At 70.4% G+C, this 453,176-nt stretch carries 427 protein-coding genes, 10 tRNA genes, 1 other RNA gene, 6 pseudogenes and 2 riboswitches; of the genes and pseudogenes, 200 read left to right on the top strand and 244 right to left on the bottom strand.

Annotated elements, in window-relative coordinates; genetic code table 11:
- Positions 1–286: 286 nt before the first annotated feature.
- From AGRA3207_RS21495 to AGRA3207_RS21475, 5 genes are all read right to left on the bottom strand, one after another.
- A complete protein-coding gene (locus AGRA3207_RS21495) occupies positions 287–1,090 on the bottom strand; it encodes a type II secretion system F family protein (protein WP_231328836.1) in 804 nt (267 codons plus the stop codon).
- The gene (locus AGRA3207_RS21490; RefSeq protein WP_231328835.1) at positions 1,087–2,247 is read right to left on the bottom strand and encodes a TadA family conjugal transfer-associated ATPase; all 1,161 of its coding nucleotides are present in this window, start codon (positions 2,245–2,247) and stop codon (positions 1,087–1,089) included. The genes AGRA3207_RS21495 and AGRA3207_RS21490 overlap by 4 nt, the downstream gene beginning before the upstream one ends.
- A gap of 1,020 nt (positions 2,248–3,267) precedes the next feature.
- Positions 3,268–4,347: a septum site-determining protein Ssd gene (gene ssd / locus AGRA3207_RS21485; protein WP_231328834.1), complete on the bottom strand. Its 1,080-nt coding sequence runs from the start codon at positions 4,345–4,347 to the stop codon at positions 3,268–3,270.
- An 864-nt stretch (positions 4,348–5,211) separates the two neighbouring features.
- The gene (locus AGRA3207_RS21480; RefSeq protein ID WP_231328833.1) at positions 5,212–5,829 is read right to left on the bottom strand and encodes a pentapeptide repeat-containing protein; all 618 of its coding nucleotides are present in this window, start codon (positions 5,827–5,829) and stop codon (positions 5,212–5,214) included.
- A 35-nt stretch (positions 5,830–5,864) separates the two neighbouring features.
- Entirely contained in the window at positions 5,865–6,656 is a 792-nt protein-coding gene (locus AGRA3207_RS21475; RefSeq protein ID WP_231328832.1) for a Fic family protein, read from the bottom strand.
- Between the two features lie 515 nt (positions 6,657–7,171).
- Here AGRA3207_RS21475 and acs point away from each other — a divergent pair.
- From acs to AGRA3207_RS21450, 5 genes are all read left to right on the top strand, one after another.
- Complete coding sequence (gene acs, locus AGRA3207_RS21470; protein ID WP_231328831.1) at positions 7,172–9,136, top strand: acetate--CoA ligase; 1,965 nt, start codon at positions 7,172–7,174, stop codon at positions 9,134–9,136.
- A gap of 338 nt (positions 9,137–9,474) precedes the next feature.
- Positions 9,475–10,761 (top strand): Na+/H+ antiporter NhaA, encoded by a 1,287-nt coding sequence (nhaA, locus tag AGRA3207_RS21465; RefSeq protein ID WP_231328830.1) that lies wholly within the window; start codon positions 9,475–9,477, stop codon positions 10,759–10,761.
- 89 nt (positions 10,762–10,850) lie between these two features.
- Positions 10,851–11,285, top strand: coding sequence for a phage holin family protein (locus AGRA3207_RS21460; protein ID WP_231328829.1), 435 nt, complete (start codon positions 10,851–10,853; stop codon positions 11,283–11,285).
- Positions 11,286–11,290: 5 nt separating this feature from the next.
- Positions 11,291–12,214 carry an alpha/beta fold hydrolase gene (locus AGRA3207_RS21455; protein WP_231328828.1) on the top strand — a complete coding sequence of 308 codons (924 nt, stop codon included), beginning with the start codon at positions 11,291–11,293 and terminating at the stop codon, positions 12,212–12,214.
- Between the two features lie 151 nt (positions 12,215–12,365).
- Positions 12,366–12,725 carry a DUF309 domain-containing protein gene (locus AGRA3207_RS21450; protein ID WP_231328827.1) on the top strand — a complete coding sequence of 120 codons (360 nt, stop codon included), beginning with the start codon at positions 12,366–12,368 and terminating at the stop codon, positions 12,723–12,725.
- Positions 12,726–12,793: 68 nt separating this feature from the next.
- On the opposite strand, the gene AGRA3207_RS21445 is transcribed toward AGRA3207_RS21450, so the two are convergent.
- From AGRA3207_RS21445 to nth, 3 genes are all read right to left on the bottom strand, one after another.
- Complete coding sequence (locus AGRA3207_RS21445; RefSeq protein ID WP_231328826.1) at positions 12,794–13,990, bottom strand: MarP family serine protease; 1,197 nt, start codon at positions 13,988–13,990, stop codon at positions 12,794–12,796.
- 236 nt (positions 13,991–14,226) lie between these two features.
- Positions 14,227–14,823 carry an NUDIX hydrolase gene (locus AGRA3207_RS21440; protein ID WP_231328825.1) on the bottom strand — a complete coding sequence of 199 codons (597 nt, stop codon included), beginning with the start codon at positions 14,821–14,823 and terminating at the stop codon, positions 14,227–14,229.
- A 147-nt stretch (positions 14,824–14,970) separates the two neighbouring features.
- Positions 14,971–15,726, bottom strand: a complete 756-nt coding sequence (gene nth, locus AGRA3207_RS21435; protein WP_231328824.1) for an endonuclease III — start codon at positions 15,724–15,726, stop codon at positions 14,971–14,973.
- Between the two features lie 112 nt (positions 15,727–15,838).
- Between nth and AGRA3207_RS21430 the strand changes: the two genes are divergently transcribed.
- Entirely contained in the window at positions 15,839–16,525 is a 687-nt protein-coding gene (locus AGRA3207_RS21430; RefSeq protein WP_231328823.1) for a Crp/Fnr family transcriptional regulator, read from the top strand.
- 333 nt (positions 16,526–16,858) lie between these two features.
- Here the strand turns inward: AGRA3207_RS21430 and AGRA3207_RS21425 are convergent, their stop codons facing one another.
- From AGRA3207_RS21425 to AGRA3207_RS21405, 5 genes are all read right to left on the bottom strand, one after another.
- On the bottom strand, positions 16,859–17,671 hold the full coding sequence (locus AGRA3207_RS21425) for an MBL fold metallo-hydrolase (protein ID WP_231336339.1): 813 nt from the start codon (positions 17,669–17,671) through the stop codon (positions 16,859–16,861).
- A gap of 145 nt (positions 17,672–17,816) precedes the next feature.
- Positions 17,817–18,665, bottom strand: a complete 849-nt coding sequence (locus AGRA3207_RS21420; protein ID WP_231336338.1) for an NUDIX hydrolase — start codon at positions 18,663–18,665, stop codon at positions 17,817–17,819.
- Between the two features lie 88 nt (positions 18,666–18,753).
- Positions 18,754–19,215, bottom strand: coding sequence for a RidA family protein (locus AGRA3207_RS21415; protein WP_231328822.1), 462 nt, complete (start codon positions 19,213–19,215; stop codon positions 18,754–18,756).
- A 115-nt stretch (positions 19,216–19,330) separates the two neighbouring features.
- Complete coding sequence (locus AGRA3207_RS21410) at positions 19,331–19,489, bottom strand: Sp36 family protein (protein ID WP_131897152.1); 159 nt, start codon at positions 19,487–19,489, stop codon at positions 19,331–19,333.
- Positions 19,490–19,648: 159 nt separating this feature from the next.
- Positions 19,649–20,743, bottom strand: a complete 1,095-nt coding sequence (locus AGRA3207_RS21405; RefSeq protein ID WP_231328821.1) for a slipin family protein — start codon at positions 20,741–20,743, stop codon at positions 19,649–19,651.
- Positions 20,744–20,947: 204 nt separating this feature from the next.
- Between AGRA3207_RS21405 and bagA the strand changes: the two genes are divergently transcribed.
- Both bagA and bagB read left to right on the top strand, forming a co-directional pair.
- The gene (gene bagA / locus AGRA3207_RS21400) at positions 20,948–21,943 is read left to right on the top strand and encodes an ATPase BagA (RefSeq protein ID WP_231328820.1); all 996 of its coding nucleotides are present in this window, start codon (positions 20,948–20,950) and stop codon (positions 21,941–21,943) included.
- Positions 21,944–22,007: 64 nt separating this feature from the next.
- Positions 22,008–23,165: an ATPase BagB gene (gene bagB / locus AGRA3207_RS21395; RefSeq protein WP_231328819.1), complete on the top strand. Its 1,158-nt coding sequence runs from the start codon at positions 22,008–22,010 to the stop codon at positions 23,163–23,165.
- A gap of 685 nt (positions 23,166–23,850) precedes the next feature.
- On the opposite strand, the gene AGRA3207_RS21390 is transcribed toward bagB, so the two are convergent.
- The gene (locus tag AGRA3207_RS21390) at positions 23,851–24,162 is read right to left on the bottom strand and encodes a WhiB family transcriptional regulator (protein ID WP_067450393.1); all 312 of its coding nucleotides are present in this window, start codon (positions 24,160–24,162) and stop codon (positions 23,851–23,853) included.
- A 314-nt stretch (positions 24,163–24,476) separates the two neighbouring features.
- Between AGRA3207_RS21390 and AGRA3207_RS21385 the strand changes: the two genes are divergently transcribed.
- Positions 24,477–26,801, top strand: coding sequence for a penicillin-binding protein (locus AGRA3207_RS21385; RefSeq protein WP_231328818.1), 2,325 nt, complete (start codon positions 24,477–24,479; stop codon positions 26,799–26,801).
- Between the two features lie 45 nt (positions 26,802–26,846).
- On the opposite strand, the gene AGRA3207_RS21380 is transcribed toward AGRA3207_RS21385, so the two are convergent.
- A complete protein-coding gene (locus AGRA3207_RS21380; protein ID WP_231328817.1) occupies positions 26,847–27,302 on the bottom strand; it encodes a GatB/YqeY domain-containing protein in 456 nt (151 codons plus the stop codon).
- A 93-nt stretch (positions 27,303–27,395) separates the two neighbouring features.
- On the opposite strand from AGRA3207_RS21380, the gene AGRA3207_RS21375 reads away from it, so the two are divergent.
- The 3 genes from AGRA3207_RS21375 to AGRA3207_RS21365 all read left to right on the top strand — a co-directional run bounded on the left by AGRA3207_RS21375 (position 27,396) and on the right by AGRA3207_RS21365 (position 29,051).
- Positions 27,396–28,292: a metallophosphoesterase gene (locus AGRA3207_RS21375; RefSeq protein ID WP_231328816.1), complete on the top strand. Its 897-nt coding sequence runs from the start codon at positions 27,396–27,398 to the stop codon at positions 28,290–28,292.
- Positions 28,292–28,930 (top strand): class I SAM-dependent methyltransferase, encoded by a 639-nt coding sequence (locus AGRA3207_RS21370; protein ID WP_231328815.1) that lies wholly within the window; start codon positions 28,292–28,294, stop codon positions 28,928–28,930. Before AGRA3207_RS21375 ends, AGRA3207_RS21370 begins: the two co-directional genes overlap by 1 nt.
- A gap of 47 nt (positions 28,931–28,977) precedes the next feature.
- Positions 28,978–29,051, top strand: a tRNA-Pro gene (locus AGRA3207_RS21365).
- A 706-nt stretch (positions 29,052–29,757) separates the two neighbouring features.
- Here the strand turns inward: AGRA3207_RS21365 and AGRA3207_RS21360 are convergent.
- The 4 genes from AGRA3207_RS21360 to AGRA3207_RS21350 all read right to left on the bottom strand — a co-directional run bounded on the left by AGRA3207_RS21360 (position 29,758) and on the right by AGRA3207_RS21350 (position 32,330).
- Positions 29,758–30,132: a hypothetical protein gene (locus AGRA3207_RS21360; protein WP_231328814.1), complete on the bottom strand. Its 375-nt coding sequence runs from the start codon at positions 30,130–30,132 to the stop codon at positions 29,758–29,760.
- Between the two features lie 118 nt (positions 30,133–30,250).
- The gene (locus tag AGRA3207_RS21355; protein ID WP_231328813.1) at positions 30,251–31,012 is read right to left on the bottom strand and encodes a hypothetical protein; all 762 of its coding nucleotides are present in this window, start codon (positions 31,010–31,012) and stop codon (positions 30,251–30,253) included.
- 74 nt (positions 31,013–31,086) lie between these two features.
- Positions 31,087–31,218, bottom strand: a complete 132-nt coding sequence (locus AGRA3207_RS39865; protein ID WP_268248267.1) for a hypothetical protein — start codon at positions 31,216–31,218, stop codon at positions 31,087–31,089.
- Entirely contained in the window at positions 31,215–32,330 is a 1,116-nt protein-coding gene (locus AGRA3207_RS21350; protein WP_231328812.1) for a radical SAM protein, read from the bottom strand. Before AGRA3207_RS21350 ends, AGRA3207_RS39865 begins: the two co-directional genes overlap by 4 nt.
- A gap of 153 nt (positions 32,331–32,483) precedes the next feature.
- On the opposite strand from AGRA3207_RS21350, the gene AGRA3207_RS21345 reads away from it, so the two are divergent.
- Together AGRA3207_RS21345 and AGRA3207_RS21340 are read left to right on the top strand one after the other, a co-directional pair.
- Positions 32,484–33,710, top strand: coding sequence for a helix-turn-helix domain-containing protein (locus AGRA3207_RS21345; RefSeq protein ID WP_231328811.1), 1,227 nt, complete (start codon positions 32,484–32,486; stop codon positions 33,708–33,710).
- A gap of 24 nt (positions 33,711–33,734) precedes the next feature.
- Complete coding sequence (locus AGRA3207_RS21340; RefSeq protein ID WP_231328810.1) at positions 33,735–34,202, top strand: NUDIX domain-containing protein; 468 nt, start codon at positions 33,735–33,737, stop codon at positions 34,200–34,202.
- Positions 34,203–34,261: 59 nt separating this feature from the next.
- On the opposite strand, the gene AGRA3207_RS40280 is transcribed toward AGRA3207_RS21340, so the two are convergent.
- The 4 genes from AGRA3207_RS40280 to AGRA3207_RS40275 form a co-directional block, all read right to left on the bottom strand.
- On the bottom strand, positions 34,262–34,702 hold the full coding sequence (locus AGRA3207_RS40280; RefSeq protein ID WP_420830761.1) for a DUF6939 family protein: 441 nt from the start codon (positions 34,700–34,702) through the stop codon (positions 34,262–34,264).
- Positions 34,677–34,913 carry a hypothetical protein gene (locus AGRA3207_RS21335; RefSeq protein WP_231328809.1) on the bottom strand — a complete coding sequence of 79 codons (237 nt, stop codon included), beginning with the start codon at positions 34,911–34,913 and terminating at the stop codon, positions 34,677–34,679. The genes AGRA3207_RS40280 and AGRA3207_RS21335 overlap by 26 nt, the downstream gene beginning before the upstream one ends.
- A gap of 46 nt (positions 34,914–34,959) precedes the next feature.
- A complete protein-coding gene (locus tag AGRA3207_RS21330; protein ID WP_231328808.1) occupies positions 34,960–35,133 on the bottom strand; it encodes a hypothetical protein in 174 nt (57 codons plus the stop codon).
- A gap of 156 nt (positions 35,134–35,289) precedes the next feature.
- On the bottom strand, positions 35,290–35,511 hold the full coding sequence (locus AGRA3207_RS40275; protein WP_420830916.1) for an excalibur calcium-binding domain-containing protein: 222 nt from the start codon (positions 35,509–35,511) through the stop codon (positions 35,290–35,292).
- 696 nt (positions 35,512–36,207) lie between these two features.
- Between AGRA3207_RS40275 and AGRA3207_RS21325 the strand changes: the two genes are divergently transcribed.
- From AGRA3207_RS21325 to AGRA3207_RS21295, 7 genes are all read left to right on the top strand, one after another.
- Positions 36,208–37,059, top strand: a complete 852-nt coding sequence (locus AGRA3207_RS21325; RefSeq protein ID WP_231328807.1) for an STAS domain-containing protein — start codon at positions 36,208–36,210, stop codon at positions 37,057–37,059.
- A complete protein-coding gene (locus AGRA3207_RS21320; protein WP_231328806.1) occupies positions 37,059–37,448 on the top strand; it encodes an STAS domain-containing protein in 390 nt (129 codons plus the stop codon). Before AGRA3207_RS21325 ends, AGRA3207_RS21320 begins: the two co-directional genes overlap by 1 nt.
- Positions 37,445–37,855, top strand: a complete 411-nt coding sequence (locus AGRA3207_RS21315; protein ID WP_231328805.1) for an ATP-binding protein — start codon at positions 37,445–37,447, stop codon at positions 37,853–37,855. Before AGRA3207_RS21320 ends, AGRA3207_RS21315 begins: the two co-directional genes overlap by 4 nt.
- Positions 37,843–38,880: an ATP-binding SpoIIE family protein phosphatase gene (locus AGRA3207_RS21310; protein ID WP_231328804.1), complete on the top strand. Its 1,038-nt coding sequence runs from the start codon at positions 37,843–37,845 to the stop codon at positions 38,878–38,880. Before AGRA3207_RS21315 ends, AGRA3207_RS21310 begins: the two co-directional genes overlap by 13 nt.
- 7 nt (positions 38,881–38,887) lie before the next feature.
- Positions 38,888–40,621, top strand: coding sequence for an ATP-binding response regulator (locus AGRA3207_RS21305; protein ID WP_231328803.1), 1,734 nt, complete (start codon positions 38,888–38,890; stop codon positions 40,619–40,621).
- On the top strand, positions 40,611–42,188 hold the full coding sequence (locus AGRA3207_RS21300) for a fused response regulator/phosphatase (RefSeq protein ID WP_231328802.1): 1,578 nt from the start codon (positions 40,611–40,613) through the stop codon (positions 42,186–42,188). The genes AGRA3207_RS21305 and AGRA3207_RS21300 overlap by 11 nt, the downstream gene beginning before the upstream one ends.
- A 317-nt stretch (positions 42,189–42,505) precedes the next feature.
- Positions 42,506–43,063: a GNAT family N-acetyltransferase gene (locus tag AGRA3207_RS21295; RefSeq protein ID WP_231328801.1), complete on the top strand. Its 558-nt coding sequence runs from the start codon at positions 42,506–42,508 to the stop codon at positions 43,061–43,063.
- Positions 43,064–43,075: 12 nt separating this feature from the next.
- Here the strand turns inward: AGRA3207_RS21295 and AGRA3207_RS21290 are convergent, their stop codons facing one another.
- The gene (locus tag AGRA3207_RS21290; RefSeq protein WP_231328800.1) at positions 43,076–44,134 is read right to left on the bottom strand and encodes a GlxA family transcriptional regulator; all 1,059 of its coding nucleotides are present in this window, start codon (positions 44,132–44,134) and stop codon (positions 43,076–43,078) included.
- A 179-nt stretch (positions 44,135–44,313) separates the two neighbouring features.
- On the opposite strand from AGRA3207_RS21290, the gene AGRA3207_RS21285 reads away from it, so the two are divergent.
- The 3 genes from AGRA3207_RS21285 (at position 44,314) to AGRA3207_RS21275 (ending at position 46,044) form a co-directional block, all read left to right on the top strand.
- Entirely contained in the window at positions 44,314–45,147 is an 834-nt protein-coding gene (locus tag AGRA3207_RS21285; RefSeq protein ID WP_231328799.1) for a DUF5753 domain-containing protein, read from the top strand.
- Between the two features lie 418 nt (positions 45,148–45,565).
- Entirely contained in the window at positions 45,566–45,829 is a 264-nt protein-coding gene (locus tag AGRA3207_RS21280) for a hypothetical protein (RefSeq protein WP_231328798.1), read from the top strand.
- Between the two features lie 71 nt (positions 45,830–45,900).
- A complete protein-coding gene (locus tag AGRA3207_RS21275; protein WP_231328797.1) occupies positions 45,901–46,044 on the top strand; it encodes a hypothetical protein in 144 nt (47 codons plus the stop codon).
- A gap of 27 nt (positions 46,045–46,071) precedes the next feature.
- On the opposite strand, the gene AGRA3207_RS21270 is transcribed toward AGRA3207_RS21275, so the two are convergent.
- Complete coding sequence (locus AGRA3207_RS21270) at positions 46,072–46,278, bottom strand: hypothetical protein (protein ID WP_231328796.1); 207 nt, start codon at positions 46,276–46,278, stop codon at positions 46,072–46,074.
- Between the two features lie 156 nt (positions 46,279–46,434).
- Between AGRA3207_RS21270 and AGRA3207_RS21265 the strand changes: the two genes are divergently transcribed.
- The 4 genes from AGRA3207_RS21265 to AGRA3207_RS21250 all read left to right on the top strand — a co-directional run bounded on the left by AGRA3207_RS21265 (position 46,435) and on the right by AGRA3207_RS21250 (position 50,924).
- Positions 46,435–47,196: a MerR family transcriptional regulator gene (locus AGRA3207_RS21265; protein WP_231328795.1), complete on the top strand. Its 762-nt coding sequence runs from the start codon at positions 46,435–46,437 to the stop codon at positions 47,194–47,196.
- Between the two features lie 104 nt (positions 47,197–47,300).
- On the top strand, positions 47,301–48,224 hold the full coding sequence (locus AGRA3207_RS21260; RefSeq protein ID WP_231328794.1) for a serine hydrolase: 924 nt from the start codon (positions 47,301–47,303) through the stop codon (positions 48,222–48,224).
- Positions 48,225–48,262: 38 nt separating this feature from the next.
- Positions 48,263–50,035, top strand: a complete 1,773-nt coding sequence (locus tag AGRA3207_RS21255) for a S9 family peptidase (RefSeq protein WP_231328793.1) — start codon at positions 48,263–48,265, stop codon at positions 50,033–50,035.
- 190 nt (positions 50,036–50,225) lie between these two features.
- Positions 50,226–50,924: a hypothetical protein gene (locus tag AGRA3207_RS21250; RefSeq protein ID WP_231328792.1), complete on the top strand. Its 699-nt coding sequence runs from the start codon at positions 50,226–50,228 to the stop codon at positions 50,922–50,924.
- A gap of 27 nt (positions 50,925–50,951) precedes the next feature.
- Here the strand turns inward: AGRA3207_RS21250 and AGRA3207_RS21245 are convergent, their stop codons facing one another.
- On the bottom strand, positions 50,952–51,620 hold the full coding sequence (locus AGRA3207_RS21245; RefSeq protein WP_231328791.1) for a TetR/AcrR family transcriptional regulator: 669 nt from the start codon (positions 51,618–51,620) through the stop codon (positions 50,952–50,954).
- 88 nt (positions 51,621–51,708) lie between these two features.
- Complete coding sequence (locus AGRA3207_RS21240) at positions 51,709–52,809, bottom strand: aspartate-semialdehyde dehydrogenase (protein ID WP_231328790.1); 1,101 nt, start codon at positions 52,807–52,809, stop codon at positions 51,709–51,711.
- 417 nt (positions 52,810–53,226) lie between these two features.
- Between AGRA3207_RS21240 and AGRA3207_RS21235 the strand changes: the two genes are divergently transcribed.
- The gene (locus AGRA3207_RS21235) at positions 53,227–54,213 is read left to right on the top strand and encodes a DUF2637 domain-containing protein (protein ID WP_231328789.1); all 987 of its coding nucleotides are present in this window, start codon (positions 53,227–53,229) and stop codon (positions 54,211–54,213) included.
- Positions 54,214–54,458: 245 nt separating this feature from the next.
- Here the strand turns inward: AGRA3207_RS21235 and AGRA3207_RS21230 are convergent, their stop codons facing one another.
- Positions 54,459–55,733, bottom strand: coding sequence for an aspartate kinase (locus AGRA3207_RS21230; RefSeq protein ID WP_231328788.1), 1,275 nt, complete (start codon positions 55,731–55,733; stop codon positions 54,459–54,461).
- A gap of 104 nt (positions 55,734–55,837) precedes the next feature.
- Positions 55,838–56,689, bottom strand: coding sequence for an LLM class flavin-dependent oxidoreductase (locus AGRA3207_RS21225; RefSeq protein WP_231328787.1), 852 nt, complete (start codon positions 56,687–56,689; stop codon positions 55,838–55,840).
- A 925-nt stretch (positions 56,690–57,614) separates the two neighbouring features.
- On the opposite strand from AGRA3207_RS21225, the gene AGRA3207_RS21220 reads away from it, so the two are divergent.
- The 4 genes from AGRA3207_RS21220 to AGRA3207_RS21205 all read left to right on the top strand — a co-directional run bounded on the left by AGRA3207_RS21220 (position 57,615) and on the right by AGRA3207_RS21205 (position 61,203).
- Entirely contained in the window at positions 57,615–57,983 is a 369-nt protein-coding gene (locus AGRA3207_RS21220) for an iron-containing redox enzyme family protein (protein ID WP_231328786.1), read from the top strand.
- A gap of 30 nt (positions 57,984–58,013) precedes the next feature.
- On the top strand, positions 58,014–59,312 hold the full coding sequence (locus tag AGRA3207_RS21215; RefSeq protein ID WP_231328785.1) for an ATP-grasp domain-containing protein: 1,299 nt from the start codon (positions 58,014–58,016) through the stop codon (positions 59,310–59,312).
- Positions 59,313–59,389: 77 nt separating this feature from the next.
- Positions 59,390–59,704: a hypothetical protein gene (locus tag AGRA3207_RS21210; protein WP_231328784.1), complete on the top strand. Its 315-nt coding sequence runs from the start codon at positions 59,390–59,392 to the stop codon at positions 59,702–59,704.
- Between the two features lie 11 nt (positions 59,705–59,715).
- Positions 59,716–61,203 (top strand): pyridoxal-phosphate dependent enzyme, encoded by a 1,488-nt coding sequence (locus tag AGRA3207_RS21205; protein WP_231328783.1) that lies wholly within the window; start codon positions 59,716–59,718, stop codon positions 61,201–61,203.
- A gap of 38 nt (positions 61,204–61,241) precedes the next feature.
- Here the strand turns inward: AGRA3207_RS21205 and AGRA3207_RS21200 are convergent, their stop codons facing one another.
- Positions 61,242–62,702 (bottom strand): MFS transporter, encoded by a 1,461-nt coding sequence (locus tag AGRA3207_RS21200; protein WP_231328782.1) that lies wholly within the window; start codon positions 62,700–62,702, stop codon positions 61,242–61,244.
- 90 nt (positions 62,703–62,792) lie between these two features.
- On the opposite strand from AGRA3207_RS21200, the gene AGRA3207_RS21195 reads away from it, so the two are divergent.
- Both AGRA3207_RS21195 and AGRA3207_RS21190 read left to right on the top strand, forming a co-directional pair.
- Complete coding sequence (locus AGRA3207_RS21195) at positions 62,793–63,290, top strand: winged helix-turn-helix transcriptional regulator (RefSeq protein WP_231328781.1); 498 nt, start codon at positions 62,793–62,795, stop codon at positions 63,288–63,290.
- Between the two features lie 351 nt (positions 63,291–63,641).
- Entirely contained in the window at positions 63,642–63,929 is a 288-nt protein-coding gene (locus tag AGRA3207_RS21190) for a hypothetical protein (protein WP_231328780.1), read from the top strand.
- 73 nt (positions 63,930–64,002) lie between these two features.
- Here the strand turns inward: AGRA3207_RS21190 and AGRA3207_RS21185 are convergent, their stop codons facing one another.
- Positions 64,003–64,596 carry a dihydrofolate reductase family protein gene (locus AGRA3207_RS21185; protein WP_231328779.1) on the bottom strand — a complete coding sequence of 198 codons (594 nt, stop codon included), beginning with the start codon at positions 64,594–64,596 and terminating at the stop codon, positions 64,003–64,005.
- 97 nt (positions 64,597–64,693) lie between these two features.
- On the opposite strand from AGRA3207_RS21185, the gene AGRA3207_RS21180 reads away from it, so the two are divergent.
- A complete protein-coding gene (locus tag AGRA3207_RS21180) occupies positions 64,694–65,224 on the top strand; it encodes a winged helix-turn-helix transcriptional regulator (protein ID WP_231328778.1) in 531 nt (176 codons plus the stop codon).
- Between the two features lie 107 nt (positions 65,225–65,331).
- Here AGRA3207_RS21180 and AGRA3207_RS21175 read toward each other — a convergent pair whose 3' ends face one another.
- The 7 genes from AGRA3207_RS21175 to AGRA3207_RS21145 all read right to left on the bottom strand — a co-directional run bounded on the left by AGRA3207_RS21175 (position 65,332) and on the right by AGRA3207_RS21145 (position 70,736).
- On the bottom strand, positions 65,332–65,877 hold the full coding sequence (locus tag AGRA3207_RS21175; RefSeq protein ID WP_231328777.1) for a DUF5063 domain-containing protein: 546 nt from the start codon (positions 65,875–65,877) through the stop codon (positions 65,332–65,334).
- Positions 65,870–66,469 (bottom strand): recombination mediator RecR, encoded by a 600-nt coding sequence (gene recR, locus AGRA3207_RS21170; RefSeq protein ID WP_231328776.1) that lies wholly within the window; start codon positions 66,467–66,469, stop codon positions 65,870–65,872. Before recR ends, AGRA3207_RS21175 begins: the two co-directional genes overlap by 8 nt.
- Positions 66,470–66,538: 69 nt before the next feature.
- Positions 66,539–67,048 (bottom strand): YbaB/EbfC family nucleoid-associated protein, encoded by a 510-nt coding sequence (locus AGRA3207_RS21165; RefSeq protein ID WP_338028200.1) that lies wholly within the window; start codon positions 67,046–67,048, stop codon positions 66,539–66,541.
- A gap of 137 nt (positions 67,049–67,185) precedes the next feature.
- Positions 67,186–69,645 (bottom strand): DNA polymerase III subunit gamma and tau, encoded by a 2,460-nt coding sequence (locus AGRA3207_RS21160; protein ID WP_231328775.1) that lies wholly within the window; start codon positions 69,643–69,645, stop codon positions 67,186–67,188.
- Between the two features lie 40 nt (positions 69,646–69,685).
- Positions 69,686–69,781: signal recognition particle sRNA small type (ffs, locus tag AGRA3207_RS21155), an RNA gene on the bottom strand.
- Between the two features lie 209 nt (positions 69,782–69,990).
- Complete coding sequence (locus AGRA3207_RS21150) at positions 69,991–70,359, bottom strand: hypothetical protein (protein WP_231328774.1); 369 nt, start codon at positions 70,357–70,359, stop codon at positions 69,991–69,993.
- A complete protein-coding gene (locus AGRA3207_RS21145; protein WP_231328773.1) occupies positions 70,341–70,736 on the bottom strand; it encodes an ATP-binding protein in 396 nt (131 codons plus the stop codon). The genes AGRA3207_RS21150 and AGRA3207_RS21145 overlap by 19 nt, the downstream gene beginning before the upstream one ends.
- A gap of 145 nt (positions 70,737–70,881) precedes the next feature.
- Here AGRA3207_RS21145 and AGRA3207_RS21140 point away from each other — a divergent pair, with 145 nt between their 5' ends.
- From AGRA3207_RS21140 to AGRA3207_RS21115, 6 genes are all read left to right on the top strand, one after another.
- Positions 70,882–71,697, top strand: a complete 816-nt coding sequence (locus AGRA3207_RS21140) for a helix-turn-helix domain-containing protein (RefSeq protein WP_231328772.1) — start codon at positions 70,882–70,884, stop codon at positions 71,695–71,697.
- The gene (locus AGRA3207_RS21135; protein ID WP_231328771.1) at positions 71,694–71,873 is read left to right on the top strand and encodes a DUF397 domain-containing protein; all 180 of its coding nucleotides are present in this window, start codon (positions 71,694–71,696) and stop codon (positions 71,871–71,873) included. Before AGRA3207_RS21140 ends, AGRA3207_RS21135 begins: the two co-directional genes overlap by 4 nt.
- A 52-nt stretch (positions 71,874–71,925) precedes the next feature.
- Positions 71,926–72,108: a DUF397 domain-containing protein gene (locus AGRA3207_RS21130; protein ID WP_231328770.1), complete on the top strand. Its 183-nt coding sequence runs from the start codon at positions 71,926–71,928 to the stop codon at positions 72,106–72,108.
- 72 nt (positions 72,109–72,180) lie between these two features.
- A complete protein-coding gene (locus AGRA3207_RS21125; protein WP_231328769.1) occupies positions 72,181–72,363 on the top strand; it encodes a DUF397 domain-containing protein in 183 nt (60 codons plus the stop codon).
- A gap of 54 nt (positions 72,364–72,417) precedes the next feature.
- Positions 72,418–72,600: a DUF397 domain-containing protein gene (locus AGRA3207_RS21120; RefSeq protein WP_231328768.1), complete on the top strand. Its 183-nt coding sequence runs from the start codon at positions 72,418–72,420 to the stop codon at positions 72,598–72,600.
- Between the two features lie 211 nt (positions 72,601–72,811).
- Complete coding sequence (locus tag AGRA3207_RS21115; protein WP_231328767.1) at positions 72,812–73,174, top strand: hypothetical protein; 363 nt, start codon at positions 72,812–72,814, stop codon at positions 73,172–73,174.
- Positions 73,175–73,661: 487 nt separating this feature from the next.
- Here the strand turns inward: AGRA3207_RS21115 and AGRA3207_RS21110 are convergent, their stop codons facing one another.
- The 5 genes from AGRA3207_RS21110 to AGRA3207_RS21090 all read right to left on the bottom strand — a co-directional run bounded on the left by AGRA3207_RS21110 (position 73,662) and on the right by AGRA3207_RS21090 (position 78,812).
- On the bottom strand, positions 73,662–74,723 hold the full coding sequence (locus AGRA3207_RS21110; protein ID WP_231328766.1) for an LLM class flavin-dependent oxidoreductase: 1,062 nt from the start codon (positions 74,721–74,723) through the stop codon (positions 73,662–73,664).
- Between the two features lie 300 nt (positions 74,724–75,023).
- Positions 75,024–75,413, bottom strand: a complete 390-nt coding sequence (locus AGRA3207_RS21105; protein WP_231328765.1) for a hypothetical protein — start codon at positions 75,411–75,413, stop codon at positions 75,024–75,026.
- Complete coding sequence (locus AGRA3207_RS21100) at positions 75,394–75,927, bottom strand: hypothetical protein (protein WP_231328764.1); 534 nt, start codon at positions 75,925–75,927, stop codon at positions 75,394–75,396. The genes AGRA3207_RS21105 and AGRA3207_RS21100 overlap by 20 nt, the downstream gene beginning before the upstream one ends.
- A 613-nt stretch (positions 75,928–76,540) precedes the next feature.
- Complete coding sequence (locus AGRA3207_RS21095) at positions 76,541–77,803, bottom strand: S8 family peptidase (RefSeq protein WP_231328763.1); 1,263 nt, start codon at positions 77,801–77,803, stop codon at positions 76,541–76,543.
- 352 nt (positions 77,804–78,155) lie between these two features.
- Entirely contained in the window at positions 78,156–78,812 is a 657-nt protein-coding gene (locus tag AGRA3207_RS21090; protein WP_231328762.1) for a hypothetical protein, read from the bottom strand.
- A gap of 548 nt (positions 78,813–79,360) precedes the next feature.
- Between AGRA3207_RS21090 and AGRA3207_RS21085 the strand changes: the two genes are divergently transcribed.
- Positions 79,361–80,368, top strand: a complete 1,008-nt coding sequence (locus AGRA3207_RS21085) for an alpha/beta fold hydrolase (RefSeq protein ID WP_231328761.1) — start codon at positions 79,361–79,363, stop codon at positions 80,366–80,368.
- Positions 80,369–80,518: 150 nt separating this feature from the next.
- Here AGRA3207_RS21085 and AGRA3207_RS21080 read toward each other — a convergent pair whose 3' ends face one another.
- Positions 80,519–80,794 (bottom strand): hypothetical protein, encoded by a 276-nt coding sequence (locus AGRA3207_RS21080; protein ID WP_231328760.1) that lies wholly within the window; start codon positions 80,792–80,794, stop codon positions 80,519–80,521.
- A gap of 173 nt (positions 80,795–80,967) precedes the next feature.
- On the opposite strand from AGRA3207_RS21080, the gene AGRA3207_RS21075 reads away from it, so the two are divergent.
- Positions 80,968–81,312 (top strand): DUF952 domain-containing protein, encoded by a 345-nt coding sequence (locus AGRA3207_RS21075; RefSeq protein WP_231328759.1) that lies wholly within the window; start codon positions 80,968–80,970, stop codon positions 81,310–81,312.
- 10 nt (positions 81,313–81,322) lie between these two features.
- A tRNA-Ser gene (locus AGRA3207_RS21070) sits at positions 81,323–81,407 on the top strand.
- A 221-nt stretch (positions 81,408–81,628) separates the two neighbouring features.
- Here the strand turns inward: AGRA3207_RS21070 and AGRA3207_RS21065 are convergent.
- Positions 81,629–81,829, bottom strand: a complete 201-nt coding sequence (locus AGRA3207_RS21065; RefSeq protein WP_231328758.1) for a DUF397 domain-containing protein — start codon at positions 81,827–81,829, stop codon at positions 81,629–81,631.
- 374 nt (positions 81,830–82,203) lie between these two features.
- Between AGRA3207_RS21065 and AGRA3207_RS21060 the strand changes: the two genes are divergently transcribed.
- Entirely contained in the window at positions 82,204–82,515 is a 312-nt protein-coding gene (locus AGRA3207_RS21060; protein WP_231328757.1) for a type II toxin-antitoxin system VapB family antitoxin, read from the top strand.
- Between the two features lie 129 nt (positions 82,516–82,644).
- On the opposite strand, the gene AGRA3207_RS21055 is transcribed toward AGRA3207_RS21060, so the two are convergent.
- The 7 genes from AGRA3207_RS21055 to upp form a co-directional block, all read right to left on the bottom strand.
- A complete protein-coding gene (locus AGRA3207_RS21055) occupies positions 82,645–83,955 on the bottom strand; it encodes a CynX/NimT family MFS transporter (RefSeq protein ID WP_231328756.1) in 1,311 nt (436 codons plus the stop codon).
- 186 nt (positions 83,956–84,141) lie between these two features.
- On the bottom strand, positions 84,142–84,843 hold the full coding sequence (locus AGRA3207_RS21050; protein WP_231328755.1) for a FadR/GntR family transcriptional regulator: 702 nt from the start codon (positions 84,841–84,843) through the stop codon (positions 84,142–84,144).
- 164 nt (positions 84,844–85,007) lie between these two features.
- Entirely contained in the window at positions 85,008–86,495 is a 1,488-nt protein-coding gene (locus tag AGRA3207_RS21045; protein ID WP_231328754.1) for a helix-turn-helix transcriptional regulator, read from the bottom strand.
- Positions 86,496–86,835: 340 nt separating this feature from the next.
- Complete coding sequence (locus tag AGRA3207_RS21040) at positions 86,836–87,354, bottom strand: PH domain-containing protein (protein ID WP_231328753.1); 519 nt, start codon at positions 87,352–87,354, stop codon at positions 86,836–86,838.
- Positions 87,355–87,361: 7 nt separating this feature from the next.
- Positions 87,362–87,520, bottom strand: coding sequence for a hypothetical protein (locus AGRA3207_RS21035; RefSeq protein WP_231328752.1), 159 nt, complete (start codon positions 87,518–87,520; stop codon positions 87,362–87,364).
- Between the two features lie 74 nt (positions 87,521–87,594).
- Positions 87,595–87,855: a hypothetical protein gene (locus tag AGRA3207_RS21030; protein ID WP_231328751.1), complete on the bottom strand. Its 261-nt coding sequence runs from the start codon at positions 87,853–87,855 to the stop codon at positions 87,595–87,597.
- A 330-nt stretch (positions 87,856–88,185) separates the two neighbouring features.
- Positions 88,186–88,824 carry a uracil phosphoribosyltransferase gene (upp, locus tag AGRA3207_RS21025; protein ID WP_231328750.1) on the bottom strand — a complete coding sequence of 213 codons (639 nt, stop codon included), beginning with the start codon at positions 88,822–88,824 and terminating at the stop codon, positions 88,186–88,188.
- Between the two features lie 234 nt (positions 88,825–89,058).
- On the opposite strand from upp, the gene AGRA3207_RS21020 reads away from it, so the two are divergent.
- The 5 genes from AGRA3207_RS21020 (at position 89,059) to AGRA3207_RS21000 (ending at position 91,083) form a co-directional block, all read left to right on the top strand.
- Complete coding sequence (locus AGRA3207_RS21020) at positions 89,059–89,274, top strand: hypothetical protein (RefSeq protein ID WP_231328749.1); 216 nt, start codon at positions 89,059–89,061, stop codon at positions 89,272–89,274.
- A gap of 154 nt (positions 89,275–89,428) precedes the next feature.
- A complete protein-coding gene (locus tag AGRA3207_RS21015; protein WP_231328748.1) occupies positions 89,429–89,914 on the top strand; it encodes a tRNA adenosine deaminase-associated protein in 486 nt (161 codons plus the stop codon).
- Between the two features lie 155 nt (positions 89,915–90,069).
- Positions 90,070–90,507: a tRNA adenosine deaminase-associated protein gene (locus AGRA3207_RS21010; RefSeq protein WP_231328747.1), complete on the top strand. Its 438-nt coding sequence runs from the start codon at positions 90,070–90,072 to the stop codon at positions 90,505–90,507.
- Positions 90,508–90,547: 40 nt separating this feature from the next.
- A complete protein-coding gene (gene tadA / locus AGRA3207_RS21005) occupies positions 90,548–90,985 on the top strand; it encodes a tRNA adenosine(34) deaminase TadA (RefSeq protein WP_231336337.1) in 438 nt (145 codons plus the stop codon).
- Positions 90,986–90,995: 10 nt separating this feature from the next.
- A tRNA-Ser gene (locus tag AGRA3207_RS21000) sits at positions 90,996–91,083 on the top strand.
- 96 nt (positions 91,084–91,179) lie between these two features.
- Here AGRA3207_RS21000 and AGRA3207_RS20995 read toward each other — a convergent pair.
- From AGRA3207_RS20995 to AGRA3207_RS20985, 3 genes are all read right to left on the bottom strand, one after another.
- Complete coding sequence (locus AGRA3207_RS20995) at positions 91,180–92,058, bottom strand: tyrosine-type recombinase/integrase (protein WP_231328746.1); 879 nt, start codon at positions 92,056–92,058, stop codon at positions 91,180–91,182.
- Positions 92,059–93,657: 1,599 nt separating this feature from the next.
- Positions 93,658–94,557 carry an EamA family transporter gene (locus tag AGRA3207_RS20990; protein WP_231328745.1) on the bottom strand — a complete coding sequence of 300 codons (900 nt, stop codon included), beginning with the start codon at positions 94,555–94,557 and terminating at the stop codon, positions 93,658–93,660.
- The gene (locus AGRA3207_RS20985) at positions 94,557–95,234 is read right to left on the bottom strand and encodes a B3/B4 domain-containing protein (protein ID WP_231328744.1); all 678 of its coding nucleotides are present in this window, start codon (positions 95,232–95,234) and stop codon (positions 94,557–94,559) included. The genes AGRA3207_RS20990 and AGRA3207_RS20985 overlap by 1 nt, the downstream gene beginning before the upstream one ends.
- 72 nt (positions 95,235–95,306) lie before the next feature.
- On the opposite strand from AGRA3207_RS20985, the gene AGRA3207_RS20980 reads away from it, so the two are divergent.
- Complete coding sequence (locus AGRA3207_RS20980) at positions 95,307–95,870, top strand: helix-turn-helix domain-containing protein (protein ID WP_231328743.1); 564 nt, start codon at positions 95,307–95,309, stop codon at positions 95,868–95,870.
- A gap of 901 nt (positions 95,871–96,771) precedes the next feature.
- On the opposite strand, the gene dnaN (AGRA3207_RS20975) is transcribed toward AGRA3207_RS20980, so the two are convergent.
- From dnaN (AGRA3207_RS20975) to AGRA3207_RS20965, 3 genes are all read right to left on the bottom strand, one after another.
- Positions 96,772–97,908 carry a DNA polymerase III subunit beta gene (gene dnaN, locus AGRA3207_RS20975; protein WP_231328742.1) on the bottom strand — a complete coding sequence of 379 codons (1,137 nt, stop codon included), beginning with the start codon at positions 97,906–97,908 and terminating at the stop codon, positions 96,772–96,774.
- 96 nt (positions 97,909–98,004) lie between these two features.
- The gene (locus AGRA3207_RS20970; RefSeq protein WP_231328741.1) at positions 98,005–98,505 is read right to left on the bottom strand and encodes a methylated-DNA--[protein]-cysteine S-methyltransferase; all 501 of its coding nucleotides are present in this window, start codon (positions 98,503–98,505) and stop codon (positions 98,005–98,007) included.
- 14 nt (positions 98,506–98,519) lie between these two features.
- Positions 98,520–99,989, bottom strand: a complete 1,470-nt coding sequence (locus AGRA3207_RS20965) for a DNA-3-methyladenine glycosylase 2 family protein (protein ID WP_231328740.1) — start codon at positions 99,987–99,989, stop codon at positions 98,520–98,522.
- Positions 99,990–100,231: 242 nt separating this feature from the next.
- On the opposite strand from AGRA3207_RS20965, the gene AGRA3207_RS20960 reads away from it, so the two are divergent.
- A complete protein-coding gene (locus AGRA3207_RS20960) occupies positions 100,232–100,594 on the top strand; it encodes a nuclear transport factor 2 family protein (RefSeq protein WP_231328739.1) in 363 nt (120 codons plus the stop codon).
- 189 nt (positions 100,595–100,783) lie between these two features.
- On the opposite strand, the gene AGRA3207_RS20955 is transcribed toward AGRA3207_RS20960, so the two are convergent.
- Both AGRA3207_RS20955 and AGRA3207_RS20950 read right to left on the bottom strand, forming a co-directional pair.
- On the bottom strand, positions 100,784–101,560 hold the full coding sequence (locus AGRA3207_RS20955) for an SDR family NAD(P)-dependent oxidoreductase (RefSeq protein ID WP_231328738.1): 777 nt from the start codon (positions 101,558–101,560) through the stop codon (positions 100,784–100,786).
- Between the two features lie 13 nt (positions 101,561–101,573).
- Positions 101,574–102,959, bottom strand: a complete 1,386-nt coding sequence (locus tag AGRA3207_RS20950) for an MFS transporter (RefSeq protein WP_231328737.1) — start codon at positions 102,957–102,959, stop codon at positions 101,574–101,576.
- Positions 102,960–103,159: 200 nt separating this feature from the next.
- Between AGRA3207_RS20950 and AGRA3207_RS20945 the strand changes: the two genes are divergently transcribed.
- The 3 genes from AGRA3207_RS20945 to AGRA3207_RS20935 all read left to right on the top strand — a co-directional run bounded on the left by AGRA3207_RS20945 (position 103,160) and on the right by AGRA3207_RS20935 (position 106,046).
- Positions 103,160–103,891, top strand: a complete 732-nt coding sequence (locus AGRA3207_RS20945; RefSeq protein WP_231328736.1) for a DUF4097 family beta strand repeat-containing protein — start codon at positions 103,160–103,162, stop codon at positions 103,889–103,891.
- Between the two features lie 10 nt (positions 103,892–103,901).
- Complete coding sequence (locus AGRA3207_RS20940) at positions 103,902–104,777, top strand: helix-turn-helix domain-containing protein (RefSeq protein WP_231328735.1); 876 nt, start codon at positions 103,902–103,904, stop codon at positions 104,775–104,777.
- Positions 104,778–104,981: 204 nt separating this feature from the next.
- Complete coding sequence (locus tag AGRA3207_RS20935; protein ID WP_231328734.1) at positions 104,982–106,046, top strand: methyltransferase; 1,065 nt, start codon at positions 104,982–104,984, stop codon at positions 106,044–106,046.
- Here AGRA3207_RS20935 and AGRA3207_RS20930 read toward each other — a convergent pair.
- Complete coding sequence (locus AGRA3207_RS20930) at positions 106,009–106,857, bottom strand: helix-turn-helix transcriptional regulator (RefSeq protein ID WP_231328733.1); 849 nt, start codon at positions 106,855–106,857, stop codon at positions 106,009–106,011. The genes AGRA3207_RS20935 and AGRA3207_RS20930 overlap by 38 nt on opposite strands.
- Positions 106,858–106,970: 113 nt before the next feature.
- Between AGRA3207_RS20930 and AGRA3207_RS20925 the strand changes: the two genes are divergently transcribed.
- Together AGRA3207_RS20925 and AGRA3207_RS20920 are read left to right on the top strand one after the other, a co-directional pair.
- Positions 106,971–107,750 carry an alpha/beta fold hydrolase gene (locus tag AGRA3207_RS20925; RefSeq protein ID WP_231328732.1) on the top strand — a complete coding sequence of 260 codons (780 nt, stop codon included), beginning with the start codon at positions 106,971–106,973 and terminating at the stop codon, positions 107,748–107,750.
- Between the two features lie 120 nt (positions 107,751–107,870).
- Positions 107,871–108,959: an FAD-dependent oxidoreductase gene (locus AGRA3207_RS20920; protein WP_231328731.1), complete on the top strand. Its 1,089-nt coding sequence runs from the start codon at positions 107,871–107,873 to the stop codon at positions 108,957–108,959.
- 7 nt (positions 108,960–108,966) lie between these two features.
- Here AGRA3207_RS20920 and AGRA3207_RS20915 read toward each other — a convergent pair whose 3' ends face one another.
- Complete coding sequence (locus AGRA3207_RS20915; protein ID WP_231328730.1) at positions 108,967–109,440, bottom strand: MarR family winged helix-turn-helix transcriptional regulator; 474 nt, start codon at positions 109,438–109,440, stop codon at positions 108,967–108,969.
- Positions 109,441–109,604: 164 nt separating this feature from the next.
- Complete coding sequence (dnaB, locus tag AGRA3207_RS20910) at positions 109,605–112,193, bottom strand: replicative DNA helicase (RefSeq protein WP_231328729.1); 2,589 nt, start codon at positions 112,191–112,193, stop codon at positions 109,605–109,607.
- A gap of 340 nt (positions 112,194–112,533) precedes the next feature.
- On the opposite strand from dnaB, the gene AGRA3207_RS20905 reads away from it, so the two are divergent.
- On the top strand, positions 112,534–113,859 hold the full coding sequence (locus AGRA3207_RS20905) for an MATE family efflux transporter (protein ID WP_231328728.1): 1,326 nt from the start codon (positions 112,534–112,536) through the stop codon (positions 113,857–113,859).
- Positions 113,860–113,875: 16 nt separating this feature from the next.
- On the opposite strand, the gene AGRA3207_RS20900 is transcribed toward AGRA3207_RS20905, so the two are convergent.
- Complete coding sequence (locus tag AGRA3207_RS20900; RefSeq protein WP_231328727.1) at positions 113,876–114,415, bottom strand: GNAT family N-acetyltransferase; 540 nt, start codon at positions 114,413–114,415, stop codon at positions 113,876–113,878.
- Positions 114,416–114,511: 96 nt separating this feature from the next.
- Here AGRA3207_RS20900 and AGRA3207_RS20895 point away from each other — a divergent pair, with 96 nt between their 5' ends.
- Positions 114,512–114,700, top strand: a complete 189-nt coding sequence (locus tag AGRA3207_RS20895) for a hypothetical protein (RefSeq protein ID WP_052357975.1) — start codon at positions 114,512–114,514, stop codon at positions 114,698–114,700.
- Positions 114,701–114,852: 152 nt separating this feature from the next.
- Here the strand turns inward: AGRA3207_RS20895 and AGRA3207_RS20890 are convergent, their stop codons facing one another.
- The 6 genes from AGRA3207_RS20890 to AGRA3207_RS20865 all read right to left on the bottom strand — a co-directional run bounded on the left by AGRA3207_RS20890 (position 114,853) and on the right by AGRA3207_RS20865 (position 118,196).
- Positions 114,853–115,716 (bottom strand): peptidoglycan recognition protein family protein, encoded by an 864-nt coding sequence (locus AGRA3207_RS20890; RefSeq protein ID WP_231328726.1) that lies wholly within the window; start codon positions 115,714–115,716, stop codon positions 114,853–114,855.
- 272 nt (positions 115,717–115,988) lie between these two features.
- The gene (rplI, locus tag AGRA3207_RS20885) at positions 115,989–116,435 is read right to left on the bottom strand and encodes a 50S ribosomal protein L9 (RefSeq protein ID WP_231328725.1); all 447 of its coding nucleotides are present in this window, start codon (positions 116,433–116,435) and stop codon (positions 115,989–115,991) included.
- A gap of 19 nt (positions 116,436–116,454) precedes the next feature.
- Positions 116,455–116,691 carry a 30S ribosomal protein S18 gene (rpsR, locus tag AGRA3207_RS20880; protein WP_019631633.1) on the bottom strand — a complete coding sequence of 79 codons (237 nt, stop codon included), beginning with the start codon at positions 116,689–116,691 and terminating at the stop codon, positions 116,455–116,457.
- A 96-nt stretch (positions 116,692–116,787) separates the two neighbouring features.
- On the bottom strand, positions 116,788–117,363 hold the full coding sequence (locus AGRA3207_RS20875) for a single-stranded DNA-binding protein (RefSeq protein ID WP_231328724.1): 576 nt from the start codon (positions 117,361–117,363) through the stop codon (positions 116,788–116,790).
- 37 nt (positions 117,364–117,400) lie between these two features.
- Positions 117,401–117,691, bottom strand: coding sequence for a 30S ribosomal protein S6 (rpsF, locus tag AGRA3207_RS20870; RefSeq protein ID WP_067450635.1), 291 nt, complete (start codon positions 117,689–117,691; stop codon positions 117,401–117,403).
- A gap of 340 nt (positions 117,692–118,031) precedes the next feature.
- Positions 118,032–118,196, bottom strand: coding sequence for a hypothetical protein (locus AGRA3207_RS20865; protein WP_231328723.1), 165 nt, complete (start codon positions 118,194–118,196; stop codon positions 118,032–118,034).
- A gap of 333 nt (positions 118,197–118,529) precedes the next feature.
- On the opposite strand from AGRA3207_RS20865, the gene AGRA3207_RS20860 reads away from it, so the two are divergent.
- From AGRA3207_RS20860 to AGRA3207_RS20850, 3 genes are all read left to right on the top strand, one after another.
- On the top strand, positions 118,530–118,829 hold the full coding sequence (locus AGRA3207_RS20860; RefSeq protein WP_231328722.1) for a hypothetical protein: 300 nt from the start codon (positions 118,530–118,532) through the stop codon (positions 118,827–118,829).
- Positions 118,830–118,947: 118 nt separating this feature from the next.
- Positions 118,948–119,721: a deoxyribonuclease IV gene (locus tag AGRA3207_RS20855; RefSeq protein WP_231328721.1), complete on the top strand. Its 774-nt coding sequence runs from the start codon at positions 118,948–118,950 to the stop codon at positions 119,719–119,721.
- 160 nt (positions 119,722–119,881) lie between these two features.
- Entirely contained in the window at positions 119,882–120,277 is a 396-nt protein-coding gene (locus AGRA3207_RS20850) for a DUF4190 domain-containing protein (protein ID WP_231328720.1), read from the top strand.
- Positions 120,278–120,442: 165 nt separating this feature from the next.
- Here AGRA3207_RS20850 and AGRA3207_RS20845 read toward each other — a convergent pair whose 3' ends face one another.
- Positions 120,443–120,910: a barstar family protein gene (locus AGRA3207_RS20845; protein ID WP_231328719.1), complete on the bottom strand. Its 468-nt coding sequence runs from the start codon at positions 120,908–120,910 to the stop codon at positions 120,443–120,445.
- A 273-nt stretch (positions 120,911–121,183) separates the two neighbouring features.
- On the opposite strand from AGRA3207_RS20845, the gene AGRA3207_RS20840 reads away from it, so the two are divergent.
- Positions 121,184–121,639 carry a hypothetical protein gene (locus AGRA3207_RS20840; protein ID WP_231328718.1) on the top strand — a complete coding sequence of 152 codons (456 nt, stop codon included), beginning with the start codon at positions 121,184–121,186 and terminating at the stop codon, positions 121,637–121,639.
- Positions 121,640–121,745: 106 nt separating this feature from the next.
- On the opposite strand, the gene AGRA3207_RS20835 is transcribed toward AGRA3207_RS20840, so the two are convergent.
- The 4 genes from AGRA3207_RS20835 to AGRA3207_RS20815 all read right to left on the bottom strand — a co-directional run bounded on the left by AGRA3207_RS20835 (position 121,746) and on the right by AGRA3207_RS20815 (position 130,467).
- Positions 121,746–123,062, bottom strand: coding sequence for a glycosyltransferase family 87 protein (locus AGRA3207_RS20835; RefSeq protein ID WP_231328717.1), 1,317 nt, complete (start codon positions 123,060–123,062; stop codon positions 121,746–121,748).
- 291 nt (positions 123,063–123,353) lie between these two features.
- Positions 123,354–125,537, bottom strand: a complete 2,184-nt coding sequence (locus AGRA3207_RS20830) for a transglycosylase domain-containing protein (protein WP_231328716.1) — start codon at positions 125,535–125,537, stop codon at positions 123,354–123,356.
- A 538-nt stretch (positions 125,538–126,075) separates the two neighbouring features.
- Positions 126,076–128,319, bottom strand: coding sequence for a transglycosylase domain-containing protein (locus AGRA3207_RS20825; protein ID WP_231328715.1), 2,244 nt, complete (start codon positions 128,317–128,319; stop codon positions 126,076–126,078).
- Positions 128,320–130,104: 1,785 nt separating this feature from the next.
- Positions 130,105–130,467: a DUF5318 family protein gene (locus tag AGRA3207_RS20815; protein ID WP_231328714.1), complete on the bottom strand. Its 363-nt coding sequence runs from the start codon at positions 130,465–130,467 to the stop codon at positions 130,105–130,107.
- 300 nt (positions 130,468–130,767) lie between these two features.
- On the opposite strand from AGRA3207_RS20815, the gene AGRA3207_RS20810 reads away from it, so the two are divergent.
- The 4 genes from AGRA3207_RS20810 (at position 130,768) to AGRA3207_RS20795 (ending at position 136,277) form a co-directional block, all read left to right on the top strand.
- Positions 130,768–131,388, top strand: a complete 621-nt coding sequence (locus tag AGRA3207_RS20810) for a PadR family transcriptional regulator (RefSeq protein ID WP_231328713.1) — start codon at positions 130,768–130,770, stop codon at positions 131,386–131,388.
- A 67-nt stretch (positions 131,389–131,455) separates the two neighbouring features.
- Complete coding sequence (locus tag AGRA3207_RS20805; RefSeq protein WP_231328712.1) at positions 131,456–132,535, top strand: inositol-3-phosphate synthase; 1,080 nt, start codon at positions 131,456–131,458, stop codon at positions 132,533–132,535.
- Positions 132,536–132,917: 382 nt separating this feature from the next.
- A complete protein-coding gene (locus tag AGRA3207_RS20800; RefSeq protein WP_231328711.1) occupies positions 132,918–134,693 on the top strand; it encodes an ABC transporter substrate-binding protein in 1,776 nt (591 codons plus the stop codon).
- A 108-nt stretch (positions 134,694–134,801) separates the two neighbouring features.
- Complete coding sequence (locus AGRA3207_RS20795) at positions 134,802–136,277, top strand: MFS transporter (RefSeq protein WP_231328710.1); 1,476 nt, start codon at positions 134,802–134,804, stop codon at positions 136,275–136,277.
- Positions 136,278–136,362: 85 nt separating this feature from the next.
- On the opposite strand, the gene AGRA3207_RS20790 is transcribed toward AGRA3207_RS20795, so the two are convergent.
- Complete coding sequence (locus AGRA3207_RS20790) at positions 136,363–137,676, bottom strand: adenosylmethionine--8-amino-7-oxononanoate transaminase (RefSeq protein WP_231328709.1); 1,314 nt, start codon at positions 137,674–137,676, stop codon at positions 136,363–136,365.
- A gap of 509 nt (positions 137,677–138,185) precedes the next feature.
- Positions 138,186–139,619: pseudogene (locus AGRA3207_RS20785) on the bottom strand (CCA tRNA nucleotidyltransferase); the annotation flags it as partial.
- Between the two features lie 498 nt (positions 139,620–140,117).
- Between AGRA3207_RS20785 and AGRA3207_RS20780 the strand changes: the two are divergent.
- The 7 genes and pseudogenes from AGRA3207_RS20780 (at position 140,118) to AGRA3207_RS20755 (ending at position 150,735) form a co-directional block, all read left to right on the top strand.
- A complete protein-coding gene (locus AGRA3207_RS20780; protein WP_231328708.1) occupies positions 140,118–140,672 on the top strand; it encodes an aminoacyl-tRNA deacylase in 555 nt (184 codons plus the stop codon).
- A 442-nt stretch (positions 140,673–141,114) separates the two neighbouring features.
- Positions 141,115–143,316: pseudogene (locus AGRA3207_RS40270) on the top strand (DUF6049 family protein); the annotation flags it as partial.
- Between the two features lie 908 nt (positions 143,317–144,224).
- Entirely contained in the window at positions 144,225–144,707 is a 483-nt protein-coding gene (locus AGRA3207_RS40265) for a pentapeptide repeat-containing protein (RefSeq protein ID WP_420830915.1), read from the top strand.
- Positions 144,704–146,410: a murein biosynthesis integral membrane protein MurJ gene (murJ, locus tag AGRA3207_RS20770; RefSeq protein ID WP_231328707.1), complete on the top strand. Its 1,707-nt coding sequence runs from the start codon at positions 144,704–144,706 to the stop codon at positions 146,408–146,410. Before AGRA3207_RS40265 ends, murJ begins: the two co-directional genes overlap by 4 nt.
- A gap of 788 nt (positions 146,411–147,198) precedes the next feature.
- Complete coding sequence (locus tag AGRA3207_RS20765; protein WP_231328706.1) at positions 147,199–148,821, top strand: protein kinase family protein; 1,623 nt, start codon at positions 147,199–147,201, stop codon at positions 148,819–148,821.
- A 520-nt stretch (positions 148,822–149,341) separates the two neighbouring features.
- Positions 149,342–149,950, top strand: coding sequence for an RNA polymerase sigma factor SigM (gene sigM, locus AGRA3207_RS20760; RefSeq protein ID WP_420830914.1), 609 nt, complete (start codon positions 149,342–149,344; stop codon positions 149,948–149,950).
- Complete coding sequence (locus AGRA3207_RS20755; protein ID WP_231328704.1) at positions 149,947–150,735, top strand: anti-sigma factor family protein; 789 nt, start codon at positions 149,947–149,949, stop codon at positions 150,733–150,735. The genes sigM and AGRA3207_RS20755 overlap by 4 nt, the downstream gene beginning before the upstream one ends.
- A gap of 338 nt (positions 150,736–151,073) precedes the next feature.
- Here the strand turns inward: AGRA3207_RS20755 and AGRA3207_RS20750 are convergent, their stop codons facing one another.
- Positions 151,074–151,646 carry a dienelactone hydrolase family protein gene (locus AGRA3207_RS20750; protein ID WP_231328703.1) on the bottom strand — a complete coding sequence of 191 codons (573 nt, stop codon included), beginning with the start codon at positions 151,644–151,646 and terminating at the stop codon, positions 151,074–151,076.
- Positions 151,647–152,009: 363 nt separating this feature from the next.
- Here AGRA3207_RS20750 and trxB point away from each other — a divergent pair, with 363 nt between their 5' ends.
- A complete protein-coding gene (trxB, locus tag AGRA3207_RS20745) occupies positions 152,010–152,963 on the top strand; it encodes a thioredoxin-disulfide reductase (protein ID WP_231328702.1) in 954 nt (317 codons plus the stop codon).
- Positions 152,964–153,246: 283 nt separating this feature from the next.
- Here trxB and AGRA3207_RS20740 read toward each other — a convergent pair whose 3' ends face one another.
- Positions 153,247–153,774: a GNAT family N-acetyltransferase gene (locus AGRA3207_RS20740; RefSeq protein WP_231328701.1), complete on the bottom strand. Its 528-nt coding sequence runs from the start codon at positions 153,772–153,774 to the stop codon at positions 153,247–153,249.
- A gap of 1,907 nt (positions 153,775–155,681) precedes the next feature.
- Between AGRA3207_RS20740 and AGRA3207_RS20735 the strand changes: the two genes are divergently transcribed.
- On the top strand, positions 155,682–157,004 hold the full coding sequence (locus AGRA3207_RS20735) for an aminotransferase-like domain-containing protein (protein WP_420830760.1): 1,323 nt from the start codon (positions 155,682–155,684) through the stop codon (positions 157,002–157,004).
- Between the two features lie 68 nt (positions 157,005–157,072).
- Complete coding sequence (locus AGRA3207_RS20730; protein WP_231328700.1) at positions 157,073–158,011, top strand: D-alanine--D-alanine ligase family protein; 939 nt, start codon at positions 157,073–157,075, stop codon at positions 158,009–158,011.
- 1,911 nt (positions 158,012–159,922) lie between these two features.
- On the opposite strand, the gene AGRA3207_RS20725 is transcribed toward AGRA3207_RS20730, so the two are convergent.
- The 3 genes from AGRA3207_RS20725 to rsmG all read right to left on the bottom strand — a co-directional run bounded on the left by AGRA3207_RS20725 (position 159,923) and on the right by rsmG (position 162,770).
- Positions 159,923–160,915 (bottom strand): ParB/RepB/Spo0J family partition protein, encoded by a 993-nt coding sequence (locus tag AGRA3207_RS20725; RefSeq protein ID WP_231328699.1) that lies wholly within the window; start codon positions 160,913–160,915, stop codon positions 159,923–159,925.
- Complete coding sequence (locus AGRA3207_RS20720; RefSeq protein WP_231336335.1) at positions 160,912–161,727, bottom strand: ParA family protein; 816 nt, start codon at positions 161,725–161,727, stop codon at positions 160,912–160,914. Before AGRA3207_RS20720 ends, AGRA3207_RS20725 begins: the two co-directional genes overlap by 4 nt.
- Before the next feature lie 353 nt (positions 161,728–162,080).
- Positions 162,081–162,770 carry a 16S rRNA (guanine(527)-N(7))-methyltransferase RsmG gene (gene rsmG / locus AGRA3207_RS20715; RefSeq protein ID WP_231328698.1) on the bottom strand — a complete coding sequence of 230 codons (690 nt, stop codon included), beginning with the start codon at positions 162,768–162,770 and terminating at the stop codon, positions 162,081–162,083.
- Positions 162,771–162,945: 175 nt separating this feature from the next.
- On the opposite strand from rsmG, the gene AGRA3207_RS20710 reads away from it, so the two are divergent.
- Entirely contained in the window at positions 162,946–163,395 is a 450-nt protein-coding gene (locus AGRA3207_RS20710) for a DUF6458 family protein (RefSeq protein WP_231328697.1), read from the top strand.
- A gap of 423 nt (positions 163,396–163,818) precedes the next feature.
- Here AGRA3207_RS20710 and AGRA3207_RS20705 read toward each other — a convergent pair whose 3' ends face one another.
- Positions 163,819–164,157 (bottom strand): LysE family translocator, encoded by a 339-nt coding sequence (locus AGRA3207_RS20705; protein ID WP_231336334.1) that lies wholly within the window; start codon positions 164,155–164,157, stop codon positions 163,819–163,821.
- 310 nt (positions 164,158–164,467) lie between these two features.
- Here AGRA3207_RS20705 and AGRA3207_RS20700 point away from each other — a divergent pair, with 310 nt between their 5' ends.
- Entirely contained in the window at positions 164,468–166,747 is a 2,280-nt protein-coding gene (locus AGRA3207_RS20700; RefSeq protein WP_231328696.1) for a hypothetical protein, read from the top strand.
- A 56-nt stretch (positions 166,748–166,803) separates the two neighbouring features.
- On the opposite strand, the pseudogene AGRA3207_RS20695 reads toward AGRA3207_RS20700, so the two are convergent.
- Positions 166,804–167,031: pseudogene (locus AGRA3207_RS20695) on the bottom strand (LysE family translocator); the annotation flags it as partial.
- Between the two features lie 109 nt (positions 167,032–167,140).
- Here AGRA3207_RS20695 and AGRA3207_RS20690 point away from each other — a divergent pair.
- On the top strand, positions 167,141–167,593 hold the full coding sequence (locus AGRA3207_RS20690; RefSeq protein ID WP_231328695.1) for an Lrp/AsnC family transcriptional regulator: 453 nt from the start codon (positions 167,141–167,143) through the stop codon (positions 167,591–167,593).
- 37 nt (positions 167,594–167,630) lie between these two features.
- On the opposite strand, the gene AGRA3207_RS20685 is transcribed toward AGRA3207_RS20690, so the two are convergent.
- From AGRA3207_RS20685 to rpmH, 8 genes are all read right to left on the bottom strand, one after another.
- On the bottom strand, positions 167,631–168,014 hold the full coding sequence (locus AGRA3207_RS20685; RefSeq protein WP_231328694.1) for a PPOX class F420-dependent oxidoreductase: 384 nt from the start codon (positions 168,012–168,014) through the stop codon (positions 167,631–167,633).
- A gap of 13 nt (positions 168,015–168,027) precedes the next feature.
- On the bottom strand, positions 168,028–168,948 hold the full coding sequence (locus tag AGRA3207_RS20680) for an NAD-dependent epimerase/dehydratase family protein (RefSeq protein ID WP_231328693.1): 921 nt from the start codon (positions 168,946–168,948) through the stop codon (positions 168,028–168,030).
- Positions 168,945–169,538 (bottom strand): dihydrofolate reductase family protein, encoded by a 594-nt coding sequence (locus AGRA3207_RS20675; protein ID WP_231328692.1) that lies wholly within the window; start codon positions 169,536–169,538, stop codon positions 168,945–168,947. The genes AGRA3207_RS20680 and AGRA3207_RS20675 overlap by 4 nt, the downstream gene beginning before the upstream one ends.
- Positions 169,539–170,518: 980 nt before the next feature.
- Entirely contained in the window at positions 170,519–171,004 is a 486-nt protein-coding gene (locus AGRA3207_RS20670; RefSeq protein WP_231328691.1) for a Jag family protein, read from the bottom strand.
- Positions 171,005–171,041: 37 nt separating this feature from the next.
- Positions 171,042–172,034, bottom strand: coding sequence for a membrane protein insertase YidC (gene yidC / locus AGRA3207_RS20665; protein ID WP_231328690.1), 993 nt, complete (start codon positions 172,032–172,034; stop codon positions 171,042–171,044).
- On the bottom strand, positions 172,027–172,389 hold the full coding sequence (yidD, locus tag AGRA3207_RS20660; protein WP_231328689.1) for a membrane protein insertion efficiency factor YidD: 363 nt from the start codon (positions 172,387–172,389) through the stop codon (positions 172,027–172,029). The genes yidC and yidD overlap by 8 nt, the downstream gene beginning before the upstream one ends.
- A complete protein-coding gene (rnpA, locus tag AGRA3207_RS20655) occupies positions 172,386–172,754 on the bottom strand; it encodes a ribonuclease P protein component (RefSeq protein WP_231328688.1) in 369 nt (122 codons plus the stop codon). Before rnpA ends, yidD begins: the two co-directional genes overlap by 4 nt.
- Positions 172,755–172,769: 15 nt before the next feature.
- The gene (rpmH, locus tag AGRA3207_RS20650; RefSeq protein WP_131736510.1) at positions 172,770–172,907 is read right to left on the bottom strand and encodes a 50S ribosomal protein L34; all 138 of its coding nucleotides are present in this window, start codon (positions 172,905–172,907) and stop codon (positions 172,770–172,772) included.
- A gap of 691 nt (positions 172,908–173,598) precedes the next feature.
- Between rpmH and dnaA the strand changes: the two genes are divergently transcribed.
- The 7 genes from dnaA (at position 173,599) to gyrA (ending at position 186,031) form a co-directional block, all read left to right on the top strand.
- Positions 173,599–175,872 carry a chromosomal replication initiator protein DnaA gene (dnaA, locus tag AGRA3207_RS20640; RefSeq protein ID WP_273700062.1) on the top strand — a complete coding sequence of 758 codons (2,274 nt, stop codon included), beginning with the start codon at positions 173,599–173,601 and terminating at the stop codon, positions 175,870–175,872.
- Between the two features lie 786 nt (positions 175,873–176,658).
- Positions 176,659–177,801 (top strand): DNA polymerase III subunit beta, encoded by a 1,143-nt coding sequence (gene dnaN, locus AGRA3207_RS20635; protein ID WP_231328687.1) that lies wholly within the window; start codon positions 176,659–176,661, stop codon positions 177,799–177,801.
- 121 nt (positions 177,802–177,922) lie between these two features.
- Entirely contained in the window at positions 177,923–178,843 is a 921-nt protein-coding gene (gnd, locus tag AGRA3207_RS20630) for a phosphogluconate dehydrogenase (NAD(+)-dependent, decarboxylating) (protein ID WP_231328686.1), read from the top strand.
- Between the two features lie 154 nt (positions 178,844–178,997).
- Positions 178,998–180,140 carry a DNA replication/repair protein RecF gene (gene recF, locus AGRA3207_RS20625; protein ID WP_231328685.1) on the top strand — a complete coding sequence of 381 codons (1,143 nt, stop codon included), beginning with the start codon at positions 178,998–179,000 and terminating at the stop codon, positions 180,138–180,140.
- Between the two features lie 276 nt (positions 180,141–180,416).
- Positions 180,417–180,863, top strand: a complete 447-nt coding sequence (locus AGRA3207_RS20620) for a DciA family protein (RefSeq protein ID WP_231328684.1) — start codon at positions 180,417–180,419, stop codon at positions 180,861–180,863.
- Positions 180,864–181,462: 599 nt separating this feature from the next.
- Complete coding sequence (gene gyrB, locus AGRA3207_RS20615; RefSeq protein ID WP_273700061.1) at positions 181,463–183,391, top strand: DNA topoisomerase (ATP-hydrolyzing) subunit B; 1,929 nt, start codon at positions 181,463–181,465, stop codon at positions 183,389–183,391.
- A gap of 123 nt (positions 183,392–183,514) precedes the next feature.
- Positions 183,515–186,031 carry a DNA gyrase subunit A gene (gene gyrA, locus AGRA3207_RS20610; RefSeq protein ID WP_273699433.1) on the top strand — a complete coding sequence of 839 codons (2,517 nt, stop codon included), beginning with the start codon at positions 183,515–183,517 and terminating at the stop codon, positions 186,029–186,031.
- 14 nt (positions 186,032–186,045) lie between these two features.
- On the opposite strand, the gene AGRA3207_RS20605 is transcribed toward gyrA, so the two are convergent.
- Positions 186,046–187,092 carry a hypothetical protein gene (locus AGRA3207_RS20605; RefSeq protein WP_231328682.1) on the bottom strand — a complete coding sequence of 349 codons (1,047 nt, stop codon included), beginning with the start codon at positions 187,090–187,092 and terminating at the stop codon, positions 186,046–186,048.
- 28 nt (positions 187,093–187,120) lie between these two features.
- Here AGRA3207_RS20605 and AGRA3207_RS20600 point away from each other — a divergent pair, with 28 nt between their 5' ends.
- The 9 genes from AGRA3207_RS20600 (at position 187,121) to AGRA3207_RS39855 (ending at position 194,402) form a co-directional block, all read left to right on the top strand.
- Complete coding sequence (locus AGRA3207_RS20600) at positions 187,121–187,510, top strand: DUF3566 domain-containing protein (protein ID WP_231328681.1); 390 nt, start codon at positions 187,121–187,123, stop codon at positions 187,508–187,510.
- 154 nt (positions 187,511–187,664) lie between these two features.
- Positions 187,665–187,741 (top strand) — tRNA-Ile (locus tag AGRA3207_RS20595).
- 822 nt (positions 187,742–188,563) lie between these two features.
- On the top strand, positions 188,564–189,271 hold the full coding sequence (locus tag AGRA3207_RS20590; protein WP_231328680.1) for a bleomycin resistance protein: 708 nt from the start codon (positions 188,564–188,566) through the stop codon (positions 189,269–189,271).
- Positions 189,272–189,375: 104 nt separating this feature from the next.
- Positions 189,376–189,918 (top strand): NAD(P)H-dependent oxidoreductase, encoded by a 543-nt coding sequence (locus tag AGRA3207_RS20585; protein ID WP_231328679.1) that lies wholly within the window; start codon positions 189,376–189,378, stop codon positions 189,916–189,918.
- Between the two features lie 16 nt (positions 189,919–189,934).
- The gene (locus AGRA3207_RS20580) at positions 189,935–190,522 is read left to right on the top strand and encodes a short chain dehydrogenase (protein ID WP_231328678.1); all 588 of its coding nucleotides are present in this window, start codon (positions 189,935–189,937) and stop codon (positions 190,520–190,522) included.
- A gap of 80 nt (positions 190,523–190,602) precedes the next feature.
- The gene (locus AGRA3207_RS20575) at positions 190,603–191,175 is read left to right on the top strand and encodes a TetR/AcrR family transcriptional regulator (RefSeq protein WP_231328677.1); all 573 of its coding nucleotides are present in this window, start codon (positions 190,603–190,605) and stop codon (positions 191,173–191,175) included.
- Between the two features lie 767 nt (positions 191,176–191,942).
- Positions 191,943–192,176, top strand: a complete 234-nt coding sequence (locus tag AGRA3207_RS20570) for a hypothetical protein (protein WP_231328676.1) — start codon at positions 191,943–191,945, stop codon at positions 192,174–192,176.
- The gene (locus AGRA3207_RS20565; protein WP_231328675.1) at positions 192,133–193,044 is read left to right on the top strand and encodes an AraC family transcriptional regulator; all 912 of its coding nucleotides are present in this window, start codon (positions 192,133–192,135) and stop codon (positions 193,042–193,044) included. The genes AGRA3207_RS20570 and AGRA3207_RS20565 overlap by 44 nt, the downstream gene beginning before the upstream one ends.
- A gap of 74 nt (positions 193,045–193,118) precedes the next feature.
- A complete protein-coding gene (locus AGRA3207_RS39855) occupies positions 193,119–194,402 on the top strand; it encodes an EamA family transporter (protein WP_273699432.1) in 1,284 nt (427 codons plus the stop codon).
- Here the strand turns inward: AGRA3207_RS39855 and AGRA3207_RS20555 are convergent.
- The 3 genes from AGRA3207_RS20555 to AGRA3207_RS20545 all read right to left on the bottom strand — a co-directional run bounded on the left by AGRA3207_RS20555 (position 194,389) and on the right by AGRA3207_RS20545 (position 197,321).
- Entirely contained in the window at positions 194,389–196,185 is a 1,797-nt protein-coding gene (locus AGRA3207_RS20555) for a M64 family metallopeptidase (protein ID WP_231328674.1), read from the bottom strand. The genes AGRA3207_RS39855 and AGRA3207_RS20555 overlap by 14 nt on opposite strands.
- Before the next feature lie 116 nt (positions 196,186–196,301).
- Positions 196,302–197,093 (bottom strand): SDR family NAD(P)-dependent oxidoreductase, encoded by a 792-nt coding sequence (locus tag AGRA3207_RS20550; protein ID WP_231328673.1) that lies wholly within the window; start codon positions 197,091–197,093, stop codon positions 196,302–196,304.
- An 18-nt stretch (positions 197,094–197,111) separates the two neighbouring features.
- Positions 197,112–197,321 carry a hypothetical protein gene (locus AGRA3207_RS20545; protein ID WP_231328672.1) on the bottom strand — a complete coding sequence of 70 codons (210 nt, stop codon included), beginning with the start codon at positions 197,319–197,321 and terminating at the stop codon, positions 197,112–197,114.
- Positions 197,322–197,552: 231 nt separating this feature from the next.
- Here AGRA3207_RS20545 and AGRA3207_RS20540 point away from each other — a divergent pair, with 231 nt between their 5' ends.
- Both AGRA3207_RS20540 and AGRA3207_RS20535 read left to right on the top strand, forming a co-directional pair.
- Positions 197,553–197,672, top strand: coding sequence for a DLW-39 family protein (locus AGRA3207_RS20540; protein WP_211238580.1), 120 nt, complete (start codon positions 197,553–197,555; stop codon positions 197,670–197,672).
- 57 nt (positions 197,673–197,729) lie between these two features.
- Entirely contained in the window at positions 197,730–198,455 is a 726-nt protein-coding gene (locus AGRA3207_RS20535) for an HAD family hydrolase (RefSeq protein WP_231328671.1), read from the top strand.
- A 131-nt stretch (positions 198,456–198,586) separates the two neighbouring features.
- Here AGRA3207_RS20535 and AGRA3207_RS20530 read toward each other — a convergent pair whose 3' ends face one another.
- The gene (locus AGRA3207_RS20530; protein ID WP_231328670.1) at positions 198,587–199,582 is read right to left on the bottom strand and encodes a hypothetical protein; all 996 of its coding nucleotides are present in this window, start codon (positions 199,580–199,582) and stop codon (positions 198,587–198,589) included.
- Positions 199,570–199,806: a hypothetical protein gene (locus AGRA3207_RS20525; RefSeq protein WP_231328669.1), complete on the bottom strand. Its 237-nt coding sequence runs from the start codon at positions 199,804–199,806 to the stop codon at positions 199,570–199,572. The genes AGRA3207_RS20530 and AGRA3207_RS20525 overlap by 13 nt, the downstream gene beginning before the upstream one ends.
- A gap of 626 nt (positions 199,807–200,432) precedes the next feature.
- Between AGRA3207_RS20525 and AGRA3207_RS20520 the strand changes: the two genes are divergently transcribed.
- Positions 200,433–200,505, top strand: a tRNA-Ala gene (locus AGRA3207_RS20520).
- Between the two features lie 59 nt (positions 200,506–200,564).
- Here AGRA3207_RS20520 and AGRA3207_RS20515 read toward each other — a convergent pair.
- From AGRA3207_RS20515 to AGRA3207_RS20470, 10 genes are all read right to left on the bottom strand, one after another.
- Positions 200,565–201,911 carry a tyrosine-type recombinase/integrase gene (locus AGRA3207_RS20515; RefSeq protein ID WP_231328668.1) on the bottom strand — a complete coding sequence of 449 codons (1,347 nt, stop codon included), beginning with the start codon at positions 201,909–201,911 and terminating at the stop codon, positions 200,565–200,567.
- Positions 201,911–202,141: a helix-turn-helix domain-containing protein gene (locus AGRA3207_RS20510; protein ID WP_231328667.1), complete on the bottom strand. Its 231-nt coding sequence runs from the start codon at positions 202,139–202,141 to the stop codon at positions 201,911–201,913. The genes AGRA3207_RS20515 and AGRA3207_RS20510 overlap by 1 nt, the downstream gene beginning before the upstream one ends.
- On the bottom strand, positions 202,138–203,832 hold the full coding sequence (locus tag AGRA3207_RS20505) for a replication initiator (protein ID WP_231328666.1): 1,695 nt from the start codon (positions 203,830–203,832) through the stop codon (positions 202,138–202,140). Before AGRA3207_RS20505 ends, AGRA3207_RS20510 begins: the two co-directional genes overlap by 4 nt.
- Positions 203,829–205,295: an FtsK/SpoIIIE domain-containing protein gene (locus tag AGRA3207_RS20500; RefSeq protein ID WP_231328665.1), complete on the bottom strand. Its 1,467-nt coding sequence runs from the start codon at positions 205,293–205,295 to the stop codon at positions 203,829–203,831. The genes AGRA3207_RS20505 and AGRA3207_RS20500 overlap by 4 nt, the downstream gene beginning before the upstream one ends.
- Positions 205,296–205,383: 88 nt before the next feature.
- The gene (locus AGRA3207_RS20495) at positions 205,384–205,662 is read right to left on the bottom strand and encodes a hypothetical protein (protein ID WP_231328664.1); all 279 of its coding nucleotides are present in this window, start codon (positions 205,660–205,662) and stop codon (positions 205,384–205,386) included.
- On the bottom strand, positions 205,659–205,952 hold the full coding sequence (locus tag AGRA3207_RS20490; RefSeq protein ID WP_231328663.1) for a hypothetical protein: 294 nt from the start codon (positions 205,950–205,952) through the stop codon (positions 205,659–205,661). Before AGRA3207_RS20490 ends, AGRA3207_RS20495 begins: the two co-directional genes overlap by 4 nt.
- The gene (locus tag AGRA3207_RS20485; RefSeq protein WP_231328662.1) at positions 205,952–206,362 is read right to left on the bottom strand and encodes a plasmid replication, integration and excision activator; all 411 of its coding nucleotides are present in this window, start codon (positions 206,360–206,362) and stop codon (positions 205,952–205,954) included. The genes AGRA3207_RS20490 and AGRA3207_RS20485 overlap by 1 nt, the downstream gene beginning before the upstream one ends.
- 111 nt (positions 206,363–206,473) lie before the next feature.
- On the bottom strand, positions 206,474–207,205 hold the full coding sequence (locus AGRA3207_RS20480) for a GntR family transcriptional regulator (RefSeq protein WP_231328661.1): 732 nt from the start codon (positions 207,203–207,205) through the stop codon (positions 206,474–206,476).
- A gap of 312 nt (positions 207,206–207,517) precedes the next feature.
- A complete protein-coding gene (locus AGRA3207_RS20475) occupies positions 207,518–207,811 on the bottom strand; it encodes a hypothetical protein (RefSeq protein WP_231328660.1) in 294 nt (97 codons plus the stop codon).
- A 158-nt stretch (positions 207,812–207,969) separates the two neighbouring features.
- On the bottom strand, positions 207,970–208,242 hold the full coding sequence (locus AGRA3207_RS20470; protein WP_231328659.1) for a hypothetical protein: 273 nt from the start codon (positions 208,240–208,242) through the stop codon (positions 207,970–207,972).
- A 339-nt stretch (positions 208,243–208,581) separates the two neighbouring features.
- Between AGRA3207_RS20470 and AGRA3207_RS20465 the strand changes: the two genes are divergently transcribed.
- From AGRA3207_RS20465 to AGRA3207_RS20455, 3 genes are all read left to right on the top strand, one after another.
- Entirely contained in the window at positions 208,582–209,466 is an 885-nt protein-coding gene (locus AGRA3207_RS20465) for a DUF5919 domain-containing protein (protein ID WP_231328658.1), read from the top strand.
- Positions 209,463–210,278 (top strand): inositol monophosphatase family protein, encoded by an 816-nt coding sequence (locus AGRA3207_RS20460; protein WP_231328657.1) that lies wholly within the window; start codon positions 209,463–209,465, stop codon positions 210,276–210,278. The genes AGRA3207_RS20465 and AGRA3207_RS20460 overlap by 4 nt, the downstream gene beginning before the upstream one ends.
- A 1,916-nt stretch (positions 210,279–212,194) precedes the next feature.
- Positions 212,195–212,716 (top strand): protein-tyrosine phosphatase family protein, encoded by a 522-nt coding sequence (locus AGRA3207_RS20455; protein ID WP_231328656.1) that lies wholly within the window; start codon positions 212,195–212,197, stop codon positions 212,714–212,716.
- Here the strand turns inward: AGRA3207_RS20455 and AGRA3207_RS20450 are convergent.
- Both AGRA3207_RS20450 and AGRA3207_RS20445 read right to left on the bottom strand, forming a co-directional pair.
- Positions 212,698–213,630, bottom strand: a complete 933-nt coding sequence (locus AGRA3207_RS20450) for a PrsW family intramembrane metalloprotease (RefSeq protein WP_231328655.1) — start codon at positions 213,628–213,630, stop codon at positions 212,698–212,700. The two genes, AGRA3207_RS20455 and AGRA3207_RS20450, sit on opposite strands and share 19 nt — an antisense overlap.
- Before the next feature lie 73 nt (positions 213,631–213,703).
- The gene (locus AGRA3207_RS20445) at positions 213,704–214,693 is read right to left on the bottom strand and encodes a GlxA family transcriptional regulator (RefSeq protein WP_231328654.1); all 990 of its coding nucleotides are present in this window, start codon (positions 214,691–214,693) and stop codon (positions 213,704–213,706) included.
- A gap of 96 nt (positions 214,694–214,789) precedes the next feature.
- On the opposite strand from AGRA3207_RS20445, the gene AGRA3207_RS20440 reads away from it, so the two are divergent.
- Positions 214,790–215,242 (top strand): rhodanese-like domain-containing protein, encoded by a 453-nt coding sequence (locus AGRA3207_RS20440; RefSeq protein ID WP_231328653.1) that lies wholly within the window; start codon positions 214,790–214,792, stop codon positions 215,240–215,242.
- A 236-nt stretch (positions 215,243–215,478) separates the two neighbouring features.
- A complete protein-coding gene (locus AGRA3207_RS20435) occupies positions 215,479–216,987 on the top strand; it encodes a DEAD/DEAH box helicase (protein ID WP_231328652.1) in 1,509 nt (502 codons plus the stop codon).
- Positions 216,988–217,117: 130 nt separating this feature from the next.
- Here the strand turns inward: AGRA3207_RS20435 and AGRA3207_RS20430 are convergent, their stop codons facing one another.
- Together AGRA3207_RS20430 and AGRA3207_RS20425 are read right to left on the bottom strand one after the other, a co-directional pair.
- Positions 217,118–217,897 carry an acyltransferase gene (locus AGRA3207_RS20430; RefSeq protein WP_231328651.1) on the bottom strand — a complete coding sequence of 260 codons (780 nt, stop codon included), beginning with the start codon at positions 217,895–217,897 and terminating at the stop codon, positions 217,118–217,120.
- Positions 217,898–217,973: 76 nt separating this feature from the next.
- Complete coding sequence (locus AGRA3207_RS20425) at positions 217,974–219,383, bottom strand: amidase family protein (RefSeq protein ID WP_231328650.1); 1,410 nt, start codon at positions 219,381–219,383, stop codon at positions 217,974–217,976.
- A gap of 197 nt (positions 219,384–219,580) precedes the next feature.
- On the opposite strand from AGRA3207_RS20425, the gene AGRA3207_RS20420 reads away from it, so the two are divergent.
- The gene (locus AGRA3207_RS20420) at positions 219,581–220,015 is read left to right on the top strand and encodes a DUF6069 family protein (RefSeq protein ID WP_231328649.1); all 435 of its coding nucleotides are present in this window, start codon (positions 219,581–219,583) and stop codon (positions 220,013–220,015) included.
- A gap of 20 nt (positions 220,016–220,035) precedes the next feature.
- Here AGRA3207_RS20420 and AGRA3207_RS20415 read toward each other — a convergent pair whose 3' ends face one another.
- Positions 220,036–221,007: an adenylate/guanylate cyclase domain-containing protein gene (locus AGRA3207_RS20415; protein WP_231328648.1), complete on the bottom strand. Its 972-nt coding sequence runs from the start codon at positions 221,005–221,007 to the stop codon at positions 220,036–220,038.
- A gap of 134 nt (positions 221,008–221,141) precedes the next feature.
- Positions 221,142–223,040, bottom strand: coding sequence for a sigma-70 family RNA polymerase sigma factor (locus AGRA3207_RS20410; protein WP_231328647.1), 1,899 nt, complete (start codon positions 223,038–223,040; stop codon positions 221,142–221,144).
- A gap of 188 nt (positions 223,041–223,228) precedes the next feature.
- Between AGRA3207_RS20410 and AGRA3207_RS20405 the strand changes: the two genes are divergently transcribed.
- Positions 223,229–223,495: a hypothetical protein gene (locus AGRA3207_RS20405; RefSeq protein ID WP_231328646.1), complete on the top strand. Its 267-nt coding sequence runs from the start codon at positions 223,229–223,231 to the stop codon at positions 223,493–223,495.
- Positions 223,492–223,941 (top strand): hypothetical protein, encoded by a 450-nt coding sequence (locus AGRA3207_RS20400; protein ID WP_231328645.1) that lies wholly within the window; start codon positions 223,492–223,494, stop codon positions 223,939–223,941. Before AGRA3207_RS20405 ends, AGRA3207_RS20400 begins: the two co-directional genes overlap by 4 nt.
- Positions 223,942–224,161: 220 nt before the next feature.
- On the opposite strand, the gene AGRA3207_RS20395 is transcribed toward AGRA3207_RS20400, so the two are convergent.
- Entirely contained in the window at positions 224,162–224,644 is a 483-nt protein-coding gene (locus AGRA3207_RS20395; RefSeq protein WP_420830913.1) for a SigE family RNA polymerase sigma factor, read from the bottom strand.
- 324 nt (positions 224,645–224,968) lie between these two features.
- Between AGRA3207_RS20395 and AGRA3207_RS20390 the strand changes: the two genes are divergently transcribed.
- Together AGRA3207_RS20390 and AGRA3207_RS20385 are read left to right on the top strand one after the other, a co-directional pair.
- Positions 224,969–226,063 carry a hypothetical protein gene (locus AGRA3207_RS20390; protein ID WP_231328643.1) on the top strand — a complete coding sequence of 365 codons (1,095 nt, stop codon included), beginning with the start codon at positions 224,969–224,971 and terminating at the stop codon, positions 226,061–226,063.
- The gene (locus AGRA3207_RS20385; protein WP_231328642.1) at positions 226,057–226,920 is read left to right on the top strand and encodes a MauE/DoxX family redox-associated membrane protein; all 864 of its coding nucleotides are present in this window, start codon (positions 226,057–226,059) and stop codon (positions 226,918–226,920) included. Before AGRA3207_RS20390 ends, AGRA3207_RS20385 begins: the two co-directional genes overlap by 7 nt.
- A gap of 970 nt (positions 226,921–227,890) precedes the next feature.
- On the opposite strand, the gene AGRA3207_RS20380 is transcribed toward AGRA3207_RS20385, so the two are convergent.
- The gene (locus AGRA3207_RS20380; RefSeq protein WP_231328641.1) at positions 227,891–229,084 is read right to left on the bottom strand and encodes an ATP-binding protein; all 1,194 of its coding nucleotides are present in this window, start codon (positions 229,082–229,084) and stop codon (positions 227,891–227,893) included.
- A gap of 245 nt (positions 229,085–229,329) precedes the next feature.
- Positions 229,330–230,343 (bottom strand): pirin family protein, encoded by a 1,014-nt coding sequence (locus AGRA3207_RS20375; RefSeq protein WP_231328640.1) that lies wholly within the window; start codon positions 230,341–230,343, stop codon positions 229,330–229,332.
- Between the two features lie 195 nt (positions 230,344–230,538).
- Between AGRA3207_RS20375 and AGRA3207_RS20370 the strand changes: the two genes are divergently transcribed.
- Positions 230,539–231,000, top strand: coding sequence for a MarR family winged helix-turn-helix transcriptional regulator (locus tag AGRA3207_RS20370; RefSeq protein WP_231328639.1), 462 nt, complete (start codon positions 230,539–230,541; stop codon positions 230,998–231,000).
- Between the two features lie 48 nt (positions 231,001–231,048).
- On the opposite strand, the gene AGRA3207_RS20365 is transcribed toward AGRA3207_RS20370, so the two are convergent.
- The gene (locus AGRA3207_RS20365; RefSeq protein WP_231328638.1) at positions 231,049–231,474 is read right to left on the bottom strand and encodes a hypothetical protein; all 426 of its coding nucleotides are present in this window, start codon (positions 231,472–231,474) and stop codon (positions 231,049–231,051) included.
- Positions 231,475–231,636: 162 nt separating this feature from the next.
- On the opposite strand from AGRA3207_RS20365, the gene AGRA3207_RS20360 reads away from it, so the two are divergent.
- The 4 genes from AGRA3207_RS20360 (at position 231,637) to AGRA3207_RS20345 (ending at position 238,190) form a co-directional block, all read left to right on the top strand.
- Positions 231,637–232,386 (top strand): M15 family metallopeptidase, encoded by a 750-nt coding sequence (locus AGRA3207_RS20360; RefSeq protein WP_231328637.1) that lies wholly within the window; start codon positions 231,637–231,639, stop codon positions 232,384–232,386.
- 128 nt (positions 232,387–232,514) lie between these two features.
- Positions 232,515–237,290, top strand: a complete 4,776-nt coding sequence (locus AGRA3207_RS20355) for an HD domain-containing protein (RefSeq protein ID WP_231328636.1) — start codon at positions 232,515–232,517, stop codon at positions 237,288–237,290.
- A 130-nt stretch (positions 237,291–237,420) separates the two neighbouring features.
- On the top strand, positions 237,421–237,600 hold the full coding sequence (locus tag AGRA3207_RS20350; RefSeq protein WP_231328635.1) for a hypothetical protein: 180 nt from the start codon (positions 237,421–237,423) through the stop codon (positions 237,598–237,600).
- A complete protein-coding gene (locus tag AGRA3207_RS20345; RefSeq protein WP_231328634.1) occupies positions 237,597–238,190 on the top strand; it encodes a hypothetical protein in 594 nt (197 codons plus the stop codon). Before AGRA3207_RS20350 ends, AGRA3207_RS20345 begins: the two co-directional genes overlap by 4 nt.
- 24 nt (positions 238,191–238,214) lie before the next feature.
- Here the strand turns inward: AGRA3207_RS20345 and AGRA3207_RS20340 are convergent, their stop codons facing one another.
- The 4 genes from AGRA3207_RS20340 to AGRA3207_RS40110 all read right to left on the bottom strand — a co-directional run bounded on the left by AGRA3207_RS20340 (position 238,215) and on the right by AGRA3207_RS40110 (position 241,375).
- A complete protein-coding gene (locus AGRA3207_RS20340) occupies positions 238,215–238,382 on the bottom strand; it encodes a hypothetical protein (protein WP_231328633.1) in 168 nt (55 codons plus the stop codon).
- A 100-nt stretch (positions 238,383–238,482) separates the two neighbouring features.
- Positions 238,483–238,571 (bottom strand) — tRNA-Ser (locus AGRA3207_RS20335).
- Between the two features lie 111 nt (positions 238,572–238,682).
- Positions 238,683–239,057: a cupin domain-containing protein gene (locus AGRA3207_RS20330; protein ID WP_231328632.1), complete on the bottom strand. Its 375-nt coding sequence runs from the start codon at positions 239,055–239,057 to the stop codon at positions 238,683–238,685.
- 53 nt (positions 239,058–239,110) lie between these two features.
- Entirely contained in the window at positions 239,111–241,375 is a 2,265-nt protein-coding gene (locus AGRA3207_RS40110) for a MinD/ParA family ATP-binding protein (protein WP_338028197.1), read from the bottom strand.
- Positions 241,376–241,528: 153 nt separating this feature from the next.
- On the opposite strand from AGRA3207_RS40110, the gene AGRA3207_RS20320 reads away from it, so the two are divergent.
- Together AGRA3207_RS20320 and AGRA3207_RS20315 are read left to right on the top strand one after the other, a co-directional pair.
- Positions 241,529–242,485 (top strand): NAD(P)H-quinone oxidoreductase, encoded by a 957-nt coding sequence (locus AGRA3207_RS20320; protein ID WP_231328631.1) that lies wholly within the window; start codon positions 241,529–241,531, stop codon positions 242,483–242,485.
- A 13-nt stretch (positions 242,486–242,498) separates the two neighbouring features.
- Positions 242,499–243,044: a bacterial proteasome activator family protein gene (locus AGRA3207_RS20315; protein ID WP_231328630.1), complete on the top strand. Its 546-nt coding sequence runs from the start codon at positions 242,499–242,501 to the stop codon at positions 243,042–243,044.
- A 79-nt stretch (positions 243,045–243,123) separates the two neighbouring features.
- On the opposite strand, the gene AGRA3207_RS20310 is transcribed toward AGRA3207_RS20315, so the two are convergent.
- The 6 genes from AGRA3207_RS20310 to AGRA3207_RS20285 form a co-directional block, all read right to left on the bottom strand.
- Positions 243,124–243,927, bottom strand: coding sequence for an HAD family hydrolase (locus tag AGRA3207_RS20310; RefSeq protein WP_231328629.1), 804 nt, complete (start codon positions 243,925–243,927; stop codon positions 243,124–243,126).
- Between the two features lie 107 nt (positions 243,928–244,034).
- Positions 244,035–245,294 (bottom strand): serine--tRNA ligase, encoded by a 1,260-nt coding sequence (gene serS, locus AGRA3207_RS20305; protein WP_231328628.1) that lies wholly within the window; start codon positions 245,292–245,294, stop codon positions 244,035–244,037.
- 90 nt (positions 245,295–245,384) lie between these two features.
- Positions 245,385–246,191 (bottom strand): class I SAM-dependent methyltransferase, encoded by an 807-nt coding sequence (locus AGRA3207_RS20300; protein ID WP_231328627.1) that lies wholly within the window; start codon positions 246,189–246,191, stop codon positions 245,385–245,387.
- Between the two features lie 17 nt (positions 246,192–246,208).
- On the bottom strand, positions 246,209–247,138 hold the full coding sequence (pheA, locus tag AGRA3207_RS20295; protein ID WP_231328626.1) for a prephenate dehydratase: 930 nt from the start codon (positions 247,136–247,138) through the stop codon (positions 246,209–246,211).
- 148 nt (positions 247,139–247,286) lie between these two features.
- Entirely contained in the window at positions 247,287–247,742 is a 456-nt protein-coding gene (locus AGRA3207_RS20290; RefSeq protein ID WP_231336330.1) for a DUF4446 family protein, read from the bottom strand.
- Positions 247,742–249,133 (bottom strand): glycosyltransferase 87 family protein, encoded by a 1,392-nt coding sequence (locus AGRA3207_RS20285; protein WP_231328625.1) that lies wholly within the window; start codon positions 249,131–249,133, stop codon positions 247,742–247,744. Before AGRA3207_RS20285 ends, AGRA3207_RS20290 begins: the two co-directional genes overlap by 1 nt.
- Before the next feature lie 187 nt (positions 249,134–249,320).
- On the opposite strand from AGRA3207_RS20285, the gene AGRA3207_RS20280 reads away from it, so the two are divergent.
- Positions 249,321–251,639 carry a hypothetical protein gene (locus AGRA3207_RS20280; protein ID WP_231328624.1) on the top strand — a complete coding sequence of 773 codons (2,319 nt, stop codon included), beginning with the start codon at positions 249,321–249,323 and terminating at the stop codon, positions 251,637–251,639.
- Between the two features lie 517 nt (positions 251,640–252,156).
- Here the strand turns inward: AGRA3207_RS20280 and mptB are convergent.
- From mptB to AGRA3207_RS20265, 3 genes and pseudogenes are all read right to left on the bottom strand, one after another.
- A pseudogene (mptB, locus tag AGRA3207_RS39850) lies at positions 252,157–253,062 on the bottom strand (polyprenol phosphomannose-dependent alpha 1,6 mannosyltransferase MptB); the annotation flags it as partial.
- Positions 253,059–253,790: a glycosyltransferase family 2 protein gene (locus AGRA3207_RS20270; RefSeq protein WP_231328623.1), complete on the bottom strand. Its 732-nt coding sequence runs from the start codon at positions 253,788–253,790 to the stop codon at positions 253,059–253,061. The pseudogene mptB and the gene AGRA3207_RS20270, both read right to left, overlap by 4 nt.
- A 190-nt stretch (positions 253,791–253,980) precedes the next feature.
- Complete coding sequence (locus AGRA3207_RS20265) at positions 253,981–254,316, bottom strand: STAS domain-containing protein (protein WP_231328622.1); 336 nt, start codon at positions 254,314–254,316, stop codon at positions 253,981–253,983.
- 252 nt (positions 254,317–254,568) lie between these two features.
- Here AGRA3207_RS20265 and AGRA3207_RS20260 point away from each other — a divergent pair, with 252 nt between their 5' ends.
- The gene (locus AGRA3207_RS20260) at positions 254,569–254,940 is read left to right on the top strand and encodes a hypothetical protein (RefSeq protein ID WP_231328621.1); all 372 of its coding nucleotides are present in this window, start codon (positions 254,569–254,571) and stop codon (positions 254,938–254,940) included.
- A gap of 27 nt (positions 254,941–254,967) precedes the next feature.
- Here the strand turns inward: AGRA3207_RS20260 and AGRA3207_RS20255 are convergent, their stop codons facing one another.
- A complete protein-coding gene (locus AGRA3207_RS20255; protein WP_231328620.1) occupies positions 254,968–256,083 on the bottom strand; it encodes a sensor histidine kinase in 1,116 nt (371 codons plus the stop codon).
- Between the two features lie 7 nt (positions 256,084–256,090).
- Positions 256,091–256,786 carry a response regulator transcription factor gene (locus tag AGRA3207_RS20250; protein ID WP_231328619.1) on the bottom strand — a complete coding sequence of 232 codons (696 nt, stop codon included), beginning with the start codon at positions 256,784–256,786 and terminating at the stop codon, positions 256,091–256,093.
- Positions 256,787–257,028: 242 nt separating this feature from the next.
- Between AGRA3207_RS20250 and AGRA3207_RS20245 the strand changes: the two genes are divergently transcribed.
- Both AGRA3207_RS20245 and AGRA3207_RS20240 read left to right on the top strand, forming a co-directional pair.
- Entirely contained in the window at positions 257,029–257,199 is a 171-nt protein-coding gene (locus AGRA3207_RS20245) for a hypothetical protein (RefSeq protein ID WP_231328618.1), read from the top strand.
- 128 nt (positions 257,200–257,327) lie between these two features.
- Positions 257,328–258,884 carry a long-chain-fatty-acid--CoA ligase gene (locus AGRA3207_RS20240; protein ID WP_231328617.1) on the top strand — a complete coding sequence of 519 codons (1,557 nt, stop codon included), beginning with the start codon at positions 257,328–257,330 and terminating at the stop codon, positions 258,882–258,884.
- 89 nt (positions 258,885–258,973) lie between these two features.
- Here AGRA3207_RS20240 and AGRA3207_RS20235 read toward each other — a convergent pair whose 3' ends face one another.
- From AGRA3207_RS20235 to AGRA3207_RS20225, 3 genes are all read right to left on the bottom strand, one after another.
- Entirely contained in the window at positions 258,974–259,867 is an 894-nt protein-coding gene (locus AGRA3207_RS20235; protein WP_231328616.1) for an endonuclease/exonuclease/phosphatase family protein, read from the bottom strand.
- 157 nt (positions 259,868–260,024) lie between these two features.
- Entirely contained in the window at positions 260,025–261,209 is a 1,185-nt protein-coding gene (gene tuf / locus AGRA3207_RS20230; RefSeq protein ID WP_231336329.1) for an elongation factor Tu, read from the bottom strand.
- A gap of 235 nt (positions 261,210–261,444) precedes the next feature.
- Positions 261,445–262,644 (bottom strand): MFS transporter, encoded by a 1,200-nt coding sequence (locus AGRA3207_RS20225; RefSeq protein ID WP_231328615.1) that lies wholly within the window; start codon positions 262,642–262,644, stop codon positions 261,445–261,447.
- A gap of 42 nt (positions 262,645–262,686) precedes the next feature.
- On the opposite strand from AGRA3207_RS20225, the gene AGRA3207_RS20220 reads away from it, so the two are divergent.
- Entirely contained in the window at positions 262,687–263,907 is a 1,221-nt protein-coding gene (locus AGRA3207_RS20220) for an arginine deiminase (RefSeq protein ID WP_231328614.1), read from the top strand.
- 2,521 nt (positions 263,908–266,428) lie between these two features.
- On the top strand, positions 266,429–266,704 hold the full coding sequence (locus tag AGRA3207_RS20215) for a hypothetical protein (RefSeq protein ID WP_231328613.1): 276 nt from the start codon (positions 266,429–266,431) through the stop codon (positions 266,702–266,704).
- Positions 266,705–266,817: 113 nt separating this feature from the next.
- Here the strand turns inward: AGRA3207_RS20215 and AGRA3207_RS20210 are convergent.
- The 5 genes and pseudogenes from AGRA3207_RS20210 to AGRA3207_RS20190 all read right to left on the bottom strand — a co-directional run.
- A pseudogene (locus tag AGRA3207_RS20210) lies at positions 266,818–267,027 on the bottom strand (IS110 family transposase); the annotation flags it as partial.
- Between the two features lie 680 nt (positions 267,028–267,707).
- Positions 267,708–268,253 (bottom strand): ATP-binding protein, encoded by a 546-nt coding sequence (locus AGRA3207_RS20205; protein WP_231328612.1) that lies wholly within the window; start codon positions 268,251–268,253, stop codon positions 267,708–267,710.
- A gap of 390 nt (positions 268,254–268,643) precedes the next feature.
- Complete coding sequence (locus AGRA3207_RS20200) at positions 268,644–270,647, bottom strand: PAS domain-containing protein (protein WP_231328611.1); 2,004 nt, start codon at positions 270,645–270,647, stop codon at positions 268,644–268,646.
- A 152-nt stretch (positions 270,648–270,799) separates the two neighbouring features.
- Positions 270,800–272,143 (bottom strand): purine-cytosine permease family protein, encoded by a 1,344-nt coding sequence (locus AGRA3207_RS20195; RefSeq protein ID WP_231328610.1) that lies wholly within the window; start codon positions 272,141–272,143, stop codon positions 270,800–270,802.
- A riboswitch (TPP riboswitch) is annotated at positions 272,136–272,249 on the bottom strand. Its footprint overlaps the gene before it by 8 nt.
- Positions 272,250–272,276: 27 nt before the next feature.
- Positions 272,277–272,612 carry a rhodanese-like domain-containing protein gene (locus AGRA3207_RS20190; RefSeq protein ID WP_231328609.1) on the bottom strand — a complete coding sequence of 112 codons (336 nt, stop codon included), beginning with the start codon at positions 272,610–272,612 and terminating at the stop codon, positions 272,277–272,279.
- Positions 272,613–272,679: 67 nt separating this feature from the next.
- On the opposite strand from AGRA3207_RS20190, the gene AGRA3207_RS20185 reads away from it, so the two are divergent.
- Entirely contained in the window at positions 272,680–273,120 is a 441-nt protein-coding gene (locus tag AGRA3207_RS20185; RefSeq protein WP_231328608.1) for an SSI family serine proteinase inhibitor, read from the top strand.
- 102 nt (positions 273,121–273,222) lie between these two features.
- On the opposite strand, the gene AGRA3207_RS20180 is transcribed toward AGRA3207_RS20185, so the two are convergent.
- Positions 273,223–274,086, bottom strand: a complete 864-nt coding sequence (locus tag AGRA3207_RS20180) for an Fpg/Nei family DNA glycosylase (protein ID WP_231328607.1) — start codon at positions 274,084–274,086, stop codon at positions 273,223–273,225.
- Positions 274,087–274,398: 312 nt separating this feature from the next.
- Between AGRA3207_RS20180 and AGRA3207_RS20175 the strand changes: the two genes are divergently transcribed.
- The 4 genes from AGRA3207_RS20175 (at position 274,399) to AGRA3207_RS20160 (ending at position 278,951) form a co-directional block, all read left to right on the top strand.
- On the top strand, positions 274,399–274,605 hold the full coding sequence (locus AGRA3207_RS20175) for a heavy-metal-associated domain-containing protein (protein ID WP_231328606.1): 207 nt from the start codon (positions 274,399–274,401) through the stop codon (positions 274,603–274,605).
- Between the two features lie 22 nt (positions 274,606–274,627).
- Positions 274,628–275,623 (top strand): hypothetical protein, encoded by a 996-nt coding sequence (locus AGRA3207_RS20170; protein WP_231328605.1) that lies wholly within the window; start codon positions 274,628–274,630, stop codon positions 275,621–275,623.
- A gap of 30 nt (positions 275,624–275,653) precedes the next feature.
- Positions 275,654–278,002 carry a heavy metal translocating P-type ATPase gene (locus AGRA3207_RS20165; RefSeq protein ID WP_231328604.1) on the top strand — a complete coding sequence of 783 codons (2,349 nt, stop codon included), beginning with the start codon at positions 275,654–275,656 and terminating at the stop codon, positions 278,000–278,002.
- A 172-nt stretch (positions 278,003–278,174) separates the two neighbouring features.
- Entirely contained in the window at positions 278,175–278,951 is a 777-nt protein-coding gene (locus AGRA3207_RS20160) for a GOLPH3/VPS74 family protein (RefSeq protein ID WP_231328603.1), read from the top strand.
- 31 nt (positions 278,952–278,982) lie between these two features.
- Here the strand turns inward: AGRA3207_RS20160 and AGRA3207_RS20155 are convergent, their stop codons facing one another.
- Positions 278,983–279,267, bottom strand: coding sequence for a hypothetical protein (locus AGRA3207_RS20155; protein WP_231328602.1), 285 nt, complete (start codon positions 279,265–279,267; stop codon positions 278,983–278,985).
- A gap of 32 nt (positions 279,268–279,299) precedes the next feature.
- Positions 279,300–279,746, bottom strand: a complete 447-nt coding sequence (locus tag AGRA3207_RS20150) for a MarR family winged helix-turn-helix transcriptional regulator (RefSeq protein ID WP_231328601.1) — start codon at positions 279,744–279,746, stop codon at positions 279,300–279,302.
- A gap of 120 nt (positions 279,747–279,866) precedes the next feature.
- Between AGRA3207_RS20150 and AGRA3207_RS20145 the strand changes: the two genes are divergently transcribed.
- Positions 279,867–280,958: an alkene reductase gene (locus AGRA3207_RS20145; RefSeq protein ID WP_420830759.1), complete on the top strand. Its 1,092-nt coding sequence runs from the start codon at positions 279,867–279,869 to the stop codon at positions 280,956–280,958.
- Positions 280,959–281,024: 66 nt separating this feature from the next.
- Here AGRA3207_RS20145 and AGRA3207_RS20140 read toward each other — a convergent pair whose 3' ends face one another.
- The 3 genes from AGRA3207_RS20140 to AGRA3207_RS20130 all read right to left on the bottom strand — a co-directional run bounded on the left by AGRA3207_RS20140 (position 281,025) and on the right by AGRA3207_RS20130 (position 284,545).
- Positions 281,025–281,633: a TenA family protein gene (locus tag AGRA3207_RS20140; RefSeq protein ID WP_231328599.1), complete on the bottom strand. Its 609-nt coding sequence runs from the start codon at positions 281,631–281,633 to the stop codon at positions 281,025–281,027.
- Positions 281,634–281,864: 231 nt separating this feature from the next.
- On the bottom strand, positions 281,865–284,051 hold the full coding sequence (locus tag AGRA3207_RS20135) for a bifunctional polysaccharide deacetylase/glycosyltransferase family 2 protein (RefSeq protein WP_231328598.1): 2,187 nt from the start codon (positions 284,049–284,051) through the stop codon (positions 281,865–281,867).
- 2 nt (positions 284,052–284,053) lie between these two features.
- Entirely contained in the window at positions 284,054–284,545 is a 492-nt protein-coding gene (locus AGRA3207_RS20130; protein ID WP_231328597.1) for a hypothetical protein, read from the bottom strand.
- Positions 284,546–284,670: 125 nt separating this feature from the next.
- Here AGRA3207_RS20130 and AGRA3207_RS20125 point away from each other — a divergent pair, with 125 nt between their 5' ends.
- The 6 genes from AGRA3207_RS20125 (at position 284,671) to AGRA3207_RS20100 (ending at position 290,366) form a co-directional block, all read left to right on the top strand.
- Positions 284,671–285,429, top strand: coding sequence for an RNA polymerase sigma factor (locus tag AGRA3207_RS20125; protein ID WP_231328596.1), 759 nt, complete (start codon positions 284,671–284,673; stop codon positions 285,427–285,429).
- A complete protein-coding gene (locus tag AGRA3207_RS20120) occupies positions 285,426–286,451 on the top strand; it encodes a hypothetical protein (protein WP_231328595.1) in 1,026 nt (341 codons plus the stop codon). Before AGRA3207_RS20125 ends, AGRA3207_RS20120 begins: the two co-directional genes overlap by 4 nt.
- Positions 286,452–286,780: 329 nt before the next feature.
- Positions 286,781–287,290, top strand: a complete 510-nt coding sequence (locus tag AGRA3207_RS20115; protein ID WP_231328594.1) for a lytic polysaccharide monooxygenase auxiliary activity family 9 protein — start codon at positions 286,781–286,783, stop codon at positions 287,288–287,290.
- Positions 287,291–287,638: 348 nt separating this feature from the next.
- A complete protein-coding gene (locus AGRA3207_RS20110) occupies positions 287,639–288,187 on the top strand; it encodes a TetR/AcrR family transcriptional regulator (RefSeq protein WP_231328593.1) in 549 nt (182 codons plus the stop codon).
- 134 nt (positions 288,188–288,321) lie between these two features.
- Positions 288,322–288,894, top strand: coding sequence for an NADPH-dependent FMN reductase (locus AGRA3207_RS20105; protein ID WP_231328592.1), 573 nt, complete (start codon positions 288,322–288,324; stop codon positions 288,892–288,894).
- Between the two features lie 53 nt (positions 288,895–288,947).
- Positions 288,948–290,366 carry a DHA2 family efflux MFS transporter permease subunit gene (locus tag AGRA3207_RS20100; protein WP_231328591.1) on the top strand — a complete coding sequence of 473 codons (1,419 nt, stop codon included), beginning with the start codon at positions 288,948–288,950 and terminating at the stop codon, positions 290,364–290,366.
- A gap of 19 nt (positions 290,367–290,385) precedes the next feature.
- On the opposite strand, the gene AGRA3207_RS20095 is transcribed toward AGRA3207_RS20100, so the two are convergent.
- From AGRA3207_RS20095 to AGRA3207_RS20085, 3 genes are all read right to left on the bottom strand, one after another.
- Complete coding sequence (locus AGRA3207_RS20095) at positions 290,386–291,753, bottom strand: FAD-binding oxidoreductase (protein WP_231328590.1); 1,368 nt, start codon at positions 291,751–291,753, stop codon at positions 290,386–290,388.
- Positions 291,754–291,873: 120 nt separating this feature from the next.
- Positions 291,874–292,680: an SDR family NAD(P)-dependent oxidoreductase gene (locus tag AGRA3207_RS20090; protein WP_231328589.1), complete on the bottom strand. Its 807-nt coding sequence runs from the start codon at positions 292,678–292,680 to the stop codon at positions 291,874–291,876.
- An 84-nt stretch (positions 292,681–292,764) separates the two neighbouring features.
- Entirely contained in the window at positions 292,765–293,226 is a 462-nt protein-coding gene (locus AGRA3207_RS20085; RefSeq protein WP_231328588.1) for an Lrp/AsnC family transcriptional regulator, read from the bottom strand.
- Positions 293,227–293,330: 104 nt separating this feature from the next.
- Here AGRA3207_RS20085 and AGRA3207_RS20080 point away from each other — a divergent pair, with 104 nt between their 5' ends.
- Entirely contained in the window at positions 293,331–294,632 is a 1,302-nt protein-coding gene (locus AGRA3207_RS20080; RefSeq protein WP_231328587.1) for an APC family permease, read from the top strand.
- On the opposite strand, the gene AGRA3207_RS20075 is transcribed toward AGRA3207_RS20080, so the two are convergent.
- Both AGRA3207_RS20075 and AGRA3207_RS20070 read right to left on the bottom strand, forming a co-directional pair.
- Entirely contained in the window at positions 294,625–294,897 is a 273-nt protein-coding gene (locus tag AGRA3207_RS20075; RefSeq protein ID WP_231328586.1) for a hypothetical protein, read from the bottom strand. The genes AGRA3207_RS20080 and AGRA3207_RS20075 overlap by 8 nt on opposite strands.
- 3 nt (positions 294,898–294,900) lie before the next feature.
- On the bottom strand, positions 294,901–295,347 hold the full coding sequence (locus AGRA3207_RS20070) for a hypothetical protein (protein WP_338028195.1): 447 nt from the start codon (positions 295,345–295,347) through the stop codon (positions 294,901–294,903).
- A gap of 90 nt (positions 295,348–295,437) precedes the next feature.
- Between AGRA3207_RS20070 and AGRA3207_RS20065 the strand changes: the two genes are divergently transcribed.
- Positions 295,438–295,767, top strand: coding sequence for a helix-turn-helix transcriptional regulator (locus AGRA3207_RS20065; protein ID WP_231328584.1), 330 nt, complete (start codon positions 295,438–295,440; stop codon positions 295,765–295,767).
- Positions 295,764–296,453, top strand: a complete 690-nt coding sequence (locus AGRA3207_RS20060) for a hypothetical protein (protein WP_231328583.1) — start codon at positions 295,764–295,766, stop codon at positions 296,451–296,453. The genes AGRA3207_RS20065 and AGRA3207_RS20060 overlap by 4 nt, the downstream gene beginning before the upstream one ends.
- Positions 296,454–296,697: 244 nt before the next feature.
- On the opposite strand, the gene AGRA3207_RS20055 is transcribed toward AGRA3207_RS20060, so the two are convergent.
- Positions 296,698–296,780 (bottom strand) — tRNA-Leu (locus AGRA3207_RS20055).
- 128 nt (positions 296,781–296,908) lie between these two features.
- Here AGRA3207_RS20055 and AGRA3207_RS20050 point away from each other — a divergent pair.
- The 7 genes from AGRA3207_RS20050 to pknB are packed head-to-tail and all read left to right on the top strand — an operon-like array spanning position 296,909 to position 306,179.
- A complete protein-coding gene (locus AGRA3207_RS20050; RefSeq protein WP_067451055.1) occupies positions 296,909–297,664 on the top strand; it encodes an FhaA domain-containing protein in 756 nt (251 codons plus the stop codon).
- A gap of 11 nt (positions 297,665–297,675) precedes the next feature.
- Positions 297,676–298,179 carry an FHA domain-containing protein FhaB/FipA gene (locus tag AGRA3207_RS20045; RefSeq protein ID WP_231328582.1) on the top strand — a complete coding sequence of 168 codons (504 nt, stop codon included), beginning with the start codon at positions 297,676–297,678 and terminating at the stop codon, positions 298,177–298,179.
- Positions 298,176–299,753, top strand: a complete 1,578-nt coding sequence (locus tag AGRA3207_RS20040; protein ID WP_231328581.1) for a Stp1/IreP family PP2C-type Ser/Thr phosphatase — start codon at positions 298,176–298,178, stop codon at positions 299,751–299,753. Before AGRA3207_RS20045 ends, AGRA3207_RS20040 begins: the two co-directional genes overlap by 4 nt.
- Positions 299,750–301,336 carry an FtsW/RodA/SpoVE family cell cycle protein gene (locus AGRA3207_RS20035; RefSeq protein WP_231328580.1) on the top strand — a complete coding sequence of 529 codons (1,587 nt, stop codon included), beginning with the start codon at positions 299,750–299,752 and terminating at the stop codon, positions 301,334–301,336. Before AGRA3207_RS20040 ends, AGRA3207_RS20035 begins: the two co-directional genes overlap by 4 nt.
- 10 nt (positions 301,337–301,346) lie before the next feature.
- Positions 301,347–302,828 (top strand): peptidoglycan D,D-transpeptidase FtsI family protein, encoded by a 1,482-nt coding sequence (locus tag AGRA3207_RS20030; protein ID WP_231328579.1) that lies wholly within the window; start codon positions 301,347–301,349, stop codon positions 302,826–302,828.
- Positions 302,825–304,336, top strand: a complete 1,512-nt coding sequence (locus AGRA3207_RS20025; RefSeq protein ID WP_231328578.1) for a serine/threonine-protein kinase — start codon at positions 302,825–302,827, stop codon at positions 304,334–304,336. The genes AGRA3207_RS20030 and AGRA3207_RS20025 overlap by 4 nt, the downstream gene beginning before the upstream one ends.
- A 22-nt stretch (positions 304,337–304,358) precedes the next feature.
- Complete coding sequence (gene pknB, locus AGRA3207_RS20020) at positions 304,359–306,179, top strand: Stk1 family PASTA domain-containing Ser/Thr kinase (protein ID WP_231328577.1); 1,821 nt, start codon at positions 304,359–304,361, stop codon at positions 306,177–306,179.
- Positions 306,180–306,464: 285 nt separating this feature from the next.
- On the opposite strand, the gene AGRA3207_RS20015 is transcribed toward pknB, so the two are convergent.
- From AGRA3207_RS20015 to AGRA3207_RS20000, 4 genes are all read right to left on the bottom strand, one after another.
- Entirely contained in the window at positions 306,465–307,046 is a 582-nt protein-coding gene (locus AGRA3207_RS20015; protein WP_231328576.1) for an anthranilate synthase component II, read from the bottom strand.
- 4 nt (positions 307,047–307,050) lie between these two features.
- Positions 307,051–307,236, bottom strand: coding sequence for a hypothetical protein (locus tag AGRA3207_RS20010; protein ID WP_231328575.1), 186 nt, complete (start codon positions 307,234–307,236; stop codon positions 307,051–307,053).
- Positions 307,237–307,244: 8 nt separating this feature from the next.
- Positions 307,245–307,880: a class E sortase gene (locus AGRA3207_RS20005; protein WP_231328574.1), complete on the bottom strand. Its 636-nt coding sequence runs from the start codon at positions 307,878–307,880 to the stop codon at positions 307,245–307,247.
- Between the two features lie 77 nt (positions 307,881–307,957).
- The gene (locus tag AGRA3207_RS20000; RefSeq protein ID WP_231328573.1) at positions 307,958–308,641 is read right to left on the bottom strand and encodes a DUF881 domain-containing protein; all 684 of its coding nucleotides are present in this window, start codon (positions 308,639–308,641) and stop codon (positions 307,958–307,960) included.
- A gap of 147 nt (positions 308,642–308,788) precedes the next feature.
- On the opposite strand from AGRA3207_RS20000, the gene AGRA3207_RS19995 reads away from it, so the two are divergent.
- Positions 308,789–309,046, top strand: coding sequence for a cell division protein CrgA (locus AGRA3207_RS19995; RefSeq protein ID WP_231328572.1), 258 nt, complete (start codon positions 308,789–308,791; stop codon positions 309,044–309,046).
- A gap of 147 nt (positions 309,047–309,193) precedes the next feature.
- On the opposite strand, the gene AGRA3207_RS19990 is transcribed toward AGRA3207_RS19995, so the two are convergent.
- Together AGRA3207_RS19990 and AGRA3207_RS19985 are read right to left on the bottom strand one after the other, a co-directional pair.
- On the bottom strand, positions 309,194–310,081 hold the full coding sequence (locus AGRA3207_RS19990) for a rhomboid family intramembrane serine protease (protein WP_231328571.1): 888 nt from the start codon (positions 310,079–310,081) through the stop codon (positions 309,194–309,196).
- Positions 310,082–310,128: 47 nt separating this feature from the next.
- Positions 310,129–310,653, bottom strand: coding sequence for a peptidylprolyl isomerase (locus AGRA3207_RS19985; protein ID WP_231328570.1), 525 nt, complete (start codon positions 310,651–310,653; stop codon positions 310,129–310,131).
- A gap of 161 nt (positions 310,654–310,814) precedes the next feature.
- Here AGRA3207_RS19985 and AGRA3207_RS19980 point away from each other — a divergent pair, with 161 nt between their 5' ends.
- Positions 310,815–311,273 carry a hypothetical protein gene (locus AGRA3207_RS19980; protein WP_231328569.1) on the top strand — a complete coding sequence of 153 codons (459 nt, stop codon included), beginning with the start codon at positions 310,815–310,817 and terminating at the stop codon, positions 311,271–311,273.
- A gap of 68 nt (positions 311,274–311,341) precedes the next feature.
- Here the strand turns inward: AGRA3207_RS19980 and AGRA3207_RS19975 are convergent, their stop codons facing one another.
- The 3 genes from AGRA3207_RS19975 to AGRA3207_RS19965 form a co-directional block, all read right to left on the bottom strand.
- Positions 311,342–311,833: a hypothetical protein gene (locus tag AGRA3207_RS19975; RefSeq protein ID WP_231328568.1), complete on the bottom strand. Its 492-nt coding sequence runs from the start codon at positions 311,831–311,833 to the stop codon at positions 311,342–311,344.
- 136 nt (positions 311,834–311,969) lie between these two features.
- Entirely contained in the window at positions 311,970–313,148 is a 1,179-nt protein-coding gene (locus AGRA3207_RS19970) for an alpha/beta hydrolase family protein (protein ID WP_231328567.1), read from the bottom strand.
- Between the two features lie 34 nt (positions 313,149–313,182).
- On the bottom strand, positions 313,183–313,809 hold the full coding sequence (locus AGRA3207_RS19965; protein ID WP_273699431.1) for a class I SAM-dependent methyltransferase: 627 nt from the start codon (positions 313,807–313,809) through the stop codon (positions 313,183–313,185).
- A 616-nt stretch (positions 313,810–314,425) separates the two neighbouring features.
- Between AGRA3207_RS19965 and AGRA3207_RS19960 the strand changes: the two genes are divergently transcribed.
- From AGRA3207_RS19960 to AGRA3207_RS19910, 10 genes are all read left to right on the top strand, one after another.
- On the top strand, positions 314,426–314,623 hold the full coding sequence (locus AGRA3207_RS19960) for a rhodanese-like domain-containing protein (protein ID WP_231328565.1): 198 nt from the start codon (positions 314,426–314,428) through the stop codon (positions 314,621–314,623).
- Complete coding sequence (locus AGRA3207_RS19955) at positions 314,623–315,012, top strand: hypothetical protein (protein ID WP_231328564.1); 390 nt, start codon at positions 314,623–314,625, stop codon at positions 315,010–315,012. The genes AGRA3207_RS19960 and AGRA3207_RS19955 overlap by 1 nt, the downstream gene beginning before the upstream one ends.
- Before the next feature lie 651 nt (positions 315,013–315,663).
- Positions 315,664–315,966 (top strand): helix-turn-helix domain-containing protein, encoded by a 303-nt coding sequence (locus tag AGRA3207_RS19950; protein ID WP_231328563.1) that lies wholly within the window; start codon positions 315,664–315,666, stop codon positions 315,964–315,966.
- Positions 315,967–316,049: 83 nt separating this feature from the next.
- The gene (locus tag AGRA3207_RS19945; protein ID WP_231328562.1) at positions 316,050–316,325 is read left to right on the top strand and encodes a hypothetical protein; all 276 of its coding nucleotides are present in this window, start codon (positions 316,050–316,052) and stop codon (positions 316,323–316,325) included.
- A gap of 134 nt (positions 316,326–316,459) precedes the next feature.
- The gene (locus tag AGRA3207_RS19940) at positions 316,460–317,167 is read left to right on the top strand and encodes an ABC transporter ATP-binding protein (protein ID WP_231328561.1); all 708 of its coding nucleotides are present in this window, start codon (positions 316,460–316,462) and stop codon (positions 317,165–317,167) included.
- A gap of 2 nt (positions 317,168–317,169) precedes the next feature.
- Positions 317,170–318,684 carry a hypothetical protein gene (locus AGRA3207_RS19935; protein WP_231328560.1) on the top strand — a complete coding sequence of 505 codons (1,515 nt, stop codon included), beginning with the start codon at positions 317,170–317,172 and terminating at the stop codon, positions 318,682–318,684.
- On the top strand, positions 318,632–318,907 hold the full coding sequence (locus tag AGRA3207_RS19930) for a hypothetical protein (RefSeq protein WP_231328559.1): 276 nt from the start codon (positions 318,632–318,634) through the stop codon (positions 318,905–318,907). The genes AGRA3207_RS19935 and AGRA3207_RS19930 overlap by 53 nt, the downstream gene beginning before the upstream one ends.
- Positions 318,908–318,962: 55 nt before the next feature.
- A complete protein-coding gene (locus AGRA3207_RS19925) occupies positions 318,963–319,463 on the top strand; it encodes a hypothetical protein (RefSeq protein WP_231328558.1) in 501 nt (166 codons plus the stop codon).
- 53 nt (positions 319,464–319,516) lie between these two features.
- A riboswitch (cobalamin riboswitch) is annotated at positions 319,517–319,639 on the top strand.
- Positions 319,640–319,932: 293 nt separating this feature from the next.
- Entirely contained in the window at positions 319,933–321,135 is a 1,203-nt protein-coding gene (locus AGRA3207_RS19915) for a kynureninase (protein ID WP_231328556.1), read from the top strand.
- Between the two features lie 73 nt (positions 321,136–321,208).
- Positions 321,209–321,595 (top strand): VOC family protein, encoded by a 387-nt coding sequence (locus AGRA3207_RS19910; protein ID WP_231328555.1) that lies wholly within the window; start codon positions 321,209–321,211, stop codon positions 321,593–321,595.
- Positions 321,596–321,750: 155 nt separating this feature from the next.
- Here the strand turns inward: AGRA3207_RS19910 and AGRA3207_RS19905 are convergent, their stop codons facing one another.
- Positions 321,751–321,924 (bottom strand): CsbD family protein, encoded by a 174-nt coding sequence (locus AGRA3207_RS19905; protein ID WP_231328554.1) that lies wholly within the window; start codon positions 321,922–321,924, stop codon positions 321,751–321,753.
- Positions 321,925–322,189: 265 nt separating this feature from the next.
- Here AGRA3207_RS19905 and AGRA3207_RS19900 point away from each other — a divergent pair, with 265 nt between their 5' ends.
- Both AGRA3207_RS19900 and AGRA3207_RS19895 read left to right on the top strand, forming a co-directional pair.
- Positions 322,190–322,702: a hypothetical protein gene (locus AGRA3207_RS19900; protein WP_231328553.1), complete on the top strand. Its 513-nt coding sequence runs from the start codon at positions 322,190–322,192 to the stop codon at positions 322,700–322,702.
- Between the two features lie 164 nt (positions 322,703–322,866).
- The gene (locus AGRA3207_RS19895) at positions 322,867–323,982 is read left to right on the top strand and encodes a hypothetical protein (protein ID WP_231328552.1); all 1,116 of its coding nucleotides are present in this window, start codon (positions 322,867–322,869) and stop codon (positions 323,980–323,982) included.
- A gap of 33 nt (positions 323,983–324,015) precedes the next feature.
- Here AGRA3207_RS19895 and AGRA3207_RS19890 read toward each other — a convergent pair whose 3' ends face one another.
- The 5 genes from AGRA3207_RS19890 to AGRA3207_RS19870 form a co-directional block, all read right to left on the bottom strand.
- On the bottom strand, positions 324,016–324,597 hold the full coding sequence (locus tag AGRA3207_RS19890; protein ID WP_231328551.1) for a DUF6506 family protein: 582 nt from the start codon (positions 324,595–324,597) through the stop codon (positions 324,016–324,018).
- Between the two features lie 98 nt (positions 324,598–324,695).
- Positions 324,696–326,363 carry an eCIS core domain-containing protein gene (locus AGRA3207_RS19885; protein ID WP_231328550.1) on the bottom strand — a complete coding sequence of 556 codons (1,668 nt, stop codon included), beginning with the start codon at positions 326,361–326,363 and terminating at the stop codon, positions 324,696–324,698.
- A 711-nt stretch (positions 326,364–327,074) separates the two neighbouring features.
- Complete coding sequence (locus AGRA3207_RS19880) at positions 327,075–327,806, bottom strand: LLM class F420-dependent oxidoreductase (protein WP_231328549.1); 732 nt, start codon at positions 327,804–327,806, stop codon at positions 327,075–327,077.
- A 205-nt stretch (positions 327,807–328,011) separates the two neighbouring features.
- Positions 328,012–328,104: transfer RNA gene (locus tag AGRA3207_RS19875), tRNA-Ser, on the bottom strand.
- Between the two features lie 131 nt (positions 328,105–328,235).
- Positions 328,236–328,655 carry a hypothetical protein gene (locus AGRA3207_RS19870; RefSeq protein WP_231328548.1) on the bottom strand — a complete coding sequence of 140 codons (420 nt, stop codon included), beginning with the start codon at positions 328,653–328,655 and terminating at the stop codon, positions 328,236–328,238.
- A 288-nt stretch (positions 328,656–328,943) separates the two neighbouring features.
- Here AGRA3207_RS19870 and AGRA3207_RS19865 point away from each other — a divergent pair, with 288 nt between their 5' ends.
- The gene (locus AGRA3207_RS19865; RefSeq protein WP_231328547.1) at positions 328,944–329,261 is read left to right on the top strand and encodes a hypothetical protein; all 318 of its coding nucleotides are present in this window, start codon (positions 328,944–328,946) and stop codon (positions 329,259–329,261) included.
- A 315-nt stretch (positions 329,262–329,576) separates the two neighbouring features.
- Positions 329,577–329,649: transfer RNA gene (locus tag AGRA3207_RS19860), tRNA-Arg, on the top strand.
- Between the two features lie 61 nt (positions 329,650–329,710).
- On the opposite strand, the gene AGRA3207_RS19855 is transcribed toward AGRA3207_RS19860, so the two are convergent.
- Entirely contained in the window at positions 329,711–329,857 is a 147-nt protein-coding gene (locus AGRA3207_RS19855) for a hypothetical protein (protein ID WP_231328546.1), read from the bottom strand.
- A 223-nt stretch (positions 329,858–330,080) separates the two neighbouring features.
- On the opposite strand from AGRA3207_RS19855, the gene AGRA3207_RS19850 reads away from it, so the two are divergent.
- The 3 genes from AGRA3207_RS19850 (at position 330,081) to AGRA3207_RS19840 (ending at position 332,242) form a co-directional block, all read left to right on the top strand.
- Positions 330,081–330,353 (top strand): hypothetical protein, encoded by a 273-nt coding sequence (locus AGRA3207_RS19850; protein ID WP_231328545.1) that lies wholly within the window; start codon positions 330,081–330,083, stop codon positions 330,351–330,353.
- Positions 330,354–330,692: 339 nt separating this feature from the next.
- Positions 330,693–331,658, top strand: a complete 966-nt coding sequence (locus AGRA3207_RS19845; protein WP_231328544.1) for a P-loop nucleotide/nucleoside kinase family protein — start codon at positions 330,693–330,695, stop codon at positions 331,656–331,658.
- Positions 331,655–332,242 (top strand): guanylate kinase, encoded by a 588-nt coding sequence (locus AGRA3207_RS19840; RefSeq protein WP_231328543.1) that lies wholly within the window; start codon positions 331,655–331,657, stop codon positions 332,240–332,242. Before AGRA3207_RS19845 ends, AGRA3207_RS19840 begins: the two co-directional genes overlap by 4 nt.
- Positions 332,243–332,908: 666 nt before the next feature.
- Here the strand turns inward: AGRA3207_RS19840 and AGRA3207_RS19835 are convergent.
- Positions 332,909–333,148 (bottom strand): hypothetical protein, encoded by a 240-nt coding sequence (locus AGRA3207_RS19835; protein WP_231328542.1) that lies wholly within the window; start codon positions 333,146–333,148, stop codon positions 332,909–332,911.
- Positions 333,149–333,288: 140 nt separating this feature from the next.
- Here AGRA3207_RS19835 and AGRA3207_RS19830 point away from each other — a divergent pair, with 140 nt between their 5' ends.
- A complete protein-coding gene (locus tag AGRA3207_RS19830) occupies positions 333,289–334,080 on the top strand; it encodes a P-loop nucleotide/nucleoside kinase family protein (protein ID WP_231328541.1) in 792 nt (263 codons plus the stop codon).
- A gap of 307 nt (positions 334,081–334,387) precedes the next feature.
- On the opposite strand, the gene AGRA3207_RS19825 is transcribed toward AGRA3207_RS19830, so the two are convergent.
- The 3 genes and pseudogenes from AGRA3207_RS19825 to AGRA3207_RS19815 all read right to left on the bottom strand — a co-directional run bounded on the left by AGRA3207_RS19825 (position 334,388) and on the right by AGRA3207_RS19815 (position 338,765).
- Positions 334,388–337,084, bottom strand: coding sequence for a type ISP restriction/modification enzyme (locus tag AGRA3207_RS19825; RefSeq protein WP_231328540.1), 2,697 nt, complete (start codon positions 337,082–337,084; stop codon positions 334,388–334,390).
- A gap of 824 nt (positions 337,085–337,908) precedes the next feature.
- Positions 337,909–338,364 (bottom strand): annotated as a pseudogene (locus AGRA3207_RS19820) (leucine zipper domain-containing protein); the annotation flags it as partial.
- Positions 338,365–338,423: 59 nt separating this feature from the next.
- Positions 338,424–338,765 carry a hypothetical protein gene (locus tag AGRA3207_RS19815; protein WP_231328539.1) on the bottom strand — a complete coding sequence of 114 codons (342 nt, stop codon included), beginning with the start codon at positions 338,763–338,765 and terminating at the stop codon, positions 338,424–338,426.
- Between the two features lie 558 nt (positions 338,766–339,323).
- On the opposite strand from AGRA3207_RS19815, the gene AGRA3207_RS19810 reads away from it, so the two are divergent.
- From AGRA3207_RS19810 to AGRA3207_RS19800, 3 genes are all read left to right on the top strand, one after another.
- A complete protein-coding gene (locus AGRA3207_RS19810) occupies positions 339,324–339,863 on the top strand; it encodes a DinB family protein (protein ID WP_231328538.1) in 540 nt (179 codons plus the stop codon).
- 61 nt (positions 339,864–339,924) lie between these two features.
- Entirely contained in the window at positions 339,925–340,248 is a 324-nt protein-coding gene (locus tag AGRA3207_RS19805) for a hypothetical protein (RefSeq protein WP_231328537.1), read from the top strand.
- 420 nt (positions 340,249–340,668) lie between these two features.
- The gene (locus tag AGRA3207_RS19800) at positions 340,669–341,613 is read left to right on the top strand and encodes a CapA family protein (RefSeq protein ID WP_231328536.1); all 945 of its coding nucleotides are present in this window, start codon (positions 340,669–340,671) and stop codon (positions 341,611–341,613) included.
- Between the two features lie 67 nt (positions 341,614–341,680).
- Here the strand turns inward: AGRA3207_RS19800 and AGRA3207_RS19795 are convergent, their stop codons facing one another.
- Together AGRA3207_RS19795 and AGRA3207_RS19790 are read right to left on the bottom strand one after the other, a co-directional pair.
- The gene (locus tag AGRA3207_RS19795) at positions 341,681–343,024 is read right to left on the bottom strand and encodes a sensor histidine kinase (RefSeq protein WP_231328535.1); all 1,344 of its coding nucleotides are present in this window, start codon (positions 343,022–343,024) and stop codon (positions 341,681–341,683) included.
- Positions 343,021–343,677: a winged helix-turn-helix domain-containing protein gene (locus AGRA3207_RS19790; RefSeq protein WP_231328534.1), complete on the bottom strand. Its 657-nt coding sequence runs from the start codon at positions 343,675–343,677 to the stop codon at positions 343,021–343,023. The genes AGRA3207_RS19795 and AGRA3207_RS19790 overlap by 4 nt, the downstream gene beginning before the upstream one ends.
- Before the next feature lie 84 nt (positions 343,678–343,761).
- Between AGRA3207_RS19790 and AGRA3207_RS19785 the strand changes: the two genes are divergently transcribed.
- Positions 343,762–344,931, top strand: a complete 1,170-nt coding sequence (locus AGRA3207_RS19785; RefSeq protein ID WP_231328533.1) for a serine hydrolase domain-containing protein — start codon at positions 343,762–343,764, stop codon at positions 344,929–344,931.
- Here AGRA3207_RS19785 and AGRA3207_RS19780 read toward each other — a convergent pair.
- The 6 genes from AGRA3207_RS19780 to AGRA3207_RS19755 form a co-directional block, all read right to left on the bottom strand.
- The gene (locus AGRA3207_RS19780) at positions 344,928–345,536 is read right to left on the bottom strand and encodes a cadmium resistance transporter (RefSeq protein WP_231328532.1); all 609 of its coding nucleotides are present in this window, start codon (positions 345,534–345,536) and stop codon (positions 344,928–344,930) included. The genes AGRA3207_RS19785 and AGRA3207_RS19780 overlap by 4 nt on opposite strands.
- Positions 345,537–345,658: 122 nt before the next feature.
- Positions 345,659–346,990 (bottom strand): sensor histidine kinase, encoded by a 1,332-nt coding sequence (locus tag AGRA3207_RS19775; RefSeq protein ID WP_231328531.1) that lies wholly within the window; start codon positions 346,988–346,990, stop codon positions 345,659–345,661.
- Positions 346,987–347,679, bottom strand: coding sequence for a response regulator transcription factor (locus AGRA3207_RS19770; protein ID WP_231328530.1), 693 nt, complete (start codon positions 347,677–347,679; stop codon positions 346,987–346,989). Before AGRA3207_RS19770 ends, AGRA3207_RS19775 begins: the two co-directional genes overlap by 4 nt.
- Before the next feature lie 118 nt (positions 347,680–347,797).
- Entirely contained in the window at positions 347,798–348,280 is a 483-nt protein-coding gene (locus AGRA3207_RS19765) for a DUF5666 domain-containing protein (protein ID WP_231328529.1), read from the bottom strand.
- Positions 348,281–348,499: 219 nt separating this feature from the next.
- A complete protein-coding gene (gene recQ, locus AGRA3207_RS19760; RefSeq protein WP_231328528.1) occupies positions 348,500–350,350 on the bottom strand; it encodes a DNA helicase RecQ in 1,851 nt (616 codons plus the stop codon).
- A 44-nt stretch (positions 350,351–350,394) separates the two neighbouring features.
- Positions 350,395–351,057 (bottom strand): HAD family hydrolase, encoded by a 663-nt coding sequence (locus AGRA3207_RS19755; protein ID WP_231328527.1) that lies wholly within the window; start codon positions 351,055–351,057, stop codon positions 350,395–350,397.
- 245 nt (positions 351,058–351,302) lie between these two features.
- On the opposite strand from AGRA3207_RS19755, the gene AGRA3207_RS19750 reads away from it, so the two are divergent.
- Together AGRA3207_RS19750 and AGRA3207_RS19745 are read left to right on the top strand one after the other, a co-directional pair.
- A complete protein-coding gene (locus AGRA3207_RS19750; protein WP_231328526.1) occupies positions 351,303–351,794 on the top strand; it encodes a hypothetical protein in 492 nt (163 codons plus the stop codon).
- Positions 351,795–351,971: 177 nt separating this feature from the next.
- A complete protein-coding gene (locus AGRA3207_RS19745; RefSeq protein ID WP_231328525.1) occupies positions 351,972–352,346 on the top strand; it encodes a phage holin family protein in 375 nt (124 codons plus the stop codon).
- On the opposite strand, the gene AGRA3207_RS19740 is transcribed toward AGRA3207_RS19745, so the two are convergent.
- From AGRA3207_RS19740 to AGRA3207_RS19730, 3 genes are all read right to left on the bottom strand, one after another.
- Positions 352,347–354,971: a hypothetical protein gene (locus AGRA3207_RS19740; protein ID WP_231328524.1), complete on the bottom strand. Its 2,625-nt coding sequence runs from the start codon at positions 354,969–354,971 to the stop codon at positions 352,347–352,349.
- 124 nt (positions 354,972–355,095) lie between these two features.
- Entirely contained in the window at positions 355,096–356,112 is a 1,017-nt protein-coding gene (locus tag AGRA3207_RS19735) for a hemolysin family protein (RefSeq protein ID WP_231328523.1), read from the bottom strand.
- The gene (locus AGRA3207_RS19730; protein ID WP_231328522.1) at positions 356,100–357,674 is read right to left on the bottom strand and encodes a hemolysin family protein; all 1,575 of its coding nucleotides are present in this window, start codon (positions 357,672–357,674) and stop codon (positions 356,100–356,102) included. The genes AGRA3207_RS19735 and AGRA3207_RS19730 overlap by 13 nt, the downstream gene beginning before the upstream one ends.
- Positions 357,675–358,001: 327 nt before the next feature.
- Between AGRA3207_RS19730 and AGRA3207_RS19725 the strand changes: the two genes are divergently transcribed.
- Positions 358,002–359,216, top strand: coding sequence for a hypothetical protein (locus AGRA3207_RS19725; protein ID WP_231328521.1), 1,215 nt, complete (start codon positions 358,002–358,004; stop codon positions 359,214–359,216).
- On the opposite strand, the gene AGRA3207_RS19720 is transcribed toward AGRA3207_RS19725, so the two are convergent.
- A complete protein-coding gene (locus AGRA3207_RS19720; protein ID WP_231328520.1) occupies positions 359,179–359,679 on the bottom strand; it encodes a hypothetical protein in 501 nt (166 codons plus the stop codon). The genes AGRA3207_RS19725 and AGRA3207_RS19720 overlap by 38 nt on opposite strands.
- On the opposite strand from AGRA3207_RS19720, the gene AGRA3207_RS19715 reads away from it, so the two are divergent.
- The 5 genes from AGRA3207_RS19715 to AGRA3207_RS19695 all read left to right on the top strand — a co-directional run bounded on the left by AGRA3207_RS19715 (position 359,615) and on the right by AGRA3207_RS19695 (position 366,298).
- Positions 359,615–361,675, top strand: a complete 2,061-nt coding sequence (locus AGRA3207_RS19715; protein ID WP_231328519.1) for a serine/threonine-protein kinase — start codon at positions 359,615–359,617, stop codon at positions 361,673–361,675. The two genes, AGRA3207_RS19720 and AGRA3207_RS19715, sit on opposite strands and share 65 nt — an antisense overlap.
- A gap of 64 nt (positions 361,676–361,739) precedes the next feature.
- On the top strand, positions 361,740–363,092 hold the full coding sequence (locus tag AGRA3207_RS19710) for a VWA domain-containing protein (protein WP_231336194.1): 1,353 nt from the start codon (positions 361,740–361,742) through the stop codon (positions 363,090–363,092).
- A 4-nt stretch (positions 363,093–363,096) separates the two neighbouring features.
- Positions 363,097–363,930: an FHA domain-containing protein gene (locus AGRA3207_RS19705; RefSeq protein WP_231336193.1), complete on the top strand. Its 834-nt coding sequence runs from the start codon at positions 363,097–363,099 to the stop codon at positions 363,928–363,930.
- The gene (locus tag AGRA3207_RS19700) at positions 363,927–365,432 is read left to right on the top strand and encodes a hypothetical protein (RefSeq protein ID WP_231336192.1); all 1,506 of its coding nucleotides are present in this window, start codon (positions 363,927–363,929) and stop codon (positions 365,430–365,432) included. Before AGRA3207_RS19705 ends, AGRA3207_RS19700 begins: the two co-directional genes overlap by 4 nt.
- Before the next feature lie 35 nt (positions 365,433–365,467).
- Positions 365,468–366,298 carry a glutamate ABC transporter substrate-binding protein gene (locus AGRA3207_RS19695; protein WP_231336191.1) on the top strand — a complete coding sequence of 277 codons (831 nt, stop codon included), beginning with the start codon at positions 365,468–365,470 and terminating at the stop codon, positions 366,296–366,298.
- Between the two features lie 60 nt (positions 366,299–366,358).
- On the opposite strand, the gene AGRA3207_RS19690 is transcribed toward AGRA3207_RS19695, so the two are convergent.
- Positions 366,359–366,715, bottom strand: coding sequence for an STAS domain-containing protein (locus AGRA3207_RS19690; RefSeq protein WP_231336190.1), 357 nt, complete (start codon positions 366,713–366,715; stop codon positions 366,359–366,361).
- A gap of 382 nt (positions 366,716–367,097) precedes the next feature.
- Between AGRA3207_RS19690 and AGRA3207_RS19685 the strand changes: the two genes are divergently transcribed.
- The 7 genes from AGRA3207_RS19685 (at position 367,098) to hisC (ending at position 372,655) form a co-directional block, all read left to right on the top strand.
- Positions 367,098–367,772, top strand: coding sequence for a lysophospholipid acyltransferase family protein (locus tag AGRA3207_RS19685; protein ID WP_231336328.1), 675 nt, complete (start codon positions 367,098–367,100; stop codon positions 367,770–367,772).
- 153 nt (positions 367,773–367,925) lie between these two features.
- Positions 367,926–368,651, top strand: coding sequence for a hypothetical protein (locus AGRA3207_RS19680; RefSeq protein ID WP_231336189.1), 726 nt, complete (start codon positions 367,926–367,928; stop codon positions 368,649–368,651).
- A gap of 97 nt (positions 368,652–368,748) precedes the next feature.
- Positions 368,749–368,952 (top strand): hypothetical protein, encoded by a 204-nt coding sequence (locus AGRA3207_RS19675; protein ID WP_231336188.1) that lies wholly within the window; start codon positions 368,749–368,751, stop codon positions 368,950–368,952.
- An 85-nt stretch (positions 368,953–369,037) separates the two neighbouring features.
- The gene (locus AGRA3207_RS19670) at positions 369,038–370,393 is read left to right on the top strand and encodes a flotillin family protein (protein ID WP_231336187.1); all 1,356 of its coding nucleotides are present in this window, start codon (positions 369,038–369,040) and stop codon (positions 370,391–370,393) included.
- Between the two features lie 81 nt (positions 370,394–370,474).
- Positions 370,475–371,164 (top strand): NUDIX hydrolase, encoded by a 690-nt coding sequence (locus AGRA3207_RS19665; protein WP_231336186.1) that lies wholly within the window; start codon positions 370,475–370,477, stop codon positions 371,162–371,164.
- Between the two features lie 50 nt (positions 371,165–371,214).
- The gene (locus AGRA3207_RS19660) at positions 371,215–371,502 is read left to right on the top strand and encodes a DUF6401 family natural product biosynthesis protein (protein ID WP_231336185.1); all 288 of its coding nucleotides are present in this window, start codon (positions 371,215–371,217) and stop codon (positions 371,500–371,502) included.
- Between the two features lie 73 nt (positions 371,503–371,575).
- The gene (hisC, locus tag AGRA3207_RS19655) at positions 371,576–372,655 is read left to right on the top strand and encodes a histidinol-phosphate transaminase (protein WP_231336184.1); all 1,080 of its coding nucleotides are present in this window, start codon (positions 371,576–371,578) and stop codon (positions 372,653–372,655) included.
- 108 nt (positions 372,656–372,763) lie between these two features.
- Here hisC and AGRA3207_RS19650 read toward each other — a convergent pair whose 3' ends face one another.
- Positions 372,764–374,095 (bottom strand): transcriptional regulator, encoded by a 1,332-nt coding sequence (locus tag AGRA3207_RS19650; protein ID WP_084264482.1) that lies wholly within the window; start codon positions 374,093–374,095, stop codon positions 372,764–372,766.
- A gap of 870 nt (positions 374,096–374,965) precedes the next feature.
- Entirely contained in the window at positions 374,966–376,252 is a 1,287-nt protein-coding gene (murA, locus tag AGRA3207_RS19645) for a UDP-N-acetylglucosamine 1-carboxyvinyltransferase (RefSeq protein WP_231336183.1), read from the bottom strand.
- Between the two features lie 295 nt (positions 376,253–376,547).
- On the opposite strand from murA, the gene AGRA3207_RS19640 reads away from it, so the two are divergent.
- Entirely contained in the window at positions 376,548–377,594 is a 1,047-nt protein-coding gene (locus tag AGRA3207_RS19640; protein WP_231336182.1) for a suppressor of fused domain protein, read from the top strand.
- Positions 377,595–377,681: 87 nt separating this feature from the next.
- On the opposite strand, the gene AGRA3207_RS19635 is transcribed toward AGRA3207_RS19640, so the two are convergent.
- Genes AGRA3207_RS19635 through purD form a run of 4 tightly spaced genes read right to left on the bottom strand, consistent with a single transcriptional unit; the run spans position 377,682 to position 381,960 of the window.
- On the bottom strand, positions 377,682–378,539 hold the full coding sequence (locus AGRA3207_RS19635) for a phosphoribosylaminoimidazolesuccinocarboxamide synthase (protein ID WP_231336181.1): 858 nt from the start codon (positions 378,537–378,539) through the stop codon (positions 377,682–377,684).
- Positions 378,536–379,318, bottom strand: coding sequence for an MOSC domain-containing protein (locus AGRA3207_RS19630; RefSeq protein WP_231336180.1), 783 nt, complete (start codon positions 379,316–379,318; stop codon positions 378,536–378,538). Before AGRA3207_RS19630 ends, AGRA3207_RS19635 begins: the two co-directional genes overlap by 4 nt.
- Before the next feature lie 34 nt (positions 379,319–379,352).
- Positions 379,353–380,663 (bottom strand): adenylosuccinate lyase, encoded by a 1,311-nt coding sequence (gene purB / locus AGRA3207_RS19625; RefSeq protein WP_231336179.1) that lies wholly within the window; start codon positions 380,661–380,663, stop codon positions 379,353–379,355.
- Positions 380,664–380,715: 52 nt separating this feature from the next.
- Positions 380,716–381,960 (bottom strand): phosphoribosylamine--glycine ligase, encoded by a 1,245-nt coding sequence (gene purD / locus AGRA3207_RS19620; RefSeq protein WP_231336178.1) that lies wholly within the window; start codon positions 381,958–381,960, stop codon positions 380,716–380,718.
- A 369-nt stretch (positions 381,961–382,329) separates the two neighbouring features.
- Here purD and AGRA3207_RS19615 point away from each other — a divergent pair, with 369 nt between their 5' ends.
- A complete protein-coding gene (locus AGRA3207_RS19615; protein WP_231336177.1) occupies positions 382,330–383,415 on the top strand; it encodes a magnesium and cobalt transport protein CorA in 1,086 nt (361 codons plus the stop codon).
- A 394-nt stretch (positions 383,416–383,809) separates the two neighbouring features.
- Here AGRA3207_RS19615 and AGRA3207_RS19610 read toward each other — a convergent pair whose 3' ends face one another.
- The 13 genes from AGRA3207_RS19610 to fbaA all read right to left on the bottom strand — a co-directional run bounded on the left by AGRA3207_RS19610 (position 383,810) and on the right by fbaA (position 395,596).
- On the bottom strand, positions 383,810–384,613 hold the full coding sequence (locus tag AGRA3207_RS19610; protein ID WP_231336176.1) for a protein kinase: 804 nt from the start codon (positions 384,611–384,613) through the stop codon (positions 383,810–383,812).
- Positions 384,614–384,622: 9 nt separating this feature from the next.
- Positions 384,623–385,468 carry a radical SAM/SPASM domain-containing protein gene (locus AGRA3207_RS19605; protein ID WP_231336175.1) on the bottom strand — a complete coding sequence of 282 codons (846 nt, stop codon included), beginning with the start codon at positions 385,466–385,468 and terminating at the stop codon, positions 384,623–384,625.
- Between the two features lie 159 nt (positions 385,469–385,627).
- On the bottom strand, positions 385,628–386,506 hold the full coding sequence (locus AGRA3207_RS19600) for a glycerophosphodiester phosphodiesterase family protein (RefSeq protein WP_231336174.1): 879 nt from the start codon (positions 386,504–386,506) through the stop codon (positions 385,628–385,630).
- Positions 386,507–386,565: 59 nt separating this feature from the next.
- Positions 386,566–387,849, bottom strand: coding sequence for an adenylosuccinate synthase (locus AGRA3207_RS19595; RefSeq protein ID WP_231336173.1), 1,284 nt, complete (start codon positions 387,847–387,849; stop codon positions 386,566–386,568).
- 109 nt (positions 387,850–387,958) lie between these two features.
- Positions 387,959–388,114, bottom strand: a complete 156-nt coding sequence (locus tag AGRA3207_RS19590; protein WP_231336327.1) for a helix-turn-helix transcriptional regulator — start codon at positions 388,112–388,114, stop codon at positions 387,959–387,961.
- Between the two features lie 694 nt (positions 388,115–388,808).
- A complete protein-coding gene (locus AGRA3207_RS19585; protein ID WP_231336172.1) occupies positions 388,809–388,985 on the bottom strand; it encodes a hypothetical protein in 177 nt (58 codons plus the stop codon).
- Positions 388,986–389,209: 224 nt separating this feature from the next.
- Entirely contained in the window at positions 389,210–390,505 is a 1,296-nt protein-coding gene (locus AGRA3207_RS19580; RefSeq protein WP_231336171.1) for an MFS transporter, read from the bottom strand.
- A 100-nt stretch (positions 390,506–390,605) separates the two neighbouring features.
- Positions 390,606–391,421: an alpha/beta fold hydrolase gene (locus tag AGRA3207_RS19575; protein WP_231336170.1), complete on the bottom strand. Its 816-nt coding sequence runs from the start codon at positions 391,419–391,421 to the stop codon at positions 390,606–390,608.
- 9 nt (positions 391,422–391,430) lie between these two features.
- Entirely contained in the window at positions 391,431–392,588 is a 1,158-nt protein-coding gene (locus AGRA3207_RS19570) for an FAD-dependent oxidoreductase (RefSeq protein WP_231336169.1), read from the bottom strand.
- A gap of 179 nt (positions 392,589–392,767) precedes the next feature.
- Entirely contained in the window at positions 392,768–393,187 is a 420-nt protein-coding gene (locus tag AGRA3207_RS19565; protein WP_231336168.1) for a DUF3151 domain-containing protein, read from the bottom strand.
- A gap of 47 nt (positions 393,188–393,234) precedes the next feature.
- A complete protein-coding gene (locus AGRA3207_RS19560; RefSeq protein WP_231336167.1) occupies positions 393,235–393,720 on the bottom strand; it encodes a GNAT family N-acetyltransferase in 486 nt (161 codons plus the stop codon).
- A 311-nt stretch (positions 393,721–394,031) separates the two neighbouring features.
- Positions 394,032–394,472, bottom strand: coding sequence for a winged helix-turn-helix transcriptional regulator (locus AGRA3207_RS19555; RefSeq protein WP_231336166.1), 441 nt, complete (start codon positions 394,470–394,472; stop codon positions 394,032–394,034).
- Positions 394,473–394,573: 101 nt separating this feature from the next.
- The gene (gene fbaA / locus AGRA3207_RS19550; protein ID WP_231336165.1) at positions 394,574–395,596 is read right to left on the bottom strand and encodes a class II fructose-bisphosphate aldolase; all 1,023 of its coding nucleotides are present in this window, start codon (positions 395,594–395,596) and stop codon (positions 394,574–394,576) included.
- A 322-nt stretch (positions 395,597–395,918) separates the two neighbouring features.
- On the opposite strand from fbaA, the gene AGRA3207_RS19545 reads away from it, so the two are divergent.
- Positions 395,919–396,662: a DedA family protein gene (locus AGRA3207_RS19545; protein WP_231336164.1), complete on the top strand. Its 744-nt coding sequence runs from the start codon at positions 395,919–395,921 to the stop codon at positions 396,660–396,662.
- Between the two features lie 9 nt (positions 396,663–396,671).
- Positions 396,672–397,142, top strand: a complete 471-nt coding sequence (locus AGRA3207_RS19540; RefSeq protein WP_231336163.1) for a hypothetical protein — start codon at positions 396,672–396,674, stop codon at positions 397,140–397,142.
- 72 nt (positions 397,143–397,214) lie between these two features.
- On the opposite strand, the gene pyrE is transcribed toward AGRA3207_RS19540, so the two are convergent.
- Positions 397,215–397,751: an orotate phosphoribosyltransferase gene (gene pyrE / locus AGRA3207_RS19535; RefSeq protein ID WP_231336162.1), complete on the bottom strand. Its 537-nt coding sequence runs from the start codon at positions 397,749–397,751 to the stop codon at positions 397,215–397,217.
- Positions 397,752–397,868: 117 nt separating this feature from the next.
- On the opposite strand from pyrE, the gene AGRA3207_RS19530 reads away from it, so the two are divergent.
- On the top strand, positions 397,869–398,408 hold the full coding sequence (locus tag AGRA3207_RS19530) for a hypothetical protein (protein WP_231336161.1): 540 nt from the start codon (positions 397,869–397,871) through the stop codon (positions 398,406–398,408).
- A 39-nt stretch (positions 398,409–398,447) separates the two neighbouring features.
- On the opposite strand, the gene AGRA3207_RS19525 is transcribed toward AGRA3207_RS19530, so the two are convergent.
- From AGRA3207_RS19525 to AGRA3207_RS19515, 3 genes are all read right to left on the bottom strand, one after another.
- Positions 398,448–399,086 carry a tetratricopeptide repeat protein gene (locus AGRA3207_RS19525; protein ID WP_231336160.1) on the bottom strand — a complete coding sequence of 213 codons (639 nt, stop codon included), beginning with the start codon at positions 399,084–399,086 and terminating at the stop codon, positions 398,448–398,450.
- A gap of 90 nt (positions 399,087–399,176) precedes the next feature.
- Complete coding sequence (locus tag AGRA3207_RS19520; RefSeq protein ID WP_231336159.1) at positions 399,177–400,610, bottom strand: NYN domain-containing protein; 1,434 nt, start codon at positions 400,608–400,610, stop codon at positions 399,177–399,179.
- 349 nt (positions 400,611–400,959) lie between these two features.
- Positions 400,960–401,226: a hypothetical protein gene (locus AGRA3207_RS19515; RefSeq protein ID WP_231336158.1), complete on the bottom strand. Its 267-nt coding sequence runs from the start codon at positions 401,224–401,226 to the stop codon at positions 400,960–400,962.
- A gap of 177 nt (positions 401,227–401,403) precedes the next feature.
- Here AGRA3207_RS19515 and AGRA3207_RS19510 point away from each other — a divergent pair, with 177 nt between their 5' ends.
- A complete protein-coding gene (locus AGRA3207_RS19510; protein WP_231336157.1) occupies positions 401,404–403,260 on the top strand; it encodes a helix-turn-helix domain-containing protein in 1,857 nt (618 codons plus the stop codon).
- A gap of 23 nt (positions 403,261–403,283) precedes the next feature.
- Here AGRA3207_RS19510 and AGRA3207_RS19505 read toward each other — a convergent pair whose 3' ends face one another.
- The 5 genes from AGRA3207_RS19505 to AGRA3207_RS19485 form a co-directional block, all read right to left on the bottom strand.
- Positions 403,284–404,897, bottom strand: a complete 1,614-nt coding sequence (locus AGRA3207_RS19505; protein ID WP_231336156.1) for an alkaline phosphatase D family protein — start codon at positions 404,895–404,897, stop codon at positions 403,284–403,286.
- Between the two features lie 11 nt (positions 404,898–404,908).
- Positions 404,909–405,952: an NAD-dependent epimerase/dehydratase family protein gene (locus AGRA3207_RS19500; RefSeq protein WP_231336155.1), complete on the bottom strand. Its 1,044-nt coding sequence runs from the start codon at positions 405,950–405,952 to the stop codon at positions 404,909–404,911.
- 74 nt (positions 405,953–406,026) lie between these two features.
- Positions 406,027–408,180, bottom strand: coding sequence for an RNA polymerase recycling motor ATPase HelR (gene helR / locus AGRA3207_RS19495; RefSeq protein ID WP_231336154.1), 2,154 nt, complete (start codon positions 408,178–408,180; stop codon positions 406,027–406,029).
- Between the two features lie 417 nt (positions 408,181–408,597).
- A complete protein-coding gene (locus AGRA3207_RS19490) occupies positions 408,598–409,320 on the bottom strand; it encodes a hypothetical protein (protein WP_231336153.1) in 723 nt (240 codons plus the stop codon).
- 199 nt (positions 409,321–409,519) lie between these two features.
- On the bottom strand, positions 409,520–409,963 hold the full coding sequence (locus tag AGRA3207_RS19485) for an STAS domain-containing protein (RefSeq protein ID WP_231336152.1): 444 nt from the start codon (positions 409,961–409,963) through the stop codon (positions 409,520–409,522).
- A gap of 187 nt (positions 409,964–410,150) precedes the next feature.
- Here AGRA3207_RS19485 and AGRA3207_RS19480 point away from each other — a divergent pair, with 187 nt between their 5' ends.
- Positions 410,151–410,450 carry a helix-turn-helix transcriptional regulator gene (locus AGRA3207_RS19480; protein WP_231336151.1) on the top strand — a complete coding sequence of 100 codons (300 nt, stop codon included), beginning with the start codon at positions 410,151–410,153 and terminating at the stop codon, positions 410,448–410,450.
- Positions 410,451–410,465: 15 nt separating this feature from the next.
- On the opposite strand, the gene clpB is transcribed toward AGRA3207_RS19480, so the two are convergent.
- The 5 genes from clpB to dnaK form a co-directional block, all read right to left on the bottom strand.
- Positions 410,466–413,063: an ATP-dependent chaperone ClpB gene (gene clpB, locus AGRA3207_RS19475; protein ID WP_231336150.1), complete on the bottom strand. Its 2,598-nt coding sequence runs from the start codon at positions 413,061–413,063 to the stop codon at positions 410,466–410,468.
- Positions 413,064–413,103: 40 nt separating this feature from the next.
- Positions 413,104–413,556, bottom strand: coding sequence for a heat shock protein transcriptional repressor HspR (locus AGRA3207_RS19470; protein WP_231336149.1), 453 nt, complete (start codon positions 413,554–413,556; stop codon positions 413,104–413,106).
- A 3-nt stretch (positions 413,557–413,559) separates the two neighbouring features.
- Positions 413,560–414,726 (bottom strand): molecular chaperone DnaJ, encoded by a 1,167-nt coding sequence (gene dnaJ, locus AGRA3207_RS19465; protein ID WP_231336148.1) that lies wholly within the window; start codon positions 414,724–414,726, stop codon positions 413,560–413,562.
- A 140-nt stretch (positions 414,727–414,866) separates the two neighbouring features.
- Positions 414,867–415,487 carry a nucleotide exchange factor GrpE gene (grpE, locus tag AGRA3207_RS19460; RefSeq protein WP_231336147.1) on the bottom strand — a complete coding sequence of 207 codons (621 nt, stop codon included), beginning with the start codon at positions 415,485–415,487 and terminating at the stop codon, positions 414,867–414,869.
- Complete coding sequence (dnaK, locus tag AGRA3207_RS19455) at positions 415,484–417,349, bottom strand: molecular chaperone DnaK (protein ID WP_231336146.1); 1,866 nt, start codon at positions 417,347–417,349, stop codon at positions 415,484–415,486. Before dnaK ends, grpE begins: the two co-directional genes overlap by 4 nt.
- 418 nt (positions 417,350–417,767) lie before the next feature.
- On the opposite strand from dnaK, the gene AGRA3207_RS19450 reads away from it, so the two are divergent.
- Complete coding sequence (locus tag AGRA3207_RS19450) at positions 417,768–418,370, top strand: RNA polymerase sigma factor (protein WP_231336145.1); 603 nt, start codon at positions 417,768–417,770, stop codon at positions 418,368–418,370.
- A 2-nt stretch (positions 418,371–418,372) separates the two neighbouring features.
- The gene (locus AGRA3207_RS19445; RefSeq protein ID WP_231336144.1) at positions 418,373–419,452 is read left to right on the top strand and encodes a CU044_5270 family protein; all 1,080 of its coding nucleotides are present in this window, start codon (positions 418,373–418,375) and stop codon (positions 419,450–419,452) included.
- Between the two features lie 47 nt (positions 419,453–419,499).
- Here the strand turns inward: AGRA3207_RS19445 and AGRA3207_RS19440 are convergent, their stop codons facing one another.
- Positions 419,500–421,041, bottom strand: coding sequence for a 3-hydroxyacyl-CoA dehydrogenase (locus AGRA3207_RS19440; RefSeq protein ID WP_231336143.1), 1,542 nt, complete (start codon positions 421,039–421,041; stop codon positions 419,500–419,502).
- 123 nt (positions 421,042–421,164) lie between these two features.
- On the opposite strand from AGRA3207_RS19440, the gene AGRA3207_RS19435 reads away from it, so the two are divergent.
- A complete protein-coding gene (locus AGRA3207_RS19435) occupies positions 421,165–422,373 on the top strand; it encodes an acetyl-CoA C-acetyltransferase (RefSeq protein WP_231336142.1) in 1,209 nt (402 codons plus the stop codon).
- A 98-nt stretch (positions 422,374–422,471) separates the two neighbouring features.
- Here the strand turns inward: AGRA3207_RS19435 and AGRA3207_RS19430 are convergent, their stop codons facing one another.
- Complete coding sequence (locus tag AGRA3207_RS19430; RefSeq protein WP_231336141.1) at positions 422,472–423,053, bottom strand: TIGR03086 family metal-binding protein; 582 nt, start codon at positions 423,051–423,053, stop codon at positions 422,472–422,474.
- 259 nt (positions 423,054–423,312) lie between these two features.
- Here AGRA3207_RS19430 and AGRA3207_RS19425 point away from each other — a divergent pair, with 259 nt between their 5' ends.
- Together AGRA3207_RS19425 and AGRA3207_RS19420 are read left to right on the top strand one after the other, a co-directional pair.
- Entirely contained in the window at positions 423,313–425,421 is a 2,109-nt protein-coding gene (locus AGRA3207_RS19425; protein ID WP_231336140.1) for a (Fe-S)-binding protein, read from the top strand.
- A gap of 423 nt (positions 425,422–425,844) precedes the next feature.
- A complete protein-coding gene (locus tag AGRA3207_RS19420; protein ID WP_231336139.1) occupies positions 425,845–426,600 on the top strand; it encodes a ZIP family metal transporter in 756 nt (251 codons plus the stop codon).
- A gap of 11 nt (positions 426,601–426,611) precedes the next feature.
- On the opposite strand, the gene dcd is transcribed toward AGRA3207_RS19420, so the two are convergent.
- A complete protein-coding gene (gene dcd, locus AGRA3207_RS19415) occupies positions 426,612–427,187 on the bottom strand; it encodes a dCTP deaminase (protein ID WP_231336138.1) in 576 nt (191 codons plus the stop codon).
- An 88-nt stretch (positions 427,188–427,275) separates the two neighbouring features.
- On the opposite strand from dcd, the gene AGRA3207_RS19410 reads away from it, so the two are divergent.
- Positions 427,276–427,349 (top strand) — tRNA-Gly (locus AGRA3207_RS19410).
- Between the two features lie 89 nt (positions 427,350–427,438).
- On the opposite strand, the gene AGRA3207_RS19405 is transcribed toward AGRA3207_RS19410, so the two are convergent.
- The 15 genes from AGRA3207_RS19405 to AGRA3207_RS19335 all read right to left on the bottom strand — a co-directional run bounded on the left by AGRA3207_RS19405 (position 427,439) and on the right by AGRA3207_RS19335 (position 440,745).
- Complete coding sequence (locus AGRA3207_RS19405) at positions 427,439–428,791, bottom strand: tyrosine-type recombinase/integrase (RefSeq protein ID WP_231336137.1); 1,353 nt, start codon at positions 428,789–428,791, stop codon at positions 427,439–427,441.
- Complete coding sequence (locus AGRA3207_RS19400) at positions 428,791–429,024, bottom strand: excisionase family DNA-binding protein (RefSeq protein ID WP_231336136.1); 234 nt, start codon at positions 429,022–429,024, stop codon at positions 428,791–428,793. The genes AGRA3207_RS19405 and AGRA3207_RS19400 overlap by 1 nt, the downstream gene beginning before the upstream one ends.
- On the bottom strand, positions 429,021–430,376 hold the full coding sequence (locus AGRA3207_RS19395) for a replication initiator (RefSeq protein ID WP_231336135.1): 1,356 nt from the start codon (positions 430,374–430,376) through the stop codon (positions 429,021–429,023). The genes AGRA3207_RS19400 and AGRA3207_RS19395 overlap by 4 nt, the downstream gene beginning before the upstream one ends.
- A 138-nt stretch (positions 430,377–430,514) precedes the next feature.
- Positions 430,515–430,862 (bottom strand): hypothetical protein, encoded by a 348-nt coding sequence (locus AGRA3207_RS19390; RefSeq protein WP_231336134.1) that lies wholly within the window; start codon positions 430,860–430,862, stop codon positions 430,515–430,517.
- Positions 430,859–431,659 (bottom strand): DUF2637 domain-containing protein, encoded by an 801-nt coding sequence (locus AGRA3207_RS19385; protein WP_231336133.1) that lies wholly within the window; start codon positions 431,657–431,659, stop codon positions 430,859–430,861. Before AGRA3207_RS19385 ends, AGRA3207_RS19390 begins: the two co-directional genes overlap by 4 nt.
- The gene (locus AGRA3207_RS19380; RefSeq protein ID WP_231336132.1) at positions 431,656–431,817 is read right to left on the bottom strand and encodes a hypothetical protein; all 162 of its coding nucleotides are present in this window, start codon (positions 431,815–431,817) and stop codon (positions 431,656–431,658) included. Before AGRA3207_RS19380 ends, AGRA3207_RS19385 begins: the two co-directional genes overlap by 4 nt.
- 249 nt (positions 431,818–432,066) lie before the next feature.
- Positions 432,067–433,074, bottom strand: a complete 1,008-nt coding sequence (locus tag AGRA3207_RS19375; protein WP_338028291.1) for an FtsK/SpoIIIE domain-containing protein — start codon at positions 433,072–433,074, stop codon at positions 432,067–432,069.
- 346 nt (positions 433,075–433,420) lie between these two features.
- Positions 433,421–433,789 carry an SCO3933 family regulatory protein gene (locus AGRA3207_RS19370; RefSeq protein WP_231336131.1) on the bottom strand — a complete coding sequence of 123 codons (369 nt, stop codon included), beginning with the start codon at positions 433,787–433,789 and terminating at the stop codon, positions 433,421–433,423.
- Positions 433,790–433,904: 115 nt separating this feature from the next.
- The gene (locus AGRA3207_RS19365; RefSeq protein WP_231336130.1) at positions 433,905–434,747 is read right to left on the bottom strand and encodes a protein phosphatase 2C domain-containing protein; all 843 of its coding nucleotides are present in this window, start codon (positions 434,745–434,747) and stop codon (positions 433,905–433,907) included.
- 9 nt (positions 434,748–434,756) lie between these two features.
- Positions 434,757–435,602 carry a sigma-70 RNA polymerase sigma factor region 4 domain-containing protein gene (locus tag AGRA3207_RS19360; RefSeq protein ID WP_231336129.1) on the bottom strand — a complete coding sequence of 282 codons (846 nt, stop codon included), beginning with the start codon at positions 435,600–435,602 and terminating at the stop codon, positions 434,757–434,759.
- Positions 435,603–435,724: 122 nt separating this feature from the next.
- On the bottom strand, positions 435,725–436,135 hold the full coding sequence (locus AGRA3207_RS19355; RefSeq protein ID WP_231336128.1) for an ATP-binding protein: 411 nt from the start codon (positions 436,133–436,135) through the stop codon (positions 435,725–435,727).
- 76 nt (positions 436,136–436,211) lie between these two features.
- Complete coding sequence (locus AGRA3207_RS19350; protein ID WP_231336127.1) at positions 436,212–437,015, bottom strand: Scr1 family TA system antitoxin-like transcriptional regulator; 804 nt, start codon at positions 437,013–437,015, stop codon at positions 436,212–436,214.
- Positions 437,016–437,381: 366 nt separating this feature from the next.
- Positions 437,382–438,224, bottom strand: coding sequence for a TIR domain-containing protein (locus AGRA3207_RS19345; RefSeq protein ID WP_231336126.1), 843 nt, complete (start codon positions 438,222–438,224; stop codon positions 437,382–437,384).
- A gap of 2,016 nt (positions 438,225–440,240) precedes the next feature.
- The gene (locus AGRA3207_RS19340; protein ID WP_231336125.1) at positions 440,241–440,480 is read right to left on the bottom strand and encodes a hypothetical protein; all 240 of its coding nucleotides are present in this window, start codon (positions 440,478–440,480) and stop codon (positions 440,241–440,243) included.
- Between the two features lie 28 nt (positions 440,481–440,508).
- A complete protein-coding gene (locus AGRA3207_RS19335) occupies positions 440,509–440,745 on the bottom strand; it encodes a hypothetical protein (RefSeq protein WP_231336124.1) in 237 nt (78 codons plus the stop codon).
- A 117-nt stretch (positions 440,746–440,862) separates the two neighbouring features.
- On the opposite strand from AGRA3207_RS19335, the gene AGRA3207_RS19330 reads away from it, so the two are divergent.
- Complete coding sequence (locus AGRA3207_RS19330; RefSeq protein ID WP_231336123.1) at positions 440,863–441,642, top strand: aminotransferase class IV family protein; 780 nt, start codon at positions 440,863–440,865, stop codon at positions 441,640–441,642.
- Positions 441,643–441,732: 90 nt separating this feature from the next.
- On the top strand, positions 441,733–442,665 hold the full coding sequence (locus AGRA3207_RS19325) for an SUMF1/EgtB/PvdO family nonheme iron enzyme (protein ID WP_231336122.1): 933 nt from the start codon (positions 441,733–441,735) through the stop codon (positions 442,663–442,665).
- A 314-nt stretch (positions 442,666–442,979) separates the two neighbouring features.
- On the opposite strand, the gene AGRA3207_RS19320 is transcribed toward AGRA3207_RS19325, so the two are convergent.
- The 5 genes from AGRA3207_RS19320 to AGRA3207_RS19300 form a co-directional block, all read right to left on the bottom strand.
- Entirely contained in the window at positions 442,980–443,621 is a 642-nt protein-coding gene (locus AGRA3207_RS19320; protein WP_231336121.1) for a hypothetical protein, read from the bottom strand.
- A 1,531-nt stretch (positions 443,622–445,152) separates the two neighbouring features.
- The gene (locus tag AGRA3207_RS19315) at positions 445,153–445,812 is read right to left on the bottom strand and encodes a class I SAM-dependent methyltransferase (RefSeq protein ID WP_231336120.1); all 660 of its coding nucleotides are present in this window, start codon (positions 445,810–445,812) and stop codon (positions 445,153–445,155) included.
- Between the two features lie 488 nt (positions 445,813–446,300).
- Positions 446,301–447,650: an aspartyl protease family protein gene (locus AGRA3207_RS19310; protein ID WP_231336119.1), complete on the bottom strand. Its 1,350-nt coding sequence runs from the start codon at positions 447,648–447,650 to the stop codon at positions 446,301–446,303.
- Positions 447,651–448,575: 925 nt separating this feature from the next.
- Positions 448,576–448,893, bottom strand: a complete 318-nt coding sequence (locus tag AGRA3207_RS19305; RefSeq protein ID WP_231336118.1) for a DUF6191 domain-containing protein — start codon at positions 448,891–448,893, stop codon at positions 448,576–448,578.
- On the bottom strand, positions 448,854–450,425 hold the full coding sequence (locus AGRA3207_RS19300; RefSeq protein ID WP_231336117.1) for an alpha/beta hydrolase: 1,572 nt from the start codon (positions 450,423–450,425) through the stop codon (positions 448,854–448,856). Before AGRA3207_RS19300 ends, AGRA3207_RS19305 begins: the two co-directional genes overlap by 40 nt.
- A gap of 209 nt (positions 450,426–450,634) precedes the next feature.
- Here AGRA3207_RS19300 and AGRA3207_RS19295 point away from each other — a divergent pair, with 209 nt between their 5' ends.
- Positions 450,635–450,976, top strand: coding sequence for a VOC family protein (locus AGRA3207_RS19295; protein WP_231336116.1), 342 nt, complete (start codon positions 450,635–450,637; stop codon positions 450,974–450,976).
- Between the two features lie 129 nt (positions 450,977–451,105).
- Here AGRA3207_RS19295 and AGRA3207_RS19290 read toward each other — a convergent pair whose 3' ends face one another.
- The gene (locus tag AGRA3207_RS19290; protein WP_231336326.1) at positions 451,106–451,762 is read right to left on the bottom strand and encodes a DNA alkylation repair protein; all 657 of its coding nucleotides are present in this window, start codon (positions 451,760–451,762) and stop codon (positions 451,106–451,108) included.
- A 193-nt stretch (positions 451,763–451,955) separates the two neighbouring features.
- Positions 451,956–452,294 carry a hypothetical protein gene (locus tag AGRA3207_RS19285; protein ID WP_231336115.1) on the bottom strand — a complete coding sequence of 113 codons (339 nt, stop codon included), beginning with the start codon at positions 452,292–452,294 and terminating at the stop codon, positions 451,956–451,958.
- Positions 452,295–453,176 lie beyond the last annotated feature (882 nt).

Here is a 453,176-nt window from a genome sequence, read left to right as displayed (position 1 = left end):
GCGCGCACTCAGCCACAGACACGTATCGTCGGCGCGCTCCCTATGGGGGCCGGTCAACAGGTGGAAGTTGACGAGTTCGACGGCGCGGACTCGGACACACGACAAGTCTGCGGCTGCGTCCTCTGTCGAGGGCGGTCAGTAGGTGGATTGACGAACTCGGCGGCAGACACTCGGCCACAGGACCGGTTTCGTCGGTGCGCTCGCTATGGAGGGCGGTCAGCAGGCTGAATCAACGAACATGGCGGCGGACACTCGACCACAGGACACGTCTCGTGGGTGCGCTCTCTCATGGGGCGGTCAGCGGGTTGGGATTGTGGTCTGTGGCCCAGGGTTGGGGGCAGGACTGGCTGCATGTGCTTCGCCTTCGTTGAGGATGGGTGGGAGCTTCGGCCGATCTGGCGAGGTGGCGGGTCCACCAGAGGCCCGTCGCGTTGAGCCCTACGCCTGCGATCAAGCAGGCCAGGCCGGGGAGGGAGCCGCAGAGGAAGGCCACCGGATGCGCGCCGAGAGCAGCGGCCATTGCGACTCCCACTAGAGGCAGGGCTGCCAGGAGCCGTGCGGTGGCGCGCGGACCGGCCAGTTGGACGGCCACATCTTGGCGCTGGGCCTCCTCGTCGCGGAGAGCGGCGGCCAGTCCGTCCAGGACGGTGGCCAAGGTGCCGCCGCGTTCGGAGCCGATGCGCCAGCAGGCCGCCAGGAGGCGGAGCCCTTCAGCGCCTGGCGTTCCAGCAAGGGCATCCAGGTAGGAGGGGATTTCCGCTTCTGGTGGGGATCGCGGGGTCTTGAGAAGTGTTGTGGATATGTACGGGTCGAGGACGGTTGCGGAGTTCCTGAAGGCTTCGTGTGGTGTACGGCCGGCGGCGAGCTCGGCCGCCATGCCGTCGCAGAGTTCGATCACCGCGGTGCGCCACCGGTGGGGGCGGCTCCTGCGCTCCTTGAAATCCTCGATCAAGGTCGTGAACTTGGTCGTCGCCGGTGGTCGCGTGGGAGCGAACAGGCGGTCAAGGCGCTGGGCGGTGCGGGACGGGGTCAGCAGCGTCCAGACAGCCGCCGAGGAGAACAGTGCCGCCAGGCCCGTCGCGTCGATCATGATGGGCTCCACCGGCCTGACAGCCGGGTCGCGAGAGCTTGTGCTCCTGTCGCGGCGATCAGCTCGCCGTTTGCGGTGAACGTGACAGCGGGGACTACGCCGACCAAGCCGTCGGCGGCGCGGCGGAGGAGGCAGATCTCGGCTACGCGTCGGCGGCCGCCCGCCGGTTCGCGGACGAGGTGGACGACGATGTCCAGAGCGGCGGCGAGTTGGCTGTGCACCGCCTCGCGACTGAGCCCGGCGGCGCAGGCCAGGGCCTCCAGCCGGGCCGGGACGTCTGCGGCGGTGTTGGCGTGGAGTGTTCCGCAACCCCCTTCGTGGCCCGTGTTGAGCGCCTGCAGGAGAACGACCACCTCCTGACCGCGCACCTCTCCGACGACCAAACGATCGGGTCGCATGCGGAGGGCTTGACGGACGAGGTCGTTCAGGGTGACGCCTCCTGCACCTTCGACGTTCGGCGGACGTGCCTCCAGACGGACCACGTGGGGGTGGTCTGGTCTCAGTTCAGCGGAGTCCTCCACTAGAAGGAGTCGTTCGGCCGGATCGGCCAGACTGAGAAGGCTGCTGAGAAGCGTGGTCTTGCCGGTGCCCGTCCCGCCCGTGATGAGGAACGCCGCGCGGGTCTCGATGAGGGCTGAGAGCAGGGTCGCGCCTTCCGGCGGAACAGTGCCTGTCCGGATCAGTTCGTCGAGGGTGAAGGCGCGGCGCCGAGGAAGTCGCAGGGAGAGACAGGTACCGCTCGCCGCGACCGGTGGAAGGACGGCGTGCAGGCGCACTCCGCCTGGAAGCCGCGCGTCGGCATAGGGCGAAGCGTCGTCGAGGCGGCGCCCGGCGGCTGCTGTGAGTCGTTGGGCGAGGCGGCGAAGCGTGGCTTCGTCCTGAAAACGCAGAGAGGTGCGGACGAGGCCGGCCCCTGCGTCCACCCAGACTTCGTGAGGCCCGTTCACGAGGACGTCCGTGACGTCCGGGGAGCGCAACAGCGGTTCCAGCGGGCCTGCTCCGACGAACTCGGCACGCAGTTCATCGGTTAACGACAGGATTTCACGGTCCCCGAGCAGGCGCTCCTCGGCGCGCAGAGCCGCCGCGACCCGTCCGGCGGTGGGTTCGTCTCCCTTGTCCGCGAGACGGCCGCGCACGGCATCGGAGAGCTTTGTCATTTCACACCTCCAGTTGTGGCATAGGTCGCGGTCCGAATTGCCCCTCTTGCCGCAGGTAGGAGGCGTTGGCCGGGCGTGGCTGGCCGTCACTCATGAGCCTGCGAAGCTGGTGGAGGACTCGTTCGCGAGGATCTGAAGCCTGGGAAAGGAGCGGTGATTGCGGGTCGATGCATATCCGGCGATGGCTGGCGCCCTTGAGGGCGGAAGGTGCTGGCTTCGAGGGCGGTGAACGTCCAGGTGTGAAAGGGGCTGCATCGTGCGGCATGGTGCTGCCCCGTCCGCTCGGGAGGTCGAACCCGGTAGGGCAATGCATGCCTGAAGGAGGGCACTGGTTGCCGGTTCGGTGCGTGTGTGCGGTGCCGGGAAGCATGGAACTTGAGGAGCGTGAGCCAGGTTCGGAGTGCGTTGGGTGTCCGATCTCGGAGGACCCGGTTGTCGCGGCAGGGTGGGAGCGGCCTCGCTGGAAACTCACTTGATAGGGGCACGCCTTGAGCGGAGCGCTGGCTGCGAGCTCGCTCCATGTCCGACGCCGGGGTGTGTAGGACCTCGAAGAAGAGCGACGCCAGCCTCGGAGGGCAGTGGACGTCTGGCCTGGGAGGGCCCGGACTCTGCGGCGTGGTAGCAGCGGCTGCGGCTCAAGGGATGTCCGAGGCTGCGAAGGCGGGGGCTTCCTGAGCGAGAGGACGGCGGTTGCGCGATTGATGCGCGTCCGGCTCTCGGGGTGTGAGTCCTGAGGTAGAGGACGCTGGCTTCGGGATGGACCGGCGGCGGGCGGTAGGGGCCAAGGGGACACGACTTGGCCCCTGTGGATGTCCGGGGCGGCAGGGCCGGAGGGCCGGGGGTGGTAGCGACGGAGCTCCGGGGGTGGGGTGGCCCCGGTTTTGTGGGTGGTGGTGTGCGAGTTGGGGTGTGCGGCTTGGGACGGGGGTCCCTTGGGGGCGGCGGGGTTGGCTCCTGGAATCGCCTTCTGGAGGTGGGGTGAGTGTTGTGGAGAGGGGGCTGGGGTGGCGCTGTTGGGCATCACGCGGCCTCCTCCCGGTAGGCGTGGGGCTGCAGGGAGAGGTCGGCGAGGATGTGGGCGCAGAGGTCGGCCAGGGGACCTCGGCGGGACACTCGCGGGAGGGTGCCCTCATCCATGGCGGTGGGGAACCGGCGGTCGCGTTCGAAGGTCCCGGCGAGCCGGACGTCCAGGGCTTGGGCGACCATCTCGGATGTCAGCCCGCCTGGAGCCGGGCCTTGGACGATGACGCGGAGGTCGGCGGTGTCACGGCGGAGGGCCGTCGCGAGGCCGTCGGCGGCCACGGTTGCGCGGACCTCGGCCGGGACGAGCAGGTAGGTGACATCGGCGGCGCGGAGGGCGGCGCGACCCATGTCGCCCGGGTAGCGCGGGACGTCCGCGACAACCAGGTCGAAACCGCGTACGGCGGCGTCGAGGAGGGTGAGGGTCGCCTCTTGGGTGACGGGTACGGGCTCGCCACGGCGCCAGGACAGGACGGACAGGTCCCCGGTGTGGGGAAGGGAATCGCGGAGGCCGACGGGGTTGAGGCGGCCGCGCCGCTCCGCCAAATCGTGCCAGCGGACGCCCTCGTGGCCTTCCAGCCCGAGCAGCAGGTCGATTCCGCCGCCGAAAGGGTCGGCGTCGACGAGCAGCGTGCGCAGGCCCGTGCCCGCGGCGCTCAGCCCGAAGGCGGCGGCGAAGGCGCTGGCCCCGGCGCCGCCGCGTGAGCCGACGACGCAGACCGTCGCGCCGAGGTTGCCGTCGGGTTCGGCCGCGGCGGCGAAGGCGTTGATCAGCCAGTCCTCGTGGTCGGGCAGGATCGCGACGTCCTGGGCACCGACCTCGACCGCCTTGCGGTAGGTCTCCGGGGTGGCGTCCGCGCTCGTGACCAGGACGACGCCTTGGCGGCGCTGAAGGGCCGCCGATGCCACTTCCTCCGCCACGTCGGCTCCCACGAGAACGAGGGCGGGCCAGGTCCAGGCGGTCCTCGCCTCGTCGGTTCCGTGGGCGACATCGGCGTGGGCGTCGGCGGCCGCCGCCAGGCGGAGCAGGTCGTCGGCCAGGGCAGGGTCACTCGTGACGATCAGCGCGGCAAGGTTCATCGGATCCCCCTCATCCTCCGGAGGACTCCACCTTGCGACCCCGCCACCGGCGACTGGAAGGGGTCCCGCCAACTGTGGATAACCTCCCCCGCCAGGTTTTCGCGGCCGGGCGGTGGCAGTGCCACCGCCCGGCCGCGTCACGGCTGGGCGACCCCCGCCGGGGGGGAGAGCGGGGGTCGCCAGAACGGTCCGGCTCCGGGGGGGTAGAGCCGGCCCGTTTTCCCAAGAAAGTCTCAGAGGAGATCGGGCTGGGCGTACGCAAGTTCGATCTATAGAAGAGGCAAACTCGCCGTCTCCAGTCTAGGTGGATACAACATATGCTGCCCGATCGTCGCGAGTTCCGTCGAGCCGCAAACTCGCCCTGGCTGCACTGTTTTTTCTCATCTGCTGCGGACGAACCCGCCCCGCCCGGAGGCGCGGCGGCGCCCCCGTCCGATCCGGTCTTGCGCAACGGGACGGAAGTCGGAGCGTACAGCAGAACTAAAGATCTTTCCGGGTCGCCACCAAAAAGAAATGATCACAGTGCGTGATCGGTATCCCCGATCGGGGTGGTGGCCGCGCTTAGTCCGGAATGGTGCATTCCGCGCTACTTTGACGCCATGACCAGCGGCGGGATCGTCCGGCGGCGCCCCGCATTGCCGCATCGGTTTTGCCAATGGGGGGTTGTCATCCGGACAAACGAGGCGTAGACAGAACATACGGACCATGTGTCCGAGCACGGCAGCCGGGCACCCACGCGCGACCAGCCGCGGGAGGCGCGTCGAGACGGGCTTGACCCGCTCCGACGAATACGAGGTGCACGCTTGGTAACCCGGTGTGACGTGACTGGCGACGGCGTCTCGTAGAGGGACGCCGTTCGCTATGTCAGTCGCGTACGTCCAAACCCAGCGCGGTGGCTATCACGACGGCCTGGAACGGATCGATCACCGCTTGTCTCAGTTCGACGGTCAGTGGATCGATGGCGGAAAGGTCACTTCCGCGGAGGTCGCATCGCGTGAGGTCCGCCTTATGCAACCATGCGCCCGACAGGTCGACACCACGGATCGTGGCTCCGGCGCACTGGGCGCCGGTGAGATCGGCCTCGCGCATGCGGACGTCCTCGAACGAGGCCCGGCGCAGGTCCGCTCCGGGAAGGCCGGTGAACGACCAGTCGCCGCCTTTGACCTTCAGCAGATCGTAGGTGCAGCCGTCGAACATGCTGCCGACGAGCTTGCAGCCGCTGAACGTCGCGTCGAAGAGACGGCAGCGGACGAAGGTGCAGTTCACGAACGCGGAGTCGGTGTGCGTCGACGCGTTGAAGCGGACGCCGCGGAACGTGCAGTCGGTGAACACCGCCCCGACGCCACCGGCCTCGGTCATGTCCACGTCCACGAACAGCACGCGTTCGTGCTGCTCACCCGTCAGATCACGGGAGTCCCAGTCGGCGGAAGAGACGGTGGTGTCCGTGGGCGCCGCAGGACGCGCGTGCTTGCGATCTGCCATGGCCTCACCATGACGCATCCCACCGACAGACGACCTCAGCCCCGGAGGAACGCCTCACAGATCGCCTGCGAATCGCGGGCCGCAGCGGCGGTGGCGGCGGCGCAATGGGCGATCCAGGCGGCCACGCCCTCGGACGTGCCGGACGCGTAGCCGCGGATCGCCTCGGCGTACTCTCCGGCGAGTTCGGCGTGGCCGACTTCAGGGGCGGTCAAGGATTTGGGGTCGAGCCCACGGGAGACAAGGGTGACACGCTGGGCGGCACGGGCGACGATGCCGTCTCCCCAGCCGAACGGACGCAGCGCCAGCAGTTCCCCGTGCACGATGGCGGCGACGACGAGCGCCGGGGCCTTGGTGGGGCGGGTCAGGAGCCCGCTAAGAGCGTCCAGTCGTGTCGCCACCTCGGCTGGGGACGGCGGTTCGCCCAGCCCGAGGATGTCCTTCACAGGACGGTCGTCCATGCGCGGACGGCCGAGTTCCTCAGTCTCGATGGCGTCCGCTGCCGCGAGGACGTAAAGGCGTGCGAGAACCTGCCGGGGCGCCTGCCGCCATGTCTCGGACAGGGCGCCCAGTTCGGCCGACACCCGCAGCGCCCCCTGCACGACGGGGTCGGCCGGGGGGTCGCTGACTCGCAGGGCGTCCAGAGTGACCGGAGAGCCTTCGAGGACGGCTGACGCCCTGGCGCCGCGTAGGGCGGACTCGGTGGAAACCTCAGCGCTCCGCCGCCGCAGGACGCGGTGGCCCAGCAGGCGGTCCACGGCGGCGCGCGCGCTGGCGACGGCATCCGCCACGCCGGGGAGGTTCGCCACATCGGCAAAGGCATCGGTCACGGCCCGACCCTATGCGGTCGCCGCGCCGGACTGGGCGGCGCAGGGGCCCGACTGGGCGACGCGCGGCCCGACCGGGCGATGCGGACGCCAGGACGGGCGGTGCGGACGCCAGGACGGGCGGTGCGGACGCCAGGACGGGCGGTGCGGACGCCAGGACGGGCGGTGCGGGCGCCAGGACGGGCGGTGCGGGCGCCAGGCCGAGCTGTGCGGGCGCCAGGACGGGCGACGCGGGTGCCTGGCCGGGCGGTGCGGGTGCCTGGCCGGGGCTGCGCGCGCGCCCAGACCGGGTGGTGCGGGCGCCGGATCGGGCGGTGCGGGGCGCCAGAGCGGGCGGTGCGGGGGCGTCTTGCATACCGGGACGGGGGCCTGTGCGGAGCATCACATAGCATCGTCAGGAGCCATGAGCGCTGGGTGCGTTCCTGCTCAACACGTGGGAAGCGGTCTTGTGCGGGCGTGACCTTTCCTGGTGGAGTGGGCACACCGGGCGACCCCCGTCAGCTAGCAAGGAGCACGCGTTGAGCCAGAGCCAAGAGACACTGTCGAACCTCCTTCAGGAGACGCGGCGTTTCGCACCTCCGGCCGAGCTCGCCGAGTCGGCGAACGTCAAGGCCGAGGCGTACGACGAGGCGTCCGAAGATCGTCTGGGCTTCTGGGCCCGGCAGGCGGACCGGCTGACTTGGTCCAAGCGCTGGGACGAGGTCCTCGACTGGAGCAACCCGCCGTTCGCCAAGTGGTTCGTGGGCGGCGAGCTGAACGTCGCCTACAACTGCGTGGACCGGCACGTGGAGGCCGGCCGCGGCGCGAAGATCGCCTTCCACTGGGAGGGCGAGCCGGGGGACACCCGGACGCTCACGTACGCCGACCTGCAGCGGGAGGTGGGCAAGGCGGCGAACGCGCTGCTGGAGCTCGGCATCCGCAAGGGCGACCGGGTCGCGATCTACCTGCCGATGATCCCCGAGCTGCCGATCTCGATGCTCGCGTGCGCGCGCATCGGCGCGACGCACTCGGTGGTGTTCGGCGGCTTCTCCGCGGACGCGCTCCGCACCCGCATCGATGACGCGCAGGCCAAGCTCGTCATCACGGCCGACGGCGGGTACAGGCGCGGCAAGCCGTCCGCCCTGAAGCCGACCGTGGACGAGGCCGTCGCCCAGACGCCGACCGTGGAGAACGTCCTCGTCGTGCGCCGCACAGGCGAGGAGGTCGCCGAGAACGAGCGCGACGTGTGGTGGCAGGACGTGGTGGAGCGGCAGAGTGAGGAGCACACCGCCGAGCCCATGGACTCGGAGCACCCTCTGTACATCCTCTACACGTCCGGTACGACGGGTAAGCCGAAGGGCATCCTGCACACCACCGGTGGGTATCTGACCCAGATCGCCTACACGCACCATGCGGTGTTCGACCTGAAGCCCGAGAAGGACGTGTACTGGTGCTCGGCCGACATCGGGTGGGTGACGGGCCACTCCTACATCGTGTACGGGCCGCTCGCCAACGGCGCCACCAGCGTAATGTACGAGGGCACTCCGGACACGCCGCACCAGGGTCGCTGGTGGGAACTCATCCAGAAGTACAAGGTCTCCATCTTCTATACGGCGCCCACGGCGATCCGCACGTTCATGAAGTGGGGCGACGACATCCCCGCCCGGTTCGACCTGTCGTCCCTGCGCGTTCTGGGGAGCGTCGGTGAGCCGATCAACCCCGAGGCGTACGTCTGGTACCGCGAGCACATCGGCGGGGGCAAGGCCCCCGTGGTCGACACGTGGTGGCAGACGGAGACCGGCGGCATCATGATCAGCCCGCTTCCGGGCGTGACGGCCGGGAAGCCGGGTGCGGCGATGCGGCCGCTGCCGGGGATCGTGGCGGACGTGGTGGACGACCAGGGCAACGCGGTGCCGGACGGCGGCGGCGGGTTCCTCGTGGTCAAGGAGCCGTGGCCGTCGATGCTCCGCACCATCTGGGGCGACGATGAGCGGTACGTCAAGACGTACTGGTCGCGGTTCGACGGCCTGTACTTCGCCGGTGACGGCGCCAAGAAGGACGACGACGGCGATCTGTGGCTGCTCGGCCGGGTCGACGACGTGATGCTGGTGTCCGGGCACAACATCTCCACCACGGAGGTGGAGTCGGCGCTGGTCTCGCACCCGAAGGTGGCGGAGGCGGCGGTCGTGGGCGCGACCGACCCGCTGACCGGGCAGGCCATCGTGGCGTTCGTCATCCCCCGCGGCAGCGCGGGCGACGTCGAGGGCGCGGACTTCCTCAAGGAGCTGCGCGACCACGTCGCGAGGACGCTCGGCCCGATCGCCAAGCCCCGCCAGATCATGATCGTGCCGGAGCTGCCCAAGACGCGCTCCGGCAAGATCATGCGGCGGCTGCTGCGCGATGTCGCCGAGAACCGCAGCATCGGGGACGTCACCACCCTCGCGGACAGCACGGTGATGGACCTGATCTCCGAGAAGCTGCCCAGCGCCAAGTCCGAGGACTGACCAGCACGACCGGCACGGTGTGAGGCGGCGGCCCGCGTCTGGACGGAAACAACGTTTCTCGTCCTGAACGCGGGCCGTCGCACGTCCGGCGCAGGGGCGGACCCCTCGTCGAGCCCCAGCCGGCCCCTCGCGCGACCGCCCAGGGCCGCCAGAAGGGCGCTCCGGGTCACGCGGGTAGCGCGCGCGGAGGACGGCCCCAGGGCGTGCGAGGGGCGCATGGGATCTTGCAGGTAGGGTGGGATCCAGGTGCGCCGGGAAGTCTGGTCGGCAGGGGTCTTTCCCGTGGCCGGACGCGGGTTGGTCTCAGTCGTCCGTTCGTCTTCCCGGGGGTGCCTCCAATGCCGCGCCAGCCCGCGCCACGCCGTGACCACCAGCCGCCGCACGGCCGAAACGACCGGTCCGCGCCGCGCCGGGTCGCCGCGAGCTGGCCGTTCCGGCCCACGGTCCGCTACGGCCGGCAGGTCACGCAGGCGCTGCGCACCGAGACGGTCGGCGGCGTGATCATGCTCGTCGCGGCGGTGGCGGCGCTGGCCTGGGCGAACACGCCGTGGGCGGCGTCGTACACCGATCTGCGGGAGTACGGGCTCAGCCCGCACTGGATGCACATCGGCCACATGGACATGCAGCACTGGGCGTCGAGCGGGCTGCTGGCGGTGTTCTTCTTCATCGCCGGACTTGAGCTGCGCGAGGAGCTGACGCACGGCGAACTGCGAAACGCGCGGGACGCGGCGCTGCCGGTGATCGCGGCGGCCGCGGGGGTGGTGGTGCCCGCGCTAATCTTCCTGCTGGTCAGCGCCGGGGAGCCCGGGGCGGCGAAGGGCTGGGCGGTGCCGACCGCCACCGACATCGCGTTCGCGCTGGCGGTGTTGGCCGTGACGTTCTCGGCGTGCCCGGCGCCGTTGCGCGCGTTCCTGCTGACCCTCGCCGTGGTGGACGACCTGATCGCCATCACGATCATCGCGGTCTTCTACACCGAGAGTCCCAGCTGGGTTCCGCTCCTGCTCGGAGTGGTGCTCATCGCGGTGTACGGGCTGCTGCAGTCCAGGAACGTCCGCTCGCCATGGGTGTACGTGCCGCTGGCCCTCCTCGCCTGGTATTGCGTCCAGCGAAGCGGGATACACGCCACGGTCGCCGGTGTGGCATTGGGAATGCTGACCAGTCCGCATGAGACACCGGACGAGAGGCCCACGAACGCCGAACGCGCGGACCACGTCCTCAGGCCGTTCTCTGCGGGATTCTGCGTTCCCGTGTTCGCGTTCCTGTCGGCCGGAGTGACGCTGGGCGGATCGGCGCTGGGAGCGGTTTTCGGCGATCGGGTGGCCCTCGGCGTGATCGCGGGTCTGGTGATCGGTAAGTTCGTGGGCGTCCTCGGCGGCGCCTGGGCGGCCGTACGGGTCGGCCTGGCGACGCTGGGGGAGGAACTGCACTGGCGTGAGATCGCCGGAGTCGCGATGCTCGCCGGGGTCGGTTTCACCGTTTCCCTGCTGATCGGCGGTTTGGCCTATACCGACCCGTCACAATTCGAGAGAGTGACGACTGCGGTCCTGATCGCGAGCGTGATCGCCTCGGCGGCCGCGACCGTCGTCTTCCGCAGAAGGGTGCGTCAGCGCGCGCGCCTGGACTGACGTCGTGACACCGGGTGGCCGGACGGTCCGCCCGACTGCCAGGCTTGGGCAAGCATGGCGGCCGGGGGGCTCTGGAAGGAGAAAGCGATATGTCCGAGGCATTGCCGGGCGAGCGCGTCGAGGAGAAATCCCTCGGCGAGCTGGTCGCGCTGGCGTCCAGCAACGTCTCCAACCTGGTCAGGGCGGAGATGGACCTGGCCAAGCTGGAGCTGAAGGCCGACGCCAAGAAGGCCGCGCTCGGCAGTGCGATGTTCGGCATCGCCGCGCTGATCGCCGGGCTGATCGTCATCCTGCTCTCGATGGCGGCGGCGTACGGGCTGGTCGCGCTCGGCATCTGGCACTGGGCCGCGTTCCTCATCGTCTCCGGCGTCTACCTGCTGCTCGCCCTCGGGCTGATCGGGATCGGCTACCTGCGCATCCGCAAGATCGACGGGGCGAAGCGGACACGCAGGACGCTGAAGGACGACATCACCATGCTGCGGCACCGCGGCGACTCGGACGACACCCCCGCTCTCAAGGGCTGAGCGCCATGGCCGGGCACGACACGTCGCTGGTCGAGGTGGACGGCCCCTGGACGCACCGGGCGGTCAGCGCGGGCGGGACGCGCTTCCACGTCGCCGAGGCCGGCGAGGGGCCGCTCGTGCTGCTGCTGCACGGCTTCCCCGAGTTCTGGTGGTCCTGGCACAACCAGCTGGTGTCGCTCGCCGCCGCGGGGTACCGCGCGGCCGCGGCGGACCTGCGGGGCTACGGCGGCAGCGACAAGCCGCCGCGCGGCTACGACCTGGTCACGCTGGCCGGGGACGCCGCCGGGCTCGTCCGCGCCCTGGGCGAGGCCAACGCGATCGTGGTCGGGCACGACTGGGGCGGGCTGCTGGCCTGGACGATGGCGGTCTACCACCCGAAGGTCGTCCAGCGGCTGGCCGTGGTGGGCGCCCCGCATCCGCTGCGGCTGCGGCAGGCCGTCCGGGGCGATCTCCGCGGCCAGGGATGGGCGACACGCCACATGCTCGGCTTCCAGCTGCCCATGTGGCCGGAGCGGCGCCTTGTTCGCGATGACGCGGCCATGGTGGGCCGCCTTCTGCACAAGTGGTCGGGTCCGGGCTGGCCGGACGAGCGCGCGGAACGACTCTTCCGGCGCGCCGTGCAGATCCCCGGTACGGTGCACTGCGCTCTGGAGTATCACCGGTGGCTGGTCCGCTCCCAGCCTCGTCCGGACGGTATCCGGTACGCGCACCGCATGCGCACGCCGATCCACGCGCCGACACTCCAACTGCACGGTGCACTCGACACATGCACCCTCCCTGGCAGCGCCCAGGGATCGGGACGGTACGTCGCGGCCCCGTACCGGTGGAAGCTCATCGAAGGGGCAGGACACTTCCCCCATGAGGAACGCCCCCGCGCGTTCGACTCCCAGTTGCTCGGCTGGCTGGCCGACCCGGAGCCGGAACACTGACCGAGTGGGTTCGCCGCAAGGTGAGCCCGTATGCGAGCCCGCGTACGGTGGAGGAATGCGGGATCGGGACGAGTCGGGACGGCCACGCAACGCGCGCCCACGCGACGCCTACGGCCGTCCGCTGCCTCATGGCACGACCGGGATACCGACGATGCCCGACGACCTCGACATGGAACCGGACGAGGCGCTCGTCGAAGCGCAACGCCTGCTGGACGACGATCGTCCGTTCCACGCCCATGAGGTACTCGAAGCCGTCTGGAAGGCCGCTCCCGAGGACGAGCGGGAGCTGTGGCGGGGTCTCGCGCAGGTGGCCGTGGGCATCACCCACTTGCGCCGTGGAAACGTCAAGGGCGCCGTGGCTCTGCTCAGCCGTTCGGCGGACCGGCTGGAGCCGTACAAGACCGCTCCCCCGCACGGCCTAGATGTCCGGGGGGTCGTTCAGCAGGTACGCGCTCTCGTCGACGATCGTCCTAGCGAGGGCCCTGTGCGTCTTCAACTCAAGTCCCCGTAGACGGGTCGCCGTAGACGAGCCCCTGGAGACGGGTCGCCGTAGACGGGTCGCGCAAGGGGACGGTGGGTTCAGTCTGAGCAACTCTGGGTCGAGACAGGATTGGTGAGGGTCGCGCCCGTGCGCGCGTCGGCGGCGACCTCTTCGGCGGTGAGCGCGTAACCGGTGGAGGGCGTGTCGAGGGCGGCGGCGAAGATGACGCCGTAGACGCGTCCGTCCGTCGACAGCAGCGGGCCCCCGGAGTTGCCCGGCTCGACCGTCCCGCGGATGGCGTAGATCTCACGGCTGACCTGGCCGCTGTGGTAGATGTCCGGCCCCTTGGCGGTCTGCCGGGCGCGGATCCGCGCGGCACCGGCCCGGAACGGCTGGTTCTTCGGGAAACCGGCGATGATCGCGTTGTCGCGGACGCGGGCCGACTCGGCGAACTTCAGCGGCGGCGCCTCCAGCCCCGGCACGTACAGGATCGCGACGTCCCGCTTCGGGTCGTACAGGACGACCCGGCCGCGGTCGTTCGCGCCGTTCAGCGACTGCACCACCGACGACCCGCGCGCGCCCGCCACGACATGCGCGTTGGTCATGATGTGCTCCGGCGCGAACACGAAGCCGGTGCCCTCGATCCTGCGCTGGCACTGCGGCGCCGTGCTGACGACCTTGACGATGCTGCGCCGGACGTTCCGCAGCGCGCCGGTGTTGAGGATGGAGTCGTCCGGCGGCGGCACCTGCACCACCGACTCGCCACCGAGGCCGTTGAAGACCTGCGGGAACTCGCTGTTCCGCACGAACCCCTCGAACGAGGAGAACCAGCCCTGCGCCTCCGTGGGCATCACGTCGTTGATGCCGTTGATGATCGTGGAGCCCTTGACCTGGGTGCGCAGGGGCTTGAACTCCGACTCGTCCACCAGGTGGCCGAAGAACCACGCGACGATCAGCAGCGACAGCGCGCTGACGAAGGGGCCCCCGACGGTGTCGGCGGTGCGCGCGTTCATCCCGGTCACGCGGTTGCGCAGCACCGCGCCCACCGACGACGCCATGAGCTGCCCGAACGTGGCCGCCAGGAACGCGATCACGATGGCCAGCAGCGCCTGCTGCGCGCCGCCGTTCACGGCCGTCCCGGCGATCGGCGGCGCGACCAGCACTCCCACGACCCCGCCGCCGACGAACCCGACGAAGCTCAGCAGGCTGACGATGAAGCCCTGCCGGTACCCCGAGATCCCGAACAACACGACGAGCACGAGCAGGATGAGATCGAGAATGTGGTCGTGCAGCACCGCTTCACCGTATAGGGCCGGGGGCTCCGTGTACGTCCCCTCGCTGTACCAGATTGTGACGGCTTGGGTAGCCGCCCGGTGCGATGCCGTACGGTCACCGTACGCGCTCAGAACGGCCCCGGAACGGGCTCAGGACGCGCTCAGGACGGGCTCAAGACGATCCCGGGCGGCTGACCTGCGGACCTGTCCCGGAGCGCTCCATCTTCCGTCCCGTAGCGTGCCGCGTACTCCGTCTGTCAGTCGCGGGACGCGAGGTCCAGGACGTCCTGCGGCAGGTCCTCGACGCGTTCCGCGTCCCAGGGACGGTCCCAGCCGCCGGCCTCCAGCACCTCGGTGAGCAGCATCCCGGTGAACCCCCACACGAGCATCTCGCGGACGCGGAACGCGGGCCCCAGCTTGAGACCCGACGGGTGCCGGACCGTCAGCCGGTTCGCCGGGTCGACCAGTTCCGCGATCGGCACCCGCGCCACCATCGCGACCTCCCCGGGGTGGCCGGGCGCGATCTCCGACGGCTCGCGCCACCACCCGGCGACGGGGGTGACCCGGTGCTCACTGCGCGACAGGTACAGCTCCGGCAGCGAGCACAGCACGTCCACGCCGGACGGCTCGACGCCCGCCTCCTCCCACGCCTCCCGCAGCGCCGCCGCGACGGGGCCGTCGTCCTCGGGGTCGATGCGGCCGCCGGGGAAGGCGGGCTGGCCCGCGTGCTTGTTGAGGGTGGCGGCCCGCTCGGTGAGCAGGATGTCCGGACCGTCGGCCCCCTCGCCGAAGAGGATCAGCACCGCGGCGGCGCGCGCGTCCGGGGGCGGCTCGAAGAACGACGGCACCGTCAACCGCGGCGCCGTGGCACGGAAACGATCGAGCCACGGCGGGGAAGGGGGTGCTGTCTCGGTCACGCCTGTCCCAACTCCGATACGGTCACATTCCTTCCCCGTCAGATATCTGTTCGGATACCGGCCAGGTCTCCGCCGTCCGCCCGCTCAGGAGAACGGCCCGGTCTTGACCAGTTTGCGAGCGGTGGGCTCGTCGGTGGGCCCCTCGCCGAACGCCGGGCACAGCCGGGCGAGCGGGCAGGCGCCGCACGCGGGACGGCGCGAATGGCAGATGCGGCGGCCGTGCCAGATGAGCCGGTGCGACAACATCGTCCAGTCCTTGCGGGGGATCAGCTCGCCGACCTCCTTCTCGACCTTGACCGGGTCGGTCTCGTCCGTCCAGCCGAAACGCCGGGCGAGGCGGCCGAAATGGGTGTCGACCGTGATCCCCGGGACGTCGAAGGCGTTGCCGAGGACGACGTTGGCGGTCTTGCGCCCGACGCCCGGGAGCGTGACGAGGTCGCTCAGCCGCCCCGGGACGTCACCGCCGTAACGCTCGCTCAGGTCATGGCCCAGTTTCATGATGTTGTTCGCCTTCGCCCGGAAGAAACCGGTCGACTGGATGATCGCCTCCAGCTCCTCCCGATCGGCCGCGGCGTAGTCCTCGGCGGTCCGGTAACGGGCGAAGAGAGCCGGTGTGACTGCATTCACCCGCCGGTCCGTACACTGGGCGGACAGGATCGTGGCGACCAACAGCTCAAGTGGGTTCGTGAAGTCCAGCTCGCAGTGGGCGTCGGGGTAGAGCGCGGCGAGCTCGCGGTTGATCCGCCGGGAACGGCGGACGAGGGCGAGCCGCGTCTCGGCCCGGGGCCGGCTGGGCTGGCGGGGCGCCGCCGCGGGGGCGGGACTACCGTTGCGAGACACGTGGGCAAGGGTACGTGTTCGGTCCCGCGTTTCGGCGCGCCGTGACCCTACCTTCACGTACGCGGTGGGACGTACGTCACACTATGCATGTAGGTGTTCGAGGAGGAGAAGCGTGACCGACCGCGACGTGGACGTTCTGAGCAGAGCCCCGCTCTTCGAGGCCCTCGACGAGCAGGGCGCCAAGGCGCTGCGCGCCAACGTGACCGAGGTGCGGCTCGCACGGGGCCAGACGCTCTTCAGCGAGGGGGAGACGGGCGACCGGCTGTACGTCGTCCTGGAAGGCAAGATCAAGCTGACCCGGACCGCGCCGGACGGCAGGGAGAACCTGCTCAGCGTGCTCGGCCCGAGCGAGATGTTCGGCGAGCTGTCGCTGTTCGACCCCCGTCCCCGGACCGCCAGCGCCATCGCGGTGACCGAGTGCCGGCTCGCCGGACTCGGCCACGACGATCTACGTCCCTGGCTCACCGGCCACCCTGAAGTGGCGGTCCAGCTACTGCGCGCGCTGGCCCAGCGGCTGCGCAAGACCAACGACGTGATGGCCGACCTGGTGTTCACGGACGTGCCCGGGCGTGTCGCCAAGGCGCTGCTCGACCTCGCCGAGCGGTTCGGGCAGCCGTCCGAGGCCGGGCTGCACGTCCACCACGACCTCACGCAGGAGGAGCTGGCGCAGCTCGTCGGCGCGTCCCGCGAGACGGTCAACAAGGCGCTCGCCGACTTCGCCCAGCGCAACTGGCTGCGGATCGAGGCCAGGGCCGTGGTGATCCTCGACATCGACCGGCTCCGCAAGCGCTCCAAGTAACGGGAAGGCCGGCACGATCACGCCACCGGCGCCGTGATCGTGCGGCCGGCACCACACGCTTCTCACCCCGCGCCCACCACCCCTCGCACGACCGTCCCAGACCACCCCTCGCACGACCCTTGGACGCCGCCCGCCCCCGCCGGGCCCGGGCTCTACCCCGACCACCCTCTCGCCCACGCCGCGTCCGAGATGGGCGCCCACGTGAGCGCGCCACCCCACGAAACCCTCTGAACCGCGACTTGCGGCCCTGCGCCGCGGTCTCGCGCAAGAACATGCCCATTGCCGACATGCCCCCCGCGCGCGCTTAGACGGCCCCGCGCGCGCTTGTGGGGGTCAGTCGCGGGTCCTGAGATAGTCCAGCTGCGACTGGACGGACCACTCCGCCGCGGGCCACAGTGACTTGTCCACATCGGCGTAAACCCGCTCCACGACCTCCCGTGCGGTCGAGGCGCCCGCGGCGACGGCGGCCTCCACCTGGGCGAGGCGCTCGCGCCGGTGGTCGATGTAGTGGTCGAGGACGGCGAGCGGGTCGTCCAGCTTCGGCCCGTGGCCGGGCAGGATCGTGGCGGCGTCCCTGTCGGCGGAGAACGCGCGGAGCCTGTCCAGGGAACTCAGATAGTCGCCCAGCCTGCCCTCCAGGACGGTCGTCCCGTACCCGAGGACGGTGTCGCCGGTGAGGACGGCGCGGTCGGCCGGCAGCCAGAACGTGAGCGAGTCGTCGGTGTGGCCGGGCGTCTCCATCACGCGCAGCTCCAGGCCGCCCGTGGTGATCACGTCGCCCTCGGACAGTCCTTCGTCGCCGAGCCGGTGCCGCGGATCGAGCGCCCGCACCTTGACCCGCCCGCCGCCGGAGCCCCCAAGACCCCCATGACCCGCGAGGCCAGCGAACTTCTCGGCGCCCGCGGCGTGATCGGGGTGACCGTGTGTGAGCAGGACGAGGCCGACATGCCGCCCCTGGGACGCGACGATGTCCACGACGCGGCGCAGATGGGCGCCGTCCTTCGGGCCGGGGTCGACGACCACGACCTCCTCGGCGCCGGGCTCGCCGATGATCCAGGTGTTCGTCCCGTCCAGCGTCATCGCGGACGGATTCGGGGCAAGCACACAGGTTGCCCGTTCCGTCCCCATCCCGTCGATATCGCTCATCTCCCCCATCCTGCCCGAGGCGCGATCGGGGTGGCGGAGCGGGTTCCAGCCCAGCCGTTCCATGTGGCGCAGCGCCGACGTGCCCGCGAGCAGCCGCATCACGGCCCTGGACAGGTGCAGCCTCCGGCTCGGCGACACGGCCACGTCACCCGGACGCGTAGTGCTGCGCGATGTCTTCGGGCAGGACGAGGTACGGCTCGCCGTCGACGATCACCGCCGCGGGCTCGTAGACGACGATCTCCCGCGGTGAGGCCAGGGCGTCCGCGACCGTCTCGAACGCGGACAGCTCCGAGAGCGTGGCCACGGTCGGCGGCAGCATGGGCCACTCTCCCCTGCGCCCCCGCTCGGCGGCTTCGGCCGGACGCACCCACGCCGCCTGGTCGGCCTCGGTGCTGACGTCCCCGGCGCGCTGTCCCTCCGGGATCGCTGCGACGAAGAACCGCGTGTCGTAGCGTTTCGGCTCGACAGCGGGCGTCACCCAGTGGGCCCATGGCCTGAGCAAGTCCGACCGTAGGACGAGACCACGCCGGTGGAGGAACTCACCGAACGACTGGGAGCGGCCCAGAAGGGCCTGGCGGTCCGCTTCCCACGCGTCCCCTCGCGTGTCGTCCACGACGGACGAGCCCGTCGGCCCCGCCAGCAGGACGAGACTCTCCTCGAACGTCTCCCGGACGGCCGCGCAGACCAGTTCACGCGCGAGCGTCTCGTCCGCCTTGAACGCCGCACCCCACTCGGCAGGGGACGGCCCGGCCCAGGCCAATGCCGCCTCCCCGTCGCGCGGGTCGACCGCGCCGCCGGGGAAGACGTACGCGCCGGGCGCGAACGCCATCGACCGGACCCGCCGCAGCATGAACGCCTGGAGGCCGTGCTCCTCGTGATCGCGGAGCACCACCACCGTGGCCGCGTGCCGGGCGGGGACCGGTTCCGCCCGGCCGGCCAGGACGTCCTCGACCCTGTCCCGCAACTCCGCCGGGAGCCGCAGCAGGCCGGTCATCGCCGTCCGGCCGCGCTCGGGCACCTCGTGATCCTCATGGCGTGACATCCGGGAATACCGAATGACGTTCCGTCAACCCGGTCCCCGCTCAGGCGACCTCGGCGATGACCTCGACCTCCACGACCGCGTCGCGCGGGAGGACGGCGACGCCCACGGCGCTGCGGGCGTGTTTCCCCGCGTCGCCGAACACCTCGCCCAGCAGGTCGCTCGCCCCGTTGATCACCTGCGGCTGACCGTGGAAGTCGGGGGAACTGGCCACGAACCCGACCACCTTGACGATCCTCACGATCCTGGACAGCTCTCCCACCTCGGCCTTGAGGGCGGCGATGGCGTTGAGCGCGCAGATCCGGGCCTGCTCGGCCGCCTGCTCCGCGGTGACGTCCGCCCCGACCTTGCCGGTCAGGGTCAGCTCGCCCTTGACCATCGGGACCTGCCCGGCCGTGTAGACGAGCGAGCCCGTCCGCGCCGTGGGAACGTAGGACGCCAGCGGTGCGACGACCTCCGGCAGCTCCAGTCCGAGTTCGCCGATCCGCTCCTCGGGCGTACTCATGGCCACTCCCTCCCAGGCGACGCGGACCCGGCGGCCCGCTTACCGATCAAGCTTCGCACAGCGCGGACGGGACGGGCGCCGCCCGCCGCGGCCCCCACGCCAGGCCGCGGGTGGATCAGGACTGGACCTCACGCTTGAAGTACGCCACAAGGTTCTCCGGGTTCGGCCCCGGCAGGACGGTGACGAGCTCCCACCCGTCCTGGCCCCAATTGTCGAGGATCTGCTTGGTCGCGTGCACCAGCAGCGGAACGGTCGCGTACTCCCACTTCGTCATGGCCCTCACCCTAGCGATCGGCGCATGCCCGGCCGTTCCGAACCGCCCTCCGACGGTGCGTTCAGAGAAGGGTGGCGCCGGGGATGCACAAATGATCCGGCGAGTAACGACGGGGCGACACGGGCCGCGCGCTCCGGTTTCGGCGGTGGACGGCGCCGGTCACACGCCGTTCCGCCCGTCCGCGCCCGGGGTGCCGCCTTCCCGCGTCCCCTCCGCGGACGGGCCCTCGCCGCCGGAGATGCCGCGCGGCTGGTCGTCCGGCGGGCCGGAGACCTCGTGGGGCCGCTCGGCCTCGTCCAGGCCGTGGTGCCGCTGGGGATCGTCGAGCCCGATCACGGGCGGGACGTCCTCGGCGGACTGCAGCGTGGACGGCTGCTCCGCCGCCTTGGCCAGCTCCTCCTCCGCCTTGGCGAGCCGTTCGCCGAGATCCGGCTTGGCCTGGTCGTCCTTGCCGGACGGTTCGGACGCGGCGCCCGCCGCACGGTCGAAGAACCGCAGGATCTCCACCGGGAGCGGCATGACCAGCGTGCTGTTCTTCTCGGCGGACACTTCCACGACCGTCTGCAGCAGGCGCAGCTGGAGGGCGGCCGGGTCCTGCGACATGATCTCCGCCGCCGCCGCGAGCCGCTTGGACGCCTGGAACTCGCCGTCCGCGGTGATGATGCGGGCACGGCGCTCGCGCTCGGCCTCCGCCTGCCGGGCCATCGACCGCTTCATGCCCTCGGGCAGCGACACGTCCTTGATCTCGACCCGCTCGATCAGCAGGCCCCACGGATCCTGCGTGATCTCGTCGATGATCGTCCGGAGCCGCGCGTTGATCTTCTCGCGCTCGCCGAGCAGTTCCTGCATGTCGGCCTGCCCGATGACGGACCGCAGCGACGTCTGCGCCACCTGCGAGACCGCGTACCCGTAGTTCTGGACGTTGACGATCGCCTTCACGGGATCGATCACCCTGAAGTAGACGACCGCGTCGACGCGGACGCTCACGTTGTCCTGCGTGATGCCCTCCTGGGCGGGCACCCCCATCGTGACCGTCTGCTGGTTGACTTTCTGCATCCGCTCGGCGATCGGCAAAATCACGGTCAAGCCGGGGCTCCGGACCGCCCCCGGGCGCAACTCGCCACCGCGCTGCACCTGCCCGAACCGGAACACGATCCCGTGCTCGAACTGCTGGACGACGCGGAGCGACGACGCCAGGGTGAGCAGCCCGCCCACCACGACGACGAGCAAGATGACTAGGGCTACCGCTTCCATCACGGGCACCTTTCTCGCGTGGAAAGCCCGGGTCCCCGAGGCCCGGACGGCCCGGCCCGCAGACCGGTCTCGGTTTCCAGCTAACCTCGCGGTCACGGAGGAAACAACGGCATCGGGACCTGGGACGGCATCGTGTCAGGGATCACTTGCATCCCCGAGGACGCCCTCTGAAGTCCTTGCCGAGCGAACGATATGGTCGATCAGGTGAGCGCGAGAGACACCGACTGGGACGGCGTGCGCCTGCACGTGGTCACGGGCAAGGGCGGCACCGGCAAGACCACCGTCGCGGCCGCACTCGCCCTGGCCCTGGCCGCCGGCGGCCGGAAGGTCCTGCTGGTCGAGGTCGAGGGGCGGCAGGGCATCGCCCAGCTCTTCGACTGCCCGCCCCTGCCGTACGAGGAGCGCCGGGTGGCCGTCGCGCCGGACGGCGGGGACGTCTACGCGCTCGCCGTCGACACCGAAGAGGCGCTCATCGAGTACCTGGAGATGTTCTACAGCCTCAAGCGCGCCGGGAAGGCGATGTCCAAGCTCGGCATCGTCGACTTCGTGACGACCATCGCGCCGGGGCTGCGCGACGTGATCCTCACCGGGAAGACCAGCGAGTCCGTCCGCCGCAAGAAGAAGGACGGCTCGTTCATCTACGACGCCGTCGTCATGGACGCCCCGCCCACCGGGCGCATCACCAAGTTCCTGAACGTCAACGACGAGGTCTCCGGGCTCGCGAAGGTCGGGCCGGTCCGCAACCACGCCGACACCGTGATGAAGGTGCTGCGCAGTCCCGAGACGGCCGTGCATTTCGTGACACTCCTGGAGGAGATGCCCGTCCAGGAGACGATGGACGGCATCCACGACCTCACCGAGGTCGGCCTGCCCATCGGCGGAGTGATCGTCAACATGGAGCACCCTCCCGTCCTGGACGAGGACGACCTCGCCGCCGCCGCGGCGGGCGACCTGGACGCCGACGGGATCCTGCGCGGCGTCAAGGCCGCCGGGCTCGAGCACGACGCCGAGGCCATCGCGGCCGTCCTCGCCTCGGAGGCCGCCGAGCACGCCCGGCGCACGGCCCTGCAACGCCGTGAGAAGGAGCGCCTGGAGTCGATCGACCGTCCGCGCTACACCCTTCCCCTCCTCTCGGACGGCATGGACCTCGCCGGCCTGTACGACCTGGCCGCCGCCCTGCGCGCGCAAGGTGCCGCATGACGCGCTTCCAGCACCCGTCCGGCACACCCTCCGGAACCGCGTCCCGAACGGGGGAGACGACCCGATGAGCCCGACCGGCAAGATCCCGCCCGTCCTGGACGTGGACGCGCTGCTCGACGACCCCCGCACGAAGATCATCGTGTGCTGCGGCTCCGGCGGGGTGGGCAAGACCACGACGGCCGCGGCCCTCGGTGTCCGCGCCGCCGAGCGGGGACGCGACGTGGTCGTCCTGACGGTGGACCCCGCCCGCAGGCTCGCCCAGTCGATGGGCCTCTCCGAGCTGGACAACAACCCGCGCCGGATCGACGTCGAGGGCGATGGCGAGCTGCACGCGATGATGCTCGACATGAAGCGGACGTTCGACGAGATCGTCGAGGCGCACGCCGACCCCGACCGGGCCAAGCAGATCCTCGCGAACCCCTTCTACCAGTCGCTGTCCTCCAGCCTCTCCGGCACCCAGGAGTACATGGCGATGGAGAAGCTCGGCCAGCTGCACCGCTCCGGCGCGTGGGACCTGATCGTCGTCGACACCCCGCCGTCGCGGAACGCGCTGGACTTCCTCGACGCGCCCGAGCGGATGGGCCGTTTCCTCGACGGCCGCTTCATGCGGATCCTCGCCGCCCCGGCGAAGACCGGCGGCCGCTTCGGCGTCAAGGTCATCAGTGCCGGGTTCGGCATGTTCACCGGCGTGGTCAACAAGGTCATCGGCGTGCAGCTGCTGCGGGACGTCCAGACCTTCGTCGCGGCGTTCGACACGATGTTCGGCGGGTTCCGCGAGCGCGCCGAGAAGACGTTCGAGCTGCTGCAGACGCCCGGCACCGCGTTCCTGGTGGTGGCCGCGCCCGAGCCGGACGCGCTCCGGGAGGCGTCCTACTTCGTGGAGCGTCTCGCCGAGGAACGGATGCCGCTCGCCGGGCTGGTCGTCAACCGCGTCCACGAGGCGGCGTCCGCGAGCCCGTCCGCGGCGCGCAGCCAGGCGGCGGCCGAGACGCTGGAGGAGCGCGGCGAGCACACGCTGACCGCGGCCCTGCTCCGCCTGCACACCGACCGCATGCAGCTGGCCGCGCGCGAGGAACGCCTGCGCGACCACTTCGCGTCCACGCATCCGACGGTCCCGGTCACCGCGGTCCCGGCCCAGGCCGAGGACGTCCACGACCTGGAGGGGCTGCGGCGGGTGGGTGAGGATTTGGCCGCGCCGCCCGCGCCCAGCGCTGCCGCCTGACCCGTTCGCCCCACGTGGCGCCCGACCCCGCGCGACCGCCTCGCCCCGCGTGGACGTCTGACCTGCACGGCCGAACGGTTCTTCGCGGCCACACGAAGAAGCGCTGACCTGCGCGAATACACATCAACACTGTTGATCAGACGGCGAGTCCCGGCTGCGTGACCGCGATGTTCACCGGGCGCGGTGGTGCCGGGCCAGAAGAAAGCGGTCAGGGACGGGACGGATTTGCGCCTACGGCCGTCCGGAAATGGAGCATCGGAGCCGCTGAACGGCACCGACATCACCCGGACATACCGCACGTCCACGCTTGGAACGGTGCATATCCACAACGACTCCGCCCAGCATCGGCGCGCGTCACACACGAACGACGGCCGCCGCACAGAAACCGGCCGGACGGCTCGGGCGAACCGGCGGCCGCCTGAACAGGGCAGCACACCGTCGCCGACCTGACCCGGACCGGCCCGGCGCACCTGACGCCGTGACGATATGGGCAGGTCCGCACGCGCGCACGACGAATCGTCCGGGCATGTCCAGCACCCGGACGTCGCGCACCACCAAGATGGCCGACCAACCGGACGAGCCGACCACCTGCACCAGGCCGCCACTGCACGGCCCGACCACCTGAGAAACCGACCGGCCACCGGAACGGCCCGACCACCGGACGGGTCGGCCGCCGGGGGCCGGGTCAGCTGGCGACGAGTTCCTCCTCGTCGACGTCCACGGACCGCTCGTACTCGTCCTTCGCGGTCTCCAGCAGCTCGCGCCACGATTGCACGTCCGGCCGCCTGCGCAGCAGCGCGCGGCGTTCCCGCTCGGTCATCCCGCCCCAGACGCCGAACTCGATCCTGTTGTCGAGGGCGTCGGCGAGACACTCCGTGCGCACCGGGCAGCCACGGCAGATGAGCTTGGCTCGGTTCTGCGCAGCTCCCTGCACGAACAGGGCGTCAGGATCCGCGTTACGGCAGGCGGCGCGGGCGGTCCAATCCGTGATCCACATCTTGGCCCCACTCCCCTAGGGTCTGTGTCGATTTGCGCTCCTTGGCCGGACGGGCGCGGACGTCAGGCCGCCAAACGAAAGCCGTGGGGAAGAACTTACGGAAGCGAGGGACGATTCAACAGTCCCCGATGGGCCCATTCTCGATATAGCCCACCGGGGCCATACCGCCGGAACGGACTAGTTACCTGTAGTTGACGCGCCAGACATGGCGCAGGTTGTCACGACGGGGACAGAACGGACGGACGAGCGCCGATCGGTGCACCCGAGGGGGACCTGTCCTGATTGCACTGGTCGTCCCGCGTACTCTAGATCCCGTGCTCGATGCGAAGACAGATCGGGGTAAGGCCCTCTCCACGCTCGTCCGGCTGCTGGGGGCGGGTGTCGTCGCAGGCGTCCTGGTCGCGTTCATCGCGTTGCCGGGCGTCGGCAGCGCGGGACTGACCGCGCGCGACGCCGCGAACAACTTCGAGGACATGGACAGCCGACTCAGGACGACACCACCGTCCGAGAAGACGGTGATGTACGACGCCTCGGGCAAGCCCGTCGCCACGTTCTTCGACAAGTACCGCGAGTCCGTCCGCCTCGACCAGGTCGCGCCCATCATGCGGACGGCGATGGTCGACATCGAGGACTCGCGGTTCTACGAGCACGGCGCGCTGGACCTGAAGGGCACCATCCGCGCGCTGGCGTCCAACGTCGAGTCCGAGCAGACGCAGGGCGGCTCGACGCTGACCCAGCAGTACGTCAAGAACCTGCTCGTCGACAGCGCCAAGACGCAGGAGGAGTACCGCGAGGTCACCGCGCCGACCGTCGCGCGCAAGCTCCGCGAGCTGCGCTACGCGCTCGACATCGAGCAGCGCATGACCAAGGACCAGATCCTTGAGGGCTACATGAACGTGGCCTACTTCAGCGCCGGCGCGTACGGCGTGCAGGCCGCGTCCAAGCGCTACTTCAGCAAGCCCGCGTCCAAGCTGACCCTCGGCGAGGCCGCGCTGCTCGCGGGCATCACCCAGAACCCCACCGCGTACGACCCCATCCGGAACCCCAAGGACGCGCGGAAGCGACGCGACACCGTCCTGTACCGGATGGCGGAGCTCAAGCACATCACCAAGACGCAGGCCGACCAGGAGGCCGCGAAGCCGATCCTGCTGAACCGCACCGACCCGGTGGGCGGCTGTGAGTCCAGCAAGGCGCCGTACTTCTGCGAGTACGTGAAGTACGACATGCTCAACATCCTGTCCAACGGCAAGTACTGGGAGCTGAAGCCGAAGCAGCGGCAGGACGTCGTCAACAAGCTCAACCGCGGCGGTTACACGATCCGCACCACCCTGGACATGGACGACCAGCGCGCCGTCGACCAGTCCCTGCGCGGGCACGTCCCGCCGGGCGGCAACCGCGTCGGCGCCGAGGCGATGGTCGAGCCCGGCACGGGCAGGATCCGCGCGATCGGGCTGAGCAAGCGGTTCGGCGCGGGCAAGGGCCGCACCACCATCAACCTCCCGGCGGACGCGCTGCACGGCGGCGGCAACGGCGTGTCGGCGGGCTCGACGTTCAAGGTCTTCACGCTGGCGGCCGCGCTCAACCAGGGCATCCCGGTCAACACCAGCATCAACTCCCCGCAGACGACGAGCGTCAACGGCTTCGCCCCCTGCAAGTACACCGGGACGTACCAGGGCAAGAAGTACGACAACGACATGGCGGGCGGCGGCAACTGGACGCTGTCCAACGCCGGTGACAGCGAGGCCGGGAACTTCAACCTCAAGTCGGCGACCTGGCACTCGGTCAACACCTTCTACGCCCAGCTGGAGAAGCGCGTCGGCGTCTGCAACGCCGTCAAGATGGCCGAGAAGTTCGGGATGAAGCAGGGCAACGGCAACGCCCTGTACCCGGCGCCGTCCCAGGTGCTCGGCACCAACGACATCGACATGGTGCACCTCGCCGCCGCGTACGCCGGCTTCGCCGCCCGCGGCAAGTACTGCGCGCCCCTCTCGGTGACCGAGGTCATCGACGCCGACGGCAAGAAGGTCAAGCTGCCCAAACAGGACTGTCACCAGGCCGTGGACGAGGCGGTCGCCGACAAGGTGAACTCGATCCTCCAGGGCGTCCTCACCAAGGGCACCGCCGCGGGCCGCAGCCTGGGCCGCCCGGCCGCGGGCAAGACCGGCACCTGCGAGGAGTTCACCTGCGCCGTCTTCGCCGGCTTCACCCCGACCCTCGCCGCCGCCACCGCCTACTGGGACTTCCGCGGCCCCTGGCAGTACAAGGTCTACGGCGTCTACGGCGCCGACATCCCCGGCGGGATGTGGCAGCAGAGCATGCGCAACGCGCTGGCCGGGACGCCCGCGCCGAGCTTCAGCACCCCGTCCCGCGACTTCGGCGACACCACCCGCGTCCCGAAGGTCAAGGGCGAGACGGTCGCCGCCGCGACCGCCAAGCTCAAGGAGGCGGACCTCACCGTCAAGGTCGCCTCCGGATCCGTCGACTCCGACCAGCCGAAGGGCACGGTCGTGTCCACCTCCCCGGACGCGGGCACCGAGGTCCCGCCCGGCACCACCGTCATCCTCTACGTGAGCAACGGCCGCAAGAAGGGCGACGCCCACGGTCCGCCGGACGGCGGCGGCTGGCCCTGGCCCAACTGACGACGAAGGGCCCGGCATCAGCCGGGCCCTTCTTCGTCTCGCAGGTCAGGTGGCGAGCTGCCGCTTCACCTCCGCGGCCACGCGGCCGCCCTCGGCGCGTCCGGCGACCTTCGGGTTGACCTCCTTCATGACCTGCCCCATCGCCCGCGGGCCCGCGGCGCCCGTCGCGGCGATCGCGTCCGCGACCAGCGCGGTCAGCTCCTCGTCGCCCAGCTGGGCCGGCAGGTACTCCTCCAGGACGGCCCCCTCGTCCCGCTCGGCCTGCGCCTGCTCCGCCCGTCCCGCGTCGCCGAACGCGGTGGCCGCCTCCCGGCGCTTCTTCGCCTCCCGGGTGAGCACCTTGACGACCTCGTCGTCGGAGAGCTCGCGGGCCTGCCTGCCGGCGACCTCCTCGTTCTTCACCGCGGTGAGGGCCATCCGCAGGGTGCGCGTGCGCACCTCGTCGCGGGCCTTCATCGCGGCCGACAGATCGGTCTCCAGCTTCTCCTTCAGGGCGCTCATGGTCACATCATGCCCGTCCCGGCCCACTTGCCTCATCAGGATTACCGTGGGGTGCCCCTGTCTGGAACCATGGAGTCCTGGGAAGGGAGAACAGTGCGAAAGATCTACGCCGTGCCGCTGGGCCTCCTGGGCGCGGGCGCCGCGACCTTCGGGTACGCCTCGGTGATCGAGCGGAACTGGTTCCGTCTCCGCCGCTTCGACGTGCCGGTGCTGCCGCCGGGCCGCCCGTCGGTAAAGATCCTGCACATTTCGGACGCGCACCTCACGCCCGGCCGGTCACGCCTGATCCGCTGGGTCCGATCCCTGGACGCGCTCGAACCCGACCTTGTGGTCAACACCGGCGACTCCATCTCCCACCGCGACGCGATCGGCCCCTTCCTGGAGGCGCTGGGGCCCCTCCTCGACCGTCCCGGCGTCTTCGTGTACGGCTCCAACGACCTCTACTCGCCGGTCTTCAAGAACCCCCTCCGCTACATCTGGCGGACGAGCAAGTCCGATTACAAGCGCAGCCCCCGCGAACCCGACCTCCCGTACCGCGAGCTCGGCTCGTCCCTCCAGGCCGCAGGCTGGCTCGACCTCGACAACCGCATCGGCCGCCTCAAGGTGGGCGAGCTCGACGTCGAGTTCGGCGGCATCGACGACTCCCACATCAACCGCGACCGCTACGACAAAGTGGCGGGCCCAGTCGACCCCCAGGCGGACGTCCACCTCGGCGTCATGCACTCCCCGGAACCCCGCAACCTGGACCGTTTCGCCGCCGACGGCTACGACCTCCTCCTCGCCGGCCATACCCACGGCGGCCAGGTATGCGTCCCCTTCTACGGAGCCCTGGCCACCAACTGCGGCATCGACCGTCCCCGCGTCAAGGGCCTCCACCGGCACCAAGGCTCCTGGCTGCACGTCTCAGGCGGCCTTGGAACGTCCCCGATGGCCCCCATGCGCTTCTGCTGCCCACCCGAGGCGACCCTCCTCACCCTGGTGCCACGCTGATGGACATCCGCGAACGCTGGAAGACCGACCGCTTACCCGCCGCGATCTACGACTTCGCCGTCCAGAACGGCCCCATCTCCCGCGTCGCCGCCCGCTTGATCTGGGGTTACGACATCAGGCACCTCCGCAGGAGCATCGAGGCGCTGGACCCCGACGCCCTCACCCTCGACATCCCGTCCGGTGGCGGACTGGCCATCCGCGACAACCCCCGCCACGTGGCCGCAGACCTTTCCCGCACCATGCTCGACCGAGCCCGCGGCCGCGGCGCCGCCCTCGTCCAGGCCGACATCGACCACCTCCCCTTCCCCACGGGCACCTTCGACCTCTGCGTCACCTACAACGGCCTCCACTGCCTGCCCGACCCTGAGAACGCCGTCCGCGAACTCACCCGCGTCCTCCGCCCCGGCGGCACCCTCCGCGGCACCACCGTCGTCCGCGGCGCCGGCCGCGACCGCCTGATCACCATGCTCCAGGGCCACTCCTTCTTCGGCCCCGGCGGCACCACCGCCGACCTGCGCGGATGGCTCACCTCCTCCGGCCTCACCGACATCCGCCTCACCCCCAGCGGCGCCGTGACCGGCTTCACAGCCCTCAAGCCGGCCAATATTGAGGACGCACCACCCCCAAGCATCCGCTAAGGTGGTTGAGGCGCCGGGAGCACGTACGACTCCCGGGCAGCCACCACCGGGGTGTAGCGCAGCTTGGCAGCGCGCTTCGTTCGGGACGAAGAGGTCGTGGGTTCAAATCCCGCCACCCCGACACAAAGATGCAAGTCAGAGGCCGGTTCTCCCTCCAGGAGACCGGCCTCAAGGCATTAAGGCGGCGCAGCCGGGTCAGGGCGGCTGGATGAGGTGTCGTGCGCCGGTGCGTTCCGGGGAGACGAGCCACGGACGCACGACTGCCGACTAGGAATGTCGGTATAGGACGCGCACCAGGGCGTGCAGCGCGCATCCTGGTCTCAGTAATTGATCAGGGCCCAGGCGGCGTGGCCGTCGGTGCGTTCATCCTGGTCGGTCTCGCCGGCGTACGCGTCGGCCAGAACCAAGCCACGGCCGTGCTCGGCAGGATCGACGTCCTCGTCCTTCTCGGGCGGAGGTGGCCCCGTCGTCCACCACCGTGGGGAGCGTCTCTCGGCTGCTGATGAGAAGTCCAACCCTGATCCGGCCACCGCACACGCCACTGGCCGAGTACCCATTTGGGATTCCGTCCAGCGGTCACGCCTGCTCGCCCTGAATACGCAAGTCGGTGACGATCTCCGCCAATACGTGCAGTGTCATGGGGGCGTGGGTGTGTCAGCCGCCGGTCTGGCAGCCGACGGGTCCGGGCCCGTAGTCGTGGATGAGGGCGCTATGGAAGTCGAACAGGAGGAAGTCGAAGTAACTGAACACGGGAGACGCCGCAAGCCCCCAAGGTGAGCCGCTCACTGCCGTCCAGCGCCCACGCAGGCGGTTGATGCATCATTCGTTCAGATGAGTACCTTCGTCAGAGCGATGATCTGATTCGACGGGAAGTAGATCTGGACGAAGGCGGCTGTCGTGAATCGCTCGCCCATCCAGACGACGGGCGTGTGGAGACGCCAGGAGCCCTGGGCCCATCGGGTGGTGACGAACTCGCGGAACTGGTCATCGGCCGCCAGATCGCTGAGGAGGGCAAGCGCATCGCCGCGCGGCATCTTGAGCCAGGCCCACCCGCGGTAGTACTCGATGAAACCAGAGTTGCCCGTCGGCTCGCCGACAGGCTCTACAGCGTTGCGTTCGGCTTCGACCGCCTCGCCTGTGTCCTGGCAGCAGGCAGCGGTTTGCCAGCGCCTCGCCCAGATGGCACGGACGAGGTCGACCATGGCGTTGTCGATGAGGACCGCTTCCTCGCGGTGAGGAGGAACCAGTGTTGTCGAGGGATGGACCTAGAGGGCCATGTGTCCTTCCAGCGTTCTTGGCGCACCGGGTTAAGGGGGTGCGTTAGGTGGTTCGGTGCTTGACCCAGCTAGTTGCTGCTGCGGCAAGCCCGGGATGGGGTGCGTGGTCGCCGATGTCTTCCCACATCGCGGCCTGTGCTTTGGCGAAAGCTGTCACCGCGTCGGCGGGTGCGGCGGCGAAGAACGGAATCTTGGACGCCCAGGCCTGTGCTTGCGCCGGATGGTGTCCGCAGGCGATGAGCCAGATGATCCAGCAGGCAGAGTCGATCCAGCGAGCCCCTCTGGTGGGCCAGGCCCAATCGAGCATATATGCCCGCTTGTCACTGCCGATGAGGATGTTGGCGGGTGACCAGTCGGTGTGCGAGAGCCAGTCGCCGGCGAACTCTTCGGCTTGGTCGCTGTAGCTCGACCAGCGTTGCTCGGCTCGCTTGAGTTCGACACCGTCAGGGGCGTGTGGACAGTGAGCCATCATGGCGATGATGAGGTCGAGGTCGAGGCTGGACGGCTCGTAGGATGCAGGACGGCCGTCGATGAAGCCGAACCCGTTGAGGTCCCAGCCACCTGTGATCTCCGTCCATCGAAGCGGAGCCGAGACGTTTTGGATGTGCGGGTTGATCCGGCGTTCACGTTCTTGGGTCCAGGCGCGCGGGTGATCGATGCGCAGTCCTTTGACGAATGTGGTGTCGTTGATGACCACGGCGATCTCGGAGTTGAAGCCCTCGCTGACCGGGCGAGCAGTGATCACCGGCCCAGTGTGCTTCTCGATCAGTGCCTGCGCCTGGTGCCAGGGGAGCCGTTCGGTCACATCGGAACCGTACTGGAGGGGCCCCTCGCCTACGGGGATGGGCGAGGGGCCGTGCTGCGGTGCCCTACGCGTCGTCATTGGTAAGGGTTGTCGTCGCCGCAGCCAAGGCCGATCGCGTATTCGGCTGCGTCGTTGACATCTTCGACGATCTCGACGACTGCTTCCTCTGTCGCGGGGCCGTCCTGCACCTCGATCGTGATGCTCACCGGGGTAGCTCCTCTCGGGGCTCTTGGTGCTGGCAGTAGGTGGCCAGCGGGGCTTTGGCATTGCGGTAGAGCTGTACCAGCGGCATGCACGTCCCACATGTGCCCTGGAGCGTGCAGCCTGTGCATCCGCCCCGGCGGCGCAGCAGGTCGTCGCTGATGCCGCCCAGGCGTTGGAGCCCTTGTGGTCCCTCGCGTACCAGGTCGATGTTGGGGTCACGGCCGATCTTGCAGATGCTCGCCCGGCCCAACGGGTCGACGTGGAACGACGTGTGTCCGGCGTCGCAGCCGGTAAAGGGTGCCCGCTTGCTCAGGAACTGGGGTGACTGGGACGGCAGGCTCTCAGCACCGCCGTGGATGGTCGGGGAGATGTTGGCGTACTCGCGATGTCGTAGCCCAAACCTTTCGCTCAGTTGGCGCATGAGGTGGAGTTCATGGGCATTGCGGTTGGTGATGATCAGGCTCAGATCCAGTTGGAGGCCGGCCTCGTGCGCCGCCGACAGCCCGCGCATGAACTTGCGGAAGGAGCCTGGCCGTCGGGTGAGGCCGTCGTAGGTCTCCGCTGTAGCGCCATAGACGCTCAGGCTCATCTTGCTCGGCCTGTGGGTCGTCAGCAGGTCGAGCATTTTGGGGTCGGCCAGCCGGGAGCCGTTGGTCAAGATCTCCACCATCATGCCCAGTTCGTAGGCCTTGGTGTGGACGGCGGCGAACAGCCGATCCACCATCGGCTCCCCACCTGTGAGCTGGAGCCACAAGACGCCGGCATCCCGGATCGCCTCCAGCAAGCGCTCACGCTCGGGCCAGCCCATCCCATCGAAGGTCTTGAGGCCGAGGTAGCAGTGCTCGCAGTCGTAGTTGCAGCCAAGATTCAGCTCATAGGTCGCCTTACCGAACCCGTGGTTCGACTCGCAGCGAAGGAGCAGGTGATCGCCGGACCGCTGCCCGCGAAGGTCGATCCCCCAGGTGGTCCGGGCGGCTGCCGTCAGCCAATCAGGAAGTACTTCGGCGTCGGCAAGTGCCCGGTAGGCCGCCTGCGAAATCTTGATTCCTCGGGTCTCCCCCGGCATCAGTACCAGGAAGCCGCCTAGGAATGGACTTGCGATTAATTGGTACATCTGGCCCGTCCCGTTACATATCGCCTCGACTCGAATCCGATCGCCTCGACTCGAATCCGTCGGACGCGTTGCTGCGCAACGTCCAAGACATTAAAACCGCAAGAGGGATGCGACCCGGAAAGAAATTCCGGGGTCGCCTGACAGGAGGCTGTGATGTCCGATCACTTGCAGCACCTATCACCGGGGCAGCGCGTGGCCTGGCACCGCGTCCGGCGGGGCATCTCCCAAGAGGTCTTGGCCGGCCTGGTCGGTCGGACCGAAGACTGGCTCAGTAAGATCGAAAATGACCGTGCAGCTTTGGACAGACTCTCGATCATCAGGGCACTCGCCGATGCCCTGTGCATCTCCGTCTTCGACATCATCGGCCCACAGCCTGCCGAGTCGATGCGTCGTGAGCCGTCCCACTTGGACGTCAGCGCCGTCCGTTCTACGCTCGCCGACTACCGGCAACTGTCCCCACTGCTGGCAGCGATCGAAGCAGAGCCCGAACCGCCCCGGCTGGAGGTACTTCGTCGCGATGTGGCAATAGTGATGGCCGCCTACCAGCATTCACGCTACGGACAGCTGCTCGCCCGCCTGCCCACGCTGCTCACCCAGACCCACCTCGCTGCCAGGGAAGCCCGCGGGCACCAGCGGCCTAACGCCGATCGGCTCGCCGCCCTTGCCAACCAGTCGGCCGCGATGCTGCTCACCAAGCTCGGTGAGGCCGACCTGGCCTGGATCGCCGCTCAGCGCGGACTTACAGCGGCCGAACGCACCGCAGACCCCACGATCATTGGGTCGCTGTTCCGCTCGGTGATCCACGCACTGCACTCCCAAGGCCGCTTCGACGAGGCAGCGACAATGGCCCAACACGCGTCGCGATACCTACAGCACCAGCATGCTGATCTCTCGCCTACGCTGCTGTCGATCCACGGAACGCTGCTACTCACCGGAGCCGTCGCCGCTGCCCGCGCCCACCACCGCGCCGATGCAATGGGCTACGTGAAACGAGCCGAGCAGCTGGCCGACGCACTCGGCGCGGACGCCAACCACCTGTGGACGGCGTTTGGCCCCACGAACGTGCGCATCCACCGCGTCACTGTAGCCATGGCGCTGGGTGATGTCCCCACCGCACTCGACCTCATTCCAGGTATCACCACCACCCACCTACCCGTCGAACGCTCGGTCCGCCACAGCCTTGAAGTCGTCGACGTCTACCGGGCCCGTAACAAGGTCGATGAGGCCATCAGTGAACTGCTCGCCGCTGAGCGCCGGGCCGCCGAACAGGTCCACGCCCACGTCATGAGCCGCCACCTCGTCCACCAACTCCGCGGCACTACTACCGGCAAGAGAAGCCGCCTCCTGGCTGATCTCGCTCGCCGGATGAGCATCATCTAGCCCAATCTCCTACGCTCAACTCCCGTGACCGATGACCCGGCGGCAACCTTCGCCCACGCTCGAGCGGCGGCAGGTGTCCTGTTCTTCAACGATCAAGACCACATCATGCTGGTCGAGCCGTCCTACAAGGACTACCGCGACATCCCCGGCGGCTACGTCGAGCGCGGCGAGACCCCCTACCAGGCCGCCAAGCGCGAAGTCGCTGAAGAACTATGCATCCGCCCGGAGATCGGACGACTCCTGGTCGCCGACTGGGCCCCCAACCCGGCTGAGGGCGACAAGGTCCTCTTCCTCTTCGACGGCGGCGTCCTCACCACCGAGCAACTCGATGCCCTCCGCCTTGAACCCGGCGAATTGGTCGGCTGCCAATTCCACGACATCGCCCAGATCCACGACCTGACCATCCCGCGTCTTGCTCGCCGTCTTCTCCACGCCCACGCCGCGCGCAGCGACGGCAGTACCCGGTATCTCGAACACGGCGAGCGCATCTGAGCGAAGACCAAACGATAGCGACCGGCACGGCCGAGTCCAAGATGGCGTCGGTTCGAGCCCTAAATGCGGTGAAAGACCTGGTGAGGGGTGCACCTTTCGATGTACTGACCGTGCCGTCCCGGCCGCAGGGCCGTCATGACCAAAAACGCCTCCGACGTGAACAGCAGCGCGGCAGCCCCGTGGATCAGTCTTGCCTTTCGATCACTGACTGTTCCGGAAGCCTCTGTGTCGTCTCCTGGGGGCCAGCGGTCTTCTATGTGAAGTTGGATGAGCGCGGCGTGGGAGAGCGGGCTGACGGGATCGGTGATGTCGCCGTTGGTGGTGTAGTCCAGGAGGATGACCTCCTCCTTGTCGCGGAGCGGCTCGACCAGATCAGCGACGCGGTATTCGAAAGACCCATCGGTAAGCCGACAAGTAGGTTCGGCGGCGGACGGCCCTGAGTGTGACGCCGGGATGCTCTTGTGACGGCCGTCCTCACTGCGCTCGGCGCCCGGTCGCACCGCCCAGGGCAAAGTCGCAAGGGGGGTCGGCTCGGCGGTGTTCTGGACGATGTTGGGTCGCGTCGTTCGTCATGGAGTTTAAGACGCGCAGCAGTGCCGCGCCCTTGGTGACCTTCATGAGGTGGATCTCGATGCCGTTGAGCACCCTGGGCACCTTGCGGTCGAGCAGCGCCCTCAGCCGCAGGCCCGCGCCGGTGGCCTTGACCGTCACCGTGTGGGACCGACCACCGAGATGCTCAACTTGTCGGGGCCGAACCTCAGTCGATCGGGAAGGTCACCGGGCTCGGCACGAAGACCTCGCACTTCAGGTCGTGGCAGGTGCGCACGTTCGTGCCGTCGGCGGCCATCGCAGGTACCGGTTCGCCACCGTCCGAGGAACCACAGCCGACCAGGACGAGCACCACCAGCGATGCCGAGGTCGATCGGAGCATGGCTCTTCTCTTCGCCGGGTCGGCCGGGAAGTGCTACGACGGCAACCTGTTATGCGGGCGCGGGACCCCTTCCGGGCAGATGCTGAAAGCTGCGTTGATCGCTCGCTGGTTTGATCCGAGCTCCAAGTCCTCTTGGACGAGGGTTTTGCTGGGTCCTTACTCGCAGACGGTTCCGTCGCTATCCCGGTCGATGTACCAGTGGTATTCGGGGTCCACGCCCTCGACGTACGGGCCATATCCGCGCGCTTTCGCCGCCGTGCACGTCCCGAACCGCGGGTCGGTTTTCGGTGCTACGGGCGTGTGGGTCACCTTCGGCTTGGGACGCGGCTTCGGCTTCCGCGTCGTCGGCACTTCCGATGGGAGACCGGCCGACTTCATCGTCACTGTCCTGGTCACCGTGACCGTTACAGGTGTTACCGGTGAGTCGGCGGAAACCGCTGTCCCGTTGTCCGATCCGCAACTGCTCACGCCGATCCCGATACCACCGAACAGACACATCGCAGCGAGGACAATGACTCCAGTGGCGGGAATGTGATGCTGCTGGCGGGGTGGCGGCATCTGTGGAGATGGCGGCGGATACACGCTTTGGGCCTCCCATTGCAGAAGTCGAAATTGACGGTGCATGTGAGACGCCTGTTGCCCGTGGACCGTTCACGCGCTCTCGGGCAAATGTCATCATCCGGCCACCTTGCTTCTTGGATGATGAAGCCGGGCCCCGTCCCACCGCCTCGCGGATGCGCGGGCCGGTCTGCCGGAGCGGTCTGGGTGGCGGCCTCTCGGAAGCATCTTTCCCCGCGTCTTAGCAGGTCACCTTTGTTTTGATGCCCCCAGCGGCCGCACCTTCAGCACGAGTGGCCTCCAGGTGAGGGTCTTGGTGCGGGGTGCTCCGTTCGGTCGGTCGGCGGCCGACCGGCATGTGAGGTGTTCCCGTAGGGCGGTCCTAGGGGCGTGGCTGAGACTTGGTGATCATTTGCGTGGCGGGGGGGGTGGCGGGTCTGGTGGTGGGCGGGGTTTTGGGCGAGACGCTAGTCTCTTTTACGTCTTGGGCGGTTGATGACTATATGGGGGAACTCAGTGACCCAGTCGGGTTCAGCGGGACAGGCGCGGATCGCGCAGCTGCTTGCCGAGCATCGGGACGACGTGCTCGGGCGCTGGGTGGACGAGGTCGGCTCCTCGGTGCGCGGCCGTATCACCGAGCGGGAGTTGCGCCAGGAGCTCGGGGAGTTGTACGAGCTCGTCACGCGGCAGGCGGCTGAGGGGGGCGGGGGTGCCGCGGCAGAGGAGTTGCGGCCCGTCCTCGCGGATCTGTCGAGGTCGCGGGCCCGGCAGGGTTTCAGCCCGACCGAGACAGCGATCAGCATCTTCGCCCTGAAGCAGGCAGTTTTCGCGGTGCTGGAGGACGCCACCGAGGCGGACGCCGAGGCGTACCGGGAGTTCGTCCTGTTCTCGAAGGTCCTGGACGATCTGGGGCTGCACACGTTCGAGACCTTCGCGGCGGCCCGTGAGCAGGTCATCACCGACCAGGCGGAGAGCCTGCTGGAGCTGTCCACGCCGGTGGTGAAGCTCTGGGACGGGATCGTCGCGGTGCCGCTGATCGGCACGCTGGACTCCGCGCGCACGCAGGTGGTGATGGAGACGCTGCTCCAGACGCTGGTGGAGACCGGGTCCAGTTACGCCGTCATCGACATCACGGGGGTCGCGGCGGTCGACACCGAGGTGGCGCAGCATCTGCTCAAGACGGTGGTCGCGGCCCGGTTGATGGGCGCCGAATGCGTGATCTCGGGCATCCGGCCGCAGATCGCGCACACGATCGTGACGCTGGGCATCGAGTTCGCCGACATCGTCACCAAGGCGACGCTGGCGGACGCGCTCGCGCACGCCCTGCGGGAGAGCGGGGTCGAGCTGGTCATCGGAGGCCGGGGCTGATGGACCGTGTGCCCATTCTGAAGATCGGGGACATCCTGCTGGTGTCGATCCAGATCGACCTGCAGGACCAGTCCGTGCTGGCGCTCCAGGAGGATCTGGCCGAGCGGATCGTGACGACCGGCGCCCGCGGGGTCATCATCGACATCACCGCCGTGGAGATCGTCGATTCGTTCATCGGGCGGATGTTCGCCACCATCGCCTCCATGTCGCGGCTGCTGGACGCCGAGACGGTCGTGGTCGGCATGCGGCCGGCCGTGGCGATCACCCTGGTGGAGCTCGGGCTGTCGCTGGGCGGTGTGCGTACCGCGCTGGACCTGGAGAAGGGCCTGGTGCTGCTGAACTCCCGGGGCGTGAGCAGGACCGCCAAGGCCCTGCGAGACCTTCGGTGACCGCGTCCGGCGACACCGAGATCCCCATCGAGACCGGCGACGACGTGGTGCGGGTGCGGCAGGCGGCCCGGGCCGCCGCCGGCGCCGCGCGGCTGTCGCTGGTCGACCAGACCAAGGTGGTGACCGCCGCCAGCGAGCTGGCCCGCAACACGCTGGTCTACGGCGGGGGCGGTGTCGCGCGGGTGAGCCAGGTGACCGACGAGCGCGGCAAGGCCGGGGTCCGCATCGTCTTCCACGACGACGGGCCGGGCATCCCGGACGTGGATCTCGCGCTGACCGACGGCTGGACGAGCGGCCAGGGCCTGGGGCTCGGGCTGGCGGGCGCGCGGCGGCTGGTGGACGCCTTCGAACTGGAGACCTCCGTCGGCGTCGGCACCACGGTCACGGTGACCAAATGGCGCCGCTGACCGGGGCCGGGTGGTCGGTCAGCCCGTCCGCCGAGGAGACGCTGTGGCTGCGGGTGGAGGAGCTGAGCGCGGTCGCGGGGGTGCGCCGCCGGGTCACGGCGCTGGCCGGGCGGCTCGGGTTCTCCGAGGACCGGCTCGCGCAGATCGCGCTGGCGGTCAGCGAGGCCGCGTCCAACCTGCACAAACACGCCGTCAATGGGATGATCGGGGTCTGGGTCGCCCGGGCGGGCGGGGTCGCGGCGATCGAGTTCGTGTGCGTGGACAGCGGCCCGGGGATCGCCGACGTGCCGCGGTCGATGCTCGACGGGTACTCCACGAGCGGCACGCTCGGCCTGGGACTGGGGGCGATCTCCAGGCTCGCCGACAGCAGCGACCTGCACTCGATCCCCCGGCGCGGGTCGGTGCTCACCGCGCGGTTCGCCGTCGAGCCCGGTCACGAGACCGCGGGCGGGCACTCCGGGCTGACCAAGCCGAAGCCCGGCGAGCAGGTCTGCGGCGACGGGTACGCCGTGCACACCGGTGACGGCGTGACCCACGTGATGCTCTGTGACGGCCTCGGCCACGGCGCGCTCGCCGAGCGGGCCGCCGCGGAGGCCGTCCGGGCGGTGCGGCAGAGTGATCTGGCGGCCGGGCCCGGCGCGATGCTCGCGCAGATCCACCGGAGGCTTGCGCCGACCCGGGGCGGGGCGGTGGCGGTCGCGGAGATCGACTTCGCCGCGGGGCGGGTGCGGTACGCGGGGCTGGGCAACATCGCCGGGTGGATCGTCGACCCCGAGCGCCGGCGGGGCATGATCTCCGTTCCCGGCATCGCCGGGCACCAGGCCCGGACGATCCGCGAGCACGCCTACGACCTGCCGCCGGACGCCACGGTGGTGCTGCATTCGGACGGTCTGAACCAGCGCTGGAGCCCCGTGGACTACCCGGGGCTGTTCACGCGGCGGCCGATGCTCGTCACCGCGACCCTGCTGCGCGATGCCGGGGTGCGCAACGACGACGCCTCGATCGTCGCGGTCCGGGCCGGGTGAGCGGCCGGTGGAGCGCGAGCTGCGGCGTTTCGAGATCCGCGACCCCGAGGACGTCTCCACGGTGCGGCGCGCCGGGCGGGAGGCCGCGGCGGCGCTCGGGTTCGACGCCTCCGACCAGGTCCGGATGGGCACGGCTGTCAGCGAGGTCGGCCGTGAGCTGACGGCGGCGGTGGTCCCTGTCGCCGTCAGGTTCCTGGTCGTGACCGTCCCGTCGCCGACGCTGGTCGCGGAGTTCGCGTTCGGCTCGCCCGCCGGGGGGCGCCGGGCGGGCGAGGGCACCGCCGCGGCGGGGCGGCTGGTCGACTCGGTCGAGGAGGCGGAGGAGGACGACGGCGGGCGGCGGACCGTCGTCCGGCTGCGCAAGCGGCTGCGAGCCGACCTGCCCGCACCGGCGGAGGACGCGCTGAACGCCGTCCAGGCCAGGCTCACCGAGCTGATGCCGATCTCGGCGGCCGAGGAGCTGCGGGCGCAGAACGCCGAGCTGATCGAAGCCTTGGACGACGTCCGGCGCCGGCGTGAGGAGCTGCATGTCCTCAACGCCGAGCTGGAGGAGACCAACCGGGGCGTGCTCGCCCTGTACAACCAGCTTTCCAACGAGCTGGAGGAGACGAACCGGGGTGTCGTCGCCCTCTACGCGGAGCTGGACGACAAGAGCGAGCAGCTCCGTGAGCTCGGTGAGGCCAGGACGCGGTTCTGGTCCAACGTCAGCCACGAGCTGCGGACGCCCGTCAACTCGGTCATCGGCCTGGCCCGGCTGCTGCTGGACGGCTCGGCCGACCCCCTGAGCGATGAGCAGCACCACCAGGTGGAGCTGATCGCGGACTCGGGGCAGACGCTGCTGGGCCTGGTCAACGAGCTGCTCGACTTCGCCAAGGCGGAGCGGGGGGCGCTCGTGCCCAAGCCAGCGGAGACCGATCCGCGGACGGTCCTCGACGAGGTCGCCGCCCAGCTCGGCCCGGCCGCCGCCCAAGCGGGGGTCACCCTGGACATCGCCCTTCCGCCCGATCCGGTGCGGCTGACCACCGACCCGGACATGCTCACCCGGATTCTGCGGAACCTCATCGGCAACGCCCTCCGATTCACCACAGAGGGTGAGGTGCGTGTCACCGTTGAGAGCGTGGACTCTGAACTGGTCGTCCATGTCGCCGACACCGGCGTGGGAATCGCGCCCGAGCACCAGCAGCGGGTGTTCGAGGAGTTCTACCAGACGCCCGGCACGCAGGGCGGCACCGGACTCGGCCTCCCCTACGCGCTGCGGCTCGCGAAGCTGCTCGGCGGGGACCTCGCCCTGCGCAGCACCCTCGGCGAGGGCACCACGGTGACGCTGCGGCTGCCGGCCGGCCAGGCGCCGGTCCGCCGCGAGCTCAACGTCGGCCACGTCCTGATCGTGGACGACGAGGAGGACGGCCGCAACGCGCTGCGCGACCTGCTGGCCGGGTCGGCGTCCCGCGTCAGCGAGGCGTCCGGCGGCCGCGCCGCGCTGGCCCGCGTGGAGGCCGACCCTCCGGACGTGGTGCTGCTCGACCTGCGGATGCCCGAGACCGACGGGCTCTACGTGCTGGACCGGCTGCCGCCGCGGATCCCGGTCGTCCTGCTCACCGACGTGGACCTGCGGGTGCTCGGTGACCCCCGCGCGGACCGGGCGGACGCGACGGTGGACAAGGCGCGGCTGGATCGCGACGCTCTGAGCGAGGCCGTCCACCAGGCCGTGGAGTCCGCGAGGGGAACGGATGGACACTGACCGGGCGACCGCCCTCGTTGTCGACGACACCCCCGCCAAGCGCTACATCATCAGCAGCTGGCTGCGCCGCGCCGGGCACACCGTGATCGAGGCGGGGTCGGCCGCCGAGACCTGGCTGAAGCTGGCCGAGCACGACGTCAGCCTGGTGATCCTGGACGTCCGGCTGCCGGACATGAGCGGAATCGAGGTCTGCGAGCGGATCAAGTCCGACCCGCGGACCGCGGCGCTGCCCGTCATCCACATCTCCGCCACCGCGATCGCGACGTCCGACCGCACCTACGGCCTCCAGCAGGGCGCCGACGCCTATCTCACCGACCCGATCGACCCCGAGGAGTTCCTCGCCACGACCGCGGCGGTGCTGCGCTACTACCTGGCCCGGCGGCGCGCCGAGAGGATGGCGGAGCGGCTGGCCAGCCTGACCCGCACGACGCTCGCGGTGAACTCCGCCGAGACGTTCGACCAGCTCGCGACCGCCGCGGCGGTGGGCGCCGCCGAGGTCTTCGGCGTGGCCGCGGCCTCGTTCATCCTGCCGGTGGACGGGCGGCTCCGGCGGACGGTGTGCCTGGACCCCGGCAGGCCGCCGTGGCCGAGGACGAGCCCCCCGGACACGCTCCGGCGGCTCGGCGAGCTGGTGCCCCTCGGGGAGGACACCGGGTCGGCGGTGGCGACGGTCGCGCAGGAGTCCCTGGTCAGCGTCCTGCCGGACAACGCCGCGGACGGCGACGTGGTGCTCGTCCTGTCGCGGACCAAGTCCGGCCGTCCGCCGATCTGCATCGGGATCCAGCGCCGCGACGCGATGAGCGAGGACGAGACCAACCTGCTCCGCCAGCTCGGCCAGACCGTCGCGCTGGCCGTGGAGGCGCTGCGGTCCTACGCCGAGGAGCACGCGCTCGCGCTGACCCTCCAGCGCAGCCTGCTGCCGACCCGGTCGCCGCACGTGCCGGGCTGGAGGTTCGCCGTCCGCTACGAGCCCGCCAGCGACCAGGCCGAGATCGGCGGCGACTTCTACGAGGTCCTGGACTTCGGCGGCCACGTGCTGATCGCCATCGGCGACGTCCAGGGCCATTCGCTGCGGGCCGCGACGGTGATGGCCGAGGTCAGGCACGCGCTGCGCGCCTTCGCCGACGAGGGGCACGACGCCGAGACGATCCTCGTCCGGCTCAACAGCGTGTTCGAGCGCTACCACGACGACCAGTCCGCGACCGTCTGCCTGATGACGCTCGACCCCGCCACCGGCGACCTCCAGATCGCCAGCGCGGGGCACCTGCCGCCGCTGTTCCACGACGGCGGACGGTCCTGGTTCGGCGAGGGCGGCGGGGTGCTGCTCGGCTTCCCGCTCAGCGACGTGCGGATCGAACGCACCGCGATCCCGCCCGGCGGCGTGGTCGCCCTCTTCACCGACGGCCTCATCGAGGACCGCGACGTCCCGCTGACCGACAACCTGGAGCGGCTGCGGCTGATGCCGCTGGACGACGACCTGGAGAAATACTGCGACCAGGTCCTGGACGAGTTCGGGCACCGCGAGGACGACGTCGCCCTCATCGTGCTGCGCCGCGACCCCGCCTGACCCCCGCCGATGTCGTTTCGGGGGGGGTGGGGGGCGGCTCGCCGGGACGCGGGACGGTGATCACCCCGGGCGGCGCCTCGTGGACGGTGCCGCCGACGCCGAGGTAGCCGACGCGAAGTAGCCGCATACGGGAAAAGAAACGGCCTCGGCAACGACAGAATATTCGCCGTACGGTTATGGAAGTCCTGCTGTGCGGTACTCCGGCGAGACGGTCGTGTTCTTGGGTGGCCAGTGGCCATCCGGGCTTGCCGTCAGGGCAATGTGGTCGGAAGCAGCATCTCGGACGGTCGAATACTCGCGGGTGTACCTTTGTGACCGTGAGAAGGGAGACGAAGGCCCCGTACCTGCGTCAGGGGAACAGGGTCGCGCTCCGCCGGGTGACGGCCACCGACCAGGGCGAATTCATCGCGGGTGTCAAGGCGAGCCGGGCCCTGCACCGTCCCTGGATCGTGGTCCCCGGCACGCCGGGCGAGTTCCGCACGTACCTGACCCGGTTCGATCAGACCGTGGCGGATGGCTTTGTCCTTTGCCTCCGCCAGAGCGGGGAAATGGTCGGTTTCGTTAATCTCAACGAGATCGTCCGGCACCCCTACCATCGCGGGGTGATCGGGTACGGGGCGTTCGCGTCCACCGCCGGGCTGGGTTACATGACCGAGGGCGTCGGATTGCTCCTGGACTATGCGTTCGGAGAATTGCGGCTGCATCGGGTCGAGGCCGACATCCAGCCCGGTAACATCGCCTCATTGAATCTGGTCAAGCGGCTGAATTTCCGCAATGAGGGCTATTCGCCGGACTTCATCTGTATCGATGGCACGTGGATGGACCACGAGCGGTGGGCCATCACGAGTGGGACCACGCAGTTCCCCCGTCCGTGAGCGGCGGGCCGCCTACCTCACGGGCTCCTCGGCCCTCACGGGCTCCTCGGCGCGGTCGGTTTCGTCGGTACGGTCGGTCCCGTCGGTACGGTCGGTCCCGTCGGCGCGGTCCGTCAGGACGGCGCGGAACGTGTGGCGGTACGTCGAGGGCGGCACACCGATCGTGGCGACCAGGTGCTGCCGGAGGGAGGCGGACGTGCCGAAGCCCGACTCGTCCGCGATGCGGTCCACCGGCAGGTCGGTGGTCTCCAGCAGGCGGCGTGCCAGCTCGACGCGCTGCTGGGTGAGCCACTGGCCGGGTGTCATGCCCACCTCGTCCCGGAATCTCCGGGAGAACGTCCGGACGCTCATGCGGGCGTGACCGGCCAGCTCGGTGAGCGAGAGGGGCCGGTGCAGGCGCGCGAGCGCCCATTCGCGGGTCGCGGACGTCGTGGCCGCGGACGGCCCGGGGACGGGACGCTCGATGAACTGGGCCTGCCCGCCCTCGCGCCACGGGGGGACGACACAGCGGCGCGCGACCCGGTTGGCGGCCTCGCTGCCGTGGTCGCGGCGGACGATGTGCATGCACAGGTCGATGCCGGCGGCGACCCCGGCCGAGGTGAGGACGTCGCCGTCGTCCACGAACAGGACGTCCGGATCGACTTTGACCTTGGGGTACATCCGCTGGAAGCGGGCCGCCTGGTTCCAGTGGGTGGTCGCCGGGCGGCCGTCCAGCAGGCCGGCGGCGGCCAGGGCGTAGGAGGCGGTGCAGATCGAGACGATGCGGGCCCCCGGGCGGAGGCGGGCGAGGGCGGCGGCGAGGGGCGGCGGGTACCAGTCCATCTCGTCCTCGGGGCCATGGCCGAACGGCGGGATGACCAGGGTGTCGGCGGTGCCGACCACCTCGGCGCCGTGGTGGACGGCAATGGAGAAGTCGGCCTTGGCCCGGACGGGCCCGTCGTCGAGTCCGCAGGTCAGGACCTCGTAGAGAGGTTCTCCGGACGCGGATTCGGCGGATCCGAAGATCCGGATCGGGATGCTCAGCTCGAACGGGTACACGCCTTCGAGGGCCAGGACCACGACGCGGTGCATGGCCGGATTCTTCCATGGATCGGCGATCTGGCCACCCCTAAACACCCTTCCGAATCCGTCGGAACGTGCGAAGCTTGTTCCGATGCACGTGCATCTGCACGTGCCACCTCTAGTCCGAGGAGGGGCGTTTGAGAGACGGGGGGCCGGCCGCCCACGTCCGGGGGCCGACGGTCAGGCGCATGCTGCTGGGTGCGAGGCTGCGCCGGCTCCGCGAGCGCAAGGGGGTCTCCCGCGAGGACGCGGGGTACGCCATCCGCGGCAGCCACTCCAAGATCAGCCGCATGGAGCTGGGACGTACCGCGATCAAGGAACGGGACGTGGCGGACCTGCTCGTCCTGTACGGGGTCACCGACGACGCGGAGCGCGGAGCGCTGCTCCGCCTCGCCCGGGAGGCCAACGCGCGCGGGTGGTGGCATCGCTACAGCGACGTGATCCCGTCCTGGGCCCATCCCTATCTGGACCTGGAGGAGGCCGCCGGTTCCATCCGCACCTACGATCCCTGCCAGATCCCCGACCTGTTGCAGACCGAGGAGTACGCGCGCGCGAGCCTCACGATCCGCGACCAGATCCGGGGCGGGACGGCGCGGTCGGAGACCGAGCGCAGGGTCGCCCTCCGGCTCATGCGCCAGCGGCTGTTCGCCCGCTCCCCGCGCCGGACGCTCACGGCGATCGTGGACGAGGCGGCCCTGCTGCGCTTCGTCGGCGGGAAGACCCTCATGCGCGCACAGGTGGAGCATCTGATGCGGGTGGACGAGTCCGCCCCGGTCGAGCTGAAGATCGTCCCCGCGGGCCGGACGTCCATCGTCTCGGCCGGGCGCCCGTTCACGGTGCTGCGCTTCCACCAGCGCACCCTCCCGGACGTCGTCTACATCGAACTGCTCACCTCCGCGCTCTATCTCGACAAACCCGCCGACATGGAGGTCTTCGCACGGACGTGGCGGCGGCTCGAGGGCGAGGCGCTGCCACCGGCCGCGAGCCGGACCCTGCTCGCGGACCTCTTACGAAGGCTCTGACCCGCCGCCGCTCGGAGGCGCGCGCGTCCCCCGCCTCCGGGCGGCGCGCGTCCCTCCGCGGACCCTTCACCACGCGGATTTGCAGTGCGGTACTAATCTCGAATAGAAGGCGTCCGTATACCGCCGCAACCCTCGGGCGGCTCCCCTGTGGACGCCGCGTCGTTCTCGCGTCCCGAGGTCGGGTAGATCCCTGGACCAGCAGGTCAGAACAGTAGAGCAACGCGGAATGAATCATTCCGTTCTGCCGTGGTGAGGGCACCGCCGTTATCAGGGGTGGGGTAAGCCCTACGGGTCCCCTAGGGGGAAGTTTCCACCACGGATGGGGGTTTTCCCCGATGGCGATGAGTCCCGCCTGCCGTCAGAGTCGTAGATAGCAAGAAGGGGGAATGAGGACCCCTCCGCAGGAAGAAGGCACACGATGTCGAACACGCTGAGCCTCGCCTCGATGAGCAACTCCGACCTGGCCCAGGTCCTGTTCAGCTCCGGGCTGCAGGCTTCCGACCACCCGTCCCCCGAGCAGGTCCGCACCGCCATCTACGCCTGCCTCTGCGCCTGCGACGGGGATCGCTCCATCTGCGCCGCGCTGGTCGCCCAGGAGGCCGGTGACCACCCCGAGTCCTACGCCGCGAGGATGCGCTGGGCTCTCAGCACCGTGTCCGCGGCGTACGCGGCGGCGGCCTGAGCGCCGGCCGCCCCGTCCACCCGACAGGCCACGAGCACGCCACGGAAGACTCCACGGGAAGGGAAGATCCGATGCGTTCACCGTTCACCGACCGGCGCGAGGACATCGTCCCCCGCACGCTCCGCGACCTGATCGCCGCCGAGGCGGCGCAGGCACCGGACGAGCAGCGCCGCCGCCGACCACGCAAGACCATGAACGCGCGGCGCGTCACCTAGCCGCACGCCCGGTCCCGCGCCGCGGGATCAGTGCTTCTTCTTGGTCTTCTTGCTCTTCTTGTGCCCGCTGCCCGACTCCCATTCGTAGCCGGGCGTGTTGTTCTTGCAGAAACGGTCGCTGACCTTCGTATCGGTGGCGTCGTGCTCGCACCAGCGCTTCTCCGAGCATCCGGTGAGGCCGAGCCCGGCGACCAGGACGGCCGCGGCGAGCAGGGTGGAACGGGTCTTCGACATCGAACTGCCTCTTTCTTGGGCTGGGGGTTCACGGCCCCGGCCGAGGGTAACGCAGGTTCCGACGTGCGCATCGCGGTGCCGTTCCCCTCGTGCATGCCCTGCGGCCGCCACTGCGCGGCACGGCGGACGCGCCTGCCCGCGAACTATGCTGGCGGCGTGAGCGACGTGGTGGCGGACGGGCCGGGCGGCCCGCCGGACGACGGGATCCGTGAATACCGCATCGGCGAGCTCGCGCGTGCCGCCGGCGTCCCGGTGCGGACGCTGCGTTACTACCAGGAGCGCAAGCTGCTGCCGCCGCCGCGCCGTTCGGGCCGCGTCGGCCTCTACTCCGACGAGCACCTGGCGCGCCTCCGCATGATCGGCGGCCTGCTGGAGCGCGGCCACACCCTGGAGGGCATCCGGGAGCTGCTGGCGGCGTGGGAGCAGGGCCGCGACATCGGGACCGTGCTCGGCGTCGCGCAGGCGGTGACGACGCCGTGGTCCCACGAGGTCCCGGTGACCATGTCGCGGGACGAGCTGGAGGCGCTGTTCCCGGACGAGGACGGGACCGGCGCGCTGGAGCGGGCCGCCGCGCTCGGCGTCATCGAGGTGGACGGCGACCGCGTCACCCATTGGAGCCGCCGCCAGCTCGACGCGACCGCCACGCTCGTCCGCGCCGGGGTCCCGCTGGACGCGGTGCTGTCGGTCGGGCGGGACCTCCAGCGCAGCATGGACGACCTGGCCGCCGTGTTCGTCCGGCTGATCGCGACCCACGTCGTCGGGCGCGTCGGCGACCAGGACCTCGGCGAGCTGACCGGGACCCTCGCGCGGCTGCGCCCCGGCGCCCAGGTCACGGTCGAGGCCGGGTTCGCGCGGGCGATGGACCGGCAGGTCCGCGCGGCGATCGACGAGTTCCTCGGGCGGCTGGCCGCATCCTGACGGTCCCGTACCGTGTCCGTCCCGGGGGGCGGCCTTGAGAGATCATCGGACCGTTGCCGGTCATGGCCGCGACTTCCCGCCCGGTGGTCGTTACCGTGGCGGGCGTGACAGGACTCCGCTCCCGCCCCCTGTTCATCGCCCTCGCCGCCGGTGCCCTCGCCGCCATGATGACGCACGCGGCCGGCGTCCAGGCATCGCCCGAGTCCGCCGGGCCGTGCGCCTCGTCCGGGGAGCCCGGCATCGCGAAGAAGCTCGGCGCTCGGATCCAGGCCGCACTGTCCGGACGCACCGGGACGGAGTCGGTCGCCGTGTACGACCGCAAGCGCGGCATCCGCTGCGCTGTGGCGGACGGCGGACGCTACGACTCGGCGAGCGTGGTCAAGGCCACCATCCTGGGCGCGCTGCTGCGCCAGGCCGCCGACGAGGGACGGCCGCTGACCGCGTCGGAGAAGTCCCTGGCCACCAAGATGATCGCGCGGTCGGACAACGGCGCCGCGTCCGCGCTGTGGCGCTCGGTGGGCCGCGCCCGCCTGGGCCGGTTCCTGGCGGGGGCCGACATGACGCAGACCACGCTCGGCCCGTCCGGCTACTGGGGGCTGACGCAGATCACCGCGAGGGACCAGCTCCGGCTGCTCGGCCGCTTCACCGCGTCGAACACGCTGCTGTCCGACGAGGCCCGCGCGTACGCCCTGAGGCTGATGAACGGCGTCGTCGCGTCCCAGCGCTGGGGCACCCCGGCGGGGCGCCCGGCGGGCGTCACGTGGCATGTGAAGAACGGCTGGCTGCCACGCCAGGGGCGCTCCTGGCGCGTCCACAGCATCGGCGCGTTCGACGGCGGCGGCGCGGACTACATGATCGTGGTCCTGACCCGGGACACGCCGTCGATGGCCTACGGCGTCGAGACGATCGAGCGCGTCGCCCGCGCCGTCCACCGCGACCTCAACCCGGGCATGCGGCCGACGGCGCCGGAGAGCACGCCGAGCGACGCGTGGGAGATGTCGGACGGCTCGGTCCCGCCCGGCCGCTGAGTCCGCCCGCGGCGCCGCGGGAGCGGGATACTGAGGGCATGGTCGACGAAGAGCGCTGGAAGGCGCGGTTCCGTGCCGCCCGGATGAGCCTGCCCCGCTGGGCACGTGACGCCCCGCACCACAGCATCTACCGGTCCAACGTCACCGGGACGTGGGAGATCTACACCTGGGACCGGGAGTCCGGGGAGCGGAGGCAGGTCACCGAACGGCCCAACGGGACGTGGATGGGCGGCGTCGACCCGTCCGGCGAGTGGGTGTGGTGGTTCGCCGACACCGACGGCGACGAGTTCGGCGTCTGGAGGCGCGTCGCGTTCGGCGCGGCCGAGGGCACCGAGAGCGTTCCGGCGGTGCCGGGGCTGGAGCCGTCGTACCCGTCCGGGCTGGCGCTCGGCGCGAGCGGCCTCGCCGCCGTCGGGCGGACGACCGACGGCGGGACCACGGTGCACCTGTGCCGGCCCGGCGCGGAGCCCGAGGTGCTCTACCACCACGCCGAGGACGCGCACGTGGCCGGGCTCTCCCGGGACGAGGCGCTGATCGCGATCGGGCACAGCGAGCACGGCGACAGCCGCCACATGGCGCTGCGCGTCGTCCGCCCGGACGGCACGGCGGTCGCGGACCTGTGGGACGGACCGGGCAAGGGCGTCTACGGGGCCGGGTTCGCGCCGGTGCACGGCGACACGCGGCTGCTCGTCGGGCACGAGCGTCGCGGCAAGGAGGAGCTGCTGATCTGGGATCCGGTCGCGGGCACGGAACGGGAGGTCGTCCTGGACCTGCCCGGCGAGATCGGCGCGAGCTGGTACCCCGACGGGTCCGCGCTGCTGGTCTCCCACTCGCACGAGGCGCGGGACGAGCTGTACCGGTACGACCTCGGCACCGGCGCCCTCCTGCCGATCGAGACGCCCCGCGGCGTGATCGGCGGCGCGGACGTGCGCCCGGACGGCACGGTCGAGTTCTCCTGGTCGTCGGCCGCGGAACCGCCGGTGATCCGGTCGACCTCCGGGGAGATCGTGATGACGCCCCCCGGCCCGGCGGCGCCGCCGTCGGTGCCGGTCGTGGACGCGTGGGTGGACGGTCCGGGCGGCCGGATCCACGCGCTGGTCAGCAGGCCGGGCGGGGAGGGCCCGCACCCGACGGTGTTCGACGTCCACGGCGGCCCGACCGCGCAGGACGACGACTCGTTCGCGCCGGCGGTCGCGGCGTGGGTGGACCACGGGTTCGCGGTCGTGCGGGTCAACTACCGGGGTTCGACGGGTTACGGCTCGGTGTGGCGCGACGCCATCGAGGGCCGCGTCGGGCTGACCGAGCTGGAGGACGTCAAGGCCGTCCGCGACTGGGCGGTGTCCTCGGGGCTGGCGGACCCGGAACGGCTCGTCCTGACCGGCGGGTCCTGGGGAGGGTTCCTCACCCTGCTCGGCATCGGCACGCAGCCGGACGACTGGACGGTCGCGGTCGCGGCCGTGCCCGTCGCGGACTACGTCGCCGCCTACGAGGACGAGATGGAGGGTCTCCAGGCGTTCGACCGGTCCCTGTTCGGCGGGTCGCCGGACGAGGTCCCGGACCGCTACCGCGAGTCGTCCCCGATCACCTACGTGTCGCGGGTCAGGGCGCCGGTGCTGATCCTGGCCGGGGAGAACGACCCGCGATGCCCGATCCGCCAGATCGACAACTACCTGGCGCGGCTGGACGAGCTGGGCCTGCCGCACGAGGTGTACCGGTACGACGCCGGGCACGGCTCGCTCGTGGTCGAGGAGAGGATCACCCAGATGGCGGCCGAGATCGACTTCGCCCGGAAGCATCTGCGTATGTCCTGACTGGGACGGGACGTCGCGGCGCGGCCCGCCCCGGGTTTACAAGATCGGAGGGGCGGGCATTCCTCCGAACGGCCGCTAGTGAGCAGGAACCGGTCCGGGACGACCGGTGGCCCCCCGGCGCCGCCGTCCGAGGCGGCGGCGCGCTCGAACCGTCGCTCTCCGCGCCGGAGAGCCGAACCGGGGGGACCGGATGCCGCTCCGTACCACCGCCATGCCCGGACGGGCCGGCACGCCACCGCCGGACGCGACGACCACGACACGACGGCGCGCACCGGCCGCGACCACCACGACGGCCGCGACGCAGCCGCACGGCGCCCCGGCGGGCCGTCCACCGGTCCGCCTGACGGCGCTGGCGGCGGGCCTCGCCGTCGCGACCGCCGTGTTCTTCATCTGCACGCCCTCCGCGTCCGCGGCACCCCGCACGGGAACGGCGCCGGCGCTCGGGCGGGACGGGCGGACGATCCCGCCGCGCTCGGACGTCCCGGAGATGCCCGCGTCGCCGCGGCTGGAGCAGCAGTTCGCGAAGTACGCGCTGCGCGGGAGCGGCATCGGCTGGCGCTCCACCGGCCACTGCTCCGAGCGGACGAAGCCGACCTGCACGTCCTTCGAGGGGCTCCGGTGGAGTTCGCTCAAGGGGCTGCTGGACTTCGCCGAGGAGAGCGGCTGCGAGATCACCGTCACCGGGGGCACCGAGGACGGCCACGCGGGAGGGCAGTACAGCCACGGGAACGGGTACAAGCTCGACATCGCGACGGGCGGCTGCGTCGACCGCGCGATCACGCGCTACCGGTTCGCGGGGGTTCGGGGCGACGGCGCGAAGCTGTACCAGGCGCCGTCAGGCGCGCTGTTCGCCCGTGAAAAGGACCATTGGGACATCCTGTTCCGCTGAGCCCGGCGCCCGGCGCCCGGGGCCCGCTCAGGCGCGGACGTCGCGGATGACGTCGACGAGCTCCCGCGTCACCGACTTGAAGCCGGGGATGCGCGACATCGACACCATGCGGTTGACCAGCGGGACCGTCCGCTCGACGAGCAGGTAGGTCTTGCGGCAGCCCGGGGAGTTATCGTGCACCCAGTACAGGACGATTCCCATCGAGTACAGCCACAGCAGCTCCGGCAGCTCCTTGCGGAACTCCTTGTCGATCTTGAGGCTGGAGCCGTCGACGACCTCGCGGTAGATCTGGACGGCGGAGTTGCGGGACGGGCCGGACTCGGAGCTGAACGGGTTGAGCGGGCTGGTCGGCTCGGCGGCGAACTTGAAGAACTTCCCGGCGAACTCGTGGTAGGGCACCATCGTGTCCACCCTGGCCTTCAGCACGCCCAGCAGGCGGGGCGCGAAGTCCTTCTCGGCGGCGAGGACGGCGCGGCAGGCGGCGGCGTGCTCCTCCTGGAGCTCGTCGTAGTACGCCTGGATCAGCTCTTCCTTGGACCCGAAGTAGTAGTAGGCGTTGCCGACCGAGACGCCCGCCTCCTTGGCGATGGCCCGCATGGTCGTCGCCTCGTACCCGCGCTCGCGGAACAGCTTCAGCGCGGTCACGACGATCAGGGCGCGCGTCTGCTCGGACTTCACGGCCTTCGTCTCGGTCACGCCTGCCAGCCTAAAGCCCGCCGGGCCCGGTTGCTCCCGCCGGGAACCGCGCCCTCACCGGACGTGACCGCCGTGTCCGGAACGGCGGTCAAGGCGTGAGCTCCGCGGCGATCAGCTCGGCGACCTGGACGGTGTTGAGCGCCGCGCCCTTGCGGAGGTTGTCGCCGCAGAGGAACAGGTCGAGCGCCCGGGGGTCGTCCAGCGAGCGCCGGACCCGCCCGGCCCAGGTCGGGTCGGTCCCGACGACGTCGGCGGGCGTCGGGAACTCGTGCAGCTCGGGATTGTCGCAGAGGACGACGCCGGGCGACCCGGCCAGGATCGCCTGCGCTTCCCGCTGCTCCACGCGCTCCCGGAACACCGCGTGGACCGACAGGGAGTGCGCCTTCACCACCGGGACGCGGACGCACGTCGCCGACACCCGCAGGTCGGGGGCGCCGAGCACCTTGCGCACCTCGTCGCGGATCTTGAGCTCCTCCGAGCTCCAGCCGCCCTCCGCCGGGGAGCCCGCCCACGGCACGACGTTCATCGCGAGCGGCGCCGGGAACGGTCCCAGCTCGCCGACGGCACCGCGGACGTCGCCCGCGCGGTTGCCGAGCGCCCGGTCGCCGCCCACCTTCTCCATCTGCGCGTACAGGGTGTCGATGCCGTCCTGGCCCGCCCCCGACGCGGCCTGGTAGGACGAGACGACCAGCTCCCGCAGCCCGTACCGGCGGTGCAGCGCGCCCAGCGCGACGATCATCGCCAGCGTGGTGCAGCCGGGGCTCGCGACGATGCCGCGCGGACGGTCGCGCACCCGGTCGGGGTTCACCTCGGGGACGACGAGCGGCACGTCCGGGGCCATCCGGAACGCGTTCGAGTCGTCCGCCACCACGGCGCCGCGCGCGGCCGCGACCGGAGCCCACGCGGCGGACACCTCGTCCGGGACGACGAACATCGCGATCGCGGCGCCGTCGAAGACCTCCGGCGCGAGGGCGACCACCTCGGCGGGCTCGCCGCGCACGGACAGCCTCCGCCCCGCCGAGCCGGGCGAGGAGACCAGGCGGATCTCCCCGTACACGTTCCGGCGGGTGGACAACAGGTCGAGGATCACGCCGCCGACGGCTCCGGTGGCGCCGACGACTGCGAGGGTGGGCCTGCCCGCCCGCCCGTCCCTTGTTCTGGCGGTGCCCGGCCCGGTAGTCGAGCCCATGGTCGCACCCACCCTCTCGTCATCGAGTCGCGTCCGCCCGTCCACACACCTGAACTCCTGCCGGACGCGGCCGGTTCCCACGCGGCAACCGTGGCACCGCTCCGCCGTGCGGTCTGCGTCATGCGGCTCACTCCCGGCGGACTGCCGACCGCCCGGCGCTGACCGGCGCTTTTACACCATTCGTGGGTTTTTGCCCTGAATCAAGGGCGCCGCCACGCTACGGTCCCATGGAGATCAGCGACCGATCGCCCCCGCCCGGGCGCGCGGAAAGGGACAACGATGACCGCCGTGGACGTGGACAGGACCGCGGGCTCCGGCCCCGCGGCCCCGCCATCGCCTATGCCGCCGGTGTCGGCACCCTCGCCTCCGGTGCCCCCGCCGCCCCCGCCCCTCCCGCCGGAGCCGGTCTCTCCGGCGATGCGGCCGCTGACGTGGTCCCAGCGGATCCTCGCCGCGGTGGGCGGCGTGTTCTTCGCCGGTCTCGCCGGGCTCGGCGGCTACGGCTCCTTCGCCTCCGTCCGGGACGTCGCCGAGCCCTGGTTCGGCGGCCAGGCGTGGATCGTCCCGGCCGGGGTGGACCTCGGCATCCTCGCCCTCGTCTCGGTGGCCCTGCTCCTGGAATGGCTGGCCATGCCGATGCCGGCGCTGCGGTGGATGGCGATGGCCTTCACCGGCGCGACCGTGTGGCTGAACGTGTCGGCCGCCGACGGCGACCCGGCCGGTGTCGTGATGCACGCCGCGATGCCGGTGCTGTTCGTGACGTTCGTCGAGGCCGTCCGGCACGCGATCCGCCGCCGCGCGGGGATTGCCGCCGGGATCGTCCGCGAGGGCATCCCGATCGCGCGCTGGCTCCTGGCCCCGTTCTCGACGTTCTGCCTGTGGAGGCGGATGGTGCTGTGGCAGATCACGTCCTACCCGCGCGCACTCGTCGCCGAGCAGCGCCGCCGCCACGCGCTGGCCCTGCTGCGCGACCGCTACGGCCGCACCTGGAAACGCCAGGCCCCAGCGGACGTGGTGTGGATGCTGTCCGACGGCGTCATGCTGGACCAGGCCCTGGCCCGCGTCACCGAGATCATGACACCCCCGCCGCCCCCCGCGCCAAGCCACCCTCCCGATCCCCGCCCGGCGCAGCCCACCCCCCACCCCGTCCCAGAAGACAAGCCGCCCCCGGCCCCCCAGAGCGGACCGAGACCCCCCGCCCAAGCCCCCAGCGGCCGCCAGACGGCACCGCCCCCCACCCGCGCCTCAGCCCTGACCACGACAACGGCGGGGACGGAAGCGCGCGCACAGATCATCCTGGCCGCGGAACCGGGCATCACCGGCGCCGAGCTGGGCAGACGTTTGCAGCTCAGCCCCCGCCAGGGCCAGCGCCTACTGAACCGCCTGACCCGCCCAACCCCCTGAAGAGGCCCGAAGCCAGGTAGCGAAGACACCAGCCACCCCGGGACTCGGCGCCAGCCGCGGCGGACGCGGAAGACGGGTGCACAAACGACCTCAAGTGGCACGCGAGCGCGATACCAGCCCGCGTGAGGCAAAGCCGAAGGCGAGCCTCACGCGGGCTGATCGCGAAGCGATGACGCGCTCGCCCCAAGCACGGTCGAGCGGGCGAGCCGCCAGGCGAGCCCGCTCGGGCCGGGATTGGAATAAATTCAGCGGCCGGTGCCGCCGTAGACGACGGCTTCGACCTGGTCGGCGTCGAGGTCGAAGGCGCGGTGCGCTGCGGCGACGGCGGTGTCGATGTCGTCCTGGGCGACGACCACCGAGATCCGGATCTCCGAGGTGGAGATCATCTCGATGTTCACGCCGGCGTCGGCGATGGCGGCGAAGAACGTCGCGGTGACGCCGGGGTGCGAGCGCATGCCCGCGCCGATCAGCGACACCTTGCCGATCCGGTCGTCGTAGCGCAGCGATTCGAAGCCGATGCGCTCCTGGAGCTTGTTGAGGGCCGTGAGGGCGCTCTGCCCGTCGCTGGCGGGCAGGGTGAAGGAGATGTCGGTGCGCCCGGTGGACGCCGCCGACACGTTCTGCACGATCATGTCGATGTTGATCTCGGCCTCGGACAGCACCGTGAAGATCGTTGCGGCCTCACCGACCTTGTCGGGCACCCCCACGACGGTGATCTTGGCCTCGCTCCGGTCGTGCGCGACGCCGGAGATGATCGCCTGCTCCATGTCGTGCCCTTCGATGTCGCTGCTGTCGACGACCCACGTGCCTTCCTTCTGGCTGAACGAGGACCGCACGTGGATGGGGATGTTGTAGCGGCGCGCGTACTCCACGCAGCGCAGGTGCAGGATCTTGGCGCCGCTCGCCGCCATCTCCAGCATCTCCTCGTAGGAGATCTTCGGGAGCTTGCGGGCCTGGGAGACGATGCGGGGGTCGGCGGTGAAGACGCCGTCCACGTCGGAGTAGATCTCGCAGACGTCGCCGTCGAGCGCGGCGGCGAGCGCCACGGCGGTGGTGTCGGAGCCGCCGCGCCCGAGGGTGGTGATGTCCTTGGTCCCCTGGGAGACGCCCTGGAAGCCGGCGACGATGCAGATTGAGCCCTCGTCCAGCGCCGTGCGGATGCGTCCGGGCGTGACGTCGATGATCTTGGCCCGGCCGTGCGAGCCGTCGGTGATGACACCGGCCTGGGAGCCGGTGAACGAGCGGGCCTCGTGACCGAGGTTCGCGATGGCCATCGCCAGCAGCGCCATCGAGATCCGCTCGCCGGCGGTGAGCAGCATGTCCAGCTCGCGGCCCGGCGGCAGGGGGCTGACCTGCTTGGCCATGTCGATGAGATCATCCGTCGTGTCGCCCATGGCGGAGACCACGACGACCACGTCGTTGCCCGCCTTCTTCGTTGCGACGATGCGCTGGGCGACCCGCTTGACGCATTCGGCGTCGGCGACGGAGGAGCCACCGTACTTCTGCACGACTAGGGCCACGGGTGGGCGCTCCTCGGATCGGGGTCAGGCGTATCGGTCGCCGAGTCTACCGAGGCGCCGGAACCGGGTCACAGGCAGGTAACTCTTCAGAGCCGGGCAGCTCCTCACAGGAGGGGCGGACCCTGCTCGATGCGGCGGAGGACGGGCGCGAGCCTGTCCTTGCCGAGGCCGTTGGCGGGCTGCCGCTCGTCCCACCATGTGGCTCCGGCGTCGGCCAGCGACGCCAGCAGGTCGGGACCGTCGGACGGGCGGCTGACACCGCCGACCACGATGTCGAAGCCGTCGCGGCCGTCGCGTTGCCCGGTCACGAAGTCGGTCAGCTCGCGGACCTCGCCGGGGGACGGCGGGCGCCGGCCCGACTCGTGGCCGAACAGGGGGACGGCGCCGTCCCAGCGGGCCGCCCGGCGCATCGGCGCCTTGTTCGGCCAGTACCCGGCGACCCAGACCGGCGGCCGCGGGTGCTGCACCGTGGGGGGCAGCAACGCGACGTCGTCGACCTGGTAGTGGCTCCCCTTGTGGGTCACCGGCTCGCCGGTCCAGTAGCGGGCGAGGAGGTCGAGCCCCTCGTCGAGGCGCTCGGCGAGGACGACGTTGTCGGTCGGCTCCCCGAAGGAGCCGTACTCGTCCTCGACGGGGCCTCCGAGACCGGCGCCGAAGATTACGCGCCCGCCGCTGATCGCGTCGAGCGTGGCGACCTGCCGGGCGAGCTGCTGGGGCCGCCGCCGGGCGACCGGCGTGACGAGTGTGCCGAGTTTGATCCGCTTCGTCGCGAGCGCCGCCGCGGTCAGGAGCATCCAGGGATCGCCGAAGGCCCTGCGCTGGCTTTTGACGTGCACGACGTGGTCCCACACGAACAGCGCGTCCCAGCCCGTCCGCTCCGCGGCCTCGGCCACGGCCGCGACGGTCTTGGCGTCGGCGAAGTCCCCGAAGTTCGGGATGTTGATCGAAAACCTCACCCTGCCATGCTGCGCCGCCCGGCCGGGAAGGGCAATCGGATCTCACAAGGAGAGGGGATATCGAGGGTCAGAATTCACCTACCCGCGGGTTGCCCTCCGCTGTGTCTCGTGGGAAGAACCGGTGGCGGCGCCGGGCACCGTGCCGGAGGCCCGTGCCGCCACCCGTGACAGGGACGACTGTTCTGTCCGAAAAATGCGATCACGACCGTCCCGAATCTCTCGGGAGTTTCACTTGCGGACGCCTGAACAACGCGCTTCCAAAACCGTGTGATCGATCTTTCATGGTCCCGTTCCATGGAACGGACCATCACGATAAAATAGACCATACACCGATCTGTAACCCCCTCCACGGCACCTTGCGCGGGCGTCCGGACCTCTGACGACGCCGCGGGGTAATTCCAGGATCACTCCCGTCACGTCCGCCGCTACCGACCTGATCCCACCTGCGGGAACACCACTCAAATGATCACCGGTTCGCCGCTTCGGTAAATACGGATGAACCACAGGCCGGATCCGGCCAGTCCGAGAAGCGAGAATATCCGGGAAGCGCTGGTCGGCCCCTCGAATAGAGGCGGACGGCGGCGTCAAGCCATTGATCCGAGGCTTGCCCGGACAAAGAGAGCATGCCAGTATCCGAGCTGCCGATGCACCGGACACATCATGTGCATTCAGGCATACCCCGCTTTGTCGAGTGCGACATATCGTCATGAGCTGGAGTTCCCATGACATGGAGCGATGGGCGGGGTGGAGCCGAACCCCGCCGCGCACATCACGGGACCGCTCACGCCCGGCGCGTGGAGCGGGACCCGCACGGAGCCTCCCGGCCGGTCGCCGTCGTCCGCGGGTTCGGCCACGACGACAGTGCCGCGGAACTCGACGTCCACCGTTTCCGCTACGAGATCAACGCGCACCGGATCCTGCACCCGTGGCCGTCCCACTGGCGCGACAGCTGCGCCTGGCGAACACGCACTTCAAGGCCGTCGCGGACCGGCGGCCGGCACCGCAGGCCGCCGGCATGCTGACGGCCACGGAACCGGCCGTCCCCGGGCGGACCGACCGCCGGCTCGACGTGTGGCGCCGACTCGGGCTGGACGACCGGGACCTGCGCCACCTCCGCGAGCACGTGACCATCGACATCGGGCACGCGCGGGGCCGGCTGGACAACATGGTCGCCCCGATCGCCGGGGAGCGGCCCGACCTGCTGCCGGAGACGGCCATCGGCGTCCTCCGGCGGCTCGACCGCGCCCTCGCCGTCCGCGAACGGGCGTGGAAGGAGTTCCGTCCGCAGGCGTGAGGGCGGAAGAGCACTGGCTAAGGACCGGCATTGAGCAACCTGATCTTCGTCGCGACGACGGGCCCCGGGCTCCAGGCGCTGGAGTACGCGAGGGCTTCCGGCCACAAGACGACACTGCTGTACGCGCCCGCCTACGACTTCTGTCTCACACCGGGGCAGCGCGCGGAGGCGCGGCGGCTCGCCGACCGCTGCATCGAGGTCGACGACCCGCACGACATCGGCGCGCTGGTCGGCGCCATGCGCGCGGCCGGGATCTATGTGGAGGGCGTGGACGCCGTGCTCAGCACCGTCCACGCCTGCGCCCTGCCCGCGGCCGACCTCGCCCGGCGCCTCGGTGTCAAGGGGACGTCCCCGGATGCGATCACGGCGGCCAGGGACAAGGGGGCGTGCCGGCGGATCCTCGACGACCGGGCCATCCCGAACCTGAGGTTCGCCGTGGTCGCCGGGGTGGCGGAGGCGGTGGCGGCGGCCACGTCCATCGGCTTCCCGGTCGTCGTCAAGCCGCCGGGCGGGTTCGGCGCGGTGCTGACGGCCGTGGCCCGGTCACAGGACGACATCGAAGAGCATTTCACTCAGATCGCCGCCCGCTCCGGCTCCCTCCAACGGGGCGTCGCCGAGGAGCTGGACGGTCGTTTCCTCGTGGAGGAGATGGCCGTCGGCCCGCTGTTCTCCATCGTGGTCCTCGGCGACGGCGGCGCCCTGACCCCCCTGGTGATCGTGCGCCGCAAGTCCGGGCGCGACAACCCGATCCTGGACCTCGGGTCCACGATGCCCTGCGGGCTGGGCGCCTGCGACGAGCGGCTCCTCGGCGACTACGCGGTCCAGGTCTGCGAGGCGCTCGGGCTGGACTTCGGCCTGTTCCATGTGGAGGCCGTCCTCACCGAAGGCGGGCCCCGCCTCATCGAGGTGAACCCGCGGATGGCGGGCGGCGCCGTCCCCGACCTCGTGCGCGCGGCGACCGACCGCGACCTGTTCGCGACGCTCGTCGACCTGCACACCGGAGCCGCCGGGCCGGCCGTGCCCTTCCCTGCGGAGCGAGGTGCCAGCCATTCGTTCATCACGTCCGCCGACGACCGCGCCGTCTCCGCCGGGCTGTCCCCCGACTGGTTCGAGGCGATCCGTCCCCGGCTGCACTCGGGCTGGACGGACATCACCCCCGGCACGCGGCTGCGCGGGATGGGCGGCGAACTCGACGTCCGGGGGATGGTCCGCGTCGTCGCCGCGACGCCCGCGGCGGCCGAGGACCTGTGCGAACGGCTCCTCTCCGAGATCGGCGGCCTGCTGGGGATCCGGCCGACCCCGGTCGCGACGTTCGAGGCCCGGCGATGAGCGGGCGGGCACCCCGGGCCGAGGCCCCGGGGCGAGCGCGGCGAGGGCCCACGGGGATCCGCCTCTACGCCTCCCCGGTGTTCCTGGTGCTCTGCGGCGCGATGCTCGTCGCCTCCACCTTCCTCGGCGCCCTTCCCCTCGTGCTCGCCGCCATGGCCGGGGCGATCGCGCTCGGCGCGGAGGGAGCCGCCCGCCGCCGGAGCCGCGGGGCCCACCGGCGGGTGCGCGGAACCCACCGGCGTCCCCGCGCCGCCCCCGCCGCGGGGACGCCGGCGGCCGCGCCGCCCGCCGGGGAGGCGGCGACCGGGGCCGACGAGGTGATCGTGCAGGACGGGGCGGTCGTGCGGGACGCGGCGCCCGTCGAGGCGGGGAAGTCCGGAACGGCTCGCTGAGGAGGCTCCCGGTGCACGTATCCGACTCGCTCATCGGACTGGTCGGCGGCACCCCGCTGCTGCGGCTGCGCGGCGTCCTCGGCGGCGGGCACCGGGACGGGGGCGCTCCGCTCGTCGCCGCGAAGGTCGAGTACTTCAATCCGGGCGGGTCGGTGAAGGACCGCATCGCCGTCCGGATGGTCGAGGCCGCCGAGCGCGCGGGAGACCTGCGGGAGGGCGGCGCCATCGTCGAGGCCACGACGGGCAACACCGGGATCGGGCTGGCGATCGTGGCACGGGAACGCGGATACCGGTGCCTCCTGGTATGCCCCGACACGATCTCCGCCGACGGGCTCGGCACCCTGCGCGCCTACGGGGCGGAGGTCGTCGTCTGCCCGGCCGCCGTGCCCCCCGGTGATCCCGCGTCCTGCCGCTCGGTGTCGGACCGGCTCGTCCGGCAGACGTCCGGGGCGTGGAGGCCGGACCAGTACTCCAACCCGCACAATCCGCTGTCGCACTACGAGACGACCGGCCCGGAGATCTGGGCGCAGACCGACGGGCGGGTGACCCACTTCGTCGCCGGGATCGGGACGGGCGGGACCGTCACCGGCGCGGGCGGCTTCCTCAAGGAGGTCTCCGGAGGCTGCGTCCGCGTGATCGGCGCCGAGCCCCGGGGCCCGGCCCGCTCCGGCGGGACCGGCCGGTCCTGCCTGGTGGAGGGCGTCGGCGAGGACGCCCGGCCGGCGGCGTTCGATCCCGGTGTCTGCGACGAGGTCATCGCCGTCGGCGACGGCGACGCGTTCGCCGCCACGCGCCGCCTGGCCCGGGAGGAGGGCCTGCTGGTGGGCGGTTCGGGCGGCCTCGCGGTGGTCGCGGCGCGCGCGGTCGCCGCGGGCGCGGGACCCGAGGACGTGATCGTGGTCCTGCTGCCGGACGGCGGGCGCGGCTACCTCTCCACGATCTTCGACGACGCCTGGATGGCCGCGTACGGCTTCCCGGCCACGCCGCCGGGGTCTGCGGGGTCTGCGGGGTCACCGGCGTCCCCGGTCCCCGAGGAGGCCCGGGTCGGTCGGGTCCTGGCGCGCAAGGCCGCCCTCGGCTGCGGGACGCGTGCCGCGCTCGTCCACGTCCGCCCGCGGCAGACCGTCGGCACCGCCGTCTCGATCATGCGGGAGCACGACGTCTCCCAGCTGCCGGTACTGCGCGCCGAGCCGCCGCTCGCGGCCGCCGCCGACGTGGTGGGCTCCGTCACCGAACGCGGCTTGCTCGACGCCTTGGTACGCGGTGAAGCGGGCCCCGGCTCCCCGGTCGAGGACCACATGGCGTCCCCCTTCCCGATCGTCGGGTCCGGTGAGCCCGCGGGGAAGGCGGCCGTGCTGCTGGAACGGCACGGCGCCGCGCTGGTCCTCGACGACGGGCGGCCCGTCGGCCTGATCACTGCGCAGGACCTGCTCGCCCACCTGGCGGACGCCGACGAGCCCCGTGCCGCGGACGATCGTCCGGAGCCGCCGCCAGGGTGAAAAGGACGCGGTGCGCAGGACGGCGAAGCCCGCCGCCGTCACCGTCTCGCCTCCTGGACGGTGGCCGTGGCGGGCTCCCGACCCGTCCCGGCACGACCCGACCCGCGGTCGCGGAGGCCGAACGCCGTGACCAGGACCGCGAGCAGCGCAGCGGCGAAGGGGACCACCAACGCCGTCCGGACGGCACCGATCCCCTCGCCCCCGAGCGGACCCCCGAGCGCGCCACCGTCGAGCGCCGCCACCTGCACGGCGGTCACCGCCGACAACCCGAGCGCGCTGCCGAACTGGATCGCCGTGTAGAGCAGGCCGCCCGCCAGGCCGTGCTCGCCCTCGTGGACGCCCTCCGTCGCGGCCATCGTCAGCGGGCCGTACACCAGGGCGAAGGACACCCCCAGCAGCGCGATGATCGGGAACATGACGGCGTAGGCCCAGTCCAGGCCGAGCGGCAGGAACAGCCCGTAGGCCAGGGCCGCGAGGACAAGCCCGGCGAACAGGACACGGATATTGCCGTAGCGGTGCACCAGGCGCGGGGTCAGGGTCGGCGCGAGGACGGTGTCCACGGCGACGACGAGCAGCGCCAGGCCGGTTTGCCAGGTCGTCCAGCCGCGCAGTTCCTGGAGGTAGAGCGTCATCAGGAACTGGAAACCGGCGAAGGCGCCGAGGAACAGCAGCGCGCTCACGTCCGTCCGCACCAGCGCGGCCGACCTGAAGACGCCGAACCGGACGAGCGGGCTTGCGGACCTGCGCTCGACCACCACGAACGCGGCGAGGAGCGCCACTCCGCCCGCGAGGACACCGGCGGTGAGCCCGGCGCCGTCGCCGGGCCTCTCCAGCCGGACGACCCCGTACACCAGCAGCATCATGGCGCCGGTGATCCCGAACGCGCCGAGGAGGTCGAACCCGCCCCCGGACGGCCCGCGTCCGGCGTCCGGCTCCTTGACCAGCGGGACGGCCGCGGCCAGGATCACCGCCGAGATGAGGACCGGCGCGAAGAACACCCATCGCCAGCCGAGGGCCGTCAGCAGCCCGCCCGCCACGAGGCCGAGCGAGTAGCCGCCCGACGCCAGGCCCGCGTAGAGGCCGAGCGCCCTGGTCCGCGCGGGCCCGGCCGGGAACGTGGCCGTGACGAGCGCGAGGCCCGCGGGGGCCATGAACGCCGAGGCGACCCCGGTGACGAACCGGGCGACCAGGAGCATCCACCCTTCCGTCGCGAACCCGCCGAGACCGGAGAACACCAGGAAGACGACCAGCCAGGTGAGGAACACGCGGCGGCGCCCCAGCAGGTCGGCGGCGCGCCCGCCCAGCAGCATGAACCCGCCGTAACCGAGCACGTAGGCGCTGATGACGCCGCTGAGCATGCCCGTCGACAGGCCCATGTCCTCCCGGATCGACGGCAACGCGATGTTGAGCATCGCCACGTCGATCCCCTCCAGGAAGACCGCGCCGCACAACACGGCCAGTGACGCCCAGGCACGTCCGCCGGATGCGGATGTGGACATGCGCCGACTCCTCTCGGTGAGGACCGGTTCCCCTGATGGACGCCGGTTCCCTCTTGTTACCGGCAGCATCGTCGGTCACCATGAGGGGCCATGGAAGACGGAACTTTCGTGTCCCCCGGTAACTGCGGTGATACCGCCCAGGACGAGGACGTCCTCCAGTGGGACACCCGCAACGACTGCGAGGTCCGGCAGATCCTCGACCGCATCGCGGACAAATGGTCGCTGCTCGTCATCGCGCTGCTCGACCAGCGCTCGCTGCGCTTCACCGAGCTGCGCCGCCGGATCGACGGCGTCAGCCAGCGGATGCTCACCCGCACGCTGCGGCACCTGGAGCGGGACGGCCTCGTCACCCGCACCGTCCACCCGACCGTCCCGCCCCGCGTCGACTACGCCCTCACGACGATGGGCGCGACCCTGCACGAGACGATCCGCTCCCTGGTCACGTGGACGGAGGCGCACCAGAACGCGATCGCCGCCGCCCGCGCCGCCTACGACGCCCGTATCGCGGCCGAGCAGCAGGCGGCCGAACAAGAGGCCGCGGAACGCGACGCGATCGCCCGCAGAGCACTCACCACCGGCACCGTGTGAAGAACCGCTCAGCAGCGCCGTCGCGGACGCCGGGAAACGCCACCCATCGCATTAGTCGCCATGTCCTATCGGAAGGGATATGGAAAACTCCCCGCTTCGCGCGGTGTCCTTTCCGGCGGTCCTCCCCGAAGCGGAGGAAGGCGTCTAGGTAAAGGCGGGGGTGGACGCTGCACCGCGGTCCGTCCCGTTCATCGGCGGCCCTGTCGCGTCCGGACCATGCCCGGCGGGGACGTGCGACCAGGTCACCGTGCCGCTCCCGCCACACGCGACGAATGGCGGACGTCGCAAGCCCGCGGTGGACGGCCGGAATGCCGGACCACCGGCCGACACGAGAGCTGCCGAGGAGAACAGATGCCCCCGTTCGATGAGCTGCCGCCCGCCCGCAGGTACGGGCCACTGGACTCGTTGTTCGCCGCGCTGCGCCGCCGCGCCCCGCAGGTGTCCGTCCAGCCGCCCGACGACGGGTTGCGCGTCGGCTACCGCGACCGCACGGCGACGATCGTCTGGGACGGGGACGTCGAGCTCTACCTGTGGATATCCGGCCCGGACGGCGGTCAGCTGGACCGTGACGCCGAGAAGGCCGCCGAGCAGATCGCCTGGACACTCGGCGCCCCGGTGAGCCCCACCCCCTCGTCCTAGAGAGGCTCAGGGCCCGGTCTGACGCGCCCGATCGAGGACGGTCAGGCCGGGCCCGCGTGGTGCCCGCCGCCGCTCAGCCGCCCGGCGCCTCCCCGGCGGGATGCGCGGCGGTCGCGGCAGGCCGGTACCGCACGTTCACGACCGCGGTGGGTTCGCCGTCGCCGAGCCGGTGCAGGCGGATCGGCGCGCCCCCGGGGTTGTCGAACAGCCGGATGCCGTCGCCGAGCAGCACCGGCGCGATGTGCAGGTCGATCTCATCGATCAGTCCCCGCTCGAAAAGCTGACGGCCGATGCCCGGCGAGAACACCTCCAGGTTCTTGCCCCCGGCCGCCTCCAGCCCGATCCGGACGGCTTCGCCCGGGTCACAGTCCAGGAACGTGACACGGTCTGCTGGCTCCGCGTCCTCGGGGTGGTGGGTGAGGATGAAGACCGGCCCGTCCCAGGCGCCGCCATAGATGTTCCCGGCGTCCGGGAAGGCGTCCCAGCCGTTCCGCCCGCCCAGCACGGCACCGGTGGACCGCACGTACTCGTCGATCAGGCCGGGACGGAACGAGGCGCCGTCCAGCCAGTCCATCTCGTGATCCGGTCCGGCCACGAACCCGTCCAGGGACATCGTGAAGTGCCAGAGCACCTTCCCGCCCGCCGTCTGCGGCCCGGTGTCGCCCATCCCCCGCCTCCCGCCATCCGCTTGCGTATTGCAATCAGTACGCCCACGCTAGGACAACCAGTGGTAGATTGCAACCGGTTGGGAGGAGGGGTCTGCGTTGGCGGAACCGGCGCGTTCGGGGTGCCCGATCAACGCCGCGGTCGAGGCGTTCGGCGACGCCTGGAGCCTGCTGGTGCTGCGCGACGTCATGTTCGGGAACCGGCGCTACTTCAGGGAACTGCTCGCGGGATCGGAGGAGGGCATCGCCTCCAACATCCTCTCCAGCCGGCTGAAGCGGCTGGTCGCCGCCGGGCTGCTGACCCGTGAGGACGCCGGGCCGGGGCGGCGGGCCGCCTACAGCCTGACCGAGGCGTCGATCCAGCTGGTGCCCGTCTTCGCCCAGCTCGGCGAGTGGGGTCTGCGCCACCGCCCGACCACCAGGCGGCTGCGAGTGCGGGCGGAGCTGCTCGCGGCCGGCGGCCCGGAGCTCTGGCAGGAGTTCATGGCCGAGCTGCGGACCGTCCATCTGGGCGCACCGGAACCGGAACGGCCCGTTCCGGGGGGTGTGGGGGGTCGTCCCCCCACAAGAGACCGAGACGGTCCGAGCGTCCTGGAACGCCTGGCCCAGGCGTACGCCGCCGCGCTCTGACAAGGGCGCGCGCGCATGGGAGCGGCCCGATCCTGGAACCGTGCTCGCGGACGGACCGCCCCACGCCCATGATCAGGCGGCGTCGGGGCCCAGGACCGTGCCCGCTGTCAGGCGGTCGCGGTCTCGTGGGCGACGTCCAGGCGGGCGTTGGCGACCACGGCGTGCAGGGCGCGCAGGGCGGCGCCCGCGTGGTTGCCCCAGTGGTTGAAGTAGGAGTACTGCCACCACCAGAGCGCCTCCAGCGGACGGTCCTGCTGGTAGTGCCGCAGCCCGTGGACGAGGTCGCTGGCCACGTCCACCAGGTCGTCCGACAGCCGGTAGGCGGTGGGTTCGGTGTCCTTGTAGGGGTCGAAGACCTCGACGTACTCGTCCAGCGCGGCGAGCCGTTCGGAGAGCCCCTGGCGGACGGCGTCGAGGTCGGGGTCGTCGCCGACCTCGGGCTCCCAGTTGTCGGGAAGGATCACGTCGGCGCTGGCGCCGAGCTGCGCGCCGGCCAGGATGACCTGCGACACCTCCAGCAGGAGCAGCGGAACCGTGTGGGATCCGCCGTCGCCGCGCGCGACGGCCTCCAGTCCGTTCAGATAGTTGTCCACGTGGCGCGCCACGCGTTCGGCGAGGACGTTCCAGTCCTGCGGGCTGTTGGTGTCAGACATCGAGCAGCCTCCGTCCTTCGAATGCGCGGCCCAGCGTCACCTCGTCGGCGTATTCGAGGTCGCCACCCACCGGCAGGCCGCTGGCCAGACGGGTGACCGTGAGGCCCATGGGCTTCACCAACCGGGCGAGATACGTGGCGGTCGCCTCGCCCTCCAGGTTCGGGTCGGTCGCGAGGATCAGCTCGGTCACCGTACCGTCGGCGAGGCGCTGCATCAGCTCGCGGATGCGCAGGTCGTCCGGCCCGACGCCCTCGATCGGGCTGATCGCGCCGCCCAGCACGTGGTAGCGGCCGCGGAACTCGCGGGTCTTCTCGATCGCCACGACGTCCTTGGGCTCCTCCACGACGCAGATCACCTGCGGGTCGCGGCGGGCGTCACGGCAGATCCGGCATTCCTCTTCCTCGGCGACGTTCCCGCACGTCTTGCAGAAGCGGACCTTGTCCTTGACCTCCCTGAGCGCCATGCCCAGCCGTTCGACGTCGGCCGGATCGGCGGCGAGGAGGTGGAAGGCGATCCGCTGCGCGCTCTTGGGGCCGACGCCGGGCAGCCTGCCCAGCTCGTCGATGAGGTTCTGAACCACCCCTTCGTACAACGGACCCTTCCTTTCTTCGCGTTCTACTGACTTCTACGGTGACGAGTCGTGTCCCGTCCACCAGGACGGTCAGGCGCCGGACCCTCCGCTACCACCGGTTTCGCCCGTCCCGCCGGTCCCACCGGACCCGCCTGCCCCACCGGACTCGCCGGACTCGCCGGTTCCGCCGCCGAGGCCGGGAAAGCCGCCGGGGAGGCCACCGGGCATTCCCGGAGGCATCCCGCCCCCGCCGAAGCCGGGCATTCCGCCGCCGAGTCCGCCGAGGCCGGCGGTGAGCGGCCCCATCTTCTCCTGCTGGAGTTCGCGGGCCTCCCGGGACGCGTCACGGATCGCGGCCAGCACCAGGTCGGCGATCGTCTCGGCCGTGTCGGCCGTGTCGTCGGGGTCGATGGCCTTCGGGTCGATCGACAGGCCGGTGACCTCGCCCTCGCCGTTCACCGTCGCGGTGACGAGCCCGCCTCCCGCGGTGCCCTTCACCTCGGCCTCCGCGAGCTCGCGCTGCGCGGTGAAAAGCTGCTCCTGGACGGCTTGCGCCTGCTGGAGCAGTTCCTGGATGTTCAGCTGACCACCGGGTTCCACCGTGCACTCCTTGTTCCGGCCCTTGCGGGGGCCTTCTGTTCGGGCGACCCGCCGATCACCGGACGTCCGTCCTCACGAGACTACGGGTTCCTCCCGGGTTGCGGTACGTCCGGGCGGCCGGTGCGCCGACTCCCCGCTCAGGAGTTGTCGATCTCTCGGATGATCTGCCCGCCCAGCTCGCGCTGGATGAGCGCCATCCCGTTCATCTCCGCCTCGTTGCCCTCGGCGTCGGCGTCGCCCTCGGGGTCCACCTCGTCGCTCTCGTCCACGGGAGAGGGCTCGGGGGGCGGCGGGGGCTCGTCCGGCGGCGGGGGCGGCGGCCCGGGATCCCCGCCCGCCGCCGACCGCGCGGAGCCTGGGCCCTGCGGGGCACCGGCCCGTGCGGGCGACGCCGCGGGCTGCGTGGCCTGCGCGCTGCCGAACCCAGACGAAGAGGCCGTCCCGAATCCGCTTCCGGGCGCTGATCGGGGGCTCTGCCCCCCTTGGCCGCCGCCTCCGCCTCCGCCTCCGCGGGGGGCGCCTCCCGGGTTCGGTCCGCCTCGTCCACCGGCCGGGGGCGCACCGCCGACCACGGTCTCGATGCGCCAGTCGACCTTGAGGTGCTCCTTGAACACCTCACAGAGGATCACGTCGCGGTTGCCGTTGACGAAGCCGAGCCGGGACCCTTCCGCGTCGAACGAGAGCGTCAGGACGCGCCCTTCGAGCGACACGGGCCGCACCCCGGACATGATCACCATCCAGGTGGCGCGGCTCTTCTGCTTGACCGCCTCGACGATGTCCGGCCAGTACTGCTGGACGGTCGCCACGTCCATCCCCCCGCCGGAGGAGGGCGCGGCCGGGGCCGCATCCTGACGAGACGCGCCACCAGTACCGCCCGGCTGCCCCGAACTGCCAGAACCGCCCGACCCGCTCAACCCACCGGAACCGCTGGAACCGCTAGGACCGCCGGGACCGCCGGGACCACCGGGACCGCTCGGACCACCGACACGACCGGAAGCACCAGCACCGCCGGAACCACCGGATCCACTTGAACTGCTGGGACCGCTGGAACCGCCTGATCCAGCTGAACCGGCCGAGCCGCTCGGGCCCCCTGAACCGGTCGGGCCGCCCGGACTACTCGGACCGCTCGGACCGCTCGGACCGCTCGCCGAGCGGTTATCCACAGAACCGCGTTCAGCTTCCGAAGCCGTACCGGGGCGGTTGACACTAGAAGTGGGGTCGCCCCCCTGGGCGGTCGGGGGTTGTTCCGCTGGCCTTTGCTCCTGCCGCCCCCCAGAAGAAGACGGTCCCGGACGCTGCCCGGGCCCGGCAGCCGGGCCCGGGCCCTGCGGCATAGGCGACGCACCCGACGCGGGAGCGCCCGACGGGAACGCGGGGGCCATACCCGCGCCGCCGCCTCCCGGCACAGCGCCGCCTTGGCCTCCCCCGAATCCGCCCGCGGCCGCCCGCCGTTCCAGCTGATCGAGGCGCGCGAGCATGGACGCCTCGTCCTCGTAGGCCGCCGGTAGCAGGATCCGCGCGCTGATGAGCTCCAGGAGCAGCCGCGGGGATGTGGCGCCGCGCATCTCAGTGAGCCCGGTGTGCAGCAGGTCCGCCGCGCGTGTCAGCTCGCCCGGTCCCATGGACGCGGCCTGCCGCCGCATCTGCTCCAGTTCGTCCGCCGGGACGTTCAGCAGGCCCGTCCCGCCCGCCTCGGGAACGTTCGAAAGGATCACCAGGTCGCGGATGCGTTCCAGCAGGTCGGCGGTGAATCGACGCGGGTCCTGGCCGCTCTCGACGACCCGGTCGATGGCGGCGAACACAGCGGCGCCGTCGCGGGCGGCGAAGGCGGCGATCACCTCGTCCAGCAGCGCGGAGTCGGTGTAGCCGAGCAGCGAGACGGCCCGCGCGTAGGTGATGCCCTGTTCGTCCGACCCGGCGAGGAGCTGGTCCAGGATCGACAGCGTGTCGCGGGCGGAACCCGCCCCGGCGCGGACGGCCAGGGGCAGCGCGGAAGCCTCGTAGGGAACGTCCTCGGACTTCAGGATCTCTTCGACCAGCTCTTGCAGGACACCCGGGGGGATCAGCCGGAAGGGGTAGTGGTGGGTCCGGGAGCGGATCGTCCCGATGACCTTCTCCGGCTCGGTGGTCGCGAAGACGAACTTCAGGTGCGGCGGCGGCTCTTCGACGAGCTTCAGCAGCGCGTTGAAACCCTCGCGGGTGACCATGTGCGCCTCGTCGATGATGTACACCTTGAAGCGCGCCGAGACGGGCGCGAAGAACGCGCGTTCGCGCAGATCGCGGGCATCGTCCACGCCACCGTGCGAGGCCGCGTCGATCTCGATGACGTCGATGTGCCCGGTCCCCGACGGCCCGAGGGCGACACACGAGTCGCATTTGCCGCACGGGTCGGGGGTCGGCCCTTCTTCGCAGTTGAGCGAGCGGGCGAGGATGCGGGCGCTGGACGTCTTGCCGCAGCCGCGCGGACCACTGAACAGGTAAGCGTGGTTGATCCGGCCGTTGCGCAGCGCCTGCTGCAGGGGCTCGGCGACGTGCTCCTGCCCCTTCAGCTCGGCGAACGTCGCTGGCCGGTACTTGCGGTACAGCGCCAGACTCATCGGGGGCCCGCCCTCCCTCAAGAAGCAGAGCGTCAGAAGCGAAAAGGACCCCCCGCACACCCGCCAGAGCCTGCTTATCCTTGCTGCCTTCCGGCCCTGGGGAGGTTCACAGGGTGACGCCGTGCGAGGGGTCTGCCCAGAGTCTATGGCATCCGCGCCCCCGGGTAGGCCGCAACCACCCAGCCACGCCGCACACCCACCTGAGATCCCCAACCCAAGATCCCAGCGGACGAGGAAACACCCCTCCGCACGCGAAGGCCCCCGCCCCTTTCCGTCCGGGGGAACGGAGAGAGGCGGGGGGCCGGGGGGCCGTCCCACCCACCGTGAGACGACCCCCTCCTCTACTCATCGCGCCGAGCGAGCTCGCAACAACCGGTCGACCATCTGCACGGCCCGTGTGATGTCGCCGCAGTGGCACAAGAGGCCGGCACGTCCCCGCGCGGCCTCGTGGAAACCCCACCTGCCGTCGGGCATCGCCATGACGCACAGGGTCGTGGCGATGTCGGCGCCGTAGACGCGCAGCAGCGGGACGCGGACCGGGATCAGCTCGGGATGGTATCTCTTCACGCACCTCCACCCTTGCCGTTCCAACGCGAGGGCGAGCGTGTCCAGATGCCGCAGGACGGTCTCGCGGTGCCACTCCGCGCGCCAGTTCAAGTAATGGAGGCGGATCATCCGCCGCACCCGGCGGCCCGTCAGCGAATCTTCGCCCAAGTGACCTTCCCTCCTTCGTTGAGCGGACGGACGCCCCACGCCCATGCGACCTCCGCCACGAGCCGGAGCCCCCGGCCAGACGTCGCCCCAGGGGTCACCGGCCGGACCACCGGCCGTCCCGGACCGCCGTCCCACACCTCCACGACCGGATGGCCGTCGCGCTCGTCGCGGAGGACCCGCACGACGATCGGCCCCTCCCCGTGCTTGAGGCTGTTCGTGACCAGCTCGCACACGACAAGCCGCCCGTCCCCGTCGTCGGCGATCCCCCACTCCCGAAACCGCTCGGCAAGGAACCGCCGCGCCACCCCCGGCGCCCGATCAGTGGGCTCAAGAACGAGCGGAAGCGGGACCTCTAGGGCAAGGGTCGGAGCGGACATTTCAGGATCACCTCGGAGAACTCTTCGAATGCCTGCTACCGAGCGTCCTCCACGAGAAAATGACGAGAGAGGCAAAGTGCCTGGTCGCGGCCATTATCGCGACTCTGCGTGCATCTCCGGTCATCCCCGGTTATCAGGAGGAGCCATGCCGCAACGCCCGAAGCGCCTGACCCCTTCGCGCGGTCCGCTTGATCTGTTCGGTTCCGAAGTCCGGCGGTACCGACAGCTGGCGGGCCTCTCCCTCGCTCAACTCGCGGACCAGATCCCCTTCGCCGCGTCCACCATCGGAGACATCGAGCTGGGCAAGTCCAGCTGCGACCGGGTCTTCGCCGAGCAGTGCGACCAGGTGTTGGACACTCGCGAAGCCCTCGCCCACCTGCACGACGGCCTGTTCGACGGACGCTCCGCAGCGTTCCCGAAATGGTTCGAGGACTGGCCGAACATCGAAGGCCAAGCCGAGGTACTGCGCATCTACGAGCCGTTCGTGGTCACCGGCCTTCTCCAGACCCCGAGCGTCGCCGAGATGCTCTTGTACGGCGACCAGGAGAAGGTCGCGGGACGAATAGAGCGCCAGGCCGTACTTACCCGGGAGGACCCACCACCACCTCGGCTGATCTACGTCCTCCCCGAAAGAGTCCTACGGTCACGCATCGGCACACCCAGCGTGATGTTCACCCAGCTTCATCACCTCGCCGACGTGGCGTCACCGACCGTAAGCGTGCAGGTCATCCCGGACGGTGAGCCACACCCCGGCAACTCTGGAGCATTCATGATCGCCACACTGCCCGGCGGCGAACATGTGGCCTATACCGAAGGCGAGCCGCATGGGACCATCAGAGATGGTCGGGCCGACATCGAAAAGCTGTTTCGACGTTTCACCGACATCAGCACGCACGCGCTCCCGACATCCATGTCGGCGGCATTGATCCGAGAGATTGCGGAGGAGGCGTGGAAGCCATGACTTCACGTCCCGCTTGGCGGAAGAGCAAGTACAGCAGTAGCAACGGAGGAGCCTGCGTCGAGTTGGCCGACCTCGGTGAGACCGTCGGCATCCGAGACTCCAAGGATCCCCACGGTCCCAAGCTGCTCATCACCCACAACACCCTCGCGACCCTCCTGGCGGAGCTGAAGCGCTAGCCCCTCCCGGCCCATCCTCACAGTTTGCTCGCCCCTAGAGAATCACGAGCACATGGACCTGAATGATCTTCACTGGCGCAAGGCATCACACAGCGCCTCCAACGGAGGAGAGTGCGTCGAACTGGCGTCGGCTACAGCAACCGTCGTCATACGTGACAGCAAGCATCCCCACGGCCCGAGGTTGACTGTTCGCCGAGACGCCTTCGCAGACCTGGTAGCGGCACTGAAACGCTAACACCCGGCGAACACCGCCAGCCCCCCGAACACCGAATGATGACTCGAAACGCTGAGAGTGGAGGTGAAGCCGGTGGACACGGCTCCGATCATCTGGCGCAAGAGCAGCCGTAGCAGCTCTCAAGGCGACGCCTGCGTCGAACTGGCAGACCTGGGCGAACATGTGGGCGTCCGAGACTCCAAGAACCCCGATGGCCCCGAACTGCTCATCACCCACAACAACCTCGCGACCCTCCTCGCGGAACTGAAGCGCTAGCCCGACCCGGACTATCCTCATATTGCTCGCCCCTAGAGAATCACGAGCACATCGATGGACCTGAACACAGCCCCCTGGCGAAAAAGCAGCCACAGCAGCTCGCAGGGAGACAACTGCGTCGAACTGGCAGACCTAGGCGAACATATGGGCGTCCGAGACTCCAAGGACCCCGACGGTCCCAAGCTGCTCATCACCCACAACAACCTCGCCACCCTGCTCGCGGAACTGAAGCGCTAACGCCCCGCGAACGACCGGAAGCCTTCGTTCACCTCGGATCTGGCACATGCCTCCCTCCGAAAGGTACGAGCAGAACGAACGGGCTTAACAAGATTGTCTCTGCGCGCCGCCGTAGCATCTCGACCGGGGGACAGCGCCTGGAGTGCCGGACGGGCTTTCGCTCGGACAAAGCGTGCCGACGGCTGCTGCCAGCGCTGGATAGGCTCGGGCTATGCAGGGCGATGAGCGGCAGTATGCGCGGTATCGGCAGGACGCGGACGTACTCGCTGAGATCGGGACTCAGTTCGCCGGGCAGGTGCCTCGGCTGTCGATGAGTTTGTCCCGGGCCGTGGCTGAGGCTGCGGTCGCTGCGTGGAGCCGCGACGAGCTCGGCGCCGTTGGCGACGAGAACCACGAGCAGTGGACCTTGCGTGACGCTGCCGCCGAGCTGGCACTCATCGGCCTGGCCGTTGAAGAACGGGGCGAATGGAACGGCGACGAGGTGATCGTGGACCTCGACGCGGCCCAGATCTCGGCGGCCCTGCGAGCTGCGCAACCCGCTGACGATCGTCAGGACCGCACGAGAACTGCGTAGCCCACGGAGGTTGGAAGACTTCTACCGGACCGGGCACTTCGGGTATGACGGCCATGCTTGGTCCAGGTCTGTTCCTGAAGCTGGGGTGGCTCGGAAGCCCGAGGTGATCGTCCAACCTTTGTCGATGAAGAGGGCCGCCGTCCGTAGGAGCTCACCAGGACGGCGAAGGACACGGGGGTGCGGTCGGCAACCGTGGTGCTGGTGTCTGCCCACGGCCGGGCTGCCTCATCTATCAGAACGTTGATGCAGGTCAGTGATGACCACGTGTGTGAGGTCGTACACGCGTTGAACGAGCAGCGGTTCGACGCCATGGCTGCGGAATAGAGCGGTAGCTGGTCGAGGGACCGTGATTTGCGAGGTGGGGTCAGCGACGGCCCGACACACAGCGCGCTGGAATAGCGCGATCAGGCCGTCGCGGTCGAGTGGGCCGATGGGCACGGCTTGCGCGGTCATCGGGGCGGGGCGGTGCTGTGCAGGGTCTGGCTGGTCAGCGGAGGAGGTCGACGAAACGGGCCATCTCGGCGGCTGGGTCGACCACCGGCTGAATCATCAGTTCGTCGATTCCGGCGTCCTGCTCCAGAGTGGCGATGCGGGCGCGGAGGTCGTCGCGGGTTCCGACCAGGGTCAGGGCGTTCATCACCGACGGCAGGATCAGGTCCCGGTTTTGCGGTTCGATGCGTCCGAGATAGCCGGGGTAGAGCTTGGTGTGCCGGTCAGGCGCGGTGGGAGTGGTTCCGCGCCGGTCGAGGAACCGCTGTACAGCCTCGCGTCCCTCGGGGTCGAGTCGCTCCACGAAGGCGTTCGGCTGGGCTGTTGTGTCGGCGGCGAAGGCCAGCAGCGACAGGACGACGTGGCCGGTCGCGTCCCGGGCCGCGTCGCCGTGAGGGTCCTCATCCCGTTCGAGGATGTGCAGGGCGGTGACCAGGTAGGAGTCCGTGCGGGTGCCGGGGTCGCCCGGTGCGGCGTGACGGCGAGCCTCGTAGAGGGCCTGCCAGGCGGCGGGTTGCAGCAGGCCGAAGGAGATCAGGCCGGTGCCGCGGCGGCCGGCGACCGCGGCGGCCTTCGGGCCGAGCAGCGCGGCCACGACGAACTCGATCGGGTCGGTGGTGTTCACGTGCCCGCCGGTGTGCAGGAAACGGATGTCGCGGCTCCGGTCGCCCTCGCTGTAACAGGTGGCGCGTCCTGCGCACAAATCCTGTAACGAGGTGACGAAATCCTCTAGCGCGGACGCTGTGGTGGGCCGCATTCCCAAGGTGCGGCGGGCGGTGTTCCCAGTGCCGACCCCGCAGATGATCCGTCCCGGCGCCAGGGCATTGAGGCTGGCGATTCCGCACGCGGTCGCCGGAGCCGAGCGCAACGCCGGTGACGTCACGCCGATGCCGAGCTTGATGCGGCTGGTCGCCTTCGCGCACAGGCTCAACGCGACGAAAGGGTCTCCGTGGGCCATCGGAGTGTCGTTGACCCAGAAACTGTTCAAGCCCAGTTCCTCGGCCCGGACGGCGAGGTCCTCGACACCGGGCTGTGCGGCGACCACGACACCTGCACGCATCGCTTCCTCCATGGCGCGAGACTCGGACTCGCCCACACTGACAGTTCACAGCCGGAGCGCGAAGCAGTATGCAGATCCGCACTGGATTCGCCCTCGGCGTATGCGCACAGGCGGCATCTTCCTTCTGCGCTTTAGGCATGGGCATGGGACGTTGCCTGGTGGAAGCGGGTGCAGCGCAGAGCGTGAACATGTGTGGCACATCGAAACCATGCAGGTTGCGGGCGGACGAGGAAGGCTCGGATGGCTGGGCGACCGGTGTCGTCGCCGGCCGATGCGCAGGTGGTCGGCGGGCACGCCGGGCTATCGCAATTCCGTCTTGTCGATGGGAGGCAGCGTGACGCACGGGTTCTCTTCGTCGCCGTACCAGAGTCGGACGGTCGAGGCCGTGGCGCGCGCGCCGGGTGGCGGGAGCATGCCGTAAGGCTGGGCTGGTGGCCAGGGTTCGGTCAGGATGTGTGCGACGCAGTCCTGGACGTCGCTGAGCACGGCGGTAGCGGCGGTCTCGATGCGGGCGTCGAGGTCGTCGCCGGGGTCCTCGACGATGATCGCCGCAGCTGAGCCACATTGCGGTGACCCGCCGGCGGTGATGAGCAGCCGATGCCCTTCCGCCCGCACGGTCAGCGGGCGCGGAAGGACACCGGCGAGCCGCTCGGCCAGCAGGGCGGCGAGCTTATGGGATGACGCATCCATTGGGGACTTCGTGGGAGACACGACCCTTCAGGTCGGTATGGGTCGCCTTGATCGTGAAGATCCTTCCTGACTTGGCGTCGCGGGGCGCCACGCTGCCGTGCGGTGGGTAGTTTTGCGTCTTGTGGTCGACGCGCCGGTTGCCGACGTAGACGTCCACGACCCACGGTCCGGCGTTTTCGCTGGGGTCGTGCATGTAGATGCCCCAGGCGACACTTCCTCCGGGACTGGTCTGGACGCTGATCCGGCCGGCGTTCCCGGTGAAGGTGATGCTTCTACAGGAGGGCGCCCGCAGCGTTCCCGCCGCGCGGACGGCGACCGTGCCGGACCTCATCGCAGAGGTGTCGTGAAGGTCCCCGGCCGGTGCCGCTGCGGCGTCACCGGCGAGACTCACCGAGGCGGCGGAGGCGACGCCGGTGAGCGCCGTCGAGGCGGCCGTGCAACCACAGGCCAGAGTGAGCGCGGTGAGTGCCCGTCCGAGGCGGCGCCTGCGAATGCTTGGGTGATCGGAAGTCATGACGGTCGACCATCCTTTCATCACTTTCTGTCACAGATCAATGACAGTGCGGATCGACTTGAGGGCAGAGAGTTCTCCTTGGCCTCTCGGCCGTCCTCTTCGGTGAAGCCCCCGCCTTGCTCTTCCTGCTCCGCGACGGCGGTGCGACGGCGGCCGTCCCCAGGCTCATCCCCCTCGGCCGGGGAACCTGAGTCATGTGACACACAGTTAATGACTTTAACCATGCGTTACGGAGCGGCGTGCGGGTGCGCGACAATCGGGGGTGATGGTGCGGCCGTCGACGCGGATGACGCGGCGGGGCCCCAGGACGTGAGAGGAAGGCGGGTGGATCGCCTCGATCCGGCCCGGCGCTTCGGCTGAGCTGGGCGCTTCTCGGCGCCCGAGACATGGGGCGTGGACGCGTGGATGCGCGTCTCGTCGGCGAAGGGCGGAACGTCCGACCGCGGCGGAGGGTACGGCCCAGGGCCCGAAGGGTGCGGCGTCTGAGTGACCTGCTGGTCACGATGCTTTGGGAGCCGCTTGACCTGTGCCGGACGCGTGCCCTCACGCCTCTTTCTCGTCGGACGGCGTCACGTGATCCCGCGGAGGGGTCGGTGACGGGGAGCCCGTCCTGTCAGTGCCTGGCGAGTGCGGCGAGCGAGCTGACGTTCAGCAGCAGGTTGGGGGAGCCGCTGCCGGGGTTGGAGATGACGCCGGACTGCGCCGCCTTGACCACCGCGTTACGTGATTCCTGGGGGGACGCGGTCGGGTGGCCCTCCAGGTAGAGCGCGAGCGCCCCGGCCGCGTGCGGCGTCGCCATCGACGTGCCGCCCAGTACCACCGAGCCGGTGTCGGACCCGTTGTCCGCCGAGGTGATGTCGCCTCCCGGCGCGAACAGGTCCAGGCAGCGGCCGTAGTTGGAGAAGAAGGACACCCAGTCGCCCTCGTCCGTCGAGCCGAGCGTGACGGCTTCGGCGACGTCACTGGGCGCGTCACAGCCGTTCCTGGAGTCGTTGCCGGCGGCGATCGAGAACTGGATGCCCGCGCGGATGGCCGCCCTTGTGGCCTCGCGGAAGGCCGCCGGTTCCGGGTTGGGGGGATCGGAACCGATGCTCATGTTGCCGATCGACGGCCCCTTGGCGTTCTTCGCCACCCACTCAAGGCCCTGGATGGCGAACCGGTCGGGGGAGTAGCCGTCGCAGTCCAGGACGCGCACGGCGACGATCTTGACGTTCTTCGCCACGCCGTACTCCTTGCCGCCCACGGTGCCCGCCACGTGCGTGCCGTGACCGTGACAGTCCTGCGCGGTGGTGTCCTTGTCCACGAAGTCGTAGCCGTCGACCGCCCTGCCCTCGAACGTCTGGTGGCTGATGCGGACTCCGGTGTCGAGGACGTAGACGGTGACGCCGTTGCCGCCGCGCGGGTAGTTGTAGACGCGGTCCTGTTTGCCGTCGACGCGGTCGATGCCCCAGGACGGCGGGTTGGACTGGCTGCCGCCGGCCCTGGTGCCGTCCGCCGTGTGGACCACGACCGATTTCTGGACGTAGCGCACGGCCGGGTCCGCGGCGAGGCGCGCGGCCTGCTTGGCGGTCATGTCGGCGGCGAAGCCGCGCAGCACGGCGCTGAAAACGGCCTGCACGGAGCCGCCGTAGCGGTGCACCAGATCCTTCGACTGCGCGGCCACCGGGGCGTCCGCGCCGGGAGCGAGCGACGTCGCGCCCTTCAGGGACACGATGTACTGCCCGTCGACCGCGCCCCGCGCGTTCGCGTTGATCACGGTGCCTTCGGCGGCGCTCACCGGGCTGCTGAGGCCGCCGACGCACAGCAGCACGGTGACCGCGATCACGGCCGGGTGCCAGGCCCCCGGCCGTCTTCGATTCTTCTGGACCGTTCTCATCCTGGTTCGCCTCCATCGATCGTGGCGCGGACGGCCGTGGGTCGGACCGCCGGGGCATCACGATATGGTTCCGTCCAAGGCAGAACAATCCGTCAGAACTGCCTAAAAGGGCCGTTTCATCCGTCAGTTTTCCCGTCGTTCTCGCTTTGCGGCGAATCCGCAGGTGAGAGACACATTTATCGGTGGGGCGACGAGGCGCGAAGCTGATCACCAGGAAGCGGAACATCGCATCGGCGCAGGCTGGCAGAGTTTCGTATATGACCGTGGCCGCCGCCTGGGTGGTGATGGCGTCGCCGTGGGCCGTATCCGCGTCCGTGGTCGCCGCGACTGGCGCGGATACGGCCCCGCGCCGTCATCCGGCTCGATAGATGCCCAGCGCAGTGACGATCTTCTCGGCGTCCGGCACCTCCGGCTGGTAACGCTGCGGGAAACCGGAGCGCTGGACGGCCTGGCACACTTCACCGATCGGCTTGTTCTTCCAGGCTCCGCCGGGGAACTTCCGCAGCATCGCGTCGATGAAGAGATCCGTCGACCGCTCCACGTCGAGCCTCGTCTCGCGCGGTCCCCAGATATCGGTCTGCTGGAAGACACCGACACTGCTGCCGGTGCCGCCGTCCAGGTTCTGGACGTGGCTTTCCACGATCGCCGTGGTGATCGCGATGACGGCGGCGCGCCTTTCCAGCCGCCAGAGATCCTTGACCGTCCGGACGACGACCCGGGCGCACGACACCTGGTACGGGGTGATGCGGGTCCCCATCGCGCCGCCGGGGCGCAGGGTCCCGTCCAGCCGGTGGGCGATCTGCTGGTCACCGGTGGTCAGGCCGTCGGGGTCGCAGTCCTTGATCGGCGGCGCCGCCGCGGGTGCCCGGTGGTCACGGCCGGACGCGACGCCCCCCGGCGCGACGGCCGCGGACGTGCCGGCGTGCGCGGCCGGTCCGACCCCCAGGGAACCGGATACCAGTGCCGCGACCGCAGCCTTTCTCCATATGTGTGCGCTTCGGATTTGCATCTTCCCCGTCTCCCGATCGATGTCGTGAAGGCCGAAGTGAACGTTCCGGATAACCGGGTGCAGACCACGGCACAGTGATCGTTCCCCGCATCCGATTCAGTTCACTTTTACTTCGACCCTTCGTCGAGTTGACGGTATGGCGGCCTGCGCTCTGATCAGCACCCCCCAAAGTTGGGGATGGAGTGAAGACCTTTATGTAAACAGTTTTTTAGCGCATCGCCTGTGACGACAAAAGGTGCACAGTCGGAGATCGTCGCAATGCCACGCCGATCCCCGTCCTCCGGGCGACGCGGAGAGGACGAGCCTCAGGCCGGTCGTCCGCCGCGCGACCGTCCCGTCCGCGCGCAGGGACGACGCCGGTCGCGCGCGGGACTGGCCACGATCAGCAAGGCCCGGAGCCCGGGGACCGGAGAGCGAGGTCCGCCCGTCGGCCGTCCATCCCCGCCCAGGCGGGGTACAGGACCACTGAACAGGCCGGGAGGGGACTTGCCTCTCTTGACGATTGATTCCGTCCGAAATAGTTTCAGCTGGAAGTAAGGGGGGTCTACATGGCCACGATCTTCGAGCTGGGCGACTTCGTCCTGCAGAGCGGTGCGACCCTGCGCGGGGCGCAGCTCACCTACGAGACCTACGGCGTCCTAGCGCCCGACAAGGGCAACGCCATCGTCTATCCCACCTGGTACTCGGGCCGTCACCCGGACAACGAGTGGCTCATCGGCGAGGGGATGGCGCTGGACCCCGCCCGCTACTTCATCATCGTCCCGAACATGCTCGGCAACGGGCTGTCCACCTCGCCCAGCAACACCCCGCCGCCCTACGACCGGGCCCGCTTCCCGAACGTGACCATGTACGACAACGTCGAGGCGCAGTACCGGCTCGTCACCGAGCATTTCGGCATCGAACGCCTGCCTCTGGTGACCGGCTGGTCCATGGGCGCCGGGCAGACGTACCAGTGGGCCGTCAGCCACCCCGAGATGGTCGAGCGCATCGCCCCCTTCTGCGGCTCGTCGAACACCAGCTACCACAACAAGGTCTTCCTCGAAGGGGTGAAGGCCGCGCTCACGGCCGACGCCGCCTTCGAGGGTGGCTGGTACACCAGCCCGCCCACTCGCGGCCTACGCGCAGCCGCGCGCGTGTACGCCGGGTGGGGGTTCTCCCAGGCGTTCTACTGGGACCGGCTCTACGAAAAGCTCGGTTACAGCTCTCTCGAAGACTTCCTCGTCGGCTTCTGGGAGGGCTTCTTCCTCGACGACCGTGATGCCAACAACCTGCTCACGATGCTGTGGACGTGGCAGAACGCCGACGTCGGCCTCACCCCCGGCTTCAACGGCGACACCAAGGCCGCCCTCGCCTCCATCAAGGCCAAGGCGCTGGTCATGCCGGCGGAGAAGGACCTGTACTTCCCGCCCGAGGACGAGGCGTGGGCCGTCCAGCACATCCCCGGAGCCGAGCTCCGCGTGATCCCCGGCGTCTGGGGCCATTTCGCCGGGCACGGCAGCAACCCCGAGGACACGGCGTTCATCGACGCCGCCTTGACCGAGCTCCTGGCCAAGTAGGCACCGGGACCGTCCCCGGATCGGCTCGGGTCCGGCCACGCGGTCCGTCCCGTCCCCCCTTTGGCGGGACGGACCGCGTCGTCCGGGCGGACGGCGGTCGCGAACGCCCGTTCCGGGACTGATCGATGTGGTCGCCGCGGAGCCCGCGGGTCAATGGGGGATCGAGGCCAGCGACACCATGACGGCGTCCCAGAAGTCCCCGTCGCCCCGGTTCGACCCACGGGCTCGGCGGTCGAGAAGCGCACGGGCGTCCTCGATGTCCTCGCGCTCGACCAGGCGGACCTCGGAGGTCTCACCGCTCACGTCGAACTCGGCGACATACCCTGCGCCCTGCGGCTCCGCGCCGGTGACGGTGGCCGTGACGGCCGCGTCCATCAGCAGTCCCAGGGCGGTCGCCCCGGCGGCGATGAACGTCCTCGAGCTCACGGGCCGTCCTCCATGCGGTGTGGGAGCGGAGCCGCGGCCACCCCCCGCGGATGACCGTGCACCTCGACGTTAGAAGATCCGGACGTGGCGGACGAGCCAGCCAGCACTCCGATACCCGGTACAGGAGGCTGTACCGGACTGGGCCGCGGGCAGCCTCCGCCTACGCTTGCCCCATGCCCACGCCTCCGCAGAAGACGCTCCTGCACATCGCCGAACGGCATCACTGGGAGTCCGCCCGCGACACCGGCGCCCCCTACACCATGTCGACGCTCGGCAGGACGTTGGACGAGGAGGGCTTCATCCACTGCTCGTCCAACGCGTCCCAGGTGGACGGCGTGCTCGCCGCCTTCTACACCGCCGTCGACCCCGCGGACCTCGTCCTGCTGGTGATCGACGCTGAGCGCGTCGGGTCCCCCGTCAGGTACGAACCCGTCGGTGACCAGGTCTTTCCCCACGTGTACGGCCCGATCCCGGTGTCGGCGGTTTTTGATGTCCGCTCAGTGCCCGGGACCCGGTAGGCTCTCTCGTGGAGGATTCGCCTAGTGGCCTAGGGCGCACGCTTGGAAAGCGTGTTGCGTGCAAGCGCTCGCGAGTTCGAATCTCGCATCCTCCGCTCGCCGAGCAGGTAGGCGAAGGCCCCGCTCCGGGACGACCCGGGCGGGGCCTTCGTGTCGTGTCGGGCATGCCGACGCTGGACGGGCCGTGGCGACGATCATCGCCGTACCGCCGTTCGGCTGGGCGGAATGGCGGTCAGCGCGTCGCCGCCGAGGGCCCTGCGTTCGTGCTCGACAATTCTGGTGCTACGTGGTGGTCCGGGTCGCGAGCATTACCGGTTCAAAGTCTCCCGGACCTTTTGATGGTGTCGGTGAACGTCCGCCAATCCCTCTCCGTGAAGCCGAGCACCGCGCCTCCGGGGTCCTTGGAGTCCCGGACGCCGATGATGTCGCAGCACACCGCAACCTCGACACAGTTGGTGTTGCCGTGACTTCGGGTGCTCTTGCGCCACACAGAGAGAGACCAATCAGGAGCTGACATTCCGCACCCCTCTCCCCGCTCATGCCCGCGCTCGCACATGTGCGGGGTATCACCTCTCCCAATCGAGTTCTATCCCGCGATTGCCCAGCGGGCAAGACTTGACGTGGTGCGTTTATTGTGGGGCGGTGATTGTCCGGCGTGGCAGGAATAGGAAGATGGGGCGGTGAGGACGGGGGTTCGCGTCCCCCTGGCGGCGCGGCTCGGTGCTGCTGAGCGCCGCACCGGAGTTCACCGGCGGCCGGGCTTGACTCCACCCGTGGATTCCCGCCATTCGGCTGAGCAGCACTGTCAATGGTTTACCGGGGTGCGGAGTCAGGGATCCCCTGCGGTCACGGCGCCTTCTTTCGCCCCATCCGACACCGTAGACTCATGGGGTGATCTTCAAGGCGGTGGGTGACGGACGGCCGTACCCCGAGCATGGCCTGACCTCCCGGGACTGGGCCAAGATCCCGCCGCGCCAGATCCGCCTCGACCAGCTCGTCAGCACCAAGCGGGAACTGGACCTCCAGTCGCTCCTGGCGAAGGACTCCACGTTCTACGGCGACCTGTTCCCCCACGTCGTCCAGTGGAGGGGCGAGCTGTACCTGGAGGACGGGCTGCACCGCGCCCTGCGCGCCGCGCTCCACCAGCGCCTCGTCCTGCACGCCCGCGTCCTGGATCTCGACGCCGTCGACATCCACAGGTGATCGTCGCGTTCCGGAGACGACCCGGGGACGACCCGGAGGCGTCCCGGCCACTGTTGAGGGTCGGGCGGCGTGCGCCCGGTCTGGCGGCGCGCGATCGGTCGAACGCACGCCGCCGCAGGTGACGGCGGGTCAGCGTGCCCGGGCGGCTTCCGGGACTGCGATCTCCTTGGGCTCGACCAGGTGCTCCGCGTGCCCTTCCGGGCGGGCGGGGTTCGGCTGGACGAACCCCGGGCGCGCGGCCAGCAGGCCGGAGACGATCTCCGGCACCACCAGCACGAGCAGCAGGACCAGGGGAATGTCCCAGCCGCCTGTCGCACTGTGCAAGACGCCCACGGCGAGCGGCCCGGCCGCGGCCAGGAGATAGCCGCTCGTCTGGGCCATGCCGGACAGGCGCGCGGCGGTCGACGGGTCCGGTGAGCGCAGGTTCAGCAGCGTGAAGGCGAGCGGGAACGCGCTGCCCGTCCCGATGCCGAGCGTGACGGCCCACACCCAGCCCGCGGCGGGCGCGGTGAGGAGCCCGACGAGGCCCACGACCATGATCACGGCGAGGGCGGCGACGAGAACGCGCTGGTCGCGCAGCCGCGCGGCGGCCACCGGGACGAGGAACCCCAGCGGAATACCGACGATCATCATGGCCGAGACCATCATGCCGGCCGCCGCGGGCGCGTACCCGGCGTCCCGCATGATCTCCGGCAGCCACGACAGCAGGACGTAGAACATCAGCGACGCCAGGCCCATGAACGCCGCGACGGACCAGGCCGTCCCCGAGCGGAGCAGCGACCCCTCGTCCCGGCCCTGGCCGCCACCGGCGGCCGTGACCGGTGCCGGAGCGGACGGGACGGCGGGACGGCGACGCGCGCGCAGCGCGAGCGGGCCCCAGGTCAGCGCCGCGATGAGGGACGGGACGGCCCAGACGGCGAGGGCCAGCCGCCAGCCGCCCGCGTCGTGCAGCGGGACCGCGAGACCGGCCGCGACGGCGCCGCTGGCGGCCATCACCATCATCGCGAGGCCGGTGAGCGAGCCCACGCGGCTGGGGAAGGCGCGCTTGATGACGGCGGGGACCAGGACGTTGCCCATCGCGATCCCCGCACCGGCCAGGACCGTTCCAAGGTAGAGCGCCACCGGGGACGGGACGATGCGCAGCACGATCCCCAGTGTGATCAGCACGAGCGACCCGGCGATGGCGGCCTCGGTGCCGAGGCGGTTCGCGAGGACCGGCGCCAGCGAGGCGAACACGCCGAGGCACAGCACCGGGAGGGTGGTGAGGACGCTCACCTGGAAGCCGGAGAGGTGGAGCACGTCGCGCAGGTCGCCGAGCAGCGGCGAGACGCCGGTGATCGCGGCGCGCAGGTTGACCGTCAGCAGCACCAGCCCGATGAGGGACCAGGCCGCCGTGGTGCGGGGGACTCGGGTAGCGGGGGTCGTTGCCGAGGAAGTCATTTCGCCTTCGTCATGCGCTGTGGTGGTACGTCGAACTGGGGTTTTCGGGCAGGGCGGCTCGCACCGGGCGGCATGCATCGTCGGATGGCCGCGGTCGTCGCCGACCCTGGGCGGGTCGTGGACGTCCGGCCGGGTGGCGTCCGTGGGGTGGGCGCGAGGTGGCCGGTAAGGGGTGGATTCGGGTGGTCAGGTGGCGGGAGCCGGGCCGCGCGCGGGTTTCGGAGCCGTCGAGGCGAGGATCTGGTCGAGACACGCGTGGGTGGCGGACGTGGCGGCCAGCGCGTCACCGGCCTCGATGGCGGCGGCGATCGGTCCGTGCGCGACGTCCTCATCTTCGAGGAGCGTCCCGGCGGCGCTGATGCTCGCCCGCAGCGCGGCGCTGAAGTCGCGGTAGAGGTCGGCGAGCACCTGGTTGTGGGTCGCGTCCACGACGGCGGTGTGGAACGCGAGGTCCGCCTCGATGAAGACGGCGCGGTCGCCCGCCGCCCAGGCCGCGTTCCGCTCGGCGAGGGCCGCGTCGATCGCGGCGACGTCCGCGGCCGTCCTGCGCGCCGCGGCGAGCCGGGCCGCCTCGACCTCCAGGCCGCGCCTGACCTCCAGGATCTCGATCAGCTCGGCGGTCTCCAGGCGCCGCCGGACGGCGCTGGACAGCTCGCTCGTCGCGCGGACGTACGTGCCGTCCCCCTGGCGGCTGTCCAGAAGGCCGGTGTGCGTGAGGGCGCGGACGGCCTCGCGGACGGTGTTGCGGCCGACGCCGAGGGACTCCGACAGGACCGGCTCCGGGGGGATCTTGCCGCCGACCGGCCAGACCCCCGCGGCGATCTCGCTCCTGAGCTGGTCGATCACCTGGTCGACCAGCGACGATCGGCGGGCGGTGCGCAAGGTCAACGGTCCCCCTCGGTCGGTCCGGCTGGGACATCCGGTCAGCCGGTCATCCCATGTCTCAATGGTAAGACCAAGGGGACCGGAGATTTATTCCGGCCCCCTTGGTCACATGCCGAAGGTGGTCGGCGCCGCCCGCGTCTCTGACGGTCAGCGCCGCGCGCGGACCGTCAGACGCGGCCCAGATCGCAGTTGGCCTCCTGCGCGCGTGCGGCGTGGAGCCCGGCGGCCTCCAGCGCGCGGCGGTAGGCGCTCGCGGCGCTGTCCATGTCCTGGACGAGCTCGTACACCTCGCCCAGCTCGCGGAACAGGATGGCCGCCGCTCTCCCGGAGGGAAGCGTGCTCAGCTGGTCCGACGCGGCCCTGAGGACCACCTGAGCGGCCGAGACGTCCCCCTGTGCGATCCGGGCACGGGCCAGGACGGCACGCGCCAGGACGGTCTTCTGCGTGCGCGCGTTGAGGTCGTCATCGGGCTCCGCGACCGCTTCGGGCGCCTCGTCCGGCGGGGCGAGGGCCAGTCCCGTGTCGAGCAGCCCTTCGAGGTGGGAGATGGCCTCGTCCAGTTCGCCGACCAGCACGAGCGCGCGCGCCCTGGCGATGGCGCTCTCGGTGGCCTCCGCCCCTTCGAGGACGGATGTCCCCTGGAGAAGGTCGAGGGCCTCCCGCGCCGCCTCAGGGACGACTTCCGGGCGAGGACGCTCGATCCCGTCCGTGCCGGTGTACTCACCGGACTGCGGGACGGCGGCGCCGTCTACACCGGGCAGCGGGGAGGGGGCCGGCTTCGAGAACGGCATGACGCCCCTGAGGAGCGCCTTGGCCGCGGCCAGGTGCAAGCGCGCGTGTGTCTGCACGGGAGTGCTGTCGGTACGCGCCGCCAGTGCCTGGTCGGCGAAGTACAGCGAATCGCCGATCGTGCCCTCTTCGAGGGCGCGGATGCTGGCGCGCTGGTAGCAGGCGCTCGTGGACGGCACGTCGCCGGAGACCTCCGGGTAAAGGAGGCGCCGTCCGATCTCGTGCGCGCGGACGGGGTCGGAGCGGTCCACGTAGGCCAGGAGCAGGATCCGTCCGGCTTCCGTGTGCTCTTGGCCCACGCCCAGCCCGAGGCGGCGCAGCCGCTCCATGGCGCGCTCGCCGAGCGCCAGTGCCTGCCCGAGGTCACCGACCGCGTGGTAGCAGCGGGCCAGCGCGATCACCGGCGGCAGCCAGCTGGCCCTGCCGGGGTCCCGTTCGGCGTGCTCGCGCAGCTCCTCGAACAGCGCGATGGCGTGGTCGGTGCGGCCGAGTTCCTCCAGGGCGCGGGCGCGGCCCCACCGGGCGCGGGCCGTCAGCTCCTGGTCGTCACTGCGGGCGATCACCTCGTCGAAGCCCGCCTCGGCCGTCGCGGGGTCGCCGCCCATCAGCGCGAGGTGCGCGTGGCGCTCCCGGACCTCCAGATGGGCACGCTGCTCCGGCTCCACGCCCTCGGCTAGGTATTCCGGCGTGCAGCCGAGGCGCTCGGCCAGCATGCGCAGCACGGTCGGCGTCGGAGTGCGCTTCCCGGACTCGATCAAAGAGATGTAGCTGTCGGAAAGGTCGTGACCGGCGAGTTGTGCCTGCGACAAGCGTCTGGTCAGCCGCAGGTTGCGGACACGTTCGCCGACGTTGCCTGGACCCGGCATGTGGACTCACTTAGCGGAAGTAATCAGGCGGCTGGGGTGCCGACATGATTGCACATTGCGGGTTATCGCACATCGAGAGTAATGAAGCGGCGTGGGGTGACGCCGCCCGCGGGGACCTGCCCACCCCCCAGGACCGTGCTGCCAGCGCCGCGCCCCGCACCCCGGCCGGTCGGCCGGTGCCCCGTCCGGGGAACACGGCGCCTGTCGACTCCGACCGTATCCGACGAGAACCCCGTGATCGGTAAAAACCCGAGATAAGGTCCACCTTGCGGCGGAACCGGAGTCCCGCTCCGGAACCGGAGTCGCGCTCCAGAATCGGGGTCGCGCTCCTGAGCCGGTGTCAGTCGTCCGCCGACGGGTTCTTGTTCGGGAAGATCATTTCACAGACCTCCAGGTACAGCTGCTCGGGGTAGGGCAGGTACTCCACCGTCGAGAGCGCCTGGTCCTGGCCGGCGGACTCCAGGACGAACTCGCCGTAGCCGAGCATGCGCCCGGCGATCGTCCGCTTGAAGCTCATGTCGGTGACCTTGGCCAGCGGCATCATCGCGACCTTGCGGGTGACCAGGCCGGTGGTCAGCAGCATCCGCTGGTTGGTGATCACGAAGTAGTCGACGGACCACTCGGCGACGCGCCAGACGAACCAGGCGAGCAGGATCAGCCAGCCCCACCAGACCCATCCCATGGTCTTGTTGACGGCGTTGCTCAGCACGCCGGCGGCGATCAGGCCGCCGAGGACGAGACCGACCGGGACCATCAGGACGGCGGGATGCCGCCGCACCGTGATGACCTGGTTCTCGTGCGGGAGGAGGTACTTGTTCACCGACGCCGGGGCGGAGTCACCGGGGGTAACGAGCCTCATCCGGGCCTCAGGCGAGCGCGTTGACGAAGGTGGACAGGGATCCCGCGGCGGATGCGAGCCCGCCGGCCGCGCGTCCCACCGACCGGGCGGGCCGGTCCGGTTCCCTGATGACGTAGAACGCCACGAAGGCCGCGGCGGCCCACGTCATGTACTTCTTTGCGGGCACGGCAGCCTCCCGGAGCGTCGAGCCACGGACCCCGGTTCAGTCTCGCACAGGCCGCATCACCGGCAAAGCAAGGTCTATGGCGCGTTGTCGAGAGACGAACGGCGCGCCTTGCGCCGCTTCTCGGCCACGATCGTGGCGAGCACCTCCAGATGCCTGCGCGCGATCCGCTCGACCAGATCGGACGGCGCGGACCCCGTGACCTCCTCGGCCCCGTAGCGTGCGGCGTCCACACACCGGGACACCGTCTCGGCCGCGTGCACCCCTTCGAACTCCTCGATGAGCCGCTCGCCGATCGCGGCGTAGCGCGGCAGATCCCCGTCCCCTTGGTGAGCCATGACGTTTCCTCGGGTTCGCTCGCGCCGCCCGGTCCGAAACGGTCCCCTGTGCCGGGGCGGCGGAGGGGAACGCTGACTGACGTTCCGTAGCGCGTTATTACCCCTTGCCATCAGGAACGAACATGCTTCGGTGCGTCCGCGGACGAATCCGCACCGTCCCGGAATCGCATGCCGCTCGGCGCCGCAGCGCCCCAAGCGGCGGGCGCCTCCGCGGCCGGGCACGCGCGCGACGATGGCGGCGCCGAGGCGGAGTGGCGTCCAGGTGAGGCCAGAGTGGCGACTGGGCAATGGGAAGGGCGCCCGGCCGGGCGGCCGCGCGGTGACGAAGGGTCAGACGACGCCGTAGAGACGGTCACCCGCGTCGCCGAGGCCCGGCATGATGAAGCCTTGATCGTTCAGGTGCGAGTCGATCGCGGCGGTGACGACCCGGACGGGCGCCGCGGTCCCCTCGAACGCCTGCTCCAAATACTTCAGCCCCTCGGGGGCGGCGAGCAGGCAGAGGGCCGTGACGTCGTCGGCGCCGCGGTCCAGGAGCAGCTTGACCGCCGCGGCGAGCGTCCCGCCCGTGGCCAGCATCGGGTCAAGGACGTAGCACTGCCGGCCCGACAGGTCGTCCGGGAGGCGGGTCGCATACGTCTGGGCCTGGAGCGTTCCCTCGTCCCGGATCATCCCGAGGAAACCGACCTCGGCGGTGGGCAGCAGCCGGGTCATGCCGTCGAGCATCCCGAGACCCGCGCGCAGGATCGGCACCACCAGCGGCTTGGGGCTCGCCAGCTGGACCCCCTCGGCCGGGACCAGCGGCGTCCGGACCGTGGCCTCGACGACCCTGACGTCGCGGGTGGCCTCGTACGCCAGGAGGGTCACCAGCTCGTCGGCGAGACGCCGGAACGTGGGGGAGTCGGTGCGCTCGTCCCGCAGGGTGGTGAGCTTGTGCGCGACGAGCGGGTGATCGACGGCGAGGGTCTGCATGCGCTCACCGTAGCCCACCTGGTCATGACTGCCAGTCCGCGCCAGAACAGGATAGGACGTCCGTGAGCTGGGCAGTATGCCGTTATGAGTGACGAGAGCGATCAGCAGCCGATGCTCCCGGCGCGGGTCCGCGAACCCGCGCCGGATCCGCCTGCGCATCCCGTGCCGGATCCTTCCGGGACCACCGCTTCCGACCCCTCTGAGCAGCCCGTCTCCCCTCCTCCTGCGGCCGCGGTGACCGATGTCACAGCCGACCCGGAACCCGCTCCGAAGCCCGAACCGCAGGGTGACATCTCCCCCGAGCAGGTCCGCGAGCATCTGCGCCGCCGCGCGGTCTTCCTCCGCGAGCTCGCGGAGGCCCGTGAGCTGCGCCGCCGCGTCACCCCCCATCGTTCACGGCGCGCGCGGATCCACGCGGCGCTACGCCGCCGCACGTTCCGCATCCACTGACGCGGCCCCGGCGTGCCCTCACCCTGCGCACCGCAAAACGGCACTGACTCCCGATCTCACATCCGGGTGCGGTGGCCAGTTTGGCCGTGGAGGACGCGAGGGCGCGCCGCATCTGCGACCATGCCTGGGCAGGAACCGCGCCGGTGGGGTGGAAATGACGGATGTTGACGCGGCGGACTTCGCCGTCGTGGTGTACCGGGAAGACGACCGCTGGGAGGCCGAGATCCTCCCGGTGGCGCTCACCGAGGACCTCGCGGGGCTGATCCATGCCCTGCGCCAGCAGCCGAGCCTCGGCGGCACGATCGGGCTGGTCTCGGTCGGTGACGACTTCTTCGTGGCGATACGCATCCTCGGCGACGAGGTGATGGTGTTCCTGTCGGACGTGACGGCGTCGGTCGACTGGCCGCTCGCCGGGCAGGTCCTGGAATATCTCGACATCCCGATCCCGGACGACGAGGAACTCGACCAGGTCCTGCCCGTCGGCGACATGTCGATTTTCGCGGACCTGGGCTTGGACGAGATGGAGATCGGAGCCATCTCCGGCGACCTGGAGCTCTATCCGGACGAGATGCTCCTCAGCATCGCCGGCCGCCTCGGCTTCGCCCCCGCCTTCGAGCGCGCGCTCGACGCGGTGGGCTGACGCCCGTGGACCGACGCGCGACGCCCGTCCGCCTCGTCCCGGGCCCCTCCCCGGCACCGTCACGGACCCCGAACCGCCCCAAAACCCCCGCTTAGGGCACGGAAGCCGGGGTCCGGGGTTGTGATCGGGGTGACTCCGTGGGTCACAATGGCCTGGTGTCGTACTTCGCCGCCGTCTTCGCGCGCACCCCGCAGGGCTGGGTCGGGACCGAGGCCGTCCTCGCCGAGGCCGAGGGCGTCGACGACGTCGCCGACCTGATGCGGGAGGCGGCCGTCGAGTCCTACGGCGACCCGGTCGTGCTGCTGATCGAAGAGGACGACGATTGGTTCGCCGTCGTCCGGCTTGACGGGCAGGACGAGCCCCGCGCGTACGTGTCGACCGTCCGCGAGGACGGGCTCGGCTCCCTGTTCGGCCAGCTCGTCGGGGAGGTGCCGGACGGCGACGCCGGCGGCGACCCGGCCGTCCTGGACGACCTCGGCGTCGACGCCAAGCGCCTCAGCGACCTCGGCGAGCGGGCCCTGCCGGGCGACGCGCTGCTGGCGGTCGCCGAGCACGCCGGTTTCGGCGAGGAGTTCGACCGTCTCCGTGACTGAGCCCGCCGAGGGACCCGGGGCACCCCGCCTCGACGCGGCCATGCGGCAGGCGCTGGCGGAGGCGCGGACGGCCTTCGACGCCGGGGAGGTCCCGGTCGGCGCCGTCGTCCTGGCCCCGTCCGGCGAGGTGATCGGCACAGGCCACAACGACCGCGAGCGCACCGCCGACCCCACCGGGCACGCGGAGATCGTCGCGATGCGGGAGGCCGCGTCCGCCCTCGGCGCCTGGCGGCTGTCCGGCTGCACCCTTGTCGTGACGCTCGAACCCTGCACCATGTGCGCGGGGGCGGCCGTACAGGCGCGCGTGGGCCGCCTCGCCTACGGCGCCGTCGACTTGAAGGGCGGCGCCGTAGGTTCACTATGGGACGTCGTCCGCGACCGGAGGCTCAACCATCGTCCGGAAGTCATCGCCGGAGTCCTCGCCGACGAGTGCGCCGCGCTGCTCACCGAGTTCTTCGCGCGCCGCAGAGTCCGGTAGGCTTCCCCGCGGTGGTGTCGCCTAGTGGACGAGGGCGCACGCCTCGAAAGCGTGTGAAGTGCAAGCTTCCGTGGGTTCGAATCCCACCACCACCGCCACCAAACGGCCGCAACCTGGCCAAACGCTGTGAGGGCGGGACCCATAGTCCCGCCCTCAGCGCTTTCTAGTCTCAGTTCTAGTCTCGTTTGACGCTGCTAGGCCGTCTCCTGACCCCCTTCAGGGTCGTCGTCCTGGTCCTCAGTCGGCTCCCAGAGGAGTCCCGCCACGCGCACCGCGACGTCGTTCCGGATGGCGTCGCTCATGTGCTGATACCGAGTGGCCATCGCGGCAGTGGACCACCCCATGATGGCCATGGCCGTAGGGGTCGGAACTCCCAGGATCAGAAGGACGGTCGCGGCGGTGTGGCGCGCGTCGTGAAGTCGAGCCTCACGGAGCCCGGTCTTCACCAGGAGGGCCTTCCACTCGTGGTAGTCGGTGAAGGGGTTGAGCGGTTCGCCGTCCGGCTTGGCGAAGACGTACCCCTTGTCCTTCCAGAGCTGCCGAGCCGTGACACGCTCGGCGTCCTGTTGGGCCTTGTGCTGCTTGAGCAGTTCCAGGAGCGGAGCCGGCAGGTCGATCACGCGCCGTCCGGCCTTGGACTTGGTCCGGCCGGTCTCCGGCCTGGTCTGCTTGCGCTGAGGGCAATAGCTCGCCTTCTTACGGCCGCAAGATCCGTCCTCGCAGCCATGGAGGTACTTGGGACGGACCCGGCCTCGCCGGATGCGGATCATGCTCGCGTAGAGGTCAACGTCCTCCCACTTGAGGCCGAGAGCCTCGCCTTGGCGGAGGCCGAGTGCGAGAGCGAACACCCAACGGGCACCGTTGCGTGGTTGCTCTTCGGCGGTCTTGAGGAGCCTCTTGATCTCGCCGATCTCGTACGGTTCCGGCTCCTCCTCGTCCAGCTTCGGAGGCGCGGCCAAGACAACGGGATTGGTGCCGAGGTACCCGCGTCTGACGGCGACATTGAGGGCGTTTCGAAGGGTCCGGTGGACGTGGTGAGCCGTACCGGCGGACAGACCCTGTTTCTCCTGCATCCGGGCATACAGCTTCTCGCAGTGCTCGGGGATCAGCTTGTACGGTAAGACGCTTCACCCGAAAGGCGCTGAATCAAGGAATCTTGCTGATCTTTGCTTCGGTCACGATGAGTCCAGAGCAGTCGACTTGCTCCGGTGGAGCTGATACTCGCAGACGAAGTGTCTGAGCGCCAGTACAGTTCTCTAGAGATAGTCCCGAGATTCGCCGAGGGCTTTGTTCCGTGCTTGACACTACCTGTCGTGCTATCTCAACTGGACGCGCTGCGGCTCCACCCACGCACTGAACGCTCAAGGTTGCTCCAAGGCGGAGCGAAGCTTTTCCACTCGGGAAGCCGAAGATGGACGAGAACAAATCATCCTCCTCGATCTGACCTGACAGTGGGATATCTACTTGCACCCAACGCTTTCTGCCATGCCAAGGGCTTGACAGATAGATCTCATCGTCTTGAGACGTGGCATCTTCCAACTTCGCCGAAGATGGCATCACATATCCTAGCGCTTCTTCTTTCGCTGGCACTCTAGAGAAGCGAAGCACAGCGTTACTCGATGCAGTTACTCTAGCTTTGTTCATCAGTGTCAGGATGTTGACGACTTGTTGCCCCTCAGCTTCCCGATTCGGTGCAACGGTAGGAAGTTCTGTTGGATTGACGGGAGGGGCTCTAAAAGTACCCGACGACTTAGCCTCCGCCCGTGGGATGGCTGGGGCCGCGAAGGCCACTCCAACCGCAGCCGTAATTGCTGTGGCTTTCAGTGTCCTATCCGGATTGGGGAGCAGTATGAGAATGAGCCATGCGATCCCAGCAGCGAAGGTCCCGGCCGTTGGCACCATCGCAATAGAATCAACATTCACAGAGAAATACAAGTAGAGATGTGACAGCACCCCCCCAATGACCAGAAAGGTTGCGCCGATGGCATTCAATATTGCCGTGCGAGTCGACATTGTCGCGCCCAAGTTTCGCCCTCGTGGCACTTGCCCTTAATGTCCAGACGGTAGCAGGCAGGGGGAACACGACGCTTCCTTCGACAATCAGTCATGCCTGTGACGTGTATCACCGAACAACGAGACCCTAGTTGCACTCAAGTGACGAACTGAGTCATTGTCTCGCTTTCGAACGCTCCAATCATTCGCAATGAGCATGATACGGCTGGCACGTCCGAGAAGCAGTCACCTAACGAGTTGCCATGGTCACTCATTTTGCGGGGGTTGAACCCCTGAGAGGGTGGCCGCCTTCGTGGTGCGCCGTAGTCTCAGTTCTAGTCTCAGTTGGTCGTCGGCCGGGGTTCGTTCGGGCCCGTTCGTAGGCGTCTGGCCATGGATGGCGAGTGGTTCCGTGCGGGGTTGACCACGGCTTGGGCGGGTGCGGCGTACTCCGGCGATCTTGGGTGGACGGGGTGGCGCAGACCTCGAAAGCGTGTGAAGTGCAAGCTTCCGTGGGTTCGAATCCCACCACCACCGCCACCCAAACGGCCGCAACCTGGCCAAACGCTATGAGGGCGGGACCCATGGTCCCGCCCTCAGCGCTTTCTAGTCTCAGTTGACCTTGCTAGGCCGCCCCCTGGCTCCTCTGAGAAGCCCCGCCAGCTTGGCCCGCCGGTGGCTCAGCCGACGGTGACGAGTGCGACCCCGGCGACCGCGACGGCCATGCCGACGCGCTGCACCGCGCGCAGCCGCTCGCTGTAGGCGGCCCGCGCGAGCAGAACCGTGATCGCCGGATACAGGGACGTGAGGACGGCCGCGAGGCTGAGCATCCCGTCCCGCGCGGCGATGAAGTACAGGGCGTTCGCCCCGGCGTCGAGGGCGCCGGACAGCAGCGCCAGGCCGATGAGCGTCCGTCCCGCCACCGGGGGACCCGCCGCACCGCCCTTGAACAGCGCCATGAACAGCAGCGCGGCGAGCACGACCACCAGGTTGCCCGCACGCGCGGCGACGAGCGGCCACAGTCCTCCGCCGTCCCCGGCGGTCTTCAGCAGGACGAAGAAGATCCCGAAGCAGGCACCCGACACCGCGGCCATCACCGGGCCCGAATCCAGGAGACGCCGCAATCCGGACGTGGCGGACTCGGCTCCGGTGTCCGACGCGCCTTCCTTGTTCCCGCCGTCCTCCATGCTGACCAGCCCGATCGCCACGACGCACAGCAGGACGCCGAGGAGGACCATCGCGTCCAGCCGCTCGCCGCGCAGGGTGCCCACGGCCACCGGCAGCACGGCCGCGGTCAGGGCGGACACCGGAGCGACCACGCTCATCGGGCCCCGCGCGAGCGCCCGGTAGAAGGTGATCAGGCCCGTCCCGCCGGCAAGACCGGCGCCGAACCCCCACGCCATCTGGCCCCATCCGGTACCGCCGCCGGTGACCAGCGCCGACAGCAGGACGACCGCGAGACCCATCGGGACGCACCAGGCCAGCGCCTTGAGCGCCGTCGAACGGCGGGCGACCGCGCCGCCGAGGAAGTCCGCGACGCCGTACGCCAGCGCCGCTCCGAGCGCGAGGACCGTGACCATCAGGGCCTCCCGATCAGGCGGGTCTCGATCCGCGCGCCGGGAGAGATCGCCCGGAGCCGCGCGGCGAGCTCGTCGCCCGCCTCGGCGAGCCGGTCGAGCGCGTAGGGCTCCAGGCGCTCGAGCAGGAAGATCCCGTTCACGGTGTCCTCGGTGAGGCGCGTCCGGACGCACTGCCGCCAGTTCCAGCGCCTGCACGTCACGCCTGCGTCGTCCCTCCAGACGACCTCGCCCGCCACCGGGTGCTCCACCGCCGGCTCGCCGCCCGCGATCACGTCGAACGGCTCGTCGCCGGTCGCGCGCACCAGGCGCGCCGGTCCCTGGTAGGCGTCGAGGTCCTCACCGCCGATCGGCAGCGCGTACTCGACGCTGACCGCGTTGTAGGCGTCGACGACGCGGTTGATCGACGGGAGCGCTCCCGCCCGCCGGAGCAGCGCGTCGACCGAGGGGCGGGTCCGCTGCGGCTTGGCCCCGAACGCCCGGTACGCCTGGCGCCAGGACTCCACGTGCGGGTCGTCGCCCGCCTTCAAGGCGGCCTGGGCCAGCCATCCCTCCGAACGCTCGTCGCTCGGGCCGTTCTCCAGCCCCTTCGCGGTCATGACGAGCACGGCGAAGTCGGGGCGCAGTTCCCACACGGCCTCATCGACGACGATCCGCTCCAGCATGTCCGGTCCCCTCATACGATACGGTCATTACAATGTACTACACGGTCATCTTACCGACCGGCCGGACGATCGACGCGGGAGGAAGACTTGGGCGATCAAGAGGCGATCGGCGAGGCCGTCGCGCGGACCGTCCGGGCACTGCGCGCGGGCCACGGCTGGAGCCTGGACGAGCTGGCCGGACGCGCCGGCGTCAGCAAGGGCGTGCTCGTCGGACTGGAACAGGGACGGGGAAACCCGAACCTCGGCACGCTCATCCGCATCTCCGACGCGCTCGGCGTGCCGTTGACACGACTCGTCCAGATGGAACAAGAGCCGCCGGTGCGCTTGTTCCCGCCCGACCGGCACGTCGTCCTGTGGGAAGGCCCGGACGGCGGCAAAGGGACATTGCTGGCCGGAAGCGATCCGCGCCCGTCCCTCGAACTGTGGCGCTGGGAGCTGCGCCCGGGCGAAACACGCGAGAGCGACGCACACGTCCCTGGCACAAAGGAGATCGTGTACGTGGAGGAAGGCACCCTGACCCTCGGCGTGGACGGCCGGACGGACCCGATCCAAGAGGGGACGGCGGCAGTATTCGTCGGCGACCGCCCCCACTCATACGGCAATACCGGCACCCGCGACGTGCGGTTCGTCCTAGCCGTCCTGGACCTGTGACCCCTCATCCCATGCCCCCGCAACCGAGCGCTGCCCCCGCCTGACGACCGATATATGCCCGAGCCCAGGGCGGATGTCGGAACCGAGATGCGCCCAGCGCACCTCGACGCAGAATGCGGCCGGGCTGCATGGAGGACGAAGCCGATCGCGATGGCATGGGGCGCGTACCGCGCCCGACCACGACGGCACGTCGGCGCGGGTGCGGCAGAAACTGGTCACGACAGCACAGCGCCACGATCGCGCGGCGGTGCTGCGGCGCGGCGCTGCCTCGGTTCAGAGGCGCAGTCACACGGATCGCGAAGCCGGGCCGCGAGGGCATGGGGACGCACCGACATGGAGGGGCCTAGCCGGAGCGGCACGACGTCACTGGGTGCGGCGACGGCCGGTCACGGCAGCGCGGCGGTGCTGCGGAGTCGGTGCCGCGTAGGCGCGGGAGGAGCGGCTGTACGAAGCATGGTGGTCGGTCGCGACGACATGGGCCCGCGCTGCAAGGGGGGCTCCGCGCCTGGTCACGGCAGCATGGGGGGCGCGGGGACGCCGGGACGCAGTTGCAGCCGCACTGCCGCTCGGCGAGGGCTTCGGCTCGGGCCACCGGCGCGTGCCCACCTGAGGGCCGCCGCGATGACCGGTGACGTGCTGACCGTGGCGATCGTCGGGGCGCTGGTGGTGCAGGCGCTGCGCGGCGCCACGGGGGCGCGAGGTTGCGTGATTGGGGTGGTCTGGGACGCGCTTACATAGGGTCGCGGCGCCACGGTCGCGAGGGCGGGGCGTCACGGTGGCGGGCGGGAGTTCGGGGGTATGGCGGGCGCGGGTTCCTTGAGGCGCGGCGGCGTGGGGGGCGCGGTGCCGTTCGAGCGGTGGCGGCTCGGGACAGCTGGGGCGTGGGCGCGCGGGGGCGGGGTCAGGAGGTCAGGCGGACGGGCATGACCAGGTAGCGGTAGCCGGTGTCGGAGTCCTCGGCCCCCTCTTCGTCGGGGATGGCGGTGAGGAGGGCTGCCTTGGTGGGGCCGGCGCATTCGAGGCGGGTGCGGGAGGTGTCGATTCCGGCGAGGCCGTCCAGGAGGTACTGGGGGCTGAAGGCGAGGTCGACGTCTTCGCCGGTGAGCTCTGCGGGCAGGCTCTCGTTGGCGCGGGCGGCGTCGCCGGTGGCGGCGCGGACGCGGACCTCTTCGGCGGTGAAGGCGAGCCGGACGGGCGTCCCGCGCTCGGTGACGAGGGCGGCGCGCTTGATCGCCTCGACGAAGGGGGCCGTCTCGAACTCGGCGACGGACGTCCACGTGCCCGTCAGGCGGGCCTTGTAGTCGATGTACTGGTCGTCGAGGAGGCGGCTGGTCATGCTGCGGCCGCCGCCGGAGACGCCGATGAGGGTGTCGCCGCCGGGGCCGCCGAGGCCGATGGAGACCTCGGCGCCCTGCCGGATGGCCTTGGCCGTGTCGGCGAGGGTGCGGGCGGGGACGACGATGCCCGCGGTGAAGGCGGGGTCGGCCGGTGACCAGGTCAGCTCGCGGGCGGCGATGCGGTAGCGGTCGGTGCAGGCCAGCCACATCGTGGCGCCCTCGATGTCGATCCGGACGCCGGTGAGCATGGGCAGGGTGTCGTCGCGGCCCGCGGCCGGGACGACCTGGGCGACGGCGGCGGCGAACAGGTCGCCGGGGACCGTTCCGGCGCGGACGGGCGGCTCCGGGAGCGTGGGGTAGTCCTCGACGGGCAGCGTGAGGAGTCCGAACTCGGCGGGGCCGCAGCGGACGACGGCCTCCGACCCCTTCGTGAAGATATCCACAGGCTGTGGAGGAAGGTTCCGGACGATCTCGGCGAGGAGCCGTCCGGGGACGAGCACGCGACCCGGTTCCGTCACGGCGGCCTCGACCCGGGCGCGCGCGGACACCTCGTGATCGAAGCCCGCCAGGGTGAGCTCTCCGTCCGCCGTGACCTCGACGAGCATGCCCGCGAGGACCGGCAGCGCGGGACGCGATGGCAGGGTCCGCGCCGCCCACGCGACGGCGTCGGCGAGCGCTTGGCGGTCTACCCGGAACTCCACTGGTCCGCCCTTCCGTGACTCTGTCAAGGCCGGACTCTCCGGCCCTGACAAAGCACGTTATCCCCAGCCTCCGACAGTTCACCGAGGCCCGGATCCTCAGAACAGGGCGGCCTCCCGGGTTCCGCGCTCGAAGTCGAGCAACTGCCGCTTGCGCGCCAGGCCGCCGCCGTAGCCGGTGAGCAAGCCGGTGGAGCCGACGACCCGGTGGCAGGGGACGATGACGCTGATCGGGTTCTTGCCGTTGGCGAGGCCGACCGCGCGGGACGCGGAGGGCTTGCCGATCTCGACGGCGAGTTCGCCGTAGGTGGTCGTCTGTCCGTAGGGGATCTCTTGGAGGGCCGCCCAGACGCGCTGCTGGAAGGGCGTGCCGCGCATGTTCAGCGGCAGGTCGAATTCGGTGAGGTCGCCCGCGAAGTACGCGCCCAGTTGCTCGGCGACGGCCTTGAACGGCTCCTGCGTCTCGGTGCGGGCGCCGAAGGACTCTTCGGCCGGACGGTGCCGCTGCTGGTCCATGTACAGGCCGGACAGGCCGCCGTCTGTCACGACCACGGTGAGGGGGCCTACGGGGCTGTCCAGGACGGCGTGCGTCGATTCCATGGTGGTGGTCCTCTCTAGGCCGGGAGGAGGTTGATGGCGTGGTCGCCCGTCGCCCACAGGTACTGGACGGCGTAGGCGCGCCAGGGTCGCCATGCGGCGGCACGGCGGGTGAGGGCTGCGGGGGTTGTGGGAAGGTCGAGGGTGCGGGCGGCGGCGCGGATACCGAGGTCGCCTGGAATGAAGGCGTCGGGGTCGCCCAGCGCACGCATGGCGATGGTCTCGACGGTCCAGGGACCGAAACCGGGTAGGGCGGCCAAGCGCGCGCGGGCCTGTTCCCAATCGCTTCCGACACCGAGGTCGATTTGCTCTTGCGCGAGTGCTGCGACGAGGGACGTGAGGGTCGTGCGGCGGGTTTTCGGGAACGCCAGGGCCTCCGGATCCAGGTCCGCCAAGGCGGCTGGGGTCGGGAAGAGGTGGGTCAGCCCGCCGCCAGGGTCGGTGACGGGGTCGCCGTAGGCGGTGACGAGACGCGCGGCGTGTGTGCGCGCGGCGGCGACTGACACCTGCTGCCCGAGGACGGCCCGGACGGCGAACTCCGCCGCGTCCACGGTGCGTGGGACGCGGCGTCCAGGGGCTTTGTCGACCAGCGGTGCGAGGACCGGGTCGGCGCTGAGCAGGTCGTCGACGGCGACGGGGTCGGCGTCGAGGTCCAGCATCCAGCGGCAGCGGCTGATCGCGATGGTGAGGTCCCGCAGGTCGCTCAGGGAGAGCGTGCAGGCCACATGGTCGGGTTGCGGACGCAGTGTGGCGATGCCATGACCATGGGGTAGCCGCAGGGTGCGACGGAACGCACCGTCCTGCCACTCTTCGACGCCCGGGACGCCGGTGGCGGCGAGGTGGCCGAACAGGTTGTCCGGGCAGAGCGGCGCACGGAACGGGAGCCTCAGCGAGAGGGATCCAGAGCCCGCAGGCGGGTGGCCCTTAGCAACACGGTCACGCAGTTGGCTGGGCGTTAGGGCGAACACTTCTCGGACGGTGTCGTTGAAGGCGCGGATACTCGCGAAACCCGCCGCGAACGCCACGTCCCCCATCGGGAGGGGTGTCGTTTCGATCAGGAGGCGTGCCGTCTGCGCGCGCTGGGCACGTGCAAGAGCGAGCGGGCCGGCGCCCAGTTCGGCGTTGAGTTGGCGTTCGATCTGGCGAGTGCTGTAGCCGAGGCGTCCCGCCAGGCCCGGGACGCCCTCCCGGTCGACGACGCCGTCGGCGATGAGCCGCATGGCCCGCGCGACGACGTCCGCGCGGTGGTTCCACTCGGGGGAGCCGGGGCTGGTGTCGGGGCGGCAGCGCTTGCAGGCCCGGAACCCGGCCTGCTGCGCCGCGGCGGCGCTCGGGTAGAAGCGCATGTTCTCAGGCTTCGGCGGCACGACCGGGCAACTCGGGCGGCAGTAGATCCCCGTGGTCACGACCCCGGTGAAGAACCAGCCGTCGAAGCGGGCGTCCTTCGACCGGACGGCCCGCACGCATCTCTCCACATCCTCGTGCATGTCTCCAGCATCACGGATGGTCAGGGGAGTTCACTAGCGGAAATCCGACATCATCGTCGAGGTGCCCGACGGCTCCGGCGCGTCCGGGACGAGGCGGACGGGACGGTCCCCCGCACCGGCCATGACGTCCCAGGTAATCGATCTTACGCCGCGGGCTTGGCAACGTGGGGCGCACCGGGGCAGACGAACCGGGTGAACTCAGACGAAGCAGTGAAGTCAGGCGAAGAGAGTGGGAGTGCGACATGAGCGACGTCCAGCAGCGGGTCGAGCGGTACCTGGCCATCTGGAACGAGACCGACCCGGCCGCGCGGCGCGCAGCGATCGACGAGCTGTGGACCGAGGACGCCGTCTACGTCGACCCGCTCGGGGTCGCCGAGGGGCGCGACGCGATCGACGTTTTCGTCGGCGCCGCGCAAAAGCAGTTCCCCGGCCTGGTCTTTCGTGCCGCAGGGACGGTGGACGCCCACCACGACGTGGCCCGGTTCACCTGGGAACTCGGCCCCGAGGGCGGGGAGGCGATCGTGGTCGGGTTCGATGTGGCGGTGTTCGCGGAGGACGGCCGATTCGACCGCGTGCACGGGTTCCTCGACAAGGTCCCCGCCTGAACGACGGAACACGCGCAGAGCCTGCCGTACGGGACACACGCGGGCGTGCCGGGCGGAACACGCGCGGGGCGTGCCATACGGGACACACGCGGGCCTGCCGGACGGGGCGCGCGCGGGGCGTGCCGGGCGGATCACGGCCCGGCGCGCCCCGCGGACCTGCACGCCCCGCGGACCGGCACGCCCGCCGGGTCAGAGCTGGCGGAGCGCGCCGCCGTCCACCGCCCACTCGGCGCCCGTGACCTGCACGGCCAGCGGTGACAGCAGGTAGGCGATCACGCGTGCCACGTCCTGCGGGGTCCCGAGGCGGGCGGCGGGCAGGCGCCGTTCCTCCAGGACGAACCGCTCGATGGCCTCTTCGACGGGCAGTCCGAACTGGGACGCGAGCTGGTCGGCGAACCCGCCCGGCTCGTCCCACAGCCGGGTCCGCGTGGGGCCGGGCGTCACGACGTTGGAGCGTATGCCGCAGCGTCCGAACTCCCCCGCCAGCGTCTTGGACACCGACAAGAGCGCCGTCTTGGACGCGGCATAGTCGACCAGTGGCGTGTCGGGGAACCGCGCGGCCTCGCTGGCGACGTGGACGAGGCTGCCCGCGCCCTGATCGATCAGTGCGGGCAGCGCGGCGCGGGCCATCCGGACCGCCGCGTGCAGGTTCAGCTCGAACGTGGCGTGCCACTGGTCGTCGGTGACGTCCAGGAAGCCGATGCGCGAGTCGAGGGCACCGGCGTTGTTGACCAGGCCGTCGAGGCGCCCATGCCGGTCGAGGGCGGCGTCCACGACCCGCTGGGCGGCGGACGGGTCGGTGAGGTCGGCGGCGAAGCCCGTCACCTGACCGCCGTCGCCGAGCGGCTTCCGGGCGACACCCACCACGTGGGCGCCCTCGTCCGCGAGGAGCCGGGCGGTGGCCTCCCCGATCCCGGCGGAGGCTCCCGTGACGATGTACACCTTTCCGGACAGGTCAAGATCCATCGGTTCGCGCCTTTCAAGAGCGGCGGAGGAACAGGGCGATGACGGCGGCGCCCGCGACGGCGACCGCCGCGTTGACCAGCGTCGCGGTGTGCACGCCACCGAGCACGGACACCGTGCCCGCGGTGGCGACCGCGCTCATCACCGGGATGCCGAGGGTGATGGCGACCTGCTGCGTCATGGTGGCGAGCCCGGTCGCGAGGCCCTGCTCGCCGTCCGGCAGCCCGGACGTCGCGAGCCCCATGAACGCCACGATCGCGACGAGGTTGCCGAACCCGCCGATCGCGGTGGCGGCGAGCATCAGGGCCAGCCCGTCCCGCGTGGAGCCGAGTCCGAGCAGCGCCAGCGTCGCGGCCGCCTGGAGGACGAGACCGGCCGCGAGGGTCGTCCGGCCGCCGAGCCGTCCCATGATCCGGGGCGCGGCGACGCCGCCCGCGAACGTCCCGGCGCCGAGCACGCCGAGCGCGAGGCCCGTGGTCAGCGGCGAGAACCCGAGGACCTGCTGGAGGTAGAGGGTCATCAGGAACACCAGCGAGGTCTCGGTGGCGAAGGCGATGAAGCCGCCGACGTTGCCCCACGTCACGGTCCGCCTGGTCAGGACGCGCGGGGGAGCGAGCGGCGCCGGTGAGCGGCGTTCGATGAGGCCGAACGCGACGAGCAGGACCGCGGCGGCGGCCAGGGCGCCGAGCCCGGCCGGGTCGTCCCAGCCGCGCGCGCCGGCCGAGGTGATGCCGTACACCAGCGCGAGCAGGCCGCCGGTGACGGTCACGGCCCCGGGCACGTCCAGCCGGGAGGCGTCCCGCGAGCGGCTCTCCCCGACCACCGCGGGCGTCACGGCGAGGATCGCCACGGCGACCGGGACGTTGATCAGGAACGCCCAGCGCCAGCTCAGCAGGTCGGTCAGGACGCCGCCGAGGATCGCGCCCACCGTGAACCCGGCGGACATCAGCGCGCCGCTGAGGCCGAGTGCCCGCGTCCGCAGCGGTCCCTCCGGGAAGGACGTCGTGAGCAGCGACAACGCGGCCGGCGTGGCGATCGCCGTGGCCAGGCCCTGGAGCACGCGTCCCGCCAGCAGGATCGCGGGGGACGCGGCGAGCCCGCCGATCAGCGAGCCCGCGGCCAGCAGCGCCATGCCGGTGAGCAGCATCCGGCGCCGTCCGAACAGGTCGGCGACGCGGCCGAAAAGCAGGGTGAACCCGGCCGCGGGGAGCGCGAACGCGGTGGCGATCCACTGGAGTCGATCCAGGCCGAACCCGAGGCCCTCGCCGACGACCGGCAGGGCCACGTTCAGGATGGAGAAGTCGATGGCGAGCATGAACTGCGCGCCGAGGAGAAGGGTCAGGACCAGCTTGTGCCGCGACGACATCCGCTCGGCGGCGGGGGCGGCGGTGATGAGGGTCATGCGGAAGACGATCGTCGCGGGACGCGCGGGCACCCAGACCCCGGCCGTTCGTACCACCGGTGGTAGCAGGCTGAGAGGACCTGAGTAGCGGTCTCCGGGAGACCTGGGAGCCAGAACGGACATACCGCTCCGGCGGGGCGACCACCCGATCCCCCGCCTCCTAGATTCGGACGGGTCGGAACGGCCGAACAGGAGTAACCGTGCGCCGCAACCTCTCCACCCTCACCGTGACCGCTCTCGTGGCCGCCGTCGCCGGGACCACGCTGAGCGCCTGCGGCATGGCGTTCGCCTCGACCTACGAGGACGACGCCGGACTCAAGGGCAAGATCACCGCCGTCCGGGTGGACGTCGGCTCCGGCGGCGTGACCGTGCGCGGCGGAGCCGATAGGACGGCCCTGCACCGCAAGATCCGCTACCGGGACGACCGGCCGGACGGACCGACGCACCGCATCGAGAACGGCGTCCTCGTCCTCGGCGGCTGCGGCTCCCGCTGCTCGGTGAGCTACACGGTCGACGTGCCGGCCGGGCTTCCCGTGAGCGGCTCGACGTCCAGTGGCAGGATCGAACTGACGCGCGTGGGCAAGGTGGACGTGCGGACCAGTTCGGGATCCATCCACCTGGACGGCGTGAACGGCACCGTCAGCGCGCGGACGTCCGATGGCCGGATCCAGGGCAGCGGGCTCCGGGGCGGACGCGTCGACGCGCAGACGTCCAACGGCGAGATCGACCTCACGCTCGCCACACCTCAGGACATCCGGGCGAAGAGCGGTGACGGGGACGTCACCGTGATCGTCCCGGCCGCGCCCTACCGGGTGACCGCCCGCACGGGGGACGGCGGCAAGAACCTGAAGATCGCGAACGACCCGGCAGGCAGGTTCCTTATCGACCTGACCACCAGCAACGGAGATATCACCGCCAAGCCCGCCGGATAGCCTCACCGGCATGGCGCAGACAGGAGAACTCGGCGAATTCCTCAAGTCCCGGCGCGCGCGTCTGCAACCCGAGGACGTGGGTGTGCGCACCTATGGAAGCCGCCGTCGCGTCCCCGGGCTGCGCCGTGAAGAACTCGCCCAGCTCGCCGGCGTCAGCGTCGCGTACTACATCCGCCTTGAACAGGGCAACGCCGACAACGTGTCCACAGAGATCCTCGACGCGATATCACGGGCACTCCGCCTGGACGCCGACGAGCACGCCCACCTGCACCGCCTCGCACACCCCCCGCGCTGGATACCCGCGCCAGGGCCACCCCGCCTGCGGGCCCCGCTCCAGAACCTCCTCGACGCCATCGACCACGCGCCCGCCTACATCGTCGGCCACTACACCGACGTGGTCGCCTGGAACCGGCTGACCTCGGCCGTCTTCGTGGACCTGGCGAACGTCCCGGCGGACGAGCGGACCTGGTCGCACCAGATCCACCTCAACGGCGACTACAAGGCCCGGCTCGACGACAACTGGCTGGACGTGGCCCGGCGCAACGTCGCCTACCTGCGGTTCCGATCCGGCGAGCACCCGGACGACCCCCGGCTGCGGTCTTTGATCAACTGCCTGCGGGAACGCAGCCCCGATTTCGGACGGCTGTGGTCCGAACACCACGTGACGGACCTGACGCACGGTGAGGCCCGGCTCGTCCACCCCGAGGCCGGACGACTCGTCCTGCCCTTCGAGACCCTCCACCTGCCCGGCGACCCCGACCTCAGCCGCCTGATGCTGTACGCCGCCGAACCGGGATCACCCTCCGAGCAGGCACTCCGGAAGCTAGCCGCAACATCCCGGCACCTGTCCAGCAGCGCCTATTTCGACCTCGGCGGTGTCTCCTAGCAGCACCGCTGGCAAGACAAGTGTCGCCGTGGCGAAGACTTGGGAGGCGCACTGAATCCGGAAGGAGCTGCGTACGTGGGAAACACGGAGGGTGGCGAAGGCGCCGTGGCTGCGGATGAGGCGTTCCTCCGCTGGCGGGAGGGCGGGACGGAGCATCGCGTCCGGTGGCGGTCGGAGAGTGGCGCACCGCCGCCTCGCCGGGTCATGGTCGTCGACGACGAGACCCGTGCGGACGACGCATACCACCTGGCCTGCGAAGGGACGGCCCTGCTGTGGCGCGGCGACTTCCAGAACGCGCGGCAGCTTCTCACGGCCCTGGCGCGCCGGATCGATCGTCCTCCGAGGCGCCGCAAACGGAAGGCGGAACCGTCGCAGGTTCAGGCGTTTCACCTGTACCGCCAGGCGCGGGCCCAGCGCGCGCGGACGCTTGCCATGCTCCTCATTCCGTTCGAGCCAGGGCACGTTGTCGCGCTGAAGCGGGCACCGGACGTCGTACAGGCGTGCACGGAGGCGTATGGGTCCGACGACGAGCCGTATGTGACGTCCTTGCGCGAGCTTCTGGGGCTGATAGGCGCACACGAGTGGCGGCAGAAGGGCGTGCCCATACCCGCCCTGGGCGGAGACAGGATCCACCCTCACTACGGGGTGTTCTCACCTGTCAGAGGCGAATACGTCGATCTGGTCGCCGAGGCACCTCTGCCTCCGGCTACGGACGCGTTCGACATCGGTACGGGCACCGGTGTGCTGGCGGCCGTTCTCGCCCGCCGCGGCATACGACGTGTCATCGCCACAGACCAGGACCCGCGCGCGCTTGCGTGTGCCCACGAGAACATCCGTCGGCTGGACGTGGCCGACCGTGTGGAGGTCGTCCAAGCCGACTTGTACCCCGAAGGCCGTGCCGGGCTCGTCGTGTGCAATCCACCATGGGTACCCGCGAAACCCAGCTCGCCGCTGGAACACGCCGTCTACGACCCGGACGGCCGCATGCTCCGCGGATTCCTCGACGGCCTCGCCGAACACCTCGACACCGACGGCGAAGGCTGGCTGATCCTGTCCGACCTGGCCGAGCACCTGGGGCTGCGCACGCGCGACGACCTGCTCCGCGCGTTCGGCACGTCCGGCCTGGAGGTGGCGGGACGGCTCGACACCACGCCGACGCATCCGCGTGCCGCCGACCCCGGCGACCCGCTGCACGCCGCCCGCTCGGCCGAGGTCACGTCCTTGTGGCGGCTCAGGCGTGGCTCCGGTGGGCGGTCTCCGGGCCGATGACCCGCAGCAGTTCCAGGGCCTCGATGGTCGCGGTCCCGGGCGGCGGGGTGAACACGAAGAGCCGCTGATCCTCGGCAGGGGTCAGCAGCGCCTCCGCCTCGAACTCGATCACCCCGACCTCCGGGTGCAGGACCCTCATCCGGCTGCCGCGGTGCACGGCGACCTCGTGCCGCTCCCACAGCCGCGTGAACTCCTGGCTGGCCTGGTGCAGCCGCTCGACCAGGGCGGACGCCACCGGGTCGTCCCCCCGCCGCGCGACCGCGGCCCGCAGGTCGGCGACGTGCATGCGGCTGTAGTCGGCGTGCTCGTCCTCCGGATACGCCTCCCGGACGAACGGGTCCGTGAACCAGCGCCAGACGATGTTGCGGTCAGGCTCCACAACCGTGCAAACGCAACCGAAAAGCGCCTCCGCCATGGCGTTCTGTGCCAGCACGTCCCCGAGGTCACCGACGAGCTGCGCGGGAGTCTCCTGGAGCCGGTCCAGCAGGTAGAGCAGGCCGGGACGGACGTGCTCCCCCGCGTACGGACCGGCAGGCGGCCGGTGACCAGCGAGGATGTAGAGATGGTCGCGCTCGTCCTCGGTGAGCCGGAGCGCCCGGGCGAGCGAGCCGAGCAGCTGGGACGAGGGCTGCGGGCTCCGCGCCTGCTCCAGCCGCATGTAGTAGTCGGCGGACATACCGGCGAGTTGTGACACCTCCTCGCGGCGCAGCCCCGGAGTGCGCCGCCGGGGCCCCGCCACCAGCCCCACCTCCTGCGGACGCAGGCGCTCGCGGGAGCGGCGGAGGAAGTCGGCGAGCTCACGGCGGTCCATGCCCCTATCATCGGCCGCCTCGCGGACGGACCGAAACCCTCAGCCTGGGATCGTTTGTCCTAGCCAGAACGGTCCGCTCCTCATCCACGCCGTCCGCTGGTGGAGTCAGGGGCATGACGACTCTCACCGTTGGACACGCCCGTGTGACCTACCGGCACGAAGGGTCGGGGGCCCCGCTCGTCCTCGTCCACGGCGCCGGACCCGGCTCGATCATGTGGGACCCCCTCGTCGCCCGGCTCGGCGAGCGGCACACCGTGGTCCTCCCCGACCTCGCCGGCAGCGTCCCCGCCGAGGACGACGGATCACCGCTGACCATCGAGGCGCTGGCCGCCCAGGTCATCGCCGTCATCGAGGACTTCGCCGGGAACACGCCCGTGGACCTGATGGGCTTCTCCCTGGGGGCTCCGACCGTCGCGGCCGCCGCGGCGCTCCGTCCCGACCTGATCCGGCGTCTGATCCCCATCGCGGGGCTCACCCACGCGGGAGACGAGTACGTCCAGCAGGTGATGAACACCTGGCTGCTGCTCGCCGACAATCCCGGCGCGTTCGGACGGTTCGCGACCCTCAACGCCTACAGCCGCCCCTACCTCAACCAGATCGGCCATGAGGCCGTCGAACAGTTCCACGACTTCATGCAGCCGACGGACGGGCTGCGACGCCAGATCGACCTCGTCACACGGCTGGACATCCGCGGGCTCCTCCCGAGGATCGAGGCGCCCACCCTGGTGATCGGCTGCACGCGGGACGCCACGATCCCGGTGGAGAACCACCGTGAGTTCTTCGCCGCCGTCCCCGGCAGCGAGTACGCCGAGCTGGACACCGGTCATGTCGCGATGGCGGAGCGGACCGACGAGTTCCTCAAACTCGTCCAGGACTTCCTCGCGCGTCCCTGACCGCGGCCACCGTGCGCGCGGCATCCGGTCGGCCTTGACCACGGAGGCACCCGGACATTTGAAGTTCGTCCTGCGAACTAATATGATTCGTAGGACGAACTTACAATTCTGGGAGCCATCATGGGACGCACTGTCGCGGTCATCGGCGGCGGATACGGTGGCGCCGCCGCCGCCAAGGCGCTGGACGGGGACACCGACGTCATCCTCATCGAGCCGAAAGACGCCTTCGTCCACTCCGCTGGGGCGCTGCGCGCGCTGGTACGGCCCGACTGGGCGGGCAACATCTTCTTCCCGTACGACAGGCTGCTGACCCGCGGCAGGGTCGTCCGCCGGCACGCCGTCTCGGTGGACCCCGGCGGTGTGACCCTGTCCTCCGGTGAGCGCGTGGACGCCGACTATGTCGTCCTCGCGTCCGGTTCCAGCTACCCGTTTCCGGCGAAGATGGACACCGACGTCACGGAGCAGGCACTGGAAAGGCTGCACGCCACGTCCAAGGAACTCGCGGGAGCGGGGCGCGTGCTGATCACCGGCGCCGGTCCGGTCGGCCTGGAACTGGCCGGTGAGATCAGGGCGATGTGGCCGGACAAGCACGTGACGATCATCGATCCGGCGCAGGAGGTGCTCCCCGGGTTCCTGCCGGAACTACGCGACGACCTGCACCGGCAGCTCGGCGACCTGGACATCGGGCTGCGGCTGGACACCGCCCTGCTCACCGGGCCGCCCACCCTGCCTGGACGGGCCGAGACCTTCACGGTGCGCACCACGGGCGGCGACATCACCGCCGACATCTGGTTCCGCTGCCACGGCGTCAGCGTCAACGGGGACTACCTCGGCGACGGAAGGGTCACAGTCCGCACACCTCGCGGGCAGGTTCGGGTGACCGAGAAGCTCAACGTCCACGGGCACGACCACATCTACGCCCTGGGCGACATCACCGACATCGCCGAGGCCAAGATGGCCGCGCACGCGATGAAGCACGCCGAGGTCGTCGCGGCGAACATCACCGCCCAGGTCAGGGGCGAGGAGCCCGCGGCCGTCTACCGGCCGTCCCCCGTCCCGTCGGTGCTCCTTCCGCTCGGCCCCGCCGCCGGCGTCGGCCAGATCGCCTCGCCCGACGGCGCCGCCGTCCTGCCCGCCCGGACCGTCGCCGAGTACAAGGGCGCCCACCTGCTCATCGACCGGTTCGCCGAGCTCTTCGGCACCGGCTGACGCGCCTTCACCCGGGCGCGGCGGCCCCCTCGTCCATCTCCTTGAAGACGATCGGGACCTCGTTGTCGAGCACCACCCGGCCGAGCAGCCCCGCGAGCGTGCGGCGCTCGTCCTCGGTGAGACCCGAGGTCAGGCGTTCGATGCGGCGGTGGGTCCCGGCGTAGAACTCCTCGGCGACGGCGGCCCCCCGGGCGGTGAGCGCGACGCGCGCCGCCCGCCCGTCCCGTGGGTCGGGTTCGCGGTGCACCAGGCCGTTGCGGGCGCACCGGTCGACCAGGCCGGTGAGGCTCGACTTCGCCAGCCCCAGCACCGCGCCCAGCTCGCCCATCCCGTAAGGCTGCGACATCAGCACGCACAGCAACTGCCCCTGCTGCTCCGTCAGCCCGTGGTCCCGGGCGGACCGGGCGTACTCCGCGTCCACCAGAAAGGAGGAGCGCACCAGCGCGGTGACGACCCCCATCTGCTCCTCGGCCTTCCCCACCGCTTCAGAATACGGCAGCGCCCGTGACAATTCGTCACGCGAACTACCCGCGGAGTGCATGGTGGCACCGCCCGGAAACGTGCATGGTGGCACCACCGCCCGGAAACGGACGCGGAATCGCCACCGCATCCGCTGGTCCGCCGGTCCGCCGGGCTTCGCCCCTCCTATTGGGCCATGTCGACGAATCGGCTGTAGTGGCCCTGGAAGGCGACCGTCACCGTCGCGGTCGGGCCGTTGCGGTGCTTGGCGACGATCAGGTCGGCCTCCCCCGCGCGCGGCGACTCCTTCTCGTAGGCGTCCTCGCGGTGCAGCAGGATGACCATGTCCGCGTCCTGCTCGATGCTGCCCGACTCGCGCAGGTCCGACACCATGGGTTTCTTGTCGGTGCGCTGCTCGGGACCACGGTTGAGCTGCGAGAGCGCGATCACCGGGACGCCCAGCTCCTTCGCGAGGAGCTTCAGCGAGCGGGAGAACTCCGAGACCTCGACCTGCCGGCTCTCCACCCGCTTGCCCGAGGTCATGAGCTGGAGGTAATCGATGATGACCAGGCGCAGGTCGTGCTGCTGTTTGAGGCGGCGGCACTTGGCGCGGATCTCCATCATCGACATGTTGGGGGAGTCGTCGATGAACAGCGGCGCCTCGGCGACCTCGCTCATCCGCCGCGCCAGGCGCGTCCAGTCCTCGTCCTGCATGGTGCCGGACCGCATCGCGTGCAGCGCCACCCGCGCCTCGGCGGACAGCAGCCGCATCGTGATCTCGTTGCGGCCCATCTCCAGGCTGAAGAACGCCGAGGTCAGCCCATGCTTGATCGACGCGGCGCGGGCGAAGTCGAGCGCGAGCGTCGAGTTGTGGGTGGGGACGCACGAGCGCCCGGCCAGGTACATGTGGTCGTCGTTGTCGACCTGGACGCACCGGACGGGGACGCTCTCCACCGGCCGGACGTCGACGATGTGACGGACCTTCGCGCTCGGGTGGACGGTCCCGCGCTGGAGCGCCGCCTTGCGCGGCAGCCGGAACACCGGCCCGGTCGGTGTGAAGTCGATCCGGTACACCGGCGGTGTCTCCGCGGAGCGGCCCTGGTCCGGCCCGGTCGTCAAGGTCGCGCGGTTACCAAGGCTCAGGATGAGCTCATGGACGTCTTCGGCAAGCCGCTCGCTGACGAACGCGAGACGCACCCGCCCGGCCCGTGAGACGTGCCCCTCGGTGTCGAGCAGCCCGGCGAGCAGCGCCCGCCTCTGGTGCTCCGACGCGCGCAGGTAGCGGACAGGAATGTGGGCGTTCTGCCGCAGTCCCAGCTCCTGGAGCTTCGCCGTAAGGCCGCTGAGGACGAATCGCCCGGAGACCCCGTCGCGCGTGACCGGCTGCCCGGCCGCCTCGACCTGGGCCAGGACCTCCTCGTCGGGACAGGTGATCGTTTCAGACCGGCCGTCTCCGCCGCCAAGCCATGCCCCCAGGACGTAGGGATCGATGAGCAGGTCCGCGGGAGGGAGCCGGAACGGCGCGGCCACGTCTACGGCGTGGTTGGGACGGCCGTCCCCGCAGCGCAGCGTCGCCGCGATCTCCTCGGTGGTCTTGATGGGCCTGTACTGCCCGGTGGTCGCGAAGCCCCCGCCGCGGAGCGCGCTGGGGAAGGATCCTCGGTCGAGGCTTGCGCCGTCATGGCGGGGCGGCTTCTGCGAGACGGTCGTGACGACCTCTCCTCGGCGGGCCGTCTTCGGGGGGATCGTCCCGGCTTCGACCGGCGTCCCCCGCCTGCTGAGGAGGCTCGCGGGCCCGGTGCCCGCCGCCGCCCATCGGACGTCGCCCATCGTCTCGCCGGGCCGGTGGCAGCCCGTGCCGCGCTCGCTCCGCCGGCGTCGGCTCGCACGGGTCGTGGTGCGCCACTGGTGCTGCGCGTCGGCGACGATCACCTCGCCGTCGGAGAACTCCACCTCGTAGCAGGGCCGCCCGTACATCACCTCGGTCGCGGCGACGACGCGGGTCGGCCTGCCGTCGGCCCCGATCAGGTGGTCACCGACCTTGACCTCGCCCATCGTCGTCCAGCCCGCGGGGGTCGGCAGCGGCGTGCCGAGCGCCGTCGCCTTCCCCATGGCGGGACGCGCCGCGACCACCACCATCTGGCCGGGGTGGAGCCCGTTGGTGAGCGCGTCGAGGTCGGCGAAGCCGGTGGGGCAGCCGACCATCTGGCCACCGCGGCTGCCGATCGCCTCGATCTCGTCGAGCGCCCCGGGCATGATCTCGCTCAGCGGGACGTAGTCCTCCCCCGCGCGCTTCTCGGCGATGGCGAAGACCTCGGCCTGCGCGCGGTCGAGCACCTCGTCGGCGTCGGCGCCGTCGGCGGCGTAGCCCATCTGGACGATGCGGGTGCCGGTCTCGACGAGCTTGCGGAGCACCGATCGCTCGTGGACGATCTTGGCGTAGTAGCCGGCGTTGGCGGCCGTCGGCACCAGGGAGATCAGGGTGTGCAGGTAGGGGGCACCGCCGATGCGCCCGATCTCGCCGTTCTTGGTGAGCTCACCGGCGATGGTGACCGCGTCGGCGGGGTCGCCGCGGCCGTAGAGGTCGAGGATGGTGTCGTAGATGATCTGGTGCGCGGGACGGTAGAAGTCACCGGCGCGCAGGAGTTCCACGACCTCGGCGATGGCGTCCGCGGAGAGCAGCATGCCCCCGAGGACGCCCTGTTCGGCGGTGATGTCGTTGGGCGGGGTGCGTTCGAACTCGTGCTCTTGCGGTCCGAGATCGGTCACGCTCACGGTCGCACCCCCTTCGTCCCGGCCGCCGGCGTCCCCGTCCGCCCCAGCGCCGGTCGTCCATCCCACGTTTACCTGAGGCGTCCGACATTCTCGCGAGCCCGCGCCGTCACGGGCAAAGCGAGCTGTGGACAAGGATGTGGAGCCCCTGTGCAGACACGCCGGTTTGGTTGTGCACGACCTGTGGACAACTCTGGGGACAACTCGGGGACGATTCCCGGCGGGGAGCCTTGAGCTGCGGAAACTCCGTCCACCGCCTGTGCGGTGAAGAAAGTCGGCCACTTCCCGCCATGTAAGGAGTGATTTTGAGAAGAAGATTACATTCTGATAGCTTACGGGCGATATGCTCGGCTCACCCCTGCGGCGCGCGAACGTCCACGACCGCGAGATCCTGCGGCTCGCCCTCCCGGCGTTCGGCGCCCTCGTCGCCGAGCCGCTGTTCCTGCTGTCCGACTCGGCGATCGTCGGCCATCTCGGCACCGCGCAGCTGGGCGGACTGGGCGTCGCCGGCCAGGCGCTGACCACCCTCGTCTACCTGTGCGTGTTCCTGGCATACGGGACGACCGCCGGGGTCGCCCGGCAGGTCGGCGCCGGGGACCTGCGAGGGGCCGTCCGGCAGGGCATCGACGGGATGTGGCTCGCGCTGGCCATCGGCGCCGTCCTGATCGCCGCCGGATGGCCGCTGATCCCGTCGATCGTGGAGGCGTTCGGCGCGTCGCCGGCCGCGACCCCCTACGCCGAGACCTACCTGCGGGTGAGCCTGTTCGGGATCCCGCCGATGCTGCTCGTCCTCGCCGGGACGGGAGTCCTGCGCGGCCTCCAGGACACCCGGACGCCACTGCTCGTCTCCATCGGCGGCTTCTCTGCCAACCTGCTGCTCAACGCGGTGTTCGTGCTGGTCCTGGACTGGGGGATCGCCGGCTCGGCCTGGGGCACCGTGCTCGCCCAGACCGCGAGCGCGGCCGTGTACACGGTGGTGGTGCTCCGTGCCGCGCACCGCCACGGCGCCCCCGTCCGGCCCGACCGCCGGGGCCTGCGGACGGCGGCGACGGCCGGCATCGGGCTGCTCGTCCGGACGGCGGCGCTGCGGATCGTCCTCATCACGGGCACATCGATCGCGGCCCGCATGGGGGACGCCGAGATCGCCGCCTACCAGGTCGGCTTCCAGGTGTGGACGCTGCTGGCCTTCGCGCTCGACGCCATCGCCATCGCCGGCCAGGCGATCACCGGCCGGTACCTCGGCGCCTCCGACGTCACGGGCACCCGCGCGGTGACCCGGCGCATGGTCGGCTGGGGCGTGGCCTGCGGCGTCGTGTTCGGGCTGCTGATCCTCGCGGCGCGTCCCTGGCTGCCCGCCCTGTTCACCCCGGACGCGGACGTGCGCCACCTGCTGCTCGCCTCGCTGATCCTGGTCGCGGTCCAGCAACCCGTCGCGGGAGTGGTGTTCGTCCTGGACGGGATCCTGATCGGCGCGGGGGACGGCACCTACCTCGCGCTGACGACCCTGATCGCGACGGCCGTCTTCCTGCCCGCGGCCCTCATGCTGTACCACCTGGACGCCGGTCTCATCGGGCTCTGGGGCGCCATCGGCCTCTGGATGGCGACCCGGATGGTCACCCTCGGCCTGCGCGCCCGCGGCGACCGCTGGATGGTGACCGGCTCCCGCTAGCATGCGCCGCCGCCCCTCACCGCGCGGGGTCGTCATCCGGTGGGCCGTGAGTCCAGGTGAGAAGGGCCACGCGACGGCCCTTGTCCTCGACGACCACGGGCGCGACATCGGTCAGGCGGTACCCGGCGGCGCGCGCGACCGCGACGCTGGCGGCGTTGCCCGGCTCGATCTCCAGGCTCACCCTGGCCAGTCCGCCCGCCCCGAGGGCGTACTCGGTCATCAGGAGGACGGCCCTTGACGCGAGCCCCTGGCCGCGGTGCGCGGCGCCGACCCCGTACCCGATCGTCCCGTAGACCTTGTTGAGCATGACCTCACCGAGCGGCCGGCGGCCGTCCGTCGTGATGGCGAGGTGAAGCCGCTCGTCCCGCACCCGTCCCTCGCGGGCGCGGGCGATGTAGGTCCGGGCGGCCGCCACGTCGAACGGCGTGACGAGCGGAGTCCAGTAGGCGATGTCGGGGTCGTCGAACAACTCCACCAGCGCTTCCAGGTCGTCGTCGCCCCACTCGCGCAGGACGAGGCCGTGCCCGCTGAGTAGGACGGCGTTCCGCGGACTCATGTCTTGATCACACCACGCGGAGGACACGGTGAGAACCGCCCCGCGAAATCGGCGATCGGCGCTCGCATCTGCTGCCACACTCGCTACTATTCGAACATGTGTTCCACGCATGGCGAGCGGATGGCCCGGCTGACCCAGGCGATCGACGACCTGGCGGCCGAGGGTCTCGCCGGGCTGCCCCCGGAGACCCTGGTGGAACGCGTGGCGGGCATCTGGTCGCTGGTGGAGGGCATCGACCCCGAGATCGCCCGTCGCCGCACCCGCTACACCACACCCGAGACGTAGACGATGTCCGGTTCCATCCCAGACCCGGGACGGCTGATCGTGCGGCCGACCGGCGTTCCGTCGGGAGCGCGCGTGGTCACCCGCGTGACGCCGGTGGGGAATCTGCCCGCGGTCCGCCGCAACGTCATCGGGCCCGTCCGGCGCGGGAGTTTTTAGCCGAGGTCGTCCAACTGGGAGAGGAGCGGCAGGCCATCATCGATGTCGGGTTCTGGCTTGACCTGCGCGTTCTTGGGCGGATCCGTCAGACGCTCGGCGACCGACCGGCGCAGTTCGGGCAGCCGCGCGTACAGCACGTCGCCCGGGCACGCGGTCCTGTTGTAGTCGCGGTGCCCCACGATGGCATCGGACGGCTCCAGGTCGTAGGCCCGGCAGAGCCACACGCACACCTCCACCAGCGAGTCCCACAGGAGCTCGGGGACCTCCTTCTGCATGTAGGAGCCCTCGTTCTCGATCCCGATCGTGTGCTCGTTGTGATGCAGCACCTGCGCGCCCACCACGAGCCTCCCGGCCTTGATGGCCTTCAGCGTCCGGTTGCGCCCCTCCATCACGATGCCGCCGCGGCTGATCGTCAGCTGCTGCCCGGCGTCGTCCCAGTTCCGCTTGCCCATGTGGAAGTCCTGGATGTACCGGGACAGGGCGTACGCGTGCGTGATCGACCGGTCGTCGGAGTTCACCGTGTCCGTGTGATGGACGATGATCCGGTCCGGCGGCCTGTCGAGGACGGTCGCGGGCCGCCTCGGCGGCTTGGCCTTCCAGTCGGCACGGGTGTGGACGCGGGGGGCGTCCGCCGTGAAACGGACGTCCAGGGCGTCCGCGGGCAGATCGTCTCCGGGCAGATCGTCCGCCATGGCTCCGCCGTCGGCCGTCGGGCCGATGGCCAGCAGACCGGCGCCTATCACCCCGCCGATGAGCGAGCGGCGCGTCATGGGCGGGCCTTCCCGGCCCGGGTCGCGCGTCATCGGCGAGCCGTCGCGTTCCCCGTCGGCCGCGCCGTCCCCCGATTGCGCGATCAACACCGTCCCCCTTCGTCCCGCGATGATCTACCTGACGGAACGTAGCGGTCGCTCTGTCGATCACCCAAGCTCAGGGCGGTTCGCGCACGTTTCACAAGAAACACCGTCATGCGAGTGCGCGCCCCGGCGCGGGCACCGGGAACGCGGCTCCACACCGGCGCTGATCACCGCCCGGTCGGTCGTGGACATGGCCGCGCACTCGGGGCGGCATGGACGAAAGCGAACGACCCCCACCCCCAGGACGCGGGGATGGGGGCCGTCCGGCCGGACGTGTGTCAGGCCTCGATGACGTTGACGTCGATCGTGGCGTTGACGTCGGAGTGCAGGCGGACACTGACCCGGTGGGTGCCGACCGTCTTGATCGGGTTGCCGATCTCGATGCGGCGGCGGTCCAGGTCGGGGCCGTCCGCGGCCCTGACCGCCTCGGCGATGTCGGCGGCGGTCACCGCGCCGAACAGGCGGCCGTTGCTGCCGGTCCGGGTGCGCAGCGTCACCCGCAGCGCCTTCAGCTGGCCGGCGACCTCCTTGGCGTGCTCGACGGTCGCGATCTCGCGGGCCGAACGCGCCTTCTTGATCGAGTCGATCTCCTTCTCGGCGCCCCGGGTCCACTTGATCGCGAAACCGCGGGGGACGAGGTAGTTGCGGCCGTAGCCGTCGCGGACCTCGATGACGTCACCGGGCTCGCCGAGTCCGGAGACCTGCTGGGTCAGGATGAGCTTCATGATCTGTCGTCCCCCTGACTCAGCGCGCGGTGCTGGTGTACGGCAGCAGCGCCATCTCACGGGCGTTCTTGATCGCCGTGGCGACGTCCCGCTGGTGCTGGGTGCAGTTGCCGGTCACCCGCCGGGCACGGATCTTGCCGCGGTCGGAGATGAACTTCCGCAGCAGACCGGTGTCCTTGTAGTCGACGTAGGAGATCTTCTCCTGGCAGAAAACGCAAACCTTCTTCTTCGGCTTGCGAGGAGGTGGCTTCGCCATCGTGGTGCTCCTTTATGAGAGCCCCGCTCGCGCGGGAATGGACGTGTACATGTCTTGGTCGTGCTGTGCGCGGCCGGTGAACCGGCCGGGCGGCCGTTAGAACGGCGGGTCGTCGGAGAATCCGCCGCCACCGCCGCCACCGCCGCCGGTGGCCCAGGGGTCGTCGGCGGGGGCTCCGCCGCCGCCCTGCTGGCCGCCGCCGAAGCCGCCACCGCCGCCTTGCTGGCCGCCGCCACCGCCGAAGCCGCCGCCGCCCTGGCCGCCGCCACCGCCGCCTCCGAAGCCGCCGCCACCGCCGCCGCCCTGCCGCTGGGTCTTGTTGACCTTCGCGGTGGCGCTGCGCAGCGACGGGCCGACCTCTTCGACATCGATCTCATAGACGGTGCGCTTCTCGCCCTCGCGGGTCTCGTACGAGCGCTGCTTGAGCCGTCCCTGCACGATCACCCGCATGCCGCGCTGCAGGCTCTCGGCGACGTTCTCGGCGGCCTGCCGCCAGACGCTGCAGGTCAGGAACAGCGCCTCGCCGTCCTTCCATTCGCCCGACTGACGGTCGAAGGTCCGTGGCGTCGAGGCGATGCGGAACGACGCGACCGCCTGGCCGCTCGGGGTGAAGCGCAGATTCGGGTCCTCGACGAGGTTCCCGACGATCGTGATTACGGTGTCGCCTGCCATGGGGCTCGCTCCGGCTGGTGTGAGGACTGAGCCCGGCTCAGTGGACCTCGGGACGGATGACCTTGGTGCGGAGGATCGACTCGCTCAGGTTGAGCTGACGGTCGAGCTCCTTGACCGTGGCAGGCTCAGCCGACAGGTCGACCACCGCGTAGATGCCTTCGGACTTCTTCTGGATGTCGTACGCCAGGCGCCGGCGGCCCCAGACGTCGACCTTCTCCACGCTGCCGCCGCCGTCCTTGACGACCTTCAGGAACGGGTCGAGGGCCGTGTTCGCGGTGCGCTCGTCGATGGCGGGGTCGAGGATCGCCATAAGTTCGTAACGACGCATGCTGTGTCCCTACCTCCTCTGGACTGATGCGGTCACGGTCTCTCCGTGACAGGAGGGCTGTTGCGTCTCCCGTGACGGCACCGGACCCGGATCGCCGGGCGGACCTGCCACGAGACCGATACAGGCTACCAAGTGTCGGCAGCGTACGAGCCGCTTCGCCCCAGCTCCCCGCCGCACGGACACGACCCGCCGCCAGGCGGCGCCGCGGCACCCCGGCGAGAGCACACCTTCCGGACGGGTGCGGGCGCTTCGCGACGAGGGGCCGCGGGGCGTCCCGGCGGACGTGGAAGGCGCGGGAGATGCCACGACGGGCTGCACCTGGGACGGCATCGGGGCGGGCTCAGCGGCGGACGGACGGCTGGGCGGGCTTGGCGCAGCGGCGCCGCTCCAGCTCCGCCATGATGTCGGCCATGCGAGCGCGCATGCGGGCGGTCTGAGTCGTCAGCAGCGACAACTCCTCGACGAGCTCCGCGTCACCGATGACCCCCAACTCACTGCTGTTCATCGCCTCGCCTCCGCTCTTTCGCCCCTGTGCGCGCTTCCGGGCAGCCGGGGACGGGCCGGCCGGCGGGTCCCGCCGGCCTCCCGCACCGCGGCCGCACGGTGCTGTCGGTTCACGGTCGTGCACCTCCTGCTCTCCCCGCTTCCCCTCGGGGACGGTCCCGAGACCGTGTTCTCGAAACCATGTTCGACGTTACCGGCTGGCGCCGACAATTTCCGCGCGAGCACGCTGGTTGATCCCCGGGCGTGACGGGAATCCCTTCTACGCGCACGGCCCGTACGCCCCGCCGCCACGCCGCGGCCGGACGCGCCGGCGTGACGACCTGGAGGAGGTCCGATGCGACAGGAGACGGCCGGGGGCGAGCAGGCCGCCGCGGGTGTCCGCGCCGACGGTCATCAGCTGGAGAACGCGCTGGCGGTGGCGGCCATCACGATCGGTGTCGCGGCCCTCATCCTGGGCTCGATCCCGGTGACGCACTTCTTCGGGGCGGTCGCGGCGGTGATCGGGCTGCCACTCGCCCTGTACTCCCAGCTGGTCTCCGCGACGACCAACGAGCGCTGGCTGAACGTCATCGGCATGGTCGCCGCGTTCATCGGCGGGGCCTTCGCGGTGAGCCACGGCGGCTTCACGATCTGAGGACACGGCGGCTTCACAATCTGAGGACGCGGCGGCTGCACGGTCCGACGGCTCGGCGGCTTCACGATCTGACGGGCACGGCCACGGATTGTCGTGGCACGCGGCTAACCTCGGTGTCATGCGCATCGGAGCCCACGTCGACCAGACCAACCCGCTCGACAACGCGCGCGCCATCGGCGCGGACGTCGTCCAGTTCTTCCTGGGCGACCCGCAGGGCTGGAAGAAGCCCGTCCTGCCCGAGGGCGTCGAGGCGCTGGACGGGTCCGGCGTCGACGTGTACGTCCACGCGCCCTACACGGTGAACGTGGCGACGTCCAACAACCGGATCCGCATCCCGAGCCGGAAGAACCTCACCCAGCAACTGGAGGCGGCGGCCTCGATCGGCGCGAAGGGGCTGATCGTGCACGGCGGGCACGTGCTGAAGGACGACGATCCCGAGACGGGTTTCGAGAACTGGCGCAAGGTGTTCGAGAGGATCGAGTGCCCGATCCCGGTCCTCATCGAGAACACCGCGGGCGGCGGCAACGCGATGGCGCGTAAGTTCGACCGGATCGCCCGGCTGTGGGAGGTCCTGTCGGGCCTGGACGGGCTCGACTCCAAGCTCGGCTTCTGCCTCGACACCTGCCACGCGCACGCGGCCGGCGAGGAGCTCATCGACGCGGTCGACCGGATCAAGGCGATCACCGGACGCATCGACCTCGTCCACTGCAACGACAGCCGCGACACGTTCGGGTCGGGCGCTGACCGGCACGCCAACCTCGGCGCGGGCCGGATCGACACCGACCTGATCCTCGGTGTCGTGCGCGCCGCCGGGGCGCCCGTGGTCGTGGAGACGCCCGGCCCCGGGCAGGCCGACGACATCGCCTGGTTGCGTTCCAACCTCGACGCCTGAAGCGGGAACCCGGATCCGGCCGACCGCATCTAACCTCGCATGAGCGCGGAATGCGATAAGTCCGCGCGTACGGTCCGACTGGCATAATCCGAACCCTCAGCCCTCAGCGCACGCGCGGTACCACAGGCGACGGCGGGCGCGCCAACCGATCGGGAAGTCCATGGCACAACCCCCCTACGACCCGTACGGCGGCTACGGGTCGGACCCCTACGGCCAGTACCAGCAGCAACCGTCCGTGCAGCACCACTACTACGGCGGCGGGCCGCCGGTCGTCCCGCGTAACAACGGTATGGCCGTGGCGTCCATGGTGCTCGGCATCATCGGTGTCCTGACCTGCGGCGGAGTCGTCTTCTCCGTCGGCGCCATCATCTTCGGGCACGTCGCGCAGGGGCAGATCAGGCGCTCCGGGGAAGGCGGCGGCGGCATGGCCACGGCCGGGCTGATCCTGGGCTACATCTTCGCCGTGATCGGACTGCTCTACTGGATCGTCATCGTGGGGATCTACGGGGCGGCGATCTGGAGCATCAACAACGATCCGTCGACGTCCACGTACTGACGTCGCCTCCTGACGTCCACCCACTGGCTCGCCTACTGCACTCGCACGAACAGCCCGTTCGCAACACCCGCCGATACGAAGCCGCCGACGCACGTTCGTCACTACACGCTCGCTGACATGCACGCCTGCTGACACCCACTTGCCGTTGTCCCGGGTGGCGGCTGTTCAGGCGATCCGGGGGACGCCCTCCGCCTCCACTCCAACGCTCGACAGGATGACCGTCATGGGGGTGGGGGTGTCCCGCCACACCTCCACCGCATCTGCGAAGACGTCCAGGACCGTCCGGAACGACTCCGGTTCTGCCTCGGCCAGTTCGGGCCACGACTCGTACAGCACGACACGACTATGACGCGCGGACGTCCACGAGAGGTCTGCAAGGCAGTCCGCCAGGGCGTCCCAGTTGCCACCGAACCACTCGGGGAAGTCGAAGACCTCCGCGCAGAGACGCAGGAACGCTTCCTTGTCGCGGACGTGGTGCCCATCGAGGTGGAACCCGCGCCAGCCTGCACGCTCGGCCCGTTCCCTCCAGCTCGTGCCACTGTCCGCGTCGGGCGCCGGACGGGTCGTCCACTGGTAGACGCCCGGATTCACCCGCCCCGCGAGCAGGTCGTCCAGTGCCTGTTCCGCGTCCACGTCCTCTCCCGCTCTCCGTGTCCCCACGTCGCCGAGCGTCGGGACGTCGGGACGTCGGGCAACCGGCTCTACCGGCGGTGTTCCTTCCCGGTTCGCGACCGGGGACTCCTTCTGCACAGACGTCGCGCCGGCTCTGCCGCTTGACGTCCCTTCCGCATCCATCTACTCTCTATTTCGGAGAGACTCTCAAGAAGAGTTGCTCTTCGAGCGAGGTAGTTGCCCGATTCCGAGAGGAACACAGAGATGAACACCACGCCGACAGTGTCCGCTACGGTGCCCGCTGCCGTGCCCGCCACCCGCGTCCAGGCGCACTACGACTCGGTCAAGAAGCTCGGCCAGTGGACGGAGTCCCGCCGGTTCGAGGTCCGCGTCCGCCGCGGCTCGGCCGTCCTCGATCTGCGCTCGCCGCACATCGAGGACGGCGACATCGAGATCGACGTCGCCTTGGACCACTCGATGCTCAAGCTGCTGGTGCCCGAGGACGCCGACGTCGACCACTGGGACCTGCGCTACACCGGCCGCGGCCGCGTCAAGGACTGGACCGGCCACAACGGCGAGGGACGACGCATCCGCATCACCGGCGAGATGCGGCACGCCGAGATCCGCGTTCACCGAGGTGGGATCGCGACCCTCTCGGCGATGTTCTCCCGCGAGTACGTCAAGGACGTCCGTCGCGCCCACAAGGACGGCACGTTCCCCACCGTGGACGACCCCACACGCGTCTCCTGAACGACATCCGGCGAGTGCGCATTGCTCCTGCGGTGCGGCACTCGCCGCTCATGTGCCCAGAACGAGGACGGTCACGTGACGGGGCACCGTCACGTGACAGGGACGGTCACGTGACGGGCACCGCGTGACGGGGTCTGCGCCAGCGACGCAACGAGAACACGTCGTCCGCGTCCTCCAGAACGCCACCGGCAGGGTCGTCCACACCGTCGCTACGGACGAGGTCACTGGACGGACGCAGAATGTCCCACACCACCAGCATCGCCAGCAGCAGGACGGTCGAGAACCGTGCCAGAAGCGCGACTCCATAGACGTCGTGACTGATCCCGCCATCCGGTGCGTCAAGGCTCAGCACCGCGGAAAGGGTGTCGCCCAGGCCGGCCCCTGGCGTCTGACTGGACACCGACAGCAGGTACCACCAGATGCCGAAGAAGTACACGATCTCGCCGAGTTGCCATAGGAGGAAGGCGGGCAGCTTAGGACGGGCCAACACCGCCAACGGCAGCAGCCACAGGACGTACTGCGGCGACCAGACCTTGTTCGGAAGCATGAACGCGACAATCACCAAGAACAGCAGCTGCGGCAGCCGCGGACGTCTCGGTGCGGTCAGCGTCAGAACGGCGATCCCCGCCGCGAGGACCAGGAACGTCCCCGTACCGAGCATGTTCAGGCGGTCCGTGTCGTCCAGGCCCGTCATCCCGTGGTCCTGGAGGAAGAAGAAGATGGATCCCCAGTCGATGCCGCGTTTCTGGCTGAAGGTGTAGAACTCCTTCCAGCCGTCCCACGCGAAGAGCATGACGGGCAGGTTCACCAACAGCCACGCGCCCGCCGTGCCGGCGAGCATCCGTCCCATGGCGCGCCACTGCCCCGCCCGGACGCACAGCAGGACGAGCGGTCCCAGGAACAGCAGCGGGTAGAACTTCGCCGCGATCGCGAGTCCCAGCATCGCGCCCGCCAGCGCCGGACGGCGCGCCGACCAGGCCGCCAGCGACAACGCGGACAGGGCCACCGCCAGCAGATCCCAGTTGATGTACGCGGTCAGCAGCAGCGCGGGGGACAGCGCGACCATCAGACCCACCCTGAGGGATCGCCGACCGGCCACGTACGCCGTCGCCAGAACGGCCACTACCGCGAGCAGCGCGAGAAGGAAAACAGTGACGTTGTAGAAGGCCATCCCACGCTCGTCCACACCGAACGGACGGACGAGCAAGGCGGCGATCTGCATGAAGCCGCCGCTCAACACCGGGTACTCCACATGGTGGATGTCGGACCCCGCGGCGTTGAACGTGTCGAAGTAGGGGACCTTCCCGTCGCTCAGCCCGCGTACGTAATAGAGCGGGTAGACGTCGGTGTAGCACGCCCGTGTCGTCGTCTTGATGAAGTCGAATCTCGTCGACGCGCAGGGCTGCTTCTGCAGCCAGCCCATGAGGCATACCAGCGCTGTGACGCCGGTCAGGACCGGAGCCACCCTCGCCAGTCGCCCGTGTCCGTCCCACACGTCACCGTCCGTGCGTGCGGTGGACATACCGAGCCTTTCCGAAGACGACATGGACAGCAGACTATTGGTCGCTCACGTCCGGCTGCCCGTACTCGGCGATCGAGGTCCTTTTTGGGGAAGAGGCCGTGAGAGGAGCCCGTCGTAGCAAACGGCTGTGGAAACGGGTGTGGCCCAGAGCCATCGTGGGCTCTGGGCCATACCGGCGTGCACCGGGTCAGGTCACGGAGGGTTCGGCGGGTCTCCCCCGGGCTTCTGGTCCCTGCACTTCGGGTGGTTCATGTGGCCTTGCTGGCACCACCAGCTGATGTCGTCGCCCTCCGGCGGGAGGTTCGGGTCGCAGCCGAGCGGAAGACCCGCCTGGTTACAGGGCACGCCGCCCGGGTTGGTGGGCGTCGGGGTGGTGGTCGGGTCCGGGCTCCGCGACGAGCAGGGCCTGCCGGTGACGCCGCCCGTTCCGGGCTGCTGCCGTCCGGGGGTGTTCGGCTGGCACGTCGGGGACGTGGTCGCGGTCGGCGTGTTCGAGGGGGTGGGCGTCGGCTTCGGCGCGGCCCACGGCGCGATGCTCCCGCCGTTGGCGGGCGGGCCGAACTGCGAGATCTCCTTGCCCTCCAGCGCCTTCATCATGAAGCGCTGGAAGATGTCGGCCGGAACCGTACCACCGTAGACCTGGTTGTAGCCGCCGACCCCGATCAGCGACTTGCGGTTCCGGTTCTTGTCCTCGCGCCACATCGCGACCGAGGTCGCGTACTCCGGCGTGTACCCGACGAACCAGGCCGACTTGTTCTCGTCGGTGGTGCCGGTCTTGCCGGCGACCGGGCGGATGCCGAGGCTCGCGCCCTTACCGGTACCGGACGTGACGACCGCGCGCATCGCCGCCGTCGCGTCGCGGGCGACGCCCTGGGAGAAGACCCGCTCCTCCTTGTCCCACGGCAGCCTGATCCGCTTGCCGTCCTTGTCCACGATCTTGGAGATGACGTGCGGCTTGCGGTGCACGCCCTCCGCGGCGAACGTCGAGTACACCGAGGCCATCGTGACCGAGCTGGCGTCGATGACACCGAGCGGGAGGCTGGTGAAGCCGCTCTTGAGGTTCTGGGTGTCCTTGGGGACGCCCATCTTGACGGCCATCTCGGCCACCTTGTCGAGCCCGACCTTCTGCCCCAGCTCGACGTAGGCGGTGTTGATGGACATCGCCGTCATCTGCTTGAGGTTGTACACGCCGTTCTCGGAACGGCTGTCGTTGGTGAAGGTCGCCCCGCCGATCGTCCGGCGGTAGCTGCCGTCCATCGTGGTCTGGAGGCTGACGCCCTGGTCGAGGGCCGTCGCCAGCACGATCGGCTTGAACGACGAGCCCGGCTGCACGGTGCCCTGGAAGGAGTCGTCGAACTGCTGCCGCGCGTAGCTGCGGCCACCGTAGGAGGCCACCACGCCACCGGTCTTCGGGTCGATCGCGGTGAGCCCGAAGTGGATGTCGTTGCCGAGGTTGGACTCGCGCTTGACCTGGTTCACCACCGCGGCGGTGGTGTCCTGGAGCCGCTTGTCGAAGGTCGTCGTGATCTTCAGACCGCCGGTCTCGACCTGCTTCTCGTCGATGCCGAGGACCTTCAGCTCGCGCATGACCCGGTCCTGGAGGTAGCCGTCCTGGGGGCCGCCCTTGACGTCACTCCACTGCTTCTGCGTCTGCGGGAACTTCGCCGACGCGCGCTTCGCCGGGTCGATCCACTCTTCCTTCTCCATCCCGTCCAGGACGTAGTTCCAGCGCTCGATCAGCGCCTTCTTCGCCGGGTTGCTGGCGGGACCGTAGGAGGCGAAGTAGGTCGGACGCTGGATCATCGCGGCCAGCATCGCCGCCTGCGACTCGTCGATCTTGTCGACGGTGGTGTGGAAGTAGGCGCGGGAGGCGGCCTGGATGCCGTACGCGCTGCGCCCGAAGTAGACCGTGTTGAGGTAGAGCTTCAGGATCTCCTTCTTGTCGATCTCCTGGCCGGCCCGGATGGAGATCAGGATCTCCTTGAGCTTGCGGCTGATCGTGCGGTCCTGGCTCAGGCCCTCGAAGTAGTTGCGGGCGAGCTGCTGGGTGATCGTCGAACCGCCCTGGACGTCGCCTCCGGTCGCCGTCTTGACCAGCGCCCGCGCGACGCCCGTCGGCGAGATGCCCGGCTCATTCCAGAAGTTGCGGTCCTCGGCGGCGAGCACCGCGTTCTGCACGTGCCTCGGGATCTTCTCCAGCGGGAGGCTCTCGCGGTGCGTCCCGATCCGGGCCAGCGCCGACCCGTCCCGGTAGGTGATCACCGACTCCTGCTTGATCGCGTCCTGCTGCGCCTCGTCCGGGATCGGGGTGTTCTGGTACGCGACGAAGACGAGCGTCGCCAGGCCGAGCACCATCACCGTGAAGACGCCCAGCACGATCTTCCAGGACGGTACGTACCGGCGCCATCCGGTCTTCCGGGGCTTGTCGGACCGCTTGCCGCGCCGGCCCCTGCCGCCGTCCCTGCCGCCGTCCCAAGGACCGCCGGGACCGCCCGGGCCTCCGGGACCACCGCGTCCACCCGGCCCTCCCAGGCCACCGGGTCCTCCAGGACCGCCGGGACCGGTGCGCACCGCCGTCGGCCCTCCGCGGCGACGCGCGCCGGGCGCACCCGCCCCGGGTGGGGCTCCGGGGGATCCGGCTCGTGAGGGACCCGCGCCGCGTCCGCCGGGCCTCGCGCCCGGGCGCGCCACCCGTCCCGGTGTCGGCGAACCTGCCGGTGCGCCACGCGGCACACCGCCGGGCATGCCCGACGAGGCGGGACGGGGCGAGCCCCTTCTGCCAGGGCTCTCTCCGTATTCGGGTCCGTAACGGCTTGGGTTGCTCACGCGACCTCATCAACTGGGGTACGGCTGTGCGTCGTCCGAGAGTACTGCGCACGTGGGGGCAGGGGGGCCGGAGGAGCGAGGTCCCGCTTCATCTCACACCGCCTTTCCCAGCGGCCGTCCCAGCCCGTTCGGGCGGCCTTGTGAGCGGTAGCAGCTGCGCCGTGCCCTCCGCCCGCGGCTGACGCCCGCCGCCGCCGAAACGGCACGACGGATCGCCACGGTGGAGGCCGCACCACCAACGCGGTGGCGGGTTGCCCGGCGGCTTGTTCGGGTCGCAGTTCCCATCCGGGAACGGCGACTGGCACGGCGGCTTGTCACCGTCGCCGGAACCGCCGTCGTCGTCGTCCTGGCACCGCGGGTCGAACTGACCGAACGGACCATCGCACCACGGCGGCCTTCCGTCGTCCTCTCTCTTGGGCGGTGGCTTCGCCCATCTCTGCACGATCCCGTCCCACACCGGCTGCGGGAACGCCTCGGGGCTCATCCCCTGCGTCGCGTTCGACATGTAGGTGCGCCAGATGCGGGCCGGGATCGTCCCGCCTTGGACTTCGCCGATGCCCGGCAGGATGAGCGACTTCTTCTTCCCGTCCGGACCGGTCGCGTCGTTGTACAAGGTGACGGCCGTCGACATCTGCGGCACGTACCCGACGAACCACGTCGCGACGTTCCGGTCGGTCGTGCCGGTCTTGCCCGCGGCGGGACGGCCGTCCGGCAGCGCCGCCGCCGTCGCGGTCCCGCCCCGGATGACCTGCTGCATCGCGTAGGTCGCGTTCGCCGCGACCTTGCGGTCGAAGATGCGGCGCGACTCGTACCGCGGCTTCAGGCGCACCGTCTTGTTATCGCTCATCTTGACGGTACGGATCACGTGCGGCTGGTGGTAGACGCCGCCGTTGGCGAACGCCGCGTACCCCGCCGCCTGCTCGATCGGACGGATGTTGTTGACGCCGAGGGCGAGGTTGATGCAGCAGGAGTGCGGCTTGAGCAGGTCGGACGCGATGCCCGCGTCCGTCTCGGTCTTGATCACCTCGGGGATGCCGACCTTGCCCATCAGCTGGAGGAACGCCGTGTTCACCGAGTCCTGCGTCGCCTTGACGAGGTCGATCGCCGGTCCCTCGTCATGGCTGTTCGGGACGACCGTGGCGTTCGCGGTGCCCCTCGGCACCACGTTCCCGTTCGGGTCGATCGGCGTCATCGACCTGCCCTCGACCATGCTCTTCAGGCTGTAGCCCTGCTTGAGCGCGGTCGCCAGCACGTACGGCTTCATCGCCGACCCCGCCTGCGCCGACCCAGACCACACGTTGTCGAACGCCTGCGCCAGGTAGTCCGGCCCGCCGTAGAACGCGACGACCTCGCCGTTGGCCGTGTTCACCGACACCAGCCCGACACGGATCTTCTTCTTCGCGAGCTTCTTCGGGTCCACCTGCGGGACGGTGCGCTGCGCCGCCCGCTCGGCCTGCTTCATCTTCCTGCTGTCGAAGGTCGTGTAGACGCGCAGGCCCTTGGTCGTCAGCTCCTTGTTGTCGATCTTCAGCCTGCGCAGCTCCTCCTTGGCCCGCATCAGCATGTAGCCGCGCTGGCCGCTGTAGAGCTGGTCGCCGGTCCCCGCCTTGTTGATCTTGGGGAGCTTCGCCATGTACCGGTTCGCGTCGGCCTCGCTGAGCTTCTTCATCGAGACCAGGCCCTTGAGCGTGTACTGGTACCGCTCGTTCGCCCACGCCCGGTTCGCCTTCTCGCCCGGGTCCCGGTTCGGGTTCTGGATGATCCCGCCGAGGACGGCCGCCTGGTCCGGCTTCAGCTCCCACACGTCCTTGCCGAAGTACTCCCGGGACGCCGCCTGGATGCCGTAGGTGTCACGGCCGAAGTAGATGGTGTTCAGGTAGAGCTTGAGGATCTCGTCCTTGGAGTACTTGTCCTCCAGCTTCAGCGAGATGAACAGCTCCTGGAACTTCCGGCTCATGGTCCGGTTGGCCGGATCGGAGTAGTAGTTCTTCGCGAGCTGCTGCGTGATCGTGGATCCGCCGCCCGACCCGCCGGTCAGGTTCGCCCACACCGCCCGGGTCGTCCCCTTCACCGAGAAACCCGGGTCGGTGCGGAAGCTCCGGTTCTCCGCGGCCAGCACCGCGTCCTGGACGATCGGCGGCACCTGCTTCAGCTCGACGCTCTGCCGCTTCTTCCCGATCCGTCCGATCTCGGTGCGGTCGGTGAAGTAGAAGATCGACGCCTGGTCCTCGACGCCGGCCACGGTCGGCTCGGCCGGAGTGGGCGTGTTCGCGTACGCGACCCAGATCAGCGTGAGGAAGCTGACGAATCCGAGCGCGCAGACGCCGGCCACGATCTTCCACGAGGGGATGAAACGCCGCCACCCCGTGTTCCGCGACCGAAGATGATCGACGAAGCTCCGCTTCCGGGCCGGAGGCTTTCCGGGCCCACCAGGGCCGCTGGGCCCACCAGGACCCCCCGGCCCGCCCGGACCACCGGGGCCACCGGGTCCGGGGCCGCCGGGCATGCCGGGGCCACCCGGGCCTGCGGGGCTCAAGAAGGCGCCGGGGTGGCCGGGGCCAGAAGACCCACGCTGCCCCTTGCCGCCGGACTTCTTCGAAACGCCCGGAACACTGACATTGGCGAGCCGTGCCTTGACCGCGCCGAGGCCACCGGCCAGCCCGGCTCCGCCTCCGGCGGCTCGATGCCCGGGCCCGGGAGGTGTCCCGGGCATGCCGAACCCGGGGCCGGGCGCTGCGCCACCCACCCCGAAGGAACCAGAAGGACCAGGACCGCCCGGCCCCATTCCGCCGGGCCCGCCGAGTCCAACAGGGCCGCCCGGACCAATAGGTCCGTTAGGCCCAACAGGGCCGCCCGGTCCACCGATCGGAATGCTCCCGGATCGCTCGGGCGGTCTCATAGAGGGCGGCCCGGCGGCCATGCCAGGCCCCACACCGCCGACAGCTCCAGGGCCGGCGACCGGACCCGGAGCATTGAAGACACCGGGTCCGCTAGGCGGCATGTCACGCCCAGGGCCCGTGACCGGCGTCGGCCCGCTCGACGAACCCGGGCCAGGGGTGCCGGGCGGTGGGAAAGGGATGGCACCGCTTCCCCCACCGCCGAGTCCATTCGGGATGCCGATGCCGGAGGGACCCGCCGACATCGTCGGCCCACCTACAGCAGCACCGTCACCGGGAGCGCTCGAAGCGCTGCTTCCTATGTCGGTTCGCGTCGTGTCGAAGCTGCCCAGCGCATCGTCCTTGACCGAACCGCCAGACGCACTTGTGGCCGGGGGAGGCGAAGGTGGAGGCGTGCCCAGGCCACTCGGACCGGCGGGCCCGCTCACGGACGGACCGCCGGTACCGGTAGACGCGGGTTTGGAGAGACCGTCAGAGGGCCTCGGCCCGTCCGGGGCGATGCCGAAGGCTCCTGAGGACGCGGAGGGGGCCGGTCCGTTCAGCAGACCGGACGGCGGCGCGCTAGCCCCACTCAGCCCGTTCGGAACGCCCGGCCCGCTCGGAACGCCCGGCCCGCCCGGAACGCCCGCAGCACCCGGCCCGCTTGTCCCGCTGCGGAACGAACCCGACTGGGCGCTGAGACCATCTGCGGCGGAAGGTGCCGCAGGTGCGCCCATGAAGCCAGGAGTGAGGGGATCCTCTGCCAGAGGGTCACCGGAAGGGCGAGCGGGGACGCCAGGGGATTGTGGCCCCCTGGAGAGGTGCTCGCCGGATGACGGCGGCGGTGGGCCGAAGATGGCCGTGGCGTCCGGTTCCAGAGCGCCCTCGCCGTCCGCGGGAGCGGAAGACGGAACGGCGGACGGCCCGGGGACGGCTCCGCCGGCGAGGGGTGATGGACCGCCGTCCGGATTCTCCTCGCTCTGGGCATCCGGCAACTCCGGATCACTTGAGCGGCCAAGACGGGGGACCTGCTGCCCGCCCGGCCACTGCGACCCGGACTCCGGTCGGGGCTGGCTTGGATTACTCACGCGACCTCATCGACAGGGGACAACGACTCGTGCGCCGTCCGAAGAGTACTGTGCGGGCTGGTGAGCGGGGGGAGCGCAATGCACGGTGAACCTGTGTTCCGGCTGGTCAACGCCCTGACCAACGGTGCGGTCGGCGAAATCCTCCCTCGCTGTCTACCGCTCGGGGCTCTGCTCCCCGTGACCGAGGACGTAGGACACGGCCAGGTGGTTCCAAGCGCAACTTTGACACACTTCCACCACATACACCCGGAATTCGCCGTATTCGCGATCCATCTCGGCGAGCTCGGCAGTGGCTCTGACACGACCTTCGTAACGCCCCAGTTCGTCCCCGTATACGTAGGTCACGTGGGTGAGCCGCTCCCGGTCACAGACGGGGCACCGCTGGTCGGTGGGCTCGCCGTGATACCTGGCCGCACGAAGCAGGTAGGGATGGGCGTCGCACGCGTCGTCCCTGGTCACGGAGCCGGACCGCAATTCCGCGAGCGCCGCCCGCTTCGCGAGTCCGTAGTCGACCACCGATCTCGGTCTCACCGGCGGCTCCGACCCCACATGTCAGCAGCGTAAGCCTCGCGGGTCGACCTCGGGGAACCACGACGGCCGGTTATCCACAGAACGCGGTTCTACTTTCGCGCTCCGGGGCTGGGTTCGACCATGGTGTGACGGGGTTCGGCGAACGACCCGGCAGCTTCCTGACCAGCGGACAGAGGGTGGACTTGCCAGGAGGCGCGCGCGTACGTATCTTTGCGATGTATCGAAGCGATACATTCGCTCGATACATCGGATTGAGACATCGGCTCGGCGGAAGAGGGAACCGGGATGGCGGGCAAGAAGGGCGCGGGCGTGCTGGAGCTCGCCGTGCTCGGCCTGCTGCACGAATCCCCGATGCACGGGTACGAGCTGCGCAAGCGGCTCAACGCCCTGCTGGGCATGTTCCGCGCCTTCTCGTACGGATCGCTCTACCCGTGCCTCAAGCAGCTCCTCACCAGCGGGCTGATCATGGAGGACCGGCCGGAGGAGCCGAACACGGCGCTGGCGTTGCAGAGCCGCCGATCGAAGATCGTCTACAAGCTCACCGCCGACGGCAAGGAGCGGCTCCAGCAGCTCCTCACCGAGGCCGGCCCGGCGTCATGGGAGGACGAGGGGTTCGGCGTGCACTTCGCCTTCTTCTCGCACACCCGCGCGGACGTCCGGCTGAGGATCCTCGAAGGCCGGCGCAGCCGGCTGGAGGAGCGGCTCGAAAGCGTGCGCGCCGCCCTGGCGCGGACCCGGGAGCGGGTCGACTCCTACACCCTTGAGCTGCAGAACCACGGGCTGGAGTCCGTCGAACGCGAGGTCAGGTGGCTCAACGAGCTCATCGGGCGCGAGCGGGCGGAGCAGGAACAACAAGCAAAGTCATCTTCGGCTAATCAGGACATGCCTCGGGACAAGGGCCGCTGACGGCCCCGTGCCTTCGAGGTCGGGTGAAGAAACACCACATGTTCCGCTAGAGAGAAGGAGCAACCGGATGGGTTCGGTGCGCGTAGCCATCGTGGGTGTGGGCAACTGCGCCTCTTCGCTCGTCCAGGGTGTCGAGTTCTACAAGGACGCGGCCCCCGAGACGCGAGTCCCCGGCCTCATGCACGTCCAGTTCGGCGACTACCACGTCGGCGACGTCGAGTTCGTCGCGGCGTTCGACGTCGACGCCAAGAAGGTCGGGATGGACCTGTCCGAGGCCATCCACGCCAGCGAGAACAACACCATCAAGTTCGCCGACGTCCCGCCGACCGGCGTGATCGTCCAGCGCGGCCACACCTTCGACGGCCTTGGCGAGTACTACCTCGACATGGTCGAGGAGTCCGACGCCGCGCCCGTCGACGTGGTGCAGGCGCTGAAGGACGCCGAGGTCGACGTCCTGGTGTCCTACCTGCCCGTGGGCTCGGAGGAAGCCGACCGCTTCTACGCCCAGTGCGCGATCGACGCCAAGGTCGCGTTCGTGAACGCGCTGCCGGTCTTCATCGCCAGCGACCCCGAGTGGGCCCAGAAGTTCGCCGACGCCGGCGTCCCGATCGTCGGTGACGACATCAAGTCCCAGGTCGGCGCGACCATCACCCACCGCGTGATGGCCAAGCTGTTCGAGGACCGCGGCGTCGAGCTGCTGCGCACCTACCAGCTCAACTTCGGCGGCAACATGGACTTCATGAACATGCTGGAGCGTAAGCGCCTCCAGTCCAAGAAGATCTCCAAGACCCAGTCGGTCACGTCGCAGATCCCGCACGAGATGGCCAAGGCCGACGTGCACATCGGCCCGTCCGACCACGTGCCGTGGCTGGACGACCGCAAGTGGGCCTACGTCCGCCTGGAGGGCAAGTCGTTCGGCGACACCCCCCTCAACCTGGAGTACAAGCTGGAGGTCTGGGACTCTCCGAACTCCGCCGGCGTCATCATCGACGCCGTCCGCGCCGCGAAGATCGCCAAGGACCGCGGCATCGGCGGCCCGATCCTGTCGGCCAGCTCGTACTTCATGAAGTCCCCGCCGGAGCAGTACAACGACGACCAGGCCCGCGAGGCCGTCGAGAGGTTCATCCGCGGTGAGGTCGACCGCTGAGGTCGTCCCCCGAACACGGCATCACAAGGCCGCCCTGCCCACCAGGCAGGGCGGCCTTGCCGTTCCGCCCGCGGTGTGGTCGGGGGCGAGCGTCCACGTTTCGTGGACGGCCTGGTCGGGTGAGGGGCATGGAGCGGTTCGGGGAGGGTGTTGTGGGCGGGCGGGGGCTCGTCGCGGGGTGCGGGTCGTGAGAGGTTGAGAATCCGATCACGAAGTCTTCAAAGGACGCCTGGACAGTGGACATCGCACTGTCAGCGCGTCCTTACTTCTTGAGAGCTCCCAGAGGAAAACGGTGATGTAGCGGCTCTTCGTCACGCTCCGGCCCTACTGTGACACCGCCAGTGATTGCGCGCCCGCTTCCGAGGACCGAGTGGAGGACGTGATGGCACGCGATGTGATCAGAGTGGCGGCGGGTCTCGCCGGGCTCGCGGTCGGGCTGACGGCGTGCGGCGGGGGGGAGACCGCCTCGGGTGCGGACGGGCCACCGCGCGACGGGGGGACGCTGAGGGTCGTCGGCTCGTCCGACGTCGAGCATCTCGACACCGCGTCGGTGGCCAGCGTCGGCGCGTACGGCCTGGCGCGGATCTACGCGCGCACCCTGTTCGGGACTCGCGCGTCCAACGACTTCAACGAGACCGTCCCCGTGCGTGCCGACGTCGCGGTCCGTCTTCCCACACGGGAGAACGGCGACATCGGCAAGGACGGACGGACCTACACGGTACGGCTGCGCAAGGGAGTCCTGTGGAACACCCGCCCGGTGCGGGCGGTGACCGCGCCGGACTTCGTGCGTGGGTTCGAGCGGCTTTGCAATCCCGCCTCGCCGTCACCCGCCAAGGGCTACTACACCTCCACCATCGAGGGGATGGACGCCTTCTGCCGGGGCTTCGGCGGCGTCGACGCGAAGGACCCCGGTGCCATCGCCGAATATCAGCAGAAGCGAGACATCGAGGGCATCCATGCAAAGGACGACGAGACGCTGGTGTTCAGGCTGAAGCGTCCCGCCAGCGACTTCCTCAACCTGCTGTCGTTGCCGTTCACCGCCGCCGCGCCGCAGGAGTACGAGCGGTATGTGCCGGACGGACGGGATTTCCGCCAGCACACGATCTCCGACGGCCCCTACCAGATCAGCGAGTACAGGCCGGGGATGTCGTATCTGCTCACCCGGAACCCGGCCTGGCGTCAGGACACCGATCCGCTCCGCGAGCGGCATGTGGAGAAGATCCGGATCACCCTCGGGCAGGACTCGCCGGAGACCGTCCAGGGCCAGATCGAACAGGGCTCCGCGGACCTGGCGTGGGACCAGCCCGTCCCGACACAGGCGATCCCGCGGCTGCGCGACGATCCGCGGTTCGCGATCCGCGACGCACCGAGCAATAGCCCGTACCTCGTGTTCAACACGCGCAGCCCCAACAACGGCGGGGCCCTCGGCAAGCGGGAGGTCAGGCAGGCACTGGAGTACGCGATCGACCGGAGCGCGCTCGTCAAGATCGTCGGTGGGCCGTCCGTCGCGCGGCCGCTCCACACGGTGATCCCGCCGGGGAGCGCGGGCTATGCGCCGTCCGACCGGTATGCGACACCGGGTGCGTCGGGCGATCCGGCCAAATGCCGCGAGTTGCTCGGCAAGGCGGGTCGGCCGGGCCTCACGCTGAGATTCCCGTACCGCACCAACAGCGTCCACAGGTTGATCGCCCAGTCGATCCAGCAGAACCTGGCCGCCTGCGGTGTCCGGACCGAACTGACGGCCGACACGGGCGGTTCCTTCTACTCCAGCACGCTCGTCACGCCCGCGCAGGCAGGCGAAGGCCGGTGGGACATCGCAGCCCCCGGCTGGACCCCCGACTGGTACGGCAACAACGGCCGGTCGGTCATCCAGCCGCTCTTTGACGGCCGCGCCTACGGGCCGAACTCCACCAACTACGGCGGCTACAACAACTCCCAGGTCAACGACCTGATCGACGCGGCGCTCACCGCCGATGACGCCTCCCGGGCCGCCGGGTTCTGGCAGCGGGCCGACCAGAAGATCATGGAGGACGCCGCGATCGTGCCGCTGCTCGACCGCGCGCACACGATCTTCCGCTCGTCCCGCGTGCGCGGCGCCCGTTTCGTCCCAACCGCGGCCGGTTACGACTACACGCGTCTCTGGCTGGCCGACGACTGACCCCGACCGCTCCCGGCAAGCCCGCGGACGGACGGAGGGCGGCCGTGCGGATCGGTCCCTTCCGGGACATGGGAATCGGTGGGACCGGAAGGCGCATAGGGTGATCGGGTGAGGGCTAGGGAACTGCGGGAGATCCTGCGGGGCCGGAACTTCCGGCGCCTGTACGCGACCCGGCTGACCTCGCAGCTCACCGACGGGGTCTTCCAGGTGGCCCTCGCCGGATATGTCTTCTTCTCTCCGGAACGGCAGACGACGGCGGGCAAGGCCGCCGCGGCGTTCGCGGTGACGCTGCTGCCGTACTCGGCCCTCGGCCCGTTCGCGGGGGTGTTCATCGACCGGTGGCAGCGGCGGCAGATCCTCCTGTGGACGCCGATCCTGCGGGCCGTGCTCGTGCTGTTCGTCGCGGGGCTGGTCATGGCGGGCGAGGACGGCGTGGTGTTCTTCCTGGGCGTCCTCGTGGTGCTCGGCGTCAACCGTTTCTTCCTCGCGGCGCTGTCGGCGGCCCTCCCGCACGTGGTGCGGCGCGACCATCTGGTCACGGCCAACGCGTTCGCGGTCACCTCAGGGACGATCATCGCGTTCACAGGCGCCGGGCTCGGCTACCTGCTCCGGCGGCTCTTCGGCGGCGGGACGGACGGGACGGCGCTGATCCTCGTGTCCGCCGCCGCGCTCTTCCTCGCCGCGGGCATCATCGCGACCTCGCTGCCGCGACGGCTGCTCGGTCCTTATCCGTCCGAGAATCCGTACTCGCCCAGGAATGCCCGTTCGTCGGAGGATGCCTCTCAAGGGGGGAACATCCGTCCCCTGGAGGACGCCTCCCCAAATGATCAGGGAAGTCCAGCCGGACCGAACGCTATGTCTGGAAGGGTCGTGGCCGGTGGCGACCTGGACGGGGATGTCGCCAAGAAGGGCTCCTCGTCCACCACCGCGCCCCAGGTCCGGGAGGCGCTCGGGACGGTGCTGAGCGGCCTCGCGGACGGGGGGCGGCACATCATGCGGCGGCGGCAGGCGGCACTGGCGCTCGGGGCGATCTCCTTTCACCGGCTCCTGTACGGCGTCATCCTGATCATGACGTTGCTGCTCTGCCGGAACACCTTCAGCGACGACGCCGACGAAGGGCTCACGACGTTCGCGGTCATGCTCGGCGTGTCGGGCGCCGGATACTTCGCCGCCGCGCTGATCACCCCGGCCGTGGTGCGCCGGATCAGCAAGCCCGCCTGGGTCGCGTGCCTGCTCGGCGGGGCGGCGGCGAGCCTGCTCCTCTTCGGCTTGCCCTACACCGAACCCGCCTGGGCGGCCGGCGCGTTCGCGCTCGGCGTCGTGTCGCAGGGCGTCAAGCTCTGCGTCGACACGACGCTCCAGGAATCGATCGACGACGCCTACCGCGGCCGGGTCTTCGCCGTGTACGACATGCTCTTCAACGCGACGTTCGCGGCGTCGGCGGCCGTGGCCGCGGCGCTGCTGCCGTCCGACGGCCGCGCGCACCTCGCGCTCGCCGGAGTGATCACCGCCTACGCGGTGGGGGCGGTCGTCTACCGCGCCGCCGCGTCGCGGGTCCGCGAGCCGGTCACCGCCGTCCGCTGACACTTTCGGCGCTGCGTCGCCCACATCCACGCCGTCGACGCCCATGTCGGGTCCGCACCCGCATGGCCGCCACCTGCGCGACGTCCTAGAGCGACTCCGCGACCGCGTTCATCGCGGCGGCGATATGTGTCGTCTCGTCCTCGGTGCAGATGTACGGCGGCATCGCGTAGATCAGCTTCCCGAAGGGGCGGAGCCACACGCCGTGCACCATGGCCAGATCCTGGACGGACGCGACGTCCACGGGCTCGCGGGCCTCGATGACGCCGATCGCGCCCAGCACGCGGACGTCGGCGACACCGGGCAGCGACGCCGCGCCCGACAGCTCGCTGGTCAGGATCGCCTCGATCGCGTCCACCTCGTCCCGCCAGTCACGCGACATGAGGAGATCGATCGAGGCGGACGCGACGGCCGCGGCCAGCGGGTTCGCCATGTACGTCGGGCCGTGCATGAGGACGCCCGCCTCACCGGAGGTGATCCCATGGGCGACACGGTCGGTGCACAGCGTCGCCGCCATGGTCATGTAACCGCCGGTCAGAGCCTTGCCGAGGCACATGATGTCCGGGACGACCTCGGCGTGGTCGCAGCCCCACAGCTCCCCCGTCCGGCCAAGCCCGGTGGCGATCTCGTCCAGGACGAGAAGGATGCCGTGCTCGTCCGCGATGTCGCGCAGCGCCCGCAGGTACTCGGGGGCGTAGAACCGCATGCCGCCGGCGCCCTGCACGATCGGCTCGACGATGATCCCGGCGAGCTCGTCCGCGTGGGCGGCGGCGAGGGCGGACAGCTCGTCCAGGTATGCCTGGTCCGGGGCGGCCGCGTAGCCGAGCGGGGGAGCCGGCGCGAAAACGTGGCGGGCGAGGACGTCGCTGAAGATGTGGTGCATCCCGTTGACCGGGTCGCAGACGGCCATGTCGCCGAAGGTGTCGCCGTGGTAGCCGCCGCGGACGGTCAGCAGCCGATGCCGTTCCGGACGTCCCTGCGACCGCCAGTACTGCAGCGACATCTTGATCGCGACCTCGACGGCGACCGAGCCCGAGTCGGCGAAGAAGACCTTGGTCAGCGGCTCGGGGGTGATCTCGACGAGTGTCTCGGCGAGCCGCACGGCGGGCGGATGCGTGAGGCCGCCGAACATCACGTGCGCCATCTTGCCGAGCTGCCCGGTGACGGCCGCGTTCAGCTTCGGGTGGTTGTAGCCGTGGACGGCCGCCCACCAGGACGACATGCCGTCGATCAGCTCGGTGCCGTCCGCGAGGGTCAGCCGCACGCCGTCCGCCGACACGACCGGGAGGACGGGCACGGACGCGGGTATCGGCGCGTACGGGTGCCAGATATGGTCGCGGTCGAACGCCAGCATCCGCTCGGTCTGGTCGGGGCTCATCCGCCCCAGCTGAAGAGGGATCATGCCCGTCCACCCTCCGGCCCACGGCCGTCATCGGACACACCGTCGCCCTCAGGCGCGTCGCCCTTGGACCGACCTCCCGTCTCGGACGCACCACCTGCGGACAGCCCGTCGCCCGTAGACGCCTTGGCCTCGGACGCGTCGCCTATCGGCGCTTCGCCCTGGCGGACGTCGCCCGTAGACGCGCCATCCTTGCGAGTGCCGCCCGCGGACGCCCGACCCCGCGCGCCGCCCTCGGACCCATCACCCCTGGACGCGCTACCCTGCGCGCCACCTTCAGACGCGCCGCCCTTAACCGCACTGCCCTTGGACGCGCCACCCTTGGACGCGCGACCTTTGGAGGCCCCACCTTGCGCGCCGCCTGTGGACGCGCCGTCCTCGGACGCGCTGCTCTTGGGCGCTATGCGGCCCTTGGGTACTTTGCCGCCAGAGGCTTTCTCATCGGCTTTGTCGCTCGCGCCGGTCCCGGACGGAAGAGACTCCTTGCCGCCCGGTGAGGTGATTCCCTCGGTGGCGGCCCAGCGGCGCAGCTCGTCGGCGGCGGCGTCCTTGCCGATGATGCCCCGGTCGAGGCGCAGGTCCAGCAGGAACCGGTAGGCCCGGCCGACCAGCGGGCCCGGCTTGACGCCGAGGATCTCCTGGATCTCGTTCCCGTCGATCTCCGGGCGGATCGCGGCCAGCTCCTCCTCCTGCGCGAGCCGGTCGATCCGCACCTCCAGATCGTCGTAGGTCCGCCTGAGCCGGTCGGCCTTGCGCTTGTTCCGCGTGGTGCAGTCGGCCCGGGTGAGCTTGTGCAGGCGTGAGAGCAGCGGCCCTGCGTCCCGGACATAGCGGCGGACGGCCGAATCCGTCCACTCGCCGGTGCCGTAACCGTGGAACCGCAGATGCAGCTCCACCAGGCGCGACACGTCCGCGATGACGTCCTTGGGGTACCGGAGGGCGGTCAGCCGCTTGCGCGTCATCTTCGCGCCGACGACCTCGTGGTGGTGGAACGACACCCGCCCGCCGGGTTCGAACCGTCGCGTGCGCGGCTTGCCGATGTCGTGGAGCAGTGCCGCGAGCCGCAGGACGAGGTCGGGGCCCTCCTCCTCCTGGGCGATCGCCTGCTCCAGGACGATCAGCGAGTGCTCGTAGACGTCCTTGTGCCGGTGGTGCTCGTCGATCTCCAGCCGCAGCCTCGGCAGCTCGGGCAGGACCTGTTCCGCGAGCCCGGTGTCGACGAGCAGCGCCAGCCCCTCCCGCGGGTACCGGCCGCAGAGCAGCTTGGACAGCTCGTCCCGGACCCGCTCGGCCGAGACGATCTCGATTCGTCCCGCCATGGCGCCCATCGCCTGAATGACGTCGGGCGCGACCGTGAAGCCGAGCTGCGAGGCGAACCGCGCGGCGCGCAGCATCCTCAGCGGGTCGTCGCTGAAGGAGTCCTCGGGACGGCCCGGCGTCCGCAGGACCTTGCGCTGAAGGTCGGCGAGGCCCCCGAACGGGTCGACGAAGTCGTAGCCCGGGAGCCGCGCGGCCATGGCGTTGACCGCGAAGTCCCTCCGGCGCAGATCCTCCACCAGCGAGGTTCCGTACGACACGTCCGGCTTGCGGGACTTCGGGTCGTACGACTCGCTGCGGTAGGTGGTGATCTCCAGCTCGACGCCGTCCTTGCGGAGCCCGACCGTGCCGAACTCGATCCCGATCGTCCACAGGGCGTCCGCCCAGCCGCGGATGATCTCCAGGATCCGCTCGGGCGGCGCGTCGGTGGTGAGATCGATGTCCTTGGTCGGACGGCGCAGCAACGCGTCCCGCACCGGTCCGCCGACCAGCGCCAGCTCGTGCCCGGCCGCCGCGAACCGGCCGCCGAGCTCGTCGGCGACGGGCGCGATCTTGCGGAGCAGCTCGGCGATGGCGGTCCGCCGCGTCGGCGAGGACTCTGGGGACACGTTCTGGTTGGGCACGGCCATCGAGCGTATTTCCTTGGTAAGCAGGCTGACAAAGGACTTTCGGCGATTCCCGGGGGCGTGCGCGAGAGTCCTTGCGGGGCACGCGCCGGACCGTCGCGCGGTCCGGAGACCGCCGGAAGGAGGACGCGGACCCTTCACATGGCACGAACCGCGGGTTACGTTCTGGACACCCCGATGACGCTGGCGCGACCCCCGGTAAGCCTCCCGTTAAGACAACGGTAGCGGGATCCGACAGGGCCGCGGTCCGCCGCGGGGTGCGGCCGGCCACGGCAGAGGCGCCACTCAGGCTCCACTCAGGCTCCACCCGGGCACCGCACAGGCGCACCGGAGGCGCACCGCAGGTGCGGCGCGGGCGGCATCGCGCGGCGTGACGGGCCGTGAGGCGAGGATTAGACCGGACGTCGTGGGTATGTGGCAATCCCCTCATGGAGGGACCTGAACGGGGGCGGAGAAACCGGAAACGGGATGAGCGGGAAGATCCCGCGGGAGGAGCCGACCATGAAAGACGCTCTCACCATCCACCGCGCCCTGCTCGGATGGGAGGCCGTGCACGAGATCGTGCGCCTGCCCATCGCGATGGGCCACGCCGACGAGCTGCCCAAGGCGCTCGGCCTCCCGGCGGAACGGTGCCTGGTGACGCGCGTCTTCTCCTGCGGCGACGTCTTCCGGGGACCTCGCCTGCTGACGGGAGTGATCGTCCCGGCGGGCGGACGGCCCTCTACCGAGGCCGTACGGCTCGCCACCGGCGCCCGGGTCGTCCGGCCGGCACGCGCGGGACTGATCAACAGCGTCACCGAGTACGCGGCGGACCTCGTCTGCCCGCTGCTGCTGCCCGACTCCATGCGGCTGCTGATCGACCGGCGCCTGATGGACGATCACGCCGGCGACGATGTGGTCTACACGGCGACGGGTGAGCCGTCGACGGCGCTGGGCATCCGGGGCCGCTCCCTGTACGAGCTCTGCGGCGCCACGCCGGTGGACCTGTTCCATCCCTCTGAGAAGGGGCATGCGAGCCGTCCGAATACGCCAGAGTTCCGTCACCCTGTCGCCTGACTCGGAGACCCCGGTCCCGGCGAGTCGGACGGCCGCTCGGCTTGAGATCGGCCCGGCCGTCGCCTACCCGAGCGGCCTTCCCCGGACCGGTACCGAGCCGGAGATCTGCCGTCGATAGCCGATCTTTCCGACATCGGGCCAGCTCGTCGCGAGACGAAGGGGACAGCGCCCCGAGACCGCTGCGACACGGCTGCCACGTGGCGGCTCCGTACGGTGAACCCGCTTACACGGTCGAGCGCTTGGTCAGGATCGTGGGCCTCGTCCGTCCCGTCCGCCACGGTGATGCTCGGGTTCGGCATCCGGACGACCAGAATCCGTGCCAGAGATGGGCAGGAAGGTCTGAAGGCACCGGTGTCGGGACTACCATCGAGGCCGTGGTGCGGGAAATCGAACCCCGTCGTCCCGAGGCGGTCCGGACGGACGGCCCCTGGGCGGACGTGGCGTGAGGACGGTCGGACGCGCGGCCGCGCTGGCCGCCCTGGTGCCCTGTGTCATCGCGGCCACGGCACCGGTGGGCACGACTCCCGTGCTCGCCGCCCCACGCGCGGCGTCTGTACTGCCCGGCGGTACGGCGCAGTTCGGCACGGCGGCACGACAGGGTTCGCCCGCCCTACCGGAATCACCCGCTCTACCGGACTCGCCCGCCCTACCGGAATCGCCCGCACAGCCTGACTCGCCTACGCAACCGGACCTGGAACGCTCGTCACGGCAGGCGGGGGCGCGCGCGCAGGTCGGCTTGGCTCTCACGAAGGTCACACCGAAGGCCGTCCGAGCGAACTCGAGGATCGACATCGCCGGGCTGGCCCAGAACCGCTCAGGTCACCAGCTCCCCGGGCTGACCATACGGCTCCGCTACCGGTCGCAGCCGATCACGAGCCGCAGTGAGCTGGACCGGATCGCCACGGGGCAGCCGTCCGCGCTGCCCGGGGTCGGACGCCCGGTGCCCCTTGTCCAGGTGACCGGGCCGGGGGGCAAGCAGAACTGGCAGTTCAAGACCACCGCGAAGGCCCTGGGACTGCAGGCCCTAGGTACCGCCCCCGGCGTGTACCCGGTGGGTGTCGAGGTGCTCAACTCCGCCCGGCAGGTCGTCGGCGGCGTCACGACGTTCCTGACGTTCGTCCCGAACCGGGGCAACTTCAAGAAGGTGGCCGTCGGCTGGGTCTGGCCGCTGATCGACCGGCAGCACCGGGCCGACGACCAGACCTTCCTCGACGACCAGCTCAGCAAGGACATGGCGCCCGGCGGCCGGCTCAGCGAGCTCGTCGGCGCGGCCTCGTCCACGAACACGCCGATCACCTGGGGGATCGACCCGGCGCTCCTGGACGACGTCCAGCAGATGGCGGGCAGCAACTACACGGTGAAGTCCCCGGGCGCGAGGAAGGGCACCGAGAAGCGCAAGAGCGCACCGGCCGCGGCCTGGCTGACGGCCCTGAAGCAGGCCGCCAAGAACGACCCCTACTTCACCGTCCCGTACGCCGACCCCGACGTCCTGGCGCTCGTCCGCTACAAGATGTCGCACGACGTCGTCACCGCCTACGACACCAAGAACACCGGTCTCGTCGCGGAGGTCCTCGGCCGTCAGGCGAACGCGCACATCGCCTGGCCCGCGGCGGGCGCCGCCGGCCCGGGGACCCTCGACCTGCTCGCCAGGCTCGCCCTGAAGCCGAACGGGTCCTTCCTCATGAGCAGCAACCAGTTCCAGCCGCCGGTCCAGGGAGCGGCGGCGAACGCCGTCACGGCGCTGCCCACGGCCACGCAGGGCACCAAAAAGACCCTCCTCTACGACGACAAGCTCAACGAGATCGTCAGCGGGGGCTCGCGCTCCGGGGCCGGCGCGCTGCTGACCGAGCAGCGCTTCCTCGCCGAGACCGCGATGATCGCCGCGGAGACGCCGAACCTCCAGCGCACGGTGATCATCGCCCCCGACCGGCACTGGAACCCCGCGCCCGGGCTCGCGAAGAACCTGCTGACCTACACCAGGTCCGCGTGGACGAGCCCGACCCCGCTGAGCAGGTTCGAGGCCGCGCAGCCGCAGAACAGGGTGTTCAACGGCTACTCCGACGACTACCTGCCGTACGAGCTCGGTTCGCCGTACCTCGCCCAGGTGCGCAACATCGCCCGGCGCGCCGCCTCCTTCGAGGCCGTGATGACGGACCCGATCAGGATCTCCTATCAGCGCGCCCTCCTCAGGACCGAGTCGACGGCCTGGCGCTCCCGGGGCACGCTCGCCAAGCGGGCCAGAGACGAGCTGTCGTTCGAGCTGGAACGCGAGATGGGCAAGGTCCGCATCGTCACCGCGAACAGCAAACGCGTCAACATGGCGGGCAGCTCGGGCAAGCTGCCGGTGACCATCGAGAACAAGCTGTCCGACCAGTCGGTCAGGGTCCGCCTCACCGCCATCGCGGACAACAGCACCAAACTGCAGCTCGGACGTCTCGACGCCGAGGACGAGACGATCGACCTGCGGGCGGGCGAACTCAAGCAGCGGTGGATCCCGGCGAAGGCGGCGGGCAACGGCAACTTCGGTGTCCACCTGCAGCTGGAGATCCCCAACTCGGGGGGCAAGCGATTCGGCAACGGGCAGGACATCACCGTCCGCACCACCGGGTACGGGCGTCTTGCCCTCCTCATCACCAGCGGCGGGCTTGCCGTACTCTTCGTGGGCGTCGGAGTGCGGGCCATCAGAGCAAGGCGCCGCCGGAAAGCGGAGGCAGCCGGTGACGGGTCGACCGGAATGGGACCAGCAACACCCGGAGGATCGGGAAACGGATTCCCCGGCCCCGGCGCCTCCGGGCCCGGAGCTCCCGCCGCAGAATCCTGGTCAGACTCCCTACCAGGCATTTCCTCCGTCGCCGCAGGGCACGCCGCAAGCCCCGGCTCCGGCTCCGTCCCCGGAGCCGACGTGGAACCAGCCCCAAGGCGGCGAGCCGAGCCGGAATCCCTCCTCTCCGCCCCCGTCGGGCATGCCGAGTTCAGGACAGGACCCCAGCCGAGGCCGTCCACCACAGACCCCGGCCTATCCGCCCCCTGGGACGCCGAACACGCCTCCGAGCCGTCCCCCGGCCCAGAATCAGTTCTACGCGGAGCCACCGACACAACAGGACTGGCCGGGTCAGGAACAGAACCCTCAGCAGCCGATGACCCAGACCCCTGGACCCGGCTGGACACCACCTCCAAGCCATGGCGGACCGCCCCAGGGACGACAAGGGTCGGGACAGAGTCCCGAGACGCCGGGCTGGAACCAAGCGTTCCCCTCGACCCCGGGTCAGCCGCCGACCCCGGACCAGACCCGTCAGCAGGGCCCGGGTGGCCAGAACCCACCGGAGAGTCCTGGCTGGCAGACCCCCTCGCCCCAGGCTTCGCCACCGACCCCGAGGCCGCAGCACGACCGGAGACCACCTGGCCCGAGTCAGACTCCTCTGGGGCAACCGGGCTGGACGACACCGGAGCAGGAGGAGTCCCAGGGGCGTACGGTGAGCTTCCCGGTTCCGCCCCGACCACAGCCGGGCCCAATGGGACAGCAGGGGCCGCAGGCTCCGACCTCCCCGGCGCCTGGACGGACACCAGGCCAGAACCCACCGGACCGCTTCCCAGGCCAGAATTCTCGAAACCAGGGTTCCCCGGCACAGGGATATCCACACCAGGGACACCCCCAGAGCAACCCGGAGCAGAGTCCGCCTGGCCAGGCACCTCCGAGCCAGGGGCCGCCGGGATGGAACCGTCCGAACCAGGGCTACCAGGCCCAGGCACCACTGCCCCAGGGACAGGGACGAGCGAACTCCCGACCGCAACCGAACCCGGCCCAGCCGAGCCCGCCTCAAGGGAGCCCGTCTCAGGGGAGTCCGCTTCAGGGGAGCCCGCCTCAGGGGAGCCCGCCTCAGGGAAGCCCGCCTCAAGGGAATCCGGCCGAGTGGGCCGCGACTCCGAGGCCAGGCCCGCATCCGATGGGCGTCCCACCGGCCGCAGGGGCAAACACCGCGGCGAAAACCGCGATTGACGTCCCTCTGCCCGGCGGCGGGGCCCCCGCGGACATGACGGCCGTGGACCTCCCGCCCGGGGACGACCCGTCCGGGGGCGCTTCGGGCTCCGGCGGCGGTTCGGACTCCGGCGGCAAGGGCGCCTCCGGGATCCTGCGCTCCGGTGCGATCATGGCCGTGGGCACACTCGCGTCCCGCGTCACCGGCTTCCTCCGGACGGCCATGCTGGTCGCGGCCCTCGGCACCGGAGCGCTCGCGGACGGCTACAACACCGCGAACACGGTCCCGTTCATCGTCTACGACCTGCTGCTCGGCGGCGTCCTCACCGCGGTGGTCGTGCCGCTGATCGTCCGGGCCCGGGAGCGGGACGCCGAGTACGGCGCCCGCTACGAGCAGCGGCTGTTCACCCTGGCCGTCCTGGGCCTCGCGGTGATCACCGTCGCCGCGGTGCTCCTCGGGCCGGTCTTCATCACGATCTACGGCGGCGCGATGGAAGGCGCGCAGCGCGACCTCGCGGTCCTGTTCGCGCGACTGTTCGCGGTGCAGATCTTCTTCCTCGGCGTCAGCGCCTTCTCCGGCGCGATCCTCAACACGCGCAAACGGTTCGGCGCGCCGATGTGGGCGCCAGTGCTCAACAACATCGTGATCTGCGGCACGGCCGCCGCTTTCCTGCTGGTCAGCACCGGGACGGTGACGCCCGGATCCATCACGGACGCGGAGGTCGCGCTGCTGGCGGGCGGCACGATCGGCGGCATGGCACTCCAGACCATCGCCCTGTGGCCGTCGCTGCGCGGCTCAGGCTTCCGCTGGCGGCCCCGGCTCGACTTCCGCAAGGGCGAGCTCGGGCAGATGGGCCGGATGGCCGTGTGGACGCTCAGCTACGTCGTCATCACCCAGATCGGCTTCGCGGTGACGACGTCGCTCAGCAACGCCGCCGGCGTGCTCGGCCGCAAGGAGCACCTCGGCGACGTCGGCTACACCCCCTACTTCAACGCCTACCAGCTGTTCCAGCTCCCGTACGCGATCATCGGCGTCTCGGTGATCACGGCGCTGCTGCCCCGGATGAGCGAGCACGCCGCGGCGAACCGCATGCACGAGGTCCGCGACGACTTCTCCAGCGGGCTGCGCCTCTGCTCGGTGATCATCCTGCCCGCCGCCGCGCTGATGGCCACGCTCGCCGGTGAGATCACGACGGTCCTGTTCGCACACGGCCAGACCACCGTGTCGAACGCCCAGGTCATCGCGAACGTCCTGGAGATGTTCGCGATCGCCCTCGTCCCCTTCGCCGCCTACCAGCTCATGCTCCGCGTCTTCTACGCGATGCAGGACACCCGGACGCCCGCGTTCGTCAGCGTGGCCGTGGTCATCACCAACATCGCGATGGCGTTCACCGCCTACAAGGTCCTCCCCACCGACAAGATCATCGTGGGGATCGCGGGCGGGTTCGCCCTGGCCCAGACCGTGGGCGCGCTCGTCGGCTGGGCCATCCTGCGTCGCCGGCTCGGCGGCATGGACGGCCGCCGGATCGCCGTCACCTACCTGAAACTGGCCGTCGCCCTCTGGCCACTGCTCGGGTTCGCCTACGCCGTCCATGCGATCGTGGACGCCGCCATGGGCGAGGGCCTCCTCCCCGGCCTGGCCGTGCTGGTCGTGGGCAGCGCCGGAGGAGGGATTCTCTACCTGTTCTTCGCCAAGCTTCTACGCGTGGGCGAGGTCCAGACCATGGTCACCACCATCACCAGACGACTCCCCGGCCGCTGACCCACGCGTCCCGACACGACCCACAGGCGGGAACCCGCGTCATCGCATCCCCGCACGGTCCCGGCGGTGGTGTCACGCAAGACGGCATGCGATTCGGTTCGAGACTCGGCCAGTCCTGCCCTCCGGTACGTACAACCGATGACCGCCCCCCGCCGCTCCCAAACAGAGTCACCCGCTCGCCGCCTTCCGGCGCTCGCCTCACCCGGCGGCGACGCATCGCGGACGGACACCGTCCGCTGGGGGCCGACCCTCTGAACGAACACGTGACAGCTCGCTCCACCGCCAGGCTTCGCCGACCGGTGTGGACATGACAATCACCACGCCGCCAGCCGCATCGCCTGGTATGACATGACAGACCTCGACGCGGCCCGGCCTCACCGCCACGCTGCACTTGTCATGGTCTATTGGTGACAGTGTCTTTTGCCGGCAGTCGGGCAATGGGGGCCATATGACAGCCTGTAAGAGCGGTGCCGAGTGAAGCCCTCACGCCGTCCCGGCGGGCGGCATCCGAGCCTCGGCGCGGACGGCCACGGCTTCGCCGGAGGCGGCGGACCACCCGGTTCGCTGCGAAGAGTGTCCGGGCGGTCACCGTCCTTGGACCCAAGGGTAAAGCGAGGCAAAGTACACAGGACGCGCGGCGATAAGGCGGCCACTCGTGCGAGTAGCCACTACCATGTGGGGGACTACGGCTTGCGGGGCGACACCCTGGGGAACGCAAAGAGGAGGGTCGGAGGCGTAAGCTGCCACGCCACGAACATGGGATCTGACCACCTGTGCAGGACGTTGCCGTGAGCACGTCAGTCATCGAGCCCGGTACCCGTCTCGCCGGCCGCTACCGCCTTGAAGAACGCATCAGCGACACCGGCGGATCTTCGCTCTGGAAGGCCATCGACGAGATCCTCGCCAGGGCCGTCGCCGTCCGTACGTTCGATCCCGACTTCCCCCGCGTCCACGAGGTCGTCACCTCGGCCCGCGCCGCCAGCCGCCTCACCGACCCGCGCCTCACCCAGGTGTTCGACGCCGACGACAGCGGCGAGAGCGCCTACGTCGTGAGCGAGTGGGTCGTCGGCGAGACCCTGGAGCAGATGCTCGGGAAGGCGCCGCTGGAGCCGGGACGCGCCGCGACCCTGCTCTACGAGGCCGCCGAGGCCATGGCCGCCGCGCACGCCGCCGGGCTGGCCCACCTGTGCCTCACCCCCCGCGACCTCGTCTGGACGACCGGCGGCACGGTGAAGCTGCTCGGCATCGCCACCGACGCGGTCCTCTGCGACCGCTACGCCGACGACCCGGCCGGCGAGGACGTCCGGGGGCTCGGCCGCATGCTGTACGCGGCGCTCACCGCGCACTGGCCCGGCGACGACGAGGGCTCCGACCTGCCGTCCGCGCCCGGAACCGGTGGCGTTCCCCACGCTCCCCGCCAGGTGCAGGCCGGCATCTCCCATGCCGTCGACGCGATCGTCTGCCGCTGCCTCGGCCTGGGCGGTGCGGAGGCACTGACCACACCCGCCGAAGTCGCCAAGGCTCTGCGCGGCGTCCCCCGCACGCCACTGCCTCTGTTCGCCGGGCTCGGCAGCGCACCGCCTCCGCCCCACACCGCCGCGCCGCGCCCCGCTCCGGCCCCGGCGCCGAAGCGTCCCGCGACGCATCACGCCGGTGCGCCGACGCATCATGCCGGTGCGCCCTCGCAGCAGCACCAGCCGCCCGTCAGCCAGCCGACCACGCGGATCCCGGAGCCCCGGACACGCACGCGGCGCAACACCGCGCCGCCTCCGGTCTCCTCGGCCCACGGCACTACCGGCGTGCCGCGCCGGCCCGCCAACCGCGCCCTCCTCGGCGTGGCCGCCGCGGCGCTGACCGTCATCGTCGGTCTCGGAGCCTGGGCGCTGGTCGACAACGGCTCGAAGGAGAAACCCAACGGCGCCCGCGTCACCGACCAGGGCAAGACGTCGGCCCCGCCGAAGCCGACCGCCGTCCGGCTGAACGTCCAGGCCGTGACCGGCTTCGAGAAGCCGATCGGCGGCCACCACGACGAGGCCGTCAACAGGAACACCAATCTGGTCATCGACGGCAAACCCGGCACCGCCTGGGAGACGCAGAGCTACGCCGACCCCAGCTTCGGCAACTACTCCAAGGGCATCGGCGTCCTCCTCGACATGGGCCGCCCGGTCAAGGTCTCCAGCGTCAAGATCATCACTCCGCAGGTCGGCGGGATCCTCCAGATAAAGATCGGAAACTCGCAGTCCGGGGCCGACCTGAAGTCCGTCGGACGCCAGCAGGGCAACGGCGGCGAGCTGACGGTCCCGGTGTCCCCGCAGGTCTCGGGTCAGTACGTGCTGGTCTGGTTCACCAAGCTTCCCGCCTCCCTCAAGGGCAAGCTGGGCGAGGTCGCCGTCTACGGTTCCCCAAGCTGACCCACCCGTCCCACCCGTCCCACCCGTCCCACCTGGTCCCGGCCGTCCCCGCCCGCCGGGTCGGCCGCCGCGTCGGCCGCCGCTCACAGTCCTCAACCCGCCTTGCCCAACACCGGGACGTCGGACGTTGACGTACCCGCTCACCACCTTTCGCGGATCAGGATCTCGCTCTCCGCGTCAGCCTTCTCTGACTCCGGCGAGGTGCCCTAACCTCGCCGGACCCGCTACGTTCATGGTCAAATATTCGGGCCGGGACGGGACGTAGAACGTCGTTCTGTGGATAGCCGGAGGCGGGGGCGCCGTCCGGAAGAGCAGGGCATTCGGCGACCGGGCGAGGGAACGGACGGGGGTCGCGAGCTGTGACGTGGGGTACCGCTTGTCTGTATCGTGCCTGTAAACAGAATGTCCCCTCTCCCCAGGAACCTGTGGTGTCTACCCCAGCAGGCGCGGCCGGTCGCAGACGCCCGGCACCGACCGGGCGTCCCGTACGAGAAAGCGGTTGCTCATGACGTCGGTGAGCATGCGTCGCGTGGACGAGGTACCCGACAAGGAGCTCCTCGCACGCCACGCGGAGGGGGATCCGCACGCCTTCGCCGAGCTGGTGCACCGGCACCGCGACCGCATGTGGGCGGTCGCGCTGCGGACGCTCGGTGATCCGGAGGAGGCCGCGGACGCGCTGCAGGACGCGTGCCTGTCGGCGTTCCGCGCGGCCGGGCGGTTCCGTGGTGACGCGGCCGTCACCACCTGGTTGCACCGGATCGTGGTGAACGCCTGCCTGGACCGGATCCGGCGCAAGTCCGTCCGTCCCGCGACCCCGATGGGGGACGACGCCACCTTCGACGCCGTCGCACCGAAGATGCCGGATCCGACCGACGCGCACGGCGTGTCCCTCGACGTCCGGACCGCCCTGCTGCAGCTGCCGTTCGAGCAGCGCGCGGCGCTCATCCTCGTCGACATGATGGGCTACTCGGTCGACGACGCGGCGAACGTCCTGGAGGTCCCTCCTGGAACGATCAAGAGCCGCTGCGCACGCGGCCGGGCGAGGCTCGCGCCACTTCTCGTCCATCACCGGAACCGACGGGACCCCAGGAACGTCGGAGGTGTGGAAGGAGGTGGCATGCCCAAATGAACCCCGCTCATCTTGACTACGACGTCCTGGCCGATCTGGCCGAGGGGCTCCTCGAAGACGACGAAGCCGCCTCCGTCAACGCGCACCTCGACACCTGCGCCGAATGCCGGGATCGCTCCGCCGACCTTGCGGACGTCTCCCGGATCCTGGCGGAGGCACCCGTCCCGTCCATGCCCGCGGAGCTGGCCGAGCGCATCGACACCGCCATAGCGGCGGAGTCGTTGAACAACGCCACCGTGGTGAGCCTGGAACAGCGGCGCGGAAGGCGGCATTGGCGGATACTGTCGGCCGCCGCGGCGACGGTGGTCGTGCTCGGCGGCGGAGCGATGGTCGGCAAGATTGCCTTGGACGAATCGGGCGGCGGCGATCACCGGGGCGCCGCGCAGAGCCCCGTGCAGGACGCGAGTGAGGGACGTGGAGCGGCGAAGGGCGCGGCTCCGCAGGCGACCAGCGGGGAGACCATGCTGAGCGCCCCGTCCTACACCGTCGCCCACAGCGGCACCGACTACAGGGCTGGAGACCTGAGTGGCCAGGTCAGCCGGCTGATGGGCAAGGGCGAGGTCCTGAAGTCGCGTGGCACGCCGCCCGGTCAGCAGCTCGTCGGCTGCGTCAACAGCGTCACCCGGGGAGCGCCGCCCGCGTTCGTCGACCAGGCCATGTTCGAAGGACGGCAGGCCACGGTGATCGCCGTACGTGGCGACAAGGCGGGCAGCTGGAACGTCTGGGTGGTCGGGCCCGGCTGCGACGCCCAGAACTCGCACCTTCTCAAGCAAGAGACAGCCTGAGCCGTCGCCCTGACGGCTCCGCCCATCAATCTCATGATCAAAACCGCCTCCTGGTAAGGCGTGATCCATAGCAAAGGCCGCGGACGGCAGACGAAGCCGCCCGCGGCCTTCTGCTATGCCCGGTCAGAAGGCGCCCCTCCGGAGCCGTGGCGACCTGTGTGAGCGATCAAGGCACGGCTGGACGGACGACGCCTCGGGCGCTCCCGCTGAGGTGCGATGTGGGGCTGTGAACTGCGGATTCGTGGGTCTTCTCAGATACTGTAAGGCGGCGGTACCGCCCGGGTGACGTGCTCAGGGCCGCGGGGTTCGGAGGGGTCGAGGCGGGCAGGCCGGACGGGTCAGAGGTCGGCGAGGAAGTCCAGTGCGATCGTCCAGGCGCGTTCGGTGGCCTCGGGGTCGTGATCGGGGAGCTCCGGGTCGGTGAACAGGTGCCCGGCACCGCGGTACCGGAAGACCTCCACGTCCGTCCCGGCCTTGCGCATCCGCAGGTACCAGGCGGTTACCCAGTCGACAGGCTCGTAGGTGTCGGGATCGGCGACGTGCAGCTGCACCGGGAAGTCGCCGGACGCGTCGTCCGCGATGTCGGATGTGCCGTGCATCTGCAGCAGCCCGAGCGCCTTGTCGTCCGCGAACGCGAGATTCTGGGCGAGGGCGCCGCCGAGCGAGAACCCGGCGTACACGACCCCGCCGCCCCCGGTCAGGGGCGCCGCGGCCGCGACCGCGCGGCGGAGCAGCTCGTCCCGGCCGATCTCCTCCTTGATCGCGATGCCCTCCTCCGCGGTGTCCACGACCCGGCCGTCGTAGAGATCCGGGACATGGACGTCGTGCCCGGCCTCCCGCATCAGGTCCGCCGCTTGGTGGACGGCGGGGCGGAGCCCGTACATCGAGTGGAGAAGCAGAATCCGAGCCATGCGCACAGCCTAGGGCTGGGGCAGGACACGCCGCGTCCGGCATGCCACCAGGGCGACACCCCCATCGGTCAGCCCACGAACGGCACGTGACCGGCCGCGTGGGCGGGCACGCTATGGGCGCCCATCCCGGCCCTGGCGTCGGCGGCCGAGCATGACGGAACCGACCCGGTCGCCGGACGGGCACGCCGAGCACGGGCGACGGGAATCCCCGGGGCCTAGGATCGGTTGACGCGACTGGCAGGCCGGGTCGTGCCGGACGAACGCATCCCCGAACGCTGCGCCGGATGGGTGCGGCGGGTGGACACCGTGGCGGCCACCGCACGTCGTCCAGCGCCGAAGGTCAACGAGGAGAGGCACAGAACAGTGAGCGACGTCCGTAACGTCATCGTCATCGGCTCGGGCCCCGCGGGCTACACGGCCGCGATCTACGCGGCCCGCGGTGACCTGAAGCCGCTGGTGTTCGAGGGGTCGGTGACCGCCGGCGGTGCGCTGATGAACACCACCGACGTGGAGAACTTCCCCGGCTTCCCGGACGGCGTCATGGGCCCCGACCTGATGGACAACCTGCGCAAGCAGGCCGAGCGGTTCGGCGCCGAGCTCATCACCGACGACGTCACCGAGGTCGACCTGACCGCCGACCCCAAGGTCGTCAAGGTCGGGGACGAGACGTACCTCGCCAGGTCGGTGATCGTCGCGACCGGCTCGGGCTACCGCGAGCTGGGGCTGGAGAACGAGAAGCGGCTGTCCGGACGAGGCGTCTCCTGGTGCGCGACCTGCGACGGGTTCTTCTTCCGCGAGCAGGACATCGCCATCGTGGGCGGCGGCGACACCGCGATGGAGGAGGCGATCTTCCTCACCAAGTTCGCGCGGTCGGTCACGGTGGTCCACCGCCGCGCCGAGCTCCGCGCGTCCAAGATCATGCAGGAGCGCGCGTTCGCCAACGAGAAGATCAAGTTCCTGTGGAACAGCGAGGTCGTCGAGATCCACGGCGAGGACCGCGTCACCGGCGTCCAGACCCGCAACGTCCTGACCGGCGAGGAGACCCCGCTGGAGATCACGGGACTCTTCATCGCGATCGGGCATGACCCGCGCAGCGAACTGTTCGCCGGCCAGCTGGAGTCCGACACCGACGGCTACCTCCTCGTGGACTCGCCGACGACGAGGACGAAGATCCCCGGGGTGTTCGCCTGCGGCGACGTGGTCGACCACATCTACCGTCAGGCGATCACGGCCGCGGGCAGCGGCTGCTCCGCCGCGATCGACGCCGAACGCTGGCTCCAGGACCAGGACGCCGCCGACAACGTCCCCCAGCCCTGATCGGACGCCCAGCGCGACCGACGCGCCGCCTTCCGACGCGCCCGCGGCGGATGCACCCGCGCCCGGCACGATCCGGTGCGACTGCGAACGACGCCGCGACGCCGCGCCACGTAGACCGGATGACGCGGCCGCGAAAGCAGACATCGCAGACGGCCAACGTCGGCGCGGCGGGCGCTGGCCGAGCGCGAAGACCACGCCGTCTCCCGCGGCGAGCGCGAAAGCGTGTGGGCCTGCACTCCGGCTCGGAGTGCAGGCCCACTCGTACAAAACGGCTGAGAACGCCCTAGACGGGTCGGAGCGCGCCTTCCGGACTCATGGAGCCGAGGAGCCGTTCCAGGGCGACCTCGACGTCCTCACGCCACGACAGGGCGGACTTGAGCTCCAGCCGCAGTCGCGGGTAGCGGTGGTGCGGGCGGATGGTCTTGAACCCGACGGAGAGAAGGTAGTCGGCGGGCACCATGCAGCCGCCGTCCTCCACCTTGAGATCACCGAACGCCTCGATGGCCTTGACGGCGCGCCGGGTGAGGTCCTTCGCGATCCCCTGGACGAGCATCCGGCCGAGTCCGCCGCCGGAGAACTCCGGCAGGATGTGGGCCGTCATTAGCAGCACGGCGTCCGCGCTCACAGGACTCGTCGGGAACGCGACCGAACGCGGCACGTAGAGCGGCGGCGCATACAGCACGAAACCCGCCGGAACGTTGTCGACGTAAACGATCTTGCCGCAGCTGCCCCACTCCAGCAGCGTGGAGGAGATCCACGCCTCCTTCTCCAGGCCGGAGCCCCCGCTCTCCAAGGCCCGGTCGCGGCTCACGGGGTCCAGCTCCCAGAAGACACAGCCGCGACAGCGATGCGGTAGATCGTCCAGATTGTCCAGCGTGATATTGACGAGACGACGCGACACCGGGTCGGCACCCCCTGTTGCGATCCTCGCCCGCCGGCCGAAGTCCACGAAACGGCCGCAGTGACGCGGAACGCTTGCGCGGGCTTCTCGGGCGGAACGACACTCCGCAGAAGTTCCCGGCAACATTCCGGGCCCCGCGGGCATCGTATCGGACAGGGAAGTTCCCACCCGTGCCCGGCACGCCAGCGCCGACGATCACGCGCAGACCGGCAGCCGCACGGAGACTCCAGAGCCGCACCCTCAAGAACGGGGGGATGTGATGACGGCAGGCACACCCGGACCCCACGACACTGACGACCGACGCGCCGCCCCCTCCCGACGCGCCGCCCTCTCCCGTCGGACACCACCGTGCGACACGGCGGCCGATCGGACGCGCCATCCCCACGCGACGCGTCCCTCTGGACGAAGCGACACCGGACTCCAAGGCGACATCCCCCCGGAACGACGCCCCTCCGATCTTCGCTCGCGAGACGGCGCGACCGCCCAGCACGACGCTCAGACGTCACCACGGGGCACCTCGACTCGAAGCGCGTCCACTCTGGGCGCCCCGGCTTCCCACTCAGCAAAGCGCTCGGAACGAGCGACCCCGAACCTCCCGTCCTCGACGAGGATGCGCCTGGTGGGCGGCGACGACGACAGGAGCGAGATCGAAACTGCGCCTCCACGCCGCGATGCCACCCGACTCACACCAGCGGCATGCCCCGCGCCGGAGTCGCTGCGCGACACACTCGTTCAGGGAGACGCCGACTTCCGCACACCCCAATTCCCTGTCTCCCGCGTCCCCCGACGGCGCGACCTTCCGGTCAGCCCGGCCTCTCTGACGACACGACTTCGGCAGGGAATCCACTTCAGCCAGCGCGGCTGGCCCCACCCGTCAGACGACACGACCCCCGACCACCAGAGCGACCCTCAACCCAACGCCCAACTCCGAAGCGACAACCGCGTCGCTCCGCCCCTCCGTCCGCACAGCATGGCGAGCGAGCCATGGTGTCCTTCCGATCACACTGCTCCCACAACTCAGCGCGCCGCTCCTCATCGACACGACGACTTGGCGCGCTATCGATCTCCGACCGGCGGCCCTTCCGAGTCCGGCTCCGTCCCCCAGCACGACCGACCGCACATCCCGCCCTCCGCAGCTCCCACCCTCAGCCCGGTGAACGGCACGCCTCTCTCCACGCCCAGCACGTCCAGCACGCCCATTGACGCCCAAACTCGCTCCGCAACCCGGCGCGCCCCAAGCGCGCCCTCCGATCACAAAGCCAGCCTCGACACTCAGCACCACGCTCATGCGGCGAGCAGCATCATCGACCTTCCGACCGCACTGCCTGCCCCCGTACCTCCACCTCCCCGGGCGATCCGCATCCTTGCCTTTCTGGCGGCTGCGCCTCACGCATATCTGCGCCGACCAACCCGATTCGCCCTCCATCTGGGACGGCTCCGGGTCCACCCGCCCGCCAGCGCCGCGGCATCTCCTGCTCGCTCGTGGGATCAGCTGGGTTCAGACAGCTCGGAGACCAAGCCGTCCGAAGCGCCCCTCCTTCAAGGCCCCTTCCCACCGGCCACGCCGCCCGGGACGAGACATCCACTGGACGACAGCACCGTCCCGAACAACACGATCACACCAACGACACCGAACCAGCGATCCGAAGCCCCCTCTGGGCGCGGCCCGAACCTCACCTCACGACTTCGCGTACGGAACCACCCATCGAGAAACACGCCGGACGCGGCGGCTCAGCGCGGCGCGGCGGTCCGGGCAACGGTGTGGCGTCTTAGGCGGGGTTCACCGGACGCGTCCATAAGCCGATGACGTAGTTTGCTTGAAAGCCGATCCACCTCGGAGGTACCTCGTGGAACAGCACTCGCGGACAGATGCCTACACCGACCGCTACGCTGCCCGTGCCGCCGGCATGGTGCCGTCGGAGATCCGGGCTCTGTTCGCGATGGTGGCCCGCCCCGAGGTCGTGTCGCTCGCGGGCGGCGCGCCGTACGTCTCGGCGCTCCCCCTCGACGCGGTCGGCGAGATGGTCGGCGACCTGGTCGCGGGCAAAGGCGCGGAGGTGCTCCAGTACGGCTCGGCGCAGGGGGACGAGCAGCTGCGCGAGCACATCTGCGAGGTGATGGCCCTCGAAGGGGTCCAGGCGTCCGCGGACGACGTGGTCGTCACCGTCGGAGCCCAGCAGGCACTCGACCTCATCACCAAGATCTTCATCGATCCGGGGGACGTCATCCTCGCCGAGGCGCCGTCCTACGTCGGAGCGCTCGGCACGTTCGCCGCATACCAGGCGGACGTCGTCCACGTCCCGCTGGACGAAGGCGGCCTGATCCCCGCGGCACTCCGCGAGGCTCTCTCCCGCCTCGACAAGGAAGGCCGCCGGGTCAAGTTCATCTACACCGTCCCGACGTTCCAGAATCCCGCGGGCGTCACCCTCACCCAGGCCCGCCGGGCCCAGATCCTCGAGATCTGCGCCGAGTACGACGTACTGATCGTCGAAGACAACCCGTACGGTCTCCTCGGCTTCGACGGCGACCCGATGCGCGCCCTTCGCGCGGACGACGCCGACCGGGTGATCTACCTCGGTTCGTTCTCCAAGACGATCGCCTCCGGGCTCCGCGTCGGCTGGGTGCTGGCCCCGCACGCGGTGCGGACCAAGCTCGTCCTGGCCGCCGAATCCGCGATCCTCTGCCCGTCGAACTTCTCCCAGCTCGCCGTCCGCGAGTATCTGGCCACCCAGCCGTGGCGCGCACAGATCAAGAACTTCCGTGAGCTGTACCGCGCTCGCCGCGACGCGATGCTGGAGTCACTCGACCAGCTGATGCCGGACGGCTGCACCTGGACGAAACCCGCCGGCGGCTTCTTCGTCTGGCTGACCCTCCCCGAGGGCCTCGATTCCAAGGCTATGGCGCCGCGCGCCATAGCCGACCGGGTCGCCTATGTCCCCGGCACCGGCTTCTACGCGGACGGCGGAGGCCGCCAACACATGCGGTTGTCCTACTGCTTCCCGGAACCACACCGGATCCGTGAAGGCGTCCGGCGGCTGGCGGCGGTGGTGGAACAGGAGATCCAGCTGCGAGACACTTTCGGTGGAGCGGCTCGGAGCGGCTCCACCGGTGTCCACACGCCGGGGCCTGACGTCGTCTGAGCCTCATGTTTCACGTGAAACGCGCCGGGCTCCCCGGCGCATTTTACGTTCTCTGAAGGGCAATTGCATTGGAACTCGGGCATGTCGTCGTACTCGCTGGGGGTCTGTCGTATGAGCGCGAGGTCTCACTCCGCTCCGGACGACGAGTCGCGGACGCCCTACGCGCCCTGGAGATCCCCGTCGAACTTCGCGATGCCGACGCCACCCTCCTGGACTCCTTGACCGACGACCCCCCAGATGCGGTGTTCCCCGTCCTGCACGGCGCGGCGGGGGAGGATGGCTCGATTCGCGATGTCCTTGAGCTCCTTGATGTCCGCTATATCGGTGCGCGCCCGGACGCCTGCCGGGTCGCCTGGGACAAGCCGACCGCCAAGTCCGTCGTCCGCCGCGCGGGACTCCAGACTCCCGACTCCGTCGCGCTCCCCAAAGAGGTCTTCCACGATCTCGGAGCCGCGTCCGTCCTGGACCAGATCGTCCGGAGTCTTGGGCTCCCCCTCTTCGTCAAGCCCACCCGCGGCGGCTCGGCTCTTGGTGCCTCCGCCGTCCACGACGCGTCCGAGCTCTCCGCCGCCATGGTCGGCTGTTTCGCGTACGGAGACGCCGCCCTCGTCGAACGCTACGTCCCCGGGACGGAGATCGCGGTCAGCGTCATCGAGCGCGGAGGAAAGGCCACCGCCCTCCCGGCCGTCGAGATCGTCGCGCCTGGCGGACTGTACGACTACACCGCCCGCTACGACGCCGGCGACACCGAGTTCGTCACCCCGGCTCGACTCACGCCCGAAGCGGCCGAACGCGCCACCGCCGCCGCCGTGACCGCCCACCACGCCCTCGGCCTCCGCGACGTCTCCCGAACGGACCTCATCGTCGACGACGAGGGGGAGGTTCATTTCCTTGAGGTCAACGTCGCCCCCGGCATGACAGAGACGAGCCTTCTCCCCCGCGCCGTCAGCGTCGCCGGCCTCGATCTCGGCGAAGTCTGCCGAGACCTCATCCTCGCCCGCTTCTGACCACGCCAGCCGACCAGACAATCGAACCCGACCCACCCTGGACGCCCGGCGCGATCCAGGACCGACAGGCTCACTCGATGGCCCACCACCAAGGCCGCCAGACGGCTCCAAGCGCCTGGCGGCCAGCGTGCGCTCATCACGCACTCCCCACACCTTGATCGCCCCCGCTGCGAGCGCTAGCTCCGAGACGCCACCTCCAACCCCTAATGAAGATCGCTCCGCGCATCCCCAGAAGACGGAAAGCGCGAAGACGAGGACCCGGATCCGGCCGCGCTCCTCCCCGCCTCTCTGCCCGTCGGCTCGGCCACCCGTACTCACGTGCTTCATCTCAAGTGCCACTCAGCCAAGCCATGTTTCACGCGAAACATGAGAGGAGAACTAGCCTCGACGATCCGGGCCCGGCCGTCTCCGAGGGCGATGCCTGCTCCGCAGGCGACACGCAAATCACCCTGTGCCGGTCAAAACCGAAACACGGCGAGCCTCATCCGACCGCGATCGAGACGCGAGTTCCCATCAAGTGCGGGTGGGCCGGGCCGGAGGGCAGCCGTCAGCGATCTACTTGCCGCCCCTACGAGGCGGACGCTCAAGGGTTCGCCCTGCAATAGAGCCCACAAGCCCGGCTCACCGGATGGCACCGAAGAGGCCCCGCCCCCGGGCCCACCCCGGACCCGTATAACCATTGAGCTGGCACCCACGCAGCGGCACCTGACGATGGCGGCGGATGCCGCTCGCCCAGGAAAAGCCCGCACGGCCCTCCAAGATCGCCTCACGTGTTTCCCGTGAAACCTCCCAGCGCCTCCTGTCGGCCCCACCGATCGCCCACCGCAAACGAAGTCGATCTGACGCCCCGCACCCGAAGGGAGGCGAGCCCCCAACTCGTCGTCGACTCCAGGCCACCTCGACCACCAGAATTCGACCACCTTGTCGAGCCGAAGTCGTCGGCGCCGTCGTTCGTGCACACGATCCGCTGCGGGCAGTCTGCCCTAAAGTCCGCGGTAGATAAGGCGCTGGAGGACCTGACCGCAACGGCTCGACCTCGAGCCGCAGCGGATCTTCGTCCTAGCGGTCACGACCATGGCAGATGACGCCCTCTCATCAGCACCGCTACTTAGGGAGCTCTGAGCGTCGAGCGCAACCCAAGCAGATCGCTCATCCCAAACCGAAGTGACCGATCCGTCGAGCGCGGCCGGTCAGCACTGGATCTCCACCACAGGCCGCCTGCATCGGAGCGGGTCGGCCAAGAGATGCTTGCGAGCGAGCATCGTCACCGCAAATCACAGCAAAGCGGCGAGCCGACGACACCCATGAGACGGTCGCAGCCCATCACCTACCAACGGTCGTCCACCACACGAGCCCACCTCGTCCAGTAGCCACCAAAGCCATGGATCACCGTGCGGCCCCCGTCAGCCGCGCTCGAACGGGCTTGTCACCGTCAGATCAGAAGCTGCCCACCCACCGATCCTGACCCGTCACCGCTCCGCCCCGACGACCACCCGCTGTCGGTAATCCAAAGTGTCGACCGGTCATCTGTCGCGCGCCGGATCGTGACGACGACCGCTGGGCGAGCAAGGCGGACGCGACAGCCGGGTCAAACGCGCTAGGCCGACCGGCCCATCCGGGGGAGACCTCCGCCGCTACCCGGCACCGAAGAGGATGGACGGCCAGGCGCACCAACCATCGCCCGTTTTCACCTCTTACCTCCGTCCGCACAGGCGGACACAGAGAAGGCAGAGAAGGCGACCCGGCGGGAGCGACCAGCGAGACGACGGGGGGAGGGCCTCGACCGAGAAGTCACCGGTCGGCACTGGCCGCTGAGCCCACCGAGATCCGCACCCGCCAAACAAAGACTTAAGCAGAAGCAAAAAGCGCCCCGAAGGCCACCAGGCCCGGGGCGCTCAACGCCAAGGAAGGCTACTCCGGCTCGTCCACGGCCTCATCGGGAACCATCGACTTGATGATGCGGTCGAGGTCCTCCAGGGTGGCGAACTCGACGACGATCTTGCCCTTGCTGCGGCCCATGTCGACGCGGACGCGTGTCTCGTAGCGGTCGGAGAGCCGGTCCGCGATCTCCTTGAGGCCCGGTGCGACGGGCTGCTTGCGACGTCCCTGCCGCGGAGCCTTCGGCCCGTCGTCCACCTCGCGGAGGGCGATGAGCTCCTCCAGCGCCCGGACGGACAAACCCTCCTGGACGATGCGCTGCGCCAGGTGCTCCTGCGCCTCAACGCTGTCCAGCGACAACAGCGCCCGCGCGTGCCCGGCGGACAGAACTCCCGCGGCAACACGTCGCTGCACCGCGGGCGGCAGGTTCAGGAGCCGCAGCGTGTTCGTGATGTGCGGACGGGAACGCCCGATCCGACCGGCGAGCTGCTCATGGGTGGCGCCGAAATCCTGGAGGAGCTGCTGATAGGCGGCGGCCTCTTCGAGGGGGTTCAGTTGCTGCCGGTGCAGGTTCTCCATGAGCGCGTCACGGAGCAAGTCGTTGTCACCGGTGTCGCGGACGATGGCGGGGATGACGTCCAGCCCGGCCATCTGGGACGCCCGCCAGCGGCGCTCGCCCATGATGAGCTCATAGTCGTGCTCGCCGGGACCGTCCGCCTTACGGACGACGATCGGCTGGAGGAGTCCTACGATGCCGATCGACTCGGCCAGTTCCTCCAGGGCCTGCTCGTCGAAATGCTCACGCGGCTGACGCGGGTTCACCGTGATCGACCGGACGGGCAGCTCGGCGAAATGGGCGCCGGCGACCGGCTTCATGTCCGGGCCGACGTCCGACCCAGGGCCGTGCGGGCCACCCGGGAAGCCCGGCTCACCCGAAGCGCCCGGTTCCTCGGGCGTGGGAGGAGGCGGGGCGGTGGGGATGAGGGCACCCAGCCCCTTGCCCAGGCCGCGTCGCTGCTGGCTCACTTGGCCGCTCCTCGGTGAGCCATCTCCGAGGCGGCCTCACTGTAGGCGAGCGCACCGCTCGAACCGGGATCGTAGGTCATGACGGATTGGCCGTAGCTCGGTGCCTCGGAGACCCGCACGCTGCGGGGGATCACGGTGTTGAGGACGACGTCGCCGAAATGGTTCCGGACGTCCTCCGCTACCTGCGCGGCGAGGCGCGTCCGGGCGTCGTACATCGTCAGCAGGATCGTCGTGACGTGCAGCTTCGGATTGAGGTGCGCCTTCACGAGGTCGACGGTGCGGATCAGCTGACCGAGTCCCTCCAGCGCGTAGTACTCGCACTGGATCGGGATGAGCAGCTCGTCGCCACCGACGAGGGCGTTCACCGTGAGGAGGCCGAGCGAAGGCGGGCAGTCGATCAGTACATAGTCGAACTTCTCGGTCTCGTAGGCGTCCAACGCGCGGCGCAGCCGCGACTCCCGGGCCACCTTGGAGACGAGTTCGATCTCCGCGCCGGCGAGGTTGAGCGTCGCCGGCGCGCAGAAGAGGTTGGGGATCTCAGGAGCCGGGACGACGATGTCGGCCAGTGCCATGTCCTCGATCAGCACGTCGTAGATCGAGGGGATCTCGGCGTGGTGCTCGACTCCCAACGCGGTGGAGGCGTTCCCTTGCGGGTCGAGGTCGACCACGAGTACCTGGGCGCCGTGCATGGCGAGGGAAGCGGCAAGGTTCACCGAGCTGGTGGTCTTGCCGACGCCGCCCTTCTGGTTGGCGATCGTGATGATCCGGCACTGACCCGGCCGAGGCCACTCCTTGTCCCTGCGGCCCGACATCACCTTGAGTCCGGTGACCGGTGTTTCATGTGAAACCTTGGCGTCCTTGAGCGCCTCGCGCACGAGTTCTGACTCCCCCTGAGATGGTCCCTTGCGCGGACCCGGCGGTTGCGCGCCGACGTGCGTCGGCACATAACCGACGTTCTCCGCGGTACCGGACGTCGTGGTACTCCACATGGCGTGTCCGGACGGCGCGGTGCCCGGGCCCGCCTCCCCCGGCTGTCCGGCGGTGGCCTCGTCCGGAACAGCCTTGTCCTGGCCGTCCATGCCTTCACCGGGTCCGGCTTGTCCGGACGGCTTGTCGTCGGGGGATTCGTCGGCGCGGTCAGGCCAGCCCGGCCCTGGTCCCGTGCTCATGAAGACCTCTTCCTCGACCCTTTAGCGCGCCGGGGCGCGCGTTGTTGTCGCCCGACCGCCCCATCCCGGACGACCTCGCGGTCGGCGACCACACGGATGAGCGTTGTCGGCGGATCGACCATACCGCGCCCGACTTGAAGCAGTTCGGTGGTCCGCACTCCGAACCGCGTCAGTACGGGACGGGCTTCCTCAAGCTCCGCGGCTGCCCGCTCACCTTTCAATGCCAGCAGTTCCCCACCCGGACGAAGCAGCGGAAGCGCCCATTTCGCAAGCCGTTCGAGGGGCGCCACGGCCCGCGCCGTGGCCACGTCCACGGAGAACTCGTCAGCCACGTCCTCCGCCCTGGCCCGGCGGACCTCGACGTTCGGCAGCCGCAGCATGTCAACGCACTCGTTGAGGAACGTCGTACGCCGGAGCAACGGCTCCAGCAGCGTGACCCGCAGATCGGGCCGGACGATCGCGAGGACGACACCCGGCAGACCGGCGCCCGATCCGATGTCCACGACCTGCGCTCCGTCCGGTATCGCCTCGGCCACCACGGCGCAGTTGATCAGGTGCCGTTCCCAGAGCCGGTCGACCTCGCGGGGCCCGATCAGCCCGCGCTCGACACCGGCGTCGGCGAGGAACGCCGCATAGCGCTCCGCGACCGGCAGCGCGTCACCGAAAACCTCCCGTGCGATCCCCACCGTACGAATCGTTCCACAAAAACCAGTGTCGGCGTACACACGAAACGTCCCAGCCCAGAGACCACCTGACCCTTGCGAGATGGTCAGGACCGCCTACCCCTCCGCATATTCGCCGCACTACGGGTAGAGGGAGGATCAGTGTCACCCCGCCTCCCCCCGGAAGGAGCTCCGGCACATGGGAATCGGAGTCAGTCTTGCGTTCATCGCCCTCGGCGCGATCCTCGCGTTCGCCCTTCGCGTCGATCTCAGCGGCGTTGACATTCACCTGGTCGGCTGGATCCTGATCCTGGTCGGGCTGATCAGTATGGGCTTCACTCTCAAGTACACCCGCCCCCGGCGTCGCGCCGGTCGAGTGGTCGGCACGGACCCGGCATATGGCGACGAGCCGGGGACGATCGTCCGCGAAGAGCACATCATTCAGGACCCGCCACCCGGCGGCGGCCCGGCCCAGCGTGTCGAGCGGGTGATCGAGCACCCGGCGGACGAGGCCACATCCCACGGACACCTGGCCCAGGATCCGGCCTACGCGCAGGATCCCGCCCTCGCCCAGGATCCGGCAGAGCAGAACACCACGTCGGTCGCGTCCAACACTCGCCGAATCCCACGCGGACGCGGACGAAGGTAGGCGAAAACCGGCTCGGTGTGTAGTGGGCGGCGGTACACACCGAGCTCCGCAGGGACCCCGTATCGGCCAGGACACGGGGTCCCTGCCCATGCCTATCCACAGAATTCCGTTCTACTTCCCGGCATCTCCGCCAGCCCCGACCATTGACACATGAGCCCGAACGCCTTCCGCAGCACCCCCCAGGGACTACCAACCACAACCAGCCTCATCGCCGCCCTCCCACCGCTCTCGCAGGATCCCACCCATTCCGATCAGCAGCCCCCGCGGCCTGGACGGCGAGGCCATTGCCCTCGTCCGCGAGGGCGAGCACCCACACCAGGTGCATCACAACAGTGCCGCTGTTCTTCACCCCGGGAGCAACCGCAGCGTCGCGACGACATCACCCCACGGGCCTCTCACCCTCCGGCCCCGCGGCCGCCGCCCTCAGCCCAGAGCCTGGCCCACGAGGTGATCAATCAGTAGCCACGCTCCGATGCCGACCATGGCAGTGCCCGACAACCGGCTGATCAGACGCGCCGCAGCGGGCCGCGAGTGCAGAGCCGTGCGCGTAAGCGTGCCCAAGCACAGGTAGAACAAGGCGCACGTGGCCATGAAGGCCGACCCAAGCACGCCGATCTGCACGGCGATCGGCCACGAGCCGCCCGCGTCCGTGAACTGGGGAAGCAACGCGAGGAAGATCAACAATCCCTTGGGGTTAAGCCCGCTGACACCGATCCCACGCAAGAAAGCTCTCCGGTCAGCGCTCCTGTCCGCGTCGCTCACTGCTTCAAGCAGATCCCCGGACGGCAGGCCAGGCCCCCCTTCGCCCTGAAAGCCGCACATCCCGTCAACCGATTCATCCCGCAGAGACCCGCCCACCATCACGCCCGGCAAATCAGCCGAGCCACCACACGACACCCCGGGCGGGCTCGTAACAAAAGTGCCATACCAAACAAAGGAGGGTCGCAGCCGTCTCCCCAGGACGAAGTACAAAACTCTGCCCGATGCCGGCCGCAGCACGGCACCTCGACCCGTTCGCAACACGACACCCGACTTCGACCGGAACGCGGTAGCCGACCCCAACTGCAACGCAGTGCCCGACGTCAGCCGCAAGGCGGTGCCCCACACCGCGCGCGACAGAGCGCCCGACTCCACGCGCAAGCCACGCGATGCGGTACCCGCCACGGTACGCAGGGAGCTGCTCCACACCGTCCGCCGAGCGGTACCCAACACTGGCCGCGAAACGATGCGCGACGTCGGGCGCGACAGCATGCGCGGCGCAGCAATCGACGCCGACCGCGGCGCGATGCACGGCAACGCGCGCAAGGCAGCGCTCGACGCCCACCGCCAGGCGGTAACGACTGTCAGTCGCAACGCGGCGCTCGACACGGACCGCGACGCAGCGCTCGACGACGCGCGCGACGCAGCGCTCGACTTCGCGCACAGGCCACGCGACACGGAGCCCGACACGATACGCAAGAGGCCGCCCCACACCGTCCGCCAAGCGGTACCCAACACTGGCTGCGACGCAGCGCTCGACGACGCGCGCGACGCAGCGTCCGACCTCGCGCACAGGCCACGCGACACGGAGCCCGACACGATACGCAAGAGGCCGCCCCCCACCGTCCGCCAAGCGGTACCCAACACTGGCTGCGACGTGGCGCGCGACGTCGAGCGGAACGAGGTGCTCGACACCATGCCCGACGCGGTGGTCAACGCCGACCGCGGCGCGATGCACGGCAACGCGCGCAAGGCAGCGCTCGACGCCCACCGCCAAGCGGCAATGGACGTCAACCGCAGCGCAGCGCTCGACGCTGGCCGCAAACTGATGCTCGACGGTGCGCACGCAGCTTCCGTCTTCGCGTGTGACAGAGTGGCTGACTTCGCGCGCAGGCCAGGCGACGCGGTACCCGTCACAATACGCAGGGGGCTTCCCCACACCGCCGGACAAGCGGTACCCGGTGCGGGCCGCGACACGGTGCGCGACGTCGGGCGCGACATGGTCCTCGACACCATGCTCGACGCGGTGGTCAACGCCGACCGCCGCGTAATGCCCGACAACGCGCGCACGGCGGCACTCGACGTCCACCGCCAAGCGGTGACGGACGTCAGTCGCAACGCGGTGCTCGATGCGGACCGCGACGCAGCGCTCGACGACGCGCGCGACGCAGCGTCCAAACTCGCGCGCAGGCCACGCGACGCGGTACCCCACGGCGTTCGCGACGCGGTAGCCGACGGCGCGCGCGAGACAGTGTCCGACCTCGCGCGCAGGCCACGCGACGCGGTACCCCACGGCGTTCGCGACGCGGTAGCCGACGGCGCGCGCGAGACAGTGTCCGATCTCGTGCGCTGGCCACACGACGCGGTACCCGGCGCCCTGGGCAAGGGGACGTTCCTTATGGTCCGCGAAGCGGTATCCGACGTGGGCCGCGAGACGATCAGCCACGCGATACGCGGTGAAGTAATCGACGCTGTCCGGGACATGGTGCTCAACGCTGACCGCGATGCTGTACCCGACGGCAGCCGCAAGGCGGCGTTCGACGCTGGCCGCGACGCGGTGCTCGACGTCGTCGGACGCAAGGCGGTACCGGACGTCGGCCGCGAGGCGATGCCCGACACCGCGCGCGTCGCGGCACCCGACTTCGCGCGCAGGCTGCGCAACGCGGAGCCCGACACGGTAAGCAGCGCGGTGCTCATCACCGAGCGGGAGGTACTGGGCGACCTTGGACGCAACGCGACACCACAGTCCATCGGCGACACGAAGCTCAACGCCGGCGAAGCGCCGCTCCACATCCCACGCAACACAGAGCTCGACCACCCGCGCAGGCTACGCAGCGCGGTGCTCATTACCGAGCGGAAGGTGATCGGCCACCTCGGACGCAAGGTGACACCAGGGTTTGTCGGCGACACGATGCTCAACGGCGGCAAAGCACCGCTCCACATCCCGCGCAACATCGAGCTCGACCGCGTCCGCAGGGCACGCAACCCGGTGTTCAACGTAGGCAACGCGGTGTCCGACGCCAAGCGTGAGGTGGTAGGCGACATTGGGCGCAAGGCGACACCAGACACCGTCCGGGGCACGAGGCTCGACGGCGGAAGACGGTGCGACACCGCGCGCGTCGCAGGGCCCGACTTTGTGCGCGGGCCATGCGGCGCGGCTTCCGACGTCGTTCGCAGCGTGGTAGGCGGTACGGTACCCGGCGCCGTGAGCAAGGAGATGTTCCCCAGGGTCGGCGAAGCGGTACTCGACGCGGGTCGCGATGCCCGAGGCGACATGGTGCTCGGCGCCGGGGGCGCCGGTATCTGGTGCGTCGCGGTGGCGGATGCTGGCCGCGAGGCGTTGTCTGGTGGGTTGTCGGATTTGGCTGGGTGAGGGGACGCGGGCTGTACGAAGGTCGTTGCGCCATGCCACATCAGGTAGAGGCCACCGACGATCGTCAGGCCGGTCAGCAGAGCGGGGGATCCAGCGACGAGGGCGCCGACGCCGGCTGCGACGACAAGGGTGACCAGGGCGTAGCCGACGACCAGCCCGCCGACCGCCGAGAGCACCGAGCGGCCTCGTAGTCCGGCGCTGATGATGAACGCCCAGTCCGCCCCCGGGACGACGATGAGCAGCAGGGCGACCGTCCAGAAAGCGAGCAGGGAACCGACGGCCATGAGTACAACCTCCCCCGAAACGGCAGTTGAGGGGAGGATACTTTCGATCAGCGCGAAGATGGTTCTAACTTTTGCTCGATAGCGCGCCTGTAGTGGAAGGATCTTCTATATGGATGCGATCAATCGGAAGATCCTTGCTGCGCTTCAGGAGGACGGTCGCCTAACGATCACGGAGTTGGCGGCGCGAGTCGGGCTCAGCGTGTCGCCGTGCCATCGGCGGCTGAGGGAGTTGGAACGCGACGGGACCATCCGCGGCTATCGGGCGGTGGTCAATCCCACCGCGCTCGGTCTCACGTTCCAGGCGTTGGTGTTCGTGACCATGCGCCAGGAGGACCGCGAGACCTTGCTCGGCTTCGAGGCCGCCGTCGCCCAGGTGCCGGAGGTGGTGCAGGCTCAGCGGCTCTTCGGGGACCCTGACTATCTGCTGCGTATCGTCACAGCGGACCTGACCGCCTACCAGGAGTTGGAAGACGATGTGCTGTCGGCACTGCCGGGCGTGCAGCGGTTGAACTCCACTCTCGTCATGAAGCACATCGTGAGCGACCGTCCACTTCCCACCTGAGGACGCGGGCCGTTGGTGGTGCGCCTCTCGGGGCTGGTCAGGCGACGCCGACGGTCTGCCGTTCCGGTTCGATCACGGCTACGACGCGCTCCTGTCCTCGGGGGTAGGGCGAGCCGGTGTACTTCATGGCCAGGCCGTCGATGATCTCCCAGGCGCTGTCGCCGTCGAGCCAGTCGACGACCCGTCCGCGAATGACGACGGGCTGGAAGGGGTTGTCGACCGGTGCGATGGACAACGCCAGCCGGGGGTCGCGGCGCAGGTTGCGGGCTTTGCGCATGCCCGGGCCGGTGAAGAAGACGATCTGGTCACCATGGGCGCCGACGTAGACGGGGGTGGTGTGGGGCGAGCCGTCCGGCATGACGGTGGCCAGGTGTGCGATCGAGGTGCCGTCGAGGACGCGGCGCACTTCGGGGTCGAGCATCGGTGTTCTCCTTCTAGCGGGGGTTGGCGGCGCGCCAGGCGACGTAGTCGGCGACCGCCGTGGTCATGTCGAAGGTGGGAGTGAAGCCGGTTTCGCGGGAGAGCCGCGTGATGTCGAGGTAGGGGTTCTCGCCGGGGCCGGTCGGCCGTCCAGGCAGGAGATCGAAACGCTGGGCTGGGGTGACCTCTCGCACGGCGTCGGCGAGTTCGCGGTTCGTGAACGGTCGGCCGCTGGAGACGTTGTAGGTGGTGTGCTGCAGGCTTCCCGCGGCCGTCAGCAGGGCGATGGCACGCCCGGCGTCGGGTGCGTAGCAGGTGTCGCCGCCGTCGTCGGCGTACAGCGCCGGCGGCTGCTCCCCGCGCAGAGCCGCGCTGATGTAGGGCGGGATGGGGTTGAACGGTGATTCCGGGTCCATCAACGGTCCCCAGATGCTTCCGATCCGGAGTACGACAGGCTGGACGCCGCTGCCCTGGAGGCTGTGGGTGGTGAGCGGCTCGACGGCCTTCTTGAAGGCGATGATCAGGTGCGGCAGGTCGACGGTGGGCAGCGCGAGGTCCTCATGCCAGCGCGTCTCGGTCCGGCCGATGTAGACGCCGAGGCTGCTGGCGACGGCGAACCTGCGCACGCCCCAGGTGCGGGCGGCCTCCAGCGCGTTCAGCAGACCGGTCGTGTCGGTACGGAAGTAGCGGACCGGGTCCTGGTCGGGGATGGTCCCGGCAAGGTGGACGATGTCGCTGATGGGGTGGCGGTCGGCGAGGGCGAGGAAGGCGTCCCGGTCGGTGACGTCGAGGGGTTCCACGGTGACCCGTCCTGCCAGGAACGAGGGCGCCTCGGTCCGGCGGTGGGACGTGACGACGACTTCGTGGCCGAGGTCGACGAGCGCGCGGGCGGTGTGGGCGCCGATCATGCCGAGCCCTCCGGTGACGAGGATCATCGGGCCACCTCGTAGCGCAGGTGGGTCACGCCGGGCGCCGCAATGACGTCGAGCCGGTGAAGCTGCACGTGCTCGGGCAGCGTCTGGAAGAAGGGCCGGCCGCCGCCGAGCAGGATGGGCACCTGGTGGAGGACCAGCTCGTCGACGAGTCCCTCCTTCAGCGCCTCGGTCACGACGCCCCCGCCCATGAGCCCGACGTTCTTGTCGCCTGCGGCCTCCCGGGCCGCCGCGATCGCGTCCCGGATACCGGTGGTGACCAGGGTCTGCCGGTCGGAGATCTGCGGGGCCGTCCGGTGGCTCAGGACGAACAACCGGGCCGTCGGGTGCGGGCTGCCGCCTCCGAAATGCTCGGAGTCGTCGTAGGTGTTGCGTCCCGCCACGATCGCGCCGACGTTTCCGGCGAGGGCGTCGAAGATCTGGGCGCTGGGTCCGCTCAGCTTGAATCCGTCGAACACCGTGCTGGGCGTGTCGCCATCGAAGTACCAGTCGAACAGCATCGTCGCGTCACCCAGTCCGCGTCCGGCGTCAGGGTCACGCCCGGTGATGTAACCGTCGACCGACACCGCGTGGGCGCAAATGACCTTGCTCATCTGCGTCATCCTTTCGAAGTTCCTTCAAGAGACTCTGTGACCCTAGCATCTGAAGTTCCTTAAGGGAACTCAAATGTCTAGTGTGTGTCTGTTTGCAACGCATGAGCTTCAGGGAGACGGACGGCTCCGTTGCGCTACTTCTCTCGGTGTGGCCGTGAGCTGGTCACAGCTGAATCTGCGCGTGAGACTGCTGCGGACGCCCTGGCCCGGCCACTGCGGCGCCCACTGCTGCTCTACGTCCGAGGTACAGGTCCGAGGTCCAGGTCCAAGGCCTGCCGCACCGCGCCGCGTGCGCTTCGGAGGTGCTCCAGGACACCAGGTGATCGCGAGACGGTGCCTCTGATCGCGACGGTCTGGGGCAGGTTCCTACGGCGGTGACGAGCTGGCAACGGAGCAGTCTGTCCGGTCATGGAGAGGTTCCTGTCGGTCGTCAGGGGAACCCTTTCACAGTGGCGGTTTCGACCGAAGACCGTCGTCATCAGAGTTGGTGACATCAGGTCCGGACTTGGCGCTGACGGCGTCACGCATCCACCGATCTGAGAAGTCGGTGTGTTCTTGCGGAGGGCGTGGAAGAAGCCACACCGGGGAGCTCGTTCGGCATCTGGAGAGTGGGTTCCGCTGCATGGCAGCGCGCGGCGCTCGCCGCCGTACAGGATGCGTGGCGGGCTCGCTCGTGGCCGGGGCGGCATCGTCGTGATTGACGGCAGCCGTCGGGAGATCGAGCGGCGTGTGGCTTGCTCACTGGTCAGCCGGATCGCCGTGTCCTATGAGCGATGGCGTCTATCGCTTTGGGAAGGGGCTGTCGCGTCCTGGGCGACGCCGCGTGGGAGACGACGATCGGCGTCGGCCACGCGCAGCGGGCCGGATTACAGGAATGCGGGAGCGTTCGCCCGCGTGGCGGGGACGGGCGGGTCCCCCTGGGCCGGGATGTGCGCGGTCAGGGGGCGGGGCGACCGGGAGGCGGGGACGTGCCGGGCGTGTCAGGCGGGGTAGACGACGACGTAGCGCTCGGGCTCCTCGCCCTCGGACTCGCTGCGCAGGCCCGCGGCGGCGACCGCGTCGTGGACGACCTTGCGTTCGAACGGGGTCATCGGGGCCAGGGGCTTGGGCTTGCCACCCTGTTTGACCTCGTCGGCGACGTCCGTGCCCATCTTGGTGAGCTCGGCGCGGCGGCGCTCGCGGTAGCCGCCGATGTCGAGCATGAGGCGGGTGCGGTTGCCGGTCTGGCGGTGGACGGCCAGCCGGGTCAGCTCCTGCAGCGCCTCCAGGACCTCACCGCGCTTGCCGACCAGTTCGTCCAGGGAGCCGCCGACGACGGCGACGATCGCGCGCTCGCCCTCGACGTCCATGTCGATGTCGCCGTCGTAGTCACCGATGTCCAGCAGGCCCTCGATGTAGTCGGCGGCGATCTCGCCTTCCTGTTCGAGCGCCTGGACGTCGACCTCGGTGGTGTCGGTCTGGCTCAACGGGGTCTCCTTCTCGGGCAGGGGCTCGGGGTTCAAACTAGCGCTTCTGGCTGCCGCTGCGCTTGCTGCGCGACTTACGGGTCGGCTGATTCCGGACGACCTTGGGCTTGGTGTCCTCGGGCTCGGGGGCCGGTGCGGTGTCCTTCTTGAGCTTCGCCTTGACCCCGGACGAGGTGGACGTGCCCTTCGCGCCGGCCTTGCCCTTGACGGGAGCACCCTTCGCCGGAGCGCCCTTGGCGGGGGTCGTGCCGTTCCCGTCGCCGTTCGCGGCGAGTGGCGGGTACTTCTTGTAGATGTAGTGCTGCTGGGCGAGCGTCCAGCTGTTGGACGTGACCCAGTACATGAGGACGCCGAGGGGGAAGCCCAGTCCGAAGAGGCCGAAGAGGGGAGCGAGGAAGACCATCATCTTCTGCGCCTGCATCATCGGGTTGGCGTCGTCGGTGACGGGCTGGCGCTTCATGCTGGCGCGGACGGTGAAGAACGTGGTGCAGGAGCTGATCACCACCGCGATGGCGGTGACGATGATCGCCGTCCAGCTCTTGGGGTCGGCTCCCCAGGCGTTGAGGAAGGTGTCCGGGATGTGGGCGCCGAAGATGTTCGCGTTCTGGGCGCTCTCGACGAGCTCCCACTTGAGCGCGAAGACGTCGTGGCCCTCCTTGGCGTCCGAGATCCGCTTGAGGGTCTGGAAGAGGCCGATGAAGACCGGCATCTGCACCAGGAGCGGCAGGCAACCTGAGAGCGGGTTGGCGCCGTTCTCCTGGTAGAGCTTCATGACCTCCTGGTTGAGTCGCTGCTTGTCGTTCTTGTATTTCTTACGCAGCGCCTGGACCTTGGGGTTCAGCTCCTGCATCTTGCGCGAGGCATGGATCTGCTTCACGAAGAGGGGGACCATGGCCAGCCGTAGCAGGACGGTCAGCAGGATGATGGAGCCGCCCCAGGCCCATCCACTGTCCTTGGGGACGACGGTGCTCAGCGCTGTGTGGATCCACACAATGAGCTGAGCGACGATCTCGTACAGCCAATCAAGCACCGGGCAGCTCCTTGGGCTCTGCTAGGGCGGGGCCGCTCTCCTCGCGGCCGGAGTTCGAAGAAGCCGCCGTGGACGCCTTCTTCGGCGGTACCGGGTCGTAGCCCCCGGGGTGGAAGGGATGGCACCGGCCGATCCGGCGGGCGGTCAGCCACGTTCCGCGCAGTGCGCCGTGGGTCTGGAGGGCCTCCAGGCCGTAGGCGCTGCAACTGGGCTGGAAGCGGCACTGCTGCCCGAGCAGGGGACTCAAGAAGCGGCGGTAGGCGCGGACGAGGAGGATCAGCACCGTGGCGACGGGGCCTGGCGCCCCTGCCGTGGCGTGCTGGGAGGGGAACGGGTCCCCCTGCCGACTCCTCATCTCCGCCCCTTGGACGCGGGCCGCAGCAGCCGGTCGAGCGCCGACTCCAGATCCGCGGCCAGTTCGTCAGGACGCGCCTTCCCCGCGGCGGGGTTGGCGCGCACTACGAGCAGGCTACCCGCTGGGAGACGGTCCAGGTGCGCGCGCACCTGGTGCCGGAGCCGGCGGCGAACCGAGTTGCGGACGACGGCGTTCCCCACCGTGCGCGCCACGATGAACCCGACCAGCGGCGGTCCGGCCGCTCCGGGGTCCCCTTCCCGGTGGAGCAGGTGGACGACGACGTTCGGCCGTCCGGCGCGGCGACCGCGCCGGACGGCCAGCGTGAAGTCGTCCCGCCGCCGCATCCGGTGCCCGGACGGCAGCATGAGAGGGGTCGTCGATCAGACCGCGATACGGGCGCGGCCCTTGCCGCGCCGCCCGGAGAGAATGGCGCGCCCGGCGCGGGTGCGCATGCGCAGCCGGAAGCCGTGCTTCTTGTGGCGGCGACGGTTGTTCGGCTGGAAAGTACGCTTGCTCACTCGAGGCTCCAGTGCTGCGGTCGGTTCGTCTTCAAGGCGCGATAGCTCGCATCGAGGTTCGCGTCTGGTCCCCCGCAGCGGGGGCCCACCCGTGCTTCCCAGGAGGGGCGGCCGGCGGGCACGCGACAGCTCCGTCGATGCGACTCGACCTCAGAACGTTACGGGCTACCCGGGCACGCGGTCAAACGGAACGGGTGCCGCCGCTTGGGGCAATGACGGGACGGCCTTGCGGGGGTGCGACGAGGTATCCACAGGCCGCCGCGCGCCCATTCGCCCGCCGGGGTCGGTCCTGCTGAAAGGAGTGGCGGGGTGTGTGGATGGGCCAGGTGTGTTGCGGGCTGGGCAAGCAGCGGTTAGGGTCTCTCCGGCGAGCCGACACTCCTTCTGAGCATCCGATGTCGGCATTCATCGTTCGAGACTCCGTTCCAGGACCACCCCCCAGTCACCGCTCCCGTCAATGGCCGTCGCGCCGACGGGGAGCGATCCGATCTCAGCTGTCCGAGTCCGCGCCAGGACTTTTGCACAGGGTGCCGCATGTTCATGCACAGCATGTGGACAACTCTGTGGACAACTCGTGAGAGAGTAAGTCTTCCGCGTCGCGGCCGTGCCCACCGAGGCGGGTCGCAACCCGTGGGGGAGCTGGGCAGTCAGGTACTCCGTTCAGCGGAGTCGTGGGGAGGGGACCTTGCGCATGGACGGTCAGGATCTCGGATCGGTCTGGGCCCGCACCCTCACTGCACTGGCTGAGAGCGACCTTTCTCCTAGCTACCGCGCTTGGTTGCCGATGGTCCGTCCGCTGGCCCTTGTGGAAGGCACTGCGCTCCTCGCGGCGCCGAACGAGTTCGCCAAGGACGCACTGGAGACGCGGCTTCGGAACCTCATCACGCAGGCGCTTTCGCGCGAGTTGGGCAGGGAGATCCGCGTCGCGGTGACCGTCCAGCCGGAGCCGCCTGGTGGAGCTGGGCCGGGCCCCGGCGGTGGCGCGCGCGCGGGAGGGAGCGAGCCGCTATCCGCGCCGGTGCACGAATCTGCACCTTCTTATAGCGATCGTCCCTCCGATGAACACGATCGAGACCGTTCCTACACGGACCAGTCATATGGGGACCGGTCCTACCCCGAGCAGCCGTACAACGATCCGGGGTACAGGACGCAGTCGGGAGTTACCCACAACCCTGGGTCCGCCGGTGGATATCCACAGGCGGACGAGGATCGTGGATGGCCGCAGCGGGAGGCCGAGCACGGCGGCGGCTATCCGCCCGCTCCGCGTCCGCCCGCATACGGAGGACGGGGCGCACCGTTCGACGGACGAGGCGGCCAGGGATATCCAGGCGGACGCGGACGCCCGCCCGGAGGCGGCGGATCGGAAGGCTACAGCGGCTCCGAAGGCTACGGCGGCCCAGAGGGTTATGGGAAAGGCCCAGAGAACTATGGTCCCGGGCCAGAGGGATACGGAGGAGGTGCAGAAGGCTACGGAGGGGAGCTTCCAGGACGGCCTCCGCATGCGCCTTCGCATCTGAACGACCGGACTCTGGGACCGCTCCGGCCCGCAGGCCGCGCCGAGTCCCCGCAGGGGCCAGAGAACCAGCTGGGTGGCGAGCCTCCGCTAGGGCTCGGGGACGATCCGTACAAGAGCGCCGGGCCTGCGGATAAGTACCGTCCAGAGGAGCCTTATCGCGGGGAAGAGCCCTACCGCGGAGAAGAGCCCTATCGGGCAGAGGCCGGCTACCGGGACGAGGAGGCCGACGACACGCGCGGCCGCGGTCCAGGCCCCGGAGGACCGGGTGGCGGCGGCCCAGGGCCTGGCGGAAGCGGCCCGGGCCCGGTCGGAAGCGCCCCCGGTGCGCCGGGTGTCGCGCCGGGTGTCTCCGGGGCGCCTGGCGGCGGGTCCGGTTCCTCCGGCGGAGGCCCGGGGTCCGGCGCGTCCGAGCACGCCCGTCTCAACCCGAAGTACACGTTCGAGACCTTCGTCATCGGTTCGTCCAACCGGTTCGCGCATGCCGCCGCCGTCGCGGTCGCCGAGCAGCCGGCCAAGGCGTACAACCCGTTGTTCATCTACGGGGACTCCGGTCTCGGCAAGACGCACCTCCTCCACGCCATCGGGCATTACGCGCAAAGTCTCTTCAATGGCGCGCGTGTCCGTTATGTAAGCTCTGAGGAGTTCACGAACGACTTCATCAACTCGATCCGGGACGGAAAGGCCGATGGCTTCCGGCGCCGGTACCGGGATGTGGACATCCTCCTCGTCGACGACATCCAGTTCCTTGAGGGCAAGGAGCAGACGCAGGAGGAGTTCTTCCACACCTTCAACACGCTCCACAACGCGAGCAAGCAGATCGTGATCTCCAGTGATCGTCCCCCTAAGGAGCTGGTGACGTTGGAGGACCGCCTCCGCAACCGCTTCGAGTGGGGTCTGACGACGGACGTCCAGCCGCCCGAGCTGGAGACGCGGATCGCGATCCTGCAGAAGAAGGCGCGGCAGGAGGGACTCGCCGCGCCGCCCGACGTGCTGGAGTTCATCGCCTCGCAGATCGCGACGAACATCCGCGAGCTGGAGGGCGCGCTGATCCGGGTCACGGCGTTCGCGAGCCTGAACCGGCAGTCGGTGGACATGAAGCTGGCGGAGATCGTCCTGAAGGACCTCATCCCCAACGACTCCGGCCCGGAGATCACCGCGGCGATGATCATGGCGCAGACGGTCGAGTACTTCGGGACGACGATCGAGGACCTCTGCGGGCCGTCGCGGTCGCGGATGCTGGTGACGGCCCGGCAGATCGCGATGTACCTGTGCCGGGAGTTGACCGAGCTGTCCCTCCCCAAGATCGGCCAGCAGTTCGGGGGGCGCGACCACACGACGGTCATGCACGCCGAGCGCAAGATCCGGTCGCTCATGGCCGAGCGCCGCGCCATCTACAACCAGGTGACGGAACTGACCGGGCGCATCAAGCACCAGGCCCGCAAGCGCTGACGGCCCCCTCCGGCCGGGGCAGGGGCCTCGCATCGGGCGAGTGTTGCCGGACCGATGCCGGGCCGACGGTGACCCCCTCTGACGGTTGTGGAAGGCTCACGGACAGCTGTCCGACGGTTGTGGAAAGCTCGCAAGAGCCCACGCGGCGGCTGTGGACGGCCGGGCGGAGCCGCCTCCGACCCGGACCGACCCCGTTTCGCTCGTCCAAAGCAGGAGGAACACCGAAAAACGCGACGTATCACGGGGGACGCCATTCACAGCCTGGGGAAAACCCTGGGGATCCCCGTGGATAAGCCAGGGGAAAACCTGCGGACAACCTGAGGACGACTCGTGGACGCATTGTGGAACGGCTGGGGACGGCCACCCGGCATCATGGGGACGAACTCGTGGACAGCCTGGGGACTTCCTGGGGACGGCCTGGGGACGAGTTCGACGATCACCCGTCATTGTCGCCGGGACCGCGCCGGGCGGGGAGAACCTGCGGAGAACTCGTGGACAACCGGGGGATGACGTGAGGATGACGTGTGGGGACGGAATCGCCGTCCCCAGGCGGCGCCGCGCCGTCCACGGCCCATGCACAGCCCCCGTGGACAGAGATTCGCGCCCTCACCTGCGACGATGCGTGATATCCACACTATCCACGGCCCCTATGACTAGTACTGCTCTACTTCTCTATCCAAGAAAAGATCCATCTCAAGTCAGGGCCTGGGGACAACGTGCCCCGGGTGCGCCGATCACGATCTCTCCACCTCACCCTTGTCCGAAACCTGCAGGAGGCGGGTCCCCTTGAAGTTCCGCATCGACAGAGACGCCCTTGCCGACGCCGTCGCCTGGACGGCGCGTACGCTCCCGGTCCGGCCCCCGGTTCCGGTGCTCGCGGGCATGCACATCGTCGCCGGGGGTGGAGAACACAGCGACCGGCTGAAGCTCTCTGCGTTCGACTACGAGGTCTCCGCCCAGGTGTCCACCGACATCGACGTGGAGGAGGCGGGCACCGCGCTGGTGTCCGGCCGCCTGCTCGCCGAGATCTCGCGCAGCCTTCCTCCCCACCCTGTGGAGGTGTCCACCGACGGGGCGAAGGTGATGCTCCGTTGCGGCAGCGCGAAGTTCACACTCCTCACCATGCCTGTGGAGGACTACCCGACCCTTCCGGAGATGCCGCCGGCCGCGGGCGCGGTGGGCAGCGACGAGTTCGCCGCCGCCGTCGCGCAGGTCGCCATCGCCGCGGGCAAGGACGACACCATCCCGATGCTGACCGGCGTTCGCGTGGAGATCGAGGGCGAGACCGTCACGCTCGCGTCCACCGACCGCTACCGGCTGGCCGTCCGGGAGCTGCACTGGAAGCCCGAGCGGCCGGACTTCTCCGCCGTCGCGCTGGTCCCGGCGAAGACGCTGGCCGACACCGCCAAGTCGCTGACCTCGGGCGCCGAGGTGTCGATCGCGCTCGCCGGGACGGGCGGGACCGGCGAGGGCATGATCGGCTTCGAGGGCGGCGGCCGCCGCACGACCTCACGGCTGCTGGACGGCGACTTCGTCAAGTACCGGTCGCTGCTGCCGAGCGAGTACGCGGGCCTGGCCGAGATCCAGACCGCCCCGTTCATCGAGGCCGTCAAGCGCGTGTCGCTCGTCGCCGAGCGGAACACCCCTGTGCGGCTCTCGTTCAGCCAGGGCGAGGTCGTCCTGGAGGCCGGGACCGGCGACGAGGCACAGGCCGTGGAGGCGCTGGAGGCGACGCTGGAGGGCGACGACATCGACATCGCCTTCAACCCCGGGTTCCTGCTCGACGGGCTCTCCGCGATCGGCTCGGACGTCGCCCGGCTGTCCTTCACGACCCCGACCAAGCCCGCCGTGCTCACCGGCAAGCCGCCGCAGGACGGGGAGAACCCGAACTACCGTTATCTGATCATGCCTGTGCGGTTGTCTGGGTAAGGCCGGTCTCCGGGGCATACAAGGGGACGACCACCCCGCGGGGGAGCCGCCCCCGCGGGCGCCCGCGCACGGGAGATGGGACCCGGCGCACGGGCGGACGGGCTACGCAGGGGAGTGAGCGATGGAACTGGGGATCATCGGCCTGGGCAAGATGGGCGGCAACATGGCCGAGCGGCTGCGCCGGGGCGGCCACACGGTCGTCGGCTACGACCGCGATCCCGATGTCAGCGACGTCGGCTCGATCGAGGAGCTCGTCGAACGGCTGACACCGCCGCGCGCCGTGTGGGTGATGGTGCCCGCCGGGAAGCCGACCGCGGACACCGTCCACAGGCTGGGGGAGATCCTCCAGCGAGGCGACCTGGTCGTCGACGGCGGGAATTCACACTATGTGGACGACCGCAAGCACGGTGAGGAGCTGGCCGCCAAGGGCATCGGCTTCGTCGACTGCGGTGTCAGCGGCGGCGTGTGGGGGCTGGAGAACGGCTACGCCCTCATGGTCGGCGGCGACGAGGACAACGTGAAGCGGCTCATGCCGGTCTTCGAGACCCTCAAGCCCGAGGGCGAGTTCGGCTTCGTCCACTCCGGCAAGATCGGGGCCGGGCACTTCGTGAAGATGGTCCACAACGGCATCGAGTACGCGATGATGCAGGCGTTCGGCGAGGGGTACGAGCTGATCGAGGCCAGCGACGTCGTCACGAACATCCCAGAGACGTTCCGCAGCTGGCAGGAGGGCACGGTCATCCGGTCCTGGCTGCTGGACCTGATGAACCGGACGCTGGCGAACGATCCGGAGCTGGACGACATCCGCGGCTACGCCAACGACTCCGGCGAGGGCCGCTGGACCGTCCAGGCCGCCGTCGACCACGCGGTCCCGCTGCCGGCGATCACCGCGTCCCTCTACGCCCGCTTCGCCTCCCGCCAGGACGACTCGCCGACGATGCGGGTGGTGGCGGCGCTCCGCAACCAGTTCGGCGGCCACGCCGTGGAGGAGGCGAAGGGTGCCGACTCCCCCGGCGCCGACGTGAAACCGCCCGCTGTGTGAGCCGGCGCCGTCCGAGCCTCGATCGGACGGAGTTATCCACAGGCGTGGACGACTTATCCCCTGCCCGCCGGAGCGTCCGGCTCCGGCTACGCGGGCTGGCGGGCGGGGGGTGTGTGGGGCGGGTGAGCACCGGAAGGCCCTACGCTCGTGTTTCGTGCACGTCGCCCACCTCTCCCTCCAGGACTTCCGCTCGTACGCCACTGCCGAGGTGGCGATCGAGCCGGGGGTGACCACGTTCGTGGGCCCCAACGGGCAGGGCAAGACGAACCTGGTCGAGGCCATCGGCTACGTCGCCGCACACGGCAGTCACCGGGCGTCCACCGATGCCCCCCTCGTCCGGCACGGCGCGCCGCGCGCGATCGTCCGGGCCGGGGTGGTGAAGGACGACCGCAAGGCGCTGATCGAGCTTGAGATCAACCCCGGGAAGGCGAACCGGGCCAGGCTGAACCGCTCCCCCGTCCCCAGGCCGCGGGAGATCCTGGGGATGCTGCGGACGGTCCTGTTCGCCCCCGAGGACCTCACGCTGGTGAAGGGCGATCCGGGGGAGCGGCGGCGGTTCATGGACGAGCTGCTGACGGCCCGTGCCCCGCGCTTCGCCGGCGTCCGGTCCGACTATGACCGTGTCCTCAAGCAGCGCAACGCCCTGCTGAAGTCGGCGGCGGCGCACCGGCGCTCCCCCGGCCCCGAGGTGCTGGCCACGCTGGACGTGTGGGACTCCCATCTCGCCCGGACGGGCTCCGAGTTGCTGGCCGCGCGCCTGGACCTGGTGGCCGCGATCCGTCCACTCGTCGCGCGCGCGTATGCGGCCCTTGCGCCTGCCAGTAGCGCTGTGGACCTTTACTACAAGAGCTCCTTGGGGGACACGGAGTTGTCCACAGACCGTGGACAACTGGCCGAGCAGATGCTCACGGCCGTGGCCGATGCCCGGAAGCAGGAGCTGGAGCGCGGTGTCAGCCTTGTGGGCCCGCACCGGGACGAGCTCGTCCTGCGGCTGGGGGAGCTGCCCGCCCGCGGGTACGCCAGCCACGGCGAGTCGTGGTCGTTCGCGCTCGGGCTGCGGCTCGGCGCGTTCGACCTGCTCCGCGCGGACGGTGACGACCCCGTCCTGATCTTGGACGACGTGTTCGCCGAGCTGGACACCGGCCGCCGCAGCCGCCTCGCGGAGATGGTCGCGCCGGCCGAGCAGGTCCTGATCACGGCGGCCGTCCCCGCGGACGTCCCGGCCGAATTGACCGGGGGCTCGTATACCGTCTCGGACGGTCAGGTCGTTCGCGAGCGGACCGGGCCTCAGTCTTGATCCAGACCGCGATCCCGGGCGGCGACGCCCGCGAAGCGGACCTGTTCCGGAGCCGGTCCCAGCCTGGGAGGAGAGAACGCCATGGCGGACGATCCACAGGATGTGCATAACTCCCCCGAACCCGTGGATCCCGCGGCATCGGCGGAATCGGCAGAATCGGCCGCATCCCCAACTCCCGGTGCCCCGGCAGGCGACGCGGCCGGTGCCGCAGCCGGTGCCGCGCCCGGCGATCCGGCCGGTGATCCGGCAGCGGCACCGGCCAAGTCGGGGATCGAGATGGCCCGCGAGGCGCTCGCCCAGGCGAAGGCCGACGCACTCAAGCGCGGCACACTCCCCGGCCAGGGGGGCAAGCGCAGGCAGACCAAGCTCGTCCGCGTGAGGGAGCCGGGACGTGGCGGCGATCCCAAGCTGTTCAGCGCGGCGATCCGCGAGCTCCTGTCGTCCCGGGGATGGGAGCAGCGGGCGGCCGTCGGAGGCGTGTTCGGGAACTGGGCGGGGATCGTCGGCCCGGAATTGGCAGAGCACACCCGTCCGGAGCACTTCGAGGAGGGTGTGCTGACCGTCGCGGCAGACTCCACGACCTGGGCGACACAGCTGCGGCTCCTGTCGTCCACACTCGTCCGGCGCCTGAACGAGGAACTCGGCCACGGCACCGTCAGCCGGGTCAAGGTGACCGGTCCCTCTTCTGGGCCGCGCCGCACGGGCGCCTGGCGTGTCCGCTGACCGCCGTCCGCCATCGGAAGGTGCCCCATCGAGCGCTCGGACGTGCCCCGGACGTACCACGGACGTGCCCCGAGTGCGCCTCAAACGTGCCCGAGGGCGCTTCGCGGCCGTCCGAAGGTGCCGCAGCGGTGCCGCATAGATGCCACAGAAGTGCCGCGAGCCCGCCGCAAGCCGGCCGCGAGACGTCGCAGGACACCGCACGGAACGTCGCGGACGGGCCGGAACGTTGTGGCCAGGTGTGACGGGATGTCAGTGGCCGGTGGGAACATCTGTTCGGGACACCAGGTGACGAGTTCAGCAGCGAGCGCGCCATAGGCCAGAGAACCCCCGGGGGGCTATGGGGGGATGTATGTCCAGGCCCGTTAAGCCGCCACACGCGCACACAGAGCCCGTGAGTGCCACTTTTCGCCGCGTGACCCGGTAGAATGAATCTGGGTTCAGGATGCTGCGCCGCCATGGGTCGCCCAGGGCTCTACCGAACACCTACAGAGCACATGGGCGCCCTTATGTGTGTTACGGGGCACACCGCGCTCCCTCGGGCGCGGGGGCGGCCGACTTCCCCGGCAGGAGGATCTCCTTTGGCGTACGACGCTAGTTCGATCACTGTCCTTGAAGGGCTTGAGGCGGTTCGCAAGCGCCCGGGCATGTACATCGGCTCGACCGGTGAGCGTGGCCTCCACCACCTCGTCTACGAGATCGTGGACAACGCGGTGGACGAGGCGCTGGCCGGCTACGCCGACGACATCGTGGTGACGCTGCTGGCGGACGGCGGTGTCAGCGTGCTCGACAACGGCCGTGGCATCCCGGTGGGCGAGCACCCTGTGGAGAAGCGGCCCGCCATCGAGCTGGTGCTGACCACCTTGCACGCGGGCGGCAAGTTCGACGGCAAGTCCTATGCCGTGTCCGGTGGCCTGCACGGTGTCGGCTCCGCGGTGGTGAACGCGCTGTCCACCCGGCTGGAGGCCGAGGTACGTGTCGACGGCCACGTATGGCGCCAGTCGTACACATGGCAGGGGCCCGAGACGGAGTTGCGCAAGGGTGAGGAGACCAGCGAGACCGGTACCCGCATCACCTTCTGGCCCGACCCCGACATCTTTGAGACCACCGAGTGGAACTTCGAGACCCTCTCCCGGCGCATGCAGGAGATGGCGTTCCTGAACCGCGGTTTGTCGATCACGCTGGAGGACGAGCGTCCCGAGCACAGCGACGGTGAGGAAGACGGCTCCCCGCATGTAGTGAAGTACCACTACGAGGGCGGCATCGAGGACTTCGTCCGCTACATCAACGCGCGCAAGGACGCCGCCCACGAGTCGGTGATCTACTTCGGCGACGACACCGAGGGCATGTCGGTCGAGATCGCCATGCAGTGGAACTCGTCCTACGCCGAGTCCGTCCACACCTTCGCCAACACGATCAACACGGCGGAGGGCGGCACCCACGAGGAGGGGTTCCGCGCGGCGCTGACCACGATCGTCAACCGGTACGCCCGTGACAAGGGGCTCCTGCGCGACAAGGACGACAACCTCACCGGCGAGGACGTCCGCGAGGGCCTCACCGCGATCATCTCCATCAAGCTGGCCGACCCGCAGTTCGAGGGCCAGACCAAGACCAAGCTCGGCAACACCGAGGCCAAGTCGTTCGTGCAGAAGGCGTGCAACGAGCACCTGCGGGACTGGTTCGAGGAGAACCCCGGTGAGGCCAAGGAGATCATCAACAAGGCGTCGCAGGCGGCGCGGGCCCGGGTGGCGGCGCGGCAGGCCCGCGACCTGACCCGGCGCAAGAGCCTGCTGGAGTCGACGTCGCTGCCGGGCAAACTGTCGGACTGCCAGTCCACCGACCCCTCCCGGTCGGAGCTGTACATCGTCGAGGGCGACTCGGCGGGCGGCTCGGCCAAGGGCGGCCGCGACCCGCACTTCCAGGCGATCCTCCCGATCCGCGGCAAGATCCTGAACGTGGAGAAGGCCAGGATCGACAAGATCCTGAAGAACAACGAGGTGCAGGCGATCATCACCGCCCTCGGCACCGGGGTCCACGACGAGTTCGACATCGCCCGGCTCCGCTATCACAAGATCATCCTGATGTCGGACGCCGACGTCGACGGCCACCACATCAACACGCTGCTGCTGACCCTGCTGTTCCGGTTCATGAAGCCGCTGATCGAGGCCGGGCACGTGTACCTGTCCCAGCCCCCGCTCTACAAGATCAAGTGGGACGCTCGGGGATCGGAAGCCGACTACGCCTACTCCGACGCCGAGCGTGACGCGATCATCGAGGCGGGCGTCGCGGCGGGCAAGCGCGACCCCCGTCCCCGCGACCTCGTCCAGCGCTTCAAGGGCCTCGGCGAGATGAACGCCAACGAGCTGTGGGACACCACGATGGACCCCGACAACCGGGTCCTGCTCCAGGTGCAGCTCGACGACGCCGCCCAGGCGGACGAGCTGTTCAGCGTGCTCATGGGCGAGGAGGTCGAACCCCGCCGGGAGTTCATCCAGCGCAACGCCAAGGACGTGCGCTTCCTCGACATCTGAGGTACTGGCCCGGGCCGGCCGTGAGGCGCCCGGGCAGGGGGCCGGGCACCGCGCCCGCGCCGCGTCGACCTGACTCCCGCAGGCGACCGTATTCCTTCCCATCAAGCAGAAGAGGTCTTGAGAGTGACGGACGTGACCACAGAGGGTGGGCAGCCGGGCGAGCGGATCGAGCCCGTCGACATCCAGGTCGAGATGCAGAAAAGCTATCTCGACTACGCGATGTCGGTCATCGTCGCGCGCGCGCTGCCCGAGGTCCGCGACGGCCTCAAGCCGGTGCACCGGCGCGTCCTGTATGCGATGTACGACGGCGGATACCGTCCCGACCGCGGCTACTTCAAATGCGCGCGCGTCGTCGGCGACGTCATGGGGAACTACCACCCGCACGGCGACTCCGCCATCTACGACGCCCTCGTCCGGCTGGCACAGCCCTGGTCGATGCGCTACCCGCTGGTGGACGGCAACGGGAACTTCGGGTCGCGGGGCAACGACCCGGCCGCTGCCATGCGGTACACCGAGTGCCGCATGGCGCCCCTGGCGATGGAGCTGCTGCGCGACATCGACAAGGAGACCGTCGACTTCTCCCCCAACTACGACGGCCGCTCGCAGGAGCCCGACGTCCTCCCGTCGCGGTACCCGAACCTGCTGGTGAACGGCTCGGCCGGCATCGCCGTCGGCATGGCCACCAACATCCCGCCGCACAACCTGCGCGAGGTCGCCGAGGGCGTCCAGTGGTACCTGGCGAACTACGGCGCGTCCGACGACGAGCTCCTTGAGGCGCTGATCGAGCGGGTCAAGGGCCCCGACTTCCCGACCGCCGGCCTCATCGTCGGGCGCAAGGGCATCGAGGAGGCGTACCGGACGGGCCGCGGCTCCATCACGATGCGGGCCGTGGTCGAGGTCGAGGAGATCCAGGGCCGCACCTGCCTGGTCGTCACCGAGCTGCCGTACCAGGTCAATCCCGACAACCTCGCTCTCAAGATCGCCGAGCTGGTCAAGGACGGCAAGCTCGACGGCGTCGCCGACGTCCGCGACGAGACGTCCGGGCGCACCGGGCAGCGCCTGGTGATCGTCCTGAAGCGGGACGCCGTCGCCAAGGTCGTCCTGAACAACCTGTACAAGCACACCCAGCTCCAGGAGACGTTCGGCGCGAATATGCTCGCGCTGGTCGACGGCGTGCCGCGCACCCTGCGCATCGACCAGTTCGTCCGGCACTGGGTCGCGCACCAGATCGACGTCATCGTCCGCCGCACCCGGTTCCTGCTCCGCAAGGCCGAGGAGCGCGCCCACATCCTGCGCGCCCTGCTCAAGGCGCTGGACCGCATCGACGAGGTCATCGCGCTCATCCGCCGCTCGCCGTCCGCCCAGCAGGCGCAGCAGGGCCTGATGAGCCTGCTGGAGATCGACGAGATCCAGGCGCAGGCCATCCTCGACATGCAGCTGCGCAAGCTCGCCGCCCTGGAGCGGCAGCAGATCATGGACGAGTACGACAAGCTCATGGCGGAGATCGCCGACTACAACGACATCCTCGCCTCACCCGAGCGGCAGCGCCGGATCGTCGGCGAGGAGCTCGCCCCGATCGTCGAGAAGTACGGCGACGACCGGCGTACCGAGATCATCCCGTTCGACGGCGACGTGTCGTACGAGGACCTTATCGCCGAAGAGGACGTCGTCGTCACCATCACCCGCGGCGGCTACGCCAAGCGCACCAAGACCGACCTGTACCGGGCGCAGCGGCGCGGCGGCAAGGGCATCCGCGGCGCGCAGCTCAAGCAGGACGACATCGTCGACCAGTTCTTCGTCACCACGACGCACCACTGGATCCTGTTCTTCACCAACAAGGGCCGCGTGTACCGTGCCAAGGCGTACGAGCTGCCGGACGCCGCCCGCGACTCGCGCGGGCAGCACGTCGCGAACCTGCTCGCCTTCCAGCCGGACGAGCACATCGCCCAGGTCATGGACCTGCGCGACTACGAGGTCGCGCCCTACCTCGTCCTCGCCACCAAGCGCGGCCGGGTGAAGAAGACCGCGCTGCGCGACTTCGACTCGCCGCGCACCGGCGGGATCATCGCGATCAACCTGGTCGGCGACGACGAGGTCATCGCGGCCCGGCTCGTCTCGTCCGAGGACGACCTGCTGATGGTCTCCACCGGCGCGCAGGCCATCCGGTTCCGCGCCGACGACGACTCGCTCCGCCCGATGGGCCGCGCCACGTCCGGCGTCATCGGCATGCGGTTCGAGGAGGACCAGGAAGTTCTCAACATGCTGGTCGTGCAGGATTCATCCCAGAATGTCCTGATCGCCACCGAGGGCGGCTATGCCAAGCGCACCGCCGCCGACCAGTACCCTCGCCAGGGTCGTGGGGGTAAGGGGGTCCTCACCGCTAAGATCGTGCAGACTCGCGGCAGGTTGGTAGGGGCCCTGATGGTCGGTCCCGACGACGAGGTGTTCGCGATGACGTCCAACGGGGGTGTCATCCGCACCACTGCGGCGGAGATCAAGCAGTCCGGCAGGCAGACCATGGGCGTCCGCCTGATGAACCTCGCCGATGGGGACAGCGTGGTCGCCATCGCGAGGAACGTAGAGTCCATGGTGGACGCGGAGGACGCGGAAGCCGATGGCGAGGCGGGCGACGTTGAGTGATGCGCCCGGCCTCATCACCGAGCCGGTAGGCCAGGAGGACACGTGAGCACGGAGCCCGGCAAGAGCAAAGGCGGGTCCGGCGCGGGCCGGAAGGGTCCCGCCGGGCGGTCCGGCGGAAGGCCGGGCAAGACCGTCGCCGCCGCTTCCGCCAAGCCCGGCCGGGACGAGGCGACCGTCGAGATCACCTCCGCGGACGAGACCAGGTCCGACCTCGCCAAGGTCGGGGACGAGACCGGGAAGGACTCCGACACGCCCGAGATCGCTCCGGTCGAGGACACCGCCGAGCCCCCCTCGGACCCGAAAGCGTCACCGGGTATGTCAGGTTCGGCAGGCACGTCGCCTTCTTCGCCTTCTTCGCCTTCCTCGGCTTCTTCGCCGGGAGCGGCGGGCTCCTCGAACTCGTCCGGTTCGTCGAGTTCGCCGCGAAGCGCGGGAGGTGCGGAGAACTCCACGGGCTCCACGGGCTCCACGGGCTCCACGGGCTCCACGGGCTCGGGAGGTTCCGCGGGCTCGGTAGGTTCCGCGGATCCCGTCGGGTCGATAGCGCCGGTGAGCCCGTCGGCCGCGCCCAGCGCGCCGGTGTCGAGCCCGGCGTCTGCGTCGGCTGCTTCGAGTTCCTCGGCACCCGGTGACTCGCCGACGCGGGGCTCGGGAACGCCGAGCACGTCCGGTTCCGCCAGTCCGACTCCGGGCTCTCCGGGCTCTCCGGGGTCGTCGGGATCGTCGCGAACGTCCGGCTCCTCGCCGACCTCTGCCGGTTCGTCGAGTTCTCCGGGATCGTCCGGCATTCCGGCTTCGTCCGGCTCCTCTGGTCCCTCCTCGAGCTCCTCGACGCCGTCCAAGGGCACCCCGGTCCCCTCCCGGGGCCCCGCGGGCTGGGCGAGGCCCTCCGAGCCGTCGGGCTCGGTGTCCAGGGACCGCACCGAGAAGCGGAGCAGGCCGTTCGGCCGACGCGACACGTCGGCGTCGCCCGCCTCGGGCAACTCGAAGCCGAGGAAGTCCCCTGTCTCCGGGTTCGCCGGGACCGTTCTCAAGGACCGCCCCGTCCCGGCGACGACCACGGTCAGCACGACCGGCGACAAACCGGCAGTGAACACTAAACCGGCGCGCAAGGCCCAGCTCCAGCTGGCGCGGCTCGAGCCGTGGTCGGTGATGAAGTTCAGCTTCGTGATGTCGGTGGTCTGCTTCGTCGTCCTGCTGGTCGCCGTCACCGTCCTGTACATGATCCTGGCGGGGCTCGGCGTGTTCGACGCGATCAGCGACACGATCAACAGCCTCACCAAGCAGCAGGGGGAGACCACGGGCGGCGTCGACGCCGGCAGCTGGTTCTCGTTCTTCCGCGTCTTCGGCTACACGGTCCTGGTAGGCGCGCTGAACGTGCTGCTCATCACCGCCCTCTCGACGGTCGGCTCCGTCATCTACAACCTCGCGGCCGATCTCGTCGGCGGCGTCGAGGTGACCCTCAAGGAGGCCGAGTAGCGTCCTGCGCGGCGCCTCGGCGGCGGCCCCAGGCCGGTAGTGCTGACCAGTGGATCCACGCCGGGGACGCCTTGCCACGACGGCCCTAATCGATTTCCGGTTGCCGCGCCGTATGGGGTAATCTCTCGTTGCGTCGCCACGGCGACGGCAACCCGGGCCTATAGCTCAGTCGGTTAGAGCGCATCCCTGATAAGGATGAGGCCGGTGGTTCAAGTCCACCTAGGCCCACCAACCTCGAAAAGCCCTCGCCGGTGTCGGCGGGGGCTTTGCTCATGGCCCCTCCAGCGGGTCGGCATGGGCGCGACTCGACGGCGAGGTCGTCGCCGTTTTCCCACCTTGAACGACTGATCATGGTTCGTCTCCTTGTGTGCGGACCTTGGTGGGCTTGATGCACCTGTACTCGATTGCGGTGTCCTGCCTGGTCGCGGGGGCGCTCCTTCTCGGTGTGGGCTGTGGATGACTCTGCGGGAAGCGGCCATCCTGGGGATCGTCCTGCGGAAAAGATGGGGACGCACCTTTCCCCAGGGGTGTGAAGTACTTTGTCCACAGGCTGTGGATTGTGGAAGTCGGGCTTCGGACATGTCTTTCTGACCAGCGCTGATGTGTGTTCTCCCAGGAGAACGCACAGGAGCTCACCGGTGGACGACGGCGGGGCTTCCTCCGCCCACACCTGGGGACGAGAGTTATCCACAGGCTCTGGACGGGTGGGCCTCCTCGCTGAGCGCGGTGCCCGTGCCGGGTCGGCCCTTGTTCGATGGCTTGGCGAACTCGGGTTCCGAGTCGCGTTCGGGGGCATCGGGAGCCTCCGCCCGGACGATCTGCGGCGTTCGGGCTAGCCGCCGCAGCGATCCCGCCTTGTGGCATGGTTGGCGTCGGTGGCGAAGTCCCGCCGATCGCACAGGGCGCCGCCGGTACTTCCGTTATCCACAGTCTGTGGACAGCGGCGGCGAACGTTCGCAGACGGGTGGCCGTCGCAGGCTTACCGGCCCGGCGGCGCCGAGGGGTATCTAGTCAAGCTTGACTACATAATCCGAGTCGTCTTACGGTGCCCGCATGGCTGAGACGATGATTCCGATCTTCCCTTGCCGCTCGATCGACGGGACCTGGGAGTTCTACCGGGCGCTCGGCTTCGAGCAGACGGGCAGGCAGACCAGGCCCAATCCCTACCTCTCCGTCCGCCGGGGGGACATCGAGCTTCAGTTCTTTGGGTGGAAGAAGCACGATCCGTCCACGTCCATGCATATGTGTTACGTCATGACCACTGATGTCGAGGCGCTCTACGAGTCGTTCCGCAGCGGCCTCAAGGGCGTTCTGGGACGGGTGCCGACGCGGGGTCTGCCGAGGATGAACGTTCTGAAGGACATGCCTTACGGGGTGCGGCAGTTCCTCATCACGGATCCTGACGGCATCCAGCTCCGCATCGGCCAGCCGATCGAGGGCGGCGAGCTGCCTGCCCCTAAGGGAAAGGTCGCGAGGAGCCTTCATACGGCGTCGCTCCTGGCCGACTCGAAGGAGGACCACCGCGCGGCCGCGAGGGTTCTCGATCACCTGCTCGCCTCCGATGAGCCCCTGACGGCGTCCGACCGGGTGAAGGCTCTCGTTATGCGTGCTGACATGGCCGTCCACCTCGAAGATTGGACGCTTGCGCACGATCTGGTCGCCGAGGCCCGCGCTGTGGCCCCTCCTGACGGGAACGACGTGAAAGACGAACTCCGTCGCCTGGACGATCTGGCCGCCGCGCTCGCTCGGCCGTCTCCGTAGCGGCGGGTGCTTCCACCCTCCTTGACTAGACAGACTTGTCTGTCTAGTGTCGGGTCAACGATAGACAGACCTGTCTGTCTGCTTGGATCTCTGGAGGTAGTGGCATGACGCGGACACTGGTCGTCCTGGCCCATCCCGACTTTGGCGCGTCACGGGTCAACGCCGCGCTGGCGGACGGGATCCGTGACCTGCCTTGCATCACCGTCCACGACCTGTACGCCGCATATCCGGATCTGCGCATCGACGTGCCGCATGAGCAGCGGCTGCTGGCGGACCACGAACGGGTGATCCTTCAGTTCCCCTTCTACTGGTACTCGGTCCCGCCGCTGCTGAAGAAGTGGCTGGACGAGGTCTTCGAGCGCGGCTGGGCTTACGGGCCGGGCGGCGAGGCGCTGCGCGGCAAGCGGCTCGGACTCGTCACCACGGTGGGGGGCGGCGCGGCGCTCTACCGGCCGGACGGCCTCAACCGCTTCCCCGTGACCGATCTGCTGCTGCCTTGGGACGCGACGGCGAACCTCACCGGCATGGACTACGAGCCGCCGTTCGTCGTGCATGGCGCCGCGTCCATCGGCGATGAAGAACTGGCCGAGCAGGTACGGCACTATCGCCGCCTGCTCACCGGCACGGGTATCAGGGCTGCGGCCTGAGCCGGGGAGGGCTGTGATGCGAATCGTCGTGATCGGTGCGACCGGCACCATCGGCGCCGCGGTGGTGCGCCTGCTGGAGAAACGGCACGAGGTCGTCCGGGTCTCCAGGCGGGGACCGGTGCGTGCCGACCTGGAGGACCCGGCATCGATCGACGCGCTGTTCGAGACCGTCCACGACATCGACGCGGTCGTGTGCTGCGCGGCGAGTGTGGCGCTCACCCCTCTGGACTCGGACGCCGATGTCATCGCCGGCCTTCGGGGCAAGCTCTTCGGCCAGGTGCATCTCCTGCGGCGGGCAGTGGACCATGTCCGGGACGGCGGCTCGGTCACGCTGACCAGCGGTGTCATCGACCGTCCCACGCCCGGTGCCTCGTTCGGCGCACTGGCCAATGCGGGCCTGGAGGCTTTCGTGCGGGCCGCGGCGGACGAGATGCCGCGCGGTATGCGGGTGAACGCCGTCGGACCCGGCTGGGTGGCCGAGACGCTGGAGGCCCTTGGACGCGATGCCGCCACCGGGACGCCCGCCGCCGATGTCGCGCTCGCCTACGCCGAGGCGGTCGAGGGCGACGCACAGGGACGGACCTTCCGTCCGCTGCGCGGCTGAGGGTCCACGGACGGTGCATCGGCACCTGACCAGACCGACCGGTCTGTCTGTACGATGGCGGCAGTGGGAGGAGCCGTCCGATGTCCATCAAGACGCGCGAGCCGGCCCGGGATCGGATCATGCGGAGCGCGACCGCGCTCTTCTACGCCCACGGTGTCCGCGGCGTCGGCATCGACCGCATCATCGCGGATTCGGGCGTGGCCAAGGCGACCCTCTATGCGCACTTCAAGTCTAAGGACGACTTGGTCCTGGCCTTCCTGAGGGATGCCGACGAGAAGTGGCGGGCGATGCTGCGCGACGCGGCGGCGGCCGCGGGCGACGACCCGCGCGAGCAACTGGTGGGCCTGTTCGACGCGGTCGAGGCGGCGAGCGACGACCAGGGCCGGTACCGGGGATGCGCGTTCATCAACACGGCGGGCGAGTCGCTGCCAGGCACGCCCGTCCACGAGGCCACGGTCGCGCACAAGCGGGCCGTGCGTGCCTGGGTCCGCGAACTGGCCGCCGGCGCCGGTGCCGCGGACCCGGCGCTTCTGGCGCGCCAGCTGACCGTCTTGCTCGACGGTGTGATGTCCGCAGCGGCCGTGGAGTCGGTGCCGGACATCGTCCCGGCCTCCCGCGAGGCGGCCCGCGCCATCGTGGACCGCTGCCTCTGACGTCGTCGGCAGGCCAGGCTCGTCGGGCGCCGCCAGCGTGGTGTCGGAGCCCGGTCGTGGTCCGCAGCTTCGACTGTTCACAGGCAGTGCTTCTGGGGACACACTGGGGATTTCCGGTGGGCACAGCTATCCACCGTCGAGGCCGGGTTGTGGAGGCCCACTGCCCACAGGGTGTGAGCGGAGTGTGTACAAGCGCCTGCGGAAGGGCTCATCTCCGCAGCTCAGAAGCTTTTCCACCGCGTGGATAAGTCTGCTCGGTGACGGCGCGTGTCTGGGGAAGAATGGTGGACGGCGAATCCGGGCGTGATCACCAGGCTGTGCACCGAAGTTATCCACAGGTTGTGGATGGCGATCGCATCGGCTCCGTGGTGTGAAAGCTTGAGGGCACCACGGCCTGAGGCGGTCCACAACCCCCGTGCCTGGGGATTTCCTTGTGGACTGTCAGTTCTCTTGCCTGCTGACGGGGGCGGGAGGATGTGGGCGACGTTGCCCCCAGCCTGTGGACAAGTGGCCGGAAGGCCCCGAGTGCGGGATGGGGAGGGCGATGTTCCCGGTTGATCTGGACATGATCCCGTTCAGTGCGACTCGTCCCCGCCGTGACACCGGGCCCGATCGGCGCCGCGCCACGCCCGGAAGGCACGGCCTTGCGCGCATACGATGGGCCGGTCCTGAGGCACGCCGTGGCCGGACGTGTGGCGTCCGGCGAGGTGGCGGACCACCCCCGACCTGCGAACACCAGTTCGAATGCGTGCTAGGCTCGCGGACTTATGGGGCACCTTCTGAACGAGCCCGTCCTGGCCGAGCAGGACCCGGCCGGACGTCTCACCGCGTACGAATGGCGTGGGGCGCGCTACGCCGTCGACGAGGTACTCAAGACCTACGGGTCGCCCCAGGACGGCCGGGTCTACCGGGTCCGCGTCACGGGCGCCGAGGGTGTGGCCGTCGCGGAGCTCGGCCGTGACGCGGACCAGTGGCGGCTCCGGCACATCTTCTCGGCCTGACCGTCCCGCCGCGCGGGCCCGGGACCGGGCCGTCTGGACGCGTGTCGACGGGATCCAGGGGGCTTCGCTCGACCTGCTGAGCGCCCGTTTCGGACGGCAGCACTACGCGCCGCACACGCACGACGAGTTCGCCATCGGAGTGTGCGTCGACGGGCTGGAGACGATGCGGTACCGCGGCGAGAGGCTGTACTCGAACGCGGGCAGTGTCGTCGTGATCGAGCCCGGGGAAACGCACACCGGCGGCCCGGCAGGCCCGGACGGCTATGCCTACGTGGCGCTGTATCCGCGAGTCGAACTTCTGGACGGAGCCACGGGATCGGCGGAGACACCTGTCCCGGCACACTTCCGTCACCCGGTCATCGACGATCCGGGTTTGGGCGCGGCCCTCCGGCTGGCCCATCGCGCCCTGCGCCTCCGCGAAGATCCTTTGGAGGGCGAGAACCGCCTGCTCGGAGTCCTCGGCACACTCGTCCGGCGGCATGCCGTCACGGGTCCGCGGCCCGCGGGCGGCGCCCGTCCAGAAGCCGGGCGGATCGCCCGTACGGTCGCGACGCGCCTCGCCGACGAACTCGCCGCCCCGCCGACGCTCGCCGAGATGGCGGCCGACCTCGAACTGTCCCGCTACCAGTTGCTGCGCGCGTTCCGCGGTGCCATGGGGATGCCGCCGTACGCGTGGCTCGCGCAGCACCGGGTGACGCGCGCGCGGGCGCTCCTGGACATCGGGCACCGGCCCGCGGAGGCGGCGACCCTCGTCGGGTTCGCGGACCAGGCGCATCTCACCCGCTGGTTCCGGCGTGTCCTCGGCGTCACGCCGGGCGCGTACCGCAACAGCGTTCAAGACAGGGGGAACCGCAGCCCCGCACCCTGAACCGGTACCCCGCCCGGTGTCATGGCCGGGGCCCATCCGCCGGGCAGGGGCGGAGAGGACGAACGGAGGACGTGGTGAGTCGCCGCGGCTGGGTGCTGTTCGCGCTGATGAGCGTGCTGTGGGGCATCCCCTATCTCATGATCAAGGTGGCGGTCGAGGGCGTCTCGGTACCCGTGCTCGTCTTCGCGCGGACCGCGCTCGGCGCCGTCCTGCTGCTGCCCCTGGCGGTGCGCGCCGGAGGGCTGGACGCCATTCGCCGGCACTGGCGCCCGCTCCTGGCGTTCGCGGCGCTGGAGATCCTCGGGCCCTGGGCGCTGCTGTCGGACGCCGAGCACCGGTTGACCAGCTCCATGACCGGACTGCTGATCGCCGCCGTCCCCATCATCGGGGTGCTGCTCGCGAGGCTCACCGGGGACGCCGAACGCCTCGGCCCGATCCGCTGGGCGGGTTTGCTGATCGGGCTGGGCGGCGTCGGTGTCCTCGCCGGGCCGCATCTCGGCGGCGGCGACACGTGGGCGCTCGGCGAGGTCATGCTGGTCGCGCTCGGGTACGCGACGGCACCGCTCATCGCGACCCGGCGGCTCCAGGACCTGCCGAGCCTGCACCTCGCCGCGTCGTCGCTCGCCCTGGCGGCGCTCCTCTACGTCGTCCCCGCGGCCGCGACGTGGCCGGACGAACTGCCGAGCGGGCGCGTCCTCGCCGCGCTGGCCGGCCTCGGGGTCGTGTGCACGGCGCTGGCGTTCCTGGTGTTCTTCGAGCTCATCCGGGAGGTCGGCACTTCGAGGGCCATGGTCTTCACCTACGTGAACCCGGCGGTCGCGGTCGCCGCCGGAGTCCTCTTCCTGGACGAGCCGCTCACCTCGACGATCATCGCCTCGTTCGCCCTGATCCTCTGCGGCTCCGTCCTGGCCACCGCCCGCCGCGCCCCAGCCGAACCCGCGGCGGTTCCGACCGAGTCCGCGGCGGTTCCGACCGAGTCCGCGGCGGTTCCGACCGAGTCCGCGGCGGTTCCGGCCGAGCCTGCGGCGGTTCTGGCCGAGTCCGCGGCGGTTTTGGCCGAGCCTGCGGTGGTCTCGGTCGAATCTGCGGCCGTCCTTGCCGAGTCCGCGGTAGTGCCTGCCGAGTCCGCAGCCGCCGCGGCCGAGTCCGCGGCCATTCCGCTCGAACCCGCGGCCGTCCCGCTCGAACCCGCGGCCGTCCCGCTTGAAACCCTGTCCGTCCCGCTCGCGCCTGCGGCTGTCTCGGGCGAGCCTGCCGCCGACCCTGCCGAGTCTGCGGGGGTTTCCGAGAGTGTGGACGGGCCGCCGGTTCCGGGTGCGGGGTCGGCGGCCCGCCGGGATGTGATCAGCGAAGGGTGACGATGAACGTGCCTGCCTCTCCGATGTTGCCCGCCGGGTCGATCGCGCGGTATTCCACCGTGTGCCGTCCCTTGCCGATCCTGCCGTAGGTGAGGCTGTCGATCATGGTGCCGGTGTCGCTGAAGCGCCAGGGAGCGGCCGAGTCGGTCGGCCAGCCGAAGTAGTTGAACCAGCCGTCGCCGTCCACGCGGAACTCTGAGACGACCACGCCCGGACGGTCGTCCGCGCCGGTCAGCCGCATGGTGAACGGGCCGTCGAACTCGTACTCGGGGGTGCGGCCCGCGCGCGCTCGCGCGGCCTTGGAGAGTTCGTATTTCACGGTCGGGCGGTGGGCGTCGACCGTCCACGTGCGGCTCTTGGGACCGATCCGCGCGACGAGTTGATGCGTGCCGTCGGACAGGTCGAGGCGCCGCAGGTCGATGTCGCGTTCGCTCCCGCGCACGCGGTCCCCGTCGAGTTCCCACTCGATCGCCGGGATGGACTTGGTCGGATGTGTCGTCTCGGCGTAGACGACGCTCCGGCCGCCCACCGGCTGGTCGACCGGCGTGGAGGACGAGAAGTCGGCGGGCACGTCCGCCGGTGGTGTCTCGATGCCGGTGTCCACGGTCCAGGTGCGTGCTTGGGTGAGTGCGGCGGACGACTGGATGGCTGGGTCGCGGACGAAGTCGGTGGGGTCGGTGACCGTGGCCGTGACCTTGTGCGTGCCCTTCGTCAGGTGCAGCTGTGACAGATCCAGGTTGGCACCCCCTTCCACGGACTTCCCGTCGACCGTCCATGTGATGGACAGCTGGTGCCCGGTCGGATGGAGCGTCTCCAGCCAGAGGACACGGTCGGCGCCCACCGGCTGGTCCGTGGGCGTGTGCGCCTGGACGAGGTTGACCTTGGCGGAGATGCGCTCGGTCATCCGCTCGCGTGAGACCTGGTCGAAGTAGTAGCCGAGGGTCTTCATCATGGAGTGCTGGCTGGGCCTCCACACGCCCTTGCTGAAGTAGAGCCCGCCCTCGTAGCGGCCGATCGTCCCGCCCGATTCACTGCGTTCGCCTAGCCAGCGCCACCACTTCTTCTTCTGCGCCTTCATTGCCTGCTCGGTGAGCAGCGTGTGGTGGATGGACCCGGGCTCCGTTCCCGTGTAGGTCCCGCCAGGCACGCCACGTTGGTAGTAGTCGTATTCGTCGTCCAACCCACCGAGCGAGTGGCCGAGCTCGTGCGGGGCGATGAGCGCCGACAATGCGTTCCCGCCCGAGGCCGTCGCGTATTCGCCGCCTGCACCGCCGTAGGTGTCGCTGTTGGCCAGGGCGAGGATCTGCCGGTTTCCGGTGGTCGAGCCAGGCACGAGGTCCGCGTAGGTCTTGGCCGCGCCGGCGTCCATGACGAGGAGGCGCTGGACGCCGTCCTGCCGGCAGCCGCTCCAGAACGCCATGCTCAGCGGGGTCTTGCGGCGCGGCGAGGACAGTTGCGGGTCGCAGCTCACCCCCGACTCCTGCGAGGGGATCTCGACCGCGTACACATTGACGTAGCTGCGGTACGACTTGAACGGCTCGATCGTCCACAGGTCGTTCAAATGCTCGGCCAGGTGGGCGCGGAACTTCGGCATGTCCGCCGCCGTATAGCCGTCACCCATGATCACCAGGTTGAAGCGCTTGGACGGGTCGCCGGTGACCTGGATCGGCACCACCTTCGCGTCCGCCGGCACCACCCTCACGTCCGCCTGCGCAGGCGCCGCCGCCAGGGGCAGGACGGCCGCGGCCACCACCCCGATCGCGCCTGCCTTACCTCTCACCATGTACGGACCTCCTTGGGAGCACACAAGGCGGGCGGGGTCGGCCTGGGGGGACGGCGCGCCCGGCTCGTACCGCTGATCAAGCGGGACCCCGATGTACCGCGGGTGGAACCCCCATGTCAACGCTTCTCGCGTTGTCCGGCAGCCAGCTCCCGGGTGATCCGCCGGCCGCCCATGCGGCGCTGGACGGCGGCCGCGAGCACCGGAGCGGCCCCGCCGAGGATCGCGCCGAGGCGCAGCCCGAGGGGCGCGACGTCGATCTCGGCGAGGTTCTTGTCGATCGCGCGGATTGTCGCCTCTGCCACGTCTCGCGGCGTTCGTGTGCCGATGCCGCGGGGCAGTGCGACCCCCGCGTCCGCGAACATGCCCGCGTCCCGGATGAAGCCCGGGAAGACCGTCGACACCCCGACGCCGTGCGGCCGCAGGTCCTCACGCAGCGCCAGCGCGAAGCCCCGGAGCCCGAACTTCGTCGCGTTGTACAGGGACGCCCGCCCGGACGCCGCCTTCCCGGACAGCGATGAGACGAAGACCAGATGACCGCGGCCACGATCGGCCATTCTCTCGCCCGCGAGCTTCGCCATCACGATCGGCGCGCGCAGGTTCACCTGCAGCGCGCGGTCGATCTCGTCGATCGAATAGTCCGACAGCAGCCCGGAGGCCGGGAGCGCGGCGTTCGCGATCAGTACGTCCACATCGCCCGCCTCGTCCAGCAGGCTCTCGGCCGCGCCGCGGTCGGCCAGATCGGCGGTGACGACCCTGCCGCCGAGGCGTGCGGCCAGCGGCACCAGCACCTCGGTCCGCCGCCCGGTCAGCACGACCCGCCCGCCGCGCGCGGCCAGCGCCTCCGCCAGCGCCCCGCCGATCCCCCCGGACGCGCCCGTCAGCAGGACATTCGCTCCGCGCAGCTCCATGGCGCAGATGATGACGGCTCACATCCCGATCCGCCACAGCAACAGGATGATCGACGACAGCACCAGCCCCGCCGTTCCCAGCGGCACCTCGCCGAGCGCGATCATCGCGGTGCAGCCGGTCGCGGTCAGGCCGGCGACCACCACCATCCCGCGCCCGCCGGACGCCTCGTCGTCCGGCGTGCCCGAGTCGAGTTCGCGCTCCCAGAGCCCGAAGTCGTCCTCTGCCATCGGCACTCCCGAAGGTCGTCCCCGGATTATCCGGTCATCTTGGCGTCCCGGCGAGGTGGCGGCGGCGTGACACCCTCCGCACCCCGTGAATTGGACGTCTGATCCGATAACGGTGACCTGGTGCGGATCGGCCGTCAACGGTTGCTAGGCTGCGGAGAGCCCGGGGGGAGCAGACACCGATCCGCCACTTCCCGGGTTCGGCTTCATAACCGAGGTGAAGGGGTCCCCATCGTGAAGAAGCTACTCATCCTCGCCGTCGTCGCCCTCGGTGGCTTCGCCGTCTGGCGCCGCCTCCAGCAGGACCGCGCCGAGCTCGACCTGTGGACCGAGGCCACGTCGTCCGACAGCTGAGACGCCGGCGACAGTCCCGCGAAGCGCGGACGTCCTGACTTCGAGGGAGGCCCCGGCGTGAGCGAAGCAGATCCGATCACCATCGCCTGCCTCGATCTCGCCGGGACCACTGTCGCCGATGGCGACATCGTCGAGACCGCCTTCGCCGAGGCGATCGCCGCGCTGGGGATCGCCTCCGGTACGGCCTCGCACGAGCGGGCCATGTCCCGCGTCCGCGAGTCGCGGGGCGGCTCCAAGGCCGAAATCTTCCGCTCGCTCTTCGAGGAACCCCGCGCCCTGGCCGCGAACCTGGCCTTCGAGCAGTCCTACGACCAGCTCGTCGACCGGCACGGCCTGCGACCCGTACCCGGCGCCGACCGCGCCATCGAGCGCATCCGCGACGCCGGGGTCCGCGTGTGCCTGCTCACCGGCTTCGCCCGCAGCACCCAGGCCCGCATCCTCGACACCCTCGGCTGGTGGGACCGCGCCGACCTCACCCTGTGCCCCGAGGACGTCGCCCGCGGGCGTCCCTGGCCCGACCTCGTCCTGACCGCGGCGCTCCGCCTCGGTGCCGACGACGTCCGCCATGTCGCCGTATGCGGCGACACCGCGAACGACATGCGCACCGGCCGCCGCTCCGGCGCGTCGATCGTCGCCGGGGTCCTCACCGGCGCCCACGACCGCGGCCGCCTGCTCGCCGCCGGGGCCACCCACGTCCTGCCCAGCGTCGCGGCCCTCCCCGACCTCATCCTCGCCGGGGCCCCGGCCCCGCTGGACGACGCCGTCACCGCCGACCACGGCTGAACCGGCCCGAGGACCCCATCCGGTGCCTCGATGAAAAGGCCGGGGAGAAATGGCTTCTCGTCGTGACGGCCCTCTTTATCGGGACGCTTCCGCCGTCAGAGCCGAAATCCCGCGGACACCCACCTTGTCGATCATCCGGTGTGCGGGAGTTCGAGGACGATCCGTTTCCCGGAATCCCTGTTCCCGGACTCGGGGACCATGGCGAGCCGACGCCACGCGGTGGCCCAGCGCTGCAGATCCTCGGCCGTTCCTCCGAGGGCCCGGACGAGCGCCTCCACGTGATCGAGCTTTGCGGGCATCGTCGCGCTGGTCAGCATATTCCTGAACGTCGAATAGGAGATCCTCTTGTCGCTGCGGCGCTCCAGTTCCCGGTAACTCGGATTGCCCGCCCACACCCGGTACGCGCGCATCGTGTCGGCGAACATCGCCTTCGTGGACGCCATCATCGGGTCCGGCCGCAGCGGCTTGCGCGTCTTCGGAAGGCACGCGTCCGGAAGGTCCGGGATGACCGCGGGTGGCGGTGGCGGCGACCCGGCGGACGGGTCGCCCTCGGGCTCGCGCGCGTCGTCCCCGGCCGTACCGTCCCCCTCGTCGGGCAGGGACGGCGCCCTGGCCGGCGGCGGCATCTCCGGGAGGTGCGGCCTGGACGTCCGGTGCTGCCCGAGGCTCCGGGTGACGCCACGCCGCCGATGGTCCAGCCCGCGCAGGCGCTGGGCGAGAAGTTCGTCCAGCTCGTACAGCTCGGCGAGACGGTTGAACAGCTGCCGGGCCGTCGTGATCCTGTCGATCGCCTGGCTGGCGCGGCAGAGCATGAGGATCTGCTGGATATGGGCCCAGACGGCAGGTCCCGGCTGGTAGCTGCCGGACAGCAGCCGCCACACCTCCTGCACGGGGACGGACGCCACGGACGCGATGACCCCGACACCGTCGGCGCCGCTCAGCCGGTCCAGCTCGTACTGCACCGACGCGCTGATGAGCAGGCCGAGCTCGGCCTTGGTCTGGAGGATCCGCTCCTGCACGTCACGGCGGCGGGTGCGCGCCGCGGCCTCGGTGAGGGTCTCGATCTGTAAGTGCCGGTGGTCCTCGAAGTCCCGCGGGTCGGCCGGGCGCGCCCTCACCTTCCCCATCCGGCACCTCCCCGGCCGTCGCTGATCAGCCGGCGGAGCACCTCGGCGCCGCCCACCATCATGAGGGTGACGGCCGCCGCCTCCCGCGGCGGCACCCCCCGCCCGCCCAGCGCCAGGAAGACGGTGAGGTACATGCCCACCGCCCCCAGCCAGACCAGGTCCCGCGCCGGGTCCCCGTCGTGCGGATCACCCTCGTACGGGGTGCGGAAGCGAGGAGCACTCATGTTCCTTCTCCAATGCCTGTGGAATTGACCCACCGTGCTACGGGCGGAAAGTTGATCGAAGGGCGCGCGCGAGTGGAAGATCGCATTGTTGTTACCGGCCCCCAAGCGCTCATAGTGCACGATCGGGCCCGTCACGTCACGTGAATCCCCGAAAGATCCTCCCTCTATGACCGTCCGCCATAGAGTTCCGAATTCGGGAGAAGAAAGATCGTTTCAAGGTGTTCAAGAATGTTGAACAATGATGCGCGATGATTTCCGAGGGTGCGACTTCGACCCGCCGTAGATCTAATAACCCGCGGGACGTCGGAAGGCGGCCCGGCAAGGTCCGATGCTTGTTCCTGTGCTACGGGCGGGCGAGGACTGAACACGGGCGGGCTCATGTGGAAGTGGCCCCGCCGTCCAGACGGGGCCGAGGGATGGATCCCTCGGCCCTGCCCCCGCCCCGCCACAGGGACCGGGACGCTCCGACCCGGGCGCCACCGGGCCCCCGCCCTGGCCCCGTTCGCGCCCTCGCAGCGACCCCCACAAGGGGGACATGCCCGAAAAGCCCCTGCCCTGACGACGGTGTACGATCGACACCGATCGCGCCGTCCTGACGTCGCCGCAGGTGAGCAGCGGGTTGACGCGGGGCCTTAGCTCAGTTGGTAGAGCACCGGCTTTGCAAGCCGGGTGTCAGGGGTTCGAATCCCCTAGGCTCCACCTGCGAAAACGCCCCCGTCCGGATCACGGACGGGGGCGTTCGTGCGATAAGCGTGCGATTAGGCCACCGGGACGAGTACGCCACCAAGACCGCCGTCATCCTCGTCATCGCCGCCGCCCCGCTCCATCTTGATCTTGTCGTTGAGTGCATCAGCGATAGCGCGTCCCGCCTCCGAGGTCGAGTGCTGATAGATCATCGCCGCGCGGACGCTGTCATGTCCCATCCGGTCCATGAGGTCGCGCAGGCTCGCCCCGCTCTGCGCCGCGAGGGTGTTGCCCGTGTGCCTGAGGTCGTGGAAATGGAGGCCGGGCAGGCCGACCGTTTCCACTGCCAGCGCCCATCGTGACGCGCGCCGAAAGTTGCCGCGCCGCAGCACGCCGCCGTTGGGCCCCGCGAAGACGAGCGCGGAAGGATCACGGCCCACGTAGTCGTTCAGGTGCTCGCAGATCAGCGGCACGATCCCAACAGGGAAGCTCACGGTGCGCTTGCCAGCGCGTGACTTGGGCGGCCCGATGACGAGGGCGCCAGTGTCGAGTTCGAGGTACTGCCGCCGCACGGACACTGCACATGCCGCTGTGTCGATGTCCAGCCGACGAAGCGCCACAGCCTCGCCCCATCGAAGACTCGCGAAGGTCGTAAGCAGCACCAGGGCGCGGTACCGGTCGTCATGCTCGACAGCGGCGTATCCCTCCACAGCGAGGTTCCACAGCACTTGCTCGGCCGCCTGACGGTCGGGAAGAACCTGCGGAAACGCCCGCGTGTCCGCGTCCAGGAGCCGGTACCTGAGCTGGTAACCGCCGGATGCCAGCTTGCGGATGTTGCCTACCGGATGACGCCCAAGCAGCTCCGCCAGCTCGAAGACCTGGGCCAGCGTGAGGACGGGGCGTTCTTCCGGCGTCTCGTCACCGGCGCCTTTGATGCGGCATGGGTTGCGCGCGATCATGCCGTCCTCTTCAGCCGCCGTCATGAGCACGGCCCGCAGCAGCCGGTAAGCCTTCGCGGTCACGCTTGCCGAGATCCCAGAGTCGAGGAGTACCGTCCGCCACTCCCGGACCATGCTCGTGGTGATGTCACCGACCGACACGCCGCCCAGGTGCGGACCGATCAGGTTTCGCAAGAGCCGCTCGTACAGCTCCACCGTGCGTGGCCGCAGGCCGGGCCGCTCCTTGATCCATTTCGCCGCGTAGACGCCCAACTTGACCTTCGCGCGCTCGGGGTCGATCCACTGCCCCTGGATCATCTGCGCTTCGACCAACGAGAGGAATCGTTCGGCGTCGCCCTTGCGCTCGTACGTCTCCGGCGCGTACCGCCGCTTGCCATCAGGTCCGAGGTAGCTTGCCTGATAGCGCCCCGAGGGCAGCTTGCGGACACTGCCGAAACGGCGATGTCCGTCCTTGTTCGCCACTATGCAGCCCTCCAGGCGTCGGATGCGGTCATGGGTTCGACCAATCCGGCCGCGATGAACTCGCAGAGCGCAGATTCGGGGATGCGGACGAAACGTCCGACTCTGACGAAGCGGATGCGCCGTTCGGCGATGAGTCGACGCGGGAACCGCTGCGAGGTGTTGAGGTACTCGGCCGCTTCCGCCACGGTCAACAGCCACTCTTTTGAAGGGGGGTCCGTTCGTCTGGTCACGCTGCCTCCGCAGTTGCCGGAAGTTGTGAGGTGGGGTTGTGGGTGGCCTGGTCGAGTTGGGCGCGTCGGGTGAGTCGTTCGGTGATGAGGAGTTGGAGGCGTCGTTCGATGGGCTTGACGTCGGGATCGGCGGGTCCGGCGCGTTCCCAGACGTGGGCGGTGTTCGGGTCGGCCGGGTTGGACACGGGGATTCCGGCCTCTGCCAGCCGTGCGAGCACCCAGGCTTTGCGGTCGGCTTTGTGGTCGGCCAGGGTCTTGCCGGACCACTTGCGCGAGACCAGCACGCGGCGACCGCCGTAGCCGAGATGCTGGCGCCGGTGTGCCTTGCCCTTGCAGAACCCCGGAGCCATGCCCCGCCGGGGGTTCTTGGGCTGGATGCCGTAGCGCAGCCAGTTCGCGCACGTCGGGGAGCACGGCTCATAGCGCAGCGTCTCGGCCATCCGGTCCAGGTGCTCACGCTGCCGGCCGGTGTCTGCCTGGTGGCATTCGGCGACGCCCTTGACCAGGTACTTGGTGAGGTAGCCGATCAGCTTTCGTGACTGGGGTGTGTCGGCCATGACGCCTTGCGCGTCGATCTGCCGCCCGAACCGCAGCACATGCAAGGGTTCGGCGTTCTCGTCCTGGCCCAGTTCGTCCAGGGCGTCGTCCCAGTTGGGCAGTACCGCGCCGGTGGCCGGGTCGACATATCCGCCGCCCTCGCCCGCGGCCTGGTCCCAGACCGGCAGCCGATCCCCTTCGTAGACGACCCGGTCGGTGGAGGGCCACCACACCTGGTGGTAGGTCGCGGCGACGACCTGGCGTAGTTCGGTGCGGGAGATGGTTCCGCGGATCGCCATGTGCAGGTGCGGCGCCAGCCGCCGTTGCGGTTCCACGGTGGCGAAGTACTGGACGTCGTAGCCGACGAACCTTCTAAGGTTCTGGACGAACCGGTCGACCAGCTTGGAGAAGTGCAGGGCATCGCGCGCGGCCCGGGTGTAGTCGTAGGTGGCGGGATCGACCGGTGTTCCGTCCGAGCGGACCCGACCGTAGGAGTCCAAGGTCAGGGTCAGGAACAGCGAGGGCCGGAAGGTCTTGCCGTCACGGCCCCGGAACACCTTCCCCACGGTGCGGGAGTCGACCGGGCGTCGAGGCAGATCGGGCGCGTCCTGCCTTCGGCGAGTCGAACGGGTCCGCCGGCCTTTGCCGTCCTCGCCCGTCTTGAGGGTGCCTCGCACGCCCGAGCGTTCGATCTCTACATCCAGTTCCCGCACCACTCCCTCCCAGAACTCCACCCCCTCACCGTGCGAGGAACCGGTCTCGGCGGCGTGGTCGCGTTCGGTCTGGGCCCGCGCCCGCAACCCCATCAGCGCCCGCTGCTGGGTGTCGGACTCGGCGCGCGTGATGACCGGTTCCTCGGTCAGGTGCCAGCCCTGGTTGCACTGGACCGCGCGGAGCTTGCGCTTGCGTTCGGCGCACGAGGGACACACCGAGGCCAGGGTGTGGTTGCACGGGACGTAGACCACTTCGGAGTCGCCGGTGGCCAGGTCGACCCGCCGCATGGGCACTGGCCGGATGCACACCCCGTGGTCGACGGCGACCGCCTCCAGTACCCCGCGCGCCAGCGGAGGCAGCGTCTTGACCACCGCACCGGGGCCGGGTTCGGAGTCCTCGGCCGCAGGCGCGCCGGAGCCGTCCAGGGAGAGCTGTGTCATGCGGCCTCACCGGCGTCCAGCTCCGGCACACCGAGCGTGACCATGGTGCGGATGTCGTCGTCGCCGACGTAGGCGGCGCGGACGCGGACCGGGTCGGGGGTGGTCTCCAGCCGGACGAACCCCACTCCCGCGCCGATGTGCGGGACGGAGGAGATCTGGTCGGCCAGGGCACCCCGGTCGCGGGCACCATCGCCCAGCACCATGTCGACCTGTTCGTCTTCGTCCAGGCGCAGCGCGATCCGGTCGGGGAACAGGTTGCGCAGGTTGTTGACCTCTTTGCGCGCGTCCTGCTGAGCGCCGATCACGCAGTACCCCACCGACCGGCCCTGACTGGTCAGCACCGCCAGCGCCGCCTCAGCCCGCTTGCGCAGGTCGCGTTGGGGGCAGTAGGCGGTCAGGAACGCCAGCTCATCCACCACCACAACCCGGAACGGATGCTCCAGCGAGGGTGTGAACGAGCGGGTCACGCCCGCGAACTGCTCGGCACGGGCGTTCATGTCCCGGGCCGCCGCCTCCAGCAGGTCGACCATGCCGCCCTTGGGGTCATCGCTGTAGCGGCCGTAGCGTTCGAACAGGGGACGCCCGAACGACAGCTCCATCCGCTTGGGGTCGATGGCCCAGACCTCCACCAGGCCCGCCAGCATTAGCGGCAGTACCGCGCGGACGGTCGACCAGATCACCGAGCCCTTCCCCGCACCCGTCGCGCCCGCGATCAGCACGTGCGTACCGAGGAGCCGCAGCCGCCATGGCGAGCCGTCCTCTACCCGTCCGATCTCCAGCGCCGACAGGTCGACGTCCGCAGCGTCCGGGACGGGCAGCGCGGGGATGGGGACGGCCAGGGCGTCATGTCGGACGAACTCCAGCCAGATCCGTCCCGGACGGTCCCCTTCCCGGACCCGGACCAGGGTGGCGCCGAAGCCGTGCGCGAGGTTGACCGCGACCCGTTCCCACGCATCCGGTGCCTGTCCTTTGAGCATCCGGACCAGGACCCGGTCCGAGGCCGGGCCGCAGCGGACCCGCACCAGCGAGGGCAGGTACTCGCGGCCCTTGTGGGTCTTGGTGAGTCCAGCGGTGACCAGGACGGGTTGCCAGTCACGCCGGTACACCATCGCCAGCCGCCACCGCGCTTGCGCCGGACGGACCGCGCAGCAGACGAAGGACGGACGGTCCGCCGCAGCCCACACCCCGGCCCCGATCCCGGCCAGGACCAGGAAGACGAGGGGGACGGCCCAGCCGCAGCGGACGCCCAGCCAGCCCAGCCCGCCGACCACGGTGACCGGGACGATGTTGCGGACCAGGAACACCACCGTCCGCACCAGCGCGCGGACGAGGTTGACGAGCAGGACCAGGCCCTCAGGCATGTGCCAGACCGGCGGGGCCCATTTGGGTGCGGCGAAGGGGTCGGTCTGTGCTTGGACGGCGACGTTTTCGCCGGGTCCGAGCTTGCGGAACTCCCAGGACATACCCTGGTCACCTCTTCACTTCATGGGATGTGTTGGGGAGAGAAGCGGGGGCGGCCGGAGGTACCAGCTCCAGCCGCCCCACCCACATCTAGGCCGCCGCAGAGGCAGCCGGGGGGCCGTCGTCGCGGGCCAGGGCGTGCAGCCGCTCGCATTCGGCCAGGTAGGTCCGTGCCGCCAGCAGCAGCAGCCGGGCGTTGCCCACATCGGCCTCCGACACGGCCATACGATCTGCGCTGGTCACCGAAACCGAGACGGCCACCCCGGACAGGGCCAGGATCGGCGCCCTCTCGGGGTAGGTGCAGCAGCGGATCATCGCGTCACCCGCCAGGTTCACCGACATCGAGCACCAGGAACCGGGAGTGCTCATGCCGCCCCCCTGCCAGCCGGACGGCCGATCGGACGGCCGGTGGGACGACGGCCGGAGCGGTACAGTCGCTCCACCTCCACCGCGTAGGCCGCCGCCTGCTCGGCCAGCGACCGGGCGAACTCCACATCACCGGCGTGCAGCCGCTCCGGCAGCGTCAAGGTGACCAGCACCCGACCCGCCGACACCGTGAACAGCGGAGTCCGTGCCCGGAACGCCCGGAACTCCGTCGATGCGGTGGCGTCGATCGGCAGCGACAGCGCCGAGGTCCGCCCGCCCGTCCCGCGCGCCATCACGCAGCCGCCTTGTCGCCGGAGGGACGGGTCGCCTTGCCCCCGCCGCTCGCGGGACGGACCTCCCTCGCCCGGAACGAGTACGCCACCCGCGGACGACGCCCCGTCTCCTCCACATACGGGGTGACGGTCAGGCCGCCGAACTCCACCGGCCGGAACGGCCCGTACGAGGGGTCGGGTAGTACCGGGCACACCTGCGCGGCCACCTTCACCCGGATCGCCGACGCCTTGTGGCCCGCCTGCGGGTCGGCGTCGTAGACGTCCACCACCCACACCGGCAGGCCGTTCTCCTTGTCGGTCTCCTGCCGCTTGGTCTCGAAGTTCTCCAGCGGCTCGGCCGGACCCGTCGCGAACACCCCGTGCGGGAACACCGCCCCGAACTCCACCGGGATACGCCCCAGAATCGCCATACTGATCACTCCAGTCCGGTCAACTGTCTGTCAGTTGACCTAGCAAGTGATTCGACGATAGCAAGAGGAACTTGCTCTATCAAGTGGCTAACAGGCCGAGTTTCGAACCAGCTACGCCAGCGGGTAGGCGTCTTCCAGTTCATGCATGTCAGCGGGCATGACCGAATCAACCACCAGCAGAGGACGCCCAGAAGCATCACGCGCCGTGGCGTACACGACCAGAACCGGGATGTCCGCGCGCATCGACAGCGCTTCGGCTTCCTTCGCAGTCGGCATCCTCGCCACGATGTGTTCGATGACGTGATCGAAGCCGACGCCCTTCCGCGCCTCAAGGTGCTGCCTTACGCCCTGCTTCAACGGTGCGGCACTGGTCAGGTCCGTGCCTTCGGCCAGTTCCAGGGGCACCCACAGCGACAAGAGTTCCGACGGCGCGTCATCCAACGTCAGCAACCGTTGCCGCAGGAACGCCCGACCAGGCACCGCAAGGCCGAGAAGCGAGCCGATGCGGTTCGGCGTCTCGACAACTCCGGCTTGCAGTACCTCACCGGAGACGGCTGCCTCCGATCCGGCCAACCTCACCTGACCCGCGCGAGCGCTCTCCAGCGACGCCAGCGCCGGACGCCCGCGAACGAAGCGCCCTTTACCCTGCTGAGAGTCGATCCACCCTTGATCACGCAGAACACGCAACGCCGCTACGACCGTTGGCCGACTGACGCCGAACTCATCGATGAGCTGATGTTCGCTCGGCATGGTAGAGCCCGGCGGGTACTGCCCCGCTTCGATTCGCCGTTGAAGCTCTGTGACGAGCTGGGCGTACTTCGGCGGTACGGACTCTAGGCTCATCTCGACCGTCCATCATTCGACAGGTTGTCTTACCAGGCCAAACTACTGTCTCACTACTGCGCTGTCACGACTACCGAACACCAACAGGCCCGATAATCCCCGACGGCACGCCCGAGCCCAGCGTCTCGGCCATCCTGTCCGCCAACTCCGAGGGACTGTCTGCCTCCATGAGAACCCACCACGCTGACCACGGCACCAAAGCCCACCAATGCTCGGTATACCGCCCGAACCACACGATCGAGCCCGGGTAGCGACGCTGGAGAGTGATGACTGCCGCAGCCACGTCTTCGGAGATCCCCCCAGGGCCGGGCATCACGACGAAAGCTGTTGGGGCGCTGGCTCAGCCAGGAACGCGGAGATCTGCTCGGCGGCGCCGTCCACATCCGTGAGCGGATGGGCGTTGTCGACACGCCACCACGAGAAGTGGCGCTTGTCCCGGCTGAGGACCACGTAGGCGACGACGTCCCGCACCGTTCCCCCGGACCGTGTGATCGTCAGGCCGGGGATCGCGTCACGCATCTGGACGAAGTGACCACGCTTGACCAGAGCACGACAGAGGTTGCCGAGCAGCCGCAGCTCAGCATCTCGGGAGAGAGCCGGACTCATCTTGTGTTCCTCCTTGGAGACAGAGCCGGGGGCGCGGGGACGTTCCCAGCTGCCGCACGTGACCAGGGGCTGTGATCACGTGGCTTTCGTCCTCGCCGCGCCGCCGGCTCTGCCGTCTGATGCGCCCGGAGTCCGGCCGAGATGACCGGTCCGGCGCGCTAGTCGGTGTGACCGTTCGCCGAGCCGTTGAGCTGTCCGCCTTGCGCGCTGACAAAGCGCGCGATCTGTGCCGCCGCACCCGGCATGTCGTCCACCGGGTGCTTGCTGTCGTCGCGCCGCCAGGTGAACGTCCGTCCCGACGCCCCGACAAAGACCCAGACGAAGAGACCGGGGGTGGTCGTGCCGACTGCCAGGCCCGGCAAGCTGTGCTGTAGCTGGACGCTCAAGCCCAGAGCACACAACGACTCCCGCAACCCCTTGAGGAGTTGCACCTCCCGCTCCCGGTCGCTCACGAGGTCGCCGGCTTGCTCGGCGCCGTCTCGTTACCGGCCCCCAGGCAGTCAGGACAGGCGTCCCGCCGACTGTCAGCCGGAACGCCCGCGACGTGCCCCGGCGCCAACGTCCGCCGCAACACCCGCCGCTTGAACCCGCGCCCCCTGCAAGAGGGGCAATCGCTCGACATGCCGCCACAGTGCCAACAGATCACGTTGCGTCACGAGAGCATGATCATGCCGTCTTCGACATCAACGTCTTGCAACCGTCTCGACTTTGTCTCCTCTTTCGCCGGGCGACGCTCGTAGCCTGGTGACGTCCACAGAGAGGACGGGCCGGTGTCTCCCCAACCGATCCTGCTTCAGGTCGTCATGAGCCAGCGCCGCCTACAGCGCTACGGGATGTTCTGCGCCGCCTACAACGACGCCGCCAAGAAGATCTCACCCGAGCTGATCGGCACCGCACCGAGCCGCGCCCAGCTCCACCGCTGGACCACCGGCGGACTCAGACGACTCCCATACACCGATCACTGCCGCGTCCTGGAGGCAATGTTCCCCGAATGGACCGCAGACGAGCTGTTCGCCCCATGCCCGCCACACCTCCTGAAAGACGCGCCCTCAGCGGAGACGGTGCGCGAAGAACGCGCCGACCTGGAGTCGACCGCCGACCGGATCGGCACGGCCGACTACGCCGACGTCACAGCCGTGTTCGCCACCCGCGCTGAGTTCTCGTTCGCCCACCCGCCACACGCCCTACTCGACGGCGCCACCACCATCAGAGCCGCCGGCCTATCGCTCAACATGCTCTGCCAGCAGTACCCAGACCAGCGCCTCCACCGCCTGATCGAGGACGGCACGACTCTGCAAGCCCTGTTCCTGGACCCCGAAGGCCAGGCCATCCACGCACGCGAACAAGAGGAGGGCTACAGCGACAACCACCTCACCACCCTGACCCGCCTGAACATCGAAGTCCTCACCCGCCTCCGCAAGCGCCTATCAGCCGAGGCCCAAGACCGACTGGCCGTCGGCGTCTACGACGAGACCATCCGCTTCAACATCACCCTCATAGACGACCACCTGTGCGTGATGCAGCCCTACCTTCCCCAGGCCCGCGGAGTCGACTCGCCGACCTTCCTCGCTGAACGCAACCCCACCGGCACCGGCCTGTATGGGACCTTTGAAGAGATCTTCCGTTCGCTCTGGGAACGAGGCAGACCCGTATGACCGACGCACCCGCATCGCTGCTACCCGTCGCCCTCAAGGCCGCGGAGATCGCCAGCGACCTAGTGCGCACCCGCGTCCCCGGCCTGCTCACCGCCAAGGGCGACCGCGACATGGCCTCCGAAGTCGACTACGCCGTAGAACGCGCCGTCCGCGACTACCTCCGCGACCGCACACCCGACATCGCCATACTCGGCGAAGAGGAAGGCATCACCGGAGACACCACAAGCGATCTGCTCTGGGCCATCGACCCCGTAGACGGGACCGCCAACTTCGTCCGCGGCATCCCCCTGTGCGGCTTCTCCATCGGCCTAGTCCACAAAGGCCGCCCCATCGTCGGCGTCATCGACCTACCGTTCCTCGGCACCCGCTACCACGCCGCCCAGTACACCGGAGCCTACGTCGGAGACCGCCGCATCCAAGCCAGCATGACCACCGACCTCAAAGACGCCATCGTCGCCATCGGCGACTACGCAGTAGGCGAGGGAGCCGAAGCCAAGAACCGCCTACGCCTATCATTGACCGAGCGCCTGGCCGCCACCGTCCAACGAGTCCGAATGCTCGGCTCAGCCGCCATCGACCTCGCATGGGTCGCCGAAGGCAAGCTAGACGCCAGCATCACGCTTTCCAACAAACCCTGGGACACTGCCGCCGGCGTCATCATCGCCCGCGAAGCCGGAGCCAAAGTCACCGACCAAGATGGCACCAATCATACCTTTGACTCAACTGGCACCATCGCCAGTGCAGCCTCACTCACTGGGGACCTTGCTTCTCTGCTCAGCTCTCTTGAGTATGGATACAAGGAGAGCAATTAAGGTGGCGAGAGGCGTCTCTGTGATGAACTCCCAATAATGTTACCGGGCAATATCTCTGGAATTCGTTCGAAGGTGATCATATAGGGGCCGCTCTGGACATGTGGGAGGCCGCCGTAGAGTACCTGTGGCGGCATGACAATGCCCGGCCCGATTAGCCACGGGGTGTATGCCGCACACTCCTCACCGGCATCAGGATCTGAAAGAAAACGAATTCGCACCTCTTGTTGTCTGGTGATGAGCAGTGACATGCAGTCTTTTCCTACCGTATTGTTGCGGTCCGCGACCGAACGGATGGCATTGACAAGTAGCGTCTCGCAATCATCTTGATTGCGAGGCGTTGAGTCTGAAAGTCTCTCCAAAAGACGAACTTTCTCGGCATCCCACTCTGCGCCTACGCTTCCGGTGGTGCTCGTCCTATCCCAGAGCCAGTAGCGGGGAAGCGCGTCAACACGAACAGCATTACTCTGATTTCCGTTGTGAGATATGCGAAGTGCGAACGGCCGGGGAGGTCTAGCTGTCGTTATTCTACGCCTCCAAGTATAACCGCAGACGAGGATGTTTAGTTGATTCCTTCTTTCAAATTTCGGCAGGGCGGTAAAATCGCGTCTAATAAATTCCAGGAGTCGACTAATAACAGTGCCGAGTCGAGGGATGGGCGCCCCAAATGCGATCGCCAGTCTGCCGTCAGGAGCGGTGACCGAATTGCCATGAATTACTCTGGCAAGTACTTGATCGGTGGGGATTCTGTCGATGTATGCCAGGCCGCTATATGAAATGCATGCTGTTCCGTTTCCGGCCAGCACCAAAAGACTTTTATTTGCCAGGGGATCATGTGATTGATAACTCGATCGATTGGCATACTTCTTAACTACTAGGCGATCGCTGACCTGTAGAACGAGGGGGGCTGTCACTAGACCCAATGCGAGAGTCATTTATATTCTGCTATTCTTGTCGCGTAAACGCATTGTATCACCTTCGCTTGGATTGTCATTATCGCGCAAGTCACCCACTTGCGTTGCCGAATTGGGCTTTTTGGAATCAAGGTGCGGCGCCGCTCGCGCCGCTGCGCGGCCCGGCGGCGGCGCCGCCCGGAGCGTGCGGCGTGGGCGCCGGTCTCCGGCCGGCGGACGCCGGGCCGCGATCGTGCCCCGACCGGCCGCCGCCCCGCCAACGGTCCGCCCGGGGTCGCGGCGCCGCCCGAGCCACCCTGTCGAACGGGAGCAGGCACATGCCTTTCCGCGGTACAGGGACGTTGCACATTGGGGTGGAAGGTGCCGGGCTCCCCCCGACCCCGAGGTCCGAGCATGGCGACGGCCGGAACCCGTCAAGGGCGCCTTCGGCGTCACTGCGTGATGGCTGCGCCACCCTTGACAGAACCCGTCCGCCGCTAAGTGCCGGTTTCGTCGGGGCCGGGGGGAGGAAGGCGGGGGACAACAGCGGCTACGCCGCACGCCCCAGGCCGCCACGGAGGCCGGACACCACGCGGGATCAGGTCTGCGGCGTCGTGCAATTAGCGTGCAATTAGCAGCAGTCACCAGCGGGTACGAACGGGCAGCGGGGGATCATGGTTTGCGCAGGTCAGGTGGTTGATCACGGCCGAGTCCGCAGATTTGCAAGCCGGGTGTCAGGGGTTCGAATCCCCTAGGCTCCACCTGCCGGAACGCCCTCATCTCGATCATGGATGGGGGCGTTCGTGTGTTCGGCGGGCTTCGGGGGTGTGGGCGCGGCTTGCCGCCGTGGGGTGCGTTCGGGGTGTTGCGGCATGGTTCGGGGGTATCTGTGAGCATCACGCCTAGACTCCCGTTATGGAGATCACGGAGGCGACACGCATGAGGTTTGCCGGGGCGGTGCCGCTCCGGGTGGCGGTGGGGGACGCGGCCGATCGGCGGGCGCCGGTCGTGCGGGGGTAGCCGTCAGTGCGCAGCAGGGGCAGGGGCGCGCCGGACGCGGACGCGCCGTGGAATGAGATCGTCCCAGGGTTCTGGATGGGCGGTCACCACTATCGGGACGCGGCCGGGGAGCGGGTGCCCGCCGTCGTCACCGATGAGTTCGAGCTGGTCATCAGCCTTTCACGGTGGGCCGGGCATGGGCCGGGCGGGCATGTCGAGCACCATTGCGTGGAGATGCCGGACGCGCCGCTCTCGTCCGCCCAGATCGAGACGGTGTGCCTGCTCGCGGACACCGCCGTGGGGGCGCTGCGGAGGGGGCTGCGGGTGCTCGTCCGGTGCCGTTCGGGTTACAACCGGTCGGGGCTGGTCGTCGCGCAGGGGCTCATGGGGATGGGGTACTCGGCGGACGACGCCGTGCAGATCATCAGGCAGCGCAGGTCGCCGTGGGCGCTGAACAACCAGGTCTTCGTCGACTACCTCACGACGGGGCTGGACGTCGCGCGGCTGCTGGCCGGGCTCGACGCCCTCTCTCAGGACGACCCGGGATAGGGCCGTCCCGCCACGTCGGGCGCCGGGACGGACGGGCGCGGCGCGGTGCGAGAGCGCTCCGCCAGCGCGCGCAGCCACAGCAGGGCGACCGCCGAGATCACGACGAGGCCCGCCCAGTTCATGATCGTGATGAGGTGGCCTTGGGCGCCGGTCGCGCGGGGCAGGTAGCCGTGGTCGAGCAGCTGGTACTGCCAGGGCGTCCCGGTGAGGAACAGGGTGAGGGCGATGGCGATGCCGTGCATGGAGTCCCAGAGGGCGTGGAGGGCCGAGACGCCCAGGTAGGCGAGGACGCCACCGCCGGTGATGTGCCAGCGGGTGCGGGACGCGGCGAACAGGACGCCGCCGGTGATCGCCGTCCACAGGCCGTGGCCGAGCGGGCTGAGCAGGCCGCGCAGGATCTCCGTCTCCACCATCGAGCGGACGCTGATGCCCTGGACGGTGAACAGTGCGTTGAACGCGTATCCGGACGATTCGAACGCCGCGAAGCCGAAGCCGACCGTGGCGCCGAGGACGAGGCCGTCCCGCATGGACCGGACGCGCATCCTGCGGGCGACGAAGACGAGCGCGGCCAGCTTGACCGCCTCCTCGATGAGCCCGACGCCTGCGTACATCCACAGTGACGGGTGCAGCAGGTAGCGCTCCAGCACGGACGCGCCGAGCACGCCGAGGACGCCGCCGACGACGAAGCCGTTGAACAGCAGCGGGACGGTGATCGTCCCGGAGGTGCCGTGCTCGTACGCCCAGACGGCGAACGTCACCGGCACCAGGAAGCTGCCCAGGAGGACGATCGTCGGGAGCAGGTTGGAATTGGCGGTGGCGACGGTGACCAGGACCGTCGCGGCCCACAGGGCCAGCCCGCCCAGCAGGATCCTCGGCCACGGCCTGCGGGCGGTGGGCGTCGTCGGTGCGACCATGCGACGTTCGTTACCCGGGCGCGCCGGTTCCGAATCGGTGCCCGGCTGCCATGCGCGGGGAGGGGCGGCGGCGCTACGGGTGGTGAGAGGCGTCCCTGAACATCCGCCGGTACGCGGACGGCGAGGTCTTCATCGCGCGGGAGAAATGGTGCCGGAAGGTGACCGGGCTCTCGAAGCCGACCGCCGCGCCGATCTCCTCGATGGGGGCGGCGCCGTCCTCCAGCAGCGGCAGCGCCGCCATGATCCGCTGCGTGACGACCCAGCGGAGCGGGCTCGTCCCGGTCTGCCGGTTGAAGTCGCGGATGAACGTGCGGGGCGCGAGGTGCGCCTCGCGGGCGAGGGCGGCGACGGTGATCGGCTCGGAGAGGTGGGCGAGGGCCCAGGTCATGGCGCGTCCGACCGCGTCGTCGGCCGGGGGGACGCCGCCGACCGCCGCCTCGATGAACTGCGCCTGGCCGCCCTCGCGGTGCGGCGGGACGACCAGGCGGCGCGCCACCGCGTTCGCGACGCGGGCGCCGTGGTCCTTGCGGACGAGATGGAGGCACATGTCGAGTCCGGCGGCGCTGCCCGCGCCGGTGAGGACGTCGTCGCCGTCCACGTACAGCACGTCCGCCCTGACCCGGACCTTGGGGTGGCGGCGCCTGAGCAGGTCGGCGTACAGCCAGTGGGTGGTGGCCTCCCGGCCGTCCAGGAGCCCGGCGGAGGCGAGCGCGAACGCGCCCGAGCAGATCGACACGACGCGCGCCCCTCGCCCGCGCGCCTCCTTCAGCGCCGCGACGACCTCGGGCGGCGGGTCCTCGTGGACGTCGGGCAGCCCGACGACCATCACGGTGTCCGCGGACGCGAACGCGTCGAGGCCGTGCTCGGCGGTGATCGTGAACCCGCCGACCGCCCGCAGCGGGCCGCGTTCGAGCGAGCAGACGCGCAGGTCGTACCGGGGGACGTCCAGTTCCGGACGCGGCAGCCCGAACACCTCGACGACCGAGCCGAGCTCGAACGGCGCCATGCCGTCGAGCGCGAGCACGGACACGGTCCGCCGGAGGGCCGGGGAGTCGACGCGCATGGCGCGATCTTAGCGGTGAACGGCGATCATGCCACTGTCGCGGGTACCGGTGCGCCTCGCAGGATCGAGGGAGTCAGCGAACCGGAGGAGCGCGAAATGATCACAGATGACCAGTCGTCGGAGGCCGTGCGGCACTTCGCCGCCCGCCTGGCGTTCGAGACCGACGTGTCCGACGTCGCCGCCGACCTCGCCGCCGGGATCGAGGACATCGTGGTCGTGGACTCGCGAGGCCAGGACGGCTGGGAGCAGGGGCGCGTGCCGGGCGCCGTCCACCTGCCGGCCGCCGAGATCGCCGAGCGCGCCGGGACCGTCGTGCGGGCGGGCGCGAGGGTCGTCGTCTACTGCTGGGGGCCGGGCTGCAACGGGGCGACGAGGGCCGCGCTGGAGTTCGCGCGGCTCGGCCGTCCGGTCAGGGAGATGATCGGGGGATTCGAGTACTGGGTGCGCGAGGGCCTCCCGGTGGAGGCCGGCGATGGAACGATCACACAGCGTCGTCCCGACCCGCTGACCGCGCCGGTGAGCGGTGCGTCGTGCGACTGCGGGCCCTGAGATCGGGGCGGATGGGGGCCATGATGGGCCTGAACTGAAGAGAGACGTCCGGGACGGGGCATAAGGCGGTACCCGGACGACGTTAGACTTAACGAATCACTCTTCGACACCCCCATGGTGTCAGGCTCGTCCTTGCAGCCCACTGATCACTCATCGTGGTGCCTCCCGAGACGTGCCCCCCTCTCGGAAGGTATTGCGTGACCACAGCTGCCGCTGCACAGAACCCCTCTGCCGACATGCCCGTGATCCCGGGCGAGGACGAGCGGGTTCCCACCTTCGCCGAACTGGGCCTCCCCCCGGCGCTGGTGTCCGCCCTGTCCCGTCAGGGCATCGAGGCCCCGTTCCCCATCCAGGCCGCCGCGATCCCCGACATCATGGGCGGACGCGACGTCCTCGGGCGGGGCAAGACCGGCTCCGGCAAGACCCTCGCGTTCGGCCTGCCGCTGCTCGCCCGCCTCGCGGGCCGCAGGGCCGCGCCGAAGCGCCCGCTGGCGCTGATCCTCGTGCCGACCCGCGAGCTCGCCCAGCAGGTGCAGAACAACCTGGAGCCGCTCGGACGGGGCGTCGGGCTGCGCTTCAAGACCGTTATCGGCCAGACCTCGATGTTCAAGCAGATCGACGCGCTGCGCCGCGGCGTCGAAGTCCTCGTCGCGACCCCCGGCCGGCTCAAGGACCTGATGCGGCAGGGCGCGTGCGACCTGTCCGACATCGAGATCGCCGTGCTGGACGAGGCCGACCACATGGCCGACATGGGCTTCCTGCCCGACGTCACCGACATCCTCGACCAGGCCAAGCCCGGCGGGCAGCGGCTGCTGTTCTCCGCCACGCTGGACAAGGACGTCGACGTCCTCGTCAAGCGGTACCTGGACGGCCCGGTGACGCACGCCATCGGCCCGGTCGACGAGTCCGTCGACACGATGGAGCACCACCTGCTGCTGGTGGCGCCCAAGGAGAAGGGCGCCATCACCGCCGAGATCGCCAACCGTGAGGGCCGGACGATCCTGTTCGCCCGCACCAAGCACGGCGTCGACCGGCTCGCCAAGCAGCTCGTCCAGGCCGGGGTCCGCGCCGCGGGCCTGCACGGCGGCAAGAGCCAGGGGCTGCGCACCCGGACGCTCGCGGAGTTCCGCGAGGGTTCGATCAGCGTGCTCGTCGCCACCGACGTCGCCGCCCGCGGCATCCACGTGGACGACGTCAGCCTGGTCATGCACGTCGACCCGCCGGCCGACCACAAGGACTACATGCACCGCGCCGGGCGGACGGCGCGCGCCGGCGAGCGCGGCACCGTCGTCACGCTCGTCCTGCCGCACCAGGTGCGCTCGACCAGTGCCATGACCCGCCGGGCCGGGATCAACGCGCCCCGGATCAGGGTGACCAGCGGCGACGCTGAGCTGGTCAAGCTGACCGGTGCCCGCACGCCGTCCGGTATCCCGATCGAGGGGCCGATCATTCCCGAGCGTCCCCGCCGCGAGGGCGGCCGGGGCCGCCAGGGCGGACGCCGCGGCCGGGGCTTCGGCGGCGGCGGGCGCGGTCCCCGCTCGTTCGACCGCCAGGACGGCGGCCAGCGCCGCGAAGGCGCCCACGAAGGCGGGCACGGTGAGCACCGCGGCTCGTACTCCGGCGGTGAGCGCCGCGGTGGCGGTCCCCGCACCGGCGGCTCCTCGCACGGCAACCGGCGTGGAGGCTCGTACGGCGGCAACCGCCGCGAGGGCGGCGGCGACCGCTGGACGGCACGCTCCAGCTAAGCGGCTGGGCCACGTGAGAAAACGGTAGGACGACGATCCCGGGCCGGGGGCGCGCCGCTTGGCGGTGCGCCCCCGGTCGTTTGTTCTGTGATGTCGGCGGCCGGTCGGCCCGAGGTGGGGCGGGAAGGCGTCAGCCCGCCTCTTCGCGCAGCTTGTCCTGAAGGATCTGGAGGCCCTCCAGGCCGTCGACGGACAGCGCCGCCAGCTCGTCCAGCGACATGAGCGGGCCGGTGCGCAGCGGCGGCCGCCAGCCGTGTTCCGGGTCGTGGCTGCGCAGGACCTTGGCGGGCACGCCGCCGATGACCGCGTGGTCGGGGAACTCGCCGCGGACGACGGCGCCGCCCGCGACCGCGACGTTGCGGCCGAGCCGGGTCCCGGGAAGGATGATCGCGCCGGTGCCGATCCAGCAGCCGTCGCCGATCACGACCGGGTTGTTCTCCGGCCACTGCCGTCCGATCGGCGTTCCCAGGTCCCCGTAGGTGTGGTTCTGGTCGGTGATGTACACGTTCGGCCCGGTGAAGACGTCGTTGCCGATCTTGATCGACCGGTGGCCGACGATGTGCGTGCCCCGTCCGATCGAGCAGCTCCCGCCGATCTTCACCACGACGTCCGGGCCGAGGTCCAGCCCCGGGACGAAACCGGCGGAGATCGTGACATGCGTCCCGATGAGGGTGTGGTCGCCGATCGAGATCCACGGCTCCCCGTACACCGCCCCCACCGGGAAGCCGATGCATGCTCCTTCGCCCAGGTAGGCGAACTTGCGGCGGCCGTGTGTGCGCGGGGTGATCTCGCCGTGCCGCTGGACCCACTCCCAGGTGCGGTGCACGGCCGTGTGCACGCCGCGGCGCGCGCTGTCCCTGGCCCGGGCCACCAGTGCCTGCCGGAGCGGCCCGCGCGGTTTCGGCGACATGGTGTTCACCGTACCGGTTGGTAAGTAGGCCGTGGCGTACCAGGCCGGAACGCGGTGCGGCCGGGTTCCGCCAAGGTCAGAGGCGCGGGCGGGGGATCGGCGGGAGCGCGTCCTCGATCGCCTCGGCGATGGCCAGCAGCCGTCCGTCGGACGAGGCGGGGCCGACGACCTCCAGGCCGATCGGCAGGCCGTCGCCGGACAGTCCCGACGGGAGCGACAGGCACGGCAGCGCCGCGATGCTCGAAGGGTTCGTGTTCCGGATGTAGGTGAGGAAGGTGTCGACGCTGCCGCCGTTGAGCTCGACGGTGCCGTCGTCCCCCGGGGCCCGGTGCGGGCGGGCGGGCAGCGGGGTGGTCGGGACGACGATGGCGTCCACGCCGTGGCCCGAGAAGTAGGAGGCGTAGGCCGCCTGGAGCGCGGGACGGTGCACGGTGAGGACCTCGCGGTAGTCGGCCGAGGTGAACCGGTCCCCCTCCACGACGGCCTGGAGCGTCTCCCGGACGGCGGGGCTGGCCACCTGGTCCGCGATGTCGCGCAAGGTCACCGGTGCGGCGTGCTGGTAGAGGTAGGCCGAGATCTCCCGGCCCACCTCGTAGAGCACCACGGGGAGGTCGGCCGCCTCGGTGAGCCGCCGCATGGCGGGGACGTCCTGCTCGACGAGGACGGCGCCGCGCGCGGCGAGCCCGGACAGCGCGTGTTCGGTCGCCGTCGCGACGTCCGGGTCGAGGTCCTCGTAGAAGTAGCCGAAGGGCACGCCGAGCCGCAGCCCGCGCAGGTCGGCGGTGAGACCGGCCTCGGCGCCGAGGGGCGCGCAGATGTCGTCGATGAGCCGCACGTCGGCGACGGAACGGGCGAGCGGGCCGACCGTGTCACGGGTGGAGGAGATCGGGATGACGCCGCGTCCGTCGTAGCGGCCGGGCGACGGCCGGAAGCCGACGCAGCCGCACAGGGCCGCGGGGATGCGGCAGGAGCCGCCGGTGTCGGCGCCGAGCGCGGCGGGGACGAGGCCCGCGCCCACGCCCGCGGCGGTCCCGCCGCTGCTGCCGCCGGCGATGTGGTCCGCGGCGTAGGGGTTGCCCACGGCCCCGAAGGAGGGGTTGTTGCCCGTCATGCCGAAGGACAGCTCCCCGAGCATCTGCTTGCCCATGAGCGTGCCGCCGGCGTCGAGGAGCCTCCGCGCGACCGGCGCGTCCTGCCGCGGGCGCCAGCCGCGCAGGGCCGGTGTCGCCGCCGTCGTCGGGAGGTCCGCGGTGTCGATGATGTCCTTGAGCGCGAAGGGGAGCCCGTGGAGCGGGCCGCCGGAACGCGCGGTGTCGGCGACCGCCCGCCTGATGAGGTCGGGCTCGTGCGAGACGTAGGTGTTCAGGTGCGCCAGCCGCGCCGTCCGCTCGATCAGGGCCTCCACGTACTCGGCGGGCTTCAGCCCGCCCTCGCGCAGGCGGCGGACGGCCTCGACGGCGGACAGCCAGTGGAGTTCTTCCGGCATCGGCGTTCTTCCTGGTGAGCGATGGTGATGGCGATCGGGATGATGCCACGTCGGCCGATTATCGCCGTCGGCGGCGGCATGACCGCTTCCGGCCCCCCGGGTCGGAGATGACGTCGCCCGGAAATCTTCTCGGCGGTGATGTCGAAGACGCGGCGGCGCCTCCGACCTACGGGTGAAAGCCACGAGAGGAGCCGTTCATGTCCACCACGATCACCGCCCCCGCCCGAGTCCTGGCGTCCCGTCCGGTGTGGTTCGCCTGCGCCGCCGCCGGGCTGGCCGCGAGCGCCGCGACCGAGCTGTACGGGCTGGCCGCCCGCGCCGCGGGCGTCCCCATGCAGGCCGGTGGCGTCGGCGCGCCGGCGGCCGAGCCGATCACCGTCGGCATGTTCGCCATGGGCACGCTCATCTGCACGTTCTGGGGGACGGTCCTGGCGCTCGTCCTCGCCCGCTTCGCGTCCCGGCCGTCGCGGGTGTTCGTGCGCGCCGCGGTCCCGCTGGCCGTGCTCTCGCTGGTGGGCCCGGTCGCGGCGGGCGACACGGCGGTGTCCACCAAGGTCATGCTGTGCGTCGCCCACGTGCTGGCGGCCGCGATCGTGATCCCGGTCGTCGCGCGCCGTCTCGCGCGGTCGTGACCGTCCGCTTCATCACGCGGTCAGGACGGCCTCCGCAGGCGACGCGGGCGGACGCGCCCCAGCCCCTGGAGGGGGCGGGGGCGCAGGTCCGCGACGTCGTAGGCGCCGGGTGGAAGCGCCGACGCCAGGGCGCCGTCGATGAGGACCGTCCCCGCGTAGGCGGTGGCGGTGAGACGCGCCGCCAGGTTGACGGGTGTGCCGAACACGTCGCCCAGGCGCTGGATGACCTCGCCGTAGGCCATGCCGACGCGAACCTGGGGGACCTCGGGGTCCTCGTTGAAACGCTCGGCGATCCGCAGCCCGGCCTCGGCGGCGGCGCGGGGGTCGGAGGCGGCGAAGAGCACCTCGTCGCCGAGCGTCTTGACGATCCGTCCGCCCTGCTCGGCGACGACCTCCGCGGCGGTGGACTCGAAGCGCTCGACGAACGCGGCGAGGGCGTCGCCGTCCAGGCTGCGGCTCAGGCGGGTGAACGAGACGACGTCGGCGAAGCCGACCGCGAGCCGGGCCACACCGGCGGCGGGGTCCGCGGTGGCGGTGGACGCGGCGGCGCGCAACCCGGCGGCGGCGAGCTGGCGGCGCCAGCCGTGCAGCAGGAGGCGCTCGAAGGCCGGGCGCAGCTCCTCGGTCGCGGCCAGCGCGGCGACGACCGCGTCCCCGTCGGTCGGCCCGCCGGATGGGAGGTCGCCCAGCCGCCGCAGCCAGACGTCGCCCAGCCAGCTGGCGAGCCGTCCCATCGTCTGCCCGACCGCGCGGACGAGCTGGAGGGTCATGTCCTCGTCGACCAGGTCGTCGCCGAGCAGCTCCCGGATCTCGCGGAGCGCGGCCACGTCCCCGTCGGTGAAGGCGGCCTCGTCGTCCGGGGGCGTCGGGAAGCCCAGGGCCTGCCAGATGCGGCGCGCGTAGTCGTCCGGGACGCCCGAGAGCGCCTCGACCTCAGCGCGCGTGTAGCGCAGGGGGCCGCCGAGGAGGGTCTCCTCAATGTTCTGGGGCACGCGGGGGCCGCCTTCGTGTGTCAACGATCGACGTAACGATAGTGCCGACGTGTTCCCGGCCCGCGGGCGGGGCGGGTGGCGGGACGGGTGGCGGGACGGGTGGCGGGACGTTGCGCGCCCGGCCCGCGCGGCGGCTACAGGATGGTGGTGCCCCAGACGACGGGCACCGCGTGGACGATGCCCACGGAGTCCTTGAAGGTGAGAGTCCCCTTGCCGGGAAGGCCGATCAGGGTCGTACGGAGGGTGAGGGTCAGCTCGACCGTGCCGTCCTTCGGCATGCCGCCCTGGGTCTGCGACAGGACGAGCTGGTTCGAGGACGTCATCCCCGTCCAGCTCACCGGGCCGCTCTTGGCGGCCAGCCGGACCTTGGCCGTCTTGGTCCCGCGGAATTCGATCTTCGCGGGGGCGACCACGAGGACGCCGATGGAGGCGGGCGGCGCCGGGGGCTCGGACGTGGACGGCGCGGACGGCTTCGGGGTCGGGTCGGCCGGCGAGGTCGGCTCCTGCTCGTCGGTCTGGGGACGGACGGGCGGCGCCCCCGGGTGGCCCGGCGCGCCGGCCCGGGGTCCCCCGGGCGCGTGGGGATCGTCGCGGCCGGAGCCGCCGGGCGGTGCCTGGTGGCTGATCGACGGCTGCGGATGCGTCCGGAACGGGGGCCAGGACAGCGAGTTCCCGCCGAGGCCGGGCCCCATGGCGAACACGGCGATGAGCGCGGCGGCGAGCGCCCCGGCCATGGCGCCGCCGGTGATCAGCCAGCGGCGGGTGAACGGCGAGGCCACGTCCGGCTGGCTGGGCAGGCCGTCGGGGGTGAGCGTGCCGCCGCGCGCGGCGATGTCGGCGCGGTATCCGGCCAGCTCGGGATCGGTGGCGGTGTGCATGACACGGTGGCGCAGCGCCGCGGGCAGCACGGGCGCGGGCGCCCTCCTGAGCAGCTCGACCGCGCTTACCCGGCCGAGTTCCCGGCAGTCCGGGCACCCCGCGGCGTGCTCGTCGAGGTCCGGGTCGCCGGTCGGCCCGGTGGCGCCGGTGTCCGGGCGGGACACGGCCGTCTCGCCCCGCCGGTGGAAGGTCTGCCACAGCGCGGCGGAGAGCGGCCCCCGGTGCGCGTCGTGCTCGGACGGCCGCTCGGTCTTTCCCGGCGGCGCGTCCGCGGCGGAGTCCTGCCCGGGCGGGGTCGTGCCGTCGGCGGGTTCGGCGGGCTTGGCGGATTCGGCACGGGGCGCCTTCGCCGCCGCGGCCACTCCCGCGAGCGGCCCGGTCGACGAGCGTCCCGGACGGGGCTGGGGCCCGGCCGGAGGGCGGGCGGCCAGCACCGCGACGGCCGTCGGCCGCGCCTCGGGATCGGGATCGGGCCCGGAAGGGTCGCCGGTGCCGGTGGCGGTGGGGGTGGCGCCCCCGTCCGTTCCGGCGGCGCAGGCGACGACGGCGCCGCGGAGCTCGGCCGCCAGCGCGGCCTCCATCGACTCACGGCCACGGCGGATCCGGGCGGCGGCGCGGCGGGGCGACAGCCCGAGGGCGGCGCCGAGCCGCGCGGGGCGCATACCGTGCCGGAAGGCCAGCAGCACGACCTCCCGGTCGACCGGGTCGAGGGGCGCCAAGGCGGCCTGGAGCAGGTCGTGCAGCCGGTCGGACGAGGGCCAGTCCGGGGCGGGTCCACCGGATCCACCCGGTCCACCGGGTTCACCCGGGTCGCCGGGGTCGATGAGCGGGACGTCGGAGAACTCGGCGTCCCGGTCCCAGTACAGCGCGCCCTGGCGGCCGCGGCGGATGCAGCGGCGGCGGGCCGCGCCGTACAGCCAGGAGCTGAGGTGGAGGTGGTCGCGCATGCGCGGGGCGCGGCGGCAGGCGTCGATGAACGTGTCATGGACGATCCCGGTGGCGACCTTCTCGTCCGCCGTCATCGACAGGGCGTAGTCGTAGAGGCGCTCACCGTACTCGTCGTACAGCGCGGCCAAGGCCGCCTTGTCGCCTTCGTTCAGCCCTTTGACCAACGTGCGGTCGGCGCTGGCCTCGGAGGGGGACACCTTGGACATGCACGCTCCCCGGCGCCGCGTGGAAGTCCGCCCCCAGTGGGGTCTTCCGGACAATCGGCTCACCCTGCATACACCCGCTCACCCCTCGAACACCACATGATCCTCCGAAAACGACATCAATGGTGACCGCTGGGTGGTATATGGCGCCGCTGGGTGACGACGGCGGACGAAGATGTTATCTTGTTACCATGGTAACAGTTGATCGGGTCCAGACCGGGCTGCGCGTCGAGCGCGACGTCCTGAAGGTCCTCAAGGGCCTGGCGGAGTACCTGGACATCTCGCTCGGCGACCTCGTCGAGGGCATCGCGCTGCACGCGTTCGAGGGGAAGGCGCCGTTCTCGTCGGAGACGCTCCGCAAGATCGAGCAGCTCAAGGACGTCTACGGGCTCACGCTCACCGCCGCCGACGCCCACCGCCTCACCGAGGAGGCCCGGACCGGGCGGGGGCCGCGATGACGGGCCTCCCGTCGCCCGCCGTCCGGCGCAGGATGACCGGCCGGGTGGAGACCGGCCTGCCGCCTGATGAGGCGTTCGCGCTCTTCACCCCCCGTGGCGAGGAGCGGTGGGTGCCGGGCTGGCATCCGCTCTTCCCGGCCGCGACCGGCGACGACACCGAACCGGGGACGGTCTTCGAGACCGTCCGCGACGGCGTCACGACGACCTGGGTGGTCGTGGCGCGCGAACGCGGCCGCCACATCTCCTACGCCCGGATCACGCCGGGGCACCGCGCCGGGACGGTGACCGTCCGTCTCGCCGGGGACGGCTCCGCCGAGGTGACCTACGACCTCACCGGGGCCGCCGACGACATCGACGCGTTCGCCGCGGGCTACGCGGACTTCCTCGGCGCGTGGCGGGACGCGATCCAGTCGGCGCGCACCACGTTCAGCCCTCCATCGGCGTAACGGCCGCGCAGCGTCTTCTTGGAGAACTTTCCGACGCTGGTCTTCGGCACCTCGTCGATGAACGACCAGCGCTAGGGAAGATGAACGACCAGCGCTAGGGAAGCTGCCATCTCGGGACGTGCCCGGCCAGGAACTCCCTGAGCCGCGCCGCCGTCGCCGCGGTCCCCTCCCGCACGACCACGCACGCGAGCGCCGTGCCAGAGCCCGTCCGTCCGGTGGGTTACCGCGCGGCCGGAGGGGGCGGGGGCTCGTCTCCCCAGGAGAAGTCGTCGCGGAGTTTGCTCATCGCCCTGGAGACGGTGCTCTTGACCGTCCCGATGCTGACTCCGAGCACCCTGGCGATCTCGGCTTCGGACATGTCCTCGTAATAGCGGAGCATGACGGTGAGCCGCTGGCGTTCGGGAAGGCGGCGGAGTGCGCGGCCCAGCGCGTCGTGGAGTTCGCTGCGGCGGGTGTGGTCGTCGACAGGGCGGTCGGGAAGCTCGTCGGTGGGATAGATCTCCAGCTTGCGGCGGCGCCACCAGGAGATCTGGGTGTTGACCATGGCGCGGCGGACGTAGCCGTCGATGGCGGCGCGGTCGGTGATGCGGTCCCAGGCGAGGTAGGTCTTGGCGAGGGCGGCCTGGAGGAGGTCCTCCGCCTCGCCCCGGTCCCTGGTCAGGCGGGTGGCGGCGCGCAGCAGGGCGGGTCCGCGGTCCGCCATGTACTCGCGGAACTCCTCGTGCCGCGTGCTGTTCACGTCACCACCGAACCAGGGGTCGTGGAGCCGCCGTGACCCTTCTCGATCTTGACTGCGGGCGCTCCCGGTACAGTTGACGATCGCAGTCGGAGCGTAATTATGGGTCTACTGTAAACATATTTTCGGGTCAACCAGTGCATAATCTTCAACCGACGTGGATAGATCGTCCTCCGTCCGACGACTTATCGCGACAAATCCGTCGACTGTAGCGTCACGGCGCGTGAAGCTTGACTCGCCGTCCTAACAAATGTGGCCGCGAGTTGAATGATCGACCCCGGAGTCCCCGCCATGCCGCTTTCCAGCCCCCGTGCAGCGAGGCGCCGCCGACACCGCGAGGCCGTCCTCGGGGGGTCCCCGCGCGCCGGGCTGCCGGAGCGGGACGGCCCTCCGCTGGACGTCGTGACCGGGATGATCCTCGACGCCAGCCCGCACCTGCTCGTCCTGCGCACCGCCGGCCCGGGCGGTGGCGAGGTGCGGCTGCCGATGACGGAGACGACGACGGTCTGGTACGGCGGGCGCGGGGGCCTCGCCGCACTCCGGCCGGGTCGCGGGGCGATCGTGCGGCCGCGGGAGGACGGGCTCGGCGCCGACCGCGTCTGGGTCGACATCGGGCGGGTCACCGGCACGATCCTGGCGTGCGGGCGGAACACCGTGGAGGTGGACATGGGACCGCACCGAGGGAATGCCCATGTGGTGGTCCCCCCGCACGCCCTCGGCCGGGTGCTGGTGCGGCATCCGCGCCTGGAGCCCGGCTACCTGATCGACGTGATCTGCGTCCGTTCGGCGGACGGCCCGAGGGCGGTCCGTCCCGGCACGTCCCAGCCCGGCTACCGGGCCGACGACCTCGGCGGGCCCGAGGCGTCCGCGCCCGTCCCGGACGCGCCGCACGGGACGGCCACCTGGTTCGGTTTCGTCGGCACCGGCCTGACGGCTCCCCGGGGCGGCTATGACGAGGGCGCCTGGTCCCACGCCGGGCAGAGGGGGTCCGGCGTAGGCCAGGAAGCCCTCGCGCGTCCACAGGACGGGGTGGCATACCCGGCGGTGGATTCCGAAGGGAACGCCGGGGGGTGTGTGGACGCCCCGTCCGGGTGCGTCGCGCTGCCCTATCTGTCCCTCGGGAGCGAGGTCACCGTCCACAACGAGTGCAGCGGACGGGCCGCGACACTGCCGGTGGTCGAGTGCGGGTGCGCGGCGGCCCGCTACTGCGACCGCTGCGTGGAATGCGGAACCTCGCCGCGCGGGCGGATCGTCGAGCTGACCCCGCAGGCGTTCGCCGGTCTCGGCGGCGACCTTGAGGCCGGGTGCTTCAACGCGGTCGTGCGACCCGGTGTCCCGGCGGCGGGCACCGCGGGCGCGGGCCGCGGGAGGGCGGGACGATGGTGACGTCGATCCAGAACACGCAGGTGCTGCTCCTCGCGGCGGTCCTGCTGGCGGCGTGCCTGGCGAAGCTGACCGTCCGCGAGCGCGCGACGGACGCCCCCGACCACGTGCACGGCGTGCCGGTGCCCGCCGGTCTCGCGCGGCTGACGGCCCTGCGCCGCAGCCGGGGCATGAACGTCGGCCTCGGCCTCGGCGAGGGCCTCCTCGGCCTGGCACTCCTGGTGACATCGCACCTGTCGGTGCGGCTGGCGACCACGGTGGCGTTCGCGGCGGCGACCTGGGTGGTCGGCGAACTGCGTGTCCACAGGCCGGACGCGGGCTGCGGCTGCTTCGGCGGGCTGAGCGGCAAGCGGGTCGGCGTGCGCAGCGTCCTGCGGGCCGTGCTGTTCACGGTCGCGGCGGTCGTCTCCCTCGGCGCGCCGCTCGCGGGGCTGCAGGTACTGCGCGACGTCCCCGCCCAGGTCGGGTTATTGCTGGTGATGGAACTCGCGCTGTTCGCCGCGCTGTCGCCGGAGCTGTCGGCGCTGCTGGAGCGCGGCGGGCTGGCGCGGGGCCTTCCGGGCCGGCACGGCCGCCCGGTCATGCCGTGCGCCCGGCGCCGCAGCCCCCTCGCGGAGACGTACGCGACCCTCCACGGAAGCCGGGCCTGGCTCGCACACGAGAACATCGTCACCAGCGCCGTCCCCCTGGACGTGTGGCGGGAGGGCTGCTGGCGGTTCGTCTCGTACCCGGCCCGCGTGGACGGACGCGACATGGAGATCGTCTTCGCCGTCTCCACAGCCGAGCGCGACCGAACCGTCCGCTCCGCCCTAGTACAACCAGACGAAGCACCCACCGGCCCCCTAACCGCCCTCCTGTGACCCCACTCCCCGCCTCCCACTGGTGCCCCAATCGCCGACAACATGCCGAAGCGACGTCAGTTGTCGGACGAACCACCTAGCTTCCGCAGCGCCCCGTCCAGGAGTAGAGCCGCCGCCGAAATCGGGTAGGGCCGCGCGCAGTACTCCGATCAGACGGACGGCCTGTCCGCGGTGCACCCGCCGTTGGCGCGGCCCACTGCGGCGCCCTCCGTCGCGGGCGCAGCCTATTTGCTGGCGCCACGTGGACGAGCGCCCCGGCCAACAGCGTGTGGAGGAGTGGCCCGCCCGCGGTGCGGCTTACCCACAGCCCCCGGTCAGCGGCGCGGCCTCTTGCCGGGGGCTGCCTGCTGTCGACGCGGGCCCCTGGACGCGCGGCCCGTTGTCGGTGCGACCGCTGGTGGCGCTGCTTCTTTGGGCGCCCGCCTGCTGGTGGGACGCGTCCGACATGGTGCCGCTTGTTGGGCGTGCCTGCTGTTCGTCCGTCTGGGGCGCCGCGTAGGAAGGGCGCTGCCCCTTCAGGACTCGCGGGTCGTCGGGGAGCTCGCCGTTGTGTGCTGGTGGCGGGGTCTCCAGGGCCGTCCATGGTTGCTGCGTGTCTCTAGCCTCTGGCGCTCTCTAAGGTTGTCTTGGACTTGTCCAATAGGGGGTTAGAGATTGCTCGCGTTCATGGGCCGGACGCGGGCGTGGGGTAGCTCGCTCGCTGTCGGGGTGAACGTCTGGGGGTGTATACACCTCCCTAGCTTGTGGCCTAGAGAGGCTTATAAAGATCCAGAAGGGTGGTGAGGGGAATCTTCGGCCATCTAACTCAGATGCTAGAAAGCCGAATATTCTCCTCTGGCTCCCTGACCGGGTCGTGGATCAAGCGTTGCGTGAGCGCGCTGTCCCCGCTGGGACGAAGCTGGAGGCGAGGTCTTGCTGGGTCGAGCGCGACGCGATGTGGCGCTCGCCGAGCCCCTGGGGTCGGGTGTGATCAATACAGTTGGGAGCGGAGGAACTTGCCGAAGTGGGGCACCGTGAACGCGACCATGCCGCGTTCGGCGCTGTAGATGAGGCCCTTCTTGATGAGCCCGTCGCGGGCGGGTGAGAGGCTGGACGGCTTGCGGCCCAGTTCGTCGGCCACGGCGGCGGTGGGCACGGGGTCGTCGCCGAGCCCGGCCATGGCGCGCATGTAGTCGCGCTCGGCCGGGGTCGCCCGTTCGTAGCGGCTGCCGAAGAAGCCGACGGCGAGCTCGCTCTCGGCCTCCGGTGCGGCGACCTTGATGTCGTCGGCGGTGATGGGGGTGTCGGGTGCGACGTCCCAGACGACCTTGGCGTACGCCTGGACGAAGTAGGGGTAGCCGTCGGCGGCGCCGTACAGCGCGTCGAGGGCGTCCTCGGTGAAGGTGACCTCCTCGCGCTCGGCCGGGGCCAGCAGCGCGACGTCGGCGGACTCCCGGTCGAGGCGGTCGATGCGGGCGTAGCGGAACAGCCGCTCGGAGTAGGACTTGCTGGCCGACAGCACGGCCGGCAGGTGCGGCAGCCCGGCGCCCACCACGATCAGCGGCCCGCCGACCTGCGACAGCTCGTGGCAGGCGGCGCACAGCGCGGAGATGTCGTCGGCGGGGATGTCCTGCATCTCGTCCACGAACAGGGAGATGCCGGCGCCGACGTCGGTCGCGACGGACGCCGCGTCCACGAACAGCTCGGTGAGGTCGATCTCCAGGTCACCGGAGTCGGCGCGGCCCCGGGACGCGGGGACGTCGATGCCGGGCTGCCAGCGGTGTGCGCGCGCCTTGCCCTTCGCGGACGGCTCGGGACCGGCCTGCGCGAACGCCTTCAGCACGCCGAGGAACTCCTCGATGCGGTCGGGGGCGCGATGGCGGGGCGCCAGCTCCCGGACGGCCATGTGCAGAGCCGAGGCCACCGGCCGCCGGATCGACTGGTCGGGCCGCGCCTCGATCTTGCCGGTGCCCCACAGCCGCTGGATCGCCATCGAGCGGAACGCGTTGAGCAGCACGGTCTTGCCCACCCCGCGCAGACCGGTGATGATCATGCTGCGTTCGGGGCGGCCGCGGGCCACCCGTTCCAGCACGACCTCGAACTGCTTCAGCTCGCGGTCGCGGCCGGCCAGCTCCGGAGGGCGCTGCCCGGCCCCGGGGGCGTAGGGATTGCGTACGGGGTCCACGCTCTCGGACTCTATGAGGCGATATAGCTGAGGCCGTAGATTTGCGTAGAAACCGCTGCGGCGTGTCGCGGCGCAGGAGCCCGCGGCGCGCCGGGTGGGGCGAACCTGCTGCGCGGCCACCGTCGCCACCATGTCGCCTCCCGGGGCGAACGTCCGAACAAGCCAGTCGAATCTCTGTTCGACTATTCGAACACACTAGCGCATGCCGTCCGCCCCGTCACCCGGATCCCGCGAGTGAACGGCGCTCAGCCTCCGAGCGGCTCGTCCTCCGACGTCCGGTGCGGCAGCGTGGCGGCGGGGATCGTCCCCATCCGCCCGGCTTGGAAGTCCTCGAACGCCTGGGCGATCTCCTCGCGGGTGTTCATCACGAACGGCCCGTAGCGCGCGACCGGCTCCCTGATGGGCAGGCCGCCGAGGACGAGGATCTCCCAGCCCGCCGAGCTCGCCTGCGGCTGGACGTCCGCCGCGCGGACGACGAGCCCGTCGCCGGAGCCCTTGTGGTGCGAGCCCGCGAAGATCGCCAGCTGCCCCTCGTCCACCGCGGCCTCCTCGGCACCTGCGGTACCGCGCCCGGACAGGACGTACACCAGCGCGTTGAACTCGCGGGGCCAGGGCAGCGTCAGGCGGGCGCCGGGGGCGATGGTCGCGTGCAGGTAGTTGATCGGCGTGTAGGTGACGCCCGGGCCGTCGTACCCGGCGAGGGAACCCGCGATCACGCGCACGAGGGACGAGCCGTCCGCCGCGGCGAGCAGCCTGACGTCCCGCGCCTCGATGTCCTGGTAGCGGGGCTCGACCCACTTCTGCGCGCGCGGCAGGTTCACCCACAGCTGGACGCCGTGGAACAGCCCTCCCTTGGCGACGAGGTCCGGTGGCGGCTGCTCGATGTGCTGGATCCCGGACGCGGCGGTCATCCACTGGGTGGCGCCGTCGGAGATCAGGCCACCGCCGCCTGTGGTGTCCTGGTGCTGGAACGCGCCGTCGATGATGTAGGTGACGGTCTCGAAGCCCCGGTGCGGGTGCCACGGGGTGCCCTTCGCCTCCCCTGGCGCGTACTCCACCGCGCCCATGTGGTCGAGCAGGAGGAACGGGTCCGCCAGGGACAGGTCGATGCCGGGGAACGGGCGCCGGACCTGGAAGCCCTCGCCCTCCAGGTGACGTTTCGCCGTCACGACCTTCGCGACGCGGCGCCAGTCCGTGTCGCCTTCGGGAAGCAGGGGCAGGCGGGGCAGGGTCAGCGGGTCGGCGGTCACGGCGGGCATGGGTGCCTCCTCGGTTCCGCGGCCGCCCTGTTCGCGCCGGGGGCGGTCGCACTGCTCGCTCCGGTCGGAGCGTCGTCCGTACCAACGTAGTTGATACTTCAACTATTTCCCCGGCCGGGCGGCGACGCGCGGCGTTCCGTCACCATGACACCGGCCGAATTAGTTGAAGCTTCAACAATGCCGTATACTTCACTCATGAGTGAACCACGCTGGCTCGATGCCACCCAGCAGCGCCATTGGAGGGCCTACGTCGACGGCAGCGTCCGGCTCACCGAGATCATGGACCGCGACCTCAAGACCAAGCACGGGCTGTCGGTCTCGGAGTACGAGATCCTCGTCCGGCTCTCCGAGGCCCCCGAGCGGCGGCTGAGGATGGCCGAGCTCGCCGACAACGCCAGCCAGTCGCGCAGCCGCCTCTCCCACACCTGCTCGCGCCTGGAGTCCAAGGGCCTGGTCATGCGCGACAGCTGTCCCAACGACAAGCGCGGCGTCTACGCCCATCTCACCGACGAGGGCTTCGCCACGCTCGAGCGGGCCGCCCGCGACCACGTCGAGACCGTCCGCACCTACTTCATCGACGCCGTCGAGCCGGGCGACCTCGAAGCGATCGGCCGCGCGTTCGGCGCCGTCCTCAAGCGCATGGGCGCGACGGGATGACACCGCCCGGCCACCATGAGGTCACCGCGAGGTGACGGGAGACGGCCGTCAAAGGGTGACGCTGAGGCCGGTGAGGAAGCCGACCGACACCAGCGTCAGGAACACCCAGGCGAGCATCATGCCGATGCCGAACGGCCTCCACCGCCCGCCGACCTTCCAGACCAGCAGCCCGCCGAGACCGAACGCCAGGACGAGCAGCGTCACGAACTGCGGCAGCAGGCTCGGCCGCCTGCTCATCATCAGCGGCGCCCACATCATCACCGCGTCGACGAAGATGAAGATCCCGAACCCGGCCGCGGTCGCGCCGATCTGCCCGTCGCCGAGCGCCCGCGCGCGTTCCGCGAACTCCTGGGCGCGCATCGACCCCAGCCGAATGCGCGGCTGCGCCTGTCCCTGATCGACCTCGACGTTGTGCGCGACGGCGAAGATGTCGTCTTCGAGGCTCGGGAAGTCCCTTTCCGGAGTTTCCGCCATGCCGGCTCCCTGGGGCCGGTGGGCACCGGATGACATGCCCGGCGGGTGGACGACATCGACGACGCGCCCGCCCCGGCCCCGTTCGGCGGACACGCCCCTCCCTCGCACGTTAGCGAATCCAAGGTCCAACGCGAAGGGCACCCGGCATGCGATCCTGCAAAGATGCCAGGCAGAGGGCCCTTTCACGTCGCGGCGTCCACGGCCGCGCTCATCACCGCCGCGCTGGTCACGACCGGATGCGGCGGGGGATCCGGCGAGCCCGGAAAGAGCGGGCCGACCACCCCGCCCACCGCGACCGGCGCGCCCACCGGGCCCACGGCGTCCGCCACGGCGACCGTGCCGGAGGGCTTCCGCTCGGAGATCACGAGGGTCACGGCCGCGGACCTGAAGTACTCCTGGCGCCGGGGCTGCCCCGTCCCGCCGTCCGGGCTCCGGATGATCGAGATGACCTACTGGGGGATGGACGGCAAGACGCACCCGGACGGCAGGCTCGTCGTCAACGCGAGCGCGGCCCGCGATCTCGTGAAGGTCTTCAAGCGGCTGTACGACATCCGCTACCCCATCCGCCGCATGGAGCCGGTCGACGTCTACAAGGGCAGCGACTTCGACTCGATCGAGGCCGGCAACACCTCGGCGTTCAACTGCCGCAACGCGACCGGCTCGACCTCGTTCTCCCAGCACGCCTACGGGCTCGCGGTGGACCTCAACACCTGCGAGAACCCCTACGTCTACGCCGACGGTCACGTCGCCCACAAGGACTGCGCGAAGTACAAGAACCGCAAGAGCCGCGCACCCGGTGTCATCCACGCGGGCGACAAGGTGGTCAAGGCGTTCGCCTCGATCGGGTGGGGCTGGGGCGGCGAGTGGAGCGGCGCGAAGGACTACCAGCACTTCTCCAGTTCAGGCCGCTGACCCGCGGTCCCGGCCCCCGGCGGAGGTGACCGCGCGCTCGGGGGCGCCAGTGCGTAAAGATCCGCCTTTCTCAGCACCGTAGCCGGATAAAGTCGTGCATCGCGGGACGAGAAGGCTGGGGGTCGCTTGTGGCTGGGCGTCATGCGCTGCTCATCGGGGTCCCCCAATGCGATGACGGGCGTTTCAGCGACATCGACGACGTGGTGCGCAGCGACGTGCACCGCGTCGGGACCGCCCTGGAACAGTCCGGCTACGTGGTGACGGCGTTCGGCCTCGACGGCGGCAAGGACGAGCCGACGCTGACGCGGATCCGGCGCAGGATCAGGACCGCATGCGAGCAGGTCCCCAGCGGCGGGGTGCTGCTCGTCTACTTCTCCGGCCACGGGGTGAGTGCCGACGGCCGGGACTACCTCGTGCCGAGCGACGCCGACGCGTCCGACACCGACACGCTCGTGCCGGTCGTCCCGGCCGACCTCACCGGCTGCAAGGCCCGGCTCGTCGTCTTCTTCGTCGACGCCTGCCGTGACGATCCGGCGCGCGAACCCGGTCCGGCGGGCGGTCACGTGCCGTTCCCCGCCGAGGGCTCCTTCGTCCTGGTCACCGGCTGCGAGGCGGGCCAGCGCTGTCACTACACCGAGACCGGCAGCGTCTTCACCCAGGCGCTCGCCCAGGTCCTCGACCGGCGCCATCCCGCCCGGACGCTCGGCCAGGTCGTCGACGAGGTGACCCAGGAGGTGCGGCGGCGGGCCGCGCGGAACGAGGATCTGCGGCAATCGCCCGGCGTCCGGCACCCCTCGATGCTGGCCGAGGCCAAGGACGTCGTCATCTGCGAGGGCGACGAGCTCGCCGGCGCGTGGGGGCGCGCCGTCCGCGACTCGGGGCTGTGGGGGCGCTGCGGACAGGACGAGCACGGACTGGAAGCCGTCCGGCAGCAGGTGCTCACGCTGGTCGAGCGCTGCGCCCGCAGGTGCCGCGACTCCTATGAGGCGCTCCGCCGCCGCACCGGGATCGAGGAGGACCCGTGGTTCGACCGGAACTATCCGGTCCGGGTCCTGGAAGGCGCCGCGCTGCTGCTCGGCGACCGCCCGCTCCTGACCCCGGCGGAGGCGGCCCTGCTGGTCGCCGCGCCGTTCCTACGCGAGGTGGTCATCGCCGAGGGGGTCCGGCTGGCGGCGACCGTCGCCCCGACGGACTACACCCGCACCTACCAGGACGGCGCCCGCACCGACCTGGAGCTCACCCACGAGATGCACCAGCAAATGGTCCGCCGCGCCGAGGGGCTGGCACGCCGGGACCTGGTCGAGCAGGGCAACGCGCTCGCGATGTGGCTGGTCCACCAGTGGCTCGCCACCCGCCAGTCGGTGTGGCAGAGCGCGGCCGCCGACGACTGCCACCGGGGCGGCGCGCGCCTGCTGAGCGGGCACGCCCGGGGCATGGCGCCCGGTGAGCTGCCCAAGCTGGTGGAGGTCCTGCTGCGCGCGGTCGGCGCCGGCCCGGCGGACTCGCTCGTCCTGGACGGCCTTTCCGCGCCCTACATGGACGATCGGTGGAGATCCGTGGCCGCGCTGCTCTGGCTCGGCGGCATCCTCGCCGCCGACCTGCGCAGGATGCCGCCGGTGCTCGCCGACCACATCGGCACGCGCATGGAGCTGTCCCTGCCCACGGTGAAGAACGCGGCGGAGCGCCTGCGCTGGGTGCGCCGCGGCGACGTCCTCGACCTCCAGATGTCGTGCCACCATCCCGCCCAGCACGCCGCCTTCCAGGACGTCGTCACGCGGGCGGCCGAGGCGCGTCGTTCCATCGCCGGGCTGTCGCTGGACGAGGAGGTCTCGGCGGCGCTGCCCGCCGGGTTCGGCGACAAGGGCCTGCGCCCGGAGACGCGCTCGGACGGCACCCGCGCCTTCGAGGTCCCGCTCTCGCGTTTCCGCCTCGCGGAGGACAAGGTCCGCGAGCTTCTGATGGGCCGCCAGCTCTACGACGATCCCGCGTTGTCGATCCGCGAGCTCTACCAGAACGCCCTGGACGCCTGCCGTTACCGGGACATCCGTCTCCGGGGGCTGCGGGCCCTCAAGAAGGAGACGGGCGAGTGGAGCGGCCGGATCCGGTTCAGGCAGGGCACCGACGAGAACGGCCGCGAGTACGTCGAATGCGAGGACAACGGTGTCGGGATGGACATCGACACCCTCAAGCAGGTCTTCGCGGCCGCCGGGGAGCGGTTCGTCTACAAGGAGTCGTTCCGCTCCGAGCAGGCCGCCTGGCAGACGCTGGACCCGCCGTTGCAGCTCGTCTCCAACAGCCAGTTCGGTGTCGGCGTCTTCAGCTACTTCATGCTCGCCGACGAGATCACGGTGGTGACGCGCCCCGTCGACAAGAACGGGAACGTCGCCGGGACGGCGCACTGCGTCGACATCGCCAGCAGCGGGAGCCTGTTCCAGATCACCTCCGTGGACGACCAGCTGCGCCACGGCGGCACCCGCGTCCGCCTCTACCTGACCCCCGAGGAGGACGAGAGCGTCTCGGTCCTGACCACGATGCGCAAGCTGCTGTGGATCTCCGACTTCCACGTGGAGGTCGCCGCCGACGGCTCCGCCACGGAGGTGTGGGAGCCCCGTGAGCTGCGCTACCAGGACGAGGCGGCGGAGTCGCTGAAGCACGGCGAGGACCTGTGGTGGGTGTCGGGCGAGGGCGGTCTCGCCGCCGACGGCATCCGGACCAACGAGAAGGTCTTCGGCCTGATCGTCAACCTCCGGGACGCCCGCCGTCCCCAGTTCACCGTGGACCGCAAGAAGCTCCGCAAGTGGGACAAGGAGTGGGTCCGCGACCGGATCGAGGAGTCGCTGCCCGCCCTGGTGGAGTGGCCCGGCCTGACCGTGTCCTGGCTGTGGCAGGTCGCCGAGTCCGCGCCCGAGGTCGCCCAGCAGATCTTCGAGTACCTGGTGGAGGAGGACGTCCGGCTGCGCATCGGGATCTCCTGGGGGCAGAGCACCGATGTCCCGGTCAGGAAGGTGGGCTGCCTTCCGGCCGACAGGAAGTTGTACGACCTCGCGGACCGGAACGCGTACTTCAGCCGCTGGTTCGGTGCCTGGCGTGCGGGTCAGTGGGAGCCGCTGGTCGTGTCCAAGGCGAACGTCCGGGAGCACGCGATCGCCTCCGCCAGTGACGGCTTCCCGGTGGTGGACCCGATCGACGCGAAGCTGCTCGACAAGCTCTCGCACCAGCTCTGGGACAACCCGGTGAGCGTCGACAACATGCTCCTCGCGCTCGCGCATCCGGATCAGACCGCCGCGGAACGGCTCCGGCGGCTGCGGCGCTATTCGATCACCGGTCTGGACCTCGGTCATCTGCGCGAATGCCCGTCCATCCCGGTGACCTGCGAGGACGAGGACGACGTCCCCCTGTTCCGCGCGCTGGCGGCATGGTCACCGCCGGGGGGCCCGCCGCGGAGGAACGTCGCCGGCTGGCTCGTCGCGGCGTCCAGCGCCATGGACAAGAGCCTGGGCGAGGTCCTGCACCGGGCGGCGAGGCTGGCCCCGGCCGACTGGATTCCGCCCGACCTGGATCTGGGGGACCTGGCCGGCTACACGTGCACCAACGCCGAGGTCACCCTCCTGTCCGTCAAGGTCAACGGCGGGCCGCCGTGGATCGAGGGGCCCCTGACACCGGCCCATGTGATGCAGGCGAGCGCCGCCTTGGGCCGCGAGGTCGACCAGGTGCTCACGCTCTGCGACAGGCTCGCCCCGCTCGGCGTGACCGTGGCCGGACGGGACCGGTACCCCGGTGGGCTCACGTCGATGGAGGTCGAGGCGCTCCGGCAGGTGTACACCCTCGGCGAGCACCTCACCCCTCTCGCCCTGTTACTGATCGCGGGCCGGGCCGGTGACACGTTCCACAGAGTGCATGAAGGGCTCGAATCCCTGGAGGACAAGGGGTTCCTGCGGCGTCCCGACATCGGCGGTCTCCCCGATGCCCTGCCGGGACCCGAAGAGGTCAGGTTCATCGAGACGAACCTGATGCGCATGTTCCTTTACCAGTTCCCGTTCGTCGGCTCCAAGACGCCGCCGTTCATCGCCATCGCCACGTACTCCCATGGGCCCCGGGTATCGCAGCGGACGGCCGCGACGGCGCGCGCGCTCATACCGTTCTGCGGGCCGGACGGGCCGGTGACACCGGCGGAGCTCACCGAAATGGCCCGGCAGATGTTCTGCTCTATCGGCGAGGCGCGCAAGGCACTCCTCGCCGCCTTCCCGGACGCCGACGTCCCCGACGTCGCCCCGGGCTGTCACGAACTGACGCCCTTCTTCGAGATAGGCAGCGCGCTCGTCGGCCAGGAAGGGCGATGGCGGGAGAGGCCGGTATGGCTTCTCCAGCCGGCTCAGATCGTGGAGGGTGCCATCGCGTTCAACCGCTCGCTGGGAGGGTTCCTCGCGATGCTGGCTCCCTACCGCGGTATCGGAGCACCCGTCCCGGAACTGGACGAAACGACCGCGAAGCGCCTCGACGAGATCTTCCCGGACGAGTACGACGAGGACATGCTGGTCGCCTACGACCGCGACGAGCGCCCCATCGCCCTCTCCGAGTTCGACCCGTTGCTCCTGGTGCGTACGGCGGGACGGCTCGGCTGGCCGGCCTGGGAGGCGCACCGGCGGCTGGAGCGGCTGGAACCGATCGGGGTGGTGCTCGCGTATCCGGTGGACGCATGCCCCGGCGACGTCGTCCGCTGGCAGGACCTGCTGCTGCTCACCGAGCACCTCGACGGTTACGCGCCCGCCATCTCGGGACGGGTGACACGGGACCACGTGCAGCGGGCCGCCGAGGAGACCGGCGAGACCGCCGCGTGGATCGTCGAACGGCTCCGGCTGTACGCGCCGCTGTTCGCGCTCGACCTGGAGGACGTTGTTGCCTGACATTGACCATCACCGTGACCGCGCGTACATCGAAACGGGCTTCCCGACGCAAACCGGGTTCAGAGTCACGGAGACACAGGAAGGTTTGGAGATCGACGGGACCTGCCCTGCATGCGGTGGCCGGACGAGCATGACGCTGGAGAAGGGCCCTCCCGACGGCGTCAAAGGCGTCTTCCGCCATCGGCGTGCCGCGCCCCCGGCACCCCGCGAGGTGACGATCTGCTGCGACTGCGGGCATATGCACGCCGACCGGCCCGAGGGCGCGTTCGACAAGGGGTGCGGCGCGTTCTGGCTCGTCGAGCTCCCATGAGCCTCGACCAGAAGCGCTGGCTTCAGAAGGCGCAGGAGCTGAAGTTCACCCAGCTCGACTCGGCGCGCAAGCAGGCCGAGGGGTGGCGCACCGGGCTGGGCGGTCTCACGGCCCTGCTGAGCGCGGTGCTGATCGTCAAAGGCCGGGACACCGTCACCACGCTGGCCTCCGGATACCGGTGGGCCGTCGTCCTGCTGCTCGGTTTGGCGCTCGCGCTGCTGGTGACGGCGACGCTGCTGGCGGTGCGCGCGGCGTCGGGCTGGCCGGGGCAGGAGATCGTGCGTTCCGGGGAGGCGCTGCGGGCCTGGACGCGGGCGGAGATCCGGCGGATCTCCCGTGCGGTCCGCTGGGCCGCGCGCCTCGCGACGCTGGCCATCGCGTGCGTGGCGGTGGCGGTCGGGACGACGTGGCTGGGGCCGGCGGCGGCGCCTGCACCGGCGATGGTGGAGGTCCGTCATCGGGGCGGCCGTGTCTGCGGCGAGCTGACCGGCGCCGACACCCGCGACCTGACGGTCAGGACGGGCGGACGCGCGGAGCGCATTCCGCTGGCCGGGGTGGTGGCGATCCGCCCGGTCGGCGGATGCGGTTGAGCCCGCGAAGGACAAGGCGCACGGCTACATCATCATGAGGCCGATCACGAGGACCGCGACGATGGCCACCACGGCGACGACGCCGACGATGAGGGCCATGCTCGGACCCGAGGACTTGTCCGATTGCGCCTGATTGGCAAAGGTCTGAAACTGGTGAGTGCTTCCGGCTGGATCGTTCGGTGTTTCCGACATGCCGACGAGGGTAACGGACGGATCCGTCCCTTTTGGGGGGCATACCTCGGGTAACGTCCGATCGACCGGCCCTGGCCGCGAGAGCCCCTTGCGATTCCGGCGGAGAGTGTGGGATTCGAACCCACGAGGACTGTCCCCAGCCCTGGGCGCTTTCAAGGCGCCTGCACTAGTCCACTATGCGAACTCTCCAAATGAACACCGCCCACGATAGCGCTCGCGGACGACTCCCATCGACCGGCATATGAGGGCCGGGCCAGGCGCGTGCCCATGCGCCCGCGGGCGCGCGGACGTCAGCGGCGCTCACGCCCCCGCGTCGTCCGGGACGGCGTAGCCGGGGATCGAGGGCCAGCGGACGGTCATGACCACCGACTCCTCCTCCGCCTGCCAGGAGTGGTCGACGCCACGTCCCCACACGACATAGTCGCCCTGCTCGGCCAGCACGACCTCGCGCTCCGGGAACTCCAGCCGGAACCGGCCGCTGATCAGGACGAGCAGCGCGGTGCGCTTCTCGCCGTCCGTCCAGCGGGCGCGCCGCTCCCCCTTCGGGTGGACGCCCCACTTGATCTCGACCTCGCCGCTGTGCCGGAGGTCGCCGGGAGGCTTGAAGTGCCCGAGCAGCCAACCGCGATCACCGGCGGCGTCCGGCGCCGCCTTCCCCACGTACACGTCCGCCACGGGCGCGACTCTAGCGTTCGCGCTGCGGGGAACGTTCCCCGGCCGTCGAATGGTCAGGGATCCTCCGGACGCGGATGGGCGAAGCCGTCGCCGACCACGGCGGCGAGCGTCAGGTACGCCTCGCGCGTCGCCGGGGCGAGCTGGTCCAGCTCCACCTCGGCGCCCTCCTCCAGGTGGTCGTCGTAGGGGATGCGGACGACGGCGCGGCAGCGGCTCTCGAAGTGCGCCTGGAGCTTGTCGAGGTCGACCTGGCTGCGCGTCCGGTTGCGGACCATCGACAGCACCACCACGCCGTTGCGGACGAGGTGGCCGTGGTCGTGCGCCTCCAGCCAGTCCAGCGTGGCGCTCGCGGAGCGCGCGCCGTCCACCGAGGGGGAGCTGACCAGGACGAGCTGGTCGGCCAGGCTCAGCACGCCCGCCATCGCCGAGTGCAGCAGGCCCGTCCCGCAGTCGGTGATGCAGATCGAGTAGTACTGTTCCAGGACGACCGCCACGGCGGCGTAGTCCTCGGCGCTGAACGCCTCACTGACGGCCGGGTCGCGGTCGGACGCCAGGACCTCCAGGCGCGCGACGTTCTGCGAGGTGAAGGCGCGGACGTCGGCGTAGCGGTGGATCTTGTCCCGGCTGTTCAGCAGGTCCCGGACGGTCGCGGCCGTCTCCAGCTTGACCTTGTCCGACAGCGTGCCGCGGTCGGGGTTGGCGTCCACCGCGATGACCCGGTCGCCGCGGAACGAGCCGAGCATCGAGCCGAGGCCCGTCGTGGTCGTGGTCTTGCCCACGCCGCCCTTCAGCGACATGACGGCCACCCGGTGATGCCCGCCGGCGACGGGCGTCCGGGCACGCGCCACCAGGTCCTTGCGGCGCAGGTCGCCCTGCGACTCGCCCGGGTGGATGCTGCCCGCGGTGGCCTTGTAGACCGCGCGCCGCCATCCCGAGGACGGCGCGATCTTCCGCTCCCCCAGCAGGTTCTCGGAGCTGAGGCTCTCGGAGCTCTGCGGGTCCGGCTGCTGCGGATGCCCCGGGTACGGGCCCTGCGGTGCTCCGCCGGGCGGACCCGGCATCTGCTGGTACGCGCCATACGGTCCCTGTGGTGGCGGTCCCTGGGGCGGCCCCTGCGGCGGTCCCTGGGACGGGCCCTGTGGCGGGCCTTGGGGTGGGCCGTACGCGTATCCCTGCTGGGGCGCTCCCGTTTCCCCACCGGGCACTGCCTGCGGATACACCTGCCCGGTGTTCGGGTCGTATGCGTACCCCTGCTCCTGTGCCTGCTGTGCCGCCGCGTTCGGATCCTGCGGCGGGTACGGCTGCGCCGCCGCGTTGGGGTTCTGCCCATAGGGCTGCGGGACGGGGCTCGGGCCCGTTGCGTACGGCTGCCCGGTGTTCGGGTCGAACGCCGGGTACGGCTGCGGGTCCGGCGCGTACTGCTGTTCTTGGGCGTACGGCTGTTCCTGCGCGTACTGCTGCGCGTTCGGGTCAGACGGTTGCAGGTACTGCTGGGCGGTCCCGTTGAGGTCCTGTTGGTAGGGACGGCCGGTGTTCGGGTCCTGTGCGTAAGGCTGTCCCGCGCCGAGGTCCGTGCCGGGGGAGGGCGGAGCGGCGGCGGGGTCCTGCGGCGCGTACGGCTGCCCCGTGGACGGGTCGACCGGACGGTACTGCTGGCTTGTGACGGCGTTGGGGTCCTGCGCGTACGGCGGCGGGCCCGAGTTCGGGTCGGAGGCGGTGACCTGGTCGGGCATGTAGGGCGGGAGCTCGTCGAAGGGCGGGGCGCTCTCGCCGTTGGCGGTGGTCTCGCGCGGCTGCGGCGGGCCCGTCTCCCAGGGCTCCTGCACGTAGGGCGACTGCTGCGGGGCTGCGGCCGCGGGAGTGGCGGCGGGCGTGGGAGGAGAGGCGGGCGTGGGAGAGGAGACGGGATCGGACGGGACGGCGGGCGGCTGCTCAAGCCCCTGGTATCCGGCGTAAGGCGGGGGGAGCATGCCGCCGTCGAACGGCTGGGGCATCGGGCCGCCCTCGTACGGGCGGCCGTCGAACGGAGGGGGTGCGGGGACACCGGGGAAGGCCGGGGGCCCTTGGTCCTGGGCCTCACCCTGCGGGGGCCGTCCCTGCGCCGGGCCGAAGCTTTCCGGGGGTCCTTGGAAGGGCGGCGGGGCGGCGAGCCACGGGTTGCCGTTCTGGTCGAGGACCTGCTCGTCCTCCTGCGCCGGAGGCCGCCCGGGGGACGGCTCGTCCTCGGTGGCGGCGGGCCCTGCCGTCTCACCGCTCATCGCGTCCAGTGAGGCCAGCCGCTCCTCCAGGGAACGCCCGTCGTGCTCGTTCCTTGCCACCGTGTGTCCCCCTCGGCACCTCTGACGATCATTACGGAGCAGGTAGGCGAAAGGCCCCCAGGAAGGATACCTGTGCGCCAATACCACGCATCCCGCGCGTAGATCCACATTGGGTGGGGAACGGTGGTTCCGGACGGCCGGTAGCGTGACGGTATGCATGCGATCGTGATCCGTGAGCCGGGGGACGCCGACGTCCTGGAGTGGGCGGACGTGCCGGACCCCGCCGCCGGACCGGGCGAGGTGCTCATCGACGTGGTGGCGAGCGCGGTCAACCGCGCGGACGTCATGCAGCGACTGGGCTTCTATCCCCCGCCCGAGGGCGCTCCCCCGTACCCGGGCCTGGAGGTCTCCGGGCGGGTGGCCGGGCTCGGCGCGGGCGTGACGGGCCTGAAGCCCGGCGACGAGGTGTGCGCGCTGCTGTCCGGAGGGGGTTACGCCGAGCGGGTCGCCGTGCCCGCGGGGCAGGTGCTCCCGGTTCCGCGCGGGGTGGACGTCGTGGACGCGGCCGGCCTGCCGGAGGTCGCGTGCACGGTGTGGTCGAACGTCTTCCTGCTGGGCGCGCTGTCGGCGGGGGAGACGCTCCTCGTGCACGGCGGCGGCAGCGGGATCGGGACGCTCGCGATCCAGGCGGCCAAGGCGCGGGGCGCGCGTGTCGTGTGCACGGTGGGCAGCGAGGAGAAGGCGGCCCGCTGCCGCGAACTCGGCGCGGACCTCGCGGTGAACTACCGCGAGGAGGACTTCGTCGAGAGCGGCCCGTACGACGTGATCCTGGACCTGATGGGGGCCAAGTACCTGGAACGGAACGTGAAGGCGCTGGCCACCGGCGGACGGCTGATGGTCATCGGCCTCCAGGGCGGCGCGCGGGCCGAGCTGGACCTCGGGCTGCTGCTGAGGAAGCGGGCGCTGGTCCACGCGACCAGCCTCCGGGCGCGTCCGGCGGAGGAGAAGGCGCGGATCGTGGCGGCCGTCCGCGAGGAGCTGTGGCCGCTGCTGGAATCGGGGGACGTGCGGCCTGTCATCGACCAGAGGGTCCCGATGGCGGACGCGGCGCGCGCCCACCGGCTGCTCGAAGAAAGCGGTCATGTCGGCAAGATCCTGCTGACCGTGTGAGGATGGGGGGACTATGAACGAGCCTTCGAAGAACCAGTCTGAACAGGAACCGCAGGTGCTCGTGGTCGGCCCGAACGGCATCGCTATCGAGGGCGGCGGCGGGGACGGCGAGAGCGAGGCCAAGTCGGTCACCGAGATGGTCGAGCAGCCCGCGAAGGTGATGCGGATCGGCGGGATGATCCGTCAGCTCCTCGACGAGGTGAAGGCGGCCCCGCTGGACGAGGCCAGCCGCGCGCGGCTCCGCGAGATCCACAAGTCGTCCATCAAGGAGCTGGAGGACGGCCTGGCGCCCGAGCTCGTCGAGGAGCTGGAGCGGCTGTCGCTGCCGTTCACCGAGGGCGTCGTGCCGAGCGAGTCCGAGCTGCGGATCGCGCAGGCGCAGCTCGTCGGCTGGCTTGAGGGCCTCTTCCACGGCATCCAGACGACGCTGTTCGCCCAGCAGATGGCGGCGCGCGCGCAGCTTGAGCAGATGCGCCGCGCCCTTCCGGCGGGCATGGTCCCTCCCGGCGTGGAGGACGAGCAGCCCGGGCCGCGCCACTCGTCCGGTCCCTACCTGTAGCCGATCGTCCGGTCCCTCCCTGTAGCCGAATCCGTTCGTGCCGTGTCCCGGCCCCGCCGGGACACGGCATGAGGCTTGTCTAGGGGAAGAGCCGTTCGATGACCTCGGCGACGCCGTCGTCGTCGTTGCGGGACGTGGTGTGGGTGACCGCCGCCAGCACGAGCGGATGCGCGTTCGCGACGCCGTACGAGGTGCCCGCCCAGGTGAGCATCGGCAGGTCGTTGGGCATGTCACCGAAGGCGACGACGTCGTCGGACGGGATGCCCCGCTCCCCGCACAGGGCCGCCAGCGCGGTCGCCTTGGTGACGCCTCGGGCGCTCATCTCCAGCAGCCCCCGGCCGGACGAGTGGGTCACCGTGACCAGATCGCCGACCGCCTGCACCGCCTTCTCCGCGAGCGCGTCGGGCCCGGCGCTGGGGTGGAACGCCAGGAGCTTGGTGCCGCCCCGGCTGACCAGCTCCGCGCCGTCCACGGGACGCCCGCCGAGGGCCTCGGCGTCCCAGCGGCCGAGGTCGTAGCGGGCCTCGAACACGAACCCGTGCGGGTACTCGACCGCGAAGCGCAGATCGGGGGAGATCGCGCGGAGCCGCTCCACCGCCTCCGCGATCACGTCGGGTGCGATCTCCCGCGTGTGGACCACGGACTCGGTGTGCAGGTCGTAGAGCACCGCGCCGTTGGCGCAGATGGCGACGCCGTGGTGGTCGACGGCGGCGGCGACCCCCGTCATCCAGCGCGGCGGGCGGCCGGTGACCATCACGAGCACCGCTCCGGCACGTTCCACCCTGGCGAGGGCGGCGGCGGTGCGGTCGGAGATCGTCCCGTCGGAGCGCACGATCGTGCCGTCGAGGTCGGTGGCGATCAGGCGCGGCGAGGACTCGGACATGTCACCTTCCAGTGCGACTTGGTCACACCTTAGGTGACACGCCTCCCTGGTCACGGCGAAGGGCCCGCCCCCGCAGGGACGGGCCCCGGACGCGGGCGCGCGGCGGCTCAGCGCTTGACGGGCTCCAGGACCTCCAGGCCCAGGAACTTCCGCAGGGCCTCGGGCACGCGGACCGAGCCGTCCGCCTGCTGGTGGTTCTCCAGGATCGCGACGATCCAGCGGGTGGTGGCGAGGGTGCCGTTCAACGTCGCGACCGGCTGGTTCTTGCCGTCGGCGTCGCGGTGCCGGACCGCGAGGCGCCGCGCCTGGAACCCGGTGCAGTTGGACGTGGACGTGACCTCGCGGTAGGTGCCCTGCGTCGGGACCCACGCCTCACAGTCGTACTTGCGGGCCGCGCTCGCGCCGAGGTCGCCCGCCGCGACGTCGATCACCCGGTAGGGCAGCTCGACCTTCGCGAGCATCTCCTTCTCCCACTCCAGCAGCCGCAGGTGCTCGGCGTGGGCGTCACCGGGGTCGCAGTAGGAGAACATCTCCACCTTGTCGAACTGGTGGACGCGGATGATGCCGCGCGTGTCCTTGCCGTACGAGCCGGCCTCGCGGCGGAAGCACGACGACCACGCCACGTACCGCCGCGGCAGCTCGTCGATGATCTCGTTCATGTGGTAGGCGGCCAGCGGCACCTCGGACGTGCCGACGAGGTACAGGTCCTCCTGGCGGAGCTGGTACACCTCGGCGGCGTGCGCGCCGAGGAAACCCGTGCCCTCCATCGCCTCCGGCTTCACGAGCACCGGCGGGTACATCGGCACGAAGCCCGACGCGACGGCCTGCTCCATGGCGAGGTTCAGCAGCGCGTACTGCAGGCGCGCGCCGACGCCGGTCAGGTAGTAGAAGCGCGCGCCGGCGACCTTCGCGCCGCGCTCCATGTCGATGGCGCCGAGGCCCTCGCCCAGCTCCAGGTGGTCTTTGGGCTCGAAGTCGAACGCGGGCGGCTCGCCGACCGTCTCCAGGACGACGAAGTCCTGCTCGCCGCCGGGCGGTGCGTCCTCCTCGATGAGGTTGGGCACCCCCCTCAGCAGCGCGTCGAGCTCCTCGCCGAGCCGGTCGGCGCCGGCCTCGGCGTCCTTCACCTGCTGCGCCAGCTCCTTCGCGCGGGCCAGCAGCGCCTGCCGCTCGTCGCCCTGCGCCTTGGACACCGACTTGCCGAAACTCTTCTGCTCGGAACGCAGCCGCTCGAACGAGGTGAGCGCCGAGCGGCGCCTCTCGTCCAGGTCCAGCAGCCGGTCGACGACGCCGTCATCCTCGCCGCGGGCGCGCTGCGAGGCGCGCAGCCGCTCGGGATCCTCTCGAAGAGCTCGCAGGTCAATCACAGACCCGAGGCTACCGGCCCGGACCCCCGTCCGCGCGCGAGTATCGCCGTTCCCGGGCGGGCCGGACGCCCGGCGGCGCGGAGCCCCCGGTCAGCGGGCTCCGGAGGCCAGCAGCGCGTGCGCCGGAAGGGCGACCTTCCCGTCCGGCGCCGCGTACCCGGCGACGATCCGGTCGAACTCCTTCTTGATCCGCTGGACGGTCGCGGCGTCCTGGCGGCCGACGATGACGCCGTTGGTGCCGACCCGGGACAGCGCGCCCGTCTCCCACCACACCTCGGGGTCGACGACGTGCTCCCACGTCACCTCCTCGACGGTGACTTCCGCGAAGCCCGCCGCGGACACCAGGCGGCGGAACGCCGCGGTCTCGCCGTGCTCCATGAACGGCGGCTCCGGGATGTCGTCCGGCCACGGCACCCCCGCCGCCTCGATCGCCTCGCGGACGACCGCGAGGGCCCCGCTGCCGGGCATGACCCAGCAGCTCAGCGCCAGCCGCCCGCCCGGGCGCAGCACCCGCCGCAGCTCCGCCAGGACCACCTCGGGGGAGCCCACATGGTTGATCACGAAGTTGCCCGCGACGGCGTCGAACGCGGCGTCCGCGAACGGCACGTCCGGCAGGACCGCGACCCGCACGTCCAGGCCGGGGACGTTCCTGCGCGCGGTGTCGGCCATGTCGGGGTCGGCGTCCATCGCCGTGACCGAGGCGCCGCGCCCGGCCGCCGCCGCGGACACGACGCCGGGCCCGGTGCCGACGTCCAGGAGCCGTGTCCCGGCCGCGACGCCCGCCGCGTCCAGGAGCGGGCCGACCATGTAGCGGGTCACATGCGCGAAACCCCGCTCGTACGCGGGCGCGCGCCCGGCCCACAACTCCCGCTCGTAAAGATCGAAGTCCTTGGCCATCCAGGCAGGGTAGCCCGCTAGCCGCGGATGGACTCCAGCCACGTGGACGCCTTCGTGAAGTCGTCGTCGTGGGTGCCGCGGCGGATCTCGGGACGGATCTGGTCGGCGCGGGCGTAGGAACCGACGAAGCGGACGTCGGCGCAGACCCGGCGCAGTCCCATCAGCGCCTCGCCGACGCGGGCGTCGGCGACATGGCCCTCGAAATCCATCCAGAAAAGGTAGGAGCCGAGGCCCGCGCCGGTCGGGCGGGACTGGATCAGCGTCAGGTTGATGCCGCGGACGGAGAACTCCGTGAGGATCTCCAGCAGGGCGCCCGGGTGGTCCTCGCCGATGAACGCGACGACGGTCGTCCGGTCGGTCCCGGTGGCCTCCGGCGGCGCGCAGGGGCGGCGCAGGACGATGAAGCGGGTGACCGCGTCGGCGACGTCGTGGATGTCCTCGACGAGCACGGACAGGCCGTAGCGGGCGGCGGCGAACGAGCCGGCGAGGGCCGCGTCGTAGTGGCCGTCGGCGACGTGCTGGGCGGCCTCGGCGTTGGACGTGGCGGCGTGCCACTCGGCGTCGGGGACGTGCCCCGCGAGCCAGCGGCGGCACTGCGGCTGCGCGATCGGGTGCGAGGCGACGGACTTGATGTCGTCCATCGTGACGCCGGGACGGACGAGCAGCGCGAACGACACCGGCAGGAGGATCTCGCCGACGATCTGGAGGGGCTCGCCGGTCGCCAGCTCGTCCAGCGTGGCGGGGACGGAGCCCTCGACGGAGTTCTCCAGCGCGACGACGGCGGAGTCGACCTCCTCGCGGCGCAGCGCGTCCAGGACGGCGGGCACCGTCGCGTACGGGACGTGCTCGGCCTCGGCGGCACCGGGGATCGACAGGAGCGCGGCCTCGGTGAACGTGCCGCGCGGGCCGAGGTAGGCGTAGCGTTCGGGCCTGCTGGCGTCGGTCACGTGGTCCCCCGGGTGCTGTGGAAGCCGAATGTGCGGCTGGGAAGGTCCTGTGACAGCCGAGTTTACTGCCCCGGACGAAAAGGATCACGGCCGCGCGTCCGCCCGATCGTGCGGCCGGATCGTGCGGCCCGCTTGTGCGGCCGGGACGTCAGGTGCGGGCGGTCTGGGCGCGCTCGCTGCCGTAATCGGCGAGGGGGTCGTCCATGGACACGACGGGACCCTTGCCGAGCCGGGCCGCGCGCAGGGCCTGGTTCTCCTCGGGGGAGAGCATCTCGATGGGATGCCCGTCCCGGACGACCTTGGCGTAGGTCCGCGTCTCGGTCCGCCCGTTGATCGAGCTGATCACCACGCCGTCACCGACGGCGTTGATCAGCGCGAGCGAGAAGGACCGGTGCCCGGACATCTCCTTGAGCGCGTCGTAGTGGACGATGGCGAGGTCGCGCATGGCGCGCTCGTCCACCGATCCGCTGGCGACCTGGAGCTGGCGCCTGAGCATTTCCCCGCACTCGTCCACGACCTGGTTGACCCGGTTGTGGGCCACCACCGCGATGGACAGTCCGGCCACCCCGGCGACCAGGCCGGCGACGGCCACCGCGACAAGCATCACGGGGCGAGCGTACCGATCTCCACCTCACGTTGCGAAGTATCTTCGTCACCGGGCCCGGGAAAGAGCCGTTTCGGGAGCCAGACACCGAGGACGACCACCGCCGCGATCGCCGCGGCGCCGAACGCGTCCTGGACCACCCGGCCCCAGAAAACCGAGAAAAGGGAGTGGTCCGGGCCGATCAGCTTGGTCCCCCACCAGGGCAGCGGGAACAGGAAGTAGACCCAGACGGCGGCGGCGATCAGACATCTGCGCGTGTCCCGCCCATCTCCGGCCAAAGCGCCGATAACTGGGATGATCCACACCAGGTGGTGGATCCAGCCCACGGGGGACAGCAGGACCGACAGCAGCCCGACGATCGCGACGCCCGCCAGCAGCAGGCTGTAGGCGTCCGGCCCGGCGAGCCGGTCGGCGGCCGCGTAGTGGTCGGTGCCGCCGACGCGTCCGGTGAGGGAGGGAAGGTCGGCCTTCTCATCCGCCTTGTAGGTGACGTGGCGGGCGAGCTTGAAGCCGTAGTAGGCCATCGCCAGGACCAGCACCAGCCACACCAGCGACCTGGCGGGCCCCTCGGGCAGGATCCGCGCGACGACCCCGTTGATCGCCTGGTTGGTGGTGCCGCTCACGCTGCCGGTGCGGTCGCCTCCCTGGAGCAACGCGCCGAACCAGTAGTCGGCCGAGTCGGACGGCAGCAGCGCGAACGCGCCGAGCGTCGCGGCGGCGGCCGTGAGGAGCGCGTTGACCGCCGCGTCCCGCCGCCCGGTGATGAGGAAGTAGATGAGGAAGACGCCCGGCACCAGCTTGATCGCAAGGGCGAGGCCGACGAGCATGCCGCGCGGCCAGCGCGCCGAGCGCGTGCAGCAGTCGGCCAGGCACAGCGCGAGCAGGAACAGCCCCACCTGCCCGAACCGGATCTGGTCGCGGACGGGGTCGAGCCAGGCCGTCGCCGCGACGAGGACGCCGGCGGCGAGCGGCGCCCAGCGGCCCGCCCGCCGGACGAGGTCGCGGAACGCGTACCAGACGGAGATCACCAGGGCGGCGTACAGCAGGATCGTCCACGTCCACTGCGCCGCGCGCCAGGGGAGCAGGGTGAACGGCACGGCCAGGACGGCCGCGAAGGGCGGGTAGGTGAAGGGCAGGAACTGCGGCGGCTGCGTCAGGACGTCGTAGAGCGGCGCGCCTCGCAGCAGCGCGCGCCCGCCGTCCCGGTAGACCTCCAGGTCGACGAGCCTCTGGTCGGGCTGGTTGCCCAGCCAGCGGGTGACGATCGGCGTCACCGCCACGACCGCGACGGCGATCCCGGCCAGCAGGATCAGCAGGTCCGCGGGTGTGCCCCACCGCCTCGCGGCGCGTGAGGGCTCGGACCCCTCACCCGCACCACTGACTTCGCGCATCCCCACATCCTGGCGTAAGCGGGACGCCGGCCCGTCCGGAGCGGGCCGTCCCGAGGATGCAGGATATGCACCCGGGCGCCCTTTCGCGCCGCGCCCGCCGCGCCGCGCGGGCGGGGTTCCGGGGCCGTACCCGGCGCCGTCCCGGACGCCCCGCGCGTGCCGGTGAGCCTCTTGTAGCCTGAGGGCCATGATTGCGCGGGGGACGGGGATCGGGGTGTTCCTCGCCGTCGTCGTGGCGGTCCTGGGCGGCCTGTCCGGTTCGGCGCCGGCGGTCGCGGGAACCCCGGCCACCGGCGGGAACGCGGTGGCGGACGGGCGCGCGGCGGCGCCCACGATCACCGGCCGGGTCGTGATCATCGGGATTCCCGGGCTGCTGTGGAAGGACATCGGGCCCCAGCGGACCCCGGCCCTCTGGGGCCTGACCGCGCAGGGCTCGGCCGGTGGCCTCAGCGTCCGCACCACCAAGGTCAACACGTGTCCCACGGACGGCTGGCTGACGCTGTCGGCGGGGCAGCGGGCCCGGCTGGCGCACGGTGACTGCGCGCTGCCCTCCTCCCCCATCGTCTCCGGGCAGCCCTCCCCCAGCGGGCCGCCGCCCCCCGGCGGCGCGGTCGCGCCGGGCTGGCCCGCGATCAAGGGCGACAACGCCGGGACGTCCTACCACGCACAGGTCGGGCTGCTCGGCGACGCCGTCCACTCGGCGGGCGGCTGCACGACGGCGGTCGGGCCCGGCGCGGTGTTCGGGCTCGGTGACGGCAACGGGCGGGTCGACCACTACGCGCCGTCCCCGGACAAGGTCACCGCCGCCGAGTGGTCCCGCTGCGAGATCACCGCCGTGGACGTCGACGAGATGTTCCGCGCCTACCTCGACGCCGGGGTGGACCCGCACGGCGATCAGGTCCCGGTCGAGGACGACCAGCGCGGCGCCGCCGCGGCCGCCGTCGACCGCCGGGTCGCGCAGGTGCTGTCGGGCGTCCCGGGCGGCACGACGGTGCTGGTCGCGGGGCTCTCCGACACCGGCGTCCGGCCCCGCCTCCGCGTCGCCGCGGCGAAGGGCGGCGGCTACGGGCCGGGCTTCCTGACCTCGGGCGCCACCCGGCAGGACGGCCTCGTCACGCTCACCGACCTCACCGCGACCACGCTGAAGCTGCTGGGGCTGCCGCAGCCCAAGGAGGCCGTCGGGTCGCAGTGGCGCTCCCAGCCGTCGTCGGCGTCCACCTCGGACCGGGTGGCCGCGCTGGAGGACGAGGACGTCGCGGCGCAGGCGATCCGCAACGTCCAGACCTCGTTCTACTGGGTGCTGTTCGCGGTGCAGCTCGTCCTGTACGGGATCGCGGCGCTGGCGCTGCGGCGGCTGGGCGGCGACCAGCGGTCACGTGCGCGGATCCTCGGCGGGACCCGTGTCATCGCGCTGCTCGGCGGCTCGGCGCCGGGCGCGTCCTTCCTGGCGGGGTCGATGCCGTGGTGGCAGGCCCCGCGCCCGACCCTCACCCTGATCTGCGCGGTGCTGGGCTTCGCGGGCCTGATGACGGGCGTGGCGCTGGCCGGTCCGTGGCGCCGCTCGTCGTTCGCCCCCGGCCTGATCATCACCGGGCTGACCGCGCTCATCCTCGCGCTGGACGTGATGACGGGCTCGGCGCTCCAGCTCAACACCCTGATGGGCTACACCGCGCTCGTCGCCGGGCGCTTCTACGGGTTCGGCAACCAGGCGTTCGCGCTGTTCGCCGTCGCCGCGATCCTGACCTCGGCGTGGCTGGCCGAGTACCCCCTGCGCGCCGGACGTCCCGGACGCGACGGCCCGCCCCCGCCCAGGTGGCTCGCCTACCGGGACGGGAAGGCCGCGGCGGTCGGCGTGGTCGCGCTGGTCGGCGTCGTCGCGGTCGCGGTCGACGGGCTGCCCGCCTGGGGCAGCGACTTCGGCGGCGTCCTGGCGATCGTGCCCGCGTTCGCCATGCTCGGCATGATGATCGCGGGCCGCCGGGTGTCGCCGCTCCGGCTCGCCCTGTTCTGCGCGGCGGGGCTCGTGCTGGTGCTGCTCATCTCCTACGTGAACTCGCGCAGCGCCAACCCGACGCACCTCGGCCGGTTCTGGCAGGACCTCATGGACGGGGATGCCTGGGAGGTCGTGAAGCGCAAGTTCGAGGCCATGGTCGGCAGCCTCGGCTACTGGCCGTTCACGCTCCCCCTGGCGGCGGCCCTCGGGTTCCTGTTCTTCGTGCTCGTCCGGCCGAACCGGTGGCGGATCTCGCTGCTCAGCCGCTCGTACGAGCACAGCATCACGATGCGCCCGGCGCTGGTCTGCGCGCTGGCGGTCGGCGTCATCGGCACGCTGGTGAACGACTCCGGCGTGGTGATCATGTCGGTGGCGTTCAGCCTGGCGACCCCGCTGATGCTCGCGGCGGGCGTCCGGTCGCTGGAGCTCGACCTGATCGCAGACAGAGAGCGGCCAGAACCACGAGAACCGCGAGGAGCGTCCACGGGATCACCGTCGGCCGAACGACCGTGACGAGCCAGGACAGGCTTTCCGGCAGGCCGATGCGGGCGGGCGCGCGCGCGGGCAGGTAGGCCAGGCTGAGTGCGGTGGTGTGGGCGAGGAGCACCCAGTCGAAGCGCGTCCAGGGGAGCAGCGCCAGAAGCGCCCAGCCGAACCCGTCGTACCAGGGGAGTTCGTAGGGGGCGGCCAGGAGCCAGGCGAGGATCAGCGCCGCGGCTATCCGGCGCTGGTCTTCTTCGTCCTTCGGCAGCGCGCGCGCCAGCAGGACGAACAGGAGCACTCCGAGGACCATCGAACCGGCCTTGATGACGCCGCGGTGTTCGCCTCGTCCCAGCAGGACGTCCACCAGATGCCAGGGGGTGGCGAGCGAGACCATGTTGCTCGCCTGGCTGACCTGGTCCAGTGCGTGCGGCCCGGCGAGCACGTAGGCGACCGCGACCACGGCGCCCGCTCCCCCGGCGAGGGCGGCGAGGCCCGCGACCGCCCGGGGGCTCCGCGACGTCCAGGCGTCCCGCAGCAGCGTCCAGCCGGGCCCGCCGCCCGCCAGCGCGGCGGGCAGTTTGATCGCGGCGCCGGCACCGGCCAGCATCCCCGCGGCCAGCGCCCGCCGGGGACCCGGCGACGGCCCGGTGAAGACCGCGAGGGCCGCCACGATCGGCGCTATCGCCAGGACGTCGTTGTGCGCGCCCGAGACCAGGTGGAACAGCAGCAGCGGGTTGCACGTCCACAGCAGGGCGGTGCGCAGCCGCCGCCCGTCGCTCCGGGCCGTCCGGTAGAGGACGAGGGCGGTGAGCGCGAACGCCAGCGTGTTGATCACGGACAGGACGAACACCGTCAGCCGCACCGAGCCGCCCCCGGCCCACGACGCGAACGCCTGGGAGCCCGTCGCGATCGGCCCGTACACCGACGGAGTGAACCGCCATTCCTCGGGCGAACCGGCCACCGGGTCGCCGGGCAGGTCCACGGCCCGCGTGACGTACGGGTCGTGGCCGGTCGCCGCCATCCGCCCGTAGGAGGCGTAGTTCAGGTGGTCGGCCGACCCGGACGGCGGCAGGAACGTGAACGCCACCGCGGCGAGCAGCCCGGCGGCGACCAGCGGGAACGGCCTCACGCGCCAGCCGCGCGCGACGGCCGCGAGGCACAGCCCGAGCCCGGCGGCGCCCGCGAGCACACCACCGGCCGCGAGCCCGATCACCAGGTGGGGCGGGGGATGGGCGTCCAGCGAATAAGGGGGATGGCCGCCGTCGCCCGCCAGGGTGGGCACGAACGCCGACGGCCCCAGCACGGCGACGGTGAAGAAGCACGCGACGGCGGCGCCGATGGCGTACAACCCGGCGGTCCCGGCTCGTCGTCCGGGCGCCGCCCGCTCGGCGGGTTCTTCGTTCGGGGGGTTCTTGTGGCCCACGCGGGACGCGCCGGGGCCGGGACGGGTCATCGTCTACGGCCGCCCAAGCGGGCGAGCTGCCCGGCCACCACGGGCTCGCGGACGGCGAGGGCCCTGGCCACGTCGCGGAACTGCCGGGCCCGGTGCACCTGCGCGCGCCAGTCGGTGCCGGTCGCGCGGTGCGCCAGCGGCACCTCCACCTCCGTCACCCGGAACCCCTTGCGCAGCAGGTCGATGGTGAGGGCGGTCTCCACGCCGAACCCGGCGGCCAAGGGGAGCGCGGCGTCGAACGCGGCCCGCGTCAGGCAGCGCTGCCCGTTGAGGGGCTGGGTGGCCTCCCAGCCGGTGGCGCGCCTGATCCCGTCGCGGGACAGCCGGACGACGAACCCGTGCCCGCCGAGCTTCACGGTCGAGGAGAACGCCGCGATCGTCATGTCCGCCTCACCGGCCAGCACCGGCTCCGCCAGCGGCGCCGCCTCACGCGCGGTCTCGGCGAGGTCGGCGTCCAGGAACAGCAGGTGGCGGGGCTGCTCGCGGTCCTCGTCCAGCAGCCGGACGGCCTCGGCGCCGGTCTCCATCGCCGCGCCCTTGCCGCGGTTGCGGCCGTGCCGCACGACCCGCGCCCCGGCCTGCCGGGCGACCCGCCCGGTGCCGTCGGACGAGCCGTCGTCGACCACCATGACCAGGCCGGCGCCGGGCAGTTCCTGCGCGGCCTTGACGGTGGCCGCGATGCGGTCGGCTTCGTCCTTGGCCGGGATGATCACCGCTACGTCCTGCATACCGGTGATCGTAGTGCAGTGGTGCCCGCGATCCCGGCCCAACGGGCACGCCTCCGGCCTCGCTCCACCGGCCGTGCGCCGCACCCGCGCGGACGCCGGGGCCCTCCGCGCCGTCCGGGTCCATCGGGTACCTCGGGGCGTTCGGGTACTCCGAGGCGTTCGGTACTTCTGGGGCGTTCGGGGACTTCGTTCAGCCGGCGTCCAAGGCCGGCGCGGCATCGATGACGGTGAAGACGGTGTCGAGTCCGGTGACCTGGAGGATCCGCTTCACGGCCGGGCGCGGAGCGGCGAGCTCGAGCGCGCCGCCCTGCTCCTTGAGCCGCTTCATGGCCGCAAGGAGCACGTTCATGCCGGTCGAGTCGCAGAACTCGACTCCTTCCAGATCGACCACGATGCGGTTGACCTGGTCGCGCAGGAGGCCCGCGAGGGCCGCCTGCAACCTGGGCGCGGTGTACAGGTCGAGTTCGCCGGTCGCCGTGACGACGGCGTGACCACCCTGAGACGCAGTCGAGACGTTCAACTCCACGTTCGGCACACTATCTCGCCGAAGGCGTGCGGGCCAGACAGTTCACCAAGTCCCGTGTGGCGTGGGCGTGTCCGGGACGCGTCACCGCCGGAGTAGCCCGTACGCTTTGTGAACTACGTTGGGTGATGTCGTGGTTTCGGTTATGCGTGAAGGTGGCGGCCGCGCCGGTGTTCTGCGTGGTTCTACCTCGCGGAGCGTCCGAGTAGGGAAGGCTGGGCGCGTGCAACAGCGGCTTGAGGAGGTGCGCCGCACGTGAAAGCCGATCGAGTGGCGGACCCGAGAGAGACACGGCTCCGCGAGCGGCTGGAGACGATCCGCGCGCGCTCGGAGAAGTCCACGTCCTGGCGTTCCTCCACGCGGTACCTGTCCCGCCTGGTGAACAAACAGGGATTCGTTCCCGTCCGGACCCGCCTCGCCCGTGAGGACATCGCCTTCCTCGCCGGCGCGCGGGACGAGGTGATCGCGTTCGCGGACCTGGGCATCCGCCTGCTCGAACTGCATCGTCCCCAGGAGGCGGGCGGCATCACCAGCGATCCCGACAGCCCCATCCGGCGCTGCCGCGCATGCATGTGGCGCTGGCCCTGCCCCACCTTCCGCGCCATCGACGACGCCATCGACAAATAGACCGGCCTGACGGCCGGCCACCGGACGTCAGGAGCCGAGGGGGAGACGGACCTCGAAACGGCACCCCGGCCCCTCGTTCGCCACGCCGATCCGCCCGGCGTGGGCCTCGACGATGCCCCGGGCGATGGCCAGGCCGAGTCCGGCGCCGCCGCCCGGGGTGCGGGCGGCCTCACCGCGGAACGCCACGTCGAACACGCGCGGCAGGTCCTCCTCGGGGATGCCGCCGCAGGCGTCGGCGACCGTCACCCTCGCCTCGCCGTCCAGGACCTCGCCGATGATCTCCACCGCGCCGTCGCTCGGGGTGTGCCGGATCGCGTTCACCACGAGGTTGCGGAGCGCGCGGCCCAGCTCCCCCGTGTCCACCTGGACGGGCAGCCCCTCCCGGACGTCGCCGCGGACGCGCACCCCCTTGGCCCGCGCGAGCGGCTCCGTGCCCGCCACGGCCTCGGCGACCAGGTCCGCGAGGCCCACGCGCCGCCGCGACAGCCGCAGGGCGCCCGCGTGGATCCGGGACAGCTCGAACAGGTCGTCCACCATCTCGGTGAGCCGCTCCGCCTCGACGCGGATCCGCTCGTGGTAGCGCCGGACGGTGCGCTGGTCGGCGACCACGCCGTCCTCCAGCGCCTCGGCCATCGCCCGCAGCCCGGCCAGCGGGGTGCGCAGGTCGTGGCTCACCCAGGCGACCAGCTCGCGGCGGCTGGCCTCCAGCGCCTGCTCGCGCGCGTGCGCGGCGGCCAGCCGGTCGTAGGCGGCCTCCAGCTCGCGCGACAGCTCGGCCAGCTCGGCGGGCAGCCGCGCGGCCGGGGGACGGAACCGGTCCGCGCGGACGGCCTCGGCCAGCACCCGGTTCGCGGCCACCAGCCTCCGCCCGAGCAGCACCGACACCGCCATGGCGACCAGCCCCGCGGACGTCACCACCGCGAGCACGACCGAGCGGTCGTGGTCGTTCAGCAGCATCAGGAACGAGATCACGAGGATGCCCGAGATCATCGCCAGCACGGTCGCCGCGCCCACCACGGCCAGCTGGACCGCCACCGAGCGCTCCCGCAGCGCGTGCAGCAGGGCGAGCGCGACGCCCGCGACGACCAGCGCGGCCAGCGCCGCGTAGAACACGACCCACAGCAGGTCCTCGAACGGGATCATCGCCGTCCTACCGCGGCTCGTACCGGTAGCCGACGCCCCAGACCGTGACGATGCGGCGCGGCGCCGCCGGGTCGTCCTCGATCTTCTCGCGGAGCCGCCGGACGTGGACGGTGACCGTGGACGAGTCGCCGAACGTCCAGTCCCAGACGCGCTGGAGCAGCTCGTCGCGGGTGAACGCCTGCCGGGGGTGGCGCAGCAGGAACGCCAGCAGGTCGAACTCGCGGGCGGTCAGCGCCAGCCGCGTGCCGCCCAGGGCCGCCTCGTGCGCGCCGACGTCGACGACCAGGTCGCCGTCCCGCAGCGGCGCCCCGGGCCCGGCCGGGACGATCGCGCCGCGCGCCCGCCGCAGCACCGACCGGACGCGCAGGGTCAGCTCCCGCGGGCTGAACGGCTTGGTCACATAGTCATCGGCGCCGGTCTCCAGCCCGACGAGACGGTCGGTCTCGGTGCCGAGCGCGGTCAGCATCACGATCGGGACGACCGAGGTCTCGCGGAGCCGCCGACACACCTCCAGGCCGTCCATGCCGGGCAGCATCAGGTCCAGGACGACGAGGTCGGGCGGGTGGTCGCGGGCCTCGCGCAGCGCCGCGTGCCCGTCCGCGACGCACTCGACCTCGTGGCCGTCGCGCGCCAGGTAGCGGGCGACGACCTCGGCCACGGTCGGGTCGTCGTCGACCACGAGGACGCGGCCCGCGTGGGTCACGGGCCGCCACCCCGCCCTGAGGCGCGCAGAGAGGTCACCTCTTCACGCTACGACGCGGGAGGCCGTCCCAGCGGCCCTGTCACCACTCCGTAAGGTTTCGACCAGGCCGTTCCGCCTCCGTCCGTCAGGGTGCGCCCCTGGGACGCCTCAGGGTGGCCCTCCGCCGAACGGCGGGCGGCGGGGGGTCCAGGGTCGTCCCCTGGTGTGATGACGATCAACGACAGGCGGTTTACGGTGAGGTCATGGGAAAGACAATCCTGACAATCCTCGGTGTGGTCCTCGCGATCTGGGTCGCGATGAGCGTCATCGGCGCCGTCGTCTCCATGCTGAAGGTCTTCTTCTTCATCGGGTTCGTCGCCGTCCTGGTCGTCCTCGCGGTGACCCTGATCTCCAAGACCTCCAGAAGCCGATAAGGGCCGGCCGGTCTCTTATGAGGGGGTGTCCCCGCACACCCCCCCCGAAGAGCGCATACCTCTTGCCCGGGTCCGCCCAGCACCGCATGATGCGCAGTACCTAGCGGCCGTTGGCGAAAGGACCTCCCGTGCCGGGTCTGACCGAGATACTGCGCGAGCGTGCGAAAACCCACCCCGACCGCGTCGCGTTCATCGCGGGTGACGCCCGGATCACCTACCGGGACTTCGACCGGCGCGCCGACCGGGCCGCGGCTGCGCTGGCGGGATCCGGGGTCGGGCGCGGTGACCGCGTCGCGATCCTCGACAAGAACTCCATCGAGTACGCCGAGCAGATGTTCGGCGCGGCCCGGCTCGGCGCCGTCCAGGTGCCGGTCAACTACCGGCTGGCACCGGACGAGGTCGCCTATATCGTCAACAACGCGCAGGCGAAGACCTTCATCGTCGGCGCGGAGTTCGTGCCCGTCCTGGACGCGATCGCCGGGAAGCTCGACCACACGACCCACACGGTGGTCATCGGCGGCTTAGACCACGCCCACCTCGACTACGCCTCCTGGTTGGACGAGGCGGACGCCGCCCCGCCCGAGGCCGGGACCGACACCTCGGACGTGTTCGTCCAGCTCTACTCCTCCGGCACCACGGGCCTTCCCAAGGGCGTGATGCTGACGCACGACAACTTCGCCGCGGTCCTGCCCCTGGCGAGGGACGCGTGGGGCATCGAGGACTCGTCCGTGATGGCGGTCGCGATGCCGATGTACCACGTGGCGGGCAGCGCGCTCACCGTCTGCGTGATCTTCGACGGGATCACCGGCGTCCTCAACCGCGAGCCGGACCCGGCCGCCATCGCCCGCGCGATCGAGCGGCACCGCGTCACCCACATCTTCCTCGTCCCGGTGCTGATGCAGTTCATGCAGCTGATCCCGGAGGTGGCCGAGGCGGACATGTCCAGCCTCAGGCTGCTGCTGTACGGGGCGTCGCCGATCAGCGAGGACGTCCTGCGCGGCACGATGCGCCTGCTGCCCGGCAGCGGGTTCATGCAGGTCTACGGGCTGACGGAGACCACCGGCGTGATCACGATGCTGCCCGTCGAGGACCACGACCCGGGCGGCCCGAACGCGCACCGGCTGCGCAGCGCGGGCCTGGCCAACCCGTCCTGCGAGCTCAGGATCACCGACCCGGCGACGCAGGAGGACCTGCCGCGCGGCGAGGTCGGCGAGATCCTGTGCCGCACGCCGCAGGTCATGAAGGGCTACTGGGGGATGCCCGAGGCGACCGCCGACGCGCTGCTGCCGGGCGGCTGGTTGCGGACGGGCGACGCCGGCTACCTCGACGAGGACGGCTACCTCTACATCCACGACCGCGTCAAGGACATGATCATCTCAGGTGGTGAGAACATCTATCCCGCCGAGGTCGAGAACGCGCTGATGGGGCACCCCGCCGTGAAGGACTGCGCGGTCATCGGCGTCCCCGACGCGCACTGGGGCGAGACGCCGAAGGCGATCGTCGTGCTCTCCGCAGACGTGCCCGACGCCGATCTCATCGACCACTGCCGCGGGGCCATCGCCCACTTCAAGTGCCCGACCTCGGTCGAGCGCCGCGAGTCGATCCCCCGCAACCTCACGGGGAAGGTCCTCAAGCACGAGCTGCGCGCCCCCTACTGGCAGGGCCAGGACCGCGGCGTCCACTGACGCAGCCGTACCGGCGCCGGATCACGGGGATCCTGGAGAACCGCTGACGGGCGGCGACGTCGAGACGCGCCCGGCCGTCCAGGTCCGGGTCACCGGAAGCGGATCACCGCGGACAGGGGGCGGTGGTCGGAGGACGCCACCGGCGCGGCGGGGACGGCGCACGACGCCGCGGCGCCCTTGCTGACGAACAGGTAGTCGGTCTTCTCGGTGGCGGCACCCCGCCAGTCCTGGGCCGTCCCGGCGCCGGAACGTGCCCCGCCCGCGCCCTGGTCGCACTCGTCGTAGGAGCGGTACAGCGGGTCGAGGACCGCGCTCCCCGGGCTGTCTGAGAGGTCGCCGCCGACGACGGCGCGGACCCCGGTCCCGGCGAGCGTCCCCAGCGCGTCGACCTGCTTGCGGCGCCACTCGCCGCTCGGGTCCTCGCCCGCGACGCTGAACTGCGTCGCGCAGAGCCGGGTGTTCCAGGACGGGACGTCGCCGCACACCGCGACCCGCCCCGTCCGCGAAGGCGACGGCAGCGGGGACGTGCGGACGCCGGTGAGCGGCGCCTGGGCGCCCACGGCCACGCCGGGCCGTCCCTGCCCGGCCGCGCAGGAGGGCGCCCCGGTGAACGGCGCGAAGGCCCAGTTCCACCGCCTGCCGGACTTCTTGAGGGCCTGGACCTGCCCGGAGCAGACCTCCTGGAGGAACACCGCGGCCGGTCCGCCCTTGTGCCCGCCCGCCTCCGTCCCGCCGACCTGCTGGACGATCCGCCTCGTCAGCGCCGCGGGGTCCGCGCCGAGCGGGCAGCCGGGCGCGGGCGTCCCGCACACGTTCCACGTCGTCACCTTGACCGTCACCGCGGACACCCCGCGTGCCCCGTCGGCGTGCGCCGGACCGCCGCCGGGCAGCCCGTCGATGGCGGCACCCGCGCCCGCCGCGGCGACCACCGCGGCGGCTCCGCAGACCGAGAGCAGGGGAATCAGGGCGCGCGGGACTCGCACAAAATCTCCAGATTGGGGGGGTTCACCGGGGATGACGTCGAAATCCCACCACATCAAGATCGCATCCGCCAGCCGTTCGCGGCCGCTCGCCCAGGAGAATTCCGGGGCCCGGCGGACGGTCCGTCCGCCGGGCCCCGAACCGGGATCGCGAGGCGCCCTAGCCGAGCAGCGCGGTCACCGTGCCCGCACCGACCGTCAGGCCGCCCTCACGGATGGCGAAGCCGAGCCCCTCGGTCATCGCGACGGGCCTGCCGAGCTCGACGGCCATCTCGACGGTGTCGCCGGGCAGCGCCATGCCGCCGTCGCCGCCGAGGTCCACGCCGCCGGCCACGTCCGTGGTGCGGAAGTGGAACTGCGGCCGGTAGCCGTGGAAGAACGGCCCGCTCCGGCCGCCCTCCTGCGCCGTCAGCACCCGGACGCGCGCCCGGAACCGCGTGTGCGGCCGGATCGCGCCCGGCGTGCTGATCACTTGACCGCGCCGCACCTGGTCGCGCCGGACGCCGCGGAGCAGCATGGCGGTGTTGTCGCCCGCCTCCGCGTGGTCCATCGACCGGCCGAACGTCTCCAGCCCCGTCGCGACGGAGCCGAACGACTCGCTCAGCCCGACGATCTCCACCGCGTCGCCGAGACGGAGCGCGCCCTGCGCCACGACGCCGGTCACGACCGTCCCGCGCCCGGTGATGGTGAGGACGTTCTCCACCGGCATGAGGAACGGCCTGTCCAGCACCCGCTCGGGCACCGGCACGTACGTGTCGATCGCGTCGAGCAGGTCGCCGATCCGGGCCGTCCAGTACGGGTCGCCCTCCAGCGCTCGCAACCCCGACACCCGCACGACCGGGACCTCCTCACCGGGGAACCCGTACTCCGACAGCAGCTCCCGCACCTCCAGCTCGACCAGGTCGAGGATCTCGCCGTCCTCGACCATGTCGGCCTTGTTCAGCGCCACGACGATGTGCCGGACGCCGACCTGGTGCGCGAGCACGATGTGCTCCCGCGTCTGCGGCATCGCGCCGTCCTGCGCCGAGACGACCAGCACGGCCCCGTCCACCTGCGCCGCACCCGTGATCATGTTCTTCACGTAGTCGGCGTGGCCGGGCATGTCGACGTGGGCGTAGTGCCGTGTCCCGGTCGCGTACTCGACGTGCGCGACGTTGATGGTGATGCCGCGGTCGCGCTCCTCGGGGGCGCGGTCGATGCCCTCGAACGGCACGGCGGACGCCAGCCCCCGCGAGGCGAGCACACTGGTGATCGCCGCGGTCAGGGTGGTCTTGCCGTGGTCGACGTGCCCGATCGTCCCGATGTTGAGATGCGGCTTGGCGCGCTCGTACGCCTGCTTGACCATGATCTTCGTCCTCACTGGTGGATCCGGTGAGAACCACGCGCGTCCCCAGGGCACGCGCGTCGTGGTCCACCCCCCTCCGCTGGTTCTCCGGAGGTGGACGGAGAGGGGTCAGCGTCGCGCGCCGCCGTTGGCGACCGCGTCCGCCGCCGCTGCCGGGAAGGCAGCCGGCACCGCGCTCAGCAGGCGGTCGCCTGCGAGCGTGCGGGTGCCGGCTGCGAGGAACATGGTCCGCAGACTACGAGCCGTCATCGGGGAAGTCGACAGGTTTTCCGCGCAGCAGGAACCATCCCACCGCGGCCCCCGCGAACTGGAAGGACGCGATCGCCAGGACGAGCCCGACCGGACCCACCGCGTCCGCCGACGCGGCGGTCAGCGCCGCCCCCAGCGCCGACGCGGCGATCTTGAGGCTTCCCGCCGTCGTGTTGACCTGCCCGAGCCGGTCCGGCGGCGACTCCCGCTGCCGCAGCATCAGCGTCGCCGCGAACAACGGCCCCTCGAACACCCCCGCCGCCGCGAAGGCGGCCATCGCCCACGGAAGCGACGGCACCACCGCCAGCGACGCCAGCGCCGCGCCGAACGCGACCAGCCCGCCCAGCATCACCGGCTCGGCGTGCCGGGGCGTCAGCCACCGGCTGGACGCGAGCGACCCCAGGAACGACCCGATCGCCATGGCCACCAGCAGCTTCCCGCCCGCGCTCGGCGCGGCCCCGATGTGCTGGGCGAGCAGCACCGCCGTCACGGCGACCCCGCCGAACGCCAGCCACGCCAGCGTCGTCGCCGCCGTCAGCGCCCGCAGCACCCGCCCCTCGGCCAGGACGACCAGCCCGCCCGAGATGACCGTCCGCCACCCCCCGCCCCCGGAGGCGCTCGCGACCCCAGGGAAGGGCAAAAGGGGCAGTACGAACATCCCCGCTACAGCGGCACAGACAATGGCGATTCCGGCGTACTGCCCGCCCAGCGATGCCGCGAGCACCGCCGCCAACCCGGGTCCCGCGATGGCCGCAAGGTTGTAACTGGAAGCCTCCAACCCATACGCCCTGGACAGCCGTCCTTTCTCGACGAACCGCGGAAGAAGGCTGGTCAGGGCCACCACCACCGGCTCCGTGCACCCGATCACCGCCGCCACGCACAAGGCGAGCACCAACGGCGAACGCCCCGCAACCATCAGCAGCACCGCCGTCGCCACGGCGTACCCGGCCGCCATGACGACCGCGACACGCCGAGGGCGCGCCACCCGGTCGATCAGATTTCCGACCACCGGCCCGCTCAGCACATACGGCAGCGTCATCGCGGTCTGCAGGTACCCGGCGCTCGCGGCATGCCCCGTCCGCGCCTGGACGGTGAGGACCAGCGCCGTCGCCAAGCCTTCGGCGGAGACCCGAAGGAGCGTGGCGGCCGTGAGATGAAGGGGGAGCGCGGCCGTCCTGCCGATCACCCCGGAATCCTGTCACACCACCGGCGACCTAGACTTTCTCCTGTGACGGACACAACGGCGCACGAGCACACGGTCACCAGCGAGGTCGGGCGGCTGCGGACCGTCATGCTGCACCGTCCCGGCGCGGAACTGAAAAGGCTCACCCCGCGCAACAGCGACAAGCTGCTGTTCGACGCCATCCCCTGGGTCGGCCGCGCCCAAGAGGAACACGACGCCTTCGCCGAGGCCCTCCGCTCACGCGGCGTCGAAGTCCTCTACGTCACCGAACTGCTCCAGGACGCCCTCGAATACGAAGCGGCCAGGGAACGCGCGATCGCCGACGCCACCGCCGACCTCCGCCTGGGCGACCAGCTCCGCGGCGTCGTCGAGGGCTACCTGCGCGACCAGGACCCCGAGAACCTCGCCCACACCCTCATCGCCGGACTGGCCCACGAGGAGCTGAAGTCCGGCCACGGCCTGGTCTACCGCCTCATGGACCGCGTCGACTTCATCATCGACCCCCTCCCCGGCCTGCTGTTCACCCGCGACAACAGCACCTGGATCGGCAACAGGGTCGCCGTCACCAGCCTCGCCATGGAGGCCCGCCGCCGCGAGGCGTCCCTGACCGGCCTGATCTACGCCCACCACCCCCGCTTCGCCGGCGTGGAACCGGTGTACACCCCGGACCTCGAACACCTGGAAGGCGGAGACATCCTCCTCCTGTGCCCCGGCGTCATCGCCGTCGGCACCGGCGAGCGGACGACCCCCGCAGGCGTGGAACGCCTCGCCCGCCAGGTCATCGGCGCCGGCCTGGCCCACACCATCCTGGCCGTCCCCATCGCCCAGGAACGCGCCACGATGCACCTCGACACCGTCTGCACCATGGTCGACGTCGACACCGTCGTCATGTACCCCCCGGTCGCCCACTCCCTGACCGCCTACACGGTCACCCTGGTGGACGGCGACCTCCACGTCACCGAACCCCGCCCCTTCCTGGAATCCGCCGCCGAAGCCATGGGCCTGGACCGCCTCAAGGTCATCGACACCGGCCTGGACCCCGTCACAGCCGAACGCGAACAATGGGACGACGGCAACAACACCCTCGCCGTAGCCCCCCGCCTCTGCGTCGCCTACGAACGCAACATAGAGACTAACGCCCAACTAGAAGCAGCAGGCATAGAAGTCATCCGCATAACCGGCAGCGAACTAGGCACAGGCCGAGGCGGCCCCCGCTGCATGTCATGTCCGATATTCAGAGCATCACCCTCGGCGTCGGGCGTTTAACGCCCTCCTTCCACGGGCGACGCGGCGATCGCTGCATCGCTCCGGCTCGCCTGGGGGCTCGCTGCGCGATCAGTTCCTCGCAAGCTCGAAACTGGCTTCGCATGCGATCGCACGCCCTGAGGTCGCTGCGGGCTGGCCAGACGGTCCGCAGGTGGAAGACAATGCGCGGCGAGTTCCGCAAGGCGCCTTCCGTCAGGGCGGACGCGGTGAAGGGCCGTCAGCCTCTCCGCGTCCGCGTAACGGGCGCACGAGCGTTTCCGCGGCCTCGCAGGCGCTCAGGTCGCCGCGTCGTAGGGGCAACCGGAGCTACGGGTTCAGCAGGTATCACCCTTCGGGCGTGATCGGACGAGCCGTCCCCGCCAACTGGCTGGAGCGCCCGCAAGCACCGCCGCCCCGCAGCCATAGCTCCGCCGCCGGAAATGCCCGAACCCAGCATAGTGCTCCCGTGCGCCCCCTATTGGCCGACAGAACCGCAGGTCAGCAAGCATGCTCCCCGTGCACGCAGGGAGCCCGACGACACCGGCCACATAACCCGTGGCGCCGCGGCATGCTCCCCGTGCACGCAGGGAGCCCGACCGCGCCGGGTCCCGCCGCCACCATCGACCCATATGCTCCCGCGCACGCAGGGAGCCCGACCGCTCCCCGACGACGAACCCCCCGAGGAAACAATGCTCCCCGCGCACGCAGGGAGCCCGACCTCAGGTTGCCTCCACCCTGGCCCGTTCAGGAATGCTTCCCGCGTACGTAGGGAGTCCGACAGGGCCGCGATGATCAGGGGCCTGGTAGCGGGATGATCCCCGCCCACGCACGGAGTCCCACCGCGTGGCGCCGCCGCGCAGTGCCGGGATCACGTGCTCCCGGCGCACGGAGGGAGTCCGACGTCCCGAGATCCAGACGTCTCCCGATGCCCCCACGCACGCAGGGAGGTCCCGCGACTTGCGTCGGGGAGCATCGAGCTGAAGGGGTGCTCCCCGCCGCGCAGAGAGTATCCCCCTCGTCCTGGGTGTTCCCGTGGCGCGGCCGTGCGCCCCGCGCACGTCGGGAAGGTACCGCCGGGACTGCCGGAACGACGTCCTGCGCGGCGCGCTCGCTACGCTTACAAGGAAGGTCCCACCCGGTGGGCGGAGCCGGACTACCTGGTCCTGTACTCCCCACGCACGCGGGGCCCCTCTACGTCCCTGAGCGCCCTGCGGCGCGGTCGTGCGCCCTCACGCACGTAGGAAGGTACTGCCGGGGCGGCCGGGTCGATGGCCTGCGCGGCGCTTCCTACGCGTACAGGGAAGGTCCTACCCCGTCGGCGGAACCGGACGGCCTGATTCCGTGCTTACCGCGCATGCAGCGTAGGTCCCCCGACGTCGCCGAGCTGGTGCGCGGCATGGCGTGCTCACCGCGCATGCAGGAAGGGCGATGAGGATCGGAGCCGTGAGTGCTGCCCGCGCACGCAGGGAGGGTCCGGCGGCCAGGGCGCGACGCGGCGGCGACGGTGCGCTCTCCCGCACGCCGGATGGTTCGGTCGTGCTTGCCGAGGCGATGATCGGCCGGGCGTGCTCCCGGCGCGTACAGGATGGTCCGTCCTCGATGTTCCCGGTCCGTACCCACGCGTGCCCCGGACACGTGGGAATGGTCCTCCCCAATGTCGCCAGGACTGAAAGCCGGGTGCTCCCCGCGCACGCAGGGAGGGGCTCGCTCGCAGGTGGTTCGCGACGTCACGGTCGGCGTGTTTCCACATGCAGGGTAGGTGCCCTCGCAGGGCGATGAGGTCCGGAGCCGTTGGTGCTCCCCGCGCACGTAGGGAAGGTGCCCGGGGACGGCCGGGCCGACGTCCCTGCGCGGCGTGCTCCCTACGCCTACAGAGAAGGTCCCACGGGTCGAAGGGGCCAGACGACCCGGTCCGGTGCTTCCTATGCCACAGGGAAGCTTCTGGTTGAAGAGGCGTTCAACTCCCGGTCTCGTGCTCCTCGCACACGCAGGGTGGGTCCTCCGTCGTCGCCGAGCTGGCACGCGGCACCGCGCATGCAGGGGTCCACTCGCAGGTGGTCCACGACGTCACGGCCGACGTGCTCCCCACACGCCGAGAGGGTGCCCTCGCAGGGCGATGAGGTCCGGAGCCGTCAGCGCACGCAGGACAATCCCTGGCACAACACCTCCATCCGGTTGCTGTCGGAGCGCTCCCTGCGCGCGTAGGGAAGATCCCATTTGGTACGGAAGGCCGGACGCGTCCGACGAGTGCTCTTCGCGCACGCAAGCGGGGGGCCACTCGCAGGTGGTTTACGACGTCACGGTCGACGTCTTCCTCACACGCCGGGGAGGTGCCCTCGCAAGCATCCGGTGCGGCTAAGAATCAAGCGTCCGCGGCAGGGCGACCACACCTAAGACACGATGAGTTACCCATTCGACACGAATGATTACACATTGTAGTTGCAGGGTATGGGTTCGGTGTCACCGGGTCGTGGTGCCCTGCCCACGCACGTCCCGCCCATAAGGGCTAGCTGACATCACCGCTCCGGGGGAAGGAACGACAATGACGGTCTCTGTGTATGGATGGGTCGACCGCGAGGGCACGCCCAAGGCCGGCACCGGCTTCAAAGCACGCCGCGACAAGCCGGGCTACTACACCGTCACGCTCGACCGCACATTCTCGGCGCTTCCCGTCGTGGTCACCTCTGTGGTCGAGGCCGAGGACGGACTCGACGGCGCCTACCCGATCGAGATCACCAACCAGGGCTTCAGGGTCGTCACGACTGAGAGCTCCGGACCCGCATCCGACCGGGAGTTCTCCTTCATCGCGACCGGCTGACGCACGCCGTACGAGAACTGCTCGGCGTGCCTGGTCCCCGCGCACCCGGCCGTCGCAGACACCAGTCCGTGGCGAGTCATCCGTGCGGCCTTGCCGGGTGTCGGTGCAGGTCAGAGTACTGACCTGGCCTCGCGGCAGGTCAGGCCGGTGCTCAGGAAGGCGTCCGAGGCCGCTGGGCGAACCTCAAGGAGCAGAGACCGGAACTGGTTGGCCAGCTGTTGGCGGTTCCAGACCGCGTCCTGCTGGGCGCGTGCCAGCACTGCGATGGCCTGCACGAGCTCGGAGTCCGCGGGCATCGGGCGATGGTGCATGGAGTCGTCCCGAGGAGCACATTGTCGGCGACCGGTGGTCTCTGCACCATGCGGGATGGTCCCGGTACGAGGCGCGCAGGCGTGCTTCCTGGGCTCGCTAGGAGAGGTTTGTTTGCGACGCTCAGGGCGGGGCGTCGGGGTGTGCATCCCGCTTGCTCGGGGTGATTGTTGGGCCGTCCTGGCGTGGTTGAGCGGCTGCAGGGACCCTCTGCGCAGCCGGGGGTCGCGCGTCTATTGATGCGCTCGATCTTCTGGCGGGGCTGCTGCGCGTGGGCGCGGTGTCTCGCGGTTCTGGGTGGCTGGGCTTGGCCACGGTGTGTCTGGTGTGGTGCGCGTCGTGGTGGTGGGTTGTCGCTGGAATGTGCGTCACGGTCGTGGCGGGGGCCGTGGCGTGGATGTGGTGGGTGAGGGGGTGAGGGGGTGAGGGGGTGAGTCGTAGCCTCAGGTGGCTGGGACCGGGACGTTGCGATCGCGTCCGAAGGCAGATACGAGCGAAGCGAGGATCTGATCGCGCAGCGAGCCCTCTAGGGCGAGTTCGGAGCGATGCAGCGATCGCCGTGTTGTTCGCCGAAGGAGGGCCGCCAAGGCCCGACGCCAAGAACAACACAATAAAAACAGCTCGGGCGGTGTCGACGGGGGCACGACAGCGCCCGAGCTTGAAGAGGACCATACAAGGTGAGGTGCTGGTCTCTCTAGCCGGGGTATGCCCGGCTTGGGGCCGCTCCATACCTGGTTCCGCTGAAAAGGTGGCTGTCCGGTTCGCCGACCGTGTCGGGGAGGTCGGCCGGCTCGGGCACGGCGGCGTGGGCGTCGGCGGGGGTGGCGGAGCCGTTGGCGCTGGTCGAGCGGGGGGCGCGGAGGACGGCCCAGACCGTGGTGGCGCCGTCTTCGTGGCGGACGCCCCAGCCTTCGGAGAGGGCCTCGACGATGCCGAGGCCGCGGCCGCCGAGTGAGGACAGGGTGCCGGGGCCGCGCCGGGGCTCGGTCATGGCGCCGCCGTCGCTGACCTCCAGTTCCAGGAGGTCGCCGCGTCGGAGCCAGCAGACCTTGACCTGGCCGGACGGGAGGGGGCGCGCGTGGCGGAGGGCGTTGCTGAGGAGCTCGCTCACGATCACGCTGGCGTCGTCGACGATGGACTCGTAGACGCCGGAGGCGACCAGATCGGAGCTGAGGCGCTTGCGGGCGACCGCGACGCTCGACGGCGCGTGTGGCAGTAGTACGACGCTCGACGCCCTCACCTCCTCGTGGATTCGCTGACTCGGACGAGGCCCGTCGCAGCCCTTCCGGTACGACCGAAATGCCCCAATGTCACCGGCCGGAAACACGGGGGATGTGGTTCGCCACCTGCACAACGAGTCTTCGGGCGTCCGGTCACGGTGATCACCCCCGTTTGCGGCGTCGGAACGGAATCTCGTCACCAACGGCGACCAACAATGGATCTATCCAGCCAACGGCGGATTACTCCTCACGCGCGCGTTTCGTCCATCACACCCTGCAGCCACCGAACTTTTCCGCAGAAGCCCAGGCTGCCACCTGTCAGGAAGGGGGAAAGCGCCGGTCACAGCGTTCTCACCCGCTGGTCCAGCACCCTCTATCGTCACGGACAGTAACCGTCCTCGCGGAGTCGATCAGGCCCTGCGGAGGGCGAGTCGCATGCAGGTACCCTCCCCCGGAGGGGTGGTGTCGTGCCCGGTCGCGACGCTTTTCCGGATATGCGTTCGAGGAGTGGGACCGCCGCCGTCTGAGATCGTCGTCACACCAGATCCGACTTTTCGCGACTTGGTGTGAAATGCATCACTGTAGGGTCGGCCCGGGTGCGCCGAAATCGTCCCACCCTGGGCTTCGGTGAGCCGTTTGACGATGTAGAGGCCGAGCCCGATGCCGCCGAACCGGCGCCGGTCCCCGGCCTCGCCCTGGACGAACCGTTCGAAGATCCGGTCGTGGTCGCCCGGGGCGATGCCGATGCCCTCGTCCACGACCGTCACGATGACGTCGGGGCCCTCGGCGCGCGCGCGGACCCAGACCGTCCCGCCGTTCGGTGAGTACTTGAAGGCGTTCTCCAGAAGCTGTCCGAGGACGATGTCGGTCGCCATCGGGTCGCCCTGCGCGGGCGGGAGGTCCGGTGCGATCTCCAGTTCGACGCGGTGCAGCGGCGACAGGGACCGGAACCCGCCGACCACGCCCTCTAGGACGCGGGTCAGGTCGAACGGCTCGATCGTCACGGCCAGCTCGTCGGCGCCCGCGCGGGAGCCCAGCAGCAGGTGCTCGACGAGGCGGGCGAGCGACTGGGCGCGCTCGGCGATCGTGGCCACGGCGGTGCGGCGGTCGGGATCGGCCAGCTCGTCCCACCGGTTGACCAGCGTGGACGCGAAGCCCTGCACGACCGTGATCGGGGTGCGCAGCTCGTGGCTGGTCGTCGCGAGGAACAGGTCCTTGGCCTCTTCGAGGGCCTTGGCCTCGGAGACGTCGCGGAAGTCCACGACCAGCTCGCCGGTCTCCTCGATCTCGGCGGCCAGCACGTTCAGCCAGGTCCCCGACTCCAGCGGGAACGTGAGCATCTCGCCCAGCGCGGGCATCGCGAACGGCAGCGGGCGGCCGAGCGCGTCCTCGGGCGGGATGCCGGTGAGGGTGTGCGCGGCGGGGTTCCACTGCCGGACGACGAGGTCGTGGTCGAGGACGGCGATGCCGTCCGCGCTGGAGTCGATGACGGCGCGCTCGTGCGCGCGCTGCCGGACGACCTCGGCGTAGGCGACGGCGTTCCCGACCGCGACGCCTGCGTGCCCGGCGAGGAGCTCCAGCAGCTCCAGCTCCATGTGCCCGACCTTGCGGCCCGAGAACAGCGCGTACAGCGCGCCGTACGGGCGGTTCTGCAGGTAGGACAGACCGAGCGCGACCGTGTGCAGGCCGTCCAGCTCGGACCAGACGAGGTCGCCGAGGCGCCGCTCGCCGGTCGCGAGCTTCACCGTCTTGCCCGATCGCAGCAGTTCGCCGACCAGGCTCGGCCGCAGCTCCGCGGACGTGCCGCGCATGTGCTCGGGCAGCCCGGACATGCTGACCAGCCGGAGCCGCTCGCCCTCGATCCGCACGAATCCGCCGGCGTCGGCGCCGGTCAGCTCGATGAGCGCGGCCGTGATCCGGTCGAGCACGACCGCGAGGTCGAGCTCGGCGTTCAGGTCGGCGACGATGTCGTTCAGCCGCCGGACGAGCCGCGCCCGCTCGGCCATGTGGTGCTGGACGATCTCGTCGTCCTCCACCGGGTGGTACACCCCGACCCAGCCGAGCGGCGTGCCGCCCGGGTCCTTCAGCAGGCTCGTGTCGATGCGCACGTCGATGAGGTGGCCGTCCTGGTGGAACCGCCGCGTCGCGATCGAGATCTGCCCGCTCTCGCCCTCCCCGGCCCGCCGGGTGAGCAGCCGCTCCTGGACGGCGTTGTGCTCGGCCTTCAGCTCGTCGGGGACGATCGGCGGGACCCGCCCGACCATCTCCTCGGCCGTCCAGCCGAACATCCGCTCGGCCGCCGGGTTCCACACCGTGACGCGGTGCCGCTGGTCGACGGCCACGATCGCGTCGGCGGCGCTCTCGATGACGGCGCGCGCGATCGGGTCGTGGACGTGGTGGTGCACGTCTGTCATCGTGCCACCGCGGCCGGGTGCCGCGCCCGCCAACCAGGACCGAAAAGTTCCCACCGGACACCGCGATCTACCGGAAGAACGCCACTTCAGGGGCGTGACGGCGGCGTATTCGGGCCTCCGCCGCGGGTGCTTCCGGGCGCGGCGGAGGGTGCTCAGTGTGCCGTCCGCGCCATTCTTCCGATGACCAGCGCGGCGGTGGCGGCCACCAGGAACGACAGCAGTGAGGCGCTCATCCAGCTCTGGGGGGTGAAGTGCAGCGCGTCCTGGACGTCCGTCCAGAACCCGGCCCACCGGCTCACGGTGCCCGGGTTGATCAGCTGGTAGGCGATCACGCCGAGCGCCCACGCCGCGATCATCCCCCACCGCGACGGCGCGGTCCGCGACATGTCCCATTCACGTCCCCTGCCGAGGAAGAAATCGGCGGCGAGGACGCCGAGGAGGGGGACGAACACCGAGCCGATCAGTGACAGGAATCCCGCGTAGTCGCCGATGTCCAGAACCAGCGCGAGGACGGTGATGCCCGTGCCGAGCGCGATCGTGAGGACCCGCCTGTCCGCGCGGGGGACGAGGTTCTGGATCGAGACGGCCGTGGAGTACACGTTCGCGAACGACTGGTCGGCCTCGCGCAGCACGAACACCGCGAAGAACAGCACGCCGAGGGTCACGTTCAGGAACGGGTCGAAGACCTTCGAGGAGTCGCCCGCCACCAGGGCCAGGGCGAGCAGCCCGAGGACGTAGGCGATGATCTGCGTGACCGAGTATCCGATGGACGCGGCACCGAACGCCCCGCGCGCGCTTCGGGCGTGCCGTGTGTAGTCGGCGGCGACCGGGACCCAGGAGATGGAGACGGCCAGCGCCGCGTCTGCCCCGATCCAGAATCCGCCCCAGGAGCCGTCCGTGAGGTCAGGAAGTGGCTCGCGCACGAGCTGGATGTAGAAGTACACGAGCGCGACCATGACCGCGGCGGTCACGTACCGGCGCAGCATCCGCACCGAGCCGAGCGGCCAGATGGTCAACACGGTCGTGATGACCCCGGCCGTGATGACGTAGGCCCACCGCGGAACGCCGTCCCAGAGAGCGCGCGCGGCGTCCGCTATGACGATCAGTTCAAAGGTCCCCCAGCCCACCAACTGGGCGATGTTCAGCACGGTGGGTGCGTAGGACAGCCGCGCGCCGAACAGTCCCCGCAAGAGCACCATCGCGGGCTGGCCCGTCCGCGCGCCGGGTGCCGCGGCGAGGCCGAGCATCAGCCCGCCCAGCGCGGTCCCCACGGCCATCGCGACGATCCCCGCCACGATCGACAGCGTCGGCTTGCCGTCCGTGCCCGGCGCCAGGACGGTGTAGGCGCCGGAGAACGCGAACAAACTGACGCCGAGGTTCGCCCAGAAAGCGCTCTGGTCCCAGAAGCCGAGGACCTTCGGCGCCGGCTCGTCGAGGGTGTAGGGGACCTCGTCCCGTGGGCGCTCGTTGGCGCGCGCGCCGAGGGCGGACGTCATGGAACACACTCCCTACGCCGGCATTACCCGGACAGGTTCATGCGGTCGGTGACGCCTGCGAGTCACCCTCTCAGCCCGGTCAGCCCGAGCTCCCGCGGATATCGGTCAAACCGATGGTACAGGGCCCAAAAAGTCAGGCAACGTACGGCGGCCCGTCACCGGTGGCCTCCATCGGACGCCCCGCCTCGGCCCACCGCTTCATCCCGCCGTCGACGTTCCGGGCCAGCCACCCCGCCTGGTTGAGCGCGACCGTCACCTGGGCGGACCGCGCGCCGGACCGGCAGATCACGAAGACGTCCTGGTCGCGGGGCACCTCCGACGCCCGGTCTCCCAGCTGGCCCATCGGGATGTGGACCGCCCCGGGTGCGTGCCCCGCGTCCCATTCCTCCTGTTCGCGCACGTCCAGCAGGTACGCATCCTGCGGAACGTCAGCGGCGTCGACCGCCGGCACGTCGTCCCCGAAATTCATCACACCCCCATGGAACCGCGCATGGCCCCACCGCGTCGAATCACGTATGCGGTATCGGACGCTCCTCTTGACGACGCCCGGCCTCGCCATGATCCTCTCACTGGCGGCCTGCGGCGACGAACAGTCCTCCGGCAAGCCCGCCGACCAGCCCTCGGGCACGACGTCCGTCCAGCCTTCGGGTACCCCGGCGGACAGCCTCAGAATCCAGGTCCGGGCCTCTGCGGAGGCACCGGCCAAGACCTGGACCCTCAACTGCGCGCCGCCCGGCGGCGATCATCCGAAGGCCGCCGACGCGTGCGCGGCGCTCACCAAGGTCAAACAGCCGTTCAAGCCCGTCCCCAAGGACCAGATGTGCACCCAGATCTACGGCGGTCCGGAGATCGCCACGGTCACGGGCACCTGGCAGGGCGAGAAGATCGACACCCGGTTCACCCGCAAGGACGGCTGCCAGCTCCACCGCTGGAGTGCGGTGGGCGCCCTCTTCGGCGACGTCCCGAAGGTCCGTTGACCAGACGCTTCCCCGCTCGGTCCCCGTCCTTCCCGTCCCCTGGACCCGCTCTTCCGTCCCCTGGACCCTGACCCCTCGGTCAGGGTCCTTCTCTTTCCCCGGTCACTTGAGGAGACGGGAGAGGCGGCGGTCGGCCAGCGGCTTGCCTCCGGTCTGGCAGGTGGGGCAGTACTGGAGGGACGAGTCGGCGAAGGAGACCTCGCGGACGGTGTCGCCGCACACCGGGCATTTCTGCCCGGTGCGGCCGTGGACGCGGAGGCCGGTCTTCTTCTCGCCCTTGAGGTCCTGTGCCTCCAGGCCGCGGGAGCGCTCCACGGCGTCCCGCAGGGTCGTGATGATCGCCTCGTGCAGGGCCGTGACCTCGTCCGGGGTGAACGAGGAGGCGATCTTGAACGGGGACGTCCGCGCGACGTGCAGGACCTCGTCGGAGTAGGCGTTGCCGATCCCGGCGATCACCTTCTGGTCGCGGAGCAGGCCCTTGATCTGGGTGCGCTTGCCCGCGAGGATCGCGCCGAGCGCCTCGGCGGTGAAGGCGGGGTCCAGGGGGTCGGGTCCGAGCGCCGCGACGCCGGGGACGTCCGAGGGGTCGCGGACCACGTAGACGGCCAGGCCCTTCTTCGTGCCGGCCTCGGTGAGGTCGAAACCGGAGCCGTCGTCGAGGTGGACGCGCAGGGCGAGCGGGTTCTTGCCCCCCGGCCGGACGGGACGCGCCGGTATCTCGTCGCGCCAGCGGAGCCAGCCCGCGCGGGCCAGGTGGATCACCAGGTGGAGGCCGTCGACGTCGAGGTCGAGGAACTTGCCGTGCCGGGCGGCGCCGGTGATGGTGAGGCCGCCGAGGGAGGTCACCGGCGGGTCGTACGTCTTCAGCGCGGAGATGGCGAGAACATCGATGCGGGCGACGGCATGGCCGACCGCGCGCTCCCGCAGGAAGCCGGCCAGCGCCTCCACCTCAGGCAACTCAGGCATGCTCCCCAGTATCCGCGATGAACCCGTCCACAGAGTCGGCAAGCCCTGTGGAAAACCCTGTGCACAACACCGGATCCGTGTGCCAGGGGCCGGTTTCCGAGGTCGATACCTCTACGAATATCCCCAAAGCGCTGGGGGAGGACGGGCGTCGTGCCTGTGGATAACCTCCGGGCCGCGGCCGCCGCGGAGGTGTGATCCAGATCTCGAAATAACCCCTAGGGGGTACGGGTTGTGCCGAGTGCCGGGTTATGGCACCATGAGGGCCGCAAGATACCCCCTAGGGGTACATGAACCGAGATGAGGAGCCGCGAGATGAGCACCGCCACCTACACCGTGACCGGGATGACCTGCGGGCACTGCGTCAGCTCGGTCACCGAGGAGGTCGAGCGGGTCGCGGGCGTCACCGGCGTCGACGTGGACCTCCAGACCGGCACGGTGACCGTCACCAGCGACGGCCCCGTCGACGACGTCCTGATCCAGGGCGCCGTCGAGGAGGCCGGATACGAACTCAGGCAGTGAGCGCGCGGGACGGAGCAGGACGATGAACACAGCGACCAAGCTGGGCGCCTACGCCCTGGGCCTGGCCGTCGTCTTCGGCGGCGCCGCAGGGATCGGCAAGATCGCCGGTCCGGTGGGCGCCACGGCGGACACCGGAGGGCACGGCGGGCACGGCGGTGAGAAGGGCGGCGCGCAGAGCGGCGCACCGGGCGGGCACGGCGGCGGGCACGGCGGTGCCGATACCGGTACCCCGGTACCCGGCGGCCTCCAGATCTCCCAGGACGGCTACACGCTCGTCCCCCGCCGGACGACGTTCCGGCCGGGCGAGCCGACCGACTTCAGGTTCACGGTCAACGGGCCGGACGGCAGGCCCGTCACGGGGTTCACGCCCCTGCACGGCAAGCGGCTGCACCTGATCATCGCGCGGCGCGACCTGTCGGGCTTCCAGCACCTGCACCCGGCGGAGGTCGGCGGCGGGGTCTGGGCCGTCCAGGTGGTGCTGCCGAAGGCGGGGACCTACCGGTTCTTCACCGACGTCCAGCCCGAGGGGGCGAAGCAGCAGCTGACCCTGGGCGCCGACATCTTCGCCGAGGGCGACGGCCGGTTCACGCCGCTTCCGGAGCCCGAGCAGGTCGCCCGGGTGGACGGCTACGAGGTGCGCCTGAGCGGGAGCCTCGCACCCGGCCGGACCAGCAGGCTCGTCCTCTCGGTGGGCAAGGACGGTGAGCCCGTCACGGACCTGCAACCGTACCTGGAGGCGTACGGGCATCTGGTCGCGCTCCGCAGCGGCGACCTGGCCTACCTCCACGTCCACCCGGACGGGGAGCCGGGCGACGGGAAGACGAAGGCGGGACCCGGCATCACCTTCTACGCCAAGGTGCCGAGCGCGGGCGCCTACCGTCTGTACCTCGACTTCCAGCATGCGGGCAAGGTCCGCACGGCCGAGTTCACCGTGCACGCCGGATCGGTGCCGCAGGCGCCCCCGCCCGCCGGAGAGCCTTCCGGAGGGCCCGGCGAGGGCCACGACCACACGCACTGACGCCCGTACGAGCGAGGAAGAGGAGGAGCGATGACGACCGGCGCCGTACCCGACGCGGAACCCGGGCGGATCGAGCTGGCGATCGGCGGGATGACGTGCGCGTCCTGCGCCGCCCGCATCGAGAAGCGCCTCAACAGGATCGACGGGGTCACCGCCACCGTCAACTACGCCACCGAGAAGGCCCGGGTGGAGTTCCCCGCGGGGGTTTCTCCCGAGGACCTGGTCGCGTCCGTCGAGAAGGCGGGCTACACCGCCGAGCTGCCCCCGCCGCCCCAGAGCGGCACCGGCGGCGAGGCCCCGGCCGCCGAGGACGGGCCCGCCGATGGGTTGCGGACGCTGCGCGAGCGGCTGGTCACCTCGGTGGTGCTGTCCGTGCCGGTCATCGCGATGGCGATGATCCCGGCCCTGCAGTTCGAGAACTGGCAGTGGCTGTCGCTGGCGCTCGCGGCGCCGGTGGTGGTCTACGCGGGCTGGCCGTTCCACAAGGCCGCCTTCACCAACCTGCGGCACGGCGCCGCGACCATGGACACGCTGGTGTCGGTGGGCACGCTCGCGGCGTTCGGCTGGTCGCTGTGGGCGCTGTTCTTCGGGACGGCAGGCGAGCCGGGGATGAAGCACGGCTTCGAGTTCTCCATGACCCGCTCGGACGGGTCCATGAACATCTACCTGGAGGCCGCGTCCGGCGTCATCGCGTTCATCCTCGCCGGACGCTACTTCGAGGCGCGGTCCAAGCGCCGCGCGGGCGCCGCGCTGAGGACGCTGCTGGAGCTCGGCGCCAAGGAGGTCTCGGTCGTCCGGGACGGCCCCGGGGGCACGGCCCGGGAGGAGCGCGTCCCGGTCGAGCGGCTCGCGGTGGGCGATGTGTTCGTCGTCCGCCCCGGCGAGAAGATCGCCACGGACGGGACGGTCGAGGAGGGCTCGTCCGCCGTGGACGCGTCGCTGCTGACCGGCGAATCCGTCCCGGTCGAGGTGGGGCCCGGCGACACCGTCACCGGCGCGACCGTCAACGCGGGCGGGCGGCTGCTGGTGCGGGCGACCCGCGTCGGCTCCGACACCCGGCTCGCGCAGATGGCGCGGCTGGTGGAGGACGCCCAGGCCGGGAAGGCGCAGGTACAGCGGCTCGCCGACCGGATCTCGGGGGTCTTCGTCCCGGTCGTGATCGCGCTGGCGGCCGCCACGCTCGGCTTCTGGATCGGGACGGGCGGCGGCGCCGCCGGGGCGTTCACCGCCGCGGTCGCCGTGCTGATCATCGCCTGCCCGTGCGCGCTGGGCCTCGCGACCCCGACGGCCCTGATGGTCGGGACGGGACGCGGCGCGCAGCTCGGCATCCTGATCAAGGGCCCGGAGGTGCTGGAGTCGACCCGCGCCGTCGACACGGTCGTGCTCGACAAGACCGGCACCGTCACCACCGGGCGGATGGCCCTGGTCGACGTCGTCACCGCCGAGGGCGTCGACGAGACCGAGGTCCTGCGGCTGGCCGGGGCGCTGGAGGACGCGTCCGAGCACCCCATCGCCCAGGCCATCGCCAGGGGCGCCGCGGAGCGGGCCGGGACGCTGGGCACCGTCGAGGACTTCGCCAACGTCGAGGGCCTGGGCGTGCAGGGGGTGGTGGACGGGCACGGCGTGCTCGTCGGCCGCCCGCAACTGCTGGCCGAGTGGGCACAGGAGCTGACGCCCGCCCTGAAGAAGGCCATGGCGGACGCGCAGGCGCTCGGCCGCACCGCGGTCGCGGTGGGCTGGGACGGTGAGGCCCGCGCGGTCGTCACCGTCGCCGACCAGGTCAAGCCGACGTCGGCGGAGGCGGTCGCGCGGCTGCGCGGGCTCGGGCTGCGGCCCGTCCTGCTGACCGGCGACAACGAGACCGTCGCCCGGGCGGTCGCGGACGCGGTCGGGATCGAGGAGGTCGTCGCCGAGGTCCTGCCGAAGGACAAGGTCGACGTCGTCCGGCGCCTCCAGGACGAGGGTCGGACGGTCGCGATGGTCGGCGACGGGGTCAACGACGCCGCCGCGCTCGCCCAGGCCGACCTGGGCCTCGCGATGGGCACCGGCACGGACGCGGCGATCGAGGCGTCCGACCTGACGCTGGTGCGCGGGGACCTGCGGGCCGCGGCGGACGCGATCCGGCTGTCCCGGCGCACGCTCCGGACGATCAAGGGCAACCTGTTCTGGGCGTTCGGTTACAACGTGGCGGCACTGCCGCTGGCGGCGACCGGCCTGCTCACCCCGATGATCGCGGGCGGCGCGATGGCGTTCTCGTCGGTGTTCGTGGTGAGCAACAGCCTGCGGCTGCGCGGGTTCACGCCGCTCGCGGGGTCCGCGGATGAGGACGGCGCGGTGACCACCGGATCCGCGCGGCGGGGGGTTCCGGCGGTGCGCTGACCACCCCTTGCGGTCCTTGACGGATGCCGGGCGCCGCCGGTGCCCTGACCTCGCGATCCGAGCGCGCGGCCCTTTCCCGGGGCCGCGCGCTAACGTTTTTCGGGTGTTCCTGGCAACCTGGTATCGATTCGCGCCGTCTCACAGTGGGTGAGTGCGAAGGGAGCACGAGCACATGAGGATTGCTGATGAGCTTCTCCTGCTGGCCATCCATCCGGCCGGCGGGCGTCCCGTCATCGGTGCGGCGAAGCTCGATCTGGCCCTGGCGGGCGCGATCCTCTCCGAACTGGTCGTGTCCGGCCGCGTCCGGCTCGACGGCGACCGCGCCCACCCCGCCGTCCCGGACGCCGGCCCGCCCGCTCCGCTCCCGCCGCACGTCCCCTTCCCGCCGAACGCCCCTTCGGCCGTCCCGCTGCTGGAATCGGTGTCGTTCGGCGATGCCGGATCGCCGGGCGGCCCGGTGACGTCGCCGCGCGATCCCGCGCTGGACGAGGCGTTCACCCGGATCGTCCGCGCCCCTGGCGCCCGGGCCCACCGCCTGGTCGCCGATCTGAGCGGCGCGACCCTGCGGCTGCGGCTGCGCAACGCGCTCATCGGGCAGGGCATCCTGGCCGAGGAGGAGCAGCGGATCCTCGGCGTGCTGCGCTCCAGCAGCCATCCCGAGATGAACCCGGTGCCCAGGCGGGAGATCCTCGCGCGGCTCGACGCGGCCCTCGCGGGCGCGGATTTCGACAACACCGTGCCCGGGCGGCGGACGGCGTCGCTGCTGGAGATCGCGCACGCCTGCGACCTGACCCGCGTCCTGTTCGCCCACGTCGTGGACCTGGAACGGCGGGTCGCGGCGGTGACGGCGGGCGGCTGGGCGGGTCCGGCGGTGCGCAGGGCGATCACGCGGATGCAGTCGGACGGCGGCGCGCCCTTCGTCGCCGACACCACTGCGGGCCCGTCGTAGGTCCACCTAACGCCACACGGGCGCCGACGCCTCAGAAACGCGGCACCGCCTCCCTGCCGATCCGCAGGTCACCGTGCCGCCGCTCGGCCGGCCGCACCGGCGGGGACGTGGGGCAGCGCGCCATGACCGGTTCGCCGCCGTGGTGCGCCAGCATGGACAGCGGCGCGGGGACGGGGACGCCCCCTCCAGCCGGGCAGCGCGCCTCGTCCGATCCGGACAGCGCCGTGACCAGGGCGATGGCGATGAGCAGGACCGGCCAGAGCAGCACCGTGAGGCGGCGGCCGGCGGGCACGCGGTGAACGCGACTCGCACGCACGGGCCCGAATCTATCTCACCGGGAGCTCGCTGTTACTGACTCAGCGTGAGCAATCCGCGAAGTCCTTCGACGAACGGCCCGAGGCCGGGGTCGGCGGCGGCGTCGTCGAGCGCCTCGGACAAGGTCGCCAGATAGGTCGGGGCCGCCTGCTCTTGCAGGTCACGCCCGTCCTCGGTGATGACGGTGTAGACGCCGCGCCGGTCCTTCGGGCACATGGCGCGCCCGGTGAGGCCGGCGGCCTCCAGCCGGGCGACGAGCCGGCTGACCGAACTCTGGTTGAGGCCGATGAGGTCGGCGAGCTCCTGCATCCGCAGCTCGCCGTCGTCGGACTGCGCGAGCCGGCACAGCGCCCGGAACTCCGAGAGCCCGACGCCGTGCCCGCGTTGCAGGGCCTTCGCCAGCCGGTGCTCGACGCGGCCGTGGAGGGTCACCACGCCGTCCCAGACCCGGGCGTCGATCCCGGTCCCGTCTGCCCTCATCACGTCCACCTCGGCTTTCCGTTGACACATCGTACCCAGGGTGCCAATATCTGCATGTACATACAACACATGTAGGTACATGCAAATTCCAGTACGGTAAGAACACCGGCACGGAAGGTGATGACGATGGCCAGCCCCCTCCTCCACCCCTACGAGGGACCGCACCTCACCCTGCCCAACCGGATCGCGATGGCGCCGATGACGCGCGGACGGGCGGACGACGTCACCGCCGTCCCGCACCCGCTGACCAGGCACTACTACGCGCAGCGCGCCGCCGCCGGGCTGATCGTCACCGAGGGGATCTGGCCGGACCCCCGCGGCAAGGCCGGTCCCGGCATCCCCGGCCTGGTCACCGACGAGCAGGTCGCGGGGTGGCGCGAGGTCACCGGTGACGTCCACGCGGTGGGCGGGACGATCTTCGCCCAGCTCTGGCACGTCGGGCGCATGTCGCATCCGCTCGCCCAGCCCGGCGGGGCGACCCCCCTGGCGCCGTCGGCCGTGCGGATCGAGTCGGAGCAGATCTTCACGCACGAGGGCGACCTCGATCACGTGACGCCGCGCGCGATGACGATCGCCGAGATCGAGGAGACGGTCGCCGCGTTCGCCGCCGCGGCGCGCAACGCGGTCCGCGCCGGGTTCGACGGGGTGGAGATCCATGGCGCGAACGGCTACCTCTTCCAGCAGTTCCTCGCCGAGAACACCAACCTGCGCACCGACCGGTTCGGTGGTTCGCTCGACGGCCGGCTCCGCTTCACCCTGGACGTGGTGGACGCCGTCGTCGCCGCGATCGGCGCCGGGCGCGTCGGACTGCGGATCTCGCCCGACAACCCGGAGAACGAGATCGCCGAGCGGGACCCGCGCGGCACCTACCGCGCGCTCGTCGACGCGCTCGACCCGCTCGGCCTCGCGTACCTGCACGTCATCGAGCGCGGTGCCTACGGTGCGCTCGCCGACCTGCGGCCCCGCTGGTCGGGAACGCTCATCGGCAACTTCAACGGGCCTGAGGCCACCGCGCAGCGCGCCGGGGAGGAGGTCATCGCGGCGGGCCTGGCGGACGTGTTCTCATTCGGGCGCCTGTTCATCTCCAACCCCGACCTGCCTGCGCGGTTCGCCACCGGCGCGCCGCTGGCGCCGTACATCCCGGACCTCGTCTACGGCGGGGAGGCCGAGGGGTACGTCGACTACCCGGCCCTGACGGCCGCCCGGCCCTGACGGTCATCCGGTCCTGACGGTCATCCGGTCCTGACGGTCATCCGGTCCTGCGGGCGGTTCCGAGGGTCAGAGCGGCACGTCCCAGAAGGCGAGCTCGTGGCGCATACCTTCCAGGAACAGGCGTTCGGCGCGTCCCGCGTCGGCCCCCGACTCGTCGATCATCTGGGCGCAGCGGCCCGTCAGCGCGGCGAATCCGGGATCGGCATAGGTGTCGACCCAGCGGCGGTAGCGCGGCTCGGACGGCGGGTCCTCGGCGAGACGGGCGCCGAGCGTCGAGTACCCCCACATGCAGGGGTAGAGCGCGGCGAGCCCCTCGGCGTAGGTGGCGGCGCTGTCCAGCAGGAACGTGGTGTAAGCGGCGCAGGCGGGGCCCTGCGCCGCGCCGTCCAGGTCGGCGCCGAACGAGGCGGAGAGCGAACGGTGCAGGTCGAGTTCGTCGTGGAACGTCGTGTACGCGAGGTCCACGAGGTCGCCGAGGTGCGCGGACGGCGCCTGCCAGGCGAGGCGGGAGAAGACCCGGACGTAGTCGTGCAGGAAGAGGTAGTCCTGCTCCAGCCAGGACCGGAACACCGCTTCGGGGAGGTCCCCGCGCGCGATGCCCGCGACGGTCGGGTGCTTGAGCTGCTCCTCCACGAGCGGGCGGCCGAGATCCTCCAGGTGCGAAGCGAGACTCATGCCGCAAGTCTTCCATCGCCCTGAATGACCAGACCCCGCCGGGTCGCGTGACCCGGCGGGGCGCTGGTCGTACGCCGGTGTGTGGGTCGCCTCTCGGCGAAAGGCACAACACGGCTCCAGCCGGACGGTATTCCGTGAAGGCGAAAGGTGAGGCCCGGGGACACCAGGCACACCGGCTGTCATATGTAACCGAGAGCCTCCCGGGATTGTTCCCGGGGTCGTCCGGGTGTTCTACCGGGCCGCGGGCACGTCCGGGACGTCGCCGAACGTCCCCGTGCGGCGGATCGTCTGCCAGCGCAGCCCGACCCCGAGCACGGCCGTGACCACCGACTGGACGACGACCAGGTACAGCAGCTGCCGGTAGACGATCTGCTGGAACGGCAGCGCCCACAGGGGACGGATCGGCTCCCCGTCCAGCCAGAGCGCGTAGGCCCCGGCGGCGGTCTGGGCGGCGGTGAACGCCGCCCACATCAGCAGCGGCCCGGCCGGGTCGAGGAACACCAGGCCGTACAGGGCGAACAGGTCGATGGCGGGCGCGAGCAGCGGCGTCAGCACGTGGAAGACCGTCAGGTAGACCAGGCCCCGGCGCCCGAGCCTGCCCGACCCGCCGCGCTCGACGACGGCCCTGCGGTGCTTCCACATCGCCTGCATCGTGCCGTAGCACCAGCGGTACCGCTGCCGCCACAGCTGCCGCAGCGACGACGGCGCCTCCGTCCAGGCCAGCGCCTTCTCCTCGTAGACGACGCGGAGGCCGGTCCGGCAGATCGCCATGGTGAGGTCGGTGTCCTCGGCGAGGGTCTCCTCGGGGACGCCGCCGACCCGGGCGAGCGCGGCGCGGCGGAACGCGCCGACCGCGCCGGGCACCGTCGGCATGCACCGCAGGACGTCGAACATCCGCCGGTCGAGGTTGAAGCCGATCACGTACTCGATGTGCTGCCAGCGGCCGAGGAGCCCGCCGCGGTTGGCGACCTTGGCGTTGCCGCTGACCGCGCCGACCCGCGGGTCGGACATCGGCGCGACGAGATGCCGGATCGTGTCGTGCCGGAAGACGGTGTCGCCGTCCACCAGGACCAGGATCTCCGCGCGGGCCGCCGCGGCACCCGCGTTGAGCGCGCTCGGCTTGCCGCCGTTGGGCTTGCGGATCAGCCGGACCCCGGGCAGCCGCAGCGCCTCGACGATCGCGGCCGTGCGGTCGGTCGAGCCGTCGTCCACCACGATCACCTCGACGGTCCCCGGGTAGTCGGTGGCGGCCAGCGACCGGACCGTCGCCGCGATCCCGGCCTCCTCGTTGTAGGCGGGGACGATCACCGACACCGGCGGGAACGGATCGGGCGGCAGCCCGTCGTACCCCGGCACACCGGGCAGGACGGGCGCGCCGCGGGCCCGGCGTGGGTGCCCGCGGACCCGTCCGGGGTGCCCGCGCGCCCGCCGCATGTGGACGTGCGCGAAGATCAGCAGCATCACGAGCCGCGCCGTGCACAGGATCCCGGCCAGCGCGAACAGCGCGCCGAGCGTCCCGGTCAGCGTCGCCGCGGCCCGCTGCGCCGTCACCAGCGCCCACCCGGCGGCCCGCTCGTGCACCGGCACCGCGACCTGCGCCGGGGGCAGTCCCAGCGCCTGCGTCAGTGTCGTGAACCGGTAGCCCATCGGCCGGAGCCGGTCGATGATCTGCTCGACCGCCGCGACGGTCTGCGTCCGGTCGCCGCCCGAGTCGTGCAGCATCACGACCGCGCCCTCGCCGCGGCGGCCCGCCGCCAGCGCCGACCGGACGATCTCCGCGGTGCCCGGCCTGGCCCAGTCCTCGGTGTCGCGGTCGGCGAGGACGATGACGTACCCGTCCTCGCCCGCGCGTTCCGCCGCGCGCCACTCCGCCTCGGTCAGGCCGTCGGGACGGGACGAGTACGGCATCCGCATCAGCCGGGTGTGCACGCCCGCGGCGCCCGCCAGCGCCCGCTGCGTGAGGTCGAGTTCCAGGCGGTCGCGCCAGGCCGGGGCCGCCGCCATGTCGACGTGCGTGTAGGTGTGGGAGCCGATGTCGTGCCCCTCGCGCAGGACGCGGCGGGTCAGCGCCGGGTGTTGCGCGATGTGGGCGCCGATCGCGAAGAACGTGGCATGCGCGTCACGCCGTCGCAGCACGTCGAGCAGCCGGGGCGTCCACTCGGGGTCGGGCCCGTCGTCGAAGGTGAGCGCGATGGTCCGGGGCGGCATCCGCAGGCCGCGCGGCGTGCCGTCCGCCAGGGTGACCACCGGCCCGCCGCCGGTGACCTCGGGCGGCGCCGGCGCGGGACGGACCGGCTCCCGGTGCGGGGCCTCGCCGACCGCACCGCGGGCGAAGCCGTCGAGCAGGAACAGGACGGCCAGCGCGAACGCGCCGAGCAGCAGCAGGACCCAGTGCCCTCTGGGTTCGCGGGACCGCACCGTCAGCGCGGCTTCTTCTCGTGGCCCCACCTGGGCGGGGAGGCGTGCGAGTTGCCCGGCCGGCCGGTGGGGGTCCCCGCGCCCGGCGGCGTGGACGAGCCGGGCGGCGCCGGCCTCGCGGGCGGCACCGCGACCGACGTGCGCGTCGCGGTCGGCGAGGGGACCGTGGTCGGGGCCCCGGCGCCTCCGCCGGACCGGCCCGCCCCCGGCCGCCCGGTGCCGCGGCCTTCGCCCTCCCGCGTCGCGGCGTCGTCCCGCCCGCCCTTGTTCACGCGGTGGGTGCCGGGCGGGTCGTCCCACGTCGTGAGCGGCACGTCCGCGCCCGTCGCCACGCCCACGCCGAGTGCTCCCAGGTAGAGGACGAGCAGGGTGCCCGCGCCGAGCCCGAGCCGCCGCACGAGACGCCGGCGCCGCCCGCTCGGATCGGCGAACACCGCGGGCGCGTCCGGCGCCTCGTCGGGGAGGGGGCGCCGTGCCGGGGCGTCACTGATCATCTGGGCCGTCATTTCGGAGGTCGTGGAACGGTCGGAGCGCTTTTGCGCCAGGGACGTTCACCCCTTCAGCGCCATGCCCGCCTTTCGTGTCACACAGCGCATGAAATCCCTGCACAATGACCCGGATGACGAAAGTGGAGGTACAGGCGGAAGATGTGGTGAAGGAGGACGAACTTAGCCGCGCCCTGCGCGCGGCGCAGAACGGCGACGAGGAGTCCTTCCGCCTGCTCTACCGCGATGTGCAGCCGCGGCTGATCCGGTTCGCCGGCGCGCTGGTCGGCGCGGACGCCGAGGACGTCACGTCCGAGGCGTGGTTGCAGATCGCCCGCGACCTGCCCGGTTTCAGCGGCGACATGGACGGCTTCCGCGGCTGGACCGCGACGATCACCCGTCACCGCGCCCTGGACCACCTGCGCCGCAGGTCCCGCCGTCCCGCCTCCGACCTGCCCGTCGAGGACCTGCTCACGGTGGCGGCGGAGGGCGACACCGAGTCCATCGCCCTGGACGGCATCGCCACCGCCGACGCCCTGCGCCTCATCGGCGAGCTGCCGCGCGACCAGGCCGAGGCGGTGCTGCTGCGCGTGGTGATGGGCTTGGACGCCAAGTCGGCGGGCACGGTGCTCGGCAAGCGGTCGGGCGCCGTCCGCACCGCCGCGTACCGCGGACTCCGCCGCCTCGCGGAGCGGCTCACGCCCGCGTCGCCGGAAGCGGCCACGGGCACCGCCGTCCCGGAGGCGGCCGCCGGCACCCTTGCCTCGGACGCCGTCGCCTCGGACGCCGTCGCCCCGAAGGCGGTCCCCCCGAGCACCGCGGATCCGCCCGGCGCCCTGCCCGCACATCGAGGTGACAAAAGTGGCGGTACCGGCGCTGAAGGGGTGAGATGAACGACCAGCACAGGGCCGGAGGGCTCGACCCGCGGACCGCCGAGCTTCTGCTCGACGCCCTCGCGCGGGCCGCCATCGACCGCTCCTCGCCCGGCACCACCCCAGAGAACCGCGCCGCGGGACACCGCGCTCCGGAGCACACCGTTCCGGGACACCGCGCCGCGGCCGAGAGCGCCACGGACGACCTCTCGGTGATCGGCCACGCCCAGGACGGCACGGCCGCCGAAGCGGCCTGCGGACTCGGCGCGGCGGATGATGAGCTCGCCCGCCTGCGGGAGCTGCTGGCCGCCGCGGCGGCGCCCGCGCGGCCGGAGGAGCTCGCGGGCGAGGACGCCGCGGTCGCGGCCTTCACGGCGGCCCGCTCCGCCCGCTCCGCCCAGACCGCGCCGTCCACCGGGACGGCCGGCGAGGCGGAGGCGGCGGAGGCGGTGGAGACGGCCGGAGCGGTCGCGGCGCTCAGGGGGTTCCGGCATGCGAGGTCCCCCCTCCAGCGGCTGGCCGCGCTGCCCCGCGTGGCGATCGTCAAGATCCTTGTGGGGGTCGCCATCCTGGTCGCGTCAGGCGGGGTCGCCGTCGCGGCGGGCACGGGGAACCTCCCCGGCCAGGATCCGACTCCGGCGCCCACCCACCGCTCGCCGAAGATCGGAGGGACCGACGGCGGCAGGTCGCCGGCGCCGGTGCCGTCCATCGTGCCGGGCCCGCCGAAGCCGCCCTCGACCACTCCGTCCCCGAAGGCCAAGGGCAAGGGCAAGGGCGACAAGAACGGCGGGCAGGAGAAGGGCAAGAAGCCGAAGAAGACGAAGACGCCGGAGGAATCAGAGAAGCCCAAGGACCCGCGTCCCGGCCCGGGTCCCGGCGATGGGCCGGGTCACGGCGGGCCGGGCAGCGACCCCCCGTCCTTCGGCGGGCCTGGCGGCGACCCTCCGGCCTACGGTGGCGACCCGGTCAGCGAGATCACACCGGCGCCGGACGGGGACCACGGCTCGTCGCGTCCCGGCGGCCCGTCCGGTCCGGTCGAGTAGGCGGAAGCGCCGGCGTCCGCGCCCCGAAAGTGGGCAGTCCGAAAATCCGCCGGTTCACCTGGAGTTCCTCCGGACAGCCTGGTCGGGACGTCTCGCGATCATGTCGTGATCGGCGTACCGTCCTGGCGGGTGAAACGGAGCCCGGCATTGAACATCGCACGATGTCGCGGTAAATTTCCGTTAATAGGAAACTTTCCTATTAGATTCTGCCTGGTCACAGACGGAGATGGTCATGGCGGCACGTGACCCGCCCAGTCCGCCCGGAGCACACGGACGACCCCCCGCAGTGGCCGCCAACGCGGCCATAGACCATGAGATTCGGAGCTCCCATGAAGAGGAAGATCATCGCCGTCGCGTCAGGTGTCGCCCTGACCCCCGCCCTCGTCGTCGTCCTCGCCGGAACGGCCAGCGCGCACGGCTACGTCAACTCCCCGCCGAGCCGCCAGGCGCAGTGCGCGCAGAACACCGTCCAGTGCGGCGGCGTCAAATACGAGCCACAGAGCGTCGAGGGACGCCAGGGCCAGCGCACCTGCAACGGCGGCAACTCCGCGTTCGCCGAGCTCAACGACGACAGCAAGGGGTGGACCGCCACCAAGGTCGGCACCTCGGTGAACTTCACCTGGACCTTCACCGCCCGGCACCGCACCACCAACTGGGAGTACTACATCGGTGGTTCGCGCGTGGCCGTGGTCAGCGGTAACAACGCCCAGCCCCCCGCCACCGTCTCGCACACCGTGAACCTCGCCGGCCACACCGGCCGGCAGAAGGTGCTGGCGGTCTGGAACATCGCCGACACGGGCAACGCCTTCTACGCCTGCGTGGACCTCCAGGTCGGCTAGGCGACGACGCCTCGCACGACCCTGTACGGGGGCGGCGCCCGTCACGATCCCCCGGTGACGGGCGCCGTCCCCGCCCCCCTTTGCGGCGGCGTCCGAGGAGGCGGCTGCCTCCCGGGCGCCCCGGTGTGATCGAGACCACCGTGACGCCGGTGACGGTTCCCCGGCATGCGGCCGAAAGGCGTCCGGTGCCCGGATCGCGGGCGCACGCCCGCGATCCCCCGCGTCGGTCCCGTGGCCGTCCCCACGGGGCCGTGCGCGCGTACCCGTTACGGCGCCGTACGTCTCGTGGCCGTTCGCCCGGCGGCGCCGCGGCCTCCGGGCCGCGACCTGGACAGGGAATGGAGAATCATGGGTGCCGAGGTCCGCACTCCTCGCGGCAGATGGATCGAGGAGGGGCTCAGGGCGCTCGCCGTCGGCGGCCCCGACGCCGTCCGAATCGAGGCCCTGGCGAAGTCGCTCGGGGTCACCAAGGGCGGTTTCTACGGATACTTCGCCGACCGGAACGCCCTACTTGAAGAGATGCTCGACGCCTGGGAGCGGGAGAGCATCCACGACCTGGTCGCCCGCGTCGAGGGCGAGGGCGCCGCAGCCCCGGCCAGGATGCGCAGGACCGGCATGCTGGCCTCCAGCGACCGGCTGCTGGCGATCGACCTCGCGATCCGCGACTGGGCCCGGCGCGACAAGGTCGTCGCCGACCGGCTCCGGCGCGTCGACAACCAGCGGATGGAGTACATGCGCTCGCTCTTCCGCGAGCTGTGCGCCGACGAGGACGAGGTCGAGGCGCGCTGTATGCTCGCCTTCTCGCTGCTGATCGGCAACCACTTCCTGGCCGCCGATCATGGCTCGCGCACACGCGAGGAGGTGTACGAGCACGCGGCGAGGCTGATCAGGGTCTGACGCCGGTCGCCCCCCTCTCCTCGACCTCTCCCCATCGGCCGCCGGGACTTGACCTCAACTAATGCTGAGGTCTCAGAGTGGTCGGCGGGCCGGTCCCCACGGGCCGGTCCCGGGACGATGTTGAGGAGAGGGACATGACCGAGAATCCGCTGCGGATCGCGATCATCATCGGCAGCACACGTCAGGGACGGTTCGGGCCCACGGTGGCGTCCTGGTTCGCCGGGGAGGCCGCGCGCCGCGACGACATGGTCGTCGACGTGGTGGACATGGCCGCCGCGCCGCCCCCTTCCGAGCTGGGCGCCGCGCCGTCCGACGGGTTCGCGGACGTGACCGCGGCGCTCCGGTCGGCGGACGGCTACGTGGTCGTCACCTGCGAGTACAACCACAGCTTCCCCGGGACGCTGAAGAACCTGATCGACACGCACTTCTCCGAGTGGCGCGCCAAGCCCGTCGGGTTCGTCTCGTACGGCGGGCTGGCGGGAGGGCTGCGGTCCGTCGAGCATCTGCGGAGCGTCTTCGCGGAGCTGCACGCGGTCACGATCCGCGACACGGTCAGCTTCCACACGCCCTGGAACTGGTTCGGCGAGGACGGCGCCCCGGACGACGCCGAGGGCGCCGGCGCCGCCGCCAAGGGGATGCTCGACCAGCTGAACTGGTGGGGCCACGCGCTGCGCGAGGCACGGACCGTCCGTCCGTACGGGTCATGACGACGACGGCGGGCCCCCGGACGGGATCCCCGTCAGGGGCGGGGCCGCGGCCCATGGCGATCGTGCTCGTGCTGGTGCTCGGCGCGATCATGATCACGCTGGACATGACCGTCGTGAACGTGGCGATCGACCGGCTGTCGCGGGACTTCGACGCGCCGCTCGCGACGATCCAGTGGGTGGCGACCGGGTACTCGCTGGCGCTCGCCGCGGTCATCCCGGGCACGGCGTGGGCGGTCGGGCGGTTCGGCGCGCGGAGGCTCTACCTCGGGGCCATCGCCGCGTTCGCCACGGGGTCGGTGCTCGCCGGGCTGGCGTGGAACGTCGAGTCGCTCGTCACGTTCCGGGTCGTGCAGGGCCTCGCCGGCGGCATGGTGATGCCGGTCGGCATGACGATCCTGCTGCGGGTGGCGGGCCCGGAGCGGCTCGGGCGGCTGATGAGCACGCTCGGCCTGGCGATCCTCGTCGGCCCGCTGGCCGGGCCGGCGCTCGGCGGCTGGCTGATCGACGAGGTGTCGTGGCGGTGGATGTTCTTCGTCAACGTGCCGGTCGCGGTCGCGGTGGTGGCGCTCGGATCGCGGATGTTCCCCCGGGACGTCCCGGAGCGGTCGCGCCCGCTGGACCTGCCGGGACTGCTGATGCTCTCCCCGGGCCTCGCCGCGCTGCTCTACGGCGTGACGACGGGCGGCGAGCGCGGCGGCTTCGGGACGCCCGGGGTGCTGGTGCCGCTGGTGGCGGGCGCGGTCCTCGCCGTCGCGTTCGTGGTGCGCGCGCTGACGGCCCGCGATCCGCTCATCGACCTCGGCCTGTTCCGGGACCGGACGTACGCGGCGGCCACCGGGACGCTGACGCTGTTCGCCTTCGGGTACTTCGGGACGATGCTGCTGCTGCCGCTGTACCTCCAGGTCGTCCGGGGTGAGAGCGCGACCGTCGCGGGCCTCCTCGGCATCCCGTTCGCGCTGGGATCGGGCACGGCGATGCAGGTCGCGGGACGGCTGGTCGACCGGTTCCCGGCGGGACGGCTCGTGCCGGTGGCGATCGCGACGGCGGTCACCGGGTTCGCGCTGTTCGCCATGCAGCTCGGCGCGGACGCGTCCTACTGGGCGCTGTGCGGCGCGATGGTGCTGATGGGCGCGGGCGGCGGCGCCACGATGATGCCGACGATGACGGCGGCGACGCGGGGCATGTCGCACGAGCGGGCACCCGCGGCGAGCACGTCGGTGAACCTGGTCAACACGACGTCCGCGGCCATCGGGACGGCGGTCACCTCGGTGGTGCTGTCGGCGTTCATGAGCGGCCTCGTCCCGGAGGACGGCGGCGGAACGCTCCAGGCCCTGCACCGGCTCAGCCCGCAGGGGCACGCCGCGATAGCGGAGCCCCTCTCGGACGCGTTCCGGCACACCTACCTGGTCGCGCTCGGGTTCCTCGCCCTCTCGCTGGTCCCGGCGCTGTTCCTGCCGAAGCGCAAGCAGTGAGGGGCGTGGGGCGCCGCCTTCACCCGGCGGGCGGGATGTTGTGGTTCAGGCGGAACAGGTTGGACGGGTCGTAGACGGCCTTGAGCCGGGCGAGGCGCCGGTAGTCGGCCGGGTCGTACGCGGCGCGCACCTGCTGGGGCGTCGCGTCGGCGCCGAAGAGGAAGTTCAGGATCTGCCCGGACGAGTGCGGTCCGAGCCTTGCGCGGCACCGTTCGTGCAGGGCCCGGACCGCGTCCTCGTCGGCGCCCGGCCCGAGCTTGGACAGCACGCCGATGAGGTACCCGGCGTCCCTGTTGCCGACGGCGTTCGGGACGGCGGGCTCCGCCGCGAGCGCCCCGCCCAGCTGCCGGATCTCCACGACGGCCCGGTCGGGCGCCTCCGGCCCGGCCAGGTCGAGCAGGATCCGGACGACGTCCGCGCGGAGGTCCCGCACCGCGACGTTCGTCGAGGTGTACGCCATCGGGACGGGCGGCTCGTTGTGGATGGATCCGGACTCGGTGTACGGCATGTCCGCGACGCTGTCGATCAGCCGCGGCCCGGCCGCGCGCAGCGGCGCGACGAGCCGCTCGCCCTCGGCGGCGTCGCCGACGAACGCGACACGGACATGCGCGACATGCCGCCCGCGCAGCGGCTCCGGGAACGCCGGGATGTCAGGGACGGGCATCAGCGCGATCGACGAGGTCATCGCGTCCGGGACGGTGGCCGACCACGTCCGCCACGTCTCCAGGACCTCGCCGATCTGCGGGGTGTCGAAGTAGAGGCCGCCGCCGTACAGCCGCGCGACCGGCACGAGGCCGATCTCCAGGCCCGTCACGACGCCGAAGTTGGCGCGGCCGCCGAGCAGCGCCCAGAACAGGTCCGGGTCGCCCGCGGGCGTCACGTGCCGCGCCCGCGCGTCGGCGGTGACGGCGTCGATCGACCGGACGTGGTCGGCGGCGTTGCCGTACTCGCGCGACATCAGCCCGATCCCGCCGCCGAGGACGTACGACACCGCGCCCACGCCCGGCGCCGACCCGCTCAGCGGTGCCAGCCCGTGCGCCGCGGCGGCCGGGACGACGTCGGCCCACCGGACGCCCGCCTCGATCCAGGCGGTCCGGGACGCGGCGTCGACGCGCACCCCGGTCATCCGGCGGGTGCTGATCAGCAGCCCGCCCCGGGCGCCCGCCGGGAGGCCGTGCCCGGTGTTCTGCACGGCGACCGGCAGGCCGTTCTCGGCCGCGTACTCGACGGCGGCCCGCACGTCCTCGGCGTCCACCGCTCCGACGATCACGTCCGGACGGTGCGGGTCCGCCGTCTGGAACCCCGTGCGCTCATCGTCGTAGCCGTCGCCGCCCGGCTCGAAGACCGGTCCGGTGACCTTGGCGGCCAGCGTCCCGTGCGTGCTCATAGGGATCCCCCTCGGATCGTCCGCTCTCCCTCTTCACCTCCATCCTGGGTGCCGCCCGTCCAGAAGTCCAAGAGATAGATCTGCTTGCTTCAAGCAGGATGGCTTATGGCTTCGCCAGGGTCAGAGTTCCTTGAGGTAGCCGGAGTCCACGGCGAACTCCGCGCCCGTCGTGTTCGCCGAACGCGGGGACGCCAGGAGCGCCACCACGTCCGCCACCTCCTGCGGCTCGGCCAGCCGTCCCGTGGTCAGGCCCATCATCTCGGGCGCGACGCGTTCCAGCACCGCGACACGGTCGGAGCCGGTGGCGCCCGCGAGGATGTCGGCGGCGCCGCCCTCCTCCGTCCACCACGGCGTCCGGACGGGCCCGGGTGAGACCGTGTTCACCCGGACGCCCCGCGGCGCGAACTCCTCCGACAGCCCCTTCGTCAGGTTGTTCAGCGCCGCCTTGGCCGAGTTGTAGTCGACGTTCATCGGGCCCGGACGGCGCGCGTTGCCGGACGAGACGTTCACGATCGCCGCCGCGTCACTGTCCAGCAGGTGCGGCAGCGCGGCCCGCACGGCCCGCACGACGGCGAACAGGTTGAACTCGTACATCGCGCGCCAGTCGTCGTCCGTCGGCGTCAGGAAGCCGAAGCGCGGCAGGGCCGTGCCGGGCGGCGGCCCGCCCGCGTTGTTGACCAGGACGTCCAGCCGGCCGAACGCCTCCACGGCGCGTGCCACGGCGTGGGCCGGGGCCGCCGGGTCCATCAGGTCGGCCGCGACGTGCAGCAGGTCCGGCCCGGCGAGCGCGTCCAGGTCGGCGCCGGATTTGCGGGAGACGGCGGCCACGCGGGCGCCCTCGTCCAGCAGCGTCCGGGTGACGGCCAGCCCGATGCCCTTCGAGGCGCCGGTGACGACCGCGACGCGGCCGGTGAGCTGCAGGTCCATGGGGTTCCTTCCGGTCGGTGCGCGCGCCGGGTCCGGCGCGCCGCACCCATGAACCCCGCCCGGCGGGCCCGGGTTGCGGCGGAATCAGACGTCGTCCAGCCGGCTGAGGACGGTGTTGTGCACGTGCTGGAAGATCACCGAGGTGCGGAAGCCGGCGATCTCCTTGCGCTTGCTGAGCCCGTCCAGCAGGAACGCGTGCAGGTGGTCCAGGTCCTGGACGCCGACGTGCAGGACCAGGTCGTCGCCGCCCGCGACCACGAACACGCCGATCACCTCGGGCATCCCGGACACGTAGTCCTTGAAGGTGTTGATGACCGTCCGGCTGAGCGGGCGGACCTGCACGGCCACCAGCGCCTGGACGCCGCGGTTGAGCGCCGCCGGGCTGATGTCGGCGTGGTAGCCGCGGATCACGCCGCGCCGTGTCAGAGACCGGACCCGTTCGAGGCACGTCGAGGGCGCGATGCCGAGCGTCCGGGCCAGCTCGCGGTTCGACTGCCGAGCATCTGTCTGGAGAAGCCGCACGATCTCCGCATCAAGTTCGTCCATGCAGGGATTATCGCGGTCGATTCCGATCGAACGTTCAGCTGAGGCTCGGCAAACCCGCGCATATGGCTACTTTCAAGCCGGGATGTCGATCGATCGGAGACGAGATGAACCGTCCGGACGGCCACCGCATCGGCCTTGCCCAGGGGACGGCGCTCCTCACCGGCGCCGTGCTCGGGCCCGGTGTGCTGGCCCTGCCGCACCTGGCGGCGGCAGCGGCCGGCCCGTCCGCGGTCGTGGCGTGGGCGGTGCTGCTCGGGCTGGGCGCGCCGGTCGCGCTGACGTTCGCGGCGCTCGGCGCCCGCCATCCCGACGCGGGCGGCGTCGCGACGTTCGCGGCCCGCGCGTTCGGGCCCCGGGCCGCGCTGGCGGCGGGCTTCTGCTTCTACGGCGCCGTGCCCGTCGGCGTGCTGGCGGGCGCGATGATCGGCGGCGACCACGTGGCGGCCGCCGCGGGCCTCGGACGGCCCGCGTCGGCCGGCGTGGCGGTGGCCCTGCTCATCGCCGCGTTCGCCGCCAACCACGGCGGCCTGCGGCTGTCCGGGCGGATCCAGCTCGTCCTCGTCGCGGTGCTGACCGCGCTGCTGGTCGCCGCGACCCTGGCCTCCGCGCCGCACGTCCGCGCGGGCAACTTCACCCCGTTCGCCCCGCACGGCCCCCTCGGCGTCGCGCACGCGGCCGGGGTCCTGTTCTTCGCTTTCGCGGGCTGGGAGGCCGCGAGCCACCTGTCCGCCGACTTCACCGATCCCCGCCGCCTGCTGCCCCGCGCGACCGTGCTCACCCTCGCCGTCGTCGGCGTCCTCTACCTCGGCCTCGCGGTCACGGTGACGGGCGTCCTCGGCGACCGCGCGGCGACGTCGCCGGTGCCGCTCGCGCTGCTGCTCGAAGACGGGATCGGCGGTGCCGCCCGTCCGGTGACCGGCGGGGCGGCGCTCGTCCTCAGTTTCGTCGCGATGAACACCTACGTCGCGGGCGGCGCGCGCCTCGGCGCCGCCCTCGCCCGCGACGGCGCGCTGCCCGCCGTCCTCGCCCGCGGCTCGGCCCCCGGCCAGGTCCCGCGGCGGAGCCTGGCCGTGCTCGCGGTGCCGACGGCGGCGCTGTCCCTCGCCGTCCTGCCCACCGGCGTGGGCCTTGGCCCGCTGATGCGCGTCACCGCCGCGTGCCTGGCGGCCGTCACCGTCATCGGCATGGCGTCCGCCACCCGGCTCCTCACCGGACGTGGCCGGGCACTCGCCCGCGTCGGTGCCGTCTTCACCGGCGTGGTGCTCCTGTCATGCGGCCTCTACCTGGCGGTCCCCGCCGTCCTGGCCGCGACGGCGCTCCGGCGGAGGATCCGCGAGAACCCCGCGCCCGATCCCGCGCCGCGCCCCGCACCAGAAGCGGTTCCCGGGTGCGGCCGGGTCAGCTGAGCGACGCGGCGTCCCGCTCCGTCCGGCGCCGGATCGCCCGCAGGGCCAGCAGCCCGCCCACGCCGGGGATGACGGCGAGCAGGCGGGCGCCGGGGAACGCCGCGTCCGGTGTCATCCAGGTCGCCGCGATGACGACGAGATAGCAGGTGCCGTGCACGGGCCCGCCGAGCGACGTGATCACCTCGGCGTGCGCGGTGGCCAGGTTGACCAGCAGGACCGCCAGCGAGACGGCCTCCAGGGCGGACGCGATCCGCAGCGTGCGCACGGCTCACGCGCCCGTCGTCGAGCCGGGACGGACGATCATCAGCACGACGACCACGGCCCACAGCAGGTTGAACGTCCCGGTGAGCATCGCCAGCCGCGCCGACTCCGCGCGCACATGCAGCTCGTCGTCCGTCCCCGCGCCCGCGAGGAGGCGCCGCTGGCCGGGCAGGATCGCCAGCGCCAGCAGCGCCGCCGCCCCGGCGGTCAGCGCGACCGACGCCAGCAGCCACGCGTCGGTCAGGACGCCGAGCCGGGCGCCGGTGGCGACGCCGAACACCGGGACCGCCAGCCCGGCGACGGTGTAGGCACGGCAGGTCCGGTGCAGGAACGCGGCGACCCGCCGTCCGCCCGGCTCCCCGGCAGCCCGGACGTGGCGGGGGAAGAGTGAGGCCGCCACCGCGATCGGTCCAATGGCCAGGATCGCCACGAGTACATGCACAGAGAGCAACACTTTTGTCACTGTGACTCCTTGGCTAGGGCGCCAATGTATTGGCTACCAATATGTAGCACACCAATACGTACGTGCGTAGACTGCCTGCTCATGAGGGGTGATGCGGTCCGCGGGCATCTGGACGGGCTCCTGCTGTCCGTCCTGGAGACGGGCCCGCTGCACGGCTACGCGATCATCGCCGCCGTCCAGGAGCGCAGCGGCGGCGCACTGGAGCTGCGCACCGGCACGATGTACCCGGCGCTGAACCGGCTGGAGCGCCTGGGACTCCTGCGCAGCAGCTGGCAGTCGGCCGGCGAGCGCCGCCGTCGCTGCTACGAGCTGACCGACGCGGGCCGCCGCGGCCTCGCCGACGAGCGCGCGGCCTGGCGCGAGTTCACCACCGCGATCGGGTCCGTCCTCCAGCCGGGACCGGCGACGTGACACCCGACCCAGTCGAGGAACTCGTCTCGGGCCTGTCCGCCCGGCTCCAGGGACCCGGGCGCCTCAAGGCGCGGATGCTGGAGGAGGTCCGCGACGGCCTCGCCGACGCCGTGGCCGACCTCACCGACGACGGGCCCGGCGAGCCCGCCGATCCCGGCCGCGCCGACCGCGCTGTCTGCCGGGCGGTGCGCGAGTTCGGCACGGTCGAGGAGATCGCCCCGGCCTTCCAGCGCGAGCTGACCATCGCGCAGGCCCGCCACACCGCCCGCACCGTCGCGCTCGCCGTCCCCTTCCTGCTCGCCTGCTGGTACCTCGTGGAGACGTCCCGGCACCTGCCCGGCCCCGTCCAGATCCTGGCGGCCCACCTGGGCGGCGTCGCCGCGTCTACAGCCCTCCTGGCCGCGGCGTCCCTCGCCGCCACCGGGGCCCTCGCCCGCCGCCTCCCCGTCCCCGACCGGCTGCCCCTGGTCATGGCCTGGACGGGCACCACCGCCTGCGTCGCCCTCGCGGTCAGCGCGCTGACCCTCACCGGCGCCTCGATCATGGCCGCGGACTGGCCGCTGACCCTGCTCACCGGCGCCCTCACCCTCGTCGCGCACGCCAGGATCGCCGCCTCGGCCCGTGCCTGCCGCCACTGCGCCCGCCTGCCGGACGTCCCCCCGGCGGTCTCGCCCTCCTGCACCTGACGCCGCGCCGCGCACCGGCTCCGCGCACCGGCTCCGCGCACCGGCTCCGCCCACCGCGCCGCCGACGCCCGCACCGTTCCCCCGACCAGTGCCGATACCCGCGCGCCCCCCGAAGCGCGCGCAAGAGGACACGATCAAGCGATTGACCACGCCTTGATCGGGAAACAGAAGAGCCCCTGCGCTTGTCGCGCAGGGGCTCGTTCCGTCAGTGTGTGGAGAAGCTTTCCGTCACTACCCCATCAAGTGGGCGAGGAGGGATTTGAACCCTCACATCCTTTCGGACACACGGACCTGAACCGTGCGCGTCTGCCGTTCCGCCACCCGCCCGTGGGTGTCGACCCGTCTCCGGGTGCTCGAAAAGGCTAGCACGGGGCCGGGAGTGGTTAGGTATCCAGATACTTTGAGCGAACCTTCGCACCGATACGATCGTCTACCAGTGGGGAAGGGAGGTGCCCGTGGGCGTCATTCAGCGCTTCGAGCGTCGGCTGGAGGGCATGGTCGAAGGGGCCTTCGCGCGTGCCTTCAAGTCGGAGCTCCAGCCGGTCGAGGTGGCCAGTGCTGTGCAGCGCGAGATGGACGATCGGGCGGCGATCGTGGCGCAGGGCCGCACGCTGGTTCCGAACGACTTCGTCGTCGAGATCTCTCAGCAGGACGGGCAGCGGCTCCAGGTGTACGCCGACAGCCTGAGCCAGGAGCTGGCGAACCTCGCGCGCGAGTACGCGAAGGAGCAGGGGTACTCCTTCGTGGGTCCGGTGCGGGTGCGGTTCGAGAACGCGGGCGATCTCGCCACGGGCATGTTCCGCATCAGGTCAGGTGTCATCCGGGGCTCGACCGTCGAGGGCGGGGAGATCCGCCAGCCGGTGAGCGACGTGCCGCAGGGGGGACGCGGGGGCGCCTTCGGCGGCCATCCGCGGCTGCTGGTGACGACCGCCGTGGAGGGTTCCGACACCACCCAGCGCACGTATGAGATCAACACTCCGGTCACCCTGCTGGGTCGCGGCACCGACTGCGACCTGCGTCTCGTCGACCCCGGCGTGTCCCGGCACCATGCCGAGATCCGCGTAGAAGGTCCCGAAATCGTCCTCGTGGATCTAGGGTCGACCAACGGCTCGTTCGTGAACGGGCAGCCGATCCGGCGGGTGACGCTGGTCGACGGCTCCCGGGTCACGATGGGCCGCACCACCCTTGTGTTCCGCCGCGATAGGGAGTAACCCCGACTCCGATGTCCCCTTTCACCCTCACGCTGATCAAGCTGGCGTTCCTCGCGGTGCTCTGGCTCTTCGTCATCGCGGCCGTCGGCGTGATCAGGGCCGACCTGTTCGGATCCAAGGCGGCCTCCAAGGCGGCGACACGGTCCGCCCAGCCGCAGCGGCCCGCGAAGGCCGCCAAACAGCCCAAGGCGCAGCGTGCGCCGCAGCGCAGCGCCCAGCACGGCGCCCCGACGAAACTGGTGGTCGTCCAGGGCGAACGGGCGGGCACCGTCATCGATCTGACAGGGGTGCCCATCACCATCGGTCGGGCCAATGACGCCACGCTCGTGGTGACCGACGACTACGCTTCGAGCCGGCATGCCCGACTTTATGCGCAGGACGGTCAGTGGATCGTGGAAGATCTCGGCTCGACCAATGGGACATATCTGGGACGCACGAAGGTGAGCCGGCCGATGCCGGTGCCCCCCGGGGTCCCGGTCCGTATCGGCAAGACCGTGATCGAGCTGCGCAAATGACACTGGGAATCCGCTACGCCGCGCGCTCCGACGTCGGCATGCTGCGCGAGGGCAACGAGGACTCGGCGTACGCGGGCGCGCACCTGCTCGCGGTGGCCGACGGGATGGGCGGGCACGTCGGCGGCGAGATCGCGAGCGCCGCCGCGATAGAGGCGCTGCGGAAGCTGGACAAGGACCTGCCCGCGACGGAGCTGCTGGCCGCGCTGGAGCACACCGTCAAGACGGCGAACGACAACCTGCACCGCATCGTCGAGTCCGACCCCGCCCTCCAGGGCATGGGGACGACGCTGACCGCGATGCTGTGGGCGGGCAACCAGGTCGCGCTGGTGCACATCGGGGACTCCCGCGCGTACCTGCTGCGGGACGGCAGCCTGTTCCAGATCACGCACGACCACACGCTCGTGCAGTCCCTCGTCGACGAGGGCCGCATCAGCCCGGACGAGGCGGCCTCGCACCCGCAGCGTTCCCTGCTGCTGCGGGCGCTCGACGGCCGCGGCGAGGTCGACCCGGACCTGTCGCTGCGGGAGGCGAAGGTCGGCGACCGCTACCTGCTGTGCTCGGACGGCCTGTCGGGCGTCGTCACGGCGGAGACGATCTTCCAGGTGCTCACGGACGTGGCGGACCCGGAGCAGGCCGTCCGCCAGCTCATCGACCTGGCGAACCGCGGCGGCGGCCCGGACAACATCACCTGCGTGGTCGCGGACGTCGTCGACCTCGGGCAGCAGCCGCCGACGGGCGGGCCCGGGCACGCGGTGGGCGCGGCGGCGAACGCCTCGCCGCCGGAGTCGCCGGGCGGTGGCCCGGGAGGCGGCCCGGCGGACACCCCCGCGGGGCGGGCGGCGCAGCTGCGCGACACGATGCCGCAGCCGCCGGTCGCGGTCGACGAGATGCCGCCCCCGGCGCCCGCGCCGATGGGCGAGGCGATGGCGGGCCCGCCGCAGCGGGGGACGATGCCGCAGCCCGTCCCCGGGCGGGCGAGGCGCGGCGGCACCCGCAGGTGGACGTGGCTGGTGGTCGTCGCGGGCGTGGTCGTCGTGGCCGTGGCGGCGGGCGGCGTCCTGCTGGTGCAGAACGTCCGGAACGGCTACTACATCGGCGAGGAGGGCGGCAAGGTCGTCCTCTACCGGGGCACGACCGACGAGTTCCCGCTGCTCAGCCTGTCCCGCAAGGCCGACGCGAAGGACCAGCCGAACCCGCCGATCATGGTCGCGGACCTTCCGCAGAACCTCCAGCAGCAGGTGAGGGGCACCTACTCGGTGAAAGGCCCCGCCGCGCTGAACGACCTGAAGAACAGCGTCTGCAAGTACGTCCTCGTCGAGGACGGCGGCAAGGTCGCCGTCGCGAAGGGCAGGGGCCAGAAGGACTGCCCGCAGGGCAAGCCCACGCCCAGCGACATCCCCATGGCCGAGCTTCCCGGCTCGGACGCCACCGCGGTCGGCAAGGGCACGCTGGTGTTCACCGGCCAGGCGGCCGCGGACGCCAAGCTGAACGAGCTGCGCGCCAGGCGGGACGAGTGCAAGGCGAACAACCCGGCCATCAAGGATTGTCCTTCGGACGGGGGTAAGCCCAGATGAGCGGACTCGGGGCGCAGATCAGGGCGCATCTGCCGTACCAGCGGCGCAACGCGGCCTCGTTCGCGCTGCTGATCTTCGCGATGGTGCTGACGCTGTCGGCGTTCGCGGAGGTCGGGCTGGCCCGGGACGGCAAGATTCCCGGCGGCCTGTTCGTGTACGGCGGCGGGCTGGCGGTGCTGGCGTTCGCCGCCTACTTCGTCCAGGCGAAGTTCGCGCCGTACGCCGACCCGCTGCTGCTGCCGCTGGCGGTCGCGCTGAACGGCGTCGGCCTGGCGATGATCTACCGGCTCGACCTGGACACCAGCGAGGACAAGAAGGCCGCGGCCGCCGCGGGCAAGAAGCTGGTCGCGGACGCGGCGGACGCGCCGGGCCAGCTCATGTGGACGTTCGTCGGCATCGGCCTGTTCGTGGCCGCCGTCCTGATCATGCGGGACACCGACAGGACGGACGCGCCGCTGTCGTTCACCCCGAAGACCGCGCAGCGCTACACGTACCTGATCGGCCTGTGCGCGGTCATCCTGCTGCTGCTGCCGATCGTCCCCGGCATCGGCGCCGAGATCAACGGCGCCCGCGTGTGGATCCGCCTCGGCCCGTTCTCGGTGCAGCCGGGCGAGTTCGCCAAGCTGCTGCTCGTCGTGTTCTTCGCCGGGTACCTGGTCAACAAGCGCCAGGCGATGTCGCTGATCGGCAAGAAGGCCGGCCCGATCAGCCTGCCCCGCGCCCGCGACCTGGGGCCGATCCTCGTGATCTGGTTCTTCTGCCTGGGCGTGCTGTTCATGCAGAAGGACCTCGGGACGGCGCTGCTGTTCTTCGGCCTGTTCGTGTCGATGCTCTACATCGCCACGCAGCGGGTGTCCTGGGTGATGATCGGCATCGGCCTGCTGGCGATCGGCGTGTTCATCGCGACGCTGCTGCCGTTCATGGGGCACGTCAACCAGCGCATCGACATCTGGCAGAACCCGAAGCCGTACTTCGACGGCGGCTGCCTGCTGGACAGCGGCAAGGTCGTCCCGGTCAACCCCGACACCGACATCTTCAAGAAGTACAAGGCGCAGGGCAGCATCTCGCCGGGCTTCAGCGCGTGCGCCGAGCTCGGCGGCGAGTACTCCGACAGCGCGCAGCTCATGAAGGGCCTGTTCGCGCTCGGCCAGGGCGGGGTGCTCGGCACCGGCCTCGGCCAGGGCGAGCCGTGGCGGACGCCGCTGTCGTTCAGCGACTTCATCTTCGACTCGCTGGGCGAGGAGCTCGGCCTGACGGGCCTGATGGTGTTGCTGCTGGTCTACGCGCTGATCGTGCAACGGGGGATGAAGACCGCCGTGGCGGCGCGCGACCCGTTCCTGAAACTCTTCGCCGGGGGCGTCTCCTTCGTCCTCGGCCTCCAGGTGTTCGTCATCGTCGGCGGTGTCACCCGGTTGATCCCGCTCACCGGCCTCACGACGCCGTTCCTCTCGCAGGGCGGCTCGTCGCTGATGGCCAACTGGATCCTGATCGCGATCCTGGTCCGGATGAGCCACGACGCGCGCAAACCGGCCCCCCAGGCGATCCAGGACGAGGGCATGACCCAGATCGTGAGCACGAGGTGATCTCCCTCCCATGAACATGGACAAGCCGATCCGGCGGGTGGCGATCTTCGGATTGCTGCTGTTCTTCGGATTGATGGCGCAGGTGAACTACGTCCAGGGAAGCCAGGCCGAGGACCTGCGGACGGACCCGAACAACAGCCGGCAGTACTCGGACCTGTTCAACTCGCCGCGCGGGACGATCTCGGCGGGCGGCGTGGTGCTGGTGACGTCGCAGGAGACCGGCAAGGACAACCCGAAGTACGGCCGCTCGTACAAGGACGGCCCGATCTTCGCCCCGGTGACGGGGTACTTCAACGGCAACGCCACGCAGGTGGAGCGGGCCTACAACTCGCTGCTCGGCGGCAAGGACAAGCGGATCACGCAGCAGCGCTGGTTCGACACGTTCATCGGCAAGAAGGCCGAGGGCGCGAACCTCGAGCTGTCGATCAACACGGAGGCGCAGCGGGTCGCCTACCAGCGGCTGCGGGCGCAGACGCAGGAGGGCCGCCGCGGCGGCGCCGTGGTGATGGACATCAAGACCGGCGCGATCCAGGTCGCGGCGTCGTGGCCGTCGTTCGACCCGAACGAGGTGGCGCCGCAGGCGGGCGAGAAGGGCGCGAAGCGGCTGCAGGAGCTGGACGGCGCGAGGGGCGTCCTCAAGCCGCTGGTGGACAACGCGCTGAGCCAGACGTTCCCGCCGGGCTCGTCCTTCAAGGCGGTGACGTCGGCGGTGGGGATGGAGAGGCTCAACCTCAGCAGTTCGACCACCGTGAACACCGGCCAGCTGATCCTGCCGGAGTCGGGGAGGCCGCTGCCGAACTCGCACGACAGCGGCAGCTGCGCGGGGCAGGCGCCGCTGAAGGGCGCGTTCGCCGAGTCCTGCAACACCTCGTTCGCGAAGATGGCGCTCGACCTCGGGATCCAGCAGCTGCACCAGGGCGCGGAGAAGTTCGGGTTCGGCAAGAGGGTCACGCTGGAGCCGGACATGTACGCCGCCAAGAGCGACGTGCCGCTGACCACGCAGGACGCGAGCGGCAAGACGATCCCGACCGGCGGTGACGCGACGGCGCGTTCCGGGATCGGCCAGCAGGACGTGCGGGCCACGCCGCTCCAGATGGCGATGGTCGCCGCGGCGATCGCGAACAAGGGCAAGATCATGAACCCGTACGTGGTGCAGAAGGTGCGGGCGAAGGACCAGAGCGAGCTGTACAACGCCTCGCCGAAGCAGTACGCGCAGGCCATGTCGGCCGACCACGCCGCGCAGCTCGCGGACATGATGCGCGCGGTGGTCTCCGAGGGCACCGCGAAGAACCTCCAGGGCCGCAACATCGCGGGCAAGACCGGTACCGCCGAGCAGGGGGCGCCGATCCCGAACTCCCGCTGGTTCGTCGGGTTCGGCCCGGTGGAGAACCCGCGGTACGCGTTCGCGGTCATCACCGAGGGCCCCGGCGACGGCGCGACCAACGCCGGCCCCGTGGCGGCGGACATCATGGCGGCGGTGCTGAGGAAGTGAGCGCGGGCCTCGTCCTGGACCACCGGTACCGGCTGCTCGAGCGGCTGGCGACCGGGGGGATGGGCGAGGTCTGGCGCGCGTCCGACTCCTCCGCCGGGCGCCAGGTCGCGGTGAAGCTGCTGCGGCCGGAGTTCGGGTCGGACGAGTCGGCGCGGCGCCGGTTCGGGTCGGAGGCCGACCTCGCGGCCGGTCTCCAGCATCGCGGCATCGCCCAGGTGTTCGATTTCGGCGAGCAGGACGGCCGGATGTACCTGGTGATGGAGCTGGTGCCGGGCGAGGCGCTCGACGCGATCCTCGCGCGCGGCGGGCTGCCGCTGGAGGCCGTCCTGGACCTGATGGTGCAGGCGGGACGGGCGCTGACGGTGGCGCACGAGGCCGGGATCGTGCACCGGGACGTGAAGCCGGCGAACCTGATGGTGTCACCGGACGGCATGCTGAAGATCACCGACTTCGGGATCGCGCGGCGGCTGGCGTCGGCGTCGCAGACGGCGACCGGCATGGTGATGGGGACGGCGCACTACATCTCGCCCGAGCAGGCGTCGGGGCAGCCGATCAGCCCGGCCGCGGACGTGTACTCGCTGGGCGTGGTGGCCTACGAGTGCCTGACCGGCGCGCCGCCGTTCGGCGGCCGGACGCCGGTGGAGATCGCGCTGAAGCATGTGAAGGACGCGCCGCCGGAGCTGCCCGCGCGGGTGCCGGCGGCGGCGCGGGAGCTGATCTCGCGGATGCTGGCCAAGGCGCCGGAGGACCGTCCGGCGGACGCGAACGCGGTGGCGGACCGGGCGCTGGAGATCCGCGCCCGGCTGAGAACCGGACGGCCGGCGCGGTCCGCGCACGGACCCGGGATCGCCGCCTCGGCGGACGCCGTCGAGGGCCCGGTGGCGGGCCCGGCCGCGGGCGCTTCGGCGTGGGCTTCGGCGAGTGCCGCTGCGGGTAACGCGGTGGCGGGTGCGGGCGTGACCCGCCCGGCTGGGGGACAGACCGTCCGGAAGCAGGGGCGATCGTCCGAATTGTCGGGATTTGACGTCAGGTCTGGGCCGGATAATCTCACCAGGGGGACCGGGCAACGGCGCTCGGCCCTGGCGTACGCCTCGGTCGCGGCGGGACTGCTGGTCGCCGGCGTCCTGGCCGCGTCCCTGTGGAAGGGTTTCGCCTTCGCCGGTCCCGGCGGCAAGCGCGATCCCGCACCGGTCCCCGCCACGGGCCCGGCCGGCGGCGAGGTCGAGGAGGAGCCCGCCGTCCTGCGGGGCACGCCGTCGGTTCGAAAGATGCCGCGTCCGGCACCGGCCGTCCCGCGGCGGCACGGGACGCGTAGTATCCGTCCGTCAACACCCGGGACGGGCCGCGCGTCCACTACACAGAAGCCAACGAGGAAACCGTCCCGGGCGACTCCCAGCGCCCCAGGCCCCACACCGAGAACGATGGCGAGCACCACGACTCCGTCAACTCCGAGCCCGGATCCCTCACCCACGCATAACGGGGAGCTAGGTTCGGAGGACAAGGTGTAGACGTACGAGGGAAAGTGCACATATGAGTCAACCTCGGCTGCTCGGCGGCCGCTACGAGCTCGACACGGTGATCGGGCGGGGCGGCATGGCCGAGGTCTACCGTGCCCGAGACCTGCGTCTGGATCGCGTGGTCGCGGTCAAGACGCTGCGCTCCGACCTGGCCCGTGACCCCACGTTCCAGGCCCGGTTCCGGCGCGAGGCGCAGTCCGCCGCGTCGCTGAACCACCCCTCGGTCATCGCCGTGTACGACACCGGCGAGGACATGATCGGCGAGACGTCCATCCCCTACATCGTCATGGAGTACGTGGACGGCAGCACGCTGCGCGACCTGCTGAGGGAGAACCGCGCGCTGCTGCCCGACAAGGCCCTGGAGATCACCGACGGGATCCTGCGGGCGCTGGACTACAGCCACCGCGGCGGGATCGTGCACCGCGACATCAAGCCGGCCAACGTGATGCTCACCCGGGCGCACGAGGTCAAGGTCATGGACTTCGGCATCGCCCGCGCCATGTCCGACTCGGCGGCGACGATGACGCAGACCGCCCAGGTGATCGGCACCGCGCAGTACCTGTCGCCGGAGCAGGCGCGCGGCGAGCGGGTGGACGCCCGCAGCGACATCTACTCCACCGGCTGCGTGCTGTACGAACTGCTCACCGGCAAGCCGCCGTTCACCGGCGACTCCCCGGTCGCCATCGCCTACCAGCACGTGCGCGAGGAGCCGGTGCCACCCTCCCAGGTGGACCCGGAGATCCCGCAATGGGCCGACGCGATCGTGCTGAAGGCCATGGCCAAGGACCCGGCGCACCGCTACCAGAACGCGACGGAGTTCCGGCAGGAGATCCAGCGCGTCCTGCAGGGGCAGCCGGTGGCCTCGACCGCCGCGTCCACGATGCTGATGGGCTCGCAGCCGGGCGGCACCCAGGTGATGGGCGGCTACCCGCAGGGCGGTCCCGCCCGCACGCAGGTGCAGCGCCCGGTCGGCAACGGGTACGACCTGCCGCCCGTCCACTATGACGAGGACGGTCCCGACCGGGGCGGCGGCGGGAAGAAGGCCGCGATCTGGATCGCGCTCGCCGTGCTGTTCATCGGCGGCGCCGCCGTGATCGGGTTCATGATGTCGGGCGGCGGCGGCGACGGCACCGAGAAGGTCCCGATCCCGCAGAGCATCGTGGACGTCCCGCAGACGCAGGCGAAGGCGCAGCTCACCAAGCTCGGCCTGAAGGTCGGCGACCCGAAGACCGACTACAACGACGACATCCGGCGCGGCAACGTGATCACCTCCGACCCGAGGCCCGGCAGCGAGGTCGAGGAGGGCGGGACGGTGACGCTGACGGTCTCCAGGGGCAAGCGCCCGCCCGCGGAGGTCGAGGTCCCGGACGTGGCGGGCAAGCCGTACACGGTCGCGAAGAACCTGCTGGAGGCCAAGGGCTTCAACGTCGAGAAGAAGGTCGAGACGAGCGACTCCGTCCCGCGGCTCAGTGTCATCCGCACCGATCCGTCGGGTGGCGAGAAGGCGCCCAAGAACTCCAACGTCGTCGTGTACGTGTCGAACGGGCCGAGCACCCTGAAGGTGCCGAACCTGACCAACAGCAGCCAGCGCGCGGCCTGCGCGAGGCTTGAGGGTCTCGGGCTGAGGTGCAAGGTGGAGCGGGGCACGCCGCCGGCGGACCGCCCGGTCGCGGTCGGCTTCGTGTACGACCAGTCGCCGGGCCCGGACGCGACGGTGGCGCCGGGCGACATCGTCACGATCTTCGTGGCGCAGAAGCCGTCTCCGACGCCGACGCTGCCGACCAGCCCGTCGACGCCCACGCTCCCCGGCTTCCCGGGTGGCGACGACGGCTGAGCGAGCCGCACATGTGATCAGGGCCCCGGCCCCCTCGCGAGAGGGGCCGGGGCCCTGATCGTCGTCCGGGCGTGCCGGGCGGGCGGTCGCATGACCGCCGGGGTGTGGCCACCGGGTGCGGCCGCCGGGCATGAGGGAGGGCCTCCGCCACTCGGGGGCAATGGCGGAAGCCCTCACTAGAGTCTTCGGAGTGGCATGTCGGGACGTTACGGATTTCAGCGGAATTTTTCCGTACCGAGCGGCGAACGACTCGCCGACGTCGTGCCGTCACGGCGAATACGCAGGTCATACGAGGGACGTGCACATCTCAAGCCAGTTCGAGAGGAGCAGGTGCCCGTCGGCGGACAGCACCGACTCGGGGTGGAACTGGACGCCCTCGACGGGCAGCGTCCGGTGCCGCAGGCCCATGACGATCCCGTCCGGCGTCCGCGCGGTGATCCGCAGGACGTCCCCGGGCACGGTGGCGGGCTCGACGGCGAGCGAGTGGTAGCGGGTCGCGGGGAACGGGTCGGGCAGGCCGCGGAACACGCCGGCGCCGTCGTGCGCGATCGGGCTCGCGTACCCGTGGACGACCTCCGGCGCCCGCGACACCGTCGCGCCGTGCACGTGCGCGATCACCTGGTGGCCGAGGCAGACGCCGAGGAGGGGCACTCCGCGGTGCCCGGCGTCCTCGACGAGATCGAGGCACACCTCCGTGTCGGCGGGGTGCCCGGGGCCGGGGCTCAGCAGCACGCCCGCGACGGACGCGGCGTCCCGGACGGTGACGTCCGAGCGGTCCTTCACGACGCAGTCGGCGCCCAGTTCCCGCAGGTACTGGACGAGGTTGAACACGAAGCTGTCGTGGTTGTCCACGACGAGGACGCGCACCGGCTCACCCCGGCCCGGGCGGAGCGGATGGCGTGCCGTCCACGACACCGTGGTCGAACTGGACCTTCGGCTCCATCCACGGGAACACGACGAACCAGAACACGATGCCGGCGGCGATGACGAGGAGGAGCGCGATGGCGGTCTTGGTCTGCCAGGTTCCCGGCAGCCGGCGCCAGATCCAGGCGTACACGGTGTCCTCTACTTTCCGTTCGGTGCGGCGGCGCGGGGCAGCTCGGCGGACAGCTCCCCAAAGATGATCATCCGTTGCGCGGCGGAGTACTTCGGGTGACAGGTGGTGAGCGTGATCCGCTTTTCGGTCGGCCGCTTCTTCGGGTGGAAGGGGACGGGCGCGGTCACCTCGACGGCGGACGGCTTGACGATCTCGCGTCCGGTGACCTTGTAGACGTACTGCCGGTCCCGGGTGTCGATGAGGATCTCGTCCCCGGCGCGCAGCTCGCCGAGCCGGTTGAACGGCGCGGAGTAGGTCGTCCGGTGGCCGGAGACGACGAAGTTGCCGATCTGGCCGGGCATCGCGCTGCCGGGGTAGTGGCCGGGGCCCTTGCGCAGGTCGGCGCGGGCGACGCCCTCGATGACGACGAAGTGGTATTTGCGTCCGAACCGGGGGATGCGGATCATCGCGAGGCCCGAGCCGAGCCTGACCTTCTCGGTGGTCACCGCCGACGACGTCCACGTCTTCGCCAGCTCGCGGCCGAGGCGGTCCTGCTGGGCGCGCGTGTACTGGCCCGTCCCCCACAGTTCGTACATGACGAACAGCATCAGGACCAGACCGGCGGTGATGCACAGCTCGCCCATGCCACGGATGATCACCCGCACCGGGCATCCCCCTCCGCTTTCCTGTCGGTGCCGTTCCGGCCCCACCGGAACGCGTCCCGTCCCGCGCGCCCGTCGCGCTAGGGGCCGTCGCCGCCGGGCACCGTCGCGTGCTTCATGGTGACGTTTCCGGTGTAGGCGGGCAAGGTGGCGCGATCCAGGGTACGGACCGCGTATCCGAGCCCGTACGCGCGGACGTACTTACGGTACGTCCCAATCTGAGGTGACGCGTCGAGCGCGGACCGCAGCCGGGCGGGGTCGCCCGCGGCGGTGATCCGGAACGGCGGCGAGTACACGACCCCCTGGAGGATCAGGGTGTTGCCGACGCAGCGCACGGCGCTCGTGGAGATCACCCGCTGGTCCATGATCTGCATCGCGCGCGCTCCGCCCGCCCACAGCGCGTTCACGACCGCCTGGACGTCCCCCTGGTGGACGACGAGGTCGTCCGGGCGGACGCCGTGCGGCAGCTCGCCCGGTCCGGGCGGCGGCGCGTCGTCGAGGGACACGCGGACGGCGGGTCCGGCGACAGGGGCGAAACCGGATTCGGCAGCGAGATCGTCTGCCTCTCCCTGCGCCTGCTTCACACGGGCGTCGTGCCGTCCCGCCTCCCGGGAGATCGCGTCGGCCTCGTGGCGCAGCCGCCGGTACTCGTCCCGCTCGCGGTGACCCCGCCGCTGTTCTGCGGAGATGAGGTCGGTGATCCGCGTGCGGCCCTCGTCGCGCAGGCTCGTGCCGCGGGCCGTGCTCGCGCTCGCCGCGAACAAGGTTCCCGCGACAAGCGTGATAGCTGGGATGATGCTTCCCCACGCCGGACGCCGTACGCTGCTCACCAGCGACTACGCTAACCGACAAACCACCCATGCGCGGACCGGCGCTCCGGCCGCCGGACGCCCGAGGAGATCGATCCCACCGTGGCCAAGTCCAAAGTGCGCAAGAAGGCGGTCTACACGCCCCCGCAGAGGTCCAAGGCTCCCGAGGTCAGCCCCCGCTGGCTGGTGCCCACGATGGTCGGGCTCTGGCTGGTCGGCCTGGCCTGGATCGCGGTCTTCTACGTGACGGCGAGCACGAACACCGACGTCCCGTTCATGAGCGATCTGCACAACTGGAACCTGGGGATCGGCTTCGCCGCCATCATCCTCGGCGTGGTGCTCTCGACCCGCTGGCGGTGACGGCGTCCCGGGACCGTCCGGGTGTGCGACGCTCTCACCGTGGATCGACCGCGACGGTTATCCACAGACTGGGGATCTCCCACCCCGGCTTTCCCCAGGTTTTCCACAGGCGCGGAGCCGAGCTCGGCCCGGACGGCCGGACCCGGCCTACAGGGCCGAGCTCAACTCCGCGGTCTTGGCCACCACGAGTGCGGTGAGCAGCCCCAGCATGACCAGCGGCGCCGCGATGTGGACCAGCCGCCGCCGCGCGGCCGGCGCGTACGCCAGGGCCGCCGCCAGCGCACCGCCGACCACCAGGCCGCCGATGTGCCCCTCCCAGGAGATGTCCGGCACCGAGAACGTGATCACCAGGTTGATCCCCAGCAGGAACACGATCGGCCCGACCTGCCCGCCCAGCCTGCGGCCGATCACGAAGTACGCGCCGAACAGCCCGAAGATCGCACCGGACGCGCCGACCGCGGACTCGGTCGGGGACACCAGGTAGAGCAGCACCGACCCGCCCAGCCCCGACAGCATGTACAGGGCCAGGAAGCGCCACCGTCCGAGCACCTGCTCCAGCGCCGGGCCGATCGCCCACAACGCCCACATGTTGAAGATGATGTGCGCGATCCCGAACGACCCGCCGCGCTGGTGCAGGAACATCGACGTGACCAGCCGGTACCACTCGCCCTCGGCGACCCCGACGACGTCCCCGTTGGGGAGGCCCGCCTGCCCGATCATCATGTAGTCCGCGATGAACCGCCAGGACGACAGCTCGATGAGGTAGGCCAGCCCGCACAGCCCGATGAGCGTGTACGTGACGACCGGCACCGCCGACGCCGCCCCGCGGACGCCCAGCGGCGTCACCGGCCTGGCCGTCCGCGCACCCCGGTTGGCCCCGGCCACGCACTCCACGCACTGGTGCCCGACGGCCGCGTCCCGCATGCACTCGGGGCAGATATAGCGGTCGCAGCGCGTGCAGCGCACGTACGTCTCCCGCCCCGGGTGCCTGTAACAGGTCGGTACCGAGGTGTCGGGCTTGGGCTCAGTGCTCATGTGGGCGCTCCGTCGGGCCGGTGCGGGACTCTCACCCAGTAAGACGACTAACGCCGCTCGATCGTCACCGACGTGATCGTCACGTCGTCCTTGGGCCGGTTGCCGCCGCCCGTGGGGACCTTGCCGATCGCGTCGACGACGTCGGTGCCCTCGATCACCTTCCCGAAGATCGTGTGACGCCCGGTCAGGTGCTGCGTCGCGGCGACGTTGGTGGTGATGAAGAACTGCGAGCCGTTGGTGTTGGGCCCCGCGTTGGCCATGGCCAGCAGGTAGGGCTTGTTGAACTTCAGGTCGGGGTGGAACTCGTCCTTGAACTTGTAGCCCGGGTCGCCGGTGCCGGTCCCCAGCGGGTCACCGCCCTGGATCATGAACCCGTCGATGACGCGGTGGAAGATCGTCCCGTCGTACAGCCGGGCGTCGGTCTTCTGGCCGGTGCGCGGGTCATGCCACGTCTTGCTCCCCTCCGCCAGCTCGACGAAGTTGGCCACCGTCTCGGGGGCCTGCTCCGGGTAGAGCTGGACCACGATCTTGCCGAGCGACGTGTTGAGCGTTGCGAAGATCTCGTTGGCCACGCTGGCCGCCTCCTCGTGAAGTGGGTTTTCCGGTCGGTCCCGGACATGCACGAATCCATCACGCAAAGTAATCGATCGATCACGCGGACGGGGTTTACCTCCCGGCCTCTGGGAAGGGTGCTGAACAGGACCTCGCAAACAGGGAGGTTAGCGTGTCCCTAATGATCAGTAACCGCCGGAAGCCGAGCGAGGAAGTCGGCACGCGGTTCGGCCGCGCCCAGGAAGCGGCCCGGCATGGTGCCCGACTGGCCCGTCAGCGCGCCTCTAGCGCGGCGGAGCGGATCGGCCCTGCCACCGCCCAGCGCGTCCTTGTCGCCCGCGGCTGGGGTGCTCCCCGGCTCCGCCGGGCGGCCGGGTACGTGGAGACCAGCCTCGCCCCTCGGGTGAGCGGGTTCCTCAGCGACGTCGCCCACCGGGTGGAGCCGCCGAGGAAGGAACGCCCCCGCCGGGGCGCCGTCATGGCCATGGTCGGGGCGGTCGCCGCGGTCGGCGTCGCGGGCGCGGTGGTGACCCGCCGCGGCACCGTGGCGGGTTCCGGCGACCCGGACCAGGCCACGTCGGCCGACTCGATGACCGTCTCCGGTTCCGACGCCGACGGCCAGGTGCACTCGCCGAACTGACGGGCGCCGTGGAGGGCCCGGCCACCAGAGGCCGGGCCCTCCGCCACGCCACCGGCCTCTGCGTCCACTCAGTGAGGTAGCCCCATCCGGGACGCCAGACCTCGCAGCTCCCGGCCTTGCGAGGCCACCCGCGCCTGTTCCAGCATCACCGTCACCGACTCCCGGACGCGCGCGTTGTTGCGGACGCGCTGGGGGCCGGTCTTCTCCGCCTCGCGCAGCCAGCGGAGCGCCGCACCCTGTGTCGCGCGCTCGCGGGCAAGGCCGCGGCCGACCTCGCTGAGGAAGTTCACGTTCCGCGCCGGGTACGAGGCGACCCGTCGAGCGTCGCCCCGGTCCGCGAGTTCGAGTACCTTCGCGCCGGACGCGCCCAGCACCTCCACCGCCTCGCCTTCGACGGCGTGGGGCTCCAGCCGCGCGGCCTCGGCCTCGGCCCGGCGCCCCGCTTGGGCCACGTTCCCCTCATTGGGACGGGCGTGCATGTACATGGCCTTGCCGAGAGAGAGGCCGCGCCAGTGGCGCAGGGTGCGGAGTCGGGGCCCGATGAGGGCGTCGTCATGCATCGGCTGCGCGCCCTTCTTGAGCGTCTCGACGCCCCCCGGCTATGACGCGTCACTGGGACGGTGTCTTGCCGCTGGGCCAGGTCGGCATATCGCATGGCGATACGCCGACCTGGGCGGGGCGGGCCATTTTCCGGTGCTACTGCTTCGGGGGGACCACGCGTACCTTGGCGGTGACGCCCGGCAGGGGGCGCTTGCCGGTCAAGACCGGCAATGCGGTTGCGTCTCCGTAGAGTTCGTAGCGATAGAAGGCGACCGCATAGTCGGTGAATGCGCCCTGCTGTTGGCGAGGTGTCAGTTCCTCGGCCGGGCAGGTGCTGTCGTCCTCGCCCAACTTGTACGGCGGCGTCCAGGTTACGTTGAAGAAATTGTGGTTCGCCTTCTGGAGTGAGATCGAGAAGTCCGTCACGGTGTTCTGCCCGGCGACGTCGTCCAGGTACTCCTGCCCCAGTTCGCCGCTGTCGCCGTCACAGCTGCCGGTGACCACCGTGAACGGCAGTGTTGTGGCGAGGGTGTCGCTGTGGTCGCCTTCCGGATCGTCGAATTTGACCGGCGCCAGTCCGAGGACGGCCTTGATGCCCACGCCGTCCGGCCATTCGCCCCGGTGTTCGTCCGATGCCTGCCACATGACCCCCTTGCCGGCGCGCGAGTGCCCGAGGGTCCCGACGCGGGCCATGTCGACATGACCGGGGAACGGCGGCGTGACGGGCTGCCGGGTGCTCGCGTCGACGAACCGCCCGGCGAGCGGGCCGTCGCCGTGGCCGGCCAGCCGCTGCCACAGCCGCAGGTGCTCGTTGATCAGGTGGGCACGGTCGGAGGGATCGCTCACCGTGCCGCGGTTGATGCCGTTCAGGCTGATGGACGCCACGACGAAACCGCGGGAGGCCAGTGTGGCACCCAGGTAGTCGTAGCCGCGGTAACTCGGGAACGGGTGCGCGCCATCGGCGCACGGCCAGTCCTTGACGAACTTGACGTCGCACTGCCACCACAGCCCGTGCGCCATGAGGATCAAGGGGAGCCGGCCGGTGGTCGTGCGCGGATAGTGCACCACCGCGCGCAATTCACTGACCGTGCCGCTTTCGGGATCGGTGAAGGCGGTGTCACCCAGGTCGTATTCGGCGACCGCCACCGGACCGCCGCCGCCTGCCGCCGCGGCGGGGGCCGACGCGCCCGCCGCCGGCAGCCCGACCACGAGCGGCAGGGCCGCCATCACCCTGACGCTGAATCGATCTCGAACATTCATAACCATCGGGACGCGGCGCATCGCAGGCCCGTTGTCGAGATCGAAAAAGTGTACAGCCTGCTGCACCATCGGCATTACCGCTGCCTGTCCCTTATGGCCGAGGTCGTTTTCAGTGGCTTTCGCTGGCCCGCCGCGCAACTCGCAACTCCGTCAAATACCGCTTGATGACACGGCCGCCGTACCGCCGGTCGATCAGGCTGCCGATGCACTCCAGCAGCGCGTCGCGCGCGTCGGATGCCAGTGCCCGATGTCCGGAGTAGGTGCGCAGGAGATCCAGATAGTCCCCGGTCGAGTACGTCAACTCGCGCTCGTACCGACGGAAGACGGCCGGGCCGAAACGATTCGAGCGGTCCAGCTCGTCCCTGTTCTGGGGGATCTCGGTGGCGGCGAGCAGCCGCAGTCCGGGCGGGGTCGACGGATCGAACCGTTCGTAGCAATCCTGGACCTCGGCGAAGAAGTCCTCAGTGCCGCCCGCCACATGATGCGTGGACACCGTGGCCAGCACACCCCCGGGGCGGAGCGCATCAGCGGACTTGGCCACCCGGACGGCGGGGTCGATCCAGTCGAACGCGGTCGCCGACACCACCACGTCGAACGCCTCGTCGGGCAGCCGCCAGTCCTCGAACGCGGCGGTCACGACGTCCACCTGGGGGAAACGCTCCAGATTGCGGCGCGCAACCCGGCACATTCCGGCTCCCAGCTCCACTGCGACGACCCGACAGCCGCGCTCTGCCAAGGGACCGTCGCCTGTCCCGTCCCGCAGCCGAGCTCCAGCACGCGACAGCCCGGCCCTACCGGCGCGAGCGCGGACAGGTCGTCGAACATCTGCCGCGGGTACCCCGGCCGGACGCGGTCGTACAACTCTGGTACTTCGTTGAACGTCTCACGTGGTCGCTCACGCTCTGTTCCGGTCACCCGGGCACGTTACGCGTCTCACCAGCGAGGCACATCCACGCGTCACCGTGCGGAGCGTGGGCAGGAGGAAAGAGACGGCCGGGGGGCCGCGCGGCGGGCGTGGCTCCCTGGCCGTCCCTCCCGGTCAGAGGGTCTCGCCCTCGGTGGGATCGACGCTTTCCGCGCCGCGAGGGGCCGGCATGCTGTGGAAGCGGAGCCATGCCGCCCGCATCGGACGAGAGCCGAAGGGCACCGTATGACGAGTGTCGTGACCCATCAGGAGATCCTCCGCCTGCTTGCCCTGCCCCTTCAGCCCGCGCGCGACGGCCTTCTGGGGCGGACTGGCGGCGTGGCGGCCGTCTCGCGTGATCGTCCTCCCGGGTTTCCCTGCCGTCCACAGGTGCGATCTTCTTCCGACTGCTGTGTGATAGCGGGAACCACCTGCGAAGGGACCCTCGATGGGAAGCACAGTCAGCGACATGGTCGCCCACGCCCGCACCCAGGTCCGGAACATCTCGGCCGCCGAGGTCTCCGAGGCGCTGGAGGCCGGGCCGGTCACGCTCGTCGACCTCCGCGGGCCCGGTGAGATCGAGCGTGAAGGCCGCGTTCCGGGCGCCCTGCGGGTTCCCCGGGGCGTACACGGCGGCGAGCGGTGATGGGCACCCTCGGCGAAAGGTTCGCCCGCGCGCTGGCCGCGAAGGATCGCCACGCGCTGCGGACGCTGCTCGGCGACCCGATCGACTTCAAGGCCCTGACCCCCGGACGGCACTGGGACGCCGAGAGCGCCGACGAGGTCGTCGACGGGATCGTCCTCGGCCGCTGGTTCGAACCCGACGACCACATCGAACGCCTCCTCCATGTCGCCACCGACCGCGTGGGCGACCGTGAACACCTCTCCTATCGCCTCGAAGTCCGCACCGGAGACGGCCGGCACCTGGTCGAGCAGCAGGTCTACTACGCCGTCGCCGACGACCGGATCGTCTGGCTTCGCGTCCTCTGCTCGGGATTCCGTCCCGTCCCGGCCGACGTCCTGCGCCCGAGCTGAGAGCGCGACCGGCGGACGTCCTCCATTCCGCTGTGGCGGGGCCCGCTCCGGGCCGGGAGGCCCGGAGCACGGGTCCGCGCCGACGGCCTCCGCGCACGGCATCCCCTGCCCGAACAGCGCCGCCGCCCGGCTGAGGGCAATGGTGTACAGACCGCCCTGAGGAAACCTTTAGTTATCTTGGTATGTTCCAATCGGGCACTGTGGCCGAAGTGCTTATCAGGTGGCCCTGGGGTCGTACATCGTGGAGAACCCTGACAATCATCGGATGGACCCTTAGCGCGGCACCGCTTCTCGATGACGCGCTTTACTGAGGATCAACCTTCCTGTTAGTGTCGGCCTAAAATTTGGCGGTCCTGTTCACCGGCGAGCTTGCGCGATCGTCCGGAGGCTCCCGGGGGCCAAGGGGAGATAGACCTTGGAGGACCGCAGCGCAGGGGCGTCCGGCCGCCGCACCGGGGACTTACCGACCCTCCCCGTGTACCCCCGCCGCCGGGCGGCCGCCATGGTGAAGGAAAGGGTCACGTGCGGGATGCCCGCAGGCGGTTCGCGGACCGCGCGGGCGACCCCGTGTTTCTCGAAGAGTTGGGCGGCCCGGCGCGGTAGCCGGGCGCGAGCGCCCGGCGAGGAGGGCGTCACCACACGGGGGGATGCATGGTGAAGATCAAGGCAGGGGAATCGGAGCTCGACTGGCTGGCGGACTCGCTGCGTCTCGTCGGCCGCCTCACGCCCAGAGAACTCCAAGTCTTTCTGTACTTAGGTTACGGATGTGACAACCGGTCCATATCCCAGAACCTTCAGATATCCGAACGCACCGTCAAGCGCCACATCACCTCCATCATGGAGAAGCTGGTGGTCCAATCCAGGCTCCAGGCCGGACTGGTGTCCTTCGTCATCAGCCAGGCGCCGGCCTGTGAATGGAACCAAAGTAGCAGTCCCTTCGATTCCAGCCCCTAAGGTCCAATGGCCCCGCAGAGAAGCATCGGCGACATTATCTGTCAGGCGCGGAGACGCCGCGCCTGACAGAGGGAGGAAGCCGTATGTCGATGACAGTACCCGCACTGGTGACGAAATCCGTCACCGCGCGCATGCTCGACCGGCGCACGCGCGCGGTGGAGTCGATCAAGAAGAGGATCGACGAGGGACTGGTCCGTTACGACGCCTGGTTCCTGGTCTTCGTCGCGGTCATCCTCGCCTTAGGGGCCACCCTGCTCGCGGGGATGGCGGTCTGGTGCGTGGTCAAGCAGCACAAGACGTTCACCGGCCACTGGCAGTACAAGAACTTCGGCCTGAAGGTCTACTTCGAATGCAGGTGACCTAGGCCGCCAGGCGGTTGGTCGACGTTTTTCAGTGCGGTGCCCAGGCGGGTGAATTCGCCAGCAACAGCCCAGCCCGCCTGGGCACCACCACCTGATGGACTCGGCGAAAGACCAACGTGACAATGAGCCAGTTGACTGTCAATAAGGTGAGCTACTCCTACGACGGCATCGTCAACGTCCTCGCGGACGTCTCGCTGTCGGTCGAGGAAGGGGTGATCGTCGGCCTGGTCGGGCCCAACGGTTCCGGCAAGTCCACGCTGATCAAGAACATCTTCGATCTGCTGAGGCTCCAGTCCGGGTCGATCAGCATCGGCGGCCACAAGCACGCGTCCGCCGAGGCGAAGTCGATGGGCATGTACCTGTCCAGCAACGACTACCTGCCGGAGTTCCTCACCGCCCGCGAGTACGTCTCGCTGCTGGGGGACCTGTTCCAGGTCGACGTGGACCATTCCGAGGCGCAGGAGCTGTTCCGCAGGTTCTCGATGGACGGACGCTACGGGCACCTCATCGAGGACTACTCCCACGGCATGCGCAAGAAGACGCAGCTGGTGTCCGCGCTCATCATGCGCCGGCCCCTGACCATCATCGACGAGACGCTCAACGGGATCGACCTCGAAGCGCTCCACCTCAGCGAGAAGGAATTCCGGCGCGTGCGCGACGAGGGACGGTCGATCCTCCTGTGCACCCACGACTTCCCCGTCCTGGAACGGCTCGCGGACCGCATCGTCTTCCTCGACCTCGGGCACGTCGTCTCCGACGCGCCCACCTCGGACCTCATCGACGAGTACGGCTCCCTGAGCGACATGGTGTTCCACCACCTCGGAACGGACGGCCGGTGAGCATGCGACTGCGACACTCCGCCGCCCTGGCCCGGCTGCTCTTCGTCTTCTTCCGGCGCAGGGTCCTGAAAATGGGCGTCCTGCGGTCCACTCCGGTGAAGGTCTTCGCGTTATCGGCCGCGGCGTTACTCCTCGGGGTCCTGTGCGCGTCCGCGTACTTCTTTCTCAAGTCGCTGGTCGACGACATGGCCGCCTGGCGGCTGCTGTTCGACACATCGACGGTCTCCCTCGTCCTGTGGGTGCAGATCGCCTTCCTGCTGGTGAAGGTGCTCTTCATCAATGCGGAGGGAATGCTCACGCTGAGCTATCAGCTGCCGCTGACGAACCGTGAACGGTCCGTGGCGTTCTTGATGTACGAGGCGGGCACGACGGGGATCGTCGCCGGAGTGGGTTTCGTTTCGCTCGCCGTGAGCGCGCTGCTGCTGCTCGGCCCGGACGCCGTCCCGCGTATCACCGCGTCGATCATCCTGCCCGTCCTCCTGACATACCTCGCCCTGAGCGTCGTGTACCAGCTCCTGGCGCGGCTGTGGGGGCTGATAGGACTCAGCCGCATCGCGGGCGTCCTGTCCGTCCTCGTGATGTTCGGGCTGGTGGTTCTGTATTCGGTCCAGATGCGGACGCTCATCACGGACGTCAGCGAGGACTATCTCGAAAAGCGGACCCGCTATTCGTGGGTCACGTCGGTGTCGTGGTCGTGGCACCGGTACGGCGCCGTCCCCGCCCTCGCGGGCGCGGTGCTCCTCGCGGCCGTGCTCATGGTCCTCACACTGGCGCTCACTCCGAACCAGCACGTCCGCCAGTCGCGGTTCCTGAACGTCTCGATGGGCAGGCTGCCGGGCCGTTTCCTCAACGCCTATGACTGGTGTCTGCTCCGCAACTCGCAGACATCGATCGGTGCCGTGATGACCGTCGCGCTGTTCGCCTACCTGACGCTGCGATCCGCGGTCAATCCCATGTGGAGCCTCGCCGTCCTTTCCCTGGGCGGTCTTTACCAGTTCACCGCGACGCAGCCGCTGCGGATGATCCCCGGCACGGCCACCTCCCCCTGGCGGATCTACGGGCGGCTGGTCAAGGCGCAGGTCGTCCTGCTGGTCCTGTTCGCCGTGCCGGGACTCGCGATCCTCCTCGCGGCCGACCGGGACGCCTTCGTCCAGAGCGGCCCGGCCCTGCTCGGCTGCCTCGGCGGCGTGGTCATGACCACCTGCATCAGCATCGTCTTCCCCGCGGAGAAGGACAATCCGTTCTCCGTCTTCCTGGGCCTTTCCGCGTTCGGCGTCGCGTTCGCGCTGGCGGCCATCGGGCTGGGCCTGCTCAATCTGCCGCCGTGGGCGGCCAGAGGAGTCCTCGGCGGAGCGTGCGCGCTGTCCGTCTGGTACGCGGTCCAGGGAATCCGGATCAGTGAATCGAGGAGAAGGAATGATAAAGGCACGGTGGGTCATGACGTCCGCTCTCGCGTCGGTCCTGTTGACCCTGGCGATCGCGGTGACGGCCCTTCTGTATCTCATGTTCTCAACTGACGGTGACAAGCCGATCTACCGGGAGACGCTGTTCGGATCGCTTTTCTTCAAGGCGAAGCCCACGGGCAACGGGGCGACCGGGGTGACCATGGGCGTGGCCAATCCCACGGCCCTGATCGTCATTTTCGTGGTCGCCACCGCGGTCCTCACGATGACCCACATCACCTACCGGGGGTTGAAGCACCGCCGTGAGCAGCTCATCAAGCAGCAGACCGGCGCCTGACCCCTCCGCCGGCGATCCGGCGCCCGGTCCCTCCGCCCACGACCGGGACGGGCCGGTGGTCCGCGCGGTCGCCGCGGCCGTGGTCCTGCAGGTCTGGCCGCTGCTGGCCTTCCTCGGCGGCCTCCTGGCCGTGGCGCTGGCGTGGTTCGCGTCGTCCGGCGACGGCGTCCCGGCGGAGATGGCGTGGTGGTTCTTCAAGGCGGCGGCATTGGGCCTGGCGGGCTCCTTCGCCCTGCACGAGGTGGCGCACGTGGTGGTGCTCAAGCGCCTTCCCCACGTCACGCACATCGCCATCGAGCGGACGATGTGGCGCACATCGGTGATCCCAGCGGGGACGATGACGGCCCTCCAGAGCGCGGGCGTCGCCGTGGCCGGTCCGTCCTCGTGCGTGATCGTCGGCGCCGGGCTGTGGAGCATGGGACTCGACCGGGCCCTGGCCTGGTGGTATCTCGTCCACCTCGTGTTCCTCCTGCCCTTCTTCGGCGACGGCCGGAACCTGGTGCACGGCCTCCGTGAGGCGGTCGCCCTGCGCCGGGCCCGGCGGACACGGGAGTGAGAGTATCTACATGTGGTGTTGGTAGGACTATGGCACCACAAGATGTATGGTTCCTCTGACGTTGGCTCACCCGTCCCACCCAGGGACGGGTGTCGTAAGAGGGAACCCGGTGCGATTCCGGGACTGCCCCGCCAACCCCTTCGCCTTCATGGAACTGCAGGACGTCCAGGAGCTGTCCAACTTCTTCGAGCGCCGGGTCTCGGCCTACCAGATCGGCACGGAAGGCGCCGTCAGCCTCGACGAGGAGTTCTGAGAACCGTTGCAGGCACGTGGTCTTTTGCCTGCGGGACGCAGGTTCGATGCGCCGGGCGGGGCACGACAAGAATCTGCCAAACATGCCATGTCATTTGACGTGCTCCGCCAGGCGCGACACATTCGAAGGCGCCCCCTTCTTGGTGCTGTGCATTCGTCGTGGGCTCCCAGAAACACACCACCGGCAAGGCCACCAGGCGAGAGGTCGACTATGAACGTGCGCGTATCCGAGTCCCTGAACGAGGAAGCCGAGCGGCTGGACGCCGCAGATCCGCTGGCCCATGTGCGGAAGCGATTCGTCCTGCCCGCGGGCCAGATCTATATGGAGAGCACGTGTCTGGGGCCGCTGACCTCCTCGGTCTCGGCCGCCGTTCGCGAGGCGGTCGACGTCCAGTGGGGTCGGCGGCTCATCGACGGATGGTGGGAGGACGGATGGTGGGAGGCCCCCGCCCGCGCCGGAGACAAGATCGGGCGGCTGCTGGGCGCCGCCCCCGGCCAGGTGGTGGTCAGTGACTCCACCACGGTGCAGCTGTTCAACGCCCTCGTCGCGGCGTCCCGGCTGCGTCCCGGCCGCAAGGTGATCCTGAGCGTCACGACACAGTTCCCGACCGCCCGGTACATCACCGACTCGGCCGCGCGGATGCTGGACCTGACCGTCCGGCGCGTCCCCCCGGCCGAGATCGAACGCTACCTCCGGGCCGACGGCGAGGCCATCGGGGTGCTGCTCCACGAACCGGTCGACTTCCGCACCGGCGAGCTCTACGACCTCGCGGGCCTCACCCGCGCCGCCCACGCCGCCGGCTGCGTCACGGTGTGGGATCTGTGCCACGCCGCCGGGATCGTTCCCGTCGACCTGGACGCCAACGACGTGGACATGGCGGTCGGCTGCACCTACAAGTACCTGTGCGGCGGCCCCGGCTCACCGGCGTTCATCTACGTCGGCGGGCGTCACCAGAACGTCTTCGACCAGCCGCTCCCCGGCTGGAACGGCCACGAGTACCCGTTCGGCATGCGCGACACCTACCAGGGCGCGCCCAGCATCGCCCGCGCCCGCATCGGCACCCCGCCGATCATCTCCATGATCGCGCTCGAAGCGGCCCTGGACGCCTACGACGCCGTCGACATGCGGCAGGTGCGTCAACGCAGCCTGTCGCTGACGGGCTTCTTCATGACCTGCGCGGAGGAACTCCTCACGGGGACGGCCGCGTCCGTGGCCACACCGCGGGAGCCGCAGCGCCGGGCCGGTCACGTCGCGGTCTGCCACGGCGACGCGCCGAAGATCGTCCAGGAGCTCAGGGACAACGGCGTCGCGGCCGACCATCGTCCGCCGGACCTGATGCGGTTCGGCCTCCACCCCCTCTACACCACCCACCGCGAGGTTTACGCCGCGGTGTGCACGCTCCGCGATCTGGTGGTCTGAGCGTCCGCGGAACGATCCCGCCGGACGGTCCGCCGGCCCTGGACGCACGTGGACGCTCCCTAGACTCGCCCTCATGCTCAGACTCGGATTCCCGGTGATCGGCGTGACCGACGTCCCGCGCGCCGTGGCCTTCTGGACGTCGGCGCTGAACCTGGTCGCCACATCGGAGTGGGAGGCGCCCACCTGGAGGACCCTTGAGCACGCGGACGGGTCGGGCCGGGCACTCGCGCTGATGTTCAGCGAGTCGCCCGTCCAGGAACACCCGCGCATCCACCTCGACCTGATGGTGGACACCACGGCCGAGCAGGAAGCCGAGGTGGAGCGTCTGATCGGCCTCGGAGCCGAGAGGATCACGTGGGACCTGTACCCGCCGGACCCTGACTTCGTCGTCCTCGCCGACCCGGACGGCAACCGCTTCTGCGTCGTGGATCTGAGCCGGGCCCCCTCCGGCCCGGCGTAACAAGCGCCACGCCGCCCCGCATCGCGCCCGCCGCCCCGCCCCGCCCCGCGCCACGCCGCGTCGCGTCGCGTCGCGGGTCGTGCGTCGGCCAAAGCTCCGGGCAGAGGCAGGCCACCGCTCCTGGCGGTGGCCTGCCTCGATCCCTGGACGCTCGATCAGTCGGTGAAGGCGTCCTTGGCCTTCTCACCGGCCTGCTTGAGGTCCCCCTTGACCTGGTCGTTCTTGCCCTCCGCCTCAAGGCGCTCGTTGCCGGTCACCTTGCCGGCGACTTCCTTGGCCTTGCCCTTGAGCTTGTCGCCGGTGTTGGCCGCCTTGTCCTTGTTCCCCATGGGAAGCCGTCCTCCCTGTTCGCCCTGATCAGTACGCATCTGCCTTACCCGTCCAAAATGCGATGATGCGCGGCCGAACCGCCGAGGCCCCGCAGTTCGACCCGCTCGCACCCTCCTGACCAGGCTGTTTCCTCGCGACAGCGTGGGTGGCGACACCGTCGTTCGACGAGGTGGTGGTGCTTTTGTCACTGCTGCCGTCAGTCAATGGGCGCGGGCATCGTGGTGTACTCGTCTGATAACTGAGCGTGACAAGGGAGGTTTTGTCATGACCACTACCGCCCCCCGACGTGCGTTGACAGTGCGCGCCGCCACGCTGGTGGCGAGCGCCGTCCTCACAGCCACCGCGATGGCCGGCCTGGCCGGCGCCGCCACCGCCGGAACCCCTGGAGGCACGGTCGACGCCGTCCTCGGTGCCCCGGCGCCACAGAACGAGGCCGCGCCCGGCGGCACGGCGGCGCAGGACGACGCAGCGCCGGGCGCGGAGACGGACCAGAACGACGCCGCCACCAAGGCCGCTCCCTGCTGGCCCAGCGGGGGCCGATGGTGGTGCAACAACCGCCGCGGCGCGAAGGTCGTCGCCAGGGACGGCGCCCTCGTCGGCTACATGTACACCACGACGAGCTGGTTCAGTTACCGGTGTGAAGGCGGACGCAACAACAACGGGCCGCACCCCAACCGGTGGGCCTATACCCAGGCCGACAATGGCCGATGGGGATACATGAGCGACGGCGACATCAACAGCGAGACCAACCCTCTACCCGCCCGCGGACACTGCTGATCGAGTCCGCCGCGCCCCGTCCCACCGACAGGTCCGAAGGTGTTCTTCCGGGCGAAGCGCAACGCGCCCGGGAGAACATCTGATACCCACGCGCTCCAGGACGGCACCGGCCATGGCGATGACGTCCGCGAAACGGTCGCTACGCCGATCGAAGGGACCGTGACATGACCATCACGGACCAATGGTTCTATCCCCGCGAACTCGAAGGCGATCTGGCGGAATCCGGGCTGAGCCCCGGCCGGATAGCCGAGACGCTGGCGCAGACCTGGGAGTACAACCGGTCGGTCGTCCCGCACTTCACGAACTGGGACCGCTATCTGGCACTGGCCCGGCTGTGCGCGGTCGGGATCGTCGGGGAGGTCTTCGGGGACATGGTCGACGTGCTGTCCCCGGCTCCCATCCTCGGCTACGACATCGACGAACTCCTGGACGAGCTGTTCGGGAATGGCGCCGTCCGCGACGAGATGGCGCGTGAATACCGGGCGTCCCTGCTGTTCATGACGGAGAAGTCCAGCGGACGCAGGAACTCACGATTGATGCGCTGCTACGCCGACGCGCTGGCGCATTCGCCGATCGACTGGTTCCGGTTACGTGACTGCGACGCGATGCTCCGGTTCTTCATCGCCGCCGCGATCGCCTGCAACGACGACGTCGCCTGGCTCGGCGAGCGGGATTACCGCCTTGTCACCGAGATGGGGGTGGGGCTCTATGACGCGGTGGCCTTCTACAAACATCGGGCCGAGGGCGAGATCCACAACACCTACGCATACGTCGGCCCAGAGGTCCGCCAGGCGGCCTTCCGTTCCTACCGCGAGGCGCTCTGGGCGCTGGACACCCAGTGGGCCCGCACCACCGCCGGACGCAGCGCCGTCAATTTCACGCGGCTGCTCGGTGGCCCGATCCACGTGATGATGCGCAGATACCGGTTCGTCGAGGACGGCCTCAAGCTCGGCGAACCGGAGACCACGCAGGTCGTCGCCCTGACACGCAAGAACACCAAGCTTTGGTACCGCAACGATGTCACCAGCGCCGCCGACGAACGGTACGAGGCCGTCCTGGCCCAGAAGGACCGGGTGCTGTTCGCGGGACTCGCCAACATGCTCACCCGGCCCGATACCGACAAATGCCCGCGGTGTCGCCGCCGCCCTGTCTACGGCGCCGAGGAGATCGGCGAGTTCGGCGGGATCGAGCCGTGCCCGCCATGCCGCGCGACCTGGCAAGACCACCTGCGGACCTTCCCTGAGCGCGCCCGCGACCTCCTATCCCGCGCCTCCGGCTGACGTCCCGGCCCGGGGGGACACGGGCTCGTGACGTCATGCCTCAGCACGCCGGTATGCGCTGACACCGACGGGCACTCGGCCGTCCACCGCGCGGATGACCGACTCGGCCCCCTCGGGCCCGGATCCGCCGTACAGCTCGATCAGATGCAGCTCTCCGGCCATCTTCCCGGCCACCTGCCCGCCGGCCGCCTCGTCGGGCACCGCCACGAAGGTCGTCCTGCCGCCGTCCGCCTTCTCGCGCACCACCACGTCGATGGACGGATCGGCGCCGTCGTGCACGATGATGAACGCCTCCGACAGCGCCTCCCCGGCCTCGAAACGCGTCTTGTACGAGGCCACGCCGGTCAGCGACTCGAACCCGTAATAGATGGCCCCCACGGGCACCTTCCCACCGCTCGCCCGCCCGGCCGCGGCGTGCGGCACGGCACCGAACCCGCCGCAGAGCTCGATCTGCGTCACCCCTTCGCCGACCAGCCGGGACACCAGCCCGACCATGTGCTCCGGCCCGTCGACCGCCCGCACACGTGTGCGTCCGCCGCCGTTCTGAATCGTCATGACGTCGGCCGACGGGTCGGCGCCCGCCTCCTCAAAAATGATCACCCTGTCGTCGCTCATGCGAGCGACTCTGTCACCTCGACCAAACTTGAGGTCAACCGGATCGCCGACAGAGAGAACCCCAGACGGCCCATTCCGGATGCCGCCGATCGCCGGCTCTAGCCGCGGAGCAGGACGCTGAGCGTGACCCGGTCGGGGAACAGGTTGTCCCAGTCCCACTGTTCGTGCCAGCTCTGAAACTGCTTTTCGGCGCCGTACATCTGGAAGTACCACTGGGGGTCGTTGCTGCTCAGCGTCTCCGTGCCCTCGTGCCTGGCGTAGTTCTCCATCGTGATGTAGTCGGTGCCGCTCTTGGCGATGACCCCGCCGTAGTGGAAGTCCACCGATCCGGAGGTGCCGTCCGGGCGAAGTGCTTTGATCATGAGGACGTCGCCGATCGCCGCCGGCGGCGTGTACTCGTTCAGATGGCGCCTCCAGAGCGCCTTCTTGAAGTCATCGGGGTACTGGGTGCGCTCCCTCATCGCGATCTGCAGCATACTTTGCATGACGTGCGAATATTCGTCCTTTGCCTGCTGTATCGCCGCCTGGGTCTGCGGATTCTGCTGGTCCGGAAGGTTGAGGCTGTCGATGACGTGCTGCTTGGCGCCATAAAATTCGTCAAGATAGGTTTTCCGGGACGTTTTGGTCACATCACCGAGAACGGCGGCGAGACCTTCCCAGTACCTGTCCTCCATCGTGCCGCCCACGATGCCCACCATGCCCGTCACCTGCTGGGCCATGTCGTCGCAGCGCTGAGGGAGACGGACGTCCAGCCCGGACTGGGCCGGGGCGTGCGTGGGCGCCACCGCCGGCTCGACCTCCCAGAGGGTCACCACCTCCTCACCGGATCGCATGAGAAGAGATCTCGTCGTCCGGCGCAAATGGAGGATGTGGCTTCCGGTCTGGAAATTGACTCTTCCCTGTAGATTCTGGTTGGCCTGGGCGATCCGCTCCTGGGTGGCGAAGAAGGATTTGGCCTGGATGAACGGGCTGCCGGTGTTGTGCTCGACGGCGAGGTCCTTCTTCTCGGAAATGCGCAACGGGGCACGCCCGGTGTAGCGGACATTGATCTCACCATCAGGACCGACGAAACTGTTGTTGATCATTTCCTGTGAGGTGAAGGTCTCGTCGAGCGAGGTGCTCTGGCCCACCCGGCGTCGTCGCGGATAGTCGTGGTCGCCCGGCTGCACGACGACGTAACGCTGCACCGGGATGTCCGGCGCGACGACCCCCAGGTCGGACGCGGACCCGGCCTCCTCTCGGGTCACCGCCCGCTGCAGGGAGACCGGTCTGCCGAGGGCGGCGGCACTCTCGGTGTCGGCGGCTCTTTCGAGGTCATGCGACGGATGGGTCATCAATAGCCCGTGGCCATTGTCGGTCCCGGCGGTCAGCCCGTCCCGGTTCTGCTGCACATGGACCAGCTCATGTCCGAGCAGACTCTTGCCGCTGGAAGAGTTGGGGGAGTACCGATCGCGTCGAAAAGCGATGTGAGAGCCCGAAGTAAAGGCCTCCGCCTGGACCGACTCGGCGGCCTCGTGCGCCGAGGTGTCGGTGTGCACGCGGACATCGGAGAAGTCCGTGCCGAACCGGGCCTCCATCTCGGTGCGGACCGGCTCGTCCAGGGGCCGTCCCGGAGACCTCAGAACACGCTCCACACGCTTACGCTGAACGGCCGGGCCATCCTCCGCAAGGGCCGTCTCCTCCTGCCCCAGACCCGCCCCGGCCTGGGGCTCAGCAGAGAGAAAGCGTGCCACGGCCGCGTTGCCGGCCATCCGCTGCAACGCCATGATCGAGGCGGGAGTGGGCGCGGACTCCTGAAGGTCCCCCGCTATGAGCCCACTCGCCGGGGCTCGCGTCGCGTTCGGTGTCCGCCGTGCCCTGCCGTCCGTCCGGCGGCCCCTCAGCTCACGCACAGTTCGCTCCTTCGGACGATGTCCCGACCTCTCATGCTCTCCCGCGCCTCGTCCAGGAGTAAGGAACACTCAGGCAGGCACCCCACCAACGGTCGTTGCCCGAACGGACACCGGACGATCCGGGCACACCGGCCCCGTCCACACACGGACAGGATGAACAACCAACTGCACGAGCTGCCGCAAAGCCCTGCGGCCAGCGACCACACCCTCGCTCAAGCACGCCATGCCCCAAAGGCCCTCGGACGGCCTACTCGTAAAGAGCACAGCGATGCTTGCCGACCCCAAGAGTCCGGCCGACGACAACGAAACAGGCGCTCGCGAGTCATCCGACGCCGCACACGCAAGCTGACGCGCGGACGTGCAAGCCATCACGCACAGACCTACCAGCGCCAACGCACCAGCGACGACCGGGATGTAGCAGCGACTGACGACCGCACCCCCGTGCCGTTGCATAGATGGAGACTGCGTCAATAGCCCAACTTGTCCCGCCAAGCCACCCAAGCACGGACCGTGGACATGTCGAAGTTGGGGCGTGCACCTCAAGAGTGAACGTGGTGACCCCCTGCTCCAGCAGCGCGGATCCGTTCACCTCGGATCGCCGCTCACGCCCGCCGACAGTTCGATCTCACCCGGATCGCGGCCGATCTCCGCGCAGCGCTCGGCCAACACCTGCTTCTTGCGGGCGAACTCCTCACCGGAGGAGAACCAGTGCCAGATGTCCGCGTGCCTGGCGACCAGCCGCAACGTCTTCTGCTCGCCGCCACCGCCGATCAGCACGGGGATCTTGCGGACCGGCGGCGGGTTCAGCTTGGCGAACCGCTGCTCGACTCTGGGCAGCGCCTCGGCCAGCGCGTCCACCCGGCTGCCGGGCGTGCCGAACTCGTAGCCGTACTCGGCGAAGTCCCGTTCCATCGCGCCCGCACCGATGCCCAGGATCATCCTGCCGCCACTGATGTGGTCGACGGTGCGGGCCATGTCCGAAACCAGGTCCGGGTTGCGGAAGCCAATGGACGTCACCAGCGGACCCAACTGCACCCGCGACGTCTGCTCGGCCCATGCGGCGAGGACCGTCCAGCACTCGAAGTGCTTGCCACGCTCGTCGCCGGAGATCGGCAGGAAGTGGTCCCAGTTGAAGATGATGTCCACGCCGGCGTCCTCGGCCTGCTCCGCGGCACGGCGGATGTCCGAGTAGTCGGCGTGCTGCAGGGCGATCTGCACACCGATCCGCACCGGACGGGAGTTGATTGCCATGATCAGCAGCCTAGTGGCCCGCGACGGGACCACCCGGCGGCTCCAGCGACCGATCGCCAGCACCACCGACCACCACCCAGTGAACACCTTCGCCACCGAGCCAACGCGACCCGCAGCATCGGCACCTTCGTCCCGCCCCGCTCGAAGCGACCCTCCCCGCCCGCTGCACCACCTCCTGAAGCCACATAGGCCAGGGCGCCGCCGATTGCGCGTGCATTGTGCGCAAAAACACCTGCGGGGATGCGCCATTGGACGCATCCCCGCAGGTGAGTGGCGGAGGATCGGGGATTTGAACCCCGGATGGGCGGTAAACCCAAACCGCATTAGCAGTGCGGCGCCATAGACCGGACTAGGCGAATCCTCCAGCAGCCATCAGGCTCAGCACAGAGTACCGGTTCAGCGCGCCAACCGGCAAAGCCTGGCCGAGGTCACAGAAGCATAGTCCGAATCCTGGCGTTCCGCTCCCAGGACCGTGGGAGCGGAACGTTGCGCGCGTCAGCCGAGGCGGAAGCCGGAGTAGCCGCACGCCTTGCCGAGCTCGTTGCCGTGCCGCTGCATCGCGGTGAAGTCGGGCGAGCCGCCGGACAGGTTGCCGGAGCTGAGTCGCCGCAGCGTGGCGGCGGTGTCGTCCAGGTCGCCCGCGAACTTGGTCGCGGTGGTCTCGACGTCGCCGCCGGCGTTCTGCCCCTCGGCGCGGATCTTCGTGGCCGCATCCGAGAACTTCTGCGCGTTCGCCGCCGAACCGCTCGACACGCCACCGGACGCGATGTTCCGCAGCTCCGTCTCGATGTTCTTGCATGCGGTGTTCTTCTTGCCTCCGCCGGTGACGGAGTCGATCGGCCCGCAGGCCGTGGAAGCGAGCATCGCGCCACCTATGGCAAGGACGCCGACCAGCTTGGTGGCAGACATGCGCATGGGGGTTTCTCCTTCAGGGGGTTTGGGATCTCGGACGAGATTAGACCTCACTGGTCACATCCGTCTCGATTACCCTTTTGATGCCATCCCGCCACGAACGGTTCCGTGATCCAGGGCACATTGCAACGTTCCCGCGTCCGGCGACTCCCGACACCTCACGCCGCATGCAGCTCTGCGGGAGTGTCCTGCGGTGAGTTAGCTCTAGCGCCGCCACCACCCACATATGACGCCCGAACAAGACCTTAAGATTGTAACTTTACGTTACGAACTATAGGCAAGGAGTGACTAATGCGACATCGTGCGCCTCTGCTCCTCGGCAGCCTGACGGCCATGGCGGCGCTGACACTGACCAGCCCGGCGCCCGCGCAAGCAGCCACCGGCGTCTTCACCTACCGCACCCAACCCGGCAACATCCCCCACGCTCTTCGTAACCCGGTCGACAGCACGTGCTACGTCGCCCCAGGAGGCAGCAACGCCTCGAACGACACCAACCGTGACGCAACCCTCTACGCGAGCAACACGTGCACAGGCGCGCCGATCAAGACGCTCCAACCAGGCCAGCATGACGACTCCACCCGATTCGGCAGCGTGAAGTTCGTGCGCTGACCCGCGCTCCCCCCGAGCAACACCGCCTCGCCGTCCCCACGCAAGCAGTGAGTCCGCCGCCCTGATCACACGAAGGGACGGACGATCCCGGCCGGGCGTCCCATCGGTAGCAGCCAGGCGGACAGAGGCGATGACGGCCCCGTCAGCGGGATGCCGACCAGTGCCCGGAGAGGCCGTCCCGGGACGGGCCATGGGTGCGGGTGCCCTACACTGGGAGGGCGCGAGCGGCGAGAAATCCTAAGCGCAAGCACCTCCGTGCGAGCTGCTAGACTCTCGCCCCGTTGGTAAAGCTCCTGGTGAGAGCCAGGAGGGCAGGCACCCGTAGCTCAACGGATAGAGCATCTGACTACGGATCAGAAGGTTAGGGGTTCGAATCCCTTCGGGTGCGCACAGCTCAAAGCCCCCTTGCGATCTTCGGCAAGGGGGCTTTTGCTAACGGCGCCTCCGAGCTAGGCCACGTCCTCCACCCGCTTGGCGAAGATCTCGGCCGCCTCCACGAGCTGCTGGTTGATCACGTGGGCGTACACCCGGAGCGTGATGGACGGGTCAGCGTGCCCAAGCCGCGCCGCCACCACGTGGACGGGGACCCCCGCCAAGAGAAGCGTTGTCGCGTGGATATGGCGCAGGTCGTGAAGGTGTCTGTGCTGAACTGGGGCAGAGCCCCCGGCGGAAGGCGGACGATGGTCAAGAGGACCGGACGGCCCGGCTATCTTCAGATAGGCGATGACCTGCGAAAACAGATCCAGGACGGACGTCTTGCCCCCGGCCAGTCCCGGCTAGTCACAGCCGTCCACGGCCCGGCTCGGCGAGGAGTACGAGGTGTCCGCCGAAGTCGTGAAGGCCGCCATCAGCGTGTTGCGGACCGAAGGCGCAGTGATCGGCCAGCAAGGCAAGGGCGTCTTCGTCCGCGACCAGGCCGGCGCCAGGGCCCAAGGGCAGTCGCAGGGAACCCCACCGCCTGCCGATGCTGACATGACGACCAAGCAGCTCACCGAAGTCCTCGCGGCCGTCCGCGACCTGGGCGAACGGGTCGCCCGGATCGAGCGGGCCGTCTTTCCAGAGCCGCCGCCAGCCGATCGACGCGGCAAGTAAGGTCGTCCAGCTCGGAAGGAATCAGGTCCAAGAGGTCCCGAGGAGTTCGCCCCTGTTCATCCTCCACTGTCATCGGTGACCGCCTCCGGCTCTGGTCCGCTCTCTCGTTCGGCACACCGATATTCCCGCCCAGGAGGCACGCTCAGCCTATCGTCAATTCCTCATCGGGTTCTTTCACGTCCGTTTATACGTCCGCTTTCATGAGCCTACGCCGATGATGAGACATGCCGATTGATGCTGGTATGCGCCACTACCCTCGAAAGGCCAAATTTGAGCACGCTCAAACAGCGCAAAGGCTGGCATCCTCACAAACTCCGGGAGCGCAGAGAGAAGCACGGGTTGAGCCTCGAAGCCGCAGGCGACCAGTTGCGCCACGTCGCACGGCGCGGAGGGCTCAATGTCGCAGCCAACTTCCAAACCCTGTGGGAACACGAGAACGGCAACACCTACCCAGGCCCGCACTACCGCCGCGCCTACTGCCTGATGTACAAGGCCACCGAGCCCGAACTAGGCTTCCGCCTCCCGCTCCCCGCCGAAGAGGCCGGCGACCTCACGCTTCCGTTGCCGAGCCCGCTCAACCCCGCAGCCACCGACGACGCAGCCGCGACCATCTCCCAAGGGCTCGACCGGGTATCGGACCACACCCAGGACCAGGACCCTTCCGCTGGCGACGCCCTCAAGGCGCGCGTCGTCGGCGCATGGCGAGGACGAGCCATGAGCGGCAGTCTCGGCACAACCACCCTCGTCCTGGTCGGCGGCTACGCCGGATCGGGCAAAACCGAGTTCGCCCGCTTTCTCGGCGACGTGTCCGGGTGGGCGTTCCTCGACAAGGACTCGCTGACCCGTCGCCTCACCGAGCGACTCTTGACTTCCCTGGACGGCGATCCGCACGACCGGCACACCGACCTCTACCTGAAAGAGGTCCGGCCCCTGGAATACAAGTGCCTCATGGACACCGCCAACGACAACATCAACTGCGGCATATCCACGATCCTCGCAGCCCCCTTCATCTCCGAGTTGAAGGATCCGGCATGGTTGAGCCGTCTCACCAACCGCTGCAAGGCCAGGGGCGTGGACGTCGCAGTCATCTGGGTTCGATGCGACATCGATTCCATGCGCGAATACATCGAGTTCCGAGGCGCCCCCCGCGACACCTGGAAGCTCGCCCACTGGGACGAGTACGCCAGCAGCATCGACACCCAGACCAGCCCGCCCGGCGTCCACCTCACCGTCGACAACCGGCTAGGCGCCGCGATCAGCATCGCCGACCAGACACGGGAGGCACTGCGTAGGGTCCTGTCATGACCAGCAAGGGCGTCATCCTCTACGGCCCGCCGACCAGCGGCAAGGACACCGTCACCGCCGAGCTGGCACGCCAGGACGACCGGTACGCCCTGCTCCCCAAGCTCAAAACCGGCACCGGCCGCAGCACCGGCTACCGCCACGTCTCACCCACCGAACTGGAGACCCTCCGCCGCGCGGGCCGCCTGGTCGTGGAGACCCACCGCTACGGCAACGTCTACGCCATCGACCACCATGACATCGCCGCCCTGGTCGACGACGGCAGGATCCCGGTCGTGCACATAGGCAACCTCGCTGACCTAGAGCGCCTCCACAACACTGTCCCTCTGGCATGGACGAACGTTCTCCTGTGGGTTTCGCGCGAAGTCTGCGCCGACCGCTCCCGGCACCGCGGGGACGCCGACACCCCCAGCCGTCTCCAAGCATGGGACGAGACGCTCCACGACCTGCAGTCCACCGACGCCCAGCCGTTCAACCTCGCCATCCGTACCGACCAGGCCGAGCCAGCTGAGACGGCCCGCCGCATCGCCGCTGCCGTGGCCGCCGGCCCAGGCCCCGGCGTCCCTGTCCTGCCCGTCATCACATAGAAAGCCGCGCGGCGGGTGAACGGCCCCGCCGCGCGGCTGCACTAGGGCCACGGCCACCCGCGCGGATGTCGGATTGCCGTGTCCAGTTCCTTAACGGTCAGTGCTTCGACCAGGCGCCATCGTCCGTCAGCAGGCACCAACGCCCAGAACGTTCGGGTATGTAGCCCCCACCAGCACATAACCCCGTACCGTTTCTCCAACTCACCCAAGGCCGACGCTCCAGGCATCGCGCCCTGGGCGTTCATCAGCCCTCGCCCGCGCTCCGGGACCTGGCCGTCCAGGGGAGCAGCAACGCCGAAACCGCCTTCACGGCGACCTCGACACGTGAGCACGGCGCAAGCAGATCACCGGTACTCGATCGGTACCACCACCCACCGGGACCAGCCACGACCGTGACACTGTCGCCTATGCACGGCGTTTCCGAGCGGTACACCCGCAGCATGACGGGGGAGTCGTCATAGCGCGCCTCAGCCGTCCATCCGTCCCGACACAAGGCGCGCCGGAGCCGATTGAGAAGCCGACGCGTCCGCCACCTGGTCAGAAGCCGCGCGGCCAGTGCAGCCGAGGGGACAAGCACCGGCCGCGCCGCCTCTACCTCCCCCACCGAGGCCGCCTCCCGGTTAGCAGCGGCCCCGTCTGATGATGACGCCGGGGGCGTGCGCGCCATCACCAGGCCCTACCTGACCGACCGCCCGCGCGACGGCCCTCCTTGAGCAGCGCCTCGCGCAACTCCACCGGATCAGGACTGATCACCGTGGCATCAACCCCGGCGTCCGGGTCGAACAGCGTCGCGACCCAGATGCTCGGTTGCCCGTCCGGACGCTGCGAGCGCCAGATCCGATGCCCGGTGAACTCTTCTCGGAGCTGGCGGAGCGCCGGCTCTTCGTCCTCGGCACGCGTACTCATCGCGGGGTTCCTCGTGGTCGGTCGTCAGCCCGGACGGTCCGTCCGGCATGGCGACCAGCGTGCCGCCGTCCCGCGATCGGCAAAGGAGCCTGACAGGGGGCCAGCAGGGGGCCAGACTTGAACACGGGAGGTGACCAACGATGACCACCCAGGCACGACGAGAGTTCGGCGCCTACCTCGCGCGCCTACGCGGCACCAGAAGCCAACGCGCCCTCGCCGCCGAACTATGCGCCCTCGCCGCAACCCACACCCTCACCCGACACGAGGTATCCCACTGGGAACGCGGCCTACGCATCCCCGACGACTGGCTGCCCTACCTCGCCCGCGCGCACAACGTCCCGCTCACCGTCCTGGAACGCATGGCCGCCCAAGCCCACGGCAACGAACCAGGCTTGGATGGCACCCCGTTCGACCTGTCGGCGTTCTTCCCCGGCGCCGAGACCCTCAAGACCAGACTCGCCAACGCATGGCACGGCCGAGCCGTAGCCAACGCCGGAGGCAATCCCGTCCTGGTCCTGGTGGGCGGCTACGCCGGATCGGGCAAGACCGAGTTCGCCCGCTTCCTCTCGGACCTGTCCGGCTGGGCACTCCTCGACAAGGACGCCCTCACCCGCCGCATGACCGAACGCCTCCTGATCTCCCTAGGCGCCGACCGCCACGACCGCCACACCGACCTCTACAAGACCCAGGTCCGCCCGCACGAGTACCGATCCCTGCTGAACGTCGCCTACAACAACACCGAATGCGGCATCTCCCTCATCCTCGCCGCCCCGGTCATCTCCGAACTCAACAACCCCAGTTGGCTCCCACGCCTCACCCACGGCTGCCAAGCCAAAGGCGTGGACGTGACGTCCATCTGGGTCCACAGCGACCTCGACACCATGCACGAGTACATCGAACTCCGCGATGCCCCCCGCGACAGCTGGAGCTGACCCACTGGGACGAGTACACCAGCACCCTCAACACCGAAGACCCACCCACAGCGGCCCACCTCACCATCGACAACCGCCTGGGCGCCGCCGTCAGCCTCGCCGACCAAACCCGCCGCACTCTCACCCGACTCACCCCCTAAACCCGCAGGTCACAGACGCGAAGTCTCGTTGGTGAGCACCTTCTTCACGTCTTTAAAGGCGCCCGCTGCGCGGTCGCCAGCGGCCGCCCGCCCCGGCGCGCCGGGCGTGCGGCCAGTCCTGGCCTGTCCCGTCCGGTCCCGCCGCGCCGGGTCGCCCGTCCGCCGAGTCAGATGAGCGTGTCCCCCTTGTCTTCCTCGATAGCGGGGGGCTTCTGGAATGATGGCGGAACGGGAAAGACCTTGGCCTTCTCCAGATCGGTTACGGTGACGAGCGGGCCAGCGCAGACGTGTTCGAGTAGTTCGGCCTGCTCAGGCTCCAGTTCCACGCACAGTGTCAGAACGTTGAGCAGTTGCAGGAGTTCGGTGGTGAAGTCCGCGGGCCAGTAATCGGGGTGGATGTGGTCCAGGGGTGACGACTTGCGTCCGGCTGGGCCCTTCTTACGATAGCCGAACCACTTCTTAACAATCTTCATCCCGGAGACCACATATGCCCAGACTTCGGGACGCACCGGCGAGACTTGTCCAGTGCCGATGTGGAGGGTAGTCGTTTGTGGATCGTATGAGATGTCGTCGGGCATATTCTCGGGCGTACCAGGGATTGCGACCTGGACCTTAGGTCGACTGGTTAAGGGGGCTTTGGGGGGCCCTGCCGGGCGATTGCCGGCTGGATCGGCGAAGCGTTCCCCGTAGGTGTGCAGCCAAAGGACCCGCCGCCCGACGGCCAGGGCTCTCTCCCACAGCACGGAGTCGGCGGTGAGCGGTACCCGTACACCCGGGGTGCGTAGTTCTGCTCCGAAGCGTGCGGTGTAGCCGCCATGAGCGACTAGAGCGGCGATGTAAGCCAGGACGTCGGTCGGGGTGACGACGCGGCCGAGCCGCTCGGAGAGCAGACGCGTCACACCGGGGGCGAGGTTGGGTGCTAGCCCCACACGATCCCGATACAGCGGAAGTACCCGCCCACCACGTCCGTTGAAGTGATCCATGTCAGGTACAAACGCAGCGAAGGTCAACCCGGGACCGCCCTCGACTAGCTGGCCATGCTGCTCGGTAGCGAATATTTGGGAGTTGCTCGCTACTCGCCAAAGGTCTGGGCTTGGCCGATGATGAACTCGTGTATCAGGGATGACCCACTGCCTATCGAAGGAACGATAAGCCACTCGTACCGGTATCGGGCATGATGTGGTCTCATCTCCAATTACCCCCTTATGGTCAACAAATCCATATATCGGCTTGATGACGGAGTCGATCTTTCGTGAATCACTCTCCTTGAAAAGTGTGGCCAGTTCGTCGCGTGGCGCCTTGATCAATCGATCCCAGCGGGTGCGCAGTGTCTCAGGATCGGGGCTATAAACCCAGGTTCGATTGGGCTTGACCCCTGGGGCTTTCCATGGCATTAGGTCTCCCAGCGATGGGTAACCGAGCCAGTCATCCCCGCCAGGCGGCTGAAGACGGTCCTGCCAGCCGGTAGCGCATTCGGTCCATGATGGGTCATCGAGAGTTATCGCTTCAAGTCGGGCGAACTTCTGCGTGCGGCGACCCGACAAGCTTATGTGGTGGATCCGAGCTGGCATCTGCCGATCACCTTCGCCATAGCGAGCGAAAATGCCGATGCAAAGAGGTTGTTGTACGCCGGGAAAAATGCGAGTGCTAACCTCAGGCTGATGACCTTCGGGGGAAACATCGATAATCCATCCCTCGTCGGCCGTGCGGCGCAGGTATTCGCGCATGCCGGCGAACCCGGGACCAGTGGTATAACCCGAGGTGGTGATGAACGCCACGATGCCCGAAGGCTGTTCAGGATGGGCGTCGAAAACCTTCCAGGTGGCCCACCGCCAAAAGTAGATATATAGATTTGACAATACGTACTCGTACTTACCGCGTCCAGTGGCCTTGAAGTCGAGCAGGGGCACGTTATGGCCGGAGTTCTCGGCGCCCTGCTCAATCCAGCCGCCCAAGCCCTTGGCGTGCTCACGATAGGGTGGATTTCCGATGACTACCTGAACCCGAGTTTCTCGCTTGAACTTATTGGCCTCACGACGAGAACGCACGATTGGTTCGTACATCGATCCAAGGTCAAGGCCGGTGTTTTCAAACGGGCTGTCGAGAGTATCGGCCACGAAAAGCTTTTGATCCTCTTCAGCGACCTCGGCTTTGTATTCTGCTTTGATAGCCTGATTTAGCCGTAATTCGGCGACGGCGAATGGTCCTGTCTGCCGCTCTAGGCCGATCAATCGGCCGAATAGCTTTTTGAGCTGCCCTGGGACCGCTCCAGGCCCCTCCTCTTCCTCCACTGCCCGAGCGACGCGTTCGATGATGTTGAGCAGGTATGTTCCAGTTCCCATGGCCGGGTCAACGACCATAACGTCGTCGGCCGCGAAGCCGCCCTTTCGTCCGAACTTGCTGGACAATATGTCTTCAGTGAAGCGGACCATGAACGAGACAGTCTCGTTTGGCGTGTAGTAGGAGCCGCTTTGCTTCCTTAGGTCGGCGTCATAGACATCAAGGAAACGCTCATACAGATGCAGATAGGAATCCGCTGACCCGTCGCTGATCTCGTCCCAGTCGACCACTCCGATGATGCGTTTTAGAGTCTTTGCCACGACGCTGCGCTCTTCGATGGCATCGTGGGCTAGGACGGTGAGGGCCTTGCCCATCAGGGAATGGGTCTTGCCGAGTTGGGCGGCGATCTGGCTGGCTGTGCGGTTTTCGAAGGCAATGCCGTCGACGCGCGCTAGGAGCAGAGCAAAGGTAACCGTCTGAGCGTAGGCATCAGAGAACTCTTCGTGCGTCAGCCCGGGAAACAGCATGTTGCGCCAGTCGACGGTCAGCTTGGTAAATACTTTTGTCTTCTCTTCTCCGCGCATTTCTCGGCCGATAGCCTCGATGACCTCTGTGCGGAGCAGCCTGCACAGGCCAGCGACGGCCCGCACGAGCTGAGGTACATTCCTTGGTGGGTCAGGCTTCCACAGTAGGAACTCAGAAATCGTTCGTAGGAATTCGCCATTAGCGGGAACAAGCTTGGCCCCCGCCTTGCGAATGTCTCCATCTAGCCGGGCGACTTGCCCGACCAGCTCGCCATCTCGGTACAGCGCCCACTGACAGCCATCGGTGTAAAGGACGTTAGGGAGTAGTCGAAGCTTCTCCCATTGCTCCTTCTCATGCCTGTTGGGGGTCCAAGTGCTCGGCACCCCCCGTCCCGGGGCCTTAAGTTCGACGTATCCTACTCGCGCGCTGGCGACGTCTACCGCATAGTCAGGGCGTACACCGAGAGTCGCAAGCGAGGTCTCCCCGATCATCGTGATGGAGACTCCCAGGCCCTCCGCGATGTCTTCGAATAGCCGTTCGAGCGGAGCCCGGAGTTGATCCTCAGGCCCTCCGCCACCCCTCAGCTTGGCGGCAGCAGCCTTGCCGAATCGCGAAACGGCCTCGGCAGCCTTGTCCGACAACGAAGAGAGCGGAGGCTTCGCTGGCATGTGCACCTGTCTATGTGGAGTGATGGAGCCTGGTGGCTGTCTTGTCGGGGTGCGGGATATAGGTGTGCTCCATGCTGACCTTAGGGGGAGTTGAGTGGAACTTCCCTGATGGTGACCGGTTTGGGACTTCGGTGAGCAGAGAAACACTGCGTGCTCGTGAGTCAACCGACCTGATAAGCGTCTATGGTTGGCTTGGCCTTGCCGTGGACGCGTCAGCCGCCGCCGTCGGGGACGCGGCCGGGTTTCTTGACGTCCACGTGTACCAGTTCACCGGGCCGGTCGCGTTCGTAGCGGCGGATGGCCTGGCCGGTGGGGCGGTCGAGCCAGGCCAGCCGGTTCAGGCGGTGGCGGGTCAGCATGCGGTGCACGGTCGAGGGCGCCATGCCCAGGATCGGGCCGATGCGGGCCGGGCCGGGCTTGCGGTCGCGGCGCAGCAAGCACACCTGCTCCTCCAGGTGGGCCGGAGTGCGGTGCGGTGTGCGGCGGGGGCGGCTGGAGCGGTCGTGCAGCCCGGCCTCGCCCTCGGCACGCCACCGGGCCACCCATTTGTGCGCGGTGGCACGCCAGATGCCCATCTCGGCGGCGACATGGGCGATCGGGCGGCCGGACCGGACGCGCTCGACGAGCAGGCGGCGACCGTGGACGGTCAGCCGGGCGTTACGGTGGGACACGAAGACCTCCGTGTGGTGCAGATTCGACACCTCCACCACACCGGAGGTCTTCCTATTGATCAACCACCCTCAGCCGTGTCAACAACGTCCGTGATCAATACAGCTAGGGCGACAATCTCGTCCACTGCTGTGAGCGGGATCATCAGCGCGAGATCCCAGGTCTCGTCGTCTTGCCCGATCAGCACCGTCGCTCGCCCGTTGTCGGCGACCACCCAGAACACCGGCGAGTCTCCGCATGTGCCTACCTGGAGTGATCTCCGCTCATCCCAGCTTGCCGAACGGATCTCGCTCAGGCGGGACAGGTCCGCAAGAGGCGCCCAGACGTGCAGCTCCCATGTTTCAGCTTGCAGCACCACGAGTGGCATCGGATCAGCATCTACATCCAGCGTCACGTCAACCATCCGGGGATGCTCGCATAGAAGGAGAGCCCAGGACAGGTTGTGAGCTTTGCGTCCGCAGGGCTTCTCCGCTCCTTGTTGAGCGTGTGCGGCTGGAAAGTCTTTTGGTCCCTCAGATTCTTCGTGGAGCCAAAGTGTGCTCACGCGCGAATCGGGCTGTCGCGGGGGGTGCGCGTCATGCGCGCAGAGCAGTGCGTGATACTCGAAGGATCACTGTCTGAGCGTTGTTACGGCTCTTTTTGGGAGCTGGGGGAAGCGCGGCGCGACCAGCGGTGATGCCGAGAAGCGCTGTGAGCGCAGCTTGTGAGTAGAGATCGTCCACGTAGACGGCGAGTGTCGCCAGCACTGCGATGCTCGCGGCGGTAAGCCGTCCGGTACGGGTCGCGCCTTGCTGTCTCGCAGCTTGTCGGAAGCAACTTTATGGTGGGACGCGCGACTTTCAGTGCCAGTTCCGGTGACGAGCGGACGGAGGTGGGGCGGAGCGGGCGCGGTGATCGTTTTGGGGCCTCGAAGTCGTCGGGGCTCGGGCCGCCGGTTCGGGGTGGCGCTAGGGTCTTGGGCGTGGGGGACTTGGATGCGCAGGGACGGCCTGAGCCTCCTCTGGCGGGCGACGAGGCCGAGACTCTTCTGGGGTTTCTTGAGTATCAACGGGCGACGTTGGCTTGGAAGTGTTCCGGGCTCGATGCCGCCGGTCTTCGGCAGACGGTCGCCGCGTCGTCGCTGACGTTGGGCGGGATGCTGAAGCACCTGGCGTTCATCGAGGACTGGTGGTGTTCCTGGTGGCTGCATGGCCGGGAATTGCAGGCGGTGTGGACGGCGGCCGATTGGGACGCCGATCTGGACTGGATCTGGCGGTCGGCTGCTGAGGACGGTCCGGAGCGGTTGCGCGAGCTTTGGCAGGAGGGTGTTGCGCGTTCTCGGTCCCTGGTCGCTGAGGCGTTGGCCGACGGGGGGCTGGGAAGGCTCGCCGAGCGCAGCTGGCCGGACGGCAAGACGCCCAGCTTGCGGTGGATTCTGCTCCATCTGGTCGAGGAGTACGCGCGGCACAACGGCCATGCCGACCTGCTTCGGGAGTCGGTGGACGGGCTCACTGGCGAGTGACCGCGGCTGCGCGGATACTGGCTCCGTGCGTCAAGCATTTGCCCACGAGGCGGTCGTCGCCATGGAGATCGGCGAGGACATCCGGGCGCCGGGTGCGGCCATCACGGTCGCCTTGTGCGGTCACTGGGAGCATGAGCCGCCCTGTCCGGTCGCTCCGCATCACACCGACGCGCGGCGTTCCGGTGGCCGGGTGCGGCTTCGGGTGCTGTTCGCCAGCGAGCCCGCGGCTGAAGCCGGCGTTCGTGCCTGCATCGAGCGGGCTCTGTCCGAGTGCAGCCTTCGGGGCCCGGACGGTGTGATCGCGCACTGGCGGTTGCTGGAGGCGCAGGCCAGTGTCGTCCGCGTTGGTGAGGCGGAGCACGCCGCTCGGCTCGTGCAGGGTTGAGAGCGTAGGTACAAATCGGGAATTTAGCGGACGAATTAAGGCAGAAGTATTCATAGGGGTGGACGGGCTGTCATCCCGGTGGTGATGGACTTTGGGCACTGTTCTCCCTAGTGCGGACAAAGGTCCTACTAGTGGCGGTCCACATTCCGGTAAGTAGCCGTTTCGAGCGAATTGAGATGTTGAAGATCCTTATACATGGGAACTTCGGAATTCGTTCGAGGGGCAACGAGTGCTCGGCGGGGCGGCGTCGGCAGGTATGCCACGAGTGTCCTGGTCATCGGCTCGCTTGGGCTTGGTGCACTGTCGGGGTGCAGTGGCGACGACCGTACGGCGGGGCAGCGTGGTGCGACCGAGTCCGGTGGTGGTGGGGCGGATCGGTTCACCGTTTCGGGGACCGGTGATTTCCTCCTGCACAAGGTCGTGACCGAGCAGGCGGCCTCGGACGCGCGCGCCAGAGGAAAGAGCGGATTCGACTTCAATCCCATGCTCTCTCAGCTCAAGCCTGTGATCGGCAAGACGGATCTGGGAGTCTGTCACGTCGAGACGCCATTGGCCCCGCCGTCGGGGCCCTTCAAGGGCTATCCGCTGTTCAGTTCGCCGCCGCAGATCGTGAACACGGTCCGCTGGGTCGGGTACGACACCTGTTCCACGGCGTCCAACCACTCTCTTGACCAGGGAGAGCCGGGCGTGCGCCGGACGATCGACGATCTGGACGACGTGAAGGTCCGGCACACCGGCACGGCACTCAGCGCGGACGACGCCAAGAAGGTCAACATGCTGGACGTGAAGGGGGTGAAGGTCGCCCAGCTGTCCTATACGTATGGGACCAATGGCATTGCGAAGCCGCCTGGGAAGCCCTGGATCGTCAACGACGGCTTGAACGCCGATCGGATCCTCGCCGACGCGGGCCGTGCCAAGGAGGCCGGGGCGGAGGTCGTGATCCTCAGCCTCCACTGGGGGACGGAGTACCAGCAGGCGGCGACGGCCGGGCAGCGGCGGCTGGCGGCGACGCTGCTGCGGTCCCGTAACGTCGATCTGATCCTCGGCTGCCACGCACATGTGGTCCAGCCTTTCGAGCGGATCAACGGGAAGTGGGTCGTGTACGGGATGGGCAATCAGGTCGCCAACCCGACCGCGAACACGCAGGCCACGCATGAGGGAATCGTCGCGCGGGTCGCCTTCAGCCGGGATTCCGGGGGAAAGTGGACGGCGCAGCCCTCGTTCGTCCCGACCCTTGTCACGTCCGGGCCCATCAGAGTCCGCATGCTCGGCAGCAATTCGTCGAACCAGGACACCGTCAAGCGCACGACGAAAGTCGTTCGAAGCCTCGGGTATAACGTCCCGCTTGCCTCGTCCGAGGAGTAGTCCTCTCACCTGTCGAGGAAGGCTTCGGAGTGAGACCGAGGTGCTCGATCACCTTCCTGGAGCAGGGTCAGGTGTTCGGTTCTTTGCTTTTGGTAACGGTGGGTGGTGTGGGCAACCTGGTTCGGCGGGCTTTCGTTCGGCGTTTGCGGGCGGCTGGGGGGTGTGTGGGCAGGGCCAGGACGAACACGGCGCCTCCCTGGGGGCTCGCGGTGACCGAGAGGGTGCCGCCGTGGGTGTCCGCGATCCATCGGGCGATCGTCAGGCCGAGGCCGGTGGAGCCTGATCCGCTCTGGTAGCGGGTGAAGAGGGTGTCGGCGACGTCCGGGTGGATTCCGGGTCCCCGGTCGGCCACGGTGACGCGGCCGTCGGCGACGGTCACCTCGATGCGGGCGGGTTCGCCGGGGGCGTGGCCGTGCCGCCGGGCGTTGTCGATGAGGTTGCCCACGGCCCGCCGCAGCAGGTCCGGGTCGCCGGAGACCACGGTCGGCCGGAGGTCGGTGATCGCTTCCGGGTGGTCGTCCAGGACGCCCTCGACGAGCTGGTCGAGGCGGAGGGGTTGCGGGAGGAACCGCTCGACCCCGGCGGCGAGGCGGGCACGGGTGAGGAGGCCGTCGATGATCCCGCTCATCCGTTCCGCCAGCCGCACGGTGCGGGGGAGCAGTTCCGCCCGCTGGACGGGGTCGGCCTCCGCGGTCTCGGCGAGGACGCGGAGGGCGGCGACCGGGGAGCGCAGGTCGTGCGCCGCGTCGGCCAGGAGCGTTTCCTGCTGTTCCAGGGCCCGGACGACGGGACGCATCGCCGGGCCCGCGAGGGCGTGGCCGGCCAGCCCGGCGAGGGCGAGCAGGGCCGCGCAGCCCAGGACGGTCAAGAGGATCACCCGCCGGTGGGCCGCCTCGACGCCTTCCGTCCCGGCCATGGCGATGACCGCTCCGCCCCAGGTGCCGGTGTCCTCGTTCCAGATCAGCTCCATGGAGATGCGCAGCGGGTCCTCGCCGGGCGGGTGGATCGTCCGCGGCTGCGAGTATTCGGCGTGGTGCCGCATGGCTTGGGCGGCCTCGTCGTTCAGCCGGCGCGCGAGCGTGGCGCGGTCGACGGAGTCGCATTCACGGCGGCTCCAGTGGGCGGGGAACGGCGGGGCCGAGCCCGCGACGACGACGAAGCCCGGGCAGTCGGCGTGCAGGTCGTCGGCCTGGATCTCGTCGAAGGCGATGCGGCCGCGGTCGAAGTAGGCGAGCCGGGTCTCGGCCGCGCTGACGCGGCGCAGCCCGTCGTCGAGGCGCCGGTGGCGGGACGCGTCGTCCGACCAGACGATCGTGACCGCGAGGACCGCCAGGGCCGGGACGAACATGGTCGTGAAGAGCAGGGTGAGGCGCCATCGCAGGCGGCGCAGGCGGGCGCCGGCGGTGCTCACGTCAGCCGGTACCCGGCGCCGCGGACCGTCACGATCGGCTGCGGGTCGCCTAGCTTGCGCCGCAGGTTGGCGATCACCACGTCGACGACGTTGGACAGGGGCTCGGCCATCGCGTCCCAGCAGTGCTCGATGAGGACGCCGCGCCCGACGACGCCGCCCTCGCGGATCATCAGCTGTTCCAGGACGGCGAACTCCTTGCCCGTCAGCGTCAGCAGCACGCCCGCGCGGCGGGCCTGGCGGCGGGCGGTGTCCAGCTCGATGTCGGCGTGGCGCAGGACGGGTGGCCGGGTGACCTGCCCGCGACGGCACAGGTTCCGGACGCGGGCGATGAGCTCGGCCGTCGCGAACGGTTTGACCAGGTAGTCGTCCCCGCCGTGCTCGAAGCCGGCGACACGGTCGGCGGTGGAGTCGCGCGCGGTCAGGAACAGGACCGCCGGGGTCCATCCGGCGTCGCGGCGCTCCCGGACGTAGTCCAGCGCGTCACCGGCGGGAAGGATCCGGTCGAAGACGACACAGTCGTACTCGTTGACCGTCAGGGACTCGTCGGCCTCCGGCAGATCGGCGGCGGTGTCCACGGCGAGGCCCGCCGAACGGAGCGCGCCGGCCACGCCGTAGCGGAGGTCCTCGTCGTCCTCCACGATGAGCACACGCATCGCGGTAACCTATTCGCGCCGGTCGGCGGGCGGCAACCGCCCGCTTCATCGAACCCTCATGTGGCCTCTCCTATCGTCCGCCGCATGGACGGTCACAGTTTGAGGACGGCCGCCGTGGCGTCGCTCCTCGCCATCGGCATCGCGGCCGCGGGAGCGGCGGTGGGCGCGAACTTCTCGGAGCCCGGAAGGTCCCGTGCGGCGGGTTGCGCGCGGGCCGGGACGGGTTTCTACGAGGACAACCCGATCTACCGCGACCCGGTTCCGGTCGCGTGGCCCGGCGCCAGGCCGGAGGAGGTGGGGCTGGACTCCGCGCGGCTGAAGCGGGGCGCCGACGAGGTCGCGCGGGAGCACTCCGCGCTGAGCCTGCTGATCGTGCGCCGGGGCGAACTGGTCATGGAGCGGTATTTCCATGGCGCCGGGCCCCAGAGCTCGGCCAACGTGCACTCGGCGTCGAAGAGCATCCTGCGGATCCTGCTGGGCATCGCCATCGACGCCGGGTACCGGGTGGGCGGACGTCCGCTGACGCTCGGCACCCGCGTCGCCGATGTGCTGCCGGAGTACTTCGCCCATGCCGAGCCGGTCAAGCGGGAAATCACGTTGCGTCACCTGGTCGAGATGTCCGTGGGCATGGAATGGCGGGAGGACGAGACCGAAGAGCGGATCCAGACCCGGGACGATTGGACGGCCGCCATTCTCGGCCGGAAGATGGCGGCGCGGCGGCCGGGGGAGAAGTTCCTCTACAGCACGGGGTCGACGCACTTGCTGGCGGTCGTGCTCACCAAGGTCACCGGTCAGAGCCTGTGGGATTTCGCCCGCGAGCGCCTTTTCGGGCCGCTGGGAATCGCCCCCGAGCATTGGGGACGGGACCCGCAAGGGATCTGCTCCGGCGGGTACAACCTGTACCTCACCCCGCGCGAGCTGGCGCGTTTCGGTGAGCTGCTGCTGCGCGGCGGGATGTGGAACGGGCGGCGGATCGTCTCGGCGTCGACGATCGCGGACGCGCGGCGGAAGACCTGGTGGGACCCGGGCGAGGACAACTGGTACGGGCAGCTGTTCCGCGTCGACACGATCAAGGGCGTGGACGTGTTCTTCGCGGAGGGGCACGGCGGCCAGTTCGTCTACCTGCTGCCCGGCAAGGACATCGCGCTCGTGATGACGGCCGCCACGGCGAGCCCGTTCGGGGACGACTACTACGACGCGGGGATCTACGTCGAGAAGTACCTCATCCCCGCGATCGTCAAAGCGTCGGCCTAGCGCCCTATGCCGAACGCGCCGCCTTGGATGAGGATGAGCAGCCCGATTCCGACCAGGACCGTCGGCAGCAGGACATGGCCCCAGCGGCTGAGGGTCCGGGCGATGACCGGGCGGGTGGCGAGGTGGTGTCCCACCGCGCACCAGACACCCACCAGAAGCAGGAAGACCAGGGCGTACACGCTCATCCTGCCCGTGCCGGATGTGGCGAAGACGGGAACGTAGACGCCGATGTTGTCGCCGCCGTTGGCGAAGGTCACCGCGGCGACCTCCAGCGCCTTGGGGCCTTCCCGCACCGGTTCGTCATTGTTCTCGTCGCTGGTGTCACGACGGTCTTTCCACGCCTGCCAGCCCGCTTTCAGGCCCAGGGCGAGAGGGAGCAGCCCCAGATAGGGAATGGCGGATTCCGGCAGGAACGTGGCCCCGAACGCGGCGGCGGACGCCACGGCCAGAATGGCGGCGAATCCGAGGTACTGCCCGAGGGTGATGCGCGCCGCGGAGCCCCGATGTCCGGAGCCCTGGGCGAAGAACAGCGCCAGGATCAGGATGTCGTCGATGTTGGTGACGGCGAACAGCCCGGCCGCCTGGCCGATGATGCCGAAATCCACAGGCGGCCCGTTTCCTCTCGTGACGTGGGTTCAGCGAGGCTACACGGAGGCGACACGCCTGGGGGCAGGCTAGGCGGACACCGTCTGCGGGCAGGCTAGGCGGAAACCGCCTGCGGGGGCGGTCAGGCCGGGAGCGTTATCCGGACGGTCGTGCCCTTGCCCGGGGCAGACAGGAGCTGGGCGCGGCCCCCATGGGCGGCGGCGATGGCGGCGACGATGGGGAGGCCGAGGCCGGCGCCGGTGGTGCCCGGCTCGGCGCGGTGGAAGCGTTCGAAGGCGCGAGCGGCGTCGTCCGCGGACATGCCCGGGCCCTCGTCGGTGACCTCGATGACCCCGGGGGCCAGGCGGACGGTCGCCGGGGTCCCGGGGGGTGTGTGGGCGCGGACGTTGGCCAGGAGGTTCGCGAGGATTTGGCGTATGCGTGCCTCGTCCACGGTCGCGATGAGGGTGTCCGGGGCGTCGAGTGTCACGGGATGGCCGGAGGACGCGGCCGTCGCGTCGGCGACCGCGTCCCGGCCCAGCGCGGTGAGGTCGGTGGGGACGGGGTGGAGCGCGGCGCCGCGGTCCAGGCGCGCGAGCTCCAGGAGGTCGCCGACCAGGTTGTTCATCCGCTGCGCCTCGTCCTCGATCCGGCGCATCGCGCCGGGCAGCTCGTCCGGGCCGAGGGCGCCGTGCCGGTAGAGCTCGGCGTATCCGAGGATCGTGGTCAGCGGTGTGCGCAGCTCGTGGGAGGCGTCGGCGGCGAACTCGCGGACGCGTGACTCGGACCGGCTGCGCGCCCAGAACGCCTGCTCGATCCGGTCGAGCATCACGTTGATGGCCGTGGCGAGGCGGGCCGTCTCGGTGCGCCCGCCGGTGCCGGGCATGCGGGCGCCGAGGTCGCCGCCCACCGTGATGGCGTGGGCGGTGGCGGCCATCCGGTCCAGGGGGAGGAGGCCGCGGCGGATCAGCCCGCGTCCGAGGAGGGCGAGGAACGCCAGCAGCGCCGCGGCGGTGGCCAGCTCGGTGAGCACGAGGTTGCGGACGGCCGAGCGGATCTCGCCCAGCGGCGCGGCCACGATGACGGTGCCGTCCCGCCAGGGGCGCGCGACGGCGCGGAGCCCGGGAAGGGAGAACGGGGCGAGGTCGCTCGCGCGGGCCGCGAGGGTGGCCTGGTCGACCTTCCGCAGTTCGGTGACGGCCCGCTGCGGGGACGGCACGTCGCCGCTGAGCACCCGCACCTCCCCCGCGGACGAGATCGCCAGCACGACGAACTGGGCGGGTGCCACGCCGTGCCCGGGCAGGCCGGGACGGGCGATGCGCACCACCGCGCGGTCGCGGGTGGCCTCAAGCTGCCCGTCCACGCGGTGCATCAGGTAGCCGTTCAGGACGAGCGCGCTCACCAGGCCCATGATCGCCAAACCGGTGAGCGTGACGGCCAGCAGCCCGGTCAGCAGGCGCGCGTTGAGCGTCATGGCCGCAGCGCGTAACCCACACCGCGCTGGGTGTGGATGAGCGGGGTGCCGAGCGGGTCGAGCTTGCGGCGCAGGTAGCTGATGTAGGTCTCGACGACCTGCGCGTTGCCGTGGTGCTCCCAGCCCCACACGCCCTCAAGGAGCTGGGAGCGCGACAGGACCTTTCCTGCGTTGCGCATGAGGTGGGCCAGGAGCCTGAACTCGGTGGGCGACAGGTCGACGCCCACGCCGCCGCGCCGGACCGTCCAGTGCGCCTCGTCGAGTTCGAGGTCGCCGACGCGGAGCACCGCGTCGTCCGGGGACGCGGTGCCCGGCGCGGCGCTTCGCCGCAGGACGGCCCGGACCCGCGCGACCAGCGCCTCGATCGAGAACGGTTTGGTGACATAGTCGTCGCCGCCGAGTGTGAGGCCCGTGACGGTGTCGGACGGGGTGTCCCGGGCCGTCAGGAAGATCACCGGGACCTGGTCGCCGCCGGCGCGGAGGCGCCGGCAGACCTCGAAACCGTCCAGGTCGGGCAGCATCACGTCCAGCAGGACGAGGTCGGGGCGGGTCTCGGCCGTCTCGCGCAGCGCCTCCTCGCCGGTGGCCGCGGTGACGGTCGCGAAGCCGTGGAAGCGCAGCGCGACCTCGATGAGGTCACGGATGTTCGCCTCGTCGTCCACGACGAGCACCCGCCGGCTCTCGCTCATTCGCAGGTCGTCCTCGTGTCACCGGCCATGGTCGCATCGACGGTACCGCCCCCGGGCGGCCGTGGCCCCTGCTGGGAGAGGCGCGGCCGGCACGGGCCGTCCGGCCGCGGGCCGGTGGTCAGTCCTTGTCCGGCGCGCGGACGATCTTGGCGGTGCGGGTGTCGCCGGAGCGCTCCCCGAAGACGAGGACCTCGTCACCGTTCTTCAGGTCGGAGACCTTGGCCTGGTCGCCCTTCTTGCGGACGCGGGTGTTCGCGTCGGTGGTCCACGTCCAGGACGCGCCGTCCTCGCTGCGGACGGTCAGCGCGGCGCCGGAGAGCCCGGTGACCTTCCCGCGCTGCCAGGTGTTGAGGCCGAAGCCGTCCTTCCGGCGGACGGTCGCCTCGCCGTGGATGCCGAGCCCCCCGCGCCCGCGGCGGCCCTCGTGGGCCCAGGGGCGCTTCATGCCGTGGTCGGGATGCGGCTTGCCGGTGGCGGACGGGCTGGCGGACGGGCTCGGGGCCGGGTCGTCCGCGGCCGCCGGCACGGCCAGGTACAGGCCGAGCCCGAGCAGCCCGGCCGCGCCTATCCCGGCCGCGAGGGTCTTCTTGTTCTTCTGCATGGCGTTCATGTAACCGGCGCCGCCTGATAGGTGCCCCCACAGAATCCTGAGAGAACCCTGGGAATCGGCCATCGGTTCACTCCGCGCACCCCGGCCACGGGAGATGTGATGTGGGTCTCACACTGGAGCTCTGGGTCCTGCCGCTCGCCGCGAGAACGGGCCTCTGGGACGGGGCGTGGGCGGTCGGCATCGTCGACCGCGCCTCCTGACCGGGGCCGGTCAGTCGGTCGCGGCGAGGGTCTCCAGGACCTGGTCGCCGTACTTGGCCAGCTTGTTCTCGCCGACGCCGCTCACCTTGCCCAGCTCGGCCAGGGACGAGGGGAGGGCGGTCGCGATCTCGCGCAGGGTCGCGTCATGGAAGATCACGTACGCGGGGACGCCCTGCTCCCTCGCGGTGGCGGCGCGCCAGGCGCGCAGCCGCTCGAAGACGGGCATCGCCTCGGGCGCCAGCTCCACGGGGGCCTTGCGGTCCTTGGGGGTCTTCGCGGTCTTGGCCGCCTTCGCGGTGGGACGGTCGGGTTCGCGGCGCATCATGACCGTGCGCCGGCCGCGCAGGACGTCGCCGCTGGCGTCGGTCTGGAGCAGCGTCCCATGGTCGCTCTCGACGGTGACCAGGCCCTGCGCCAGCAGCTGCCGGACGACGGCGCGCCACTCGGCCTCGCGGAGCTCGGTGCCGACGCCGAAGGGCTTCAGGGAGTCGTGGTCGAACTGGATGACCTTGGCGCTCTTCTTGCCGAGGAGGATGTCGATGATGTGCCCGGCGCCGAACTTCTGGCGGCGTTCGCGGTCGAGCCGGACGATCACCGACAGCACCTTCTGGGCGGCGACCGTCGCGTCCCAGGTCTCGGGCGGGGACAGGCAGGTGTCGCAGTTGCCGCACGGCTCGCCGGACTGGCCGAAGTAGTCGAGCAGCTGGACGCGGCGGCAGCCGACGGTCTCGCACAGCGCGAGCATGGAGTCGAGGTGGACGGCCTGCCGGCGGCGGTGCGCGGCGTCGCCCTCGCCGGAGTCGATCATCTTGCGGAGGTTGACGACGTCCTGGAGGCCGTAGGCGAGCCAGGCGGTGGACGGGAGGCCGTCGCGTCCGGCGCGTCCCGTCTCCTGGTAGTAGCCCTCGACGGACTTGGGCAGGTCGAGGTGGGCGACGAACCGGACGTCGGGTTTGTCGATGCCCATGCCGAACGCGATGGTCGCGACGATGACGAGCCCGTCCTCGCGGAGGAAGCGGGACTGGTTGGCCGCGCGGGTGCCCGCGTCGAGGCCGGCGTGGTAGGGCAGCGCCTCGATGCCGTTCTGGGTGAGGAACCCGGCGTGCTTCTCCACCGAGTTGCGGGACAGGCAGTACACGATGCCCGCGTCGCCCGCGTGCTCGTTCTGCAGCAGGCGGAGGAGCTGGCGCTTGGCGTCGGTCTTCGGCTCGATGCGGTACTGGATGTTGGGGCGGTCGAAGCTCGCGACGTACTGCTTCGCCCCCTCCAGGTTGAGCCGGGAGGCGATCTCCGCGCGGGTCGCCTCGGTGGCGGTGGCGGTGAGGGCGATCCGCGGGACGTCCGGCCAGCGCTCGTGCAGGCCCGACAGCGTCAGGTAGTCGGGGCGGAAGTCGTGGCCCCACTGGGAGACGCAGTGGGCCTCGTCGATCGCGAACAGCGCGATCGTCCCGCGGTCGAGGAGCTCCACCGTGGAGGAGAGCCGCAGCCGCTCGGGCGCCAGGTAGAGCAGGTCGAGCTCGCCCGCGGCGTACTGGGCCTCGACGACGCGGCGCTCGTCGAAGTCCTGGGCGGAGTTGAGGAACCCGGCCTGGACGCCGAGCGCGCGGAGCGCGTCGACCTGGTCCTGCATGAGGGCGATGAGGGGCGAGATGACGATCCCGGTGCCCTTCCGGACCTGCGCGGGGATCTGGTAGCACAGCGACTTCCCGCCGCCGGTCGGCATCAGGACGAGGGCGTCGCCGCCGTCCACCACATGCTCGATGATCTCCTGCTGGCCGTCCCGGAAGGTGTCGTACCCGAACACGCGCCGGAGCGTCTCCAGCGCCTCGCTCACCTCGGTGCCGCTGTCGGGGGAAGCCATCGCCCCATCCTAGGAGCCGTCACCGACACCGCACGCGCGAACGCTCAGGACGGGCCGAGCCCCTCGATCAGCTCCTGCGTGATCTCGTCCAGGCCGCCCGCGACGTGGACGGCGAGGGCCAGCGCGTCCGGCGCGGGCGGGTGGGAGGGGCGGGGGACGGCGATGACGCGCATCCGCGCGGCGTGCGCCGACCGCAGCCCGTTGGCGGAGTCCTCGATGGCGACGCAGCCGGGGGCGGGGACCTCCAGCTGGGCGGCGACGGCGAGGTAGCCGTCCGGCGCGGGCTTGCCGCTGTCGACCTCCTCGGTGGACACGGTCGCGCGGAACAGCCCGTCCACGCCGAGCGTGCCCAGGACGAGGTCGATCAGCGCGCGCGGGGACGAGCTGGCGAGGCCCAGCGGACGGTAGCGGGCCATGCGGCGGACGGCGTCCTCGGCGCCCGGGAGCACCGGCGGCCCGCCCGCGTAGCGCTGGGACATCTGGTCGATGACCTCGTAGGCGACCTCGTCGGCGGTGACGCCGGCGACCAGGTCGGTGGCGATGTGGTCGGCCCACTCGGCGGTGCTCATGCCCATGAGCCGCTCCTGGGTGCCGGGCGGCCACTCCCCGCCGTGGTCGGCGACGTAGCCGCGCCGGACCTCCTCCCACACCGGCTCGGAGTCGATCAGCACGCCGTCCAGGTCGAAGACGATGGCCTGCGCGGACATGGATCCTCCTGCGGTCTGGGCGCTGCTTCCGGCGGTGATCCCACCCGTGGTCACCGCCCCCTGGCCGTCCAGGCGATCACTACCCGGCGCCGTCCGGAGGGAACCACGCGCCTGCGGAGCGAGCGAATGTGCACTGACCCGTACTGATCCGTATAAAACCGGCGAATGGGACATCGATCGGCGGCCTTCTGGCAAGGTGGAGGGCCTCCGTCCCCCCTCCGGAGTCCCGCAGAGGAGAACTACCCATGGTGTTCCTCGGTTTCCTGCTGGTAGCGGCCGCCGTCGTCGTCACGGTCGGCGTCGTCGTCGACAACACCGGTCCCACGCAGCTCAACCTCTTCGGCGAGACGGCACCCGGCGTGGCAAGCCAATGGCAGGTCTTCCTGGCCGGCGGTGCCGTGGCCCTCGTCTTCATCGCCGGGGCGATGCTCACCTTCATCGGCGCCGGACGGATGATGCGCGCCCGCCGCGATCTGCGCTACCTGCGGGAGGAGCACGAGGAGTCGCTCTCCACCCTGGAGATGGAGAAGCGCCGTCTCCAGCGCGAACTGGCCCGCGTCCGGCAGGCCGGAGCCCCCGGAGCCCCCGGGTCCGCCGGTTCACCGCAGGCCGAGGCCGTGTCGCAGATCTCGGACGCCGCGTCCGCCGCCGCGCGCAGGCAGCCGGCCTCCGCCGGACGCTCCCCGGCCGGGCCGCGGAACCCCGCCCTGTCCCCCTTCTTCGACCGCAAGGACTGACCGGCGCCCTCGGCGGGACGGACGGGGGCCGTCTCATCGCGGATCCGTCTCCTAGCGGCTCCGTCTCGGCCGACCCGTCTCGGCCGACCCGTCTCGTACCGGATGATGAGTGCGGCCGCCGCCGAAATCGCCGCGTAGAGGGATGGCGCGTGCCATCCGGGCCAGCATGCTCGTGGTGTGCGGATTCTTCTCAAGGTGGGCATCACCGCGGTCGCCCTGTGGGCCGCCACCGCGCTGATCCACGGCATCACGGTCAGCGGCGACACCGCCGGCCGGCGCGCCCTGACCCTGCTCGGCGTCGCGGTCATCTTCGGCCTGGTCAACGCCATCATCAAACCGATCGTGAAGACGCTCGGCTGCGCCTTCTACGTCCTCACGCTCGGCCTGATCGGGCTGGTGGTGAACGCGCTGCTGCTCTGGCTGACCAGCGAGGTCGCCGAGCGCATGGAGCTGCCGTTCCACGTCGCCGGGTTCTGGGCGGCGTTCTGGGGCGCGATCGTCGTGGGCGTGGTCGGCTGGCTGCTCCACCTCGTCCTCGGCGACGACGACTAGTCAGCCCCGGCCGGTGACGAGGGCGGGGGCCACCGTGACGGCGCGGGTGAACGGGCTGAGCGCGAGGCGCTCCGCGATGTCCCCGGCCGCGACGTCCCCGGCCACGGCCTCCGCGCCGTCCTCGGGAGTGTGCTCCGGCGTGGTGTCCTCCAGGAACGCGGTGTATTCGGGGTAGGCCGTCGGCCGGGCGCCGAGGGAGCCGACGAGGATCCAGCGGCGGGCCCGGACGGCGCCGATGAGGAACTCCGCGTCCGTCACCGCCCCGGCGTCCGCGACGATCAGGGCGTCGAACTCCTCGTCGGCGAGGGCCAGGCCGGCGCCCAGCGGGGTGCCGACGACCAGGCCGGCGGTGCGGGCGGGCGACCCGTCCGCGCGGTCGGCCGCCCCTCCCGCCGCGCCGCCGCCCTCCAGGTACCCGGTGAGCTGCTCGATGCGCGCCATCGCCTGCCGCTGGTGCGTGGCGATCAGGCCGGGCTCCTCCACGGGGTCGGAGCCGCAGATCTCCCGGACGTTCTCCCGCGAGCGTGCCTCCGCCTCCGTGGCCGTCTGCAGTTCCACCGTGCGGGCGGCCAGGTCCGCCTCGGCCTCCGCCGTGCGCCGCTCCAGCGCGGCGCGGGCCTCCTCGGCGCGGGCGGCGGCGGCCTCGGCGTCGGCCCTGGCGCGGACGGCGGTGGCGAGGGCCGCCTCCCGGGCCGCGCGCGCCGACTCCAGCCGCTCCTCGATCACCCGAGCGGCCTGCTGCGCAGCCCGCGCCGCCAGGCCGGCCTGCGTGGCCCGGTCGACGGCCTCGGCGGCGAGCCTCGCCTGTTCCCGGTGGTCGGCGGTCGCGGTCTCCCGCTCTGTGGCGAGCCAGGTCAGCTCTGTCCCGAGGCGCTCCTGGGCCTCCTTGGCGGTCGCCAGCCGCGTCCCGCCGTCGGACACGAACGCGGCGATCTCCTGCCGGCGGGCCTCGGCCCGCTCCGCCGCGTCCTTGGCCTCCTTCGCCCGCCGGGCCGCCTCGTCGGCCTCGCGGGTCCTGGCCTTGACCTCGGCGCGCAGGCCGCTCAGCCCGGACGGCGGCGACGCCACGTGCAGGCGCTGGCCGAGCGACATCTTCCGCCGCATCGCCGACAGCGCCGACTCCGCCGAGACCAGCCGGTAGTAGGCCGCGTGCCCCTCCGCGGCGGCGTCGGCGTCGGCCGCGGTGAGACGATTCGCCTCCTCGGCCGCCCTGGGCAGCTCCTCCCGGGCCCGCGCCAGCTCGTCGGTCAGCGACGCCTCCAGCTCCCGCGCGGCGCGCAGCTCCGACTGCGCCGTGATCGCGCGCTGGTCGAGCTGGGCGCAGCGCGCGTGGGCGGCGTCGGCGACGCGGGTCCGCTCACCCGCCTCGGCCGCCGTCGCGTCCGCGACCTCCTGGAGCCGCCCGGCCTCCGCCTTCGGCCCCGCGAGTTCGGCCTCCGCCTCGTCCTGGACGGCGACGAGCCGCTCCGCCTCGGCCTCGGCGTCGACGGCGGCCTTCGCGGCGGCGGCGGACAGCTCCCGCGCGGCCTCGATGTCCGCGGCGAGCGCGGCCAGCCCGGCCTCCAGCTCCTCGCGGCGCCGCAGGTCGTCCGCCTGGGCGGCCTCCAGCGCCGCGGCGTCCCGGGGCCACTGCTCCAGCCACATCAGCCCGCGCTGGAGCAGGCGCGCCTCCGCCGACCACGACTGCCGCCACGACTCCCCGACCGCTCTGACGGCGGCCTCCCGCACCCATGTCTCCGGAGCCGAGTCCTCCGCCGGGCGCAGGGGCTCCGGGCTTCCGGGAAGCGTCGGGCCGCCAGGCGCTGGCCCGCGCGGCTCGGTCTCGTCGGGACGCGTGTCGTCAGGGGGCACGGCGTGCGGGGCCGCGAGGGGCTCGGCGAACGGAATTTCGGACGGGTCAGTGATGGGACGGAACTCGACGGTGCCGTTGGAGCCGAAGTCGCCTCGCGGAGCGGGCTCGACCGGCTCGACCGGCTCGGCGGGCCCGTTCTGCCCTGCTTCCACCAAAGGGTCAGCAAGCGGCGGCGAGGGCGCCTCCGGGCGGGTCTCGATCAGAAGGGGGAAGATGTCCGGGTCGTCCGCCAGGCCGTGGAGCAGTTCCTCGGCCTTCCGCTGTGTCGGCGCCAGGAGGAGGGTCCGCTCGCTCGTGGCCAGCAGTGCGCGGACGGTCTCGCGGACCGCCGCGGCCTCGTCCTCCTCCACCTCCACGAGCCGCGCCTGCCCCGTCGCGGAGGTGAGCGACCCGGGGGCGACGAGCAGGCGGGCCAGCGTCTCCCAGTCGCCTGCGACGCGCTGCGCCCGGAACGCGCGCAACGCGGCGATATGCGGAGCCCACCCGGCCGGAGGGACGTCCTCCGGCGTCTCCCGCAGCCGGGTGTCGAGGCGCTCGTAGGTCCCGGTCAGCGGCCCGTAGACGGCCTCGACCAGGTCGGGGCCGCCCCAGCCGCCCTCCGCGCCGGCGACGCCGAGCGGCGGTGTCGGCGCCCCCGCGGCCTCGTCGATCGGCATGGTGGTCATGGCCGCGCGGACGTCCAGGTCCGGGGCGTCCGGCGCGGGCGCCTCCGGGTCCGCCGCGCGGGCGGACCCGTCCTCGTTCGGCCCGTGGGGCCCTGCTGACTGCTTCACCGACGCCATCCCGTCCAGATCGACACCGGGGCCCTATTTCTCCCCTTCTTCTCGGGACTAACGTCTCACAGGTCAGGACGCCCCGGTGCACCGCCCGGCCGCATGATGATCTTCGTCCGGCCGTTCAGTGCGGGTTCGCCGCGAGCAGCTCGGCGAGGAGGTCGTCCAGGGTCACGATCCCCGCGAACCCGCCGCCGGCGTCGTTCACGACGGCGAGCGGGGCGCGGGTCCGGCGCATCCGGGTCACCGCGTCCAGCACGGTCGTCTCCGCGGTCAGGACGGGCGCCGGATGCGCCAGGTCACCGGCCCGGCGCTCGCCGTCCGGTTCGGTGATGGCGGCGCGGACGTGCACGATGCCCGTCATGGCGCCGTCCCGGTCGCGGACGAGGAGCCGGTTGTGGCCGCTGGCGGTCGCGGTCCGGCGGATCAGCGCGGCGGTCGCGTCCGCGCCGATCGTGGTCACCGCGGTGGCCGGGACGACCAGCGGCCCGACCGTCGCCTCCCGCGCGGAGATGGCCCGGCCGAGCAGCTCGTGGTCGTGCCGTCCGATCAGTCCGAGGCGGCGCGACTCGCCCAGCAGGTGGCTGAGGCGGGCCGGGTCGGCGTGGCTGTCCAGCTCGTCGCGCGGGGTGACGCGGATCAGCCGCAGCAGCCCGTTGGTCGTGGAGTTGAGCGCCGCGAGGACGGGCCTGGACACCTTCGCGAACCCGCGGAACGGCAGCGCCAGCAGCAGCGCCGACCGCTCCGGGTGCGTGATCGCCCACGACTTCGGGGCCATCTCGCCCACCACCATGTGCAAGAACGTCACCACGGCGAGCGCGCACGTCAGCGCGATGGCCTTCGACCCGGCCTCGGGCACCCCGGCGGCGTGAAGGGGCGGTTCGAGGACGTGCTCGAACGCGGGCTCGGTGACGATCGCGAGGCCCAGCGAGCACATCGTGATGCCGAACTGCGCGCCCGCGAGCATCAGCGACAGCTCGCGGACCCCGGCGACGGCGGCGACCGCGGGACGGCTGCCCTTGGCCGCCGCGCGCTCCAGCTGGGAGCGGTTGGCCGCGACCAGCGCGAACTCGGCGGCGACGAAGAACCCGTTCCCGACCAGCAGCAGGACGGTGATCAGCAGTGAGGTCAGCGGGTCCATGACACCTCCTGGCCGGGCGCCTGGCCGTGCCGCGAGGCGCCCTGCTCCCCGCCCGACCCCGCGTCTGCGTCTACGTCTGCGTTCGCGTTTGCGTTCGCGCTTGACCCCGCGTCCGCCTCCGCGTCCGGGCTCGACGCCACGTTCGCGTCCAGGCTTGACCCCGTGTTCGCGGCCGCGCTAGACCCCGCGTCTGCGTTCGCGCTCGGTCCCGTGTTCGCGTCCTGTCCCGCGTCCGGCGGCGGTGCGGGCGGGGGTGCGGCGGAGGCGCGGATGCGGATCTTCTCCGCCACGCGCCGCGCGACGCTGACGACCTCCAGCTCGACGTGGCCGGGCCCGTCCAGCGCGACGGTCAGCCGGTCCCCGGGGCTGGGGAGGCGGCGGAGCTCGGCCATGGCGAGCCCGCCGAGGGTGTCGTAGGCGTCGCCCTCCGGCAGGTCGAGGCCGGTGAGGCGGCCGACCTCGTCGATGCGCATCCCGGCGTCGAGGAGCCAGGAGCCGTCGGGGCCGGAGGTCGGGCCGTCCTCGCGGGGGTCGGTCTCGTCGGCGATCTCACCGACGAGCTCCTCCGCGACGTCCTCGAAGGTGAGGATCCCGGCGAGGCCGCCGTACTCGTCGACGACGCAGGCGAACTCCTCGCCCGCCTCGCGCATGTGCTCGATCACCCCGTACAGCGGCTGGCTGCCGGGGACGAGCAGCGCCGGGCGGGCGATGTCGGCCACCGGCGTCGCCGGGTCGAGCGCGTCGTCGGCGACCTCGCGGGCGCCCGCGACGCCGATGACGTCGTCGACCTCCTGCCCGTAGACGGGGTAGACGCTGTGCCCGGTCTCGCGGATCAGCGCGATGAGGCCGGACACCGGCGCGGTGCCCGGAAGCGTCCGGACCTGCGGGCGCGGCACCATCACCTCGTCGGCCGTCCGGTCACCGAAGGACAGGGCGCGTTCCAGCAGGCGGGACAGGTCGGCCGGGAGGTGCCCGGCGCTGTGCGACTTGCCGATGATGTCGCCGAGCTCCTCCAGCGTGGCGCCGCTGTGCAGCTCCTCGACCGGCTCGACGCCGGCGGCGCGCAGCAGGCGCTCGGCGGCGCGGTCGAAGAACCGGATGAGCGGACCGGCGACGGTCAGGTAGACCAGCGTCGACGCGGCCAGCGCGCGCGCCAGGGACTCGGCGCGCGCGAGGGCGAGGTTCTTGGGGAACAGCTCGCCCAGCAGCATCTGGACGAGCGTGGCCAGGACGAAGCCGGTGGCGAGGGCGATGGCCCCGGTTGCCCCGGCGGGAACGCCCGCGACGTCCAGCAGCGGCTCGATCAGCTCCGCCAGTGCGGGCTTGGCGATGAACCCGACGACCAGCGTCGTCATCGTGATGCCGAGCTGCGCGCCCGACAGCATGAACGACAGCCTGCCGATGACCTTGAGCGCCCGGCGGGCGGACGCGTCCCCTCTCCCGGCGGCCTCCCCGAGCGCCGCGCGGTCCGCGGCGACGTAGGCGAACTCCTGGGCGACGAAGTACCCGGTGGCGGCGGTGAGAAGGATCACCGCGAGCACCCCCAGGGCCGCGCTCACCATGGGGCACCGGGTCTATGACTGGGGTCCGACACCGCGGACTCACCACTCCTCTCGTACATGGCCTACCTGCGTAACGTCACCTCGCGGCGCGAGGTTCCTGGAGGCAAGGGTACGGTCCCGCGGTGATCGTCCGATGACGCGGTGCGGGCGCCGCCCGGAGAAGGCGCTTGTTTCGTACAGTGTCACGGATCACACTTGGAAGAGAGCGCATGCCCGATCCTGGAGCGGTTCCCGCTCCCAGACCGTCCAGGCCCGGGGGCGCTCACGGGGACCGAGAGAACCGAACGCGGGACTGACGTGGACGAAAGCGGGGCAGCCGCCGCGCCCATGAGCCGGGAGGGCGTCGACCATGCCCTGCGCGGCCTGCGGGAGGAGCGGGACCGGATCGCCGCGTCGCTGCTCGACCTGGACGGCCACCACGGCAGCCGGCTGCTGAAGGGCGCCCGCCTCACCGGGGAGACCTGGCGCCGCTGGGACGCCGCGCAGGAGCGGCTCGCGATGCTGTGGCGCCTGTTCGACGCCTACCAGCGCGTCCTGGACGCGGCGGTGGAGCTGCGCGAGCGCTCGCCCCGGCCGACGGCGGCGGCGCTGACGGAGCTGAGCGGGCTGCTGTCGGGGCCGTCGGTGGAGGTTCCCGACGGCGAGATCCCGCTGGAGGCCCGCACGCTGCTCGGCCCGCAGGAGCAACGGGTGACGCTGGACGGTGCGGTCGCCCTCATGTCGGAGGCGTACGAGTTCGTCGCAGGAGAGGTCGCGGCGGCGGACGCGGCCTGGACCGCGCTGCTGGTGCCCCTGGAGGAGGCCGAGGAGGGGTGGCGGGAGACGGCGCGGCTGGCGCACTCCCTGGACGGCACGCGCCATCCCGAGCTCGACCGCCTCGGCCGGGAGCTGACGGCGCTCGGCCGGCTCATCCGCACCGACCCGCTGTCCCTCGTCCGCGACGGGCAGGCCGACACCGTGCGCCTCGACCGCGTGCGCGCCACGCTCGCGGGACTGCGCGTGGAGCTGGCGGGCGTCGCCCGGCTGCGCGACGACTACGCCGGGCTGCTGGAGCAGCTCGTCGCGTCCGTCGAGCGGGTCGAGGAGACCGAGCGGCGGGCCCGCGAGACCTACGAGGCCGCCGTCGCCAAGATCGAGTCGCCGTTGCTGCCGGAGCCGTGCCGCGGTCTCGGCACGGGACTGCGCGACCGGCTGGCGGCACTGGAGCGGCTGCGGGAGGCGGAGCGCTGGGTCGAGATGGCGGGGCAGGTCGCCGAACTGGAACGCGCCGCCGAGGACGCCGCGGAGCGCGCCATGGGCGACCTGCGTCTCAGTGCCGGGCTGCTCGAACGCAGGGGCGAGCTGCGAGGGCGTCTGGAGGCGTACCGGGCCAAGGCCGCGCGGATCGGCATGGCCGAGGACGAGACCCTCACCCGCCTGTACGGGCAGGCCCGCGACCTTCTGTGGACGGCGCCCTGCGACCTGCGCGCGGCGACCGTCGCGGTGGCGGAGTACCAGCGTGCGATCAGGGCGAGCGAGAGTGAGACGGGGACGCGGCGATGACCCGATGTGCGCAGGACGGCTGCGCGGGCACTGTCGATGCCGACGGCTTCTGCGACACCTGCGGCATGATGCCGCTCGCCGAGCCGCCGCCGGCGGACCCGTCCGTCCCGGCGGGCGTCCCCTCGTCCGTCGGCGGCGCCGTGACGTCGCGCGCGGCCGTGGCGGTCGGGGTGGGCGCCGCTGAGCCGGTGTCCGTTCCGGCCTCCAGCGGTTCGAGCGGTTCGAGTGGTTCCGGCAATTCGAGCGGTTCCGGCGGCTCGCGGGCTTCCAGCGGCCCGGCCGGTTCCGGTTCGGCCGGTTCCGGTTCGGCAGGGTCGGGCTCGACGGGCGTCTCCGGGCGGACGGCCTCGCGGGGCGGCGGGCGCGGGACGGCCTCCAGCGGCTCGTCCAGGCGCGGGATGCTCGGCGCCGGGCTGGTGGAGGTGCCGCCCGTCCCGGCCCGCGACCCCGCGTCCGCGATCATGGACGATCCGCAGGTCCCGGAGAACCGGCGCTTCTGCAGCAGTTGCGGCGACATGGTGGGCAGGGGCCGGGACGGGCGTCCCGGGCGCACCGAGGGGTTCTGCACCAGCTGCGCGCATCCGTTCTCGTTCACGCCGAAGCTCCGCGCGGGCGAGCTGATCGCCGGGCAGTACGAGGTGCTCGGCTGCCTCGCGCACGGCGGGCTCGGCTGGGTGTACCTCGCCCGCGACCACAACGTGAGCAGCCGGTGGGTCGTCCTCAAGGGGATGCTCGACGCCGGGGACGCCGACGCGGTCGCCGCCACGGCCGCGGAGAGGGCGTTCCTCGCCGAGGTCGAGCACCCGAACATCGTCAAGATCTACAACTTCGTCCAGCACGGCGACGCCGGTTACATCGTGATGGAGTACGTCGGCGGCCGGTCGCTGAAGGAGATCCTGCTCAGCCGCCGCGACACCGAGGGCGAGCTGACGGCGCTGCCCCTCGGCCAGGTGATCGCCTACGGGCTGGAGGTGCTGAGCGCGTTCGGCTACCTGCACGGCGTCGGGCTCCTGTACTGCGACTTCAAGCCCGACAACGCCATCCAGTCCGAGGAGCAGCTCAAGCTCATCGACCTCGGCGGGGTGCGGCGGGTGTTCGACGTCGACAGCCCGATCTTCGGGACGCCCGGCTACCAGGCGCCCGAGGTGGCCTCGGTGGGGCCGTCCGTCACGTCCGACCTGTACACGGTGGGACGGACCCTGGCCGTGCTCAGCTTCCCGTTCCGCGGCTACACCGGGCGGCATCTGCGCAGCCTGCCGCCCCGGGAGGAGGTGCCGCTGTTCCAGCGGCACGAGTCCTTCCACCGGCTGCTGCGACGCGCCACGCACCCCGACCCCGCGCGCCGCTTCCAGAGCGCCGCCGAGATGGCCGAGCAGCTCACCGGCGTGCTCCGCGAGGTCCTGTCGGCCGAGGACGGACGGCCGAGACCGGCGGCGTCGCCGCTGTTCGGACCGGCGCAGCACACCGCGGGTACCGGGATCCTCGACATCGGCCGCGCTGACGTGGAGGGCGCGCGCGCGAACGGGAAGGGGCTGCCCGTCCTCGCGCCTTTGGAGGCCCGGGCGGCGGCCTTGGCGCTGCCCGTCCCGCTGGTCCATGGGCTGGATCCGGCAGCGGGGTTCCTCGCCGGGCTCACCGCGGGTGACCCCGGTGACCTCGCCGTCGCGCTGGAGGCGGCCCCGGTGCCGTCGCGCGAGGTCAGGCTCGCCCTCGCGCGGGTCCGGATCGAGCTGGGCGAGCCGGACCGCGCCGAGACGCTCCTCAACGGCCTGGCGGCGGACCAGCCGGACGACTGGCGCGTCGACTGGTACCGCGGCGTCCGCGCCCTCGCGGACGGGCGCCCCGGCGACGCCTCGGCCGTCTTCACCGACCTGTACGACCTCATGCCCGGCGAGCAGGCGCCCAAGCTCGCGCTGGCGTTCTGCCACGAGCTGCGCGGCGACACCGCGGGCGCCGCCCGTTTCTACGAGACGGTGTGGCGCACCGACCCGGCCTTCGTGAGCGCCGCGTTCGGGTCGGCCCGCGTCCTGCTGGCCGCCGGCGACCGGGACGGCGCCCGGCGCGTCCTGGACGCGGTCCCCCGCACCTCCATCCACCACCTCGCCGCGCAGCTCTCCGCGGTCGCGGTGGCCGTGCGCGGGCGAAGCGCCGGAGACCTGGACGAGGCGGAGCTAGCCGACGCCGGAGGCCGGCTCCAGTCGCTGACGCTGGACACCGGGCGGTACGCCGCGTTCGCCGTCGAGGTGCTGGAGGCCGCGGTCGCCTGGCTCCACGCGCGGGGCGACCAACCGCGCACCGGGCGGCGGCAGGAGATCCTCGGTGTCGAGATGCGCGAGCCGAGGCTGCGCGCGAGGCTGGAGGGCCACTACCGGGTGCTGGCCAAGCTCGCCGACGACCCGGCGCGGCGGCACGCGATGGTCATGCGGGCCAACGCCGTACGACCGAGGACGCTCTTCTGATCCCGCGACCCCCCACGCAGCCGCCGCGAACGCAGCCGCCCGACCACACCAGGGAGCACGGCCCATGAGCGACCTTCCCGAGTTCACGATCCGGGTCGATCAGAACCCCTACCTGCCGGCGGGCGCCCGGGAGATGCACGCGATCGTCTCCGTGGAGGCACGCTCGTCGGCCGGGGCGGACGCGGCCCCCGGCGCGGCGCCGGACCCGGCGCGCGCGACGGACGCCGCCGAGATCATCATCATCGACACCTCGGGATCGATGTCCTACAGCGGGAAGATGGCCGCCGCCAAGCGCGCGGCGCGCGCCGCCGTGGACGTCCTGCGCGACGGCGTGCACTTCGCCGTGGTCGGCGGCGCGAACCAGCCGCGGATGATCTACCCGCAGGGCGAGCGGCTGGTGCGGGCCGGCGACAAGACGCGCCGCAGCGCCGCCAACGCCATCGGGCGGCTGGACGCGGCGGGCGGCACGGCGATCGGGTCGTGGCTGCGGCTCGCGGACCGGCTGTTCGCCGAGCACCGCGACGCCGTCCGGCACGCGATCCTGCTCACCGACGGCAAGAACCAGCACGAGACCCCCGAGGAGCTGGACGCGGCGCTGCGGCAGTGCGCGGGCGCGTTCCTCTGCGACGCGCGCGGCGTCGGCACCGACTGGGACGTCGCGGAGCTGCGGAAGATCAGCTCGGCGCTGCTCGGCGGCTTCCTCGACGTCCCCGACCCCGCGGACCTGGAGGCCGACTTCCTGCGGATCACGCAGGCCGCGATGGGCAAGGAGGTCGCGGACGTGACGCTGCGCGTGTGGACGCCGCAGCAGGCCGAGCTGCGGTTCCTCAAGCAGATGGTGCCCACCGTGGAGGACCTCACCGGGCACCGCGCCGCGTCGGGGGCGCAGACCGGCGACTACCCGCTCGGCGCGTGGGGCGCCGAGCAGCGCGAGTACCACCTGAGCGTGGAGGTGACGCCCGGCGACGTCGGCCGGCAGATGCGGGCCGCGTGGGTGAAGCTCGTCGTCCCGGGCAGGGGCGGGAGGGCCGAGCGGGTCCTCGCGTCCGCCAACATCCTCGCCGAGTGGACCGACGACGAGGCCAAGTCCACGCGCATCAACAACCGCGTCGCCCACCACACCGGGCAGTCCGAGCTGGCCTCGGCGATCCAGGAGGGCCTGGAGGCGCGGCGGGAGGGCGACGAGGACACCGCGACCGCGCGGCTCGGCCGCGCCGTCGTGCTCGCCCAGCGGGTCGGGAACGAGCAGATCGCCGGGCTCCTGGATCGCGTCGTGGACGTCGTCGACCGGGAGACGGGCACCGTCCGGCTGAAACGCGACGTGTCCAAGGCCGACGAGATGTCATTGGACACGCGGTCGGTGCGGACGGTGCGGACCCGCCAGGGCGAGACGCCCCCGGCGGGGGACGGGAGCTGAGGCCATGCCGGTCTGCCCGAGCGGCCACGCGTCCGGCTCCGCCGACTATTGCGACGTGTGCGGCGATCTCATGGAGGGGGCGCCGCGCGCCGAGTTCACCGATGAGGGCCCGCGCCGTCCCTCCGCGCCGTCTCCGTCGTCTCCGCCCTCCCCGTCGTCTCCGCCGTCCGCGTCGCGGCCTGGGCAGGCGGCTCCCGCGCGTGGCGTGTGCCCGCGCTGCGGCTCGCCCCGCTCCGGCCGGTTCTGCGAGGTGGACGGGCACGACTTCGAGGCGGGGGCCGCGCACACGGCCGCGCTGTCGAGCGTCCAGGCGTCCCGGGCCCGGGACGCCGGACGAGCGCCCGGAGCGTCCGGCGGCGAGGCGCGGGGGGACGTCCCGGCGCCGAGGGCCGGCGCCCCGCCGGAGGGGACCGGCACGCGCTGCTGCTGGACGGCGCTGATCAGGGCCGACCGCGACTACTACAACTCGGTGATCGCCCTGGAGGGACCCGACTCCACGACGCTGACGTTCCCCCCGTACTGCCCGGAGCGCCGCGTAGCGCTGACCGGCGGCCAGGTGAGGATCGGGCGGCGCAGCACGTCCCGGGCGATCCTCCCGGAGATCGACCTCAGCACGCCCCCGGAGGACCCGGGCGTCTCCCACCTGCACGCGGTCCTCCTCGCCCAGCCGGACGGCACGTGGACGCTGGTCGATCCCGGCTCCACCAACGGGACGACGGTGAACGGCGGACAGGAGCCGATCCCGGTGAACGTGCCGCTTCCGGTGGGCGACGGAGACCGCATCCATGTCGGCGCCTGGACGACCATCACGCTGTCCCTGGGAGGGGACCCGCCATGACGACGACTTCTCCGCGGGCGGAGACGTCCGGGAGCCGCCCGCCGGAGACACCCGCCGGCCCGGAGCCGCGCCGAGGCCGCCTGCTGACCTTCGTCCGGGGACGATGGCTGAGCACCGTCCCCGGGCGGATCCGCGCCTACGCGGTGCTGATCCTGGTCGCCGTCGCGGCGCTGCTCGGCGTCGTCACCGTCGCCGTCGGGAACGCGCGCGACTCCGTCCAGACGATCGGGCACGACGCGGGCCCGCAGGTCGTCGCCACCAGCGCGCTGTACTTCGCGCTCAGCGACATGGACGCGCAGGTCTCCAACATCCTGCTGATCGGACGCGAGCACGGCCTCGGCGTCGGCTATGACGAGTCCCTCCGCGTCTACGACAAGCGCCGCGCGGAGGCCGACAGGGCCGCCGTGCGGGCCGCGCAGCTCGCCGGGCGCGACGCGGACCTGGAGCTGACCGTCCAGGAGGTGCTCCAGGGCCTCGGGCGGTACGAGAGGCTCGTCGGCGAGGCCATGCTCCTCGACCGGCAGGCGGACCACGCGCCGGGCGAACTGCCGCAGCGGGTCGTCGACGCCTACCGGCAGGCGACCGACCTGATGAAGCTGGAGATCCTGCCGAAGGCGTACAACATCACGCTCGACAGCGGCGCGAACGTCCGGCAGGCGTACGAGACGAAGCGCTCGGCGGTGCTGGCGGGGCGCGCGTGGGTCGTGGTGACCGGCGCGGTCCTCCTCGCGCTGCTGCTCGCCGCGCAGGTCCACCTCGCGCGGACGTTCCGCCGGGTCGTGAACCCGGCGCTGGCGCTGGCCACGCTCGCCGCGGTCGCGCTCGCCGCCGTCGCGACCGGGCTGCTGTCGGCGCAGGCCGGGCACATCAGGACGGCCAAGCAGGACGGCTTCGAGTCGGTCCTCGCGCTCTCGCGGGCCCGCGCGATCAGCCACAGCGCCTTCGCCGACGAGAACCGCTACCTGCTCGACCCCGGACGCGCCGACACCTACGAGCAGACCTACCTGGACAAGTCGCTCGCCGTCCTCTCCCCCGACCTCGGCTCCAAGCCGGTGAACCTGGAGAGCTACTACGCCGGAGTGGACGAGACCGTGCGCACGTTCGTGCCGGGCGACGAGCCCGTCCCGTTCCTCGGCTTCTTCGGGGACGAGGCGCGGGCGAGCACGAGCGGCGAGTCCGGCGAGACGTTCCGGCGGCTGCTCCGCTCCTACCAGGTCGTCCTCGGCAACGACCGGCGGATGCGGGCGCTGGCGGCCAAGGGGGACCGCGCCGGGGCCGTCGACCTGCGGATGGGACGCACGTCCAACGCGATCCGCGACTTCGGGGCCTATGACGCGACGCTGGGTTCGCTGACCGCCGGCCACCAGCGGGCGTTCAACACGGCGATCTCGGACGCCGACGGGGGGCTGCGCGGCTGGACCGCGCTGCCGCCGCTCGCCGCCGCGGTCATCGTCCTGCTGGTGGTCGCGGGGGTCCGCCCCCGCCTGGCCGAGTTCCGCTGACCGGGGCCGGGGCCCCGCTGACAGGAGGTGAGCCGATGCGCGCCACCCGCGCCACCCGCGCCGCCGCGGCGGCCGCCGTGCTGGCCGCCGTGGCCGGACCGTCCGCCTGCGGGCTGGACGGAACGGGACCGGGCACCATCGCGGGCAAGAACTCGCTGGTCATCGGCGTGAAGGCCGATCAGCCCGGGCTCGGGATGCGCCGTCCCGACGGCTCCTACGAGGGCTTCGACGTCGATGTCGCGATCTACGTCGCGGAGCGGCTCGGCGTGCCGCGGGACCGCGTCCGGTTCAGCACGACGAACTCCTCCGTCCGGGAGTCGGCGCTGGCGTCGGGCCACGTCGACCTGATCTTCGCGACGTACTCGATCACGGCCAAGCGCAAGTCGGCGGTCACGTTCGGCGGGCCCTACTACGTCGCCCACCAGGACACGCTCGTCCGCGCGGACGCCGCCATCCGGAACGTCCGCGACCTCAAGGGCAAGCGGATCTGCCAGGTGACCGGGTCGAACTCGTGGCGGCGCGTCGTCGAGGAGCGCGAGATCGCCGCGGCGCCGGTCGCCGTGCCGACCTACGGCGCCTGCATGGACGCCCTCAAGGCCGGGCGCCTGGACGCGGTCTCCACCGACGACCTCATCCTGGCCGGGTTCGCCACCGGCCGCGGCGAAAAGATCATCAACGCGCCGTTCACCGACGAGAAGTACGGCGTCGGCCTGAAGAAGGGCGACCTGAAGGGCTGCGAGCTGGTCAACCGCGCCATCACCCGCATGTACCAGGACGGGACGGCCGAGCGGCTCCTCACCAAGTGGTTCGGCCGCTCCGGCCTGAAGCTGACCACCAGCGTCCCCCAGTTCGAGGGATGCACCTGACGAACCCCTCGACGGGGCCGTCCGGACGCGGGCGGGTCTTACCCGGAAGTCACCCGGATATCACCCGGACGTGGTGGAGGACGGGAAGGCGCCGATCGCCTCGCGGAGCGTGTCGTAGATCGGGATGAACTTGTCGATCCCGGTGATGCGGAAGACGCGCATGACGCGCGGCGGAAGCGCGACGAGCGCCACCTGGGTCTCGCGTTCGTTCGCGCGCCGGTTGGCGGCGACGATGGCGTTCAGCCCCGTGGAGTCACAGAACGTGACCTGCCGCATGTCCACGACCAACGGGCCGCCCGCGTCCACGACGTCGAACAGCGCCTCCTCGAAGCGCGCCCGGGACACCACGTCGATGTCTCCCTGTACGCGGACGAGGGTGCAGCGTTCGTCGCGCATCAGGTGGATGTCGAAGTCCATGGTCACCTCACGCCCCCACACACGGACGGGCGCCGCCGGCCCGTCACAGGTGACTCCTCAGGATTGCGCACCGGTGCCCGCATTCCAAGCACTTCCAGGTAAAAGGACCAGGTCGCCCGGGCGTGCCCGGGCCGTGACGTCGGCGCAACAACCTACCGGAGAGAAACTTACTTCTTGGTAAGAATGGCGGTTCGATTGGATCGCCCGTCCAATGGCGTCGGACGGCCTCCCTTGGGTTCCCGGCCCAGTATAAGCTCACCGGTACCACCGTGACCTGCGGCGAGGCCATTCTTGACCTGCCGGGGCGGGGGAAAAGCAGGCGGTGACCAGGGCCCGGATCAGCCCAGACGTTACAGTGGCGGTGCCGAATTCGGGAGGCCGGGTGTTCTACACGTTCATGACGCGCGTGGTGCGTCCGATCCTCTGGCTGCTCTTCCGCCCGCGGGTGGAGGGCGGCGAGAACGTGCCCTCCTACGGGCCACTGATCGTGGCCAGCAACCACCTGTCGTTCATCGACAGCTTCATCATCCCGCTGGCGGTCCCGCGGCCGGTCACCTACATCGCGAAGGCCGACTACTTCGAGGGCGGCGGGCTGAAGAAGGGCTTCGTCCGCTGGTTCCTCACCAACCTCGGGCACGTGCCGGTCCGGCGCGGCGCCCGCCGCGCCGCCATGGGCGCGCTGGAGCAGGCCGCCGAGATCCTCGACAACAGCGGCGCGTTCGCGATCTACCCCGAGGGGACGCGGTCCACCGACGGGCGGCTCTACCGCGCCCGCACGGGGGTGGGCTGGCTCGTCCTGACGACCGGCGCCCGCGTCCTGCCCGTCGCCCTGGAGGGCACGGAGAAGATCCAGCCGATCGGCGCGTCGCTGCCCCGCGTCTTCGGCCCCCGCCCGACCGTGCGCATCGGCCCGCCGATGGACTTCTCCCACTACCGCGACCTGCCGCCCGCCAAGGCCCGCCGCGCCATCGCCGACGAGATCGTCCAGATGATCCAGAAGATGTCCGGCCAGGAGTACGCCGGGGCCTACAACGAGCGCGCCGACCAGAGGCACTGACCCCGCCCGGCCCGCGGGCACCGCGCGCGGGCACCGGACACGGCTGCCGGGCGCGGCCGCCCGACGCGGGCACCGGACCAATATCGCGCCGGATCGTCCTGAGGGCGTGTCGTCTGCGGGGACTTGCACGGTCTGCGACGTAAGGTCGCCCGCATGGCCCACAGGCTCCTCCCGGTCGCGATGCCCGCGGCGGTCACCCTGGTCGCGGTGGCGGCCACGGCGGGCTGCGGTGGCGGCGACGAGCGCGCCCAGCCCGTCCGCGGCACCGGCCGCACCGTCCTCACCGGCGGCTACACCTCCGCCCAGCTGGAGCAGGCACTGCTCGTCGAGACCCCCGGCTACACCCGCGCCGGCGAGCCCGACTCGGGGGAGTACGGGACGCTCAAGGCGTTCCAGGACCTCGCGCAGCTCCGCCGCCAGATGACCGTCGACAAGCCGCGCTGCCAGAACGGCGGCGCGGGCGGCGCGGGCGGCCCCGTCGGGAACGTGGAGGCGGACGTCCCCGCCGCGCTCGCCGCGTTCACCGGACGCGACGGCCACATGGTCACCGAGACCCTGATGGGGATGTCGGCCGCCGACGCCGAGAAGCAGGTCGGCGCCCGCGTCCCGCCGGGCTGCCTGACGTTCCGCACCAAGGTCGGCCGGCAGTGGTCCGAGCACCGCGTGGTCGAGACGCCGCAGGGCGGCATCGGCGGCGGGTCCCGCTCGGTCGGCGTCGCGACCACCACCGGACGCGACCGGACCTACACCTGGTACGTGGTGTTCAAGGACACTCGCTACATCGGGACGGTCAGCGTCTTCGGGCCGAGGGCCACCCGCCAGGAGGCCGAGCGGCTCGCCCGCGAGTCGCTGGCCCAGGCGCGGCGGATCCTCGGCTGATCGCGTTCGCGGCGCGTCACGTCCAGCGGATAGCGTTCCGTTGAGCGGCGCGTCCGGCGTGGCCGCCGACCGAGCACGTGAGCCAGCGGGGGTGCCCTTGATCGGCAAGGAGGGCCGGGTCACCGGCAGGATCGGCCCGGGCCTGGTCGGCGAGGTCATGATCGCGGTCCGCGGCGGCGTCGAGGCGTTCTACGCCCATCCGGTCGACCCGCGCGACGAGATCGGCGTCGGGACGATCATCGTCGTGGTCGAGTACCACCCGCCCCGCACCGTCTACGTGGCCCCCGCATTCGGCGCGTAGGAAAATCACCCGAAAGCGAACCGATCGGCCCTCACCTGCGTCTAGTGGAAAACGCGCATCCGCGTCCGAGGGGAGAGGAGGCCGAATGCCCGTGGTCGTCGCGGCGATCGCCGTGGTCGTCGCCGTCATCGTGCTGGTCGTGCTGTTCAAGATGGTCTGGCGGGTCGCCGAGCCCAACGAGGCCCTGATCATCTCCGGGCTGGGCGCGAGGTCCAAGCCCATCGACGGCGTGGACAGCCTCGGATTCAAGATCGTGACGGGCAAGGGCACCTCGGTGCTGCCCGGCTTCCAGGTCGCCCGCAGGCTCCGGCTCGACAGCCGCGCCGCCAACCTGGAGGTCAACTGCGTCACCCAGCAGGGCATCCCGGTCAAGGTCCGCGGCGTCGTCATCTACAAGGTCGGCGACGACTTCGTCTCGATCGCCAACTCGGCCCGCCGCTTCCTGGAGCAGCAGGGCTCCATGGACGGCGCGATCCACGAGCTGTTCACCGGCCACCTCCGCTCGATCATCGGCGGCCTCACCGTCGAGGACCTCATCCTCAACCGCGAGCGCCTCACCAGCGAGACCCGCGGTTCCGCCGCCGACGAGATGAGCAAGCTCGGCCTCGTCGTGGACTCCCTCCAGATCCAGGAGATCGACGACGAGACCGGCTACATCACCAACCTCGGCCGTCCGCACGCCGCCCGGGTCGCCTCCGTCGCCCGCATCGCCGAGGCCGAGCGCGACCAGGAGGCCACCCAGCGCGAGCAGGAGGCCCTGCGCGAGAACGCGGCGGTCATCCGGGACACCGAGATCAAGAAGGCCGAGTACGAGGGCCAGGTCAGCCAGGCCGCGCAGCAGGCCCGGCAGGAGGTCATCCTCAAGGAGACCCGCAACGCCGAGCTGGAGGCCGAGCGGACCGAGAAGCGGCTGGAGAGCGAGGTCCGCAAGCCGGCCGACGCCCGCGCGTACGAGCAGGTGAAGCTGGCCGAGGCCGACCGCGAGCAGCGCATCGCCCAGGCCCAGGCCGCCGCCACCGAGATCCAGCTCAGGGCGCAGCGGGAGGCCGAGGCCACCCGCCTGCTCGGTGAGGCGGAGGCCGACGCGATCCGCCGCAAGGGCCTCGCCGAGGCCGAGGCCATCAAGGCCCGCGCGGACGCCCTCGCCCACAACACCGACGCGGTCATCGCCCAGCAGCTCGCCGAGCAGTGGCCCGAGATCGTCGAGGCCGGCGCGCGGGTGTTCGGCAACGTCGACAACATGGTCGTCCTGAACGGCGCCGAGGGCGTCGAGGACATGCTCGCCAAGGCCCTCACCCTCGGCGGCGCCGGCCTCGGCGTCGCCCGTCAGCTGCTGGCCGGGATGAACGGCGGCGGCCAGGACGGCGGGGGCCGGAACGGCTCCGTCCCGTCCACCCCCTCCCTCCCCACGGTCCCCCTGGAGACCCCCGAGAAGGACTGAGCCCCTCTGCCACGCCATCCGGGCCCTGCCGGTCTCTCCGGCAGGGCCTTCGTCATGGCGGCACCGCCATAGACTTCCCCCATGTCCGTGCCGCGGCTCGCCGTCACCGTCGACCTCGTCGTCCTCACCGTGAGGGAGCAGCGGCTCTGCGCGCTGATGTGGCGGCGGGACCGGGCGCCCTACGACGAGGCGTGGTCGCTGCCCGGCGGGTTCATCCAGCTGGACGAGGACCTGCCCGTCGCGGCGTCCCGGCTGATGGCCGAGCGGGCGGGACTGGCGGACGTGCGGATCCACCTGGAGCAGCTCGCCACCTACGGCTACCCCGACCGCGACCCCCGGCAGCGCGTGGTGAGCGTCGCCTACCTGGGCCTCGCCCCCGACCTGCCCGCCTCCAGCCGCGCGCAGGTGCTGTGGACGGCCGTGGACGACCTCATCCACCACGACCGCGCCGCGTTCGACCACCGCAGGATCCTGTGCGACGGCGTGGAGCGGGCCAGGGCCAAGCTGGAGTACACGTCGCTGGCCGCGGCGTTCTGCCCGCCCGAGTTCACGGTGGCCGAGCTGCGGCGCGTGTACGAGATCGTCTGGGGCACCGTCCTGGACCCGCGGAACTTCCACCGGAAGGTCACCGGAGCGGACCGGTTCCTCGTCCCCACCGAGCGGACGACGACCCGCGACGGGGGCCGCCCGGCGCGGCTGTACGGGCGGGGCGACGCCGAGCAGCTCCGCCCGCCGATGCTGCGCCCCCCACCGGAGCGCCGGGTGGGCTGACCTGGGTCGATGTCCCGAGCATGACGGGCGCGTTGCTAGGTTCTCACCGTATGAACGGTGACTCGTCCGAAGTGTTGGGACTGCTCGTCCGGGACATCGGCGATGCCGGCGTCGCCGAGATGGCGGATTCGCCGGGGCTGGCGGCCGCCGTGGACCAGCACGTGGCCACCCTGCGGGACGAGCTCGGCACCCCCGGTGAGGACGAGCTCATGCGCTACCTGCGGGGCTTCGCCGAGGACGCCTTCAAGCGGGGCTGGTGGCCGCACAGCACCCGGGACTGGGAATTCGTCCGGATTGTGGCGGTCTGCTGGATGATGCGGAGGGCCGCCGGGCGGTAGACGCCGCCCGGACGGGCCCGCGGACGGGTCCGTAGGCTGGTAGCGACCACCCATGTTCACCTGGAGGACAACGGTGTCCGAAGTCACCACTCCCCGCTTCCGCTCCGTCCTCGACCGGTTCGTGGCCTACAAGCCCGGGAAGGTCGTGGTGTCGCCCGAGGGGCGCTCGTTCAAGCTGTCGTCCAACGAGTCGCCGCACGGGCCGCTGCCGTCGGTCCTGGACGCGATCGGGGAGGCCGCGCGGGACGTCAACCGCTACCCCGACAACAACGCCACGGCGCTCACCGAGGCGATCGCCTCCCACTGCGGCGTCCCGGCCGACCACGTGACGGTGGGCTGCGGGTCGGTGGGCGTCTCGCAGATGCTCCTGGAGGCCGTCGCCGAGCCCGGCGCGGAGATCGTCTACGCGTGGCGCTCGTTCGAGGCGTACCCGCTGCTGGTGGCGCTGTCGGGCGCGACGTCCGTCCAGGTGCCGCTGCGGGACGAGACGCACGACCTCGCCGCGATGGCCGACGCGATCACCCCCCACACCCGGCTGGTCTTCGTCTGCAACCCGAACAACCCGACCGGGACGATCGTCCGCCGCGCCGAGATCGAGGCGTTCCTGGACCGCGTCCCCGAGGACTGCCTGGTCGTGCTGGACGAGGCGTACCGCGAGTACGTCCGGGACGACGAGGTCCCCGACGGCCTCACCCTGTACGGCGACCGGCCGAACCTGGCGATCCTCCGCACCTTCTCCAAGGCGTACGGGCTCGCGGGCCTGCGGATCGGCTACCTCGTGGGCCACCCGGTGGTGGCGGCGGCGGTCCGCAAGGCGTTCCTGCCGTTCTGCGTCAACTCCGTCGCGCAGGTCGCGGGCGTCGCCTCGCTCGCGGCGACCGACGAGCTGCTGGCGCGGGTCGAGGGGACCGTGAAGGAGCGCGACCGCGTCCGCCGCGGGCTCGTCGAGGACGGCTGGACGGTGCCGCCCACCGAGGCGAACTTCGTCTGGCTGCGGCTCGGCGACCGGACGACGGAGTTCTCGGAGGCGTGCGCCGCGCAGGGGGTGAGCGTCCGCCCCTTCGCCGGTGAGGGCGCCCGCGTCTCGATCGGCTCCCCGGAGGAGAACGACGCCTTCCTGGCCGTCGCGCGGGCCTTCCGGCACCGCGGCTGACCCTGCGGCCGCTCCCGTCGGCGGCGCCGTCGCCCGGCCCGCGGGCCGGGCTCGCAGCCGGCCGAAGCCGCACGCCCCCGGACCGGCACGTGCCCGGGGGCGGTGGTGTCAGCCCGTGGTGGCCTTCGGGCCGAGCTTCTCGACGATCAGCCGGTAGAGCTGCCGGGGGCGGCCGGGCTGCGGGGTCCGGTTCGGGGGGAGCGGCCAGGCGAGGCCCTCTTCGACGAGGGTGCGCAGCAGCCGGCGCGCGGTGCGCGGGGTGACGCCGAGCATCTTGCCGGCGTTCTCCGCGTCCACGATCAGCGGCTGCTCCTGGTCGCCGAGCTTGTCGGCGAGGCGCGCGAGGATCTCCAGGCCCTTGGGCTTGGCCTGCGGCTGGCTGCGCGGGGGCGTGCGGGGCGCGGGGACGAGCGCGCGGCCGTCGCGGTCGAGCGCGAAGCCCTGCGCCCGCTGCGAGCTCTGCGACCGGGCCAGCGCCGCGCGTGCGTGGTTCTCCGCCTCGTGCGCCGTCCGTCCCATGCCGATGCCGACCTCGATGGCGAGGCCCAGCTCCTCGCGGACGCGCTCGACGAACGGCGGCGTCCGGAAGCCCTCGGTGGACGCGGTGACCGAGCCGCGCGTGGCGATGACCAGGTAGCTGTGGTCGTCCAGCGGCCACACCGACGCGTTCATCCGGTGCGCCTCCTGGAGCAGCACCCGGTGCAGCGCCAGCTTCAGCTCGTCCCGCCAGTAGCGCGGTGTGACGCGGCGCGGCGTCTCGCGGAGCGTCGGGACGTCCACGAGCACGACGACCAGCTGCGACTCCTCCAGGCGGTGGTGGGCGCCGAGCAGCGCCGCCGTCTGGAGCGAGCTGCGGATGGCCGCGCCGGTCGGGCGGACCCTGATGGTGGGCACGCCCGCCATCTCCATCCGCTCCGCCGTCGCGTGGACGCAGGTCATCGCGACCGTCGTCGCGCCGCGCCGCCACAGCCGCTCGTGGAAGGCGGCGAGCGTTCCCGGCCCGGCCGCCTCCTCGCGCAGGTGCACCTGCTCGGTGCCCAGGCTGATCTCGGCGTACGCCTCCTCGACCTCGGCCCGGCCGAGCACGTCGATGCTCACGCGGGACGGGTCGAATCGTTCGTCGAGGGAGGCGCGCAGCAGCGCGCCCTGCAGTGCGGCGCCGTTCAACGGGACGTAGGTGGCCGGCATGGTCAGCACGCCCGCCTTGCGGGCGAAGTCGTACGGCACCGGGCTGGCGAACAGACAGACGTCCACGCCCGAGCCCAGCCGTACGACCTTGTCGGCCGCTTCCTGTTCGTCCCGATATGCGGCAGCCACCAGCCGGCTCGGTACCGGGGTGGGGCCGTGGCCCATCAGCATGACCCTCTCGACAAGGTCATGCGGGCCAACGACGCCGATCGTGAGATCGGGTGTGACCGATCCCGTTCGTGCGGCCGTCATCGATGATCGCTCGCTTCCGGTCCATCCTCTCGGCGGGGCCCCGGCCCCGGCCACGCGTTCACGCACGCTTCGCCCAACGGTTGACTCATGGCTTGTCGCCCCTGCCTTCTGACCCAGCACCGCAGTTCCCGTGCGATTCGTTCCTCAGTGGGCAGATCGGGTCAGGGCGACGATGTGTGACGCCCAGACGCGAAATCGAATCAAGAGTGCGGCGAAAAAGTAACCTACGCGACCCCCTGGTCAGTAATTTGTCACCATTCGGCCAGCCTTGATCCTGCATCTTCGGTCGTCCGAAGTTGAAAAACAAGACCCGAAAACACCGCTAGAGGGCTTCCCTGACGCTGTTGTGCACACAAGGGACCCCCGCGATGTGGTTTTGGTTTACGCACGGGCCGAAAATCGAACGTACTGTTGCCCGGACGCCCGGAAAGACGAGTGATCCGTTCGGAGGGCCCTCACGCTCCGGAGCGGTGATTTTTTACCGCGTTACGGTCGTGCACACCGGGAGCGTTCCAGAGATTACATCCCAGGTCAGAAGGACGCCAGGGGAGACAGAGAACCCTCACCCCGCAGCTATGCGTAGTGGCGGGGTGACACCATGCTGAAGGATTTTGGAGTGGGGGGTGACAGCGGCGGTAAGGACCAACGGCGAAGTTGGTCAGGTTCGGCGGCCACCCCCGGCCACTTGCGGCCGTTTGCCGGACCGAGGATGACCACCCGGTCGGCCATGACTCTCCGTGCCGCCGCGCCGGGACCCGGGTCACCCCCCGCGGCCCCGGCGCGGCGGGTCCGGACGGCCGTGAGCCGATTCGGCCCGGCCGCGCGGACCCGCCCTCGAACCGGTCCTCGAACCGGCTCTCGAACCCGCGGTCAGGCGGCCTCGCGGACGATGTCGGCGCCGAGCTGCGAGAGGCGCTCGGCGGTGTGCGCGTGGCCCCGGTCGAGGTAGTAGGCGGAGGTGATGGTGGTCTCGCCCTCGGCGGCGAGGCCGGCCAGGACGAGCGCGCTGCCGCAGCGCAGGTCGTGGGCCTCGACCTCGGCGCCGCGCAGGACGCGAGGCCCGTTCACCTTGGCGCGGTTGCCGTCGACCTCGATGTCGGCGCCCATCCTGCCGAGCTCGTGGGCCAGCTTGAACCGCCCGTCGAAGATCCGCTCGTAGATGTAGGACGGGCCCTCGGCCAGGCAGGACAGCGCCATGATCGGCGACTGGAGGTCGGTGGCGAAGCCGGGGTACTCGTCGGTGATGACGTTGATCGGGCGGAGCGTCCGCTCGCGGCGGACCTGGAGGACGGCGCCCTGCTGGTGGAACTCGACGCCCATCTGCTCCAGCTTGTCCGCGGCGACCCCGAGGTGCTCCAGCGTGGCGCCGACGAGGTTCAGGTCGCCGCCGGTGATCGCGGCGGCCATCACGAACACGCCCGTGTCGATGCGGTCGGGCATCACGGTGTGCTCGACGGCGGTCAGCTCGTCCACGCCCTCGACGGTGATGAACCCGGTGCCGCCGCCGCTGATCCGGGCGCCCATCGCCTGGAGGATCGCGATGTTGTCCAGCACCTCGGGCTCCAGCGCCGCGTTCTTGATCAGCGTGGTGCCCTGGGCCAGCGCCGCCGCCATGATCAGGTTCTCGGTGCCGGTGTGGGACGGGGTGTCGCAGTACAGCGTGCCGCCGCGCAGGTCACCGGCCTTGATGTGGATGATGCCGTCGCCGTTGTCGGCCACGTGCTCGGTGACCGTGGCGCCCATCCGCTTGAAGCCGTTGTAGTGGAAGTCCAGGTTGCGGCTGCCGAGGTTGCAGCCGCCGACGCCCTCGATGACGGCCTCGCCGAGCCGGTGCAGCAGCGCCGGGACGAACAGGAACGACCCGCGGAACCGGGACGCGATGTCGGCGGGGAGCACCGGCGTGCTGAGCGAGGACGCGTCGATCACCAGCGTCCGCTCGGTCTCGTGCAGCTCGGCCTTGGCGCCGATGGCCCGGGCGAGCTCCACCGCGCGCCGCACGTCCTCGATGATCGGGACGTTCCGCAGGACCGTGCGGCCCCTGGACGCCATCAGCGAGGCTCCGATCATCGGCAGGACGGCGTTCTTGGCCCCCTGGATGAAAACGGTGCCGTGCAGCTGACGGCCTCCGCGCACGCGGTAGCGAACCTCATGGCCCATGCTCATCTCCGCCTTACTCCTTCTCGGGTGCGGTCAACGGTTTTCACCGGTTCGAGGTGTCTACCGGATCAAGTGGGACTACGGCGGATCACAAGGGCCGAGCGCCGAACGGTGTCCCCCCTCTGCGCCAACGCGTCCCAAGTAAACCATCGAGCCGGGTGTGGGGTGTCCTACCCGCGCCACCTCGGCGCTTGTCTGCCCGCTTAGATACCCGGCGCTTCGCAAAGGTTCGGCCTCGCGGGCAAATTCGGCGCCCGGACGTGGGCGTCCGTACCCCGCCACTATGGTGATCTTCATGGACGAGACCCCCGGCTGGGACGCCATCGACGCCGCGCTCCGGTCCCTCTACGGGAACGTCGGGCCCTACCATCTCGGCACCGTGCGGAAGTGGTCGCTCGGCGGCCCCGACCCGCTCGACGGCATCAGCGTCTACCCGCGGGCGGAGCCGGTGCCGCATTGGCACTTCGTCTCCTACGGCATGTCCGAGCTTTACTCCAAGCAGGAGACCAGCGACCCGGAGGAGTCGGGCTGGGGGTTCGAGTTCACGTTCCGGCTCGTCCGCGACCCGGCCGAGGAGACGCCGCCGGTCTGGGCGGCGAACCTGCTGCAGAACCTCGGCCGGTACGTGTTCCACTCGGGCAACTGGTTCGAGGCCGGCCACCACATGAGCGTCAACGGGCCGATCGCCGCCGAGCGTGAGGACTCCCACATCCGCGCCGTCGCGTTCGTCCTCGACCCCGAGCTGCCCGAGATCCCCACGCCGCACGGGCGCCTGAAGTTCCTCCAGGTCGTGGGCCTCACGATGGAGGAGTACGAGGCCGTCCGCCAGTGGAACGCGGCAGCGTTCATGGAGGCGCTCGCCCCCCACCTGCCCCTGTTCGTCACCGACGTCGACCGGCGGTCCCTGCTCGCCCGCCCGGAGGTGGCGCGGACCGTCCGGGAGGGCATCGAGCGGGACGGCTCGAACAGCGGCCTGCTGTACGTGACCACCGCCCACTGGGACCGGGGCGCCGGGCTGACGACGCTGAGGCTCGGGGCGCTCCAGGCCCAGGCCGTCGCCGAGTCCCTGCGCGGGCGGCTCCCGTTCGGCCGCGAGCTGCTCCTCCAGACCGAGGAGACGCTGCTGGCGTTCCGGCCGTCGGACGCGTTCGCGGTGGAGGAGCCGGGCGAGGGCGAGCTCGTGGTGCATGTCCCGCCCCTTGCCCTGGACGACCTCGCCGACACCCTGCGCCCGACGGCGGGCAGTCGGCCCGTCCGGTCGCTGCCCGGCCTCACCGTCGAGATCGTGCCGACCGCCATGCGCGACCGCTTCGGCAACGAGACCGGCGAGGTGGTCGGCTAGACGCCGGTCGGCGCGGCGGCCGGTGGGCAGGGCGGCGGTCGGGCGGGCGCCGGTCGGCGGAGGCCGCCGGTCGGCGGAGGCCGCCGGTCAGCGGAAGGCGTCGCCGGTGATGCGCTCGTACGCCTCGACGTACTTGGCGCGGGTGCGCTCGACGACGGCGGGCGGCAGCGGCGGCGGCGCCTCACCGGACGCGCGGTCCCAGCCGGACTCGGGGGACAGCAGCCAGTCCCGGACGAACTGCTTGTCGAACGACGGCTGCGCGCGGCCGGGCTCCCACGCGTCCGCCGGCCAGAAACGGGACGAGTCGGGGGTGAGGACCTCGTCGGCGAGGACCAGCCCGCCGTCCGGCGACCGGCCCAGCTCGATCTTGGTGTCGGCGACGATGATGCCGCGCTCGCGCCCGAGCTCGGCGCCGCGCCCGTAGACGGCGAGGGTCGTGTCGCGCAGCCGCGCCGCCACGTCCGCGCCGACGGCCTTCTCGACCTGCGCGAACGTCATCGGCTCGTCGTGCTCGCCGACGTCGGCCTTCGTGGTCGGGGTGAAGATCGGCTCGGGGAGCCGGGAGCCGTCCACGAGCCCGGGCGGCAGCGGGATGCCGCAGACCGTCCCCGACGCCCGGTAGTCCTTGAGGCCGGAGCCGGTGAGGTACCCGCGCGCGACGCACTCGACCTTGACCATGTCGAGCCGCTGGACGACCACCGACCGCCCGGCCCACTCGGCGGGCGCGCCGTCCGGCAGGTCCGTGGACAGGACGTGGTTGGGCAGCACATCCGCGAGCCGCTCGAACCACCACAGCGACAGCTGGGTGAGGATGCGGCCCTTGTCCGGGATCGGGGTGTCCAGGACGTAGTCGAACGCGGAGATCGTGTCGCGGGCCACCATGAGCAGCTCGCCGCCGGGCAGCGCGTACAGGTCCCGGACCTTCCCGCTGTGCAGGTGCTTCACTTGGCCTCCAGGATGTCGACGGGGTCGCCGAGCGCGAGCGGGCCCGGCGTGCGCGGGACGCCGTTCTGCCCGAACCGGATCCCCTGATCGACGGTGCGGTAGGAGGCGAGGGTACGCAGCGGCTCCCGGCCGCGCTCGCCGGTCTCCTGGTCGGTGGTGGTGATGAGGCAGCGGGTGCACGCCTTGACCAGCTCGATCACCGTCCCGCCGATCCGCAGGAGCCGCACGGAGTCCTCGCCGAAGGCGCCGAGCCCCTCGACGACGAGGGTCGGCCGGAACCGGTTCATCGGCAGCGGCTCGTCCAGGCGCCCGTTGAGGTCGGCGAGGGACTCCGCGGAGATGAGCAGCAGCGGGAACCGGTCGGCGAACATCGGCTCGCCGCCGCCCTCCGCCGGGACCCGCCGCCCGGTGAAGCGCACCAGCCGGCAGTCGCGGCCGAGAACCGAGGAGAACCAGGCGGCCGCTTGGTCGCCCTGGTCGATGCCCTGGCAGTCGTCCCGGTGGACGGTCACGTCCAGGACGGGCCCGTCGTCCACCGGCTTGTGGACGAGCGGTGCCGTCCCAGGCGCGTCCACCGTCAGGACCGTCCCGTCGTAGGACGGCCGCAGCAGCGCCATCGGCGCGATCTGCCGCTGCGACAGGAACCGCCCCTCAGGCGTGATGAGCATGAACTCGCGGTCGTGCCGCAGCCCCCGGGAGGTCAGCTCGGCCTCCGCCAGCGACGTGCCACGGCCGCTCTTGAGCGGGTAGACGTTCAGCTCGGTCAGGGTGCCCGGCAAGGTCCCTCCCTCGGGGGTCGGACGCGGCGGATGGTCAGGCGAGGCTTGTCAGCCGGTCGAAGACGGGGGTGAGCCGCTCGACGAAGCGCTCGGGGCGGCACACCGTGTCCAGGCGCGCCTCGTCCAGTGTGAGGCCCGCCTCCGCGGCGTGCTTGCGGAGGGTCTCGCGGAAGGGGACGCCCGTCTCCCACGTCTCCATCGCCGCCTTCTGGACGAGCGGGTACGCCTCGTCGTCGCGGGACATGCCCGCCTCGACCAGTTCCAGCAGCACGGTCGAGGTGTAGATCAGCCCGCCGGTCGACTCCAGGTTGGCGCGCATCCGCGCCTCGTCCACGACCAGGCCGGACATCAGCCGGTTCGTCAGGTTCAGCATGTAGTCCAGCGCGATGGACGCGTCCGGCAGCGCGATCCGCTCGGTGGAGGAGTGCGAGATGTCGCGCTCATGCCAGAGCGGGATCCCCTCCAGCACCGGGACGACCTGCGCCCGGACGATCCGCGCCATCCCGGCGAGCCGCTCGGAGATGATCGGGTTCTTCTTGTGCGGCATCGCCGAGGAGCCCTTCTGGCCCTTGCCGAACGGCTCCCACAGCTCGCGGACCTCCGTGCGCTGCCCGTGCCGCACCTCCAGCGCCACCGCCTCGCACACCGTCGCCATGATCGCCAGCGCCGAGACCCACTCGCTGATCCCGTCGCGCATGACGACCTGCGTCGAGACGTCCGCGCTCCGCAGGCCGAGCCTCCGCGCGACGTGCAGTTCGACGGCCGGGTCGATGTTGGAGTACGTCCCGACGGCACCGGAGATCGCCATCACGCCGACGGCCTCCCGCGCGCGGCGGAGCCGGTCACGGGAGCGCGCCATGGCGAACGCGAAGTCCGCGACGCGGTGGCCCCACACGTCCGGCTCGCCGTGGATGCCGTGCGTGCGGCCCACCCGCAGGGTCGCCCGGTGCGCCAGCGCGTGGTCGCGCAGCGTCGCGACGAGCGCGTCGGCCTTGGCGAGCAGGATGTCGGACGCCTCGACGAGCTGGAGCGCCAGCGCGGTGTCCAGCAGGTCCGACGAGGTCATGCCGAAGTGGACGTACCGGGCCGCCTCGCGCGGCTCGGTGTTGTCCGCCCACGCCGACAGGAAGGCGATCACGTCGTGCTGCGTGACCGCCTCGATCGCGTGCACCGCCTCCGGTGTCGGCGGCGGCGCCTTGCGGACCGGCTCGACCACCTCCGGCGGGATCGTGCCGGCCTCGGCGTGGGCCTCGACGACGAGGACCTCCACCTGGCACCACAGCTCGTACTTGTGCGCGTCACTCCAGACGCGCCCCATCTCCGGGAGGGTGTAGCGCTCGATCACCCGACGATTGTCCCAGGTCGGCCCGCCGGGCTTCGGGCCGGGGAGGGATACTTTACGGTGTCGCGCCCAGCGCGATGTCAGTGCGGTGATGGGCACCCCGCAGGCCGATCCTCGCGACGGCCTCGTAGGCGGCGGCGCGCGCGGCCGCCAGATCCGGGCCCGAGCCCACCACGTCGAGGACGCGTCCCCCGCCTGACACGAGCCGCCCCTCCGCGTCGCGCGCCGTGCCCGCGTGCAGCACGTAGGCGCCCTCCACCGCGTCCGCCTCGTCGAGGCCCGTGATCTCATCGCCCTTCACCGGCGCGGCCGGATACCCCTCCGCGGCCACGACCACGGTGACGGCGGCGCCCGGACGCCACTCCGGCCGGAACGCCGGATCGAGCCCCCCGATCGCGCAGGACTGGAGGAGCGTCCCGAGGGGCGTCGCGAGCCTGTCCAGGACGACCTGCACCTCCGGGTCGCCGAACCGGGCGTTGAACTCGATCACCCGGACGCCCCGTGACGTCAGCGCCAGCCCCGCGTACAGCACCCCGACGTACGGGGTCTCGCGGCGGCGCAGCTCGTCGACCACGGGCTGCACGACGGTGGACATCGCCTCGTCCACGAGACCCGGCGGCGCCCACGGCAGCGGCGTGTAGGCGCCCATCCCGCCCGTGTTGGGCCCCTCGCCGCCGTCGTAGGCCCGCTTGAAGTCCTGGGCGGGCAGCAGCGGGACGGCGTGCTGGCCGTCGCACAACGCGAACAGCGACACCTCGGGGCCGTCCAGGAACTCCTCGATGACGACCCGCTCGCAGGAGGCCGCGTGCTCGGCCGCGGCCTCGCGGTCATCGGTGACGACGACGCCCTTCCCCGCCGCCAGCCCGTCGTCCTTCACGACGTAGGGCGGCCCGAACGCGTCCAGCGCCTCCTCCGCCTGCGAGGCCGTCTCGCACACGCGCGCCTCGGCCGTCGGGACGCCCGCGTCCGCCATGACCTCCTTGGCGAACGCCTTCGACCCCTCGATGCGGGCCGCGGCCCGGTCCGGCCCGAAGCAGGGGATCCCGGCCGCGCGGACCGCGTCGCCGACCCCCTCCACGAGCACCGCCTCCGGCCCCACCACGACCAGCTCGATCCCGAGCCGCCCGGCCAGCTCCCTCACCGCCGTCGGATCGGTGGGATCGAGCTGGTGGTTCGCCGCGATCTCGGCAGTGCCCGGGTTGCCCGGGGCGCAGTGGAGGGCGGTGACGGCAGGGTCGCGATGCAGGGCGCGGGCGAGCGCATGCTCGCGGCCACCCGAACCAAGGAGGAGTACTCGCACGTCACGCGAGCTTAGTGCGCCCGCGAGCCCTCGGGGGACGCCGTCCAGGCCCATTCGGGACCGCCCTGTGACGATGAGGCGGCCGTCACACGTGTCACCGGTGAACCTTCCCGATGACGGCGGCGTCTTAAATGTCGGCTGATAGGCTGCGACGGGCTTGACACCCCGCCGTCGAGGAGCGTGAAAGGAGGTGGTCGGGATGAGTCCTGGTGATCCTTGCAGTTCGCCGGAGAACCCTCACAGTCCGGGCAGGACTGCCCATCCGTCCGCCTCCATCTGGCGTCCGGCCATCACCTCCGCGCGCTCCCTTCGCTGACAGGCAGGGTCGAGCGCGCGATACGCGTGTGGCCGGAGGGTTAGGAGCACCTCATGGCCATGACACGAGTCCTCCCCAGCCGCGCGTTGTTCAAGACGCGCGGAAGGCCCACCGGCGTGCCGGTGCAGAGCCGCGACTCCGCCGTCATCGACTGGGCCGCCTACATCGACGGCCACCGCGCGTCCACGGCCACCGTCGAGGACGCCGTCCGCCTCATCCGCGACGGCCGCCTCACCCCCCACGGCGACAGCGCCGGGTTCGTCTGGGTCGGCCTGCACGAGCCGTCCGCGACCGAGCTCACCGAGCTGGCCGAGGTCTTCGGCCTCCACCCGCTCGCCGTCGAGGACGCCATCCACGCCCACCAGCGCCCCAAGCTCGAACGCTACGACGACGTCCACTTCGTCGTGATGAAGACCGTCGGCTACGTCGCCAGCGGCCCCGGCGGCTCCGAGGTCGTCGAGACCGGCGAGATCATGATCTTCTGCGGCCCCGACTTCGTCGTCACCGTCCGCCACGGCGCCCACGGCGAGCTCGGCTCCGTCCGCGAACGCCTCGAAGACGACCCCGCCCGCCTCGCGAAGGGCCCCGCCGCCGTCCTGCACGCCGTCGCCGACCGCGTCGTCGACGGCTACGTCTGCGTCGCCGACGCCGTCCAGGAGGACATCGACGAGGTCGAGGAGGCCGTCTTCTCCCCCGAGCGCACCGACGAGTCCCGCCGCATCTACCGCCTCAAGCGTGAGGTCATCCAGCTCAAGCGCGCCGTCGGCCCCCTCGCCGGCCCCCTCCGCAACCTCTCCGGCCGCCGCTTCGTCCCCGCCGAGATCAAGGAATACCTCCGCGACGTCGAAGACCACCTCACTCGCGTCCGCGAGCAGGTCGAGTCCTACGACGAGCTCCTCAACCCCATCCTCCAGGCCCATATGACCCAGGTGACCGTCGCCGACAACCAGGACATGCGCCGCATCTCCGCCTGGGGCGCCCTCTTCATGGTCCCCACCGCCATAGCCGGCGTCTACGGCATGAACTTCGACTTCATGCCCGAAACCGAATGGCGCTACGGCTACCCCATGATCCTCGGCTTCATCACCCTCGCCTGCCTCTCCCTCTACAGAGGCTTCCGCCGCAACGGCTGGCTCTGACCCCCGCGGGCGCCCCCGCTGCGACCCGAATCACGCTGGTCAGCGAGCACCTGACCCGTATCGAGGGCGCCACAATGGACGCCGATACGGCCGAGGGGCTCCGCGTCGAACTGCGGAAGACCGTCCGCGCCGAGGCGCCCGGACGGTAAGCCGACGCGCCAGCAAGCGTCCGCCAGGAGATGGCGAAGTTGGGCCCGACGCCCCGAGAGGACGACCCATGGTGGAGCACGGCATCCAGTACGCCGTGTCGCCGCCTGTACGTCCCGGCGCATTAACCCGACCCGCGACCGGCATCGCCAGCCGCCTCCAGCGCTCGGCCCATGGCGAGGGCTGCCATGCAACGCCGCTTGGCGCGAATGAAGCCGAGGCGGCTCGGCTTCGATCGGCCGTCGTATCAGTGTCCGTTCGCTACGACCTTGCGATGCTCAGTCCACCGTAGGGCGGCGCCCGCCATCGCTTCGAGCCACGACTCGTCCGGGTACCGGTCGGCTCGCCGTCGATACATGCGCCGACTCGCGGCGGCGAACGCATCGATCGCGCGAGGGTCGGCCTCGGCCCACGCAGTACATCCGGCCGCCAGCGTTTCGGCCGCCTCGGCGGTGTGCCCGGCGCCGATGAGCTGGAAGACGAGCAGGGCGGCGTCGATGAACCCCGCCCCCCGAGTCGGCCAAGCCCAGTCCACCGCCCACGTCCGGCCGGTCCCGAACATCAGGTTCGACTCGTTGATGTCCGTGTGGAGGAGGCTTTCGCCCTGGAACAGCGCGGCTTCGGCTTCGTCGGCGGCGTAGCGATTCCACCGTGTTTCAGGCCAATCTCGGGCCACCTCGGGTAGAGGCAGAGCGCCGATCCGGTTCAGGAGGTCGATCACCTTCGGCAGGTCCGGTGAGCCCGGGGTGAAGTCCGCAGGCCGACCCTTGATGACTTCGAACCCGATCGCCAGCCACGCCTCGTCCTCGGCCCGCCAGAGCACCGCCGGGGAAAGGGGGACGACGTGCGGGTTGATCAGCTCTTCGCGGACCAGGGAGTCACGGCGTCCACCGGGCCGGTTCCGGAACGCCTTGACGAAGAACGGGCCCTTTTCGCATTCGACCAGGGCGGTGACGTCGGAGCTGTGCCCGGTCCCGGACGGGTGAATGCCGGTTACTTCACCCGTATGCTGCCGGAGCAGCGTCACGAAATCCGGCCCGGGAAGACTCACGGGGTCACCTCAATTCCTCGGGCTGCACCCGCTGCCCGGGAAACCTGGGCTGCATTCGTCATCGTCGTCCGGTCCGTCGGTCATCTCCTGGATCGTGGCCTTCGCGCGGGAGAGGGCAACACCGCCAAGGATATCGGCGAGGGATTCCGTCTGGACGTTGCCCACGCCCATCCACTCCGACATGGCACATGGGGACACGGTGCCGTCTGGGCCGACCGCCGCCCGTCCGACGCCGCATCCACCGCACAGGTGGGTGGGGTCGGGCTCGTGACCGGCGGCGGCTCGCCCGAAGGGGCGGATGTCGTCGATGCGGACGTCGCGGACGCCGAGGGCCTCCAAATCCCGCAGTGCCGCGTTAACGCGCTGGGTGCCCCCAGTGGCGATGATCCCCACGCGGAGCGGGATTCCCATCGCGACCGCCTTCATGATGTTCTCGCGCGTTCGCCGGTGGCTCGGTCGGCCGGTGACGGCATTGTGCTCGGCGAGATGATCTGAATAGTACGAGGTGCGCAGCGAGACGCCATCGTGCTGGAACATGTCCCACCATAGTTGGGGGACTCTGACCAAATTTGTGAACACTTCGACTCGGACGCCCAGGGAGAGTGCGTACTTCACCAGATCGAGGGCGTGTGGGTGCAGGGTCGGTTCTCCACCGATGAACTGAACATCGCTCACCCCGCAGCGTGCGGCCTGGTCGAGGACACTGATCCAGTCGTCCCGCGTCATGGTGCCGTGTGTGCCGTCCGGGCTCGATGCGTTGTAGCAGTGGGTGCACTGGAGTTGGCACTTCCGGGTCAGGTCGAGCCAGAGGAAACGGGTGATCGAACGCTCGACGATCTTCGTTAACGTGATCAATGAGTTGCCCCTTGGTTTCTGGAAATCCTTTCTTTGTGTTGACACTACGGCCCGCGAGGGGATGCATATAGGCGTGTAAGAAGGGTGTTCCGTCAGGGTGATGTTTTTGCCGTCCGGGCGTGCAGGAACGTGGATATGGCGCGGCCGACTATGGCGTTCTTAAGGGCGCATCCCGGAAGGGAGGGAGGAAGGGGTGGGGTGGAGGTGGTGGGGGCGGTCGGGGTAGTCGGTCACCAGGGCGTCTACGCCGTATTTGATGAGGCGGGTCATGTCTTCGGGGTCGTTGACCGTCCAGGCGACCACGGGGAGGGCTTGGGCGTGGGCGTCGTCGACCATGCCCGGGGTGATCAGGGTGTGGTCGGGGGACAGGGCGGTCGCCCCCGCGGCGAGGGCGGCGGTGATCGGGTCGCCGGGGTTCTGGCCTGCGAGCCAGGTGGTGCCGGGGAGCAGGGTCTTGCGTTCGATCAGGGCGACGCGTCCGAGGGCGGGGTGGTGGCGGCGGGCCTCGGTCAGTAAGCGCCAGTCGAAGGCCAGGAGGCGGCTGCGGTGGGTCAGGCCGGCGGATTCCAGGACGGTCGCGACGGCGGCGGTGAAGCGGGCGACGTCGTCGTCCGGCCAGGTGGGGTCGGTTTTCAGCTCTACCGCGAGCCGGACGCCCGACGGGGCGAGGAGCGCGCACGTCTCGGCGAGTGTGGGGATCGGGGTGCCGGGACGGGGGAGTTGCGTCCCCGTGATCGCGTCGTCGGCGCGGCGGACACCGGCGTCCAGGGTCTTGAGCTGCGCCAGCGTTAGGTTTCTCACGGGCTTGCCGACGTAGGGGAACGCCGGGTCGCCCGGGTGGGCGGGGGCCGTGTCCGCCAGTGTCACCGGGGAGAGGACCTGGTCGTGGCAGAGGACGACCACGTCGTCGGCGGACAGGCCCACGTCCAGCTCGACGGCGTCCACGCCCAGTTCCAGGGCGTGGACGAAGCCGGGGAGGGTGTTCTCCGGACGGAGGCCGCGCGCGCCGCGGTGGCCGTGGACCTCGAAGGAAGGCACGGCATCGCACGCTACCGCCCGTGACCGGATGCCCGGTGAACGCCGGGTGAAAGGCCAGGTCAGATGAGGGGCCGCAGCGACAGCGTCTGGTCGCGGCCGGGACCGACGCCGATCGCGGAGATCTGCGCGCCGGCCATCTCCTCCAGGGTCCGGACGTACGCCTGCGCGTTCTTCGGCAGGTCGTCGAACGTCTTCGCGCCGGTGATGTCCTCCTGCCAGCCGTCCAGGTACTCCAGGACGGGCTTGGCGTGGTGGAAGTCCGTCTGCGTGGTCGGCAGCTCTTCGACGCGGCGCCCGTCGATCTCGTAGGCGACGCAGACGGGGACGCGCTCCAACCCGGACAGGACGTCCAGCTTGGTGAGGAAGTAGTCGGTGATCCCGTTGACGCGGGTGGCGTAGCGGGCGATGACGGCGTCGAACCAGCCGCAGCGGCGGTCGCGGCCCGTGGTCACGCCGTACTCGCCGCCGGTCTTGCGCAGGAACTCGCCCCACTCGTCCAGCAGCTCGGTGGGGAACGGGCCGGAGCCGACACGGGTCGTGTACGCCTTCAGGATGCCGATCACGCGGGTGATCCTGGTGGGGCCGATGCCGGAGCCCGCGCACGCGCCGCCCGCGGTCGGGCTGGAGGACGTCACGAACGGATAGGTGCCGTGGTCGATGTCCAGGAGGGTGCCCTGGGCGCCCTCCAGCAGGACGACCTTGTCGTCCTCCAGCGCCTGGTTCAGGACGAGCGTGGTGTCGGCGACGAACGGCTTGAGGCGCTCGCCGTAGGCCAGGTACTCCTGGACGATCGGCCCGGTCTCGATGCGGCGACGGTTGTAGACCTTGGTCAGGACCTGGTTCTTCTCGCGCAGCGACAGGTCGAGCTTCTGGGTGAGGATGTTCGGGTCGAACAGGTCCTGCACCCGGATGCCCATCCGGTTGATCTTGTCGGCGTAGGCGGGGCCGATGCCGCGGCCGGTCGTCCCGATCCTGGCCTTGCCGAGGTAGCGCTCGGTGACCTTGTCCAGGGCCCGGTGGTGGGGCATGATCAGGTGCGCGTTCGCCGAGATCAGCAGCCGTTCGCAGCCGATCCCGCGGTCCCGCAGGCCGTCGATCTCCTGGAGCAGCACGGCGGGGTCGATCACCACGCCGTTGCCGATCACCGGGACGACGCGGGGCGACAGGACCCCGGACGGCAGCAGGTGCAGCGCGTAGCTCTTGTCGCCGATGACCACGGTGTGGCCGGCGTTGTTGCCACCTTGGTAGCGCACGACGTAGTCGACGCTCCCGCCCAGCAGGTCGGTGGCCTTGCCCTTGCCCTCATCTCCCCATTGGGCTCCGACAAGAACGATGGCCGGCATGCCGCTGTTTCCTTCCCACGACGAAGGCCCCTGGTCGCCGCAAGAGCGAAGGGGCCTCTTGCGATCAAATCGTACCCGTCGCGGGCCGACAAGGAAACCGGAGCGGTGCTCACCCGCTGGTCACCGGGCTCTCGCGGTGCGGCCAGTAGTTCTCCGCGAACAGGCGGGCCACGAGTTCGCCCCGGCTGGACACCCGCGTCTTGGCGAACACCGTCTTGACGTGGTCGCGGACGGTGTGCGGCGAGATCACCAGCTCGGCGGCGATGTCGCCGGTGGACAGCCCGCGCGCGATGAGCTGGGTGATCTCCAGTTCGCGGGCCGACAGCCCGTACGTCTCGGCGACGATCGGCGGCGGCGCGCGCCTGGGCGGCGGTCCCGGCGAGCCAGATCGGCAGCGGCGGCCCCACCGGGGAGGGGCTGGACGGCCCGTCCGGGAGCAGCGCGAGGTAGCGGCGCGCCTCGTCGTTGATCGAGATCGGTGTCCCGGACGGATCGAAAAGGATCAGCCCCGGATCGTGCCCCCGCGCCGATCCGGGAGCGTCCACGGGACGCGACAGCCCACGCAGCCGCCCGGCCAGGGGAGCCGAGAGGCTCGCGACGAGGGCGATGTCCTGTCGCCCGAACGGCTCCTGGCCCTCGTCGCGGAACAGGCTGACCACGCCCCACGGCCGCCCGCCGGCCCGCAGGACGGCGCGCAGCTCGTCCCCCACGCCGCGGCGCGCGAGGAGCTTGCGGTACTGGGCGCTGCGCGCGGGCAGGTCGTCGGTGCTGGCGCGGAGCCCGGCGGCCGGGACGGCGGCGCGCGCCAGCTCCCGGTGGGATCACGTTCTCCTCCAGCAGCGCGCACTCCCAGTAGGCGAAGCATTCCTCGCCGCGTCCGAGGTTCTCCACCAGCATCGGCGCGGTGACCAGCCCGGTGTCCGGGTCGGTCGTGGACCAGGCGGCCGCCTAGAAGCCCATCACCCCGATCCGCGGAGCGGCTCGTCGCGTCCCTGCTCGCACAGGGCGCCTCGCGGCACCCGGACGGCGGCCTCACCACCGACTCCGGGTGGCTGGTCGTCGCCGGACGCCCCGACCCGCGCCTCCACGTGGTCGGCGACCTCGCGGGCGGCGGTGTTTAAGCAACCCCGGCCCAAGGAGGCTCGCCTGGCGGCGGTGTTTAAGCAACCCCGGCCCAAGGAGGCTCGCCTGGCGGCGGTGTTTAAGCAACCCCGGCCCAAGGAGGCTCGCCTGGCGGCTCGCCTCCTTGACCGTGCTTGGGCGAGCGCGTCATCGCTTCGCGATCATCCCGCCGGGGCGAAGCCGGAGGCGAGCCCCGGCGGGCTGGTAGCGCGCTCGCGTGACGGCTCAGGTCGTCTCCTCAGGCGCCCAGTTCGTCGGTTGCCGGGGTGGTGCTTTCGCGGAGGAAGGGTGTGCTGCGTCCGGTGCCAGGCTTCCGGCTCGGCCTTGGGGTGCGAGCGGCGGAGCGGGCCGGCAGGCAGAACGCCACGGTCGCGGCGCTGACCACGGCCAGGAACGTCCACGCGGCGCCGTATCCGGGGCCGTCCACGATCAGCCCGAACGCCCAGGGCAGGACGAATCCTCCGGCGGCCGAGATCGTGAGCATCAGCCCGATGGCGGTGCCGATGTTCTCCGGCGCGAGGCCCCTCATGCCGCCGGGGACGGTCTGCCAGACCGCGAAGACGAAGTTGAACATGAACCCGATGGCGAACGCGGGGATCCAGAACGTGTTCGGGCCGGATAGCGGGACGCAGGCCAGCGCGACCGCCTCCAGGACGGCGCCGGCGGCGAACAGGATCCGCGGGCTCAGGTAGCGGTCGGCGAGCCAGCCCGCGGCGATGCTGCCGGGGACGCCGGCGACGCCGATGAGGAAGGCGGCCGCGCCCACCTGGCCGCCGGGGATGTGACGGTCGTCGCCGTACCCCGAGATCAGCTGGGAGGCGCCGAGGTAGGAGCCGTACGCGCCGAAGAATGCGAGGCCGTAGAGCCAGATGTCCTTGTTGAACAGGGCCTGCTGGAGTCCCGCGCGCGTCAGGTGGGCACCGGCGAGGGGGCCCGCGCCCTTCGGCACGCGGAAGAACAGCGCGCTGATCCCGGCGACCGCCAGGCACAGGATCCCGCCGATGACGACCGACGTCCGCCACGTGGTGGCGTCGGTGATGTCGGCGAAGGTGTACAGGCCGAGCGCGGTGCCGACGCTGAACGCGGCCGAGGAGATGCCGAGCGCGAGCGCGTGCTGGTGGTCGCGGAACCAGATGCTGACGGCCGCGATGCCGACCGCCGCGAAGATGGACGCGCCGACGCCCGCGACGGCCCGCCACAGCACCAGTTGCGCGAACGACGTCGACGTGGCCGACAGCAGCGCCCCCGCCGCCTCGATCGCCAGGCCGAGCGCGAGCGTCCGCCGCAGGCCCCACTTGGTGGCGAGGAGCCCGCCCGGGATGTGCAGGATGCCGTACGCCGCGACGAACACCGAGATGAGGAACGCGACGTCCGGGATCGCCTTGTCGAACTCCTTCCCGATCGCCGGGAAGCCGGTGGAGATGTCGAACCAGTTGATGGTCATCGCGATGAAACCGGCGGAGACGATCGCCAGCATCGCCCATCGGGCCGACGGCGGGTCGTTTTCGGGCATGGTCGGATCGTGGTCGCGCATGGTGGGCTCCTTGCGGGGACGGAACGGCAGGTGAGCGGTTCGGATGCCTGAAGCCGGCCGGCTCCGTCAGGGCGTCCGCGTGGTGGGGAGCGCGGGTGGGTCAGTCCCGGACGAGGTGTCCGCGGATCTCGGCGGCGACCTTGTCGGGGACGTCGAGGGTCGGGAAATGCGTCGGGCCGCCGAGCATGTGGTGGTCGAACCACGGGTGCCGGGCGCGGAAGTCGATCTGTGCGCGCTCGTAGGCGGGGTCGGTGGGCTGGGAGAACAGATGCTTGATCGGACGGGGCTCGGTGAGCCCGGCCATCCGCTGGAGCGGCGAGCCGAACTCGGCGTAGGCGTCGGCGATGACCCGGCAGGAACGGGCCCACATCTCGAAGCCGAAGCCGGACATCTCCTCGTCCAGGTGGCGCCGCACGCGTTCGTGGTCGTGGCCGTTCGTCCACACGTCGTACAGGTCCTGCCTGCCCTCGACCCATCGGGACGGGTCCTGGATGGCGGCGAGCCCTGCGGCGAACCCCGGTGCCGGGGGAGTCATCAGCCAGTCGACGAGGAGGATCCGCGGCACCCGCCCGGCGCCGACGCGTTCGGCGATCTCCATGAGCGCCCAGCCCCCGTGCGAATGCGACAGCGGGAGGAACCGGTCGATGCCGAGGTCGTCCAGGACGGCGATGGTGTCGGCGGCCTGCTCGCGGTAGCCGAAATCGGGGACGGGGGAACGGTCCACGCCGTGCCCGCGCCAGTCGACGCACACGACGCGAAGGTCGTCGCTCAGGAACGGGACGAGCCGGTCGAACAGCCGGTGGTCCTGGCACCAGCCGCTCAGCAGGACGACGGCGGGCGCGTCCCGCGGCCCCTGGTCCACGTAGGTGATCGGGTTGCCGCCGATCCAGATCGTCGTCAGGTGGGTCGAGGTCATGCGTTCCTCTCAGTTGCCCGCGAACCGGCCCGCGCCGGTCGGGACCGTCAGGGCCGCCCGCAGCCGGGACGCGCCCAGACGCGGCAGGTGCCCGCTCGCCTTCAGCAGGGACGCGCGGGCGGCGTCCGGGACGTAGTTGAGCCGGCCGAGCCGGTGGGACCAGCGCTGGGTGTGCTCGACGGTGGGCCGTTCGGCGTACTCCCAGTCGCGGAGCGCCTGGTCGACGGGCGCGTCGGAGCCGCTGAGGGCGTCGGCCAGGCCGAGGGCGCTCATCATCGCGCAGCCGCCGCCCTGGCCGAGGTAGGGCGGCTGCGCGTGCGCCGCGTCCCCGAGGAACGCCAGCCTGCCCATGGACCAGCGGGTGAGCGTGAGGAACTGGAAGGTGTCCCACCGTCCCGGGACCCCCGCGCACGCGCTGAGCAGGGCCTCCAGGTGGGGGAACGACCGGATCCACGCCATGGTGTCGACCGGTATGCGGCTCGCGGGCCGGTCCCGCTCGTCGGCGACCAGCGCGACGTACAGGCTGCTCTCGCTGCTCGGCGTGTACAGGACGCGGCGCCGTCCGCTGAAGTACTCGATGTACTTGCCCTCGTCCCCTTCAGGGACGAACCCGGGCGCCCGGGGCACCGTGAGCCGGGTCGCGCCCTGCCTCGCCGGGGCGCGGTGGGCGACGATGTCGTACTGGCCGCGGATGCGGGAGTTCACCCCGTCCGCCGCGAGCACCACGTCGGCGCGGGCCGTCTCGCCGGAACGCGTGACGACCCGGCCGTCGGGGCCCGCCTCCAGGACCTCCGAGCCGGTGCGGATCTCCACACCGGCCTTCTCGGCACCGCCGATCAGTGTGCCGATCAGGCGGTCCCGCATGATCGTGAGCACCCGGGCCTGGCCGGGGCCGTTGATCGGCACCTCCTCCACCACGCGGCCGCGGTGGTCGCGCGTCTCCAGCACCGGGCCGACGTGCGCGTTGAACGCGGCCTCCTCGTACAGGCCGAGCGCCTCAAGCGTGGCCAGCCCGTTGCCCCACACGTAGATGCCGGCGCCGATCGCGCGGATCTCGGAGTCGCGCTCGTGCAGGCGCACCGACCAGCCTCGCTGGGCCAGCGCGGTCGCTGCGGTGAGCCCGGCCAGGCCGGCCCCGATCACTTCCGCGGTCTTCCTCGGCGCCACGGTCGGTCCTCCCGGTCGGTGCGGCATCAGTGGGTGTGATGCAGACCATCTTGTGACCAGGGCTCATACCTGACTAATGCTTCTTTCGCAGAAGGGCATAACGAAGCGGCTATATGTACGCCGCCGTTTCGACCGGGAGGGCCCCCGTAACCCCGCTGAATGCCGCGTGCCGAGGTGCGTCAGCCGCCGAGTTCGTCGGCCGCCGTGGCGCTGCTGTCGCGCAGGAACGTCTTGCACCGCTCGGCCTCGTCGTCCTCGCCGATGGCGGCGGCGGCCCGCCCGAGCGCGTGCAGCGCCCGCAGGAACCCCCGGTTCGGCTCGTGCTCCCACGGGATCGGACCCTGCCCCCTCCATCCGGCCCGGCGCAGCTGGTCGAGGCCGCGGTGGTAGCCGGTGCGCGCGAAGGCGTAGGAGTCGATCACACCGCCCCTGGCGAAGGCGCGGTCGGACAGCTCGGCCCACGCCCCCGGGTGGTCCGGGTGGCGCGCGGCCACCTCGAACGGGTCCACGCCGTTCTCCAGGGCCTCGCGGGCCTCGGCGTTGTCCGGCAGTTCGGTCGGAGGCAGGCCGCCGAGCAGGTTCTGGGTCATGCGGGTCATCGTAAGTCGGCGCGGCCCGTCCGCATCAACCCGGGTGGCGTGCGTGTTCACGGCATCGGCAGCGGCAACCGGAACCGCGCGGCGCCCTCCGCCGTCCAGGACGCCGCCGCGGGCCACGCCCCGCCGATGGCCCGCAGCGCCTCCCGGTTGGTCGGGATGACGTCCGCGACGAACTCGGTGACCCCCCGCCGCCCGGCCAGCCCGGCGAGATCGGCCACCAGCCGTCCGCCGATCCCGCGCCGCTGCCAGGGATCGGCCACCATGACCGCGATCTCCGCCCGCCACGTCCACCGGACGTCCCGGATGTACTCGGCGAGCCCGATGATCTCCCCCGCCAGCAAGGCGACCATGGCCTCCCGGTCCCAGTGGTCGAGCCGGTCCATCGCCCGGACGTGATGGTCCGGGATCCGCGGCGTCCCCGCGAAGTACCGCGTGTAGAGACTGGCCTTGGACAGATGATCCGACATCCGCCGCAACCGCTCCCGATCCCCCACCCCATACGGCCGGATCCGCACGTCCTCCAAGGTCGGCACCCAAGGCCACCCTGGCAGCGGCGAAGCGAGCCGCACCGCACCACCCTCACCCAGTTGCGTCATGCAACTCATTGCACCGAACAAAGTTGCATCAAGCAACCCGCGTTGCCGGGCGTCCATGCGCCAGAACCTGGACGACCGGGCGGAATCCGCCTTCTGTTCCCCCAGTCGACGGCCTTCTCACCGCGGCACCATCCCAGCGAGGGCGCGCCCGCTCCTGGCCGGGCACCTGTCCCACCACTGAACGCCACGCCCACCAGGCAGAAGCGGCACGCACGACGGCCACCCAAGAAGCAGCCTTGGACGACGGGTTAGACGCCCCTCGGCTCGACGTCCCCAGGGCCCAGGGGGGCGTCGCAGGTGTCGCAGGTGAAGCGGGGGGTCAGGGCGCCGGGGCAGCCCTGGTGGCCTATGACGAGGGGTGGGCCGTCAGGGGCGTAGTGGCGGTCGCCCCACATGAGGAGTGTCATCATGGCGGGCCACAGTTCGACGCCCTTGCGGGTGAGGCGGTACTCGAAGCGCTCCGGGCGGTCCTGGTAGGGGACGCGGCGCATGACGCCCTCGTCGCAGAGGCGGGTGAGGCGTTCGGTCAGGACGTTGCGGGCCACGCCGAGCGCGGCCTGGAAGTCGTCGAAGCGGCGGACGCCCTCGAAGGCGCTGCGGATCACGAGCAGGGTCCAGCGGTCGCCCACGACCTCCAGGGAACGGGCGATCGAGCAGTTCTGCGACTCGTAGGTGCGGGGCAGTGCCACGTTTTCGAGGCTACCGGAGACCCGCGGTGAGCCGCGGGGCCCGAAAGGGGCCCGGAAGGGGCCCGGAAGGGGCCCGGACGGTCCGTCCGGGCCCCGCGAGGTCACTTGAGCTTCTTGCCGGCGGACTGGAGGTGCTCGGCGGCCTCGACGACACGCGCGGCCATGCCGGCCTCGGCGGCCTTGCCCCAGGAGCGCGGGTCGTACTGCTTCTTGTTGCCGACCTCGCCGTCGACCTTCAGCACGCCGTCGTAGTTGCGCAGCATGTGGTCGGCGACCGGGCGGGTGAAGGCGTACTGGGTGTCGGTGTCGACGTTCATCTTGATGACGCCGTAGGAGACGGCCTCGCGGATCTCCTCCAGGGTGGAGCCGGAGCCGCCGTGGAACACCAGGTCGAACGGCTTCTCCTTGCCGTACTTGGCGCCGACCGCGTCCTGGATCTCCTTCAGGACCTCCGGGCGGAGCTTGACGGAGCCGGGCTTGTAGACGCCGTGCACGTTCCCGAACGTCGCGGCGAGGATGTAGTGGCCCTTCTCGCCGATGCCGACGGCCTCGGCGGTGGCGATGGCGTCGCCGGGGGTGGTGTAGAGCTTCTCGTTGATCTCGTTGGCGACGCCGTCCTCCTCGCCGCCGACCACGCCGATCTCCATCTCCATGATGATGCGGGCCTTGGCGCACTCTTCGAGGAGGGCGGCGGCGATCTCCAGGTTCTCCTCCAGCGGCACGGCGGAGCCGTCCCACATGTGGGACTGGAACAGCGGCTCCTCACCGCGCGCCACCCGCTCCTGCGAGATCTTGATCAGCGGGCGCATGAAGCCGTCCAGCTTGTCCTTGGGACAGTGGTCGGTGTGCAGGGCGATGTTCACCGGGTACTTGGCGGCGACGACGCGGGCGTACTCGGCGAGTGCGGTGGCGCCGGTGACCATGTCCTTCACCGTGGAGCCGGAGAGGTACTCGGCGCCTCCGGTGGACACCTGGACGATCCCGTCGCTCTCGGCATCGGCGAACCCGCGCAGCGCGGCGTTCAGCGTCTGGCTGGACGTCACGTTGATGGCGGGGTAGGCGAAACCGTCCCGCTTGGCACGGTCGAGCATCTCCGCGTAGACCTCGGGCGTTGCGATGGGCATTGTCAGCGTCCTTTCATACGCAGCGGTGCCGCCGGGCATCCGGCCGGGCGGTAGCACCCGTCGACCGCGTACCCAGGTGAGTGCCCTGGTCACACGGTCCGGGCAGGGCATGCCGTCCAGGGTCAGTATCTCGTTGTGAGGGCCGCCCGCTCCACAGGGGCGCCGCGTCGGCCGGAATCCGTCCCTCGATCCCGGTCTCCGCGGAACCATCAGTATCCCGAATCGCCGTGCGTCCGTCAGCCCGCTGTTCACGGGTGTCGGAACGGTGCGTCAGGTGCGGTTTCCCGCCTTTCCGCGGCGACGGGACGGGTACGCTCGCTGTGTGGATCTCACGACCCTTCCCCTGGACATCACCGAGTGGCTGCACCCGACCGCGTGGCTGCAGCTGTTCGGCACGTTCGCGACGATCGGCGTCCTCGCCATCATCTTCGCGGAGACCGGACTGCTGATCGGCTGCATCCTGCCGGGCGACTCGCTGCTGTTCACGGCGGGGATCCTCACGGCGGTCTCGACCGTCAACGGGCAGGAGTTCCAGCCGCTGTCGCTGCCGTGGCTGCTGGTCGGCGGCCCGGTCGCGGCGATCACCGGCGCGCAGCTCGGGCACTGGCTCGGCGCGCGGTACGGCCGCAGGCTCTTCGAACGCCCCGACTCCAAGATCTTCCGGCAGGAGTGGGTGGAGAAGGCCGAGTACTACTTCAACCGGTTCGGCCCGGCCAGGGCGGTCGTGCTGGCGCGGTTCATCCCGATCGTGCGGACGTTCCTCAACCCGCTCGCCGGGATGCTCGGCATGGACACCCGCAAGTTCTTCGTCTGGAACGTCGTCGGCGGCGTCATCTGGACCGACGCCCTGTTCCTGCTCGGCCACTTCCTCGGCTCCGAGGTGCCCGACGTCGAGCGCTACATCCTTCCCGGTGTCGCCGTGATCCTGGTGCTGTCGGTGATCCCCATCGTGCGAGAGATCATGAAGGGACGCGGATCCTCCCACAAGGGTGCAAAGCACAACGGTACGAATAAGAATGGCTCTGAAGAGTCACGTCCGTCGCTCAGCGGTGACAGTTATCGCTAACCTCCCCATGTGGGACGTCATCGGTCGGACCCTCGTGGTCTCGCGCGCATACTGATCGCGGCCGTCGCCGTGGTCGCCGCACTGACGCTGCTCGTCGTCGGCGGCACGGCTCTGGTGAACGCGGTCTCCGGCGACCACGGCGAACCCGACCCGACGACCATCTCCCCGACACCGGACGAGGGCACGCAGAACAAGGCCGGGCCGAGCCGGGCCTCGGCCTCCCCGACCGCGTCGGCGGTGCTGCCGCTCGTGATCACGGTGGTCGGCCCGGCCACGGCCGTGGTCGTCCGGGTGGCCGACACGGGCGAGGTGCTCACGCAGGGCACGCTGTCCACCGGCGACATCCGCAAGTACGAGGAGACGCCCCTCCAGGTCGTCGCCGCCAACGGCGGCTCGCTCAGGGTCGTGATCTACGGCAGGCAGCAGCCGGCGAAACCGTCGGGGCAGCGCGGCCAGTGGTTCGTGGCCGCGAGGGGCTGAGCCGCAGGGATCCGCAGCGCCGGAAACCGGCCCGCAGCGGCGAGGGACAGGCCCGCAGGGACGCGGCGCCGCTCAGCCGAGGCCCAGGTCGGTGACGTCGAACGGGTGCCGGTACTCCAGGTCCTCGGCCGCGATCCGCGCCGCGGCGCCGCGCTCCAGGATCGTGGCGACCGCGACCACCACGGCGCCGGCCTCGCGGAGCGCCTCGACGGCGGTCAGCACGGAGCCGCCGGTGGTCGAGGTGTCCTCGACGGCGAGGACGCGGCGCCCGGTCACGTCCGGGCCCTCGATGCGGCGTTGCAGCCCGTGCGCCTTGCCCTCCTTCCGGACGACGAACGCGTCCAGCGTGCGCCCGCGGGCGGCGGCCGCGTGGAGCATCGCGGCGGCGACCGGGTCGGCACCGAGGGTGAGCCCGCCGACGGCGTCGTAGTCCAGGCCGGCGGTCTCGTCGAGCATCACCCGGCCGACGAGCGGCGCGACCGTCCCGTCCAGGGTCACCCGGCGCAGGTCCACGTACCAGGACGCGCGCTTGCCGGAGGAGAGCACGAAATCGCCGTGGACGACGGCCTTGTCCTTGATTGCGCTCAGCAGCTCATCACGATCGCTCACGGAAGGAACCCTATTCACCTGGCCCGGCGCCCGTGCACGCGCTCCACCCCGATACGGTTCCGGGGAGGCGGCGCGGCGGGCCGCCTCGTGAGTCGCGGCGGTCGAGGCGGTGAGGACGTGACGCCCGGTTCCCTCGTCCTGCTGCATGCCCCGGGCGCGACGTCCGCGTCCTGGGGCGATGTTCCGGAGATGCTCCGCTCGTCCGGGCTGGACGTGTTCGCCCCGGACGTTCCGGAGGACGCCGGTGTCCGCTACGTCGCCCGCGCCTCCCTGGTCATCGGCGCGGCCGGTCCGGCGGCACCGCTCGTCCTTGCCGCGTACGGGGCGGCGGGGCCGCTCCTGCCCGCCATCGCCTTGGCGCAGCGCGCGGCGCACCGTCCGGTGGGCGGCTACGTCTTCGTGGACGCGGACCTCCCGCGCGCCTTGCGCGCCCACGACCATGACCATGACGGCCTGGGAGAGGAAAGCCGGGTCCCGATACCCCCCGACTGGCCGGAGGCGCCCTGCGGCTATCTGCGGACCCTCGCCGGTTGCTCCGCCCAGTCCGGTCACGACGGGACGGTGAGGGAGGCCCGCCTGCGCGGCTGGCCGGTCATCGAGCAGGAACCCCCGGTGACGGTCGCCCAGGCTCTCGGCGGGCTGGTCGCGACCCTGTGACGGTCGCACGCGCCGGGCGGTCCGCGCCGGCGCGGCGGGTCAGGCGTCGTTCTTCAGAAGGTCGTCGAGGAGCGCGTCGTAGTCGTCCTCGGCGCGGCCCAGGTCGATGCGGGCGCGATAGCGGAGCCGCAGGAGCGCCTCAAGGCTGTCCTCGGCGAGGGCGGCGTCGTCGGGGGCCGGCGCAAGGGACCCGGTGGCGAGCGACCGCGGCTCGTCGGGGCCGCCGACACCGGCGTGGTCGCGGAGGGCGAGGACGACGTCGGCGCCGCTGGTGGCCCATTCGTGGGCGCCGGACGCGTCGCCCTGCGCGTAGAGGACCTCGGCGACGGCGCGGTAGACCTCGGGGTCGCGCGGCTTGTCGGCGCGGATCTGCTCGACGAGCGCGCGCGCCTCGTCGCCCCGGCCCAGCTCGAACAGGGCGTCGGCCAGATAGGCGCGCGGGTCGCCGTAGACCTCGCCGCCGTCCTCCAGCGCCCGCCGGTACAGCTCGGCGGCCCTGGCATGGTCGCCGGCGTGCTGCCATTGCTCACCCGCGCGCAGCAGCACGTTGGCGCGCGAGACCCCGCCCGACACCGCCTCGGCGAGCTCGGACAGCCGCCGCGCCGCCGAGATGTGATCGCCGGTGCGCAGGGTGTCGAACTCCAGATCGTCGAGATCGTCTTCCGTCACATGCGTCACGCTTCAACGCTACCCGTCACCCGGCGACCGAAGCGGGCGAATCGACGATGATCGTGAATTACCTACGCGAATGCGTCCGGTGGAGAGCGTTCACCTGCGGGAACGTTCTAGAGCGTCCCAGAATCCGCGGCGCAAAGCGTGCCTGACCTCGTCGTGCAGGAGGAAGTCGATGGGCAGCGAGGAGCCCTGGAGCAGGCGCGCCTCCAGATCGGAGGGCATACGCGGCTTGCGGGCGAGGACGGCCTCCAGCCACAGCGCGGGCGCGTCCCGGGCGACGGACTCGCCGAAGTCCTGCCCCTCCTGATGGGCGGCCTTGACCGCGTCCGCGAGCGAGGGCGCGGTCTGCTGCGCGGGGGCGGGCGCGATCTGCTGCGGGCCGGTGTAGGGGCCGAGCTGCTGCCCGGCGGTCTGCTGCGGCGACTGCTGCAAGGGCTGCTGCAGCGGCTGCTGCAAGGGCTGTTGCAAGGATTGCAGGGACTGCTGCACCGGCTGTTGCAGGGGCTGCGACTGGGTGGGCGGCAGCGACTGCGGCAGCGGCTGTGGCGGCGGGGACGGCGAGTTGTACTGCGAGGTGGGCGGCTGCTGCGGCGGCGCCTGCGTGGAGGACGGCCCGTACGTGGGCGCGGCCTGGAGCGGGGCGGACGGCTGCGCGGCACCGTTGCCGAAGGACCCGAACCCGGCCGAACCACCGGACACGCCCGGCCTCGTCGACCCGCCAGGACCGCCGGGCCCGCCGGTCGAGCCGTTCCCTCCCGAGCCGGGCAGCGTGACCGGCCCGGTGGCCATGGACGAACCCGCCGCGTTCGACGTCATCGCCGGACCCAGGTCGCGGACGGACGGCACCGACGGCACCGGCTGCCCCCCGATCGGCGACGACGGCGGAGGCCCGTTGTTCGGCGCCGCCTGGAGCGACCCGATCGAGGCGGCGCTGCCGTTGCCGTGCCCGTTGGACAGCGGGCTCGTCCCGAGCGAGGACGACCCGTCCACGCCGGCGAGCAGGTTGACGTAGGGGCGCAGGTGCCCGGAGCCGATCTCGATGAGGTCGTCGCACTCCTGCCGCAGCACCCGGGAGATCGTCCAGTTGCCGTCCACGGCCACGTGCACGACCGTCACGCGGACGCCGAGGTCCTGGGCGTCGGCGACGACCCGCGCGATGTCCTCGTCGCCGCTGACGACGACCGCGTCGGCGAGCGCCTCGTTGCGGGCGAGGGTCATCAGGTCGCGGTGGATCTCGGTGTCGACGCCCTCGCGGCGGCCGGGGCGGATCCGCCCGAGCCGCAGCTTGAGCCCCGGCAGGTCGGCGAGCGCCTCATGCTCGGCGGAGCGGCGGCCCTCGATGGTGGCCTCGTACCAGTAGCAGCGCAGCAGCGGGATGCCGGTGCGTTCCCTCGCGAGGTTGCCCAGCAGTTGCAGGAGGCCGCCGAAGTCCCAGGAGACCGTCTCGCGATGGCGGGTTCCGTGCACGGCCATGGCGCCATCGGCCAGCAGGTAGCCGGCGTCTACGAACAGCGCGCAGCGATCCATGCGACACCGCCCTTCCTCAACACGGGGCCGTCAGGCTGGCGGGAGAGACCATCGTGCGGCGGCCTGCCTTCCTGCGCTCGGGGATGCGGGCCGGCGTACTGACCCCGGGGCGCTTATAGCGTAGTGAAGCCCGTAAGCCCCGTAGGCCAATACGGCGATTCGCCACTCTTTCATGGCGCCGCGCCGGTTCGCGACTCCCCGGTAACGACGAATCGGGAGCCGCGGCGGACGCTACCAGCCGTTCCGGCCCGTCCCGGGCGAACCCCATGATCTTTACGGGAAGCAGCAGGTCCAAGGTTCACTTGAGATTGACACGACCCCCCCTTAAGGCGCCCATGGCCGCGTGCGGTCATGCGCCTTCCTCTTCGGCGCCGTCGGAACCGGGTCCGCCGCCGTCGTGGCCGGCCCGCGCCGGGCCCGTTCCGGCGACCTGGTTCAACAGGCCGAGGACGCCGCAGAGCGCGGTGACGGCGTCGCGGAGCGCCTGGGCCGGTGACCGGACGTACAAATAGCTCGAGATACCGGCAATGGCACCGGCGAGACAGGCCGTGACCAGGATCACCGTGGCACGCACATCGGTGAACCCGGCCGGAACCGGGCGATACTCAGAGTTCACGTCGTCTTCCTCTCGGCCCCGTACTCGGGCGGCGCGGGTGCGTTCTCAGGAAGCCAGCCGCGAGTGGTGTTGCGCCACGCCGCAACAACGGCACGCCGCGGGGTTGCAGCGAATGGCAACACCCGGGCATGTCAAACGCCGCGGTACCGATGGACGCGGCAGCCGAAGATGGACGTCATGACAGAACTCGCCCCCGCAGGTTCGACCGCTCTCAAGACGCTGGATGCCGCCCTGTCCCCGCGGGTGCGGGCCTGGACGGAGGAACTGCGCGAGATCTGGAGGATCGCGGGGATGTCGATCAACCGGTTCGCCGCCCTGTACCCCGTCGACAAGGGCACCCTGTCGCGCTACCTGAACGGCAAGCGCGTGCCCCGCGACCACTGGTTCCTCGACAAGCTGCTGGTCGTCCTCGCCGAGCAGGGCAGGGAGGTCTCCCAGGACGTCCGCGAGCACCTGGCCCGGTTGCAGTTGGACGCGCTGGAGGTCGCCCATCCGCAGGAGTACCGGGTGCGGATCGTCAGCGACGAACTGGAACTGGCGGACGCGGGCCGCCGCGAGGCCGAACGCCACGCACGCTCACTGGAGGAGGAGCTCGCCGGCCGGATCCGCCAGTTCGAGGAGCTCAACGACCAGCACGACCGGTTAAGGGCCGCGTTCGACGCCGGCCGCGCCGCGATGCAGGACGAGAGGGCGCGCCTGGACGGCGAGATCGCCGACCTCACCCGCTCGCTGGGGCAGGCGCGCCGGCGTATCGCGGAGGCCGAGGATCGGTGCCGGTATCTCGAAGAGCTCCTCGACCGGCTCCAGTTCCCCTTCCCCAGCGAGCCGGGCGACGCCATGCACGACATTCCGCTCGCCGACCCGGGCGCCGTGGCGCGGCTGCTGGACACTCTGCGGGAGCTGGGCGCCGACGCGCAGGCCGCGGCGCTCGCCGAAAGGGCGGCCGAGAACTGCCCGTTCAACTTCACCACCGGTGCGGGGCTGCTCATGGACACTTTGCGGAAGATGGGCGCCGAGGCACTGGCCGACAGGTTCGCCGAGCGTGTCGCCGTCGAGGCTCCATTCGAGGACCCGGCCGCCGTGGCGGAGCACCTGTGGGCGCTTCGGGAGATGGGTGCCGAGACGCAGGCCGCCGCGCTCGCCCAGCTGGCGGCCGAGCGGTGCCCGCTCACCGACGCTGCCGCCGCCGGGGTCCTGCTGAAAGCGCTGCGGAAGACCGGGGCGAAGGCGCAGGTCGATGTCTACGCCGCGCGCATCGCCTCTCGGGCCTCGTCCACCGACCCCGAGACCGCGGTGCTCATGCTGCTCGCCTTGCGGGCAGCGGGAGCCGATCTGCACATCAAGATCTTCGCGGAGCGGGTCGCCGACACCTTCCCGTGCGTGGACGCGGAGGAGGTGAGGCGTCTGCTGTACTCCCTGGCAGGCGCGAGGACCCCTGCGCAGACACTGAGGCTGGCCGATCGTGCGGCCTCCGAGTTCCCCCTCTCGAACGTGCACGACGTGAGGTTCCTCCTGACGGTGTTGCAGGAGAGAGGCGGCCAAGCTCAGGCGGTGAGGCTGACGATCCGGGCTGCCTTCGACGCCAGGATCACCCGGGAGGACCTGGGGTCGCTGATCCAGAGCCTTGAGGCTCCCGAGGCCGACGAGTTCTTTCGCTGGGTCTCCGCCCAAGGTCCGGTCGACGAACCGGACACCGTTGGGTGGCTGCTGGACACGCTGCACTGGATGGGCGCCGAGGAGTCGGCCATGGCGCTCGCCGACCGGGCCGTCACCCGCTGTCCCGTCAGCGACCCGGAGCGGGTCGCGGGTCTCCTGGACGCGCTGCGCCGGACCGGCGCCGCCCGGCAGGCCGCGCAGCTCGCCGGGCGGGTCGTCGTCGGCTGCCCGGTCACCGATCCCTACGCCGTGGCCTGGCTGATGAACGCGTTGCGGAGGGTGGGGGCGACGGAGCAGGTCTCGCTGCTGGCCGAACGTGCGGGAGAGGGCAGCGATCACGTCCTGATGCCGAGTGGCTTCAAGCCGGGCCGCACATAGGACCGGGCGGACGGGGCGTCCGGTCAGTCGGTGATGGTGGCGCGGCCCATTTCGGTGAGGGTCTTCTCGTTCTGGGGGCTCTCCCAGAGCACCGTGCATTCGCGGCCGGACAGCTCGACCGTCGCGATGGCGTTGTCGAACCAGGGGCCGTCCGTCATCCGCCATCGCAGGGGCGGCGCGGGGACCTTCGACAGTCTCGCCAGGGCACGGAACGGGCCCGCCGTGAAGCGCGAGCAGGCGATCCGGTTGGCGAAGCGGAACGCGCCGATCAAGGGGTTGCGCAGGGGTGAGCAGACGATCTGGGTGATCTTCGACTGGGTGTCGGGGGCGGTGACCCGCGACAGGTAGGAGTAGTGGATGTCGCCGGACAGGAAGGAGATGCTGGCGGGCGCGGGCCCGCGGTCGCCGCGTCCGACCGCGATCACGTCGTCGGCGACCTCGCGGAACGAGCGCTCGAACGCGGCCCAGTGCTCCAGGTCGGCGGCCTGCCGGACCTTCTCGCCGAGCGCGGCGCCGCGCTTGCCCCACGCGCCGCCCGCGACGGCCTCGTTCCACGCCTCGGCATGGTGGATGGCCCGCGGCAGCAGGTAGGGCAGGGAGCTGGCGATGAGGAGATGGTCCATGCCGCCCTGGCAGCGGCCGTCCAGCCAGCGGAACTCCTCGTCGTCGAGCATGCCGCGCCGGTCGGCGGTGAGCAGCCGGGAGCAGCGGCTGTCGACGACGATGAGCCGCGTGCCGCCCCAGTCGTGCGCGTAGCTCCAGCGCGTGCTCGCCGGTTCCTTGTCGGCCTTCTCGGCGAACTCGTCGAGGATGGGGCCGACGTCGCCGGACGCGGCGCGCACCGCCTTGTGGACGGGGTCGTCCGCGCGGTCCTGCGGCGACATGTTCCCGAGGTGCTGGTAGATCCAGTAGGAGCCGATCCCGCCGGTGATGCGGGCCCGCCACCAGGGCTGCGACCACATCTCGCGCCGCCAGGCGTAGGAGGTGTTCCAGTCGTCGCGGATGTCGTGGTCATCGAAGATCGTGAAGGTGGGGACGGTCGACAGCAGCCACCGCACGGCCGGGTCGCGCCAGGCCAGCTTGTAGAGCTGGGTGTAGTCCTCGAAGTCGGCGGCCTCGTCCACGGGCGGCTCGCCGGCGTCGCGGCGGCCGCGGATGAACGCGCGCATCTCCTCGCTCAGCTCGTCGGCGTACACCTGGTCGCCCACCATGAGCAGGATGTCCGGCCACACCTCCGCGGCGCCGCTGCGGAGCCGGTGCGCGAAGGCGGCGAGGGCGTCGTGGCCGAACCCCTCGGCCGTGCCGGGCGAGCGGCGGCACGACCCGAAGGAGATCCGCAGCGTGCCGCCGGGGTCGAGGGTCCTGATCTGGCTGGCGGGGAACCCGTCAGGGGCCCCGGGCCAGACCTTCTCACCGTCCAGGACGACCTCGTACGGGATCCGCGCGCCCGCGTCGAGCCCGTCGATCTCGACGAGCCCGTAGTGGTGGCCGTGCGCGGTGAACGTGCGGGCGGCCGCGTCCAGCCCGTGCTCGGCGTTGACGACGCGGACCTCGCACGGGCGGTCGGTCTCGACCCAGATCGTCGCGGTGTGCGCGCTCACATGCCGGAGGTGGGGCCCGAGTACCAAAGCGGTCATAGAACGTCTCTCTAGCGGACGGAAGGGCGCCGCGTCCACTGGACCGGCGATCTCCGGTCGTCCGCGGCGGCCTGACTCCGGAGGAACGCGGCCTCCCGCTCGGGGCTCAATCCCACCACCGGCCGGTCGGGGCGAAGCGGCGCCTTCCCGCCGATCCGCTGGAGCCACGCCCACGTGTCCGCGACCGTCTCCTCCGCCGGACGGCAGCGAAGACCGGTGGACAGCGCCTTCGTCACGTCCGCTCGGTGCAGGGTGTCGTGTGCCTCGCCGGGCGGAAGCCAGAGGGGAAGCTCCGTCCAGGGCGCGATGCCCGCGGCGAGAAGATCCTCCGGCGCGCTCCACACCGGCTCCGCGTCCGCCCCGGTCACCCGAATGCACGCCTCCAGCAGCCCGTCCATCGTCGTGTGACCGGGCGGGCTGACGAGGTTGTACGGCCCGCCGAGCCCCTGCCCGACCGCGTCCAGCGTCCACGCCGCGAGATCACGGACGTCGATGAACTGCAATCCGAGGTCACGCGGCCCCGGGGCCAGGACCCGCCCGCCGCGCGCCATTCGCGTGAGCCACCAGGGCAGCCGGCCGATGTTCTCGTACGGGCCGATGATGAGCCCCGCCCGCACCAGCAGCGCACGATCTCCGAACGCGCCGGCTGCGGCGAGTTCGCCACCCCGCTTGGCCTCGGCGTACTCCACATCTCCGTCGTCGGGGGAGCCGTCCACCACAGGGGCGCTCTCGTCCAGCCCGGGTGGCGTCGGGAATCTGTAGACGGAACGGCTGGAGATGTACACGTGACGTTCGCAGCGCCCGGACAGCAGCCGCGCGGCGTCCCGCACGGCGGACGGAGCGGCCGACCAGGTGTCGACGACCGCGTCCCACTCCCCATGGGCGAGCGCCTGGAGCCCGCCGTCCTCCGTCCGGTCGCCCAGCACAGAACGGGCGCCTTCCGGCGGTTCGTGGCGTCCCCGGTGGAAGACCGTCACGTCCCAGCCACGCGCGAGAGCGTCCTCGGTGATGGCCCGTCCCGCGAATTCGGTCCCACCCAGCATCAGAAGCCTCATGGTCGAAACTCTGCCAAACGTACGTACTGTACGGAACACCCCCACGCTCACAGCAGAACCCGCCCGCCCGTCCACTACGGGGTCGGGGTCGTGAGGATGACCAGTTGCCGGGTGGCGCGGGTCATCGCCACGTAGCGGTCGACGGCTCCTTCGATGCCGTCGCCGAACTTCTGCGGGTCGACGAGGACGACCAGGTCGAACTCCAGCCCCTTCGACAGTTCCGGTGTCAGTGACCGGACGCGGGGCGCCGGCTGGAACGCGGGGGCGCCGATGACGCAGGCGATCCCCTCGGTGTGCGCGGTGAGCCAGGTGTCGATGATCGAGTCCAGGTCCGCCGTGGATCCGTGGACGACGGGGGAGTCGCCACTGCGGATGGAGGTGGGCACATTGGCGTCCGGGAGCGCGGCCCGGATGACCGGCTCGGCCTCGGCCATGATCTGCTCGGGCGTCCGGTAGTTGATGCTCAGGGACGCCAGGGTGATCCGGTCGAGCCCGATCCGTTCGAGGCGTTCCTCCCACGACTCCGTGAACCCGTGCCGGGCCTGGGCGCGGTCGCCGACGATCGTGAAGCTGCGGGACGGGCAGCGGAGCAGCAGCATCTGCCATTCCGCGTCGGTCAGCTCCTGGGCCTCGTCCACGACGATGTGCGCGAACGGGCCGGCGAGGAGGTCCGGCTCGGTGGTGGGCAGCTCGGACTCGTCGACGAGGTTGCGCTGGAGGTCCTCCCTGCGCAGCTGCGTCACGAGGCCCTCACCGTCGTCGTCGGCCTCGATGAGGTCGTCGACGACCTGCGCCATGCGTTCGCGCTGGGCGGTGAGGGCGGCCTCCCGGCGGCGCCTGCGGCGGGACGCCTCCGGGTCGCCGAGGCGCTGCCGGGCCGCGTCCAGGAGCGGCAGGTCCGGGACGGTCCAGGCGTGGGGGTCCTCGCGCTGCAACGTGCGGATCTCGCCGGGGGTGAGCCATGGGGCGCACATCCGCAGGTAGGCGGGCACCGACCACAGGTCCCCGACGAGGTCGGCCGCCTCGATCGGCGGCCATGCCCTGGTGAAGGCCGTGAGCAGCTCCCGGTTCCGCAGCAGCGACCGGCGGAGCAGGTCGCCGGGGACGTCGCCGGTGTGCTTCTCCATGAGGATCGTGATCAGCTCCTCCAGGACCTGGTCGCGCGCCTCGTTGTGCGGCGTGGCCGGTTCCCGCGCGTCGAACGCCTCGGCCCAGTCGGCGGAGCTCAGCCAGATGTCGGACCACTGGGTCGTGACGGTCATGCCCTCGGCGGGCGGCCTCTCGTAGAACCGGACGGCCGTCTCGATCGCCTTCACCATGTCCGCGGACGACTTCAGCCGCGCCACGTGCGGGTCCTTCTCGTCGGCGGCGGTGGCGCCGCCGGGGACGAGGTCCCGCAGGGTGCAGGTCTGCACGCCCTCCTCTCCGAGGCTGGGGAGGACGTCGGCGACATAGCCCAGGTAGGGCTGGTGCGGGCCGACGAACAGCACGCCGCCGCGGCGGTGGCCGAGGCGGGGGTCGGTGTACAGGAGGTAGGCGGATCGGTGCAGGGCGACGACGGTCTTGCCCGTGCCGGGGCCCCCGTCGACGACGAGGGCGCCGCGGGATCCCGCGCGGATGATGGCGTCCTGGTCGGCCTGGATGGTGCCGAGGACGTCGCGCATCCGCCCCGACCGGCCGGCGCCGAGGCTGGCGATGAAGGCGGACTGGTCGTCGAGCGCGGCGTGGCCCTCGAAGCCGCCGGGGGTGAACACCTCGTCCCAGTAGTCGCTGATCCGTCCGCGGGTCCAGCGGTACCGGCGGCGGCTCGCCAGGCCCATCGGGTTGGCGTGGGTCGCGCCGAAGAACGGCTCGGCCGCGGGGGAGCGCCAGTCGAGCAGCAGGCGGCGGCCCGCGCTGTCGGTGAGGCCGAGACGCCCGATGTAGACGGGTTCGGGGTCGTCCTCGGCGACCATGTGCCCGAGGCACAGGTCCAGGCCGAAGCGGCGCAGCGTGCGCAGGCGGGTGGCCAGCCGGTGGATCTCCAGGTCCCTGTCCAGCGCCCGCTGGCCGGTCCCGGCGGGCGCCATCCGCTCGGCGTCGAGCCGGTCGGACAGGTCGGTGATCGTCTGCCCGAGGCTCTCCGCGATCGCGGCGAAATGGCGTTCGTCGGCGGCGATCAGCGCCGGGTCGGCCTTGGGGGCGAGGTCCGCGGGAAGGTCGAACGCGCTGGTGGTCAGCGGGGTCATCTCGTCAGCTCCGGTCCGGGGTCGGTCGCGGCCATCGCGCGCGGTGCCGGCCGGGGTCCCCGGCTTCGGCTCGGGCGGCCGACAGGGAGCCGAAGGTCGGGACAGGTGCGCACACCCGCACCTCCGCACCGAGGTCCCGCGACCGCATCGCGAGGCCCGCGATCGGCTCGACGTCCCCCCGGGCCCCATACGCCGGCAACAGCACGCGCACGTCGCACTCCCCCGTTTCCGCAGGTTCTGGTCTCGGCCGACGATTGTGCGGCATGACGGGGGCCTTGCCGCAAGCCCCCCGGTGCGCTATACGTTGAGAGTGGAGAGGTGCGGTCATCCCCTCTCCCTCCCCCCGACACCGCACACCGGCGGGACGGCGGCGGCCCCGAGACGGGGCGCCTCGGGGCCGGATCGGACCTTCGCTGTTTACGGCTGCCAGCACTGGGTCAGCTTGTAGCTGCCCCGGTCGGACTTCGAGCCCACCGACACCACGGCCGTCGAGTAGGTCGTCAGGCACATCGACTTCTTCACGGTCGCCCAGCTCGGGAGCCCCTGGTCGGACCACTTCACGGGGTTCGCCTGCGAGTTGTACTGGGTGAAGGTCGTGCTCGTGCCGGAGTGGGAGGTCGTCCGTCCCGCGACCTTGCCGTTGCCGCAGTGGGGGGTGGCGCCGACCGACCACGGGATGCCCACCTGGACGTCCGCCGTGCACGTGGTCTGGTACCAGTTCTGCGTCAGCTTGGCGCCCTTGGCCTTGGCCGTCTTCTTCTTGCCGCACTTGGCGAGCACGGACGCGCGCATCGTGGGCGCGTACACCCTCAGGTTCTTGTAGGCGTGCACCGGGACGGACCCGGTGACGGTGTGCTCGACGTCGTATTTCGCCGTGCCCCAGATGCTCACCCGAACGCACCGCTTGATACCCGAGAAGTATTTCTCGTCCAAGCGACTGTACTTCTTCGTGTAATGCGTTCTCCTCGGGGCCTTCTTGGCCTGGGACGCCGCCAGGGGCGCGGCCTCGCCCTGCTTGACGTGGGCCGCGCGGGGGGCCGCGGACTTCTCGGTCGCGTCCCCCGAGCAGGCGGTCAGCAGGGGACCGGCCAGGGCGAGTCCGGACGCCACCAGCACCGCTGCGCGCTTCGCGTTGTTCACGTTCTTCTCCTTCACGGGAACCCCCGCCCATTTACCGGAATGGACGCAATGGGTTTTCGATCCAGAGATGAATGTAGGAGCGGGTGAAAAGGGGGACTAGGGCCTTAGGGCCCCAACGGGAGTCCGGTGGGGCCCGGGACGAGCTGTCGGCCCGGGACGACCCGTGGGCCCGGTGCGGGCGGGCCCGGGGCGGCCGGGGTCAGGCGGCGTTCTCGACCTCGGCTCCGTCGTCCGCGAGGGGAAGGTCCTCTGCGCGCTCCACCACGCACCTCAGCAGGTGCCGGCTGAGCATCCTCCGCGCGGGGGCGTCCTGCGGGACGATCAGGTGCAGGGTTCCACGGGCGGCCCGCACGGTGAAGCGGGCCTTCGCCAGCAGGTTGGCGCCGTGCGCGTCGATCGTGTCCACGCCGGAGAGGTCCAAGGCCAGGTGCAGCGGCTGCTCGGCCAGCACGATCGTGGTCAGGATGCGGGCCTCCGTGGTGACCGCCGTCTCCGACACCAGCTGCCCGGCCATCGTCAGGATCGTCGCGTGGCCGCGGGTCTCGGTCGTCATCGTCAGCTTCGGACGGTCGGGGGCTGCCGTGGCGCCCGACGAGGGCGGGACGACGTCCGACACGGACTGCGGGGTGGGCTGCACGAGCACGGGAGCACACTCCTAACGGTCGCCGGTTCCATGGGGGATCGTGGACACCCCAAAGGTAATACACGAAATTTTGTTCGTCAAAAAATTCTCGTATGATGTCTTCGTGATCTACGCCGCCCCACCGGTGGGCGGAGTGCGTATGGGCTCTCCGGTGGCACGAGGTCGCAGCATATGACGGGGTGAGCCGATGGACAGCACGCCGGACCGTACCGGCAAGCCATGGACGTTCCTGACCAACCACGCGCGGGTGCTGATCTGCATCGCGCGTGATCCCGACCTGCGGGTACGGGACGTGGCGCAGGAGATCGGGATCACCGAGCGCGCGGCGCAGCTCATCATCACGGACTTGGAGGAGGCGGGCTACCTCACCCGTGTCCGCGTGGGCCGCCGCAACACCTACACCATCAACGCCCACCGGCCGTTCCGGCATCCGGCCGAGGCCAACCACGACGTCAAGGCCCTGATCGAGCTGTTCGCCGGGGAGTAGCCTCGGCCCGTCCGGTCACTTCGTCAGGGTCAGGCCCTTCGACGGCTCGACGGTGAGCCGGTCGGCGGCCTCGTCCAGCTCGACCACCACCTCGTCGCCGTCGCGGACCTCGCCCGACAGCAGCTCCCGCGCCAGCTGGTCGCCGATCGCCGTCTGCACGAGCCGGCGCAGCGGCCGCGCCCCGTACAGCGGGTCGTAGCCGGTCAGCGCGAGCCACTCGCGCGCCGCGTCGGTGACCCGCAGCGTCAGCTGCCGGTCGGCGAGGCGCTCGGCGAGCCGGTCCACCTGGAGGTCCACGATCCGGGTCAGCTCATCGGTCGACAGCGCGTCGAAGAGGATCACGTCGTCCAGCCGGTTGAGGAATTCCGGCTTGAACGAGTTGCGGACGGCGTTCCAGACCGCGTTGCGCTTCGCCCCGTTCTCCAGCGTCGGGTCGACCAGGAACTGCGACCCGATGTTGGATGTGAGGATCAGGATCGTGTTGCGGAAGTCCACCGTGCGGCCCTGCCCGTCGGTCAGCCGCCCGTCGTCGAGGACCTGGAGCAGGATGTCGAACACCTCGGGGTGCGCCTTCTCCACCTCGTCCAGCAGGACCACCGAGTACGGGCGCCGCCGGACGGCCTCGGTGAGCTGCCCGCCCTCCTCGTACCCGACGTAGCCGGGGGGCGCGCCGACCAGCCGCGCGACGCTGTGCTTCTCGGAGTACTCGCTCATGTCGATGCGGGTCATCGCCCGCTCGTCGTCGAACAGGAACTCCGCGAGCGCCTTCGCCAGCTCGGTCTTGCCGACGCCCGTCGGGCCGAGGAACAGGAACGAGCCGGTCGGGCGGTCCGGGTCGGAGATCCCGGCGCGGGCGCGGCGGACCGCGTCCGACACCGTCCGCACCGCGGACCGCTGGCCGATGAGGCGCTTGCCCAGCTCGTCCTCCATCCGCAGCAGCTTCTCGGTCTCGCCCTCCAGGAGGCGCCCCGCCGGGATGCCCGTCCAGGACGCGACCACGTCCGCGACGTCGTCCGGCCCGACCTCCTCCTTGACCATCGCGTCGCGGTGCTCCGCCGCCTGCGACGCCTCCTCCAGCTGCTTCTCCAGCTGGGGGATCTCGCCGTAGGTGAGCCGCGCGGAGGTCTCCAGGTCGCCGTCGCGCTGGGCGCGCTCGGCCTCGCCACGGAGCTGGTCGATCCGCTCCTTGATCTCGCCGACGCGGTTCAGCCCGGCCTTCTCCTGCTCCCACCGGCCGACCAGCCCGTTGAGCTGCTCCTGCTTGTCGGCGAGGTCGGCGCGCAGCCGCTCCAGCCGCTGCTTGGACGGCTCGTCGGTCTCCTTCGCGAGGTTCAGCTCCTCCATCTTCAGCCGGTCCACCGCGCGTTGCAGCTCGTCGATCTCGACGGGCCGCGAGTCGATCTCCATCCGCAGCCGGGACGCGGCCTCGTCCACCAGGTCGATCGCCTTGTCCGGCAGGAACCGGGACGTGATGTAGCGGTCCGACAGCGTCGCCGCGGCCACCAGGGACGAGTCGTTGATCTGCACCTTGTGGTGCGCCTCGTACCGGCCCTTCAGCCCGCGCAGGATCGCGATCGTGTCCTCGACCGACGGCTCCCCCACGAGGACCTGCTGGAAGCGGCGTTCCAGCGCCGGGTCCTTCTCGATGCGCTCGCGGTACTCGTCCAGCGTCGTCGCGCCGATCATCCGCAGCTCGCCGCGCGCCAGCATCGGCTTCAGCATGTTGCCGGCGTCCATCGCGCCCTCGGCCGCGCCCGCCCCGACGACGGTGTGCAGCTCGTCGATGAACGTGACGATCCGCCCGTCGCTCTTCTTGATCTCGTTCAGGACGGCCTTCAGCCGCTCCTCGAACTCGCCGCGGTACTTCGCGCCCGCGACCATCGCGCCGAGGTCCAGCGACACCAGCCGCTTCCCGCGCAGCGACTCGGGCACGTCGCCCGCGACGATCCGCTGCGCGAGGCCCTCCACGACGGCGGTCTTCCCGACGCCCGGCTCGCCGATCAGCACCGGGTTGTTCTTCGTCCGCCGGGACAGCACCTGCACGACCCGCCGGATCTCCGCGTCCCGCCCGATCACCGGGTCGAGGCGCCCGTCGCGGGCCGCGGCGGTGAGGTCGACGCCGTACTTCTCCAGCGACTGGTAGGTGCCCTCGGGGTTCTCGCTGGTCACCCGGGCGTGCCCGCGCACCTTCTCGAACGCCTCCAGCAGCGCCTGCGGCGTCGCGCCGAACTCCTTCAGCAGCCCCGCCGCGGGGCCGCCGTCCGCGGCGAGCCCGACCAGCAGGTGCTCGGTCGAGACGTACTCGTCCTCCAGCTGCTGCGCCCGGTTGCCCGCCGTGGTGATCGCCCGCTGGAGCTGCGCCGACAGCCGCGGCGCCGCGACCGTCGAGCCCGCCGCCTTCGGCCTGGCCGCGAGCTGCTCCTCGGCCCGCCGCCGGATCGCCTGCCAGTCCGCGCCGACGGCCTCCAGCAGCGGCACCGCCGTGCCCTCCGGCAGCCCGATCAGCGCCACCAGCAGGTGCTGCGGCTCGACCTCGGGATGTCCTTCGGCCGCCGCCCGGCGGACCGCGACCGACACCGCCTCCTGGCTCTTCTGCGTCAGCTTGACGTCCATAGTTACGCTCCCCTGCGTCGACGGGGGACGCCCCCCGAGGTCAGTCCCGGTTCCGCTCGTGCCAGACCACGACGCTCGTGTGCCTGATCGGCACCAGGTCGGAGCCGGGCGTCCCGCCCGTGTCCCCGTGCCGCCGCTGCTGCGCCAGCCGCGCCGCGACCGCCCGGGTCGACTCGAGCTCGTTCGCGAGGTCGGCCAGGGCGGCGTGCGCCTTGGCGAGCTCCTCGCGGAGCCGCACGTTGTCCCGCTGCAGCTCCAGGATGTGCTTGATGCCCGAGAGGTTGATGCCCTCCTCCTGCGAGAGCCGCTGGATCTCGCGGAGCATCACGATGTCTCGCATCGAGTAGCGGCGGCCGCGTCCCGGCGTCCGGCCGGGGGACACCAGGCCCATCCGGTCGTAGGCCCGCAGCGTCTGCGGGTGCAGCCCCGACAGCTGCGCCGCCACCGAGATCACGTAGACCGGAGTGCTGTCACCGAAAGGGGTCGTGTCCACGGCTCACTCCGTTCTCGCCTGCTGGAGGAGGTCGGCGCGCAGGTCGTCGCCCGCGCCGGTCTCACGGAGCCGGGCCAGCGCCTCGCGCGTCTGGTCGTCGAGCTTCTGCGGCACCTGCACGTCCACGGTGACCAGCAGGTCGCCCTTGGTGCCGTCGCGGCGGGGCGCGCCGCGTCCCTTGACGCGGAACGTCCGGCCGTTCGGGGTGCCCTCCGGCAGGCGCAGCGTGACCGGCTGCCCCTGGAACGTCGGCACCCGGATCTCCGCGCCGAGCGCGGCCTCCGGGAACGTCACCGGGACGGTCAGCGTCAGGTTGTCGCCGCTGCGGCCGAACACCTGGTGCGGCCGCACCTTGATGTTGACGTACAGGTCGCCGCTCGGGCCGCCGTTCTCGCCGGGCGCGCCCTTGCCCTTCAGCCGGATCTTCTGCCCGTCGGCGACGCCCGCCGGGATACGCGCCTGGATCGTGCGCGTCCCGGTCGCGCGGCCGCTGCCGTGGCACTTGGGGCACGGGTCGTCCACGACCAGGCCGCGGCCGTGGCACTCCCGGCACGGCTCCTGGAAGCCGAAGTTGCCGAGGTTGCGGGTCTCGTGCCCGGTGCCCTCGCAGTTCGGGCACACCCGCGGGACGGTCCCGGCCTTCGCGCCGGTCCCGCGGCACGCGTCGCACGCGGCCTCGCTCGTCAGCTTGATCGGGACGGTCACGCCGTTCATCGCGCGGCCGAACGACAGCGTCACCTCGGTCTCGACGTCCGCGCCGCGCCTGGCCCGCCGCGTCCCGGCGGTGCGGGTGCCGCCGCCGCCCCGGTTGAACAGCCCGCCGAACAGGTCGCCGATGCGCTCGCCCGCGCCGCCGGTCTGCGCGCCGCCCTGCTGCCCGAACAGGTCGCCCAGGTCGAAGGGGAAGCCGCCGCCCTGCTGGCCGCGGAACCCGCCCGGCATCGACCGCACCGAGTCGTACTCCTTGCGGCGCTTCTCGTCCGACAGGACGTCGTAGGCCTCGGAGACCTCCTTGAAGCGCTCCTCCGCCTCGGCGTCGCCCTTGTTGGCGTCCGGGTGGTACTTGCGGGCCAGCTTCCGGTAGGACTTCTTGATCTCCTCCTGCGAGGCCGTCTTCGCGACACCGAGGACCTTGTAGTAGTCCTTCTCCAAATAGTCCTTGGTGCTCACGGCGCCCCGCTCTCTGCTATCGCCACTTGCCGCATGCCTTCACCTGCCCCGGAGGCCCGTCCCGGCCGCGTGGCCGGGACGGGACTTCGGGCCGATCCCGGGGGCCGGGCCCCGGGGTCCCCCTGGCGCGGGCCAGGAGGTCACTCTTCGCCGGCCGCTTCCTCGCCGGAGCCGCCGTTCGGGTCGGGCTCGGCCACCGCCACGCGGGCGGGGCGCAGGACCCGCTCACCGATCCGGTAGCCGGGCTGGAGGACGTCCGCGACGCTGGTCTCCGTCACGTCCGCCGAGTACGAGTGCATGAGCGCCTCGTGCACGGTCGGGTCGAAGGGCTCGCCCCTCTGCCCGTAACGCTCCAGGCCGAGCTTGCCCGTGACCGCCTCCAGCCGGTCGCCGACGGACTTGAACCCGCCGGTCAGCTCGTCGTGGTCGCGGGCCCGGCCGATGTCGTCCAGCACCGGGAGCAGCTCGGACAGCACCTGCCCGAGGGCCTGCTCGCGGACGGCGACCCGGTCGCGCTCCACGCGCTTGCGGTAGTTGTCGTACTCCGCCTTGAGCCGCTGGAGGTCGGCGAGGCGTTCGGCCAGCTGCGTCTTGAGCGAGGAGTCCCCGGCGTCCGAGGCCGCGGCGCCGCCCTTGGCCTGGGGCTCGGGGGCCGGCGTGCCGCCGGTCTCCCGGACCTTGCCCGTCTCGGGATCGATGCGCCGCTTGTCGCGGATCACCGGGCCCTCCTTCTCCTCGCCCTCATGAGGGGAGGTCGTCACGACGCGTCACCCTTCGGCTTGTCCTCGTCCACGATCTCGGCGTCGACGACCTCGTCGTCCTGGTCACCGGCCTGCGCGTCGGCGGTCGGGCCGTGGTCCTCGCCGCCGGGCTGCGCGCCCTCCGGGTTCTGCGCGTACATCGCCGCGCCCATCTTCTGGCTGACCTGGGCGAGCTTCTCGGCGCTGGACTTGATCGCGTCGACGTCGGTGCCCTCAAGGGCCTTCTTGACCTCGGCGACCGCGTCGCCCACCTCGGTCTTCAGCTCCGCGGGGACCTTCTCGTCGTTCTCCCGCAGGAACTTCTCGGTGGAGTAGGCCAGGGTGTCGGCCTGGTTGCGGACCTCGGCCTCCTCCTTGCGCTTGCGGTCCTCCTCGGCGTACTGCTCGGCGTCGCGCATCATCTTCTCGATGTCGTCCTTGGGCAGCGCGGAGCCGCCGGTGATGACCATCGACTGCTCGCGGCCGGTGCCCTGGTCCTTCGCCGAGACGTTGACGATCCCGTTGGCGTCGATGTCGAAGGTGACCTCGATCTGCGGGACGCCGCGCGGCGCCGGCGGCAGGCCGGTGAGCTGGAAGGTGCCGAGCTTCTTGTTGTACGCGGCGATCTCGCGCTCGCCCTGGTAGACCTGGATCTCCACCGACGGCTGGTTGTCGTCGGCCGTGGTGAAGGTCTCCGAGCGCTTGGTCGGAATCGTGGTGTTCCGCTCGATGATCTTGGTGAAGATGCCGCCCTTGGTCTCGATGCCCAGGCTCAGCGGCGTCACGTCCAGCAGCAGGACGTCCTTGACCTCGCCCTTCAGCACGCCCGCCTGCAGGCTCGCGCCGATCGCGACGACCTCGTCGGGGTTGACGCCCTTGTTGGGCTCCTTGCCGCCGGTCAGCTCCTTGACCAGCTCCGACACCGCGGGCATGCGGGTCGAGCCGCCGACCAGGACGACCTGGTCGATGCCGTCGACCGAGATGCCGGCGTCCTTGAGCACCGAGTGGAACGGCGCCTTGGTCCGGTCGAGCAGGTCGGAGGTCATCCGCTGGAACTCGCCGCGGGTGAGCTTCTCCTCCAGGTGCAGCGGCCCCTCGGACGAGGCGGTGATGTAGGGCAGGTGGATCGTGGTCTCCGACGACCCGGACAGCTCGATCTTGGCCTTCTCGGCGCCCTCGCGGATCCGCTGGAGCGCCATCTTGTCCTTGGACAGGTCGACGCCGTTGGCGTTCTTGAACTTCTCGACCAGCCAGTCGACGATCTTCTGGTCCCAGTCGTCGCCGCCGAGGTGGTTGTCGCCGCTGGTGGCCTTGACCTCCACCACGCCGTCGCCGACCTCCAGCAGGGACACGTCGAACGTGCCGCCGCCCAGGTCGAAGACCAGGATGGTCGCCTCGTTCTCCTTCTCCAGGTGGTAGGCCAGCGCCGCGGAGGTGGGCTCGTTGATGATGCGCAGGACGTTCAGCCCCGCGATCTGCCCGGCCTCCTTGGTGGCCTGCCGCTGGTGGTCGGAGAAGTACGCCGGCACGGTGATGACCGCGTCGGTGACGGTCTCGCCGAGGTAGGACTCGGCGTCCCTCTTCAGCTTCTGCAGCACGAACGCGCTGATCTGCTGGGGGGTGAAGTCCTTGCCGTCGATGGTGGTCTTCCAGTCGGTGCCCATCTCACGCTTGACCGAGCGGATCGTCCGGTCCACGTTGGTCACCGCCTGGCGTTTGGCCACCTCGCCGACCAGCACCTCACCGTTCTTGGCGAAGGCGACCACCGACGGCGTGGTCCGCGACCCCTCCGCGTTGGCGATGACGGTGGGCTCGCCGCCCTCCAGGATCGCGACGACCGAGTTGGTCGTCCCGAGGTCGATGCCGACCGCACGTGATGCCATGTCTGTTCGTCCTCCGTCGTTCCGTGCCGGTTATCACGTTCCGGCCGCGTCCCCCTGGGTCCTGCGCCCGGCCGAGTCTCTGCTCGCAAGGATGCCGGTCTCTGCTGCAAGGGTGCCGGGCGCGGAACTCGTTGTCAAATGACTTGAGCCGACCCGACTCAACTTTGCTGACGTTCTCCTCAACAGGACGATTGAGCGACCTATTCCGGTTCCCGGACTCCGTCACGTCGTCGCCCGTCTTCCCCTCCCCGGGCTTGCGGAGATGGGGGTCGGTCCGGTGTGCGTGACCTCACGGGAGGGGACGCCGCGGCGGTGACCGTCCGGCGGGCGTGAAAGTGATCGGGGGGCGGGGCGGAGTACAGGATGACACCGACCCCCGGAGGTTCTTCATGCCCGACCCCATCAGCGGGGCGGACGGGTGACCGCCCCGCCCCGCCTCGCCCGGCCCGGCGGGACCCGCGAGGACGACGACGCCGGGCTCGTCGCCGCGTCCCTCGACGACGCCGAGCAGTTCACCGCCGTCTACGACCGGCACTTCGCCGCCGTGTACCGCTACGTCGCGGGCCGTCTCGGACGCGACGCCGCCGACGACGTCGTCGCCGAGACGTTCCTCGCCGCGTTCCGGCGCCGCGCCGCGTTCGACCCCGGGCGCGGCGCCGTCCGCCCGTGGCTGTTCGGGTTCGCGACCAAGCTGATCGCCCAGCACCGGCGGGTCGAGACGCGCCGCTACCGGGCCCTCGCCCGCCTCGGCCCCGAACCCGACCCCGGCGGCCACGAGGACAGCGTCACCACCTCCGTGACCGCCGAGCGCATGCAGCCCGCGCTCGCCCGCGCGCTCGCCGGGCTGTCGCGCAAGGACCGCGACGTCGTGCTCCTCAAGGCGCTGGGCCAGCTCACCCACGAGGAGATCGCCACCGTCCTCGGCATCCCGTACGGGACGGTCGGCTCCCGCCTCAACCGCGCGCGCAGGAGATTGCGCGCCGAACTGCCCGCCCACGAGATCGACACCGAAGGAGCATGACCATGGACGAACTCCAGATGATCGCCACCCTGCTCGACGAGGAACCTTCCGGCGAGGCCGCAGCCGCGGGCCGGCGCCGGCTCACCGCGGAGATCCGAGACCGGCGCCGCCGTCCCGCGCTGCCGCGCCTGCCGCTCTTCGGCGGGATCGGCGTGGCCGCGGCCGCGGCGGGCGTCGCGGGCGTGCTGCTGCTGTCGTCCGGGACCTCCCCGCGCGCGCCCGACCCGGTGGAGGCCCGTCCGATGTCCGCGCAGGCCGTGCTGCTCTCCGCGGCGAAGCAGGCCGAGGCGGCGCCCGCCACGGGCCGGTACTGGCATCTGCGTACCTTGATGTCCAGGCCCGTCCAGGTGGGGCCGAAGGGGAACCGCTACTGGGTGGACAAGCGGTCCGTGACGGAGACGTGGACGCTGCGCAGCGGACGCTCCGCCTCCGGCTTCCGCGACGTGGGCGCCCGCCCCTCCACACAGGCGGACGCGGCGGCGTGGAAGCGCGACGGCTCGCCCACCAGCTGGGACCTCGGCAGGGGCGACACGGTGGACGGCGCCCACATCATCGTCCACAGCGGTCCCCGGCCCGGTGAGGTAAACAAGGTCACGGGGCCGGGCACCTTCACCGTGTGCGACAAGGAGATGTCGTTCGCGCAGGTGCGGGCGCTGCCCGCCGAGCCCGCCGCCCTCAAGGACGCCGTCGTGGACGCCATGCGGAACAACGACGACGGCCCGGTGCCCGCCGCGGCGCGGAACGGCTTCGTCCAGCAGTGCCTCGCCGGGCTGCTGGCGGACGTCCCCGCCGCGCCGAAGGTCCGGGGGGCCGCCTACCGGGCGCTGGCGACCATGCCGGCGGTCAAGGTCATCGGCAGGACCACCGACGAGCGCGGACGCAAGGGGATCGGCCTCGTCCTGCAGAGCGGTGACCGCGGTCCCGTCACCCGCCTGGTGATCGACCCGCGGACCTCCCTGGTCCTGTCGGCGTCGGTGGCGCAGACCGGGGAACTCGCGAAGCTGAGGAGCAAGTCGGGGACGACCGTGTACCTCCAGGTCGGCTGGACCGACGACGGGCCGCGGGTCCCCGCGCTCCCCTGACGAGGCGGCGGGGCCGACGGCCCGTCACGCCGCCGGCCGTCGCGCCGTCAGCCCGTCAGGTCGGACGGGGCGGTGCCGGCCTTCGCGAGAGGGAGGCCGAGCGCCGCCCGTTCGGCCAGCCAGCCGCTCGGACGGTAACGCGGGTCGCCGGTCGCCGCGTGCAGGCCGCGCAGCAGGCCGAGCACCCGCCCGGCGCCCGCGTTGTCGCCCCACTCCAGCGGCCCGCGCGGGTAGCCGAGGCCGAGCCTGACGGCGGTGTCGATGTCCGCCGGGGCGGCGAGCCGCTGCTCCGCGATGCCGCAGCCGACGTTCACGACCGAGGCGAGGAGCCGCTGCGCGACGGTCGCGGGCGCGTCCCGGACGACGCTGACGTCCCGTCCCGTCGCGACGAGCGCGGCCAGCCCCGCCCGCCCCGCCTCCCTGTCGACGCCCGGGTGCACGGACACGGTGAGGCGGGTGAAGAACCCGCCGAACGGGTCCACGCCCAGGGTCCGCTCAAGGGGAAGACCCTCGGCGGTGTCCACGACGCTCCGTCCGAACGGCGCGACGAGCACGACCGCCTCAGCGGACGGCCGGTCCCCGGACTCGACCTCCACGCCGCCCTCGGACAGCAGCATCCCCAGCCCTTCCCTGACGCCGGGCTCCCCGTCATGGATCCAGACCGGACGCGCCTCGATGTCCGGCGCGGCGACCTCCGCCGGTTCCTGCTTGGCGCCGTCCACGTACGAGTAGAAACCCTCGCCCGTCTTGCGTCCGAGGAGCCCCGCCTCCACACGCGCACGTGCGAGACGCGACGGGCGGAACCGCGGCTCGGTGTAGAAGCCCGTCCAGATGCTCTCCATCACCGGCTGCGACACGTCCAGCCCGGTGAGGTCGAGCAGCTCGCACGGGCCCATCTTCAGGCCGAGGACGTCCCGCGCGATCCGGTCGATGTCCGCGGGCTCCGCGGCGCCCTCCGACAGGATCTGCAACGCCTCGGTGACCAGCCCGCGCCCGGCGTGGTTGACCAGGAACCCCGGCGCGTCCGGCGCGAGGACCGGCTCGTGGCCGAGGCGCCGCACGAGGTCCGCCAGGGCGTCCGCGACCCAGCCGGCCGTCCGCGCGCCGGGGATCACCTCGACCAGGCGCATCAGCGGCACCGGGTTGAAGAAGTGGAGCCCCGCCAGCCGGGACGGGTCGGACATCGTCGCGCCGATCGCCGTCACCGGCAGCGAGCTGGTGTTGGTCGCGAGGACCGTGTGCGCCGGGACGACCCGCTCCAGCGCCGCGAACAGCTCCCGCTTCGTCTCCAGGTCCTCCCGGACGGCCTCCACTACCAGGTCGCAGTTCTGGAACGGCGTCAGCGGCTCCCCGACGGGCCGGAGCCGCCCCGCGGCCGCCTCCGCGTCGTCCGCGGACATCCGTCCCTTCGCCGCGAGCCGGGCGAACATCGCCCCCGCGTAGTCCACCGCCTCGGCCACCGCCTCCGGGCGCACGTCGGCCAGTTCCACCGTCAGCCCGCCCGCGGCCGCCCACTGCGCGATCCCGCGCCCCATGGCCCCCGCGCCGATCACCCGCACCGTCGAGACCCGCCGCGCCCACTGCTCCATAGCCGCCCTCCTCGCTCGTCCGACCCATTCAACCGTCTGCCTGGTGGAAGCCCGCCGTCCGGCCCGGCGCGGCGACGTCGTAACCTGCCAAGTGCCCCTGACCCGGACTTTGAGGAGCACATCATGCGCGACGCGGTGATCTGCGAGCCGCTGCGTACCCCGATCGGCCGGTTCGGCGGGGTGTTCAAGACCGTCCCGGCCGTGGACCTCGCCGCCACCGTCATCACGGCCCTCGTCGAGCGGACCGGGCTGCCCGGCGACGCGATCGACGAGGTGATCCTCGGCCACTGCTACCCGACGTCCGACGCCCCCGCCATCGGACGGGTCGCCGCGCTCGACGCCGGGCTGCCCGTCGAGGTCGGCGGCCTCCAGATCGACCGGCGCTGCGGGTCGGGCCTCCAGGCCGTCGTCTACGCCGCGATGCAGGTCCAGACGGGCGTCAGCGACGTGATCATCGCGGGCGGCGCGGAGAGCATGAGCAGCGCGCCCTTCTACACCACCGAGGCGCGCTGGGGCATCCGCGGCCCCGGCCTGAACCTGCACGACTCCCTCGCGCGCGGCCGTGTCACCGCCGGCGGCGCGAGCCACCCCGTGCCCGGCGGGATGCTGGAGACCGCCGAGAACCTGCGGCGCGAGTACGGCATCGGACGCGAGGAGCAGGACGAGCTGGCCGTCCGCTCCCACCGGCGCGCCGTCGCCGCCCAGCGGTCCGGGGTCTTCGCCGAGGAGATCGTCCCGGTGACCGTCCGGTCCCGCAAGGGCGACACGGTCGTCGACACCGACGAGCACCCGCGTCCCGACACCACCGTCGAGGGGCTGGCGAAGCTGCGTCCCGTCCTCGGCAAATCCGACGATGCCGCGACCGTCACCGCGGGCAACTCCAGCGGCCAGAACGACGCGGCCGCCGCGTGCGTCGTCACGACCCCGGAGCGCGCGGAGGAGCTGGGGCTGCGGCCGCTCGTCCGCCTGGTCTCCTGGGCCCGCGCCGGCGTCCCGCCGCGCACGATGGGCATCGGCCCGGTGCCCGCCACCGCCAAGGCGCTGGACGCGGCGGGCCTGTCGCTGTCCGACATCGACCTGATCGAGCTGAACGAGGCGTTCGCGGCGCAGGTGCTGGCCGTCGCGCGGGAGTGGGGCCTGAAGGACGACGACTGGGACCGCGTGAACGTCCACGGCTCCGGCATCTCCCTCGGCCACCCCGTCGGCGCCACCGGCGCCCGCATCCTCGCGACGCTCGCGCGCGAGATGCGGCGCCGCGAGGCCCGCTACGGCCTGGAGACCATGTGCATCGGCGGCGGCCAGGGCCTCGCGGCGGTCTTCGAGCGGGTGTGACCACACCCTGACGCCCCGGCCGGACCGGTGCGGCCGGTCCGGCCGGACGGCGTGACGCGGGTCAGGCGGCCGGTCCGGCCGGGCCGAGGTGACGCGGGTCAGGCGGGCGGGGTCCACGCGGGGTCGCGCCCGGTCAGCCCGATCAGCCGGTCGAGCGGCGGGGCGTCCTCCGCGGTCGCGAAGACCGGGCCGAACGGTCCGTCCGGCTGTCCCGCGGCCGGTCCCACGAGCTCCATGCACAGGTCGATCTCATCCCGCCCCGGCTCGTAGGGCTGCCCGCTCGCACGCGCGACGTCCCACCCGTGCACGACGATCTCGTTCAGCGCGACCCGTCCCGCGACCTCGCCGGGAAGGTCCACGCCTCCGGCCTTGGTCATGCCCTGCCAGGCGTCCGGGACCGTCCAGGCCGCGGCGAGCGCGTCGAGCTGCTCGGGGATGCGGGCGCGCCAGTCGGGGGCGAGCCGGGACGCGTCGCCGGACGGGCCGGTGGACGGGACGTCCGGCCAGTTCTTCTCGGCCGACCAGGTGAACGCCTTGGACAGTCCGCCCACGTGGTCGATCAGATCACCGAGCGTGTACTCCACGCAGGGCGTCGGCGCGGCCAGCTGCGAGTCGCGCACACCGGCGAGCAGGAGGCCCAGCCGCCGGGCGGCGGGCGCGAGATCGGGGGCAGAGGTCATCGGTCACTCCTCAGCGGTACGTGTGTTCCCGGTGTGGACTCCGGGGCCGCGCGATATTCATCGGCGCGCCTAATCTCTAGGGTGTGGGCATGACACGACCGCGAGAGGGCGATCGCGCGTCCCCCGGCAGCGGTCTTCCGCTGACCTGCGGGAGCCACGCATAAGCTACTACCGAGTAGTATTCGGGCCCCGGATGACGCGCGTTCCGACGCCGGTTCTACGCTGACTGCCATCGCCCGTACCCCAGGAGGACGGAACAGTGTTCTGGATCACGTTGGTCATAGGGCTCGCCGGCACGGCGGTCGCGCTGGCGCTCGCCGGGCGGCGGGTGCTGTTCCTCTACGCCATCGCCAAGAGCGGCCAGCCGGACCCCGAACGGGTGCTCCAGGTCAAGCGTGACCCCAAGGCCGACATCGAAGACCAGGTCACCGAGGTCCTCGGCCAGCGCAAACTGCTGAAATGGTCGGTCGCGGGCGCCGCGCACGCTGCCGTCATGTGGGCGTTCTTCCTCCTCGCCACCGTCTACCTGGAAGCGGCCGTCGCGCTGCTGTTCGGGCTGGACGAGCACATCCCCTGGCTCCAGACGTGGGGCCCGATCGGCTTCGTCCAGGACACCATCGCCCTCGCCTGCACCGCCGGCCTGATCACCTTCACCGCGATCCGCGTCAAGAACTCCCCCCAGCGCATCGGACGCAAATCCCGCTTCAAGGGCTCCCACCTCAGCGGCGCCTGGATCACGCTCTTCATGATCTTCAACGTGATCTGGACGATGTTCTTCTTCCGGGGCGTCGCATGGGCCAGCGGCAACCTCGCCTACGGCAAAGGCGCCTACTTCTCCTACGCCGTCGGCCACCTCTTCGACGGCCTGGGCCACGACACCCTCGAAGTGCTGGAGTCCGTCGGCCTGCTGCTGCACATCGCCGTCGCGCTGATCTTCCTCGTCTTCGTCGTCCACTCCAAGCACCTGCACATCTTCCTCGCGCCGCTGAACGTCATGTTCAAGCGCCGCCCGGACGGCCTCGGCGCCGTCCAGCCCATGATGTCGGGCGGCAAGCCCCTGGACTTCGAGGAGGCCGACCCCGACGAGGACGTCTTCGGCCGCGGCAAGATCGAGGACTTCACCTGGAAGGGCTTCCTCGACATGGCGACCTGCACCGAGTGCGGACGCTGCCAGTCGCAATGCCCCGCCTGGAACACCGGCAAGCCCCTGTCGCCGAAGATGCTCGTCCTCGAACTGCGCGACCACGCCCTCGCCAAGGCGCCCTACTTCACCGCCTCCGAAGAACAGCGCGAGAAGTTCACCGACGAGCAGAAGCTCGCCATGCAGGTCGACAAGGAACTCGTCGCCGAGGACGGCGTCATCCACCCCGACGTCCTCTGGTCCTGCACCAACTGCGGCGCCTGCGTCGAGCAATGCCCCGTCGACATCGAGCACATCGACCACATCCTGGACATGCGCCGTTTCCAGGTCATGATCGAGTCCTCGTTCCCGTCCGAGGCCGGCGTCATGCTGAAGAACCTGGAGAACAAGGGCAACCCCTGGGGCATGTCCGAGACGAAGCGCCTCGAATGGATCGGGGAACTCGACTTCGAGGTCGAGATCGTCGACGAGAAACTCCCCGAGGACACCGAGTACCTCTTCTGGGTCGGCTGCGCCGGCGCCCTGGAAGACCGCGCCAAGAAGACCACTAAGGCCGTCGCCGAACTCCTGCACATCGCCGGCGTCAAATTCGCCGTCCTCGGCCCGATGGAAGCCTGCACCGGCGACCCCGCACGCCGCCTCGGCATGGAGTTCGTCTTCCAGATGCTCGCCCAGCAGAACGTCGAGACCCTGAACGAGGCCGGCGCCAAGAAGATCGTCGCGACCTGTCCCCACTGCTTCAACACCCTCGCCAACGAATACCCGCAGATCGGCGGCGAGTACGAGGTCGTCCACCACACCCAGCTCCTCGCCCACCTGGTGGAGACGGGCAAACTCACCCCCGTCACCCCGATCGAGGAGAACATCACCTACCACGACCCCTGCTTCCTCGGCCGCCACAACAAGGTCTACAAGCAGCCGCGCGACATCATGGCCACCGTCCCCGGCGTCCGCACCCGCGAAATGCACCGCCACAAGGACCGCGGCTTCTGCTGTGGCGCCGGCGGCGCCCGCATGTGGATGGAAGAGCGCATCGGCAAGCGCATCAACACCGAACGCGTCGACGAAGCACTCGAGACCGACCCCGACACCGTCTCCACCGCCTGCCCGTTCTGCCTGGTCATGCTCGGCGACGCCATCAACGAGAAGAAGAACTCGGGCGACGCCAAGGAGACACTGGAGGTCGTCGACGTCTCCCAACTCCTGATCCGCTCGATCAAAAGCTGACTTCATTGCGGTGCCCTCGGCGGCCCGGCCTTGGCGGCCCTCCCTTCAACGGGCACCGCGGCGATCGCCGCATCGCTCCGAACCCGCCTGGCGGCTCGCTGCGCGATCAGGTCCTCGCTCCGCTCGCACCTGCCCTCGGACCGCGATCGCAACGCCGAACCCGTCGCTGAGGCACAAACAGTAACCGGAGCGCCGCGCGCCTCCGTGCTACGGCGCGTCGGCCAGCGCAGCACGCTTCGATCAGCTCGAGAAACAGGACAAGACCCTAGGACGCCGTAGACGCGGTGTCTGGAGGTGGCGGATTTTCGGATGTGACATTCCATGAGTTCCGGGCCTTGGGGTACACGGGGTTTTCATGGGAAGTCAAGCGTTCTGTAGCGGTTCATGGTGCTTTGTAGGCCCTCGGACTGGTATGAACCGGGGATGGCCGTGCTCGTGTCCCTTCTGGCGTTCTTGATGACGCTCACCGGTGGTCTGGCCGCGATGCGCGTCCGCGACCACCGGCACCTCGTCCTCGGGCTCGCCGGCGGACTCATGCTGGGCGTCGTGGCGTTCGACCTGATCCCCGAATCGCTGGAGATGACCCACGACCACCTCTTCGGCGTCCCCGCACCGATGATCGGCTTCGCGTGCGGATTCCTGCTGCTGCACGTGGTCGAGCAGGCCGTCGCGATCCACCGCGGCCACGAGAACGAGTACGCCCCGCACGACCACCCCGGCGGCCACTCGCATGGGGCACCGCAGGGAAAGGCCGGGCTGCTGGCCGCCTGCGCGCTCGTCGGGCACAGCCTGGTCGACGGCCTCAGCATCGGCCTCGGCTTCCAGTCCGGCATGGAGACCGGCGTGTTCGTGGCCCTCGCAGTGATCACGCACGACTTCGCCGACGGCTTCAACACCTTCACCGCCGCGTCGCTGAACCGCGACGACCGCCGCCCCGCCCTGATCCTGCTGATCGCCGACGCCGCCGCCCCGATCGTCGGGGCCGCGCTCACGCTGCTGGTGTCCGTCCCGGACGCGGTCCTCGGCCCCTACCTCGGGGTCTTCGGCGGCGTCCTGCTCTACCTCGCCGCCGCCGAGATCCTGCCCGAGGCGCACAGCGGCCACCCACGCGTGATGACACTCTGCGCCACCGGCCTCGGCCTGGTCGCCGTGGTCTTCAGCGTCGGCGTAGCAGGCTGACGCCGGGGCCCTCAGACCCGAGTCCGATGGAAGTTCAGATAAGACCTGGACGGCGTCGGCCCCCGCTGATCCTGATAGCGCGACCCGTACTTCTCCGACCCGTACGGATACTCCGCGGGGGAACTCGTCCTGAACAGGCACATCTGCCCGATCTTCATCCCCGGCCACAGCTTGATCGGCAGCGTCGCCACGTTCGACAGCTCCAGCGTCACATGCCCGCCGAACCCCGGATCGATCCACCCCGCCGTCGAGTGCGTGAGCAGCCCCAGCCGCCCCAGCGAACTCTTCCCCTCCAGCCGCGCCGCCAGATCGTCCGGCAACCCGAACACCTCGTACGTCGACGCGAGCACGAACTCCCCGGGATGCAGCACGAACGCCTCGTCCGGCTCCACCTCCACCAGCCGTGTCAGATCACTCTGCTCCACGGCAGGGTCGATGTGCGGATACTTGTGGTTCTCGAACACCCGGAAGTACCGGTCCAGCCGCACGTCCACACTGGACGGCTGGACCATGCCCGGCTCATACGGGTCGATCTTCACCCGCCCGGACTCGAGCTCGAACCTGATGTCGCGATCGGAGAGCAGCACGTCAGAAAAGCTACCGCTCCCGCCCCCCGCCCGCGCACACCGACTATCCGGTACGATGTCCGAGCGGCGGCCACCCACACCGCCTCACGCGGGTGTAGTTCAATGGTAGAACTTCAGCTTCCCAAGCTGACAGCGCGGGTTCGATTCCCGTCACCCGCTCCACCACAAAGGCCCAGGCCAGGGACATGATCCCCAGACCTGGGCCTTAGTCGTTCCGGTCACATTTACACTGCCGGGCAATTAGCGGGCAATTAAGCCACCGGAACCAGCGCCCCCGCCGATCCCTCACCCTCCTCGTCGTCCGCTGCCTGCCGCTCCGCTTGGACGAGGGCGTCCAGGCCGTCCGCGATCACGCGGTCAGCCCGGTCCGAGCGATGCTGGTAGCGCAGCGCGGCCCGCTCGTTGTCATGGCCCATCCGGGTCATGAGCGTTTTGAGTGAGACGCCCATGTCGGCCGCGAGCGAGTTGCCGGTGTGCCGAAGATCGTGGAAATGCAGGGTCGGCACTCCGAGCGCCTCGACGACGTGGCTCCAGCGCGTGATCTTGTTAAAGCCGCTCCGTCGCAGTGGCCCGCCTTTCAGGCCGGTGAAGACGAGCGACTCTGCCTCTGGCCGGACGTACTTTTCCAGGTGCGCCACCAGGTCCGGCACGATCGCAGCCGGGATCGAGACCGTGCGCAGCCCCGCCCGGGACTTGGTGGGGCCGAGGATCATCTCTCCGTTGGCCCGTTCGACGTAGGCAGCACGCACCCGAACGGTTCTCTTGACGGTGTCGATGTCGGACCGCCGCAGCGCGGTCACCTCACCCCATCGCAGGCTCGCGAAGGCAGCCAGCAGGATGAACGCGCGTAGCCGGTCGTCCCGGACAACGTCCGCGTGCCCATCCTCGGCGAGCTTCCAGAGAACCCGCTCGGCCTGCGTACGCGTCGCGAAGGTCTGCGGGAAGCGCCGCATGACGCCGTCCTTGACCCGGTAGCGCAGCCGGTACTCATCGCTGTCCAGCTTGCGGACGTTGCCGACCGGGCGCGCGCCCACCCGCTCCGCCAGCTCGAAGACTTGGGCGACCGTGAGCGTCGGTCGCTCGGCCGCGTGCTCGGTACCGGCCCCGCGGACCTGACACGGGTTGCGGGTGAGAACCCGGTCCTCGACAACGGCCGTCATCAGCACCGCCCGCAGCAGCCGGTACGCCTTAGCCGTCATGCTCGCCGACACCCCGGCTTCCAGGAGCGTCGTCCGCCAGTCGCGGATCATGGCCGTGCTGAGCTTGCCGAGCTGCACGCCGCCGAGGTGCGGCGCGATGTGCTTCTTGAGTAGCCAGCGGTACAACTCGACCGTGCGAGGACGCAGGTTCGGCCGCTGTTCGATCCACTTCGCGGCGTAGTCCCCGAGCCGCACCTTGGCACGGTCAGGGTCGGTCCAGTCGCCGCTGAAGACCTGCGCTTCGACCAGCGACAGCCAGCGTTCAGCCTCGCTCTTGCGCTCGAAGGTCTGGGGAGCGAAGTGCCGCCGCCCGGTCGGCCCGATGTAGCTGGCTTGATACCGGCCGGAGGCGCGCTTGCGGATGTTGCCGAAGCGGCGGTGACCCGGCTTGTTTCCCTTGGCCATCAGGCGGCCCTCCAGACGTCGGAAGCGGTCATGGGCTCGACGAGCCCAGCGGAGACGAACTCGCGGAGCGCGGATTCGGGGATGCGGACGAAACGCCCGACCTTGACGAAGCGGATGCGGCGTTCGGCCACGAGCCGACGAGGGAACCGCGGACTGGTGTTGAGGAACACGGCGGCCTGCTCGACGGTCAGTAGCCGCTCGTCGAGGCCGATCGGGTGAGGTGCGTTGCTCATGCGGAACTCCCGTTCGCAGTGACCGGAGGAGGTAGGGGTCTTCCGGTGAGTGCGGCGGTGACGAGCGCTTCGCCGCGCGAAAGGCCCTGGCTTTGGAAGCGCCATTCGCCGATGGCGAGGATCAGGGCAGGGTCCTGGTCGTCGGGTGGTAGCCAGCCGGGGGACTGCTCGCGGACGAAGGCGATGCGAGCGGCTCGCAGCGCGCCGAGGGTGGTGGAGTACCGGCGGGACTTGGTGGAGAAGTGGCCCCGGAAGCCGAGCATGTGAGCCCACTGGGCGAGCCGGAGGTCTGCGAACTCCTCCAGGGCACCCAAGCGCAGGCACTCGCTGATGAGCCGCCGGGCATGTGCGGTGATCGGCAACGCGGCCAGGTCGTCAGTGGGCAGAAGACGTCGGTCCAGGGTGCCGACGCATTCGGCGGCCTTGGTGGCGTACTTGGCGATGTAGCCCGCTACGGCCTGCTGCGTGAGCGTGCCCGAGCTGGTGATGGTCTTGACGTCGACTTGCGCGCCCCAGGTCAGGGACCGCGCCGGGATACCGGGTGCCGCCGGAGTGGCGACCGATACGGCGCTGGCCACGTGCCGGACGGCGTCCCCCAGGAGTTGGACGTTCGCCCAATCGGGTGGAGGTGTGGCCGGACCGCCGGGACCATCGAAGCGGATGACGGCGTGGAAGTGGACGACGCCCCGACGCTGGTATTCGGCCACCTTGGCGAAGGAGACGGCCAGCGTCTCTCGGAACTCCTTCTGCGTCAGCCCGACCGACTTGGCGAGGTAGCGCCGCAGCGCCAGCGTGAAGCGCCGCCACAGTTCCGGCGCCAGCGCATTGAACAGCACCGACCCGGCGTAGTCGTAGCAGTCGGCGCACAGCGGTTCACCGAGCCGAGGATCGTTTTCGGAGTGTTGAACGCCGCAGGAGGCCACCACGCCATGAGGGCACGGCCTAGCGCCCCGCCGAGGGTGGCAGCGCTCGACCCGTTCGCCGTTGCGCACGCGCCGCGCATGGACGGGACCGAACGAGGGCGCGGTCAGTGTGACGAAGGCGGCCGGATGGCCGGAGACGCTTTCCGGGATGCCCTTCCCACCGGCAAGGCCCGCGCGGATGAGCTGGTAGGTGTCGGCGCGGTAGATCTCGGCGCAGGCAGGGCAGCGGGAGGCACGGCGGGTTTTGCAGGCCACCGGCAGCGCGCCGTCCGGTTCGGTGTCGGTTGAGTAGTGGTGCAGTAGTTCGCCGGTGCCGGTGTGGACGTGTTTCACGGTGCCGGTCAGGAACACTGGCTGAGAGCAGCCGCCGGTAGCGCGAGCACGAGCGGCCCAGCGCTCGAAGTCAGGCCGGTCGATGATCTTTGCCATCAGCCGGGCGTCCTGCGGTGTGAGGACCGGGTGAGGCACGATGAAGGGATCTCCTAGCCGTTTCGTGCGGATGAGGGGATGGCCCCCGACGTGACGGCGTGACTTGGCGGTTGAGCGGTCACGCCGGGGGCGTTCAGATCACTGGCAGTTGCCGAGGCCCGAGCAGTGCGGGCAGGTGTCGCCGTAGGAGTCCAGGCCGGTTCCGCCGCAGTTGCAGCACTGCCACCACTCGCCGACCGAGACGAGCGGACGAGGGAAGGCGACGGCCGATCCCGTCGCCGAGTCCTGCGCGGTCACCTGGTCGGAGCCGCAGGCCGAGCAAGAGGGGCCGCCCCGGCGCGTGAGCAGCGACACCCAGGTGAGCCCGTGGTTCGTGACGTCACAGGCACGACAGCGCAGCCGCCATGCAGCCTCATTGTCGGGGCGTGACTGGTCGTCGGTGTTCGAGACGAGGGCAGGCATGGTGACCTTCTGATCGTGATTCACGCGGTCGCCTCGCTGTGGGCTTGATCTGTGCGGACCTGCCGGAGCAGGTCGGAGGCGAGTTGGTTGGACACGCCGAGCCGGGCACGGAGGATGTCTCGGGTGATCGGCCGTCCGTGTTCGGTCTGGTGTTCGGCGGCGACACGGCGTGCGAAGTCGACCAGTGGCCCCGCCGGTTCAACCCCCGCCGAGGACTCGGCAGGTGGGGACGGGGACGATGCGGTGGGTGCCGACTCGACAGGGACGGGGATGGATGTCTGGCCGTCCGGCTCGTCCAGGACGACCGGGGAGGTAGGGGAGCTGGGACGGTCCTCCTCCCACACGATCCACCGCGACGAGGACGAGTCGGACGAGGAGACCGCCGAGGACGGACGGCCGAACGAGTCCGGCACCGGCGAGGGGCGAACAGCCGCCCAAGTGCCGGCCTTGCGGCGTTCCAGCATGGAGACCGCGACGAGGAAGGCGCCCGCCGGAGTGCCCGCGGTGATCCAGCCCCACGTGGTCGGATCGGCTTGTGCAAGGTTCGCGGCCAGCGAGAGCAGGATGCCGCCGACCAGGACCAGCGTCGGCCACGACAACCGCCCCGCCCTCCGCTCGGTGCGCTTGTCGCGCTGACGCTCCCCGGCCGCCATCACGCAGGTGAGGTCGATGCAGACCGCGATGGCCCAGGCCATCCACCCGCGCTGGCCGTGTTCGGTGGCGGTGTCGCGGATGTGGGTGAACGACCCGGCCGCCGCGATCCCCGCAAGCACCACGACCGGCCCCGAGTCGGCCAGCGCCTCGAAGATCCGCCGGGTCATGCCGCCCGCCGCTCGGTGACGAGGACGAGCAGCGCGGCCAGTTCCGGGTCACAGCGGTGTCCGTCGGTCCAGTCGTCCACCTCGGCCGCGCGGGACGAGGCGAACGACTCGGCGCAGCGCTGGCACCGGGCGATGTGAGAGAGCGGAACTCGTCCCACTCGATACCGACCGGCCACACGTCCCAGGACGACACCGCCGCCAACCGGGACGAGCCGGGGGACGGCGAGGACGGGGACGAAGGGGCCGGGACAGCGACGAGCCTAGGACGGGGACGAAGAGGACGGATGTGGGCGACCATCGGGCAGCCTCCAGGGCCGGTTTCGGGCATGGATCGGGTAGGACGCGGCGCGATGAGGGCTCACGCCGAGCCAGAGGAGGAAGGGAAGAGAGAAGGAGCGACCGGCCCGTTATGCGGCCGGGTGGACGGTCGGGACCGAGCCGACGAGGGTCTTCCAGTCGGGGGTGAGGTGCGCGAAGTCGCGCGCAGCCTGTTCGGCCTCACACTCGGGGACGTAGACCGACCGAGCACGGTGCCAGGCGCCATCTTGTCCGGCGACAACGCACACGCCAGGAGTCTCGGCGGGGATGGCGCGGGCAGCGTCGAGGGCGGCCGGGTCGAGGTCGCCAAGCGTCATGTTCGCCGTCTCCGGATCGTTGACCCGGTGGCACACCCGCCCCGACAGTTGCGCCCGCAGCGCCGTCACACCGGGCCCCAGATCAGAGCCGATGCGCTGCCCGCACACCACCAGGTACACCGCGAACGCCCGCCCGAGCTGCACCACCCGCAGCAGCGCGGTAGCTGTCCTGGCAACCTCGTCCTTCTCGGACTTGTCGGCCATCAGGAACAGTTCGGCGACTTCGTCCACCAGGATCACCACCGGCACCGGACGCAGGTCGTCCGGCAGCGTCCAGACGTTGCGGGCACCGTGCGCGCGGCACACCGCCATGCGGTTCTCGACCTCGTCCACCAGGTCGGCCAGCAGGACAACGGACTCTTTGCGGGTGGTCGCCAAGGCCGAGAGCCGAGGCGCGTACGGCGTGAACTCCACACCGCCCTTGAGGTCGAAGCCGACCAGGGCGACCGGTTGCGGAGCCAGACCCTTGATCACCGCGTTGGCCAGGTTGGACTTGCCGGACTGAGTCGCCCCAGCGTTGAGCCAGTGCGGGACGATGCGGAAATCGATCACCCAGTCGTGCCCGTTCTCCAACTTGCCGGGACGCACCGTCAGCAGTTCACCGGTCTCGGGTTCGGTGACCACGTCGACCAGCGGATCACGCATCGTGGCCCACAGCGTGACGAAGCCCGGCCGGACGTCGACCACGCGAACCGAGTGCACGCGCCAGGCGTGCGCGATGCCCTCCGCCGCCTTCTGGTAGTCGGCAGGAACCTGTCCGTCATGCAGGCGGAGGCGCATCCGCCAGCCCAGCCGGGTCGGCCGTAGAACCCCAGGCGGGGAGCCCGCTCGACATCGACTCGCCGCACCCGCCGCTTGTGCTCCACCACCGTCGCGGCGTTGCGAGCGGCCGGGCCGACGACCGGGACGGCGTCGAGGGTGAGCCGGAACCGCCGCCGGTTGCGGGTCAGCTTGCAGCCCGACGCCACGTGATGCCAGGTCAGATAGACCAGCGCCGCGCGGGCCGGGAAGGCCACGCCGTACCAGAACGACACCGGGTGGTACCGGCGCCAGGCCCAGAGCCCGGCCGCCGCAGCGGCCAGGACCCCGAGCACCAGGTAAACCGTGTTCATGACAGGGCCGCCGTTCAGGCCACGTCCGCCGCAGCGGACCCGGGAACGTCCGGCACCCCGACCGGACCGGCCACGGCGACACGCGACGCCCGGTAGGCGATGCCCCACCGCTTCTGGCCGTTGATGACCTGCTCCCAGGGGAACGCGACCAGGTCCACCGGCGACACGATCTGCCCGATCGTCACGTCCTGGTCGCCGGGCACCGACAGGTTCACCAACTCCACCCGCCCCATGGCATCGGCAGCCGACAGACCCACCGTGAACACCGTGTTGCCGTCCCGATCGGTCTTGACCTCCCCCGTCTCCTGACTCACCAGCTTGGGACGTGGCGCCGACACGCACACGAACGTCAACGCCGACACGTCCACCGGGATGTTGCGCACGAAGAACCTCCACTGTCGAGCCCTCTAGACAGTTGGATCACTCGTCCTTTTCGAGTGACTGTCTAGGGGGGTAAACAATGAAGGTAAGCGATGAATCGGCAACTGTCTAGGGGGTCTACAGATCTCTGGGAACCGCATCCTCGCGCGCCCACCAGACCGCGCTCGCGTCATCGGCCGCCTTCCCGCGGGGCCACCGCGCCCCGACCGGGTCGGACGCCTCCGCATCACGCGTACGGGCGATGAGCTCCTCCGGTCCGCCCTTGCGGAGCACGGCGAGCAGCTCCGGCCAGCCCAGCAGGCCGAAGCGATCGACCAACCGGCTCGCCCCGTCGCTCAGCAGCGCAACGCCGTTCAGCTCATCAAGGGAACTAGATCCCGTGAGCGCCTCCCCGGCCGCTTCAGGTTTCGTACTGGCCACCCAGAACCCGCCGGGCCGGTTGCGGTGGGCCGCTAGCCGCTCGACCCGATCCCGCAACCACCGGGCGTGCGCGTCACTGCCCACCGCAGGCGACCGCTCCGGCTCGTCCAGCCGGGCGATCACGTCGGTAAGACGGTCATCGGTGACGACCGCCGGCGACTGGCCGATCCGATCGAGGACGACCACGGCGTCCGAGAGCACCAGATGTTCGAGCCGCCCGCCGTCCATCCGCGCCAGGGCGACGGTCGCCGAGGGCGATCCCGGATGCCTCAGGTCACACGTCCGGACATGGAGAGCGTTGACCCGCTCGATACTGACCGCCAGTGCCTCGTCCAAACCCGTACCGGCATCGACCGCAGCCGCTAGGACCGCCCCGCCCAGGTGGCGCGCGTACCAGGCGACCGAATGCTCACATCCCGTGCCCACGTCCGCCGGAGTGCCTGCCCCGTCGATGACCACGAAGAGCCCGGGTGCCACCGCGGCGAAGTCCTCGTTCGCCCGCCCTGGACGCCCCGGTTCGCTGGCGATCTGTACGCGCATGGCCCCTCGTCAGCTTGGCGCCTCGTCATGCCGGTAGATCGGGGTCAGCAGCTCTGTCCGCACCGGCTCATGGGTGTCCGCGCTGTACTCGGTACCGACCACGACCGAGAACCGGTCATCGCCGACCTGCCCCCACAGGCTCCCGATATCCGTGGTCAGCAGGTGCACCACACCCAACGACCCCTCAGGATGGATACCCGCGATGGCGAGGAAACTGCCGTTGCCGTCCGGCCGGGGGAGCCGACCGAGATAACCGACGTCATACAGCCGGGGCGGCTCGTCCTCCTGACCCGATCTGTGCTCGGCGCCGGTGCGGGTGTCGCGCAGCAGCCATCCGGCGTCGTCCCGCTTCCATTCCAGGACGGGGTCCTTGCCGTACGCCTCATGCATCGCGGGCGACATCCGGGGGCCGCAGATCACCAGCAGACCCGCCCGGTCGAGGTCGACCTCGCCGTCCAGGCCGACATGATCAGTGTTGACGATCAGGTCGAACGTCCGTGCCAAATTACCCAGCCGTTGCCCCGTCTTCAGATCGTCCAACGCGACGTACGTTCGGTCACTGGCAGGGTCAGGACGCAGGGGAGTGACCACCGTCACCTCACCCGCCCCCAGGAAGGCCCCCTCCGGCGCTGGCCCGGTGTGCCGGATCTGATGGATACGCCCGCGGCTCAACCCCGCCGCGTGAGCGATCTGCGCGTACGACATGCCCTGCGCGTGCAGCTCCTGAATCAGCCGCCGCCGCAACCGCGCCAACTCCGTCACTTCCTGCTGCGCATCTGCCAGACGCTCAGTCGCGGCGCGCAGCAGCTCATACGGGTCGTCGATCTGCGCGATGCGCTCCAACTCGCCTGGCATGACACCCCCTCCGATCGGTGCCAGCGAGTCTAGGACCCTAGACACTGTGTCGGAAAGCTCATCGCCGGTCGAGGAACTGACAGCGCGTAGCCGCCGCCGGCGGCGCGGTATCGGCGGCCCGCTCACACCGGCATACCGACGACGTCCGCCCAGACCCGTCGTCCCACCCGGACGGGCTCGCTACCCCACGACTTGGAGACCGCCTCCACGATGAACAAGCCGCGTCCGGATGTCACGTCCGCGCCGCTGGCCTGATTGCTGACGGTCGGGCGTGTCTGCGCGCCCATGTCGAGCACGCCCACCCGTACATGTCCGTTCTGCATCTCTACTTCGAGGACGAACTTGCCGTCCTCCTCGCCGCTCGCCGTGTGCTCGACGGCGTTCGTGCAGAGTTCGCTGACGACCAGCTCAACGGTTTCCGCCAGAGCATCGGAAGCACGATCGACCACGAGCGCCCGAGCGAAGGCCCTGGCGTCACCGATCGATTGAGGCCGCCCCGCGAACAGACGAGACCAGCGCGTCACGTCGATCACCACCCGCGCGTCTAGGGGGCTATACGCCCCGAGGAACACGCAGCGTACGACAAGCCTAGAGGGCTATTCAATACGTTCAGTGAATAGAGCCTAGAGCGTTCCGTAGATCACGCCCGGCCTGCTTGATCAGCGCCCGAGCCTCATCACCGAACACGGCCGTCCGCTCGAAGCCATCGAAGATCTCCAGGTACTCCCGCACCTCACCGGCATCGGACAAGGTCAACTCGCGCGTGAACGTCTCGACCGTGACGGCCGCCTGATCGTGCACCACGAATCCATGCAGCGGTGCCCGAGCCCCACCATGCCCAGGCACGATCCCCACCCGCACGCCATCACGGTCCGCCACCTCGACCAGGCGCCCGAACTGACCCACCATGCACTCACCCGACCCCGGCCAGGTCCGCAACACACCCTCCGTCAGCACGACCACCACACGCCGCCCTCCACCGTCCAGCAGCGAAGACCACGCCGCGGCCTCGTCCGCCGACCCCAACCCCGCAGCCACGGCATACTCACGCGTCCACAACGGCCGAGGCATCACCGCCGCCGAGAACACTCGAAGCACACCAGCGGCCCGAGCCAGCTCCACGCCGGCCCCAGGGCGAAACGACACCCCAGCATCAACCCGACGCCCAACCGCCCCCGCGTACGCCTCACGCGCCAACGCGCTAAGCCGCTCAACCTCGGCAGACCCCAACCCCAACGCCCCGAACAACCGCACAACGACCTCAGGATCTGACACCCGCCGCCCCGTCTCCACCCGAGACACCGTCGGCTGTGGCACCCCAGCCCGAGCAGCCAACCCCACCCCCGACAGCCCCGCCGCCCTCCGCAGGCGCCGCAACTCCCCACCGATCTCCCGCAACCGCTCCTCACCCATAACCGAGCGTTCTACCACCCACGACGACCACCCACAGCCCCACACCCGGAGACCGACGACCCCAGAACCACACGCAGCCGGATGAGTACTTTCAATACGTCTTCAAGGGCGCCCGCTACGCGGTCGCCAGCGGCCGCGCCCGGCGCTGCGCGGCGGGCATGCGGCCTGTTCCGTCCGGTCCCGCCGCGCAGCGCCGACCACACCCGCCAGTATGCAGCGGGCACGGAAGAAGCCTCGACAGTCTGTACTAACCGGAATCCGTGGATCTATGAGCTATCTCGCGGCAATAGAACCGGTCCCAGGAGCGTCGGGCGTGTGCGACGTGCCATCGGCTCGCTAAGCAATATCGGCCCGCACATCTGATGCTTATAGAAGCTTGTCGATGGATGCGTCAATTCCAGCAGTACGCAGTTCGCGCACCAGATCTATCTGCCAACCTCTGTTGTTATCGAGAGCGACATATGACACTCCGAGATAGTCGCTGGGGAGTTCAACGCCTTCCTGGTAAACACAAGTAACTTTCTCGCGTCCGAGAAGGCCGATGAACAAGCCCAGTTCAAGGATAACGTTTTGGCGGGCTCGTGGCTTGAGGTCATCCGATGAAGCGAGACATCCCTTGTCATCCCCGGGGAGGAGTACAACAGCGAAAGCTGCCCTGCTTGCCTGAGTAAGCAGCTTGCCCAGGATGTCCGCGCCCTTGCCTGCGGTCTCATCCAGAACGATGATCTCCCTCTCCGTGGCGCGACCAAGGAAACCTCGAATCGTCTCCCTGGTTGCATGGTCGCGGCCGTGGACTAGGAATATTTCGTTTCCCCCGCTTGCCAGTGATGGTTCAGGGGATACCTCGGCCCAAAGTTCTACACGATCGTTGATCGAGTCTAGCGTTCTCAACTTTTCTTCGATTATCCTCTTGAGGAGTTCGGCAACCTCGGCATCTTCGGACGGCGTTCCGAACTTCAAGTTCAGGATATCCAGGTCATGCTGACCGTATTCATTTTCTGGTGATATCGTGAGGGAGCCGTGGACCTCAAAAGCGTTCTTGAGAAGAGTCGTATTAAATTCATCCCATGTGAGGAATTTGTTCCTCGCGGGTGTTATGTTATCTCGGCCCTCATGGACTGCGGTAAGGATTTGCGTTCCCTTCAGCTTCTGGCTCTGGATCTGATTGCGGAACTTTTCAAGATTCACTTTGAGTCGTACGCTTCCCATGTTGAAAGCATATTGAAAGATCGCAGGCGGCGGGGTGGCTTCAGCAGATTCTTTGCATGTCGGTTGAACGAGCGTGAAGCGGGGGCCTCGCGGCCCCCAGCCCCCCGCGGGCCGGAGGGCACGCCCGCGCGAAGCGGTCTGTCACACCGTCTCGCCGTTCGCGCGGGCGCACCCTCCGGGACGGGCGTCCGTGCTAACGCTGGTGCTAACAGCGGGGTTGGATGATCTTGGACGGGTGTGGACCCGCAGGAGGGTGCCGCGCTGGTCAGGGGACCCTAGAGGACGTTCCTGGACGGTGCTGATCTTGCTACGGATCAGACGGCGATGGTTGCGCCCTACGATCGCCACAGCGTGGCTGGGGTGGGTTGCAGGGTCGGGGGCGATCGCTGCCGCGCGGCTTCCGGTGCTCGGGCCGTGGCCGGCCCTGCGCTCCGGGTCCGCTTGCCCTCGGATCATCTGGGCACCGTCGCCGTACCGATCGGGCCGAGGACGCGCAGGTCAGAGGCTACGGTGACGGGCAATTAGCGGGCAATTAGGCAGGGTGACCAGGGGGCAGTAGCGGTCACTCGCGGTGCGGGGGAGCACCAGGTCAGGCCGCCTAGTGGGGAAGATCGGTTGGGTTCCCAAGCTGACAGCGCGGGTTCGATTCCCGTCACCCGCTCCACCACAAAGGCCAAGGCCAGGGGCATGATCCCCAGAACCTGGGCCTTGATCGCTTCTGGCTGTCGTCACGGACGGGCCATCAAGCCACCGGCACCAGTGCCCCCCTCGCGCCGCAGTCCTCGCCACCCTCCCGGCCGCGCTCTCCCCGAACGAGGGCATCAAGGGCGTCCGCGATGATGCGGTAAGCCTTGGCCAAACCTGTGTTGGTAGCGCAACGTGGCCCGCTCGTTGTCATGCTCCATGCGCGCCATTAGGTTCTTGGTCGAGACGCCCATGTCCGCCGCAAGTTGGTTGCCGGTGTGCCGGAAGTCATCGAGCTGATGACCTGCGCCGTAACAGTGCGTCCGGCGTCCACCCGGTGGGGAGACCTTGCCCCGGGGCCAGACTCGCAAAGCAGTACGGCGTCTCAGGGACGACCGTCAGCAACGCGATCGCTGTCCTCTGCGAAGAAGGTATGGTCACGACCTTCCAGGAGCCGGGAGCGCAACCGTCGTGGCAACCCCGGGCGGGCAGAGGTCGGCGAGACCTCACCAGAACGAAGCGAGGAGTTCCGGTCTCTGTCCAGCAACTAAGGGAAATCCGAGGCCAACTCGGGAGCCTCAGTACGAGGCACGACGACCTGGACGAGAGTACTAAGGTCCTCTAGTCCGAGCCGCGTTGCTGACCATTCCGCGCGTCGCCGAAGAGCAACCACCGTGCGGCACACGGCCCCGCGGCGCCTCGCCGTCCCGTGTCACACGGCATCTTGGCCTCGGCCATCCGTCCGGAGGCGTGACGGCCGTGATCAACTCTTGAGGCGAGATCGCTTCCACGAGGCGCCACCCATCCTCGCAGCGCACCAGCGCCCACAGTGACCGGGTATGTGGCCCCCACCAGCACGTGGCCCCGAAGTTTTTCGAGATCTCGGCGAGGGCTACCCCGGCGTCCATCAGGCTCCGCCCATCCTCCACAACGGTTTCGCCTCAGCGACCCACCTATTCAGCGACCCCGTCACCCGCGACACCGCCAGCTCGACATCCGAGCACGGCGCCAACAACTCACCGGTACTTGACCGGTACCACCACTCACCATCTCTGCGGACGACGGTCACGCTGTCACCCAGGTCCGCAACTTCGGTGAAGTGCACGCGCAAGATGGGTGGCGTCTCGGCGTACCTCGGTTCCACCTTCCATCCGAGCCGCCGCAGCGCCCGCGCAAGCCGGTTGAGCAGTCGCCGTGCCGTCCATGGCCGAGGCAGCACGACCGGTGCCCCTGGGGGAGCTTGCACCCGCCGTGCCGCCTCAGCCTCCCCCCAGACCGGCCGGCCCATCTCTGGATCGGTCTCACCTGGTGGTGGGAAACTCCACACCAGCATCACCAGGCTCCCCTCATCCGGCAGGCCACGCGTTGCCGCTCGTCCTCCAACGCCGCACGCAGCGACGCCGAGTCCGGCTGGATCACCGTCGCGTCGACGCCGGCGGCCGGGTCGTGCAGCGTCGCCACCCAGTCACCCGGACACCCGTCCCAGCGCTGAGCCCGCCATATCCGGTGACCGGTGAACTCCTCCTGGAGCCGACGCAGCGCCGGGTCATCGTTGTGCGGTCGCGTTTCCATCGCACGTCTTGATGTGGAGTCATTCATCTCAGGCCGCTCCGAACTCGTTCGCCGGAGCAGGGGTAGCGGCTCCGTGAAACCGAGCCGTGATCTGCCGCGTCCGCGCGTGGAGTTCATCGAGTTCCGCCGTGATCTCGGCGAGTTCCGCTAGAGGGATCTGGCGCTCTTCCTCGCTCAGCCCACCGGCCTGTCCCGCGCCATTGCCATGCAGACGCGGCTTGGCGAGCCGCACCACCTTGTCTCCCGAATGCACACGACCGCTCATACCGACCACGGTGCCGTGTCAATGAAGCCGCTCCCATGTCCTGACACCGACGCAGCACTGAACTTGTCCTGCACCCAGCGCTGTGAGCAGCCCGTACCTACTGCCACACTGGGCCCCATGGCTGAACTCAACGGCGTACCTGTCACCCCGGATGAGCTCAAATCGCTGGCTCTCGTGAACTACGGTCATTTCACGTCAATGCGCATGGAAGACCAGCACATCAGAGGCTTTTCGCACCATCTAGAGCGACTCGTCCGGGACTGCCGGGTCCTCTTCGGTCATCAACTAGACCGCCAACAGGTCCGCGAGTACGTCAGACAGGCCACCGCCGGACTAGACGGCGCGTTCGTCGTCCGCGTAACGATCTACGACCCCGACCTCGAACTAGGCCACCCCGGAGCCCGAGCCGAGCCGAAGGTTCTCGTCACGACCCGCCCGTCCGGGGCGTGGCCGATGTCCCCGATCCGGGTGCGCTCCGTCCCCTACATCCGCGAGATGCCCGAACAGAAGCACGTCGGTCTGTTCGGTGCCCTATGGCATCGCCGTAACGCCCAGCTCGACGGATTCGACGACTGTATTTTCACGGACCCGAACCTCTACGTCTCCGAGGGAGCAACGTGGAACATAGGCTTCTTCGACGGTCAGCAAGTCATCTGGCCTAATGCCGAAGTGCTCACAGGCGTGACCATGCGCCTACTGCACCAAGTGCACGACGCGACTTCCCTTGCTCCCGTCAACCTCTCCGACTTGCCTCGCATGGAAGTCGCATTCGCGACCAACACCGCCATTGGAGTGCGTGCGATCACCGGCATCAACGAGGTGGAATTCCCAGACACCCATCCGATTCTGGAGACTCTTCGCAAGGAATACGAAGAGATCCCGGCCGAAGCAGTCTGAGAACCGCCCCGCTACGGAGAGCACGACATGCCCCCTACAGTCTCACGCTGGACCGGCAAGGAAGCGCGCGCCCTACGGGAGTCAAAACGCGTGAGCCAAGTCGAATTCGCGGCGGAACTCGGCGTAAGCGAGCGGATGATCGTCAGATGGGAGAAGGGGAACGTCACCCCTCGACCCATCAACCAGCAGGGCCTTGATACCGTCCTTGCGGCCTGTAGCTCCGACGTGCAAGCACGCTTCGCCGAGATGATCAGCTTGACGGGCCGGGCCTCGTCCACACAAGATCCGGGCGTGTCCTCAGAGCAGCCAGCAAGCCCCGAGCCAGAGCCGGACGTACCCGTTGGCGACGAAGACCAGGCCAGGCACCCGATCGACGGGAAGTTGATGACGCTGGTCCCGGCCGGTGTCTACTTCGCAGGCGAGAACAGCGAACCGGTCTACCTCCCGGCGTTTTATATCGACGTGTTCCCCACCACAAACGCCGACTACGCGCGCTTCGTCACTGCGACCGACCACAAGCCGCCGCAGCACTGGGAGAACGGCCAGATCCCCGAAGGACTCGAAAACCACCCCGTCGTGTTCGTCACATGGCACGACGCCCAGGCATACGCCCAGTGGTCCGCCAAGACCTTGCCCAGTGCCCAGCAATGGGAGAAGGCAGCCAGAGGCACACGAGGCGAGATCTACCCCTGGGGCAACCAGCGAACTCCAGCAAAGGTCAACTGCCGAGAGGGCGGGAAACGCAGCACGACCCCCGTTGACTGCTACGCAAGCGGCGTCAGGCCCTACAACGTCTACGACATGTGCGGCAACACTTGGGACTGGTGCTCGACCGAGTCCGAGCCCGGCCGCTACGAGCTGAAGGGCAGCGCGTTCACGAGCCCCTTCCTACGCTGCGCGCCGTCCACGTTCAACGACGCGTCAGCAGACATGCACGACGACGACACCGGCTTCCGCTGCGTCACCCCAGCCGAGACCATGCGAGCCCTACTCAACGTAAGAGGCCAGCCGACCCCGACGTGACCCCACGACCCCCGCGCCCGGATGAGAACCTTCTTTACGTCTTTAAAGGCGCCCGCTACGCGGTCGCCAGCGGCCGCCCGCCCCGGCGCGCCGGGCGTGCGGCCTGTCCCGTCCGGTCCCGCCGCGCAGCCTGGTCGAGGCCGCCCCAGCCCAGAAGGCACCGAAGAAGGCGGCTAATAGTTCCAACGGAGTAGACGCCCCTGGCGCCGGGCATGGCTTCTAGGCTGGCGAAGCCTTGGCTGGAATCTACCCATGTGCGGGTGCGACCCTGCAATCCTGCTAGATTTACGAGGCCACCGATGTCGGAAGGTCAACTAGCTACCCCATAGCCCTAGCAGAACGCCACTGAGTACTCCTCCCGCCGTACCTTCTAGGAGAGTGCGCAGTGAATTTCCAAGCACACGAAGCCTATTATGGTCGGGGCGCTTGACGGCAGCAGCCTGTGCTATCTCGAACAATAGTTCATCGACTTGATGTTGAGCTTCCATCGATAGGTTCAGTGCTGGAATCGCTTGCTCTACCGCCTCAGCGAATCTCCTTATTGCCCCAACGTCAACAGCATCATTGTCGTTTTGCGCTACGAAGCCAATGCCCTGGCGGATCGAGCCATCGCCGATCACCAAGTTCCCTGTTGGCCCGTGAAGGTTGTATGTCTTATGACTGATAGTATGACGTTGAGATTCCTTCATCCTATAGGGGTCCCCTCCATGGTGATCGAGACAGATTAGACCGCGGTCAGTTATTCGAGCTGTAAGCGAATCGGTCGTGATGCGCCCCGGACTATCTTCTCGTGAAAATGACGTGCTAGTATAAATTCTAGATGAGTCTTCATCATCAAGGGCGCGCACCGCAATAAAATTTTCTAGCTCCATTTGCTGCATCGCGTCGAATAGCTCATAAATAGAAGCTGGCGGCCCTATTGGCTCTTCATGGAAGCTCAGGAATTTTTCCAGCACCGCCGATCGTAGGCGCCATGGAGGTTCGTCCCCTCCCAGCCAGCGCAGAAGGGCCTTGCATATCTGGGACCTTCGGCCATCGCGAACTCGCGCCTGCCGTGACTCCTCGGCAACCGCAGCGCCGCTATCGGTAAGTTGCGCGACCTCCCAGCCATTGACCTCCTTGAGGTTTATCAGGCCATCCTTTTCGTAGTGGACGAGGATTCTCGCCTCTAGCCCATCTATTGACGGGGCGCCCACATATTCACCCCACATATGCTGCGGCCATGGAATGTTGGAGTAGCGGAAAATTCCAGGATTATAGTACTTAATCCAAGGGCGAGCACCTCTGACTCCAATACAGCAAGTCGCTTCAGGTTCTCTCCATAAGCGGCGAGACCTATGATCATCACTCAAAGCAAGCAGCCATTGAAGGAATAGCTCCTTACGGACGGAGTCAACTCTTCCGCTATCCACCACCCTTGACTCCTCACGCTCTCGACATGCAACTGACTGCTTCGATGGATGGTACCAAGGTTTCGTCCTCGTCCTGGACAATCTAGGAACTTCGCTGCGAACAACCAAATTGATCACGATGATCATAGGTCCGCTGGAGGCTCAGGCTGTGGACTATTGTGGCTTCCATGTGCCTCATGCGCTTGCAATTGACGTGGCTGGTCAGACAGGTTAGATACGCCCGAAGCGGGGGCTTCGTATCCCCGGCCCCCCGCGGGTCGAAGGCCACGCCCGCGCGAATCTGTCCGTCGCAACGTCTCGCCGTTCATGCGGCGTATCCTCTGGGACGGGTGCGCATGTTAACGGCGGTGCCAACAACGGGGTCGGATGACCTTAGACGGGGATGGACCTGCGGGGCGTTGCAACGCTGGTCAACGGGTATGTGTGGCGTGCCTGGACGTCGCTGATCTTGCTACGGAGCAGACGGCGATGGGTTGCGCCCTACGATCGCCACAGCGTGGCTGAGGTGTGTTGTGTGGTTGGGGGCGATCGCTGCCGTGCGGCTTCCGGTGCTCGGGCCGTGGCCAGCCCTGCGCTCCGGGTCCGCTTGCCCTCAGGTAATCGGGTGCTGTTGTCGTTCCGATCAGGTCGAGGACGCGCGGGTCAGCAGCTACGGTGCCGTGCCATTAGCGTGCCATTAGGGGCGGTCAGTGAGGGGTACTCACGGTCACTTGCGGGACGGTCGAACGCCAGGTCGGCGGGGGGCACGGCCGAGTTCGCCTTGGTTCCCAAGCTGACAGCGCGGGTTCGATTCCCGTCACCCGCTCCCACCACAAAGGCCAGGTCAGTGACTCATCGCTGACGCTGGGCCTCCTCTGTTCATCAGCCACGGTGCCCGATTTCTTGGGCTTGCGGCGCTTCTTGCCTGCTTGCTCTTCTTGAGTTCCCGCGCGGCCATCTTGCCGAGCAACGAGGCGATCTCCCAACCCCGTTTCCCCGGAAGTCGTGGAGCACACACGTGTGACTGCTCACTGAAATCGATGGTGTCGTCAAACGCCAGGTGGCCATGGGGCCTGGATCGTGCCGGTGGGTGTGTTCAGGGGGTGGCGGGTTTGCGGGCGGTGAGCAGGCGGGTCGGGACCCACGGGCTGCCCCACCACGCGCGCCAGCCGAGGCCGCGCACGTGGATGTCCTGGGCGTTCAGCCGGGCCAGCACCGCAGCGTACTCGCGGGGGGTCCGCGCCAGGTCGGCGATCAGCAGGCGGCCACCCGGCCGCAGCACCCGGTACGCCTCGGTGATCGCTTGGGCGCGGGCGTCCGCGCCGAAGATGGTGTGCACCGTCAGGCTGGACACGACCAGGTCGAAGCTTGCCTCCGCGTACGGGAGTCTGCGCAGGTCACCTCCTTGCACGCGGACGCGGTCGGCGACGCCTTCGGCGCGGGCGTTGCGCAGGGTCGCCGCTGGGGTGTTGCCGGACTGGTCCCGTCCGCGCCACAGGTCCACGCCGACCGCCTGGCCCTGCGGGAGGTGCCGGACTGCGGCCAACAGGACGGCGCCGCGTCCGCAGCCGAGGTCGAGCAGCCGTTCGTCGCCACGCAGGTCCAGATCGTCCAGCACGTCCCGCCAGACCAGGAATTTGCCGCGCAGGGTGGTGTGCAGGCTCAGGGCCAGGCACCCCGCCAGCAGGGTGCCGGAGATTAGCGCGGGCAGCGCGGCGGCCAGATCGGCGCTGATCGCCATCACAAGCCCTGTCACCCAGAACCCCAGCACGACTAAGCCCACGAAGCTGAACCCGTAGGGCGCATCCATTCCGTATCGCGCGCCAGGCATCCCGCCACTCTGCCACGAACCGGCCGTTTCCGGGCTGGCTCCGACGCTCTGGTCCACCGCCGACCAGCTCGCCGCCGATTTCATCCGCGACGGCGACGTTTGGGCGGGTGCCGGGCTGAGCGCGTGCCTGGATTTGGCGCTCGCGCTGGTCGCCGACAACCACGGGCAGGACGTCGCGCTGCGCGTGGCACGGCAGCTGGTGACCCTTTTGAAACGGGCCGCCGGGTAGGGTAGTTCAATGTTCCGCTCGGTCCGGTCTTCTCTACCCCGCGGGTCGGCCCGGACGGCGGGTGCGCGACCTCTTCGGGTCGGTCCCGTCGCCCGGGCGGGCTGTGGCTGTTGCCGGCGCGACGCTGTGGTTTCTCCGCAGTCCGGCTCTGCCGCAGTTCTAGGACGCTTGTGCCGGTGGTGGGTCAGGTGGCTTTGCCGCGGGCGATGTAGAGGTTCATGTTGGTGAAGTCGAGGGTGAGGTTGTAGGGCTTGAAGAAGCAGTGGGCGAAGTGGCCGATCGCGTCGAAGCCTGGGCCGAAGGGCCAGGGCACGTTGACCGGCAGGTTCGGGTCCGTTTCGCAGTAGACCTCCTTGGCGACGGCGTCGCCGAGACGGACCTCTTTCGGGTAGCAGGGGTAGGTGACGGTCGGGTGGCTGTGGCCGAACGTCTCGAGCGGGCGGTCGTGATCGGTGCGGATCCGCAGGCGCTTCGTTGTTTCCCCGGACATGCCCACAACATTCTCGCCGGCTCCGCCGACGTTCACGCCGACCACGCCTGTTCCGGTACCGGCGTTGCCGACGAAGCTGCCCCTGCTGTGACACATCTGCTCGCGGGCCAGCCACAGGGGCAGTGGCTTGGTGCCCGCCCGGGCGGCATCGGCGCGTACTTTTCTGGTCGCCTCGGGGGTCGGACGGCGCAGGATCAGCGAATGGCCCGCGTAGTCGAAAGTGGTCAGCAGGTGGTAGAAGACCCACGTGCCGATGAGGCCGTCGTTGGTCTTGGGAGGCGCATCTTCGGCCGACTCCGCCTCCGACCAGTTCACAGGGATGTTGCGTAGTTCGATGTCGCCCAGCTTGAAGGAGTCCAGCACCCCGAAGTACGACCACATGATGTGGCCTTCGAAGTCGCTCTTCACCTTGTGGACGGGACGTAGCCCGGCCTCTTTGGCCACTTTCGCAGAGAGGCCCAGCCACCCGGCGCCGGTGTAGAAGCTGAAGCGCCTCGGGGGCCCGCCGTTGACCGAGGCATCGACCTGCGGCTCCGGGTCCACCTGCTGCCATGGCACCCGCGCGATGTCGCCGTGGATCTGATACGTATCGCCGCCGACCGCCGCGAACCATTTGGCGTAGGCTTCCTCGCCGGCCGCCTGCCAGCGCGGCACGGAGAGGGAGAATTTGTCTTGCCGGATGTAGCAGTCGCCGAGGAGCGCGTTGGTCTCCTTGTCATCGGGCGCCAGGTTGAGGGCCATCGTGAGGTACTTCTCGGCTTCGGGGAACTTGTTGCTCAGTAGGCCGACGTAACCGCGTTGACGAGCCGCTAGCAGGTTCGAGGGGTCCTTCTTCAGGATCTCCTCATAGGCGCGGCCAGCCTGCTCGAACTTCCCGGCCTTGAACAACGCTTCCGCGTCGCCGCCGTCGGCGCGCGCCGCGGCCGTCCCGCCCAGTAGCGGTGCCGCCGCGGCGGCACCGGCCACTACGGCTGCGCCCTGCAGCAGTGAACGCCGGTCCCATGCTCCGTCTTCGGCCACGGCCTTCTCCTCTTTCGTGATCACCTTCCGAAACCGAGGGCGACCACGCCCTCGGGACGGACCACTGGGGTCCATGTCTCCACTGAAGGCGGAAGAGTGTTGCCGGGGCGTATGCGATTTTTGATACGTCCGCGATACACCCCAGTCGGGCTCATTAGCGAACCGGCGTACTTCGGCAGCGATGAGTACGCGCTGTGAGTGACCGCGGCGGCCCGCCTTGAAGGTGTTAGAGGGTAAGCCTCAATCTGGGCGTTGGTACGTCGAACGGTTCTTCGCTGGCGGGCTATCAGGTGACGGGCGTCAGCGTCCGGCCGCGCCGGCGTCCCGTGCCGTCGGTTATGTCATCTGATGTACGCCCGGCATCTGGCCGGGACGCTGGTCACGAGACGGTGCTTCCGGGTCGCAACCAAGGCAGCGCGCGACCGGTGGGGGGTAGTGAGTCGGGACGCAGCTCTGTAGTGCCAGATTGTGACTGCTGTCCTGAGGGTGTGATCCTCGCTTCTCGTGGTTGGAGGGCCCCTGGGTCGCTGTAACCGTCGTGCGTATGTAGTTGTGGAGGGTTCGCCTGTTGGACAAAGGAGAGTCCCGATGAGGACGCGTGTATCCGCGGGGATGGTGTCGGCACGTGCGCTGAGCGCCGGTCGTCGGCTGGGAAGAGGTGTCAGGCAGCGGAGAGTACGGCCTCTTGTCGTGGGTGCGCTGATGGCCGCGCTTCTTGCCTTCAGCACGGCGATCGAGTACGGCATCGCCACCGGCCACGACCACGCCGCGCTTGCTTCAGACGGCAGTGTTGCTGGGGATAGTCCGATCGTCACCAACGGGGACGGTACCGCTCTTGGTCTGGGGCGGTAATAGCTAGCCGTGTACCGAAGGCTGTGGTGCTGGGTGGGTGCAGGCTAGGCATTCGGAGAAGCTGCGTGGTGTGGCTTGGAGTGAGTGACTCGGACGCTCAAGCAGAGTCGGACGGACGTCGCAAGGTGACGGTTCCGGCGTCTAGGTCGACTTTTGTGCGCGGAGGCGCACAGTCGTTCTCCTCGTCCCGCAGCATTAGTGAGGAACGGCGCTGCTCCTGCTGATGGCGGTGCGTGCCGTGGAAGAAGGCGTCCAGTTCGCCGACGGCGACCGCGGACACCGGACGGCCCACCTCGTCCCGCCTCCAAGGCAGGTGGAACCTGCGGTGCGCCCACAGGCCGACACGATCGAGGACGGCGAAGGCGACCAGTGCGATCACGAGCCCGGGGATCGTGATGAAGGCGATGACTGCCACAGGCCCTCCAACGGACCAAGTCGGTGAGTGGTTCCGCGGGTTGGGGCAGGGCAGGTGGCCCCCTGGGCGGGGGCTTTCAGGTCGGTGAGATAGGCGTTGACGGTGTTCTCCATGCAGGGACCGTTGGTGACGCTTCCGTGCCCGTGACCGTCGTAGGTTAGGAGAACGCCGCTTCGGCCGAGTTGACGTGTTACCGACCGTGCCCATGAATAGCCGGTGGCGGGGTCGTGCAGGGCGTTCGACAGGAGGATCGTCGGGGCGCCATTGACCTTGAGACGGTGCTGGGGGTTGTTGGTGGGCGCGCCCATGCATGAGGCCACCATGCGGAGAGGAAGCAGGTACGGCATGTCCGGGGCGGTCCGGTTCAGCGTCCGTACAAGTGAGGCGTACTCGCGGTGGTCGCGGACGGGCAGGCGGAAGTCTGAGCAGAAGATCGGGGCGCTTGGTGGAAGAGGGGAGAGGACGGCGGACCCTGCCGGGAGGGGACGACTCTTCTCGAGCGCGAGAATCGTCTGCGCCAGGCCGGCGAAGTCGGCCTTGTAGAAGGCGCGGAACGCGATCGTGTTGACGAGGTCGATCGACGACAGGCGGGCGCCGGGCTTGGACGGGTTCTCCAACTCACCGCGTTCCGCGCGGTCGAGTAGGTCCTTCCAGACCGCTCGTACATCGCGGCCATGTAGTGCGCATCCTGTGTTGGCGGTGCACCATTTCACGAATTCGTTGAAGGAGTCCTGGGCCGCGAGGCCCTGGTCGCGTAGGAGGACGCGAGCGGTCGGAACGCTGTGATCCAGCACGCTTTCCAACACCATGGCGCGAATGCGGTGCGGGTACGTCTCGGCGTACTGGGCACCGAGCATCGTCCCGTAGGAACTGCCGTGGAAGGTCAGTTTGGGTTCGCCGAGGGCGACGCGAACGGCCTCCAGGTCATGGACGGTGCTCAGAGTGTCGAGATGGTCGAACAGCGGACCGGTGCGCTCGCGACAGTCGGCGCGCAGCTTGGTGTTGTAGGCGAGAGTGGCCCGAAAGGCGGCCTCGGTCTCGACTTTCGGTGATGGTCGTCGTGCGGTCAGGTCGTCGGAACAGGTGATGGGGTTGCTGCGTCCGACGCCGCGCGGGTCGAAGCTGATGATGTCGAAGCGTCGGCGCACTTCGGGACTGAAGCGGGAGATGCCCTCCACGACCCGATCGACGCCACTGTCACCCGGGCCGCCAGGGCCGAACACCAGCGATCCGACGCGGTCGCCCGGATCCGTGGCTTTGCGCCGGGCCACGCTCAGTTCGAACTTCGGACCGTTGGGATGGCCCCAGTCGATCGGCAGTGGCAGGGAGGCGCACTCTGCTCCTGGAGTCTCTTGGGCATCACAGCGTGTCCACTTCGGGGTGTGAGCCGGCGCGGGCAACGACGCCGCGTTCACAGTGGGCATGGTGCTCAGAGTTGTGATGCTGGAAGTGCTTGCGACGAGTCCGGCGATCACGCCGATGCGTACGGCGGTTGGACGTCCGGCACGGCGCTTGGCTTCAGAGGGTGGCATACCGCCAGAACCTACTTCACAGAGACATGTCTGCAAAGATTTCTCTGCAAAGATACCTCTGAGGAGCTAGCTGTGCTCCGTCTTCCGAGGGAGACCTGTCCAGCCCGGTGTCGGCTCCGCGGTCGAGGTGGTGGGCGCGGAACGCCGATGAGTTTTCGACTCCGCCGAGGTCTGTACCGGTGACACGTCGCCTACACGTGGGGCACCACATGGCACAGGATCTCTTCGTCGGCATCCCCGTCACGGATTACGCCGCGTCGTTGCCGTGGTACGAGAGGTTCTTCGGCAGGGAGCCGTCGTTCTTTCCGAACGATATCGAGGCCGTATGGGAGGTGGCCGAGCACCGGTACGTCTACATCGTGCAGAAGCAGGAACGGGCGGGGAACGCCCTGGTGCTGGTGTTCGTCGGCGACTTGGACGACCGGGTCGCAGAGATCGCCCGGCGCGGTATCGAGCCGACAGCGCGCGAGACGTACGAAGGTGGCGTGACCAAGGTGACCTATCGGGACGCGGAAGGCAATGAGATCAGCCTCGGTGGTGCTTCGGGCTGACGGCCATTGTTTCCGGCGCCTGATCTCAGACGTGACGTGTGGCCAGGTGGGCGATCGGGTCGGCGGGGATGGATGGTGGGACGCCGCGTGACGCTTTGGTGAATCAGGGGGTGGGCGCCGTCGGCTCGTTTAGTGGGTCGCGGCCTTGTCGTTTTGGCGGCGGACGATCTCGGTGATCCAGATGGGCGCGAACGGAGACGTGCAGCCTGGCGAGGTCGGGTAGTCCTTGAGTACTTGCAGGCGCTCGCCGATCGCGATGGCGCGGGCACGATACTCGGGGTGATCGATCCCGATCTGGGCAAGGCAGTGGTTCATCGCCCACTGGAGGCGATCCGGAGCGTCTTTCATCTGTGCTTCGATGACGTCGAGCAGCCCTGCGAGGTCGAGCCCCGCGGGATTCTTCGTCACGCGTTCTGTCGTCAGTGCCCAGCCGGCACTCGCGACCACCGGATCAGAATCGGCGGACCAGGCGAGACGCAGCTCCTCGGAATGCGGGTTCTTCTTCACCACGTAGTTCACGAGCCAGTCGTGCACCTTGGGCGTGCGGGCCTGGCGCAGCATGACGTCCAGCTCGTCGCGTTCGAACGCCTTCGGACGGCAGATCAGGAGCGCCAGCAGTCTCGCCGCGGTGTCATCGGTCTCCCAAAGCCGGCGTGCGAGTTCCTGCTGCGTCTTCAGCCGCTTTGCGAGCGCTCGCAACTTGCCGAGGTTCACACCGTGGTCGTCACCGTGCTTTTCATTGACCTCGCGTGTTCTCGGGTCGTTGAGCTCGGCCAGCTCGACCATCACCTCGGTCAGCGTCGTCTCGCCCACCTCAGCCTCCCGTCCGGCACGTGCGCATCAAGCTTACGACGGGCATCGGACGCTGGACGCCGGACGCCTATCGTGCAGTGTCGTTCGGCGGACGGCTTGGGCTGGGCTGTGTATGGCCGGTCGGGCCGTTGCGGAGGCGGTCCGACCGGCCGCTCTGGACTTGAGGTCAGCCGAGGCGGGGGCCGCGGCGGCCGTGCGAGAGGTACAACGACAGGATTTGCAGTCCCACGGAGGTCACACCGACCGCCGCCGAGATCTCGGTCTTGTGGTGCTCAAGGAAGTCGTGAATGCTGCCGAACGCAGAATGGTGATTCTCGGTCGTGAGGTGGACGTCCCCGTGAGGCGTGACCACGGTGTACTCATGCGCCATTCCCCTGAGCCCTCCTTCATGATCGACTGATTCATCCCGCACAATGATCAGCCGTACGATGCCCCTGTCGGCAACATTAACCGGCGTTGCGGCTAAACGCCAGTATTTGCCTTCCGTAGAGGAGTCGGTGTTCATTGCCTTGATGCTTTCTTGTTTCGGTTGCATATTAATGTGTATTAAGGTCGCGTTGGGAGGTGATTCGGTGCCGGAGACGGCCGTCCTGAGATGCCGCCGTCCAGGTGATGTTCTGCCTCGTGGGTTGGCGCGCGCGGACGTTGGGGTGATGCGCCGGTGCTGTCGTTGGTGATGTGGGCGAGGACGCTCAACGGTTGATCGCACCGGTGACGGACGGGCCCGCGTCCCGCGTGCGTGGTCGGTGTCAGTGCCGGGGCGCTGGTGGCGATCGAATTGACGATCCGTCGCCCCGAGCGGGGCGGGTACTCCTCGCGCATGAGCCGCCGGTCCCGGACGTCGATGCGCTTACGGTGACGGGGGCGCTCGTCGCGGTCGGGAACGGCGCCGAATTGTGCGGGCTGATGTGCCATCGGTCCGCTGTCGAACTGGCCGTCCGGTGCGGGACGGGCCTTGTGGAGTTCCTTGGGAGCTTTAGAGTCCGACGGGTTCGTCCTGCCGAGTTCGCCTCGGCTGTTGACGCCATCCTTTGGACGGCTCGATGGCCGTTGTCGCGGCGTCCAGCGGCAGTTGCCCGATCCTCTCGGTGGGAGTGACCGGGGTGTTCATGTGGCAGCGCGGTCAGGTTGCTCAGTGGTGTTGACCTGGGTGAACAGGGGTGCGTCCAATGTCGAACGGTCTCGGACGGGACGGACCTTGCCGTTCCAAGCCTTCACCGAGAAGGCTTCAGCCATCCCGGCTCCGCGACACGGAAGCGCGAGCGCGGAGCGTTCGTTGAAAGGGGATGGAGCAGTGAAGGTGGGTCTCGTCGCCGCGGCCTGTACCGTACTCGCGGTCGCGTCCAATTTCGTTCCGGCAGACGCCGGGGCCGGGGCCCGGACCGGG

Source organism: Actinomadura graeca, from assembly GCF_019175365.1.
Lineage (GTDB): Bacteria > Actinomycetota > Actinomycetes > Streptosporangiales > Streptosporangiaceae > Spirillospora > Spirillospora graeca.
This window is presented reverse-complemented; position numbering and strand designations above follow the sequence as displayed.

Coding starts and splice junctions, on each gene's coding strand:
- AGRA3207_RS19765 (WP_231328529.1), bottom strand. CDS start 348,280: ATGCAGAAGAACAAGAAGACCCTCGCGGCCGGGATAGGCGCGGCCGGG.
- AGRA3207_RS19785 (WP_231328533.1), top strand. CDS start 343,762: ATGGACGGTCACAGTTTGAGGACGGCCGCCGTGGCGTCGCTCCTCGCC.
- AGRA3207_RS21415 (WP_231328822.1), bottom strand. CDS start 19,215: ATGAGTACGCCCGAGGAGCGGATCGGCGAACTCGGACTGGAGCTGCCG.
- AGRA3207_RS21235 (WP_231328789.1), top strand. CDS start 53,227: ATGCGGCCGCTGACGTGGTCCCAGCGGATCCTCGCCGCGGTGGGCGGC.
- AGRA3207_RS20500 (WP_231328665.1), bottom strand. CDS start 205,295: ATGTCCTGGGAGTTCCGCAAGCTCGGACCCGGCGAAAACGTCGCCGTC.
- AGRA3207_RS20550 (WP_231328673.1), bottom strand. CDS start 197,093: ATGGAGCTGCGCGGAGCGAATGTCCTGCTGACGGGCGCGTCCGGGGGG.
- AGRA3207_RS20170 (WP_231328605.1), top strand. CDS start 274,628: ATGAACACAGCGACCAAGCTGGGCGCCTACGCCCTGGGCCTGGCCGTC.
- AGRA3207_RS19350 (WP_231336127.1), bottom strand. CDS start 437,015: ATGGGTGAGGAGCGGTTGCGGGAGATCGGTGGGGAGTTGCGGCGCCTG.
- AGRA3207_RS19835 (WP_231328542.1), bottom strand. CDS start 333,148: ATGAGTACGCGTGCCGAGGACGAAGAGCCGGCGCTCCGCCAGCTCCGA.
- AGRA3207_RS20490 (WP_231328663.1), bottom strand. CDS start 205,952: ATGGCGCGCGGGACGGGCGGGCGGACCTCGGCGCTGTCGCTGCCGATC.
- AGRA3207_RS19330 (WP_231336123.1), top strand. CDS start 440,863: ATGGCTGAACTCAACGGCGTACCTGTCACCCCGGATGAGCTCAAATCG.
- AGRA3207_RS21045 (WP_231328754.1), bottom strand. CDS start 86,495: ATGCCGGGTCCAGGCAACGTCGGCGAACGTGTCCGCAACCTGCGGCTG.
- AGRA3207_RS21030 (WP_231328751.1), bottom strand. CDS start 87,855: ATGGCTCACCAAGGGGACGGGGATCTGCCGCGCTACGCCGCGATCGGC.
- clpB (WP_231336150.1), bottom strand. CDS start 413,063: ATGGACGTCAAGCTGACGCAGAAGAGCCAGGAGGCGGTGTCGGTCGCG.
- AGRA3207_RS20895 (WP_052357975.1), top strand. CDS start 114,512: ATGTGTTCCACGCATGGCGAGCGGATGGCCCGGCTGACCCAGGCGATC.
- AGRA3207_RS21350 (WP_231328812.1), bottom strand. CDS start 32,330: ATGTACCAATTAATCGCAAGTCCATTCCTAGGCGGCTTCCTGGTACTG.
- AGRA3207_RS21250 (WP_231328792.1), top strand. CDS start 50,226: ATGCCGCTCCGTACCACCGCCATGCCCGGACGGGCCGGCACGCCACCG.
- AGRA3207_RS20710 (WP_231328697.1), top strand. CDS start 162,946: ATGGGAATCGGAGTCAGTCTTGCGTTCATCGCCCTCGGCGCGATCCTC.
- AGRA3207_RS21450 (WP_231328827.1), top strand. CDS start 12,366: ATGCCCGACGACCTCGACATGGAACCGGACGAGGCGCTCGTCGAAGCG.
- AGRA3207_RS21455 (WP_231328828.1), top strand. CDS start 11,291: ATGGCCGGGCACGACACGTCGCTGGTCGAGGTGGACGGCCCCTGGACG.
- AGRA3207_RS20345 (WP_231328634.1), top strand. CDS start 237,597: ATGAGCCTCGACCAGAAGCGCTGGCTTCAGAAGGCGCAGGAGCTGAAG.
- AGRA3207_RS19735 (WP_231328523.1), bottom strand. CDS start 356,112: ATGGACCCGCTGACCTCACTGCTGATCACCGTCCTGCTGCTGGTCGGG.
- AGRA3207_RS40275 (WP_420830916.1), bottom strand. CDS start 35,511: ATGAAGTCGGCCGGTCTCCCATCGGAAGTGCCGACGACGCGGAAGCCG.
- AGRA3207_RS19505 (WP_231336156.1), bottom strand. CDS start 404,897: ATGACCGCTTTGGTACTCGGGCCCCACCTCCGGCATGTGAGCGCGCAC.
- gnd (WP_231328686.1), top strand. CDS start 177,923: ATGGAACTGGGGATCATCGGCCTGGGCAAGATGGGCGGCAACATGGCC.
- AGRA3207_RS20860 (WP_231328722.1), top strand. CDS start 118,530: ATGCGACAGGAGACGGCCGGGGGCGAGCAGGCCGCCGCGGGTGTCCGC.
- AGRA3207_RS20115 (WP_231328594.1), top strand. CDS start 286,781: ATGAAGAGGAAGATCATCGCCGTCGCGTCAGGTGTCGCCCTGACCCCC.
- AGRA3207_RS19700 (WP_231336192.1), top strand. CDS start 363,927: ATGACGACGACTTCTCCGCGGGCGGAGACGTCCGGGAGCCGCCCGCCG.
- AGRA3207_RS21280 (WP_231328798.1), top strand. CDS start 45,566: ATGTCGAACACGCTGAGCCTCGCCTCGATGAGCAACTCCGACCTGGCC.
- AGRA3207_RS20810 (WP_231328713.1), top strand. CDS start 130,768: ATGGCGGGCAAGAAGGGCGCGGGCGTGCTGGAGCTCGCCGTGCTCGGC.
- AGRA3207_RS20110 (WP_231328593.1), top strand. CDS start 287,639: ATGGGTGCCGAGGTCCGCACTCCTCGCGGCAGATGGATCGAGGAGGGG.
- AGRA3207_RS19840 (WP_231328543.1), top strand. CDS start 331,655: ATGACCAGCAAGGGCGTCATCCTCTACGGCCCGCCGACCAGCGGCAAG.
- AGRA3207_RS19580 (WP_231336171.1), bottom strand. CDS start 390,505: ATGCGCGACCACGATCCGACCATGCCCGAAAACGACCCGCCGTCGGCC.
- AGRA3207_RS21105 (WP_231328765.1), bottom strand. CDS start 75,413: ATGGATGCGTCATCCCATAAGCTCGCCGCCCTGCTGGCCGAGCGGCTC.
- AGRA3207_RS20215 (WP_231328613.1), top strand. CDS start 266,429: ATGACGGTCTCTGTGTATGGATGGGTCGACCGCGAGGGCACGCCCAAG.
- tuf (WP_231336329.1), bottom strand. CDS start 261,209: ATGGTCAAGCAGGCGTACGAGCGCGCCAAGCCGCATCTCAACATCGGG.
- AGRA3207_RS19440 (WP_231336143.1), bottom strand. CDS start 421,041: ATGGAGCAGTGGGCGCGGCGGGTCTCGACGGTGCGGGTGATCGGCGCG.
- AGRA3207_RS19660 (WP_231336185.1), top strand. CDS start 371,215: ATGAACGGTGACTCGTCCGAAGTGTTGGGACTGCTCGTCCGGGACATC.
- AGRA3207_RS20570 (WP_231328676.1), top strand. CDS start 191,943: ATGGGGCACCTTCTGAACGAGCCCGTCCTGGCCGAGCAGGACCCGGCC.
- AGRA3207_RS19435 (WP_231336142.1), top strand. CDS start 421,165: ATGCGCGACGCGGTGATCTGCGAGCCGCTGCGTACCCCGATCGGCCGG.
- AGRA3207_RS20280 (WP_231328624.1), top strand. CDS start 249,321: ATGATTGCGCGGGGGACGGGGATCGGGGTGTTCCTCGCCGTCGTCGTG.
- AGRA3207_RS20970 (WP_231328741.1), bottom strand. CDS start 98,505: ATGGAATCGACGCACGCCGTCCTGGACAGCCCCGTAGGCCCCCTCACC.
- AGRA3207_RS19815 (WP_231328539.1), bottom strand. CDS start 338,765: ATGGTTGACGTGACGCTGGATGTAGATGCTGATCCGATGCCACTCGTG.
- AGRA3207_RS20105 (WP_231328592.1), top strand. CDS start 288,322: ATGACCGAGAATCCGCTGCGGATCGCGATCATCATCGGCAGCACACGT.
- AGRA3207_RS21270 (WP_231328796.1), bottom strand. CDS start 46,278: ATGTCGAAGACCCGTTCCACCCTGCTCGCCGCGGCCGTCCTGGTCGCC.
- AGRA3207_RS21110 (WP_231328766.1), bottom strand. CDS start 74,723: ATGCGTGCAGGTGTCGTGGTCGCCGCACAGCCCGGTGTCGAGGACCTC.
- AGRA3207_RS20450 (WP_231328655.1), bottom strand. CDS start 213,630: ATGGTCGCACCGACGACGCCCACCGCCCGCAGGCCGTGGCCGAGGATC.
- helR (WP_231336154.1), bottom strand. CDS start 408,180: ATGACCCCGCTGACCACCAGCGCGTTCGACCTTCCCGCGGACCTCGCC.
- AGRA3207_RS19805 (WP_231328537.1), top strand. CDS start 339,925: ATGGAGATCGGCGAGGACATCCGGGCGCCGGGTGCGGCCATCACGGTC.
- AGRA3207_RS21195 (WP_231328781.1), top strand. CDS start 62,793: ATGGAAGACGGAACTTTCGTGTCCCCCGGTAACTGCGGTGATACCGCC.
- AGRA3207_RS19650 (WP_084264482.1), bottom strand. CDS start 374,095: ATGACGGCCGCACGAACGGGATCGGTCACACCCGATCTCACGATCGGC.
- AGRA3207_RS21040 (WP_231328753.1), bottom strand. CDS start 87,354: ATGAGGCTCGTTACCCCCGGTGACTCCGCCCCGGCGTCGGTGAACAAG.
- AGRA3207_RS20530 (WP_231328670.1), bottom strand. CDS start 199,582: ATGGGGAAGGTGAGGGCGCGCCCGGCCGACCCGCGGGACTTCGAGGAC.
- AGRA3207_RS21090 (WP_231328762.1), bottom strand. CDS start 78,812: ATGCAAATCCGAAGCGCACACATATGGAGAAAGGCTGCGGTCGCGGCA.
- AGRA3207_RS19340 (WP_231336125.1), bottom strand. CDS start 440,480: ATGGAAACGCGACCGCACAACGATGACCCGGCGCTGCGTCGGCTCCAG.
- AGRA3207_RS19935 (WP_231328560.1), top strand. CDS start 317,170: ATGCGACTGCGACACTCCGCCGCCCTGGCCCGGCTGCTCTTCGTCTTC.
- bagB (WP_231328819.1), top strand. CDS start 22,008: ATGAGCCCGACCGGCAAGATCCCGCCCGTCCTGGACGTGGACGCGCTG.
- AGRA3207_RS19970 (WP_231328567.1), bottom strand. CDS start 313,148: ATGCCGATGGTGCAGCAGGCTGTACACTTTTTCGATCTCGACAACGGG.
- AGRA3207_RS21380 (WP_231328817.1), bottom strand. CDS start 27,302: ATGAGCGCCCTGAAGGAGAAGCTGGAGACCGATCTGTCGGCCGCGATG.
- rpsF (WP_067450635.1), bottom strand. CDS start 117,691: ATGCGTCGTTACGAACTTATGGCGATCCTCGACCCCGCCATCGACGAG.
- AGRA3207_RS19725 (WP_231328521.1), top strand. CDS start 358,002: ATGAGCCGGGAGGGCGTCGACCATGCCCTGCGCGGCCTGCGGGAGGAG.
- AGRA3207_RS20555 (WP_231328674.1), bottom strand. CDS start 196,185: ATGGTGAGAGGTAAGGCAGGCGCGATCGGGGTGGTGGCCGCGGCCGTC.
- AGRA3207_RS21075 (WP_231328759.1), top strand. CDS start 80,968: ATGCCCACGCCTCCGCAGAAGACGCTCCTGCACATCGCCGAACGGCAT.
- AGRA3207_RS20300 (WP_231328627.1), bottom strand. CDS start 246,191: ATGGCCAAGGACTTCGATCTTTACGAGCGGGAGTTGTGGGCCGGGCGC.
- AGRA3207_RS20755 (WP_231328704.1), top strand. CDS start 149,947: ATGAACCCCGCTCATCTTGACTACGACGTCCTGGCCGATCTGGCCGAG.
- AGRA3207_RS20675 (WP_231328692.1), bottom strand. CDS start 169,538: ATGAGCAAGGTCATTTGCGCCCACGCGGTGTCGGTCGACGGTTACATC.
- AGRA3207_RS20120 (WP_231328595.1), top strand. CDS start 285,426: ATGAACGACCAGCACAGGGCCGGAGGGCTCGACCCGCGGACCGCCGAG.
- AGRA3207_RS19395 (WP_231336135.1), bottom strand. CDS start 430,376: ATGGCAAAGATCATCGACCGGCCTGACTTCGAGCGCTGGGCCGCTCGT.
- AGRA3207_RS19680 (WP_231336189.1), top strand. CDS start 367,926: ATGGCCCACAGGCTCCTCCCGGTCGCGATGCCCGCGGCGGTCACCCTG.
- AGRA3207_RS20435 (WP_231328652.1), top strand. CDS start 215,479: ATGCCCGTGATCCCGGGCGAGGACGAGCGGGTTCCCACCTTCGCCGAA.
- AGRA3207_RS20875 (WP_231328724.1), bottom strand. CDS start 117,363: ATGGCAGGCGACACCGTAATCACGATCGTCGGGAACCTCGTCGAGGAC.
- fbaA (WP_231336165.1), bottom strand. CDS start 395,596: ATGCCCATCGCAACGCCCGAGGTCTACGCGGAGATGCTCGACCGTGCC.
- AGRA3207_RS19375 (WP_338028291.1), bottom strand. CDS start 433,074: ATGCGCCTCCGCCTGCATGACGGACAGGTTCCTGCCGACTACCAGAAG.
- AGRA3207_RS20855 (WP_231328721.1), top strand. CDS start 118,948: ATGCGCATCGGAGCCCACGTCGACCAGACCAACCCGCTCGACAACGCG.
- upp (WP_231328750.1), bottom strand. CDS start 88,824: ATGCAGACCCTCGCCGTCGATCACCCGCTCGTCGCGCACAAGCTCACC.
- AGRA3207_RS20190 (WP_231328609.1), bottom strand. CDS start 272,612: ATGAATTTCGGGGACGACGTGCCGGCGGTCGACGCCGCTGACGTTCCG.
- AGRA3207_RS20805 (WP_231328712.1), top strand. CDS start 131,456: ATGGGTTCGGTGCGCGTAGCCATCGTGGGTGTGGGCAACTGCGCCTCT.
- AGRA3207_RS20365 (WP_231328638.1), bottom strand. CDS start 231,474: ATGGCGGAAACTCCGGAAAGGGACTTCCCGAGCCTCGAAGACGACATC.
- AGRA3207_RS21145 (WP_231328773.1), bottom strand. CDS start 70,736: ATGTCCGCTCCGACCCTTGCCCTAGAGGTCCCGCTTCCGCTCGTTCTT.
- AGRA3207_RS20035 (WP_231328580.1), top strand. CDS start 299,750: ATGAGCGGACTCGGGGCGCAGATCAGGGCGCATCTGCCGTACCAGCGG.
- AGRA3207_RS20920 (WP_231328731.1), top strand. CDS start 107,871: ATGGGACGCACTGTCGCGGTCATCGGCGGCGGATACGGTGGCGCCGCC.
- AGRA3207_RS20990 (WP_231328745.1), bottom strand. CDS start 94,557: ATGGTCACGGTCCTCGCGCTCGGAGCGGCGCTGGCGTACGGCGTCGCG.
- AGRA3207_RS19400 (WP_231336136.1), bottom strand. CDS start 429,024: ATGAGCAACGCACCTCACCCGATCGGCCTCGACGAGCGGCTACTGACC.
- AGRA3207_RS20590 (WP_231328680.1), top strand. CDS start 188,564: ATGGCTGAGACGATGATTCCGATCTTCCCTTGCCGCTCGATCGACGGG.
- dnaK (WP_231336146.1), bottom strand. CDS start 417,349: ATGGCATCACGTGCGGTCGGCATCGACCTCGGGACGACCAACTCGGTC.
- AGRA3207_RS19615 (WP_231336177.1), top strand. CDS start 382,330: ATGGCCATGACACGAGTCCTCCCCAGCCGCGCGTTGTTCAAGACGCGC.
- AGRA3207_RS21420 (WP_231336338.1), bottom strand. CDS start 18,665: ATGACCGGCCTGCTGCGGCTCCCGGCGGAGTTGCGGGACAGGGTCGAG.
- AGRA3207_RS21095 (WP_231328763.1), bottom strand. CDS start 77,803: ATGAGAACGGTCCAGAAGAATCGAAGACGGCCGGGGGCCTGGCACCCG.
- AGRA3207_RS20270 (WP_231328623.1), bottom strand. CDS start 253,790: ATGCAGGACGTAGCGGTGATCATCCCGGCCAAGGACGAAGCCGACCGC.
- AGRA3207_RS21410 (WP_131897152.1), bottom strand. CDS start 19,489: ATGACGAAGTGGGAGTACGCGACCGTTCCGCTGCTGGTGCACGCGACC.
- yidD (WP_231328689.1), bottom strand. CDS start 172,389: ATGAGGAGTCGGCAGGGGGACCCGTTCCCCTCCCAGCACGCCACGGCA.
- AGRA3207_RS19830 (WP_231328541.1), top strand. CDS start 333,289: ATGACCACCCAGGCACGACGAGAGTTCGGCGCCTACCTCGCGCGCCTA.
- ssd (WP_231328834.1), bottom strand. CDS start 4,347: ATGAACCTTGCCGCGCTGATCGTCACGAGTGACCCTGCCCTGGCCGAC.
- AGRA3207_RS20720 (WP_231336335.1), bottom strand. CDS start 161,727: ATGTCGGGCCGCAGGGACAAGGAGTGGCCTCGGCCGGGTCAGTGCCGG.
- AGRA3207_RS20400 (WP_231328645.1), top strand. CDS start 223,492: ATGACGGGCCTCCCGTCGCCCGCCGTCCGGCGCAGGATGACCGGCCGG.
- AGRA3207_RS20370 (WP_231328639.1), top strand. CDS start 230,539: ATGAGTGAACCACGCTGGCTCGATGCCACCCAGCAGCGCCATTGGAGG.
- AGRA3207_RS19695 (WP_231336191.1), top strand. CDS start 365,468: ATGCGCGCCACCCGCGCCACCCGCGCCGCCGCGGCGGCCGCCGTGCTG.
- AGRA3207_RS21240 (WP_231328790.1), bottom strand. CDS start 52,809: ATGGGCTCGACTACCGGGCCGGGCACCGCCAGAACAAGGGACGGGCGG.
- AGRA3207_RS19335 (WP_231336124.1), bottom strand. CDS start 440,745: ATGAGCGGTCGTGTGCATTCGGGAGACAAGGTGGTGCGGCTCGCCAAG.
- AGRA3207_RS20460 (WP_231328657.1), top strand. CDS start 209,463: ATGACCGACGCACCCGCATCGCTGCTACCCGTCGCCCTCAAGGCCGCG.
- AGRA3207_RS20200 (WP_231328611.1), bottom strand. CDS start 270,647: ATGACAGACGTGCACCACCACGTCCACGACCCGATCGCGCGCGCCGTC.
- AGRA3207_RS20420 (WP_231328649.1), top strand. CDS start 219,581: ATGTCCACCACGATCACCGCCCCCGCCCGAGTCCTGGCGTCCCGTCCG.
- AGRA3207_RS19870 (WP_231328548.1), bottom strand. CDS start 328,655: ATGCGCATGTCTGCCACCAAGCTGGTCGGCGTCCTTGCCATAGGTGGC.
- AGRA3207_RS20140 (WP_231328599.1), bottom strand. CDS start 281,633: ATGAGTCTCGCTTCGCACCTGGAGGATCTCGGCCGCCCGCTCGTGGAG.
- AGRA3207_RS19565 (WP_231336168.1), bottom strand. CDS start 393,187: ATGACCCGCATGACCCAGAACCTGCTCGGCGGCCTGCCTCCGACCGAA.
- AGRA3207_RS20385 (WP_231328642.1), top strand. CDS start 226,057: ATGGTGACGTCGATCCAGAACACGCAGGTGCTGCTCCTCGCGGCGGTC.
- AGRA3207_RS21320 (WP_231328806.1), top strand. CDS start 37,059: ATGGACCGTGTGCCCATTCTGAAGATCGGGGACATCCTGCTGGTGTCG.
- AGRA3207_RS19945 (WP_231328562.1), top strand. CDS start 316,050: ATGTCGATGACAGTACCCGCACTGGTGACGAAATCCGTCACCGCGCGC.
- AGRA3207_RS21055 (WP_231328756.1), bottom strand. CDS start 83,955: ATGACTTCCTCGGCAACGACCCCCGCTACCCGAGTCCCCCGCACCACG.
- AGRA3207_RS19385 (WP_231336133.1), bottom strand. CDS start 431,659: ATGACCCGGCGGATCTTCGAGGCGCTGGCCGACTCGGGGCCGGTCGTG.
- AGRA3207_RS21370 (WP_231328815.1), top strand. CDS start 28,292: ATGGACATCCGCGAACGCTGGAAGACCGACCGCTTACCCGCCGCGATC.
- AGRA3207_RS21425 (WP_231336339.1), bottom strand. CDS start 17,671: ATGAGCGATATCGACGGGATGGGGACGGAACGGGCAACCTGTGTGCTT.
- AGRA3207_RS19295 (WP_231336116.1), top strand. CDS start 450,635: ATGGCACAGGATCTCTTCGTCGGCATCCCCGTCACGGATTACGCCGCG.
- AGRA3207_RS21140 (WP_231328772.1), top strand. CDS start 70,882: ATGCCGCAACGCCCGAAGCGCCTGACCCCTTCGCGCGGTCCGCTTGAT.
- rpsR (WP_019631633.1), bottom strand. CDS start 116,691: ATGGCGAAGCCACCTCCTCGCAAGCCGAAGAAGAAGGTTTGCGTTTTC.
- AGRA3207_RS21285 (WP_231328799.1), top strand. CDS start 44,314: ATGCTGCTGGGTGCGAGGCTGCGCCGGCTCCGCGAGCGCAAGGGGGTC.
- AGRA3207_RS21275 (WP_231328797.1), top strand. CDS start 45,901: ATGCGTTCACCGTTCACCGACCGGCGCGAGGACATCGTCCCCCGCACG.
- AGRA3207_RS19705 (WP_231336193.1), top strand. CDS start 363,097: ATGCCGGTCTGCCCGAGCGGCCACGCGTCCGGCTCCGCCGACTATTGC.
- AGRA3207_RS21190 (WP_231328780.1), top strand. CDS start 63,642: ATGCCCCCGTTCGATGAGCTGCCGCCCGCCCGCAGGTACGGGCCACTG.
- AGRA3207_RS21360 (WP_231328814.1), bottom strand. CDS start 30,132: ATGGTCGACCTCGTCCGTGCCATCTGGGCGAGGCGCTGGCAAACCGCT.
- sigM (WP_420830914.1), top strand. CDS start 149,342: ATGCGTCGCGTGGACGAGGTACCCGACAAGGAGCTCCTCGCACGCCAC.
- AGRA3207_RS20165 (WP_231328604.1), top strand. CDS start 275,654: ATGACGACCGGCGCCGTACCCGACGCGGAACCCGGGCGGATCGAGCTG.
- AGRA3207_RS20445 (WP_231328654.1), bottom strand. CDS start 214,693: ATGCGCGTCGACTCCCCGGCCCTCCGGCGGACCGTGTCCGTGCTCGCG.
- AGRA3207_RS21130 (WP_231328770.1), top strand. CDS start 71,926: ATGGACCTGAATGATCTTCACTGGCGCAAGGCATCACACAGCGCCTCC.
- AGRA3207_RS21160 (WP_231328775.1), bottom strand. CDS start 69,645: ATGAGTCTGGCGCTGTACCGCAAGTACCGGCCAGCGACGTTCGCCGAG.
- AGRA3207_RS20440 (WP_231328653.1), top strand. CDS start 214,790: ATGATCACAGATGACCAGTCGTCGGAGGCCGTGCGGCACTTCGCCGCC.
- AGRA3207_RS19960 (WP_231328565.1), top strand. CDS start 314,426: ATGGGAAGCACAGTCAGCGACATGGTCGCCCACGCCCGCACCCAGGTC.
- AGRA3207_RS20995 (WP_231328746.1), bottom strand. CDS start 92,058: ATGCAGGAGAAACAGGGTCTGTCCGCCGGTACGGCTCACCACGTCCAC.
- AGRA3207_RS21100 (WP_231328764.1), bottom strand. CDS start 75,927: ATGACTTCCGATCACCCAAGCATTCGCAGGCGCCGCCTCGGACGGGCA.
- AGRA3207_RS20835 (WP_231328717.1), bottom strand. CDS start 123,062: ATGGGCTGGCTGCAGAAGCAGCCCTGCGCGTCGACGAGATTCGACTTC.
- AGRA3207_RS20290 (WP_231336330.1), bottom strand. CDS start 247,742: ATGCTTGTCGCGGTGGCCGTCGCCGGCCTGGTCGCCGGGGTGGCCGGA.
- AGRA3207_RS20160 (WP_231328603.1), top strand. CDS start 278,175: ATGAGGATTGCTGATGAGCTTCTCCTGCTGGCCATCCATCCGGCCGGC.
- AGRA3207_RS20505 (WP_231328666.1), bottom strand. CDS start 203,832: ATGACACAGCTCTCCCTGGACGGCTCCGGCGCGCCTGCGGCCGAGGAC.
- AGRA3207_RS21065 (WP_231328758.1), bottom strand. CDS start 81,829: ATGTCAGCTCCTGATTGGTCTCTCTCTGTGTGGCGCAAGAGCACCCGA.
- AGRA3207_RS19750 (WP_231328526.1), top strand. CDS start 351,303: ATGGTGTTCCTCGGTTTCCTGCTGGTAGCGGCCGCCGTCGTCGTCACG.
- murJ (WP_231328707.1), top strand. CDS start 144,704: ATGACGGCCGTGGACCTCCCGCCCGGGGACGACCCGTCCGGGGGCGCT.
- AGRA3207_RS20950 (WP_231328737.1), bottom strand. CDS start 102,959: ATGACCCTCATCACCGCCGCCCCCGCCGCCGAGCGGATGTCGTCGCGG.
- AGRA3207_RS20065 (WP_231328584.1), top strand. CDS start 295,438: ATGAGGGGTGATGCGGTCCGCGGGCATCTGGACGGGCTCCTGCTGTCC.
- AGRA3207_RS20545 (WP_231328672.1), bottom strand. CDS start 197,321: ATGGCAGAGGACGACTTCGGGCTCTGGGAGCGCGAACTCGACTCGGGC.
- AGRA3207_RS20320 (WP_231328631.1), top strand. CDS start 241,529: ATGCATGCGATCGTGATCCGTGAGCCGGGGGACGCCGACGTCCTGGAG.
- AGRA3207_RS19665 (WP_231336186.1), top strand. CDS start 370,475: ATGTCCGTGCCGCGGCTCGCCGTCACCGTCGACCTCGTCGTCCTCACC.
- AGRA3207_RS20285 (WP_231328625.1), bottom strand. CDS start 249,133: ATGCGCGAAGTCAGTGGTGCGGGTGAGGGGTCCGAGCCCTCACGCGCC.
- AGRA3207_RS20620 (WP_231328684.1), top strand. CDS start 180,417: ATGGCCCGCGAGGCGCTCGCCCAGGCGAAGGCCGACGCACTCAAGCGC.
- AGRA3207_RS21015 (WP_231328748.1), top strand. CDS start 89,429: ATGACGGATGTTGACGCGGCGGACTTCGCCGTCGTGGTGTACCGGGAA.
- AGRA3207_RS20790 (WP_231328709.1), bottom strand. CDS start 137,676: ATGATCCCTCTTCAGCTGGGGCGGATGAGCCCCGACCAGACCGAGCGG.
- AGRA3207_RS21310 (WP_231328804.1), top strand. CDS start 37,843: ATGGCGCCGCTGACCGGGGCCGGGTGGTCGGTCAGCCCGTCCGCCGAG.
- AGRA3207_RS20965 (WP_231328740.1), bottom strand. CDS start 99,989: ATGCACGAGGATGTGGAGAGATGCGTGCGGGCCGTCCGGTCGAAGGAC.
- AGRA3207_RS19905 (WP_231328554.1), bottom strand. CDS start 321,924: ATGGGGAACAAGGACAAGGCGGCCAACACCGGCGACAAGCTCAAGGGC.
- AGRA3207_RS21495 (WP_231328836.1), bottom strand. CDS start 1,090: ATGATCGACGCGACGGGCCTGGCGGCACTGTTCTCCTCGGCGGCTGTC.
- AGRA3207_RS21185 (WP_231328779.1), bottom strand. CDS start 64,596: ATGGGCGACACCGGGCCGCAGACGGCGGGCGGGAAGGTGCTCTGGCAC.
- AGRA3207_RS19730 (WP_231328522.1), bottom strand. CDS start 357,674: ATGGTGAGCGCGGCCCTGGGGGTGCTCGCGGTGATCCTTCTCACCGCC.
- AGRA3207_RS20090 (WP_231328589.1), bottom strand. CDS start 292,680: ATGGACCTGCAGCTCACCGGCCGCGTCGCGGTCGTCACCGGCGCCTCG.
- AGRA3207_RS20940 (WP_231328735.1), top strand. CDS start 103,902: ATGGCGCAGACAGGAGAACTCGGCGAATTCCTCAAGTCCCGGCGCGCG.
- AGRA3207_RS21200 (WP_231328782.1), bottom strand. CDS start 62,702: ATGTCCACATCCGCATCCGGCGGACGTGCCTGGGCGTCACTGGCCGTG.
- AGRA3207_RS20480 (WP_231328661.1), bottom strand. CDS start 207,205: ATGAGCCTAGAGTCCGTACCGCCGAAGTACGCCCAGCTCGTCACAGAG.
- nhaA (WP_231328830.1), top strand. CDS start 9,475: ATGCCGCGCCAGCCCGCGCCACGCCGTGACCACCAGCCGCCGCACGGC.
- AGRA3207_RS19950 (WP_231328563.1), top strand. CDS start 315,664: ATGGTGAAGATCAAGGCAGGGGAATCGGAGCTCGACTGGCTGGCGGAC.
- AGRA3207_RS20495 (WP_231328664.1), bottom strand. CDS start 205,662: ATGAGCACTCCCGGTTCCTGGTGCTCGATGTCGGTGAACCTGGCGGGT.
- AGRA3207_RS20180 (WP_231328607.1), bottom strand. CDS start 274,086: ATGCCTGAGTTGCCTGAGGTGGAGGCGCTGGCCGGCTTCCTGCGGGAG.
- AGRA3207_RS19510 (WP_231336157.1), top strand. CDS start 401,404: ATGACAGAACTCGCCCCCGCAGGTTCGACCGCTCTCAAGACGCTGGAT.
- AGRA3207_RS20150 (WP_231328601.1), bottom strand. CDS start 279,746: ATGAGGGCAGACGGGACCGGGATCGACGCCCGGGTCTGGGACGGCGTG.
- rplI (WP_231328725.1), bottom strand. CDS start 116,435: ATGAAGCTCATCCTGACCCAGCAGGTCTCCGGACTCGGCGAGCCCGGT.
- AGRA3207_RS20315 (WP_231328630.1), top strand. CDS start 242,499: ATGAACGAGCCTTCGAAGAACCAGTCTGAACAGGAACCGCAGGTGCTC.
- AGRA3207_RS19955 (WP_231328564.1), top strand. CDS start 314,623: ATGGGCACCCTCGGCGAAAGGTTCGCCCGCGCGCTGGCCGCGAAGGAT.
- AGRA3207_RS20130 (WP_231328597.1), bottom strand. CDS start 284,545: ATGATCAGTGACGCCCCGGCACGGCGCCCCCTCCCCGACGAGGCGCCG.
- AGRA3207_RS19430 (WP_231336141.1), bottom strand. CDS start 423,053: ATGACCTCTGCCCCCGATCTCGCGCCCGCCGCCCGGCGGCTGGGCCTC.
- AGRA3207_RS19285 (WP_231336115.1), bottom strand. CDS start 452,294: ATGAACACCGACTCCTCTACGGAAGGCAAATACTGGCGTTTAGCCGCA.
- AGRA3207_RS19345 (WP_231336126.1), bottom strand. CDS start 438,224: ATGGGAAGCGTACGACTCAAAGTGAATCTTGAAAAGTTCCGCAATCAG.
- AGRA3207_RS20430 (WP_231328651.1), bottom strand. CDS start 217,897: ATGTCGCCGAAACCGCGCGGGCCGCTCCGGCAGGCACTGGTGGCCCGG.
- AGRA3207_RS19710 (WP_231336194.1), top strand. CDS start 361,740: ATGAGCGACCTTCCCGAGTTCACGATCCGGGTCGATCAGAACCCCTAC.
- AGRA3207_RS20985 (WP_231328744.1), bottom strand. CDS start 95,234: ATGAGGGGACCGGACATGCTGGAGCGGATCGTCGTCGATGAGGCCGTG.
- AGRA3207_RS20310 (WP_231328629.1), bottom strand. CDS start 243,927: ATGTCCGAGTCCTCGCCGCGCCTGATCGCCACCGACCTCGACGGCACG.
- AGRA3207_RS20680 (WP_231328693.1), bottom strand. CDS start 168,948: ATGATCCTCGTCACCGGAGGGCTCGGCATGATCGGCGCCCACACCGCC.
- AGRA3207_RS19715 (WP_231328519.1), top strand. CDS start 359,615: ATGCTCGGCGCCGGGCTGGTGGAGGTGCCGCCCGTCCCGGCCCGCGAC.
- AGRA3207_RS20425 (WP_231328650.1), bottom strand. CDS start 219,383: ATGCCGGAAGAACTCCACTGGCTGTCCGCCGTCGAGGCCGTCCGCCGC.
- AGRA3207_RS19720 (WP_231328520.1), bottom strand. CDS start 359,679: ATGATCGCGGACGCGGGGTCGCGGGCCGGGACGGGCGGCACCTCCACC.
- AGRA3207_RS21175 (WP_231328777.1), bottom strand. CDS start 65,877: ATGTCTGACACCAACAGCCCGCAGGACTGGAACGTCCTCGCCGAACGC.
- murA (WP_231336183.1), bottom strand. CDS start 376,252: ATGGGCCATGAGGTTCGCTACCGCGTGCGCGGAGGCCGTCAGCTGCAC.
- AGRA3207_RS19445 (WP_231336144.1), top strand. CDS start 418,373: ATGGACGAACTCCAGATGATCGCCACCCTGCTCGACGAGGAACCTTCC.
- AGRA3207_RS20410 (WP_231328647.1), bottom strand. CDS start 223,040: ATGTCCAAGGTGTCCCCCTCCGAGGCCAGCGCCGACCGCACGTTGGTC.
- AGRA3207_RS20245 (WP_231328618.1), top strand. CDS start 257,029: ATGGGAAAGACAATCCTGACAATCCTCGGTGTGGTCCTCGCGATCTGG.
- AGRA3207_RS19690 (WP_231336190.1), bottom strand. CDS start 366,715: ATGGACTTCGACATCCACCTGATGCGCGACGAACGCTGCACCCTCGTC.
- AGRA3207_RS19575 (WP_231336170.1), bottom strand. CDS start 391,421: ATGACCTCGACCCACCTGACGACGATCTGGATCGGCGGCAACCCGATC.
- AGRA3207_RS19895 (WP_231328552.1), top strand. CDS start 322,867: ATGACCATCACGGACCAATGGTTCTATCCCCGCGAACTCGAAGGCGAT.
- AGRA3207_RS20485 (WP_231328662.1), bottom strand. CDS start 206,362: ATGGCGATTCTGGGGCGTATCCCGGTGGAGTTCGGGGCGGTGTTCCCG.
- AGRA3207_RS21115 (WP_231328767.1), top strand. CDS start 72,812: ATGCAGGGCGATGAGCGGCAGTATGCGCGGTATCGGCAGGACGCGGAC.
- AGRA3207_RS20935 (WP_231328734.1), top strand. CDS start 104,982: ATGGTCGTCGACGACGAGACCCGTGCGGACGACGCATACCACCTGGCC.
- AGRA3207_RS20580 (WP_231328678.1), top strand. CDS start 189,935: ATGCGAATCGTCGTGATCGGTGCGACCGGCACCATCGGCGCCGCGGTG.
- AGRA3207_RS20925 (WP_231328732.1), top strand. CDS start 106,971: ATGACGACTCTCACCGTTGGACACGCCCGTGTGACCTACCGGCACGAA.
- AGRA3207_RS20350 (WP_231328635.1), top strand. CDS start 237,421: ATGACGCTGGAGAAGGGCCCTCCCGACGGCGTCAAAGGCGTCTTCCGC.
- dnaA (WP_273700062.1), top strand. CDS start 173,599: ATGGACGGTCAGGATCTCGGATCGGTCTGGGCCCGCACCCTCACTGCA.
- AGRA3207_RS20195 (WP_231328610.1), bottom strand. CDS start 272,143: ATGACGTCCGCCCTCGGCGCGCGCGCCAACGAGCGCCCACGGGACGAG.
- AGRA3207_RS19360 (WP_231336129.1), bottom strand. CDS start 435,602: ATGCCAGGCGAGTTGGAGCGCATCGCGCAGATCGACGACCCGTATGAG.
- AGRA3207_RS20780 (WP_231328708.1), top strand. CDS start 140,118: ATGAAAGACGCTCTCACCATCCACCGCGCCCTGCTCGGATGGGAGGCC.
- AGRA3207_RS19405 (WP_231336137.1), bottom strand. CDS start 428,791: ATGGCCAAGGGAAACAAGCCGGGTCACCGCCGCTTCGGCAACATCCGC.
- AGRA3207_RS19300 (WP_231336117.1), bottom strand. CDS start 450,425: ATGCCACCCTCTGAAGCCAAGCGCCGTGCCGGACGTCCAACCGCCGTA.
- AGRA3207_RS21480 (WP_231328833.1), bottom strand. CDS start 5,829: ATGGCAGATCGCAAGCACGCGCGTCCTGCGGCGCCCACGGACACCACC.
- AGRA3207_RS20095 (WP_231328590.1), bottom strand. CDS start 291,753: ATGAGCACGCACGGGACGCTGGCCGCCAAGGTCACCGGACCGGTCTTC.
- AGRA3207_RS19900 (WP_231328553.1), top strand. CDS start 322,190: ATGACCACTACCGCCCCCCGACGTGCGTTGACAGTGCGCGCCGCCACG.
- AGRA3207_RS21460 (WP_231328829.1), top strand. CDS start 10,851: ATGTCCGAGGCATTGCCGGGCGAGCGCGTCGAGGAGAAATCCCTCGGC.
- AGRA3207_RS19790 (WP_231328534.1), bottom strand. CDS start 343,677: ATGCGTGTGCTCATCGTGGAGGACGACGAGGACCTCCGCTACGGCGTG.
- AGRA3207_RS21345 (WP_231328811.1), top strand. CDS start 32,484: ATGTCCGATCACTTGCAGCACCTATCACCGGGGCAGCGCGTGGCCTGG.
- AGRA3207_RS19290 (WP_231336326.1), bottom strand. CDS start 451,762: ATGGTCGAGCTGGCCGAGCTCAACGACCCGAGAACACGCGAGGTCAAT.
- AGRA3207_RS21135 (WP_231328771.1), top strand. CDS start 71,694: ATGACTTCACGTCCCGCTTGGCGGAAGAGCAAGTACAGCAGTAGCAAC.
- AGRA3207_RS20360 (WP_231328637.1), top strand. CDS start 231,637: ATGCCAGGCAGAGGGCCCTTTCACGTCGCGGCGTCCACGGCCGCGCTC.
- AGRA3207_RS19640 (WP_231336182.1), top strand. CDS start 376,548: ATGGACGAGACCCCCGGCTGGGACGCCATCGACGCCGCGCTCCGGTCC.
- AGRA3207_RS20750 (WP_231328703.1), bottom strand. CDS start 151,646: ATGGCTCGGATTCTGCTTCTCCACTCGATGTACGGGCTCCGCCCCGCC.
- AGRA3207_RS20085 (WP_231328588.1), bottom strand. CDS start 293,226: ATGGACGAACTTGATGCGGAGATCGTGCGGCTTCTCCAGACAGATGCT.
- AGRA3207_RS20040 (WP_231328581.1), top strand. CDS start 298,176: ATGACACTGGGAATCCGCTACGCCGCGCGCTCCGACGTCGGCATGCTG.
- AGRA3207_RS19885 (WP_231328550.1), bottom strand. CDS start 326,363: ATGGCGTTGCAGCGGATGGCCGGCAACGCGGCCGTGGCACGCTTTCTC.
- AGRA3207_RS19365 (WP_231336130.1), bottom strand. CDS start 434,747: ATGCGCGTACAGATCGCCAGCGAACCGGGGCGTCCAGGGCGGGCGAAC.
- AGRA3207_RS21120 (WP_231328768.1), top strand. CDS start 72,418: ATGGACCTGAACACAGCCCCCTGGCGAAAAAGCAGCCACAGCAGCTCG.
- rnpA (WP_231328688.1), bottom strand. CDS start 172,754: ATGCTGCCGTCCGGGCACCGGATGCGGCGGCGGGACGACTTCACGCTG.
- AGRA3207_RS19975 (WP_231328568.1), bottom strand. CDS start 311,833: ATGCATGACGACGCCCTCATCGGGCCCCGACTCCGCACCCTGCGCCAC.
- AGRA3207_RS19890 (WP_231328551.1), bottom strand. CDS start 324,597: ATGAGCGACGACAGGGTGATCATTTTTGAGGAGGCGGGCGCCGACCCG.
- AGRA3207_RS20100 (WP_231328591.1), top strand. CDS start 288,948: ATGGCGATCGTGCTCGTGCTGGTGCTCGGCGCGATCATGATCACGCTG.
- AGRA3207_RS21300 (WP_231328802.1), top strand. CDS start 40,611: ATGGACACTGACCGGGCGACCGCCCTCGTTGTCGACGACACCCCCGCC.
- AGRA3207_RS20900 (WP_231328727.1), bottom strand. CDS start 114,415: ATGAGTCCGCGGAACGCCGTCCTACTCAGCGGGCACGGCCTCGTCCTG.
- AGRA3207_RS21255 (WP_231328793.1), top strand. CDS start 48,263: ATGGTCGACGAAGAGCGCTGGAAGGCGCGGTTCCGTGCCGCCCGGATG.
- AGRA3207_RS20080 (WP_231328587.1), top strand. CDS start 293,331: ATGAACCGTCCGGACGGCCACCGCATCGGCCTTGCCCAGGGGACGGCG.
- AGRA3207_RS19865 (WP_231328547.1), top strand. CDS start 328,944: ATGCGACATCGTGCGCCTCTGCTCCTCGGCAGCCTGACGGCCATGGCG.
- AGRA3207_RS19500 (WP_231336155.1), bottom strand. CDS start 405,952: ATGAGGCTTCTGATGCTGGGTGGGACCGAATTCGCGGGACGGGCCATC.
- AGRA3207_RS20800 (WP_231328711.1), top strand. CDS start 132,918: ATGGCACGCGATGTGATCAGAGTGGCGGCGGGTCTCGCCGGGCTCGCG.
- AGRA3207_RS19595 (WP_231336173.1), bottom strand. CDS start 387,849: ATGCCGGCCATCGTTCTTGTCGGAGCCCAATGGGGAGATGAGGGCAAG.
- AGRA3207_RS20175 (WP_231328606.1), top strand. CDS start 274,399: ATGAGCACCGCCACCTACACCGTGACCGGGATGACCTGCGGGCACTGC.
- AGRA3207_RS21490 (WP_231328835.1), bottom strand. CDS start 2,247: ATGACAAAGCTCTCCGATGCCGTGCGCGGCCGTCTCGCGGACAAGGGA.
- AGRA3207_RS19990 (WP_231328571.1), bottom strand. CDS start 310,081: ATGAGCACTGAGCCCAAGCCCGACACCTCGGTACCGACCTGTTACAGG.
- AGRA3207_RS19520 (WP_231336159.1), bottom strand. CDS start 400,610: ATGGATCGCTGCGCGCTGTTCGTAGACGCCGGCTACCTGCTGGCCGAT.
- AGRA3207_RS20375 (WP_231328640.1), bottom strand. CDS start 230,343: ATGCCCGCCGTGACCGCCGACCCGCTGACCCTGCCCCGCCTGCCCCTG.
- AGRA3207_RS19910 (WP_231328555.1), top strand. CDS start 321,209: ATGCTCAGACTCGGATTCCCGGTGATCGGCGTGACCGACGTCCCGCGC.
- AGRA3207_RS20030 (WP_231328579.1), top strand. CDS start 301,347: ATGAACATGGACAAGCCGATCCGGCGGGTGGCGATCTTCGGATTGCTG.
- AGRA3207_RS20865 (WP_231328723.1), bottom strand. CDS start 118,196: ATGAACAGCAGTGAGTTGGGGGTCATCGGTGACGCGGAGCTCGTCGAG.
- AGRA3207_RS19480 (WP_231336151.1), top strand. CDS start 410,151: ATGGACAGCACGCCGGACCGTACCGGCAAGCCATGGACGTTCCTGACC.
- AGRA3207_RS20045 (WP_231328582.1), top strand. CDS start 297,676: ATGTCCCCTTTCACCCTCACGCTGATCAAGCTGGCGTTCCTCGCGGTG.
- AGRA3207_RS21405 (WP_231328821.1), bottom strand. CDS start 20,743: ATGGAAGCGGTAGCCCTAGTCATCTTGCTCGTCGTCGTGGTGGGCGGG.
- AGRA3207_RS20475 (WP_231328660.1), bottom strand. CDS start 207,811: ATGAGTCCGGCTCTCTCCCGAGATGCTGAGCTGCGGCTGCTCGGCAAC.
- AGRA3207_RS20685 (WP_231328694.1), bottom strand. CDS start 168,014: ATGCTCGACCCCGAAGTGCGCCGCGTCCTCGACGGCACCTCGATCGCA.
- AGRA3207_RS20405 (WP_231328646.1), top strand. CDS start 223,229: ATGGTAACAGTTGATCGGGTCCAGACCGGGCTGCGCGTCGAGCGCGAC.
- AGRA3207_RS20960 (WP_231328739.1), top strand. CDS start 100,232: ATGAGCGACGTCCAGCAGCGGGTCGAGCGGTACCTGGCCATCTGGAAC.
- AGRA3207_RS20575 (WP_231328677.1), top strand. CDS start 190,603: ATGTCCATCAAGACGCGCGAGCCGGCCCGGGATCGGATCATGCGGAGC.
- AGRA3207_RS19825 (WP_231328540.1), bottom strand. CDS start 337,084: ATGCGCGGAGAAGAGAAGACAAAAGTATTTACCAAGCTGACCGTCGAC.
- pknB (WP_231328577.1), top strand. CDS start 304,359: ATGAGTCAACCTCGGCTGCTCGGCGGCCGCTACGAGCTCGACACGGTG.
- AGRA3207_RS19980 (WP_231328569.1), top strand. CDS start 310,815: ATGATCAGTAACCGCCGGAAGCCGAGCGAGGAAGTCGGCACGCGGTTC.
- tadA (WP_231336337.1), top strand. CDS start 90,548: ATGCGGCAGGCGCTGGCGGAGGCGCGGACGGCCTTCGACGCCGGGGAG.
- AGRA3207_RS21330 (WP_231328808.1), bottom strand. CDS start 35,133: ATGCTCCGATCGACCTCGGCATCGCTGGTGGTGCTCGTCCTGGTCGGC.
- AGRA3207_RS20390 (WP_231328643.1), top strand. CDS start 224,969: ATGCCGCTTTCCAGCCCCCGTGCAGCGAGGCGCCGCCGACACCGCGAG.
- AGRA3207_RS20395 (WP_420830913.1), bottom strand. CDS start 224,644: ATGGCGGACCGCGGACCCGCCCTGCTGCGCGCCGCCACCCGCCTGACC.
- AGRA3207_RS20690 (WP_231328695.1), top strand. CDS start 167,141: ATGGATGCGATCAATCGGAAGATCCTTGCTGCGCTTCAGGAGGACGGT.
- recQ (WP_231328528.1), bottom strand. CDS start 350,350: ATGGCTTCCCCCGACAGCGGCACCGAGGTGAGCGAGGCGCTGGAGACG.
- AGRA3207_RS20525 (WP_231328669.1), bottom strand. CDS start 199,806: ATGAGTGCTCCTCGCTTCCGCACCCCGTACGAGGGTGATCCGCACGAC.
- AGRA3207_RS19775 (WP_231328531.1), bottom strand. CDS start 346,990: ATGACGCTCAACGCGCGCCTGCTGACCGGGCTGCTGGCCGTCACGCTC.
- AGRA3207_RS19670 (WP_231336187.1), top strand. CDS start 369,038: ATGCCCGTGGTCGTCGCGGCGATCGCCGTGGTCGTCGCCGTCATCGTG.
- AGRA3207_RS20145 (WP_420830759.1), top strand. CDS start 279,867: ATGACGATGGCCAGCCCCCTCCTCCACCCCTACGAGGGACCGCACCTC.
- AGRA3207_RS20955 (WP_231328738.1), bottom strand. CDS start 101,560: ATGGATCTTGACCTGTCCGGAAAGGTGTACATCGTCACGGGAGCCTCC.
- AGRA3207_RS19755 (WP_231328527.1), bottom strand. CDS start 351,057: ATGTCCGCGCAGGCCATCGTCTTCGACCTGGACGGCGTGCTGATCGAC.
- AGRA3207_RS19770 (WP_231328530.1), bottom strand. CDS start 347,679: ATGAGCGAGAGCCGGCGGGTGCTCGTCGTGGACGACGAGGCGAACATC.
- AGRA3207_RS21085 (WP_231328761.1), top strand. CDS start 79,361: ATGGCCACGATCTTCGAGCTGGGCGACTTCGTCCTGCAGAGCGGTGCG.
- AGRA3207_RS20905 (WP_231328728.1), top strand. CDS start 112,534: ATGCTCGGCTCACCCCTGCGGCGCGCGAACGTCCACGACCGCGAGATC.
- AGRA3207_RS20930 (WP_231328733.1), bottom strand. CDS start 106,857: ATGGACCGCCGTGAGCTCGCCGACTTCCTCCGCCGCTCCCGCGAGCGC.
- AGRA3207_RS20340 (WP_231328633.1), bottom strand. CDS start 238,382: ATGTCGGAAACACCGAACGATCCAGCCGGAAGCACTCACCAGTTTCAG.
- AGRA3207_RS19420 (WP_231336139.1), top strand. CDS start 425,845: ATGGCCGTGCTCGTGTCCCTTCTGGCGTTCTTGATGACGCTCACCGGT.
- AGRA3207_RS20255 (WP_231328620.1), bottom strand. CDS start 256,083: ATGATCCCGTTCGAGGACCTGCTGTGGGTCGTGTTCTACGCGGCGCTG.
- AGRA3207_RS21390 (WP_067450393.1), bottom strand. CDS start 24,162: ATGTGGATCACGGATTGGACCGCCCGCGCCGCCTGCCGTAACGCGGAT.
- AGRA3207_RS20850 (WP_231328720.1), top strand. CDS start 119,882: ATGGCACAACCCCCCTACGACCCGTACGGCGGCTACGGGTCGGACCCC.
- AGRA3207_RS20585 (WP_231328679.1), top strand. CDS start 189,376: ATGACGCGGACACTGGTCGTCCTGGCCCATCCCGACTTTGGCGCGTCA.
- AGRA3207_RS21290 (WP_231328800.1), bottom strand. CDS start 44,134: ATGCACCGCGTCGTGGTCCTGGCCCTCGAAGGCGTGTACCCGTTCGAG.
- AGRA3207_RS20125 (WP_231328596.1), top strand. CDS start 284,671: ATGACGAAAGTGGAGGTACAGGCGGAAGATGTGGTGAAGGAGGACGAA.